Annotated in this window: 403 protein-coding genes, 5 tRNA genes and 4 pseudogenes (2 of these 412 cut by a window edge); 191 read left to right on the forward strand and 221 right to left on the reverse strand. The window is 65.5% G+C overall.

The features are described from left to right. From fabG to PDM29_RS12130, 9 genes are all read left to right on the forward strand, one after another. Positions 1–64: the final stretch of a 3-oxoacyl-ACP reductase FabG gene (fabG, locus tag PDM29_RS12090; RefSeq protein WP_311190371.1), read on the forward strand. The gene continues 680 nt to the left of window position 1, outside the view; the window shows 64 of its 744 coding nt (coding positions 681–744); its start codon lies off the left edge, out of view; its stop codon occupies positions 62–64. A 152-nt stretch (positions 65–216) separates the two neighbouring features. After that, complete coding sequence (gene acpP, locus PDM29_RS12095) at positions 217–456, forward strand: acyl carrier protein (RefSeq protein ID WP_005415509.1); 240 nt, start codon at positions 217–219, stop codon at positions 454–456. Positions 457–562: 106 nt separating this feature from the next. Then, the gene (gene fabF, locus PDM29_RS12100) at positions 563–1825 is read left to right on the forward strand and encodes a beta-ketoacyl-ACP synthase II (protein ID WP_125361352.1); all 1263 of its coding nucleotides are present in this window, start codon (positions 563–565) and stop codon (positions 1823–1825) included. 90 nt (positions 1826–1915) lie between these two features. Next, positions 1916–3271 carry an aminodeoxychorismate synthase component I gene (locus tag PDM29_RS12105; protein ID WP_311190372.1) on the forward strand — a complete coding sequence of 452 codons (1356 nt, stop codon included), beginning with the start codon at positions 1916–1918 and terminating at the stop codon, positions 3269–3271. A gap of 201 nt (positions 3272–3472) precedes the next feature. Next, the gene (mltG, locus tag PDM29_RS12110; RefSeq protein WP_311190373.1) at positions 3473–4537 is read left to right on the forward strand and encodes an endolytic transglycosylase MltG; all 1065 of its coding nucleotides are present in this window, start codon (positions 3473–3475) and stop codon (positions 4535–4537) included. Continuing rightward, a complete protein-coding gene (gene tmk, locus PDM29_RS12115) occupies positions 4534–5202 on the forward strand; it encodes a dTMP kinase (protein ID WP_311190374.1) in 669 nt (222 codons plus the stop codon). Before mltG ends, tmk begins: the two co-directional genes overlap by 4 nt. After that, positions 5195–6148, forward strand: a complete 954-nt coding sequence (locus PDM29_RS12120; protein WP_311190375.1) for a DNA polymerase III subunit delta' — start codon at positions 5195–5197, stop codon at positions 6146–6148. The genes tmk and PDM29_RS12120 overlap by 8 nt, the downstream gene beginning before the upstream one ends. Continuing rightward, positions 6149–6502 (forward strand): PilZ domain-containing protein, encoded by a 354-nt coding sequence (locus tag PDM29_RS12125; protein ID WP_311190376.1) that lies wholly within the window; start codon positions 6149–6151, stop codon positions 6500–6502. Between the two features lie 67 nt (positions 6503–6569). Continuing rightward, positions 6570–6644: transfer RNA gene (locus PDM29_RS12130), tRNA-Val, on the forward strand. Between the two features lie 242 nt (positions 6645–6886). Here the strand turns inward: PDM29_RS12130 and PDM29_RS12135 are convergent. Beyond that, entirely contained in the window at positions 6887–8191 is a 1305-nt protein-coding gene (locus PDM29_RS12135) for an SIR2 family NAD-dependent protein deacylase (RefSeq protein ID WP_311190377.1), read from the reverse strand. A 337-nt stretch (positions 8192–8528) separates the two neighbouring features. On the opposite strand from PDM29_RS12135, the gene PDM29_RS12140 reads away from it, so the two are divergent. Further along, entirely contained in the window at positions 8529–9053 is a 525-nt protein-coding gene (locus PDM29_RS12140) for a hypothetical protein (RefSeq protein ID WP_311190378.1), read from the forward strand. Between the two features lie 488 nt (positions 9054–9541). On the opposite strand, the gene PDM29_RS12145 is transcribed toward PDM29_RS12140, so the two are convergent. Next, a complete protein-coding gene (locus PDM29_RS12145; RefSeq protein WP_311190379.1) occupies positions 9542–9799 on the reverse strand; it encodes a SymE family type I addiction module toxin in 258 nt (85 codons plus the stop codon). Between the two features lie 604 nt (positions 9800–10403). On the opposite strand from PDM29_RS12145, the pseudogene PDM29_RS21065 reads away from it, so the two are divergent. Further along, positions 10404–10685: pseudogene (locus PDM29_RS21065) on the forward strand (XVIPCD domain-containing protein); the annotation flags it as partial. Positions 10686–10750: 65 nt separating this feature from the next. Continuing rightward, positions 10751–11089 (forward strand): HigA family addiction module antitoxin, encoded by a 339-nt coding sequence (locus PDM29_RS12150; RefSeq protein WP_311190380.1) that lies wholly within the window; start codon positions 10751–10753, stop codon positions 11087–11089. A gap of 112 nt (positions 11090–11201) precedes the next feature. Here the strand turns inward: PDM29_RS12150 and PDM29_RS12155 are convergent, their stop codons facing one another. The 4 genes from PDM29_RS12155 to PDM29_RS12170 form a co-directional block, all read right to left on the reverse strand. Further along, positions 11202–13916 (reverse strand): XVIPCD domain-containing protein, encoded by a 2715-nt coding sequence (locus PDM29_RS12155; protein WP_311190381.1) that lies wholly within the window; start codon positions 13914–13916, stop codon positions 11202–11204. Between the two features lie 44 nt (positions 13917–13960). Next, complete coding sequence (locus tag PDM29_RS12160) at positions 13961–14611, reverse strand: imm11 family protein (RefSeq protein ID WP_311190382.1); 651 nt, start codon at positions 14609–14611, stop codon at positions 13961–13963. A gap of 110 nt (positions 14612–14721) precedes the next feature. Further along, complete coding sequence (locus tag PDM29_RS12165) at positions 14722–15150, reverse strand: hypothetical protein (RefSeq protein ID WP_311190383.1); 429 nt, start codon at positions 15148–15150, stop codon at positions 14722–14724. Beyond that, positions 15150–16061 (reverse strand): retropepsin-like aspartic protease, encoded by a 912-nt coding sequence (locus tag PDM29_RS12170; RefSeq protein ID WP_311190384.1) that lies wholly within the window; start codon positions 16059–16061, stop codon positions 15150–15152. Before PDM29_RS12170 ends, PDM29_RS12165 begins: the two co-directional genes overlap by 1 nt. A 158-nt stretch (positions 16062–16219) precedes the next feature. On the opposite strand from PDM29_RS12170, the gene PDM29_RS12175 reads away from it, so the two are divergent. Together PDM29_RS12175 and PDM29_RS12180 are read left to right on the forward strand one after the other, a co-directional pair. After that, positions 16220–16549: a hypothetical protein gene (locus PDM29_RS12175; protein WP_311190385.1), complete on the forward strand. Its 330-nt coding sequence runs from the start codon at positions 16220–16222 to the stop codon at positions 16547–16549. A 498-nt stretch (positions 16550–17047) separates the two neighbouring features. Next, positions 17048–17590 (forward strand): SDR family oxidoreductase, encoded by a 543-nt coding sequence (locus PDM29_RS12180; RefSeq protein ID WP_311190386.1) that lies wholly within the window; start codon positions 17048–17050, stop codon positions 17588–17590. Between the two features lie 293 nt (positions 17591–17883). On the opposite strand, the gene PDM29_RS12185 is transcribed toward PDM29_RS12180, so the two are convergent. Then, positions 17884–18414: a Fic family protein gene (locus tag PDM29_RS12185; RefSeq protein WP_311190387.1), complete on the reverse strand. Its 531-nt coding sequence runs from the start codon at positions 18412–18414 to the stop codon at positions 17884–17886. 189 nt (positions 18415–18603) lie between these two features. Here PDM29_RS12185 and PDM29_RS12190 point away from each other — a divergent pair, with 189 nt between their 5' ends. Further along, entirely contained in the window at positions 18604–19158 is a 555-nt protein-coding gene (locus PDM29_RS12190) for a TetR/AcrR family transcriptional regulator (protein WP_311190388.1), read from the forward strand. A 24-nt stretch (positions 19159–19182) separates the two neighbouring features. Beyond that, positions 19183–20163, forward strand: a complete 981-nt coding sequence (locus PDM29_RS12195; RefSeq protein WP_311190389.1) for an NAD-dependent epimerase/dehydratase family protein — start codon at positions 19183–19185, stop codon at positions 20161–20163. A gap of 3 nt (positions 20164–20166) precedes the next feature. On the opposite strand, the gene PDM29_RS12200 is transcribed toward PDM29_RS12195, so the two are convergent. After that, a complete protein-coding gene (locus PDM29_RS12200; RefSeq protein WP_311190390.1) occupies positions 20167–21087 on the reverse strand; it encodes an AraC family transcriptional regulator in 921 nt (306 codons plus the stop codon). 77 nt (positions 21088–21164) lie between these two features. Between PDM29_RS12200 and PDM29_RS12205 the strand changes: the two genes are divergently transcribed. Both PDM29_RS12205 and PDM29_RS12210 read left to right on the forward strand, forming a co-directional pair. Next, on the forward strand, positions 21165–21935 hold the full coding sequence (locus tag PDM29_RS12205) for an SDR family NAD(P)-dependent oxidoreductase (protein ID WP_311190391.1): 771 nt from the start codon (positions 21165–21167) through the stop codon (positions 21933–21935). A gap of 28 nt (positions 21936–21963) precedes the next feature. Beyond that, positions 21964–22332 (forward strand): hypothetical protein, encoded by a 369-nt coding sequence (locus PDM29_RS12210; RefSeq protein ID WP_311190392.1) that lies wholly within the window; start codon positions 21964–21966, stop codon positions 22330–22332. A 104-nt stretch (positions 22333–22436) separates the two neighbouring features. Here PDM29_RS12210 and PDM29_RS12215 read toward each other — a convergent pair whose 3' ends face one another. The 3 genes from PDM29_RS12215 to PDM29_RS12225 all read right to left on the reverse strand — a co-directional run bounded on the left by PDM29_RS12215 (position 22437) and on the right by PDM29_RS12225 (position 25934). After that, entirely contained in the window at positions 22437–22619 is a 183-nt protein-coding gene (locus PDM29_RS12215) for a hypothetical protein (protein ID WP_311190393.1), read from the reverse strand. Next, positions 22616–23752: a PepSY-associated TM helix domain-containing protein gene (locus PDM29_RS12220; RefSeq protein WP_311190394.1), complete on the reverse strand. Its 1137-nt coding sequence runs from the start codon at positions 23750–23752 to the stop codon at positions 22616–22618. The genes PDM29_RS12215 and PDM29_RS12220 overlap by 4 nt, the downstream gene beginning before the upstream one ends. A gap of 100 nt (positions 23753–23852) precedes the next feature. After that, complete coding sequence (locus PDM29_RS12225; RefSeq protein WP_311190395.1) at positions 23853–25934, reverse strand: TonB-dependent siderophore receptor; 2082 nt, start codon at positions 25932–25934, stop codon at positions 23853–23855. Between the two features lie 174 nt (positions 25935–26108). On the opposite strand from PDM29_RS12225, the gene PDM29_RS12230 reads away from it, so the two are divergent. The 3 genes from PDM29_RS12230 to PDM29_RS12240 all read left to right on the forward strand — a co-directional run bounded on the left by PDM29_RS12230 (position 26109) and on the right by PDM29_RS12240 (position 29354). Beyond that, positions 26109–26327, forward strand: coding sequence for a hypothetical protein (locus PDM29_RS12230; RefSeq protein ID WP_311190396.1), 219 nt, complete (start codon positions 26109–26111; stop codon positions 26325–26327). Positions 26328–26451: 124 nt separating this feature from the next. After that, a complete protein-coding gene (locus tag PDM29_RS12235) occupies positions 26452–27429 on the forward strand; it encodes an Lnb N-terminal periplasmic domain-containing protein (RefSeq protein ID WP_311193773.1) in 978 nt (325 codons plus the stop codon). Beyond that, entirely contained in the window at positions 27426–29354 is a 1929-nt protein-coding gene (locus PDM29_RS12240; protein WP_311190397.1) for an esterase/lipase family protein, read from the forward strand. Before PDM29_RS12235 ends, PDM29_RS12240 begins: the two co-directional genes overlap by 4 nt. A 2-nt stretch (positions 29355–29356) precedes the next feature. Here PDM29_RS12240 and PDM29_RS12245 read toward each other — a convergent pair whose 3' ends face one another. After that, a complete protein-coding gene (locus PDM29_RS12245) occupies positions 29357–30718 on the reverse strand; it encodes an MFS transporter (RefSeq protein ID WP_311190398.1) in 1362 nt (453 codons plus the stop codon). Positions 30719–30809: 91 nt separating this feature from the next. Between PDM29_RS12245 and soxR the strand changes: the two genes are divergently transcribed. Then, the gene (gene soxR / locus PDM29_RS12250; RefSeq protein WP_311193774.1) at positions 30810–31241 is read left to right on the forward strand and encodes a redox-sensitive transcriptional activator SoxR; all 432 of its coding nucleotides are present in this window, start codon (positions 30810–30812) and stop codon (positions 31239–31241) included. 37 nt (positions 31242–31278) lie between these two features. Here the strand turns inward: soxR and PDM29_RS12255 are convergent, their stop codons facing one another. Further along, on the reverse strand, positions 31279–31998 hold the full coding sequence (locus tag PDM29_RS12255) for a short chain dehydrogenase (RefSeq protein ID WP_311190399.1): 720 nt from the start codon (positions 31996–31998) through the stop codon (positions 31279–31281). Between PDM29_RS12255 and PDM29_RS12260 the strand changes: the two genes are divergently transcribed. Continuing rightward, positions 31979–32887: a LysR family transcriptional regulator gene (locus PDM29_RS12260; protein ID WP_311190400.1), complete on the forward strand. Its 909-nt coding sequence runs from the start codon at positions 31979–31981 to the stop codon at positions 32885–32887. The genes PDM29_RS12255 and PDM29_RS12260 overlap by 20 nt on opposite strands. A gap of 70 nt (positions 32888–32957) precedes the next feature. Here PDM29_RS12260 and proC read toward each other — a convergent pair whose 3' ends face one another. Further along, positions 32958–33779: a pyrroline-5-carboxylate reductase gene (gene proC / locus PDM29_RS12265; RefSeq protein WP_311190401.1), complete on the reverse strand. Its 822-nt coding sequence runs from the start codon at positions 33777–33779 to the stop codon at positions 32958–32960. Positions 33780–33826: 47 nt separating this feature from the next. Next, entirely contained in the window at positions 33827–34498 is a 672-nt protein-coding gene (locus tag PDM29_RS12270; RefSeq protein ID WP_311190402.1) for a YggS family pyridoxal phosphate-dependent enzyme, read from the reverse strand. Positions 34499–34585: 87 nt separating this feature from the next. On the opposite strand from PDM29_RS12270, the gene PDM29_RS12275 reads away from it, so the two are divergent. The 4 genes from PDM29_RS12275 to PDM29_RS12290 all read left to right on the forward strand — a co-directional run bounded on the left by PDM29_RS12275 (position 34586) and on the right by PDM29_RS12290 (position 38257). Beyond that, positions 34586–35623, forward strand: a complete 1038-nt coding sequence (locus tag PDM29_RS12275; RefSeq protein ID WP_311190403.1) for a type IV pilus twitching motility protein PilT — start codon at positions 34586–34588, stop codon at positions 35621–35623. Between the two features lie 15 nt (positions 35624–35638). Then, complete coding sequence (locus PDM29_RS12280) at positions 35639–36781, forward strand: PilT/PilU family type 4a pilus ATPase (protein ID WP_311190404.1); 1143 nt, start codon at positions 35639–35641, stop codon at positions 36779–36781. 85 nt (positions 36782–36866) lie between these two features. Then, on the forward strand, positions 36867–37424 hold the full coding sequence (locus tag PDM29_RS12285) for a hypothetical protein (RefSeq protein WP_311190405.1): 558 nt from the start codon (positions 36867–36869) through the stop codon (positions 37422–37424). Positions 37425–37549: 125 nt separating this feature from the next. After that, positions 37550–38257, forward strand: a complete 708-nt coding sequence (locus PDM29_RS12290; RefSeq protein ID WP_311190406.1) for a YitT family protein — start codon at positions 37550–37552, stop codon at positions 38255–38257. 51 nt (positions 38258–38308) lie between these two features. On the opposite strand, the gene PDM29_RS12295 is transcribed toward PDM29_RS12290, so the two are convergent. From PDM29_RS12295 to PDM29_RS12305, 3 genes are read right to left on the reverse strand one after another with little or no spacing between them, the layout of a single operon-like run. Beyond that, complete coding sequence (locus PDM29_RS12295) at positions 38309–38842, reverse strand: DNA-3-methyladenine glycosylase I (RefSeq protein ID WP_311190407.1); 534 nt, start codon at positions 38840–38842, stop codon at positions 38309–38311. Then, positions 38839–40638, reverse strand: coding sequence for a DUF4153 domain-containing protein (locus PDM29_RS12300; protein WP_311190408.1), 1800 nt, complete (start codon positions 40636–40638; stop codon positions 38839–38841). Before PDM29_RS12300 ends, PDM29_RS12295 begins: the two co-directional genes overlap by 4 nt. An 8-nt stretch (positions 40639–40646) precedes the next feature. Then, a complete protein-coding gene (locus PDM29_RS12305) occupies positions 40647–42458 on the reverse strand; it encodes a DUF4153 domain-containing protein (RefSeq protein WP_311190409.1) in 1812 nt (603 codons plus the stop codon). An 81-nt stretch (positions 42459–42539) separates the two neighbouring features. Here PDM29_RS12305 and PDM29_RS12310 point away from each other — a divergent pair, with 81 nt between their 5' ends. Genes PDM29_RS12310 through PDM29_RS12320 form a run of 3 tightly spaced genes read left to right on the forward strand, consistent with a single transcriptional unit; the run spans position 42540 to position 44533 of the window. Further along, positions 42540–43106, forward strand: a complete 567-nt coding sequence (locus PDM29_RS12310; protein ID WP_311190410.1) for a YqgE/AlgH family protein — start codon at positions 42540–42542, stop codon at positions 43104–43106. Next, positions 43099–43566: a Holliday junction resolvase RuvX gene (ruvX, locus tag PDM29_RS12315; RefSeq protein ID WP_282298440.1), complete on the forward strand. Its 468-nt coding sequence runs from the start codon at positions 43099–43101 to the stop codon at positions 43564–43566. The genes PDM29_RS12310 and ruvX overlap by 8 nt, the downstream gene beginning before the upstream one ends. 16 nt (positions 43567–43582) lie before the next feature. After that, positions 43583–44533 carry an aspartate carbamoyltransferase catalytic subunit gene (locus tag PDM29_RS12320; protein WP_311190411.1) on the forward strand — a complete coding sequence of 317 codons (951 nt, stop codon included), beginning with the start codon at positions 43583–43585 and terminating at the stop codon, positions 44531–44533. A gap of 115 nt (positions 44534–44648) precedes the next feature. On the opposite strand, the gene PDM29_RS12325 is transcribed toward PDM29_RS12320, so the two are convergent. The 17 genes from PDM29_RS12325 to PDM29_RS12405 all read right to left on the reverse strand — a co-directional run bounded on the left by PDM29_RS12325 (position 44649) and on the right by PDM29_RS12405 (position 58179). Then, positions 44649–45113, reverse strand: coding sequence for an REP-associated tyrosine transposase (locus PDM29_RS12325; protein WP_311190412.1), 465 nt, complete (start codon positions 45111–45113; stop codon positions 44649–44651). Positions 45114–45394: 281 nt separating this feature from the next. Continuing rightward, the gene (locus PDM29_RS12330; protein WP_311190413.1) at positions 45395–46195 is read right to left on the reverse strand and encodes a carboxylesterase family protein; all 801 of its coding nucleotides are present in this window, start codon (positions 46193–46195) and stop codon (positions 45395–45397) included. A gap of 67 nt (positions 46196–46262) precedes the next feature. Further along, complete coding sequence (locus PDM29_RS12335) at positions 46263–46529, reverse strand: hypothetical protein (RefSeq protein ID WP_311190414.1); 267 nt, start codon at positions 46527–46529, stop codon at positions 46263–46265. Between the two features lie 13 nt (positions 46530–46542). Then, complete coding sequence (mgtE, locus tag PDM29_RS12340) at positions 46543–47904, reverse strand: magnesium transporter (protein ID WP_282298577.1); 1362 nt, start codon at positions 47902–47904, stop codon at positions 46543–46545. Between the two features lie 153 nt (positions 47905–48057). Then, positions 48058–49809: a phosphoenolpyruvate--protein phosphotransferase gene (gene ptsP / locus PDM29_RS12345; RefSeq protein ID WP_311190415.1), complete on the reverse strand. Its 1752-nt coding sequence runs from the start codon at positions 49807–49809 to the stop codon at positions 48058–48060. A 2-nt stretch (positions 49810–49811) separates the two neighbouring features. Beyond that, the gene (locus PDM29_RS12350; protein ID WP_125361644.1) at positions 49812–50081 is read right to left on the reverse strand and encodes an HPr family phosphocarrier protein; all 270 of its coding nucleotides are present in this window, start codon (positions 50079–50081) and stop codon (positions 49812–49814) included. After that, complete coding sequence (locus tag PDM29_RS12355; RefSeq protein WP_125361643.1) at positions 50074–50466, reverse strand: PTS sugar transporter subunit IIA; 393 nt, start codon at positions 50464–50466, stop codon at positions 50074–50076. Before PDM29_RS12355 ends, PDM29_RS12350 begins: the two co-directional genes overlap by 8 nt. 55 nt (positions 50467–50521) lie before the next feature. Further along, a complete protein-coding gene (gene rapZ, locus PDM29_RS12360; RefSeq protein WP_311190416.1) occupies positions 50522–51409 on the reverse strand; it encodes an RNase adapter RapZ in 888 nt (295 codons plus the stop codon). Then, positions 51406–52356 carry an HPr(Ser) kinase/phosphatase gene (gene hprK, locus PDM29_RS12365; RefSeq protein WP_125361642.1) on the reverse strand — a complete coding sequence of 317 codons (951 nt, stop codon included), beginning with the start codon at positions 52354–52356 and terminating at the stop codon, positions 51406–51408. Before hprK ends, rapZ begins: the two co-directional genes overlap by 4 nt. After that, positions 52353–52805 carry a PTS sugar transporter subunit IIA gene (locus tag PDM29_RS12370; RefSeq protein WP_311190417.1) on the reverse strand — a complete coding sequence of 151 codons (453 nt, stop codon included), beginning with the start codon at positions 52803–52805 and terminating at the stop codon, positions 52353–52355. Before PDM29_RS12370 ends, hprK begins: the two co-directional genes overlap by 4 nt. 21 nt (positions 52806–52826) lie before the next feature. Next, complete coding sequence (hpf, locus tag PDM29_RS12375; RefSeq protein ID WP_311190418.1) at positions 52827–53147, reverse strand: ribosome hibernation-promoting factor, HPF/YfiA family; 321 nt, start codon at positions 53145–53147, stop codon at positions 52827–52829. Positions 53148–53206: 59 nt separating this feature from the next. After that, entirely contained in the window at positions 53207–54649 is a 1443-nt protein-coding gene (locus PDM29_RS12380) for an RNA polymerase factor sigma-54 (protein ID WP_311190419.1), read from the reverse strand. 42 nt (positions 54650–54691) lie between these two features. After that, positions 54692–55411: an LPS export ABC transporter ATP-binding protein gene (gene lptB / locus PDM29_RS12385; RefSeq protein WP_311190420.1), complete on the reverse strand. Its 720-nt coding sequence runs from the start codon at positions 55409–55411 to the stop codon at positions 54692–54694. Continuing rightward, positions 55411–55965: a lipopolysaccharide transport periplasmic protein LptA gene (gene lptA / locus PDM29_RS12390; protein WP_311190421.1), complete on the reverse strand. Its 555-nt coding sequence runs from the start codon at positions 55963–55965 to the stop codon at positions 55411–55413. The genes lptB and lptA overlap by 1 nt, the downstream gene beginning before the upstream one ends. 65 nt (positions 55966–56030) lie before the next feature. Beyond that, positions 56031–56591 (reverse strand): LPS export ABC transporter periplasmic protein LptC, encoded by a 561-nt coding sequence (lptC, locus tag PDM29_RS12395; RefSeq protein ID WP_311190422.1) that lies wholly within the window; start codon positions 56589–56591, stop codon positions 56031–56033. Further along, positions 56588–57136 carry a KdsC family phosphatase gene (locus PDM29_RS12400; protein WP_311190423.1) on the reverse strand — a complete coding sequence of 183 codons (549 nt, stop codon included), beginning with the start codon at positions 57134–57136 and terminating at the stop codon, positions 56588–56590. Before PDM29_RS12400 ends, lptC begins: the two co-directional genes overlap by 4 nt. Before the next feature lie 41 nt (positions 57137–57177). Further along, the gene (locus tag PDM29_RS12405; RefSeq protein WP_311190424.1) at positions 57178–58179 is read right to left on the reverse strand and encodes a KpsF/GutQ family sugar-phosphate isomerase; all 1002 of its coding nucleotides are present in this window, start codon (positions 58177–58179) and stop codon (positions 57178–57180) included. Positions 58180–58232: 53 nt separating this feature from the next. Between PDM29_RS12405 and PDM29_RS12410 the strand changes: the two genes are divergently transcribed. Genes PDM29_RS12410 through PDM29_RS12420 form a run of 3 tightly spaced genes read left to right on the forward strand, consistent with a single transcriptional unit; the run spans position 58233 to position 60103 of the window. Continuing rightward, positions 58233–58466: a BolA family protein gene (locus tag PDM29_RS12410; protein ID WP_311190425.1), complete on the forward strand. Its 234-nt coding sequence runs from the start codon at positions 58233–58235 to the stop codon at positions 58464–58466. Between the two features lie 60 nt (positions 58467–58526). Continuing rightward, entirely contained in the window at positions 58527–59798 is a 1272-nt protein-coding gene (gene murA / locus PDM29_RS12415; RefSeq protein ID WP_311190426.1) for a UDP-N-acetylglucosamine 1-carboxyvinyltransferase, read from the forward strand. Next, on the forward strand, positions 59795–60103 hold the full coding sequence (locus tag PDM29_RS12420) for an EF-hand domain-containing protein (RefSeq protein WP_311190427.1): 309 nt from the start codon (positions 59795–59797) through the stop codon (positions 60101–60103). Before murA ends, PDM29_RS12420 begins: the two co-directional genes overlap by 4 nt. 123 nt (positions 60104–60226) lie before the next feature. Here the strand turns inward: PDM29_RS12420 and PDM29_RS12425 are convergent, their stop codons facing one another. From PDM29_RS12425 to purM, 6 genes are all read right to left on the reverse strand, one after another. After that, positions 60227–60910, reverse strand: a complete 684-nt coding sequence (locus PDM29_RS12425; protein WP_311190428.1) for a DUF3108 domain-containing protein — start codon at positions 60908–60910, stop codon at positions 60227–60229. A gap of 2 nt (positions 60911–60912) precedes the next feature. After that, positions 60913–61680 (reverse strand): DUF3108 domain-containing protein, encoded by a 768-nt coding sequence (locus PDM29_RS12430; RefSeq protein WP_425508754.1) that lies wholly within the window; start codon positions 61678–61680, stop codon positions 60913–60915. Between the two features lie 109 nt (positions 61681–61789). Further along, positions 61790–62443: a phosphoribosylglycinamide formyltransferase gene (purN, locus tag PDM29_RS12435; RefSeq protein WP_311190430.1), complete on the reverse strand. Its 654-nt coding sequence runs from the start codon at positions 62441–62443 to the stop codon at positions 61790–61792. Further along, positions 62440–62898 (reverse strand): hypothetical protein, encoded by a 459-nt coding sequence (locus PDM29_RS12440; protein WP_311190431.1) that lies wholly within the window; start codon positions 62896–62898, stop codon positions 62440–62442. Before PDM29_RS12440 ends, purN begins: the two co-directional genes overlap by 4 nt. Before the next feature lie 7 nt (positions 62899–62905). Next, on the reverse strand, positions 62906–63367 hold the full coding sequence (locus PDM29_RS12445; RefSeq protein WP_311190432.1) for a hypothetical protein: 462 nt from the start codon (positions 63365–63367) through the stop codon (positions 62906–62908). An 18-nt stretch (positions 63368–63385) separates the two neighbouring features. Then, positions 63386–64441: a phosphoribosylformylglycinamidine cyclo-ligase gene (purM, locus tag PDM29_RS12450; protein WP_311190433.1), complete on the reverse strand. Its 1056-nt coding sequence runs from the start codon at positions 64439–64441 to the stop codon at positions 63386–63388. 107 nt (positions 64442–64548) lie between these two features. Between purM and PDM29_RS12455 the strand changes: the two genes are divergently transcribed. The 3 genes from PDM29_RS12455 to hda are packed head-to-tail and all read left to right on the forward strand — an operon-like array spanning position 64549 to position 67543. Continuing rightward, positions 64549–65673: a DUF2066 domain-containing protein gene (locus PDM29_RS12455; RefSeq protein ID WP_311190434.1), complete on the forward strand. Its 1125-nt coding sequence runs from the start codon at positions 64549–64551 to the stop codon at positions 65671–65673. Further along, on the forward strand, positions 65670–66836 hold the full coding sequence (locus tag PDM29_RS12460; RefSeq protein ID WP_311190435.1) for an AI-2E family transporter: 1167 nt from the start codon (positions 65670–65672) through the stop codon (positions 66834–66836). Before PDM29_RS12455 ends, PDM29_RS12460 begins: the two co-directional genes overlap by 4 nt. Before the next feature lie 2 nt (positions 66837–66838). Continuing rightward, positions 66839–67543 (forward strand): DnaA regulatory inactivator Hda, encoded by a 705-nt coding sequence (hda, locus tag PDM29_RS12465; protein WP_311193775.1) that lies wholly within the window; start codon positions 66839–66841, stop codon positions 67541–67543. A 228-nt stretch (positions 67544–67771) separates the two neighbouring features. Here hda and murU read toward each other — a convergent pair whose 3' ends face one another. The 4 genes from murU to PDM29_RS12485 form a co-directional block, all read right to left on the reverse strand. Next, positions 67772–68479, reverse strand: a complete 708-nt coding sequence (gene murU / locus PDM29_RS12470) for an N-acetylmuramate alpha-1-phosphate uridylyltransferase MurU (protein WP_311190436.1) — start codon at positions 68477–68479, stop codon at positions 67772–67774. Beyond that, the gene (locus tag PDM29_RS12475) at positions 68476–69480 is read right to left on the reverse strand and encodes an aminoglycoside phosphotransferase family protein (protein WP_311190437.1); all 1005 of its coding nucleotides are present in this window, start codon (positions 69478–69480) and stop codon (positions 68476–68478) included. Before PDM29_RS12475 ends, murU begins: the two co-directional genes overlap by 4 nt. Before the next feature lie 21 nt (positions 69481–69501). Beyond that, the gene (locus PDM29_RS12480; RefSeq protein WP_311190438.1) at positions 69502–69774 is read right to left on the reverse strand and encodes a GlsB/YeaQ/YmgE family stress response membrane protein; all 273 of its coding nucleotides are present in this window, start codon (positions 69772–69774) and stop codon (positions 69502–69504) included. Positions 69775–69900: 126 nt separating this feature from the next. Continuing rightward, positions 69901–71394, reverse strand: coding sequence for a M20 family metallopeptidase (locus tag PDM29_RS12485; protein WP_311190439.1), 1494 nt, complete (start codon positions 71392–71394; stop codon positions 69901–69903). 246 nt (positions 71395–71640) lie between these two features. Here PDM29_RS12485 and PDM29_RS12490 point away from each other — a divergent pair, with 246 nt between their 5' ends. The 4 genes from PDM29_RS12490 to PDM29_RS12505 all read left to right on the forward strand — a co-directional run bounded on the left by PDM29_RS12490 (position 71641) and on the right by PDM29_RS12505 (position 74675). Then, on the forward strand, positions 71641–71925 hold the full coding sequence (locus tag PDM29_RS12490) for a ComEA family DNA-binding protein (RefSeq protein ID WP_311190440.1): 285 nt from the start codon (positions 71641–71643) through the stop codon (positions 71923–71925). 398 nt (positions 71926–72323) lie between these two features. Beyond that, positions 72324–73367: a L,D-transpeptidase gene (locus PDM29_RS12495; RefSeq protein ID WP_311190441.1), complete on the forward strand. Its 1044-nt coding sequence runs from the start codon at positions 72324–72326 to the stop codon at positions 73365–73367. Between the two features lie 2 nt (positions 73368–73369). Continuing rightward, complete coding sequence (locus PDM29_RS12500; RefSeq protein WP_311190442.1) at positions 73370–74053, forward strand: murein L,D-transpeptidase catalytic domain family protein; 684 nt, start codon at positions 73370–73372, stop codon at positions 74051–74053. Positions 74054–74078: 25 nt separating this feature from the next. Beyond that, on the forward strand, positions 74079–74675 hold the full coding sequence (locus PDM29_RS12505; protein WP_311190443.1) for a HutD/Ves family protein: 597 nt from the start codon (positions 74079–74081) through the stop codon (positions 74673–74675). Positions 74676–74729: 54 nt separating this feature from the next. On the opposite strand, the gene PDM29_RS12510 is transcribed toward PDM29_RS12505, so the two are convergent. The 12 genes from PDM29_RS12510 to PDM29_RS12565 all read right to left on the reverse strand — a co-directional run bounded on the left by PDM29_RS12510 (position 74730) and on the right by PDM29_RS12565 (position 87352). Next, a complete protein-coding gene (locus PDM29_RS12510) occupies positions 74730–76322 on the reverse strand; it encodes a sulfite reductase subunit alpha (protein WP_311190444.1) in 1593 nt (530 codons plus the stop codon). Beyond that, complete coding sequence (locus PDM29_RS12515; protein WP_311190445.1) at positions 76319–77296, reverse strand: FAD:protein FMN transferase; 978 nt, start codon at positions 77294–77296, stop codon at positions 76319–76321. The genes PDM29_RS12510 and PDM29_RS12515 overlap by 4 nt, the downstream gene beginning before the upstream one ends. Positions 77297–77528: 232 nt before the next feature. Beyond that, on the reverse strand, positions 77529–78335 hold the full coding sequence (locus PDM29_RS12520) for a DUF4198 domain-containing protein (RefSeq protein ID WP_311190446.1): 807 nt from the start codon (positions 78333–78335) through the stop codon (positions 77529–77531). 28 nt (positions 78336–78363) lie between these two features. Next, entirely contained in the window at positions 78364–78897 is a 534-nt protein-coding gene (locus PDM29_RS12525; protein ID WP_311190447.1) for a DUF2271 domain-containing protein, read from the reverse strand. Positions 78898–78918: 21 nt separating this feature from the next. Further along, on the reverse strand, positions 78919–79554 hold the full coding sequence (locus PDM29_RS12530; RefSeq protein ID WP_311190448.1) for a PepSY-associated TM helix domain-containing protein: 636 nt from the start codon (positions 79552–79554) through the stop codon (positions 78919–78921). Between the two features lie 158 nt (positions 79555–79712). Continuing rightward, a complete protein-coding gene (locus tag PDM29_RS12535) occupies positions 79713–82145 on the reverse strand; it encodes a TonB-dependent receptor domain-containing protein (protein ID WP_311190449.1) in 2433 nt (810 codons plus the stop codon). Positions 82146–82280: 135 nt separating this feature from the next. After that, complete coding sequence (locus PDM29_RS12540) at positions 82281–82700, reverse strand: hypothetical protein (protein ID WP_311190450.1); 420 nt, start codon at positions 82698–82700, stop codon at positions 82281–82283. Positions 82701–82814: 114 nt separating this feature from the next. Further along, positions 82815–83501 carry a Fe2+-dependent dioxygenase gene (locus PDM29_RS12545; protein ID WP_311190451.1) on the reverse strand — a complete coding sequence of 229 codons (687 nt, stop codon included), beginning with the start codon at positions 83499–83501 and terminating at the stop codon, positions 82815–82817. An 11-nt stretch (positions 83502–83512) separates the two neighbouring features. Beyond that, the gene (locus tag PDM29_RS12550) at positions 83513–85831 is read right to left on the reverse strand and encodes a catecholate siderophore receptor Fiu (RefSeq protein WP_311190452.1); all 2319 of its coding nucleotides are present in this window, start codon (positions 85829–85831) and stop codon (positions 83513–83515) included. A gap of 147 nt (positions 85832–85978) precedes the next feature. Further along, on the reverse strand, positions 85979–86377 hold the full coding sequence (locus tag PDM29_RS12555; protein WP_311190453.1) for a hypothetical protein: 399 nt from the start codon (positions 86375–86377) through the stop codon (positions 85979–85981). Positions 86378–86486: 109 nt separating this feature from the next. After that, the gene (locus PDM29_RS12560) at positions 86487–86819 is read right to left on the reverse strand and encodes a non-heme iron oxygenase ferredoxin subunit (RefSeq protein WP_311190454.1); all 333 of its coding nucleotides are present in this window, start codon (positions 86817–86819) and stop codon (positions 86487–86489) included. Further along, the gene (locus PDM29_RS12565) at positions 86816–87352 is read right to left on the reverse strand and encodes a GNAT family N-acetyltransferase (protein ID WP_311190455.1); all 537 of its coding nucleotides are present in this window, start codon (positions 87350–87352) and stop codon (positions 86816–86818) included. Before PDM29_RS12565 ends, PDM29_RS12560 begins: the two co-directional genes overlap by 4 nt. Before the next feature lie 253 nt (positions 87353–87605). Between PDM29_RS12565 and PDM29_RS12570 the strand changes: the two genes are divergently transcribed. Then, positions 87606–88013 (forward strand): hypothetical protein, encoded by a 408-nt coding sequence (locus PDM29_RS12570; RefSeq protein ID WP_311190456.1) that lies wholly within the window; start codon positions 87606–87608, stop codon positions 88011–88013. 7 nt (positions 88014–88020) lie between these two features. Here PDM29_RS12570 and PDM29_RS12575 read toward each other — a convergent pair whose 3' ends face one another. From PDM29_RS12575 to PDM29_RS12600, 6 genes are all read right to left on the reverse strand, one after another. Continuing rightward, complete coding sequence (locus PDM29_RS12575) at positions 88021–88731, reverse strand: energy transducer TonB family protein (RefSeq protein WP_311190457.1); 711 nt, start codon at positions 88729–88731, stop codon at positions 88021–88023. 46 nt (positions 88732–88777) lie between these two features. Beyond that, on the reverse strand, positions 88778–90034 hold the full coding sequence (locus PDM29_RS12580; RefSeq protein ID WP_311190458.1) for a cysteine desulfurase: 1257 nt from the start codon (positions 90032–90034) through the stop codon (positions 88778–88780). Beyond that, a complete protein-coding gene (gene sufD, locus PDM29_RS12585; RefSeq protein ID WP_311190459.1) occupies positions 90031–91293 on the reverse strand; it encodes a Fe-S cluster assembly protein SufD in 1263 nt (420 codons plus the stop codon). The genes PDM29_RS12580 and sufD overlap by 4 nt, the downstream gene beginning before the upstream one ends. After that, a complete protein-coding gene (gene sufC, locus PDM29_RS12590) occupies positions 91293–92057 on the reverse strand; it encodes a Fe-S cluster assembly ATPase SufC (RefSeq protein ID WP_311190460.1) in 765 nt (254 codons plus the stop codon). The genes sufD and sufC overlap by 1 nt, the downstream gene beginning before the upstream one ends. Before the next feature lie 66 nt (positions 92058–92123). Further along, positions 92124–93599, reverse strand: a complete 1476-nt coding sequence (sufB, locus tag PDM29_RS12595) for a Fe-S cluster assembly protein SufB (protein WP_311190461.1) — start codon at positions 93597–93599, stop codon at positions 92124–92126. A gap of 16 nt (positions 93600–93615) precedes the next feature. Beyond that, entirely contained in the window at positions 93616–94065 is a 450-nt protein-coding gene (locus PDM29_RS12600) for an SUF system Fe-S cluster assembly regulator (protein ID WP_125361624.1), read from the reverse strand. A gap of 135 nt (positions 94066–94200) precedes the next feature. On the opposite strand from PDM29_RS12600, the gene PDM29_RS12605 reads away from it, so the two are divergent. Then, positions 94201–94668, forward strand: a complete 468-nt coding sequence (locus PDM29_RS12605) for an SET domain-containing protein (RefSeq protein ID WP_282297342.1) — start codon at positions 94201–94203, stop codon at positions 94666–94668. Positions 94669–94728: 60 nt separating this feature from the next. Here the strand turns inward: PDM29_RS12605 and PDM29_RS12610 are convergent, their stop codons facing one another. From PDM29_RS12610 to PDM29_RS12625, 4 genes are all read right to left on the reverse strand, one after another. Beyond that, positions 94729–95325 (reverse strand): DUF1439 domain-containing protein, encoded by a 597-nt coding sequence (locus tag PDM29_RS12610; RefSeq protein ID WP_311190462.1) that lies wholly within the window; start codon positions 95323–95325, stop codon positions 94729–94731. Positions 95326–95400: 75 nt separating this feature from the next. Beyond that, positions 95401–95931 (reverse strand): hypothetical protein, encoded by a 531-nt coding sequence (locus PDM29_RS12615; protein ID WP_311190463.1) that lies wholly within the window; start codon positions 95929–95931, stop codon positions 95401–95403. Positions 95932–96033: 102 nt separating this feature from the next. Then, complete coding sequence (locus tag PDM29_RS12620) at positions 96034–96339, reverse strand: DUF3861 family protein (RefSeq protein WP_311190464.1); 306 nt, start codon at positions 96337–96339, stop codon at positions 96034–96036. A gap of 262 nt (positions 96340–96601) precedes the next feature. Then, positions 96602–97000 carry an HU family DNA-binding protein gene (locus tag PDM29_RS12625; protein ID WP_125362407.1) on the reverse strand — a complete coding sequence of 133 codons (399 nt, stop codon included), beginning with the start codon at positions 96998–97000 and terminating at the stop codon, positions 96602–96604. A 282-nt stretch (positions 97001–97282) separates the two neighbouring features. On the opposite strand from PDM29_RS12625, the gene PDM29_RS12630 reads away from it, so the two are divergent. Beyond that, the gene (locus PDM29_RS12630) at positions 97283–97717 is read left to right on the forward strand and encodes an OsmC family protein (protein ID WP_311190465.1); all 435 of its coding nucleotides are present in this window, start codon (positions 97283–97285) and stop codon (positions 97715–97717) included. A gap of 65 nt (positions 97718–97782) precedes the next feature. On the opposite strand, the gene PDM29_RS12635 is transcribed toward PDM29_RS12630, so the two are convergent. After that, on the reverse strand, positions 97783–98658 hold the full coding sequence (locus PDM29_RS12635) for a PhzF family phenazine biosynthesis protein (protein ID WP_311190466.1): 876 nt from the start codon (positions 98656–98658) through the stop codon (positions 97783–97785). Between the two features lie 164 nt (positions 98659–98822). Between PDM29_RS12635 and PDM29_RS12640 the strand changes: the two genes are divergently transcribed. From PDM29_RS12640 to PDM29_RS12655, 4 genes are all read left to right on the forward strand, one after another. Continuing rightward, the gene (locus PDM29_RS12640; protein ID WP_311190467.1) at positions 98823–101426 is read left to right on the forward strand and encodes a bifunctional aspartate kinase/diaminopimelate decarboxylase; all 2604 of its coding nucleotides are present in this window, start codon (positions 98823–98825) and stop codon (positions 101424–101426) included. 72 nt (positions 101427–101498) lie between these two features. Further along, entirely contained in the window at positions 101499–102851 is a 1353-nt protein-coding gene (gene murL / locus PDM29_RS12645; protein WP_311190468.1) for a UDP-N-acetyl-alpha-D-muramoyl-L-alanyl-L-glutamate epimerase, read from the forward strand. Beyond that, positions 102832–104241 carry a UDP-N-acetylmuramoyl-L-alanine--D-glutamate ligase gene (murD, locus tag PDM29_RS12650; RefSeq protein ID WP_311190469.1) on the forward strand — a complete coding sequence of 470 codons (1410 nt, stop codon included), beginning with the start codon at positions 102832–102834 and terminating at the stop codon, positions 104239–104241. The genes murL and murD overlap by 20 nt, the downstream gene beginning before the upstream one ends. Positions 104242–104366: 125 nt before the next feature. Next, entirely contained in the window at positions 104367–105161 is a 795-nt protein-coding gene (locus PDM29_RS12655) for a dienelactone hydrolase family protein (protein WP_311190470.1), read from the forward strand. 114 nt (positions 105162–105275) lie between these two features. Here PDM29_RS12655 and PDM29_RS12660 read toward each other — a convergent pair whose 3' ends face one another. Next, complete coding sequence (locus PDM29_RS12660; protein WP_311190471.1) at positions 105276–106274, reverse strand: polyprenyl synthetase family protein; 999 nt, start codon at positions 106272–106274, stop codon at positions 105276–105278. A 155-nt stretch (positions 106275–106429) separates the two neighbouring features. Here PDM29_RS12660 and PDM29_RS12665 point away from each other — a divergent pair, with 155 nt between their 5' ends. Beyond that, positions 106430–108043 carry an alpha-glucosidase family protein gene (locus PDM29_RS12665; RefSeq protein WP_311190472.1) on the forward strand — a complete coding sequence of 538 codons (1614 nt, stop codon included), beginning with the start codon at positions 106430–106432 and terminating at the stop codon, positions 108041–108043. 341 nt (positions 108044–108384) lie between these two features. Here the strand turns inward: PDM29_RS12665 and PDM29_RS12670 are convergent, their stop codons facing one another. Both PDM29_RS12670 and PDM29_RS12675 read right to left on the reverse strand, forming a co-directional pair. Continuing rightward, complete coding sequence (locus tag PDM29_RS12670) at positions 108385–111138, reverse strand: TonB-dependent receptor (protein WP_311190473.1); 2754 nt, start codon at positions 111136–111138, stop codon at positions 108385–108387. A gap of 253 nt (positions 111139–111391) precedes the next feature. After that, positions 111392–113434, reverse strand: coding sequence for a glycoside hydrolase family 97 protein (locus PDM29_RS12675; protein WP_311190474.1), 2043 nt, complete (start codon positions 113432–113434; stop codon positions 111392–111394). A gap of 253 nt (positions 113435–113687) precedes the next feature. Between PDM29_RS12675 and PDM29_RS12680 the strand changes: the two genes are divergently transcribed. The 6 genes from PDM29_RS12680 (at position 113688) to PDM29_RS12705 (ending at position 121125) form a co-directional block, all read left to right on the forward strand. Beyond that, positions 113688–115889: an alpha-L-rhamnosidase-related protein gene (locus PDM29_RS12680; RefSeq protein WP_311190475.1), complete on the forward strand. Its 2202-nt coding sequence runs from the start codon at positions 113688–113690 to the stop codon at positions 115887–115889. A gap of 44 nt (positions 115890–115933) precedes the next feature. Continuing rightward, positions 115934–117373, forward strand: a complete 1440-nt coding sequence (locus PDM29_RS12685) for an MFS transporter (protein WP_311193776.1) — start codon at positions 115934–115936, stop codon at positions 117371–117373. Next, entirely contained in the window at positions 117373–119094 is a 1722-nt protein-coding gene (locus PDM29_RS12690) for an alpha-amylase family glycosyl hydrolase (protein WP_311190476.1), read from the forward strand. Before PDM29_RS12685 ends, PDM29_RS12690 begins: the two co-directional genes overlap by 1 nt. Positions 119095–119199: 105 nt before the next feature. Continuing rightward, positions 119200–119595: an SseB family protein gene (locus PDM29_RS12695; protein WP_311190477.1), complete on the forward strand. Its 396-nt coding sequence runs from the start codon at positions 119200–119202 to the stop codon at positions 119593–119595. A 101-nt stretch (positions 119596–119696) separates the two neighbouring features. Further along, positions 119697–120752, forward strand: coding sequence for a DUF5694 domain-containing protein (locus PDM29_RS12700; RefSeq protein WP_425508670.1), 1056 nt, complete (start codon positions 119697–119699; stop codon positions 120750–120752). Between the two features lie 43 nt (positions 120753–120795). Beyond that, on the forward strand, positions 120796–121125 hold the full coding sequence (locus PDM29_RS12705; RefSeq protein WP_311190478.1) for a hypothetical protein: 330 nt from the start codon (positions 120796–120798) through the stop codon (positions 121123–121125). 136 nt (positions 121126–121261) lie between these two features. Here the strand turns inward: PDM29_RS12705 and PDM29_RS12710 are convergent, their stop codons facing one another. Next, positions 121262–122296, reverse strand: coding sequence for a LacI family DNA-binding transcriptional regulator (locus tag PDM29_RS12710; RefSeq protein ID WP_311193778.1), 1035 nt, complete (start codon positions 122294–122296; stop codon positions 121262–121264). A 549-nt stretch (positions 122297–122845) separates the two neighbouring features. On the opposite strand from PDM29_RS12710, the gene PDM29_RS12715 reads away from it, so the two are divergent. From PDM29_RS12715 to PDM29_RS12725, 3 genes and pseudogenes are all read left to right on the forward strand, one after another. Then, positions 122846–123286, forward strand: coding sequence for a SymE family type I addiction module toxin (locus PDM29_RS12715; protein WP_311190479.1), 441 nt, complete (start codon positions 122846–122848; stop codon positions 123284–123286). A gap of 168 nt (positions 123287–123454) precedes the next feature. Further along, positions 123455–123925 carry a hypothetical protein gene (locus PDM29_RS12720; RefSeq protein ID WP_311190480.1) on the forward strand — a complete coding sequence of 157 codons (471 nt, stop codon included), beginning with the start codon at positions 123455–123457 and terminating at the stop codon, positions 123923–123925. A 3-nt stretch (positions 123926–123928) separates the two neighbouring features. Beyond that, a pseudogene (locus PDM29_RS12725) lies at positions 123929–124537 on the forward strand (ATPase); the annotation flags it as partial. 149 nt (positions 124538–124686) lie between these two features. Here PDM29_RS12725 and PDM29_RS12730 read toward each other — a convergent pair. The 5 genes from PDM29_RS12730 to PDM29_RS12750 form a co-directional block, all read right to left on the reverse strand. Continuing rightward, entirely contained in the window at positions 124687–125238 is a 552-nt protein-coding gene (locus PDM29_RS12730) for a 3'-5' exonuclease family protein (protein ID WP_311190481.1), read from the reverse strand. A 9-nt stretch (positions 125239–125247) separates the two neighbouring features. Further along, entirely contained in the window at positions 125248–125799 is a 552-nt protein-coding gene (locus tag PDM29_RS12735; protein WP_311190482.1) for an RNA 2'-phosphotransferase, read from the reverse strand. Positions 125800–126061: 262 nt separating this feature from the next. Beyond that, positions 126062–126553, reverse strand: a complete 492-nt coding sequence (locus tag PDM29_RS12740) for a Fur family transcriptional regulator (RefSeq protein WP_311190483.1) — start codon at positions 126551–126553, stop codon at positions 126062–126064. Positions 126554–126567: 14 nt separating this feature from the next. Next, positions 126568–127323, reverse strand: coding sequence for a class I SAM-dependent methyltransferase (locus PDM29_RS12745; RefSeq protein WP_311190484.1), 756 nt, complete (start codon positions 127321–127323; stop codon positions 126568–126570). 2 nt (positions 127324–127325) lie between these two features. Beyond that, positions 127326–129425, reverse strand: a complete 2100-nt coding sequence (locus PDM29_RS12750) for a TonB-dependent receptor domain-containing protein (RefSeq protein WP_311190485.1) — start codon at positions 129423–129425, stop codon at positions 127326–127328. A 241-nt stretch (positions 129426–129666) separates the two neighbouring features. Between PDM29_RS12750 and PDM29_RS12755 the strand changes: the two genes are divergently transcribed. Further along, entirely contained in the window at positions 129667–130206 is a 540-nt protein-coding gene (locus tag PDM29_RS12755; RefSeq protein ID WP_311190486.1) for a single-stranded DNA-binding protein, read from the forward strand. Between the two features lie 161 nt (positions 130207–130367). Here PDM29_RS12755 and PDM29_RS12760 read toward each other — a convergent pair whose 3' ends face one another. Beyond that, entirely contained in the window at positions 130368–132290 is a 1923-nt protein-coding gene (locus tag PDM29_RS12760; RefSeq protein WP_311190487.1) for an AAA family ATPase, read from the reverse strand. Beyond that, positions 132265–132900, reverse strand: a complete 636-nt coding sequence (locus PDM29_RS12765; RefSeq protein ID WP_311190488.1) for an antitoxin Xre/MbcA/ParS toxin-binding domain-containing protein — start codon at positions 132898–132900, stop codon at positions 132265–132267. Before PDM29_RS12765 ends, PDM29_RS12760 begins: the two co-directional genes overlap by 26 nt. A 254-nt stretch (positions 132901–133154) precedes the next feature. Between PDM29_RS12765 and PDM29_RS12770 the strand changes: the two genes are divergently transcribed. The 6 genes from PDM29_RS12770 to PDM29_RS12795 all read left to right on the forward strand — a co-directional run bounded on the left by PDM29_RS12770 (position 133155) and on the right by PDM29_RS12795 (position 138141). Beyond that, positions 133155–133784, forward strand: a complete 630-nt coding sequence (locus PDM29_RS12770; RefSeq protein ID WP_311190489.1) for a nucleotidyltransferase domain-containing protein — start codon at positions 133155–133157, stop codon at positions 133782–133784. Positions 133785–133810: 26 nt separating this feature from the next. Next, the gene (locus PDM29_RS12775; RefSeq protein ID WP_311190490.1) at positions 133811–133966 is read left to right on the forward strand and encodes a hypothetical protein; all 156 of its coding nucleotides are present in this window, start codon (positions 133811–133813) and stop codon (positions 133964–133966) included. Positions 133967–134232: 266 nt separating this feature from the next. Beyond that, a complete protein-coding gene (locus tag PDM29_RS12780) occupies positions 134233–135066 on the forward strand; it encodes a hydroxypyruvate isomerase family protein (RefSeq protein ID WP_425508755.1) in 834 nt (277 codons plus the stop codon). A gap of 29 nt (positions 135067–135095) precedes the next feature. After that, the gene (locus tag PDM29_RS12785; RefSeq protein ID WP_311190492.1) at positions 135096–136784 is read left to right on the forward strand and encodes a GMC oxidoreductase; all 1689 of its coding nucleotides are present in this window, start codon (positions 135096–135098) and stop codon (positions 136782–136784) included. Continuing rightward, positions 136784–137356, forward strand: coding sequence for a gluconate 2-dehydrogenase subunit 3 family protein (locus PDM29_RS12790; RefSeq protein ID WP_311190493.1), 573 nt, complete (start codon positions 136784–136786; stop codon positions 137354–137356). Before PDM29_RS12785 ends, PDM29_RS12790 begins: the two co-directional genes overlap by 1 nt. Before the next feature lie 41 nt (positions 137357–137397). Beyond that, the gene (locus PDM29_RS12795; protein ID WP_311190494.1) at positions 137398–138141 is read left to right on the forward strand and encodes a 3-keto-disaccharide hydrolase; all 744 of its coding nucleotides are present in this window, start codon (positions 137398–137400) and stop codon (positions 138139–138141) included. Positions 138142–138190: 49 nt separating this feature from the next. Here PDM29_RS12795 and PDM29_RS12800 read toward each other — a convergent pair whose 3' ends face one another. Genes PDM29_RS12800 through PDM29_RS12820 form a run of 5 tightly spaced genes read right to left on the reverse strand, consistent with a single transcriptional unit; the run spans position 138191 to position 142829 of the window. Beyond that, positions 138191–138487: a c-type cytochrome gene (locus PDM29_RS12800; RefSeq protein ID WP_311190495.1), complete on the reverse strand. Its 297-nt coding sequence runs from the start codon at positions 138485–138487 to the stop codon at positions 138191–138193. Between the two features lie 20 nt (positions 138488–138507). Further along, positions 138508–139374 carry a sugar phosphate isomerase/epimerase family protein gene (locus tag PDM29_RS12805; protein WP_311190496.1) on the reverse strand — a complete coding sequence of 289 codons (867 nt, stop codon included), beginning with the start codon at positions 139372–139374 and terminating at the stop codon, positions 138508–138510. 20 nt (positions 139375–139394) lie between these two features. Beyond that, positions 139395–140519, reverse strand: coding sequence for a Gfo/Idh/MocA family protein (locus tag PDM29_RS12810; protein ID WP_311190497.1), 1125 nt, complete (start codon positions 140517–140519; stop codon positions 139395–139397). A 12-nt stretch (positions 140520–140531) separates the two neighbouring features. Further along, on the reverse strand, positions 140532–141749 hold the full coding sequence (locus PDM29_RS12815) for an MFS transporter (RefSeq protein WP_311190498.1): 1218 nt from the start codon (positions 141747–141749) through the stop codon (positions 140532–140534). 27 nt (positions 141750–141776) lie between these two features. Next, a complete protein-coding gene (locus PDM29_RS12820; protein WP_311190499.1) occupies positions 141777–142829 on the reverse strand; it encodes a sugar phosphate isomerase/epimerase family protein in 1053 nt (350 codons plus the stop codon). Positions 142830–142924: 95 nt separating this feature from the next. Here PDM29_RS12820 and PDM29_RS12825 point away from each other — a divergent pair, with 95 nt between their 5' ends. Further along, positions 142925–143956, forward strand: a complete 1032-nt coding sequence (locus PDM29_RS12825; protein WP_311190500.1) for a LacI family DNA-binding transcriptional regulator — start codon at positions 142925–142927, stop codon at positions 143954–143956. Here the strand turns inward: PDM29_RS12825 and PDM29_RS12830 are convergent. Beyond that, positions 143844–144800: a Na/Pi cotransporter family protein gene (locus PDM29_RS12830; RefSeq protein ID WP_311190501.1), complete on the reverse strand. Its 957-nt coding sequence runs from the start codon at positions 144798–144800 to the stop codon at positions 143844–143846. The genes PDM29_RS12825 and PDM29_RS12830 overlap by 113 nt on opposite strands. Before the next feature lie 208 nt (positions 144801–145008). Here PDM29_RS12830 and PDM29_RS12835 point away from each other — a divergent pair, with 208 nt between their 5' ends. The 7 genes from PDM29_RS12835 (at position 145009) to PDM29_RS12865 (ending at position 152942) form a co-directional block, all read left to right on the forward strand. Beyond that, positions 145009–146649, forward strand: coding sequence for a hypothetical protein (locus PDM29_RS12835; RefSeq protein ID WP_311190502.1), 1641 nt, complete (start codon positions 145009–145011; stop codon positions 146647–146649). A gap of 47 nt (positions 146650–146696) precedes the next feature. Beyond that, on the forward strand, positions 146697–147107 hold the full coding sequence (locus tag PDM29_RS12840; RefSeq protein ID WP_311190503.1) for a hypothetical protein: 411 nt from the start codon (positions 146697–146699) through the stop codon (positions 147105–147107). Then, positions 147107–147547: a hypothetical protein gene (locus tag PDM29_RS12845; protein ID WP_311190504.1), complete on the forward strand. Its 441-nt coding sequence runs from the start codon at positions 147107–147109 to the stop codon at positions 147545–147547. The genes PDM29_RS12840 and PDM29_RS12845 overlap by 1 nt, the downstream gene beginning before the upstream one ends. Before the next feature lie 94 nt (positions 147548–147641). Beyond that, positions 147642–148622 carry an aldo/keto reductase gene (locus PDM29_RS12850; RefSeq protein ID WP_311190505.1) on the forward strand — a complete coding sequence of 327 codons (981 nt, stop codon included), beginning with the start codon at positions 147642–147644 and terminating at the stop codon, positions 148620–148622. A gap of 144 nt (positions 148623–148766) precedes the next feature. After that, positions 148767–150047 carry an FG-GAP repeat domain-containing protein gene (locus PDM29_RS12855; protein WP_311190506.1) on the forward strand — a complete coding sequence of 427 codons (1281 nt, stop codon included), beginning with the start codon at positions 148767–148769 and terminating at the stop codon, positions 150045–150047. Between the two features lie 99 nt (positions 150048–150146). Continuing rightward, entirely contained in the window at positions 150147–151775 is a 1629-nt protein-coding gene (locus tag PDM29_RS12860) for an arylsulfatase (RefSeq protein ID WP_311190507.1), read from the forward strand. A gap of 18 nt (positions 151776–151793) precedes the next feature. Continuing rightward, complete coding sequence (locus PDM29_RS12865) at positions 151794–152942, forward strand: DUF1254 domain-containing protein (RefSeq protein WP_311190508.1); 1149 nt, start codon at positions 151794–151796, stop codon at positions 152940–152942. Between the two features lie 59 nt (positions 152943–153001). Here PDM29_RS12865 and PDM29_RS12870 read toward each other — a convergent pair whose 3' ends face one another. The 5 genes from PDM29_RS12870 to PDM29_RS12890 form a co-directional block, all read right to left on the reverse strand. Beyond that, a complete protein-coding gene (locus PDM29_RS12870; RefSeq protein WP_311190509.1) occupies positions 153002–154948 on the reverse strand; it encodes a hypothetical protein in 1947 nt (648 codons plus the stop codon). A gap of 57 nt (positions 154949–155005) precedes the next feature. Next, positions 155006–155731 (reverse strand): hypothetical protein, encoded by a 726-nt coding sequence (locus PDM29_RS12875; protein WP_311190510.1) that lies wholly within the window; start codon positions 155729–155731, stop codon positions 155006–155008. A gap of 95 nt (positions 155732–155826) precedes the next feature. After that, entirely contained in the window at positions 155827–156882 is a 1056-nt protein-coding gene (locus PDM29_RS12880; RefSeq protein ID WP_311193779.1) for an MBL fold metallo-hydrolase, read from the reverse strand. Between the two features lie 98 nt (positions 156883–156980). Continuing rightward, positions 156981–157550 (reverse strand): TetR/AcrR family transcriptional regulator, encoded by a 570-nt coding sequence (locus PDM29_RS12885; protein WP_311190511.1) that lies wholly within the window; start codon positions 157548–157550, stop codon positions 156981–156983. 111 nt (positions 157551–157661) lie between these two features. Continuing rightward, on the reverse strand, positions 157662–159203 hold the full coding sequence (locus PDM29_RS12890) for an arylsulfatase (RefSeq protein ID WP_311190512.1): 1542 nt from the start codon (positions 159201–159203) through the stop codon (positions 157662–157664). Positions 159204–159380: 177 nt separating this feature from the next. Between PDM29_RS12890 and PDM29_RS12895 the strand changes: the two genes are divergently transcribed. From PDM29_RS12895 to PDM29_RS12905, 3 genes are all read left to right on the forward strand, one after another. Then, positions 159381–159836 carry a DUF1801 domain-containing protein gene (locus tag PDM29_RS12895; protein WP_311190513.1) on the forward strand — a complete coding sequence of 152 codons (456 nt, stop codon included), beginning with the start codon at positions 159381–159383 and terminating at the stop codon, positions 159834–159836. Between the two features lie 76 nt (positions 159837–159912). Beyond that, positions 159913–160275: a DUF1801 domain-containing protein gene (locus PDM29_RS12900; protein WP_311190514.1), complete on the forward strand. Its 363-nt coding sequence runs from the start codon at positions 159913–159915 to the stop codon at positions 160273–160275. Positions 160276–160499: 224 nt separating this feature from the next. Then, on the forward strand, positions 160500–161642 hold the full coding sequence (locus PDM29_RS12905) for a metallophosphoesterase (protein WP_311190515.1): 1143 nt from the start codon (positions 160500–160502) through the stop codon (positions 161640–161642). A gap of 2 nt (positions 161643–161644) precedes the next feature. Here PDM29_RS12905 and PDM29_RS12910 read toward each other — a convergent pair whose 3' ends face one another. The 3 genes from PDM29_RS12910 to PDM29_RS12920 are packed head-to-tail and all read right to left on the reverse strand — an operon-like array spanning position 161645 to position 169951. Next, complete coding sequence (locus PDM29_RS12910; protein WP_311190516.1) at positions 161645–163078, reverse strand: DUF2867 domain-containing protein; 1434 nt, start codon at positions 163076–163078, stop codon at positions 161645–161647. 10 nt (positions 163079–163088) lie between these two features. Next, positions 163089–163412, reverse strand: coding sequence for an ArsR/SmtB family transcription factor (locus PDM29_RS12915; protein WP_311190517.1), 324 nt, complete (start codon positions 163410–163412; stop codon positions 163089–163091). A gap of 29 nt (positions 163413–163441) precedes the next feature. Further along, positions 163442–169951, reverse strand: a complete 6510-nt coding sequence (locus PDM29_RS12920) for a hypothetical protein (protein WP_311190518.1) — start codon at positions 169949–169951, stop codon at positions 163442–163444. Positions 169952–170147: 196 nt separating this feature from the next. On the opposite strand from PDM29_RS12920, the gene PDM29_RS12925 reads away from it, so the two are divergent. From PDM29_RS12925 to PDM29_RS12955, 7 genes are all read left to right on the forward strand, one after another. Then, entirely contained in the window at positions 170148–170672 is a 525-nt protein-coding gene (locus tag PDM29_RS12925; protein ID WP_311193780.1) for an RNA polymerase sigma factor, read from the forward strand. Next, positions 170669–171712: a FecR family protein gene (locus tag PDM29_RS12930; protein ID WP_311190519.1), complete on the forward strand. Its 1044-nt coding sequence runs from the start codon at positions 170669–170671 to the stop codon at positions 171710–171712. The genes PDM29_RS12925 and PDM29_RS12930 overlap by 4 nt, the downstream gene beginning before the upstream one ends. A gap of 113 nt (positions 171713–171825) precedes the next feature. After that, positions 171826–174894, forward strand: a complete 3069-nt coding sequence (locus PDM29_RS12935; RefSeq protein WP_311190520.1) for a TonB-dependent receptor — start codon at positions 171826–171828, stop codon at positions 174892–174894. Positions 174895–174970: 76 nt separating this feature from the next. After that, the gene (locus tag PDM29_RS12940) at positions 174971–176344 is read left to right on the forward strand and encodes a CehA/McbA family metallohydrolase domain-containing protein (protein WP_311190521.1); all 1374 of its coding nucleotides are present in this window, start codon (positions 174971–174973) and stop codon (positions 176342–176344) included. 60 nt (positions 176345–176404) lie between these two features. Then, on the forward strand, positions 176405–176851 hold the full coding sequence (locus PDM29_RS12945) for a hypothetical protein (RefSeq protein ID WP_311190522.1): 447 nt from the start codon (positions 176405–176407) through the stop codon (positions 176849–176851). A gap of 88 nt (positions 176852–176939) precedes the next feature. After that, complete coding sequence (locus tag PDM29_RS12950) at positions 176940–177374, forward strand: pyridoxamine 5'-phosphate oxidase family protein (RefSeq protein WP_311190523.1); 435 nt, start codon at positions 176940–176942, stop codon at positions 177372–177374. 23 nt (positions 177375–177397) lie between these two features. Continuing rightward, on the forward strand, positions 177398–178639 hold the full coding sequence (locus tag PDM29_RS12955; RefSeq protein ID WP_311193781.1) for an MFS transporter: 1242 nt from the start codon (positions 177398–177400) through the stop codon (positions 178637–178639). Positions 178640–178798: 159 nt separating this feature from the next. Here the strand turns inward: PDM29_RS12955 and PDM29_RS12960 are convergent, their stop codons facing one another. The 13 genes from PDM29_RS12960 to PDM29_RS13020 all read right to left on the reverse strand — a co-directional run bounded on the left by PDM29_RS12960 (position 178799) and on the right by PDM29_RS13020 (position 193698). After that, complete coding sequence (locus PDM29_RS12960; RefSeq protein WP_311190524.1) at positions 178799–179518, reverse strand: GntR family transcriptional regulator; 720 nt, start codon at positions 179516–179518, stop codon at positions 178799–178801. A 56-nt stretch (positions 179519–179574) separates the two neighbouring features. Next, positions 179575–180930, reverse strand: coding sequence for an SLC13 family permease (locus tag PDM29_RS12965; protein ID WP_311190525.1), 1356 nt, complete (start codon positions 180928–180930; stop codon positions 179575–179577). A gap of 84 nt (positions 180931–181014) precedes the next feature. Next, a complete protein-coding gene (gene mdcH / locus PDM29_RS12970) occupies positions 181015–181932 on the reverse strand; it encodes a malonate decarboxylase subunit epsilon (RefSeq protein ID WP_311190526.1) in 918 nt (305 codons plus the stop codon). Next, positions 181929–182765: a triphosphoribosyl-dephospho-CoA synthase MdcB gene (gene mdcB, locus PDM29_RS12975; protein WP_425508671.1), complete on the reverse strand. Its 837-nt coding sequence runs from the start codon at positions 182763–182765 to the stop codon at positions 181929–181931. Before mdcB ends, mdcH begins: the two co-directional genes overlap by 4 nt. Before the next feature lie 71 nt (positions 182766–182836). Then, positions 182837–183487 (reverse strand): malonate decarboxylase holo-[acyl-carrier-protein] synthase, encoded by a 651-nt coding sequence (gene mdcG, locus PDM29_RS12980; protein ID WP_311190528.1) that lies wholly within the window; start codon positions 183485–183487, stop codon positions 182837–182839. Beyond that, positions 183480–184190 (reverse strand): biotin-independent malonate decarboxylase subunit gamma, encoded by a 711-nt coding sequence (gene mdcE / locus PDM29_RS12985; RefSeq protein ID WP_311190529.1) that lies wholly within the window; start codon positions 184188–184190, stop codon positions 183480–183482. Before mdcE ends, mdcG begins: the two co-directional genes overlap by 8 nt. Then, a complete protein-coding gene (locus PDM29_RS12990; RefSeq protein ID WP_311190530.1) occupies positions 184187–185095 on the reverse strand; it encodes a biotin-independent malonate decarboxylase subunit beta in 909 nt (302 codons plus the stop codon). Before PDM29_RS12990 ends, mdcE begins: the two co-directional genes overlap by 4 nt. Continuing rightward, the gene (gene mdcC, locus PDM29_RS12995) at positions 185092–185412 is read right to left on the reverse strand and encodes a malonate decarboxylase acyl carrier protein (RefSeq protein ID WP_311190531.1); all 321 of its coding nucleotides are present in this window, start codon (positions 185410–185412) and stop codon (positions 185092–185094) included. Before mdcC ends, PDM29_RS12990 begins: the two co-directional genes overlap by 4 nt. A gap of 9 nt (positions 185413–185421) precedes the next feature. Then, positions 185422–187065 carry a malonate decarboxylase subunit alpha gene (gene mdcA, locus PDM29_RS13000; protein ID WP_311190532.1) on the reverse strand — a complete coding sequence of 548 codons (1644 nt, stop codon included), beginning with the start codon at positions 187063–187065 and terminating at the stop codon, positions 185422–185424. A gap of 199 nt (positions 187066–187264) precedes the next feature. Then, complete coding sequence (locus tag PDM29_RS13005) at positions 187265–189427, reverse strand: TonB-dependent siderophore receptor (RefSeq protein ID WP_311190533.1); 2163 nt, start codon at positions 189425–189427, stop codon at positions 187265–187267. Positions 189428–190231: 804 nt separating this feature from the next. Further along, positions 190232–191932, reverse strand: coding sequence for a malate dehydrogenase (quinone) (mqo, locus tag PDM29_RS13010; RefSeq protein ID WP_311190534.1), 1701 nt, complete (start codon positions 191930–191932; stop codon positions 190232–190234). 151 nt (positions 191933–192083) lie between these two features. Continuing rightward, on the reverse strand, positions 192084–192668 hold the full coding sequence (locus tag PDM29_RS13015; RefSeq protein WP_311190535.1) for a hypothetical protein: 585 nt from the start codon (positions 192666–192668) through the stop codon (positions 192084–192086). A gap of 124 nt (positions 192669–192792) precedes the next feature. Continuing rightward, a complete protein-coding gene (locus tag PDM29_RS13020) occupies positions 192793–193698 on the reverse strand; it encodes a LysR family transcriptional regulator ArgP (protein ID WP_311190536.1) in 906 nt (301 codons plus the stop codon). A gap of 134 nt (positions 193699–193832) precedes the next feature. Between PDM29_RS13020 and PDM29_RS13025 the strand changes: the two genes are divergently transcribed. The 3 genes from PDM29_RS13025 (at position 193833) to PDM29_RS13035 (ending at position 198626) form a co-directional block, all read left to right on the forward strand. After that, the gene (locus tag PDM29_RS13025) at positions 193833–194468 is read left to right on the forward strand and encodes a LysE/ArgO family amino acid transporter (RefSeq protein WP_311190537.1); all 636 of its coding nucleotides are present in this window, start codon (positions 193833–193835) and stop codon (positions 194466–194468) included. Between the two features lie 126 nt (positions 194469–194594). Beyond that, positions 194595–196568 carry an alpha/beta hydrolase family protein gene (locus PDM29_RS13030; protein WP_311190538.1) on the forward strand — a complete coding sequence of 658 codons (1974 nt, stop codon included), beginning with the start codon at positions 194595–194597 and terminating at the stop codon, positions 196566–196568. Positions 196569–196652: 84 nt separating this feature from the next. After that, positions 196653–198626, forward strand: coding sequence for an alpha/beta hydrolase family protein (locus tag PDM29_RS13035; protein ID WP_311190539.1), 1974 nt, complete (start codon positions 196653–196655; stop codon positions 198624–198626). 22 nt (positions 198627–198648) lie between these two features. Here PDM29_RS13035 and PDM29_RS13040 read toward each other — a convergent pair whose 3' ends face one another. After that, positions 198649–200406, reverse strand: a complete 1758-nt coding sequence (locus tag PDM29_RS13040) for a peptide MFS transporter (RefSeq protein ID WP_311190540.1) — start codon at positions 200404–200406, stop codon at positions 198649–198651. A gap of 50 nt (positions 200407–200456) precedes the next feature. After that, a complete protein-coding gene (locus PDM29_RS13045; protein WP_311190541.1) occupies positions 200457–201638 on the reverse strand; it encodes an acetyltransferase domain-containing protein in 1182 nt (393 codons plus the stop codon). Positions 201639–201732: 94 nt separating this feature from the next. On the opposite strand from PDM29_RS13045, the gene PDM29_RS13050 reads away from it, so the two are divergent. The 3 genes from PDM29_RS13050 to PDM29_RS13060 all read left to right on the forward strand — a co-directional run bounded on the left by PDM29_RS13050 (position 201733) and on the right by PDM29_RS13060 (position 207200). Continuing rightward, entirely contained in the window at positions 201733–203700 is a 1968-nt protein-coding gene (locus tag PDM29_RS13050) for an OPT family oligopeptide transporter (protein WP_311190542.1), read from the forward strand. A 133-nt stretch (positions 203701–203833) separates the two neighbouring features. Then, positions 203834–205897: a prolyl oligopeptidase family serine peptidase gene (locus PDM29_RS13055; protein ID WP_311190543.1), complete on the forward strand. Its 2064-nt coding sequence runs from the start codon at positions 203834–203836 to the stop codon at positions 205895–205897. Positions 205898–205967: 70 nt separating this feature from the next. Continuing rightward, complete coding sequence (locus PDM29_RS13060) at positions 205968–207200, forward strand: DUF819 family protein (protein ID WP_311190544.1); 1233 nt, start codon at positions 205968–205970, stop codon at positions 207198–207200. A 123-nt stretch (positions 207201–207323) separates the two neighbouring features. Here the strand turns inward: PDM29_RS13060 and PDM29_RS13065 are convergent, their stop codons facing one another. The 5 genes from PDM29_RS13065 to PDM29_RS13085 are packed head-to-tail and all read right to left on the reverse strand — an operon-like array spanning position 207324 to position 210343. Continuing rightward, positions 207324–207809, reverse strand: a complete 486-nt coding sequence (locus PDM29_RS13065; RefSeq protein WP_311190545.1) for a hypothetical protein — start codon at positions 207807–207809, stop codon at positions 207324–207326. Between the two features lie 48 nt (positions 207810–207857). Next, on the reverse strand, positions 207858–208115 hold the full coding sequence (gene minE, locus PDM29_RS13070) for a cell division topological specificity factor MinE (protein WP_125362061.1): 258 nt from the start codon (positions 208113–208115) through the stop codon (positions 207858–207860). 2 nt (positions 208116–208117) lie between these two features. Beyond that, on the reverse strand, positions 208118–208927 hold the full coding sequence (gene minD / locus PDM29_RS13075) for a septum site-determining protein MinD (RefSeq protein WP_311190546.1): 810 nt from the start codon (positions 208925–208927) through the stop codon (positions 208118–208120). 38 nt (positions 208928–208965) lie between these two features. Next, positions 208966–209733 carry a septum site-determining protein MinC gene (minC, locus tag PDM29_RS13080; protein ID WP_311190547.1) on the reverse strand — a complete coding sequence of 256 codons (768 nt, stop codon included), beginning with the start codon at positions 209731–209733 and terminating at the stop codon, positions 208966–208968. A gap of 13 nt (positions 209734–209746) precedes the next feature. Further along, entirely contained in the window at positions 209747–210343 is a 597-nt protein-coding gene (locus PDM29_RS13085) for a GNAT family N-acetyltransferase (RefSeq protein WP_311190548.1), read from the reverse strand. Between the two features lie 137 nt (positions 210344–210480). Here PDM29_RS13085 and PDM29_RS13090 point away from each other — a divergent pair, with 137 nt between their 5' ends. The 5 genes from PDM29_RS13090 (at position 210481) to PDM29_RS13110 (ending at position 214799) form a co-directional block, all read left to right on the forward strand. Beyond that, the gene (locus PDM29_RS13090) at positions 210481–211674 is read left to right on the forward strand and encodes a sensor histidine kinase (RefSeq protein ID WP_311190549.1); all 1194 of its coding nucleotides are present in this window, start codon (positions 210481–210483) and stop codon (positions 211672–211674) included. Continuing rightward, positions 211674–212315 carry a response regulator transcription factor gene (locus tag PDM29_RS13095; RefSeq protein WP_311190550.1) on the forward strand — a complete coding sequence of 214 codons (642 nt, stop codon included), beginning with the start codon at positions 211674–211676 and terminating at the stop codon, positions 212313–212315. The genes PDM29_RS13090 and PDM29_RS13095 overlap by 1 nt, the downstream gene beginning before the upstream one ends. Before the next feature lie 272 nt (positions 212316–212587). Beyond that, positions 212588–213667, forward strand: a complete 1080-nt coding sequence (locus PDM29_RS13100) for a polyketide cyclase (protein WP_311190551.1) — start codon at positions 212588–212590, stop codon at positions 213665–213667. 83 nt (positions 213668–213750) lie between these two features. Next, a complete protein-coding gene (locus PDM29_RS13105) occupies positions 213751–214122 on the forward strand; it encodes a DUF423 domain-containing protein (RefSeq protein WP_311190552.1) in 372 nt (123 codons plus the stop codon). A 2-nt stretch (positions 214123–214124) separates the two neighbouring features. Further along, positions 214125–214799, forward strand: coding sequence for a DNA-3-methyladenine glycosylase family protein (locus PDM29_RS13110; protein ID WP_311190553.1), 675 nt, complete (start codon positions 214125–214127; stop codon positions 214797–214799). A 70-nt stretch (positions 214800–214869) separates the two neighbouring features. Here PDM29_RS13110 and PDM29_RS13115 read toward each other — a convergent pair whose 3' ends face one another. The 6 genes from PDM29_RS13115 to PDM29_RS13140 form a co-directional block, all read right to left on the reverse strand. Continuing rightward, complete coding sequence (locus tag PDM29_RS13115) at positions 214870–215385, reverse strand: hypothetical protein (RefSeq protein WP_311190554.1); 516 nt, start codon at positions 215383–215385, stop codon at positions 214870–214872. Between the two features lie 140 nt (positions 215386–215525). Further along, on the reverse strand, positions 215526–216329 hold the full coding sequence (locus PDM29_RS13120; RefSeq protein ID WP_311190555.1) for a M15 family metallopeptidase: 804 nt from the start codon (positions 216327–216329) through the stop codon (positions 215526–215528). A gap of 103 nt (positions 216330–216432) precedes the next feature. After that, positions 216433–217719, reverse strand: coding sequence for an alpha/beta hydrolase (locus PDM29_RS13125; RefSeq protein WP_311190556.1), 1287 nt, complete (start codon positions 217717–217719; stop codon positions 216433–216435). 1 nt (position 217720) lies between these two features. Beyond that, a complete protein-coding gene (locus tag PDM29_RS13130; protein ID WP_311190557.1) occupies positions 217721–217897 on the reverse strand; it encodes a DUF4177 domain-containing protein in 177 nt (58 codons plus the stop codon). After that, a complete protein-coding gene (locus PDM29_RS13135) occupies positions 217894–218073 on the reverse strand; it encodes a type II toxin-antitoxin system antitoxin (protein WP_311190558.1) in 180 nt (59 codons plus the stop codon). Before PDM29_RS13135 ends, PDM29_RS13130 begins: the two co-directional genes overlap by 4 nt. A 23-nt stretch (positions 218074–218096) precedes the next feature. Next, positions 218097–218966 carry an SPFH domain-containing protein gene (locus PDM29_RS13140; protein ID WP_311190559.1) on the reverse strand — a complete coding sequence of 290 codons (870 nt, stop codon included), beginning with the start codon at positions 218964–218966 and terminating at the stop codon, positions 218097–218099. A 126-nt stretch (positions 218967–219092) separates the two neighbouring features. Here PDM29_RS13140 and purT point away from each other — a divergent pair, with 126 nt between their 5' ends. Next, the gene (purT, locus tag PDM29_RS13145) at positions 219093–220277 is read left to right on the forward strand and encodes a formate-dependent phosphoribosylglycinamide formyltransferase (RefSeq protein ID WP_311190560.1); all 1185 of its coding nucleotides are present in this window, start codon (positions 219093–219095) and stop codon (positions 220275–220277) included. 78 nt (positions 220278–220355) lie between these two features. On the opposite strand, the gene PDM29_RS13150 is transcribed toward purT, so the two are convergent. Both PDM29_RS13150 and PDM29_RS13155 read right to left on the reverse strand, forming a co-directional pair. After that, positions 220356–221561 carry an endonuclease/exonuclease/phosphatase family protein gene (locus PDM29_RS13150; RefSeq protein ID WP_311190561.1) on the reverse strand — a complete coding sequence of 402 codons (1206 nt, stop codon included), beginning with the start codon at positions 221559–221561 and terminating at the stop codon, positions 220356–220358. Positions 221562–221596: 35 nt separating this feature from the next. After that, complete coding sequence (locus tag PDM29_RS13155; protein ID WP_311190562.1) at positions 221597–222352, reverse strand: arginyltransferase; 756 nt, start codon at positions 222350–222352, stop codon at positions 221597–221599. Between the two features lie 154 nt (positions 222353–222506). Between PDM29_RS13155 and PDM29_RS13160 the strand changes: the two genes are divergently transcribed. Then, positions 222507–223061, forward strand: coding sequence for an EF-hand domain-containing protein (locus PDM29_RS13160; protein WP_311190563.1), 555 nt, complete (start codon positions 222507–222509; stop codon positions 223059–223061). Between the two features lie 101 nt (positions 223062–223162). Here the strand turns inward: PDM29_RS13160 and PDM29_RS13165 are convergent, their stop codons facing one another. The 4 genes from PDM29_RS13165 to PDM29_RS13180 all read right to left on the reverse strand — a co-directional run bounded on the left by PDM29_RS13165 (position 223163) and on the right by PDM29_RS13180 (position 226766). Next, positions 223163–224386 (reverse strand): RNA polymerase sigma factor, encoded by a 1224-nt coding sequence (locus tag PDM29_RS13165; RefSeq protein ID WP_311190564.1) that lies wholly within the window; start codon positions 224384–224386, stop codon positions 223163–223165. Positions 224387–224451: 65 nt separating this feature from the next. After that, positions 224452–224955: a putative signal transducing protein gene (locus tag PDM29_RS13170; protein ID WP_311190565.1), complete on the reverse strand. Its 504-nt coding sequence runs from the start codon at positions 224953–224955 to the stop codon at positions 224452–224454. Positions 224956–224959: 4 nt separating this feature from the next. Then, entirely contained in the window at positions 224960–225868 is a 909-nt protein-coding gene (gene tesB / locus PDM29_RS13175; protein WP_311190566.1) for an acyl-CoA thioesterase II, read from the reverse strand. Positions 225869–225986: 118 nt separating this feature from the next. Next, entirely contained in the window at positions 225987–226766 is a 780-nt protein-coding gene (locus PDM29_RS13180; RefSeq protein WP_311190567.1) for an enoyl-CoA hydratase/isomerase family protein, read from the reverse strand. A gap of 34 nt (positions 226767–226800) precedes the next feature. Here PDM29_RS13180 and PDM29_RS13185 point away from each other — a divergent pair, with 34 nt between their 5' ends. Then, positions 226801–227241: a copper chaperone PCu(A)C gene (locus PDM29_RS13185; RefSeq protein WP_311190568.1), complete on the forward strand. Its 441-nt coding sequence runs from the start codon at positions 226801–226803 to the stop codon at positions 227239–227241. A gap of 84 nt (positions 227242–227325) precedes the next feature. Here the strand turns inward: PDM29_RS13185 and PDM29_RS13190 are convergent, their stop codons facing one another. Both PDM29_RS13190 and uvrA read right to left on the reverse strand, forming a co-directional pair. Then, on the reverse strand, positions 227326–227733 hold the full coding sequence (locus tag PDM29_RS13190) for an acyl-CoA thioesterase (protein ID WP_311190569.1): 408 nt from the start codon (positions 227731–227733) through the stop codon (positions 227326–227328). Next, positions 227733–230729: an excinuclease ABC subunit UvrA gene (uvrA, locus tag PDM29_RS13195; RefSeq protein WP_311190570.1), complete on the reverse strand. Its 2997-nt coding sequence runs from the start codon at positions 230727–230729 to the stop codon at positions 227733–227735. Before uvrA ends, PDM29_RS13190 begins: the two co-directional genes overlap by 1 nt. A gap of 275 nt (positions 230730–231004) precedes the next feature. Between uvrA and rplU the strand changes: the two genes are divergently transcribed. The 3 genes from rplU to obgE all read left to right on the forward strand — a co-directional run bounded on the left by rplU (position 231005) and on the right by obgE (position 232808). Continuing rightward, positions 231005–231322 (forward strand): 50S ribosomal protein L21, encoded by a 318-nt coding sequence (gene rplU, locus PDM29_RS13200; protein WP_311190571.1) that lies wholly within the window; start codon positions 231005–231007, stop codon positions 231320–231322. Between the two features lie 15 nt (positions 231323–231337). Continuing rightward, a complete protein-coding gene (gene rpmA / locus PDM29_RS13205; RefSeq protein ID WP_125359195.1) occupies positions 231338–231598 on the forward strand; it encodes a 50S ribosomal protein L27 in 261 nt (86 codons plus the stop codon). A gap of 157 nt (positions 231599–231755) precedes the next feature. Then, the gene (gene obgE, locus PDM29_RS13210) at positions 231756–232808 is read left to right on the forward strand and encodes a GTPase ObgE (RefSeq protein WP_311190572.1); all 1053 of its coding nucleotides are present in this window, start codon (positions 231756–231758) and stop codon (positions 232806–232808) included. A gap of 193 nt (positions 232809–233001) precedes the next feature. Here the strand turns inward: obgE and rpsT are convergent, their stop codons facing one another. Then, positions 233002–233271, reverse strand: a complete 270-nt coding sequence (gene rpsT / locus PDM29_RS13215) for a 30S ribosomal protein S20 (RefSeq protein ID WP_017354922.1) — start codon at positions 233269–233271, stop codon at positions 233002–233004. Positions 233272–233387: 116 nt separating this feature from the next. Here rpsT and murJ point away from each other — a divergent pair, with 116 nt between their 5' ends. The 7 genes from murJ to PDM29_RS13250 all read left to right on the forward strand — a co-directional run bounded on the left by murJ (position 233388) and on the right by PDM29_RS13250 (position 243030). Next, positions 233388–234992 (forward strand): murein biosynthesis integral membrane protein MurJ, encoded by a 1605-nt coding sequence (murJ, locus tag PDM29_RS13220; RefSeq protein ID WP_311193782.1) that lies wholly within the window; start codon positions 233388–233390, stop codon positions 234990–234992. A 74-nt stretch (positions 234993–235066) separates the two neighbouring features. Beyond that, entirely contained in the window at positions 235067–236014 is a 948-nt protein-coding gene (locus PDM29_RS13225; RefSeq protein WP_311190573.1) for a bifunctional riboflavin kinase/FAD synthetase, read from the forward strand. Next, the gene (gene ileS, locus PDM29_RS13230; protein ID WP_311190574.1) at positions 236011–238845 is read left to right on the forward strand and encodes an isoleucine--tRNA ligase; all 2835 of its coding nucleotides are present in this window, start codon (positions 236011–236013) and stop codon (positions 238843–238845) included. The genes PDM29_RS13225 and ileS overlap by 4 nt, the downstream gene beginning before the upstream one ends. Next, a complete protein-coding gene (gene lspA / locus PDM29_RS13235) occupies positions 238845–239363 on the forward strand; it encodes a signal peptidase II (RefSeq protein ID WP_311190575.1) in 519 nt (172 codons plus the stop codon). The genes ileS and lspA overlap by 1 nt, the downstream gene beginning before the upstream one ends. A gap of 33 nt (positions 239364–239396) precedes the next feature. After that, on the forward strand, positions 239397–240347 hold the full coding sequence (gene ispH / locus PDM29_RS13240; RefSeq protein WP_311190576.1) for a 4-hydroxy-3-methylbut-2-enyl diphosphate reductase: 951 nt from the start codon (positions 239397–239399) through the stop codon (positions 240345–240347). A gap of 185 nt (positions 240348–240532) precedes the next feature. After that, on the forward strand, positions 240533–242413 hold the full coding sequence (locus PDM29_RS13245) for a M61 family metallopeptidase (RefSeq protein WP_311190577.1): 1881 nt from the start codon (positions 240533–240535) through the stop codon (positions 242411–242413). After that, entirely contained in the window at positions 242410–243030 is a 621-nt protein-coding gene (locus tag PDM29_RS13250) for a lysoplasmalogenase (protein WP_311190578.1), read from the forward strand. The genes PDM29_RS13245 and PDM29_RS13250 overlap by 4 nt, the downstream gene beginning before the upstream one ends. Before the next feature lie 52 nt (positions 243031–243082). Here PDM29_RS13250 and treA read toward each other — a convergent pair whose 3' ends face one another. From treA to PDM29_RS13270, 4 genes are all read right to left on the reverse strand, one after another. Next, positions 243083–244705, reverse strand: coding sequence for an alpha,alpha-trehalase TreA (gene treA, locus PDM29_RS13255; protein ID WP_311190579.1), 1623 nt, complete (start codon positions 244703–244705; stop codon positions 243083–243085). 106 nt (positions 244706–244811) lie between these two features. Beyond that, the gene (locus tag PDM29_RS13260; RefSeq protein ID WP_311190580.1) at positions 244812–245123 is read right to left on the reverse strand and encodes a hypothetical protein; all 312 of its coding nucleotides are present in this window, start codon (positions 245121–245123) and stop codon (positions 244812–244814) included. Positions 245124–245222: 99 nt separating this feature from the next. After that, positions 245223–245897: a MafI2 family immunity protein gene (locus tag PDM29_RS13265; protein WP_311190581.1), complete on the reverse strand. Its 675-nt coding sequence runs from the start codon at positions 245895–245897 to the stop codon at positions 245223–245225. Between the two features lie 63 nt (positions 245898–245960). After that, positions 245961–246779 (reverse strand): YwqG family protein, encoded by an 819-nt coding sequence (locus PDM29_RS13270; RefSeq protein ID WP_311190582.1) that lies wholly within the window; start codon positions 246777–246779, stop codon positions 245961–245963. A 112-nt stretch (positions 246780–246891) separates the two neighbouring features. Here PDM29_RS13270 and PDM29_RS13275 point away from each other — a divergent pair. The 5 genes from PDM29_RS13275 to PDM29_RS13295 all read left to right on the forward strand — a co-directional run bounded on the left by PDM29_RS13275 (position 246892) and on the right by PDM29_RS13295 (position 251987). Then, positions 246892–246967: transfer RNA gene (locus PDM29_RS13275), tRNA-Thr, on the forward strand. A 212-nt stretch (positions 246968–247179) separates the two neighbouring features. Next, a complete protein-coding gene (locus PDM29_RS13280) occupies positions 247180–247551 on the forward strand; it encodes a DUF7668 domain-containing protein (protein WP_311190583.1) in 372 nt (123 codons plus the stop codon). Between the two features lie 213 nt (positions 247552–247764). Then, a complete protein-coding gene (locus PDM29_RS13285) occupies positions 247765–249375 on the forward strand; it encodes a beta propeller repeat protein (protein WP_311190584.1) in 1611 nt (536 codons plus the stop codon). Then, positions 249372–250601 (forward strand): hypothetical protein, encoded by a 1230-nt coding sequence (locus PDM29_RS13290; protein ID WP_311190585.1) that lies wholly within the window; start codon positions 249372–249374, stop codon positions 250599–250601. Before PDM29_RS13285 ends, PDM29_RS13290 begins: the two co-directional genes overlap by 4 nt. 129 nt (positions 250602–250730) lie before the next feature. Further along, positions 250731–251987 (forward strand): hypothetical protein, encoded by a 1257-nt coding sequence (locus PDM29_RS13295; RefSeq protein ID WP_311190586.1) that lies wholly within the window; start codon positions 250731–250733, stop codon positions 251985–251987. Here the strand turns inward: PDM29_RS13295 and PDM29_RS13300 are convergent. Beyond that, positions 251979–254300, reverse strand: a complete 2322-nt coding sequence (locus tag PDM29_RS13300; RefSeq protein WP_311190587.1) for an arylsulfatase — start codon at positions 254298–254300, stop codon at positions 251979–251981. The two genes, PDM29_RS13295 and PDM29_RS13300, sit on opposite strands and share 9 nt — an antisense overlap. Positions 254301–254708: 408 nt before the next feature. Then, on the reverse strand, positions 254709–254948 hold the full coding sequence (locus tag PDM29_RS13305; protein ID WP_311190588.1) for a HigA family addiction module antitoxin: 240 nt from the start codon (positions 254946–254948) through the stop codon (positions 254709–254711). Between PDM29_RS13305 and PDM29_RS13310 the strand changes: the two genes are divergently transcribed. The 3 genes from PDM29_RS13310 to PDM29_RS13320 all read left to right on the forward strand — a co-directional run bounded on the left by PDM29_RS13310 (position 254947) and on the right by PDM29_RS13320 (position 256609). Then, positions 254947–255099: a hypothetical protein gene (locus PDM29_RS13310; RefSeq protein ID WP_311190589.1), complete on the forward strand. Its 153-nt coding sequence runs from the start codon at positions 254947–254949 to the stop codon at positions 255097–255099. The genes PDM29_RS13305 and PDM29_RS13310 overlap by 2 nt on opposite strands. 621 nt (positions 255100–255720) lie before the next feature. Beyond that, entirely contained in the window at positions 255721–256113 is a 393-nt protein-coding gene (locus PDM29_RS13315; protein WP_311190590.1) for a HigA family addiction module antitoxin, read from the forward strand. 106 nt (positions 256114–256219) lie between these two features. Next, positions 256220–256609, forward strand: a complete 390-nt coding sequence (locus PDM29_RS13320) for a hypothetical protein (protein ID WP_311190591.1) — start codon at positions 256220–256222, stop codon at positions 256607–256609. A gap of 483 nt (positions 256610–257092) precedes the next feature. On the opposite strand, the gene PDM29_RS13325 is transcribed toward PDM29_RS13320, so the two are convergent. After that, positions 257093–258352: an IS256 family transposase gene (locus PDM29_RS13325; protein WP_311190592.1), complete on the reverse strand. Its 1260-nt coding sequence runs from the start codon at positions 258350–258352 to the stop codon at positions 257093–257095. A 76-nt stretch (positions 258353–258428) separates the two neighbouring features. Between PDM29_RS13325 and PDM29_RS13330 the strand changes: the two genes are divergently transcribed. The 4 genes from PDM29_RS13330 (at position 258429) to PDM29_RS13345 (ending at position 264247) form a co-directional block, all read left to right on the forward strand. Beyond that, positions 258429–259172, forward strand: coding sequence for a transporter (locus PDM29_RS13330; RefSeq protein ID WP_343237511.1), 744 nt, complete (start codon positions 258429–258431; stop codon positions 259170–259172). 102 nt (positions 259173–259274) lie between these two features. Then, on the forward strand, positions 259275–261302 hold the full coding sequence (locus tag PDM29_RS13335; RefSeq protein ID WP_311190594.1) for an alkyl/aryl-sulfatase: 2028 nt from the start codon (positions 259275–259277) through the stop codon (positions 261300–261302). A 262-nt stretch (positions 261303–261564) separates the two neighbouring features. Next, entirely contained in the window at positions 261565–262563 is a 999-nt protein-coding gene (locus PDM29_RS13340; RefSeq protein ID WP_311190595.1) for a 2-hydroxyacid dehydrogenase, read from the forward strand. A gap of 64 nt (positions 262564–262627) precedes the next feature. Then, positions 262628–264247: an L-lactate permease gene (locus PDM29_RS13345; RefSeq protein ID WP_311190596.1), complete on the forward strand. Its 1620-nt coding sequence runs from the start codon at positions 262628–262630 to the stop codon at positions 264245–264247. 151 nt (positions 264248–264398) lie between these two features. On the opposite strand, the gene PDM29_RS13350 is transcribed toward PDM29_RS13345, so the two are convergent. After that, the gene (locus PDM29_RS13350) at positions 264399–266297 is read right to left on the reverse strand and encodes an XVIPCD domain-containing protein (RefSeq protein WP_311190597.1); all 1899 of its coding nucleotides are present in this window, start codon (positions 266295–266297) and stop codon (positions 264399–264401) included. Between the two features lie 11 nt (positions 266298–266308). Further along, complete coding sequence (locus tag PDM29_RS13355) at positions 266309–266833, reverse strand: hypothetical protein (protein WP_311190598.1); 525 nt, start codon at positions 266831–266833, stop codon at positions 266309–266311. A gap of 930 nt (positions 266834–267763) precedes the next feature. Between PDM29_RS13355 and cyoA the strand changes: the two genes are divergently transcribed. The 4 genes from cyoA to cyoD are packed head-to-tail and all read left to right on the forward strand — an operon-like array spanning position 267764 to position 271783. Continuing rightward, complete coding sequence (gene cyoA, locus PDM29_RS13360; RefSeq protein ID WP_311190599.1) at positions 267764–268795, forward strand: ubiquinol oxidase subunit II; 1032 nt, start codon at positions 267764–267766, stop codon at positions 268793–268795. Positions 268796–268803: 8 nt separating this feature from the next. Then, a complete protein-coding gene (cyoB, locus tag PDM29_RS13365) occupies positions 268804–270801 on the forward strand; it encodes a cytochrome o ubiquinol oxidase subunit I (RefSeq protein WP_311193783.1) in 1998 nt (665 codons plus the stop codon). Continuing rightward, positions 270798–271436 (forward strand): cytochrome o ubiquinol oxidase subunit III, encoded by a 639-nt coding sequence (gene cyoC / locus PDM29_RS13370; RefSeq protein WP_311190600.1) that lies wholly within the window; start codon positions 270798–270800, stop codon positions 271434–271436. Before cyoB ends, cyoC begins: the two co-directional genes overlap by 4 nt. Then, the gene (gene cyoD / locus PDM29_RS13375; RefSeq protein ID WP_311190601.1) at positions 271436–271783 is read left to right on the forward strand and encodes a cytochrome o ubiquinol oxidase subunit IV; all 348 of its coding nucleotides are present in this window, start codon (positions 271436–271438) and stop codon (positions 271781–271783) included. Before cyoC ends, cyoD begins: the two co-directional genes overlap by 1 nt. 214 nt (positions 271784–271997) lie before the next feature. On the opposite strand, the gene PDM29_RS13380 is transcribed toward cyoD, so the two are convergent. Continuing rightward, on the reverse strand, positions 271998–274052 hold the full coding sequence (locus tag PDM29_RS13380) for a putative bifunctional diguanylate cyclase/phosphodiesterase (RefSeq protein ID WP_311190602.1): 2055 nt from the start codon (positions 274050–274052) through the stop codon (positions 271998–272000). 163 nt (positions 274053–274215) lie between these two features. Between PDM29_RS13380 and radA the strand changes: the two genes are divergently transcribed. Further along, positions 274216–275592 (forward strand): DNA repair protein RadA, encoded by a 1377-nt coding sequence (gene radA / locus PDM29_RS13385; protein ID WP_311190603.1) that lies wholly within the window; start codon positions 274216–274218, stop codon positions 275590–275592. A 46-nt stretch (positions 275593–275638) separates the two neighbouring features. Here the strand turns inward: radA and PDM29_RS13390 are convergent, their stop codons facing one another. Next, complete coding sequence (locus tag PDM29_RS13390; protein ID WP_311190604.1) at positions 275639–276430, reverse strand: cytochrome C assembly family protein; 792 nt, start codon at positions 276428–276430, stop codon at positions 275639–275641. 133 nt (positions 276431–276563) lie between these two features. Here PDM29_RS13390 and ffh point away from each other — a divergent pair, with 133 nt between their 5' ends. From ffh to rplS, 7 genes are all read left to right on the forward strand, one after another. After that, complete coding sequence (gene ffh / locus PDM29_RS13395) at positions 276564–277943, forward strand: signal recognition particle protein (protein ID WP_311190605.1); 1380 nt, start codon at positions 276564–276566, stop codon at positions 277941–277943. 55 nt (positions 277944–277998) lie between these two features. After that, positions 277999–279075 carry an NAD(P)H-dependent flavin oxidoreductase gene (locus tag PDM29_RS13400; protein ID WP_311190606.1) on the forward strand — a complete coding sequence of 359 codons (1077 nt, stop codon included), beginning with the start codon at positions 277999–278001 and terminating at the stop codon, positions 279073–279075. Further along, complete coding sequence (locus PDM29_RS13405) at positions 279072–279857, forward strand: aminotransferase class IV family protein (protein ID WP_311190607.1); 786 nt, start codon at positions 279072–279074, stop codon at positions 279855–279857. Before PDM29_RS13400 ends, PDM29_RS13405 begins: the two co-directional genes overlap by 4 nt. A gap of 188 nt (positions 279858–280045) precedes the next feature. Next, positions 280046–280306 carry a 30S ribosomal protein S16 gene (gene rpsP, locus PDM29_RS13410; protein WP_125358382.1) on the forward strand — a complete coding sequence of 87 codons (261 nt, stop codon included), beginning with the start codon at positions 280046–280048 and terminating at the stop codon, positions 280304–280306. A 42-nt stretch (positions 280307–280348) separates the two neighbouring features. Then, complete coding sequence (rimM, locus tag PDM29_RS13415) at positions 280349–280861, forward strand: ribosome maturation factor RimM (protein WP_125358380.1); 513 nt, start codon at positions 280349–280351, stop codon at positions 280859–280861. A gap of 4 nt (positions 280862–280865) precedes the next feature. Continuing rightward, positions 280866–281624, forward strand: coding sequence for a tRNA (guanosine(37)-N1)-methyltransferase TrmD (gene trmD / locus PDM29_RS13420; protein WP_311190608.1), 759 nt, complete (start codon positions 280866–280868; stop codon positions 281622–281624). Between the two features lie 189 nt (positions 281625–281813). After that, a complete protein-coding gene (gene rplS, locus PDM29_RS13425; protein WP_311190609.1) occupies positions 281814–282221 on the forward strand; it encodes a 50S ribosomal protein L19 in 408 nt (135 codons plus the stop codon). Between the two features lie 60 nt (positions 282222–282281). Here the strand turns inward: rplS and PDM29_RS13430 are convergent, their stop codons facing one another. Next, complete coding sequence (locus PDM29_RS13430; RefSeq protein WP_311190610.1) at positions 282282–283745, reverse strand: MATE family efflux transporter; 1464 nt, start codon at positions 283743–283745, stop codon at positions 282282–282284. Between the two features lie 64 nt (positions 283746–283809). Between PDM29_RS13430 and PDM29_RS13435 the strand changes: the two genes are divergently transcribed. Continuing rightward, positions 283810–284031 carry a hypothetical protein gene (locus tag PDM29_RS13435; protein WP_311190611.1) on the forward strand — a complete coding sequence of 74 codons (222 nt, stop codon included), beginning with the start codon at positions 283810–283812 and terminating at the stop codon, positions 284029–284031. Positions 284032–284038: 7 nt separating this feature from the next. Then, on the forward strand, positions 284039–284449 hold the full coding sequence (locus PDM29_RS13440) for an RNA-binding S4 domain-containing protein (protein WP_311190612.1): 411 nt from the start codon (positions 284039–284041) through the stop codon (positions 284447–284449). Positions 284450–284557: 108 nt separating this feature from the next. Here the strand turns inward: PDM29_RS13440 and katG are convergent, their stop codons facing one another. The 4 genes from katG to PDM29_RS13460 all read right to left on the reverse strand — a co-directional run bounded on the left by katG (position 284558) and on the right by PDM29_RS13460 (position 291227). Then, positions 284558–286771, reverse strand: a complete 2214-nt coding sequence (gene katG, locus PDM29_RS13445; RefSeq protein WP_311190613.1) for a catalase/peroxidase HPI — start codon at positions 286769–286771, stop codon at positions 284558–284560. Positions 286772–286946: 175 nt separating this feature from the next. Continuing rightward, positions 286947–287555, reverse strand: coding sequence for a DUF937 domain-containing protein (locus tag PDM29_RS13450; RefSeq protein ID WP_425508672.1), 609 nt, complete (start codon positions 287553–287555; stop codon positions 286947–286949). Between the two features lie 235 nt (positions 287556–287790). Continuing rightward, entirely contained in the window at positions 287791–290346 is a 2556-nt protein-coding gene (gene mutS, locus PDM29_RS13455; RefSeq protein WP_311193785.1) for a DNA mismatch repair protein MutS, read from the reverse strand. A 254-nt stretch (positions 290347–290600) separates the two neighbouring features. Continuing rightward, the gene (locus PDM29_RS13460) at positions 290601–291227 is read right to left on the reverse strand and encodes a DUF6338 family protein (RefSeq protein ID WP_311190614.1); all 627 of its coding nucleotides are present in this window, start codon (positions 291225–291227) and stop codon (positions 290601–290603) included. Positions 291228–291568: 341 nt separating this feature from the next. Between PDM29_RS13460 and PDM29_RS13465 the strand changes: the two genes are divergently transcribed. The 5 genes from PDM29_RS13465 to PDM29_RS13485 all read left to right on the forward strand — a co-directional run bounded on the left by PDM29_RS13465 (position 291569) and on the right by PDM29_RS13485 (position 297719). Beyond that, positions 291569–292762 carry an OsmC family protein gene (locus PDM29_RS13465; protein WP_311190615.1) on the forward strand — a complete coding sequence of 398 codons (1194 nt, stop codon included), beginning with the start codon at positions 291569–291571 and terminating at the stop codon, positions 292760–292762. Next, positions 292743–295748: a TonB-dependent receptor plug domain-containing protein gene (locus PDM29_RS13470; RefSeq protein ID WP_311190616.1), complete on the forward strand. Its 3006-nt coding sequence runs from the start codon at positions 292743–292745 to the stop codon at positions 295746–295748. The genes PDM29_RS13465 and PDM29_RS13470 overlap by 20 nt, the downstream gene beginning before the upstream one ends. A gap of 5 nt (positions 295749–295753) precedes the next feature. Next, positions 295754–296698, forward strand: coding sequence for a DUF1684 domain-containing protein (locus tag PDM29_RS13475; RefSeq protein WP_311190617.1), 945 nt, complete (start codon positions 295754–295756; stop codon positions 296696–296698). A 76-nt stretch (positions 296699–296774) separates the two neighbouring features. After that, positions 296775–297230, forward strand: coding sequence for a hypothetical protein (locus PDM29_RS13480; RefSeq protein WP_425508673.1), 456 nt, complete (start codon positions 296775–296777; stop codon positions 297228–297230). Positions 297231–297356: 126 nt separating this feature from the next. Further along, positions 297357–297719 carry a glycine zipper 2TM domain-containing protein gene (locus PDM29_RS13485; protein ID WP_311190618.1) on the forward strand — a complete coding sequence of 121 codons (363 nt, stop codon included), beginning with the start codon at positions 297357–297359 and terminating at the stop codon, positions 297717–297719. An 85-nt stretch (positions 297720–297804) separates the two neighbouring features. On the opposite strand, the gene fabR is transcribed toward PDM29_RS13485, so the two are convergent. Beyond that, positions 297805–298488 (reverse strand): HTH-type transcriptional repressor FabR, encoded by a 684-nt coding sequence (fabR, locus tag PDM29_RS13490; RefSeq protein WP_311190619.1) that lies wholly within the window; start codon positions 298486–298488, stop codon positions 297805–297807. Positions 298489–298561: 73 nt separating this feature from the next. On the opposite strand from fabR, the gene PDM29_RS13495 reads away from it, so the two are divergent. Together PDM29_RS13495 and PDM29_RS13500 are read left to right on the forward strand one after the other, a co-directional pair. Next, complete coding sequence (locus tag PDM29_RS13495) at positions 298562–299644, forward strand: ferredoxin reductase (RefSeq protein ID WP_311190620.1); 1083 nt, start codon at positions 298562–298564, stop codon at positions 299642–299644. A gap of 2 nt (positions 299645–299646) precedes the next feature. Further along, positions 299647–300774: a fatty acid desaturase family protein gene (locus tag PDM29_RS13500; protein ID WP_311190621.1), complete on the forward strand. Its 1128-nt coding sequence runs from the start codon at positions 299647–299649 to the stop codon at positions 300772–300774. A gap of 102 nt (positions 300775–300876) precedes the next feature. Here PDM29_RS13500 and PDM29_RS13505 read toward each other — a convergent pair whose 3' ends face one another. The 9 genes from PDM29_RS13505 to PDM29_RS13545 form a co-directional block, all read right to left on the reverse strand. Further along, positions 300877–303027, reverse strand: coding sequence for a TonB-dependent receptor plug domain-containing protein (locus tag PDM29_RS13505; protein WP_311190622.1), 2151 nt, complete (start codon positions 303025–303027; stop codon positions 300877–300879). Positions 303028–303120: 93 nt separating this feature from the next. Then, positions 303121–304608, reverse strand: a complete 1488-nt coding sequence (locus tag PDM29_RS13510; RefSeq protein ID WP_311190623.1) for a peptidoglycan DD-metalloendopeptidase family protein — start codon at positions 304606–304608, stop codon at positions 303121–303123. Further along, complete coding sequence (locus PDM29_RS13515) at positions 304605–304991, reverse strand: BlaI/MecI/CopY family transcriptional regulator (RefSeq protein ID WP_311190624.1); 387 nt, start codon at positions 304989–304991, stop codon at positions 304605–304607. The genes PDM29_RS13510 and PDM29_RS13515 overlap by 4 nt, the downstream gene beginning before the upstream one ends. 67 nt (positions 304992–305058) lie before the next feature. Then, on the reverse strand, positions 305059–306171 hold the full coding sequence (locus PDM29_RS13520; RefSeq protein WP_311190625.1) for a metallophosphoesterase: 1113 nt from the start codon (positions 306169–306171) through the stop codon (positions 305059–305061). A 105-nt stretch (positions 306172–306276) separates the two neighbouring features. Then, positions 306277–308499 (reverse strand): TonB-dependent siderophore receptor, encoded by a 2223-nt coding sequence (locus tag PDM29_RS13525; protein WP_311190626.1) that lies wholly within the window; start codon positions 308497–308499, stop codon positions 306277–306279. A 22-nt stretch (positions 308500–308521) separates the two neighbouring features. Continuing rightward, entirely contained in the window at positions 308522–308848 is a 327-nt protein-coding gene (locus PDM29_RS13530; protein ID WP_311190627.1) for a DUF3325 domain-containing protein, read from the reverse strand. Beyond that, a complete protein-coding gene (locus tag PDM29_RS13535) occupies positions 308845–310422 on the reverse strand; it encodes a PepSY-associated TM helix domain-containing protein (protein WP_311190628.1) in 1578 nt (525 codons plus the stop codon). Before PDM29_RS13535 ends, PDM29_RS13530 begins: the two co-directional genes overlap by 4 nt. After that, a complete protein-coding gene (locus PDM29_RS13540; protein ID WP_311190629.1) occupies positions 310419–310730 on the reverse strand; it encodes a hypothetical protein in 312 nt (103 codons plus the stop codon). Before PDM29_RS13540 ends, PDM29_RS13535 begins: the two co-directional genes overlap by 4 nt. Positions 310731–310927: 197 nt before the next feature. Beyond that, positions 310928–312349, reverse strand: coding sequence for a GGDEF domain-containing protein (locus tag PDM29_RS13545; RefSeq protein ID WP_425508674.1), 1422 nt, complete (start codon positions 312347–312349; stop codon positions 310928–310930). A gap of 186 nt (positions 312350–312535) precedes the next feature. On the opposite strand from PDM29_RS13545, the gene PDM29_RS13550 reads away from it, so the two are divergent. The 3 genes from PDM29_RS13550 to PDM29_RS13560 all read left to right on the forward strand — a co-directional run bounded on the left by PDM29_RS13550 (position 312536) and on the right by PDM29_RS13560 (position 316612). Then, positions 312536–313552: a cation diffusion facilitator family transporter gene (locus tag PDM29_RS13550; RefSeq protein ID WP_311190631.1), complete on the forward strand. Its 1017-nt coding sequence runs from the start codon at positions 312536–312538 to the stop codon at positions 313550–313552. 66 nt (positions 313553–313618) lie between these two features. After that, positions 313619–314368 carry a 2,3-diphosphoglycerate-dependent phosphoglycerate mutase gene (gene gpmA / locus PDM29_RS13555; RefSeq protein ID WP_311190632.1) on the forward strand — a complete coding sequence of 250 codons (750 nt, stop codon included), beginning with the start codon at positions 313619–313621 and terminating at the stop codon, positions 314366–314368. A gap of 150 nt (positions 314369–314518) precedes the next feature. Beyond that, positions 314519–316612 carry a M13 family metallopeptidase gene (locus PDM29_RS13560; protein WP_311190633.1) on the forward strand — a complete coding sequence of 698 codons (2094 nt, stop codon included), beginning with the start codon at positions 314519–314521 and terminating at the stop codon, positions 316610–316612. A 156-nt stretch (positions 316613–316768) separates the two neighbouring features. Here the strand turns inward: PDM29_RS13560 and PDM29_RS13565 are convergent, their stop codons facing one another. The 4 genes from PDM29_RS13565 to PDM29_RS13580 all read right to left on the reverse strand — a co-directional run bounded on the left by PDM29_RS13565 (position 316769) and on the right by PDM29_RS13580 (position 322453). After that, positions 316769–317329, reverse strand: coding sequence for a hypothetical protein (locus PDM29_RS13565; RefSeq protein ID WP_311190634.1), 561 nt, complete (start codon positions 317327–317329; stop codon positions 316769–316771). A 90-nt stretch (positions 317330–317419) separates the two neighbouring features. Then, positions 317420–320887, reverse strand: a complete 3468-nt coding sequence (mfd, locus tag PDM29_RS13570; protein ID WP_311190635.1) for a transcription-repair coupling factor — start codon at positions 320885–320887, stop codon at positions 317420–317422. Positions 320888–320964: 77 nt separating this feature from the next. Continuing rightward, entirely contained in the window at positions 320965–321510 is a 546-nt protein-coding gene (locus tag PDM29_RS13575) for a GNAT family N-acetyltransferase (RefSeq protein ID WP_125358321.1), read from the reverse strand. Positions 321511–321595: 85 nt separating this feature from the next. After that, positions 321596–322453, reverse strand: a complete 858-nt coding sequence (locus PDM29_RS13580; protein WP_311190636.1) for a 23S rRNA (adenine(2030)-N(6))-methyltransferase RlmJ — start codon at positions 322451–322453, stop codon at positions 321596–321598. Between the two features lie 45 nt (positions 322454–322498). On the opposite strand from PDM29_RS13580, the gene creB reads away from it, so the two are divergent. The 6 genes from creB (at position 322499) to PDM29_RS13610 (ending at position 333510) form a co-directional block, all read left to right on the forward strand. Continuing rightward, positions 322499–323188: a two-component system response regulator CreB gene (creB, locus tag PDM29_RS13585; RefSeq protein ID WP_311190637.1), complete on the forward strand. Its 690-nt coding sequence runs from the start codon at positions 322499–322501 to the stop codon at positions 323186–323188. Position 323189: 1 nt separating this feature from the next. Continuing rightward, complete coding sequence (gene creC / locus PDM29_RS13590) at positions 323190–324623, forward strand: two-component system sensor histidine kinase CreC (RefSeq protein WP_311190638.1); 1434 nt, start codon at positions 323190–323192, stop codon at positions 324621–324623. Between the two features lie 71 nt (positions 324624–324694). Continuing rightward, positions 324695–326047 carry a cell envelope integrity protein CreD gene (gene creD, locus PDM29_RS13595; protein WP_311190639.1) on the forward strand — a complete coding sequence of 451 codons (1353 nt, stop codon included), beginning with the start codon at positions 324695–324697 and terminating at the stop codon, positions 326045–326047. A 221-nt stretch (positions 326048–326268) separates the two neighbouring features. Next, positions 326269–331539, forward strand: coding sequence for a dermonecrotic toxin domain-containing protein (locus PDM29_RS13600; protein WP_311190640.1), 5271 nt, complete (start codon positions 326269–326271; stop codon positions 331537–331539). 65 nt (positions 331540–331604) lie between these two features. Further along, positions 331605–333008: a glutamate--tRNA ligase gene (gltX, locus tag PDM29_RS13605; RefSeq protein ID WP_311190641.1), complete on the forward strand. Its 1404-nt coding sequence runs from the start codon at positions 331605–331607 to the stop codon at positions 333006–333008. A 16-nt stretch (positions 333009–333024) separates the two neighbouring features. Beyond that, the gene (locus PDM29_RS13610; RefSeq protein ID WP_311190642.1) at positions 333025–333510 is read left to right on the forward strand and encodes a transcriptional repressor; all 486 of its coding nucleotides are present in this window, start codon (positions 333025–333027) and stop codon (positions 333508–333510) included. Positions 333511–333522: 12 nt separating this feature from the next. On the opposite strand, the gene PDM29_RS13615 is transcribed toward PDM29_RS13610, so the two are convergent. The 6 genes from PDM29_RS13615 to PDM29_RS13640 all read right to left on the reverse strand — a co-directional run bounded on the left by PDM29_RS13615 (position 333523) and on the right by PDM29_RS13640 (position 342264). After that, positions 333523–334674: an HlyD family secretion protein gene (locus PDM29_RS13615; protein WP_311190643.1), complete on the reverse strand. Its 1152-nt coding sequence runs from the start codon at positions 334672–334674 to the stop codon at positions 333523–333525. Between the two features lie 11 nt (positions 334675–334685). Next, positions 334686–336335 (reverse strand): MFS transporter, encoded by a 1650-nt coding sequence (locus PDM29_RS13620; protein WP_311190644.1) that lies wholly within the window; start codon positions 336333–336335, stop codon positions 334686–334688. Further along, the gene (locus tag PDM29_RS13625; protein WP_311190645.1) at positions 336332–336901 is read right to left on the reverse strand and encodes a TetR/AcrR family transcriptional regulator; all 570 of its coding nucleotides are present in this window, start codon (positions 336899–336901) and stop codon (positions 336332–336334) included. Before PDM29_RS13625 ends, PDM29_RS13620 begins: the two co-directional genes overlap by 4 nt. 440 nt (positions 336902–337341) lie before the next feature. Then, positions 337342–338565: an MFS transporter gene (locus PDM29_RS13630; RefSeq protein WP_311190646.1), complete on the reverse strand. Its 1224-nt coding sequence runs from the start codon at positions 338563–338565 to the stop codon at positions 337342–337344. 218 nt (positions 338566–338783) lie between these two features. Next, positions 338784–339833 (reverse strand): D-alanine--D-alanine ligase family protein, encoded by a 1050-nt coding sequence (locus tag PDM29_RS13635; RefSeq protein WP_311190647.1) that lies wholly within the window; start codon positions 339831–339833, stop codon positions 338784–338786. 238 nt (positions 339834–340071) lie between these two features. Further along, positions 340072–342264, reverse strand: a complete 2193-nt coding sequence (locus PDM29_RS13640; RefSeq protein ID WP_311190648.1) for a TonB-dependent receptor — start codon at positions 342262–342264, stop codon at positions 340072–340074. Positions 342265–342439: 175 nt separating this feature from the next. On the opposite strand from PDM29_RS13640, the gene PDM29_RS13645 reads away from it, so the two are divergent. Both PDM29_RS13645 and PDM29_RS13650 read left to right on the forward strand, forming a co-directional pair. Continuing rightward, positions 342440–342853: a MerC domain-containing protein gene (locus tag PDM29_RS13645; RefSeq protein ID WP_311190649.1), complete on the forward strand. Its 414-nt coding sequence runs from the start codon at positions 342440–342442 to the stop codon at positions 342851–342853. A 110-nt stretch (positions 342854–342963) separates the two neighbouring features. After that, positions 342964–343146 (forward strand): 30S ribosomal protein THX, encoded by a 183-nt coding sequence (locus PDM29_RS13650; RefSeq protein WP_125358291.1) that lies wholly within the window; start codon positions 342964–342966, stop codon positions 343144–343146. A gap of 566 nt (positions 343147–343712) precedes the next feature. Here the strand turns inward: PDM29_RS13650 and PDM29_RS13655 are convergent. Genes PDM29_RS13655 through PDM29_RS13665 form a run of 3 tightly spaced genes read right to left on the reverse strand, consistent with a single transcriptional unit; the run spans position 343713 to position 346978 of the window. After that, positions 343713–344963, reverse strand: a complete 1251-nt coding sequence (locus PDM29_RS13655) for an alkaline phosphatase family protein (RefSeq protein ID WP_311190650.1) — start codon at positions 344961–344963, stop codon at positions 343713–343715. Between the two features lie 51 nt (positions 344964–345014). Further along, positions 345015–345506 carry a methylated-DNA--[protein]-cysteine S-methyltransferase gene (locus PDM29_RS13660; RefSeq protein ID WP_311190651.1) on the reverse strand — a complete coding sequence of 164 codons (492 nt, stop codon included), beginning with the start codon at positions 345504–345506 and terminating at the stop codon, positions 345015–345017. Then, positions 345503–346978 carry an AlkA N-terminal domain-containing protein gene (locus tag PDM29_RS13665; protein ID WP_311190652.1) on the reverse strand — a complete coding sequence of 492 codons (1476 nt, stop codon included), beginning with the start codon at positions 346976–346978 and terminating at the stop codon, positions 345503–345505. The genes PDM29_RS13660 and PDM29_RS13665 overlap by 4 nt, the downstream gene beginning before the upstream one ends. Before the next feature lie 171 nt (positions 346979–347149). Here PDM29_RS13665 and PDM29_RS13670 point away from each other — a divergent pair, with 171 nt between their 5' ends. The 4 genes from PDM29_RS13670 to ubiM all read left to right on the forward strand — a co-directional run bounded on the left by PDM29_RS13670 (position 347150) and on the right by ubiM (position 350657). Beyond that, complete coding sequence (locus PDM29_RS13670; protein ID WP_311193787.1) at positions 347150–348292, forward strand: COG3904 family protein; 1143 nt, start codon at positions 347150–347152, stop codon at positions 348290–348292. 58 nt (positions 348293–348350) lie between these two features. After that, positions 348351–348905, forward strand: coding sequence for a DUF4019 domain-containing protein (locus PDM29_RS13675; protein ID WP_311190653.1), 555 nt, complete (start codon positions 348351–348353; stop codon positions 348903–348905). 33 nt (positions 348906–348938) lie between these two features. After that, the gene (locus PDM29_RS13680; protein WP_311190654.1) at positions 348939–349340 is read left to right on the forward strand and encodes an MAPEG family protein; all 402 of its coding nucleotides are present in this window, start codon (positions 348939–348941) and stop codon (positions 349338–349340) included. Between the two features lie 87 nt (positions 349341–349427). After that, positions 349428–350657 (forward strand): 5-demethoxyubiquinol-8 5-hydroxylase UbiM, encoded by a 1230-nt coding sequence (gene ubiM, locus PDM29_RS13685; RefSeq protein WP_311190655.1) that lies wholly within the window; start codon positions 349428–349430, stop codon positions 350655–350657. A gap of 108 nt (positions 350658–350765) precedes the next feature. Here the strand turns inward: ubiM and PDM29_RS13690 are convergent, their stop codons facing one another. Then, a complete protein-coding gene (locus PDM29_RS13690) occupies positions 350766–350993 on the reverse strand; it encodes an RNA-binding S4 domain-containing protein (RefSeq protein ID WP_311190656.1) in 228 nt (75 codons plus the stop codon). 268 nt (positions 350994–351261) lie between these two features. Here PDM29_RS13690 and PDM29_RS13695 point away from each other — a divergent pair, with 268 nt between their 5' ends. From PDM29_RS13695 to PDM29_RS13715, 5 genes are all read left to right on the forward strand, one after another. Further along, positions 351262–353193 carry a DEAD/DEAH box helicase gene (locus tag PDM29_RS13695; RefSeq protein WP_311190657.1) on the forward strand — a complete coding sequence of 644 codons (1932 nt, stop codon included), beginning with the start codon at positions 351262–351264 and terminating at the stop codon, positions 353191–353193. A 240-nt stretch (positions 353194–353433) separates the two neighbouring features. Then, positions 353434–355857: a putative bifunctional diguanylate cyclase/phosphodiesterase gene (locus PDM29_RS13700; RefSeq protein WP_311190658.1), complete on the forward strand. Its 2424-nt coding sequence runs from the start codon at positions 353434–353436 to the stop codon at positions 355855–355857. Positions 355858–355980: 123 nt separating this feature from the next. Further along, positions 355981–357570 (forward strand): sensor domain-containing diguanylate cyclase, encoded by a 1590-nt coding sequence (locus tag PDM29_RS13705; RefSeq protein ID WP_311190659.1) that lies wholly within the window; start codon positions 355981–355983, stop codon positions 357568–357570. A 45-nt stretch (positions 357571–357615) separates the two neighbouring features. Continuing rightward, on the forward strand, positions 357616–358338 hold the full coding sequence (locus PDM29_RS13710; RefSeq protein WP_311190660.1) for a pseudouridine synthase: 723 nt from the start codon (positions 357616–357618) through the stop codon (positions 358336–358338). Between the two features lie 87 nt (positions 358339–358425). After that, positions 358426–359493 (forward strand): GGDEF domain-containing protein, encoded by a 1068-nt coding sequence (locus PDM29_RS13715; RefSeq protein WP_311190661.1) that lies wholly within the window; start codon positions 358426–358428, stop codon positions 359491–359493. Between the two features lie 142 nt (positions 359494–359635). Here PDM29_RS13715 and PDM29_RS13720 read toward each other — a convergent pair whose 3' ends face one another. Beyond that, a complete protein-coding gene (locus PDM29_RS13720) occupies positions 359636–360583 on the reverse strand; it encodes a DMT family transporter (RefSeq protein ID WP_311190662.1) in 948 nt (315 codons plus the stop codon). A 37-nt stretch (positions 360584–360620) separates the two neighbouring features. Here PDM29_RS13720 and PDM29_RS13725 point away from each other — a divergent pair, with 37 nt between their 5' ends. Next, positions 360621–361244, forward strand: a complete 624-nt coding sequence (locus PDM29_RS13725; protein ID WP_311190663.1) for a Pr6Pr family membrane protein — start codon at positions 360621–360623, stop codon at positions 361242–361244. Positions 361245–361251: 7 nt separating this feature from the next. Here the strand turns inward: PDM29_RS13725 and PDM29_RS13730 are convergent, their stop codons facing one another. Then, complete coding sequence (locus tag PDM29_RS13730) at positions 361252–362067, reverse strand: DUF72 domain-containing protein (RefSeq protein WP_311190664.1); 816 nt, start codon at positions 362065–362067, stop codon at positions 361252–361254. After that, on the reverse strand, positions 362064–362498 hold the full coding sequence (locus PDM29_RS13735; protein ID WP_311190665.1) for a VOC family protein: 435 nt from the start codon (positions 362496–362498) through the stop codon (positions 362064–362066). Before PDM29_RS13735 ends, PDM29_RS13730 begins: the two co-directional genes overlap by 4 nt. A gap of 123 nt (positions 362499–362621) precedes the next feature. Here PDM29_RS13735 and PDM29_RS13740 point away from each other — a divergent pair, with 123 nt between their 5' ends. Then, positions 362622–364190, forward strand: a complete 1569-nt coding sequence (locus PDM29_RS13740; RefSeq protein ID WP_311190666.1) for a serine hydrolase — start codon at positions 362622–362624, stop codon at positions 364188–364190. Positions 364191–364264: 74 nt separating this feature from the next. Continuing rightward, the gene (smrA, locus tag PDM29_RS13745) at positions 364265–366100 is read left to right on the forward strand and encodes a multidrug efflux ABC transporter SmrA (protein WP_311190667.1); all 1836 of its coding nucleotides are present in this window, start codon (positions 364265–364267) and stop codon (positions 366098–366100) included. Between the two features lie 175 nt (positions 366101–366275). On the opposite strand, the gene PDM29_RS13750 is transcribed toward smrA, so the two are convergent. Next, positions 366276–368084 (reverse strand): DUF885 domain-containing protein, encoded by a 1809-nt coding sequence (locus PDM29_RS13750; protein ID WP_311190668.1) that lies wholly within the window; start codon positions 368082–368084, stop codon positions 366276–366278. Positions 368085–368191: 107 nt separating this feature from the next. Here PDM29_RS13750 and PDM29_RS13755 point away from each other — a divergent pair, with 107 nt between their 5' ends. Together PDM29_RS13755 and PDM29_RS13760 are read left to right on the forward strand one after the other, a co-directional pair. Further along, positions 368192–368548 carry a GFA family protein gene (locus PDM29_RS13755; protein ID WP_311190669.1) on the forward strand — a complete coding sequence of 119 codons (357 nt, stop codon included), beginning with the start codon at positions 368192–368194 and terminating at the stop codon, positions 368546–368548. Between the two features lie 38 nt (positions 368549–368586). Continuing rightward, positions 368587–369354 (forward strand): DUF4349 domain-containing protein, encoded by a 768-nt coding sequence (locus PDM29_RS13760; protein ID WP_311193788.1) that lies wholly within the window; start codon positions 368587–368589, stop codon positions 369352–369354. A gap of 87 nt (positions 369355–369441) precedes the next feature. Here the strand turns inward: PDM29_RS13760 and PDM29_RS13765 are convergent, their stop codons facing one another. Together PDM29_RS13765 and PDM29_RS13770 are read right to left on the reverse strand one after the other, a co-directional pair. Beyond that, positions 369442–369735, reverse strand: a complete 294-nt coding sequence (locus PDM29_RS13765; protein ID WP_282295191.1) for a hypothetical protein — start codon at positions 369733–369735, stop codon at positions 369442–369444. Positions 369736–369805: 70 nt separating this feature from the next. Next, positions 369806–370762, reverse strand: coding sequence for a LysR substrate-binding domain-containing protein (locus tag PDM29_RS13770; protein WP_311190670.1), 957 nt, complete (start codon positions 370760–370762; stop codon positions 369806–369808). Positions 370763–370864: 102 nt separating this feature from the next. Here PDM29_RS13770 and PDM29_RS13775 point away from each other — a divergent pair, with 102 nt between their 5' ends. Beyond that, positions 370865–371743 (forward strand): DMT family transporter, encoded by an 879-nt coding sequence (locus PDM29_RS13775; RefSeq protein ID WP_311190671.1) that lies wholly within the window; start codon positions 370865–370867, stop codon positions 371741–371743. Positions 371744–372275: 532 nt separating this feature from the next. On the opposite strand, the gene PDM29_RS13780 is transcribed toward PDM29_RS13775, so the two are convergent. Further along, positions 372276–373175 (reverse strand): peptidylprolyl isomerase, encoded by a 900-nt coding sequence (locus tag PDM29_RS13780; protein ID WP_311190672.1) that lies wholly within the window; start codon positions 373173–373175, stop codon positions 372276–372278. 147 nt (positions 373176–373322) lie between these two features. On the opposite strand from PDM29_RS13780, the gene PDM29_RS13785 reads away from it, so the two are divergent. Next, positions 373323–373688, forward strand: a complete 366-nt coding sequence (locus PDM29_RS13785) for a PadR family transcriptional regulator (RefSeq protein WP_311190673.1) — start codon at positions 373323–373325, stop codon at positions 373686–373688. Beyond that, positions 373685–374707, forward strand: a complete 1023-nt coding sequence (locus tag PDM29_RS13790; protein ID WP_311190674.1) for a sensor domain-containing protein — start codon at positions 373685–373687, stop codon at positions 374705–374707. Before PDM29_RS13785 ends, PDM29_RS13790 begins: the two co-directional genes overlap by 4 nt. 128 nt (positions 374708–374835) lie before the next feature. Here the strand turns inward: PDM29_RS13790 and PDM29_RS13795 are convergent, their stop codons facing one another. Further along, entirely contained in the window at positions 374836–376128 is a 1293-nt protein-coding gene (locus PDM29_RS13795) for a polyhydroxyalkanoate depolymerase (RefSeq protein ID WP_311190675.1), read from the reverse strand. 118 nt (positions 376129–376246) lie between these two features. Further along, positions 376247–376840 (reverse strand): class I SAM-dependent DNA methyltransferase, encoded by a 594-nt coding sequence (locus PDM29_RS13800; RefSeq protein WP_311193789.1) that lies wholly within the window; start codon positions 376838–376840, stop codon positions 376247–376249. A gap of 130 nt (positions 376841–376970) precedes the next feature. On the opposite strand from PDM29_RS13800, the gene PDM29_RS13805 reads away from it, so the two are divergent. Continuing rightward, positions 376971–377426 carry a CopD family protein gene (locus PDM29_RS13805; RefSeq protein ID WP_311190676.1) on the forward strand — a complete coding sequence of 152 codons (456 nt, stop codon included), beginning with the start codon at positions 376971–376973 and terminating at the stop codon, positions 377424–377426. Between the two features lie 197 nt (positions 377427–377623). On the opposite strand, the gene PDM29_RS13810 is transcribed toward PDM29_RS13805, so the two are convergent. The 15 genes and pseudogenes from PDM29_RS13810 to PDM29_RS13880 form a co-directional block, all read right to left on the reverse strand. After that, positions 377624–378583, reverse strand: coding sequence for an acetyl-CoA carboxylase carboxyltransferase subunit alpha (locus PDM29_RS13810; protein WP_282298036.1), 960 nt, complete (start codon positions 378581–378583; stop codon positions 377624–377626). Between the two features lie 76 nt (positions 378584–378659). Next, positions 378660–382241: a DNA polymerase III subunit alpha gene (gene dnaE, locus PDM29_RS13815; RefSeq protein WP_311190677.1), complete on the reverse strand. Its 3582-nt coding sequence runs from the start codon at positions 382239–382241 to the stop codon at positions 378660–378662. A 591-nt stretch (positions 382242–382832) separates the two neighbouring features. Then, positions 382833–383489 carry a ribonuclease HII gene (locus tag PDM29_RS13820; protein WP_311190678.1) on the reverse strand — a complete coding sequence of 219 codons (657 nt, stop codon included), beginning with the start codon at positions 383487–383489 and terminating at the stop codon, positions 382833–382835. After that, a pseudogene (gene lpxB, locus PDM29_RS13825) lies at positions 383486–384661 on the reverse strand (lipid-A-disaccharide synthase); the annotation flags it as partial. The pseudogene lpxB and the gene PDM29_RS13820, both read right to left, overlap by 4 nt. A gap of 8 nt (positions 384662–384669) precedes the next feature. Then, positions 384670–385461: an acyl-ACP--UDP-N-acetylglucosamine O-acyltransferase gene (gene lpxA / locus PDM29_RS13830; RefSeq protein ID WP_311190680.1), complete on the reverse strand. Its 792-nt coding sequence runs from the start codon at positions 385459–385461 to the stop codon at positions 384670–384672. Positions 385462–385480: 19 nt separating this feature from the next. Next, complete coding sequence (gene fabZ / locus PDM29_RS13835; RefSeq protein WP_311190681.1) at positions 385481–385936, reverse strand: 3-hydroxyacyl-ACP dehydratase FabZ; 456 nt, start codon at positions 385934–385936, stop codon at positions 385481–385483. After that, positions 385933–386955 (reverse strand): UDP-3-O-(3-hydroxymyristoyl)glucosamine N-acyltransferase, encoded by a 1023-nt coding sequence (gene lpxD, locus PDM29_RS13840; RefSeq protein ID WP_311190682.1) that lies wholly within the window; start codon positions 386953–386955, stop codon positions 385933–385935. Before lpxD ends, fabZ begins: the two co-directional genes overlap by 4 nt. A gap of 567 nt (positions 386956–387522) precedes the next feature. Beyond that, a complete protein-coding gene (bamA, locus tag PDM29_RS13845) occupies positions 387523–389889 on the reverse strand; it encodes an outer membrane protein assembly factor BamA (RefSeq protein ID WP_311190683.1) in 2367 nt (788 codons plus the stop codon). A gap of 72 nt (positions 389890–389961) precedes the next feature. After that, positions 389962–391320 (reverse strand): RIP metalloprotease RseP, encoded by a 1359-nt coding sequence (rseP, locus tag PDM29_RS13850; RefSeq protein ID WP_311190684.1) that lies wholly within the window; start codon positions 391318–391320, stop codon positions 389962–389964. 34 nt (positions 391321–391354) lie between these two features. Then, positions 391355–392545 carry a 1-deoxy-D-xylulose-5-phosphate reductoisomerase gene (locus tag PDM29_RS13855; RefSeq protein ID WP_311190685.1) on the reverse strand — a complete coding sequence of 397 codons (1191 nt, stop codon included), beginning with the start codon at positions 392543–392545 and terminating at the stop codon, positions 391355–391357. 2 nt (positions 392546–392547) lie between these two features. Continuing rightward, entirely contained in the window at positions 392548–393372 is an 825-nt protein-coding gene (locus PDM29_RS13860) for a phosphatidate cytidylyltransferase (RefSeq protein WP_311190686.1), read from the reverse strand. Further along, complete coding sequence (uppS, locus tag PDM29_RS13865; protein WP_311190688.1) at positions 393369–394133, reverse strand: polyprenyl diphosphate synthase; 765 nt, start codon at positions 394131–394133, stop codon at positions 393369–393371. Before uppS ends, PDM29_RS13860 begins: the two co-directional genes overlap by 4 nt. 4 nt (positions 394134–394137) lie before the next feature. After that, on the reverse strand, positions 394138–394689 hold the full coding sequence (gene frr, locus PDM29_RS13870; RefSeq protein ID WP_311190689.1) for a ribosome recycling factor: 552 nt from the start codon (positions 394687–394689) through the stop codon (positions 394138–394140). Positions 394690–394855: 166 nt separating this feature from the next. Continuing rightward, a complete protein-coding gene (pyrH, locus tag PDM29_RS13875; RefSeq protein WP_311190690.1) occupies positions 394856–395584 on the reverse strand; it encodes a UMP kinase in 729 nt (242 codons plus the stop codon). A 112-nt stretch (positions 395585–395696) separates the two neighbouring features. After that, positions 395697–397196, reverse strand: coding sequence for a sensor domain-containing diguanylate cyclase (locus PDM29_RS13880; RefSeq protein ID WP_311190691.1), 1500 nt, complete (start codon positions 397194–397196; stop codon positions 395697–395699). A 192-nt stretch (positions 397197–397388) separates the two neighbouring features. On the opposite strand from PDM29_RS13880, the gene PDM29_RS13885 reads away from it, so the two are divergent. After that, the gene (locus tag PDM29_RS13885; protein ID WP_311190692.1) at positions 397389–398084 is read left to right on the forward strand and encodes an AIM24 family protein; all 696 of its coding nucleotides are present in this window, start codon (positions 397389–397391) and stop codon (positions 398082–398084) included. A gap of 602 nt (positions 398085–398686) precedes the next feature. On the opposite strand, the gene tsf is transcribed toward PDM29_RS13885, so the two are convergent. The 8 genes and pseudogenes from tsf to PDM29_RS13925 all read right to left on the reverse strand — a co-directional run bounded on the left by tsf (position 398687) and on the right by PDM29_RS13925 (position 406473). Further along, positions 398687–399568 (reverse strand): translation elongation factor Ts, encoded by an 882-nt coding sequence (gene tsf, locus PDM29_RS13890; RefSeq protein WP_311190693.1) that lies wholly within the window; start codon positions 399566–399568, stop codon positions 398687–398689. Between the two features lie 124 nt (positions 399569–399692). Next, complete coding sequence (gene rpsB, locus PDM29_RS13895; RefSeq protein ID WP_311190694.1) at positions 399693–400493, reverse strand: 30S ribosomal protein S2; 801 nt, start codon at positions 400491–400493, stop codon at positions 399693–399695. 214 nt (positions 400494–400707) lie between these two features. Next, complete coding sequence (locus PDM29_RS13900; protein WP_311190695.1) at positions 400708–401424, reverse strand: fimbrial biogenesis chaperone; 717 nt, start codon at positions 401422–401424, stop codon at positions 400708–400710. Beyond that, entirely contained in the window at positions 401403–401690 is a 288-nt protein-coding gene (locus PDM29_RS13905; protein ID WP_311190696.1) for a hypothetical protein, read from the reverse strand. The genes PDM29_RS13900 and PDM29_RS13905 overlap by 22 nt, the downstream gene beginning before the upstream one ends. A gap of 64 nt (positions 401691–401754) precedes the next feature. Further along, positions 401755–402795, reverse strand: coding sequence for a Csu type fimbrial protein (locus PDM29_RS13910; RefSeq protein WP_311190697.1), 1041 nt, complete (start codon positions 402793–402795; stop codon positions 401755–401757). Beyond that, positions 402792–405178, reverse strand: a pseudogene (locus PDM29_RS13915) (fimbria/pilus outer membrane usher protein). The gene PDM29_RS13910 and the pseudogene PDM29_RS13915 overlap by 4 nt, the downstream one beginning before the upstream one ends. Positions 405179–405185: 7 nt before the next feature. After that, a complete protein-coding gene (locus PDM29_RS13920) occupies positions 405186–405941 on the reverse strand; it encodes a fimbrial biogenesis chaperone (protein ID WP_425508675.1) in 756 nt (251 codons plus the stop codon). Positions 405942–405948: 7 nt separating this feature from the next. Beyond that, positions 405949–406473 carry a Csu type fimbrial protein gene (locus tag PDM29_RS13925; RefSeq protein WP_311190698.1) on the reverse strand — a complete coding sequence of 175 codons (525 nt, stop codon included), beginning with the start codon at positions 406471–406473 and terminating at the stop codon, positions 405949–405951. Between the two features lie 200 nt (positions 406474–406673). Here PDM29_RS13925 and map point away from each other — a divergent pair, with 200 nt between their 5' ends. The 9 genes from map (at position 406674) to PDM29_RS13970 (ending at position 418055) form a co-directional block, all read left to right on the forward strand. Beyond that, a complete protein-coding gene (map, locus tag PDM29_RS13930) occupies positions 406674–407447 on the forward strand; it encodes a type I methionyl aminopeptidase (RefSeq protein WP_311190699.1) in 774 nt (257 codons plus the stop codon). Positions 407448–407449: 2 nt separating this feature from the next. Further along, a complete protein-coding gene (locus PDM29_RS13935; protein ID WP_311190700.1) occupies positions 407450–410089 on the forward strand; it encodes a [protein-PII] uridylyltransferase in 2640 nt (879 codons plus the stop codon). Continuing rightward, the gene (gene dapD, locus PDM29_RS13940) at positions 410089–411138 is read left to right on the forward strand and encodes a 2,3,4,5-tetrahydropyridine-2,6-dicarboxylate N-succinyltransferase (protein WP_311190701.1); all 1050 of its coding nucleotides are present in this window, start codon (positions 410089–410091) and stop codon (positions 411136–411138) included. Before PDM29_RS13935 ends, dapD begins: the two co-directional genes overlap by 1 nt. Positions 411139–411287: 149 nt before the next feature. Beyond that, positions 411288–411590, forward strand: coding sequence for a hypothetical protein (locus tag PDM29_RS13945; RefSeq protein ID WP_311190702.1), 303 nt, complete (start codon positions 411288–411290; stop codon positions 411588–411590). Next, entirely contained in the window at positions 411566–412465 is a 900-nt protein-coding gene (locus PDM29_RS13950) for a hypothetical protein (protein ID WP_311190703.1), read from the forward strand. The genes PDM29_RS13945 and PDM29_RS13950 overlap by 25 nt, the downstream gene beginning before the upstream one ends. A gap of 30 nt (positions 412466–412495) precedes the next feature. Continuing rightward, the gene (locus tag PDM29_RS13955) at positions 412496–412861 is read left to right on the forward strand and encodes an arsenate reductase (protein ID WP_311190704.1); all 366 of its coding nucleotides are present in this window, start codon (positions 412496–412498) and stop codon (positions 412859–412861) included. Next, positions 412858–413985 carry a succinyl-diaminopimelate desuccinylase gene (dapE, locus tag PDM29_RS13960; RefSeq protein ID WP_311190705.1) on the forward strand — a complete coding sequence of 376 codons (1128 nt, stop codon included), beginning with the start codon at positions 412858–412860 and terminating at the stop codon, positions 413983–413985. The genes PDM29_RS13955 and dapE overlap by 4 nt, the downstream gene beginning before the upstream one ends. Positions 413986–414868: 883 nt before the next feature. Continuing rightward, positions 414869–416560, forward strand: coding sequence for an asparagine synthase B (gene asnB, locus PDM29_RS13965; protein ID WP_311190706.1), 1692 nt, complete (start codon positions 414869–414871; stop codon positions 416558–416560). Positions 416561–416669: 109 nt separating this feature from the next. Next, positions 416670–418055 carry a cation:proton antiporter domain-containing protein gene (locus PDM29_RS13970; RefSeq protein WP_311190707.1) on the forward strand — a complete coding sequence of 462 codons (1386 nt, stop codon included), beginning with the start codon at positions 416670–416672 and terminating at the stop codon, positions 418053–418055. Positions 418056–418160: 105 nt separating this feature from the next. Here PDM29_RS13970 and PDM29_RS13975 read toward each other — a convergent pair whose 3' ends face one another. Continuing rightward, entirely contained in the window at positions 418161–420512 is a 2352-nt protein-coding gene (locus tag PDM29_RS13975) for a penicillin acylase family protein (protein WP_311190708.1), read from the reverse strand. A gap of 151 nt (positions 420513–420663) precedes the next feature. Between PDM29_RS13975 and bfr the strand changes: the two genes are divergently transcribed. Further along, on the forward strand, positions 420664–421152 hold the full coding sequence (bfr, locus tag PDM29_RS13980) for a bacterioferritin (protein WP_125359145.1): 489 nt from the start codon (positions 420664–420666) through the stop codon (positions 421150–421152). 202 nt (positions 421153–421354) lie between these two features. Here the strand turns inward: bfr and parC are convergent, their stop codons facing one another. Beyond that, positions 421355–423598 carry a DNA topoisomerase IV subunit A gene (parC, locus tag PDM29_RS13985; protein WP_311190709.1) on the reverse strand — a complete coding sequence of 748 codons (2244 nt, stop codon included), beginning with the start codon at positions 423596–423598 and terminating at the stop codon, positions 421355–421357. Positions 423599–423803: 205 nt separating this feature from the next. Here parC and PDM29_RS13990 point away from each other — a divergent pair, with 205 nt between their 5' ends. From PDM29_RS13990 to PDM29_RS14010, 5 genes are all read left to right on the forward strand, one after another. Further along, complete coding sequence (locus PDM29_RS13990; RefSeq protein WP_125359169.1) at positions 423804–424247, forward strand: MarR family winged helix-turn-helix transcriptional regulator; 444 nt, start codon at positions 423804–423806, stop codon at positions 424245–424247. After that, complete coding sequence (locus tag PDM29_RS13995) at positions 424244–425728, forward strand: efflux transporter outer membrane subunit (RefSeq protein WP_311190710.1); 1485 nt, start codon at positions 424244–424246, stop codon at positions 425726–425728. Before PDM29_RS13990 ends, PDM29_RS13995 begins: the two co-directional genes overlap by 4 nt. Positions 425729–425738: 10 nt before the next feature. After that, entirely contained in the window at positions 425739–426920 is a 1182-nt protein-coding gene (gene emrA, locus PDM29_RS14000; RefSeq protein ID WP_311190711.1) for a multidrug efflux MFS transporter periplasmic adaptor subunit EmrA, read from the forward strand. Positions 426921–426930: 10 nt separating this feature from the next. After that, positions 426931–428508, forward strand: a complete 1578-nt coding sequence (locus tag PDM29_RS14005) for a DHA2 family efflux MFS transporter permease subunit (RefSeq protein WP_311190712.1) — start codon at positions 426931–426933, stop codon at positions 428506–428508. Between the two features lie 924 nt (positions 428509–429432). Continuing rightward, on the forward strand, positions 429433–429696 hold the full coding sequence (locus PDM29_RS14010; protein WP_311190713.1) for a hypothetical protein: 264 nt from the start codon (positions 429433–429435) through the stop codon (positions 429694–429696). A 429-nt stretch (positions 429697–430125) separates the two neighbouring features. On the opposite strand, the gene PDM29_RS14015 is transcribed toward PDM29_RS14010, so the two are convergent. Further along, a tRNA-Leu gene (locus PDM29_RS14015) sits at positions 430126–430212 on the reverse strand. Between the two features lie 132 nt (positions 430213–430344). Continuing rightward, positions 430345–430431: transfer RNA gene (locus PDM29_RS14020), tRNA-Leu, on the reverse strand. An 87-nt stretch (positions 430432–430518) separates the two neighbouring features. Here PDM29_RS14020 and PDM29_RS14025 point away from each other — a divergent pair. Continuing rightward, positions 430519–431205 (forward strand): glutathione S-transferase family protein, encoded by a 687-nt coding sequence (locus PDM29_RS14025; RefSeq protein ID WP_311190714.1) that lies wholly within the window; start codon positions 430519–430521, stop codon positions 431203–431205. A gap of 41 nt (positions 431206–431246) precedes the next feature. Here the strand turns inward: PDM29_RS14025 and PDM29_RS14030 are convergent. After that, a tRNA-Leu gene (locus PDM29_RS14030) sits at positions 431247–431331 on the reverse strand. Between the two features lie 128 nt (positions 431332–431459). Between PDM29_RS14030 and rnr the strand changes: the two genes are divergently transcribed. The 3 genes from rnr (at position 431460) to rlmB (ending at position 435288) form a co-directional block, all read left to right on the forward strand. Further along, complete coding sequence (gene rnr, locus PDM29_RS14035; RefSeq protein WP_311190715.1) at positions 431460–433925, forward strand: ribonuclease R; 2466 nt, start codon at positions 431460–431462, stop codon at positions 433923–433925. An 87-nt stretch (positions 433926–434012) separates the two neighbouring features. Beyond that, positions 434013–434483 (forward strand): GFA family protein, encoded by a 471-nt coding sequence (locus PDM29_RS14040; RefSeq protein ID WP_311190716.1) that lies wholly within the window; start codon positions 434013–434015, stop codon positions 434481–434483. 61 nt (positions 434484–434544) lie between these two features. Next, the gene (gene rlmB / locus PDM29_RS14045; protein WP_311190717.1) at positions 434545–435288 is read left to right on the forward strand and encodes a 23S rRNA (guanosine(2251)-2'-O)-methyltransferase RlmB; all 744 of its coding nucleotides are present in this window, start codon (positions 434545–434547) and stop codon (positions 435286–435288) included. 231 nt (positions 435289–435519) lie between these two features. On the opposite strand, the gene PDM29_RS14050 is transcribed toward rlmB, so the two are convergent. Genes PDM29_RS14050 through PDM29_RS14060 form a run of 3 tightly spaced genes read right to left on the reverse strand, consistent with a single transcriptional unit; the run spans position 435520 to position 440137 of the window. Continuing rightward, positions 435520–436941, reverse strand: coding sequence for a TolC family protein (locus tag PDM29_RS14050; RefSeq protein WP_425508676.1), 1422 nt, complete (start codon positions 436939–436941; stop codon positions 435520–435522). Continuing rightward, positions 436938–438908: a MacB family efflux pump subunit gene (locus tag PDM29_RS14055; protein WP_311190719.1), complete on the reverse strand. Its 1971-nt coding sequence runs from the start codon at positions 438906–438908 to the stop codon at positions 436938–436940. The genes PDM29_RS14050 and PDM29_RS14055 overlap by 4 nt, the downstream gene beginning before the upstream one ends. Further along, entirely contained in the window at positions 438905–440137 is a 1233-nt protein-coding gene (locus tag PDM29_RS14060) for an efflux RND transporter periplasmic adaptor subunit (protein ID WP_311190720.1), read from the reverse strand. The genes PDM29_RS14055 and PDM29_RS14060 overlap by 4 nt, the downstream gene beginning before the upstream one ends. Before the next feature lie 202 nt (positions 440138–440339). On the opposite strand from PDM29_RS14060, the gene PDM29_RS14065 reads away from it, so the two are divergent. The 3 genes from PDM29_RS14065 to PDM29_RS14075 all read left to right on the forward strand — a co-directional run bounded on the left by PDM29_RS14065 (position 440340) and on the right by PDM29_RS14075 (position 445642). After that, the gene (locus PDM29_RS14065; RefSeq protein WP_311190721.1) at positions 440340–441068 is read left to right on the forward strand and encodes a response regulator; all 729 of its coding nucleotides are present in this window, start codon (positions 440340–440342) and stop codon (positions 441066–441068) included. Further along, a complete protein-coding gene (locus tag PDM29_RS14070) occupies positions 441065–442477 on the forward strand; it encodes an ATP-binding protein (RefSeq protein ID WP_311190722.1) in 1413 nt (470 codons plus the stop codon). Before PDM29_RS14065 ends, PDM29_RS14070 begins: the two co-directional genes overlap by 4 nt. A 138-nt stretch (positions 442478–442615) precedes the next feature. Beyond that, on the forward strand, positions 442616–445642 hold the full coding sequence (locus PDM29_RS14075; protein WP_311190723.1) for a two-component regulator propeller domain-containing protein: 3027 nt from the start codon (positions 442616–442618) through the stop codon (positions 445640–445642). 87 nt (positions 445643–445729) lie between these two features. Here PDM29_RS14075 and rnt read toward each other — a convergent pair whose 3' ends face one another. From rnt to pstS (PDM29_RS14140), 13 genes are all read right to left on the reverse strand, one after another. Continuing rightward, positions 445730–446323 carry a ribonuclease T gene (gene rnt, locus PDM29_RS14080; protein ID WP_311193791.1) on the reverse strand — a complete coding sequence of 198 codons (594 nt, stop codon included), beginning with the start codon at positions 446321–446323 and terminating at the stop codon, positions 445730–445732. 123 nt (positions 446324–446446) lie between these two features. Beyond that, positions 446447–447097, reverse strand: coding sequence for an HvfX family Cu-binding RiPP maturation protein (locus tag PDM29_RS14085; protein ID WP_311190724.1), 651 nt, complete (start codon positions 447095–447097; stop codon positions 446447–446449). Between the two features lie 76 nt (positions 447098–447173). Further along, entirely contained in the window at positions 447174–447926 is a 753-nt protein-coding gene (locus PDM29_RS14090; RefSeq protein WP_311190725.1) for an HvfC family RiPP maturation protein, read from the reverse strand. After that, positions 447923–448798, reverse strand: a complete 876-nt coding sequence (locus tag PDM29_RS14095) for an HvfB family MNIO-type RiPP peptide maturase (RefSeq protein WP_311190726.1) — start codon at positions 448796–448798, stop codon at positions 447923–447925. The genes PDM29_RS14090 and PDM29_RS14095 overlap by 4 nt, the downstream gene beginning before the upstream one ends. Beyond that, positions 448785–449132 carry an HvfA family oxazolone/thioamide-modified RiPP metallophore gene (locus tag PDM29_RS14100; RefSeq protein ID WP_311190727.1) on the reverse strand — a complete coding sequence of 116 codons (348 nt, stop codon included), beginning with the start codon at positions 449130–449132 and terminating at the stop codon, positions 448785–448787. Before PDM29_RS14100 ends, PDM29_RS14095 begins: the two co-directional genes overlap by 14 nt. An 80-nt stretch (positions 449133–449212) precedes the next feature. Beyond that, a complete protein-coding gene (locus PDM29_RS14105; RefSeq protein ID WP_311190728.1) occupies positions 449213–449722 on the reverse strand; it encodes an RNA polymerase sigma factor in 510 nt (169 codons plus the stop codon). Positions 449723–449923: 201 nt separating this feature from the next. After that, entirely contained in the window at positions 449924–450274 is a 351-nt protein-coding gene (locus tag PDM29_RS14110) for an RcnB family protein (RefSeq protein ID WP_311190729.1), read from the reverse strand. A 135-nt stretch (positions 450275–450409) separates the two neighbouring features. Further along, positions 450410–451117, reverse strand: a complete 708-nt coding sequence (phoU, locus tag PDM29_RS14115; protein ID WP_311190730.1) for a phosphate signaling complex protein PhoU — start codon at positions 451115–451117, stop codon at positions 450410–450412. Positions 451118–451167: 50 nt separating this feature from the next. Next, the gene (gene pstB / locus PDM29_RS14120; protein ID WP_311193792.1) at positions 451168–451998 is read right to left on the reverse strand and encodes a phosphate ABC transporter ATP-binding protein PstB; all 831 of its coding nucleotides are present in this window, start codon (positions 451996–451998) and stop codon (positions 451168–451170) included. 19 nt (positions 451999–452017) lie between these two features. Further along, on the reverse strand, positions 452018–452881 hold the full coding sequence (pstA, locus tag PDM29_RS14125; protein WP_311190731.1) for a phosphate ABC transporter permease PstA: 864 nt from the start codon (positions 452879–452881) through the stop codon (positions 452018–452020). Then, entirely contained in the window at positions 452881–453849 is a 969-nt protein-coding gene (gene pstC / locus PDM29_RS14130) for a phosphate ABC transporter permease subunit PstC (RefSeq protein WP_311190732.1), read from the reverse strand. Before pstC ends, pstA begins: the two co-directional genes overlap by 1 nt. A 145-nt stretch (positions 453850–453994) precedes the next feature. After that, positions 453995–455086: a phosphate ABC transporter substrate-binding protein PstS gene (pstS, locus tag PDM29_RS14135; protein WP_311190733.1), complete on the reverse strand. Its 1092-nt coding sequence runs from the start codon at positions 455084–455086 to the stop codon at positions 453995–453997. 371 nt (positions 455087–455457) lie between these two features. Continuing rightward, a protein-coding gene (gene pstS / locus PDM29_RS14140) for a phosphate ABC transporter substrate-binding protein PstS (protein ID WP_311190734.1) crosses the window boundary here: on the reverse strand, positions 455458–455657 show its 3' portion. 820 nt of this gene lie beyond the right edge of the window; only the last 200 of its 1020 coding nucleotides appear in the window; the start codon falls outside the window, past its right edge; it ends in the stop codon at positions 455458–455460.

The following is a 455657-nucleotide window of genomic DNA, read 5'->3' on the forward strand; positions in this document are numbered from 1 at the left end:
CCCTTCGGCCAGCTACATCACCGGCGAAACCCTCCATGTGAACGGCGGCATGTACATGCCGTAAGCATGTGGCGCAGGGACTGCGCCGCAAGTGGTTGATCCATTTGGCCTTTTGCTGCAAATGCATGGGCCACGCGGTTTCCACTACACTATCCCACGGCCATCACTCCCTGATGGCAATACTTTGAACCACTACTCCATCTGGAGCGATATCCAATGAGCACCATCGAAGAACGCGTCAAGAAAATCGTCGTCGAACAGCTTGGCGTCAAGGAAGAAGAAGTCACCAACAGCGCATCGTTCGTCGATGACCTGGGCGCTGACTCGCTGGACACCGTTGAGCTGGTGATGGCGCTGGAAGAAGAATTCGAGTGCGAGATCCCGGACGAAGAAGCCGAAAAGATCAGCACCGTGCAGGCTGCCATCGACTACATCAAGGCCCACGTCAAGGCCTGATGTCAGCCGGCTGATGCGCGTGTGTGGTTTTCCACCACGCGCAACGGCACCCCCATGGGGCCGCACTTGCGGCCCTGTGTATTTGTAAGCGTCAGGAGAATCTGAAATGAAGCGTCGCGTCGTCGTTACCGGCATGGGCATGGTCTCGCCGTTGGGCAATGATCTGGCCACCAGTTGGAAGGGCATTACCGAAGGCCGTTCCGGCATCGGTCCGCTGACCAATGTTTCAGACGCCTACCTGGAGCGTTTCACCACCAAGATTGCAGGTGAGGTCAAGGGCTTTGACATCACCGCCGACAACGAACAGTTCGGCAAATTCCGGGTCAGCGGCAAAGATGCCAAGAAGATGGACCCGTTCATTCATTACGGCCTGGGCGCTTCGTTCATGGCCCTGCACGATTCCGGCCTGGAGATCACCGACGCCAATGCCGAGCGCATCGGCGCGATCGTCGGTGCCGGCATCGGCGGCCTGCTCGGCATTGAAGAGCAGACCATCGAATTCCATGAGGGCAAGAAGATCTCGCCCTTCTATGTGCCCAAGACCATCATCAACATGCTGCCGGGCCAGCTGAGCATCATCACCGGCCTGAAGGGTCCGTCCTTCTCCGCCGTGTCGGCCTGCGCCACCTCGAATCATTCCATCGGCACCGCCATGCGCATGATCCAGTACGGCGATGCGGACGTGATGGTGGTCGGCGGTGCCGAGCGTGGCTCGTCGCCGACCGCCCTGGGCGGCTTCTGCGCGATGAAGGCCATGAGCACCCGCAACGATGCCCCGGAACAGGCTTCGCGCCCGTGGGACAAGGACCGCGACGGCTTCGTGCTGGGTGACGGTGCCGGCATCCTGATTCTGGAAGAGTACGAACACGCCAAGGCGCGTGGCGCGAAGATCTACTGCGAGCTCGCCGGCTTCGGTGCCAGCTCCGACGCGTACCACATGACCGCGCCCAGCGAGAACGGTGAAGGTGCCGCGCGCTGCATGACGATGGCACTGAAGGACGCCGGCGTCACCCCGGACCAGGTCGGTTACCTCAACGCACACGGCACCTCCACGCCGCTGGGCGACCTGGGCGAAACCATGGCCATGAAGACCGCTTTTGGCGACCACGCCTACAAGATGATGGTCAGCTCCACCAAGAGCATGACCGGCCACCTGCTCGGCGCTGCCGGCGGCGTGGAAGCCATCTTCTCGGTGCTCGCCATCCGCGACAACATCATTCCGCCGACCATCAACCTGGAACAGCCGGGCGAAGGCTGCGACCTGGACTACGTGCCGAACGTGGCCCGCGAAGCGACCGTCGACGTGGTCATGTCGAACGGCTTCGGCTTCGGCGGCACCAACGGCACGCTGGTGTTCAAGCGCGTCTGAGGTTTTCCGCGTAACGTGTCTCACCACACCCGGGCCGCCTTTTTGGGCGGCCTTGGTGCATCTGGCCTTCGCGCATCCACGGTCCTTCCCATGTTCCAAACCCGCCCGCTACCGTCGACCACCGACCTCCCATCCCTGCAACGCGTGGCCCCCGACCGCTACCCGCTGCTGATGGAATCCACCGCGTCCGGCACCGCCCAGGGCCGCTGGGACCTGCTGCTCATGGCCAGCGGCCCCTCGCTGGCCCTGCATGCCGACGGCGTGGTCCGCGACGAATCCGGCACCGCCCAAGCAGGCCGCTTCCTGCAGGTCCTCGACGCCCACTGGCAGGCCACCCGCCTGCCGCGCGAAGAAACCGGATTGCCATTCCGTGGCGGCTGGGCGCTGATGCTCGACTACGAGCTGGCCGGGCAGATTGAAACCGTGCTGGCGCTGCCCACCCGCGCCGACGGCCTGCCGTCCGCCTTGGCTCTGCGCTGCCCTGCAGGCGTGCTGCACGACCGCGTGCTGGGCCAGTACCACGCCGTGTGCGAAACCGGCAGCGAGGCGCTGCTGGACACCCTGCTGACCGACCTGCAGGCCGCCCAGGCGCAGCCCGCGCTGCCGGCCTGGCAGCCGCCGCAGCGGATGGACGAAGACGCCCCTGCGCGCTTTACCGACGGCGTGGAAAAGGTCATCGACTATCTACGCGCCGGCGACGTGTTCCAGGTGAACCTGTCGCGCCGCTGGGTCGCGCAGTTCAGCGAAGCTCTGGATCCGCACGCCCTGTACGCCCAGCTGCGGGTCGCCAATCCCGCACCGTTTGCCGGCCTGTTCATCGCGCAGGGCAGGGCGGTGGTCAGCTCCTCGCCCGAGCGCCTCGTGTCCGTGCACGGCGACGACGTGCAGACCCGCCCCATCGCCGGCACCCGCCCGCGCTTTGAAGGCGACGACGATGCCGAGCGCATCCGCGAGCTGGTCGGCCACCCCAAGGAGCGCGCCGAGCACGTGATGCTCATTGATCTGGAGCGCAACGACCTCGGCCGCATCTGCAGCCCCGGCAGCGTCGAAGTGGATGAACTGATGAGCGTGGAAAGCTATGCGCACGTACACCACATCGTCAGCAACGTGCGCGGCCGCCTGCTGCCCGGCACCACGCCCGGGCAGGTGATTGCCGCCACCTTCCCCGGCGGCACCATCACCGGCTGCCCCAAGGTGCGCTGCATGCAGATCATCGCCGAGCTCGAGCAGACCGCGCGCGGTGCCTACACCGGCGCATTCGGCTGGCTGAACCGTGACGGCGACCTCGACCTGAACATCCTCATCCGCACTGCCGAAGTAAACGGCCCCCACGCCGCCTTCCGCACCGGTGCCGGCATCGTCGTCGATTCAGATCCCGCCAAGGAACTCGACGAAACCCGCGCCAAAGCCCGCGGCCTGATGCGCGCGCTGGGCCGCAACGACTGACACATCGCATCCCTGTATCCTGTACGACGTGCTCCCACGCATGCCCGGGCCGCTCAAAACGCCGGACATGCTCGGGCACCCGACTGCCGAACGCACCCGGCCGAATGAATCGCCGGGAATGCCCCGTAGAGCCGGGCTTGCCCGGCTGCCCGGAAAAACCGAACCACCCGTAACAACCGAACCAAGCGCAAAAGGACCCCCATGGCAGGTGCAAAACGAGGTTGTCTAGCCGTCCTGACCGGGCTTGCACTGATCGCCGTCCTCCTGGCCGCCGCCGGCCTCTGGTTCTGGAACAACCAATCCAGCTTCGCCGACGAACCCATCACCCCCGACCAACCGGCGGTCATCATCGCCCCCGGCGACGGCCTCAACACCGTCGTACGCAAGCTGCGCGAGGTCGGCGTTGAGGAAGGCACCGACACCCAGTGGCAGCTGCTCGCGCGCCAGCTCGACGCCGCCGGCAAACTCAAAGTCGGCGAATACGCCCTCGACAACACCCTCACCCCGCGCGAACTGCTCACCCGCATGCGCCAGGGCCGCGTCGTGCAACACCGCGTCACCATCGTCGAAGGCTGGAACATCCGCCAGCTGCGCGCCGCGCTCAAGCGCGCTGATCCGCTGGTACACACCACCGACGACCTCAGCGACAGCGAGCTGATGGCCAAGCTCGGCTTCCCCGGCCAGCACCCCGAAGGCCGCTTCCTGCCGGAAACCTACGTCTACCAGCGCGGCGACACCGACGTCGACGTGCTCAAACGCGCCCACGCCGCGATGGAAAAGGAGCTGACCGCCGCCTGGGACAGCCGCAGCGATGACCTGCCGCTCAACACCCCGTACGAGCTGCTCACCCTGGCCTCCATCATCGAAAAAGAAACCGCGCTGGCCAGCGAGCGCCCGCAGATTGCCGGCGTGTTCGCGCGCCGCCTGAAGATGGGCATGCGCCTGCAGACCGACCCCACCGTCATCTACGGCATCGGCAGCAGCTACGACGGCAACATCCGCAAACGCGACCTCACCACCGACACGCCGTACAACACCTACACCCGCGCTGGCCTGACCCCGACGCCGATCGCCATGCCCGGCCGCGACGCGCTGCATGCCGCCGCGCAGCCTGCGCCCGGCAACGCGCTGTACTTCGTCGCCGTCGGCGATGGCAGCGGCGCACATGTGTTCTCGGCCACCTACGCCGACCACAACACCGCCGTCGCCCGTTACCTGCAGCAGCTGCGCCAGCAGCGTGCGCAGCAGCAGGCACAGCCGCAATGAGTACTGATCTGCACCGCCACCCGCATTTCATCAGCCTGGAAGGCGGGGAGGGCGCGGGCAAGACCACCGCGCTCAACGCCATCCGTCAGGCGCTGGAAGCACACGGCCACCGCGTGCTGCTTACCCGTGAGCCCGGCGGCACACCGCTGGCCGAGCGCATCCGCGCGCTGGTGCTGACCCCGGACCCCGAGATCGCCGCCGAGCCGCTGAGTGCCGAGGCCGAGCTGCTGCTGGTGTTCGCCGGCCGCGCCCAGCACGTGCGCCAGGTCGTGCAGCCCGCACTCGCCCAGGGCACCTATGTCCTGAGCGACCGCTTCACCGATTCCAGCTACGCCTACCAGGGGGGCGGGCGCGGGCTCGATCCCACCTTCATCGCCGAGCTGGAGCGCCGTACCGTGGGCCTGCAGCCCGGCCTGACCCTGCTGCTGGACGTGGATGTGGCCGTCGGCCGCGCCCGCGCCAGCGGCCGCGGCGAAGGCCCGGACCGCATCGAGCGCGAGCAGGACGACTTCTTCCAGCGCGTGCGCAACGTGTTCCGCCAGCGCGCCGCCGGCGAGCCGGAGCGCTTCCGCGTCATCGACGCCAGCCAGGACCAGGCCGGCGTCGCCGCCCAGGTGGTGGCTGCCATCGACGCCTACCTCACCAAGGAGGGCGGCAATGGCTGAGTTCTCGCCCTGGCAGCAGCGTGCCTATGACCAGACCGTGGCCGCGCTCGACGCCGGCCGCCTCGGCCATGGCCTGTTGATCTGCGGCCCGGCCGGGCTCGGCAAGGCCGAGGTGGCCCTGCAGCTGGCAAAGCACGTGCTGGAGCGCGGCGAGCCCGCCGCTGCCCAGCGCGCTGCCCAGCTGATTGCCGCCGGCACCCACCCGGACCTGCAGCGGGTGTCGTTCATTCCGAACAAGACCGGTGACAAGCTGCGCACCGAGATCGTGATCGAGCAGATCCGCGAGATCTCGCAGAAGCTGGCGCTGACCCCGCAGTACGGCGTGGCCCAGGTGGTCATCGTCGACCCGGCCGACGCCATCAACCGCGCCGCCTGCAACGCGCTGCTCAAGACCCTGGAAGAGCCGCAGCCCGGCCGCTACCTGTGGCTGATCAGCAGCGACCCCGCGCGCCTGCCGGCCACCGTGCGCAGCCGCTGCCAGCGCCTGGAATTCAAGCTGCCGCCGCGCGAGGAAGCGCTGGCCTGGCTGCAGGCCCAGGGCCACAGCGAAGCCAGCGCCCGCGAAGCCCTGGATGCCGCCCGCGGCCACCCCGGGCTGGCCGACGACTGGCTGAAAAACGACGGCCTGACGCTGCGCCGGCAGGTCGCCAGCGACCTGGAAGCCCTGGTCGCCGGCCGCAGCAGCGCGGTGGAGCTGGCCCAGCGCTGGTGCGCCGACGAGCACGCCGCGCTGCGCCTGCGCTTCGCCGCAGACCTCGCATTGGCACAAGCCACCGGTGGTGGCTTGACCGATGCGGAGCGATTGCACAAGCTGGGGGCCTGGTTCGACGCCGCCAACCGTACCCGCGATCTGCTGCGCACTACCGTGCGTGCCGACCTGGCGGTGGTGGAATTGTTGTTGGCCTGGAACAAGGTCAACGAGCGGCACGCAAAGGGGAATAGATAAATGAGCGCCACCAACGCCCGCCAGGGCATCCTGTCGCTGGCCGTCAAGGACAAGGCGTCGCTGTACAGCGCCTACATGCCGTTCATCAAGAACGGCGGCATCTTCGTGCCCACGCCCAAGCGTTACTTCCTGGGCGACGAGGTCTTCCTGCTGCTGACCCTGCCCGACAGCAGCGAGCGCCTGCCCGTGGCCGGCAAAGTGGTGTGGGTGACCCCGGCCGGAGCCCAGGGCAACCGCGCCGCCGGCATCGGCGTGCAGCTGGCCGACGGCCAGGAAGGCGAGAACGTGCGCAACAAGATCGAGACCGCACTGGCCGGCACGCTGAACTCGGACAAGCCCACGCACACGATGTGAAGACGATTGTAAAAAAGCGTTGACGGGTTCGAAATCCGCCCTATAATGAGCGGCTCAGCAACACACCGGGCGGTTAGCTCAGCGGTAGAGCATTGCCTTCACACGGCAAGGGTCACAGGTTCGATCCCTGTACCGCCCACCATGTTGCGGAAACTAAGAAAGCCGACCTTCTGGGTCGGCTTTTTTGTTGGCGACACTACAATTGCTAGGCCCCCGCCAAAGGGCTGATGACTTTCGAAATCGCGCCTTACTATCAGAGGTCCCCACAATGAGGGGGTGGCCTCGCGCCAAGGCAAGTGAACGTATATCACCCGCGGCGCACAAACGAGCGGTGTTGTAAGTCTGGCAGCAGCACGGCTATCTCTCTTGCCTCTTGTAAAAAAGTCATGCTGATCTAACAACCTTCAATGCGTCCGGCCATGAGGTTTGAGACTCTATATGCGTACGTATGAGTCCACGATTTGACGCAATTACGTTCGGCCACCGATTTGACCAAGAGCTGTATGCATGCCACGAGTAGCCAACGTAGTAGTCGCTTCTCATCGTCGTCATCGAATGCAGCGCTGCGGCGAGATATGTACTCTCGATCGACGTCCCTTTCAACTCTAGAATGCTCGCAATGTACGCGAGCCAGCGAGCTAGATGGGCGTACTGGTTCCATGCGCCGTTCTCTTGGGTGAGGGCGATCTTTGTACTTATGACCTTGCCAAGCATTTTAACGACGCGATCGTCGTTGATGCTAAGGCCGATGGCGGCGATGGATGCAACTATCTCAAAGAAAGAGGTCTCAATCCTGAGATATTCGCGCGTAAACTCGAAACTATTGAATATGACATTCCTTATGTCATTCACTGATCCCTGCAGGCGCCTCTCCGCCTCTGGCATCTGCAGATTGAGCAACTGAAAGAAGCTGTGAACCTCGGTGTTGTCTAAAACTCTAATTCCATAGCAATGCGCGTAGTAATCCTTAATATGCTGTGTGATTGGTGATCGTGATATCAAAAAGATGTTGGAGCTGATGGAGTGACTTCTCGAGAAGCCCTTGTAGCTACTGAGGATTGCCTTCAGATTTGTGTCGCCAAGTGAATAGCCTAGAATTACGACCGTGTTTTCATGTAAAAGGGTGCTTAGCTTTCTGGAGAAATACGACTCTCCGTTGATGAAGCGGAAATAGTCGTCAGAGGTTACGACCATGTTTGATGGGCTGTCGACCGACCCATGAACATGATAGACCTCAACTCGAGCTTGGGATCTCGGGATGGGAAGGCCTGGTGTGATTGAGTGACATGCTGCGGGAGTGGCTAGCTCTTCAAGAAGCTTGTCATAATTTGTAGTAACTACTTTCACCGACTTTGTCGACAAAAAGCTGGTGATCGCAGAATTGTCGCCACTGACCGATAGGCTCGCTATCTGAGCTGCAATTTCATCATGAATGCTCTTTCCGGATTTCACTAACTCGATGGAAATTACTTGTGCGGCTTCGTCCAGCGCGAGAACTCCATGGGTCCCGGCTGGAAACAGGGCCGTCTTTAAGGTCGTCGGATCCGGTGCAAGTGCACACACTGATTCCAGCAAGCCTTGCCAGCTCGGAGCGCTGTTGCCGCTGACCGCTTTGGAAAAGCCTGTTCCGGTGAAAAGACAAAGTCGATCAGATGCGGCGGCGTAGGCGATCTCGAAGTAGTCGCTCATGCGCTCATTTGCTCCCTAAGTAAGGCGCGATGTGATTTTGCGGAGAGATGGGGCAATCCATGGGTAGCTAGGCGAACACAAATACATTTGACAGCCACTTGCGTGGCGAGCCAGCTAGAGCTCCGAGTGTATCCAATCGCGAGGCGAAGTGGCATCTCCGTCTGTTGGGAGATCGGGTATCCGCCGTTTAGCCCTTTGGACCTGCGGGCTGCCGGAGAATGTGCAGTCGAGAAAAAACAGTGGGGAGAGTTGGAATTCCTGGCGGAAATAATCAGTCGGGATTGACTGACAGCCCATCTTGTCTAAGGATTGGTCATCAACCACCTTTGGAACAGTAATGCATCCGTTCTCTGACCTTGCAGCTCGATGTGCGGCGATGTCAATGAGTAGTACAGATGATGCTAGGCAGAGCGTGCTCGCTTTGCTGCAGGAGTCTGGTAGTGCGGTGCTGGTAAAAGCACTGCAGGCGGTAGAGCTGCAGCGTGCGATGATGGCCGTCGGGTTGGTGTCAATGTTTGAGGCGGCGCTTCAGGCGGCGCTAGGCGAAGAAAATGGATTTGGTGCAGCTCGCAAACTGTTGCGAGAGGGTGGGCATGAGAGGATTGAAGGGGATTTTGCAGACATCATTCGCGCTATTAATGTCCTTAAGCATGGTGCTGGGCGAAGTCATGATGAACTTTTGGCTAGGCGAATGATGCTTCCGTTTAAAGTTCGGACTGAGAGTGAATGTTTCGAAGAAGGAGATGTTTCTGAGTTGATTTTTCTCGTAAAGGTAGATGATGAATTCTTCCAGTATTGCGCAAGTGCTGTCGCTGAAGTGGCGGCCATAGTTCGAGCCTTGAAGCCTGAGGCCATCCTGTGATGCGTCATTTAGGACATCCCCTTCTGTCTCTATCTATGAATCGTGGCCCTTGGGCGGTTGTTGAATGTTCTCGCGGATGAGAAGAGGGGGCATGGTATCCGCTCATGCTTGAGAACCGGGTGATGCCTTGACTCCCCCTCGATTGACCACGAAACTCGCCTTGCCATTTCGAATGGCATGAACGAGATTGAATAATGGGCAGGAACGGATCGGAGATCCTTGCCTTGATCAATTAAGATTTCGAGGATCGTGAAGGGAAGTCTATCGCCAAGGCGTCACCCACTTGAATTTTTGGATCTCGCTATGTCTAAAATGTGGCTAACTACGCATTGCGCGAAATGCACAGTCCGCCGTCTAGGAGCCGCGCTTATGACTAGCGCGACGTCTTCATGTTTCGGAGGATGAGGCAGTGTTCCTGCCACTCAATCGCCAGGGCGGTGTGCACGCATCGCGAATTGTGCACACCGCCGATCAGCAGCCTTAGGTCTTCAATCGGAAGGATTCATGTGCCGCAGGATGATGCAGTCCTTCTTCCATTCGATAGCCAGCCGACTGCCGACCTCCCACCCAACCCGAGTCATCCACATACCGCGTAGCCAGAGACTCGGAATGCGATTGCTAGCCAGGTTTCGCTTGCCAGTTGGGTCTTGAATTGCGACGACGCGCAGCGTCTCCGGCTTGGTGAAGTACAGCCGGCCGCCCTTGGGCTTCTTGTCGGAATTGTCGTTGTTCGATGAATCTGTCATGTGATACCTCATTGAGTGAAGTCTCCATCGCCGAAATGACGATGGAGTCGGGAGGTTGATATCCGCGCGAACGACGGCATGACGTATTCCCCGGGGGTGTTCTATTTCGCCACCCTCCCGACGTTTAGCGCCTCACTCTTGAATCGTTCGCGGAGATATCAGCTCCTTGGGTCACACTCTGCACAACGGATCGTGCGATCTGAAAACCGCACTTTTGCAACGATACGTGACGACGGAAGTCCGACGCCACCGAGGCGACGCAATCGAGCCGGAATCCATCGCAGTAGCTCCTGTTTTGCGATGTGGGTCACGCCGGTTCGCGTCTGCGTCATAGACTCGTCGCAAAGAACTTGCCATCCGCGACAGCGGACCAGTTTGACGTGATTGGCAACAAGTGCGGGTGTGGCTTAGTTTCAGTGCCGAGCATGCCAGATGCGGTTGGGTCTTCTGATCCGGGATTCGATCGGAGTGAGGAAAGAAGTGACGCCGCGCGTGCTGCGTAAGATCCGCCCCGTTTCTAGCCGATCCACCGTGCAAGCAGGCGTTGGCAGAGTTGGACAAGCTTGGGCCCGGCACCGGCATGTAAGCGGATGAAGCGGGCAGGGAGAATCTAGCTACAGCGCTGGCCGCGAAGGCGCGCTCGCAGACGCCACCGCTTCCAGAGATCCATGATGTGCTCCGTGGGGCCAATGGCGACAACCTGTTCGCTGTATGGAAGAACCCGGGTAATGAGCAGCACATGCTGCGGGTTCACGTGGTTGCGGATGAGGCCGTGAAGCAGCCCGCAGAGCAGAGCCTGCGGGCGTTGGAGTCTGGTACAGAGCAGCAGGAGCGAGTGCGGTTGGATGAGGTTGAATTGGGGCGTGGTGCTGTGCGGATGGGGTAGCGGGAGGGCAGCCGGGCAGAGCCCGGCTCTACACTTGGTGTTTTGAGACTGGAGGCATCGCTGGAATGAACAACGTCACTTCATTGGTGCCCGTGCATCCGGGCAAGTATCTGGTCGAGAAGTACATGGACCCGTTAGGCATCTCTGTCGAGGAGTTGGCCACGGATCTTAGAATTTCGCCTGCGCTTGTTTCGGACATCATGGCGGGGCGTAAGGGCGTTACCGCTGACACTGCGATGCGTCTTGGGCGGTACTTCAGAACGACTTATCTGTTCTGGTTGAAGATGCAGGCCAACTACGACATGCACATTGCGCGCATCAAGTATGCGGAATCGATTGCGCGGATTCGTCCGATGAAGGGGCGGGAGAAGGCTTCTGCGGACGTTCTTAAGTTTCGTTCTTGAGGGGCTTAGGGTTGCCGAGCGGGGTGTTGATTGCGCCGAGAGCAGCCGGGCAAGCCCGGCTCTACGGGATTTCTGGTGGACCAGGTTGCGCGAATGATCCGGCGATGCAGGCTCACCCCAACCTTGGTCCCTGACGGGTCTGCTCGTCCCTCTGCTGCTGTTCCTGTGTTTGCGCTTGTGCCAGTTGCTGCGTGCGGTCCTGTGCCTGTGCATCCCGGCTCTGGTTTGCTGCTGCGTACTGCTGCTCTGGCGCTGCTGCCAGCGCCTCCTGAGTCGGCATGTGCGCCCGGTTAGCTGCCGGGTCCGGCGAGGCTCCCGGGCCGGAGCGCATCACGAACAGTGTGGTGCCGGCTGCGCGGGTCTCGGTACCTTCATTCAACGCCATGTCCACCTTGTCGCCGGGCTTGAACCCGGCTTCGGTCGCTAATCGGTAGGCACTGGCCAGCAGGCGGTCGCTGCTCTGGTCCCACGCCTTGTTGTGCCTCTCATCCAGCTTGGCCACAGACGAGCGCAGCTGCTCCACCAGACCGGCGTCTTCCGGGCGTGGAGCCATGCTGTGGCGTCGGTCCACTTCGGGCTTGTCCTGGGTGGCCGGCGCTGTGTCTGCTGGCGCGGGGGCACTTGATGGCGTGTTGGGAATGGAGGGGGCCACGTTGGCCGGTGGCTGTGCTTCCTGCGCGGTCGCGCGCTGGGCGTGCGCCTGTGCAATTTCCTCCGGCGTGGTGACGGATTTGATCTCCATCCGCTCGTCTTCCTTGCCGGCAAGGGTGGCTAACGATCCATCCTTCTGCACCTGCAGGTAGTAGGGCATGCGTTCGCTCATGTCGCGCGCATGGTCCTGGCCTACTGCGGCGACAGCGGCGTCAATCTCTTCGGCGGTGCGGGCGATGCCGGCGCTGCGGTATGCCGCCGTTACCTGTCCCCGCAGACCGAACTCGGTCGGGGTTGGGTTGGCACGGGCCAGTTCCGCCATGGTGTACATCTCCTGCACACCTGCTTCCTGGCTGTGGCGGGTGCGGTTGAGCTCTTCAACGATGTTGCCCTCTGCGGCGTTGGTGCCGTAGATCATCCCGGGGGTGGTCCACTTGCCGTCACCGCCTAGTGTGTATTCGTTGCCGTCTGAGGCCTTCAGCGGCAGCGGCTGGGTCTGTGCATTGGTTATCACCCCAGGTACTGGCTCGATCGCTGCAAAGTCGTTCCAGCCAAACTGGTTGTAGGCCACCTGGTAACGCGCTGCGATGGCTTCGGGGGTGTTGAGTGCGTTCTGGGCAATGATTCGCTGCGAGTCCAGTTCCAGTTGCGAGGCGCGCTCTGCACTCACGGCGGCGGTGCGGTCCAGCGGGATGTGGCCGTCGATGACTTCGTGGATGGAAAGGCTCCATTCCCCGTTCGTCGGATTACGAACGTAGTGACGGCTGGTTTCTTCCACGCTGCGCGGCGGGTCGTTGTCCGCGCTGGCATTGAGGCGGAACGGATTCCTGGGCTCGGGCAGGTTGGCCAGACCCAGCGAGTACGCGTCGTTGGCGGACTTGTAGTTGAGTTCATCCACCAACCGCCCGGCGGCCACCATACGCGTTTCGCGGTATCCACCTTCCGGCGTGGGCGCGCGCACGGAACGTGTCCAGGCACTGTTGGGGTCCTCAGGGTCGCGGCTCCACTCATTACCACTGCGGTCGACCTGCGTGTACACGGCCTTCTTGTCCTGGTAGTCGGCCCAGTACTCGCCTCCGAAACCGCCGACCACGCCGCCGACCACGCCGGTGATCACGGCACCCGGGCCTGTCCATGAGCCGGTCAGCGCACCGTACCCGGCTCCCAGCAGGAAGCCGCCGCCAAAGCCACCCACCGTGCGGCCCACAAAGTGGGTGGCAGCGGAGTCTGCGCCAGTTTGATTGCCCTGCGACCGGAGCTCGGCCACGCGATGGCCGGTCACGGCAAAGTCCAGCGCCAGTGCCGCCACGCCCGCAGCTGTCAGTACGCCAGCGCCACTGATGCGCCCACGCGTGGCGGCAATCTCGGCCGCCCCCGCGTCGCCGGCAGCGGCTTTGCCCACATTGCCGGCAAGCTCGGGGGCCGTTGGGGTGGGGGCTGGGCGCGCAATCGTCAACGGCATTTCGGCGCTGAAGTTGGTACGTACGCGCGCGGCGGTGGACTCGGTCAGGGGGAGTCGGCCGGCATGATTGGCTTCTTCAATGGCATTGCCCATTGATGCCGGGCCACCCCAGTCTTTACTCAATGCGGTCTTGCCGGGCTGGTCGATGGCGTCCAGTGCGTGGTTGATGCTCGCTTCGGACTGGGTGACGGCGCGCCAGCGCAACTCGTCTGGCTGCATGGTCTTCAGTTCGGCGATCTGCTCGGCATGCTCGGCGCGGTATCCGTCGAGGTCGCTGAAGAACTCACGAATCTGCTTGTTGGCCTGCTTGCGGGTCATCCCTTCTGGCGTGTTGGTGAGCAAGTCGCCATTGATCAGGCCGGCACGCATTGTCTCGGTAAGCTCATCCACCTGACCCGCAATGTACTTGAGCGCGGCAGCTTGCTGATCGGCGGTGGCGGCTTTCTTGCCCAAGGCAATCTGGCCCGCTGAAGACTCTTCCATTTCCTTCAGCGCGTTCCGAAGTTCCTTGGAGTAGTCACCCAGTGGCCCACCCGAATGCGGCGTGACGTCCAACTTGGTGGCCAAGGCGGGGTCGGCGGGCAGGTTGAGAATGTTGGACGCGCCGTCCAGCTCGAAGTGGCCACCTTTGGCGAGTGCCTTGAGCAGCGCGTTCTTCTCGAACAGCGCCTGCTCAACCAGATGGTGCGCCTGGAAAACCGGTGTATCAGGCATGGGCAAAACTCCCGCTCAGAAGTCCATTTTCAGGGGTGGTTTGACTACAGTGCTGAAGCGTCCTGCAACTCCACGCCGGACAAATTGGCGCGGATCAGGGCATCGTGCATCACCCGGTCGCAGACCGGGTCGAGTGCGCAATGCGGCTGGCGGAATATGTGCGCGGAGCCCACGACGTCCTTCTTGAACACCAGCGACGCACCTCCGGCAATGCTGTAGAACCGCTCGTCCTCGCCGGTGATGAAGTTGCGGTCGACCTTGACCTTTACTCGGGAGGCCGGCACATCCAATGCATCCACTCTGCGGATGACGTCGCAGAAGTAATACTGGGGCCCGGTGGAACCATCGGCCAGGGTGAAGTCACAGGCGGTGAATGCAAAAGCCTGCGGATCCACGGCAGCGAACACATCCTTGAGCGCCTGGGAGATGATCCAGATGCCGCCCAGCTCCTCAAAGTCACGCGGCATGCCGCCCTTCTCGGGAATGTGCACCAGATGCGGTCGTTCCGGGTACTGGTCAGGGTCACCGGTGGGGGGGGCGACGACCAGCATGCCAGGGGCAATCAACGCGTTCTCGTTGACGATCTCAAGGCCGGGAAACCTGCCGTCGCCCCAGAAACTCGAGGTCAGGATGAAGAACTCACCTTGGTGGGAATCGGTATCTACCGAAACGGGAATGGCAGTTTGCTCGTTCATGGGCTTCCATCATGGATGCGGGGGTAGAGCGGTACACCTGACTATGCGGATCGTAGCCGGGGCCGGGGCGGCGGACAAGTTTGGCTGGGTGCTCCGGTGCAGTGCGGGGCTCAGTCGCCAGCAGCGGGTTCTGCGCGCAGTGCCGCCTCCACTGCCGCATCCGACGCCGCGGCTGCCTTGTTGGCTTCGCGTTCAATCTCTTCGCTCAGTGCCTGGCTCAACGCTGTTTCGCTGGGCACCGGTCGCTTGCTGTGCAGACAGCCGCGTCCGCCGGCCACGTCGACGTAGAAGTCGAACTGCCGGCGCAGGCCATAGCCCACCTTCCACGAGATCGGGAACACCAGGCCGGGCTGGTCGACCATCTGGGTTGGCAGGTTGGCAGTAGTGCCGTTGAGCGTGACCGGGGCCGAAGCTTCTGCATACGTGACCCGGTTGTAACCATGCATGGTGAGGCGCTGCTTCTCGATCAGGGCCGCTTTGGGGTAGGTCGCCAGGCTCGCGCCCGACATCTCCAATGGCAGGTCGGTGCCGGTGTCCATCAGGTTTGCGGAACGCTGCTCAACGTTTCCAGTTGCCCAGCTTTCAGGGCGAAGGGCCCCAGCCGCTGAAGCAGGTCCAGTCCAAGGATCACTGCGGGGATGTCATCGGTGACGGTGAAGGACACGTTGCGCAGCACTATCTCGCCCAGCCGGACATCCACGGGTGAGGCGAGGCCGATATTCACCGGGTGATCCGGCTTGGTGCTGTCGTAGCCGAAGCCGTCGGTTACGGTGAGGCCCATTGCCAGCGCGGCCTTGCGACTCAGGTGCGAACGCGATGCGCCGGTATCAACGATGAAGTCGGTTTCGATGTTTCGCTTCTTGCCGTCATTGCCGCCTTCAATCTTTCCCCTGATCACCGGAACCCCTGCACGATCGGACACCGGGAATCGGGTGCCGGGGGCGACCGGCGCATCAAGCACGCCGGATTCGGGGACGGTCAGGAACTCCTCGAAGTTGAGCCTGCTCAGCGTTGCAACTTCGTCGCCTGGCGGAAGCGTGGGAGCGATGTGCTGCTGGAAGATGCCGCGCGCCAACAGCATCTCCTTCGCCCATCCTGCGATATCGCCCGCCAGTAACTGGTTGCCGGCGCGAAGGCTGCGGCAGAGATACATCACGCCCTGCGCGGGTGCTGCCTTCACGCCAGCGTCTGCGATGCAGGCGTCGGCCCACTTGTTGGACTGCTGCAGGTCACCGCGAACCCGGTAATAACCGGCACGAGCCGCAAGCCGGGCCGGTCCTTTGGATTTTCCTACGCGCTCCAGTGTGTTGCGATTGCCTTGCATCACCGCCAGGGTGATGCCGTCGCTGTCTTCGGCTACAACATCGCGGGCAGACGCCGAGGGGGCAAGCGTTGCCGCAATCAGCGCCGTCAGCAGGCAGGAGGCAAACGGCCGTGCACGCTGCTTCATCTGAGGTCCTTTCAGGTCGTGGAGTCCATCACCTGCAGCGTAGCAGTTGGGGAGGCAGGGGCAGGTGAACCGGGGGGAGACCGGCTACACTCCGGCTACTTCATGCAGGGACATGCTCAATGGTGCCGTACGGCCTCAACACGGAGCAGTTTGCTTCCATGTATCGCCAGAAGCTTGAGAGGCTTTCGCCGGTCGCGATTCAAGTGTTTCGAGAGCATTTCAAGCGACCGGTGGAGCTTGATGTGAGCACGGCGAATGTGGTCATTTTTCCCGGTGATCAGGGTGGAGCGCCATGCGCCTGGATCTACTACCGCGGCAGCCAGAACAAGGTGGACCAGGCCGACCAGCGCCTGTTCGCCGGTCGCTCGATGGAGCTTCCGTTAGGGCTCGAAGGGCTGGCCGACATTGATGAGCGCTACTTCACAGATGTTGACGTGTTCGGAGCGGTGGGCCGCGAGGTGCTGTCCGAGGCAGGAGAGTCGGCATGAGTGTCCGAGCACAGGCTGATTTCGTAAGAATTCTTTGGGTCATGCTGCTAACGTCAAACGTGTGGTGAGGGACGATGCGCTCCGTGTATCTTTGCGACTTGGCTGCAGGAACTTGAGAGGGGCGAAGGTGAATCCGCACCACCCGCAACGCGCATCAACACCGCAAGCTGAGCATCAAGCCAGAACCCGATTCACTTGCGAGGCAAGTGTGCTGTCCTCGCGCGACGCATCGCTTGATGCGGACGACGGCACTGTTCCTCTGATCATGCTCCGTAGCCGACGACTGACCGGACTGGGGTTTCGAGCCGGGGCAAGAATTCGTATTGACGTCAGCGTTGGTCGAATTGTGATCAGGCTGGTGGGCGTGAAGGCACCAGTATCTGATTCAATGCCATTGAATTTCAGAAGGTACCAGCGCGAGCGACCGCGTCGTTCGACCATGCGCTGCGAGCGTCCACCACAGAGCGTGGGCTTGTCGCGTTTACCCAAGGAGGGAACATGAATCAGGCAAGTTCACCGAACGCTGTCCCAGTGCTGGGCAACCTGCTCGAACTCGACGAAGCGACGCTGGCAGAGCTCATGGCAGGCTCCGATGTAGTGGTCTTCACCGCCGGCGCAGGCGGCAAAGGTGGCCCGGAAATGACCAACGCCATTGATGGGCGCGGGCTGGAACTGGCGGTGGCCGCTGCCCGGAACGCCAACGTGCGCCGCTTCCTGCTGGTCTCGGCCTTCCCCGAGGCCGGTCGCGGCCGGCACGTGTCCGATACCTTCGAGAACTACATGGCGGTCAAGAAACAGGCCGACGTGCATCTGGCGCAAAGCGATCTGGACTGGGTCATCCTGCGCCCCGGCACCCTGGTCGACACGCCGGGAACAGGCAAGGTACTTGCCGGTCTCGCCATCCCGTATGGCAACGTCCCGCGCGACGATGTGGCTGCCACGCTGCTGGCGCTCATTGAAAAGCCGGCGGTTACCCGGGTCATCATCGAGCTCACCGAAGGCGACATCCCGGTGGGGGAGGCGCTGGAGCAGTTTGCCTAAGGAGCAGGGCCCGTCACATCAGGGCTGGGGGTAGCGCGGCATACTCCGCCCAGACGCCCGGTCCGGGTCCAGTGAGGGTTGACCCACACCGAGTGCTTGGCCAAGCCCCAGTTCTGTCCCTCCACGCAGCGGGTGCGGCGTCCGCAAGGGCGCGCAGGGCACGCTCGTAACCCAGGTGCCGGTAGGCGATGACTATCAGGAGCTCATCGTCGACTACCCGGATGGCCGCTTCAAGTGCATGCTGCGCAACAACGGACAGGTGCAGAGCCTCACCCCATTGAAGCGAAGGTGAATCAAGTGCGCAGCAGATCTTCCAGGTTTACAACGGGAATGTCAGATCCCTTGTCGAAAATGAGTACATTGTCCTCAGCCACGCGGAGGCGACCGCAGTGGTCCTCTGACTCCAACGTACCGGTGGTGAGCACCGTGTGGAGCTCCAGAATCTCGTCCACGCTGAAAGGGCGTTTGCCGCGCTCACGGATGAGGCTCATGGCCGCGTAATTGTTGTAGATCATCCGCTCGCTCTGGTCGCGCGGCGGTCTTCCGGTACTGAGCATCTCCTTGGCCACCACGCGAGTGGTGGCGGCACCTTCCAGTTGCGATGACGTCATTGATTCTTCAATCAGCGAGCGCATCAGGAACCGCGCAGCACCTCCCGAGCCGTCCATCCCTTTGATGGCCCCGGCCGCCTCACGGTCGATAAAGTGCAGGCGCTTCTGCAGCTGATCGGTGATGCAGACCGAGAACGGGGCCTGGTCTCTATCCAGCAAGGGCAACCTGCGTCTGATCGCGGCGCGCGCGAACTTGATCTGGGCCCACCACATGCGGGAGTTCAACCCGTCGGGGGCGTCTTGTGGCGCAACTTGTCCCAGCGACAGGGGTTCGTCGCACGCGCCCTTGAGATAGCGGGCTGAACTATAAAATCTATAGGGACTTTATAGCAATCTATAGTTCGCTTTACATCTGCCTGATTAAATTTATAATCAACCGGATGGTTAAAAACGGAGTCACCCATGGCCCGCCCCAAAAGCATTGATCCGCAGCAGGTTCTGGACGCCGCCGAGCGCGTGGTCGCGCACGTGGGAGCAGCGCGCCTGACCCTGGACGCGGTGGCAGCCGAGGCCGGGGTCAGCAAGGCCTCGGTGGTCTACGACTTCGGTTCCAAGGCCGGCCTGATCCAGGCGGTGGTGGAGCGCGCGGTGGAGCGCGACAACGCGTTCAATCGCGAAGCCTCACAGGGGTTCACTCGCGATGCGGTGCTGCGCGGGCGCATTGCCGCCGCGGCTCAACCGTTCCCGGAAGCCTTCCAGCCCGTCGCGCTGGCACTATGCGCGGCGATGGCGCAGGACCCGCAGCTGCGTGCCCCCATCCAGCGCAACCAGGCCGAAATTCTGGCTGAGATCCAGTCCAGCGCGCAGCAGCCGCGGAGCGCATTGCTGGCTTACCTGGCGCTTGAAGGATTGAAGCTGCTGGAGTCGCTGGATTACGTGCAGTGGCCAGCCGAGCAGCGCGCTCAGCTGCTGCAGGACATCAGCGCGCTGGTCGATGCGCCGCCACCCGCGAACTAGTTTCTCCCCCCGAGGTACCCCCCGATGAGTTCTTCCACGCTCTTCCTTACTGGAGGAAGCGGCTACGTGGGCCGCAATCTGATCCGCCGTCTGTGTGGCGACGGTCACACCGTACATGCATTGGTGCGTAGCGATGCGGCCGCCACTACGGTGCAGGCACTGGGCGCGCAGGCCGTGCGCGGTGACCTGCTGGACCCCGGCATCGCGCAGGCCATGTCCGGCTGCGCCGCCGTGGTGCATGCCGCCGCCGATACCGACCACCGCAATGCCTCGCCCACGCAATGGCGGACGAATGTAGAGGGCACACGAAATGTGCTTACTGCAGCGCGCGCGGCCGGGGTGCCGGTGGCAATCGTGATCAGCAGCGAGTCTGCGCTGACCGATGGCACACCGCTGTGCAGTGCCAAGGAGGACCAGCCGTATCCTGCGCGTGCACCGGGTACCTATGGGGCCAGCAAAGCCGAGGCGGAGCGCGTGGCGCTGTCTTTGAGCACGCCGCAGTTCGCGGTGAAGGTGCTGCGCCCGCGCTTCATCTGGGGGCGTGACAACACCACCGCCATGCCCTACCTGCTGGAGGCTGTACGCAGCGGGCGATTCGCCTGGATCGACGGCGGCGACTACCTCACCTCCGCCACCCACGTGGATAACGTCTGCGAGGCGGTGAGCTGCGCACTGCAACGTGGCGCAGGTGGGCGCATCTATCACGTTACCGACGGTGCGCCGGTGCCGTTCCGCCGTCTGATCAGCGCGCAGCTGCAGGCATACGGCGAGGAGGTTCCACAGAAGAAGGTGCCGCGCGGCGTGTTGCGTGCGATTGTTACCGTCGATGACATGCTTCGCGCACTGCGGCTGCCGTTGCGAGCTCCGATGACGCGGCAGGAGTTCGCCTCCTCGGCGGTGGAGGTTACGCTTGACGACAGCCGTGCGCGCAGAGAACTGGGCTACCGTCCTGTGGTGACACTGGAGGCGGGCATTGCCCAGCTGAAGCAACAGGCGTACGGATAACCTTCAGCGATCCGTGCGGCTTCCCGGCACAGTGTGCCGCGGCGATTGGCCAAACAACCTGCTGTATTCACGGCTGAACTGCGAAGCGCTTTCATAACCCACTGCAAACGCGGCACTGGCGACGCTGGTGTCGCCTTGCTGCAGCAGTCGGCGCGCTTCCAGCAGGCGCAGCTGCTTGTGATACTGCAGCGGCGAAAGGGACGTGGCCTTGCGGAAGCGACGGTAGAACTGGCTGCTGCTCATGCCGGCGCGCTGTGCCAATGCGGCCACGTCCAGTGGCTGACGGAAACCGCGCTGCAACGTGCGCAGCGCGATGCCCAGACGACGCGCTTCCGGCGGCGGTTGAGCAAGCGCTGCGACAGCTGCACCGTCGGGCCCCTGCAGCAGCCGCAACGCCAGTTCTCGCTGCAAGCTGGGCAGCAGCAGGTGGCGGGCATCTTCGTTGTCGACGGCCAGCCGCAGTAGACGCAGCAGGCAGTCCAGCACTGGTGCTTGCAGCGTCACGACGCTGAAAACGGTCATCTCGTCAGGTGCGGGAGCGGTTCGCATCTGTGCCAGGACCTCGCGCAGCAGTGCCGGGTCCAATTCCACCACCATGCCCATAAACGGTGTGCTGCGGCTGCCGGCAGTTACCACGCCACGCGCGGGAACGGGAAGGCGAGTCAGCAGTGCTTCTCCGGCGCGATAGTCCAGCACGCGGTCGCCTGCCAACACCTGTTTGGCCCCTTGCAACACCGCGCCCAACGCCGGGCGATAAAGCGCGGCCGAAGGCACGCGTGCGCCACTGGCGCGCCCCAGCCATACGCCGGGCAGCAGTTCGCGCAAGGTGTCACCGCTGCTGGCCTGAGTAGTCAGCCAGTGCTGCGCCTGCTGGCGAAGGGCGGCCAGCAGGGCGTGGGTTTCGGTGGCAGCAGGATCAGGCATGAATCGAGTTCGATCAGGCAGGGCTGTGCAAGGGGATGCGCGCAGCATGTCATTTTCCATTCGCGCAGACAAAATACATGAGCAGCCACACAGCCCAGTCCTCCATCGCCCTGGTCACAGGCGGCAGCCGTGGTATCGGCCGTAGCATCGCGCTGCATCTGGCCCGACAGGGTTCCGACGTGGTCATCACCTACCAGCAACAGCAGATGCAGGCGGCAGAAACGGTGCGCGCCCTGGAGGCCGAGGGTGTTCGCGCGGCGATGCTGCCGCTGGATCTCGCAGCCACCGGTGCGGTGGAAGGCTTCGTGCCGGCATTTCTGGCCCAATTGCAGCGCTGGAGCGCACCCGCCTTCCATCAACTGGTGAACAACGCGGGCATGCATGCGCCGGCGGCGTTTGGCGAGATTCGTGCCGAGGACCTGGACCTGCTGTATCGCTTGCACTTCAAGGCACCGCTGTTGCTGACCCAGGCGCTGGCTCCCCGCCTGCACGACGGGGCCCGCGTGCTCAACATCTCCACCAGCCTCACCCGGCATGTGGCGGCAGGCAGCCTGGCCTATGCGGCGATGAAGTCGGCGCTGGAGACGGCCAGCCGCTACCTGGCGCAGGAACTTGGTCCGCGCGGTATCGCAGTCAACGCGCTTGCCCCGGGTGCCACGGAGACTGACTTCTTTGGCGGTGCAGTGCGCGACGATGCCGGCGTGAACCAGTACGTGGCCCAGCATACCGCGATGGGTCGGACCGGCCGTCCTGCCGACATCGGCGCAGCGGCAGCTGCTCTGCTGGGGCCCGGCGGCCACTGGGTTACCGGGCAGCGTATTGAAGTTGCGGGGGGCATGTTGCTGTAATGGCGGCCTAAACAAGAGCGTGATGTTCATGGCAGACCCCTGCAATTCCAGCGGTGTGGCCGCCTACGTGCTGGGCGTGGAAGAGAGCAGGGCAGTCGCGCTGCTCTCTTCGGAACTGGGTACGCTGATCTGCGAGGACGGGAATCCAGATGGTTTTCGCATCTATGCCGCCGGCGCGGTCACGGTGGTGGTGATTTCCAGCGAAGGCGCGCTGGAAATCTGGGTGCACCACAGCAAGGCGTGGCCATCCTCGCCCGCATTCGCGCGTTTCCTTGCCGCTGGGCTGGGTTGTACGGTCCGCTGTGACCCCGGTGCGGAGGCACCGGATCTCGACCCGTGTTCGGATGCGCTTCTTGAGATCGACCGCGAAGGCGAGCGTATCGTCACCCTGAGCTGATCGGACACGCATGGTGTGTCCCTACGTAGTGGCGCGTCATGCGCGTCACTGTGATCCCGATCCCCGATGGAAGAAGAATCCGAATCTTCCCGTACGGGAATGATTCATCGCGTTCGCTTCACCCAGGCCTGAACCACCAGCCCTATCAGCCCGGCAAACACAACCCAGGACACGACGTCATAGACGCCGTTACCCAACAGGGCGCTCACCAGGCCCACCACGCTGATCACCGCAATCCACGCCGGCGCGGTGAACGGGCTGCCGGTCGGCGGCGTCGGGCGGCTCATGCGGCACCTCCGGTCTTTTCGGCGCGCTCGATCTCGGTCACCCGTGCCTCGGTGCTGCCGCGCTTGAACCACAGATACAGGCCGCTGATCAGCACCAGAATGGTCAGCAGGTCCAGAATCGCCCACAGGATTTTCAGCGGCAGGCCGCCGTAGTTGCCGAAGTGCAGCGGTTGGCTGAGCAGCAGCACGGTCATGTACACCGGCAACTGCGGCCGCGCGGTCAGCTCGCCGGTGACCGCGTCGATCAGCACCGGGCGGTACATGCGCTCGGTCAGCGGGGTGTTGCCCTGCATGAACACGCCGTAGTGATGGTCACCGCTGTAGCCGGTGCCGGGAAAGCTGACGAAAGCCGGGCGCATCCCCGGCTCGGCGGCGCGCGCGGTGGCGACGGCGGCGTCCAGCGAGGCCAATGTGGTCGGGCGGGGCTGGCCGGCGTAGCGGGCGGCGAACTCGCCAAGCTGCTGGCTCTGCCATGCGGTTTCCAGCGGCTTGGCGATGGTGTTGATCGCACCGGTGAGGCCCACCACCAGCGCCCAGCCCAGGGTGACCACGCCGATCACGTTGTGCAGATCGAGCCACGCGAGCCGGCGGCTGCGCCCGGTGCGCAGGGTGCCGAAGCGCTGCCGGCGCATGAAGGGGCCGTACAGCACCAGGCCGGAGATGATCGCCACTGCGAACAGCAGGCCCATCGCACCCATGAACAGTAGACCGGGCAGGCCGACGAACAGGTCGGTATGCAGGCGCAGCAGGAAATACATCACACCTTCGTTGAACTGCGGTGCGGGCACCACGTCACCGCTGCTGGCGTGCAGCAGCGCGGTTTTCATCTGCGGCGGCGGGGTATCCACGCGCTCACCGGTGTTGACGTAGACGGTGTGGCCTTCCCAGTCCCAGCCGATGAACAGCGGTACGTTGCCGGGGTACTGCGCGAGCGCGGTGTTGACCTGGTCATCCAGATTGCGGGCGGGCGCGGTGTCCTGCGGGTGTTCGACGTGCGGTTCGCTGAGGTGGTCGATTTCCTCGGCGAAGATCAGCGGCAGGCCGGTGAGGCACAACAGCAGCAGGAAGGCGGTGCAGATCAGGCTGGTCCATTTGTGGATCAGGAACCAGGCTTTGATGGTGGTGCGTTGCATTTGGGTCTCTGGCGAAGGCTGGAGAGGGATTGCGGTGGTGCGGGGTGAATCGCGAACGGCAGCCGGGCAAGCCCGGCTCTACGGGGGCGCGGTCGAACGATCAGAACCGGTAACTGATCGTACCGGTCACCGTGCGCGGATTGCCGGTGAAGCAATCACCAAAATTCCGGCACGGCGCGTAGTACTTCTTGTCTGAAAGGTTGGTGATGTTCAACGCCATGGTCCAGTCCACCACCTGGATTTCAAACAACGCATCCACCAGCGTGTAGCTGGGCGTGCGGATGAAACCGCCGAAGCCCAGCGACTGGCTGTTGCCCACATAGCGGCCACCCAGGCCGACGCGCAGGCGCGAAACGTCGTCAATCTGGAAGCCCTTGGCCAGCCACAGCGACGCCAGTTCCTGCGGGGTATCGTTGAGGCGCTGGTTCACTTCCATCTCGAAGTTGCTCTTGGTCACCTTGGCGCGGTTGCGCGAATAAGCGGCCGTCAGGGTGAGGTCGCGCTCGAACGAGAACTGGCCTTCCAGCTCCACGCCCTTGGACTCGATCTCACCGGTCTGGACCACGTTGAGCGGGTTCTCCGGGTCATTGGTCTGGCGGTTGGTCTCGGTGATGCGGTAGGCCGAAGCGGTGATCAGCATGTTCGCGGCCGGCTGCCACTTGATACCGCCTTCCCATTGGTCGCCTTCCATCGGCTTGAAGGCGCGGCCGTAGATGTCCTGACCCGTGACCGGCAGGAACGACTCGCTGTAACTGATATACGGCGAAACGCCAGCACCGATCTCACCGATCAGGCCGGCACGCCAGGTGGTGGCGTTGTCGGTCTGGCTGGGCAGCCCTTCTGTTTCGCTGCGGGCGTGGTCGCGGCGGGCCCCCAGCACCAGCGAGACCCGGTCGACCCATCGGATCTGGTCCTGTACGTATACGCCCAGTTGGGTGGTGCGCTGGTTGGGCAACCGGTTCCAGCCGTTGATCACGATCCCGCTGGATACCGGGGCGTAGATGTCGATGGGGGTCGGGGTGGCATCCAGCTGCAGCGCTTCCTCGCGGTAATCGCTGTAGTCGATGCCCGCCAGCAGCTGGTGCTGCAGCGGACCGGTGGCGAAGTCGAACTGCAGGGCGTTGTCGCTGGTGAACGAACGCACGTCTGGACGCACGCCGTAAGCATTGCGGTTCACCACGCGCTTTTCAGCGTCGATGAACGGATCCAGCGGGTTGCTGTAGGCGTCGGGGTACAGTTCGCGGAACTCGGTCTTGCCATCCAGGTAACGCAGGGACGAGCGCAGGCTCAGCGTATCGTTGAAGCGGTGGTCGAACAGCGCGGTCACGCTGTACACGCGCGAATCCAGCTTGTCGAAGTCCCTGTCACCCAGGAACGTGCCCGGGTCCAGACGCGGCATGCCCGGTGCCGCGTTCAAGGTGGCCACCACCGGCAGGAACTGCTGGCTGGAGGCGGTCTTGTCGTGCTGGTAGCTGGTGAGCAGGGTGAAGGTGGTGCTCTCACCACGCCAGCTCAGCGACGGGGCGATGTAGATGCGGTCATCGTCGATTTCATCGGTCTGCATGCCAGCATCGCGCACCAGCCCGACCACGCGGCCAGCCACGGTGCCGGCGTCATTCAAGCTGCCGCCCACGTCGGCCTGGAACTGCTTGCGGTCGAAGTTGCCGAGCTGCACGCCGACCTCACCGCCGATGTCGGTGAAGGTGGGGCGCTTGGTCATGGCATTGATTATGCCGCCGGTGGCACCGGCCCCGTACAGCACCGACGAAGGGCCCCGCAGCACCTCCACGCGCTCCAGCCCGTACACCTCGGTGCGGGCCAGCGGGCTGAAGCCGTAGCTGCGACGCAGGCCGTCCACGTACTGCACCGGGTCCAGGCCGCGCACGGTGCTGCCGTCGCTGCGGGTGTCCAGGCCATACGCATCAGCAGTCACGCCGGCGCTGTAGCGCAGCGTTTCCTGCAGGTTGCGGGCACCGCGGTCGGTGAACAGCTCGCTGCTGACCACGCTGATCGCCTGCGGGGTCTGGGTGAGTGGGGTGTCGGTCTTGGTCGCGGTGCTCGCCCGGTCGGCCACCACGTTGACCTCGTCCAGGGTCCGGGCATCCTGGGCCTGGGCCAGGGCGCTGGCCAGCAGGGTGGGAACCACTAACAGCAGGGCACGGCGACGCGGCAGGGCAGTCATGGCGGCATTCCAAGGGTGAGGCGGGAATTATCGGGACCACGCCGGCGTAACGCAAATGAGTCTCAGGTGCGGGTTTCCGGGGGTGTTTCATCCAACTGCCACATCCCCTGCACGGGGCGTTCCCGCCGCCCTGCGTAGGGTAGGACGTCCCCGAACCCCACCGGAGACGCCGCCATGAATGTCCTGCAGACCGCCGCCCGCACCATGCGCAACGGCCTTGAGGAGATGGCGGCCCTGCTGGTCGGCGAACGCGCCGAGGACCTGCGCGCCGACGATACCGCCGCCCCGGGCGTCGGCATTCCGATGCCGCGCCGCCTGCCGTTGCGGCGCCCGCGCCTGAACGCCCGCAAGGGCATGGCCCCCTGGCAGAAGGTCGGGGCCGGTCGCAGATAACTGCCGGCCGACCCGCCGCATCTTCCACCCATGTCACGTACACGTCCGTTATGGCTAACTAGCGCCTATTCAACTGACGGATCGATGCGTGAAGACAGCAGGACGGTGGGGACTGGCAGGGATCATGCTGGTGGCGGCGTTATGGGTAGCAGGCATGTTGGCGTACCAGTTGCCGGGACCGGGTTGGGTCCAGGGCGTGGCGCTGGTGGCATGGGGTGGGTTCGCCTTGATCACCATCGTGGCCGTGGCACGGGCGCGTGCTGGCCGCTGGCCGGGTGCCCTGTTTGCCGCCGTGCTGGTCGTCACCGGCCTATGGTGGCTGCTGCTCAGCCCGCGCCAGGACCGGGAGTGGTCTGATGATGTCGCCCAACGCCTGAGAGTGGTGTCGTTCGATGGCCAGCACGTGGTGCTGGACAACGTGCGCAACTTCACCTGGCGCAGCGACGACGACCATGACGTGCGCTGGGAGCGACGCGAATACGATCTGGACCAGCTGCGTTCGGCCGATTTGATCCTGTCCTACTGGATGGGCCCGATGATTGCCCACACCCTGGTCAGCTTCGGATTCGAGGACGGTCGGCAACTGGTGTTCTCGCTGGAGATCCGCAAGGAACGCGGCGAGAGCTTCTCCGCACTGGGTGGGTTCTTCCGCAAGTTCGAGATGACCCTGGTGGCCGCGGAAGAAACCGACATCGTCAAGGTGCGCAGCAATGTGCGCGGAGAGGACGTCTATCTGTATCGCCTGAAAGGCATGACCCGCGAGCAGCTCAAGGGGCTGTTCGTGTCCTACCTGGGCGAGGCCCGCAAACTGGATGCCACGCCGGCGTTCTACAACACGCTGACCAGCAACTGCACCACCATCGTGTATGAGCTGGCCAAGCAGATCGCGCCGGGTCTGCCGCTGGATTACCGCCTGCTGGTGTCGGGCTATTTCGCCGAATACGCGCGTGACCTGGGCGTACTCACGCCCGGGGTGGATTTTGCCACCTTGAAAGCGCGTGGCCGCATCACCGACCGTGCGCGTGCGGCCGGCGATGACCCGGCATTCTCACGCTTGATCCGGGTGGGCATGCCAGGCGTTGACCCGGAGACTGGCCGATGAGCGTTGCGTTCCGTCGAATTTTGCCGGTCTTCGCGTCCGTCGCCCTGCTGCTGACCAGCGGCTGCGCCATGGTCACCATGAAGCAGGTCGCGCCCACGGAGTACCTGGCCAACAAGCGTGGCGACGTGCTGACCAGCGGTGACTTCAGCGCCGCCTCGCGGGAAACCCTCAGCGTGATCGGGTTGAACGAGGACCAGTGCGAAAAAGACATCGTGACCTGCGAGAAAACACTCAAGGCCACGGTGGACATACCCGAGGAACAGCGCTTGTCCGCGTTGTCCGAACTATGGGTGAAGAATGCACTCGCACTCAGCCCCAAGCCCAAGGACCGCGACAAACATCCTATGTCCGATGCGGCACTGGATGCCTGGCTGGAGGCCGCGCGCTACGCGTATGCCTACCTGTTCTTCAGCGGCCGTACGCCGTCGCAGCGCGCCTTCGAGGATCGCCAGACCCAGGTGCGCGATTACTACAACTACGCTGCCGAGCAGACGGCCGCGGTGGTGTTCAAGCGCAGCCGCGAAAGCGCGCTGGAAGGCGAGGATTACAACGCGGCGGTGGAAGGGGAGCGCTGGACGCTGACCTCCGACTTCGACCAGCTGCGACTGACCAGCATTCCTACAAGCATGGCCCCGGCCTCGTCGCTGAGCTTTGCCGGCCTGCGCAGCACCTATCGCCGTGATGGCTTCGGCGCCGAGCTGGTGGTGATGATGGACCCGCCCAAGTTGATCGCTCCGCCTGCGGGTGAGAAGGCCGAGATTCCGCAATACAGCGAAATGTCGGCGATCAACGCTACTGCGCTGCTGAAGTTCAAGGGCAACAGCCTGCAGGAAGTGCTGGACACCACCCAGGTGCTGTTCGATGTGTACTCGCCCGAGTCCACTGAGAGTGTGGAGCTGCACGGCGAAAAAGTGCCGCTGGCCGGTAACTTCACCGCCGCGTATGGCATGTGGCTGGCGCAGAGCGGCTTTGCCACGCAGTCGTTGCGCACGCTGTTCGGCATGAGCGAAGGCATTGCCGAACCGCACATGTACCTCATGCAGCCGTGGGATCCCAACCGCCGCATCATCTTCATGCTGCATGGGCTGGGCAGCAGTCCGGAAGCCTGGGTCAACGTGGCCAATGAGATACTGGGCGACCCGGAGCTGCGCCAGCATTTCCAGGTGTGGCAGGTCTACTACCCGACCAACGCGCCGATCGCGTTGAACCGCTACGAGATCGACCAGGCGTTCAACAACACGCTGCGGCATTTTGATCCGAACGGCACGTCGCGGGCGGGGAAAGACATGGTATTCATCGGCCACAGCATGGGGGGCGTGCTGGCGCGGCTGCTGTTGAGCGACTCCGGTGAGGTGCTGTGGAACGACCTGCTGGCCAACTACAACCTGAAGGGTGAGCGGTTGAAGCGCGTGCAGACCAAGCTCGGTCCGCTGCTGCACTTCGATGCCGAACCCAACGTGGAACGCGCGATCTTCATCGCCGCCCCGCACAAGGGCACGGATATCGCCGGCAACCGGTTCGGGCGGCTGATCGGGCGGCTGGTGCGATTGCCGATCACCCTGCTGGGCAAGTTCGAGGACGTGTTCCAGACCCTGCAGCAGGCCGAAGCGCAGTCAGCGCAGCCGAAGAAGCTGGTCATTCCCAACAGCATCGACAACCTCAAGGCCGACGACCCGTTCGTGAAGGCTTCGAGCGCGTTGCCGATTCGCCCGGGGCTGAAGTACCACTCCATCATCGCCCAGCGCAAACCCGAGGTGCCGCTGGAACAGTCCGATGACGGGCTGGTGCCTTACTGGAGCGCACACCTTCCCGGCGCGTTGTCGGAAAAGGTGATCATCTCCGGGCACAGCGTGCAGGAAACCCCGCAGGCGGTGCTGGAAATCCGCCGCATCCTGCGCGAGGACCTGGAGGACATGGGCGACTGACCTCACACCCGCCGCGCCACCACCACACTCAAGGCCGCCAAACCCAGCATCACCCCGAAGATCAGTAGATACCCCAGCACCACATCCACCCCCAGCATCATCGCAAACACCGACCCCGAAACCGCCAGCGTGGTCGCCACGGCCAACGCCTCACTCAGCTGCAATGCAGAGCTGTTCGCACCCTGCTGCGCCGGCGGCGACAACGACAAGGTCAGCACTGACAGGCTGGGGTAGATCAGCCCCATGCCCAGTCCGGTCAGCGTCCAGCCGCCCAGCGCCAGCCATAGCGGCACGCCCGGCTGCAGCGCCAGCGCAGTGGCAATGATCCCGCCACACATCAGCAGCGCACCGGCATGCAGTAGCTGTCGCCGCGACCAGCCCTGGCCCTGGTGGCCCTGGAACCAGCTGCCGCTGAACCAGCCGAGTGCGCCCAGGCTGAGCGCGACACCGGCCAGCAGCGGGCTCAATCCGCGTTCCCGTTGCAGCAGCAGTGGCAGGAATGCCTCGCAGCCGAAGAAGGCCGACGCGGCGATGCCACGCAGGGCAATCACGCTGGGCAGACCACGGCGCAGCTGCAGGGTGCCGGCCGGCAGCAGCTTCCAGCTGCACAGCAGCAGCGCCAGGGTGGCCGGCAGCATCAAGGCGGCGGCAACCAGACCGGTCTGCTGACCACCCACGTACAGCAGCAGCGCGGCCAGTGCCGCGCCGGCGGCCCAGCGCACCACCGCATTCCCCGGAGCGGCCGCCTGCGTGCGCGTCTGCACCTGCCGCAGCGCCGGGCGCAGCAACCATGCGGCCGGTAGTGCCAGCAGCGGCACCGCCAGGAACACCCAGCGCCAGCCCAGGTGCTGCACGATCAGGCCACTGATCGCCGGGCCCACCAGCGAAGGCACCACCCAGCCGGCCGAGAACGCCGCGAACACCCGTGGGCGCAGTGCTTCGGGGTAGCAGCGCCCGACCAGCACATACAGCGACACCGAAATGGCACCCGCACCCAGCCCCTGCAGCAGCCGGCCCAGCACCAGCACCGGCATGTGCTGGGCCAGCCCTGCCACCAGCAGCCCCGCGATGAAGCAGGCCAGGCCGAGCCACAGTGGTCGCGCGGGACCCTGCTGGTCGCTCCAGCGTCCGGCCAGGGTCATGCCGATCACGCTGGTGGCGAGCGTGCCGCCAAAGGAGAGGGCATACAGGCGTAATCCGTCCAGCGCGGTGGCCACGGTCGGCATGGCGGCCGCCACGGCCAGCGCCTCGAACGCATGCAGCGAAACCAGCGCCACCATGCCCACGGTGGTGGCGCGGTAGCGCGGCGAAAGAATGGAGTCCCCGGAAGGGGCGGTGGCAGCGGACAAGGGTTCAGACGACATGGCAATCCAGAAAATCAGGGACAGCGGCGCTTGCGATGTGCGCCGAGGTCACGCAGGATCACACCTCAACCATGGTTGAGGTCAAGGCGTGATCGCGCAGGAACTGAGTGTAGGTGAGGTGGCGCGTCGTAGCGGGGTGGCAGTGTCGGCGTTGCACTTCTACGAGCGCAAGGGCCTGATTCACAGCCTGCGTACCGCGGGTAACCAGCGCCGCTACAGCCGCGAGGTGCTGCGGCGGCTGGCGGTGATCCGGGTGGCGCAACGGGTGGGGCTGCCACTGGAGGCGGTGGCCAATGCGTTCGCGGCATTGCCGGAGAACAAAACGCCGACCAAGGCCGAATGGGCGCGGATGTCGGCGTTGTGGAAGGACGAACTGGATCAGCGCATTGAACAGTTGCGGTTGTTGCGGGATCAGCTCACGGATTGCATTGGGTGCGGGTGTCTTTCGTTGAAGAAATGTCGGTTGGCCAATCCGGGGGATGCATTGGGTGAGCAGGGGGAGGGCGCGCAGCGCTGGGGGTGAGGTCGTCAACCGACCAACGGTCGGTTGCTACCGGTGATCACCATACGGTGATCACCTGCCCGCTCTGCACACCCTCCACACTGCGCTGGTACGCCAACGCCGCGCGCTGCGCACTCACCGGCTCAAATCCCGGGAAGTACGCGCCATAGTCGTCCATCGACTCCACCAGCACGTTCGGGCTGACCACATTGATGCGTAGCCCGCGTGGCAGCAGGTCGAACGCGGCTGCACGCACGAATCCCTCCAACGCTGCATTCACCGCCGTGGCATTCACTCCATCGCGGATCGGCTGCGCGCTGACAATGCCACTGGTGAGCGTGATCGAACCGCCGCTGCGCAGATGGTGCTGCGCCGCCAGCGCCAGCCGCACCTGCCCCAGCAGTTTGTCCTGCAGACCGAGGTTGAACTGGGCCGGGGTCATGTCGGCGAGCGGCCCGAAGTGCAGCCGACCGGTTGTGGCCACCACCGCGTCCAGCGGTCCGGTCTGCGCGAACAAGGCCTGCACGCTGGCGTCGTCGGTCAGATCCACCTGCACGTCGCCGCTGTGGCGGCCGGCGCGGATCAGTTCGTGGTGCACGCCCAGTGTGCTGGCGACGGCCTGGCCCAGGGTGCCGCTGGCACCGACCACAAGGATCTTCATCTGCGCTGCTCCAATGAGGGAATGGCTGCAGTCTGCGCCGCCGGAACGGGTTAGGTAAGCGGCGTATGATTCGCACATTCCTAACTTGAGGTTAGCAATGGACGTGTTACGCGGCATGCAGGCCTTCGTGGCCGTGGTCGACCGGGGCAGCCTGAGTGCGGCGGCCGAGCAGCTGGAGGTGTCGGCGGTGATGGTGGGCAAATACCTGCAGCAGCTGGAAAACCACGTGGGGGCCCGGCTGCTGCAGCGGAACACCCGACGGCAGAGCCTGACCGACGCCGGCCGCAATTATCTTGCCGGCTGCCGCGCGGTGCTGGAGCAGGTGCAGCAGGCCGAAGCGAGCGTTGAAGGGCTGCAGCGGCAGCCGCAGGGCGTGCTGCGGATCAGCGCGCCCGTCACCTGGGGCAGCTGCGTGCTGGCCCCACTGGTGGCGCGTTATCTGGCCGCGCATCCGAAGGTGAGCATCGAGCTGGACCTCAGCAACCGTCGTGTGGACCTGATCGAGGAGCAGTTTGACGCGGTGGTGCGGATGGGCGCGCTGGGCTCGGCCGAATGGGTGGCGCGGCCATTGCCGCCCTATGCGATGCAGATCTGCGCGTCGCCCGCGTATCTGAAGCGCAGGGGCGTGCCGCAGCACCCGTCGGACCTGGGCAGCCACGACTGCCTGACCCATCTGGCCTGGCGCGGCGGGCACGGCTGGCGGTTGCGCGGTCATCCCGAGCAGGACTGGTCGGAACACTCGCGGCTGCTCTGCAATGACGGCGACGGCCTGCGCCGGGCGGCGCTGGCGGGTGCCGGGCTGATTCTGCAGCCGGCGGTGTTGTTGGCGGAGGACGTGGCGGCGGGGCGGCTGGTGCCGGTGTTGGCGGATTTCCTGCCCGAGCCGCGCCCGTTGCATCTGGTGTATCTGCCGGACCGGCGGCCTCGGCCGAAGTTGAGCAGTTTTGTGGAATTTCTGCTGGCGGCCGTCGTAGAGCCACGCCCTGCGTGGCTGCGACCAGGTTGAACATGGCGCAGCCACGCAGGGCGTGGCTCTACGCATGGGATCAGGCCATCGTCATGGGATCAGGCCATCATTACGACGCCTTTTCGGACAACGCCTTGCCACGCGCGGTGGCTGCTTCAATCGCCCGCGCCACGATCGCTTCAAACCCGTCCCCCTGGAACGACTCGATCGCCGCCTGGGTGGTGCCGTTGGGCGAGGTCACCCGCCGGCGCAGCTCCGCCGGCGCTTCACCGGACTCATCCAGCATGCGGCTGGCCCCCAGCAGGGTCTGTACCACCAGCGTGTGCGCGGCGTCCGCCGACAGGCCCTGAGCCTGGGCCGCCGCTTCCATCGCCTCAGCAAGCAGGAACACATAGGCCGGACCACTGCCGGATACGGCAGTCACCGCATCCATTTTCGCTTCATCCTCGATCCACACCGTGCGACCGGCGGTGGCCAGCACTTGGTCGGCCTGCGCACGCTGCGCTTCGCTGACCTCCGGGGTGGCAAACAGGCCGGTGACGCCCGCGCCCAGCAGGGCGGGCGTGTTCGGCATCGCGCGCACCACCGCGCCATGCTCGCCCAGCCAGCGCTGCAACTGGGCGCTGGTGATGCCGGCGGCGATGGAGACCACCAGCGGCGAATGCCGGGCGGCGAGATCGGCCAGGTCACCGCACACCTGCGACATCACCTGCGGTTTGACCGCCAGCACCCACACACCGCCCTGGGCGGCCGCCTCAGCAGCGCTGGCGTAGGTCTTCACTCCGAAATCGGTGCTCAGTGCGTCGCGCAGTTCGGCCACCGGCTCGGCGACATGGATGTGTGCCGGTGCGGTGCCCCGGCGGACCAGCCCGGCAATCAGGCTGCGGGCCATGTTGCCGCCGCCAATGAAGGTAATGGAATGGGTATTCATGTGGTCGTCCAATGTAGAGCCGGGCTTGCCCGGCTGCGTTTCAACAATCAATGCCGCGCACCAAACAAGGCCGACCCCACCCGCACCATCGTCGCCCCATGGGCAATGGCCTCCGCATAATCAGCACTCATACCCATGGACAGGGTATCAACCTGCGGGTACCGCACAGCCAACGCGTCAAACAACCCGCGCATGCGCTCGAACGCCTGCACCCGGCGCTCCGCCTCTGGCCAAGGCGCAGGAATGGCCATCAGCCCACGCAGGCGCAGGCGCGGCTGTTCGGCGATCAGCGCCGCCAGCGCCGGCACCTGCTCCGGCGTGCAGCCATGCTTGCTGCCTTCATCGTCGATGTTGACCTGGATCAGCACGTTCAGCGCGTCGCGATCAGCCGGCCGGTGCGCGGCCAGCGCCGCCACCAGCTTGGCCCGGTCCACGCTCTGCACCCAATCGAAGTTGCGCGCGGCCAGTTCGGCCTTGTTCGACTGCAGATGCCCGATCAGGTGCCATTCCAGCCCGAGTGTGACCAGTTGCTCAATCTTGGCCACGGCCTCCTGCACGTAGTTTTCGCCGAACGCGCGCTGTCCCTGCGCGGCCAGGGCGGCCACGGCCGAGGCCGGCTGGGTCTTGGAAACCGCCAGCAGCAAGGGATCTGGCCGCCCGGCGGCCGATGCCGCGTTGTGCAGGTTCAGCAGAAGGGTCGAGAGGGGCAGGGCGGACACGATGGCTTTCCGGTAGTTCAGGAAGGCTATACTGCCGACCGGGGAAAGATCCTTCCAGTCGCAGCAGTCTATGGGGAGTAGCAGCGTATGGATATCGCCGAACTGTTGGCGTTTTCCGTGAAGAACAAGGCGTCGGACCTGCACCTGTCTGCAGGCCTGCCGCCGATGATCCGTGTGGACGGTGACGTCCGCCGCATCAACATTCCGGCCTTGGACCACAAGCAGGTCCACGCGCTGGTGTACGACATCATGTCGGACAAGCAACGTCGCGACTACGAGGAATTCCTCGAAGTCGACTTTTCGTTCGAAATTCCCAGCCTGGCGCGTTTCCGCGTCAACGCGTTCAACCAGAACCGGGGTGCGGGTGCGGTGTTCCGTACCATTCCCTCGGAAGTGTTGACCCTGGAAGACCTGAACACGCCGCCGATCTTCCGTGAGCTGATTGACCAGCCGCAGGGCCTGATCCTGGTGACCGGCCCGACCGGTTCGGGCAAGTCGACCACGCTGGCGGCGATGATCGACCACATCAACAAGAACGAATACGGTCACATCCTCACCGTCGAGGACCCGATCGAATTCGTGCACACCTCGCAGAAGTGCCTGATCAACCAGCGCGAAGTGCACCGCGACACGCACGGCTTCAACGAAGCGCTGCGTTCGGCACTGCGTGAAGATCCGGACATCATCCTGGTCGGCGAACTTCGCGACCTGGAAACCATCCGCCTGGCGCTGACCGCGGCGGAAACCGGCCACCTGGTGTTCGGCACCCTGCACACCAGCTCGGCGGCCAAGACCATCGACCGTATCATCGACGTGTTCCCGGCCGGCGAAAAGCCGATGGTGCGCTCAATGCTGTCCGAATCACTGCGTGCGGTGATCTCGCAGGCGCTGCTGAAGAAAGTCGGCGGCGGGCGTACGGCGGCGTGGGAAATCATGGTGGGCACCCCGGCTATCCGCAACCTGATCCGTGAGGACAAGGTCGCGCAGATGTACTCGGCGATCCAGACCGGCCAGCAGATGGGCATGATGACGCTCGACCAGCACCTGCAGGACCTGGTGAAGCGCAGCCTGATCACGCGCAACCAGGCCAAGGAATACGCCAAAGACAAGCGCATTTTCGAATAACCGGGGCACATAGCGATGAATACCACTGGCACTACCATCGACTTCACCTCGTTCCTCAAACTGATGGCGCATCAGAAGGCGTCGGATCTGTTCATCACCGCCGGCATGCCGCCGGCGATCAAGGTGAACGGCAAGATCTCGCCCATCACCCAGACGCCGCTCACGCCGCAGCAGAGCCGCGACCTGGTGCTGAACGTGATGACGCCCGCGCAGCGCGAGGAGTTCGAGAAGACCCACGAGTGCAACTTCGCCATCGGCCTGTCCGGCGTCGGGCGCTTCCGCGTCAGCTGTTTCTACCAGCGCAACCAGGTCGGCATGGTGCTGCGTCGCATCGAGACGCGCATTCCCACCGTGGAAGAACTGAGCCTGCCGCCGATCATCAAGACGCTGGCGATGACCAAGCGCGGCATCATCCTGTTCGTGGGTGCCACCGGTACCGGTAAGTCCACCTCGCTGGCGGCGATGATCGGCTACCGCAACCTCAATTCGACCGGGCACATCATCACCATCGAAGACCCGATCGAATTCGTGCACAAGCACGAAGGCTGCATCATCACCCAGCGCGAAGTGGGCATCGACACCGACAGCTGGGAAGCGGCGCTGAAGAACACCCTGCGCCAGGCCCCGGACGTGATCATGATCGGCGAAGTGCGTACCCGCGAGGGCATGGACCACGCCATCGCGTTCGCCGAAACCGGCCACCTGGTGCTGTGCACCCTGCACGCCAACAACGCCAACCAGGCGATGGACCGCATCATCAACTTCTTCCCGGAAGACCGCCGCGGGCAGCTGCTGATGGACCTTTCGCTGAACCTGAAGGGCGTGGTCGCACAGCAGCTGATTCCGTCGCCGGACGGCAAGTCGCGTCGCGTGGCGATGGAAATCATGCTCGGCACGCCGCTGGTGCAGGACTACATCCGCGACGGCGAGATCCACAAGCTGAAGGAAGTGATGAAGGAATCGGTCCAGCTGGGCATGAGGACCTTCGATCAAAGCCTGTTCGAGCTGTACCAGGCCGGCGAGATCAGCTACGAGGATGCACTGCGCTACGCCGACTCGCAGAACGAAGTGCGCCTGCGCATCAAGCTGTCGCAGGGCGGCGACGCCCGAACCCTGTCGCAGGGTCTGGACGGCGTGGAGATTTCCGAAGTCCGCTGAGGCCAACATCGTTGGTCGTTTCCGGGCGCGTGCGGTGCCATACCGCCGCGCCCGTGTTGTATCTGCCACGCCAAGGGGGCCGTGAATGACGCAGGAAGCCGCACTGAAAACCCGCTACGCGGGCATGGACACCGACGCGTTGCTGGCGCTGTGGCAGGGCCAGGAGCGCATGGACTGGGCCGAAGCCCTGTTGGCCGAGGAACTGCAGGCACGCGGCGTGGAGTCGCAGCGGCTGGAGGAACTTGCCGCCGCGCGCGACCCGCAGGGCGCGTCCAGCGTCAGCGCAGCGGTCGGGGCACCGACCGGGTTGGCGTACTTCTTCCTTATCCGCATGGGCGCGGTCGCCTTGGCCTTCGCCGCGGAGCGCACAGTGGGCTCGATGTACGGCGAGACCTGGGCCAGGCTGGCGCTGCTTGCGGTCCTGCTGGGCTACGTAGTGCTGGGCGGCTGGCAGGTGTGGCACCGCACCCGACGCCCGATGGGCGGTGCGTCTGCCTTCGGCACGGCCTACCAGACGATTGAACTGGGTGTGCTGGCGCTGGCGCTGATGGCCGGGCTGGGCTGGGCGTTCAGCCAGATACCGGAGTCGGAGCCCGAGATGCCTGACCAGCCCGTAGGGGCACCCTCCGTGATGGACCCCTGAACCTGAATGCCGGGCGCGCCGCTGCCCGGCGCAGGCGGAATTTCATTGCCAGGTGAATCAATTTCACCTGCAACTGTAACGCCGATCGTGTCTAATACGTCTCCCCACGAGCGGTACCCCCACCCATGTCCCTCCAATCCCATGGCCCCGCGCCGTGCGAAGACGCTGACGGCCACCTGGTCACTGCCGGGCCGTTGACCCCGCCGCCCGACAGCGCCGGTACCGTTGCCGACGAAAAAGCACTGCGCCATTCCACGGCGGAGGACGTGCAGGGCATGGTGCTGGCCACGCTGGTGGCGTCGCTGGGGCTGGCGATCTTCGCCAAGGGCGGGCTGATGATCGGCGGTATGGCCGGTCTGGCCTTCCTGCTGCACTACGCGGCCGGCTGGAACTTCGGCCTGGTGTTCGTGCTGGTGAACCTGCCGTTCTACTGGGTGGCGGTGCGGCGCATGGGCTGGGAGTTCACCCTGAAGACGTTTGCGGCGGTCACCGCCTGTGGCGTACTGACTGATGTGCTGCCGCGCTTTGCCGACTTCTCGCACATGGCTCCGTTGTACTCGGCGCTGGTGGGCGGAGCATTATCCGGTCTCGGCATTCTGTTCTTCATCCGCCACCGTGCCAGCCTGGGTGGCATCGGCATCCTGGCGGTGTACCTGCAGCGCACGCGCGGCTGGAGTGCCGGCAAGGTGCAGATGTCGTTCGACACGCTGCTGATGTGCGCGGCGTTCTTCGTGCTGTCGCCGATGCAGGTGATGTATTCGGCCATCGGCGCGGTGGTGCTCAGCCTGGTGCTGATGTTCAACCACCGCCCCGGGCGGTACATGGGCGTTTGAGCCCGCGCGGGCGACCACCAACGGTGGCCGCCTACCGGAAATGCCGGTAGGTCACGACCGTTGGTCGTGACGCATCTCCTGCAACCGCTTGTACACCGGACAGCTCTTGGCATGCGCCCCGGGCAGATAGCCCAGGCTCATCAGAAACTCACCGGTGATCTCGCCACCGGTAAACCGGAACGTCTTCTTGAACAGCTTCACCCAGTCGGCCTTGCTGCGCGGGTGATGGGCGTCCAGCCACTGCGCGAATGAGCCATGGCTGGACCGCAGTTGCTGGATCACCTGCGCGTTGTGAACGGCCGCGTGCACTTTCAGCCGGTTGCGGATGATGCCGGCGTCGTTCAACAGCCGCTCGACGTCACGTTCCCCATACGCCGCCACGGCGTCCACGTCGAACTGGCTGTACGCCTTCCGGAAACCCTCGCGCTTCTTCAGGATGGTTTCCCAGCTCAACCCGGCCTGGTTGATCTCCAGGATCAGGCGTTCGAACAGCTCACGCTCGTCGCGCTGCGGAAAGCCGTACTCGTGGTCGTGGTAATGGCCGTGGACCGGATGGCCCGGGGCAATGCTGCAGTAGCCGCTCATGGTGTGTCCTTTTTGCGCGGAGGTTCATCCACGCTTTGTGGAAGGCTGCCGGCCAGGGAAACCTGCGGCCAGCGTGGGCGCTGCAGTTGCAGTTCGCCTGCCATCAGTGCCGCGTTGGCCGCGTCCGCCGCTGCCCGGTTCGCATGCCCGTAGAACGTGAGCGTACCCGCGTTCTGCCACTTCCCGTCCATGCGCACATGCAGTTGGCAGAACGGCCCAACCTGCTTCTCCAGGCGACACAGCAGCATCTCGTCGCTGCCGTCACCGTCAAGGTCGCGGCGCAGCGCCACGCAACGTTCATCCACGTCCAGGCACTGGCTGTCAGCCAGTGATCGATCGAGCACGGCTGCCCACCAGTCCGCATCCGGAGCCGGGGCTCCCTTCACCAACGCCACATGCCGCTGCAGCGCAGCAGGGTCACGCAGCCCGTCATCCAGCAGGGCACCGTCGCTCCAGCGCGTCTCGCGTGCCAGCGCATCCTTGATCACGCTGACTGCACGTGCGTCCTTGCCCAGTACTGGATCCTGCTGCAGCGCGCGCAGCGCATCCACGCCACGCCGGCCCAGCTCGAAGCGCAGGGCGAGGGCATCGTTGGCATTGATCACAGCGGGGTCGTGCTTCAGCCTCGCCACCTGGCTGGCAATGCTGATCCGCACCCCATCCAGCAATGGCGAGTTGGCCAGCAGCGCCACGCCCAGCACCCCCCAGCACATCCACCGGTTCACCCGTTCAATCGGCTGCAGCCAGCGGCCGCGACGACGCAGCACCGAAAGCGCGTAGCCCACCGCATAGCCACACACGGTCAGTACCACCAGCGCACCCCAGAAGCGCTCCAGCGTCCAGCCGTACTGGGCAATGCGCAGCCCCATCGCATACAGTGCAAGCCCCGCATACACCGGAAGTGCCAGCAGGCTGGCATCCACCAGCCGGCGCAACCACATCGGATACGCCGCGCGCTCGCTGTCGTGCTGGTACACCGCATTGGTGAATGCCACCAACAGCAGCGACACGATCACCAGCAACCAGGTCGCCGAACGGGTCTTCCACAGCGCGTCCAGCCCGGCAAAAGGCAGGCTCAGCACGAACAACACGGCAATGAACGACAGCAGCGGCAATAGGCCGCGGCAGATCGCGAACAACACCTGCCGGGTCACCTGGATGGCGCGGTGCTGGGTGCGGCCAATCAGCACGCCGAAGCCGAACAGGCAGCCGGTGGCCAGGGCGATGAACGCTTCTTCGCGGAACAGGTCGCGGAAGAAATTGATATCCACCAGCTGGAACAGCTCTGACCACAGCCACAGCAGCATCCAGGTCAGGCCGGTAAAGGCCAGCGCCAGCGCGAGGGTCAGCCCGTTCTGCCAGGCACGTTCAAACAAGGCGTCATAGGTGGCATGCCAATGGCCGTGCTGCAGGCGGAACTGCCACCACGGCAAGGTGACGAACACCGCGATGGCCATGCTGAGAGAGAACGGCCAGTGCAGTGGGCCATCCACCAGGCCAGTGGCACCTCCGCCCAGATTCCAGCCAATCCAGCTGGCCAGCGCCAGCACCACCGCTGAGCCGATCGCCGCATGCAGCCACAGCCGGCGGTCGCGCAGATCCACCAGCGTCAGCGCAATGGCGGTGGGAATGGTCAGCACCCAGGTGTACCAGCGGTAGCGGCTGGCGATGTCCTGGAACGGCCAGCCTTCGCCGGCCTGCTGCACGGCATACAGCGCCAGTCCCTGCAGCAGCGCGATCAGCACGATGGTGCTGCGCGAGGACAGCGGCAGGGCGGGAAGCGAGGTGTCATTCATGGCATGCGTCATGGCGCGGTCTCCTCGGGAACGATCACATCCACGCTCACGGGTTTGCCATGCGGCAGGGCCAGGCGCGGCCAGCGTTGATCGTGTATCTCCAGCTGGCCCGCGCGCAGGGCGGCATTGCCCTCGTCGGCCGAATGACCACGCCCATACTGGCCCAGGAAATTCACCGCTGCTTCGTTGCGCCACTGGCCGTTCTCGCGGACGTGCAGCACGCAGTGCGCGCCGACATAGCCGGTGAGCTCGCACAGCAGCAGATCGTCGTTGCCGTCACCGTCCAGGTCGCGTACCAGCACCACGCATTCCTGGCCCACCCGCAGGCAGTCGGCCGAACGGAGCTTGCCCTCGACCACGGCGGTCCACCAGTCCGGGGACGGTGTCGGCAGCCCCTTGGCCACGCTCAGCTGGCGCTGCAATGTGGCCACATCACGCAGCGTGTTATCGGCGGGTTTCCCGGGCTGATCGTCACTCCAGCGCGTTTCGCGTGCCAGCACCTTGTTGATGGCGTCGACCGCACGGGCATCGCGAGACACCTGCGGGTCCTGCCGGAGTTCGCGGAGTGCCTCGACGCCGCGCCGTCCCATCTTGAAGCGCAGGGGTATCAGCTCCTTGCTGTCCAGCATGGCCGGGTCGGACTGGAGTCGCGCCACCTGGCTGGCCACGCTGATCCGGGTGCCATCCAGCACCGGCGAACTGGCCAGCAATGCGGTGGCCAGTACGGTCCAGCACATCCAGCGGTTGGCGGTTTCGATGCCCTCCAGCCAGCGGCCCCGGCGGCGCAGCACGGCCAGGGCGTAGCCCACCGCATAGCCGCTCACCAGCACCACCACCACCACGCCCCAGAAGCGCTCCAGCGTCCAGCCGTACTGCGCGATCCGCAGGTACATCGCATACAACGCCAGGCCGGCATAGATGGGCAGCACCAGCAGGCTGGCATCGACCAGGTGCCGCAGCCAGCGCGGGTAGGTCGACTGGCCGACGTGATGCTGATAGACCGCATTGGTGAATACCACCAGCAGCAGCGACACCCAGATCAGCAGGCTGGCTGCCGAGGGCGTGGTCCAGAGCGAGGCCAGGCCGGTGAAGGGCAGGATGAGCAGGAACACGACCGCCATCAGCGACAGCAGCGGCAGCAGGCCACGACACAGCGCGAACAGCACCAGCCGGATCACCTGGATGGCGCGGTGCTGGGTGCGACCGATCAGCACGCCGAAGCCCATCAGGGTGCCGGTGACCACCGCGATACCCGCCGGATCAGTCAGGATCCGCTGGAACAGGTCGATGTTCACCACCAGAAACAGGCCTGCGCCCATGCCCAGCAGCATCCAGGTCAGCCCGGTGAAGAGTGCCGCCAGGGCCAGGGTGAGGGCGTTCTGCCAGGCGAGTTCAAACAGGGCCGGGTAAGGCGCGCGCCAGTGCCCGTGCTGCAGCCGGTACTGCCAGTAGGGCAGGATGATGAAGGTGGCGGCCGCCATGCAGATCGAGAAAGGCCCCAGCAGCCCACTGGGCTCCATCCCGGTCGCGTCGCCACCGACATTCCAGCCGATCCAGCTGGCCAGCAGCAGCACCACAATCGAGCCCACCGCCACATGCAGCCACATGCGACGGTCGCGCAGGTTCACCAGGGTCAGCGCCATCGCGGTGGGTACGGTCAGCACCCACGCCATCCAGCGGCAGCGGTGGGCGATGTCGTTGAACGGGGCGCTTTCGTCCAGCGCAAACACCGCATACAGGGCCAGGCCCTGCAGCAGCGCGATCAGCACGATGGCGGCACGTGAAGCGAGGGGCAGGGCGGGGGGCGTGGCGTCGTTCACGATCAGCGTCCATGCGGGTGTGGGAGCATCCTAGCCGACGACTCACGCCCCTGTCTGGAGCCCTGCGGTTAGAATGGAGCCATGTCACAGCTGCCCACGTCCCTTGCCGATCACCTGCTGGTAGCGCTGCCGTCGCTGACCGACCCCACGTTTGCGCGTAGCGTGGCACTCATCTGCCAGCATGACGAAGCCGGGGCCATGGGTGTGCTGGTCAACCAGCCCTCCGAGTACACCTTGGGCGAAGTGCTGGCACAGATGGAAATCAGCACCGACAACGCGGCATTGCGCGACCAGCCGGTGCTCAATGGCGGGCCCGTGCACCCGGAGCGTGGCTTCGTCATCCACGATGACCCGCGTGAGTGGGATGCATGCCTGGCTGTCGGCGAAGGCCTGTTCCTGACCACCTCGCGCGACATTCTGGAAGCCATGGCCCGTGGCGAGGGCCCGCGCAACGCGCTGGTCACCCTGGGCTGCGCTGGCTGGAGCTCGGGTCAGCTGGAAAACGAGCTGGCTGAAAACAGCTGGCTGGCGGTGCCGGCCGATGCCGATCTGCTGTTCAGCACGCCGCTGGATGAACGCTGGCAGGGCGCGGCGGCGCGTCTGGGCGTGGACCTGTTCCACCACACCGGGTACAGCGGCCATGTCTGAGCCGGCCAGCATCCGCCGTGACGGTACGGTGCTGGGCTTTGACGTCGGCTCGCGCCGCATCGGGGTTGCCATCGGCAGTTCGTTTGGTACCCACGCCCGCGCCATCGCGGTGGTCGACGTGCATGGCAATGGTCCGGACTGGGGCGCGGTGGAACGCCTGATCAAAGAATGGCGGCCCGATGGCCTGGTGGTGGGCGACCCGCTCACCCTGGATGGTCAGGACCAGCCCAACCGCAAGCGCGCGCAGGGCTTTGCCCGCCAGCTGCGTGAACGTTTCAAGCTGCCGGTGGTGCTGGTCGACGAGCGTTCCAGCTCGGTCGAAGCCGCGCGCCGATTTGCGGTGGAGCGTGCCGAGGGGCGCAAGCGTCGTCGTGACGCTGCGACCCTGGACGCGGTTGCCGCCGCCGTCATCATCGAGCGCTGGTTGTCCGCGCCGGATGACGCAACCCCTGTTTCCTGACCCCTCAGATCCTGCCATGACCGCCACGCAACTCGATTCCGATGGACGCCTGCGCCACCTGCTGACCCTGGAAGGTCTGCCCCGCGAAACCCTGTTGCAGCTGTTGGACCGTGCCGGCCAGATCCGCGATGCCGCGGTGGGGCGTGTCGGCAACAAGCGCCAGGTACTGGCCGGTTCGGCGGTGTGCACGCTGTTCTTCGAGCCCTCCACCCGCACCCGCAGCTCGTTCCAGTTGGCCGCGCAGCGGCTGGGCGCGGACGTGCTGAACTTCGACGCGTCCACCTCGTCCACGCGCAAGGGCGAAACTGCCTGCGACACCTTGAAGAATCTGGAAGCGATGGGCGTGCGCGGCTTCATCGTTCGTCACCCCGATGACGGTGCCGTGGCCGCGCTGTCGCAAGCGGCAGGCGAGGGCACCGCGCTGATCAATGCCGGTGACGGTCGCAGCTCGCACCCCACCCAGGGCCTGCTCGACATGCTGACCCTGCGTCAGGCCAAGGGCGCGGATTTCTCGAAGATGAAGGTGTTGATTGTCGGCGACGTGAAGCACTCGCGCGTGGCCCGCACCGACCTGCATGCGCTGCGTACGCTCGGTGCCGGCGAGATCCGCGTGTGCGGCCCGCAGTCGCTGCTGCCGGACGACGAGACCTTGAAGGGCTGCATCGTCGGCCAGGACTTCGACGCCATGCTGGAAGGCGTGGATGCGCTGATGATGCTGCGCCTGCAGCGCGAGCGCATGGAAGAAGGCCTGGTGCCATCGATCGAGCAATACCACGCCGAATACGGCCTGACCGCCGATCGCTTGAAGCGCGCCGGCCAGGACGCCGCCGTGCTGCACCCCGGTCCGATCAACCGCGGCGTGGAAGTCACCGACGAAGTCGCCGACGGCCCGCAGTCGTGGGTATTGCGCCAGGTCGCCAACGGCGTCGCCGTGCGCATGGCGGTGCTGGAGACGCTGCTGGGTTGATGGGGGTGGTATCGACCAACGGTCGATACCTACCGTGGGGAACCGGTAGGCCACGACCGTTGGTCGTGGCGGGACGGGTGGCGATGTGTGTGATGTATCGACCAACGGTCGATACCTACCTCGGATCGTCTTCCAAGGGCCATCGACACCACGCATACGGGTATTGCCCGATTCGATCAGCAAGTCCGCCCGGGACCGGGTTCTCCATGACGTAGAACGCGTGCCGACGTAGAGCGGTCTCCGACCTCAGGCAGTGATCGTAATACCCGGTCTGCCAGACGCGGCCATTCCGCAGGTGCAAGCGGTTCAACATCAGCGCACTTCGGGATTTGAACCGTTGCGCCACGTACGACAGTGGCCGATTACCCAGTTGGAACAACCAATGCACGTGATCCGGCATCACCACCCAGGCCAGTGAATGGCTGAGTCCTTGAGCATCCAACAGTGGAAACAGCGCGGTAACGACGCGTGCATTGGCGGGGTCGTCAAACCAGGCGCGGCGATGTTCGCACACCATGGTCAATTCGTATGCATGGTTGGGCATCGACACGCGGCCGATGCGTAGGCGAGGGCTGTTCATCCCTCTATGGTGAAGAACGGACTATGTCGAGTATGTCGGCGAGCGCCTTGTCCTGGCGTCGGATGATGCCGGTATCGACCAACGGTCGATACCTACCGGTAGGCCACGACCGTTGGTCGTGGCGGGAGGCCCGTCGATGCGTGTGGGGGGTATCGACCAACGGTCGATACCTACCGGTAGGCCACGACCGTTGGTCGTGGCGGGAGGGCCGTCGATGCGTGTGGGGAGTATCGACCAACGGTCGATACCTACCGGTAAGACACGACCTTTCTGAAGCCGAATTACTGCCGTTGCGCCAACATCCATGCCCACATCTGTGCATCGGCATACGTGGCGTCCCACGCATTGTGGTTGCCCTGCGGATACTCCGTGTATCGCACATCCTTCGCGCCCGCTGCATCAAACGCGGCCTTCAAGCGGCGATCATCATCCGGCTTCACCACATCATCCAGCGCGCCGTGGAACATCCAGATCGGCGTGTCCTTCAACCGCTGCGCCATCACCGCATACGGGTCGGCCTCGCGTGCGACGGCTTCGACGAACAGGGTCGGGCGCACCGCGCGTGGCACCAGTACCGCGCCGCATACCGGCACAATCGCGGCAAAGCGCTGCGGATCATCCAGTGCGATGTTCCAGCTGCCATAGCCGCCCATCGACATGCCGGTCAGGTACTGACGCGCCGGGTCGGCACCGAATTCGGTGATCACCGCATCCAGGGCGGCAATCGCCGCACGGTTGTTGTCGCCCGACCACTCTTCGTCATCCGGCACCTGCGGCAGCACCACCAGCGCAGGGAAGGTATCCGCGTGGCGGCGAAGGTAAGGTCCGATGCCGGCCTCGGTCTGGGCATGGTTGTTGCTGCCGCGCTCGCCCGAGCCGTGCAGGAACAGCACTACTGGAAGCCTCCCGGCCTGCGCGTGGGCCCCGCGCGGGATGAACACCTGATAGTGCACGCTGCGCCCATCCAGCGTCACGCTGCGGGCTTCAAAACGACCCGTTGGATCCTCACGTGTTGGTGCGCAGCCCGCCAGCATCAGCAGCGCCACTGCGCACAGCAGCCAGACCATCGAACGTCGTGCCATGCCGCATCCTCGACTGAAATCGTTTTCAGTCTAGTCCGCCGGGCAGGGCAGAGCATCTTGCAGCGCATCAGTCCGGGCGTGGCGCAGCGGCCAGAATCTCGAGCTGCTCGATGGCCTCAGGGTGTCCTTCAGCCGCGGCGGCCTGCAGTTGGGCCAGCGTGGGGTGGACCACCAGCAGGATCGGGTTCTCGCACTCGGGGCAGTCGAACTCGGTTTCGTCCTCGTGCAGTTCCATCACCATGTCCCGCGCCGTTCCCCGCCATTCGCAGGCCGCGCAGGTATGCGCCTGCTCGCGCCAGCCAAGGGTGTAGTAGTTGTCCAGAGTGACGGCCATGCGCGTTCCGAAGTCAGTGCAGCAGAATGAGGGTGGCCAGGCCGAGGAAGCTGAAGAAGCCCATCACGTCGGTCACCGCGGTGACCACCACGGTGCCGGCCACGGCCGGATCGACATTCATGCGCTTGAGCAGCAGCGGCAGCAGCACGCCAGCCAGCGCCGCCGCACAGAAATTGATGATCAGCGCGAGCGTGATCACGACCGACAGCAGAATGCTCTGGAACCAGACGAAGGCGATCAGCCCGACCACGGTGCCTATCAAGGTGCCGTTGATCAACGCCACCCGCATTTCCTTCCACAGCAGGATGCGTGCATTGCTCTGGCCGACCTGGCCCAGCGCGATGCCACGCACCATCAGGGTCAGCACCTGCACCGCGGCATTGCCGCCGACGCCCGCCACAATCGGCATCAGCACGGCCAGCGCCACCACCTTCTGCAGGGTGAGTTCGAACTGGCCGATCACGCTGGCGGCGAGGAACGCGGTGCACAGGTTGATGCCCAGCCAGACCACGCGGCCGCGCACGGCACGCTTGATTGGCGAGAACAGGTCCTCTTCTTCGTCCAGACCGGCCGCGCCCAGTGCCTGGTGCTCGGCCTGCGCACGGATGATGTCCACCACGTCATCGATGGTGATGCGGCCGAGCAGGATGTTGTTGTCGTCCACCACCGGGGCGGACACCCAGTCATGGTCGGAGAACTGGCGGGCCACTTCCTCGGCACTTTCGCCCACGTCGATGGCCGGTTGCTCGTCATCGATCAGCCGGTTGATCGGGGTGTTGTCCTCGTGGGTGACCAGCGCGGCCAGCGACAGGCGGCCCAGGTACTGATGGCGGCGGCTGACCACGAACAGATGGTCGGTGTGGTCGGGCAGTTCACCACGCAGGCGCAGGTAGCGCAGCACCACGTCCACATTGACGTCGGCGCGCACGGTCACCACGTCCGGGTTCATCAAACGGCCGGCGGTATCCTCGGGGTAGGACAACACCTGTTCCAGGCGCTCGCGGTTCTCCCGGTCCATCGACTTCAGGACTTCGTCGATGACGGTGTCCGGCAAGTCCTCGACCAGGTCGGCCAGGTCGTCGATGTCCAGGTCTTCGACCGCGGCGATGATTTCGTCCGGGTCCATGTCGGCCAGCAGGCTTTCGCGCACTTCCTCGCCGACGTGGACCAGCACTTCGCCGTCGTCTTCCGGGTCAACCAGCCCCCACACCACTTCGCGCTTGCCGGGAGGCAGCGATTCCAGCAGGTTGCCGATCTCGGCCGGTGCCAGGGTATTGACCAGCCGGCGCACGGGCCCAAGCCGCCCGCTGTCCAATGCATCGGACAACAGCCGCAGCTGGCGTGCCGTCTTGTCGTGGCGTACGGCTTCGGCCATGCGCAGCTCCCGCGGAAAAAGAAAAGGCCGCTATCCCGTACAGGATGCGGCAACAGGGGTGGTCACCGCGTCATTATCGCTTGGATTTGTGTCAGGGCGCGACGGGATGTGGCCGGTTCGCGGTATCGACCAACGGTCGATACCTACCGGAATCTACGCGTGACCGGCACTTTCAATCCAACGCTCGATGCCGCGCCTGTCCCGCGCGGCCAGCAGCTTCGGCGCGGCCGCCTGCAGCTGCGCCCAGTCGCTGTCGCGGATCACCCGGCGCACTTCCAGCAACGTGCCAGGGTGCAGGCTGAATTCCTTCAAACCCAGCGCCAGCAGCAGGCGGGTCATGCGCGGATCGCCTGCGATTTCACCGCACACCGCCACCGGCGTGTCATGTTCGTGCCCGACGCGCAGAATCTGCGCGATCAGGCGCAGCACGGCCGGGTGCAGCGGGGAATACAGCTCGCCCACGGCTTCGTTGTTGCGGTCGGCGGCCAGCAGGTACTGCACCAGGTCGTTGGTGCCGACCGACAGGAAATCGACCAGGTCGATGAAACTCTCCAGCGCGATCGCCGCCGCCGGCACTTCGATCATCGCGCCGAACGGAATGTGCTCGGCCACTTCATGACCTTCCGCGCGCAGCAACTGCGCTTGTTTCTGCAGCCGGCGACGCACCGCCAGCACTTCCTCGCGGGTGCTGACCATCGGCAGCAGGATGCGCAGCTTTCCGTAGGCCGACGCACGCAGGATCGCGCGCAACTGGGTATCGGCGACCTTGGGCCGGGCCAGTGACAGGCGCACGCCACGCAGGCCAAGTGCCGGGTTGTCCTCGTTGCTCAGGGTCAGGCCAGTGCGGTCGGCCTTGTCCGCGCCCAGGTCCAGGGTGCGGATGGTGACCGGGCGGCCGTTCATGCCCAGCGCCGCGTCACGGTAGGTTTCGAACTGTTCCTGTTCGTCGGGCAGCTCGTCGCGCTGCAGGAACAGGAATTCGGTGCGGTACAGGCCCAGGCCGTGCGCGCCCAGGGCATGTGCCTCGGTCACGTCTTCCAGCGATTCGGCATTGGCCAGCAGGGCGATGTCGACCTTGTCCAGGGTGCGGCTTGGCTTCGCCCGCAGCCGGCCCAGTTCGCGCTGTTCGCGCGCCTGTTCGCGCAGGCGGGCGCGGTAGTCGCGCAGGTCGCCGGCCAACGGGTTGACGGTGATCGTGCCGATGCTGCCATCAATGATCAGCACGTCGCCGTCGTTGATCTTCTGCAGCGCGCCGGGCGCATTGACGATCAGCGGCAGGTGCAGGCTGCGGGCCAGAATGGCGCTGTGCGAGAGCGCGCTGCCACCGACGCTGACAATGCCGACCACGCCGTGCGCCTGCAGCTGGGCCAGCTCGGAGGGCGCGATGTTGTCGCAGACCAGGATCTCCCCGGCCAAGCCCTTCACGTCCGGCGGGCGCTGATGCAGGAAGGCGTGGATGCGGCCGATCACATGGTCGAGGTCGTCCATGCGGCTCTTCAGGTAGGCGTCGTCCATGCCATCGAAGACCTTGGCCAGGCGGTCGCGCTGCACGCGCAGGGCGTAGCCGGCGCTGTAGGGGCCGCTGCGGATCAGTTCATCCAGCCCGTACAGCAGCTCGGGGTCGTCCAGCAGCAGGGCGTGCAGATCCAGGATCTCGCCCATTTCCTTGTCCAGCGCCCCCTTCAGGCGCTGGCGCAGCTCGTGCATTTCCACCCGCGCCGCGTCCACCGCGTCATGCAGGCGGACCAGCTCGGCGTCGACCCGGGCCGCGGGAATGCGCTGTTCGGCGACCTCGAGCACGTGCGGCAGGCGCACGCGGGCACGGCCCAGGGCATGGCCGCGGGCCGCGCCATGGCCGGACAGCAGCAGCGCGCCGGAAGCGGTCCGCGACGGCTGCCCGGGCATGCTCAGTTGTCCTCGTCGAAGCGCCGCTCGAACAGGGACACCACGGCGTCCATCGCGGCGGCTTCGTCTTCGCCGTCGATGCGCACGGTGACCGGGGTGCCCTGGCCGGCGGCCAGCAGCATCACGCCCATGATGCTCTTGGCATTGATCTCGCGGCCGCGCGCAATCATGGTCACATTGCAGCGGAACGGAGCCAGCTCCTGCACCAGCTTGGCAGTAGCGCGGGCATGCAGTCCCAGGCGGTTGGATACGGTGAGTTCACGTTCAAGCATCGTCGACAATCGCTCCATTGCGAGTGCCCGCCGCCGCAGTGGCGGGCAGTTGATCCAGTCCCTGTTCCGGATAATTCATCACTCGCAACAACATCGGCAGGCTCAGCGCTGAGACCCGGCGGGCCGGGGTGCCCAGGCGGGCCAGCTGCGCTGCCAGATTGCTCGGGCTGGCGCCATACAGGTCGGTCAGGATCAGCACACCCTCGCCACTGTCGACCCGGCGCAAAGCGGCCGAGGCGAGCGGGAGCAGGGCGTCCATGTCTGCGTCGAACGGTACTTCAAATGCTTCCGTTTTCAGCGGAAGGTGCCGCAGCAGCCGGGTGGCGACTTCCAGCAGGGAAGCGCCAACACCAGGATGCGTTACAAGGAGAATGCCACAGGTCATTACCGAACGTTAACAGGTCAAGATGAATTGGGACTAGGGGGCAATGCGGGATTGTCTAATCCAGTTCACGATGGAACGTCGCCACTTCCGGCCATCCCTGTTCACGCGCGTGGCGTGCCATGCGTTCAGCCAGGTAGACCGAGCGGTGCTTGCCGCCGGTGCAGCCAAAGGCCACGGTGACGTAGCTGCGGGTGTCGTTGCCGAGCCGGGGCAGCCAGGTGTCCAGGAAGTCGGTCAGCTGGGCGGTGTAGCGCTGCACGTCGGCCTGGGCGTCCAGATAGTCGCGGACCGGTGCCTCGCGGCCGGACATCGGGCGCAGCGCCGGGTCCCAGTGCGGGTTGGGCAGTACCCGGGCGTCGAACACGAAATCGGCTTCGGCCGGTACGCCGCGCTTGTAGGCGAACGATTCGAACAGCAGCGACAGCTTGTTGCCGTGGTTGAGCGCGAACCCGGTCACCACCTTGCGGCGCAGCTGGTGCACGTTCATGCCGGTGGTATCGATCACCGCGTCGGCGGCGCGGCGCAGCGGCGCGGTCAGTTCGCGCTCGCGGGCGATGGCCTCGGGCAGCGACAGCCCGAGCTGGCTGAGCGGGTGCCGGCGACGGGTGTCGGCGTAGCGCTTGAGCAGGGTTTCGTCGGTGGCGTCGAAGAACAGCAGCTGCGCGTCCAGGCCGGCGGCCAGGGCGTCTTCACGCCAGTGCGAGAGCTGGCTCAGGTCGGTCTGGCCGCGGACGTCGATGCCCACTGCCATGCGCCGGGGAGCGGAACCGTCGTGGCTGCCCATCAGGCTGCGCACGAAATCGGGCAGCAGCAGAATCGGCAGGTTGTCCGAACAGTAGTAGTCCAGGTCTTCGAACGTCTTCAGGGCGACCGACTTGCCGGAGCCGGACAGCCCGCTGACGATGATCAGGGTGGCGGCAGGGGCGGGGGCGGTGGTGCTCATGGCGTGCGGCGTTCCAGCAGGTTGCTGTGCCGGGCGATGAACATCGCCGCGGGATCAATACCCTTGGTACGCAGAATGTGCAGCCGGGTGGCCGCCTCGGTCAGCACCGACAGGTTGCGGCCGGGCATCACCGGCAGGGTGATCAGTGGCACGTCCAGGTCCAGCACGTGGCGGGTGCCGGAGTCGCCGGTCAGGCGCTCGTAGCCGTGGGGGGTGGGTTCGGTCATGGGCTTGGTCAGGTGCACGATGAGCCGAAGGTACTTGTTCTTCTTTACCGCCGTGTCACCGAACATCTCGCGCACGTTGAGCACGCCCAGCCCGCGCACCTCCAGCAGGTCCTGCAGCAGCTCCGGGCAGGTGCCGTCCAGCACGTCGGGGGCGATCTGGGTGAATTCCGGGGCATCGTCGGCCACCAGTCTATGACCGCGGCTGAGCAGCTCCAAGGCCAGCTCGCTCTTGCCCGAGCCGGCTTCGCCGGTGATCAGCACGCCAATGGAGTAGATCTCCATGAATACGCCGTGCAGGATCACCCGCGGGGCGAGGGTGCGGGCCAGGTGGTAGGACAGGTGATTGAGCAGCTCATGGCCACGCTTGGGCGAGATCCACAGCGGGGTGTGCGATTCGTCGGCGGCCGCGCGCAGGTCCTCGGGGCAGGGCTGGTTGCGGGTGATCACCAGCGCCAGCGGGTGCGACTGCATGATCCGCTCGATGGTCTCCCAGCGCTGGCGCGAATCCAACGAATCGAGCCAGGAGAGCTCTTCGGTGCCCAGGATCTGCACCTTGTTGGGGTAGATGGCATTCAGATAACCGGCCAGCGACGGACGCCGCGAGACCGTGTTGCCGGCTTCCAGCTCCCGGCGCTCGCCGGCCTGGCCAGCCACCCAGCGCAGGGCAAGGCGGTCGCGCTGTTGTTCAAACAGCTCACGTGCGGTGATGCTGGTATTCATGCGGCACTCGCCGGAGGGGATAACTCGAGTACCTGACGCAGGGCCTGGCCGTCGTGCGCGTCGCGCAGGGCCTGGCGCACCGAGGGCTCGGAGAACAGCTCGGCCAGCTCGGACAGCAGCATCAGGTGTTGATGGGTGTAGTGGGCCGGCACGGCGATGGCGAAGACCAGGTCCACCGGTTCGTCGCCGCCGAAATCTACCGGCGTTTCCAGCCGCAGCAGGGCCCCACGGGGGCGTTCCAGCAGTGGCGCGCGGCCATGCGGTATGGCGATGCCATGGCCGATGGCGGTGCTCCCCAGCTGTTCGCGCTGGCACAGGTTCTGGTAGATCTGTTCGGCATTGGCTTCGCGGCAGGCCAGCAGGCGGGCCGCGGCCTGCAGCACGCTGTCGCGGTCGGCGGCCGGCAGCACCTGGGTGCGCACGGCCGCCAGTAGGTCAGTCAGGGGCATGTTGGGGAGAACATGGGGGCGTCAGCCGCCATTGTCGCTCACCGGCAAGGGGGCGTGCTGCTGTTTCTTTTCCTTGTGCTTGATCACCAGGCGGTCGAGCTTGTCGGCGAGTACGTCGATCGCTGCATACATGGTCTGGCCGTTGGCTTCGGCATGCAGGGTCTGGCCGGGGATGTTGACGCTGGCATCGACGTGATGGTCGGGCTTCTGCAGCTTCAGTGTGACCCGTGCGTTGCAACTCTCGCGGTCGAAGTGCTTACTGATTCTCGCCAGCTTTTCCTCGACATAGGAGTGCAGGGCGGGGGTGACTTCGACATCTTTGCCAAACGTTTCGATGCGCATCGGGTGTCTCCTTTTTATTCGGATTTGCCAATGAACCTTCCCGCCGGGCGCGTGGAGCGTCAGGCGATACGTACTCTTTCGTGCGAGGCGGAAATGTTCATGGCCTCACGATACTTCGCCACGGTGCGTCGCGCCACCGGTATTCCCGAGGTTTTGAGCAGGTCAGCCAGCTTGGCGTCAGAAAGCGGCTTGCGCGGGTTCTCGTCGTCGATCAGGCGGCGGATCATGGCCTGGATGGCGGTGCTGGACGCCTCCCCGCCGCTGTCGGTATCGATCCCAGATGCGAAGAAGCTGCGCAGCGGCAGGGTGCCGCGCGGCGTCCGCACGTACTTGCGGGCGATGGCCCGGGAGATGGTGGATTCGTGCAGGCCCAGCTCGCCGGCGACCTCGCGCAGGGTCAGCGGGCGCAGCGCCTGCTCACCGAACTCCAGGAAGGCCGACTGCTGTTGCAGCAGGCAGCGCATGACCCGCAGCAGGGTTTCGCCGCGCGCCTCCAGGCCCTTCAGCAGCCAGCGCGCCTCCTGCAGGTGCGCGCGCAGGTAGCCTGCGTCGCTTTCGCCGCAGCGACGGATCATCTGTTCATAGCCGCGGTGAATCACCACCCGCGGGCCGGCGTGCCCGGCCAAGGCCGCGCGCCACACGCCGCCCTGCCGCCAGACCACGCAGTCCGGCACCACGTAGCTGTCGTGGGCCAGTTCGCCGATCTGGGTGCCCGGGCGCGGGTCCAGCGAGCGCAGCAACTGGACGGCGGTGTCCACTTCGGAGGCCGGGACTTTCAGTTCATGGGCCAGGCCGTCCACGCCGCTGCGCGGCAGGCGCTCCAGCGGGCCATCGGCAATGCGCCGGGCCAGGGCCAGGCCGGGGGTCTGCGGGTCCAGCACATCCAGCTGCAGCTGCAGGCATTCGCCCAGGCTGCGCGCGCCCACCCCGATCGGGTCGAAGCGCTGGATCTGGTGCAGCACGGTCAGAATCTCCGCCTCGTCGGCGTGAATGGCCGGCAGCAGGGTTTCGGCAATGGTCGACAGCGGCTCGCGCAGGTAGCCGTCTTCTTCCAGGGCATCAATCAGCGCCGCACCGATGCTGCGGTCGCGCGCGGACAGGTGCGACAGATGCAGCTGCCACAGCAGGTGGTCGGCCAGGGTTTCGGTTTCAGCGACGCGCTCGGCGGCGCTGCCGTTGTCGTCGTCGTCGAACGAGCCGCTGCCGCCACTGCTGCTCCAGTCGGCTTCGCCCGGGGCCCAGTCATCTTCGCTGGCGGCGCTGCGCTCGCCCGGTTCGTCCGGGCCGTCGCTGCTCTCATTGGGCCGTTCGTCAGTGCCTGGTGCGGCGTCGAGCCCGGGCTGGTCATTTTCGGCCCATTCCAACAGCGGGTTGGTCTCCACCGCCTCGGCGATTTCCAGCTCCAGCTCGGTGGTGGACATCTGCAGCAGCTTGATGGCCTGACGCAGCTGCGGCGTCATGACCAGTTGCTGTCCCAGCGATGTCTGCAGCCGTGCCTTCATGCCTGTGCCCAACGGGGGGAGGGTGCCGCAGCGGCCGGCCGGTCAGAGCTTGAAGGTGTCTCCAAGGTAGACGCGACGGACGTCGGCGTTGTCGAGGATTGCGTCCGGTGCACCCTGCGCCAGTACGCTGCCTTCGTTGAGGATATACGCGCGGTCGCAGATTCCCAAGGTTTCACGGACATTGTGGTCGGTGATCAGCACGCCGATGCCGCGCTGCTTGAGGTGGGTGACGATGCGCTGGATCTCGCCGACCGAGATCGGGTCGACGCCGGCAAATGGTTCGTCGAGCAGGATCAGCCGCGGCTGTGCGGCCAGCGCGCGGGCGATTTCACAGCGGCGGCGCTCACCGCCGGACAGGCTGGCCCCGAGCTGTTCGGACACATGGCCGATCTGCAGCTCGTCCAGCAGCGAATTCAGCTCCTTCTCGCGACCGGCGGCGTCCAGGTCCTCACGCAGTTCCAGCACCAGGCGGATGTTGTCGGCCACGGTCAGCTTGCGGAACACCGAGGGTTCCTGCGGCAGATAGCCCACGCCCTGCTTGGCGCGGGTGTACATGGGGTCGGCGGTGATGTCTTTGCCGTCCAGCACGATGCTGCCGGCATCGGCCTCGACCAGCCCGACGATCATGTAGAAGCAGGTGGTCTTGCCCGCGCCGTTCGGGCCGAGCAGGCCGACCACTTCGCCGGCATCCAGGGTCAGCCCGAATTCCTTGACGACTTCGCGCTGCTTGTATTTTTTGCGCAGACCTTTGGCGACCAGCATTACTTCTTGCTCCCGGCAGTGGGCACGGTGGTCTTGGTGGGGGCCGGTTTGGCCGCCGGCGCAGGGGTTTTGTTCTTGGGCGGGATCACCGTGCGCACGCGACCACCGTCACCGCCGCTGTTCATTTCGCCGGTACGGGTGTTGTAGGTCATCTTCTGGCCGCTGTTGATGCCCTGTGCGCTTTCAACCCGGTAATTGCCGGTCAGCACGATGACTTCGCCCTTGATGTCGTAGTCGATCTTGTCGGCGCGGGCATTCATCCAGCTGCCATCGTCGAGCTGCTGCTTCATCGTGGCCTGCTTGCCGGAGAACACCGCGCGCACCGCCTCGCCGTCCTTCATGTGGATGTCAGCCTGGGCGGCGCGGATCTCCAGCGTGCCCTGGGTGATGATCACGTTGTTGGACAGGGTGATGACGCCATCGCCAAGGAACGAGCCCGACTGTGCGCCGGACTCGATGTTCATTTCCTTGTTGCGGTCATCGGTGCGCGCCTGCGCGGCGTAACCGGGAAGCAGCAGGCTCAGGGCGAATGCAGCGGCGTAGAAGATCTTCATGACGGGGGGCTTTCCTGCCAGATTCGTGGAAGCGGCCGTAGCCGTCCGTGGATTGTCGGGGCGCATCACTGACGGGGCGTGTAACGGCTCTTGACCTGACTCAGGAAGTGGTAGGTCTTGTCGCTGGAATTCAGTTCAAACCCGACACCAGACTGGGTCATGCCCGGCCGGGTCAGGGTAACCAACGCGTCGGTGCTGGCCTTGTTTTCATTCGGGAACACGTCCAGATGGTCGGTCCGGAAGGTGGTCGGCGGCACGCTGGGCACCTTGGGGCTGTCGCCGCTGACGTTGCCGGTCAGCTTCAACTGGTCGCCCTTGGCGCTGACCCAGCCCTTGTCGCTGCGCAGCTCCCAGTGGTTGCCGTCGCGATCAGGCAGCAGGAACAGCGGCGTGGCGATGACCATGGTTTCATCGGCACGGCTGCGTTCCAGCAGCGGCGCGCGCAGGGTGGTGGATTCCTTGCCCTGTTCGTCCAGCGCGATGATCTGGAAGTCGTGCAGCACGTAGTCCTTGCTGGCGTCGTCGCCGGCAACCGGTTGCGGCTTGTTGCGGTCGCGCAGCAGCGACCAGCCGCTCAGCACGGCGGCAGCCAGCAGCACGCCTCCGATGGCGGTTCGCCAGTTCATGCGCCGAACCTCGCCAGCACCGCGTCCACATGGCCTTGTGCGGCCAGCAGCACGTCGCACAGCTCACGGGCTGCACCACGGCCGCCATCGGCGCGGGTCTGCCAGTGCACGCGTTCGGCGATCCACGGGTGGGCATTGGCCGGGGCCACCGCCAGGCCGACCGCGCACAGCGGAGCCAGGTCGGGCAGGTCATCGCCCATGAAGGCGACCTGGTCCAGGCCGATGCCGTGCTGTTCGCACAGCAGACGCACGCTGGCCAGTTTGTCGCCCACGGCGATCTGGGTGTCGATGCCCAGGTCGGCCCCGCGCTTGAGCGCGGACAGGCTGTTGCGCGCGGTGATCAGCACGGGGTGGATACCGTGCTGCTGCAGCAGTTTCAGGCCCAGTCCGTCCTGCACGTAGTACGCCTTGCTCTCGTTGCCTTCCCGGTCGTAGTAGAGCCGACCGTCGGTGAGCGTACCGTCCACGTCAAAGCAGGCCAGTCGGATGCGGCCGGCAGCAGCGTGCAGGTGGGACGGGAAACCGGGCAGCGGGGAATAGGGCATCAGGGCAGGCGGTCAGCTGAATGGAGGAGGGCCACTGTGGTTTAAACCACCCGCGCCCGCAACAGGTCATGAATGTTGAGCGCGCCGACCGCCTTGCCTTCAGCGTCGACCACGATCAGGCCGTTGATCTGGTGGGTTTCCATCAGCCGCGCCGCTTCCACGGCCAGCTGATCGGCCCCGATGGTACGGGGTTTGCGGGTCATGACGTCGACAATGCGCGCGCTGCGCACGTCCAGGTCGCTGTCCAGGGCGCGGCGCAGGTCGCCGTCGGTGAACAGGCCGACCAGGCGCTGGTTGGCGTCGACCACGGCGGTCATGCCCAGTCGCTTGCGGCTCATTTCCACCAGCGCCTGGCTCAGGCTGGCGTCCTCGCCCACGCAGGGCAGCTCGTCGCCGCTGTGCATGACATCGGTGATGTGCAGCAGCAGGCGGCGGCCCAGGCTGCCCGCCGGATGGGAGCGGGCGAAGTCGTCGGCGGTGAAGCCGCGCGCGTCCAGCAGGGCCACGGCCAGGGCGTCGCCCATGGCCAGCGAGGCGGTGGTGCTGGAGGTCGGGGCCAGCGCCAGCGGGCAGGCCTCGGCCGGCACGCTCACATCCAGGTGAACATCGGCGGCCTGGGCCAGGTTGGAGCCGGGGCGGCCCGTCATGGCGATCAGGCGGTTGCCCTGGCGCTTGAGCACCGGCAGCAGCATCAGCACCTCGTCGGACTCGCCCGAGTAGGACAGGGCCAGCACCACGTCGTCCTCGGTGATCATGCCCAGGTCGCCGTGGCCGGCTTCACCCGGGTGCACGTAGAACGCCGGGGTGCCGGTGGAGGCCAGGGTGGCGGCGATCTTGCGGGCCACATGGCCGGACTTGCCCATGCCGGTGGCCACGACGCGGCCGCGGCTGCCCAGCACCAGCTGGCAGGCCTGGCTGAAGGCATCGCCCAGGCGGTCGGCCACCGCAGCCAGGGCGTCGCGCTCGATCTCGAACACCCGGCGGCCGCTGGCAACCAGGGCCGCAGGATCGGTGGAGTGAGTGGGCAGGGGCGATACAGCCATGCGGGCGCCACGCGGAAGAGTAGAATGAGCGCACATTTTATTAGGAAAGCCCGTTGGACGCCGAGACCATCCGCAATCTGATCGAAACCGGCCTGCCTGGCTCCCGCGCCGACGTGCAGGGTGACGATGGCGTGCATTTCGAGGCCACCGTGGTCTGCGAGGCCTTCGCCGGCAAGCTGCCCCTGGCCCGCCACCGCATGGTGTATGCCACGCTGGGCGATCTGATGGGCGGGGCGATCCATGCGCTGGCGCTGAAGACGGTGACGCCGGCGGAAGCCAATCGGTAAGCCGACCAACGGTCGGCTTCTACCCCGGTTCCTTTTTTTTCCTTAATCCCTGTAGGTTCCATGGCCAAGATCGTAGTGACCGGCGGCGCGCCGCTGCACGGTGAAGTGAACATTTCCGGCGCCAAGAACGCCGTTCTCCCCATCCTGTGCGCCACCCTGCTGGCCGATGCGCCGGTGGAGATTACCAACGTGCCGCACCTGCACGACGTGGTGACCACGGTGAAGCTGCTGGGCGAGCTGGGGGCCAAGGTCACCATCGACCAGGGCACGCTGTCGCGCGGCAGTGCGATCGTCGTGGACCCGCGTTCGGTGAACCAGCACGTCGCGCCGTATGAACTGGTCAAGACCATGCGCGCCTCGATCCTGGTGCTGGGCCCGCTGCTGGCCCGCCACGGTGCGGCCGAAGTGTCGCTGCCCGGCGGCTGCGCGATCGGCTCGCGCCCGGTGGACCAGCACATCAAGGGCCTGCAGGCGCTGGGTGCGGAGATCGTGGTCGAGAACGGCTTCATCAAAGCTCACGCCAAGCGTCTGAAGGGCGGCCATTTCACCTTCGACATGGTCAGTGTGACCGGTACCGAGAACGTGCTGATGGCCGCGGTGCTGGCTGAAGGCACCACTGTGCTGGACAACTGCGCGATGGAACCGGAAGTCACCGACCTGGCGCACTGCCTGATCGCGCTGGGCGCGAAGATCGAAGGGCTGGGCACCACCCGCCTGGTGATCGAAGGCGTGGAGCGCCTGAACGGCGGCCGTCATGAAGTGCTGCCTGACCGCATCGAAACCGGCACCTTCCTGGTGGCGGCAGCGATGACCGGTGGCAAGGTCACGGTCAACCGCGCGCGCCCGAACACCATGGACGCCGTGCTGGCCAAGCTGGTCGAAGCCGGGGCGACGATCGAGACCACCGAAGACAGCATCACCCTGGACATGCAGGGCAAGCGCCCGCGCGCTGTGAACCTGACCACCGCGCCGTATCCGGCGTTCCCCACCGACATGCAGGCGCAGTTCATGGCGCTCAACTGTGTGGCCGATGGCGTGGGCGTGATCAATGAAACGATCTTCGAAAACCGCTTCATGCACGTCAACGAGCTGCTGCGCCTGGGTGCGGACATCCAGGTGGAAGGTCACACCGCCATCGTGCGCGGTTCTGACCAGCTCAGCGGTGCGCCGGTGATGGCCACCGACCTGCGTGCGTCGGCCTCGCTGATCCTGGCCGGCCTGATGGCCAAGGGTGACACCACCATCGATCGCATCTACCACCTGGACCGTGGCTACGAGAACATCGAAGAGAAGCTCTCGGCGCTGGGTGCCACCATCCGGCGTACCGCATGATCCTGCGCGGCCAGTTCACGCGTCGCCGCAAGGCACTGCTGATCCTGGTGCTGGTGGTGCTGGGCTGGCTGGGCTATGCCTGGTACGCCGGCATCGCCATCACCCAGGGGCTGGAACAGCAGGACATGGACTGGAACGGCGACGGCACGGTCAGTCGCACGGAAGTGCTGCAGTCGTTCTACGCGGTAGGTGTGAAGGTGACCGACGAGGGCAACAGGCACTGCAAGGCGTTTTACTGGCGCAGCAGTGGCGAGCAGATCCGCGTCGATTGCCGGACCGTGTTCGGCGAGGCCAAGCCGGAATGAAAAAATGCCCGCAATGCGGGCGTTTTTTTGCGCGGGCGTATCGACCAACGGTCGATACCTACCGGGTCATCGTGATCAACGCCGATAACGGTAGGTGCCGACCGTTGGTCGGCACGCGATGCATCACTTGAAGCTGCGGATGGTCAGATCCAGCGCGTCCTTGCCACCCTCGCGCTGCAGCAGGCGCACCGGCACCGGCAGCTCCTTCACCACCCACGCAATCTGTTCCTTGTTGCCATCCACGCGTGACACCTTGGTGGCATCGTAGGTCTTGCCGGCAACCGTGATCTGCTCCTTGCCGACCGTCTTGTAGGTCAGCGATTTGATCCGCCCTTCGTCAACCATGCGGTAGGTCAGCGGCTTGCCATCGGCGAAGTCACGGGCGATGGCCAGGTTGATCAGCAGCGCATCCATATCGCCGGTCTTCAACGCGACGGGGCCGGCGCGGTCCGGCTTGATGTCGCCCTTCCAGGTCGCCTGCTTCTTGGTCCAGTCGTACGTGGCATCGACGTTGCGCTTCTTCACCAGCAGCATCGAACGGTCGTTGCTGGTCAGCGGACGCAGCTTGCCGCCGGTCTCGTCAAAGACCGTGTTCTGGCTCAGCGTGGCCAGCTGGTTGCTGACGTTGAGGCTGTACTGCCACTTGTTGCCGTCGACCTTGCTCAGGGTCATCTTGCCCGGTGCCTGCACGCCCATGTAGTTGGCCTGGTAGTCGGCCGTAAACGGCTGCAGCGCCATCGCCGGCAGGCTGGTCAGGGCCAGCGCACCTGCGGCAATCCAGGTCAGGGGACGGTTGAGGATGGTCATGCTCACACTCCTTGATATTCGATCAGGCGCAGATCAACACGATCTTCGCCGTCTTCGCGTTGCAGGATGCGCACCGGGGTGGGAACCCCGTTGGCGACCCAGAGAATGGTTTCGTCGTTGCCGCCGTTGGTGCGATACACCCGCAGCGCGTTGTAGGACAGCTCGCCGACCTGAACGTTCTCGGTTTCGGGCGCTGCCTGGTAATCGTGCTGGCGCACCCGGCCGACATCGACATAGCGGTAATGCATCTGCGCACCCGGGCGGGCGTCGCGCATGATCGCCAGATTGATCAGCAGCGCGCTCTGGTCGCCTGGTTGCAGCGGAATCGGTTGGGTGCGTTCCTTCTTCAGATCGCCCACCCACTGCGCCGTGCCTGCCTGCCAGTTGTAGGTGCCCGTCACTTTCTTGCCAAGGAACAGGCCTTTGCGCACGGTGGCCTGGCTGAGCGGTACGTAGACCTCGCCCTGCTTCTCGAACACGGTGCTCTGTTCCAGGTTCAGGCCGAGCACGCTGGCAAAGCCGCGACGGCCGACTACCTGCATGTCCACGCGCCACTGCGCGCCACCGGTGTGGGTGACGCGCATGGTGGCATCACCGGCTTCTTTGCCCTTGTACAAGGCCTGGTAGGTAGCGGTGAACGGTTCCAGCGGTAGCGGCTCCCAGGCCAATGCGGGCAGCATCGGCGGGGCCGGTTCGGCCGGTGGTTCCGGCGTGGCCGGTGGCTCCTGCGCGGCAGCAACGGCCACCGTGCACAGCAGTGCACCGAGCATCAGCACGGGCTTGAACAGCACCTTGGAAGAGGACGTTCTCATGCGGGCGCACAAACGAAGGAGGAGGGAGGATGCCAGTGTCCAGGTCAGCAGCGCGTGTGCGCCGTGACTAGGCGTTCAGTTCTCCGGCGCAATCTAGGCGCAGCGGACTGAACAGGGGGTGGCCGTCGACCTGGAGCTGACCGTGGCGTTCAGCCACGCGGCCGGCCACCAGCCACCGCAGGCTGGCGATCAGCAGTGGGTGTTCCACCGCCAGCACGCGCTGGGCCAGCGCTTCAGGGGTGTCGCCGGCTTGAACGGGCACATGCGCCTGGGCCAGCACCGTGCCGGCGTCCAGGTCCGGTACCACGAAGTGCACGCTGGCTCCGGCTTCGGCATCGCCGGCTTCCAGCGCACGGGCATGGGTATGCAGGCCCTTGTACTTCGGCAGCAGCGACGGATGGATGTTGATCAGGCGGCCGGCAAATCGCTGCACGAAGGCTTCGCCCAGAATGCGCATGTAGCCGGCGCAGACGATCCAGTCCGGCGCAAATCCGGCCAGTGCATCACCCAGTGCGGCGTCGAATGCGGCGCGGTCCGCGAACGCTTTCGGTGAACGCGCCCAGCGCCGTTCCGGGGCGACCTTCAGCAATGCCGAGGCGTCGGGCTTGTCGGACAGCACGCCAATCACTTCAGCATCCAGCGTGCCGGCGGCAATGGCGTCGATGATGGCCTGCAGGTTGCTGCCCCGCCCGGAGGCCAGCACGGCAATACGGGCGGTCATGCGACGACGGTGCTCCCCGGCGGTGCAAAGGCGGTTTTGACTTCTGGCTTGAGCAGCACGATGAAAGCGTAGACGCCCAACGCGATGCCCAGTGCGCCGGCAAGGCACGAAGCGCCGGCAGCGATCAGACACAGCTGATGGCGCTGACGTTGGCCCAGTGCCTTGGCGGCCAGGAAACTGACCACACCCACGCAGGCGAACACCAGGCTGGCCGCCAGCAGCAGTACGATCAACAGCATGGGCTGGGCACCCGGATCCACGCTGTTGCTTTCAGCGGCATAACCGGCGAACGCAACAGGAAGCAGCACGACGCCGATGCAGAGTTGGATGGCACCCAGCACATAGAACAGGATCTTCAGCGTGTGCAGGTGGGAGTTGATCTGGATGGGATTCCAGACGCCCGGCGGCGTCACCGGGCCGCGCGGGCCATTGAGCGGGGGAGGCGTAGCGGCCATGGTGATCTCAGGAGTGAACGGAAGCAGGGGCGTCGAACGCCGCCTTGACTGAAGGGCGCAGCAGCACGATCAGGGTGAATACACCCAGCACCGTGCCGAAGGGCATGAACATGCACAGGAATGCGGCCACCACCAGGCACAGGGTATGGCGACGACGCGCGGACAGACAGCGTCCGGCGTACACGGTGAAACCTGCCAGCGTGAGACCGCCCAGAATGAACAGCCCACCGAGGGCGACAAATACCCAGCCGACCATGCGCCCATCTTCGGCGGGGTTGCCATTGGCATCGTTCATCGGCATCGCGCCGGTGATCACACCGATGCCGATGGCCACGTGGATCAGCGGAAACAGCGAGAACAGCGCGGTAATGCCGCCGACCACATAATGGAAGATCGACAGCAACCGCAGGTGGTTGGCGTCTTCCATCGAAAGCGGCGGTGGCGGTGGGCTGGGAGGTGCTGCGTCCATGCGGGTCTCCTTGGTGACTCAGCCGATGTGTACGCGTTCGGCAGCGGTGGCCGGAACCACCTGGCCGATGGTCCAGTGGTCCAGGCCCTGTGCGTTGACCGCCGCGGACACGGCGTCGGCCTGGTCGGCGGGTACGATCAGCACGAAGCCGATGCCGCAGTTGAAGGTGCGCCACATTTCGCTGTCGGCGACCGCACCTTCCTTCTGCAGCCACTGGAACACCGGCGGCAGGGTCCACGACGAGGCCTGGATGTCCAGGCCGAGGCCTTCGGGCACCACGCGGATGATGTTCTCGGTGAGGCCGCCACCGGTGATGTGGGCCATGCCGTGGATGGCTTCGCCGTGCGACTTCAGCAGGGCCAGGATGGGCTTCACGTACAGGCGGGTGGGGGCCATCAGCGCGTCGACCAGCTTGACCCCGCCTTCCAGCTCCAGGTCAGCCGGGCGGCCGGCGCGGTCGTAGATGCGGCGCACCAGCGAGTAGCCGTTGGAGTGCGGGCCGGAGGAGGCGATGCCGATCAGCACGTCGCCGGCGGTGACGCTGGCCCCGTCCTTCAGTTCGCTCTTTTCCACCGCCGCCACGGTGAAGCCGGCCAGGTCGTACTCGCCCGGGGCATACATGTCGGGCATTTCAGCGGTTTCGCCGCCGATCAGGGCGCAGCCGGCCTCGGTGCAGCCGTTGGCGATGCCGCCGACCACGGCAGCGGCCGTGTCGATGTCCAGCTTGCCGGTGGCGAAGTAGTCCAGGAAGAACAGCGGCTCGGCCCCCTGCACCAGCACGTCGTTGACGCACATGGCGACCAGGTCGATGCCGATCGTATCGTGGCGGTTCAGCTGGTGGGCCAGCTTCAGCTTGGTGCCGACGCCGTCGGTGCCGGACACCAGCACCGGTTCACGGTACTTGTTGGACAGGTCGAACAGCGCGCCGAAACCGCCCAGGCCGCCCATCACTTCGGGGCGGAAACTGCGCTTCACCAAGGGCTTGATCCGTTCGACCAGTTCGTTGCCCGCGTCGATGTCGACACCGGCGTCGCGGTAGGTGAGGGGGGCGGGGGAAGACGGAGTCTGGGTCACGGGCGTCGGGCTGCGCTGGAGTGAAAGCGGGATTTTAACAGGCCACGTTGGCGCGCAGGCCCTATTCGGGCAACAATTCCCCCCGGATACGCTCAATGGAAGACCTGATGCGCCGCAGCCTCATTCTCATGATGTTCCTCGCGCTGTGCCTGCCGGTGGCCACGATGGCCCAAAGCGGCATGCGCACCGAAGGCGACGTGGCCAGTGCCACCGGGGCCTACGAGGCCGAAGTACCGGTCAACAGCCAGTCCGATGCCGACCGCACCGGAGCCCTGGCGCGCGCGCTGGGCAATGTGCTGGCCAAGCTCTCCGGCGACCGCAGCGTGATGACCCGCCCCGGCGTGGTGCAGGCGCTGCGCGGAGCCAAGGACTACGTGGAAAGCTACGACTACCGCCAGGACCAGAGCACCTCGGCCAGCGGTGCGCCCAGCTATCGCACCATGCTGGTGGCCCGGTTCCGCCAGGACGACGTGGACGGGCTGATCTCCGCGCTGGGCCTGCCGTTGTGGCCGCAGCCCCGGCCCAAGCCGGTGATCTGGCTGGCCATCGACGACGGTTCCGGCCCGCGCCTGGTCACGGTGCAGCAGGCCAATGCAGCCCGACCGCTGCTGAACCGCGCTGTCGAGCGTGGCTACAAGCTGGGCCTGCCGACCGGCAGCGCGGCTGAACAGGCCCTGGTGGGCGCGATCTGGCGCCAGGACACCGCCTCGGTGGCGCGTGCCTCGGCCCGTTACGCCCCGCCGATGCAGCTGGTCGGCAAGCTGTACCGCGACAAGGCCGGCGGCTGGGTTGCTGACTGGGTGTTCGTCGATGGCGGCCGTGAGCTGAACAAGTGGACCACCAAGGATTCCGATGCCCGCCGTGCCATGGCCGGTGGTGCCGACGGCGCGGCTGACGCGCTGGTGAAGCGCTACGCCAAGGCCGGTGCCGCGACCGGCGCGGCTGGCACCTACACCATCGCAGTGACCGGGCTGGACAATGCCGAGGACTACATGCGTCTGGTGGCCGGGCTGCGCGAGAACCCGGTGGTGCGCAACATCACCCCGCTGCGGGCCTCGGGCAACCGCCTGGAGCTGGCCCTGGAGATGACCACCGGGCTGTCCGGCCTGAACCGCATGCTGGGCGAGAACGGCGTGATCGTGCCGCTGGCTCCGCTGCCGGTGCCGATTGACGAAAACGACGCCACCACTCTGCCGCCGCCCCCCGCCAGCAACGAGTACCGCCTGCGATGATCCTGACACCGGAAGCCGAGATCGCCCAGTTCCTGCGACGCGTCAAATATGTCCTGCTCGCCCTGGCCATTGGCTGGGTGATCAGCCTGCTGGCCCCGATCCTGACCCCGTTCGTGCTGGCGCTGGCGCTGGCGTGGCTGGGCGACCCGCTGGTCGACCGGATCGAGGCCACCGGCCGTTCGCGCAACACCGGCGTGGTGCTGGTGTTCGTGGCGATGGTGCTGGTGATCACCGCGCTGCTGCTGATCCTGGTGCCGATGATCGAGCGCCAGATCGCCACCTTGATTGCGGCCGTTCCGCAGGCACAGGCGTGGCTGATGCAGACCGGCATTCCGTGGTTCGAGCAGAAGACCGGGCTGGAAGTGATGCAGTGGATGGATCCGGACCGGCTGATCGACTGGGTGCGCAGCCACTGGCAGCAGGCCGGCGGGTTTGCCAAGACCTTCTTCGGTTACGTGTCGCGCTCGGGCTTTGCGATGGTGACCTGGGTGGTCAACATCCTGCTGCTGCCGATCCTGGCGTTCTACTTCCTGCGCGACTGGGACAAGCTGGTGGAACGGGTGGCCTCGACCATTCCGCGCAACCATATCGGCACGATCAGCAAGCTGGCGCGTGAGTCCAATGAGGTACTGGGCGCGTTCATCCGCGGCCAGTTCCTGGTGATGATCGCGCTGGGCGTGATCTACGCGGCGGGCCTGTCGCTGGTCGGTCTGAAGCTGGGCCTGTTGATTGGCCTGGTGGCGGGTCTGATCAGCTTCATTCCGTACCTGGGGGCGACGACCGGCATCGTGATGGCGGTGGTGGCGGCGCTGGTGCAGGCGCAGGGCTTCGACCTGAAGCTGCTGATTCTGGTGGGCGTGGTGTTCACGGTGGGCCAGCTGCTGGAAAGCTACGTGCTGACGCCGCGCATCGTGGGCGACAAGATCGGCCTGCATCCGGTGGCGGTGATCTTCGCAGTGATGGCGGGCGGCCAGTTGTTCGGCTTCCTGGGCATGCTGCTGGCGCTGCCGGTGGCGGCGGTGAGCAACGTGCTGCTGCGCTATGCGCACCAGCGTTACCGCGAGAGCGAGCTGTACGTGGGCGAGACGGCGATTGCGCTGGATTCCTACATCGACCGCCGCGCTGACACGATCGTGGTGCCGAAGGACCCCGACCTGAAGTGAGCATGGTGCCGCAGCTGCCGCTTGCCCTGCGCTACCCGCAGGACGAGCGCCTGGAAACCTTCATCGGTGCGCCGGACGGCGCGCTGGCGCAGCTGCGCGCGATTGCGGTGGGAGCGGCGCACGACTGGGTGTACCTGGAAGGCGCGGCAGGCACGGGTAAGACGCATCAGGCGCTGGCGATGTGTTCGCTGGCGCAGCAGGCGGGGCGGCAGCCGACCTATCTGCCGTTGAAGGCGGTGGCAGGGCGCGTGCGGGCGGCATTGGAGTCGCTGGAAGGGCGCGACCTGGTCACCCTGGACGGGCTGGACGCGATCGTGGGCAACCGCGAGGACGAGGTGGCGCTGTTCGATTTCCACAACCGGGCGCGCACGACGGGCATCACGCTGATGTACACGGCGCAGCACGCGCCGGACCAGCTGGGGCTGGTACTGCCTGACCTGCGCTCACGCCTGCAGCAGTGCGTGCGGGTGGTGCTACAGCCGCTGGATGATGAGGGCCGCGCAGCGGTGCTGCGCGAACGCGCGGTGCGACGCGGGCTGAGCATCGACGAGGCATCGATCGAATGGCTGCTGACCCGCACGGGTCGCGAGCTGGGCAGCCTGGTGAGCCTGCTGGACTGGCTGGATCGCGAGTCCATGGCAGCACAACGCCGCATCACCGTGCCGTTCCTGCGGCAGGTGGTCGAGGATGGTTCCGCTCGGCTGTAACGCGAACCGCCCTCGGCTGCTGATCTTCGTGTTGGGGCCGACGTGGGTGGGTTTGCGGGACACGCCGTAAATACGTCCATGTAGGCTCGTCAAAAACATCCATGTTTTTGACGGTCCCGCAAACCCACCCACGCCGACCCTCGACAGATGGTCGGTGGCCATGGGAGAGCCGATGCCAATCTCCTGCGCGCCCGGGTGCCGCGTAGTGACACGCCATGCGTGTCTGGGTCACAGGTCGCGAAGTGCCTGGTCCAATGCTTCCAACCGTTCAGGCGTACCCACATCGGTCCATCGTCCGGCGTAATGCTGGCCGGTGACCCTTCCTTGCGACATCGCATGCCGCATCAACGGTGCCAACCCAAACTGCGGCGGCATCGCGGCGGCTCCCTCGGTATTCCCAATCACTTCGCGCCAACCGTCAATGATCGCCGGTCGATAGATGCCCACCCCGGCATAGGTCAGCCGTGCCGCATCACCGTCATTGCTGACCAGGCCATCGGCGTGCAGGATGAAATCACCACGCGGGTGCTGCACAGGATTGTCAACCAGCACCAAGTGCGCATCGCCAGCGGGTTGCTTCGGCAGCGCGGCGAAATCCACGTCGGTCCAGACATCGCCGTTGACGACCAGGAACGGTTGATCACCCAGCACAGGCAATGCATTGAGAATGCCGCCACCGGTTTCCAGTGGCACCGGGCCTTCGTCGATGTAATGCAGCTTCAATCCCCAACGACTGCCATCGCCGAGAGCGGGTTCGAATTGTTCGCCCAGCCACGAGGTGTTGATGACCACGTCCTCGATGCCGGCGGCGGCGAGTCGTTCGAGGTGCCACACGATCAGGGGCTTGCCGCCGGCCACCAGCAGCGGCTTGGGCGTATGCAGGGTGAGCGGACGCATGCGCTCGCCTTTGCCGGCGGAGAAAATGATGGCCTTCATGTGCGTTCGGCCATGGCGGGCTTGATGCGATCCTGCAGCAGTTGCTGCAGGCCGGCCAGTTCGGGGTGGCGTGGCAGCACTTCGTCCAGGTACTGGATGAAGCGCGGGGCGTCGGCGAAGTAGTGACCCTTGCCGTCGCGGTCACGCAGACGCACGAAGATGCCGAGGATTTTCAGATGCCGCTGGATGCCCATCCAGTCGGCGTCGCGCAGGAACTGCGGCCAGGGGCGCACGGGTAAGCCGGCGGCCAGCGCTTTGGCGTGATAGTGGGCGAGCCAGGCATCCACGCGTTCCAGCGGCCAGCTCAGGAAGGCGTCCTTGAACAGGCTGACGGGGTCGTAGGCGATGGGGCCGCGCACGAGATCCTGGAAGTCGAGCACGGCCGGTCCGCCTTCCACGGGCATCAGGTTGCGCGGCATGAAGTCGCGGTGGGTGAGCACCTGGGGTTGCTGCAGGGCGTTGTCCATCAGCCGGCGCTGGGCCAGCTGCAGGGCTTCAACTTCGCCGCAGTCGAGCTGCAGGCCGAGATGGCGCTGCAGGAACCATTCGTCGAACAGGCCGGCATCACGCTGCAGCAGCGCTTCGCCGAACACGCCGAAGTCGTCGGGTACCGGGATGGACTGCAGGCGGATCAGCTGGTCGAAGGCCGCGTCGAACCACGCGTCGGCGTTTTCGTCGGTGATGGCGCGGGCGAGGGTGGGGCCGCCGAGGTCTTCCAGCAACAGGAAGCCTTGGGCTTCGTCGCGGGCGAGCACCTTCGGCACGCGCACACCCTGCGGTTCCAGCAGGTCGTGCATGCGCAGCCACGGGTGTACGTCTTCCAGCCCGGGCGGGGAGTCCATGACGATATGGCTGCCGCCCGCGCTGGTGGCACGCCAGTAGCTGCGGAAACCGGCATCGACCGAGGCGCGGTCAAGCTGGGTGGTGTCATCGGCCAGCGCGGTGCGGGCCCAGTGCAGCCGCAGCGCGGTGCGCTGCGGGTCGGAAGCGGGATCGTTCATGAAGAGTGCGTACTGAAAGGGTCAGCGCTTGCCGCCGCTGAAGAGGCGCAGTATGGCAAGTACGGCGATGGCACCGAGCGTGGCACCAATGAAGCCTGCCGGTTCGCCTGGAGCGTACCAGCCCATGTACTGCCCGAACCACCCGGCGACCAGTGCGCCGACGATGCCCAGCACGATGGTCAGCAGGCAGCCCATGCGGTTGTTGCCGGGCATGAAGAAGCGCCCGAACAGGCCGACGAAGAAGCCGACCAGAATGATGTAAAGCCAGCTGGTGCTGCCGAACAGTCCGTCCATCGTGCGGATTCCTGCGGAAGATGGACGCAGCCTACCAAAAGCCTGCGTCCATCCGCGTGCGCTCCCGTAGAGCCGGGCTTGCCCGGCTAACCGATGAAACGCAGCCGGGCAGAGCCCGGCTCTACATCAGCAGCAACCATGCCCACCATGACGGGTACCGCTGTCAGCCGCCACCGGCGAACCGCTGGTCTCACCGCGCAGGCTGGCCGCATGGTGTTCGCTGATCACCTTCGACACGCAGGCGGTGACCCGCTTGCCCATCGGGATGTGCAGGAACTCGTTCGGGCCGTGCGCGTTGGAATGCGGGCCCAGCACGCCGGTGATCATGAACTGCGCACCGGGGAACTTCTCGCCCAGCATGCCCATGAACGGAATCGAGCCGCCTTCGCCCATGTACATGGCCGGCTTGCCGAAGAAGGTCTGGCTGGCGTCATCGATGGCCTGGGTCAGCCACGGGGCCATCGCCGGTGCGTTCCAGCCGGAGGAGGCCTTCTCCAGGTCCAGCTTCACTTCCGCGCCGTTCGGCGGGTCGCGCAGCAGGGCCTGCTTGAGCAGTTCGCCACAGGCCTTGCCGTCAGCAGTCGGCGGCAGGCGCAGCGACAGCTTCACCGCCGTATGCGGGCGCAGTACGTTGCCGGCCGAGGCCAGCGGCGGCATGCCGTCCACACCGGTCACCGACAGCGCCGGACGCCAGGTGCGGTTGAGCACCAGCTCGGACAGGTCGTCGGCCATCGGCTTGAGGCCGTCCACCAGCGGGAATTTGTCGAAAATGGCGGTATCCACCACGTCAGCCGCACGCTTGGCCTGGTCCAGGCGCTCGGCCGGGATCTCCACGTGCATGCCGTCGATCAGGATGCGCCCGGTGTTTTCGTCTTCAATGCGCGACAGCAGCTGGCGCAGCAGGCGGAAGCTGGACGGCACCACGCCGGAGGCATCACCGGAGTGCACGCCTTCGTTGAGCACCTTCACCGAGAAGTTGCCGCCGGTCAGGCCGCGCAGCGAGGTGGTGCACCACAGCTGGTCGTAGTTGGCGCAACCGGAGTCCAGGCACACCACCAGCGACGGCTTGCCGATGCGGTCGGCCAGGTGGTCCACATACGCCGGCAGGTCGTAGCTGCCCGATTCCTCGCAGGCTTCGATCAGCACCACGCAGCGTGCGTGCGGCAGGCCCTGTTCCTGCAGCGCCAGCACGGCGGCCAGCGAACCGAAGATGGCATAGCCGTCATCCGCGCCGCCGCGACCGTACAGCTTGTCGCCACGCAGCACCGGCACCCACGGGCCGAGGTCGTCGTCCCAGCCGGTCATTTCCGGCTGCTTGTCCAGATGGCCGTACAGCAGGATGGTGTCATCGCCGGTTTCCGGACCGGTGGCCGGAATTTCCAGCAGGATCAGCGGGGTACGGCCTTCCAGACGCACCACTTCCACCTGCAGCCCCGGCAGCTTCTGGGCCTTGGCCCAGTTCTCCATCAGGGTCACCGCCTGTTCCATGTAGCCATTGGCCACCCAATTGGCGTCGAACATCGGCGATTTGTTGGGAATGCGGATGTATTCGACCAATTGCGGGACGATCTCGTTGTCCCACTTGTCACTGACGTATTGGCCGAGTTTGGCGCTGTCCATCTGAAGCTCCGAATGCTTGGGTCTAGTCCGCCCATTCTACGCCTGCTGCCCGTGTAGGAATTTTCCTACACCACATCGGGTATTTGGCCGGCTGTGTGAAGGCGATGTGGACGATAGGATGGCTGCATGTGGCGGGGCACACTCGCAGCACCGACGGGATAAGCCGGTTGCTACCGGTGCCGGGCCACAGGGAGCTACACGGTGGGGCTTTGGAAGTCGTGTAACGCACTCGTGCTGGGGCTGTTGTTGAGCTTCGCTGCCTGGACGGCAGAGCGGATCAACATCAATACCGCCGATGCGGCGGCGCTGGAACAGGGATTGACGAATGTCGGGCCGGTCAAGGCCCAGGCGATCGTCACATACCGGCGCCAACACGGTCCCTTCCTGCGGGTCGAGGATCTGACCCGGGTGAAGGGGATAGGGACAGCAACAGTCGAACGGAACCGACAGCGGATGACGGTGGGCACCAGGCAGGCACCCACAGCGGCACCGTCCAGGCAGGACGTGCCGGCACCCGTACCAAGGCGCTGACGTAGGGGATTACGAGGGGATTGGTCGCGACAGGCAGGACGCCCGTCAACGGTGGTTGCGGCAGGATGCCGCAGTCGTCCCGACAGCCGCACGGACGAGGCACGCAAGGATGCTGCGACCAGGGAATGGCGCGGTTCCACCGGGAAGGTGGTTCCAGACCCGGGAAGGGTTATTGGCGGATATACGGCCGAGTGCAGGGAGCATGGCCGGCACCCATTCTGGGCAGGATGCACAGGGGGAAGGCGGGAAGCCGACACGGATGTACCTGATTGCCCGGTCTACACAGGATGTGTGGCCGGGCAATTTTGTTTTTGGCGACAACGCCGCGTAGCGACGCGCCATGCGCGTCGCGGACGGTGGGCGTGCTAGCGTGGCATCAGCCCTCAAGGATCGACCCGATGATTGCACGCCGCACGTTTATCAACGCCTCGATGGGAATTCTCGCGCTCGCCGCCGCACCGGCCTGGGCCGCTGCGCCGGCCTCCACTGAAACCCCGCGCGGCCCCACCGACCTCAAGCCCGGTGAGTTCCTCTGGCACCCCGAAATTTCCCCGGCCGGCCCGATCGTGCTGGTGGTCAGCCTCGATGAGCAGCGTGCCTACGTCTATCGCAACGGTATCGCCATTGGCCTGAGCACGATCAGCTCGGGCAAACCCGGCCATGAAACCCCGACCGGTGTATTCACCATTCTGCAGAAGGACAAGGACCACAAGTCCAACCTCTACAACAGTGCGCCGATGCCCTACATGCAGCGCCTGACCTGGGACGGCATCGCCCTGCATGGCGGCAACCTGCCCGGTCATCCGGCCTCGCACGGGTGCGTGCGCCTGCCGCAGGCATTCGCACAAAAGCTGTTCGGTGAAACCAAGCGCGGCGACACCGTGGTGGTGGCCGACGCCAAGAGCGCGCCGATGAGCCTGGCGTACCCGGCGGTGCTGGCACCGGTGAACAGCATCGGCAAGCCGTTGCCGGAAACCACCGATGCGCCGGATCACTACTGGAATGACGCGGCCGCGCCGAGTGGGCAGGTCGGCATTCTGGTCAGCCTGCACGACCAGCGCCTGTACGTGCTGCGCGATGGCGTGCTGATCGGTGAGTCGCGGCTGCAGGCCAAGGCGTTGCCTGCGTTCGAGGGCACCACGCTGTTCGTGATGCAGCAGGGCTTTGCGGAAACGCCCAGCCCGCTGGATGCCACCCAGAAACTGCACCGCTGGACTGCATACCCGCTGCTGGGCCAGAGCGCTGGCAATGCCAGCCCGGACCTGCTGGCCACGCCCAGCCTGCCGATGGCGCTGCCGCCGGCGTTTGCCGAGCAGCTGTACAAGGCGCTGGTGCCCGGGACCACGCTGCTGGTGACCAGCCTGCCGGCGGTGCGCCCGGTGGCGGATGAACAGAACCTGCAGCCGGTGTTGGAATCCGACGCGGGCGCGCCGACGTTGTAGGGATGTCATTGCGCCTGCTGACGACGTTGCTGATTGGACTGGCCCTTACCGGGCCAGCAGCCGGGCAGAGCCCGGCTCTACTGGCAGAGGCGCTTGCACGGGCCGCGCCGGCGGCCGATCGCAAGGTGCTGCAGTTGGCGACGGCGGCGCTGCAATGTGCTCAGCGCCAGCCCAATTCCGCGGTTGATCCCACCCGTCTGGCGGTGATCGACTACTCGCGCCCGTCCACAGAACAGCGCCTGTGGGTGTTCGATGTCACCCAGCAGAAGCTGCTCTACCAGGAGTGGGTGGCACATGGGCGTAACAGCGGCAGCAACCGCACCGAGCGCTTCTCCAACCGCGACGGCAGCTTCATGTCCAGCCTCGGCGGCTTTACCGCCCGGGAAACCTACATGGGCGGAAACGGTTACTCGCTGCGCCTGGATGGGTTGGAGCCGGGGTTCAATGACAACGCGCGCGACCGCGCCATCGTCATGCACGGCGCACCCTACGTGAATCCCTCCGTTGCGCAGCTGCAGGGACGGCTCGGCCGCAGCCTGGGTTGCCCGGCGGTGCGCCTGACCGTGGCCAAGCCGTTGATCAACAGCCTGCGCGGCGGGGCGTTCGTGTTTGCCTACTACCCGGATAAGGAATGGCTGGAGCATTCGCGCCTGCTGGCTCCCGATTGCGGCGGCCGCCCCGGTTGAGTGCGTGCTGCGGCACAATGGCCGCATGAGCGAATCTTCCGTGCTGGGCGCGAGCACCCGCGTCATTCCTTCGTTTGAATACCGCCGCGAGCGCTGGCGCAACGGCCTGGGCTGGACGCGGGAGATTCTGCGCGTGCCGGACAGCGAGGACTGGCAGGTGCGACTGTCGATTGCGGAGATTGAACAGGACGCGGCGTTCTCTGCGTTCCCGGGAGTAGAGCGCGAACTGGTGCTGCTACGCGGGGAGGGGGTGCGGTTGCGCTTCGCCGATGGGCGTGTGCATACGTTGTTGCCGCCGCATGATCGAGTGCGATTTGCCGGTGAGGAGGCCATAACCGGCGAGCTGATCGATGGGGTGACCCATGATTTCAATCTGATGTGGAAGCGCGATGCGCTGCGTGCGGAGCTGCTGCATCGGCCGCTGGTGGGCAGCATGTTCTTCTTCACCGAGCCGGGGACGGCGTGGGCGGTGCATCTGCTGGCCGGGCAGGCGGAGTTTGAAGGTGAGGACGGCCTGCCGGCGATGGCGGCGGGGGATACCGCGTGGTTGGCAGCGGGGGAGCGTCGGCGCTATGCGTTGAGTGGGGGCGGGGAGTTGTTGGCGATCCGGTTGGATGCGTAGAGCGGGGCTTGCCCCGCTGCCGGGATGCCGGTTTGCCGGGCAAGCCCGGCACTACTAGTAGACGTCGCGCCGATAACGCCCGGCGATGATCAACGCTTCCTTGCCCTCGCGCCCAAGTGCCTGCTCGATCACCGCGTCCACGGCCGGTGCCATGCCCTGCAAACTGCCGCACACCAGAATCGTCGCCCCTTCCCGCACCCACTGCCGCAGCGTGTCCAGCTGCGCGGCCAGCCGATCCTGCACATAGCGATGTTCACCACCATCACGACTGAACACCGCATCCAGCGGCGCGATGAAACCTTCGCGCTGCCAGCGCAGCAAGTCGTCGCCAAAATGGAAATCATGCGCGGCGGTGCGCTCGCCAAACAGCAGCCAGTTGCTTTGCGCACCGGCGTCCACCCGCGCCTGCAGGTGGGCGCGCAGGCCGGCGATGCCGGTGCCGTTGCCGATCAGAATCAACGGTGCATCCTGCGGCGGCGCATGGAAGTTCGGATTGGAGCGGAAGCGCAGGTCAATGCGTCCACCCGGTTCGGCGTAGTCGCACAACCAGCCACTGCCCAGCCCCGGCGTGCCATCCGGGCGCAGCAGGCGGCGCAGCAGCAGCGTGACCTGGCCTTCTGCGGCGGTGCTGGCGATGGAGTACTCGCGATGCGGCAGCGGCTTCAGCGAGGCCACCAGCGCCGCATCATCCGCCGGGACCGACTCGGGCAGTTGCGGTAGATGTGAGCGGGCGAGGTGCGTGCGCAATGGCTCGCCCTCGATCAGTCGTGCGCCGTCGCGGCCGTGGGTCTGCAGCCACGCATCGACCTCGGCCGGTGCATGCTGCGGGCCGATCTCGACAACGTCGCCGGCCTGCCAAGCGGTCAGCACACCGTCTGCGGGCACCAGATCAACCCGCCAGGTGGCGGCGCCGGGGCTGCCGACATTGACCTGTCCGCGGTGCACCAACGTCCATGGCTGGTATTGCGCCGGGGCCCAGTCCGGCAGTTCGGTCGGGTTGCCACCCAGCTGGCCCAGCAACTGCTGCCAGTGGCGCAGCGCGGCCGGGTCGGCGTTGTCTACTTCAACGGTATCGAACAGCGGGTGTGCACCGTGCTTGCGCAGCCATGCATCCAGCTGGTGACCGAACCCGCAGAAGTGGCCGTAACTGCGATCGCCCAGCGCCAGCACGCCGTAGTGCAGATCAGGCAGCTTCAACGACTGTGGCATCACCCTGCGCAGGAACGGCAGCGCATGGTCCGGTGCGTCACCCTCGCCGGTGGTGCTGGCAATGAACAGCACGCGCGTGCTGGATTGAAGCAGTTCTGCGTCCACCTGGTGCAGGCCGCGCAGCCGTACCGACAAGCCGGCTGCGCGCAGGGCTTCAGCGCTGCGTTCGGCCAGCTGCTGGGCAAAACCAGTCTGGCTGGCCCAGACAAGCAGCAGGGCATCGCTGCCGGCGGTGGCGTCGTCGCGCGTGCGCCCGCGCCACCACAGCCAGCCGCAGAAGGCCGCATAGGCAAGCAGACTGCCGGCGGCCCAGCGCCAGTGCGAGGCCAGTGGCGCTGCCAGCCACCACGGCTCGGCCAGGTGCAGCTGCAGCAGCAGCAATGCCAGAACTACGAGCAGCACGCCGACGGCGATATTGCCCAGTACGGCGCGGCTCACGCGGCCGCCTGCTGTGCGTCGAGCAGGCGCTGGAACGCCGGGCTCAGGTGTTCTTCAATGCCGTCTGCGGTGCGGGTGACAAAGCGTGCGGCGAGGTTGTGTTCGCCGGCGAAGGCCAGACCCTGCTCACGTCCCATCACGGTCAGGGCGGTGGCCCAGCCATCGGCATGCATCGCGTCGTCGGCGACGACGGTGACCGCCGCCGCGGCACGGGTCACCGGTGAACCCGTGCGCGGGTCCAGGGTGTGACTGTACTGCACGCCATCGGCGGCGTAGTGATGCCAGCGGTCACCCGACGTGGCGACGGCGAGGTCATTCAGCGCCAGCACGCGTGGCGGATGGTTGGCGGCTGCATCGGCTTCGGGTTCTGATTCCACCAGCACCCGCCACGGTTGGCCGTCGGGCTTGCTGCCATAGCCGTACAGTTCGCCGCCGACTTCCACCAGGGCCGCGCTGATGTCCTGCGTGCGCAGCCAGGCACTGACCGCATCCACGGCGAAGCCTTTGGCGATGGCAGAAAGATCCAGCTCCAACCCCCCGGGTTGGGTGAGCTGCTCGCCCTGCAGCGAAAGTCGTTGCCAGCCGCAGCGTGCACGGGTGGCGTCCAGTAAGGAAATGTCAGGCACTCGCCGCGCATGTGCATGGGCACCGAAACCCCACAGTGCGACCAGAGGCCCGACGGTCGGATCAAACGCACCGCCGCTGCGCGCGGCGATATCCAGTGCGGCACGCAGCACGTGGCCGAACGGTTCGGGCACCGATAACGCGGTGCCTGCAGGCGCGGCGTTGAAGCGGGAGATATCGCTGCCGGCTTCCCAGGTACTCATCTGCGCCACCACCGTATCCAGCTGCGCCTGGATGCCCGCATGCAGCGGGTGCAGGTCGCGGCTGGGCGTGGCCACCAGCGTGACCTGCCAGGTGGTGCCCATGGTGTGGCCACCAAGACGCGCGATGTCGGGGGAAGCGAAGGTCATGTGGATGCAGGTGTTGCCGGATGGTGCGGGGATGGTTCGGGGCGATTCGGGATGGTGCGGGATGTTGGGGAACGTAGAGCCGGGCTTGCCCGGCTGCTGTTGGCGGATGGCTTGACGCGAAAAACAGCCGGGCAAGCCCGGCTCTACGGGTTTCACGGCGGCCGCCGGTCAGTAGGGGGTTTCACGGCCGCGGCAGCCGGGCCAGCATCAGCCCGGCATTCCTTCCGCGCGGTTACTGCGGCAAAACCTCAAGCGTCGCGACGTAATTCAACCGACGCGTCTTCGCCGGCTTCAGCGAGGTCTTCTTGTCTTCGCTGCTGGTTTCCAGCCAGTACATGCCAGCTTCCGGCCACGTGACCGAGAACTCGCCCTTCTTGTCGGTGGTCACTTTGATCTCGTCCTGCGCGTTGCGGTAACGCGTACCGCCGCGGACGATTTCCACGGCCAGGCCGGCGCGCGGCTTGCCGTCGACCAGAATGCGGAACTTCGCCGCTTCACCGGCGGCGAGGTCGTTCGGGTGACCGACCGCCACCAGCTCGATGCCCTGCTTGGTTGGCTTCAGTGCGGTGTCGTTCGGGGTGCCGTTGGTGACGAAGGTTTCCACCCGGTTCACCGACTGCGCGACCTGCAGCTTCTTGGCCTTCTTCGGCACTTCGGTGGCGAAGGTGGCCGGGGTGCCGCGCCAGCGCTTGGGCTGGCCGTTCTCTTCCCACGTCGCCGACAGCCCGCTGTTGACCGAGGCCAGGCGGTAGGTGCCCTGCTGGGTCAGCTCCAGGTCGAACACGCTGCGGAACTTGCCGGTGGAGCCGTTCTGCGGCTGCACGGTGGTGCCGTCGGGAGCGGTGATGACGATGCTTTCCAGGCGCAGCGGCACGTGGTTGAAGTAGAACAGGTCATTGGACACCGCCGCATCGACGGTGATGGCCGGGTTGTTGCCGGCGATCACGGTCTGCGAGGGCAGCAGCCACGCCTTGTGAGCCAAGGCGGAGAACGGAAGTGCGGCAGCCAGGGCGGCGGCTAGGACAAGCGAGCGCTTCATCAAAAACTCCATGTACGGATGAGGGATATCAGGGCTTGACCGACAGCGTCACCAGGCCCAGTTCGGTGCTGCCCTGCGCCTTTCCGGACTGCGGAGCAGTGGCCGGCCAGGTGAAGGGGATCTTGAGCAGTTCGCGGCCGCCGACTTCACGCACGGCTTCCACCACCAGAGTGTAGTTGCCCGGCGCCAGCGACTGTAGCGACGGGCCACGCCCGTCGGCCTTCTGCGAAGAGAACGACAGCGCATGGTTACCGGCCGGACGTGTCGGCCCGGTGACGCCATCAACCGGCACGGTCAGCGTGCGGCCGCTCTTGCGCCACCACTGGCGCAGGTCCGGCAGCCACTTGGTGCCATGGCCCTCGGCGTTGCCGCTCTGCTGGTACCACACCGACAGATTGGCGGCGACCTTCTGGTCGGCCCCTTCCAGCCACACCGCGACATACGGGCGGTGGTATTCGGCCACGTTGAGCTTGGGCACCTCGACGTTGATGTCCAGGGTGGTGGCATAGGCCGGCGAGGTGGCCAGCAGGCCGCTCAGGGCGATGGTCAGGGTAACGCGCATGGTGCGGCTCCGTAGGGCAGGTCAGTGGATGAGGATCAGGGCGATGAGCAGCGGCACCATCAGGCCCACGCCGACCAGCGGCCAGGTCATGCGGCGCTGGCGGGCATGCAGGTGCAGCAGGAACAGGCCGGTGATGCAGAACACCAGGCAGGCCACGGCAAAGATGTCCAGGAACCAGCCCCAGGCCGGCCCGGCATTGCGGCCCTTGTGCAGGTCGTTGAAGTACGACACCCAACCGCGCGCGGTGGATTCGTATTCCACCGAGCCGGTCTCGCGGTCGATGCTCAACCAGGCATCGCCGCCGGGGCGGGGCAGGGACAGATAGATTTCCTCCGGCGACCACTCGGCCGGCCGGCGGCCGATCGAGATGCCCAGTTCGCGGTCCAGCCATCGCGTGGCCGGGCGGGGGATGGGGGCGTTGCCGTCCTCGCGGTCACCGAGCTTGGCCAGCAGGTCGGCCGGCAGCTGCAGCTGCTGGTTGACCACCTGCGGGGTGGATTCGATCTTCGCCGCGTGGTTCAGGGTAAGGCCGGTAGCGGCGAACAGGATCATGCCAATCAGGCACACCGCCGAGCTGATCCAGTGCCACTGGTGCAGGGTGCGCAGCCAGAAGCCACGGGACTGTTGCTGCTGCACGCTGGAAGACGGGGTGGCCAAGGAGACGCGCTCGGGAATTCAGACGCGGATTAGACCATTGTTGAGAATGGTTCGCAATTGATGGGGTGTCCGGCCGCTGGCCGACGCCCGACCAACGGTCGGGCGCTACCCATGGTAGGTGCCGACCGTTGGTCGGCACGCCCGTGCAAACCGTTGCGTCAGAACTTCGCGTTCAACGAAATCCAATAACTACGACGCTGGTCCTTGGTCGCGTAATCATCCACGCAGTTGAACTCGCTGTCGCTGATCAACACACACGACTGCGAGACGAAATCCTTGTCGAACAGGTTGTTCACCCGTGCATTCAAGGTCAGCCACTGGTTGATGTTCCAGCTGCCGCCCAGGTGGAAGATCGTGTAGTCCTCGTAGTAACGCACCTGCGAAGTGGCCACCCCACCCACATTGGTCACCAGCGTGTCGCGATACCGGTCATAGCGGCCTTCGCCGATCAGCGACAGGCTCACCGCGTCATTGATCTGCCAGTTCAGGCTGGCATTGGCCATGTGCTTGGCCGGGGTGGTGCTGCCGCCGACCGGCTTGCCCTTGTCCACGCCACTGGTCTGCTCGGACTTCGTGTACGTGTAGTTGCCGCGCAGCTGCAGGCTGTCTAGCAGATCCACATGCGCCGCCGCTTCCACGCCGCGGGTTTCAGCCTTGTCGATGTTCACGCTCTGGCTGAAGGTGCTGTAGCCCAGCGCCGCCCAGCCCGGGCCGACGTCCACGCAGTAGCCGCTGCCGGCCGGGGCCACTTCGCAGTTCGGGAAGGTGCCGCCGCTGGCGATCTTGTCGTCGAACTTGTTGAGGAAGCCGGTGATATTGAAGCCCCAGCGCTCGCCCTCGTAGTACGAGGCGATTTCATAGTTGGTGCTGGTTTCCGGCTGCAGGTTCGGCGAACCCACCAGCGGCAGCACGCCCTGGCCACCGAAGCCGGTCACGCCGGGGAACAGCTGATCCGGACGCGGGGTCTTGTAGCCGGTGCTGACGCCACCCTTGAAGGTCCACGCGTCGCTGGCATTCCACACCAGGTAGGCGCGCGGGCTGACATGGCTGCCGAAGATGTTGTGGTCGTCGTAGCGCACGCCCACGGTGGCAGTCAGCGCGTCGGTAAGCGCCCAGTTGTCCTCGGCGAACACCGACCACATGCGGTGCTGCTGCTTCACATTGTCACGGTAGCCGGCACCGTCCATGCCGAACACGCCGTCAATCATGTCGGTGTCGTTGTACTGGCCACCGACGGTCAGCTTGTGCGCGCCGAAGCTCATGTCCAGCATGGTGTCGAGCACGTAGCCTTCCAGTTCCATGGTGCGCAGCGGGCGCGGCAGGAACGCGTTCAGACGCGCGGCTTCGTCAGCATTGAGCGCGGTCAGCGCGTTGCCCCGACCCGCCGCACAGTAGTTGGCTGCGCCGGTACGGCGGCAGACGTCGTTCCACAGGGTCTGCAGGTCGGCGCGCTCGTCCAGGGTCAGCGGCAGCGACCGGCCCAGGTTGTTACTGGTGGTGTGGGTCAGCGTGGTCTGCCAGGTGCCGAAGCCATAGCGCCCGGTGTGGCTCAGCGCCAGCTGGTCGCGCTCGTAGCGCTGGTAGGCGGTGTAACCCACGCGCGGCTGCACCACGCGGCGGGTGATGGTGCCGGTGCCGTTCGGGTTCGGAAGGGTGGCGTTGCCCACGCGCCACAGGCTGGCGGCGCTGTCCAGGGTGCCAGTCTGGCCTTCGCTGTTGTCGTACTTCTGGCGCGAGACGTCGTAGTCCAGCGACAGGTCGTGGTCGTCATTGATGTGGAAGGCCAGGCGCACGCCGGTGTTCCAGTTGGTGTTGGCCACCGCCTTGCCGCCGCCACCGAAGCCGATGCTGCGTTCCCACAGCGTGCCATCCGGCAGGGTCAGCGCGTCCCATTCCGGGTTCGAGGCTTTGGCGTCGTAGTAGCTGCCGCGCACGGCCAGGTCCAGGCGCTCCTTCACCAGTGGGCCGGTCAGGTACACGTCGGTGGTGCGCGCGTCGCCGAACTGGTCGTCCTGCTGCACGGTGAAACCCTGGGTGATCGAACCGTGCCAGCTGTCCTGGTTGCGGCGGGTGATGATGTTGATCACCCCGCCCATGGCGTCAGAGCCGTACAGCGTGGACATCGGGCCGCGCACCACTTCGATGCGTTCAATCGCATCCAGCGGCGGCAGGTAGGCGAACTGGCCGCCGCCGAAGTTGTTCGGGTACAGCTGGCCAACGTTGCTCTGGCGGCGACCGTCGATCAGCACCAGGGTGTATTCGGACGGCATGCCGCGCATCGAGATGGTGGCGCGGCCGTTCTTGTCGGTGGTTTCCATGCCGACGTCGATGCCTTCCACGTCGCGCAGGGCGTCGACCAGGCTGGTGTACGGGCGCTTGCTCAGTTCTTCGCGGCTGACCACGCTGATGCTGGCCGGGGCGTCGGTGATCTTCTGTTCGAAGCCCGAGGCGGTGACGACCACCTGGTCCAGGGTCTTGGGATCACCGGCGACATCGGCGGCAGCGAAGGCAGGAGCGCTCAGTGCGCTGAGCAGGGCGATGCTCAGCGAGCAGCGGGACAGGGACGTGCGACGACGATGGCGCTGGGCCATGGCAGATTTCCTTGCAAAGGGTGCAAACGCGGGAAGGCCGGGGCCGAAGGCCACAGCACGGAAACAAATCAGGGGAACAGGCGTGCGACCGCAGCGGTCGGGCCAGAGCGGCGCGAATGCGCCGGGTGCGGGCAATCAGCCCTGGGGCGGTGCCTGGCCGCGCTGGACGCGCAGACCGGGAGCAGCAGGCAGCGGCGCAGCCGGTGCCGAATCGATGGCGGGAACAACGTGCGGCGGCAGATCGGCCAGGGTGGCGATCAGCGCATCAAAAGATTCAACCGTGGGCGGATGCGGTTCGCGCTCGGCCTGGGCGATTGCCCGCGTGGTGGCGGCGCGTCGCAGCTTGGCCGGGGATTCCTCGGCCAGTTCGCCGCCGCGGCGGTCTTCTGCCGGCTGCTGCAGCGCGGTTGCGGCCGCGGTGGGGGCGTGGCCGAGCAGGGGCAACCCCGCTACCAGCATCGACGGCAGGGCCAGCCAGGCCAGCACCGTCGCCAACGCCGGGCGCTGCCCGCGCATGGCGGGGGCAAAGCAGCGGTGGCGGTGTGGGTGGCGCACGCAGGAGTCCTTTCAGGATGCGGCGCGGATTGTAGTGAGATTGAAACTCAGATGCAAATAGGAATAATTTACATCGACCCTGGTAGACGACGACCGTTGGTCGTCGCGCCTGTCCTACGTCTCGCTCCAGCGCCTCAGCAGGTTGTGATACACCCCGGTCAACTGCAGCACCGCCGACGCATCCGCCCCGGTGACGCGCAGGGTTTCAATCGCCGTATCCATCTCCAGCAGCGCCCGCCGCTGGCTGTCGTCGCGCACCATGCTCTGCACCCAGAAGAACGACGCCACCCGCGCACCGCGGGTGACCGCGCTGACCTTGTGCAGGCTGCTGGACGGATACAGCACCAGGTCACCGGCCGGCAGCTTCACTTCATGCTCGCCATAGGTGTCGCTGATGATCAGTTCACCGCCGTCGTAGCTTTCGGGATCGGCCAGGAACAGCGTGCACGACACATCCGAACGCAGGTGGGTGAGCTGGCCATCCAGCTGCTGGCGCATCACTGCGCCATCGACATGAAAGCCATATTCGCCGCCGCCCTGGTAGCGGTTGAAGCGCGGCGGCAGGATCCGCAGCGGCAGTGCGGCGGCGAAGAACAGCGGATGCCGTTCCAGCGCCGCCAGCACGATGCGCCCCAGCTCGGCCTTGAGCGGGGATGCATCCGGCAACTGGTCGTTGCGTTTGACCTGCGCTCCCTGCACGCCGACCGTTTCGCGGCCGTCGGTCCAGTCAGCAGCGGCCAGGGCCTGCTGCAGATGGGCCAGTTCGTCGGGGCGCAGAACGTTCGGAACGTGCAGGAGCATGGCATGAGCCCTTAGAAGCGGTAATCCGCGCTGAGCAGGAAGCTGCGTGGCGCGCCCGGGGTGTAACGGTACCCGCTCTTGTTGATCGCGGCCACGTAGTTCTTGTCGAACAGGTTGTAGCCGTTCAAACGCAGCGACAGGCGGTCATTGAAGGCGTACGAGATCACGGCGTCGTACACCGTGTACGACTTGGTGAACGCCGGCGTGCCTACCGCGCCATCGGTGCCACGGTGCATCTGCCCGGCATAGCGCACGCCACCGCCCACGGTCAGCCCGAACGGCAGCACGTAGGTGGTCCAGCCGGTGAAGGTTTCACCCGGGGTGTAGGTCAGGTTGCGGGTGCCGTCGGCGGCCACGTTCGCGCCTTCTTCCACTTCGGTGTCGAGGTGGCTGTAGCCCGCCGACACCGACCAGTTGTCGGTGATGCGGCCGACGGTCGACACCTCAATGCCCTGCACCGACTTCTTGCCGGTCTGGGTCGGGTTGCCGGCGTCGTCCAGCACCTGGGTGTTGATCTCGTTGCTGACCTCGGTCTTGAACAGCGCGACGTTGAAGGCCAGCGCGTCATCCAGGAACGCCCACTTGGTGCCCACTTCAAAGGTCTTGGCCTTCTGCGGGTCCAGGCGCGGGTTGTCGGCGCTGCTGGCCGAGCTGCTCAGGGCGAAGTTGCTGCCGCCCGGTGGCTGCTGCGAGATGGCGTAGTTGGCGTACAGGCTGACCACGCTGCCCACCTTGTACACCGCGCCCAGCTTCCAGTTGAACAGCGTGTCCGAGTGTTCCAGCGACGGGTTGGCGATGACCGTGCCGGCCGGGTTGCTGCCGCAAGCCGGGCCGCGGCCGCCGCACACCGAGGCGCTTTCGTACTCGGTCTTGTAGTGGTCCGCACGCAGGCCGGCGGTCACCAGGAAGCTGTCACCGAACGCCAGGGTGTCGAACAGATACACCGACGAGGTGGTAGTCTTGCCGTAGCTGTTGGCACCGTTGTGCGCCCAGGTCAGGCCGGTGGCGTTCCAGTCCGGGTTGTACAGGTTGGCGGCCGACCAGGTGGTGCCGCCGGTGGCGGCCTGCCCGAAGCTTTCCAGTTCTTCGCGGGTGAACTCCAGGCCGGTGCTCAGGGTGTGACGCACTGCACCGGTAGCGAAATCGGCACGCAGGTTGAGCTGATCGGTGAGGATGGTGTTTTCCTGGTCCTTGAAGGTCGGCAGGCTGCGCGCGATCGTGTAGGTGTCCAGGTTGTTGCGGTCGGTGTAGCGGATGTTGCCGGTCGGTGCGCCGTTGGCCCCGCGGCTGCCGGTGCCCATGAAAGCGGTCAGCAGGTAGTCCTGCTCGGTGCGGCCCCAGCGTGCGGTGTTGGTCAGGCGCACGTTATCGTTGAAGTCATGCTCGAAGCGGAACGTGGCCATCTTCGCGGTGACATCGTCGTGGTCGGCGCGGGTGCCGTAGAAGTTTTCCGGATCCACCGGGTGCCCGGCCAGCTGTTCCAGTGTCGGCTGAGGGGTCCAGCCGGGCAGGCCCAGGGTCGGCACGCCGCCGTCGGGAATGTTGTCCTGGTCGACGTACAACAGGTTCAGGTAGTAGCGGGTGTTGGTACCCAGGCCGAAGCCCAGCGACGGCGCGATGCCCCAGCGCTTGTTGGTGACGTGGTCGCGGCCGGGTTGATCGTTGTCCTGCCACATGGCGTTCAGGCGCAGCGCGCTGGTCGCGCCCAGGGTCTGGTTCCAGTCCGCGGTGGTGCGTGCCTGGTCGTCAGTGCCGACCGAGACGGTGCCGGCCAGCGAATCGTGCAGGTTGGCCTGCTTGCTGACCATGTTGATCGCACCGGTCGGCGCGGAACGGCCGTTGTCGGTGCCGGCCGGGCCCTTGCTCACTTCCACCTGCTCGGTGTTGAACACATCGCGCGAGATCGAGCCGAGGTCGCGCACGCCATCCACGAAGATGCTGCTGGAGGTGTCGAAGCCACGCATGAAGATGCTGTCGCCGGTGTTGGTGTTGCCGTTCTCACCGACATAGAAGGTGCCCACGCCCGGGCTGTTGCGCAGCGCTTCGGTCAGGGTGGTGGCACCCTGCTGGTTGAACAGGTCGCTGGTGATCACCTGCACGGTCTGCGGGGTGTCCTGCAGGCTCTGGGTGAACTTGGGCGAGGACAGCTTCTCGGCCTTGTAGCCGCGCACGGCGTGCACGTCGATCTGGTCGAGGGTCTTGGCCGGATCGTTGGCGTCGGCCTGGGCGGCCAGCGGCATGGTGGCGAGGCTCAGGCCGGCGACCAGGCTGGCGGTGGCCAGGCCGGTGGCGCTGCGGGACGGGGAGGCGTGCTTGCGGCTCTTGATCATGGGTAGGTGGTCTGGAAAGGGAAACGGATGCCAGGACGCGCGCACAGGCGGGGGAGCCATGCGCGTGGGGCGTGGGACAGCAGGAACGAAAGCAGGGAAAACGCCGGGCGCGGCCCGGGGCCGAGCGGTCAGGCGCGGCGCGACAGATCAGGCCGCGCGGGGCGGAGCCTGGGACAGGTGCGAACGCGGTAATCGCGTCGCGAAGGTGAGGCTGTTGCCACGCGAGGTCTGCAGCATCCCGCGTGAACCCGCCTGTGCCCACACGAGCGGGAGGGACGCCAGCGTCGTGCTGCCATCTCGTCCAGTGTCGGGTTCGGCTTCGCCGCGTTGACCGCCTTGCGCACCGCTTTCGATGGCCACCGGAGTCGGCGTGCCGTTCTGCGCCGGTGCCGGGGCCTGGGTCAGGGCCGACAGATGCCCCATTGCCCCCGCCAGCGACGTGCCGCTGCCGCCGCTGAACGCCACCAGCAGGCACAGGGCCACCACCGCGCTGGAAACCAGTGCGATCAGGCGTGCAGGCAGGGCGGTGTCACGGGCGGAAGCCATCGGACAGGCGGACGCAGGCGAAAGGGATCGCCAAGGTAACACAAACGATAATGATTCGCATCCGTTACCGCGAGTGACACAACGTCACACCCGGTTACCGGGCGTGGGCTCAATCGCGGTCGTCGCGGGTCCAGACCCCGTCGTGTTCGCGCTTCACCGGAAATTTCGGCACCGGGGTATAGGCCGGGGCGCACAGCGCCCGACCGTCGCGCACGTCGAAGCGCGCGCTGTGCAGCACGCATTCGATGCTGCCTTCTTCGGTATTGAAGGTGCCCGAGGACAGCTCGAACTCCTCGTGTGTGCACTGGTCTTCCAGCGCATACAGCTCGCCGTCCAGGTTGAACACCACGATCGGGGTGCCGGTGACCTCGTCAAACGTGCTCTTCATTTCGCCCGGCAGCAGTTCGGCGGTGGCGCAGACGAAGGTCCAGGTCTCGCTCATGGCTGCACCACCAGCGGCTTTTCCAGCACTTCAAAGCGCAGGTCGTCGCGCTTGGGAATACCAAAGCGCTCGTCGCCATACGGGAACGGCTTCTTGATCCCGGTGCGGGCATAGCCGCGGCGCTCGTAGAAGGCGATCAGCTCGTCGCGGATGTCGATGACGGTCATCTGCATCACCGGCACGCCCCATTCGCGGGCGGCATGCGCTTCAGCGGCGTCCATCACCTGCTTGCCGATGCCGCCGCCCTGCTGGGCCGGGTCAACCGAGAACATGCCGAAGTAGCCCTTGCCGCCCTCGTCGGCGACATGTGCGCAGGCGACGAGTGCACCGTTGCGTTCGGCCAGCAGCACCGTGCTGCGCGGGCGTTCGATGTCGGCCTGCAGGCCGTGGGCGTCGATGCGCGCACCGTCCAGCATGTCGGCTTCGGTGGTCCAGCCGGCGCGGCTGGCGTCGCCACGGTAGGCCGAGGTGACCAGGGTGATCAGGGCGGGGATGTCGGCCAGGGTGGCGGCGCGGAAGGTCAGGGTGCTCATGCCCTGCATTTTAGAACAATGCGCGCGCCGCGCTGGAAGCGTCATTAGGCAGGGGCCGCGGCGAAGAGGGGGCGTCGGCATGGGATGGCGCGGATGGGCCGGAAAACGGAGCTGCATTTCAAATGGTGCGGGCGATCAGGGCCGTTTTCGCCCCCTGCGCGCCGCGAACCCGAACGGCGATGAAATGCGCGACCGAGGCGCACCGCTCCGTCGTCCTACGATGTCAGCGCTTCTTCCAGCGTGGGCGCGTGAGATGAAAAGGATGATGTGGGGCGGGCTGTGCGTGTTGCTGGTCGCCTGCGCCGGCGGCAATGAAACCGGCCCGCTGACGTCGCGGCAGCAGAGCGCGGTCGAGCAGGCGGCGCGGGCGGGCGATCTGAAAGCGATCAAGCGCCTGATCGCACACTACGACGCACTGCCGAACGAGCAGGCGGCCACCGAGCGCTGGCGCGAACGCGCGCGCGTGCTGGGCGACGCCCAGGAACTGTACTTCCAGGCGGCGCGGCGCTTTGTGGCGGCCGAGGTGGAAGTGAATGACGAGGCGCGCTATCGGCTGCTGCTGGAGGCGCATCATGCCGCGCAGCGTGCGCAGGCCAGCCACCCGGAGCGGTCCACCGAACTGCTTGAACAGCAGATTGCCCGCACGTTGGAGGCGCAATAGCGCCGGCTCAACGCATGAAAAATTCAACCGGGAACGACAGCTCCACCGGGGCCGGACGGTCTGCTGGCACCGGCGGCAGCGGTTCGGCGCGGCGGAAGGTATCCAGCGCGGCCTGGTCCAGCAACGCGTGGCCGGTGCCGTTTTCCAGCGCCAGCGCCAGCAGCTTGCCTTCGCGCGACAGGCTGACCCGCACATAGGCCACGCCCTCCTGGCGGCGCGCGCGCGCCGGCACCGGGTAACGGCGGAAGCGCTCCAGCCGTGCCATCACCCGGCCTTCCCAGCTGTCGCGTCCGGGCGTGGCCTCGCTGGGCCCGGGTGGCAGAGGTGGACTGGGAGGAGCGGCGGCCACCGAGGCCTGCTGCTGCACCGGAGCCGGTGCGTCGGTGACCGGCTTCGGCGGTGTGGGCGGGGGAATGATCCAGTTCGCCGTGTCGCGCGGTGGCGTTACTGGCAGCGGCCTGGGCGGCTGCGGTTTTTGCTGTTGCACGCGGGCGGCGTCGCGCGGGGTCGGGGCGATGACCTCTTCCACCGGGACCTCCGGCGCACGCGGGGGCAGCAGCACCAACTGGGTGCGGTCGGCCTCCGGCGGTGGCAGCTGCAGTGGCGTGCGCTGCTGGCTCCAGAGCAGGCCCGCGAACAGGCCGATATGTGCCAGAACGACGATGGCAGCGGCCAGTGGGCGCTCAAGCGCAGCAGGGGAAACCACCGGGGACGACATCGACAAGTGCGGCAATGAGAAGTGTTCTCATTGTCGCATGTTTACGTCACCCCAGCAGCTTGCGCACCTTGTTCAATGCGGTGATGAAGCGCTCGATTTCCGCATGCGTGTTGTAGAACGCCAGCGATGCGCGGCAGGTGGCGGCCACGCCGTAGTACTGCAGCAGCGGGTGTGCGCAGTGCTGGCCGGAGCGCACGGCGACGCCTTCCAGGTCGAGCAGGGTGGCCAGGTCGTGGGCGTGTGCGCCCTCGATCAGGAACGACACCACCGCGGCCTTGTCCGGCGTGGTGCCGAAGATGCGCAGGCCGTCGATCTTGTTGAGCTCTTCGGTGAAGTGCGCCAGAAGCTCGGTTTCGCGCGCTTCCACGTGCTCCAGCCCGAGCGACTCCAGGTAGTCCACCGCCACGCCCAGGCCGATGAAGCCGGCGATGTTCGGCGTACCGGCTTCGAACTTGTGCGGGGCGTCGTTGAACACGGTGCCTTCGAAGCTGACTTCCTTGATCATCTCGCCGCCGCCAAGGAACGGCGGCATCGCATCCAGATGCTCACGCTTGGCCCACAGCGCACCGGTGCCGGTGGGGCCGCACATCTTGTGGCCGGTGATGGCGTAGAAGTCGCAGCCGATGGCCGGAATGTCGACCTTGCGGTGCGGGACCGCCTGCGAGCCGTCGACTACGGTGATGATGCCGCGCTTGCGCGCTTCCCGGCAGATCTCGCGCACCGGGTTGACCGTGCCGAGCACGTTGGAAACGTGTGCTACCGCGAGCAGCTTCACTTCCGGGGTCATCGCCTTGCGCAGCGCGTCCAGATCCAGTGCGCCATCGGGGGTGATCTCGGCCACGCGGATGGTCGCGCCGGTGCGCTGGGCGACCAGCTGCCAGGGCACGATGTTGGCGTGGTGCTCCATCCGCGAGACCAGGATCACATCACCGGCCTTCAGGCGCGGGAGTGCCCACGAATAGGCGATCAGATTGATCGCGAAGGTGGTGCCGCTGCACAACACCAGCTCGTTGGCGCGCACGCTGAGGAAGCGCGCCAGCTTGTTGCGTGCGCCCTCGTAGGCGTCGGTGGCCTCGGTGCCCAGCGCGTGTACCGCGCGGCTCACGTTGGCGTTGTAACGGCGGTAGAACTCGTCCACCGCGCCGATCACCTGCACCGGCTTCTGGCCGGTGTTGGCGTTGTCGAAATACACCAGCGGCTTGCCGTGCACTTCCCGCATCAGCAGCGGGAAGTCCAGGCGCACGCGGTCCCAGTCGGGCGCGTCGATGGTGTCGCCGAGCGGGCGCGGCGTGGACAGGTTCATGCCACGCCTGCCTGGGCCAATGCGAGGTCGAGCTGGCGGCGCAGCTGTTCGGTCAGGCGCGCGTCCAGTGCGTTCAGCGGCTCATGGCAGAACGCGGCGCTGAGCAGGGCCTGCGCCTGCGGTGCCGGCAACCCGCGCGAGCGCAGGTAGAACAGTGCATTGGCATCCAGCTGACCGACGGTCGCGCCGTGCGCGGCCTTCACCTCATCCGCGTCGATCACCAGCGTCGGCTGGGTGTCGATCTCAGCATCGGCCGACAGCAGCAGGTTCTTGTTGGACAGATTGGCATCGGTGCCATCGGCACCCGCACGGATATGGATGCCGCCGTGGAAGACCACGCGGCTGCGGTTGGCGGCAACACCCCGCCACAGCATTTCCGAGTTGGTATCGCGGGCGATGTGCTCGATGCCCAGGCGCGTATCGACGTGGCGGCGACCATTGCCAAGCAGCACGCCGTTGGCGGTCAACTGGGCGTTGTCGCCTTCCAGGCGCACGTTGAGCTCGTGGCGGCTCAGTGCGGCACCCAGTTCCAGGTCGATGCGGCGGTACTGGGCATTGCGGGCCAGCACGGCGTCGGTGCGCAGCAGGGTGGTGGCCTTCGCACTGTCGGCCTGCACGCGGGCGTGCGAGAGCACGGCGTCCTGCGCCAGGTGCACGTGCACCAAGGTGTTATCCAGGTGCGCGGCATCACCCACATGCAGGTGATGCTCGACCACGCCCAGGGTGGCACCGGCGCGCAGCTCGATAAGATGCCGGTGGTGCCAGGCCAGGTCGGTGTCGCCGGCGGCGCTGATGAACACCAGCTGCAGCGGAACCTCGATCTGTGCGCCGTCTTCCACGCGCACCAGTACGCCTTCATCAGCGAGGGCGGCATTGAGGCGGGCAAACACTTCCTCGCTGCGCTCGAAGCGGCGGCCGAGGAAGCGCAGGGCTTCTTCGCCATCCTGCAGAGCAGACGACAAGGTCTGCACCTGCACACCAGCCGGCAGGCCGCTCAGGTCGCTCAGGGCCTGCACCGGGCGGCCGTTGACGAACACCAGCCGCGGCGACGCAATGTCGGTCAGCAGGGCAGTATCCACGCTCGGCGCGGTCAGCGGTGCCGGGCTGAAGCTGCGGCGTTCCAGCTGGCGCAGCGAGGTGTACTTCCAAGCTTCGCTGCGCGGGCCGGGCAGGCCGGCCAGCAGGGCAGCATCGAGCTCGGCGCGGCGCGCATCGCTGCCGCAGAAGCCGTTGGCAAGGGAATCGAGCAGCGCGCTCATCAGACCGCTGCCTCCGGGACCACACGGTTCTTCAGAAAGTCATAACCGTGCGCTTCCAGCTGCAGGGCCAGTTCCGGGCCACCGCTCTGCACGATCTTGCCGTCGGCCAGCACGTGCACCACGTCCGGCTTGATGTAATCGAGCAGGCGCTGGTAGTGGGTGATGACCAGGAACGAACGGTCAGCCGAACGCAGCGCGTTGACGCCGTCAGCCACGCTCTTGAGCGCGTCGATGTCCAGGCCTGAGTCGGTTTCGTCGAGGATCGCCAGCTTCGGTTCCAGCACGGCCAGCTGGAAGATCTCGTTGCGCTTCTTCTCACCGCCGGAGAAACCTTCGTTGACGCCACGGTGCAGCAGCTCGTCCTTCAGGTGCAGCACGGCCAGCTTCTGGCGCACCAGCTTGAGGAACTGCATGGAATCCAGTTCGTCCTGGCCGCGGGCCTTGCGCTGTGCATTGAGCGCGGCACGCAGGAAATAGGTGTTGTTCACGCCCGGAATTTCGACCGGGTACTGGAAGGCCAGGAACAGGCCCGCGGCAGCGCGCTCTTCCGGTTCCAGGTCCAGCAGGTCGGCGTCTTCAAACTGCACGCTGCCTTCGCTGACCTCATAGCCGTCACGGCCCGCCAGCACGTTGCCCAGGGTGGACTTGCCGGCACCGTTGGGACCCATGATGGCGTGCACTTCGCCGGGCTTCACGGTCAGCGACAGGCCCTTGAGGATTTCTTTCTCGCCGATGCGGGCGTGCAGGTTTTCGATCTTCAACATGTGACAAATCCCGTAGTGCCACGCCCTGCGTGGCAATCAATAATTCAAATGAAGCCGCGCGGGTGATTAACCGACCGACCCTTCCAGCGACACTTCCAGCAGCTTCTTGGCTTCCACCGCGAACTCCATCGGCAGTTCACGGAACACCTGTTTGCAGAAGCCGTCGACAATCATCGACACCGCGTTTTCCTGGTCGATGCCGCGTGCGCGGCAATAGAACAACTGGTCGTCGGAGATCTTCGAGGTGGTTGCTTCATGCTCCACCGTCGCACTCGGGTTTTTGACCTCGATGTACGGGAAGGTGTGCGCGCCGGAGGTCTTGCCGATCAGCAGCGAGTCGCACTGGGTGTAGTTGCGCGCGCCGTCGGCATTGCGGTCCACCTTGACCAGACCACGGTAGGTGTTCTGGCCACGGCCGGCGCTGATGCCCTTGCTGACGATCTTGCTCTTGGTGCGCTTGCCGATGTGGATCATCTTGGTGCCGGTGTCGGCCTGCTGGCGATGATGGGTCAGCGCCACCGAGTGGAACTCGCCCACCGAGTCGTCGCCCAGCAGCACGCACGAGGGGTACTTCCAGGTGATGGCCGAGCCGGTTTCGACCTGGGTCCAGGTCACCTTGCTGCGCGCACCACGGCATTCGGCACGCTTGGTGACGAAGTTGTAGATGCCGCCAACGCCGTTCTCGTCGCCCGGGTACCAGTTCTGCACCGTCGAGTACTTGATTTCCGCATCTTCCAGCGCGACCAGCTCGACCACCGCGGCGTGCAGCTGGTTTTCATCGCGCATCGGCGCGGTGCAGCCTTCGAGATAAGACACGTAGGCCTTGTCTTCGCAGATGATCAGGGTGCGTTCGAACTGGCCGGTGTGGCCGGCGTTGATACGGAAATAGGTGCTCAGTTCCATCGGGCAGCGCACACCCTTGGGAATGAACACGAAGCTGCCATCGGAGAACACCGCCGAATTCAGCGCGGCGAAGTAGTTGTCGCCCACCGGCACCACGCTGCCCAGGTACTGCTTGACCAGCTCCGGGTGCTCCTTGATGGCCTCGGACATCGAGCAGAAGATCACGCCCTTCTCGGCCAGTTCCTTGCGGAAGGTGGTGCCGACGGACACGGAGTCGAACACCGCGTCCACGGCCACGCCGGCCAGCTTGGCGCGCTCATGCAGCGGCACGCCCAGCTTGTCGTAGGTGTCCAGCAGTTCCTTCGGCACTTCATCCAGCGAGGCGTACTTCGGGCCCTTCGGCGCGGAGTAGTAGCTGAGCGCCTGCAGGTCGATGGCGGCGATCTGCAGCTTCGCCCAGTTCGGCATCGGCATGGTCAGGAAGTGCCGGTAGGCGTCCAGGCGCCACTGGGTCATCCATTCCGGCTCGTCCTTCTTGGCCGACAGGGCACGGATGGTGTCCTCGTCGAGGCCGGGCGGCAGCGAGTCCGATTCGATGTCCGTGATGAAGCCGGCCGAATACTTGCGGCCGAGCTGCTCATGGATCTCGCGGTTGGGGGTGTCGCCGGAGGCAACGGTGTCGATGATTTCGGTGGCCATGGGGGCTGCCTGTGGATCAGGAGACGACATCCGCCGCAATGCGGCGGGGGGCGTCAGCAACGGGAATAGGGGGCAGGATCTGGGCCAGGCTGACCTTGCGCAGTGCTTCGGACACCACGTCGTTGATCATCCGCCAGCTGCTGCGTGCGCCGCACTTGAGTTCACGGCCGCACTGGCTGTGGTCGTGCGCGCATTCGGTCAGGCCCAGCGGACCTTCCATCGCTTCCACCACCTCGAACAGGCTGATCTGGTCAGCCGGACGGGTCAGGCGGTAGCCGCCGCGCACGCCGCGCAGGCCTTCCACCAGCCCGGCCTGGGCCAGGGGCTTGAGCAGCTTGCTGACAGTGGGCGGTTCCAGGCTGGCGTATTCGGCCAGCTCGGTGGCGCTCAGGACATCGCCCGGACGGGCGGCCAGCACGGAAAGCACCACAGTGGCGTAATCAGTGAGCTTGGTGACGCGGAGCATGGGAAGGGCGGGGTTGTAAAGCGGACTGAAATTGTACGCTTTTATGTCCCGGCATCCAACCCATCCTGTTCAGGTGGTGGAAACCTTCGGCCGGGCGGGCGAGAATCGTCGTTCCCCAATGCAACGGCCAGCCTGATGCCCAAGAAGATCCAAGCCCGCAAGTCCGCCATCCACGGTAACGGTGTGTTCGCCGTTGCGCCGCTGAAGGCCGGCGAGCGGGTCATCCAGTACAAGGGTCTGCTGCGCAGCCACGCCGATGTGGACGCCGATGATACCGGGGATGTGGAAAGCGGTCACACCTTCCTGTTCACCCTGAACGACGACTACGTCATTGATGCCAACTACAAGGGCAACGATGCGCGCTGGCTGAACCACAGCTGCGACCCCAACTGCGAGGCCGTGATCGAGGAAGCCGAAGGTGACAACCGCCGCGAGGACAAGGTGTTCATCGAGGCGCTGCGCGACATCAAGCCGGGCGAGGAACTGACCTACAACTACGGCATCGTGCTGGCCGAGCGCCACACCGCGCGCCTGAAGAAGATCTGGGAATGCCGCTGCGGTGCGAAGAAGTGCACCGGAACGATGCTGCAGCCGAAGCGGTAGCACCCGACCGTTGGTCGGGTGGCATCCGGGGGTACCGACCAACGGTCGGTACCTACCGGCTCAATTGCCCAGCATGCCAGCGGGCACGATGGAGCCCAGGCTCTGGTTGAACGTCACTACCAGCTTGCCATCGCGCACCTGGGCCGACTGCACCTGCAGCGCGCCCAGCACCGCGGCGACGGTCGGGTCGATCTTGTAGATCGGCTCGCGGCGGGCGTATTCGACAAGTGCGGCGTTGAGAAGGCTGCGGGTGTTGGAATCCAGCCGCCCGCCACCGTTGACCGGGGTGAATTCATCCACCGACGGTTGATCAAGGTGGAAACCCTGGGTCTGCGCGTCGTAGCGCAGGCCGCTGCTCAGCGTGACCCGCCCCAGCGGCGCTGGGGCACCACCTCCCAATGCGGCCGCTACGTCCAGACCCAGATCCAGGCGGCTGCCCTGCGGAAGGGTCAGCTGCGGACGGCTCATGGTGACGTTGGCCAGTCCGCTCAGGACGCTCTGCGTGCGCGGGAAGCTGCCCTCCAGATACTGCTGCACATCGGCGGCACCCACCGAGAGTTCCTTGCCGGAAATGCTGGGTGCGGCCTGTGCGCCGACGGCGGCGGCGATCAGTGCGGTGCTGGCGGCCAGGCGGAGGAGCAGGGGGCGTAGGGTCATGGCGGCGAGGCAGTGAGTGATGAAGCGCCACGATAGCGCTTCCGGATGAATCCGGGCTTCATGGCAGCCACGCAGTCACCGAAGGGCGGGCTGCACCGACGCCCCCACAATCTCCCAGCCGCTTCCATCGGCACGCGGCTGCACCCGGTACCAGCCTTCGTAGAAGAACGTGTCTGCCGCGGTCACCGCACGCACCCGCACCGGCACTTCGCGCAGGCGCGAGGGCACGGCGGAGTCGCGGGCAATCGGCTGTTCGGTATCCACCCGCAGCGTGCGCAGGTTGGGGATGCCTCGCAATACCTGATCGTCGGGGCGGCTGCCGGCGCTGCCACCGGTCCAGAACGCATCGGAGGCGGCACGGTCGGGTCGCAGCAGCACGTTGATGTAGTTGCGGATAGTGGTGGTTTCATCCACTGCGCCAGGAGCCACCGCGCTCACCACCGCGGGCGCGCCGTGCTCGACTTCGCCGGCGCTGGTGTCCTGCGGCGGGGGCGTTGCGGCGGAAACATCCTGGGGCGGCGGCCGGTCGTCCGGTGCACGCGCACTTTCCGGCTGACAGGAACACCCGCCCAGCAGCAACGGCAGCAGAAGCAGTACTCGACGCATCGCAGACACCCTAGGTAGAGCCGGGCTTGCCCGGCTGGCTGGCGATCACCCATCGCCTGGGCCAGCCAACGGCTGGCGCTACCCACGCAGCATAACGTGCTGTCAGCCGCGCTGGACCGCGTCCAGCGCCGCCAGCACTTCATCCAGTTGCGGCTGCAGTGCGGTCAACGGGTGTCCAGGTTCGTCCGCATGGCGGCGGGCCAGGTCCAGCAGCAACTGAGTGGCCACCACGGCGGCGGCGCGCTCGTCGCCACTCAGGCCGCTCTGGCGGCGTGCGGCCTCCAGCAGGCGCATCCAGTCCTGCTGGGCGCGGTGTTCCAGTTCGATGGTGCAGCGACCACTGCACTGCAACCCATCTTTTTCGATCGGGGTAACGGTAATGCGGTAGCGCTGGGAAGAACTGGTCATGGCGGCACGCACCGGTGGGGGACATGCCCACCATAGGTGGCGGGGTGCCGGGCTGCGACAGGCAGGGCTGCACGCAGTGTTCCACCCTGTGCGTTTCAGGCGTGGCGTGGCACTGGAAGAGCGCCATGGGCCGTGGTTTTGCGGGTGACCGGCAAGACCCGGCGGCTTTCGGCAACGCTGTGTTTCGCTGCGCAACGCGCGCCGGAAATGAAACGGGACGGCCATGGCCGTCCCGTTCCGGTGTTGCCTGGAAGCGCGCAGATTACAGCGCGGCGTCCTTGAGCTTCTTGAGCGGACGCACCTTCAGCTTGGTGGTGGCCGGCTTGGCGGCGAACCACTGCTCTTCCTTGGTGAACGGGTTGATGCCCTTGCGCTTCGGCTTGGCCGGAACGGCAACGGCCGTGATCTTCAGCAGGCCCGGCAGGGTGAAGCTGCCAGCGCCCTTCTTGTGCACCGAAGAGGCCACTGCGCTTTCCAGCGAGGCCAGCACGGCGCGGACGTCCTTGGCGACAACGCCAGAGGCTTCAGCGATGTGTGCAACCAGGCCGGACTTGGTCAGCACTTCCTTGATCGGCTTCGGTGCGGCCGGCTTGGCGGCTGCCTTCGTTGCGACTTTCTTCGCTGCCTTCTTCGGGGCAGCCTTCTTAGCGGTCTTTGCCATGGTTTCCTGTTCCGTAACGGTTGGTTGTTTGGTCGCGCCGAACCCCGTCGGCAAGCGAAATGTAGGGCAAGTCACCTGCGCCGCCAATAGGCAAACGCATAAATTTCAGGTTTTTTTGCATGTGCGGTTACTGCAGTGCATCAGGTCATGCCCTGAAAACAGGGTGGCACGACCGGGGTGGAGCGCGCTAGAGGGGGTTTGGCGGACACGCCGGGCCGACACCGTGCTAACGCGCGACGGTCTACGCTGACACGGCCATTCACCCCGCAGAGGACAGAACAAATGGGCATTTCGCGTCACGCCAAAGCACACTGGGAAGGTGACCTGAAGACAGGCAAGGGACAATTGAGCACGCCACAGAGTGGCCTGCTGGACAACACCCGCTATGCCTTCAGCAGCCGTTTCGGCGATGAAAAGGGCACCAATCCGGAAGAGCTGATCGCCGCCGCGCACGCGGGCTGCTTCACCATGGCACTGTCGGCCAAGCTGACCGAAGCCGGTTTTCCTCCGACCACGCTGGACACCGAAGCGAAGGTAGACCTGTCGATGGAGGGCGGTCCGCAGCTGTCGCAGATCACCCTGTCGGTCAAGGCGGTGGTGCCGGGCATCGATGAGACCCAGTTCCGTGCCGTGGCTGATGACGCCAAGCAGAACTGCCCGGTTTCCAAGGCATTGAGTGCGGTGCCGATCAGCCTCAAGGCCGAACTGGCCAGCTGATCCATGCGCCCATGCCCGGTACCGGGCATGGGCATCGCGTAGGGACACGCCATGCGTGTCCGTGATCACCAATCAATCGTGCCGGTGATCACCGTCTGCACCTGCCCCCCCGACCACACGTCGCCTTCCGCATCGATATGCAGATGCAGACGTGCATCGTGCCCGACCTCGCGGCCCTGGCTCACCACATAGTCCCGCCCGTTGCCCGGCACCGCCTCGCGGCTGTCCAGCCACGCCGCCAGCACCGCATTGGCGGCACCTGACGCCGCATCCTCGAAGCGCCGGCCGTTGCCGACAAAGGCGCGCACCGCCAGGTCATACGCCACATCGGTGCTGCGCGCATAGGCAAACACACCCATGCTGCCCGTGCTCTCGGCCAGCTGCGCAATGGCGTCCCAGTCCGGTGCCAGGCCACGCAAGGTCGCTTCATCGGCCAGTTCCACCACCCACCAGCTGCGTCCGCCGTCCATTCGCGCCGGCGGCAGCGCGCCCAGGGCCCAGCCGCGCAACGCAGCCTGAAGGCGCGGGTCATCGGCGCGAGTCACCTCCGCCACCGCTGCGCGCGGGGTGCGGATGGCAATGCTGCGCTGTGCGCCTTCGCCACTGATCCGCAAAGGCAGCTGGCCGGCAATACCGTCCTGCACCAGCACGCCATCCACCGGAGCGGCCAGACCCGCCTCGAGCACCGCATGCGCGGTGCCGACGCTGGGGTGCCCGGCGAACGGCACTTCCTTCTGCGGGCTGAACATGCGGATCCGGTAGCTGCTACCCGGGGCCTGCGGGGCGAACACGAAGGTCGTTTCCGGCAGCCGCGTCCAGCGCGCAATGGCCTGCATGCGGGCCTCGTCCAGGCCTTCGGCGTCCAGCACCACCGCCAGCGGGTTGCCGGCACCCGGGTAGGGGGAAAACACATCCAACTGCAGAAAACGACGCGAAGACATGGTGGCCAGAATCGGGGGAACGGGCGGGCAGCTTAACAAGTGAGCCGTCGGGCCGCCGCCGGGGCAGGGGGCGGTGGCCCAGCAGGGGCCGGGCTTGGCATAGAATCAGAGGTTCGTCCCGGTGTGCCGGGCGAACCCCCTCCATTACCTATATTTCTTTCTCCATGTCAGCTTCCCCCCTTGTCGATCGCTGGATCGTACTGAAGTTCGGCGGCACCTCCGTGTCGCGTCGTCACCGCTGGGACACGATCGGGAAGCTGGCGAAAAAACGTGCGGAAGAAACCGGCGCGCGCGTGCTGGTGGTGGTCTCGGCGCTGTCCGGGGTCACCAATGAGCTGACCGCCATCGCCGACGGTGCCGCCGACAGCCGCGCCCGCGTGGATGCGCTGGTGGCCCGTCACCGCGAGTTCCTGGTCGAGCTCTCGCTCGACGCCAGCGCGCTGGACGAACGCCTGAACGCGCTGCAGGGCCTGCTCGACGATCCGCGCGCCGCCGCCCGTCCGTTGGACTGGCAGGCGGAAGTGCTGGGCCAGGGCGAACTGCTGTCCTCCACCCTGGGCGCGGCCTACCTGCGCGCCAGCGGACTGGATTTCGGCTGGATGGACGCCCGCCAGTGGCTGCAGGCGCTGCCGCCGCAGCCTAATCAGAGTGAGTGGTCGCAGCGCCTGTCGGTGAACTGCCAGTGGCGTTCGGATGCCGACTGGGCCGCGCGCTTCCACGCCCAGCCGACCCGCATGCTGATCACCCAGGGCTTCATTTCCCAGCACGCCGATGGCGGCACCGCCATTCTGGGCCGTGGCGGTTCGGACACCTCGGCGGCGTACTTCGGTGCGCTGCTCGGTGCCAGCCGGGTGGAGATCTGGACCGACGTGCCGGGCATGTTCAGTGCCAATCCCAAGGACGTGCCGGATGCGCGCCTGCTGACCCGCCTGGATTATTACGAGGCGCAGGAAATCGCCACCACCGGGGCCAAGGTGCTGCACCCGCGGTCGATCAAGCCGTGCCGCGACGCCGGCGTGCCGATGGCGATCCTGGATACGGAGCGCCCGGAGCTGCCGGGCACCAGCATCGACGGCAATGCCGCACCGGTGCCGGGGGTGAAGGCGATCAGCCGCCGCAACGGCATCGTACTGGTGTCGATGGAAGGCATCGGCATGTGGCAGCAGGTCGGCTTCCTGGCCGACGTGTTCGGGCTGTTCAAGAAGCACGGCCTGTCGGTCGACCTGATCGGTTCGGCCGAAACCAACGTCACCGTGTCGCTGGATCCGTCCGAGAACCTGGTCAGCACCGATGTGCTGGCCGCCCTGTCGGCCGACCTGTCGCAGATCTGCAAGGTCAAGATCATCGTGCCGTGCGCGGCCATTACCCTGGTCGGGCGCGGCATGCGCTCGCTGCTGCACAAGCTGTCGGACGTGTGGGCCACGTTCGGCCGCGAGCGCGTGCATATGATCTCGCAGTCGTCCAATGACCTGAACCTGACCTTCGTCATCGACGAAGCCGACGCCGACGGCCTGCTGCCGATTCTGCACGCCGAGCTGATCGACAGCGGCGCGATGCCGGTGGAAGAGGGCGAGGTGTTCGGCCCGCGCTGGCGCGAAATCGCCGGCACCATCCGCCCGCGCGAAACCGCCTGGTGGCGGGGCCAGCGTGAGCACCTGTTGCAGCTGGCCCAGGCCGGCACGCCGCGCTATGTGTACAACCTGCCGACGGTGCGCGCCCGCGCCCGCGCGCTGGCCGCGATCAAGCCGATCGACCAGCGCTATTACGCGATCAAGGCCAACAGCCACCCGGCCATCCTGGAAGTGCTGGAACAGGAAGGCTTCGGCCTGGAATGCGTGTCGCATGGCGAGCTGAAGCACGTCTTCAACACGCTGCCGGCGCTGTCGCCGCGCCGCGTGCTGTTCACCCCCAGCTTCGCGCCGCGCGGCGAGTACGAAGCCGCCTTCGCGCTGGGCGTGACCGTCACCCTGGACAACGTGGAAGCCCTGCAGCGCTGGCCGGACCTGTTCCGCAACCGTGAGCTGTGGCTGCGCGTGGACCTGGGCCGTGGCGAAGGCCACCACGCCAAGGTCCGCACCGGCGGCAAGGATTCCAAGTTCGGCCTGCCGATCGCCCGCGTCGATGAGTTCGTGCGTCTGGCCACCGAGCTGGGCACCCGCGTGGTCGGCCTGCATGCCCACCTGGGCAGCGGCGTGGAAACCGCGCAGCACTGGCGTCTGATGTGCGATGAACTGGCTGGCTTCGCGCGCCGCATCGGCAGCGTGGAAACCATCGACATCGGCGGTGGCCTGCCCATTCCGTACAGTGCCGACGACGAGCCGTTCGACCTGGATGCCTGGGCAGTGGGTCTGGCCGAGGTCAAGGCCGTGCACCCGGCGTTCCGTCTGGCCATTGAACCGGGCCGCTATCTGGTCGCCGAAGCCGGCGTGCTGCTCACCACCGCCACCCAGGTGGTGGAGAAGGACGGCATTCGCCGGGTCGGCCTGGATGCCGGCATGAACACGCTGATGCGCCCGGCCCTGTATGACGCCTGGCACGACATCGAGAACCTCAGCCGTCTGGGCGGCTATGCCGAGGCCATGTTCGACGTGGTCGGGCCGATCTGCGAATCCAGCGACGTGTTCGGCAAGCGCCGCCGCCTGCCGGTCTCGACCGCGCCGGACGACGTGATGCTGATCGCCGACGCCGGTGCCTACGGGTACGTCATGGCCAACACCTACAACCAGCGTGCGCTGCCGCGCGAGGACGTGATTGATGACACGCCCTGACTGCGCGCCGCACCCCTTAACTGAACGCCTTCGCGCGCCGCCGCGAAAACGCCTCGCCTCACCGGATATGCCATGACTGCTTTCGACAAACACCAGGTTGCCACGTTCCGTTTCGTCCGCTGCACGCTGGATGAAAACACCGGCGTGGCCCAGCTGGTCTATGCCTTCGACAACGGCCCGGAACTGGTCGAGACGGTCACCATTCCCGGCGCGCCGTTCGTGCTGGACGGGGCCCGCGCGCAGGCGGTGGAGCAGGCCCTGCGCCTGCTGCACCTGTTTGCCGGTGTCAGCTACTACAAGGCTGCGGTGCCGGAAGATGTGCGCATCGACAGCTACGCCATTGATGCCGATACCGCCGCATTGGTGGAAACGGTGTACCTCAACGGGCTGGGCGAGTTTGCCTACCGTAACGGCCTGAACCTGCGCGGGCGCTTCCGCCTGCCGGTGCAGGGCGAGGCGGTGGTCGCGCCGGCGGCCGGCCTGCGCGAGCATGCGCTGGTCGCCATTGGCGGCGGCAAGGACTCGCTGGTAAGCATCGAGGCGCTGCGCGCGCTGGGGATCGAGGAAACCGTGACCTGGATTGGCGGCTCGCAGCTGATCCGCGCCTGCGCCGAGCGCACCGGTCTGCCCACCTTGAACATCGGCCGCGTGCTGGCCCCGGAGCTGTTCGAACTGAACCGCCAGGGTGCGTGGAACGGCCACATTCCGGTCACTGCGGTGAACTCGGCGATCATGGTGCTGGCTGCGCTGTTGCAGGGCGTGAACCAGGTGGTGTTCTCCAACGAACGTTCAGCCAGCTACGGCAGCCAGATTCCCGGAACCGGCGAGGTCAACCACCAGTGGTCGAAGGGCTGGGCGTTCGAGCAGGGCTTCGGCGAATATCTGCAGAAGCACGTTGCTGCCGACCTGCAGTACTACTCGCTGCTGCGTCCGCTGTCCGAGCTGGCGGTGGCGCGTCAGTTTGCCAAGAGCGACTTCTACGACGCGCATTTCTCCAGCTGCAACCGCAACTTCCACATTCTCGGCGAGCGCCCGGTGAACCGCTGGTGTGGCGTCTGCCCGAAGTGTCACTTCGTGTTCCTGGCGCTGGCTCCGTTCATGCCCAAGACCCGGCTGGTGCGCATCTTCGGCCGCAACCTGCTGGACGACGCCGAACAGGCCGGTGGCTTTGACGCGCTGCTGGAGTTCCAGGACCACAAGCCGTTCGAATGCGTGGGCGAAGGCCGCGAATCGCGTGCGGCGATGGCCACCCTCGCTACGCGCGCGGAGTGGAGCGAGGACGTGCTGGTGAAGCGCTTCATCCACGAGATCCAGCCGCAGCTGGATGCGGCTGAACTGAAGATCGAGCCGTTGCTGGTGCTGGAAGGCGAACACCGTATTCCGACGGCGATCTGGGAGCGCCTGCGTGCGAATTTCGCAGCTTGACGGCAAGCGGGTTGCGTTATGGGGTTGGGGGCGCGAGGGGCGGGCGGCATTTGCCGTGCTGCGCGCGCGCCTGCCGTCGCTGCCGCTGACCCTGTTCTGCCCGGAGGCGGAAGCGGAAACGGCGCGCGCTGAAACCCAGGGCGCGCTGACCGTGCGCAGTGATGTCAGCGGTGAATCGCTGGCCGCCTTCGACGTGGTGATCAAATCGCCCGGCATCAGCCCCTATGGCGAGGCGGCCCAGCAGGCCGCCGCGCAGGACACGCAGTTCATCGGCGGCACGTCGCTGTGGTTTGCCGAGCACGCTGACGCCGACGGTACCGTGCGCGACACCGTGTGCGTGACCGGTACCAAGGGCAAAAGCACCACCACGTCGCTGCTGGCGCACCTGCTGCGCGCCAGCGGCGCACGCACCGGGCTGGTCGGCAACATCGGCCTGCCGCTGCTGGAAGTGCTGGAGCCGCAGCCGGCTCCGCAGTACTGGGCGGTGGAGCTGTCCAGCTACCAGACCGGCGAGGTGGCGCGCAGTGGCGCGCACCCGCAGGTGGCGGTGGTGCTGAACCTGTTCCCGGAGCATCTGGACTGGCACGGCAGCGAGGCGCGTTACATCGCCGACAAGCTGTCCCTGGTGACCGAAGCCGCGCCGCGCATCGCCGTGCTCAATGCCGCCGATCCGCATCTGGCGGCGCTGCAATTGCCGCACAGCGAAGTGGTGTGGTTCAACCAGCCGCAGGGCTGGCACATGCGCGGCGAGTGGGTGTACCGCGGTGAGCAAACGGTGTTCGACACCGCGCATACGCCGCTGCCGGGCCGGCATAACCGCGGCAATCTGTGCGCGGTGCTGGCGGCGATCGAAGCGCTGGGCCTGGACGCGGTCGCGTTGGCTCCGGCGGTGCAGAGCTTCCGCCCGCTGCCCAATCGGCTACAGATAATTGGCGAGCGTGATGGTCTGCGCTTCGTCAACGACTCGATCAGCACCACGCCGCACGCCAGTCTGGCGGCGCTGGAGTGTTTCGCCGGGCAGCGCATCGCGTTGCTGGTGGGCGGGCATGATCGCGGACTGGACTGGACCGATTTCATGCAGCACATGACGCACGACGTGCCGCCGGTGGAGATCGTGACCATGGGGGCGAATGGCCCGCGTATTCATGCGTTGCTGCAGCCGCTCGCCGAGGCCGGGCGGTTTGGCCTGCATGCGGCCGGCGATCTGGATGAAGCCGTGCGAATCGCCTGTGATGCGCTGGGCGGGCAGGGTGGGGTGGTGCTGTTGTCGCCGGGTGCGCCCAGCTATGGGGTGTACAAGGATTACGTCGCACGCGGGCGGCATTTTGCCCAGCTGGCCGGATTTGATCCGAATGCGATCACCGCGATTGCCGGGATTGGGATCGCCTGATCGCAGGCACCGCGTGGACACGCAGGGCGTGGCTCTACGGCATCCCCCGTCATACCGTCAGCGGACGTGACGTGACCTCACACGACATGCGGTTAAAGTGGCGCTTTCCCCGAAGGAGCAGGCGCATGAAGCAGCAATGGCAGTGGGGTGCGGCATTGGTACTGGGCATGGCAGCAGCACCCTCCTGGGCAGCCATGCAGGCTAAGCCGATCGAATGGCAGCACGACGGCACCACCTTCAGCGGCGTGCTGGTCTACGACGACGAAGACAACGACAAGCGCCCCGGCCTGGTGATGGTGCCGAACTGGAAGGGTGTCAACGCCTCGGCCATCGAAAAAGCCAAGAAGCTGGCCGGCGACGACTACGTGGTGCTCGTGGCCGACGTCTACGGCAAGGGCGTGCGCCCGAAGACCGATGCCGAAGCCGGCCCAGTGGCTACCAAGCTGCGTAACGATCGCCCGGTGCTACGCGCACGTGCACTCAAGGCGGTGGACGTACTGAAGGAACAAGCCGGCAAGACCCCGCTGGATGCCAGCCGCATCGGCGCGGTCGGCTTCTGCTTCGGCGGCACCACGGTGCTCGAATTGGCCCGCGCCGGTGCACCACTGGCCGGTGTGGTCAGCCTGCACGGCGGGCTGGGCTCACCGCTGCCGGCCAAGGCCGGTGGCACGCATCCGTCGGTGCTGGTGCTCAATGGGGCGGACGACAAGAGCGTCACCGCGGAGGACATCAGCGGCTTCGAGCAGGAAATGAATGCGGCCAAGGTGGATTGGGAGTTCACCAACTACAGCGGCGCGGTGCATTGTTTTGCCGAGGCCGATGCGAACAATCCGCCGGGCTGTGCGTATGACGAGCGGGCGGCGAAGCGGGCGTGGAAGTCGCTGGACAGCTTCTTCGAGGGGCTCTTCGACAAGCGGTGATCGATGGCGGGTGATACCGCCGCTTTGCGGCGACGCCCGACCAACGGTCGGGCGCTACCGTCAATCTGCAACACCCGGTAGGCGGCGACCGTTGGGGGTCGTCGCCCGCCGCAATCAATGCGAACGCTGCACCGCATATCGCGCCAGCCCGCGCAAGGCGGCCACGGCGTCATTGTCGGCCAGCCCATCCAGCGCCCGCTCCGCAGCAGCGGCATATTCCTCCGCACGCTGGCGGCTGTAATCCAGCCCACCGGTCGCATGGATCGCCGCCAGCACTTCCGGCATGGCCGAGGCATCACCGTTCTGCACGATCTCGCGCAGGCGTTTACGGGTGGTCTCATCCGAATGCGCCATCGCGTGGATCAGCGGCAGCGTGGCCTTGCCTTCGGCGAGGTCGTCGCCCAGGTTCTTGCCCAGCTCGTCGGCGTTGGCCGAGTAATCCAGCACGTCGTCAGCGATCTGGAAGGCATAGCCCAGGCGCATGCCGTAGTCGTACAGCGCTTGCTGGGTGGCTTCATCGACCCCGCTGGCCAGCGCGCCCAGGCGGGTACCGGCGGCGAACAGCACCGCGGTCTTGCGCTCGATCACGCGCAGGTACGCGGCTTCGTCGGTGTCCGGGTTATGCACGTGCAACAGCTGCAGCACTTCGCCTTCGGCGATGCGGTTGGTGGTGTCGGCCAGGATCCGCATCACCGGCATGCGATCCAGTTCCACCATCAGCTGGAAGCTGCGCGAATACAGGAAGTCGCCGACCAGCACGCTGGGCGCGTTGCCCCACAGCGCATTGGCCGTACTGCGGCCGCGCCGCAGGCTGGATTCGTCCACCACGTCGTCGTGCAGCAGGGTCGAGGTGTGGATGAATTCGATGATCGCCGCCAGCTGGTGGTGTTCCGGACCGGCCTGGCCGACCGCGTGGCCGGCCAGCATCACCAGCATCGGGCGCAGGCGCTTGCCGCCGGCGGAAATGATGTGGTCGGCAATCTGGTTGATCAGCACGACATCGGAGGACAGGCGGCGGCGGATCAGCGCGTCCACCGCGGCCATGTCGGGCGCGGCGAGGGTCTGGATCTGGGGCAGGCCCAGCGCGGAGCGGGTGTCTTCGGTGATGGTCATGCGGTCGTACTTTCAGGCGTAAGCCCGATTATAGGCCGTCCCGGCGTGAATACGTATGCAAATGGCACCACCCCGCAGGGGCCGCCGCTAAGCTTGTCGGGCATGATCCAGCACCCCTGGCGGGTGCCCTATGGAAGCCCGGAGGGGGGCTCACGATGACGAACACTCCATGGTGGCGCGGTGCCGTCATCTATCAGATTTACCCGCGCAGCTTCCTGGATGCGAACGGTGACGGCGTGGGCGACCTGCCCGGCATCATCGAGCGCCTGGACTACATTGCCGCGCTGGGCGTGGACGCGATCTGGATTTCGCCGTTCTTCAAGTCGCCGATGGCCGATTTCGGCTATGACATTGCCGACTACCGCGATGTGGACCCGCTGTTCGGCAACCTGGACGATTTCGACCGTCTGCTCGCCAAGGCCCACGGCCTGGGTCTGAAGGTGATGATCGACCAGGTGCTCAGCCACACCTCGATCGAGCACGACTGGTTCCGCGAAAGCCGCCAGGACCGCACCAATCCCAAGGCGGACTGGTACGTATGGGCCGACCCGCGTGAAGACGGCACCCCGCCGAACAACTGGATGTCGCTGTTCGGCGGCGTCGCCTGGCAGTGGGAACCGCGCCGCGAGCAGTACTTCCTGCACAACTTCCTGGCGGACCAGCCGGACCTGAACTTCCATAACCCGGACGTCGAGCAGGCCACGCTGGACAACGTGCGCTTCTGGCTGGAGCGCGGCGTGGACGGTTTCCGTCTGGACGCGATCAACTTCTGCTACCACGACCGCCAGCTGCGCGATAACCCGCCCAAGCCGGCCGACAAGCGCGTGGGCCGTGGCTTCAGCCCGGACAACCCGTACGCCTACCAGTACCACTACTACAACAACACCCAGCCCGAGAACCTGCCGTTCCTCGGCAAGCTGCGCGCGTTGCTGGACGAGTTCCCCGGCGCGGTGGCGCTGGGCGAGATTTCCTCCGAAGACTCGCTCGCCACCACTGCCGAGTACACCAGTGCTGGCCGCCTGCACATGGGCTACAGCTTCGAGCTGCTGGTCGATGACTACAGCGTGGAGTACATCCGCAGCACCGTCTCGCGCCTGGAAGCGGCGATGACCGAAGGCTGGCCGTGCTGGGCGATCTCGAACCACGACGTCGAGCGCGCCGTGACCCGCTGGGGTGGCCATCCGGCCAACCCGCGCCTGGCGCGCATGCTGGTCGGCATGCTGTGCTCGCTGCGCGGCTCGATCTGTCTGTACCAGGGTGAAGAGCTGGGTCTGGGCGAGGCCGATGTGCCGTTCGAGGCGCTGCAGGACCCCTACGGCATCACCTTCTGGCCGAACTTCAAGGGCCGTGATGGGTGCCGCACGCCGTTGCCGTGGACCGATGCCGAGCAAGCCGGTTTCACCACCGGCCAGCCGTGGCTGCCGATCTCCGACGAGCATCGTGCGCGTTCGGTGGCCGGGCAGGAACATGATCCGCATTCGGTGTTGAACGCCTTCCGCCAGTTCCTGGCGTGGCGCCACACCATGCCCACGCTGCTGCTGGGCGACATCCAGTTCCTGGGCAGCGCCGAGCCGGTGTTGATGTTTGAGCGCCGGCACGCGGGCGAGACGTTGTTGATGGCGTTCAATCTGTCGGGTGATGCGGTGTCTGCGCCGTTGCCGGCGGGGGAGTGGACCGCATTGAACGTGCCGGGTCCGGATGCGGGCGGTATCGACGGTGACCAGGTGGTGTTGCCCGCGCATGCGATGGTGTGCCTGCGGTTGGGGTGATACGCGAAGATTTCCGGTGGTGCATTTTTCAAGGGCGAGGCGGAGACCTCGCCCTTTTTTTGATTTTTCGATGGCTACCGACAATCTGTCGGGGCGGGTCGGGGTGGGTTGGAGGGGGCGTGAGCCGCATGGATGCGGCGATCGAGCCTACAAGGATGTACTTGCGGCGTCCCCCGGAACGCCCGCCCCGACCCGCCCAGCCAGGGATCCAGTGAACCGCAGGTTGTTCGCATGAATCCAACAGCAGCCGGGCAGAGCCCGGCTCTACGGAGCGTGTGCAACCAACAAAAAACCCGCTGCAGGAAGCAGCGGGTTCTTCGGTCAAGCGATCAAGCCGGATATCAGAACTTGTAGTTCACACCCAGCATGTAGGTGCGGCCCCACTCGATGTACTCCAGCGGGCGGTCCTTCGTGCCGGCGTAGGTGCGGTACGGCTCGTTGGTCAGGTTGCTGCCCTGCAGCAGCAGGGTCAGGCCTTTCATCGCGCTGCTGTCGCTGAAGGTGTAGCTGATCTGCGCGTCCGTCACGTTCTCGCCCACCACGTAACGCAGCGTGCGGTTGCCGTTGAAGTTGCCGATCTCACCAATGAAGTCCGAACGACGGCGCTGGCTTACGCGTGCTTCAAAACCATTGCGCTCGTAATACGCCGTGAAGTTGTACACGCGCTCGGACAGGCCCGGCAGGCTGATCGGATCGGTACCCACCGACGACGCGCTTTCCGGATCGGAGATCTTGATGTCGCTGTCGTTGAACGTCGCGCTCGCCTGCACGCCGAAGCCACGCAGCGTGTCGGTCAGCATGTCCAGCGGGAACGAAGCGGTCAGCTCCAGGCCCTTCAGCGTGCCACCTTCGCCGTTCTGCGGGGCCGAGAACGTACCCGTCGTCAGCAGCGGGGCGGTCATGCCCGGCGGGATCACATAGCTGGCCAGCAGGTTGCTGAAGTCGTAGTCGTCCACCGACTGGGTGTAGACGTAGCTCTTCAGGTCCTTGTAGAACACCGCTGCTGCCACGTACGCCTTCTCACCGAAGTACTTTTCGTACGACAGATCGATCGCGTTCGCACGCCACGGATCCAGCAGCGGGTTGCCGCCGCTGCCGCCCGGCTTGCCGGTCGCCGTGTCCACGCCGAACTCCAGGCCCGCACGCATCTGGTCCACGCGCGGTCGCGCCACCTGCTTGGCCACTGCGAAACGCAGGGTTTGCTGGTGCGGGAACATGAAGGCCAGGTTCAAGCTCGGCAGCCAGTCGGTGTAGGTCTTGCCTTCGTCGATCGGCAGCACTTCCTGGCCCACCGGACGCGAACGGTCGAAATAGTTCGACTGCGAGCTCTGGTCGGTGCGGATCATCTGCACGCCGATGTTGCCGCGCAGGCCCACTTCACCGATGTCGGTGTTGATATTGGCGCGCAGCCACGCGGTGGTGGTCTTTTCCTGCACCACCCACGACTTCGGAATCAGGTAATCCAGGTTGGTGACCGGGTTGAACACCATGTAACGGTCCACCGCCGCCGGCACGTTCCAGGCCGGGATGTAGCCGATGCCGGCAAAGCCCAGGTTGACCGGGGAATACTGCAGGTCGCCGCCCACGTTGGCGTCGCCCTGGTCACCCAGCAGGATGTTGCCTTCGGCCTGGGTCTTTTCCTTGCGGCGGTCGGCGTAGTTCACGCCCACGTCGATGTCCTGGAACCAGGACGACAGCGCTTCCGGCATGTTGAACGTGCCCTGCAGGCGCGCACCCTTCAGGCGGTCTTCCACCTGCGGCACCTTGCCGTAACCCGAACCGTAGATCGTGTTGGTCAGGTACAGCGCTTCCGGATTGGAATAGTCCAGGCCCGGGCGGATCTGCGAGAAACCGTTCGGGTTGACGGTCAGCCCGATGGTATCCAGCTGCGGCATCGGGGTGAGCTGCAGGTTGTTTTCCAGGTTCAGCTCATCGCGCGTCGCCTTGGAGTAGTTCACGTCCGCGGTGATCTTGAAGCTGTCGAAGGTCAGCTCGTTGTTCCAGCCGAACGCGTCGATCTTGTCCTTGCGCTTGTTGTACATGCCGCGCACCAGCGGGTACACGCCACTGGCGGTGCCACCGGTGAAGCTGCCGTTGCCGTTCACCTGCGGGTTGCTGATGAACAGGCCCGGATCGTAGCCGCCGTTGTAGTTGCTGAGGTTGACCTCGAACTGGTTGGCGGTGTCGATCTGCTCGGCTTCGGTGTGGAACGCGTCCAGCGTGCTCGTCCAGGTGTTGGACGGGCGGAACTGGATCGTGGCCATGTAGCCGTCACGCTTGTTGTTGCCGGTACGGCGCAGCGCCTTGATGCCGTCCGAGAAATACGTGCCTGCGGCCACGCCCGGGCGGTTGCCCTGGTTGGTCTGCTCGGTGGTCCACGGCTCGTACAGGCCCACCTGGTTTTCCTGGATCGGCATGTCGCTGTGGGCGTAGCCCAGCGAGATGCCCCAGGTGTTGTCGGCGAACTGGTCGATGTAGCTGGCGCTGAAGCGGTTGCCGTAGGCATCCACGTTCGCCGCCTTGCCCAGCGAGTTCTTCTGGTAGCGGCCGCTGACCGCGATCACGCGCTCGGCGAACGACAGCGGACGCACGGTCTGCATGTCGATGGTGCCGGACAGGCCCTGGCCGACCAGAGCGGCGTCCGGGGTCTTGTACACGGTCACGCCGTTCACCAGTTCCGACGGGTACTGGTCGAATTCAACGCTGCGGTTGTCGCCGGTGCTGACCACTTCACGCCCGTTGAGCAGGGTGGTGGCGAAGTCCGGGGACAGGCCGCGCACGCTGATCACCTGGGCACGACCGGCCACGCGCTGCGCGGCCAGGCCGGGCAGGCGGCCCAGCGATTCGGCAATGCTCACGTCCGGCAGCTTGCCGATGTCTTCGGCGGAAATGGCTTCCACCACCGAGGTCGCGTCCTGCTTGATCGCAATGGCGTTCTCGATGCCACGGCGGATGCCGGTGACCTGCACGGTGTCCAGGTCAACTGCCTGGGTGCCGCTGGCAGTGGTTTCGGTGGTGCTTTGAGCCAGCGCCAGTGACGGCGACAGGGCGACGGCCAGCGCGATACTCAGCGCGCTGCGCTTGCGGTTCAACATTTTCCCCTCCCAGGCAATGTTGCCAAACGGATTGTGAGCTGCCCGATGAATTGAGACAGGTGTCACGGCACGGTGGCCGTTGACTGCGCCGCTATGGTAGGCAGCGCGCCTTTGAAGCGAATCACCCTGCATACGTATTCAATGCGTATGCGGGCTTTGTAAGCGGTTACATCAGGGTGGTTCCGCACGACCAACGGTCGTGCACTACCGGAATGTCGACCCGGTAGGCAACGACCGTTGGTCGTTGCGCCGTTCACATGGGCGTGAACCGGATCGCCTGGCCACCGCCCGGTGCCAGCACGATGTTCATCGCATCGGCACTGGTCACCTCACGCACTTCACGCTTGAACGCGAACGGGTTGCTGCGGAAATCGGCCCCGTCGCCGTCGCGGTAGATCTCGGCGCGGTAACGCACGCCTGGCTCGAGGAAACCCAGCGACACCGGCAACACCCGGCCGGATTCATCGGTGATGCTGCCCAGGAACCAGTCGCGGCTGTTGCGGTCCTTGCGCACGATGGTCACGTAGTCGCCCACTTCGCCATCCAGCACCCGGGTGTCGTCCCAGTCCACTGCCACGTCTTCGATGAAGCGGAACGCCTCGCGGTGCTGTTCATAGTGTTCAGGAAGGTCGGCGGCCATCTGGATCGGGCTGTACAGCACCACATACAGCGCCAGCTGGCGGGCCAGCGTGCTCGGAATGGCCTGGCCGTGGCGACCCTTCAGGCTGAGAATGCCCGGGGTGTAGTCCATCGGCCCGGACAGCATCCGGGTGAATACCAGGTTGACCTCGTGTTCCGGCGGGTTCGGCGGCTGGCCCCAGGCGTTGTACTCCATCCCGCGCGCGCCTTCACGGGTAATCCAGTTCGGATAGGTGCGGCGCAGTCCGGTGTCCTTGATAGGCTCGTGCGGGTTGACCGCGATATGGCGCTTGGCCGCTTCCTGCACCACCTTCAGGTGATGGCGGGCCATGAACTGACCGTCATGCCACTCGCGCCACAGCGGACCGCCAGCGGGATTGCGCCGGTCCACCTGGCCGTCGTCGCACACGTAGCCGCTCTTGAAAGAGTCCACGCCCAGCCGGGCGTACAGGTCCAGCGCCGCGCCGAGCTGGTCTTCGTAATGCTCGATCGCGCAGCCGGTTTCATGGTGGCCGATCAGGTGCACGCCTTTCTTCGCGCCATAGGCCGACAGCGCTTCAATATCGAAGTCCGCGGTGGGGCGGGTGAAATCGAAGTCGTAGCCGTTGCCGACCCACATGCCGTCCCAGCCGGGATTCCAGCCTTCCACCAGCACCCCACGGAAGCCGTGTTTCGCAGCGAAATCAATCACCTTCCTGGTTTTCGCTGTCGTGGCCGCATGCTTCGGCCCGGTCGCCCAGCTTTCCTCGTCCAGGTGCATCGACCACCACACGCCCAGGTACTTGGACGGTTTCACCCAGCTCACATCACCCAGCACGTTGGGGTCGTTGAGGTTGAGGATCAGGCTCGATTCCACCAGCCCGCCGGCGGTGTCGCTGATCTGCAGGGTGCGCCACGGCGTGTTGAAGGGCAGGGCGCGGCGCACCTTCCAGCCTTCAGCAGACGGCGAGAGCTGCGCGCGCAGGCGCTGGCCATCCGTGCGGCGCAGCCACATGCCGGCGTAGTCCACCAGCGCGGCTTCGTGGATCGACACATGCAGGCCCTCGCTGCTGCGCAGGGTCATCGGCGTATGTGCCAGCGGCAGCTGGTCCAGCGGGGTGCGCTGGTAGAGGTATTCGTAGTGGATCGGTTCGCCGGCCGGAATCCACCACGCGGTGGAGACCGGGGTGATGGCGAACTCGGTCAGCTCGTCATCGATGATCGCCTCACGCAGGTTCGGCTGTTCCGGGAAGTGGTAGCGGAAACCCAGGCCGTCGTCGTAGACCCGGAACACCACGTCCAGCCGCCGTTTCGCGGCGGTGGTCTCGCCCAGCTGCACGGTGAATTCGTTGTAGTGGTTGCGGGTGACGCGGCGCTCGCCCCAGGGCTGTTCCCAGGTCTCATCCACGCTGCGGCGGGTTTGACCGAGCACGGCCAGGTCGCGGTCGAGGCGGCCGTCGCGCAGCTGGAAGCCCAGCTTCGAGTTGCCCACCACCTCCTGGCCGAAGCGCTCCACCCGGTAGCTGGGCATGCCACCATCCAGCTGCAGCGAGACCTTCAGCACCTTGTCAGGCGAGGTGGCGCTGGCCACGGTGACTGGTTCGGCGTGGGCCAAGGCGGCAAAAAGCAGCAGCGATGCGCCGGCAATGACGCGTGAGAACAGCACAAACTGTGGCATTTCCCCTCCCAGGGCCGCCTGAAATCCGCTTTGGACTATAGCCACGCGGGCCCGGCGCTCCGGGCGCAACGCCATGAATACGTATGCAAATGCGGCGGCATGACCGCCTGCAGGTGCGACGACCAACGGTCGTCGCCTACCATGCAGGCAGGCACCCTGGGAGGGGGCCGCGATGGCCGCCACCCGCGGCTGACCTACAACGCGCGCAATGAGGGAGGGAGGCCGACGGGCGCAAGCCGGTCCGCCGCTTTCGATGCTGAAGATGATCTGCCTGACCGCTGCCCTTGGGGCAGCGCTGACGTCCACCGCCGCAGCGGAAGACCTCACCTTCGATGGCCGCACCGCGCGTGCCGCCACCGCTGCCGATGGCAGCTTCACTCTCAGTGCCGACGGCAAGCCTGTGGCCATCGCCGCCCAGCCGATGCGCAGCCAGACCGGCAGCGTGATGTTCGACGCGCTGTTTGCGCTGGCCCAGCAGGAGATGGACGCCGACCGCGTCGATGCGATCCGCGACCCGTCCTTCAATTTCGGCAAGCCGGTGCCCTGCGACTGCTTCCAGACCGGCGAGCGCTGGCCATATGTGTGGACCCGCGACGTGAGCTTTGCGGCCGACCTGGCGCTGGCCCGGCTGGACCCGCAGCGCACCCGCCAGTCACTGCAGTTCAAGCTGTCCAAGGCCCGCGACGGCCGTACCCCCGGCCTGTTCGTGGCCCAGGACACCGGCTCCGGCGGCAGCTGGCCGATCAGCAGCGACCGCGTGGTGTGGTTCCTGGCCGCCCGCCACCTGCTCGACGACACCGGCTTTGCCGACCAGACCTGGCAGGCGCTGCAGGGCACGCTGGCGCAGGACCGTGCGATGGTCTTCGATGAACGCATCGGCCTGTACAAGGGCGAGACCTCGTTCCTGGACTGGCGCGAGCAGACCTATCCGGACTGGACCCGCAAGGACGTGCGCTTCATCGGCGAAAGCTATTCGTTGTCCACCAACGTGCTGCATTACCAGGCGCTGCGCCTGGCCGAACAGCTGGCCCGCCAGCATGGCGATGCGCGCGCCGAGGACTACGCAAAGTGGGCCACGGCACTGGCCGCGCAGATCGACGCCCGTTTCTGGCGCGAAGATGCCGGCCAGTACATGAGCTACATCGGCGAAGCCGCACACCCGGTGGACTATGCCAAGTACGACCTGCTGGCGATCTCGCTGGGTGTGCTGGCCGACGTGTTTCCGCAGGAGCGTGCACGCCGCGCCATGGCCAACTACCCGGCAGTGGAAGGCGGCAGCCCGGTGGTGTGGCCGCAGGAAGCACAGCAACCGATCTACCACAACCGCGCGGTGTGGCCGTTCGTCAGCGCGTATTCGCTGCGTGCGGCCCGGCATGTCGACGACGTGGCGCGCATCCAGCGCGAGATTGAATCGCTGATGCGCGGCAGCGCGCTGGCCGGTTCCAACATGGAAAACTTCGAGATGCGTCGCCTTGCCGTGCATGTCGACGAGGGCGCGCTCAGCGGCCCGGTGGTGAATTCGCCGCGCCAGCTGTGGTCGGTGGCCGGCTATCTGTCGATGGTGCTGGAAGGCGTGTTCGGCGTGGAAGCCGACGGCAAGGTCGCGCCCAAGCTGCCGGTGGCGCTGGTGCCGCAGCTGTTCGGCAAGGAAAAGAGTATTGAACTGAACGACGGGCGCACCCGCTACGTGCTCAAGCGCCCGCGCAAGCTGGACGGCGCGCTGCTGGTGGCCGACAAGACTACCCGCAAGGGCAACGTGGTCACCGTGCAGTTGAAGGCCGTGCCCGGCCCGGCACCGGTCACCGCGCCGGCGCTGCTGGCCGATGCGCCGACCGATGGCTTCGCACCGGCCACGCCGGCAGCACCGAAGGCAGAGAAGCGTGGCAAGGGCTGGAGCGTCACCGTCCCCGCCGGCCACGTGCTCTGGCTGGACGGCAAGGCCACCACCGCCAAGGGCGCGTTGACCGTACGCGAAGACGGCCTGCAGCACTGCCTCAGCCTTACCCAGCGTGGCCCGCAGCTGGAATCGCTGCACAGCCCGATGACCTGCTTGGGCCCGCAGCAGCGCCTGGCCGGGGCCAGCAAGTGGAGCTGGAACGCGGCCGCGGCCACCCGCGTGCGCGTACGCCTGCGCTATGACAATCCCAACGGCCCGATCAACACCGGCGTCACCGCCGCCGTGAAGCAGCTCGTGGTGAGCTGCGCCGGCAAGCCGGTGCAGCGTGCCAGCGTGGTGATGCCGCACAGCGTTGGCCAGCAGGATTCCACCGCCGCCGAGTTCGACGTGCCCAAGGGCAATTGCCGCTTCAGCCTGGAACAGGGCTTCAACATGAGCGCGCTGGAACATTTCGCCCAGTACAACGGCGGCAAGGGTGGGCGTGATGGCGTTCTCAACAGCGCCAAGGTCAGCGCGCTGCTGCTGTCGCCGGTGCCGGCGGTGGAGGCTGCAAAGTGACGCGGCCGTCCAAGCCGACGCTGTCGTTCTGGCAGATCTGGAACATGTGTTTTGGCTTCATGGGCATCCAGTTCGGGTTTGCCCTGCAGAACGCCAACGCCAGCCGCATCTTCGAAACCCTCGGCGCACCGATGGACGCCGTGCCCGGGCTGTGGATTGCCGCGCCGCTGACCGGCCTGCTGGTGCAGCCGGTGATCGGCTATCTCTCCGACCGCACCTGGACCCGCTGGGGCCGCCGTCGCCCGTACTTCATGTTCGGCGCGGTGTTCACCACTCTGGCGCTGCTGGTGATGCCGAATTCGCCGACGCTGTGGATCGCGGCCGGCACGCTGTGGGTGCTGGATGCCAGCATCAACGTGTCGATGGAGCCGTTCCGCGCTTTTGTCGGTGACAAGCTGGCCCCGCGCCAGCGTCCCACCGGCTACGCGATGCAGAGCTTCTTCATCGGCGTTGGCGCGATTGTCGCCAGCTTCCTGCCCTTCATCCTGGCCCACTTCGGCGTGGCCAACACCGCCGCCCCCGGCGAAGTGCCGCCGACCGTGCGCTATGCGTTCTACTTCGGCGCGGCGGTGCTGCTGTCGGCGATTGCCTGGACCGTGTTCAGCACCCGCGAGTACTCGCCGGCCGAACTGGCCGCGTTTGATGACGCCGAGCCGCCGGTTGCGCAGCAGAGCGCGCCCGTTTCAGGGCCGCCGCCGCTGCAGAGTGTGGTGGGGTGGATCACCGTGGGCGTCCTGCTCGCGGCCGCCATCGCCTGGCAGAACGGCGACAAAATGCTGTACGTGCTGGCGGGCCTGTGTGCCGCCTACGGCGTGCTGCTCGGCGTTGCGCGCGTGGTGCCCGGCCCGCACATGCTGGACACCATCGTGGACGACCTGCGCACGATGCCTTCGACCATGCGTCGGCTGGCGTGGGTGCAGTTCTTCTCGTGGTTCGCCTTGTTTGCGATGTGGATCTACACCACCGCTGCGGTGGCCGGCACCCACTTCGGTTCCACCGATCCCGCCTCGGCCGCCTACAACGAAGGTGCGAACTGGGTGGGTGTGCTGTTCGGTGCCTACAACGGTTTCGCCGCGCTGGCCGCGCTGCTGATTCCGCTGATGGTGCGCGCGCTGGGCCTGCGCTGGAGCCACCTGGTCAACCTGTGGCTGGGTGGCCTCGGCCTGATCTCGCTGATGTTCATCAAGGATCCCACCTGGCTGCTGCTGTCCATGGTCGGCGTCGGCTTTGCCTGGGCCTCGATCCTGTCGCTGCCATACGCACTGCTGTCTGACAGTGTGCCGGCCGCGAAGATGGGCATCTACATGGGCCTGTTCAATTTCTTCATCGTCATTCCGCAGCTGGTTGCCGCCAGCGCGCTGGGCTTCGCGCTGCGCGCGTGGCTGGGCGGCAACCCCATGCACGTGCTGGTGCTGGGCGGAGTGAGTCTGTTCGTTGCCGGGCTGTGCGTGCTGCGCGTGCCGGCCCATCAGGAGGGTGCGTGATGCGTTCGTTTGCCAAGCTGTCGCTGGGTGTTTCGCTGGCTTTGATTGCCGCTTCTGCGCAGGCCGCGTCGCGCCCGGACTATGTGGGCACGCTGGAGCCGTTTGCCAGCGATGCGGTGTACTTCGTGGTCACCGACCGCTTCGTCAATGGCGATCCGAGCAACGACCACCGCGACCAGGGCGGCAAGCACCGCACCTTCGACATTCCGGTGCCGTGCCCAGACAAGGTGGACGGCAACATCGGCTACCTCGGCGGTGACTTCAAGGGCGTGCTCAACAACGCCGACTACATCCGCAAGCTCGGCTTTGGTGCGGTGTGGATCACGCCCATCATCGACAACCCGGATGAAGCCTTCACCGGCAGCAAGCCGATCAGCTGCACCAGCACCCTGACCGATCGCGGCAAGACCGGGTACCACGGCTACTGGGGCGTGAACTTCTACAAGCTGGACGAGCACCTGCCGAGCAAGGATCTCGACTTTGCCGGCCTGACCCGTGGCCTGCACGATGCGAACCTGAAAGTCGTGTTGGATATCGTCGGCAACCACGGTTCGCCGGCCTGGAGCATGCCGGTGAAGCAGCCGCAGTTCGGGCAGATTTTCGACAAGGACGGCAAGCTGATTGCCGACCACCAGAATCTGCCGCCGCAGCAGCTGGACCCGAAGCACAACCCGCTGCATGCGTTCTACAACAACATCGGTCCGGTGGACGCCGACAAGGGCTCCATCTTCGACGGCAACCTGGCCGAGCTGGGCGATTTCAACCAGAACAATCCGGCGGTGATGGATTATCTGGTCGGTGCCTACCTGCAGTGGACCGCACAGGGCGTGGACGCGCTGCGCATCGACACCATCGGCTGGCTGCCGCATCCGTGGTGGAACGAGTTCGTGAAGCGCATTCGCGCCGAGCATCCGGGCATGTTCATGTTCGGCGAGGCGTTCGACTACAACGCCGCCACCATCGCCGAGCACACCTGGCCGAGCAACGCCAACGTGAGCGTGCTCGACTTCCCGCTGCGTGGCGCGCTGTCCAGCGTGTTCGGCAAGGAGCAGAAGGGCTTTGAAACCCTGGCCGAGCCGCTGCACCTGCTCGGCGGCCCGTACGCCAATCCGTATGAGCTGATGAGCTTCTACGACAACCACGACATGGCCCGCCTGGACGCCAGCGATGCCGGCTTCATCGACGCGCACAACTGGCTGTTCACCGCGCGCGGCATTCCGGTGCTGTACTACGGTTCGGAAACCGGCTTCATGCGCAGCCGCGCCGAACACGCCGGCAACCGCGCCTACTTCGGCCAGGAGCGGGTGGATGCCGCGCCGCAGAGCCCGATCTTCGGGCCGCTGCAGCGAATTTCCCTGCTACGGCAGAACACCCCGGCGCTGCAGCGCGGCCTGCAGGTCACCGAGCGCCTGCAGGGTGACCAGGCCGTGTTCTACCGCGTGCTGCAGCACGGCGACACCGCGCAGACCGCGCTGGTGTTGCTGAACAAGGGCGACGCCGCCAGCAGCTTCGAGGTGACCCGTTACCTGCAGCCCGGCACCTGGCGCGACGCGCTGGGCAGCGGCAGCGTCAAGGTGACCAGCGGCCTGAAGGCCGACGTGCCCGCCCACGGCGTGAAGGTGTACCTGCTGGACGCCCCGGTGAAGCAGAAAGCCCTGCAGGCCGAGCTGGACAAGGGCATGGCCGACCAGAAGGCGCGCACCGAGCGACTGGCGCGGTAATCCAACACCGCCTGGGCCGGGCGATACCGGGTCCGCCCACGGTTGGCCGGCCTCTCACCCGGCCACCGTTACAATGGCCATTCCCGCTTACGCCAGGACTGGCCCATGACCGATCTGCCGCCGCAGAACCCGCTTGAAACCCTGCTCAAATCCGCCATGGACGGGCAGACCTCGATCGGTGGCTTCATGAAGGCGTTCGTGGCGTCGGAGGTCATTCTGCTCAACGGCAGCCTGGTGACCCCCGATGGCAGCGGTTTCGACCCCCTGCTGTTCGACGACGGCGGAGTAAAGCGGGTGGCAGTGTTCACCGACCTGTGCCGTCTGGGTGGCTATAGCCAGACCGCACCGCACGTCGGGCAGATGCGGATGATCGAGGTGCTCGGTCGCATTCCGGGGGGATTCGGTGTGGTTGTAAACCCGGCCACACCGCTGCAGCTGACCATTTCGCCCGACGGCGTCGGCCACCTGCTGGAAGATTTCGCCGACCCGAACCGTCCGTAGGGTTTAGATACCCCACGACAGGCACCGTGACCAACGCCACACGCCCAGGCGTTCCCGGTGACACCACACTGCATGCCTCCACGGAAAGAAGAGGGCAGGGCATGCAGGTACGCAACGCTTGGCTGACCATGGCGATGGTCGTCGCACTTCCGGCGGTTGCCGCCACTCCGGTCGACCTGACCACCCTCGACCGCGAGATGACCGGCCCGCGCACCCAGGTGCTGGTACTCGGCAGCGTCCACCTCAGCGAGATAAAGGGCGGCATCCAGCCCGGCGCGCTGGAACCGCTGCTCGCCCGCCTGGCCGCCTACAAGCCCGACATCATCACCATCGAGAACATCGACGGCGAACAGTGCGATCTGGCCGCCCGTCACCCCACCGTGTATGGCGACGACTACTGCGCCGACACCGACGACGCCCGCACCGCCACCGGCCTGCAGATACCCGCCGCGCTTGAACGGGTCAACGCCACATTGGCGGACTGGCCGGCCAAACCCACCCCGGCCCAGCGCCGCCAGCTGGCCGCCTGGTTCCTGGCTGCCAATGACCGCCCCTCGGCCTACGTGCAGTGGCTGCAACTGCCCGTCAGCGAGCGCCTGCCCGGCGACGGCCTGACCCCGGCATTGGTGACGATGCTGGAAGGTATCGCGACCCGCCAGAGCGAGAGCTACCAGATCGCCTCGCAGCTGGCCGCTCGCCTGGGCCATCCCCGCGTCTATCCCGTGGACGACCACACCGGTGACAACCTCACGCTGCCCGACCGCAAAGCCTTCGCACGCGAGATGGAAGCGGCGTGGAAGACCGGCAGTGCCGAGCTCGACAAGCACATCGCCGAGGAAGACGAGATGGCCAAGGGCAAGGACCTGTTGCCCCTGTACCGCTACCTCAATGATCCGGAGCGCCTGAACACCCTGGCCAAGGTCAATGTCTCCGCCGCGTTGAAGGCGCATTCGCCCCTACAGTCACCGCAGAAGTGGGTGAACGGCTGGGAGATCCGCAACCTGCGCATGGTGGCCAACGTGGCCCAGACCTTCCGCGAGCGCCCCGGTGTGCGCGTGTTATCCGTAGTGGGGGCCTCGCACAAGCCCTGGTTCGACCAGTGGCTGGGCCGTCTGGCCGGCGTGGATATCGTGGATGTGGAGCCGGTGCTGCGTTAATGTGATGGCCTGTGGCGGTGCCACATGGACATCAGGGGGATGGGTGGAAGAGCATTCTGAAGTTCGCGAGAGTCCGAAAGCACTCGCGCAGCGGCATCTGACGGCCGCGATGGTGTGTGGACTGGGTTCATTCTGCGTGTTCCTCGGCGCGTCGCTGGCGCTTGCGGAGCAGGGGTACGAGAACGATTGGCTGGTCGTTGCCATGTGGGTGATCAATCTCAACACCGCGCGTCACCTGGGCCTTGCCGCCCGCGCCATGGGCCGCAATGGATGGCTTTGGGGCGGCTTTGCCGCCATCTGGACGGCAACGGCGCTGCCCGTTTACCTCGTCCTCAACCTGCAGCACTTACTAGGCCGCTACCCTCGGGCGTAGAGCCACGCCCTGCGTGGCTTCGCCGTGCCAATCGTAGTTGTAGAGCCACTCCATGCGTGGCTGCGCGGTGCCAAACGTAGTCGAAGCCACGCAGGGCGTGGCTCTACGTGCGTCAGAGCGGTCGATTGTCGGTGTGTCACCGCCCCGCCAACGACGACTCCCGCACCACCAGCTTCACCGGAATGGTCTGGCCTTCCACCTTCTCACCCTGGATCAATGCCAGCAGCTTCTCCACCAGCAGCTGCCCAGCCTGCTTGGTATCCTGCTGGACAGTAGAAAGCGTCGGCGACACCGAAGCGGCCAGCGGAATGTCATCAAACCCCACCAGGGCCACATCCTGCGGCACCCGCAGCCCGGCCTCGCGCAACGCCCGCATCGCGCCAATCGCAATCAGATCGCTGGCACCAAACAGCGCGTCGAACTTCTCCCCGCTGGCCAACAACGCCAAGCAGGCTTCGTAGCCCGACTGTTCGGTAGTAATCGCATCACGCTGCAGCGCAGGCACAGCAGCCACACCACGCGCCGTCATCGCCGCCACGTACCCACGATGGCGCTCCTCAAACTCCGGGTAATGGCTGGACGCATGCCCGATGAATGCAATCCGCCGGCAGCCCTGGTCCAGCAGGTGCGCGGTGATGTCATGGCCGCCCTGGAAGTTGTCGCAGCCGATCGACACCCCCGGCTGGTCCGGCAGGGCCGCGCCCCAGCGCACGAAATGGGTGCCTTGCTCCACCAGCCGCTGCAGGCGCTCGCGCGACTCGTGGTAATCGCCGTACCCCAGCAGGATGATGCCGTCGGCCTTGTTGCTGTCCTCGTAGTCCGCCTGCCAGTCGGTGGACAACTGCTGGAACGAAACCAGCAGGTCGTTGCCGCGCAGCGCGCAGGCCCGGGTGATCGAGCCCAGCATGGCGTGGAAGAACGGGTTGATGAGCGAATCGTCGTTGGTGGGGTCTTCGAAGAACAGCAGCGCCAGCGTGCCGGCATTGCGCAGGCGCAGGCTGGAGGCGTTCTTGTCCACCTTGTAGTTCAGCTCGCGGGCGATGCGCAGAATGCGCTCCCGGGTCTCCGGGTTCACCATCGGACTGCCGCGCAGCGCACGCGACACGGTCGGCTGCGACACCCCGGCCAGATGGGCGATATCCAGTGAAGTGGCTTTGCCGCGGATGGTCATGGCGGGCAGGGCAGGAATGACGGAGTAAATGATGCCATGGGTCGGGGTGGGGCGTCTGAATTCATTGTGGGGCGGCGCATACGGCGGATGACGGACATCCGCGTAGAGACGCGCCATGCGCGTCTGCTCTTCGTTCCGGGGTCATGAACGCCTGACGCGTGGCTTCGGCTGGGGCTAAACGCCGGGGGCAGGCCCGGGATCGGTATTGATGTGTCTTCGGGTGCTTGTGCCGCGCTTTGCGCGGTTGACACGCATGGCGTGTCACTACGAATTGCTACGTGCACAGGACGACCACGCCGTTCGCCGGGCTTGGGCCCGGCAGGGCCCCATCACGCGTTCCGCGCCATTCACGACGCACGCGCCGAACGGGCCGCGAAAAAAATCCGCACGCTACATCGTCAATAATCCGGCGCGAAACGTACGCAATCGGCACGGAAGACGGAAAAAATATGGCATCCGCGTCATCCGATCGCACGCATCCGTTGCAGTCGACCTATCCTTGCTCGCGGGCCGTTTCCAATCGCTCGCTGTATTGCGCATGGTGAAGCCGTGGAGTCTGAAACCTCCGTTGAAATTGACATCGCTTTTGCTTCCTTCGTCGGGAGTGTGACGGAATGCAACACCCTCGCGGAAATACGTCACACCGTGCTTTGTCATTTTCAACGGGTTTCAGCCTCCCGACCCCTCGCCATCCTGGCGAGGGGTGAGATCCTGAGGAGCAATTCCGTGTCCGAAGAAAAGCGGCCCAAGCGCCCCCTGCATGTCCAGCGGCCCAAGAACATCCGCGTCGAAGCACTCACCCCGCGCGATGGCGATGAACCCGATGGCATCCGCATCCCCTGCATCAAGCTCCGCGGCATGTGGCTGCATGTCGCCGGCTTCCGCATCGGCGACGTGCTGATCCCGCATCCGATCCCCGGTGGCATCGGCCTCACCGTGCGCCCGGCACCGGAAGTGGTCACCCGCCAGACAGTGAACCGTTCCCCCTGACGCACACGTCTGCGCCTCGCCGAGTGCACGCGGCGAGGATGCAGATCGATTTGCAACAAATCGGATGTTTCTTACAGAAAAGATGGTTCAAAAGTGATTACTGCGGCGGTGTGCCGCATTGATCATGGAATTGAATCCCGAATCCCATCTCTCTACTACAGGTGTACGATGAACCAAATCATTGAACGGGGGCTCCCCGCTATGAAGCCGATCAATCCTGCTGGGCGAAATGCCAAATCCGCGGTGTCCCCGTCTCTGAAGAAGGCGAGGAGCGGGCGAACGCATCCGAACGTGCAAGAGGTCAAGATCGGGATATCCGACCTGACCGTAATGACGGCGGACAAGTTCGAGCAACACAGCTGGTCGGCCGTCCTCGATAAGGTGGGCAAGCTGCCAGCGGTCGTCATTCAGGGGGATCAGCGAAACGAAGCCGTCATCCTCTCGGTGGCCATGTATGAACTTCTCCTTCAGCACATTGGCGATATCGCGCCCCAAGAAGTTGCGAATGCGATTGCCTTGGCGAGGGTGCAGAAGGAGTGTGATGAGCGCCTTGCTGTGCTGAATGAAGGGGAGTCACTTGCCGAAGTGATAAAGAACGCCCCGCATCAGGGGAAAGTCAAGCTCGGCCCGGCGTTCTGAACGATGCCGACAATAACTGTATTGGCCGGAGTGAACGGAGCCGGAAAGAGTTCACTGGTAGGCGGCATCCTCCATGAGCATGGGAAAGACTGGTTCAATCCTGACGCGTACGCATTGCGGCTCGTGCAGCTTGGGCACGAGCAGGACGCGGCCAACTCCAGTGCATGGGCAATGGGGAAGGCGCGCCTCGTGCATGCCATAGACACGGCGAGGGATCACGCCTTTGAGACGACACTCGGCGGAACAACTCTCACCGCGCTGCTACGGAAGGCAATGCGTAGTCATGATGTGACCATCTGGTTCTGTGGACTGGAGAGTGCCGAGCTGCATATCGAGCGGGTGGCGCAGAGGGTGGCTGCGGGAGGGCATCACGTAGGGTCCGATCTGATACGCCTTCGATATGATCGATCCAGGGAGAACCTGATCTCTTTGATGGACGGATTGGCCGCGCTGCGTGTCTACGATAATTCCGCCTGCACAGAGGACGGTGCCCGTAGTTTGAAGTTGGTGCTGAACCTGTACGAGGGCATCATTGCATTCCCTGCGTCGTCCGAAGACTTGCACGGCACCCCGGCGTGGGCGATGCCCATCGTCCAGCATGCGTTGCAGTTGTATCCGCCGGTATGGCTGGAATTATCGATGCTGAGCCTCTTATGGAGGTGCTTCGCACCGAAAGGTCAGACCGAGAACTTTGATTCAAACAGAACGCCTCCGAAAGGAGGCGTTCTGCTTTCTGGGGCGCAGCCACGCAGGGCGTGGCTCTACCGTTCTTTCAGCATGTTGCAGAAGAGTGCGCCTTGTTCGATTGCGTCATCGAGGGCGACATGGGTGTGCGGCAGCTTGTCGAACCAGCGCTTGGGCATGTTGCGCTTGGTCGCCGCCCGGTAGTCGGACTTCATCAGCGCCATCGCGAAGGTCTTGATGTCCAGCGCGGAGTGCGAGAACGGGCTTTCTCCGACAAAGCGCATCAGGTACCAGTACACGAACAGGAAGTCGTATCCGGCCGGGTAGCCGACGAAGACGGGCTTGCCCGGTAGTGTCCTGATCCATGCCACGTACCGCTGCATGGCGGCTTCCGGTGCCTCGCAGTCGGTGCGGCACGCCGCCCACGCCTTCGGCTGGGTAGCCCACCACTTCATGGTGTCTGGATGGCCGTTGGCATCGGGCAGCGTTTCCAGATTCGCGGAGAAGGTGCCGATCAATGTTTTGTCAGCGCGATAGGCCGCCGACGCGAAGCTGAGCATTGAATGCGGGCCGGGGATGGGGCCGTCGGCCTCGACGTCGGTACTGAGGTAGATCTCTTCCTGAGCCATCTGGGTTCCTCAGTTGGTCACCGGTGCCAGAAACTCGGCAGGCACCCGCTCAACCAGCCACACCCCGTTGTCCGCCTGGAAGAACACCACGCCTTGCTGATGCAGGCGCGCTGCGTCCACCTGCAGAATCACCGGTGTGCCATAACGCTTGCCCACTTCTGTCGCGGTTCCCACGTTTTCAGACAGATGTACATGATGCCGCTGCCCGGGGCGCAGGCCCTCTGCCAGAATCGACTCCAGGAACCGCGTGGCGGTGCCGTGATACAGCACGTCCGGCGGGGTTTTGGCGACATGCTGGATGTCCACCGCAGCGGTGGTGTGGCCCTGCGCGGCACGAATGCGCCGCCCGTCCGCCGAAACCGTGAACCTTTTTTTCTCGCTCGTGTCGACCACGTGCTGGATGAGGTCGCGGTCCAGCGCCGTCCCGGCCTTGCCTGCCGCGTTGATCAAGATATCGATGTCCACCCAGCCTTCGCTGTCCAGCTCCAGCCCGATGGACTGCGGTTCATGGCGAAGGATGTAGCTGAGGTACTTGCTGGTCTCTGTCAGTTGTTTGGTCATGCCGCGCATTCTAGCCAGTAGCGTTGGCGCAGCAGTGTCATGGTGTAACTGTATAACATGTGCGGACATCGCTGTTTCCACACCCAATTCGCCCATGGCCTTGATGACGCCCTTGTTCTCTGCGAACTGAAGAGCGCTTGGTTCCTGCTGCTCGCCACCGCAGGACGATGACGTAGAGCCGGGCTTGCCCGGCTGCTTTTGGCGAGGTATGGCCGCAAGGGTGGGTTGAGTCCCCGCGAAGAGCAGCCGGGCAAGCCCGGCTCTACGTGGGCATCCGGCACTGTGCACAACGGCCGGAAATCTCCACGCTGTTTGATGCAGGTACAAAACCGGTAATACGCGCCTGGTCGATCCAGTTCGCCCCAGTCTCGGCCCCATGCACGACCTGCACGCTGCAACACTCCTCGCACACCAGATACGTGCACCGCGCCGGCGATCCCGGCGGCACATACAGGTGCGCGTTGATCGAGTTCAACCGGACCGCCCACCCCTGGCCCAACAGGAAATCCAGCGCCCGATACACGCTGGTGGGGGCCGCGTGGGGCTGGGTGCGACGCACCTCCTCCAGCACCGCGTACGCCTTCATCGGCGAGCCGGCATCTACCAGTACCTGCAGCACGCGCTGGCGCATGGCAGTAAACACGAACCCGCGCTGTTCGCACAACGTGCGGATGGTCTGCAGACCATCGCCCGCCACGGTTTCAGCGTGAACACGTGGACGTGCAGGGGGCGACGGCGGCGGCGTACTGTGCATGCGCGATGGTCCCCTCAGGCCGGCTCGGCAACCACGATGTAGTCATTGCCATGCGCCAGGCCCCCGAGCTGATGGCTGGCCGCCAATGCCCGCGCTTCCAGCTCGGCCACATGCTGCAGCAGCGACACCGCCAGCCGACGGTCCTGCAGCTTGTTCGCCGCCTGCGTGCACATCGCCAGCTGGCTCTGGATGAAGCGCGCGCCGTAGGTGATGGGCAGCACATGCGCATCCACCACCCGGAAGCTGGCCGCTTCCAGATGCCGCAGCGTCCAGTCCAGCGGATACTCGCGATACGGGCTGTCGCCGGCCATCAGCAGGCAGGCATCACGCAGGCGGCCGATCTCGTTGATCAACCGGCCGGCATCGGTATCCGGCAGGCCATGCACATACGGCTGCAGGCCAATCAGATACAACCGGCTGCGCACCAGCGGGCGCAGGCGTGGGAAGAGCTTGTCCTGCCAATAGGGCGCAAAGCCTTCAATCGCGCCCAGCAGGTAGTCCGCCAGCACCACGTCAAACTGCTCGTCCTGCAGCAGTGCAGGTTCCATCCAGTTGCCGGTGAGCAGGCGATCCTGCTCACGCATCGGCTGCTGCAGGGCGGCGTGGGATTTCTCGCGCATCCGCTCCGAACCGGTCACCGCCGTCCAGCCTTCACTGCCCAGCGATTCCAGCCAACGGATGGACGCTGGCCCGGTGCCGGCGTCCAGAACCTGCCCCCACGGCCGATGGCCGTGGAGGCGGGCAACGCGCTCATAGAGCGAAGTGGTCATGCTCAGAAGCGGTAGCTGAAGCCCAGGCTGACATTGCGGCCAGGCTGGGGAACGGTGCTGGCCAGGAACGAGGCATGATTCCAGACCTGTTCGTTGGCCAGGTTGGTGCCGCGCAGGAACACCTGGGCATTGGTGTTGGGCACGGTGTAGGCGACGGTCAGGTTGACCATGTCGTACGACGGCGACTCCACTTCGTAATCGGCAATGTCACGCTGGCGGTTCACCCGGTACAGCTCCAGCTCGGTGTCGAACGCGCCCAGTGCCCAGTTCACGCGGCCACCGAAGCGGGCAGCCGGAATGCGCGGCACGTTGCCACCGCCATCGGCAAAGCGGGCCCGGGTACGGTCGCCGAACAGGGTGGCCGACACCGCATCGGTGAACTGGTAGCCCAGCTCGGCTTCCACGCCACGGAACTCCACATCGGCCTGGGTGTACTTGATCAGGCGGAAGGCTTCGTACTGGTCCAGCGTGCGTGCGTAGATGTAGTTGTCCACGTTGTTGGCGAACACGCCCAGGCTGTAGGTCAGCGGGCCTTCGCTCTTGCGCAGGGTCAGCTCGGCGTTCTTCGAGGTTTCCTTGTCGTAGCCGGCGTCATTGGCGGTGCCGCCGCAGGTCAGTGCGCTGGGCAGCATGCCGCATTCGTAGGTGTTGGTCGCCATGTGAATGCCTCGCGCATACAGCTCCTGCGCGTGCGGCAGACGCTGCGAGCGCGACAGCGAGAAGGTCAGCGAGGTGTCCGGAGTGAACGACAAGATCGCCGCGCCCGAGAACGAGCTGGCGGTGTCGTCGAAGGCCGGGCGGTTGCGGACATCGCTGCGCGGCTGGTGCTTCAGCCATTCATGGCGCGCGCCCAGTTCGAAGTGCCACTGGTCGTTCACTTCCACGTGCTCGACCAGGAACACGCCAGTGGAGCGGGTGTCCACGGTGGGCAGAAAGGCTTCCACGCCGGTGGCGCTGAACTCGGTGTCCGAATGCTGGATGCCGAACACGCCGCTGAAGGCCCCCAGCGGCACGTGCTCCAGTTCCACGCGGCTGTCGTAGCCCTTGTTGGCGAAAGTGGTGGTGACCTCTTCGCCGTCGATTTCGTCGTGGCTGTAGTCGGTGTAGTTGGCACGGAAGCGGACGCGGCTGATGCCGGCGAACGGGTCGCGGTACTCGCCGCGCAGGTCGTAGCGCTTGCTGGTCAGGTTGATCGCGGCCACATGCTCATGGTCGTGTTCGTGATCATGGTCGTGATCCTCGCCGGCCCCGTGCTCGTGCGAGCCGCAGTGCAGAGCGCTGCCGTGCGGGTGGCAGCCCTCGTACTCGTGGTTGTGGCCGGGCAGGCCGTAGTCGTCCTCACGGTACGAGTAGGCCACGCCTACGTAGCCGTTGTCGGTGACCCAGCTGGCCCCGACACTGCCGTTCTTGGAGCGGCTGAAGGTCGCATCCACGCGCGATTCGTCCAGATCCGGCGCGCGGTAGTTGTCGGCGTCCTTGTAGGAGCCCTCGGCATGCAGCACCAGATGCTGGCCGACCTGGCCGCTGATCGAGGCTGCGCCCACGCGTTCATCGGCGACGGTGTTGCCGCGGATCAGCAGGCGACCTTCCAGGCCGTTCTCGGGCAAGCGCTCGGGAATCTTGTTGTCCAGCACGTTGACCACGCCGCCAATGGCACCGCCGCCGTACAGCAGCGTGGCCGGGCCGCGCAGCACTTCAATGCGCTCGCCCAGCAACGGGTCGACGGTGACCGCGTGGTCGGGCGAGATGTCCGACGCGTCCAGCACGGCGGAGCTGTCGGACAGCACCTTCACGCGCGGCGCGGCCTGACCGCGGATCACCGGGCGACCGGCACCGGCTCCGAATGAGTCGACGCGCACGCCGGGCAGGCCATCCAGCACCTCGCCCAGGTTGCCGCCGCCCTGCTGGATGCGTTCGGCGCTGATCACGCTGATCGGCGAGGCGACCTTGCTGGCGTCTTCGGCCATGCCGGTGACGTGGATGGTGTCCAGGGTGGATGCGCTGGGCGGGGCGGCCTCGGCGTGGGCCGTGGTGGCGGCCATGCCGGAGGCGAGCAGGCCCAGGGCAATGGCAGAGGAGAGGGTGGAGCGGGATCGAGACATGAGTCTTCCGTGGCGGGGTGAATTACGATGTTATAACATAACAGTCGTCCGGCGTGCCAGCCCGTGGTGACTGCCTGACCCGAGGAAGCGGACAGTTCCGACCCGGGCCACGGGGGCGGAGCTGTTAAGATGTGGCGTTCTGTAACCCACCCAGATTCAATGAGCGGCAGGCGGGATCACGGCTCCTTCCGGACTGTGTAATCTCTCAGACCTGCCCTCGAACAACGGAAGAGCACACCCTATGGCGCGCGGCATCAATAAAGTCATCCTGGTCGGCAACCTCGGCAACGACCCGGACGTGAAGTACACCCAGGGCGGCATGGCCATCACCCGTATCAGCCTGGCCACCACCAGTGTCCGCAAGGACAAGGATGGCAACCAGCAGGAACGCACCGAGTGGCACCGCGTGGTGTTCTTCGGCAAGCTCGGCGAAATCGCCGGCGAATACCTGCGCAAGGGCAGCTCGGTCTACGTCGAAGGCAGCCTGCGCTACGACAAGTACACCGGCCAGGACGGCGTGGAGAAGTACTCCACCGACATCATTGCCGACGAAATGCAGATGCTGGGCGGCCGCGGTGAAGGCGGCGGCGGTGGTGGTGGCAACTACGGCGGCGACCGTCCGCAGCGCCAGCAGGCTCCGCGCCAGGAGTACGGCGGCGGTGGCGGCGGCAACCAGCGTGGCGGCGGCGGTGGCTACGGCCAGCAGCAGCGCCCGCAGCAGCAGCCGCAGCAGTCGGCACCGCCGATGGATGATTTTGCGGACGACGATATCCCGTTCTGATCGCCGGTACGGAAGTCTTCTTCTGACGAAGCCCCGGAATGCCCTGTGCATTCCGGGGCTTTGTCTTTATTGCCTACCAATCAGTGATTGAGTTGCATGACCGATGCTCTTTACGGTCAGTAGCTTGGGAGCGCCTATTCATTGCGTGGGTGGCGCGAACGTCATGCAACTGATGGTCCTTTCAGGATGGCATCCGATATCTGGCGCAGTTCCTCGATTGCGGGCGGAGGCATCTTTTTCTCGAAATCCTCTTCGGCCAGGAACCTGATGAGCTTTTCCAGGTCCTTCCCCGCATGACCAATTGGCAGGTAACGTTCAAGCGCGCCTAGTTTAAGAATGTGAACCCTTTCTTTGCGTTTCTCCTTCAGGAAGCTATCAAGGATCTCACCCTGCTTTTCGTCAAGACATGAGGGCAGCTTTCGGCGTCGTGACTTGATGTAAGTCCAAACCTCCTCCGCTTGCGTCCACGATCCACCCGCAATTGCTGTATCGATCGCTTGGACTAATGCGTCCCCATCCAGGCTCTTGATGTTGTCTACCACATCCTTCTTGATTTCTCCGGTATCTAGATCGAAAAGCGCCTTCACGCCTGGAGTTCCCACCTGCTCAATGTAGTCACGATCTGCGATTATTGAAAATGGTATTCCGGCAGCATCTAGTACCTTCTTGTAGGCTGGAAACACCCCCTTTCCGCCAACGCTGACGACCTCCACGATTTTCGATGTCGAATCTTTGCGTCCGTGTAAATCGAGCCATGCTTCGAAAAATATTCTGTCAGAAATTCCTTCGACAAGAACTACTTCATCAGCGAAGAAAAGTCGCTCGTTGTTTTGACTGTTTATTATATTTAGTAAGTGCTTCGCATCGGGGAGTGCAGAGGCATCAAGCTTGATGATATTGCTTTTCTGCTCTTGAGAGAACACCCTTGAGACGTAGTGAATTGACTCTGGTGAGATGAATGTGGGTGAGTGTGTGGCCAATAGAAATCTATTTCCAGTATCCCTTGCTAGATCGCGGAAAAGCTGTAGGAGCATTCTTTGCCATTTTGGATGCAGGTGGAGCTCTGGCTCGTCGACGAGTATTAGTGCGTCACGAACTTTAAGAGCATAAATGGCAAATAGGTATGTGAGCAATTCGCGCTCGCCAGATGATGCGGCACCTACCAGGAACGAGGATTCTTGCTTCTTTAGGCGAATGTCATACTGATTCTTGAGTGGGACGGTGCATTCGAGTTGCCATTCGTATCCAAGTTGGCGAAGTGCCCTGGTAAGATCTTGCAGTTGCGGATCGTTCATGAAGTCGATGCGTGCAGTGCCAGAATCCTTCTCGAGTAACAGGCGATACTTCTGTGTCAGTTGGCCAATAGCCAAGTTGACGATGTTTGCAGGTTGGCGTGATGTCATGGCGTCGGTATGACGCTTTGACTCGTAAGCGTTATGAGAGGCAAGTTCGACTCCCGATTGAAATCCTTGGGAGGCTCGATTAACTGGAAGATACAGGAGTGGCAAGGTTAGCTCGCCCAGTCCATACTCTTGCCTAAGTAATGCGTCAATCTCAAACTTCTGTAGATACTCCATGAAATGCCTTGCTGGCATGTCATTCGTGTGTACATTTCCATTTAGTATCTTAAAGGTCAGCACTTGGCCTGGCTGAATGTTCTCAATTTCCCAGTTTTGGCTGATCTCCAGATTTGCGTTATCGTACTTTTCCGATGCAAGTTCCATGAGGTTTGGGGCGTCGCGCCTAATTGCCTCCATGTTTGTGATGTCTTTCTCTGTCACCTCAAGATCAATGATCACTACTTGGTCTTGACCTGTTGCCGATGTGTGTGGGTCAAGACTCATGTGATTGAGCGCATCATTGTGCTGGAACTGGTGTCGATTGGGTTTGTCTGTGTGTGGGGCGTGCACTGCATACATTGAGGCAAACAAGTAGCGCCGAAGTGTCACGAACAGCGTATCCAGTAGGTTCGTCTTTCCGCCGCCATTTGGTCCGATGACAATGCTCAATGGGCCATCAAGTCGAAGTTCCGCTGGTTCAAGGAAGCTCCGTACGTTCTCAATCCGTATTCTTGATACGAGCATTACAATCGTCCTTTGTACGAATGGGTGTTTGGTAATATAGTTCTTCGATCACTGCTTCCTGAAGCTCTTTGCCTCGTGTCCGCTTCCGTGTAGATGGACTGGCAATTGGGGGAGCCATAGAGCGGCGGTGCTGTGTGCGGAGGCAGGGGATACCGTCACCGTCCTCGCCGAACTCGATCTGTGCGGCACGCAGCACTGCGCCAGGATCCGTGGCGAGCACGTCGGCCGGCCGCTCTCCGTTGAGCAGAGCGTGGCGGCTGCGGAACCACTCCACCTCTGCCCATCCGCTGGAGCGGCACTGTGAGGCTATCTTGAAGGGGCCTTTCTCGCGAAGCACTGCCAGAATTTCCGGTATGAGACGAACCGGAAGTCCACCCTCGTCGAACTGCCAAGTCGGATATCTATAACTGGGTGACGGGAGGGGCAGGTAGACGCCAAGCAGCTTGCCGTCACGGCGCAGACGGGTGGCGAGATGACTGGCGTTCTCTGTCGTAGAGCCAAGCCTTATGCTGACTTCTGCCGCGGTCGGCCATGTCGAGGCGAGTTCGGCGCGTCGGCGGGCGGGTGATTCATCAACCCGCACATCAGCAATGGTTGTGCCTGACGTCATCAGCACGGGTTGCGGCGTGGATAGTGCGGCACGGAACGCATCTTGGGAGCGTCAGTCAGTTCCAAGTGGGGCAAGGCCATGGCGTCTCCTTCGTGAGGGTAGGTCTAGGTCGAGGATCTGGCAGAACGCCATCTGGTCACCATGGTTCAGACGCGACGAGCAGTCAATGTGGTGCCTCGTCCCATTAGGGTGTGGACATTGGGACGGATGCCCTGTTCGAATATCGTTGCCTGAACAGCAACGAATGTCGCCAAATGAGCAACAATTCACACCTGATGGATATTCTCTTTCCGACTGGTCGCCAGCGGGTACTCGCCGTGCTGCTGCTCCAGCCGGAACAAAGCTTCCACCTTCGCGAGCTGGCTCGAATTACCGGCAGTCACGCCGGAACGCTCGCGCGCGAGTTGGACAGGCTCGCTAGCTCCGGACTCCTGCAACGCAGCGAGGTTGGCAATCAGGTGCACTATCGCGCCAATCGCGACTACTTCCTGTTTGATGAGCTGGCTGCGATCTTCCGTAAGACCCATGGAGTTGTCCCCGCACTGCGTGACGCGCTTGCCCCGTTCAGTGCTGTTATTTCCGTGGCTTGGATCTTCGGTTCGGTGGCACGTGGCGCAGAAGTGTCCGCCAGCGACATTGATCTGCTGGTGGTCGGAGACGTGGGATTCGCTGATCTGGTGCGGGCTGTCCGTCCGGTCCAGGAACTTCTGCAACGGGAGGTCAATCCAGTCTTGTACGCTCGAGAAGAATTCTTGCGAAGGCTGCACGCGGGCGACACGTTTGCACGCGAGTTGCTCTCCAAGCCCAAGCTTCTCGTCGTAGGGGACATGGATGACGTTGGAAAACTTGCTGGCAATCCGCCAACTCCTGGAACACCAGGCTGACGCCAGCGCTACGTTCAGGGGGTAACGTGCCTATTAGGACCGTCGATGATTACAACGAGGCCATGCGGCGGCTGTCGGTCTGGTTCGATGATCCGCCGGAGCATGGAAGCGATGAGGGCAACGCGTTTGAGACGTTGCTGATGCGGGTCGCGGTGTACGAAAGCGAGCATTTTTTGATCTGAGGAGGCTGGCCGTCGCAGCCACGCAGGGCGTGGCTCTACGAGGGGGATGCATCCCGAGCATCCCGAGAGGGCTGTACGGTGCCCCCCAGCACGCATTTTTGTGCGCTGCGTCTTTCATTGGATCGATTTAGTGCCGTATGGTGCAATCGATTGCATTGCAGTGAATCGTTGCGTTTGATACCGGTTGGGAGGCCGGTGGGCGAATGTCCATTGATTCGAGCGGGCCAACGGCGACACCCGGGTTCACGCGGCGCGACGCGCTGCGCATGGCGGTCGCCGGAGGTATAGGCCTTGGCGCAGCCAAAGTGCTGCCCGCGTCTGCGGCCGATGCGCCGCTGAGGGCCAATCTGAAACATTCGGTCGCGCGCTGGACCTTCCCGAAGCTCTCCGTCGCCGAGCTCTGCCAGACGGTCAAAGGCATCGGCTTCGCCGCCATCGATCTGGTCGGGCCCGAGGACTGGCCCACCCTGAAAGCGCATGGCGTGGACAGTTCCATGTGCAACGGCGCGGAGCTGGGCCTGACCAAGGGCTTTGCCGGCCGCGAGTTCCACGACCAGCTGGTCGATCGCTACACGCGGCACATCGATATGGTGGCCGACGCCGGCTACCGCAATCTGATCTGCTTCTCGGGCAACCGCAATGGCATGGATTCCCAGCAGGGCCTGGCCAATGCGGAAGCCGGCCTCAAGCGCATCCTCGGCCATGCCGAGAAGCGCGGCGTGGTGCTGGTGATGGAGCTGCTGAACTCCCGGGTCGACCACCCCGAGTACCTGTGCGACCACTCGGCGTGGGGCGTGGAGCTGTGCCAGCGGCTGGGTTCGAACAACTTCGGTCTGCTGTACGACATCTACCACATGCAGATCATGGAGGGCGACATCATCGCCACCATCGGCAGGCACCACACCTTCTTCAAGCACTATCACACGGCGGGCGTGCCGGGCCGACATGAGATCGGCGACCAGCAGGAGCTCAACTATCCCGCCATCTGTCGCGCGATCCGCGACACCGGTTTCGATGGGTATCTGGCGCAGGAGTTCATCCCCACCGCGCCCGATCCCGTCGGTTCGCTGCGCGAGGCAATCCGCCTCTGCGATGTTTGAAATGATATCCACCCAGGTGAAGTAGACCCATGGCAGACAATCATTACGACGCCATCGTTGTTGGCTCGGGAATCAGTGGCGGTTGGGCGGCAAAGGAGCTGACCGAAAAAGGGCTCAAAGTGTTGATGCTTGAACGTGGCCGCAACATCGAGCACGTCAAGGACTACGTCAATGCGATGAAGGAGGCGTGGGATTTCCCACACCGCAATCGTCCCACCCAGGCGATGAAAGCCGACTTTCCGGTACTGATGCGCGACTACGGCCTGGTCGAAAACCTTGAAGGCATGTGGGCCGACGAGAAGGACTCGCCCTACATCGAGACCAAGCGCTTCGACTGGTTCCGCGGCTATCACGTGGGTGGCCGCTCGTTGTTGTGGGGCCGGCAGAGCTACCGCTTCTCCGACCTGGATTTCGAGGCGAACAAGAAAGACGGCATCGCCACCGACTGGCCGATCCGCTACGCCGACATCGCGCCCTGGTACGACCACGTGGAGAAGTTCGCCGGCATCGCTGGCACCCGTGAAGGGCTGGACGTGCTGCCCGATGGCGAGTTCCTGCCGCCGATCCCGTTGAACATTGTCGAGAAAGACGTGGCCGCTCGGATCAAGAAAGCCTTCGGCGGCACCCGGCACATGATTCACTCGCGCACCGCCAACATCACCCAGCCGATGCCGGAGCAGGGGCGGGTCAACTGCCAGTACCGCAACAAGTGCATCCTCGGCTGTCCCTTCGGAGCCTACTTCTCGACCCAGGCGGCAACGCTGCCGGCGGCGATGAAGACCGGCAACCTGACCCTGCGGCCTTTCTCCATCGTCAAGGAAGTGCTGTACGACAAGGACCGCAAGCGCGCGCGTGGCGTGGAGGTCATCGACGCCGAAACCGGCCAGACCTACCAGTACACCGCCAAGGTCATCTTCCTCAATGCCTCGTCGTTCAACTCGACCTGGATGCTGATGAACTCGGCCACCGATGTCTGGGAAGGCGGGTTGGGTTCTTCGTCCGGCGAGCTCGGCCACAACGTGATGGACCATCACTTCGGGGCCGGCGCGTCCGGTCGGGTCGAAGGCTACGACGACAAGTACTACTTCGGGCGTCGGCCCTGCGGGTTCTATGTTCCGCGCTTCCGCAATGTCACCGCCGACGACAAGCGTGGCTACCGTCGCGGCTTCGGTTACCAGGGCGGTGCCAGCCGCAACGGCTGGTCGCGCGAGATCGCCGAGATGAACATCGGGGCTGATCTGAAAGAAGCACTGACTGTGCCGGGTGACTGGCGCATCGGCATGACCGGCTTCGGCGAGATGCTGCCGCACCACGACAACACCATCCGTCTGGATAAGGACAAGAAGGACAAGTGGGGCCTGCCGGTGCTGGCGATGGATGTCTCGATGCGCGCCAACGAGCTGGCGATGCGCAAGGACATGGCCGTCGATGCCGCCGAGATGCTGGAGGCCGCTGGCGTAAAGGACGTGCAGATGTTCGACAACGACTACGCGCCGGGTAAAGGCATCCACGAAATGGGAACCGCACGTATGGGCCGTGATCGAAAGAGCTCGGTGCTGAACCAGCACAACCAGGTCTGGGATGCGCCCAATGTCTATGTGACCGACGGGGCCTGCATGACTTCCAGCGCCTGCGTGAACCCTTCACTGACCTACATGGCATTGACCGCCCGCGCCGCCGACCATGCGGTGCGTGAACTGAAAGCGGGGAACCTGTAATGGAACGACGCGAACTTCTGAAGATGATTGTCGCCGCCACCGGCGCGGCCATGATCGGCCTGCCGGCGCTGGCCAGCGGACAGGTACCGGCACCGGGGACGAAGACTGCGTTCTCGGCGGCCGATATCGCCCTGATGGACGAGATCGCTGACACCATTCTGCCGCGGACCAAGACGCCCGGGGCCAAGGACACCGGCATCGGCGCATTCATGGCCACATTCGTTGCCGACTGTTACACCGCCCAGCAGCAGGCGACGTTCCGCGCGGGCTTGGCCGACATCGACAAGCGGGCAGAGGGACGGTTTGTCTCGCTGACCCCGCAGGCCCGCACCGAGCTGCTGCGCGCCGTGGATGCGGACGCGAAGAAGCATGCCGCCAGTGCCGGTCCACGTAATGCAGAATCGGCCGAAGCGAGGGCGCACTACTTCACCATGCTCAAGCAGCTGACCATCTTCGGCTTCTTCACCTCGAAGACCGGCGCGACCGAGGTGTTGCAGTACGTCGCCGTGCCGGGCCGCTACGACGGCGACCTCGCGTATGTGGCCGGCACGCCGGCCTGGGGCACCAGCTGACAGCTCACCACGATTCGACCCTTTACTTGACCAGGAACACGATGACCCGACCCCTATTGATGGCGGCCTGCCTGCTGGCGGCGGCCCCTGCATTGGCTGCGCCCAAAGGCGACCCCGCGCGCGATCCCGCGACGACCGAAGCCTGGACGCCCGAACCCGCCATCGTGGCCACGCCTCCGGGCGGTGCGCCGTCTGACGCCATCGTGCTGTTCGATGGCAAGGATACGTCTGCGTGGGAGGCGGAGGAGGGCGGTCGCGTGCCTTGGACCGTGGCCGACGGCGCAATGACGGTGGTGCCGGGCAGCAAGGGCATCCGCACCCGCGAAAAGTTCTGCGACATCCAGTTGCACGTCGAGTGGCGCAGCCCGACGGACACGAAGGGCTTTGAAGGCCAGGACCGGGGCAACAGCGGCATCTTCCTGCAGGAACTCTACGAGCTGCAGGTGCTCGACAGCTACAAAAATCCCACCTATGCCAACGGCCAGGCCGGCTCGATCTACAAGCAGGCCATGCCGCTGGCGAATGCCTCGCGCCCCCCGGGCGAATGGCAGGCCTACGACATCGTCTGGAAGGCCCCGCGCTTCTCGCCGGGCGGAGGGCTGATCTCGCCGGCGCGCATCACCGTGCTGCACAACGGCGTGCTGGTGCAGAACGACACCGTGGTGTCCGGCAAGACCGAATACATCGGTGCCCCCTCATACGCCCCCCACGACTGCGCCCCCCTGTACCTGCAGGAACACGCCTCCAAGGTCAGCTACCGCAACATCTGGGTCCGCAAGCTATAAAGAGACCCGTGTAGAGCCACGCCATGCGTGGCTTCGCGGCACCTGAAAACTACTTGGCCAAATACGCGGCCAAATCATCAATCTCCTGCGGCGACAACTGCGCAAACGGCGGCATCAACCCGCCGCCCTTCCTGATCTTCTCCTTGATCTGCGCAGCATCCAGCCTTTTGCTTACATCGGTAAGCGCAGGAAACGTAGGCGGCACCCCCGCCCGACTCGCCCCATGGCAGGCCACGCAATGCACGCTGTAAAGCTTCTCACCCGCCGCCGGATCCTCCTTGGACCAGGCAGCCGGTGCCAGCATCGAACCACACAGCGCTACAGCAGACATCAGAATCACTTTCACAACACAAACTCCTTCGCTTGCTAGCGCTTTGCGCGGGCGGGCAGGGTGACGGTCAGGTGTTCACGCAGGTAATCGGCCCCGGTGTTGATGATGGTCGCAGGATCACGCGGCTGGTCATGCTCGACGATATACCACTGCACCTTGGCATCCGCTGCAGCCGGCAGGATCACGCTCCAGTCGAGTACGCCCTGGCCCACGGCGGCGAACCCGCCTTCGTCCTTGTTCTGGCCCGTGGGCGCATTGTCCTTGGCGTGCACGGCGAACATGCGGCCGTTGAACTTCTTCAGCATCACCGCGGGGTCATAACCCGCACGTGCCACCCAGGCCAGGTCCAGCTCGGTCTGCAGGTCGGGGCCGGCCGCGGCGAACAGCAGTTCCAGCCCCGTTTTGCCGTCGTAGTCGACCAGTTCGAAATCATGGTTGTGGTAGGCCAGATGCATGCCCTGGGCCTTCACCTTTGCTGCGAGCTGGCCGAGTTCCTGGCCCAGCGCGGTCCAGCCGGCCGCATCCTTCGGGCGGTCATTCTCGTTCAGATACGGCACGACCAGGGTGGTGTTGCCGATCGCGCGGTTGAAGGCGATTGCGCTGTCCAGGTCTTTGCGCAGGTCGGCCAGCTGCGTATGCGATGAGATCGCCTTGATCGAATAGCGATCCAGCAGCTGCTTCAGTTCGGCGGCACTGACGTTCTGCGTGCCCACGGTTTCCACCGCATGCACGCCGGCGTCGTGGACGATCTTCAACTGCTGGTCGAGCGAGCCGGCATTGCGCAGCGTGTACATCTGCACCGCGATGGGTTTCTGCGCGCTGGTGACGTCGGCGGCGAAAACGGGCAGGGCGGCGAGCAACAGCAGCGCGAGGGTGGTGGTCCGGCGTGTACGGGTCTTCATCAAGCACTCCTTCCGGGAATTCAGCTGATGGCGGTCCAGGCGCGAGACCTGGCCGAGGCGATGACGCGATCAACAATCAGCGCCGACCGCGCGCCGTCTTCAAAGGTGGGTAGGCCCTCGGGCCGTTCGCCCTCAATGGCCCGATAGGTATCGGCGACGAAGGCCTCGAAGCAGGTGCCGTAGCCCTGCGCGTGCCCGGGTGGAAACACGGCCAGCCGGCGTTGTTCGGCGCTGCCTGCGCCCGGCCCGCGCACGAAGGTCTCCTCGCGCTGGTCGGGGTGCCCGATCCACAGACGCTCGGCGTCCTCCTGGTTGAAGGCCACACTGGCCTTGGCCCCATCAATTTCGAACCAGAGCCGGTTGTGCCGCCCGGCCGAGACCTGGCTGACGGTCAGCGAGGCCAGCGTGCCAGCACCGGTCTTGAACATGGCAGCGGCCACGTCCTCGCTGGCGACCGCCTGTTTCGCACCGCCTGCTGCGGGCGTAGTGAAACTCTGCCCGGTGACGGCACCGCGCTCGGCGATGACCGTGGCGAACGCGGCGCTGACGTCAACGAAGCGCTCCCCGCCGACCCATTCCACCAGGTCGCACCAGTGCGAACCGATGTCGGCGAACACGCGTGAGGTGCCGCCCAACGTCGGGTCGACACGCCAGTTGTTGCTGGCCGGGTCCAGCAGCCAGTCCTGCAGGTAGCTGCCGTGAATCAGATGCAGTGGACCCAGCTCGCCCTGCGCGATGCGCGCGCGGGCTTCACGGACCACCGGGTGGTAGCGGTAGACGAAGGGTACGGTGGCCACCAAACCGGTCGAGCGGGCCAGTGCGGCCAATGCCTGGGCGTCGTCGAGGGTGGTGGCCAGCGGCTTCTCGCAGATCACGTGCTTCCCCGCTTCCAGCGCGACTTGGGCCATCGCGCGATGCAGATGGTTGGGCGTGCACACGTGCACGACCTGCACCTGGGGATCGGCCACCACCTCCTCGATATCCCGATAGCCGTGCGGCACATTCCACGCCTGCGCCACCTCACGTGCGCGCTCCGGTGAAGACGCGACCACGCCACGAACCGCCGCTCCGGCCAGCAGCGCCGCGCGGCGGTGCACCGCACCGATCATGCCGGTGCCGATGATGGCGATTCCAAGCTTGGGCATCGGTGTGTGTCCTCAGGGGGCAGTGGAAGTGGCAGCCACGACCGGGCGGTCGCGGAACAGCAGCAGGAAGGCGACCAGCACCAGCAGCGCGACACCGGCCGGGAACAGCCAGATCTTTTCCCAGTCCGGACCGGCTGCCGTGGTGTAGTGCTCGACCACCGCGCCGGACAGGAAGGTGCCGATCAACATGCCCACGCCATACGTGGCCAGGGTGATGAAGCCCTGCGCGCTGCTGCGCGCGTCCGGGCCGGCATGTGCGTCGGTATAGATCTGCCCGGTGACGAAGAAGAAGTCGTAGCAGATGCCGTGCAGCACGATGCCGATCACCAGCAGGGAGAACGCGCCGCCGGCATCGCCAAAGGCGAACATCACATAGCGCACCACCCACGCGGCCATGCCCACCGCCAGCATGGTTTTCACGCCCAGGCGCACGAACAGGAACGGCATCGCCAGCATCAGCAGCACTTCCGACACCTGGCCCAGCGACTGCAGGCCAGCCGCACCGCGCACGCCCAGGTCGTTGAGGTACGGGTTGGTGAAGTTGTAGTAGAACGCGAGCGGAATGCAGATCGCGATGGAGGCCAGGAAGAACACCAGGTACGAGCGCGACTTCAGCAGCCGCAGCGAGTCCAGCCCGAGGATCTTGCCCAGCCCGGCATCGCGCTGCTGCGCCAGAGGTGGCGTGTGCGGCAGGGAGAACGCATACAGCCCCAGCAGCAGCGAGGCCAGTGCGGCCATCTGGAAGGTCAGCTCCAGTCGGTGCGCCTGCTCCCAGCCCAGCCAGCCGATCAGCACGCCGGCCACGATCCAGCCGACGCTGCCGGCCACCCGCACCAGCGGGAACTGCTTCTCCGGCGACTGCATGTGCCGCATCGCCACGCTGTTGGCCAGCGCCAGGGTCGGCATGAACAGCAGCATGTAGCCCATGACACAGGCGAAGAACGTATTGAAGTCGGTGGCTGTGGACGCAAACCACATCAGCACGGCACCGGCCAGATGCAGCACCCCGAAAATGCGCTGCGCCGCGAAGTAGCGGTCGGCAATCAGGCCGACCAGGAACGGGGCGACGATCGCACCGATCGACTGGCTGAGGAAGGCGGTGGCCACCTGGCTGGCACTGGCCTGCAGCGGGCCCTGCACCAGATACGTGCCCAGGGTGACGAACCAGGCTCCCCAGATGAAGAACTGCAGAAACATCATCGCGCCCAAGCGCGACATGGTGTGCGTCATGGCTACCCCTCCCAGGGCGGTAATGGCTCAGATTCCCAGCATGTGGCGCAGTGATTGCGGGTCGCTGCCGCTGTCGGCGAAGTCGTCGAAGGCGCGTTCGGTGACCCGGATCAGGTGGTCGCGGATGAACGCGGCCCCCTCGCGCGCGCCGTCTTCCGGATGTTTCAGGCAGCACTCCCACTCCAGCACCGCCCAGCCCGGGAAGTCGTACTGCGCGAACTTGGAGAAGATCGCCTTGAAGTCGATCTGGCCGTCGCCCAGCGAACGGAAGCGCCCGGGTCGATCAATCCAGTCCTGATACCCGCCGTACACGCCACTGCGCGCGCTGGGGCGATACTCCGCGTCCTTGACGTGGAAGATGCCGATGCGTGCGTGATAGCGGTCGATGAAGCCCAGGTAATCCATCTGCTGCAGCAGCAGATGACTGGGGTCGTAGAGAATTTTCGCGCGGGGGTGGTGGTCGACCACATCGAGGAAGCGCTCGAAGGTCGCGCCGTCATGCAGATCCTCACCCGGGTGGATCTCGAAGCACAGATCCACGCCGCACTCGTCGAAGGTGTCCAGAATCGGCCGCCAGCGACGCCCCAGCTCGGCAAAGGCTTCGTCCACCAGCCCCGGCGGGCGCTGCGGCCAGGGATAGAAGTAAGGCCACGCCAGCGCGCCGGAGAAGGTGGCATGCGCGGTCAGTCCCAGTCGCTGGCTGGCCTTGGCGGCCAGTTTCAGCTGCTCTACCGCCCAGGCCTGACGAGCCGCCGGATCGCCGCGCTTGTCCTCGGGCGCGAATCCGTCGAACAGGCTGTCATAGGCGGGATGCACCGCGACCAGCTGGCCCTGCAGGTGAGTGGACAGCTCGGTGATCTGCACACCGTGCCCGGCCAGCATGCCGTCGATTTCGTCACAGTACGTCTGGCTGCGTGCGGCCTCGGCCAGATCGAACAGGTGAGGGGCGCTGGTCGGCACTTGTACGCCAGAATAGCCCAGCCCCGCGGCCCATCCGGCCAGCGTGTCGAGCCGATCAAAAGGAGCTGTGTCGCCGATGAACTGTGCCAGGAACAGGGCCGGGCCCTTGAGCGTCTTCAACGTGTTTCGCCCTCGATGCAATCGATTGCATTATCCTAGCAGCGGCTCGGGCAAGACCTGTTGTGCAGTGCACAGCGGAAGGAGGAACTAACGCCATGGCAACCATTTACGACATCGCAAAGCACGTCGGCGTCTCGGCCGGGACGGTGTCGCGGGCGCTCTCGCGGCCGGACAAAGTCCTGCCGGCCACGCGTGCGCGCATCGAGCAGGCGGTCGCCGCGCTGGGCTATGTACCCAATACGGTGGCCCGAAACCTCAAGACCCAGCGCAGCGGCAAGATCCTGGTTACAGTGCCGGATATCGCCAACCCGTTCTTCGCGCAGATCCTGCAGGGCGCGGAGGACGCCGCGCAGGCGGTGGGCTACGCGGTGCTGCTGGGCGACACCCAGCATCTGCCCGAGCGCGAGGAGCGCTATGCGCAGATGCTTCGGCGTAACGAGGCCGATGGTCTGATCGTGCTGGGGCATCGGTTGCCGCCGACGGCGCGCGAGATCGTGCAGCAGTTCGGGGACGCCGCGCCGGTGGTGAACGGGTGCGAGTTCGACCCGGCCGTGGGCATTCCCAGTGTGCATATCGACAATGCCGCCGCTGCAGGCGCTGTCATGGACCATCTGTATGGGCTGGGGCACGAGCGGATTGCCGTGGTCGGCGGGCCGACCGACAACCCGCTGCACCAGCAACGGATGGAAGGTGTGAGGACTGCCGCCAAGGCGCGCAAGCGCCTGCGTAGTCTGAGCATTGCGCCGGGGGACTTTTCCCTTGAATCGGGCCACGCGGCGACGCTTGCATTGCTGGACTGCGAAACCGCACCAACCGCAATCTTCTGTTTCAGCGACCAGATGGCGCTGGGGGCGATGGCGGCCTGCCGGGAGTTGGGCATCCGCGTGCCGGATGACGTGTCGATTGTCGGCTTCGATGACTTGGCCTCGTCCCGTTACCTCACGCCGCCGTTGACGACGGTGCGCCAGCCGATGCGGGAGATCGGCGCACGCGCGGTACACCTGCTGCTGGCCCTCATTGATCGGGTGGACGTGCCGCTGCAGCAGACGCTGGAGTTTGACCTGATGCTACGAGGCTCGACAGCGGCCCCAGCATCGGCAGGAACAATGCTGAAATCCCCACGTTGAAGAGAAGGTGAGCCAGCGCCAGGGCCATGCCCGGGTCGTTGGCGAATGCCACCACGGCGCGCGAGAAGGGCACCAGGAACGGCAGCAGTATCAGTGTGCCCACAGCGTTGAAGAGCAGGTTGGCCAGTGCCGTAGCGCGTGCAACCGCACCCAGCGTCATGCTGACGATCAATGCCGTCGAGGTTGAACCCACATTGGCCCCCACCACCATGGGGATGGCCGCTTCCGCCGGCAGCACTCCCTGTTGCACCAGCAGAATGGCAACGCCGGTGGTCACGCTGCTGGACTGCACCAGCGCCGTGATCAGCAAGCCGCTGAGCACGCCCAGCCAGGGTGCGCTGGCCGTAGCAAGCCAGTTGCTGAGCCACGGCTGGTCGCGCAGCGGCTGCACCTGCGCGGCCATCAGATCCAGCGCGAACAGAATCAGGCCCAGATAGAACACTGGCTTTCCCGCCGCGCGTAGCCGGAGTGGCAGCGCGGATGCCAGAGCGCCCAGCACGATCAGCAAGGGGCCCAGTCCGCCGAGCTTGAACGACACCAGCCAAGCGGTGGCGGTGGTGCCCACGTTCGCCCCCAGCAGTACGGCCAGACTCGCCCGGAACGACAGCAACGACGCGTCTACCAGTGCCACGGTCAACGCGGTGACCGCGCTGCTCGACTGCACCACGGCCGTGGCCAGCGCGCCCACCATGAAGCCGCTCCAGCGATGGGCAGTGAGCCGCTGCAGCGACGTGCGCAGCAGGGACTCGCCGCTGCTACGCAGCTGCTGGGTGAATCCTTGCAGTCCATACAGAAACAACACCACGACGGCCACGAGGGTGAGAACTGCAGAGACGCTGCTCATACGGAACCGGGCTGAGGGCGGACCTGTGATCGTGGCGCAGCGCATCGGTGAATTGCCAATTGCGACTGAAACTACGGTGTTTCGACGCGTTTGGGCGTGCCGATTACGACATAGGTGCCGGTGCCAGCGGCGTGAGTAGGGAGCGCCAGAGTCCAGATGCAGCGCTTATGATGTGCGTCACTGTGAGCATCAAAGGATAGGACATCCCGTGCGTTTTACTGTTTCTGTAGTTCTGGCGGCGGCCTTGGTGGGCAGCCCTGTGGTCGCCGTTGCGGCCGAGTCGGTGTATGCATCGCTGCAGCTGATCCAGCATGACGATACAACGCAGTCCGGCGTGGAGTCGGTGACGTTTCACCGGGTCAAGATTGATGCTGCTGCGAACGGCGGTCGCACCGTCACGGTCCAGCCGTTGTGGGCCGAGTATCAGGTGATGGGCCACGGCAAGCATCGGGTCACCGACCTCGATCAGCGCGAGCCGGGCGTGCAGCCGATGCTGGACGCCTTGGCATCTGGATTCCGCACCACGGTGTCGGCCAAGGACGAAGCGGGTGTGCTGTCGCCCGTGAACACGCGCGTCTGGGAGCAGGCGCTGACGGAGATGCCTGACGCAACGCAGTGGCAGCTGTCATGCGAGAATGTGCTGGCCATGCTGCCGCAACAGGTGCCGGCACAGTGGAACGTCGGCCAGACCCATCGTCGTACGGCGCAGTCACAGGCGCATGGCACCGTGTCGGTGGAGCAAAAGGTGGTTGCATTGACCCCGACGGTGGCGGTGTTGGACTTCACCGTGAGTGGCAAGGCGCTGAAGGGCACCGGGCGGCAGGCGGTGCGTCGCAGCGACGGCATGCCGGTGGAAACCCGCACGACGCTGCATCGTGATGCGGCGCGCGGCTTCCCCTCGACCACTGAAACCAGCCACGTCGCTGACTTGGCTTACGAACCCTTCCTTGAGCCGATGACCGCCGAGCAGTATCGCCAGCAGGTGGCGTCGCTTACCGACGAGCTTGCGCAGCCGCCGTACAGCGCGCCCAGCGGACGAGCTGACGACTACACCGCTTCCAAGGAGGTGGAGAGCCAGTTGGACGCCTGGATGGTGTCGGCGGACGCGCTGCCTTCCTTCGAGAAAAGCCTGCGCTTTGCGCTGCTGCCGGATCGGGATTCGGCTCGCACCCAGCTGGCCATCGGCGCGGAAGCCCGGCTGGGTCCGGCGTCTCCCGTGTCCTCCGTACTGGAGCCCACGCTGACCGTCCGCCCGCGCTCGGTCACCCTGCTCGGACGCGACGGCAAACCGCTGCCGGACCTGGAGGCGGTGCGGATCCTGTCCTCCATGCAGATGGAAGGACGGCACAAGGTCGCCGAAACCTCGCCGTCCTTCCCGTTCCGCCTGCCGTTGAACACCACCGAACAGCAACGACAGGCGCTGGATCGCATCCGCATGACCGTGGATGTCGAGGTCCACCGCTGGGTGGGCACGGAGGTCATCAAACCCGGCGAGGCATCCAAGGTGAACCCCAGCGTGCGCGTGTCCATGCCGGCCCCGCATCGGATCACGCTGCAGAATGAGCGCGTCCAGCCTGCAGAATCGGGAGGCATCTGGACCAGCGTGGTGCCGCTGGATGCGGAGGGTAAGGAGATTCCCACCCGACATCTGGGCGTTGGCCCGTTCCAGAAGAAGGTGGGCGACAGCGAACTTCCGCTGGTCTGGGAGTTCCGCACCCAGCCGTACTGGAATGAGATCGCCGCCGAGCGGCCGGTTGCCGCGCTGCAGTTGCGGCACTATGGTTGGGAAACGCTGCGCCGGGAGTGGGAGTTCCGGCGGGTGGGAGAAGATGGCAAGCTGCTGGACTGAGGACCGAAGCGCAACGGCTCGCATCATGGACAGAAGGAGATGAACGCATGGGAAGGCAGATAACCGCGTTTCTGCTGGTGGTAGGGCTGAATATCGCGGTGGCGGTGTTCCTCGGTGTTTCCGTGGTCGCCAAGAGCGTGTTCGTGTTCGCAAGGGCCGATGCCCTGGCTTATCTGTGCGGGCTCTGGATTGCCTTGCTGGCGGGCTGGATCTCACGCCGCTATGGTTTCGCCTTGGCGGTCGCTGGCATCCATCTTGGCTTCGGGCTTCTGGCGGCTCACTTTGTCGCAGGATTCACGGAGGCTGGGTTCGTCCAAGCGGTCTCCGCAAATTCCCTGAACTTCGCCGTATTCATGCTTACCGGCGTTGTCGGTGCGTGCATCGGCGTGCTCCTGTCGCAACTGAACGGTGCTCGAGGTCGGCGCGCTCGCTCTGTTGATCGCGGAGAGCTCAGCTGATGGCCGCGGGCATGTTCACAGATGCGTGGTTTGCATCAGAGTGGCGAGCGCTGGGCTTCTTCTACGACCGGAATGATGACCAGAAGCGTTGGGAAATCACCGGCACCCGGAACGGACTTCAGGCGTTTTCCGCCGCGATCCGCGGCTATGCGGCTGACCCGGAGCATGACTGGGTGTCGTGTCACTGCAATCTCGGTCCGTACGACTATCTGGAGATCGGCACGTGGGACGTCGCCGTGATCGACAACCACTGGATTGCCGGTCGCCTGGAGGACCTGCTGGCGCTGGCCGGTTACCTCGATGAGTGGCTGATCACGGCCCAGCCGGGCATGTCCTTGTCGGCGAGGTCGTTCCATTCGCCTTCGGCCCCCTATGACCTTTGCCTCTACCTGATGGAACCGGGATTCGATCCGGCATCGCTGGATGAGAGCCTCTTATAAGCCTGGCGCATAAGTGCATTCAGGTTAAGCGCCCTTATCGCCGGGCGGCGATGGGCGCAGACTGGTGGTCATCCCCACACCAGGAGTATCAACCATGAAGACACGCACACTCGGCCGCAATGGTCCGCAGGTTTCAGCGCTGGGCTTTGGCTGCATGGGCCTGAGTTTTGCCTACGGCCAGGGCCTGGAACGACCCGCTGCGGTCAGCCTGATCCGCGACGCCATCGAGCGCGGCGTCACACTGTTCGATACCGCTGAAGCCTACGGCACCCTCAACGAGCAGATGCTGGGCGAGGCCGTGGCCCCGTTCCGCGACAAGGTGGTGATCGCAACCAAGTTCGGTTTCAAGGACGGCAACGCACAAAAGGGCGTGGACAGCAGCCCGGCCAACATCCGCAAGGTGGCCGAGCAGTCATTGCGCAACCTCGGCACGGAGCGCATCGATCTGTTCTACCAGCACCGTGTGGATCCGGCGGTGCCTATGGAGGATGTGGCCGGTACCGTGCGTGACCTGATTGCCGAGGGCAAAGTGGGGCACTTCGGGTTGTCTGAGGCGGGTGTGGATTCCATCCGCCGTGCGCACGCGGTGCAACCGGTGGCGGCACTGCAGAGCGAGTATTCGCTGTGGTGGCGAGCGCCGGAGCAGGACGTGCTGCCGGTGTGTGAGGAACTGGGCATTGGCTTTGTGCCATTCAGCCCGTTGGGGCGCGGTTTCCTCACCGGGAAGATCGACGCCAGTACCACGTTTGAGAGCGGTGATTTCCGCGCCAATAATCCGCGTTTCTCTGTGGAGGCACGTACGGCCAACCAGCAGCTGGTGGATGCGATTGCGCAGATTGCGGAGGCGCGCAAGGCGACGCCGGCGCAGATTGCCCTGGCGTGGTTGCTGTCACGCAAGCCGTGGATCGTGCCGATTCCGGGGACGACCAAGCTGCATCGGCTGGAGGAGAACCTGGGTGCGGTGGAGGTGGAGCTGAGTGGCGATGAGCTGGCGCGGATTGGGCAGGCGCTGGAGCAGATTCAGATCGTGGGTGATCGGTATCCGGCGGAGCTGGCGGCGCGCGTGGGTCGTTGATTCAATGTGACACGCATGGCGTGTCATCGCGGTCCCAAAGGTGGTCGAAGCCACGCAGGGCGTGGCTCTACGGGGTTCCGCGCACGCCCCATGGTGGAATTGTTATGGTGGTCAGGTCTCTCGCACTGCAGGAGCCCCACGATCATGCACCTCCGCATCACCGCACTGACCGCCGCCCTCCTTGCTTCAGGCTGCGCGCAGCAGCCGGCCGCAACCGCTTCAACGCCGTCTCCGCCCAACCCGGCCGCCCACGCCTTCGACCTCATCCACGAAGCGCCGTCAAAGTACTTCACCGATGCCACCGCCACCCATGTGCCGATGGCTCCACAACTGCACGCCACCGATTCGGTGTTCGTCGACGTGGACAACGACGGGCATCTGGACGTGGTGGTTTCAGTGGAACACGGCGTCAACCGCCTGTACCGCAACGACGGCACTGGCAAGCTGACCTACGTGCCCGATGCATTCGGCACCACCGCACGCGACAACGAACACGTACGCGCGGCCGACTTCAACGGCGACGGCAACATCGACGTGGTGTTCGTGGCCGAAGCGGATAAACGGCACCAGCTGTTCTTCGGTGACGGCAAGGGTGGCTTCACCGATGTCAGTGACCGCCTGCCCGCGCACAGCCAAGGCAACGGGCTGGCAGTAGGTGACCTCAATGGCGACGGTCACCCGGACATCTTCATCGGCAGCACCGGCGAAAGCCCGCAAGGCCTGCAGCCGGCCCGCAACCTGTTGTTCCTCAATGATCCGGTGCGCCCGGGTCACTTCATCGACGCCTCCGCTTCCCATCTGCCGGCCGGCGACGACCAGACTGAGGGCGTCGCGATCGCCGACATGAACGACGACGGCCATCTGGACGTGCTGCTGGCCAGTCCGAGCCATCCCAATCGCCTGCTGCTGAACGATGGCACCGGGCGTTTCGTTGACGCCACGCAGCAGCTCGACCTGCGGGTACCGATGGAAACCCGCGAAGTGCATGTCGCCGACGTCACCGGTGATGGCAAGCCGGACATCTTATTCTTCAACATCACCAGCAACAACGGCGCCTGGGAGAAAGATCCGCAGACGCGCCTGCTGGTGAACGACGGCAATGGACGCTTCGTCGATGAAACAGAAAAGCGTCTGCCCACGCATACGTTCTCCAGTTGGGCCGGCACCGTGGTGGACTTCAACGACGATGGCGCTCCGGACCTGCTGGTGGGCGCGATCCAAGTGCCGGGCTTCGTGCCATTGCAGCTGCGCGCGTGGCAGAACGATGGCAACGGCACATTCACTGACGTCACCCTGGACGCCGTGCCCGGCATCACCGTTGGCCGCAGCTGGAGCATGGGGCAGGGCGATCTGAACGGTGACGGGCGCACGGATGTGCTGGTGGGCGGCTGGGGCACGCAGGCGCGGCTGCTGCTGTCGAAGTAACCAGTACAAATACTGGCTCCTGCTGCGTAAAACGCCTCTTGGCCCGCCTGTCCTGCGGGGGGATGCTTGCCAAAGCATCCTCAGCGAAGGGAGTGTTCCATGGCAACGGCACGCGCGAAGAAGGCGGCACCGGTCCGCAAGACAGCGGCGAAGAAGGCACCCAGCCGGGCGCGTAGCAGTGGAAAGCCGGCGGCCGGCCGGAAACCGAACATCCTGGTGATCTGGGGTGACGACATCGGCATCAGCAACCTCAGTTGCTACAGCCACGGCCTGATGGGTTACCAGACCCCGAACATCGACCGCCTGGCCCAGGAAGGCATGTTGTTCACTGACTCCTACGGCGAACAGTCCTGTACCGCAGGGCGCTCGTCCTTCATTACCGGCCAGAGTGTGTACCGCACCGGTCTTTCCAAGGTCGGGCGTCCGGGCGGACAGGAGGGCCTCCAGCCGGAAAGCGTGACCATCGCCGAGCTGCTGAAGGAGCAGGGCTATGCCACCGGTCAGTTCGGCAAGAACCATCTCGGCGATCTGAACAAATACCTGCCTACGGTGCACGGCTTTGACGAGTTCTTCGGCAACCTCTATCACCTCAATGCCGAGGAAGAGCCGGAGATGTACGACTACTTCCCCGAGAAGGACTTCCCCAACATCCGCAAGCAGATCGGGCCGCGGGGGGTATTGCACTGCTGGGCCACCGACAAGGACGACGCGACCGAGCAGCCACGCTGGGGCAAGGTAGGCAAGCAGAAGATCAAGGACACCGGTCCGCTGACCAAGAAGCGCATGGAGACCTGCGATGACGAATTCGTGGTCGCGGCCAAGCAGTTCATCAAGAAGCAGCACGCCGATGACAAGCCCTTCTTCGTATGGCTGAACACCACGCACATGCACATGTTCACCCACACCAAGAAGTCCAGCCTCGGCCAGGCCGGGCGTTGGCAGTCGCCCTACCACGACACCATGATCGACCATGATCGCAACGTGGGCGACATGCTGGACCTGCTCGACGAACTGGGCATCGCCGAGGATACGCTGGTGTTGTATTCCACCGACAACGGCCCGCACCGCAATTCCTGGCCGGACGCCGGCACTACCCCGTTCCGCAGCGAGAAGGACACCAACTGGGAAGGCGCGTTCCGGATTCCCCTGCTGGCACGCTGGCCGGGTCGCATTGCGCCGGGATCGATCGCCAACGGGATCGTGCAGCACCACGACTGGCTGCCCACCTTCCTGGAGATGGCCGGTGCACCGCAGGTGGTGGAGGAACTCAAAACCGGCTACAAGGCCAACGGCAAGACCTTCCGCAACCATATCGACGGCACCAGCCTGCTGGGGTATTTGACCGGCAAGGAAAAGGAGAGCCCGCGCAAACTGTTCATGTATTTCAGCGACGACGGCGACGTGCTGGCCATGCGTTACGACAACTGGAAAGTGGTGTTCATGGAACAGCGCTGCCGGGGCACGATGCAGATATGGGGCGAGCCGTTCACCACACTGCGTCTGCCGAAGCTGTTCAACCTGCGAACAGACCCCTACGAGTATGCCGACATCACCTCCAACAGCTACTACGAGTGGTTCCTGTACCACGACTACCTGCTGTTCGCCGCGTATGGCATTGCCGACCGGTTCGCACAGACATTGGTGGAATATCCACGCGTGCAGAAGCCAGGCAGTTTCACCATCGACGACGCGCTGGCCAAGATGAACGCGATGTCGGCCCACGATTGACGATCGGGAGAGCGTGTCATGCGCAGATGGATTGCGTTGTTTGTGTTTGCCGCGCTGAGCGTCGGGTGCGGCTCAAGGGATGAAGCGCAGCCTGCGCCGGTTGCCGCTGAGCCGACAGAACAGTCGCCAGCAGCTGCCACACCCGCCGCGCGTGCGCCCGCGCCGGCTCCGGTCCCAGCGCCGGCAGAGCGCCCGCCGGTGCTTACCGCCGACGGTGCACAAGTGGTGACGCCGGCCAACTTCGTTCGGGCCGAGTCTGACCGGTACATGGCCAACCTGGCCAAGGAATCGGGTGGGCCGGGCAAGATGGTGCACCGGCGCGAGCCGGCGTCCATCGAGAACCAGTCCGTCATCCGCCTCAACCGCGACACCCTGTACAGCTCGGCGGTGTTCGACCTGGATGCAGGCCCGGTCACGATTACGCTGCCGGATGCAGGCGACCGTTTCCAATCATTGATGGTGGTCAACCAGGACCATTACGCGTGGACCGAGTATGGCGCGGGTGCGCATTCGTTCGACCGTCAGAAGGCGGGCACGCGCTACGTGGTGGCCGGGGTTCGTACCTTGGTAAATCCGGCAGACCCTGCCGACGTGGAGGCCGTGCATCGTCTGCAGGACGCCATCACGGTGGCCCAGCCGGGCGGTCCTGGGCAACTGGACCTGCCAAAGTGGGATGCGGCCAGCCAGGACAAGGTGCGCGATGCTCTGCTGGGACTGGCGGCGACGTCGCCTGATTTCCAGCATGCCTTCGGACAGAAGGACGAGGTTGATCCGGTGGCGCACCTGATCGCTACGGCGGCGGGGTGGGGCGGCAATCCGGACAAGGACGCCACGTATCTCGGGGTAGCTCCGCCGCGTAATGACGGCAAGACGGTGTACCGGCTGCGGGTGAAGGACGTGCCGGTGGATGCGTTCTGGTCGGTGAGTGTGTACAACGCCAAGGGATACTATGAGAAGAATGCGCTGGGTGCGTACTCGCTCAACAACCTCACCGCGGTGAAAGACCCGGACGGTACGGTGACGATCCAGTTCGGGGGCTGCGATGGCAAGGTGCCGAATTGCCTGCCGACGGTGCCGGGCTGGAACTACACCGTGCGGCTGTATCGGCCGCAGCAGGCGATCCTGGATGGCAGCTGGACGTTCCCGGCGGCAGAGCCTGTGGTGTAGGGACACGCCATGCGTGTCCGCGCGATGCCGGCGATTCTGTGGACACGCATGGCGTGTCCCTACGGGCGTTTTCGGTCGTGATACCGCGCGATGCTCTGCTGCAGGTCTTCCAGCGCGCCCTCCGGCAGCCACAGCTGGCGTGAGCCGCGGGTCATCGCGGTATACGCCGCACGCACCGGGTTGTGCGCATAGCGGCGGGCAAAGCCGGTGCGGAAGCAGCACGGTGCCATGGCGACCTGGGCAAACTCGGTGTTCTTGCTGTGCTCGACCAGCATCAGCAACAACGCCGCCTGCATATGTGGCTCCAAGCGTTCGCACAGCGCGTCGAAGTGCGTACGGTTGTAGCCGCGCATGAACAGACGCGACACCTGGGGCAGCTGCTGCTCGTCCCACTCCGCGAGCAGGTCTTCCCAGCGCCGGCTGCTGCCGCCGTGAGTGGTCAGTTCGCGGTACGCGTCTGCGGCGCGGTCCACCTCGCGTCCAAGCTGGCGCAGGGATTCGGGATGAATGCCGAATGCGGCTCCGGCAGCGGAAAGCCGCTGCGCTTCCTCCAGCAGCCGCCAGGTACTGCCGTACACCTGCGTGCCTTCCGTGGGCACTTCGTCCCAGCGCGTGTAGGTGGCCGCCACGGTGGCATGGGCGCTGGCCCCGCTGAATGGCTGCTGGTACACCCCGGTTGCGTCCAGGGCGAGCGTGTCGTTGACCAGTTGCTCGACGTAGCGACCCTGGCGCACGGATTGGTTGATCTCCAATGCCATGCCGGTGGCAAATCGTGGTGCACGCCCGATCAGGCGCTGATTGGGATCGCCCAGGCTGATCACCGCGCCCTCGTAGCCGGACAGCAGCTGCTTCCAGGCCGGGCTGAGGTCATGCGCCTCGTCGATCAACAGCGTGCCCCAGCGGGCGGGAATACGTGCATCGTGCTGCGCCAGCCACTTGCCGATGTGGTCCGGGGTCAGGCTGAGCAGGCCGCCCTTCTGCACGGTCGGGTTGAACATGCAGCGCCAGACGTGCTCGGCAGCGGTGATGAAGGGCGAAGCATCCAGCATGGCGTAAGGCACCGCCCGCAGGAAGTGGCGCGCTTCGAGCTGCGCGGAGGTGGATCGGCACCAGCTGGCGATGCCGTCGAAGGCGATGCGCAGCACGCTGGTAGCGGGGGTGCGGCCAATCGGCTGCAGCCCGATACGGCTCACAATCTCGGCAAACGACAAACGACTGACCTGATAGGCCGGCGCAAAGTCGGTGCTGAGCACGCCGCGCCGATGCGCATCGGCCGCCACCTGGTTGGCGAACGCGATCTGCGACAGCAGCGCCACCGATGCCTGCGTGCCCAGCCGCTCGCGGAACGCCTGCACCTGGCTGGGACGCGGTGCCAGATAGGTGAAATGCCGGGTCGCCCCGGCCAGTAGCTGCAGCACCAGGTGCGTTTTGCCGGAACCGGCGTACGCGTCCAGATCGATGTGCTCGTCATCGTTGGCCACAATGGCGCGCAGGGCGCGGGCCTGGTCGTCGGTGTAGTCGTGATCGCGTTCGATGTAGATCGGCGCGTGCTCGCCGCTGGCGATGGTCTCGCTGGTTTCCTGATAGGCCGCCTCGGTATAGAAGCGCACCGTGTGCGGGGTCAGGGTGCCGTCGCAGGCCTGTTGGAACGCCACGGCGTCGAACGCCTCCGTCGCCGCATGCTGCTCAATCAGAGTGGCCGGAGCCAGCACGCGTTCCTGCGAGGCCAATGCCTGCTGCCACGCCTGCAGCGTGGAAGGCAGGCCGGCGCGCAGCCCGGCCAGCTGCGCCGGCACCGCGTCGGGCTGTGCGGCAAACAGCGCACAGGCTTGCTCCAGCATGGTGCTCAACGCGCCTTCGGGCTGGCGGCTGCGCAGGCACAGTGCGGCGGCGAACAGCCCGGCACGTTCGAGTGCGCTGACCGGAATCGATCCGTCTTCCAGATACGATGCCACCGCCTCCTGTGAGAGTGGCAGCACATAAGCAGAAGTCAGACGTGAAGACATCAGTAAAGACTCAGTACGGGTGCGCCTGCGCGCGCGATGTGGTGGGACGGTGGAGGATCATGCGTCCTCCATGGCGTCGAATTTCGTCACCGGGATCAGCGTGTGGATGTCCGTGCCCACTGCCGTCAGCAGTTCCTCGCAATGGGTGGCATCCCACAGGTCGAATACTTCCGCTTCCCAGTTGACACCCGGTTCGCTGGGTTCGTGCGCGACATGCAGGCCCTCTTCGGCGTAGATCGCGTGGTCGCTGGTGACCACAGCGCGTGCCTGGATCCTGCCCAGTACCTCGAACATGTTGTCGTTGTAATCGCCGTAGACGAAATCACGCGCGACACAATCGCCGCCGACAATGAACCAGGCTTCCGAGGCCACGCTATGGCAGTGCAGATTCCCAAGCACGGCTACATTTCCGGTGTCGCGGAGGATGCCGTTGACGGTCAGGTCGCCGGTGACCAGCAGGGCGGAAGGTGGCTGCAGGTCGCCGTCCACCACCAGGTTGCCGTGGTGCACGACCACCTTGCTGTTGCCCTGGAGCAGCTGACTGACAGCAGCAGCTTCCAGCTGCAGGTCGGTTGCCGGTAACTGCTCGCGCAGCACCTGCCCGAAGGCGAACAGGGTGCTGGCGAAGCTGCCCTGCAGGAATTCCATCAGGGCGTCGATGCCGCCGGCCTCACGGCCGATCTCGGCCAGGTCGTCCAGCTGCGGGTCGGGGCAGCAGGGGAACTCGGGCAGGGTCTGCGGGGTCCAGCCGGTGGCGGGAATCTGACGGATATCGATCTGCATGGGCGTCCTTGTAGAGAAGTGTGTTCCTGGACTCCGCATGATAACGCAGCGGCAGCAGGCCCTCCGGCGCTGCCGGCGCTTCACAACCGGTGTACTCAGCGCTGGCCCACGGGCTCCAGCGGGGCGGACGGCGCCGACTTCATCGTGCGCCACCACGGCCGACCGGGGTGCGGTGCGTCCAGATCCAGGCGTTCGCCCATTTCCGGCGTGGACAGCGCGATGCCACGCTGGGCGGCGAGGGCACTGACTTGTTCGAACGGGTCGTCCCAGGTGTGCATGGCCAGGTCGAAGGTGCCGTTGTGGATCGGCACCAACCAGCGCGCCCGCAGGTCCTGGTGCGCCTGCACCGTCTGGGTGGGCTGCATGTGCACGTAAGGCCACTTCGGGTCGTAGGCACCGGTTTCGATGAAGGCCACATCGAACGGTCCGTAGCGTTCGCCGATGTCCTTGAAGCCGGCGAAGTAGCCGGTGTCACCGCTGAAATACACGCGCAGGTTGTCGTCGATGATCACCCACGACCCCCACAGGGTGCGGTTGCTGTCGCGCAGGCCGCGCCCGGAGAAATGCTGGGTGGGGGTAAACGCCAGGCGCAGGCCATCCACTTCGGTTTCCTGCCACCAGTCGAACTGGCGCACCTTGTCTGCCGGCACGCCCCAGTGGGTGAGGCGGTCGCCGACGCCCAGCGGCACCAGGAACACGTCGGCGCGGTTGGCCAGGTACTTCACCGTGGCGCGGTCCAGATGGTCGTAATGGTCGTGCGAGAGCAGCACGCCGCGAATCGGCGGCAGATCCTTCAGTGCAATCGGCGGGGCATGGAAGCGCTTCGGCCCGATCCACTGGAACGGCGAGGCACGTTCGGAGAACACCGGATCGGTCAGCCACCAGCCGCCGCGCAGTTTGATCAGCAGCGTGGAATGACCCAACCGGTAGACGCTGCGGTCCGGGGCCTTGGCCAGCGCCTCCGGGGTCAGCACACGCACCGGCGGCGAACTGACCGGCACGGTGCCGTCCGGGCGGTTGAAGAAGAAGTCCCAGAACAGCTTCAGCGTGGTGCCCAGCGATTCTTTCGGTTTGGGCGCGGCATTGCGGAACTGGTCGTCGAACTGCTGCGGTGACTGCGGATAGGTAGTAATAGGCACGGTAACGGTCATCCCGATCAGAACGGTGAGGGCGGAGACAACAACAAGCACACGAACGGTGCGGCTCTTGAGATGAGTGCGTAGGCGCTCATTTATTGACGTAAATAAAGTCATCGCTGGATGCCTTTCCAGAACAGGTCGAAACCCGCCTGCTGCAGTGCTTGGCGCTGATCAGGCTGGGCGGTGATGGCATCCAGCGTGGTGTCCAACAGGTTGACCAGTACCCGCCCGAGGTAGAACGGCAGCCGGTCCGGGTCGATATGCGCAGCCAACTTGGCCTGCAGCGCCTGCAGCATGCCGCCGAACAAGCCTTCGCAGTGCAGGCGGGTGCTGTCGCTGATGCGGTCGGAGACCTTCAGCTGGCGCAGCGCCTTGGCGTCATCCGGGTACTGCAGACCCCAGCGCACCAGCGCATCCCACACGTGCTGAAGCTGGTCCTGCGCGCTGGCCTCGACCGGGAATGCATCCCCGATGTTGGCCGCCAGCCGCATCTCCAGGCGTACGAACAGGGCGTTGAGCAGCACGTCCTTGTTCTCGAAATAGGTGAACACGGTGCCTTCGGCCACCTTGGCTGCCTTGGCGATCTGCGCAGTCGACGCGGCCACGCCCTGCGCCGCCACCAGGCGGCCGGCGGCGGTCAGGATCGCATCGCGTTTTTCGTCGCTGAGGGGGCGGGCCATGCCGGATCATTGAATGAGTAGTTGCTCATTTATAGGCCCGGTGCCGGTCCGGCGCAAGGGGCCGGGCCGGAAAGCCCGGGCTGCGGTTCAGCCAGCCCGGGGCGCTGCGCCTCAGTTGGTACGCAGGGTTTCCAGTTCCTTCAGCCGCTTGAGGGCGTCCTGCTGTTGCAGCAGGCTGTAGTTGATGCCACTGGGGTTGAGCGAGCTGCCAGCCTGGTAGGGATAGTCGGTGAAGTCGGAGAAGAACGCCTTGATCTGCGCCTGGATGGGGACCAGCAGCCACATCTGCTGGGCCAGGAAGCCGGTGGCTCCACCGCCTTCCTCCATGCCGCGCTCGTACGGATCCATGCGCAGGTTGGAGATGGTGGCCCACGAGGTCACCTTGCGCGAGGCGGTAGCAATGTTGCCGTGGCTGGCCACTGCGAAGCTGACCTTCCAGTCCGCATAGCGCACCGCATTGAGGTTGCCGCCCTGGTCGAAGTAATACAGCGCCTGGCGCGGGCCGGCATCGACCTTGCCCTTGAAATACGGTCCAAAGTCGTAGCCGTCCAGATGCACCTTGAAGGTCTTCTTGCCAACTTTGTAACCCTTCTTCATCTTGCCGACCACGTCCTCCACGCCGGCGGCACCGCACAAGGTCGGGAACCAGTCGATCAACGAGATGATGTCGTTGTAGGCCGTACCCGGTTCAACCACGCCCGGCCAGCGCACCATCATCGGAATCCGCATGCCGCCTTCCCAGGTAGTGCCTTTCTCGCCACGGAACGGGGTCATGGCTCCATCCGGCCACAAGGCGATCTCCGCACCGTTGTCGGTGGTGTAGACCACGATGGTGTTGTCGGCGATGCCCAGCTCGTCCAGCTGGTCGAGCAGCTGCCCGACGTGGCCGTCATGTTCGACCATGCCATCGGCGTGCAGTCCCTTGCCGGTCACCCCGTCAGACTCCGGCTTGAGGTGGGTGAACACATGCATGCGGGTGGTGTTGAACCAGACGAAGAAGGGTTTGTCGTCCTCCACCGCGTCACTGATGAACGTCTGCGCTGCCTCCAGGAACTCCTCGTCCACGGTCGGCATGCGTTCCTTGTTGAGTGGCCCGGTGTCCTGGATCTTGCCGCCGGCTTTGGAGTGGATCACCCCGCGCGGCCCGAACTTATTCTTGAACGCCGGATCCTTCGGATAGAAGTAGCCTTCGGGTTCCTCTTCGGCATTCAGGTGATACAGATTGCCGAAGAACTCATCGAAGCCGTGATTGGTCGGCAGATGCTGGTCCTGGTCGCCCAAGTGGTTCTTGCCGAACTGACCGGTGGCATAGCCTTCTGCGCCGAGCACGTCGGCAATCGTCGGCATCCAGTCGGCAATGCCATGCGGGTCGCCAGGCATGCCGATGGTGAGCAGGCCGGTGCGGAAGGGTTCCTGGCCCAGAATGAACGAGGCGCGGCCGGCGGTGCAGCTTTGCTGCCCGTAGGAATCGGTGAACAGGGCTCCCTCATTGGCGATGCGGTCGATGTTCGGGGTCTGGTAGCCCATCAGCCCACGCGTGTAGGCGCTGATCTGCGGAATGCCGATGTCGTCGCCGAAGATCACCAGGATGTTGGGGCGGGAGGTCTTTGCCGGCTTGGCGGGCTTGGCCGTTCTGGCCGCTTTGGTTGCCATCAGGATCTACCTTCGTCGCGGGGTGAGTGCTGCCATGCTGGCGGCCCGGTAGCGGCGGCGCATCGGTAAACACCGGTGTTTTTCCCAGTATTTTTTCGGTGTCGGGACGGGGGCACCGAGTTGTGTTCGGCGGCCGGGCGGTCTATAACGCCAACGGACTTCCATGGCGGAAAAGACATGGCAACGAGCGGCACCCGCAAGGCCTCGCGTTCATCAAGTTCTGCACCTGTCGCCGGCAAGGTACGCCTGCTGGCGGGCGACAACCCGCAGATTGCCAAGGGGGAGGGCGACGGTCCTGTCCAGGCGTATCTGGATGCGATCCCCGGCTGGAAACAGGCGCGCGCCCGGCAACTGGATGCGCTGATTACCGCCAATGTGCCGAAGGTAAGCAAGGCGGTGAAGTGGAACTCACCGTGGTACGGCGTGGAGGGGCAGGGCTGGTTCCTGTCGTTTCACTGCATCAGCAAGTACTTGAAGGTGGCGTTCTTCAAAGGTACGTCGCTGGATCCTGTGCCGCCGGTGGAATCCAAGCAGCAGGAAGTGCGCTACCTGCACGTATTCGAGGATGAACCGCTGGACGAGGCGCAGTTCGTAGCCTGGGTGAAGCAGGCCAGCAAACTACCCGGCGCGTAGAGCCACGCCCTGCGTGGCTTCGACTCCGTTTGGCAGCGCGATGACACGCATGGCGTGTCACTACGAGGAGCAGCTGATGAGCACACGAATCACCGAGATCACCAACAAGATCGAAAGTCTGGACGACTGGCGCGGCACCACCCTGGCCCACGTGCGTGATCTCATCCACACCGCCGTCCCCGACGTGCTGGAAGAGGTCAAATGGCGCGGCGTACCTGTGTGGTCGCACGGCGGCATTCTGTGCACCGGCGAGTCGTACAAGAAGGCCGTGAAGCTGACCTTCGCCCAGGGGGCATCGCTGCCGGATCCCAAGGGCCTGTTCAACGCCAGCCTCGACGGCAATACCCGTCGCGCCATTGACCTGCACGAGGGCGACACGCTGGATGCCACGGCCTTCAAGGCCTTGATTCGGGCGGCGGTGAAGCACAACCAGAAATGATTGGCCGTTCGGGCACCGCGTTGACACGCATGGCGTGTCACTACAGGTCGCCCAACCAACCAACCCAACCCGGGCGACCCAGGGTCGTAGTGACACGCCATGCGTGTCAAAGCCATGATCCTGTGCACGCAAACACGCCCAAGGTAGCGCCGACCGCCAGATTCCGCTAAACATGCACGCTGGCCCATTCATCGGCCATCCTCCCCCCGTATCTGGAATTGCCTGTGCTGAGTGTTGTTGGTTTGCTGCTTGCGTTGTACGTGGTGTGGTGTGTCATCTGGCCCCTGAAGCTGTCCCTGTCGCTGCGCGGCCCGTTAGGGCTGCTGGTCATCGCCCTGGCCCTGCACCACCGTATCGTGGCCCGTTTTGCCGGCACCATGGCCTCGCCGGAAATTCCCAAAGCCGCCATTGCCGTGCTGGCCACCGGCTTCACCGCGCTGCTGCTGCTTGCACTGGTGCTGATCGTGCTGGACGTCGCCTTGCTGGCGGCCCGCCTGCTGCGGGCCCCGCGTGCGATGAGTGCGCTGCGCCGACCCTGGCTGCGACCGTCAGTGGGACTGGCCGCCCTGCTGCTGTCGGCCTACGGCATCAGCCAGGGCATGGCGGTGCCTAAAGTGCGCCACGTCGATGTCGCCATTGAGGATCTGCCCACTGCGTTTGAGGGTTATCGCGTGCTGCAGCTCACCGACATCCATGCCAGCCGCCTGCTCACAGGCGAGTGGGTGGCCAAGGTGGTCGCTGAAAGCAATGCGCAGCAGCCCGACCTGGTGGTGATCACCGGTGACCTGGTGGATGGAAGTGTGGCCGCACGTGCCAATGACGTGCGACCGCTGGGTGTGCTCAAGGCTCCCGACGGCGTCATCGCCATCACCGGCAACCATGAGTACTACGGCCAGTACGCGCAGTGGATGCCGGCGTTCCGCAAGCTGGGTATGCAGGTGCTTGAGAACAGCCACACCGTGATCCGTCGCGACGGTGCGCAGCTGACCATCGCCGGCGTCACCGACCCGGTCGCCGCACGCTATGGGTTGCCCATGCCCGACCTGGACAAGGCACTGGCCGGTGCCGATCCGACCGCACCGGTGATCCTGCTCGACCACCGCCCGAACCAGGCGCGTGCCAATGCCGCCAAGGGTGTCGCGCTGCAGCTGTCCGGGCATACCCATGGCGGGCATATCGTGGGCATGGACCAGCTGGTGAAGCGTGCAAACGGCGGCTTCGTGTCCGGCGGCTACGCGGTGGACGGCATGACCCTGTATGTGAGCAACGGGGCCGGGTTGTGGCCCGGCTTTGCAGCGCGCATCGGTGTGCCGTCGGAGATCACCGTGTTCACCCTGCGGCGACGGGTAGCCCCCGAAGGCGAATGACGTTACCGAACGCCCACAATCCCGCGTAGAGCCACGCCCTGCGTGGCTGCACCGGACACCCCGGTCAGTTCCGGTGCCAGCGCATGCGCCACGGCCATGCGCAGCAGGGCCGGGCTGATATAGCGGCGGTGGGTGCGGTCGATCATTGCCATGTAGAAGCGCCCGAACGCATTGTGCGTACGCACCCGCGTACCCAGCGAAACCCGCACCTGACCATCGTCCAGCCGCTCCACCCGCACGCACGAACGGAACCGCAGGTGGCGGTCATCCGCGCCCAGCAGCACTTCCGCACTGCGATCTTCGCTGTCCACCTGCTGGCCCAGCACCGGGAAACGGCCGGCGAACACCTGGCTGCGGTCTTCGGAAAGCAGCGACGACACCGGGCATCCCAGTGGCGAGGTGCGCAACCGCAGCGGGGCGACCAGCACGTTGCGCACGGCCATCAGCTGGCCCACGCCGGCGGGCGGATTGAGCATGAAGCCGTCCAGCACCGTTTCCAGCGTACGGCGCGCCGAGCGGCCGGGCAGCGCATGGGCGGGCAAGGTCAGTGATACGTAATCCTGGTGGTGCCAGCCCTCGGGCAACTGCGGCTGCAGCAGCGAATCCTGCGGTGCGCCGCGGTGGTGGGTGACCGGGTGGCGCTGCGGCGGGCGACTGACATAACCGCGGATCGGGCGTAGCCCATGCAGCGCGGTACGCAGGCGGCCGATCGGGTCGCGGGTCGCAGCGCACAGCCGGCCGGCCCAGGAACGCGCCGGCGCATGTAATGACAGGCTCACGCTGGGCACGCTGTGCGGGTCGGTCTGCGCCAGCAGCGCCTGCAGGTGCGGCGGCAGCGTGTCGGTCAGGCTGGGAATGTCGGCATTGTCGGCCTCCACCCGCGCGCGCTGCGCCTCGCTGAGCGGGCCGGTGTGATCGTTGGCATGGCACGACAAGGCGAACAGGGCCGGATGCGGTGCGCGCTTTGAGACGAACTGATGCCAGGTGCCGCTGCCGAAGCGCACCGTGAACAGGCAGTCCGGCGGCACATCGATGAAGCGCAGGGCATGCAGGAACGCGGCGGGGTCAGCTTCCAGCTGCGCATCCGACGCAGTGGAAAAGCGCAGCTGCGCGCCGCCGCTGCCGGATACGGCGGTGAACATGCGCGGACCGGCGTGGCGGTGGAACGGATGGCCCTGCGGCCCCACCGCGAACGAGTACAGCGAGGATGGATCCTGCTGCGCCATATGCATGCCGCCCAGCCGCGCCGATGGCTCGTCGAGGGCGTCGATGAAACTCGGATGCGCGGATTGGCGCACGCCCGCGTCGCGGACCAGCTGGTCGCCGGCTCCGATCCCCAGCTGGGTGATCAGGGTGACTTCGACCGGGCTGCCACCGCCCTGGGAGGGCAGGCTGATGCCGGGGAATGAACGGTCCATGCGGGTCACTCCGGGCATGCTGGCCTCCTCAGCCTTCGGCAGGGGTCTTGCGGGAACGGGCGCGGGCGCGGCTTTCGCGCTGCAGGGGGCCGCCCACCGGGCACACTTCCGCGGCCCAGCTGAACAGCGTGTTGGTCAGGCGCTCGGGCACCTGGCGGAAATAGACGAACTGGCCGCGCTTCTCGCGCTCGATCAGCCCGGCTTCCTCGAGGATGCGCAGGTGGCTGGACAGCGCCGGCTTGCTGAAATCGAAGCGTTCGCCCAGCTCGCCCGCGCTCAGTTCGCCTCCGCTGAGGTAGGCCAGGATCTGGCGGCGGGCACTGGAGGCAAGGGCTTCGAAGATACGGTCCACGGCTGTCTGTTAACTAATTCGTTAATTAACTATGATCCGGTCCGCGCCCCGCTGTCAAGTGCCGCGCCGGCCGCCTGCACCTCCCGCTCGACCACCTCGAAGTGCGCCCCCGGAAAGCGCGCGCGCAGGCTGCCGACCGAGATATGGCACGACGCGCAGATCCGCCGCGAGGAGAACAGCCGCAGCGAGGTCACCCGGGACGGGTCCAGCGTGCCTTCGGTGATGGTGCGCTCGATCCGGTAGTAGAGGTTGCGCTCGGCGTCCAGGTGGCGGGCATTGCGCTCGTGGAACAGCTGCCCATCCAGATCGTCGACATGCAGCGAATGATTCGGCACCACACGGCTCACATCGCCCTGGGCGATGGAGGTCACGCTGGGTTGCGCATCGATGTAGCGCGCATGTGGTGTGGTCACGGTCCTGCCGTCGACCTGCCAGCCGGCCGGTGCATGCCTGCGCTCGAGATTCGACAACGGCAGCAGGCTGCGGCCTTTGCGTTGCCCCGACGTGGCATGGAACAGCAGCGGCACAGGATCGTCTTTCAATGTCACCTCCGCGATGGCCAGCGTCTTGGCCGCCCCACGTCGCGGCGTAAGAAAACGCGCTTCCAGCGTGTCATCCAACGTAGTGAACACGGCCGCCGGTACCGTGCCCGGCGGATTCAGCAGATCGCGCAGCGCGTCGTCTATCCAGGTGTCGTCCGCACGGGGGGCGCGCCAGTGCGCCGGCCCGATCTGCTCACGCAGCGTCTGCACGTAACGGCAATTGGATTGTGCGCACGACATCACCGCCTGCGCCGGCAGGTTGTGGAAGGTGTAAGGGCTATTGGCGCGGACCTCCTGCAGCAGGCGTCCCAGATCATCCAGCTGTTCCAGTTGCTGCTGCAGCTGGCTGCCGAACCGGTCGACCAGCGCCGCACCGCTGAGCTGGCATTGCTGGCTGTAGTGGAATGCCCCCCACCAGGCGGTCTTGACCGCATCGTTCTGTGCCGGCGCGAAGCCCTGCTGTTCCAGTGGCCAGAACTCCAGCGCCATTCCCGCGCTGGGTTCCGCATCGGCGAGCAATGCGGCCAGATAGAAGCGACCGGGCGCGACCCGGGTGATGAGCACACGGCTGCCGTCGCCCGCGCGCCCGACCACCGCGCCCTGGGTCATGCGCAGCAGGTGATTCGGATACGGATTGTGCAGTTCAATCCGCAACAGCTGTGATTCGCCGCCAAGAATGGTCGCGCGGATGCGTGCGCGCAGGGCTGGCGCAGTGCGGCTGCTGTCGCGTGCAAACCGATAGGCGGAGCCGCTGACGGTCTGCAGCCAGTACTCGCCATCCACGATGAAGCGGCGTCCGGCATCGGTGATCGGTTCATCCGAAGCGATCTGCATGCCGGCAAACCAGGTCACCTCGCCGGGTGTGTCGTAGGTCGGCGAGGGCGAGAAATCAAACAACGTGATCGCCTCGCCGTTACAGCGACCGACATTCACCTGGCGGCGCACCCGGGTGCAGCGGCCGGCAAGGTCCATCCACGTGGGAGCCTCGCCTTCAAGCAGGCCCCGGTCCAGCACAAACGTTGAGTGGATGGCCTCGGCCATCTGTGCGCTGTGCGCGAACCGGGATTCCAGCGCCGGCACGTGCTCCAGCAACCACAGCGCGCTGCGACGCCCCAGTTGCACCACGCCGTGTCCCAGGTCATGCAGCAGCCGCAGCCCGCTCTGGGCCGCGAGGTCTTCGCCCAGGTGCAGCAGCGCCGCACCTGCGTCCTGCAGCAGCGCACGCACGCTCAGCTCACCGGCGCGTGCCACCAGTTCGGTGGAACTGCGCAGAAAGCGCGCAACACCGGACTCCGGCAGCAGCAGAGAAAGGGCGTCCAGCGTGCAGTCGATGACAGCGGCCTTGGTGTCATCGGTCGCCAGGTCACGGGCGCAGCCGTAAAAGGGCACAGCGAACCGGGCCAGTGCATCGGCTACCTCGGCTTCCAGCTGGTCCAGCCGTTCTTCTCCGGTGAGGCGGGACAGCTCGGTATCGCGGGTTCGGGTGAAGAAGTCGCCGTACATCAGGTCTGCCATCGCATGCAGCAAGCCGCTGTCGATATCGCTGTTGTTCGCGCTGTGGCAATGAGAGCCTCCGATGATGCACGACGGGACATCCAGAAACCTCAGCTGATCCGGAGCGATCCGGTCAGGCGCGGCACCCGAGACGAAACCGTCGTGTGGATACAGCACGCCCCTTTGCCACTGTCCGTCGATGCGCCGGTCACCGCGTTGCAGGCGTACTGCGTATCCCGCTGCGGGGATGACGGCGAGAAAGACCGGTGCCACGTCGGTGCCGTCGGTGCCATTCCGCACGCAGCGCAGCAGCACACCGTGGGAGACACCCGGAACCAGTAACGGTGTCACCGTGGCACGTTCAAGATGTTGCCGGTCAACGGTGGGCAGACCGTCCATCGATCGCGCCAGCAGCACGGCCAATGCGTCTGTCATCTGCTGTTGATAGAGCGCGTAGCGTTGGTCGAACAGTTGCGCGATGGAGGGCTGCCCGGCCAACTCCACCGCGCCGCCGACCAGCAGTGCCTGCAGTGAATCCGCTACCAGCGATTCCCTCATCGAGCGCAGCGCCGCACCAAAGACCAGCGAGATGCCGTCAAGGCCGCTATCCCGGGTCGTACGGCGGATCACGCCGCCTGCGTTCAGCACCGCATCGGGAATCTGAGCAAGCGTCTGGTTCCAGTAGCGTTGCGGGATGCCGGCGTCGCGCAACTGGCGGGCGGCCAGCGGTCGTCGCTGCGGTGCCGGCTGCAGCAACTGCGTGGCGGCAGCCGCCACGGCGGCCTGTCGCTCGCGCAGGAACTCCAGCGCATCGCGCGTCTGCGCCGCGGTTGCCCCCGATGGGCCGTTCGGCAGATGTACGCGCTGATGTGCCGCGGCATACAGCAGCGCCGGACGCGCCTGCGCCTGCAGCAGCGCTGCGCCGTGATCCTCGTCGGAACTGACGTGGGCAGACAATGGGCCCGGAAGCTCGGCCAGCGACGCGACGCCCAACGCCGCTGCAGAATCGGGTACAGCTGCCTCGCATAACGCTGTGGCCTGCAGAAAGGACACGCTGCGCAGCGAACGGCCGTAGTCCAGATCGTCCGGCAGATCCGGCACCGCCCATTCGGGGCGACCGGCGTGCCGAACCAGCAGCCACCAGAGCACTGCGCGTGCCAGCGCAGACGGCACGGGCGGTAGATGCTGGTGCAACTGCTCACGCGTGGTCTGCATGAGCTGATCGCGCGCACGTTCATCGTCCAGGCCTGTCACCATGCGGGACATCGCGTTCTGGCCGATGCCATGGTCGAGCATCCAGCGCGCCACTGCCTGCTGCGCAGTGGCCGCGCCGCTGCTGTTACCCTGCAACCGCTGGGCGACGTGCTGGAATCCATGGGTGCTGGCGAGCAGCTCCCACGTCTGCCCTGGGAGAAGCGCGGGGTCGATCTGCTCCAGCAGTTCTATCCCGGCGTCGCGCAGTACTGCGGTCAGTGCCAGCGCGGGTACCGTAGCGTTGGCCGGTGAAGCGGGCAGCGGGAACTCCAACGCGAAGGAAGCAGGTGTCTCCCAGGGCCCGGAATCGGCCAACAGCACTGCCGCATGCGACAGGCAGGTCTGTGCCGTCAGCAGCGGATACCCCAGCCGCAGGGCAACCGCCAGCGACAGCACCGGCGACGGGGCCTGGCGCGCCTGCTCCTGCAGCGTCTCCAGCGTATCGGGTGCAGCATCGCCTAGAGGGTGCTGCACCGCGCGGCGGAGCAGGGCCAGCGCCAGCGGGGCGGGGAGTCCATCACCGTTGAAGAGGAACCGGGTGCCTGCGACCGCCGGGCCAAGCACGTCGGCCATACGCTGTTGCCCTGCTGTGCTTTCCAGCCATGCCGCAAGCCGTTGCGGGGCCTGCTGCCACAACCGCCAACGCGCGGCCCCCTCGGCCCGGATATCCACGGCCGCTTCCAGCAGCGCCTGCAGTCCCGGCCGATCGTCGCGTTCGAACAGGGCGGCCGCCTGGGCCGGCGACAGCCGCGTGATCCACTCGCCACGCAGCACTCCTGGCGCGGTCCGCAGGCCGAGCTCCCGTTGCCATGCCAGCAGCGGCGGCGTACGGGCGCTCGCCGGCAACGGCGCCTCGGCCAGGCGCATGAAGAACAGCCGGTTCACCACGGTGTCGACCCGCGCGTGGGGCAGCCCCAGCACGCGTGCGATCAGGGCCTGTGTGGCGTTGCTGGCGTACAACTGCCCGAGGGTGATCTCGAGATCATCCAGATCAGGAAAACCGGCGTGCGGCAGTACGTGCTGCAGCACCGCCGCCAATGCGGTGTTGTTTCCGGGAAGGGTTGCAAGGACGGAATCGGCCAGGGCCGTGGCATTGCGCTGTCGCATCTGCTGGTGCAGGCGGACCATGCCCAGGAACTGCTGCAGGCTGCGGCGTGCACGCGCGTGTAGCCCAGGGGCCGCGCACGGGCCTTCCAGCCGCTCGACGGCGCGGTGCAACGGCAGCATCAGGCCGCGCAGCTGCACACGCAGATTCAGGCTGTCGTCGCTGGCATCGATAAGCGCACGCCGTTGCATGAACTGCGATACCTGGCGCGCGAGACGGTGCCAGGCCACCTGTAGACAGGCAGCGGTATCCAGCACTGCAGTCTCCTGCGCGAACTGCGAACAGCGCTGCTGCCAATGGCTCGCGTTGACAGTGGGCAGTGCGTGCGGGTCGTAGTCCGACTGGATCATCTCGAGCACGGGATTGGCCAGACTGAACACCACGCCCGCCAAGGCCAGGGTCGGGCGATCTGCCGCCGGGGCAGGGTGAGCGAACCAGCCGCTGCTGCGGAACTGCGGGCTGCCATACGGCCACGCCAGCGCATCGTCGGGGCGGAAGTCCGGATCCCATGCGTCCGCAATGGCCTGCGCGCAGGTCAGCGGGGGCGCGTCGGTAGTGGTGGGGGGCGTTGCCAACCATCGGGCGGTGTCTCCGATACTGACACTGGCCCGTACCGAATCACTCGATACAACGGAACGGAAGTAGCTGTCCGCGCTGCTCATCCAACGTGCCGCCTGACGCAGCTCCGGGTCGCCGGGCGTGCGCGGCTGGATGCGCGCGTACACGCGACTCAGCGCAAGCGTCAGCAGATAGATGCGGGTCGTGGCGCTGGCACGGTCCACCAACCGGCGTGCAAGCAGGGGCAGCTCAACGTCCTGCAGCGCTGCGGCCAGATGTGCATCGCCGCGCTCGAACAGCGCGCTGACGGCAACATCCGGGTCCCGTCGCTCGCTCGCCGTGACCCCCGCCTTGCTCAGCAGCGCATGTACGGCGGCGTTGAAGTCCGATGCACTGCGTCCGCAGACCCCGAGCCAACGCGCGCTGACCACGGACGTGAAGCGTGAGGCGACAGTGGTGCGGGCTTCCTCCGGGCGCAGCCCGCTGCTGCGGTCGGCAACGAAGGGCGGACTGGCCGGGACGGCAGCGACGCCGCCGCCGATGGGAAGGCCGATGCCACGGGCGAGGGGGCCCTCGCGGGTAAGCGCGCCCGCGCGACTTCCCGTGGGCAGGGGCCAGGGCGCAGCGCTGGCATCGGCGGGCGTCGCCGTGGCCGTGCTGACGAATGAAGCAAGCGCGCGCGTCGCGGGCCGGCGGGTGGCGGCAGGTACACCCTGCAACGTGACGGCCGGCAGCACGAGCAGGCCGCTCAATAACAGAGCACGCCGTGGCGAAGGTGACGCAATCAACGGCGGGCCAGGCGAGTGGTCGTAGCGCGCCTGTTCGGCCACCCGCAGCAGATGACGGACCACGGGATGTGCATCCGTGCGAGTGCAGACAAGCGAACGAAGGTGGGTCTGTTCCAGCACGGCCTCCAATCCGCGACTGCCATGCCGATGTGCACGCACGACGTCCAGCGCCACCAGCGGCTCCCACAGGCCGGGCTCCTGTCGATTCAGTCGCCGTGCCCGTGCCAGGCAGTCGTGGAGCATCGTATCGGTCAGCGGCAGCCCCCAGGTGTCGCGCCATAGCCGCTGCAGGTCCGCATACGCGTCACGTCGGTGTACCGGTTCGCACTCGACGCGAGTCGCCCGGAGCGATGGCCAAGTCAGCTGCCCCTGCACCGGCAACCCGGTCAGACGCTGACGCCAGCAGGACGGCGGCAGCGACCAGGGCCGCAGCAGGGTGAGGTAGAGCCCGTGCAGAAGCAGTCCGGGGCGCTGCTGCAGATGCGCGCGCAAGCGGGCACGCTCGCCGACGTAGGCGGTCTCCCAGACCTCGCGGGGATCGCGCAGTGCCTGCAGCACCAGTGTGCTCCATTCGGCGGGCACCGGTTCGGTGCGCTGCAGCTGGTCCAGCAGGGGTGCCGCCAGGCATCGCGCCAGGTCGGTGCCGCCAAACCCACCCGTAATGAGCCCCAGCACCAGCGTCTGGTCTATGCGGGCGGTGGCCAGTGCGTCCTCCAGTTGCGGCCACACGGAGGCCGGTACGCCGAGGCGGGGCACGTGCAGGCCCGACGCATGGTTGTGCAGGTGCTGCAACTGCATCGCCGACGCTTCGGCCATACGAAAGGGACGGCTATGTGGTCCGGTGGCGAGCGGCGGGGACGGGATGACAGACCGGAGTGGCAGCATGGTCGCCACACTGCCTGCGCAGGCGAGGACGGTCGAGAGCCGGAACCGTCACCGTCCCGTCATCTACATGACCTACCGTGCTGCACACTTCAGGGGCGAGGCGACACAGGTGGCCGAACAGGCAAGACGGCGCCTGGCACGCATGTTCGAAGATCACGCGCCGGTGCTGCGCGGCTTCTTCGTGCGCCGTGGCGCGCGCCAGGACGCGGAAGACCTGGTGCAGGAGACCTACCTGCGCCTGCTGCGTGCGCATGAGGGCGCAGGCGAACCCATTGCCAATCCCGAGGCGTACCTGTTCACCGTCGCGCAGAACCTGGTGCGCGAGCAGGCCGCCCGGCGGCGCTGGTCGACCCTGCCCATCGACGAGATCGAACAACTGGGCCAAGGACTGGCCAGCGGGGAATGCGTGGAAGACGCCGCCGAACGCGAACAGCGCCGCCAGCACCTGCAGACGTTGCTGGCCAGCCTGCCCGAGCACACTCGCGCGGTGTTGGTGATGCAGTACCGCGATGGGCTGAGCTACAAGCAGATTGCCGAGCGCCTGGGCGTCTCGCCGCATATGGTCAAGAAGCATGTGGTGCGGGGCCTGTCGGTGTGCCGCCGGGCGATGGCCGAGCCGGTGGCACTGCGATGAGCGAGCCTACCGAGCATCCGTCGGCGCTGACCCAGACTGCTGCGCACTGGCATGCGCTGCAGCGGCAGGGCACGGTGAGTGCCGCTCAGCAGCGCGCCTTCATGCAGTGGCTGGTGGCTTCACCCGAGCACCTGCGCGAGTACATGGCGATCAGCGAGGTGGCGGGCGCGCTGGGCGACGCGCTGCGTGACATGCCGATCGATCTGGACGCGTTGGTCGCTGCGCCCGCCGCACCGGAGAACACGCACAACGTGGTGCAGCTCTCCCCGCGCCGAACCGCCGCCACAACCGTGCCAGTAAGGCAGCGTCGCTGGCTGCCGCGCGTTGCCGTGGCCGCCAGCATCGTGCTGGCGCTGGGGTGGGGAACCACGTTGGCGCTGCCGCGCACCGACCACTTCGTGGCTGAGCACGGCGCGCCGCGCCAGATCACGCTTCAGGATGGCACCGTGCTGCACCTGGATGCGGAAAGCGAGGTGTCCGTGCGGATCACGCTGTTGGCGCGCCGGGTAGAGCTTGAGCGTGGGCAGGCCAGTTTCGTGGTCGCGCCGGACCGCCGGCCCTTCGCGGTGCATGCGGCGGGTCTGCAGGTGACCGACATCGGCACCACGTTCGATGTCTCGCTGTTGCGCGAACAGGCGCGTATCGGGGTCAGCGAGGGGCGCGTGCACGTGCGTGGCGATGGAGGGCGAGGCCGAATGCTGGCAGACCTGGGCGTGGGCCAGGCCGCGCAGGTGGACTATCGCGACCAGCGCGTACAGATCAGCAATGAAGATGCGGCCAGCATGACCGCCTGGTGGCACGGGCGCGCGGTGTTCCGCGACGAGCCCCTGCGCGATGTCGCCGACCGCTTCAATCGCCGTAATGCCGTGCGCCTGCATGTCAGCGACGAAGCCGGTGCGCTGCGCCTCACCGGCAATCTGCGCGTGGATGACCTGGCCTCGTTGCGTGCGTTTCTGGATCAGCAGCCGGCATTGATCACCGAGCGCCAGGTCGATGGCATCCACGTGCGCGTGCGTGCCCGCAGCGCGGCGGCGCTGTAAGAAAAAATTCATTGAAAAAGCGGTGCCCGATCCGCGCGCTGCGCACTCGTAGTTGGGGAAAGCAGGAACAACCCCGTTCCGCGACCACCGCCATTCCCTCACTGGATCCCACGATGCGCCGCACACTGTTCCTTTCCATTGCACTTGCCCTGCAGGTCACTGCCACGGCTGCCGCCGCCGAACCTGCCCGCGTGGCCAGCGAGGCCATTGCCTCGCAGCCCCTGGACGCCGCGCTCAACGCGCTGTCGCGCCAGACCGGCCTGCAGTTCGTCTACAACGCACAGAGCGCGGGCAATCCGCGCACTCCGGGCGTGCCGGCCGGCCTCAGCGCCGACGCGGCGCTGAGCCGTCTGCTGGCCGGCACCGGCCTGCGCTACCGTTACCTCAACGCCACCACCGTGACCATCGAGGCGCAGGACAGCGCATCGCCGGCACCGACCTCCAGCGCGTTGGCACCTGCCGGCATTGCGGTGACGGCGAACGCGCCGCAGCCGGCAGACGTTGCTGCACCGTCCGGTGGAGCAGGGGCGCAGAATCTGGAAACCATCCAGGTCACTGGCAGCTACAGCCGCAGCCTGGAGCAGGCCGTGGACATCAAGCGCGCCACCGTGGGGTTCTCTGACTCGATCGTCGCCACCGACGTGGCCGACTTCCCGGAGCAGAACCTGGCCGAAGCACTGCAGCGCGTCCCCGGCGTGACCATCGAACGCAGCAAGGGTCTGGGCACCAAGGTCAACGTGCGTGGCCTTCCCTCCGAATACACCCATGTGTCGATCAACGACCTGGCCACGGCCTCGGGCAGCGGCGGTCGTGATGTGGAATTTGACATGTTCGCCTCGGAAATCATCCAGCAGGTGACCGTGCAGAAGTCCCCGACCGCAGCAGACGAGGAGGGCGGCATCGCCGGCTCGGTGAAGATTTCCACCGCGCGCCCGTTCGATTACAGCGAGCGCAAGCTGGTGTTCTCCGCCGAAGGTGCGCACAACAGCATCTCCGAGGAAGTCGATCCGCGCTTTGCGTTTCTCGCCGCCGATACCTGGGGCGACTGGGGCGCGCTGGTGTCGTACTCGCAGTCCAAGCGCACCAACCGCACTGACTCTACCTCGGGCATAAATTTTCGTCCGTCCTCGCGCTTCCTGACCGCGTCGGGCACCCGCGGCACCCAGGCCCAGTCCGTGCTGCTGCGCGATGCCGGGGTCAACATCACCAACCGCAACGATTCGGACCAGACCAACCGCGTGGTGTTCCAGGACAAGGTCGGTGACCGCGTGTATCTGAACGAGCAGGACAAATGGGGTGCCACCGGCTCGCTGCAGTACAAGCCCAGCAGCACCTTCAGCCTGACCTTTGATGCCATGGTCGGTGGCTACGACAGCACCGAGGACGAGTACGACGCCGCCGCTTACTCGGCGTCCAGCCGCAGCACCTTCGACACCATCCACGAGTACGATGCCGACACGCTGTCCCAGTACGGCATGTTGGTGCTGCGTGATGTGTCCTACACCGCCACCCAGCACGAAATGCTGAGCAAGGAACGCATCAACAAGACTGACTACGGCCAGTACAGCATGGCCTTGGACTGGAAGGGCGACAGCTGGTACGTCGACGCGCTGGTGGGCTATTCGGGCGCAGAGAAGACCTCGGACTACTCGAACCTCAAGCACGTGGCCTATGCGCCGTCGCGTACGCGCTGGACCGGCGACAGCGGCGAGACGATTCCCAGCAGTGCTCCGGGCAGCATCGACATGTACAACGCGTCGGACAAGTATCTGTTTGAAGCCTATGAAACCACGCTGGAGAAGGTGAAGGACGACAAGTACGCCGCCCAGGTCAACGTGACCCGTCTGCTGGACCTGGCCTTCCTGCCGGCGCTGCACACGGTGAAGTTCGGTGCGCGCTACACCGACCGCTCCAAGGAGCGCCAGTATGGCGAGGCCAAGATCACCGGTCCGACCGCCGGCAGTGCCGCCTGGGTGAACACCCGCACCCTGGCCGACAGCCCGTTGCAGTCGATCAGCGACATCGTTCCGGGCGGCAGCTATTCGCACAAGCGCCTGGACTGGGAGCAGGTCTCCAATGAGTACGCACGCGGTGCGTTCCGTTACGACGGCTTCTACACCCCGTTCGACCCCGGCCAGTTCTACCAGGTTGATGAGAAGGTGATGAGCTTCTACGCCATGACCGACTTCGCCTTCGACATCGGCAGCGTGCCATTCACCATCAACGCCGGTGCCCGCTACGTGGACACCAAGGTCGACTCGTTCGGCTTCCACCCGATCCAGCGTCCGGACGGCAGCACCGGCTACACCGACACGCCGGTCTCCAAGGATGGCAGCTACGATGACCTGCTGCCCAGCTTCAACATGACCGCCGAACTGTCGCCCGGCCTGTTGCTGCGTGCTGCCGCCTCGAAGGTGATGATGCGCCCGGCACTGACCGACGTGGCTTACAAGCGTACCGCCAGCTGGAGCTCGTACCGCTTCACCGACGGCAACCCGGAGCTGAAGCCGACCTACGCCAAGCAGTGGGAAGTGGGCGTGGAAAAGTACCTGGACAACGGCGCGCTGTTCGCAGCCAGCTATTTCCGCAAGAACATCGACGGCGTGGTGATCAACTCGCTGACCGGCATGGTCGAGGACGTGGCCGTGTACAACGCCAATGGCAGCCTCAACGGCATCTACGACTTCGACGTGTACCAGCCGGTCAATGCCAAGGGCTCCTATGAAGTCGACGGTATCGAGCTGGTCGCGCAGATGCCGCTGGGCATGTTCACGCCCTGGCTGGAAGGCTTCGGCATCAATGCCAACTACACCATGCTGGACAGCTCGCTGGCCGGCGAATCCGACCTGGGCATCAAGACCCCGATGCCGGGCCTGTCGGAGAAGACCTGGAACTTCACCGCGTACTACGAGAACGAGCGCTTCGACGCCCGCGTCTCGTACAACCACAAGGACGAGTACGTCGAGTCGATCGGCTACAACCTGTACCCGATCTACCGCGACGCCTATGGCCAGATGGATGTTTCCATCGGCTACCGCATCACCGACAACATCAAGATCAGCCTGAAGGGCATCAACCTCACCAACGAGATCACCAGCGGCTACACCATGGATCCGTCGTTCCCGACCATGTACGAAGCGTCGGGTCGCCGTATCAGCCTGGGCCTGCGCGCCGACTTCTGATCCACCGTTCCAGTGTGGGTGGCGCGCGGATCGGAGAGGGTCCGCGCGTCGCCTGCACGCTTTATGAGGTATGCCGATGAAGACGCTTCTTGCGATGGCAATGCTGGCCACTTCCGCGCCGGCGCTGGCCACCACCCCCGATTCCGATGCCGGTCGCCAGTGGCTGGCCGGCGACCACCACGTTCACAGCGAATGGAGCGTGGAGTGGGACCGCAGCACCACGCCACCAACCCCGATTCGCGGCGGCGACTCCTCCTACAGCCGCAGCCGCAATGCGGCCCAGGCCAAGGCCTTCGGCCTGCGCTGGATGGTTCATACCGATCACGGTGGCCCCGGTCATTCCGTGGTGACCCGCGACCACGCCTACCCGGCACTGCTGCAGGCCCGGGTCGATGTGCCCGACGTGATCCAGTTCAACGGCATGGAATTCGACGTGCCGGCCGGCGAGCATGCCTCGCTGATCATCGCTCCGGGTCCGGACGAGCGTGACCAGCTGGTCACCGCCGAGCGTGACTACAGCCGCAGCGAACCGCTGCAGGGCAGCCGCGATACGCAGCAGGAGATGCTGGCCGCGCTGGGCTATCTGGATGGGCTGCAGCCGCAGCCTCTGATGCTGATCAACCATCCCTCACGTACCGCCACCGGCGTGGGTGTCTGGGGCAAGGTCACCCCGGAAGAGCTGCGCAGCTGGCATGCCGCTGCCCCGCAGGTGCTGGTCGGCATGGAAGGAGCCCCCGGCCACCAGGGCATCCGCAGCGAGCGCGGCCTGTATCGGAACAAGGCGGCACCGACCTTTGGCGGCTTCGACCAGATGACCGCGCAGGTCGGCGGCATCTGGGACCAGATGCTGGCCGACGGTCTGCGCTTCTGGATCACCGCCAGCTCGGACTCGCACGTCAACGTGCGCGATGGCGGCCGCGATTACGACCCGGGCGAGTACAGCAAGACCTACGCCTGGGCCCGGCCGGAGGCCGATGACATCCTGGACAGCCTGCGCCATGGCCGCACGTTCGCGGTGACCGGTGACCTGGTCGACCGGGTGGAGCTGTCGGTCGGCGAGGGTACCCGTTCGGCTACGCTCGGCGAGACCCTGCCGGTGTCGGCCGATGGCACGCTGCAGGTAAAACTGCGCGTGCGCCAGCCGAACGTCCCCAATGCGAATGGTGACCGACCGGCGCTGAAGCTGATCGAGCTGGTGGTGGGGGGCAAGGGTGCTGACGGCGCGTTGAAGATGCAGTCGCGCCACTTTGCCGCCAGCGACTGGCAGCGTGACGGCGACTGGATCAGCGTCACGTGGACGCTGCCGGTACCGGCCAATGGCGGCTTCGTGCGTGCCCGTGGTAACAGCACCGGCGAGCGTGTGGCGCTGGCCGACCTGCCCGGTGAAGATCCGTGGCAGGACCTGTGGTTCCACTCAAATCCGGTGTTCGTGGAGGTCGCCACGCGTTGACCTTGGCCGTGGGAGTGGTAGGTTTGCCAGCACGACCACTTCCGCTGACAAGGAACGCACATGAAGTACCTGTTGAGTCTGCTGGCCCTGATGTGGGTGACGACGGCGTCTGCGACATCCGTTGCGCCCATGACGCTGGAGCAGATCGTCGCGCAGTCCGACGCGGCGGTGATAGCCAAGATCGAGGCGGTCGACATGGTGGACGGTCAGGGGCGCCAGGTGACCGACCCGGCGGCCCGCACCGGCCCGGGCAGCGACAATCAGATTCGTCTGCATCTGGTGTTGGACGAGGCGGTGTTCACGCGCACCGGCCCAGTGCCGGTGCGCATTACCGTGCCACTCTGGCAGATGTGGCATTACGACCTCGGCCAGATCCAGCGCCAGGTCGGGCAGAAGTCCATCTTTCTGCTCAAGGGGCAGAAATACACGTTTGAGCCTGCCTACTACAACGATTTCCAGCGCCCGCGGAGTGAAGGCAGGAAGATCCGCAAGCTGGTCGGGCTTTGACAATGTGAATGCAGGGGCAGGGGCTCTGCACGGCGCGGTCACGTGATCGCGCCGAGGCTGTGGTCATCCGATCCGTTATGGAAGGCACATGACCACGCTGACCCTGCCAGAACTGGCGAAGAAGATGGCCCACATCGACTTCTGCCTGCTGCATACGCACGCTGACGAGCGCGAGATCGCCGCGCGTCCGATGAGTAACAACGGCGACGTCGAGTACGACGGTGACAGCTGGTTCTTCACGCTGGAAAGCGCGGACATGGTCGGCGAGATCATGCGCGAGCCGAAAGTGGCGCTGTCGTTTACCGGCAGCAAGTCCCTGCTGGGCAAGCCGCCGCTGTTCGTGACAGTGCAGGGCCGGGGCATGGTGATCCGCAGCACAACGCTGATGGAGGAGCACTGGGTGAGCGATCTGAAGCGCTGGTTCGAGCAGGGCGTCGATACGCCGGGGCTGGTGCTGATCCGGGTCAGCGCGGTGCGCATCCATTATTGGGACGGTGAAGACGAGGGTGAGATCCTGCGTTGAGCGCAGCCCCGCACACGCGTTCGATGGTCATCGCCGGGTTGTCCACGGTGGTGGAGTGGTACGACTTCACGCTGTATCTGTACCTGGCGACGGTGTTGTCGCGGGTGTTCTTCGGTGGCGGTGAGGAAGCGCTGCTGGTCACCCTGGCCGGGTTTGCGGTGTCCTACCTGATGCGCCCGCTTGGCGCGCTGTGCTTCGGCAGCCTCGGTGACCGTATCGGCCGGCGCTGGATGCTGCTGGCATCCATGATCCTGATGACGGCGGCGATGTTGGCCACCGCGTTGTTGCCGACGTTTGCCAGCATCGGTGTGAGCGCCGGCGTGTTGTTGTTGCTGCTGCGCTGTGTGATGGCGTTTTCGGTCGGTGGCGAATACACGGGCGTGGTGGCCTATCTGCTGGAAAGTGTTCCGCCCCGCCGGCGTGGTCTGGTGACCTCGCTGGCGTCCGCAGCCAGCGAAATTGGCGCGTTGTTGGCCGTCGGTGTCTCCGCACTGACCGTGGCATTGCTCAGCGATGCACAGCTGGCGGCATGGGGCTGGCGGATTCCCTTCTTCGTCGGCGCGGCCTTGGCCGGCGTGATTCTGGTGGCGCGCTCCACCCTGCATGAGTCACCGGAGTTCATCCGCCAACGCGAGGTCGGCACGGTGCCGAAGACACCCATCCGGGATACCTGGCGGCATCATCGCGGTGCGGTGGTACGCACCTTCGCGGTGTCCGCGCTCGGCTCGATCACCTACTACGTGGGTATCACCTACGTGCCTGCTTTCCTGGGTTCGATGAGCGAGGTCAGCGAGGCGACCGCCTTATGGCTGTCCACCGTGGCGGCGGTGGCGGTGATTGTCGTCACCCCGTTGTTCGGGGCCCTGTCAGACTGGATAGGGCGGCGGCCGCTCCTGATCGCGCTCGCCGTGTTGTCAGCATTGCTGCCGTTGGGCTTGTTCGCGCTGATGGGCGAGGGCGGCGTGGTGGAGATTGCCGTGGGGGCTGTGGTGCTGGCCGCGCTGGCCGGTGGCGTGAGCGCGGTCGCTGCGCCGGCCACGGCCGAGCAGTTCCCCGGCGAGGGGCGATTGAGCGGGCTGGCGCTGGGGGTCACCGTGGCCACCGCGTTCTTTGGTGGGGCGACGCCCTTGCTGGCTGAACTGCTGGTGCGCCAGACCGGCTGGGCCGGGGCACCTGGCGCGATGATCGCGCTGGTCGCGGTGGTGGTACTGCCGGCGTTGTGGACGCTGCGCGAAACCCGACCGACGCGCGACACCTCCGCGTAGGGACACGCCATGCGTGTCCTCGGGGTATCTGGCCGTGCGATGGACACGCATGGCGTGTCCCTACGGGATATCTGGCCGTGCGATGGACACGGATGGCGTGTCCCTACAAGGTCGGGTCCGCGAAGCCACGCAGGGCGTGGCTCTACGAGAGGGGGGGGATCAGGTTCCGCCTTCCGTCGGCAACGGGGCAGGCACGTTCAACAATCCCCCCGCCGCCACATACGCCGCCAGCGCCTGCCCCTGGCTCAACAGATGCCGCTCCATGGTCTGCCCGGCTGCCACCGCATCGCGCTGCCGGAAACACGCCATCAGCTCCCGATGTTCGGCCAGCGACTGCGCCGTCCGCCCCGGTGCCAGCAGCTGGCGGCCGCGGTGCATCTTCAGAATGCGATGCAGGTCATGGGTGATCCGGATCAGCCACGGGTTCCCCGCGTAATGCTGCACCGTCTCGTGGATCAGGTAGTTGTTGCGGTAGTACTCGGCGATGTTGCCTTCCGCCGCCGCATCTTCCATCGCCGCATGCAGCTCTTCCAGCTGCTGCACGCCGGCATCGTCGATGTTCTTCACCGCCTCGTGCGCGCAACGGCCTTCCAGCATCGCCATCACCGGGAACAGCTGGTTCAGGTCTTCCAGCGTCAAACGCGTCACCCGCGCGCCGCGCCCGGCATCGATCTGCACCAGGCCTTCCGCTGCCAGAAGCTTCAGTGCCTCGCGCAGCGGAGTGCGGCTGATCGTGAGTTCCTCGCACAGGGCGGGTTCGTCGATCCATTCACCTGGGGGGAGGCGGTAGTCGTAGATCCGTTCGCGCACGTGCTCGGCGACCTCTTCGTAGAGAGGGGCCTTTTTTTTCGGGGAGCGCGGGGCGGGGGCGATGGCCATGGGGGAATTGTAGTGGGTTGGCGGGATTCGGGTTGGGGAGCGAATCCCGCAGCCCCCTACATCCAGCCCGGGACGACGAACAGCAGCCAGGCCAGCAGGGGGCCGAAGGCGACGACCAGGCCGCTGTAGATCAGGAACTGGCGGAACAGGGATTCGCGCTCTTCCTTGGCCGCCGATGCCACCACCAGTGCACCGTTGGTCGAGAAGGGGCTGACGTCCACGATCGTCGAGGACACCGCCAGCGCGCAGATCACCCCGGCCGCGCCCAGGTGACCCTGCATCAGGAACGGCACCGCCAGCGGAATCGTCGCACCCAGCACCGCCGCCGATGAGGCGAACGCCGACACGATGCCACCCACGTAGCAGACCAGCAGCGCGCCCAGCAGCGGAATGCCGATGTCCGACACCCCGTTGCCGATGAAGTCCACCGCGCCCGCCTTTTCCAGCACGCCCACGTAAGTCACCACGCCGCAGATCAGCAGTACCGTCGACCAGCTGATGCCATCCACCGCACCCTTCTGGCTCTTCGGCGACAGCAATGCCAACGCCACCGCCACCGTGATCGACACCAGACCCACGTTGAGGTTGTAGATCAACGCCGCCACGCCCAGCCCCACCAGCCCCACCAGCGTGAACAGGCGTTCGCGCGTGATGCCGACTGCTTCCAGCGCATCCGGATCATTGGACAGCGTGCCACCGCCCGCCGAGACCAGCGCACCGTGGCCTTCAATCGCGAACTGGCGTGACGACGCCTGCGGGCCACCGGCCAGTGCCAGTTCGCCACCCGCCACCGTGACCGAACCCCGACGCATCAGTGCAATGCCACCGAAGGCGAAGAAGCAGATCACCGACATCATGAAGTTGAAGCCCAGGCTGGTCAGGAACACCGCCATCTCGGTCACTTCCAACCCCGCCTTCTGCACCACCCCGTTGGTGATGCTGCCGTACACGCTGATCGGCGAGAAGCCACCCGCCTGCGCGCCATGGATCACCAGCAGGCCCATCAGCAGCGGATTGATCTTGTATTGCTTGGCAAAGCGCAGTGCCACCGGACCGATGATCGCCACCGCCGCCGGACCCAGCGCGCCGAATGCCGTCAGCAGCGCCGTGACCACGAACATCACCCACGGAATCGCCACGATGCGTCCGCGCACCGCACGAACTGCCCAGTGCACCAGCAGGTCGATGGTGCCGTTCTTCTGTGCGATCGCGAACAGGTAGGTGATGCCGACCAGGGTCAGGAACAGATCGCCCGGGAAGCCAGCCAGCACCGCCTTGCCCTCCATGCCGACGAAGATGCCCCCGATGATGAAGGCCAATGCGAACGCTACCGCACCCATGTTGATCGGCAGGGCCGTAGCGATGATGAACATGATCACCAGACCGATGATCGTTGCGACTTGTGGACTCATGCGCCCTCCCAGACACCTGACTCGCGTACAGCACGGATGGGGGACCGCCATCCACGGGGTAAAACCAGCCGGGCAAGTCCGGCGTTACAGACGCTCCAGGGCGCGATGCACCCAGGCCGCCGCACCGTCCAGGTGCTGGAACTCTTCCACCGCGCGCACTTCGCAGCACGGGTAAGCGGAAGCCACCATGCGCGCCAGGGCCGTGCCCGGACCCAGCTGCAGGAACACCCGCGCGCCGCGCTCGAAGGCCTGGCGCATCACCTGCGCCCACTCGATGGTCTGTGACAGCTGCGCCGCCAGACTGTGCTGCGCCACGGCGGCATCGCGCACCAGGCGCGCATCGATGCCCGCCAGCAGCGTCAGCTGCGGTGCCGTCAGCCCGGCCGTGGCCAGTGCGTCTGCAAAGGCGCTGCTGGCGTCCGCCAGCAACGGTGTATGCGCAGGCACATGGACCGGCAGCGGACGAATTTCCGCATGCCGCGCACCCGCCTGCGCGGCCAGTGCCTGCAGCGCCGGCCTGCGCCCACCCACGATGAAATGGTCGCTGCCATTGGCAATGGCAATGAAGGCCCCGTGGGCTTCGCATAGCGGTTGCAGGGCATCACGGGTCAGCCCCAGCACCGCCTGCATGCCGGTATCCGGCGGGCTGGCCTCGTCCATCAACCGCGCGCGCTGCGCAGCGAGCTGCAGGCAGCCCGCCGTATCGATACTGCCGGCAACGGCGTGCGCGGCCAGCTCGCCAATGCTGTAGCCGGCCACCAGCAGCGGCACCGGCAACGCCTCGCGCAGCGCCTGCCACTGCGCCAGCGTGGCGGCACACAGCAGCGGTTGCGCCTGCGCGTTGTCGAAGCGATCGTCGGCACCCGCGGCCTCCACCACGTCGCGCCCGAGTACCGCGCACGCCGCGGCCATGACCTCGCGTGCAGCGGGGTAGGGACGCGCCCGTTCGAACATCGCCGCGTGCTGCGCGCCTTGTCCGGGGCAGAGCAGGGCCAGGCTCATGCGCCCTCCTGCTGCAGCAGGAACCAGGCGCAGGCCAGCAGGTCGGCGCTGCCACCCGGACTGAGTCGACGGGCCACGAACCCGGCGTCGATGCGGGCCAGGCGCTGCCGCCAGTCGGCACTGTGCGCGCCGCCTGCGTGCAGGAACGCGGTCGCTTCGGCCTTTGCCCAGGCCAGCCCGGCCGCACCGCCACGGTGCAGCAGGTTCAGATCATCCACCACCGCCACCAGCTGCATCAGCGTGTGGCACAGCGCAGCCTCACGCGGCAGCCCTGCACCCAGCGCGTCGCGCAGCGCAGGCACGGTCAGTTCGCGCAGCAGCGGGAAACCGCCCGCAGCTTGCTCGCGTACGCCAGCGACGCGGTGCTGCGCGCGTGCGCGCTGTCCCGGGCTGTCAGCGTTCAGAGGGGCCTGGATGAGGTCGTCAGCCCAGTGTTGCACCTGCAGGCAGACCTGTTCGGCCGCCAACGCCGTGCCGCTGTGTGCGCGTCCGCGCGCGGCTGACGCCACCAGCAGACCGAGGCTGAAGATCGCGCCACGGTGGGTGTTCACGCCGTTTGTGGCGCGCAGCATCGCCGCCTCTGCAGCAATGCCCAGCGTGCGCAACACCTCGAACGGCGCATCCTGTGCACCGGCGCTGGCGATCTGACGGTAGTAGTGGCGCAGCGCGAACAGGCTGCGCAGGAACGTGCCCGCGTCCATGTCGGCATGGCTGCCCGCACTGAAAGGCGTCACCAGCCCCGGCTTGGGTGCACACGCCAGTTCAGCGTGCAGGCTGGCAATGGCCAACCGCCCCAGCCGCGCGGTGTCGACCGGATGCACTGTCCGGCGCACGGTAACGGCCGGATGCGCAACCTGTAGAGCCGGGCCATGCCCGGCTGCCGTTGGAGCAGTCCCCACCGCGTTCATGAGCCCACCTCAACGCGCTGGAACAGATCCTCGCGCTGCGCCAGCATCGCCCCGTCCACGCGCTTGACCAGCACCTGGCGCGCGTCGCTGGCGTACTCGCGCCAGTTCACTGCGCCGCCATCCGGCAGACACAGCTCACCATCCACACGTCGTGCAAAGGTGCCCTCCCAGGCCTGCAGTCGCGTAACCAGATGGTCAGCCATATCACGGTCGTCGATCTGCCACAGCAGGTCGATATCCGACCGTGCGTGCACATACTCCAACCCAGTCAGCATCTGCCAGGCGAAGGCACCGAACACACGTGCCGGTGCCATCGCGTGCAGCGCCTGCAACGGTAGTGACCAGTCTGCTGCGGCACCCACCAACGGATGCGCCAGCACCGCCTGCAGCGAAATCGGCGGCTGCACCTTCACCACATCGGCCATCGGCACGCGCAGCGCGAGGCGCTGTTTGCCCTCGGCCGGTGGCAGGGGCACCCCCAGCCGCAGACGTGGATCGGGATCATCGGCGGCGCGACGCGCCACCACTGCCGGCCAGCCCTGCGCGAGCCACTGCGCCAGGCGCGGGTCCTGCGCTGCCACGTCGGCCCGCCAGTCGGCCTGCGCCGACAGCCAGACCAGCGTGTGGCGGGCGGGCCGGTCAGGCATTGCCGCGGGCCACTTCAGCGGCGACGCTGGCCGCCAGGCTACGGCCGCCGCGCTCGGCACCCCGTGCCGCGCGTTGGTCGCCACCGGCGGGCGTGCGCAGTGCCTGCAGCAGGTGCTGCGCCAGGTCATCGGGCCACAGCGATTCCACCGCGCCCATCGCCACGTAATTCTCCACGCCCGGCGCAAACACCGGCGAGCTCTGGCTGAGCGCCTGCAGCTTCTCCAGCGGCTGCTTGGTCACCCGCGCCATCGCGCGCAGGTCCATCACTCGCACCTGTGCGTCGGGCAGGGCGTGGATGTGGTCGGCCATCAGCCCGAACGACAGGAAGCCACCGCTGACCGATTCGCCGTACACCAGGGTCACCAGCAGCGCACCACGCCGGCGCGCCAGGTCCAGGGTCTGTGCCAGATGCGCGAAGTAACCATTGATGCCCAGCAGTTCGTCGCGCCGCGCCAGCCGCTGACCGGCAGTATCCACCAGCATCACGATCGGGCGTTGCGGATGTTCGGCGGTGCTGGTCAGCACGGTATCGGCCAAGGCCAGGGCGTGGTCAACGCCGACTTCGATCTTGTCGATGGTGCCAATCACGGTGACCACACCGTCTTCGGTGCGCGCTGTACCGCCCAGTACCGCGTCGTTGACCGTGATGTCGTGGCCGAGCGGAAACAGCGCGTCCAGCAGCGTCTGCAGTGCTACGGTCATGGCAGGCTCCGGGCGGCGGTGGCGGCAAGGAAGGCATCGGTGTCCAGCAGTGGCAGCCGCTCCGGTTCGGCGATGCCCTGGCGGGTCCAGATGTCCAGGCCATCACGGCAGTCGCCCCAGGCCTGCACGCGGGCCTGCAGGGCGGTATGCCGTGCCTGCAGCGCGTGCAGGGCCGCGTCGGTGTCCGTGCTTGAGGTGTCCGGCTGCAGCGCGTCGTAGGCCGCGTCGGCGAAGGCGTCCATCGCATCGGCCACCAGCACCTGGGCCTGGTCGATCAGATAGCGGTGTTTGCCACCGGTGACGCGCCAGACCAATGCACGGTCGCGCGCATCGAATTCTTCCACCCCACGCACGGTTTCGATTACTTCAGGGCCAGACAACGAGAGGCGGCCCTCTTCAGACATGATGACCGTGCTGCAGCAGCGGGCGACGATGCCCATGCCGCCGAAGGCACCGTTGCCGCTGCCAATCAGCGCCAGCACCGGCACACCCACCGCACGTGCGGCCAGCGTGGCACGCATGATTTCGGAGATGGCAATCAGGCCGGCATTGGCCTCGTGCAGGCGCACACCGCCGGTGTCGAGCAGCAGCAGGACGCCGTCGGGACGGGTCTGTGCCGCGCGCTGCAGCAGGCCGGTGAGTTTGGCTCCGTGCACTTCGCCGACCCCACCGCCCATGAACGGTCCCTGCTGGGCCGCGATCAGCACGGATTTTCCGCGCAGCGTGCCGCTGCCGATCACGATGCCGTCATCGAAGGCGGCAGGCTGGTCCAGCTGCGCCAGATGCGGGCTGGTCATGCGTCGGGCCGGGCCAAGGAACTCGTTGAAGCTGCCCGTATCGAGCAAAGCCGCGATACGCTCGCGGGCATCGGCCTCGTAATAGCTGTGTCGTTGTGTGCGGGTCATTGCGGGGCTCCTTCGTGCAGCGCCTGCACCGCCTGGTCCAGACGCAGGCTGACCACCGCCGGGGTGGCCCCGGCATCATTGATCGACACCTGCACATCGCGCAGCGGATGGCGCGCCGCGAAATCGGCGATCACCGCCTGCCAGATGCTGCCGAAGCCGGAGGCGGCGGTCACGATGCGCACCTGCATCGCGCCGTCCAGCGGTGCTGCTTCCAGCAGGACTTCGAGATTGCCCGAGGCCAGCACGCCGACCAGCACGGCCTGGGGCGGGAAGTGCACGGCGGTGTGGCCGTCGAATCGATAATCGAGGGTTTCCATATGCGCTCCTTACCAGTTGCGGAAACGCTTGGGCGGGTCGTAAAGGCCACCGGACCAGCGCACCAGGTCTTTCACCGAACGCGCGGCCAGCAGGTCGCGGCTGGCATCGCGCGGGTTGATGCCCAGGTCCTCCGGGCGCTGGATCACGCCACGGTCGCGCAGGTTTTCCACGATGGCGCGATCACGCCCCAGGCCCACGGCGGTGTAGCCGGAGACCCCGCGGATCGCCTGCTCGCGTTCTTCCGGGGTGTGACACAGCAGCAGGTTGGCGATGCCTTCCTCGGTGAGCACGTGGCTGACGTCGTCGCCATAGATCATCACCGGCGGCAGCGGCATCTGTGCGCGCTCGGCCAGGTCCCACGCGTCCAGACGCTCGACGAAAGCCGGTGCCATGTGTTCGCGGAAGGTTTCCACCATCTGCACCACCAGCTTGCGCCCGCGCGGAATCTCGCCGGGGCGCGCGGCCTGCTGTCCGGCCTTGAGCCAGGCGTCGCTGGCGTGGCGGCGGCCACGCGCATCCGAGCCCATGTTCGGCGCACCGCCGAAGCCGGCAATGCGGTCGCGGGTGGCGGTGGAACTGTTGCCCTGCAGATCGATCTGCAGGGTGGAGCCGATGAACATGTCGCAGGCATACAAGCCGGCGGTCTGCGAGAACGCACGATTGGAGCGCATCGATCCGTCGGCACCGGTGAAGAACACATCGCCACGTGCGGCGATGTACTTCTCCATGCCCAGCTCGGAGCCGAACGAATGCACCGACTTCACGAAGCCGGATTCAATCGCGGGAATCAGCGCTGGATGCGGGTTCAGGGCCCAGTGCTGGCAGATTTTGCCTTTCAGTCCGAGCGACTCGGCGTAGGTGGGCAGCAGCAGTTCGATCGCGGCGGTATCGAAGCCGATGCCGTGATTGAGCCGGTTGACGCCGTACTCGGCGTAGATGCCCTTGATGGCCATCATCGCCATCAGCACCTGGATCTCCGAGATCTGCGCCGGGTCGCGGGTGAACAGCGGTTCGATATGGTTCGGGCGCGGAGCCTGGACCACGAAGTTGACCCAATCGGCCGGAATATCGACGCGGGGGAGGGTGTCGACGATCTCGTTGACCTGGGCAATCACGATGCCGCCGCCAAATGCCGTGGCTTCGACAATCACCGGGGTGTCTTCGGTGTTCGGGCCGGTGTACAGGTTGCCGTGGCGGTCGGCGGCCTGCGCGGCGACCAGGGCCACCTGCGGGGTGAGGTCGATGAAGTAGCGCCCGAACAGTTCCAGGTAGGTGTGGATGGCCCCGATCTGGATGCGCCCTTCGGCGACCAGGTTGGCCAGCCGCACCGACTGTGGGCCGGAGAAGGAGAAATCCAGCTTCGAGGCGATGCCGCGCTCGAACACGTCCAGATGCGAGGGCAGCGACAACACCGACTGCACCATGTGCAGGTCATGCACGCGTGCCGGATCCAGTTCGGCCAAGCGCTGGGCCAGGAAATCGGCCTGCTTCTGGTTGTTGCCTTCCAGGCAGACCTTGTCGCCCGGTTCCAGTACCGCGTGCAGCAGTTCCACCACGTCATCGGCGGCCACTTCATGGCCGCGGGCGAAGGCGGCGGCCCGTTGCAGACGGGCCTGGCGGCCGCGTGCCTTGCTGTCCCAGCTGGGGGTCATTGCAGTCATCCCGGGGGTGTTGACGTAATTACGGCATAATTACGAAGGGAGATGCAACCCGCAGTGCAGCAAAAGAAAGGGCCCGCCAATGGCGGGCCCTGTTCAGGTTCACGTGATCGGGGGCTCGGCGGGCTCGGCGCGATCCGTGCGCTCGTTTGGTCCGCGCGATCCGTAGAGCCGGGCCATGCCCGGCAAATGGTCAAAACGCCCAGCGCAGGCTGGCCGACACAAACCGTGGCTCGCCGTAGTTGTTGTAGTCCAGGTTCGCCCAGTAGGTCTTGTCCAACGCGTTGCGCACGTTGAGCGAAGCAGTCCAGTTATCGCTGATGCGGTAATTGGCGTGCAAGTTGACCAGCATGTACGACGGCTGGGTCACGGTGCGGGTGCCGCCGAGCGGGTAGGGGATGTTGTAGCCCTCGACCTTGCTCTGCCACGAGAACCCACCACCGATGGTCAGGCGGTCCAGCACGCCCGGCAGGCGCACGCTGGTGTTCAACTGCAACAGATCTTCCGGCGGGTTCGCGTACAGCAGGTCCGTCGCGGCGCGGGTCACCTTGACGTGGGTGAAACCGGCATTGACCGTCCAGCCCGGCAGGATTTCGCCGTTGACATCCACTTCCCAGCCGCGCGACTTGGTGCCGTTGACGCCGATGTAGGCCGAGCTGCCGTCGCTGAGCGAACCATCCGGCAGGCTCATGTCACGCACCGCGTAGTTGTCCTGTTTGGCTTCGAAGATCGCCGCATTGGCGGTCAGCTTGCCGTCGAACCACTGCGACTTGATGCCGGCTTCCAGGTTGGAGCCTTCCACCGGAGCCAGCAGGTTTTCGTTGCGGTCCTTGTAGTTCTGCGGGTTGAAGATCTCGGTGTAACTGGCGTAGACCGAGAAGTCCGGCACGATGTCGTACACAAGGCCGACGTACGGGGTGACTTCATCGGTGACCTTGTAGGCACCGCTGGTACCGGTATAGGCACCGGCCGCGTTGTAGCTGCGGCTCAGGGTTTCCCAGCGGCTCAGGCGCGCACCGGCGATCAGCGACAGCGGGTCGGCGAGGCGCAGGCGGGTCGACGCATACACGCCGCTCTGCTTGGTGTGGGCAATGCGGCGCGCACCGGTGCGGCTGGCCCGCAGCTCCGGAATGTCGCCGTCCCAGGTGTGGATGTTGGGAATGTTGTAGCGCCAGTTGGCCACCGAGGTCAGCGTCCAGGTGGTGGCTTCCAGGTTGTTGTAGCTGCCGCCGATGACCACATCGTGCTCGCGGCCGAACGCCGGGAATTTGCCGGACAGGTAGAGGTCCGCGCCCTTGCGGGTGTCTTCCGCGTCGCCGGCACCGGCCAGCAGGTACATGCCGGCACCGGTCACCGGATCCGGGTAGCCGCTGCCGTACACGCGCACGTTCTGCACATTGCCGCGGGTATAGGCGGTGTTGAGCTTGAGCAGCCAGTTCTCGCCGAAACGCTGTTCCAGGTTGCTGAAGACAGTGCTGGTTTCGCGCTGCCAGTAGCTCCACTTCGGAGCCATGTTGGTCTCACGCGGGAGGTGGGCGAAGGTGCCGTCGCTGTTGAAGAACGGCACGGTGCCCCAGGTGGAACCGACCGGGTTGTTGTCCTGGCGCTGGTAGCCAACGGTGACAGTGGTGGAGTCGGTGATGTCACCTTCCAGAACGGCCATGCCGGCCATCTTGTCTTCCTTGTAGCGGTCGTAATACAGGTCACGATCGGTATAGGCGGCAACCACGCGGCTGCGGAAGCGTCCGTCGCTGGTCAGCGGCGCATTGACGTCGGCCTCGAGGCGGCCGAAGTCCCAACTGCCGGCGCTGACGGCCACCGAGGCATCGAAATCCTTGCCCGGGCGCTTGCGCAGCAGATTGACGGTGGCCGAAGGAATACCGGCACCGCTGAGCAGGCCATTGGCACCGCGGATGACTTCGACGCGGTCGTAGAAGGCGGTGTCGTATTCCTGGTTGGTGGAACCGCTGTAGGTGGGCAGGCCATCGACCTGGAAGTCGGTGATGGTGAAGCCGCGCGCGTAGTACAGCGGGCGCTGGGTGTCGTAGAACGAGACGCTGACGCCGGTGATGTTGCGCATGACGTCGTTGATCGAGAACAGCGCTTCGTCCTGCAGCCGGTCAATACCGATCACGCTGGTGGACTGCGGGGTTTCCTGCAGGGTGATCGGCAGGCGGGTGGTGCTCGACGGAGCCGCCTGGGTGCCGACCACGTTGACCTGGTCCAGGGTCTTGGCATCGGCGGCAGCGGTATCTGCCATGGCAACAGCCGGAGCGGCGGCGGCCAGGACGGCCAGCAGGGCAACGCCCAGCGGGGCGCGACGGAAAGAGCGGGGCGAAGCAGCGCGTAAGGACATGCGAAGGTCTCGGAAAGCCCAAGGGGAGGGCACAACGGGACGCAAATGTAAATCGTTCGCATTCTAATTACAAATTTAACAATGTGGGCGCTGTTGGATTCGTGCGAAAAGCCGGTGGTCATCGGTTTCCGTGTTTGGGCGTGCCGGGGTGGGTTTGCGGGACACGCCGTAAACCCTTCCATGGGGGCTCGTAGAAAACATCCATGTTTTCTACGGTCCCGCAAACCCAGCCCGGCACGCCCCAGACAGTTGGCCGGTGGCCATGGAAGATCAAAAGCCATTTGCGCTGCCCCGGCGGGGTCGGAAATGCCTTGGTGGGATCGGTCGACAGACGATCGCCGTGAAATCCCCAACAATCGGTAACGCATGACGCCGGATCGACACCGCTGTTGATCTGGCATTTCCCATGGCCACCGCCGCACTGTCGATGGCGGGTCGGGGTGGGCTGGAGGGGGTGTGAGCCGCATGGATGCGGCGATCAAGCCTACAGGGGTGAAGGCGCACTGCTTGCGAGGCACTGCCTCGCGTGCGACTGAACGCCCAGCCGCCAGCGGCTGGGCCGGGCCCCGGAGGGGGACTTGCGGCGTCCCCCGGAACGCCCATCCCGATCCGCCAAACCAGGGATCCCGTGAGCACCGGCTTTTCGCCTGAATCCAACAGCAGCCGGGCAAGCCCGGCTCTACGGGAGCCATCCACGCGCGGAAGGGCGCCGTCCACGTGCGGAGGTGGGCGATCCACGCCCAAAAGAAAACCGGCTCCCCAAGGAAGCCGGTTTCCAGAGACTTACATCGAGCGATGCAGCCGTTACAGCGCCTGCATCTCTTCGTTCGCGTTGCGCTTTTCCTTCACCGGAGCCACCGGCGCAACCGGAGCCGGCGGAGTCAGCATGACCGCTGCGCTGGTGTCGGCCGGCACTTCCAGGAACGGCAGGTTCAGTGCCGCGCTGGTCTGGCCGCGGATCTCGTTGGTCAGCGCCGCGCTGTCGTTGAGCTTGCGCCCGTACGACGGCACGATCTCCTTCAGGCGTGCTTCCCAGCCGGCCGCCATCTGCTCCGGGAACGCCTTCTTCAGCAGGTCCAGCATGATCGGCGGCGACGTCGAGGCACCCGGGGATGCGCCCAGCAGGGCCGCAATCGTGTGGTCCTTGTCGGTCACGATCTCGGTGCCGAACTGCAGCACCGAACCCTTCTCCGGGTCCTTCTTGATGATCTGCACGCGCTGGCCTGCGGTGACCAGTTCCCAGTCCTCGCGCTTGGCAGTCGGGAAGTACTTCACCAGTTCGGCCTGGCGGTCCGCATCTTCCAGACGGGCCTGGCCCATCAGGTACTTCACCAGGTCCAGGTTCTCCAGACCCACGTCCAGCATGCCTGCCACGTTGTTGTGGTTCACCGACGAATACAGGTCGAACCACGAACCGTGCTTCAGGAACTTCGTGCTGTACAGCGCGAACGGCCCGAACAGCACCACCGGCTTGCCGTCCAGCTTGCGCGCATCCAGGTGCGGCACCGACATCGGCGGCGAGCCCGTTTCGGCCATGCCATAGGCCTTCACGCTGTGGCGGCTGGCAATCGCCGGGTTCTTGAACGCCAGGAACTGGCCGCCGACCGGGAAGCCCGCGTAGTTCTTCGATTCCGGAATGCCCGACAGCTGCAGCAGCTTCAGCGCCGCACCGCCCGCACCGATGAACACGAAGCGCGACTTCACCGTCGATTCCGTACCCGACTTCAGGTCGGCCACGGTCACGTTCCAGCTCTTGTCGTCGTTCTGACGCAGCGCGCGCACTTCATGCTCCAGATGCAGCTTGAAGTTCGGGCTGCGCTGCAGGCCGGTGGTGAGCTGGCGGGTGATCACGCCGAAGTTCACGTCCGTGCCCAGCGGCATCCAGGTCGCGGCCACCTTCTGGTTCGGGTCACGCCCTTCCATCAGCAGCGGGGCCCAGGCCTTGATCTGCGCCGGATCTTCCGAGTACTGCATGCCGTAGAACAGCGGGTTCTTCGACAGTGCCTGCTGGCGCTTGTGCAGGTAGGCAATGTTGTCATCGCCCCAGACGAAGCTCATGTGCGGTGTCGGGTTGATGAAGTCGCTGGGCTGGCTCAGCCGGCCTTCCTTCACCTGGTGCGACCAGAACTGGCGCGAGACCTCGAACTGCTCGGCAATGCCCACCGCACGCTTGGTCTCGATGCTGCCGTCCGGCAGTTCCGGGGTGTAGTTCAGTTCGGCGAAGGCCGAATGCCCGGTGCCCGCATTGTTCCAGCCGTCGCTGCTTTCCAGCGCCACGCCGTTGAGGCGCTCGTAGACCTGGATGTTCCAGTCCGGCTGCAGTTCCTGCAGGAAAGTGGCAAGGGTGATGCTCATGATGCCGCCGCCGACCAGCACGACGTCGACCGGCTTGTCGTTTTCCGCCGCCGGGACCGAGCGCTGGTACAGGGGCCAGTACAGGAACACGGCCGCTGCCAGCAGCAACAGCACGAGCAGGCCGAGGACGACCTTGGCTAACTTTTTCATGGATATCTCTTAGGGGGAGATGGGAGGAGGATGACCACGCCCTGGGGAAGAAGCGTGAAGAAACAACCGTTTGGCGCATCCTGGGGGCAATTTTAGCCCGAAACGGTACGGATTTGGTGCAACGCAGCATCGCGTGGCGCGGGCAGGGCGCTCAATCCGCCGACAGGCTGAAATATTCGGCCAGGAAGTACCCGCACTGGTAGAGCAACGCTGCCGTCGCCAGGCCCACGTGCACCCGACGACTGCGGCTGATCATCCCCAATGCCGCCACCGCCAGCATCGCCGCCGTATGGATCGGGTAGGCCTCCCCCAGCATTACCCAGCGGCTGTGGCCCTTGATCGCGGTGTCGCCGAGGTCCAGCAGGGTGACCAGCGCCAGCATCCCGAAGAACCCACCGCGGCGCTGCAGCAGGTAGTGCTCGTAGCTGTCGTAGTCGCGCAGGTCGTCCGGAAACAGCAGCACGCACAGCAGGTACCAGCTGGCGCAATAAGCCAGTACGAACAGGTACAGCCCGAAGGTCCAGCGGTGCACCTGGATCAGCCGGAACTCCCACCACCAGAAGGTCACTACCGAGATCAGCGCCCACAGCACCCAGGCGATATGCAGCCACGAGCAGCCCCGGCGTGCGGGGTTCTCGATGATCTGCGCCAGCCCGCGCAGCAGGGTGGTGATGCTCAGCCCCAGGATGATGCTCAACACCACCCGGATGTGCAGGTAGACCGGATCGCTGTCCATGCCGCGGATGCTGCGCGGGGGGAGGTCAGCGCGCCGTGTACGTCGCGGAATGGCCGCCCGACCAACGGTCGGGCGCTACCGTGAACGCCATCTGGTAGGTTCCGACCGTTGGTCGGCACGAAGGTCAGCGCTTCTTCCGCACCAACCCGTTCGACGCGCCCAGCACCGCCCGGGTCAGCAGCGCCATGGTCTTTACGTCGCCCTTCCAGTGCTGCCAGTACAGCGGCACGTCCTCCCACGCGCGCTGCTTCATCAGCACCAGCCGGCCGGCCTCCAGGTGCCGCTTCACCAGCGGCAGGGGATTCATGGTCCAGCCCAGTCCCCCCAGGTTTGCCTGCACGAACGCACGCGTCGACGGGATCCACCAGGTGGGCGCCGTCATCGGCAGCTCTTCTCCGGCAAGGCGTCGGGCGAAGCGCGCCTGCATGTCGTCCTTGCGGTTGAACACCAGCACCGGGGCCTGGGCCAGTGACTGCGCGTTCACCCCCTTGGCGAAGTACTTCTCGTGGAAGGCCGGCGTGCAGGTTGCTGCATAGCGGATGCTGCCCAGCGGATGGATCTGGCAGCCCTGCACCGGCTCGTCCAGGGTGGTCACCGCGCCCAGTACCGCGCCCTGGCGCAGCAGCGCGACGGTGTGGTCCTGATCCTCCAGGCGCAGGTCCAGGGTGGTGCCGGTCTGTTCGGCAAAGCGCAGGGCAGCCTCGGTGAACCAGGTTTCCAGACTGTCGTGATTGACCGCTACCGGGATGCTGGCCTGCGGCAGGTCCTCGTCGGCAATGCCCATCCGGTGCAGGGCGTCGTGCTCCAGCAGGGCGGTCTGCTCGGCCAGCTGCACCAGCACCTGGCCTTCTTCGGTGGCCACGGCGGGGGACGAGCGTTTGACCAGCAGTCTGCCCACCCGGTCCTCCAGCGCCTTGACCCGCTGCGAAATGGCCGACGCGGTGACATTGAGCGACTGCGCGGCGCGCTCGAAACTGCCTTCGCGGACAACGGCGGCAAGCGCTCTGAGCTGGGCATGGTCGATTCGCATCGTCTTAAGTTCCGCTAAAGATGGTTTAGCAAGTTTAGCTCTACTTTTTCATGTTGCGGCGCGACAATACGCGCCATCCGGTGCTGTACGCCTTGGCGAGGCACCGCCCCCACAGCAAGACAGGCGGTATTTCCATGTTCTCCTTCATCTCCGGCGGCCCCGGTCTGGCCGCGTGGTTCAGTGGCGCAGCCGCAGGCATCGGCCTGTTCGCGGTGGTGGGCGCACAGAGCGCCTTCATCCTGCGCCAGGGCATCCTGCGCAAGCACATCGTGCCGGTGGTGGCGACCTGTGCGGCGATCGATGCGATCTTCATCTTCGCCAGCGTGGCCGGCCTGAACACCCTGACCCGTGCCCTGCCGTGGCTGACCACCGTGGTGCTGTGGGGCGGCGTGACCTTTCTGGCGTGGTACGCCTGGCAGTCGGCACGTCGCGCGCTGGCCGGCACCGGTGGCCTGCAGATGGACGACAGCGACAATACGTCGCGCCGCGCGGTGCTGACCGCTGCGGTAGGCTTCTCGCTGATCAACCCGCACTTCTGGCTGGACATGATGGTGATCGGCTCGATTGCCGACAACTTCGGCAACGAGCGCATGGCCTTCGCAGCCGGTGTGGTCACCGCCAGCTGCCTGTGGCTGACCGCCCAGGGCCTGGGCGCACGCCTGCTGGCCCCGCTGTTCACCAAGCCCAAGACCTGGCGCATCCTCGACGGCACCATTGCGGTGATCCTGTCGGTGCTGGCGCTCAGCCTCGCGTTCCGCGGCGTGCACTGATACCTCTCTCCATCAGGGCAGGCCACAAATGGCACCGCGCAAGCGGTGCCATTTTTCTTTTGTGCGGTCCGGTGTGGGTCTAGAATCGCCGTTCCGGACATGGGGTCCGGTCCCGGGGGGGAATGGATGCGCAAGATGATGATCGCCGTGCTGCTGGGCACGGTGTGCGGTTGGCTGCCGGCGGGGGCCGGAGCAGTGGACCTGGAGCGTTTCCTGCGCGAGGAAAGCTTCAACGAAATGAAGTTGTCGCCAACCGGCGAATATCTGGCCGCGACCGTGCCGATGGAGGACTCCACCGCGGTGGCGATCCTGCGCCGCAGTGACATGCAGCTGGTCGGGGCGTTCCGGCCGCAGAAGCACAATCACGCCGATACCTTTGAATGGGTCAGCGACCAGCGTCTGGTGATCGGGCTGGCGAAGAAGTTCGGTCGACTCGATGAGCCGCAGGCGACGGGTGAGCTGTACGGCATCAATGCCGATGGCAAGGACGGCGAACTGCTGGTGGGCTACCGCAAGGGCAGCATGGCGGCGGGCAACCACGCCGAAGCACGGCTGGCCTGGGGCATTGCGGCTGAGCTGATGGAAGCCGCCCCGGCCGGTGACGGCAGCGCGCTGATCGAGGTCAGCCTGTTCTCCGAGAAGGCGTCTTCCCAGGTCGAGCGGATGGACGTGGCCACCGGCAAGCGCACCCTGGTGATTCGTTCACCGGTGCCGCGCGCGACCTTCCGTACCGATGCCCAGGGCGAGGTCCGGTTTGCCACCGGTTTCGCCGATGACCGGGTCAGCCGTCTGTACTACCGCGACCCGGGCGCGGAATGGCGGCCTGTGCACGAGACTTCCCGCACCGGTCGGGCACAGGTGCCGGTCGGTTTCGGTGCAGATGGCCAGCCCTACCTGCTGGTGGAGCAGGCCGAGGGGCCTGACGCCATCGTGGCCTGGGACGCGAAGACCGATGCGCACAGAACCGTGCTGCGCGATGCAGTGGTGGATCCGGGCCGGATCATCTACCAGCCGGGTACCCGTACGCCGGTCGGGGCGCTGTTCTTCGGCGATACCCCGCATACCCGCTTTTTCGACGAAGGGTCCAGTACGGCGCGGTTGTACCGCAGCCTTGAGGCGGCGTTGAAGTCGCCGCTGTTCATCACCTCCAGCACCCGCGATGGCCAACTGGTGCTGGTGCGGACCTGGTCCGGGCAGAATCCGGGCGACTTCTATCTGTACGACACGGTCAAAAAGCATGCCTCCCTGCTGACCAGTCGCAGCCACTGGATCGACGCAGAGACCACCGCGCGGGTGCAACCGGTGTCGCTGAAGGCCCGCGATGGTCTGGCATTGCATGGGTTCCTGACCGTGCCGCATGGCAAGGAAGCGAAGGGCCTGCCGCTGGTGGTGCTGCCGCATGGCGGACCGTTCGGGGTGTTCGACGACGGCGGTTACGAGCGCGAAACGCAGATGCTGGCCGACGCTGGCTATGCGGTGCTGCAGATCAACTTCCGCGGCTCGTCCAACTATGGCTTCGCGCACACCGTGGCAGGTAAGCAGCAGTGGGGCGGCACCATGCAGGATGACGTCAGCGACGCCACCCGCTGGGCCATTACGCAGGGCATTGCCGACCCCGCCCGCATCTGTCTGTACGGGGCCAGCTATGGCGCGTATGCCGCCATGATGGGGCCGATCCGTGAGCCCGGTCTGTACCAGTGTGCGGCCGGCTACTTCGGCGTGTATGACCCGGCATTGATGTACGCACGCGGCGATACCGGCGACAGCAAGACCGGTCGTGTGTATCTGCGCGAATGGGTGGGCGAGCAGAAGGACCTCGGGACCCGCTCGGCCATCGCGCGGGCAGCCGAGATCAAGGTGCCGGTGTTCCTGGCCGCCGGCGGCGAGGACGAACGCGCCCCGATCACCCACACCCGGCGGCTGGAGGCGGCACTGAAAAAGTCGGGTACGCCGGTGGAAGCGCTGTACTACAAGACAGAGGGACACGGCTTCTACACGCCGGAGCACCGGCGCGAGTACTACGCCCGCCTGCTGGCGTTCCTGGCGCAGACGCTGGGTGGGAAAACCGCCACGCCCGCCGGCACCACCGCCTCGCCATAACCGACACGCGCACTGGCTCCGGTCGTGCGCATCTGCCTAGAATCGAACATTCCGGACAAGGTGTCCGGCTCAACAGGGGGAAGGATGCGTTACTCGAGCTTGGCGGCATGGGCCGCCGCGGCGCTGCTGTGTCTGCCGGTGGCCTCGGCGATGGCGGTGGACCTGGAGCAGTACCTCAAGCGCGACACGTTCACCGATATCAAGCTTTCGCCCGGCGGCGACTACTACGCCGCCACGGTGCCGATGGAAGACCGCACTGCGCTGGCCATTCTCAGTCGCAGCACCGGCAAGGTGATGGGCTCGTTCGTGCCGCCGCGCAACAACTACGCCATCGATTTCGAATGGGCGAACAACGAGCGTGTGCTGATCGGGCTGGCGGAAAAGTTCGGTTCCCTGGACCAGCCACGCCTGACCGGCGAGCTGTACGCCATGAATGCCAATGGTGGGCGCGGCGAACTGCTGGTCGGCTACCGGGTGGAAGGCAAGGGTCCGGGTTCCCGCATCCAGCCCAAGAAAGTCGAAGCCGTTGCGGCATTCCTGATTGACAGCGTGCCGCAGGACGATCGCAATGTGCTGGTCTCCATCCGGCCGTTCAGCGAAGATCCGTTCACCCGCGTCGACCGACTGGAAATCAACAGTGGCCGGCGCGTGACCGTAGCGCGCTCGCCGGTGCGCAATGGGCACTTCGTCAGCGATGCGCAGGGCCAGATACGGTTCGCGCAAGGCTCCGGCGCGGACAACAACAACAAGCTCTACTATCGCGAGTCGAGCGCCAGCAACTGGCTGCTGATCAACGACGAAGGGGCCAACAAGCGCATCGAGCAGGCGCTGGGTTTTTCTGAAGACGGCAAGCTGGCCTACCTCCGGGTGGAGCAGGCTGATGGACCCGATGCCATCGTCAGCTGGGATCCGGCGACCGACAAACGTACGCTGGTGCTACGCGATCCCGTGGTCGACCCGGACCGGCTGATCTATCGCCCGGGCAGCCGCATGCCGGTGGGTGCCCTGTACTTCGGTGACAAGCCTCGCACGCGCTTCTTTGATGAGCAGTCGCCGGACGCACGCCTGTACCGCAGCCTGGAAGCCGCCTTTGGTGGCGACGCTGTGTTCATCACCTCCAGCACCCGCGATGGCAAGCAGGTGCTGGTGGAGGCCTGGTCGGGACGCAACCCAGGCGACTTCTACATCTTCGACACCGTCGCCAAGAAGGCCGAGCACCTGATCAGCCGCAGCGCCTGGGTCGATCCAGAGAAAAGCGCCACGGTGCAGCCATTTGCTTTCAAGGCCCGTGACGGAATGGCCCTGCATGGCTACCTGACCACACCTGCCGGCAGCCGCGGCAAATTGCCGATGGTGGTGCTGCCGCATGGCGGTCCGTTTGGCGTGTTCGACTACGGAAACTACGATTCGGAGACGCAGATGTTGGCGGCAGCCGGCTATGCGGTGCTGCAGGTCAATTTTCGAGGTTCGGCCAACTTCGGTCGCAGCCATAAAGCGGCGGGTGCCAAGCAGTGGGGGCGCGCCATGCAGGATGACGTCACCGACGCCACGCGCTGGGCGATCGAGCAGGGCCACGCCGATGCGTCGCGCATCTGCATCTACGGGGCCAGTTACGGTGCGTATGCCGCCCTCATGGGCACAGCGCGCGAACCCGGGCTGTACAAGTGCGCAGCCGGCTATGTGGGCGTATACGACCTGCCGATGATGTTCAGCCGGGGTGACATCCAGAGCACCGGCTCGGGCGAAACCTATCTGAAGGAATGGCTGGGCAACCCGACGCAGCTGGGCGAGGTGTCACCCGTCAATCTGGCGGCCAACATCAAGGTGCCGGTGCTTCTGGCTGCTGGTGGTGAGGACGAGCGTGCTCCTGAGCATCACACCCGCCGCATGGAAGCCGCCCTGAAGAAGGCCGGCGTGCCGGTGGAGTCGCTGTATTACTCCACCGAAGGCCACGGCTTCTACACCGACCCGCATCGTCGCGAGTACTACAGCAAGCTGCTGGCGTTCCTGTCACGCAGCCTGGGTGGGCAGACTGCGGCCGCAGCCGCGCAGCCGTAATCGATGTTCACGGGGTGCGGCGTTACCGCACCCCGTGCATCATCCGGCGCAGCAGCGGCGCGCTGAGCAGCGCCACCACCGCACAGCCGAGCCCGATCCACATCAGCAGCCAGAACAGATGTTCATAGCTGGCGGCGGCGCTGGCGATGTTCAGCGTTTCCCCTTCCGGCACCTCAATCGCGGCCAGCTTGCCGAACAGCGCGGCCAGGGTTTCCGAGAACGCCGTGGCCAGGAACCAGGTGCCCATCATCAGGCTGACTACGCGCGGTGCGGCCAACTGGGTGACGGCCGACAGGCCGACCGGCGACAGGCACATCTCGCCGATTTCCAGCACCAGGTAAGCGAGCACAAGCCACCACACGCTGGCCATCTGACCGGTCGCGCCAACCTGCTGGGCCGCCAGTGCCAGCGGAATGAACGACAGCGCGGCGAACACCAGGCCGTAGGCCGACTTCAACGGCTTGGAGGGATCCAGGCGGCGCCGGTCCAGCCACGCCCACAGGGCGGCGAACAGCGGAGCCAGCACCACCAGGAACAGGCCGCCCAGGTAGGTCAGCGAGCCGGCGGTCTGCGGAATCACCAGGCAGTCGCGGATCAGCATCACCAGCATCAGCGCGACGATGGCGATGAACACCGTGCGCGGAGCGGATGAGCCCGGATTACGCTCCGACAGGCGGGCGGCCACCACGAAGCCCAGCGGTGCCAACAGCAGCGAAGCGATCGACCACGGCAACGGGGTGCCGCCCTGGATAACCAGCGCGGGCACCAGGTCTTTGGTCAGCATGCGGTCGGTGAAGGTCACCCAGGAGCCATAGGTCTGCTCGTACAGGGTGAAGAACACCAGCGCCATGAAGATCAGCGCCATCAGCGCGATCATCTGCTGGCGCTGCACCGGCGTGCAGCGGGTGCCGGTGAACCAGGCAAACCACAGCAGCACCGCGCCCAGCACCACGATCATCAGCATCAATGCCAGGCTGATTTCACCGCCCAATGCGAATGCACCATTGGCTGCGGCCCACATCAACGCCGCGACCGGCACCACGCCCAGCACGGCGGCGGCATAGATCAGCCATTCGCGGGGCAGTCCGAACAGGCGCTGGCGCAACCCGACCGGGTCGCTGGGTTCGGCATGGCCGTGCAGGTATTTCTGGCCCCACAGGAACATCACCAGCCCCACCACCATGCCGATGCCGGCCGCGCCGAAGCCGTACTTCCAGCCGTAGGCCTCGCCCAGGAAGCCGCAGACCAGCGAGGCGAACAGCGCACCGAGGTTGATGCCGGCATAGAACAGCGAGAAACCCGAGTCGCGGCGCGGGTCGTTTTCCGGATACAGCTTGCCGACGATGGTGGAGATGTTGGGCTTGAGGAAGCCCACGCCCATGATGATCAGCGCCAGCGACAGGTAGGTCACGCCCAGCGCGGTGGTGTCGCGGACGACTTCGCCATTGACCCGGGTCGCCGCATGGCCTTCAAACGCCATGCCCAGGTGCCCCAGCACCAGCAGCACGCCGCCGAACACCACGGCCTTGCGCATGCCCAGCCAGCGGTCGGCCAGCAACCCGCCGAACACCGGAATGCAGTACACCAGCCCGCCGTAGGCCCCCAGCAGGTCCAGCCCGGCCTTGTCGCCGAACAGGTGGTACTTGGTCAGATACAACAGCAGCAGCGCCTTCATTCCGTAGAACGAGAAGCGCTCCCACATCTCGGTGAAGAAGCAGATGTAGACGCCCTTGGGATGGCCGAGGAAGTCGTCGGAGGCGGGCAGGGCAGTGGTGGTCATCGGGCCAGGAGCGACACAAACAGCCCGCGATTATCACCCCAACGGCCGGATCACAGATAGCGCAACCACACCAGGTCTTTCCTGCGCGCCTTCAACCGCGCAAATGCCCGCGTCGGCCAATACAACGCCACCGCCAGCACCGCGGTGATCGCCCACAACTGCCACACCTGATCCACCCCGAAATACGTCCCGTGGTTCGTTCCCCACACCGCCACGGCCCCCAGGTACAGCAGCTTCAGCACATACAGATGCACCAGATAGAAGAACATCGGGGCCGCCCCGATATCAGCCAGCGGAGCCAGCCGCCGGGCCACGGCCGGCTGCTCGTACAGCCGCAGCAGCAACAGGCCGACCCCCAGGGTCAGCAGCAGGAACAGCAGCGACGGCGGGTACTTGGTGACGTTGAAGACGCTCATCACGGTCACGCCCATCTCGGCAAAGCCCTGCCAGGGACTGTCGCCGTAGACATTCAGCGCGCGCAGCAGCGCGAAGCCCAGCAGCGCGCCGCCACCGGCCCACAGCAGTCGGCGCTGGCGCACCCATGCGTCGCCGCCGCGCATGAACCACGGTCCGATCACATAGCCCAGCGCGATCACGCCGAACCACGGCAGCACCGGGTAAGACGTGCGCAGGCGCAGCGCCTCGCCGACCTCGATCCAGTCGCGCTGGTGCAGCACTTTCCACAGCACCGCCCAGGCTCCATTGCCGTCGATGTGGACGCCATCGAGCAGGTTATGGCCAGCGATCAGCCCGATCGCAACGACCGCCAGCGCTGCACGCGGCAGCCACAGCAGGCCGGCCAGCACCACCATGCTCAGCCCGATGGCCCAGATCACCTGCAGGTAGATCACGCTGGGCGGAAACTGGCCGGTCCAGGCGAAGTTGACCACCACCAGTTCCAGCGCGATCAGAAACAGGCCGCGCTTGAGCAGGAACGCTGACGCCGCGCGGTGGGGATCGCCCTGGCCACTGCCGTACAGCCAGGCCGAGAGGCCGGTCAGCAGCACGAACACCGGGGCGCACAGATGCGCCAGCAGGCGGCTGGCGAACAACGCCGGTTCCACCGTGTCCACCGGCATCGGGTCGGGCACCTGGTGGTGCAGGTAGAAGGTTTCGCGCACATGGTCCAGCAGCATCAGCACGATCACCGTGCCGCGCAGCTGGTCGATGGAGGTCAGGCGGGGGGCGGGAGACAAGGTGCGACCCGGGGTGGGCGCGATAGGATATAACATCACGCGATTATCCGTGTCAGCCTGACGGCTGACACTGGACTTGCCAGGACATGAAGGCTAGCGTGGGCCAGCTTTTTTCCCTGCAGGGGTTTACATGAATCACGACGCTGCGCCCAAGCAGCTCACGTTCCGTGCGGTGGTGCTTGCCATCGTGCTGGCCGTGGTGCTGTCGGCTGCCAACGCCTACCTCGGTCTGTTCGCGGGCCTGACCATCGCCACCGCCATTCCTGCGGCCGTCATCTCAATGGGCGTGCTGCGCCTGCTCGGCGGCGGCTCGATCCTGGAAAACAACATCGTCCAGACCGGTGCCTCGGCCGGTTCGTCGATTGCCGCTGGCGTCATCTTCACCATCCCCGCGCTGGTGATCATGGGCTACTGGCCGGACTTCAAGTACTGGTGGGTGCTGGGCATTGCCGGCCTGGGTGGCCTGCTGGGCGTGCTGTTCTCGGTGCCGCTGCGTCGTTCGATGATCGTGGAAGACCCGCTTCCGTTCCCGGAAGGCAAGGCCGCCGCCGAAGTGCTCAAGGCCGGTGAGAACCCGGGCCCGGGCCTGAAGATCCTGGGTCTCTCGGCCGTCATCGGTGCCGTGGTCAAGGTCGCCGCCGCCAGCGGCATGCGCCTGATTCCGGATGCCTGGGCCACCTCGGCGTACGTCGGCAGCTCGAAGATCACCGCCTTCATCGGCACCAACCTGTCACCGGCCCTACTGGGCGTGGGTTACATCGTCGGCCTGAACGTCGGCATCGTGGTGGTGTCCGGTTCGATCCTGACCTGGCACATTGCCATTCCGCTGTACCAGGCGTTCTTCCTCAATTCCGATCCGGCCCTGGCCGCGTCGATTGCCACGGCTTCGTCCACCGATGCCGCGTTCGCACTGTGGAGCGCAAAGATGCGCTACCTGGGCGTGGGCGCGATGCTGATCGGCGGTATCTGGACACTGATTTCGCTGCGTAAATCGCTGCTCAGCGGCGTCAAGAGCGGCTTCGCCGCCGCGCGCAAGAGTGGTGGCCCGGTGCTGGCACACACCGAACGCGACCTGCCGATGAAGTGGATGCTGGTGGCGCTGGTTGCCTTCGTGCTTCCGCTGCTGGCCCTGTACCAGGCCATCGTCGGCCAGTGGCACGTTTCGATCCCGATGACCATCATCATGATCGTGGCCGGCTTCCTGTTCGTGTCGGTGTCGGCCTACCTGGCGGGCCTGATCGGCTCGTCCAACAACCCGGTGTCGGGCATCACCATCTCCACCATCCTGTTCGCTTCGGCGGTGCTGGTGGTGCTGCTGGGGGCCGATGGCCTGAAGCCGGTCGGCACCGGTGGTGCGCCGCTGGGCGCGGTGGCCGCGATCATGATCGGTGCCGTGGTCTGCTGCGCCGCCGCGGTGGGCGGTGACAACCTTCAGGACCTCAAGGCTGGCTACATCGTCGGTGCCACCCCGTGGAAGCAGCAGTTGATGCTGGGCATCGGCGCGTTCTCGTGCGCGCTGATCATGGCCCCGGTGCTGAACCTTCTGGCCACCGCCTACGGCATTGGTGCGCCTACCCCGGAACACCCCAATGCGCTGGCCGCGCCGCAGGCCAACCTGATGGCCTCAGTGGCCCGTGGCCTGTTCGGCGGCAAACTGCCGTGGGACTTCATCGCCATCGGTGCGGTGATCGGTGCGGTCATCATTGCCTTCGACAGCTGGCTCAAGGCCCGTGGCTCGCGCTTCCGCGTGCCGGTGCTGGCCGCGGCCATTGGTATCTACCTGCCGCTGGAACTGATGGTGCCGATCTTCCTCGGCGGCCTGATCTCCTACCTGGTGGAGCGCTTCCACAAGGTGCGCGCTGACGACGAGGAAGGCCGCGACCGCGTGCACAAGCCGGGCGTGCTGTTTGCCGCCGGCCTGATCACCGGTGAAGCGTTGATGGGCATCGCGATTGCGATTCCGATCGTCTGGAGCGGCCGCGCTGATGTGCTGGCGGTGCCGTTCAGCCTGCCGGCCGCGCAGTGGATCGGGTTGGCGGTGCTGTTCCTGGTGGGGTGGTTGATCTACCGCACGGGTAAGCGCGCGACCAACGTCTGATTCCAGAACCGGATGAGACCAGCAAACCCCGCCCCGGCGGGGTTTGCCATTTCAGGGCACATGACGTGTGGCCTTTGCTTCACAGGGATGACAGGCCCTACCATCGGCGTTTTGCCGTTGTGCGGAGAACCCGATGAAGCTTCGTTACGCCCTGCTGCCGTTGAGCCTGTTGACCGCGTTGCCGGTCGCGGCCGCCACCCGTGGCCTGGATGTGCGCGACATGGTTGCCCTGGACCGCGTGTCCGCCCCGCTGCTGACCGCCGATGGCGGCAACGTGGTGTTTGCCAAGCGCGTGATGGGCGCGGACAGCAAGGCCAGCACCGGCTTGTTCATCCGCAACCTGCGCACCCGCGATGCCGCCCCGCCGAAGGCCCTGACCCCGGCCGGCTGGAACGTCAATTCCGCCGCGCTGTCGGCCGATGGCCAGAGCGTGTACTTCCTCAGCGCCAGGAACGGCAGCCAGCAGCTGTATGTGATGCCGCTGGGCGGCGGTACCCCGCGCCAGCTGACCGACTTCCCGGTGGACGTGGACAGCTACCAGCTGTCGCCGAATGGCGACCGCGTGGCGTTCAGCGCCGGCGTGTTCCAGGACTGCGGTTCGGACCTGGCCTGCACCGAGAAGAAGCTGGCCGCGCACAAGGCGCGTAAGAACACCGGTGAGGTGTTCGACAGCATGTTCGTGCGCCATTGGGACACCTGGAATGATGGCCGCCGCAACACCCTGTTCGTGGCTCCGCTGCCCACCGGCAAGGGCGCTGCGGTCAAGGGCGCATCCGCGATCAGCGCCACTCTGGCCGGCGATGCACCGTCCAAGCCGTTCGGCGGCAACGACGACTACACCTGGGCACCGGACGGCAAGAGCCTGGTCGCCAGCATCCGCGTGCAGGGCCCGAAGGAACCCTGGTCGACCAACTTCGACCTGTACCGCCTTGATGCGGAAGGCAAGCAGGCACCGGTCAACCTGACCGCCGCCAACCCGGCCTGGGATGCCGGCCCGGTGTTCAGCGCCGACGGCAACACCCTGTACTACCGTGCGATGAAGCGCCCGGGCTTCGAGGCCGACCGCTTCGGCGTCATCGCCCTGGACCTGGCCTCGGGCAAGACCCGTGAGATCGCCCCGCAGTGGGATCGCTCGGCGGGCGAGATCGTGCTGTCCGCCGACGGCAACAGCTTCTACACCGCAGCCGATGACCTGGGCGAACACCGCCTGTTCAACATCGACATCGCCACCGGCAAGGCCACCGTCGTCGCCGAAGGCGGCAGCATTGGCTCGCCCGTGATCGCCGGCAACACCCTGGCCTACACGAAGAACAGCCTGAAGAGCGGTGACCAGATCGTGGTTGCCCAGGCCGACGGCAGCACCCCGCGCGAGATCACTCCCAGCGCCAGCCAGATGCTGCCGGACGTGGCCTTTGGCGATTACGAGCAGTTCCAGTTCAAGGGCTGGAACAATGAAACCGTGCACGGTTACGTGGTGAAGCCGTACAACTACCAGGAAGGCAAGACCTATCCGGTGGCGTTCCTGATCCACGGCGGCCCGCAGGGCAGCTTCGGCAATGGCTGGAGCTATCGCTGGAACCCGCAGACCTATGCGGGCCAGGGCTACGCCGTGGTGATGATCGACTTCCATGGCTCCACCGGTTACGGCCAGGCCTTCACCGACGCGATCAGCCAGCACTGGGGTGACCGTCCGCTCGAAGACCTGCAGAAGGGCTGGGCCGCCGCGCAGAAGCAGTACCCGTTCCTCAACGGTGACAAGGCCTGTGCGCTGGGTGCCAGCTACGGCGGCTTCATGGTCAACTGGATCGCCGGCAACTGGAACGAGCCGTGGAAGTGCCTGGTCAATCATGACGGTGTGTTCGACCAGCGCATGATGGGCTACGCCACCGAAGAACTGTGGTTCACCGAGTGGGAGCAGGGCGGCACGCCGTATGAAAAGGCCGCCAATTACGAGAAGTTCAACCCGGTGAACCATGTCGCCAACTGGAAGAAGCCGATCCTGATCGTGCACGGCCAGCTCGACTTCCGCATTCCGGTCGAGCAGGGCCTGGCCGCGTTCACCGCGGCGCAGCGCCAGGGTATCGAGTCGAAGTTCCTGTACTTCCCGGACGAGAACCACTGGGTGCTGAAGCCGCAGAACAGCGTGCAGTGGCATGACACGGTGAACGGCTGGTTGAAGCAGCACATCGGTCAGTGATTTGGAAAGCGCCGCCCAAGGGCGGCGCTTTTGTATTGGTATCGCGCAATCCATCCCGAGACGCACCCGCATGCCCCTGATCCAGAACGATATCGTCGTCTTCGGCCTGATCGCTGCAACACTAGGCCTCGTGTTCTGGAGCGCCGCGCGGCCGGCCGGTTTATGGAAGCGCTTCTACACCTTTGTGCCGGCGTTATTGCTCTGCTACCTGTTACCGGGCATCTACAACACCGTCGGCCTGATCGACGGCAACAACACCAAACTCTACAACCCGGTCGCGCGTGACATCCTGCTGCCGGCGGCGCTGGTGCTGCTGACGCTGGCGGTGGACATCAAGGGCATCCTGAAGCTTGGCCCCAAACTGATCGTGATGTACCTGGGGGCCTCGATCAGCATCATGATCGGTGCCGTGGTCGCCTTTGTGGTGATGCGCTGGATCCATCCGGTCACCGTCGCCGGCGATACCTGGGCGGGCATGGCCGCGCTGGCCGGCAGCTGGATCGGGGGCGGGGCCAACATGCTGGCAATGCGTGAAGTGTTCGACGTCAACGCCACCACCTTCGGCCAGTTCGCGGTGATCGACGTCGGCGTCGGTTACGTCTGGATGGCGGTGCTGATCTTCCTGGCCGGGCGCGCGCCGCAGATTGATGCGATCACCCGCGCCGATACTTCCGGCATCGATCAGCTCAAGCAACGCATCGAGAAATTCCAGGCCGAACACGAGCGTGTTGCGAGTCTCACCGACCTGATGCTGATCGTCGCGGTGGCATTTGGCACCGTGGGTCTGTCACATGCGATTGCCGGTCCGGTCTCGGCGTGGTTCAAGGGGCACGTGGCGTGGGCGTCGCAGTTCAGCCTGGATGCGCCGTTCGTGTGGGTGGTGGTGATCTCCACCACCTGCGGGCTGGCACTCAGCTTCACCCGTGCGCGCACGCTGGAAGGCGCGGGGGCCTCGAAGCTCGGTTCGCTGCTGCTGTACTTCCTGATCGCCTGCATTGGCATGCAGATGGATTTGATGGCGCTGTTGCAGCGGCCGTGGCTGTTCGCGCTGGGCCTGATCTGGATCCTGGTGCACATCGCACTGCTGCTTGCGTTGGCCCTGGCCCTGCGCGTGCCGTTCTTCTATTTCACCATCGGATCGCAGTCGAACATCGGTGGACCGGCGTCGGCCCCGGTGGTGGCGGCTGCCTTCCACCCGTCGCTGGCCCCGGTGGGGGTGTTGCTGGGTACGATGGGGTACGCGACCGGCACGTACCTGGCGTACATCGTGGGCATTACGTTGCGCGCATTGGCCGGCGCATAGCACCCGGTGGCACCCGCAACGAACGGCACCGCCGTGAGTAACGTCGCGTCGCGACGGCCCCGCAGGGGTGGCCGGCATCGCCGGCCATACCGTTGGTCGGGTGACGTCGCATCGCGACGCGCTTTACGCGGGCAACAACCCGCGTTCGATCAACCACGCCTTTGCATCCTCCGCATCCTGTTCAAACCACGCCCGCGTCGACCCCAACCGATACGTGTACCCCCACGCATCCATGTCGGCCATCAACTGTTCGCTGCCAACGCCGGGCAGCTGCCCGGCCAGCACGATCTGCAGATAGCACGTAGCGTCTTCTTCCGGCACCGAATCGGTGGCGTCGGTGTGCACGAGTGCACGCCGTTCTTGTGGCAGCACGATCAGGTGGCAGGCTTCGTGCAGCATCGAGTGCACTGGCGTGTCGTCGCGCACGTACACATCGCTGCCGATGATGCCGGCCTCCGGCTCACCCCAGTAGCTGCCTGGAATGGCCGCGCCGTCGTCCACGCGGTGCAGGCGCAGGTCATGCGCGGCCAGCAGGCGCGCCGCATCATCAAAACGGATCTCGCCCACGCGGGTGACGCAGGGTTCGGCTTCAGCAGCGGCGGTCGTCATGGGGCGTGATTCAATCGCCCCTCTCCGCAGGGAGAGGGGCAGGGCAGGTTACGACTGCGGGCCGTCGGGCAGGGCCACGGAGATGTCGAGCACGTCGTGCTCGCCGTCCTTGACCAGGTCGACCTTCACCGCGTCGGCGTCGATGTTGACGTACTTCTTGATCACTTCCAGCAGCTCGCGCTGCAGCAGCGGCAGGTAGTCCGGGCCGCCACGGTGGCTGCGTTCCTGCGCGATGATGATCTGCAGGCGGTTCTTGGCCGTTTCGGCAGTGGTCTTCTTCGTCTTGAGGAAATCGAACAGGCCCATGCTTATCCTCCGAACAGCTTGCTGAAGAAGCCCTTCTTGTCCACGGTGGTGAAGCGCATCGGGCGCTCTTCACCCAGAATACGGGCAACGGCGTCGCCGTAGGCCTGGCCGGCCAGCGACTGCGGGTCCAGGATCACCGGCTCGCCCTTGTTGGATGCGTTGAGCACGTCGCCGGACTCCGGAATCACGCCAATGGCCTTCAGCCCCAGCACTTCTTCCACGTCGGTGATGCTGAGCATCTCGCCGGTTTCCACACGGGCCGGACTGTAGCGGGTCAGCAGCAGGAAGGCCGGCACGTTCTGGCCGCCTTCGGCCTTGTGGGTCTTGGAATCCAGCAGGCCGATGATGCGGTCGGAGTCGCGTACCGACGACACTTCCGGGTTCACCACGACCACGGCGCGGTCGGCGAAATACATCGCCAGGAACGCACCCTTCTCGATGCCCGCCGGGGAGTCGCAGATGATGTAGTCGAAGCCGTCGGCGGCCAGGTCCTTCAGCACCTTGCCCACGCCTTCCTGGGTCAGCGCGTCCTTGTCGCGGGTCTGCGAGGCAGCCAGCACGTACAGGTTGTCAAAGCGCTTGTCCTTGATCAGGGCCTGCTTGAGGGTCGCTTCGCCATGCACGACGTTGACGAAGTCGTACACCACGCGGCGCTCGCAGCCCATGATCAGGTCCAGGTTGCGCAGGCCGACGTCGAAGTCGATCACCGCCACCTTCTTGCCCTTGGACGCCAGGCCGCAGGCAAGGCTTGCGCTGGTGGTGGTCTTGCCGACGCCGCCCTTGCCGGAGGTGACTACGATGATTTCAGCCAAAGCACTTCTCCTGATTCTTTATTATTTGAGTGGCTGGATCAGTCCAGCGCAGCAATTTTGATCTGGTCGTTTTCCAGCCACACCTGGACGGCTTTGCCGCGCAGGTTGTCCGGGACATCGTCCAGTACTTTGTAATGGCCAGCAATGGCGACCAGTTCAGCGTGGAAATCACGGCAGAAAATGCGCGCCGTGGTGTTGCCCTGGGCACCTGCCAGGGCACGGCCCCGCAGCGTACCGTAGATATGGATGCTGCCGTCGGCAATGACCTCGGCACCGGCACCGACCGTGGCCATCACGGTCAGGTCGCAGTTTTCCGCGTACAGCTGCTGACCGGAGCGCACATTGGTGGTCTGCATGCGACCCGGCTGCGGCACACTGGACGCTTCAGCCGGTGCGGCGGGCGCACGTGCAGGCCGCGCCGGCTCAGCCGCCGGGGCAGGGGACGGCGCACGCGCTGCAGCCGGTTCGGCTTCGGCGCGCTCGTACTGGGCGCGGAACTTGGCCAGCAGCGGCAGGCCCAGCTGTTGCGAAAGCAGGTCGGTTTCGGTGCTGCCATAGGCCAGCGCCACCGGCAGCACGCCGGCGCTGCGCAGGCCGTCCAGCAGCGCCTGCGCGGTCGCTACGTCGGGCATGCGGCTGAGGCCGCCGAAATCCAGAATCACCGCAGCGCGCCCGAACAGCTTCGGCGCGCGCGCCACGCGTTCGTGCATTTCGCGGGTCAGTCGTTCCACATCCAGGGTGCGGATGCGCAGGTTGGCGATACCCACCTGGCCGATCTTCAGCTCACCGGCCTGTTCAAAATCCATGTTCGCCGCCACTTCAGGTCCCCGTCGGTCGTTGCGCGCCCAGCGGCAACCGGCGCTGGCCCACCCAGGGCACGTCCGGCAGCGTGTCGCCGTAGGTGTCGTGCACCCATTGGTAGCTGCACAGGTCCTTCAGCAGCATGCTGGCCCGCACATCCACGTGCGGCATGGTGTTCTGCCCGACCTCGCGGAAGCCGAAGCTGCCGTGGAAGAGCAGGGCAGCGTCGGCGCCGTGGTCAAGGAACACCTCGCAGGTCAGCTGCGGGTAGCGCAGCTCGGCGTAGCTCTGGGCGTCGGCGTAGAACGCGCGGCCCACACCGCCGCCGCGACGGCGACTGGCCACCACGATGCGGTCGATGTAGAAGAATTTGCTGTCCAGGTGCTGCTTGAACCAGGCGAAGTTGCTGCTGTCGTGCTGGCTCTCGCTGCCAAAACCGATCAGGAAACCGGCCAGGTTGCCATCGCGTTCGGCAACCCGGAAATATTCGGCTGTTTCAAAGAACAGGCGCAGGCGGGCCGCATCGAGCGGCAGGATGGCCAGACCGGCGTTGTTGTTCAGGGCCAGGACGGAATCGAGCTCGTGCTCGCGCACGTCGCGGATGACAATCGACATTGTGACTCCGTGGGGTAACGCGGATGGTTCCCAAAGGAACCCTGCACCGGATTATTACATGGCCGGCCGGTCGGGTCACAGGCAAGGCATGACTTCTGCCCGGGTGCAGGGGCACAGGTTCAGCCTAAGATGCAGCCATGTTGGGATACCTCAGCCAAACCCGAGTTCTGCGACTGGCCGGCCTGTTCACCTGGGTCATGCTGGGTCTGCCGCTGGTCTATTCCCAGTACGAGGCGCTGCTGCGCCACGGCGGCGGGGTGGACCTGCCGGCCCTGCTGCTGTTCGTGGCGTATCTGACCTTCGGCGGCGGCTACCTGTGGCTGACCCGGGGGCTGCGCAATGGCGGTCACTCGGCCTGGTACGACCGCGCCATCCTGGTGCTGCTGACCATCTGCGCCCTGGGCGTGAGCTTCCTCAGTGGTTCGGGGCTGGGTAGCATCCTGATGATGGTCGCGGCCGGGGTCATTCCCTGGATGCTGCCGGCACGGGTCGGGGTGATCTGGCTGCTGGTCAGCCAGCTGGCGGTGGCACCGGTCTACTACCTGTTCCTGCCGTTCTCCCTGTTTGAAGCGATCATGCAGTCGCTGCTGTATGGCGGCTTCTCGATGTTCATCTTCGTGACCAGCCTGGTCGCCCGCCAGCAGACCGATGCACGCGAGGAGCAGCGCCGGCTCAACACCGAGCTGCGCGCCACCCGCGTGCTGCTGGCCGAGAGCGCCCGGGTCAACGAGCGCACCCGCATCTCGCGCGAGCTGCACGACCTGCTGGGCCACCACTTGACCGCGCTGAGCCTGAATCTGGAAGTGGCCGGCCACATCACCGAAGGCCAGGCCCAGGAGCACGTCCACCAGGCGCATACCCTGGCCAAGCTGCTGCTGACTGATGTGCGCGAGGCCGTGAGCCAGCTGCGCGACAGCGGGGCCATTGACCTGGCCGCCGCGCTGCGCCCGCTGACCGAGCAGGTGCCCTCGCTGGACATCCACCTGGACATCGAAGAGCCCCTGAGCGTGGAAGATCCTGAACACGCCCATGTGCTGCTGCGCTGCACCCAGGAGATCATTACCAATGCCGTCCGCCATGCCGGGGCCCGCAATCTGTGGATCCAGGTCCGCTGCGAGGAGTCCGGGCAGGTGGTGGTGGAAGCGCATGACGATGGCGTCGGCGCTGACGGTATCGTGGTCGGCAACGGCCTGCGCGGCATGCGAGAACGCCTGCAGCAGTGCGGTGGCGAGCTGCAGATTGAAACCCGCCGGGGCCAGGGCTTCCGCCTGCGCGCCTCGGTCCCCGGCGTGCCGGTGCTGATGCTGGCACCCTTTGAAGGAGCGTTGTGATGATTCGCGTCTGCCTGGTCGATGACCAAACCCTGGTGCGGCAGGGAATCCGCTCGCTGCTGGCACTGGATGCCGGGATCGAGGTGGTGGCCGAAGCCGCCGACGGCCGCCAGGCGGTCGACGTGGTGCCGCAGGTGAAGCCGGACGTGGTGCTGATGGACATGCGCATGCCGGTGATGTCCGGGCTGGAGGCACTGCAGATGCTGTCCCGGCTCAACCAGCTGCCGCCGACCATCATCCTGACCACCTTTGACGACGATCAGCTGGTGCTTGCCGGGCTCAAGGCCGGGGCCAAGGGCTATCTGCTCAAGGATGTGACCCTGGAGCAGCTGGTCGGGGCCATCCGTACCGTGGCCGACGGTGGCTCGCTGGTGCAGCCGGCGGTGACCCAGCGCCTGCTTTCAGGGCTGGAGCACATGCACAACGAGTTCGTCAGCCTGGACCGCCCGGATCCGCTCACCGACCGTGAAACCGAGATCCTGCGGTTGATGGCCAGCGGTTTCTCCAACAAGGAAATCGCCAATTCGCTGGGCGTGGCCGAGGGCACCATCAAGAACCACGTGTCCAACATTCTGTCCAAGCTGGGTGTGCGCGACCGCACCCGGGCGGTGCTGAAGGCATTCGAACTCCAGCTTGTCTGAATCGGCCCGGCTCGTCACGGCACAGCCCTTGCAGGGCAAGGGCTTTGAAGGGCAGTTGGAATTCATTCAGGTGCGGGCGAGGGAAGAAATTCCCCGTCCCCCTACGTGCGGACGCGCGCGATGCGCTATCTTTCCGCTCCTTGTCTGTACAAAACCGCTGCCGGCATGGAAACCGGTGCGCCAATCCTGATCCATAACACCCGCGAAGCCTGCTAGGATTGGCGCTTCGCTTCAATCAACCCGGCCGTGGGATCGGCCCCGGAGACTCCTGAATGACCCGTATTATCGAGTTCCTGATCGCCTTGGGGATCGTGGCTGGCCTGTTCGTCATCATTGGCGTGGCGCTGCCGGGCGAACGCCATATTTCCGAAAGCATCGAGACCAACCGCAAGATGACGATCGTGTTCGACACGGTCAACAGCCTGCGCCGCTTCAAGGACTGGAACCCGCTCGTCCTGCGCGATCCCGCCGTTGAACTGAAGTACTCCGGCCCCGCCGCTGGCGTGGGTGCCCGTCTGGACTACGCCTCCAAGGAAGCGTCGCTCGGCCAGGGCAGCTGGGAAATCACCGAATCCGAAGCTGGCAAGCGCGTGGCCATCGCCATCGAAGATGTCAGCAAGGGTCACGACAAGAAGACCAGCTTCACCCTCGAGCCGACCGGCAAGGGTGGCCGCAACGTCAAGATCACCCAGGACTACAGCGTCAAGTACGGCTTCGACCTGTTCGGTCGTTACGCCGGCCTGTACGTCAGCCGTCACATCGGTGACGACCTGAAGCTGGGTCTGTCGCGCATGGCCAACATGCTGGCCACCGTGCCGAACATCGACTACCGCACCGCCGAAGCCCCGCTGACCGATCTGGCCATCGTGGACGTGGCGGCTGAAGACCTGCTGGTGGTGACCGCTGGTAACGTCGACCGCGGCCAGGAAACCATCACCAAGTCGATCAAGGACAACCAGGAGTGGATCAAGCGCGTGATGGAGGCCAACAACCTCGAAGCCGCCGGTCCGTTCCGCATCATCACCACCGACTTCGGCCAGGAAAAGTACGCCTTCGACATCGCCCAGCCGGTGAAGAAGAAGGGTACCGAAGGTGCTTCGGCTGAGCAGCTGACCGTCAAGATCGACGGCGGCGCACCGGTCAAGTACGTGCACGTGGCTCCGCACCGTTCCGCCCATGCTGCCTACACCGGCCACATGGCGGGTCTGGACATCGCCCGTAACGCCCTGCGTGCCTGGGCTGTCACCGGCGGCAACGAAGTCATCGACCGTCCGTACGAAAGCTGGAAGGATGGCGTGGACAAGTCGTTCACCGCGGACGGCACCTACGACATCTACTGGGCTGTTAAGTAACCCAGCGGTTGATGCGATGTAACGCATGACCTCAAAACGCGCCGCTCACTGCGGCGCGTTTTTTTTGGCAGAAGGAATTCCACATGCTCAATCTGGAACGACGTGCGCGCAAACCCTCGCTGCTGGCCTGCCTGGGCGGGCTGCTTGCGGCCACGGCGGTTGGCCTTTCCGCGTATGCCTCGCACGGCATCAGTGACGCGCTGGCGCAATCGCACGTGAGCACTGCGGCGCTGTATGCCTTCGGCCACGGCGTAGCACTGGCGGTGCTGGGTGCCAGCCAGCAGAACCGGGTAGGGCGCTTGGCGCTGTATGTGCTGTTGCTGGGCACGCTGCTGTTCTCGGGAAGTCTGGTCGGCGCCGCGCTTTGGCAGCTGCCGACGTCATTGGCTCCGGTCGGAGGCAGTGCGCTGATCCTCGGCTGGGTGGTGTACGGGCTCAATGCCCTGAGGCGCTGACCATGCCCCGCTTCCGCCGCGGCTTCGATGTGCAGCAGGCCCACGACTGGCTGGCTCGTCGGGATCGCCGCCTGGGCGCATGGATGAAGCGGCTGGGGCCGATCGAGGCACCGCCGGGCTGGGGGAAATCATTCGACCCGGTCGATGCGCTGGCCCGCGCGATCCTGTTCCAGCAACTGAGTGGCAAGGCTGCCTCCACCATTGTCGGCCGGGTCGAGACGGCCATCGGCAGCACGCGTCTGCATGCGGACACGCTCGGGCGGATAGACGATGCTGCGCTTCGTCTGTGTGGGGTATCCGGCAACAAAGCGCTGGCGCTGCGCGACCTGGCCCGGCGCGAGGCGGCCGGTGAGATTCCCGACCTGCGCCGGATGTCGGTGATGGAGCACGACGCGATCATCGAGGCGCTGGTGCCGATCCGTGGCATAGGCCGGTGGACCGTGGAAATGATGCTGATGTTCCGCCTGGGCCGGCCGGACATCCTGCCGATCGACGACCTCGGCGTGCGCAAGGGTGCGCAGCGGGTGGACAAGGCCGAGGTGATGCTTACCCCGAAGGCGCTGGCCGAACGAGGAGAGAAGTGGGGGCCTTATCGCACCTACGCCAGTTTGTATTTGTGGCGGATCGCGGATTTCAGCGAGGTGCCGAAGGCCGCGACCAACCGGTCGCAGGACTGACGCCGCGTAGGGACACGCCATGCGTGTCCGTCGAACGACCTGGCAATGCGATGACGCGCATGGCGCGTCACTACGCGTCCAGCTTCGGCGCGAACGCCGGGTCATCGCTCAGGCGGGCACGAGCTGGGCGCGTGCGCACATTGGCCATGTGGCGGTGGTAGCGGTAGGTGGCGAGCGTGCCGCGCACGCTGACGAAGGTGAAGATCGCCATGAAGCCAATGCCAACCAGCGAACCCTGACCGGTAACGATGTTGACCACCGTGCCCAGTACGGCCAGACCGCAGAAGCTCAGCACCAGTGTTGCCACGATGCGGCTTCGCTTGTAGACGCCGAAGGCGAGCAGCAGGTACACACAGGCAAGAATCAGCATCGGTGCCAGCAGCACCGCATTGAAAGCACCGCCACGCATGAACAGCACGCCCACTGCGCCGATGACGGAGAAGCTGCCCAGCACGGCCAGCAGAATCCACATGTGCTTGATCGGGCTGGTGATCTCTCGCGGGGGCTCATCGCGCCAGTCGACGCGGCTGGAGCGCTGCGCAGTGGGTGCCACCTTGCTGGCCTGGTACGGGCTGTTGTCTTCCATGACGCGCTATCCCCCTTTGGATGTTCTGCGAAGCTTAACGCCAGCTATACAAAACCGAAAGAGGGAATCTCCCGACGTAGTGACGCGCCATGCGCGTCAACGCGGTAATCGGCCGTTCGATGGACACGCATGGCGTGTCCCTACACGCCGGTCCAGTACCAGTGCCAGGGCTCGTACACGATGCCGTGCGGGTTGTCGCGCGGATAGCTCAGCCGGAACCCATGCCGCTCCGCGTTCTCCTGCAACCACGCAAACGCCGCAGTCGACTCGAAGCTCTCCTCGGCCGGCGGCTCCCCCGGGCTGCTGATATCCAGCGCGCGTCCACTGTGATGCTCGCTGTACCCCGGCGCGGCATTGACCTGCAGAATCTCCTGCACGCTCAGCCCGCGCGCGCGCTTGCGCTCGAAAATGCCCAGCTGGTAGTCGTGGCTGCGGTAGCCCGAGATCGCCTGCAGCGCGATCCCGTTCTGCGCTGCATGCAGCTGCAACCGCCGCCAAGCCAGCGCCGCACCGTGCTGCAACCAGAGCGGCCGCCGGTAGCGGTCGAAGCCGGCCAGGCGCAGCTGCGCAGGCTCGGCTTCCAGGGTCAGCCCGGTATCGGCTTCGTACTTTTCCGCATCAATGCCCAGCTGCTCCAGCCGTAGCTGCAGTCCGCTGAGCGGTAGCAGGGCGGTCGGCTGTGGTCCGCGGCTGCGGCCCTGTTCAAGCCGCTCCAGCGCATCCAGCGCCTCGTCAATGCCGGCTTCGCGCATCAGGTGCGGCACCAACGGCAGCACGCCCTGTGCCTTCACCACGGCAAGGTAACGCCCATCGGCCTTGCGCCGCAGCACCCACTGCGCCTGCGCCAGAGCACGTGCATCGGCATTGCTGCGAGCACGCAGCAACCCACCGGGCCACAGCTCGATATCGGCGGTGTTGGTCAGCAGGGCAGGGAAGCGACGCATGCGCCCAGCTTAGCCGATAAGCCCGCATCACCGCCCGTTGCGGGGGCGATCCCGCCGCGCGTCATCGCCCGCCCGTAGAGCCGGGCTTGCCCGGCTGCCGTTCTCATGGCTGCGCCCTGATCCAATCCGCCACGTCGTCTATCAGTTTCTTATCCACATGCCCCGGGCGACTGTATTCCTCGATCGAGCCCGGACCCTCACCGGCGATGCCCAGGTGGTTCAGTTGATCGTAGCGGTGCAGCGTCGCGGTACCAGACAGCGCCTGCGACCACAGCTTCCAGTCGGTATCGATCACCTGGAAATCGCGACCGCCATGCAGGACCAGAATGGGCTGCGAAAGCGCTTTGGCATCGGCAACCGGGTCCACCTGCTCCAGCGTCCGCCAGTAATGTGCCGGCAGACCCAGCGGCAACGCAGCGGGCGCTACCGGTTCAGTGCCGCGTGCCGCGGCGATCTGCGCATCCAGGCGATCCATGACCGCCTTTTCCTGCGGGCTGATCTGGCCATCCAGATTGAACAGGTAACGATGCTGCTCGGGCATTATGTCCAACAGCGAGCGCGCCGGTGCCGACCACAGCACCACACCGGCCACCTTGCCGGAGCGGGTGGCAATGCGCGGTGCAATCATGCCGCCCTGGCTGTGGCCGATCACGTAGAGATGGCGCGCATCGATGCCGGGCGTTGATGCGAGCAGCGCAAGGGCGGCGACCGCGTCGTCGGTGATCTCGTCATCCACGGTGAAGTCGCCGCTGAAGTCCTGCGGGCGGACCTTGGTGCGCTTCTCGTAGCGCAATACGGCAATGCCCTGCGCAGCCAGCCCGCGCGCCACGTCAAGGAACGGGCGGTTCTGGCCGATGGTCACGTTACGGTCCTGCGGGCCGGAACCGTGCACCAGCACCACCGCCGGGAACGGGCCTTTGCCCACTGGCATTGCCAGCGTGCCGGGCAGCGCGCCCTTGCCGCTGTCGATCTGAACTTCGCTTTCGCGATAGGGCGCATCCGCCGGAACCGGCGGCGGCGGCGGTGCCGCTGGCTGCACGGGCAGGAAGTACAGCCCGGCGATGCGGCCCTGCGCATCCACCGTGATCACGGCGTTGAACGGACCCGAGCCAAACTGCAGCGGCTGCAGCACGGTCGGCATGCCCTGCTGTTCCACCACCCGTACCGGACCACGCGACTTCAGGCCGCCCAGCTGCTGCCACAGCGTCTGCAACTGGGCGGCGGGTGCCGCCTTGGCCATGTCCGGGGTGAACATCGCTTCGGCGGCGGTCATGTTGCCGGCCTGCAGATGATCCAGCAGCTGGCTGGCGGTCTGCTCGGGGCTGGCAGCGTGGGCGCTCGTTGTGACCGACGCAAGCAGCAGGGCAAGCGATGCGAGGCGCGTGCGCATGTCACTGCTCCTTCTTGAACACCAGCAGCGCCTTGCCCCAGGACGGCGGCAGCGCCACGTTGACCAGTTCCCAGCCCAGCGCGCCGTGGCGGTTGAGCTCGTTCTGGATGTCTTCCTGCCTGATGCCTGTCCAGGAAGGCTTCACTTCTACCGTCAGATAACTCCAGCGCTTGCTCATTCCTTGTTCTCCGGCGTCGGGGTGGGTTTCGGCAGGCGTCCTGCCTTGCGCAGGGCGTCGCGCAGCACGTATTCAATCTGCGCGTTGAGGCTGCGCAGTTCGTCGTCGGCCCAGCGCTGCGCCGCCGCCAGGACGTCGGCATTGATGCGCAGCGGGTAGGCTTTCTTTTCAGTCATGCGGAAGGCTCAGTACAGCCGGCTCAATAGAGCGAGCCGGCGTTGACGATGGGCTGGGTGCCACGGTCCGAGCACAGTACCGTAAGCAGGTTGCTGACCATGTGTGCCTTGCGCTCTTCGTCCAGCTGCACCACGCCGTTCTTCTGCAGTTCGGCCAGCGCCATCTCCACCATGCCCACCGCGCCGGCCACAATCCGCGTGCGCGCGGCGATCACCGCATTGGCCTGCTGGCGCTGCAGCATAGCCTGGGCGATTTCCGGCGCGTAGGCGAGGTGGCTGATGCGCGCATCGAGGACCTGTACCCCGGCATCGGCCAGACGTTCGGCCAGTTCGTCCTTGAGATGCTGGGAGATTTCGGTGGCATGGCTGCGCAGCGACAACTGGCCTTCCTCGTGCTGGTCGTACGGGTAACTGGTGGCCATCGCGCGCAGCGCCGATTCGGACTGGATGTGCACGAAGCTCTCGTAGTCGTCCACGTTGTAGACCGCCTCGGAGGCGTCGACCACCTGCCAGACGATGACCGCGGCGATTTCAATCGGGCTGCCATCCAGCTCGTTGACCTTCAGCTTGCCGCTTTCAAAGTTGCGCACGCGCTGGCTGACCTTCTTCTTGCTGAAGAAGGGGTTGTTCCAGCGCAGGCCGTTGTCTTTGACGGTGCCCACGTACTTGCCGAACAGGCTGAGCACGGCGGCCTGATTGGGCTGCACGGTGTACAGGCCGGTCAGGCTGAGCAGGGCGATGATGGCCAGCAGCACGCTTCCGAACAGCAGCCAGCCGTTGACGTTGCCGCGCTGCGCGCCGGCGACGAACATCCAGACGGCCACGCAGCACAGGGCCAGCACGGCCAGCAGGAACGGCAGGCCGGACAGGGAGCGGACGGGTTTTTCCTTCATGGCGGGGCATCCTTGGGTGGGTTTGGAATAGTGGTATCAAAATGATATCAGTCATGCAAGTGCCCCCGAGCCCGGGCCGTACGCCCTAAAATGCCTTCCCGTCCCTTTGCCCCCTCGGAACGCCCCATGACCACGCTCGGTACGCCGCTGTCTCCTTCCGCCACCCGTGTGCTGCTGCTGGGCTCGGGCGAACTGGGCAAGGAGGTCGCCATCGAACTGCAGCGGCTGGGTGTGGAGGTGATCGCGGCCGACCGTTACGCCAATGCGCCGGCCATGCAGGTGGCACACCGCTCGCACGTGATCGACATGCTGGACGCGATGGCGCTGCGCGCGCTGATCGCGCAGGAGCAACCGCACCTGATCGTGCCGGAGATCGAGGCCATCCATACCGAAACCCTGGTGCAGCTGGAGCAGGAAACCGGCCAGCGGGTGGTGCCGACCGCACGTGCGGCGCGCCTGACCATGGACCGCGAGGGCATCCGTCGGCTGGCGGCGGAAACGCTGGGCCTGCCGACCTCGCCGTACCGCTTCGTGGACACCGAGGCGGAGTACCGCGCAGCGGTGGCGGCCATTGGCCTGCCGTGCGTGGTCAAGCCGGTGATGTCGTCCTCGGGCAAGGGCCAGAGCACGCTGCGCAGCGAGGCGGACATCGCACCGGCGTGGGACTACGCGCAGACCGGCGGCCGTGCCGGCGCGGGGCGCTGCATCGTCGAAGGTTTCATCGACTTCGATTACGAGATCACCCTGCTGACCGTGCGCCATGCAGGCGGCACCTCGTTCTGTGCGCCGATCGGGCACTGGCAGAAGGACGGCGATTACCGTGAAAGCTGGCAGCCGCAGCCGATGTCGCCTCGCGCGCTGGCGCGGGCGGAGGAGATTTCGCAGGCGATCACCGACGACCTCGGCGGCTGGGGCCTGTTCGGGGTGGAGCTGTTCGTGAAGGGCGACGAGGTGTGGTTCAGCGAAGTCTCGCCGCGTCCGCACGACACCGGGCTGGTGACGCTGGCCTCGCAGGACCTGAGCGAATTCGCGCTGCATGCGCGGGCGATCCTGGGCCTGCCGATTCCGGTCATCCGCCAGAGCGGCCCTTCGGCGTCCTGCGCGATGCTGGCACACGGCGAAGGCGTGCCGTTCTTCAGCAACGTGGAGCAGGCGCTGGTGCATCCGGATTCGGCGCTGCGCCTGTTCGGCAAACCGAGCGTGCACGGGCATCGCCGCGTAGGCGTGACCCTGGCGCGTGGCGCGGATATCGACGAGGCGCGGAAGATCGCGCGTGAGGCCGCCGAGGCGATCCAGATCGAGCTGCGTTGAACGGCAGCGACGACCAACGGTCGTCGCCTACCCATCACGCACAGGACGGTAGGTGCCGACCGTTGGTCGGCACGCTTTTTACCGCACGTCCACCCACACCAGATGGTGGTCGCTGCCATCGGCGATCTTCGCTTCGGCACTTTCATTGGCCGGCCAGAACACGCCGCTGCTCACATACTCGAAACCGGTCGACGGCAGCACGTAATCCAGCCGCATGGTGCCGGCCTTGGGACCGAAATCACCGGTGGCGTGGAACGGTGCACCCTTGCGCACGATGCCCTTGGCCGCGTAGGCCGCGCTGGTCTGTTCAGCCCCGACGCTGCGTGGGGTGGGGTAGCGCAGCACGCGCGCGTTTTCGATCAGCTCGACAATGGCATCGTGCTGGCCATCGCCATCCACGGGATCGTTGTTGAGGTCACCCAGGATCACAAAGCGCGCGTCCTGCGCCAAGCCACCACACTGGCCACGGTCGTCACACAGCCAGGGCTTGTCGCCGCTGGACAGGTACTGCTGCCACAAGCGCAGTTCGTCGCCGTTGCGCTGTGCATTGCGCTTTTCCGGCCCGTCGAACACCGGCGGGGTGGGGTGGGAAACCAGCGCATGAACCACGCCATCGGGGGTTTTCACCGGCACGTCCCAGTGCGACTTGGACGACAACCGCAGCTGCGACCATACCTGGGCGCTGTAGAACGGCTTGCCGGTGCGCGGGTCGACCGGATTCACCGCCCCCGGCAGGGTGTTCCACTTCAGCAACTGGAAGGTGCGCACCTGGGCTTCATCGATCGGGTAGCGCGACAGCACCAGCATGCCGTACTGGCCGGGGTGCAGGCCGTAGCCCCAGGCATCGTTGCCGCGCGAGCGGCCTTCGCCGCCGACTTCGCCGTTGTTGTCCAGGTCCAGGCCGCTGGGCACGCCGGTGTTGACCGGGGCCAGGTAGCGGTAGGGATACTTCAGCGGCTCGCCGCCGCCGGGCTGGGCGGTTTCCAGGTAGCGCTGCTGGAACAGGTCGGCGGCGCGGTGTTCGTGGTCGAAGTCGAATTCGTTCAGCAGCACCAGGTCCGGGCGGACCTGCTGCAGCACCGCGGCGATCTTGCGTGCGTGTGCGCTGTCGCCTTCCAGCTCGGCGATCAGGCCGCCGCGCTCGTCGCTGTACAGCGAGGTGTTGTAGGTGGCGATCCGCAGCGGTGCCGGCTTGGAATCAGGCATGGCGGCGGTCCGGTTCGGGGTCTGGGCGCAGCCGCTGCAGAACAGGGCCAGGGCGAGGAACAGGGCAGGGGTCTTCATCTGCCTATTTTACCTGCGTGCATTGCAGGGGCGCGTCAGCGCCCGTCCAGTTCGTCGTCGAAGTCGTGCCAGCGGCGGCCGTCGTAGGCCTCCAGCGGGCGGAAGCGGCGCTTGTAGTCCATCTTGCGGTGGTCGCGTATCCAGTAGCCCAGGTACAGGTGCGGCAGATTCTCGCGCCGGGCCCAGGCAATCTGCTGCAGGATGCCGAAGGTACCCAGCCCACGGTGTGCCTGTTCGGGGTCGAAAAAGGTGTACACCGCCGATAAGCCCTGCGCGGTCACATCGGTGACCGCCACCCCCAGCAGTTCGCCGCGATGGCCGTCATGGGCCGGCGCGCGCATTTCCAGGAAGCGGCCCTTCGACCACTGCCCGATCAGGAACTGGTCGAACTCGTGCGGACCGTGATCGTCCATGCCGCCCTGGGCGTGGCGGTGGGTGAGGTAGCGGTGGTACAGCGCGAACTGTTCGTCGGTCTGTTCGGCGGCGACGATGCGTACTTCCAGGTCGGCGTTGCGGGCCAGACAGCGGCGCTGGCTGCGGTCGGGCGCGAAACGCGCCACCGGAATGCGCACCGACACGCAGGCGTGGCAGTTGGCACAGTGCGGGCGATAGACCAGGTCGCCGGAGCGGCGGAAGCCCCAGCTCAGCGCCATCGGGTACAGCGTGCCCAGGCGCGGATCGTGCGGATCGAGGACCAGATCGCGCGCGGCACGATCCGGCCAGTAGCCACAGGGGTGGTCCCCGGTCTGGAACAGTCGCAGCTCGTCGTCGCGGTCGCCGTGTATCGCCATGCCCACAGCATAGCGCCGGGCCGTCGCAGCCGCCGCGACTGTCTGCTACATGAACGCGACCGGTGCCACTGTCAACGCGGCAGACGCTGGCGCGTTTTCCCTGGCGTGGGTGCCAATGCACCGCACAGCCAACCCCTGATACCGGAGTGATTCCATGCGCAACCGCAAACCCCTTCTGCTGCTGGCCCTGCTGATGACCACCGGCGCTGCCGGCCTGGCGGTGGCCGCCGACACCCCGACCGCTGGCGACAAGCCGGCCCGCGTGAAGCTGGACACCAATGGTGATGGCTTCATTGACCGCAGCGAAGCGGCCAAGGCCCCGCGCCTGGCCGAGAAGTTCGACACCCTGGATGCCAACAAGGACGGCAAGCTGTCGCGCGAGGAAATGCCGCGCTGGCACGGCAAGCGCCACGGCCGTGGCCCGGGCATGCACGACCGCATGGCCAAGCTGGACGTGAACAAGGACGGCCGCATCAGCCGCGAGGAAGCCAAGGCTGATCCGCGCCTGGCTGAGCGCTTCGACAAGATGGACCTCAACAAGGACGGTTACCTGGACAAGGCCGACCGCGAGCTGGGCATGAAGCAGCACCGTGATGCGTGGTTCGCCGCCGCTGACACCAACAAGGACGGCCAGCTGAGCAAGGCCGAATTTGATGCCGCCAAGTCGCCGTTCGGCGGCCCGCGCGGTGGCAAACCGCCGGTGCACTGATCAACCCCGCATCCCGTAGAGCCGGGCTTGCCCGGCTGCTCTTGAAACCCGAACAACGCCGGTCTGTGACCGGCGTTGTTCATTGCCGGGCAAGCCCGGCACTACCCCACCTTGAGCATCACCACCGCGCCCACCATGCCCAGCGTCAGGATGTTCAGCAGTATCACACCGGTGCGCCCATACATGGACTCATACCACCAGTTGGTGCCGGTACGCCCGCGCCGCGCATTGTCGCGGGCAATCAAGGGTTTCATGATCCGCTGCAGCGTCACCAGGCACTGATAGTTGACCACGCAGACGCCGGAGAACGCGGCGGCAAAGGCGATCCAGAGCGGGGCCTGGAGAACGGTCAGCACGAGGGTGGCCAGACAGGCCACCAGAGAAACGCCGGTGCTGGAGTGCACGAATCGCATGATCTTCCGGCGCTCATCGGGATGCTCGGCAAACGACAGCAGGTAGCGTCCGCCGAGATAGCTGAGTGCCACGGCCCCCACCGTTGCGACGATCATGGTGGTCAGGGCATGGCCAGTCACCAGCAACTGACTCTGCTCCGCTGCGGCCGTCAGCGAGGCCACGGCGGTGCCACTGGTGACACTGGCACCACCCAGTCCGAACTTGCTGCCCCCCAAGCTGGTGCTGAGCAGGATCGCCGCGCTGGCGGTACCCGGCGCAGCCACCATCACCATCGACACCACCGCCGTGGCGAACGCCGCGCTCGGCGCGCTGCTGCGTGCGAACTCACCGAAGCGGCGCAGCATTTCCTCGCGTACCGTGGTGCGCGCACGCGACAGCCGCTTGCGCACGGCGGCGTCGCTCAGCCCCAGCAGGTCGGCGACCTGCTGTGAGCTCTGGCCTTCGCGGTAGTACAGCAACAGGGTTTCGCGGCTGTCTTCGGGCAGCGCGGAAATGATCTCCTCGGCGGCCAGTTCCTCTTCCACCCGCTGCAGGTGCTCGGGCGCGTCCGGGCTGGGGTCGGCGGCCATGCCGATGGCGATGTCTGCCGCCTCGCCGGACAGCGGGCGGTTGCGGTTGGCGCGCAGCCAGTCGCGGGCCAGGTTGCGGGTGATCTGGCGCAGCCAGGGCAGGAAGCTGGCGTGGTTGTTCAGGTGCGAGAGCTGCTGCCAGGCCTTGATGAAGGCTTCCTGGGCGATGTCCTCACTGGCCTGCACGTCACGGGTGATGGCCAGGGCGATGGCGGTCACCGTGTTCTGGCAGGCCAGCACGATGCGGCCATAGGACTGCTGGCAGCCCCCGGCAGCGGCGGGCAGCTCGCGTTCCAGGGTGAGGGTCAGCGGGTGCGAAGCGGTCAGCGTGTCCAGCGTCATGGCGTCCTTCCCCAGCGGGTGATGCCATCATGACGTGGGCCGGCGGGAAATGTGACCGGCCGGGTTTACGGTTGCTGGGGCGGCGTGATGCGCACGCGCACCTCTTCTTCCTCCGGGGCGGCTGGGGCGGGTTGCGGTTGCTGCTGCACCGCCGGTACCGGTGCGGCCGGCGGCGGGGCGCTGCGGTGGCGCATGGTGATGAACATCGCCACCGCGCCGATCACCAGCAGCAGGCCGATGCGGATGCGCCAGCCCCAGTTGCGGGCCGGGGCGGCTTCTGCCGTTTCCGGGCGGAAAGCGTACTCGGCGGTGGGATGGTCGCGGCGGGTGGTGTCGAGCAGGCGGGCGTCACGCAGGATCTCTCGCGCGCGTGGCTGGTCGTTGGCGTGCACCACCCACAGGGTCGGGTGCGTGGTGGCCTTGCTGGTGTCCAGATAGCTGAACTGGCTGCCGCGCTTGCTGTGATACGAGCGGCCATTGGTGATGCGCACCTCGATGCCCGCATCGCGCAGCAACTGGGCCACGCCTTCCACGGTTTCCACGCGCTGGCTGGTGAAAATCTGACGCATGGGGTTACTCCTTGGCCGGCACGGCGGCCGCGGCGTTGCTGTCTTCCACGACGCGGATCAGGCCTTCCTGCGCGGTGCTGGCGACCAGCACGCCGTGGCGGTTGAAGAACTGGCCGCGCGCCAGTCCGCGTGAATCCTGCGCGCTGGGGCTGTCCAGTGAATACAGCAGCCAGTCGTCGGCGCGGAACGGGCGGTGGAACCAGATCGCATGGTCCAGCGAGGCCATCTGCACGTGCGGCTGGTAATAGCTGATGCCGTGCGGGAAGGTCGCGGTGCCGAGCAGATGGAAGTCCGAGGCATAGGCCAGCAGCGCCTGGTGCAGTTCCGGCGCGTCGCCGACCTTTTCATTCAAACGCAGCCACACCTGGTGGTAGGGCGGGCGCTTGGGCGGGTGCAGTTCATCGCGCGGGTACACGTGGCGGAACTCGAACGGGCCACCGCGCGACAGCCAGCGCTGCACCTTGATCGGCAGGCGTTCCAGCACTTCCGGCGGCAGTGGGCGGTTCGGCTCGATGTCTTCGGGCTGCGGCACTTCCGGCATCTTCTGCTGGTGCTCGGCCCCGGTTTCAGCCTGCTGGAACGAGGCGGCGCAGAAGAAGATCACCTTGCCGTGCTGGATCGCGGTGACCCGACGCACCGAGAAGCTTCCGCCGTCGCGGGTGCGGTCCACGTCATAGACGATGGGGTGGTCGATGTTGCCCGCGCGCAGGAAGTAAGCGTGCAGGGAATGCACATGGCGGCCGTTTTCCACCGTGGCCTGCGCCGCCGACAGCGCCTGGCCCAGCACCTGTCCGCCGAACACGTACTTGGTGCCGATGTCGCGGCTCTGGCCGCGGAACAGGTTGTCTTCCAGCCGCTCCAGCGAGAGCAGGTCAATCAGCTCGGAAACGACGGGTTCTTGCGGCTGGGACAAGGCGGCGGCCTGATGGTGGAACGGGGGGGAATTATACCGGCCGGCGCATTGCGCCGCCGTCGCACGACCAACGGTCGTGCGCTATCGGTAGGGCACGACCGTTGGTCGTGCCGGGCCGTCACGCTTTGCCAATCCGCGCCACCAATGCCTGCAACGCATTCTGCGCATCCGGCGCGTACCAGGCCTCCACAAACCGGTCCAGCTGGATCAGTTCCGGGGCCAGGGCCTCGTGCAGGTCGGCGCGGGCAATCGCCCGGGTCAGCTGCATCGGCTGGCGCGGCAACTTCAGCAGCTGCTGCAGCCAGGCCAGGGCGCGGCCCACCACCTGGTCGCCGTCCGCCAGTTCATCCACCAGCCCGATCTGCAGGGCCTGTTCGGCCGGCACCAGCGCGCCGGTGGTCAGCAGCACGCTGGCGCGGTGCGGACCGATCACGCGGCGCAACAAGCGCTGGATACCTTCCGGGGCCACCAGCCCCACCTGCACCTCGTTCAGGCCGATGCCGTAAGGGCGGGCCGGGTCGGTGCTGCGCGCCATCACCCGGTAGTCGCAGCACAGCGACAGCACGCAGCCGCCCGCCGGGGCATGGCCGGTAATCGCTGCCACCACCGGGATGCGGCTCTCGGCAATGGTGCGCACCGCGCCGAAGAAGGCGTTCCAGCTGTCCAGCAGCTTGTGTTTGTCATCGCCGTGCGAGAGCAGGTGCGGCACGTCCATGCCCCCGGTGAAGATGCGTTCGGTGCCCGACAGGATCACCCCGTGCGCGTCCTCGGCCATGGCCAGTTCAACCGCGTGGATCAGCTGCCGGCACAGTTCGGTGTCCAGCGCATTGACCGGCGGGCGCGCCAGGCGCAGCTCGCGGATGGGGCCGTGGTTGATCACCTCGATAAGCGTCGTCATGCTGCGGTCTCGTTGCGGACGGGAAACTGAGGCGATGATAACCAAACCATTCGTGGGCGTATTGTTGGCGTTGTGTGCGGGCGCAGCATCCGCGGCCGAGCCGGCCTGTGTGGTGCTGGAGCAGGGCTGGGTGCGGCTGCCGCCGGCGCAGACGCCGATGGCGGCGGGCTATGGGGTGATCCACAACCGCTGCGCGCAGGCGGTGACGGTGGTGGCCGCGGGCAGCAAGGCGTTTGCCGACGTGTCGCTGCATGAGACCACGGTGGTCAATGGCGTCAGCCGGATGCGTGAAGTGGAGCGGTTGCCGATTGCGGCTGGGGCGAAGGTCGAACTGAAACCCGGTGGGCTGCATCTGATGTTGATGCAGCCCGGGGTGACGCTGACCGAGGGCAGGGAGCTGCCGCTGCGGCTGAGCCTTGAGGATGGCCGCAAGGTGGATGGGGTGTTGCAGGTGCGCGGCGCGATGACGGATTGACGTCGGCGGCGATGTGCCGACCAACGGTCGGCACCTACCGATATCGCGCAATCCCGGTAGGCAACGACCGTTGGTCGTTGCGCCTTACCCGCACGCGCTGCGGATCGCCTCCGGCAACGCCGCGCTCTTGCCGGTCTGCGTATCCATCCACACCACCACCACGTTGCCGTCCGAATACAACGTCGCCTCGTTCTTCTGATCAACGATGCGATGCCCGATGGTGACGCTGCTGTTGCCCAGCCGCTCCACGAACAGCTCCACCACGATGTCGTTCGGCCATACGATCGGCGCGCGGTAATTGACGTTGGTCGCTGCGACCACCGGCGCGATGCGGTCGGTCATCGACACGCCTTCCACGCCGAGCATCCAGCGCACGCGCGCCTCTTCCAGGTAGGAAATGTACTTGGCGTTGTTGACGTGACCCATGCTGTCCATGTCGCGCCAGCGCACGCTGGTCGGTACGCGGGCCAGGATCTTGTGTTCGCTGCTCATCAGGCCTTCTTCTTTTTCGTCGGGGTGGCAGGGCTGCTCTTGCTGGCCTTGCCGGTGGTCTTGGCGGCGGCCGCCTTCTTCGCCGGCTTTTCCGGCTTCACCTTGCGCGGCGGGCGGGCGTCGGGCTTGTTGGCCACGGCGGCCGGCCGCTCAGGGCGCGCGCTGGTCGAGGGCAGCATCTTGGCCAGGAACTGGCCGGTGTACGAATCCGGGTGTGCAGCCACGTCTTCCGGCGTGCCGGTGACCAGGATGGTGCCGCCGCGATGGCCGCCTTCCGGCCCCAGGTCGACGATCCAGTCCGCGGTCTTGATCACGTCCAGGTTGTGTTCGATCACCACCACGGTGTTGCCTTCGTCGCGCAGCTTGTGCAGCACGCCCAGCAGCGCTTCGATGTCGTGGAAGTGCAGGCCGGTGGTCGGTTCGTCCAGGATGTACAGCGTGCGCCCGGTATCGCGGCGCGACAGTTCCTTGGACAGCTTCACGCGCTGTGCTTCACCGCCCGAAAGCGTGGTCGCGCTCTGGCCCAGCTTGATATAGCTCAGGCCCACGTCAACCAGCGTTTCCAGCTTGCGCGCGATGCTCGGTACCGGTTCGAACAGCTTCAGTGCATCTTCGACGGTCATTTCCAGCACGTCGTTGATGTTGTAGCCCTTGTACAGGATCTCCAGCGTTTCGCGGTTGTAGCGCTTGCCATGGCAGACGTCGCACGGCACGTACACGTCCGGCAGGAAGTGCATTTCCACCTTGATCAGGCCATCGCCCTGGCAGGCCTCGCAGCGGCCGCCACGCACGTTGAAGCTGAAGCGGCCCGGCGAATAGCCGCGCGCACGCGCTTCCGGCACCTGTGCATACAGCTCGCGCAGGGGCGTAAACAGACCCGTGTAGGTAGCCGGATTCGAACGCGGGGTGCGACCGATCGGCGACTGGTCGATGTCCACCACCTTGTCGAACAGGTCCAGGCCATCGACCGACTTGTACGGTGCAATCGCGTGCGAGGCTCCGTTGATCTCGTTGGCAGCCAGCGAGAACAGGGTGTCGTTGATCAGCGTCGACTTGCCCGAGCCGGACACACCGGTGATGCAGGTCAGCAGGCCCGACGGAATGTCGAGGTCCACGCCCTTGAGGTTGTTGCCGCTGGCCCCGCGCAGGCGCAGGGTCATCTTCGGGTTCGGCTTGTGCCGACGCGCCGGAATCTCGATGGCGCGCTTGCCCGACAGGTACTGACCGGTCAGCGAACGCGGTGCCTCCAGAATGTCCTGCAAGGTGCCCTGGCCGACGATCTCGCCGCCATGCACGCCCGCGCCGGGACCGATGTCCAGCACGTAGTCGGCCAGGCGGATCGCGTCTTCGTCATGCTCGACCACGATCACCGTGTTGCCCAGGTCGCGCAGGCGGGTCAGGGTGCCGAGCAGGCGCTCGTTGTCGCGCTGGTGCAGGCCGATGGACGGCTCGTCCAGCACGTACATCACGCCGACCAGGCCAGCACCGATCTGGCTGGCCAGACGGATGCGCTGCGCTTCGCCGCCGGACAGGGTGTCGGCCTTGCGCTCCAGGGTGAGGTAATCCAGACCCACGTCGACCAGGAAGCCGAGCCGTTCGCCGATTTCCTTGACGATCTTGGCTGCGATCTCGCCGCGCCAGCCGGGCAGGGTCATCGTGCTGAAGAACTTCAGCGCCTCGTCAATCGGCAGCACCACCAGTTCCGGCAGGGCGCGGTCGGCCACGAACACGTTGCGCGCGGCCTTGTTCAGGCGCTGGCCATGGCAGTCCGGGCAATCGTGTTCGCTGATGTACTTGGCCAGCTCTTCCTGCACCGCCGCCGATTCGGTTTCCTTGTAGCGGCGTTCCAGGTTCGGAATGATGCCCTCGAAGCGGTGCTTGCGCTGGGTGCGGCCGCCGGCTTCGGTGAAGTAGGTGAAGGTGATGGTTTCATCGCCGCTGCCGTACAGCACCGCCTGGCGCACGTCTTCCGGCAGGCTCTGCCAGGGCGCGTCGACGTCGAACTTGTAGTGCTTGGCCAGCGAGGCGATCAGCTGGAAGTAATACGCATTGCGGCGGTCCCAGCCGCGCACCGCGCCGGCCGAGAGCGACAGCTCCGGGTGCACCACCACCCGCGACGGGTCGAAGAACTCGGCCAGACCCAGCCCGTCGCAGCCCGGGCAGGCACCGATCGGCGAGTTGAACGAGAACAGGCGCGGTTCCAGCTCCGGCAGCGAGTAGTCGCACACCGGGCAGGAGTACTTGGACGAGAACAGCACCGGTTCGGCACCTTCCACGTCCAGCGACTGCACCGAGACCATGCCGTCGCCCAGCTTCAGCGCGGTTTCAAAGCTTTCGGCCAGGCGCTGCTTGATGTCCTCGCGCGGGCGGAAGCGGTCGATCACCGCTTCAATGGTGTGCTTCTGGCGCAGCGCCAGCGGCGGCACCGCGTCGATCTCGTGCAGCACGCCGTCCACGCGCACGCGCACGAACCCCTGCGCGCGCAGCTGGTCGAACACCTGGGCGTGCTCGCCCTTGCGTTCGCGGATCACCGGGGCCAGCAGCATGTAGCGCTGCTCCGGGTCCAGGGTGAGCACGTGGTCGACCATCTGGCTGACCGTCTGCGCTTCCAGCGGGTAGCCGTGGTCCGGGCAGCGCGGGCTGCCGACGCGGGCATACAGCAGGCGCAGGTAGTCGTAGATCTCGGTGATCGTGCCGACGGTCGAACGCGGGTTGTGCGAGGTCGACTTCTGCTCGATCGAGATCGCCGGGGACAGGCCCTCGATGTGGTCCAGGTCCGGCTTTTCCATCACGCTCAGGAACTGCCGGGCATAGGCCGACAGCGACTCCACGTAACGACGCTGGCCTTCGGCGTAGATCGTGTCGAAGGCCAGCGACGACTTGCCCGAGCCGGACAGACCGGTGATGACAATCAGCTTGTCGCGAGGCAGGTCGAGATCGATGTTCTTGAGATTGTGCGTCCGCGCGCCGCGGATGCGGATGTAATCCATCGCCATGGGGGAGGGGATCCGTAGTGGGGCAGTGGGGCAAGCAGAGACGCCAATCGGTCAGCCTACCGAGCTTGGGATTTGGGGGCAATCAGCGACATTGCCAGCCCCCTGTCTCACCCCGTGCGACCGGCCGGACCGGTTTCCTGAACGGGGTTCAGGCGGCAGTGGGTCAGGGCAGAGGGTGGGTTGACCCGGACTGGGGTGAATGCGTAAAATCCCGCTTCTGTCCGCCCTCGACGGCGGCAGTCCAAGACCACAATAACTACAGAGGAAGTCTGGTCATGTACGCAGTACTGGTCACCGGCGGTAAGCAATACCGCGTCGCGCAGGGTGAAACCCTCCGCGTTGAAAAGCTCGAAGCCGACGTCGGCAGCGAGATCAAGTTCGACAACATCCTGCTGCTGGGCGACAGCGACGGCATCAAGCTGGGCGACGCGCTGAAGGGCGCTTCGGTCACCGCCAAGGTCGTGTCCCAGGGTCGTGCTGACAAGGTCCGGATCATCAAGTTCCGTCGCCGCAAGCACCACATGAAGCGCCAGGGTCACCGTCAGTACTACACCGAAATCGAAATCACCGGCGTTGCCGGTGGTAACAAGTAATAAGGAGAAGCAGTCATGGCACATAAAAAGGGCGTAGGCTCCTCGCGCAACGGTCGCGACTCCAACCCGAAGTACCTCGGCGTGAAGATCTTCGGTGGCCAGGCCATCGACGCCGGCAACATCATCGTGCGTCAGCGCGGCACCCAGTTCCACCCGGGTACCGGCGTTGGCCTGGGCCGTGACCACACCCTGTTCGCTCTGATCGACGGCAAGGTGGAGTTCTCGGTGAAGGGCCCGAAGAAGCGTCGCACCGTCAGCGTCGTCGCCGAAGCCTGATCTTCGCGATACGCAGGCACCCGCGCCTGGCGCGTGGGGTAGCCGACAAAAGCCCCGCTTCCAGCGGGGCTTTTGTTTTCCCGGCATTCTAGCCGGGCATCTTTTAGACTTGCGGTGGGCATTCTGCGCCTGCCGCCTCCAGTTGGCATCCAGAATCATGAAACTTGTAGACGAAGCAGAAATCCAGGTCATTGCCGGCAATGGCGGTAACGGCTGCGTCGGTTTCCGTCGCGAGAAGTTCATTCCGCTGGGCGGCCCGGACGGCGGCGACGGCGGCAACGGCGGCAGCGTGTACATCCGCGCCGACGAAAACCTGAACACCCTGGTCGACTTCCGCCACGAGCGCATCTTCAAGGCGCAGCGCGGCGAGAACGGCATGGGCCGCCAGGCCTACGGCAAGGGCGGCGAAGACCTGACCATCACCGTGCCGGTCGGCACCGTGGTGATCAACGTCGCCACCGACGAAGTCATCGGCGACCTGACCCAGCACAACGACCGCCTGCTGGTCGCCAAGGGCGGCCGCGGTGGCCTCGGCAACATGCACTTCAAGAGCTCCACCAACCGCTCGCCGCGCCAGGCGCTGCCGGGTGAGGAGGGCGAGGAGCGCCTGCTCAAGCTGGAGCTGAAGCTGCTGGCCGACGTCGGCCTGCTGGGCTTCCCGAATGCCGGCAAGAGCACCCTGATCCGCGCCGTGTCCGCAGCCACCCCGAAGGTGGCCGATTACCCGTTCACCACCCTGTACCCGAACCTGGGCGTGGTCCGGGTGGAGAACTACCGCAGCTTCGTCATCGCCGACATTCCCGGCCTGATCGAGGGCGCGGCCGACGGCGCTGGCCTGGGTGCGCAGTTCCTGCGCCACCTGCAGCGCACCCGCCTGCTGCTGCACCTTGTGGACATCTCCCCGATGGAAGGTGGCGTGGAAGGCATCTCGCCGGTCGAGCAGGTGCGTGCCATCGAGCGCGAGCTGGAAAAGCACGACCCGGAGCTGCTGGACAAGCCGCGCTGGCTGGTGCTGAACAAGGCTGACCTGATGTTCGAGGACGAGGCCAAGGCTGCTGCTGAGCAGATCGTTGCCGAGCTGGGCTGGACCCAGCCCTGGTACCTGGTCTCGGCGCTGGGTCGCGAGGGCACCTGGCCGATCATGAATCAGGTGATGGCGTTCTTTGACCGCCAGAAAGAAGAAGAGGCTGATGCGCGCGATGCGCTCTGAGCGCCTCCACGCACACGTGAAAAACCCGGCCTCGGCCGGGTTTTTCTGTGGCGCTGTGGATCACGCGCGCGTTTGCCGGGCATGGCCCGGCACTACAATCGCGGGCACAACAAAAAACCCGGTCTATGCCGGGCTTTTGCGTTCTGCCGTAGTGCCGGGCGATGCCCGGCAATCCAGCAGCAACCACGCCGTATCAGGCGGCCTTGAGGGCCTTGATGCGGGCGGTCAGGCGGCTCTTATGACGAGCAGCCTTGTTCTTGTGGATCAGACCGCGCGAGCTGAAACGGTCGAGGATCGGCTGGGCGACGGCGAAGGCTGCCTCGGCGCCGGCGGCGTCATTGGCATCCAGAGCCTTGATCACCTTCTTGACAGCGGTGCGCAGCATCGAACGCTGAGCCGTGTTGCGCGCGTTGCGCACGACGGTCTGCTTGGCGCGCTTCTTGGCGGACTTGATATTGGCCACAGTGGTGGTTTCCTGAAAAATCGGTGTAATGGGAACAGCAAGCTGGAAAGTATGATGGCTCGAAAAATGTACGTCAAGTCAATTGTCAAGAGGGAACACGGGTGAGTTCACCAAGGATGTTGCGCGGGCTGCTGTCGTTCAGCAGCATGACCATGATTTCCCGCGTCCTCGGCCTGGTCCGCGACCAGGTCATCACCACCACGTTCGGCACCAACGCGGTGACCGACGCGTTCTGGGTGGCCTTCCGGGTGCCCAATTTCCTGCGCCGGCTGTTCGCCGAGGGCTCGTTCGCCACGGCGTTCGTGCCGGTGTTCACGGAGGTGAAGGAGACCCGCCCGCATGCCGAGCTGCGCGAACTGATGTCGCGCGTGGCCGGCACCCTGGGCGGGGTGTTGATGGTGGTCACCGCGCTGGCGCTGATCTTCGCCCCGCAGCTGGCCTCGCTGTTCTCCAGCGGGGTGGACACCGACCCGGTCAAGCATGGGCTGCTGGTGGACCTGTTCCGGCTGACCTTCCCGTTCCTGCTGTTCGTGTCGCTGACGGCGCTGGCCGGTGGTGCGCTCAACAGCTTCCAGAAGTTCGCGATGCCGGCGCTGACCCCGGTCATCCTCAATCTGTGCATGATCGCCGGCGCACTCTGGCTGGCCCCGCAGCTGGGGGGCACCCCGGAGAAGCAGATCCTGGCGCTGGGCTGGGCCGTGCTCGCCGCCGGCCTGCTGCAGCTGTTGTTCCAGCTGCCCTCGCTGAAGGGCATCAACCTGCTGACCCTGCCGCGCTGGGGCTGGCGGCATCCGGGCGTGCGCAAGGTGCTGACCCTGATGGTGCCGACCCTGTTCGGCTCTTCGGTGGCGCAGATCAACCTGCTGCTGGACACCGTGATCGCCGCCCAGCTGACCGACGGCTCGCAGTCCTGGCTGTCGCTGGCCGACCGCTTCCTGGAGCTGCCGCTGGGGGTATTCGGGGTGGCGCTGGGCACGGTGATCCTGCCGGCGCTGGCCCGCCACCATGTCAGTACCGACAAGGCCGGGTTCTCCAATGCCCTGGACTGGGGCCTGCGCACCACGCTGCTGATCGCGGTGCCGGCCATGCTCGGCCTGGTGCTGCTGGCCGAGCCGCTGATCGCCACGCTGTTCCAGTACCGCCAGTTCACCGCCTTCGACACCCGCATGACCGCGCTGTCGGTGTACGGGCTGGCCGCCGGCCTGCCGGCGTTTGCCCTGCTCAAGGTGGTGCTGCCGGCGTTCTACGCCCGCCAGGACACCCGCACCCCCGTGCGCGCCGGCATTGCCGCCCTGGTCGCCAACATGGTGTTCAACTTCGCCCTGCTGGCGGTGCTGTACCACGTGATGGTGCCGGATGCGTTGAAGGCCGAAGGGGTGATGGCGGCGCTGGGCAAGCAGCCCGGCCTGCATCTGGCCCTCGGCATTGCCAGCGCCATGTCCAGCTACCTGAACCTCGGCCTGCTCTGGTACTGGCTGGGCAAGACCGATGTGTACGAACGCAAGCCCGGCTGGGCCGGCTATGTCACCCGGCTGTTGCTGGCCTGCGCGGCCATGGTGGCGATGCTGCTGGCCCTGCTGTACAGCATGCCCGGCTTCACCGGCATGGATAAGTGGCACCGGATCGGCAACCTGGCCTTGCTGGTGGGCGGCGGCGGCCTCACCTATCTGGTGGCGCTGGTCGCGATGGGCTTCCGCCCCCGCCACCTGCGCGAGCATTGACCCTTGACGCCCCGGCTATACTTGCCGGTCATACCGAACAAAGCGTTGGCCTGGGTGGGCCGGAATTCCGATAGATGAGCAGGCTGTTCAGAAGCATCGAAGGCGGGCGTCTGTTCCCGCACGGAAGCGTGGTCTGCATCGGCGCGTTCGACGGCCTGCACCTGGGCCATCGTGCGCTGGTGCGCCACGCCGTCGCGCGTGCCCGCGCGCTGGGCGTCCCCGCCGTGGTGGTGGCGTTCGAGCCGCTACCGCGCGAGTACTTCGCCCAGGGCGAGCCGCCGCCGCGGCTGACCCTGGCCCGCGACAAGGTCGCCGGCCTGACCGAACTGGGCGTGGACGCCATCGGCCTGCTGCGGTTCGACGCACGCATGGCCGCGATGTCCGCTGAAGCCTTCGTCGAACAACTGCTGGTCCATCGCCTGGGCGCGCGTGAAGTCTGGATCGGCCCGCAGTTCTGCTTCGGCAACCGCCGCCGTGGCGATCTGGCCCTGCTGCAGGCCATGGGCGAGCAGCACGGCTTCACGGCCGGCGCGATTGACCCGGTCGACCTGCACGGCGAGCGCATTTCCGCCACCCGCATCCGTCAGCTGCTGCGCGAAGGCAACTTCGCCCATGCCGGCGACCTGCTCGGTCGCCCGTATGCGATCGGGGGCAGGGTGGTGCGCGGCCGGCAGCTTGGCCGCACCCTGGGGTTCCCCACCGCCAACCTGCGTTTCCCGAAGACGCCGGCGCTGGCCGGCATCTATGCCACCTGGGTGCACGGCGTGTTCGACCAGCCGTGGCCGTCGGTGTCCAGCTTCGGCACCCGTCCCACCGTGGAGGGCGTGGAGCCGCTGCTGGAAGCACACCTGTTCGACTTCCAGGGCGACCTGTACGGTCGGCACATCCAAGTTGAATTCGTCGCCAAACTGCGCGATGAAGAGAAGTTCCATGATCTGGCCGCGTTGACCGACCAGATGCACCGTGACGCCGACCAGGCCCGTCACATCCTTTCCGAACACAGATTGCGAGCCACTGCGTGAGCCAGGACTACAAAGCCACCCTTCATCTGCCAGCCACTGAATTCCCGATGCGCGGCGACCTGCCCAAGCGCGAGCCGGGCATTCTGTCGCGCTGGGAAGACGAGGGCCTGTACGCCCGCCTGCGCGAAAACGCGCAGGATCGCCCGCTGTTCGTGCTGCACGACGGCCCGCCGTACGCCAATGGCCAGATCCATCTCGGCCATGCGGTCAACAAGATCCTCAAGGACATCATCGTCAAGTCGCGCTACCTGGCCGGCTTCGATGCGCCCTATGTGCCGGGCTGGGACTGCCACGGCCTGCCGATTGAAATCGCGGTGGAGAAGAAGTGGGGCAAGGTCGGCACCAAGCTCGACGCCGTTGCCTTCCGTCAGAAGTGCCGCGAGTACGCCGAAGAGCAGATCGAACTGCAGCGCCGCGACTTCAAGCGCCTGGGCGTGGTCGGCGACTGGGACAACCCGTACAAGACCCTCAGCTTCGACTTCGAAGCCAACGAGATCCGTGCGCTGGCCAAGGTCGTCGCCAACGGTCACCTGCTGCGCGGTGCCAAGCCGGTGTACTGGTGCTTCGACTGCGGCTCGGCGCTGGCCGAAGCGGAAATCGAGTACCAGGACAAGACCTCGCCGGCCATTGACGTCGCCTACGCCGCGCGTGATTCGCAGCAACTGGCCGCCGCCTTCGGCGTGACCCTGCCGGCCGGCGTGGAAGTGGCGGTGCCGATCTGGACCACCACCCCGTGGACCCTGCCGGCCTCGCTGGCCGTTTCGCTGGGTGCGGAGATCGAATACGCCCTGGTTGAAGGTCCTGCGCATAACGGCCAGCCGCGCTGGCTGGTGCTGGCCTCGGCGCTGGCCGAGCGCGCGCTCGCCCGCTACGGCGTGGACAACGTGGTGGTGCACGGCCATGCCAACGGCGCGGCACTGGAAAACCTGCTGCTGGCGCATCCGTTCTACGCCGAGCGCGATATCCCGCTGCTCAATGGCGACCACGTCTCCGACGCCGATGGTACCGGTGCGGTGCATACCGCCCCCGGCCACGGCCAGGAAGACTATGCGGTCTGCCTGAAGTACGGCCTGATCGAAAAGTACAACGCCGGCCAGATCAATCCGGTCGATGGTGCAGGCGTGTACCTGCCGTCGACGCCGCCGGCCGGTGACCTGGTGCTGGCCGGCCAGCACATCTGGAAGGCGCAGCAGCCGATCATCGACGTGCTGCGTTCCAGTGGCGTGCTGCTGAGCGCCGTGGACATCGTGCACAGCTATCCGCACTGCTGGCGCCACAAAAAAACCCCGCTGGTGTTCCGCGCCACCCCGCAGTGGTTCATCTCGATGGAGCAGGCCAACCTGCGCCGTGATGCGCTGGCCGCCATCGACACCGTCGGCTGGTTCCCGAGCTGGGGCAAGGCGCGCATCGCCAGCATGGTGGAAGGCCGTCCGGACTGGACCATCTCGCGCCAGCGCACCTGGGGCGTGCCGATCGCGCTGTTCATCCACCGCGAAACCGGCGAGCCGCATCCCAACACCGTGGCCTTGATGAACCAGGTCGCCGACCGCGTGCAGGCTGAAGGCATCGACGTGTGGTACTCGCTGGACGCCGCCGAGCTGCTGGGCGATGAAGCCGCGCAGTACGAGAAGGTCACCGACATCCTCGACGTGTGGTTCGACTCCGGCGTCACCCACGAAGGCGTGCTGTTGGCGCGTGGCTTCGGCAAGCCGGCTGATCTGTATCTGGAAGGGTCGGATCAGCACCGCGGCTGGTTCCAGTCCTCGCTGCTCACCGGCGTGGCCATCGACAAGCATGCGCCGTACAAGCAGTGCCTCACCCACGGCTTCACCGTGGACGAGCACGGCCGCAAGATGTCCAAGTCGCTGGGCAACGGCATCGAGCCGCAGGAAATCATGAAGACCCTGGGCGCGGACATCCTGCGCCTGTGGATCGCCTCGGCCGACTACAGCAACGAAATGTCGCTGTCGCAGGAAATCCTCAAGCGCAATGCGGACGCTTATCGTCGCCTGCGCAACACCGCGCGCTTCCTGCTCGGCAACCTGGACGGTTTCGATCCCGCCCAGCATCTGGTCGCGCCGGCCGACATGGTCGCGCTGGACCGCTGGATCGTGCACCGCGCGTGGGAAGTGCAGGAGAAGATCAAGGCGTCGTACACCAGCTATAACATGGCTGAGATCGTCCAGCTGCTGTTGAACTTCTGCAGCGTGGACCTCGGCTCGCTGTACCTGGACGTCACCAAGGACCGCCTGTACACCATGCCGGTGGATTCGCGTGGCCGGCGCTCGGCGCAGACCGCGATGTACCACATCGCCGAAGCGTTCACCCGCTGGGTGGCTCCGATCCTGACCTTCACCGCCGACGAGCTGTGGGGCTACCTGCCGGGCAAGCGGGGCGACAACGTCCTGTTCTCCACCTGGTACGAAGGCCTGGCCCCGCTGCCGGCCGATGCACCGCTGAACGCCGCCGACTTCGACCAGCTGCTGGCCGTGCGCGAGCAGGTGGCCAAGGTGCTGGAGCCGATGCGCGCCAACGGGGCCATCGGTGCCGCACTGGAAGCGGAGATCACCATCGCCGCCAACGAGGAGACCGCCGCACGTTGGGCCCCGCTGGCCGATGAGCTGCGTTTCCTGTTCATCAGTGGCGATGTCAGCGTGCGTCCGGCGACCACCGACGAGGTGTTCGTCAGCGCCCAGCCCACTGAAAAGCAGAAGTGCGTGCGTTGCTGGCACTACCGCGCCGACATCGGCGTGGTTGCCGCCCACCCGGAACTGTGCGGTCGTTGCGCGAGCAACATCGACGGTGCCGGCGAAGACCGCAGGTGGTTCTGATGACCGGCTCGCGCGTGCGTCCCAATGCGCTGGTGTGGCTGCTGCTGTCGGCGGCCATCATCGGCCTGGACCAGTGGTCCAAGGCCTGGGTGCTGTCCAGCCTGCCCGAGTTCGAGCCGGTGGCCGTCATCGACGGCTTCTGGAACTGGTACCGCACCTACAACACCGGTGCGGCGTTCAGTTTCCTGAGCGACGCCGGTGGCTGGCAGCTGTGGTTCTTCACCGCCCTGGCCGTGGCCATCAGCGGCCTGATGGCGTTCTGGCTGTCGCGCACCCCGCGCGGCCACTGGCGCAGCGCCGTGCCCTACGCCCTGGTGATCGGCGGGGCCATCGGCAACGTCATCGACCGCCAGGTGCATGGTCACGTCGTGGACTTCATCCAGTGGTACATCGGTGACCATTACTGGCCCGCGTTCAACATTGCCGACGCCGCCATTGTGGTCGGTGCCATCGGTATTGCTGTGTTCGGCCTGTTTGACGGCAAGTCCGCCAAAAAGGCGGATAATGCCAACCCGTAACATCAAGCCGGCGCTGGCCGGGAGACCTGTCTGATGGATGTGCTGCTTGCCAACCCGCGTGGATTCTGTGCCGGTGTCGATCGTGCGATCGAGATCGTCAAGCGCGCGATCGAAACGCTGGGCGCGCCCATCTACGTGCGGCATGAAGTGGTGCACAACCGCTTCGTGGTGGACGATCTCAAGCAGCGGGGCGCGATCTTCGTCGAAGAACTCGACGAAGTGCCGGACAACAACACCGTCATCTTCAGCGCCCACGGCGTGTCCCAGGCCGTGCGCCAGGAAGCCGAGCGCCGTGGCCTGAAGGTGTTCGACGCCACCTGTCCGCTGGTCACCAAGGTGCACTTCGAAGTCGCCCGTCACTGCCGTGCCGGCCGCGACGTGGTGCTGATCGGCCACGCTGGTCACCCGGAAGTGGAGGGCACCATGGGCCAGTGGAACCGCGAAGCCGGCACCGGCCAGATCTATCTGGTTGAGGATGTGGAGCAGGTGGCCACGCTGCAGATCAACCAGCCGGAAAACTTCGCCTACACCACCCAGACCACGCTCAGCGTGGACGACACGCGCGGCATCATCGACGCCCTGCGCGAGCGCTTCCCGGCCATGCAGGGTCCGAAGAACGACGACATCTGCTACGCCACCCAGAACCGCCAGGATGCCGTGCGCGACCTCGCCAAGCGCTGCGACCTGGTGCTGGTGGTCGGTTCGCCGAACAGCTCCAATTCCAACCGCCTCAGTGAGCTGGCCATCCGTGAGGGTGTGGAAAGCTATCTGATCGACGGTGCCCACGAGATCGATCCGGCGTGGGTGGTCGGCAAGCAGCACATCGGCCTGACTGCAGGTGCATCCGCGCCGCAGGTGCTGGTGGATGGTGTGCTCGCCCGTCTGCGCGAGCTCGGTGCCAGCAGTGTCGGCGAGTTGGATGGCGAACCTGAGTCGATGGTGTTTGCGTTGCCGAAGGAATTGCGGCTGCGGTTGATTTCCTGAAACGCGTGACGACCAACGGTCGTCACCTACCGTGGGGCAACCGCGGTCTCTCACTGGTAGGTGACGACCGTTGGTCGTCACCCCGATAACAACACCCCGGGCGACGAAGGCATGACCTTCGGCCATGTAACGCTCCTCCGCACAGGTCTAGCATCAAGGATTCAGCCCCACCGGATCCAACCTTGATGCTCCTGCGCGCCGCCATCCTCTCCGCCCTGCTGTTCACCACCGCCGGCGCATACGCCCAAACCCCGCCGCCACAGGACATCCCGTTCCCCGGCACTCTGCGCATCGACGTCGACGCCCGCGACATCGGCCGCCGCATCTTCAAGGTCAAGGCCACCATCCCGGCCCAACCCGGCCCGCTCACCCTGCTGTACCCGCAATGGCTGCCCGGCGCACATTCGCCCAGCGGCCCCATCGACAAACTCGCCGGCCTGCAGGTCACTGCCAACGGCAAGCCGCTCACTTGGACCCGTGATCCGTACAACGTCTACGCCTTCACCGTAAACGTGCCGCAGGGGGCTACCGACGTCGTCGCCAACTTCAATTTCATGTCCTCGCAGGGCGGCACGCAGGGCAGGGTGGTGATGACCCCCGACATCCTCAACCTGCAGTGGAACGCCAACTCGCTGTACCCGGCCGGTGTGAACACCCGCAACATCCAGGCCCAGGCAACGGTCACGCTGCCGCCGGGCTGGAGCTACGCCACCGCACTGGAAACCGAGCGCCGCGACGGCGACACCGTGGTCTTCAAGCCGATCAGCTACGACCACCTGGTCGACTCACCGCTGTTCGCCGGCCAGCACTACCGCCAGTTCGACCTCGACCCCGGCGCGAAGGTTCCCGTGCGTCTGAACGTGTTTGCCGACAACGCCAAGTCACTGGAAGCCAAGCCCGAGCAGATTGAGAAGCACCGCGCGCTGGTGCAGCAGATCTACAAGCTCTACGGTGCACGCCACTTCGACCGCTACGACTTCCTGCTTGCCCTCACCAGCCAGCTCGGCGGCATCGGCCTGGAGCACCAGCGCTCCAGCGAAAACAGCGGCGACACTGGCTACTTCACCGAATGGGACAGTACCTGGCTTGGCCGCGATCTGCTGCCGCACGAATTCAACCACTCCTGGAACGGCAAGTACCGGCGCGGTGCGGACCTCACCACCGCCAACTTCAACGTGCCTATGGGCGACAGCCTGCTGTGGCTGTATGAAGGCCAGACCCAGTTCTGGGGCCAGGTGCTGGCCGCGCGCTCCGGCCTGTGGAGCGTGGACCAGACCCGCGACATGCTGGCCAACGTGGCCGCCACCTACGACCGCGGCCGCCCCGGCCTGGCCTGGCGCAACCTGCAGGACACCACCAACGACCCCACCATCGCCCAGCGCCGCGCGCTTGCCTTCCGCAACTACCAGATGAGCGAGGACTACTACTCCGGCGGGCAGATGGTATGGCTGGACGTGGAAGGCAAGCTGCGCGCCCTGACCGGCAACAAGCGCAGCCTGGATGATTTCGCCAAGGCCTTCTTCGGCATGCGCGACGGCGACTGGAACGTGAACACCTACACCTTCGAGGACGTGGTGAGCACCTTGAACGGCATCGCCCCCTACGACTGGGCGACCTTCCTGCGCGAGCGACTGGATGGCCACGGCCCGCTGATCGGCGGCCTGGAAGCGGCCGGCTGGAAGCTGACCTACACCGATACCCCGAACGATGCGTTCAAGGCGCAGCAGACCCGCGCCAAGAACACCAACCTGCTGTACTCGATTGGTCTTTCGGTTGGCGATGGTGGCGGCATCATCGACGTGCTGTGGGACAGCCCGGCCTTCAACGCCGGCCTGAGCCCGGGCATGACCGTGCAGGCCGTCAATGGCCGCGTGTACAAAGGTGAAGTGCTCAAGGATGCCGTAGCCGACGCCAAGACCAACCAGGCTCCGATCACCCTGATGGTACGTAGCTTCGACCGCATCGACACGGTACGCATCGACTACCACGGCGGCCTGCAGTATCCGAAACTGGAGCGCATTGCCGGCAAGCCGGACCGCCTTGCCGAGCTGTGGAAGGCGCGATGAACCTGCGCCGCGACGTGCCGATTGTGGTGGCGGCAATTGCCGCCATCGTCGGCGCGTCGCTGGACGGCGACGGCCGCTGGCTGCACTACATCGCCAAGCCGCTGACCACGCTGCTGATCGCCGCCATCGCCTGGCGTGCCAGTGGAAACCCCGGCTACCGCCGCGCCATCCTCGCCGGCATGGCGCTCTCGTGTATCGGCGACATCGCGTTGATGTTGCCGTTCGACGCGTTCGTGCCAGGTTTGGTCGCATTCCTGCTCGCGCACCTCTGCTACATCGTCGCCTTCCGCGCCGGCTTCAAAGCGGGCAGGGCACTCATCCTGTCCGCCGCGCTGCTCGCCATCTTCGCCGGCAGCAACCTCGTCGGCCTGTGGCCGCTGCTGCCTGGTGAGCTGCGCATTCCAGTAGTCGCCTACGTATTCGTACTCGCCCTCATGGCCACCCTGGCCCTCGCACGCGGTCCACGCTTCGCCGCCGTCGGCGCAGCGTTCTTCGTGATCAGCGACTGCGCATTAGCCTGGGACCGCTTCGACGGCGGCCTCCCCGCCGCCAGCCTTATCGTCCTGAGCACCTACTACGCAGCGCAATACTGCATCGCCCGGTCGGTAGCCCGGTAGCGCCGGCCGTTGGCCGGCCCACGGGATATGGAGGGCCGGCCAACGGCCGGCGCTACCGGTCTACATCTCCGGCATCTGCACACTTCCGCCCCGGATCACACAACCGATCCAACAACGCCAACGCCACCCCATTACTCCATCCAAACCCATCCTGCAACGGATACTCCCCACCGCCACCCCCGCCAACTTCCCCCTCCACCACATACTTCTCCACCAATTTCCCCTCACGCTCATACACCCGCTGCACGGTCCTCAAAAACCGCACACCCACCTGTCGCGCCAATCCGTCCTGCCCATACCGCTGCAACCCATCCACCGCCACCCACTGCAACGGTGCCCAGCCATTCGGCGCATCCCACTGCTGCCCGGTGTTCTCGGTGGTGGTCAACAACCCACCTTCGCGCAGCAACTGCAATTCCACCGCCTGCGCCGTACGCTTGGCCTGCGCAGGCGAAGCAACATCCAGCCACAGCGGAAACAACGCAGCCGCCGTCAGCGCCGGACGCGGCGTCCCGCGCTCCATATCCCGATCCGCATACCACCCTTGTCGCTCATCCCACAGCAGTGCGTTGATCGCTTCCCGCCGCTGCTTCGCCATGCGCTCGAAATCACGCGACACCGCACGCTCACCTGAAGCCCGAGCCGCCCGCGCCACGGTCTTCTCCAGATGGAACAGCAGGCTGTTCAAATCCACCGGCACAATCTGCGTCGTATGAATGCTGCTCAGTTCCGCCGGATGCACCAGCCAGCGCGAACTGAAATCCCAGCCCGATTCCGCCCCTGCACGCAGATCGCGATACACCTGCGAAGGCGCACGCTGCGGTGCCTTCGCCGCCGTCGCCAGATCATCCGTCCAGGACTCCGTGCGCGGCACCGCACGCGCATCCCAGTAACGATTGAGCAGGCTGCCATCGTTCATCCGCACCACACGCTCCCTTGCTGCACCGGCAGCCAATCCCTCTGAGCCCCGCATCCAGAACGCGTGCTCGGCGCGCAACTGCGGCAGATAACGCTGATAAGCCGCATCACCCTCATGCGTGGCCAGCAGGTCCACCATCAGGCTGAAGAACGGCGGCTGCGACCGGCTCAGGTAATAGCTGCGGTTGCCGTTGGGAATGTGCCCGTACTGGTCCAGCTGCCAGGCGAAGTTGTCCACCATGTCGCGTACCTGCTCCCAGCGCCCGCTGGACGCAAGCCCAAGCAGCGTGAAATAGCTGTCCCAGTAGTAGACCTCGCGGAAGCGCCCGCCCGGCACCACGTAGGGCTTGGGCAGCGGCAGCAGAGAGCCGTTAGGGTCGACATCAGGCGTGGAGCGGGTCAGGTGCGGCCACAGTGTTTCGATGTGCGCGCGCAGGGTTTGGCCTGCTGGCGGGACGTAGGTCGCAGCCTCGCCCGGCAGGGTGAAGTGCTCGCCCACAAAGGTGCCAAGGTCGAAGCCCGGCTGGGTGCGGGCACGCTGCCATTCTGCTACAAGCGCCACCGGGTCACTCTTGGGCAGTGCATCCGCAAAGGTCTTCTGGTCCGGGAAGAGGTGCGCGCGCTGCACCTGTTGGAACAATGGCTGCCAGTTCTGGTCAGGCGGCGAGGGGGGCGAAGTGGAAGGCTGAAGCGCCAGCGCCGGTGTGCTGAGCAGGCCAAACAGCAAGGCAGAAGCAAAGGCGGCGCGTGTGGACATGCGGTCGCATCCTCTGATGACCGCCGCAGTGTATCTGCGCGCCTGTCAATGCCAGGTGTGGCTGCGAAATCGTCCGCTCACCATCACATGCAAACGATTCGGTGGCTCATACGTACTGCAGGACAAAACGGTCTGAGTCGCCGAAGTCTCCGTCTGAGAGGTACCTCCTTGCTTGTTCTCGGTTGGATTGTCCATCTCGGCGGGATGAGTACCAACCAGCTAATCCATCCACATCGTACCCGGCCGGAATGCGTCGCCACAGCTCGATACCAACGGGGCAGCGCCCGAAGAGGGCAAGGAGTTCGATGAACTCCAGCGCATCGGTTCGCGTGATTGCGGTCGCCGGAAAATTCTCATCAACCTCGATGCCGCGATCAACAATGAACTGGCTGATGATTTCATCTGGACTATTGGTCACGGGCTGTCCAATTCAGGATTGATAAGTCATTTGATGCTCGAAGGTCCGGGGTGACCTCGCCCCGCAGGGCGCGCATGCAGGTGTGGCGGCACGGCCAGTCTAGTACATCCTGACGCCATTCGAGTAATGGAAATGCTTCATCTGCACGCATGTAAAACGAGAAATCAGCTCACTGTTGATGGTCTTATCTGCCCTCGGCTTGAAGTGCCCCGTGCGGACAGCCCAGTCATAGGCACCTTCGTCCAGGGAATACTCAGTCAGCAACCCACTCAATCCATGCAGCGCGATCCATCGTTCAGCGCGCTCGACGTTTGAAAATACACCGGAAGGAAGCGTTGCTTGCTCACCGACGAATGCCCATATGGTTTCAGCTTCCATAGTGCGTGTCGTGTGGTTCCGGTCCTTCTCGATCGTACTGTCTTTGCGCAGATATATCCAGAATGCATCGGTCGCTGGCAAGGTGGGGTGCTCGCAATGAACGATCTGGTGTTTGATGTGCACGCTCGCAGGGAAGTCCGCCATCACCTCGGTTTCCATGCACGAGATGGACTCGGCGATGGCGTCATCGGGCTCGCGGGAGACGAAGAACGTCAGGCTGAAGGCATCCTCACGCTCGACCAAGCCGCAGACCCCGGTCAGCTCATCGAACGCCTCGCCCAGCAGTGCCCGATTCACGCTCAGGGTGATCTGTGATCGACTCAGCACAATGTCCTCTCTTCTCTTGAAGACGAGCAACCCGCCTTCTCCTTCGGGAATATTGCCAAGTTCGTCCAAGCGGATGATGTCGTGGGACTGAACCTGGGGCTTAGTGCCGGAAGCGTCAACGCAGGGTAGGGTTCAATGGCACTGGAGCAACCGCCACACATTGTTGAAATTTCCCTGCGCAGCGCGTTCCGGTTCCACCCAAAAGTACAGGCGGCCGCCATCGCCCCAGGCAAACCCCATTTCCTCGTCGTCATCCACCTGCAGCAGCAGTTGCCACCGCTGAGCCGCTACGGCCGGGTCCACGTCGCGCTGGCCGTTGGCAATTTCCTCGCAGTCTGACTGCATGCCCGAGCACTGGATTGGGTTGTCATAGCCGCAGAACTGGTGCCATGGCGCATCGCCGAACGGGATATCCTGCAGTTCCAGATACGCATCTGATTCCACATCGTCCAGGTCCAGCGGCTCCAGCTGGGGATCATCGATCGGCGGCAGCGTCTGAATCAGCACCGGGCGGACATTGCTGCCCACGCGGCGCTGCCTGCGTCCAGACCCCACCGTCGCCGTGCTGGTCCGCGGGTCTTCGAGGTCCGCCACCAGCAGCACGGCGTGATTGCCACGATCTTTCGGGCTGCCACCCCATCCGCCGCGGCCGTGGAAGAACAGCAGTGCCCCCTGGGCGGGCAGCCAGCCGACCGGCAGGGCCGCCTGCATCTCGCCCAGCGAGAGGCGGGCCAGGAACTCCAGCGGGCCTTTGCTGCCCTGTGGCCACGGCGTGCCGGCGGGCAGCTGCGGGTCACCGCCAAGCCAACTCCGTGAAGGGCCGTCGAAACGCTGCAGCCGCAGGGCAGGGCGCAGCTGGTTTTCCACCAGGGGCAGCACATCGCGAGGCGGCGGCGGGGCGGGCGGAGCGGGGCGGTCCTGGCCAAGCAGGGAGCGGATCCAGCTGAGCATGCTGTCGAGTCCTTTTGACAATGAGGGGATCATAGAGGCCCCGGGGCCCCCGCGCAGCCGTCCTTCCGCCAGATTGACCGTACCCGCCGCTCCGCTTAGAATTGCCTGCTCAGCCGGAATAGCTCAGTTGGTAGAGCGGCGCATTCGTAATGCGTAGGTCGCAGGTTCGACTCCTGTTTCCGGCACCAGATCCAGCACAAAGCCCTGGCCATTGGCCGGGGCTTTTTGTTTTTGGTGAAGGAAGGGCCGACCCCCGCTTCCTGGAGGAAGGATGGGGCGCCGGCGTGGATATTATAGAGCCGCTATTGTCCAGGGATGGCTCGGCAGACCCGAGTGTCGTGCGGAGTGCAGGGGCCAGTATGAGCGCGCGAATTGGTAATCACGTCCTGTGGTGGATCCCATGAACGAAATGCCTGTGTCCAAAGAGGGGCAATCTGAGGCTCCTGTGCCGATTGTCTGGCGACCCATGCTTGCGGCGATCGTGGATGCGCTCGCAAGGGGGGAAGAGCCAATGCTGCCGCAGGTGCGCCTTCAGTTGCCCGGCACCTGGGATGACATCCAGGAGAGCATTGAGGACTACGGTGCCCGGCTTGTGCCTTTGCCAGATGCCTCTTGGGATTCATCCGTCCACATCTGGAGCGGAGAGTACTGGGATGTTCTGGTGGATCTTTACACCGAGGAGGAAGGTGCAAGCGACCTTGTACTCAAGGTGCGAGTCTATGAGGCCGCAGATGGGTACCGTTATGAAGTGGATATGGCCTACGTCCCATGAATGCTGGATTGCGATAACTCCGTAGCCAGAGTTCACCGCCACTGTGTCGCCCCCCAATTCTGGCCGCCCACACCCTTCACGCCGCCCCGCTCGCCCATTACCATCCCACTAGCGCGTACCGCTGGGGAGCGACGCGCGGTCAGTTGATTCAGCCCAATCCAAAGGTTGTTGTCACCTGCCGGTCGGTGTGACCGGACTTCAGGAGGAAGTCGCATGCGCAGCTGGATGTTGGCGGTGGTGGTGTTGTTCGCAGTGCCCTGTATCGCGTCCGGTTCGTCGAAAGACCCCGCCAAGCTCGTAGCCACCCATGGCTACGCCTACATGTCCTTCTCCAAGGGTGGACAGGACATGCTGGTGGTCACCCCGGTCGGCAGCAAGCGCGAGATTCGCATCCACATGGCGGCAGACGTCCCGGCCGTGGCCAAGATGCAGGCCATTGGCGACTGGCTTCCCGCAGGCAGCTACCGCATCACCGGCTGGGGCGCGTTGGAGTGGAAGGACGGCCCCACCTTCGAGATCAAGCCGGGGCGGGTCACGGACCTGGGCGACTATATGGCTGTCGATGTGGGCGGCTACAAGACGGTGATGCTGCCCATCGCGCACGCCAGCCGGCAGGACGCGGTGGCCGCCGCATCCCGCACCTTCGCATCTCAGCTGGTGGACCCCGTGCCCATTCCGGTGGACATGGCGATGTCTGCCCCGATGGAAAGGACCTCCGTCGGCACCGGGTTGGGGCTCGTGGGCGACCTGCTGATCGCCCACGATCGCAAGGTCAACAAGCCTTCCACCATCAATGCGCTGTTGTCCGCCGAAGACCCGGAGGCGTTCGTGCGCCTGGCCCGCACGGTGACATTGCCGGTGCAGGATGAGCCCGCCGCCTTGTCGGACGGAACCCTGTATTTCCCCGCCGACTTCGGCCAGCTGCGTAAGCGCTCGCCGGACGGTCACTGGAGCAACGTGGGCATGGACACACTGCGCCAGATCACCTCGGTGGAGGTCCACGACGGTCGCCTGGTGGCGGGCAGTGATGATGGACATATCCGCGAAAGCCGCGACGGTGGTGCCACCTGGACGGAGCTGCTGGCGCTGGGCAGCAAGCAATCGGTGTTGGATATCGACCACACTGATGGCTACTGGGTGGTGACCACGCTGGAAAATACCGATCCCTTCAAGGAAGGCGCGATCCGGGTTCCCAATCCCATCCTCAACATCCCGTTCGTGCCCAGGACGGTGCGCCTGCGGATTCTTGTGGCGCGAGCCGATGATCTGGCGGACCTGAAGCCTTCGCGCGAATTCGCCATGGACATCAATGAGATGTGGGCGTGGCCGGGTCCGCAGGGACAGCTTGTGAACGGCCACTACTACGTGCTGGCGGGAAACACGCCGCAGCGTCTGAATCTTGCGTCTGGGCAATGGAAGGCCATTCCTCCCCGGGCAAGAACGTCCACGCTGCGGGTCAATCCCACCACCGGCGTGGTGTCCGCCTTGTGGGGGCAGGGGGCCTTCTCCAAGGTGTATTACTCCACCGACAAGGGCGACACCTGGCAGCAGATTGGCCGCCCGCCCTACGTGATCTGGGACGTGCAGATGGACACCGCGACCTCCGGCTGGGCCTCCCGATGGAACATGAATGCGTTTGGCGGAGACTGGGAGTTGTACAGCTTCTCGCCGCAGAAGAACGACTGGGATCATGTGGGCGATGCACCATTCAACTGCAGGCCCATGCGCGTGAGTGCCCATGCACCGGTGTTCTGCATGACCCGGGACTCCAGCATCTTCTCGCTGCGTGATGGCAAATGGAACGTGGAGTTCTCCGCCCAATGAATGCCCGAATCTGGATCAGTTCGCTCACGCTGGGCTTGGCCCTGCTCGCTTCTCACGCTGTGCAGGCCGCGTCGGTACCGGCCGAGACAGATGCCGCCAAAGCGGTTCGCTACACGCGTGCGCTGGAGGCGACGCCGTTGGCCGACAATGCGCTGGACATGCGCAAATGGCTGCTGCGCTGGATGCTGGAAACGCCGGATTACACGGTTCTGGTCTGCAACATGCTCGACATTCCAGATGACGAGAACGGAACGCTGTCCGGCGAGCTGATGGTGCAGATGATGGCCGGCAACGTGGCCTGGCAGATCGAACACCCGCGGGAGAACGACGATGTGTCGCGCCAGATGGCAGCGGTACGGAGCGCTTTGAAGATGTACGCGGCATACCTGGCCAAGGACCCGAAATGGAAGCTTCCTGCGCTTGATCCGGTCATCGAGCGGGAACGCAACGGCACGCTGCGCGAGCATGTCGCGAAGAAGGTCGCCGCCGGCTGTAATTCGGAGAACGGCGGCGAGAAGATGACCTTCAGCGAGGAGGCGGAGCCGCCGCCATTCCTCGGCGGATTCCTGCGCGAATCGCACATGGTCTATCCGCTCAAGGTGCCCAATGGCTGGGTGATGCAGAGCGAGCATCGCTACGACGAGCTGGAGTCCGGGGCCTCAGTCCGCTTCCAGCGCGAAGGCGATGTCACCGGCTGGATGGATGTTTACTTCTACCCGATAGGCGTGATCAGCAAGGAACAGCTGGAAAAGCTGGCCGCTGCCGAGCGCGAACAGCTGGTCACGGTCTGGAAGGATGCGGTCACCGGCGCGCCCTTGAGCCCGCTTGGTACCTTCAGTGTGCCGCTGAAGGCGGATCCGTCCACGTCCCAGCCGCGCCCCGACGCCATCACCGCATATGCCGCCGATTTCACCTACAAGCACCGAGAGAATGGCAAACGCTATAACTCGGTGCTGGTGTTCATGGTTGACCGGCTGTACGCCATAAAGCTGCGCTACAGCGCAGAGGCTGAGAAGTTGAGCCGCGAACAGGTGCGCAATGAAGCTGAGGCATTTGCCCGCAGTCTGCTCCTGGAAGTGGAGATCATCAGTACCGGCGACTGCGGAGCACCCGCGAGGGCCCTCGAAGGAGGGATCGCCGAAGGCTGCGTCGGCGAGGAACCGGTCCAGCCGCTGGTGCCTGACGGCTATCGTGAGCTGCGCTTTGAGTATCCGGCACCTCGGTGAAGCGGAGGTCACGTCGGGGGTTCATGGTGCCCGAGGCAGGGGGTTCCGTGACCCCGGTCCTCACCTGGTCACACACCAGTTGCTATCCTCCAGCCTGGACGAAGCCCTACAATCAGGAAATCAAGGACGATGGCATCCATCACCGCTCTCCGCCGCACCGCGCTCGCACTGGCGCTTCCGATCTGCCTCAGCCTGGCCTCGCCTGTACTGGCACAGGAGCCCGCAACACCCGCCGAAGCCGAAGAATCCACGCACGCCAAGGTCCTGCGCTACACCCGCGCGCTGGAACAATCTCCGGACGCCGCCGACGCGCATGAAGTGCGAAGGGCGCTGTTGGATTGGGCGATGAACAACAGCGAGTTCGAGGTCAACCTGTGTGATGTGATGGATCTTCCCGAACTGGGGCACAAGGACCGCAGCCCAATTACCACTGAACTGACGCAGCAGATGCTGTTCGGGAACGTCGCCTTCCAGATCGAACACGGCACGGACACCCCCGAGCTGGCTCGGCAGGTGGCCGCTGCGGAAAGCGCGATCAAGGTCTACAGCGTGATGCTGGCCAAGCACCCGGAACTGCGCATCGCGCAGATGGACGCGCTGATCGCCGAGCAGAAGGCTGGCCGTCTGGACCGGCACCTGGCCCCGGTGGTGACGGATTGTCTGGCCGCTCGCCTCACGCGTGTGAACGCAACCCCGGACGAAGTGCCGTTCCTGGGCGGCTTCCTGCGCGAGACCTCGGTGATCTATCCCGAGCGGATCGGCACCTGGGTGATGGTGGGCGAGCATCGTTTCGACACAGCGCCCTTTGGTGCCTCGCTTCGCTACGAGCGCCCCGACGACAACACCGGCTTCATTGATGTGTACATCTATCCGGTGGGTGTGAACTCGGCCGAGGCCGTCGCCGAGCAGGCCGTTATCGAGCGCGACGCGCTGCAGAAGGGCTGGTCCTCGCAACTGGTCGACCCGCCAATGTCGCCGTTGTCGACGTTCACGCTTCCTGTAAAGCCGCCTTCCAAGCCCTCTCCCTATCACCAGCCTCGCCCCAAATCGGTTACCGCCTACCAGGTGGACTTCGGCTTCAAGCGCGAGGATGGGGCCTACAGCGGGGCGTTCATCTATATGGTGGACCGCCTGCACGGCATCGAAATCCGCTACAACGCGAAGGCGTCGTCGCTCGACCGGGCGCAACTGCGCAAGGAAGCTGAAAAGTTCACGCGCGAGGTGTTCCCACAGCTGGGCATCGTCAGCAACGGCAGCTGCGGTCTGCCCCAGATGGGCGTTGACGGCAAGCTCGCCGACGGTTGCGACGGCATCGAGCCGGTGACGCCCGCTGTGGGCGAGGGCATGCGCGAGCTGCGCTTCGAGTACGCGCCGCCGTCACCCTGAGGTGGCGGCGGTCTTCTCCGGGTAGATCTCCACGTCCACGTGGTCGATGGTGCCGGTGAAGCGGAACGGCAGGGTGTAACTCCAGTCCACCGCTGAACCGGTATCCAGGCCTATATCCAGCCCCTCGCCAATGGAGAACTGGATCGGAATAGTGCGCTCCAGCCGGCCGCTGGCTACGGTGTGTCCGTCCACGGCAAGCGTAAGCGTGCCGCCTTTGCCCATGCCGCCACCGTCGTAGTCAAAGCGTGCCTCGATGTGCGCCTTACCCGGTGGAAGTGCCTTTTCCGCGCTGAACACCGGGCGCTCCTGGCCGAGGAAGTTGTAGACGAACGCTGGCTTGCCGTCCTTCATGTACAAACCGTAGCCACCTTCCGAACCACCCTGGGTGATGATCATGCCTTCGGCACCGGCCGGCACCTCCACCTGCGCGATGATCTTCCACGACTTGTTGAGCATCGGCAGGCACGCCGCATCGGGCAGAGCCACCATGCCGGGGTAATAGGTCACCTGGGTGCGCTTGCCAACCAGGCTGGGCCGGCCCATCGCTTCGGCGTTCATGCGGATCACCGCACGCCAGTCCAGCGGCAGCACGCTGTACTTGGCGGCTTCCACCCACCACAGGTCCTGCAGCTCGCGCAGTTTGTCCGGGTGCTCGGCAGCCAGGTCATGCGCCTGTGAGAAGTCGCCATCCAGCTTGTACAGCTCCCATACCTGCTGGTCGGGTGACCAGTCTTCAGAGCGATTGGGAATCCACGGCGCGAAGCTGGGGGCCGAGGCCATCCAGCCGTCGTGGTACAGCCCGCGGTTGACGCCCAGTTCGAAGTACTGCGTACGCCGTTTGCTGGGCGCATCGCCCTGCTCGAAACTGAAGGCAAAGCTGATGCCTTCAATATCCTTCTGCGGAATGCCGTTCAATACGCATGGTGCGGTAATTCCGCACACCTCATACAGCGTGGGCACGATATCGATCACATGCAGGAACTGCTCGCGCAACGCGCCTTTATCCTTGATGCGCTCAGGCCAGCTGATGATCAGCGGATTGCGCGTGCCGCCAAAGTGGCTGGCCACCTGCTTGGTCCACTGGAACGGCGTGTTCATCGCATGCGCCCACGATGACGGAAAGTGGTTGAAGTGCTTCGGCCCGCCCAGTTCGTGCATCACCACGAAGTTGTCCTGCCACTTCTCCGGGAAACCATTGAAGAACAGGTTCTCGTTGAGTGAGCCTTCCAGCCCACCTTCGGCGCTGGAGCCGTTGTCGCCGGCAATGTAGAGAATGATGGTGTTGTCGGCGTCGGGTAGTGCTTTCACCGCGTCGATCACCCGGCCCATAGCCGCATCCACCTGCGCGCCGTAGGCAGCAAACACTTCCATCATGCGTGCATACACGGCCTTTTGATCCGGCTCCAGGCCTTCCCATGCGGGCAGCCCCTTGGAGCGCTCGGTCAGGTCTGTATCTGCGGGCACCACGCCCAGCTTTTTCTGACGTTCCAGTGTCTGTTCGCGATAGGCATCCCAGCCCATGTCGAACTGGCCTTTGAACCTGTCGATCCACGCCTGCGGTGCCTGGTGCGGGGCATGTGTGGCACCCGGGGCGACATACAGGAAGTAAGGGCGGTCCGGCGCGATGCTCTTGGCCCGGCGCACCCAGGCCACGGCCTTGTCGGCCAGGTCTTCAGTCAGGTGATACTCGGGGTCATCGGAGGCGGGCACCAGGTCGCGGTTTTCAAACAGCAGCGGGTTCCAATGGTTCATGTCGCCGGCATTGAATCCATAGAAGTAGTCAAAGCCCAGTCCATTGGCCCAGCGGTCAAACGGTCCCGCCGCGCTCAGTTCCCAGGTCGGCGTGTTGTGGTTCTTGCCGATCCAGGCGGTCATGTAGCCGTTCTGGCGCAGCACTTCGCCGATCGTGCCGCAACTGCGCGGCAGTACGCAGCAGTAACCGTCGTAGCCGGTCGCGAGCTCGGTAATGCCGGCGAACGAGGCCGAATGATGATTGCGCCCGGTGATCAGCGCCGCCCGTGTCGGGCTGCACAGCGCGGTGGTGTGGAAGTGGTTGTAGCGCAACCCCTCGGCCGCCAGCCGGTCCATGGTGGGCGAGGGCACGCCGCCGCCGAAGGTGCTGAACTGGCCGAAGCCCACGTCGTCCAGCAGGATCAGCACCACATTGGGGGCCCCCTTGGGGGCCTGCACCGGCTGCGGAAACTGGGCCGGGTCCGAGTCCTGGTAGGTGCGGCCCACCTGGCCGTGGAAGTGGAAGTCCGGGCGCGGCAGGATGTCGGGCGTTCCGGCACGGGTGTCGTCAGAGGCGTTCATCGGCAGGTTCCTTGGGGCGAGACCCCGAGCTTCCCACCGCCCACGCACCGGGGCATCGGCGAAAGCACCGGCGGGTTGCCAGTACTTTTACTGGTGGCGGAGACTTGAATTGAAGCGGCGGAGATTCGTAGAGCCGGGCTTGCCCGGCTTCCCAACGTGTACGGACTCCGTCAGCCGGGCAAGCCCGGCTCTTCAAGAGCGATGCACCCAGCAAACGCAACAGTCAGCTCCTTCCGCCACAACATGCAGCTGTATACGGTGCATTTCACCAATCCTGCCCACTACCGTCTGGAGTCCTACTCGGGGGAGAAGTCTGCAACGTTCGAATGCTAGACGCTGTAACCGGTGAATCGTTCCCGCTGGGGCCATCGCGGCCGTTCATTCCGCGGCACCGGTAGCGACGTCCAATTAGATGAAGTGTTCGTAGGATTCCTGAATTCCGGTCCAGAACCCTTTCGAAGTGCCGAAGTAGCGTGAGAGGCGAAAATCCGTATCGGCGGTGATCGCGAGGTCTCCCTCTACGATCTGCTCGATAACGTGCTGTGGTACGCCGATGGACTTGGCCAAGCGATATTGGGTGATGCCCATGGGTTCCAAGAACTCATGCAGGATGATTTCACCGGGGGTGGGGTAAGGAACGGTACGCATGATCATCTCTCTTGGTGGAATGGATCACGCTACTTCAATCGCCAGGGAGGGCTTTTCAATTCATTTCAGTTGGGTGTGCACCAATTCTCGACCAGATGCGTCGTTCGTTGGCCGTTGTCTGTTGATCGGTTCACTGCCGGTCGGCATTTGAGCTACATACGACACCTCGGGTGCCTGGCAGTTCGATCTGGTGCCATCAATGACGCGCCATGGTGCATCGGAATCTTTGCCATTCTGGCTCGGAACATGCGCCAAACCGCCGTTTTCCGTGCCATAGACGTCATCGATAGATGCAGCCTATCGAAATCGCGCGAAATACATGAAAACAGCCACTTCACATCCGAATCGCCTTCCGGCAATGTGGCCCTCGGAGTCTAGAAAACTCTGTTGATGCGAGCATTGGATATCCCAATGTCGGGATGGTGGCGAATGCAACACTCCCCCAAAACGGGGGGGGAATAAGCCACACCGTATCGCATCACGGTTTTCTAGCTCCCGACGCCTTTCCCATTGGGGGAAGGGTACTTCCCCGGGAGTCTGAGATGTACACGTTCTGGGCCTTCATTCATCGTTTCGAGCTGCCCACTCGAGGCCTTCGATTACCTCTTACGCGCGCCCGCCGCCCTTCAGCGTCGCCTCTTCGCGCGCACATCCAAGACTTATAACGCCGGGCGCTGACCCGGCCATCTGATCGGCATGCCGCCGCGCCCTAGCTGTGCGCCGCGTTGCCACTTCGTTGAACTCATTCGTTACCCAGTTTCGGGAGGTTCCCATGTGCGAGCAGTGTTCCTGTGCAGGTTGTGTTGACCATGCGAATCCAGAGCGCCCTCAGGGCGGCCATGCAAGCGGAGCGGTGCAGCCTGCGCCGCTGTTTCAACCCTCAGCGAGCATCCATCCAGGGCGCGTGCTGATGGACGACTATCTGCGCCCTGCCGGCATTTCCATTCGTCGGCTGGCGGATTCCATTCGGGTCAAGCGTGGGCGGCTGGAATCGGTGATTGGTGGCCGCAGCAGCATCAGTGCGGAACTGTCGCTGCGGCTGGGGCGTTACTTCGGTGACCCGCCGGCGTACTGGCAGGATCTGCAGTCGAAGCACGACATGGAAATGGCGTACTGCGCCTGGGGCGAGGACATCGACCTGATCCGCCCGCGCGTGCGCTGGTAGGACGGTCGGGATGGGTCGCCATGTTTACGGTACGGCCCGGGTTGTCAGTTCGTGCGCAGCCCGGCCGGGACGGCGGGCTGTTGCGCAGAGTGCAGGAGGTTCGGGCATGAGCCTGGTGATGGTGCTGGAGATCGAGTCGGGTGTGACGCTTGATGATGTTGCGTTCACGCTTCGGTCGCTGGGTCTGCCGAGTGAGGTTGATCAGAATATCTGGGCTGGACTGCTGCCGGGGTGCAGGTGTGCGTTTGGGTTCAAGCAACACGCTGTTCCGCTTGCTTTAGGGGCAAGAGGCATGCAGGTGGAGTGGAGTGTCGGGTTGACGATTACGTTTCATTTTCGGGCTGCGCATATGTTGCGGAGCCTGCATGAGATCTATCGGTTGATTGAGGTGTTTGCGATGCAGCACGCGCATCGCTTCGTGCTCTCGTTTCAGTACGAGCGCATCTACGCGGTGCGGGACGGCACCGGATTGGATCTGGTGTGGAAGATCTCGTAGAGCCGGGCTTGCCCGGCTGCTCTTCCTCAAGATTCCAGCCCCACCGCCGATATGCCAGAGGACGACTCTTCCGCTCGGCCGTCATCCGACATGCACAACGGGTTCACATTTTCGCGCTTGTCTCCGCTTTCTGAATCAGGTATCAAAGCAGGCATTAGGGGCCGTTGAAGTTGTCACCGCCAGCAACGCGTACACGCCGTTGCCTGGCGACGTGTGTGCTGTGCACGTTTCATCCAGGGAGAACCGCGGTGAGAAGACCTGCATATGCTGTACTTGGTGCTTCGCTTTACCTGGCTTCATCCAGTTGTTTTGCGTTACCCGCGTCCGGTGCGCGTGATTACGCCAACGCTCCACAGGGGTTAACCGGTCTGCAGTATGTCTATCAGCATGTTGATACAAACGCGGAATTCGATCTGCCCATAGTGAGAGTGTCCGTATTTTTGTGTTCGGGCGACGTGGGCTGCCCTGTGACAGCCCGGCTTCTTAGTACGGGCTCCGGATAAATCGGTCCCCGTAAAGTACGGCAAATTGGTTCATCGCGTTCTTCCAGCCGTGGCTGGTGCCTCCCCAGTTGGCCGTGATGTTGCGCAGCCCCAGCCAGATCAGCTTGATCGCCGCCTCGTCAGTTGGAAAATGCCCTCGGGTTTTGATGACCTTCCGCAGCTGCGCATTAACGCTCTCGATGGCGTTGGTGGTGTAGATGACACGACGGATCTCAGGTGGAAACGCGAAGAAGGGTATGACGCGGTCCCATGACCGTCGCCATGCCTGGGGCGCCGAGGGGTAGCGTTTGCCCAGCGGCGAGGCCTCCAGCGCTTCCAGGGCCTGTTCGGCGGACTCTGCATTGATGGCCTGGTAGATGGGCTTCAGCTCGGCTGCGAGAGCCCTTCGATCCTTCCAGCCGGCGTAGTCCAAGCTGTTGCGGATGAGATGCACGATGCAGGTCTGGAGAGTGGTCGCTGGGTAGACCGCCGCCAGCGCCTCGGGCATGCCTTTAAGGCCATCGGTCACCGCTATCAGTACGTCCTCCACGCCGCGCGTCTTGAGGTCGTTGAAGACCTTCATCCAGAACTTGGCCCCTTCTGTGTTCTCGATCCAGATGCCCAGGATGTCGCGACTTCCATCAGGTAGAACGCCTAATGCCAGATAGATCGCTTTGTTGCGCACTACGCCCTCGTCACGCACCTTGACGCGCAGGGCATCAAAGAACACCACCGGATACATCAGCTCCAGCGGACGCGTCTGCCACGCCGAAATCTCTTCCAGAACCTCGTCGGTCACCGAGCTGATGAAGTCCGCCGACACGTCTGTTCCATACTGTTCAGACAGAAACGCGCGGATGTCGCGGACGCTCATTCCGCGCGCGTACATCGCGACGATCTTGTCGTCAAAACCAGTGAAACGCCGCTCGTGCTTGGGAATCAGGATGGGCTGGAAGCTGCCATCCCGGTCCCGGGGAACGTCCAGTCGCAGGGGGCCATCCTCAGTCAGAACGGTTTTGCTGGACGTTCCATTTCGCTGATTGCCGGTCGATTCCGGTCGCTCGCTTCCGGGTGGGTACCCCAGGTGATGGCCCAGCTCGCCCTTCAGTGCCCGCTCAATCAAGGCCTTTTTCAGGGCTGTGGTGATGTCCAGGATCTCGCCCGCGGTCGTCGCTCCGTTGGCAAGCTGCTCAACGAGCTCGGCAGGCAGGGTAGGCAGCTGACGGGCAGCGGCCTTGGCGGTCATTTTCTTGGGTGGCATACATGATCCTTTTCAACATGTTATGCCCGAACACAAAATTCCTGACAGTCCCCCCATAGTTGATCCGGGCCTGTCGATGGGGATCGACCTGCATACGCTGCGGTACCTCAAGTATTTTGGCCGCGACGGCCACACGTCTGCTTTCAGCGTCTACCAGGCCTACGGGGACCTGGATGGAACCTTCTCGCCGTTCGGAGGCGGCAGGTCAATCCGGCTTTCCGGCCACGGCTACAGCGACACCGTGGTCATTCTGGGCACCAATCTTTCCGGTGCCCCCTACCTGCCGCTCAACGAGTACATGCAGTGGTCCTTCGGGCCCACCGTTACCGCGCAGGTGATGATTAGTGCGCCGACGGGCAGCTACAGCCGCGACAAGCTGTTCAACATGGGCACCAACCGCTGGCAGATAAAGCCTGAGCTGGCCTACCTCATGCCGGTGGGCGAGAAGGGCTGGTGGGACGTGTACGGCAACGTGGAATGGTTCCAGGACAACGATGACCCGCGGGGTGGCAACCGGTTGGAGACCAAGCCGCTGTTCGGCCTGGACACCCACTACTCGTACACGTTCAACCGGGCGTTCTGGGCAGGCGTGGGCGTTTCCTATCGTCGCGGCGGGGCCACCCGGCTGGATGGCATCAGCCAAGGGGGTAGTGAGGAGTACACCGATGGCGTGGCCACGGCCAGCATGACCTTTTCGCCGAACTGGATGATGAAGGCCATGTATTCGCACCCCATCAAAGCGTCCAACGAGGACGTGAATACCGAAATCTTCCAGCTGACCGTTCAGTACAACTGGGGCCATCTCCCCAGCAACCGCTGATCTGCCACGGGCCGTTGCAAGCACGGTTCTACTCAATCTCCGGGGATATCCATGATTGGTTCACATCGTTTGAGCGTTTGCGTTTCGCTTCTCGTCTGTTCCATGGCCTCGCTCGCCCACGCCGCTGACGCCGCTTACACCACCGGTGAGGTGAAGCCGGCCTCGGCCTCCACCGTCAGTGCGCAGAAGGTGGTGCGCGACACCTTGCCGTTCTCCGACCGCGCCGACTTCGATGAGGCCAAGCGGGGGTTCATTGCAGCACCTGACTTCCGCCAGATCGCCAAAGACGGCGGCGGTGTTTCGTGGAACATGGACGACTGGAACTTCCTGCTGGAGGGCAAGGAGTTCGATACCATCAACCCCTCGCTGCAGCGCCAGGCCACCTTGAACATGGCCTACGGTCTGTTTGAGGTGGTGCCGGGCATCTACCAGGTGCGTGGTTTCGACCTGGCCAACATCACCTTCATAAAAGGCCAGACCGGCTGGATTGTGATCGACCCGCTGACCACCGCCGAAACCGCCCGTGCGGCACTGAAGTTCATCAACGAGAAGCTGGGCCCGCGTCCGGTGGTGGCAGTGATCTATTCCCACTCACATGGCGATCATTTTGCCGGCGTACGCGGCGTGGTGGACGAAGCCGACCTGCAGGCCGGCAAGGTGCAGATCATCGCGCCCGAGCATTTCATGTATGAGGCCATCTCCGAGAACGTGTTCGCCGGCAACGCGATGACGCGACGCAAAAGCTACACCTACGCCGACCTGCTGCCACGCAGCCCTACCGGCCACGTGGACGGCTCCATCGGCAAGGCGACGGCAAAAGGAGCCAGCGGCATCATTCCGCCCACCCGTGAAATCAAGCAGGCGTATGAAACGCTGACCGTGGACGGCGTGAAAATGGAGTTCCAGCTGACCCCGGGCACCGAGGCGCCGGCGGAGATGAACACCTGGTTCCCGGAGCTGAAGGCCTTCTGGGCGGGCGAGAACATTGTGGCCGGCCAGCACAACATCTACACGCTGCGCGGTGCCAAGGTGCGTGACCCCAGCGCCTGGGCGGGCTTCATCAACGAGGCGCTTTACCGTTATGGCGACGACGCGGTAGTGATGTTTGCCTCGCACTCTTGGCCGCGTTGGGGCAAGGAACGCATTCACGAGGTGATGCGCGGCCAGCGTGACATGTACGCCAATCTCAACAACCAGGTGCTGCACCTGGCCAACCAGGGCGTCACCATCAACGAAATCCAGAACGTGTACAAGCCGCCAACCTCACTGCGCAACCAGTGGTACACCCGGGCTTATCACGGTTCGTACGAACACAACGCGCGCGCGGTGATCAATCTGTATCTGGGCTACTGGGACGGTAACCCTGTCACCATGGTTCCGCTTTCGCCGGAAGATACCGCTCCGCTCTATGTGGACATGATGGGCGGTGCGGACAAGATCCTGGCGAAGGCGAAGGCGCTCAATGATGAGGGCAAGTACAAGTTGTCGATGGAAATCCTGAACAAGCTTGTCTACACGCAGCCGGGCAACCAGCAGGCCAAGAACCTGCTTGCTGATGCGTTCGAGCAGCTGGGCTACCAGGCCGAGAGCCCGAGCATCCGCAATGCGTATCTTTCGGCGACCAAGGAACTGCGTGACGGGGTAGTGGGCTTTGACAAGGCCAAGGTCAAATCGCCGGAGATGGTGCGGGGCACGAGTACCGAGCTGCTGTTGCAGAACCTGGCCATTGCCATCGACAGCCGCAAGGCTGAGAACATGCACTTCAAACTGAACCTGATGCACCCTGATACCCGGGAGACCTTCGTTACCGAGATGAGCAACGCCACGCTTACCACCATCACGGGGCATCAGTCGGCTGACGCGGACCTGTCGCTGCAGATCAATCGCCCTGATTTTGTCGCACTGGTGCTGGGCGAACAGAAACTGGGCGATCTGGTGAAGAGCGGCAAGGCCAAGGTCCGCGGTGATCTCGGGGTGCTCAAGCAGCTCACTGCGGCGGTCACCAAGTACGACCCGGGCTTTGAACTGATGCCCGGCACCCGTCCCGCCAAGGGACGCGCAGCCGAAAGCTCGGGTGGAGATGACGTATTCGTCGCCGCCCGTCCGCTGGAGTTTGACGGCGAAGAGTGATTCCGGGTGACCAGGGGAGGGCGTCACCCCATCCGCACCAGACCATCTCGTAGAGCCGGGCTTGCCCGGCTGCTGTTGGCGCAGGGCTACCGGCCATAAAGGGCACCGCATTGAAGGCGGTGTCGATTTGAATTCATGCGTTACCGGACCCAGGCTCAATCTACGGCTCCAACGTGCCCCCGGTCACGCTTTGACATCATTTACTGAGGAACCGTCCCTACCTTCTGGGTTACTGTTGAAACGCTCCCCCAGAGGCCACCCCATGAAGACCGCCGTTTTCAGCGCTCGCCCCTACGACCGTCACTTCCTGGAAGCCGCCAACCAGCATGTGGGCGGTGAAGGGCGGTTCGAGTTCGCTTACTTCGATGTAGGGCTGGATCTCACCACGTCCACACTGGCCCAGGGTAGTGAGGCGGTCTGCGTATTCGTCAACGACCGTCTGGACGCCCCGGTGCTTGAAGCACTGCACGGGCAGGGCATCCGCGCGGTGCTTCTCCGCTGCGCAGGCTTCAACAACGTGGATCTGGCCGCTGCGGAACGCCTCGGCCTGTTCGTCGCCCGCGTGCCGGCGTACTCGCCCGAGGCCGTGGCCGAGCACGCGCTGGCGCTGATCATGACCCTCAACCGCCAGACCCACCGGGCCTACAACCGGGTGCGCGAAGGCAACTTCATGCTGGACGGCCTGCTTGGGCGCACGCTGTATGGCCGCACGGCGGGCATCGTGGGCACCGGCAAGATCGGGCTGGCCACGGCACGCATTCTCAGAGGCATGGGCTGCAATGTGCTCGGGTATGACCCATACCCGAGTTCTGCCTTCGACGGAATCGGCGAAATGGTGCCGCTGGCCGAGCTGTTGGCCCGCTCGGACATCGTCTCCCTGCATTGCCCCCTGACCCCGGACACGCACCACCTCATCAACGAGGCCTCGCTGGCGTTGATGAAGCCCGGTGCCATGCTGGTGAACACCTCGCGCGGTGGACTGGTGAACACCGATGCGGTGATCCGCGCACTGAAGTCACGACACCTCGGTCATCTGGCCATTGACGTGTACGAGCAGGAAAGCGCGCTGTTCTTCCAGGACCTTTCCGGCGAGATCATCGACGACGATGTCTTCCAGCGCCTGATGACCTTCCCGAACGTACTGGTCACGGGGCACCAAGGCTTCTTCACCGCCGAAGCCCTACAGGAAATCTCCGCCATCACCCTGGGCAACCTGACCGACTTCGCCGAAGGCCGCGCCTGTCCCAACAAGGTAGCGTAGAGCCGGGCTTGCCCGGCTGCTCCATCACCGGTCTGCCCCAAAAACCGCACGGAACCCCAATCCCATGTGGCAACAGAACTACGACCCCCTAGGCAACACCTACCTCTCCGCCCTGATGGGCGCTCTCCCGGTCCTGGTATTCCTCTTAGCCCTGACAGTCCTGCGCCTCAAAGGCCTGACCGCAGCACTACTAGCCGTAGCCGTCTCCATCGCCGTCTCCTGGTTCGGCTTCGGCATGCCCCTCGGCGAAATCACCGGCGCAGCCCTGCTCGGTATCGCCAACGGTATCTTCCCGATCAGCTTCATCGTGCTGATGGCGGTGTGGCTGTACAAGCTCGCCATCCGCAGCGGCAAGTTCGAAGTCATTCGCGGCAGCATCGCCACCATTTCCGATGACCAGCGCATCCAGGTGTTGCTGATCGCGTTCTGCTTCGGTGGTTTCCTGGAAGGGGCAGCCGGCTTCGGCGTGCCCATCGCCATCTGCGCGGCGCTGCTGGTGGAGCTGGGCTTCCGCCCGCTGAAGGCGGCCATGCTGTGCCTGATCGCCAACGGCGCGGCAGGGGCCTACGGGGCCATTGGCATTCCCGTGTTGGTCGGGGCAGAGCAGGGTGGGGTGCCGCTGCAGGACATGTCGTGGAAGCTGGTGCCGCTGGTGCAGGTGTGCGCGGCGCTGCTGCCGGCGGCGTTGGTGATGTTGCTGGATGGTTGGCGCGGCGTGCGCGAAACCTGGCCGGTGCTGCTGGTGGTGGGCCTGGTGTTCAGTGGCGTGCAGACCGCCGTTTTGCTGCTGTTGGGGCCGGAGCTGGTCGATATCGTCGGTCCGCTGGCGGGCATGGCAGCGTTGGCCGGGTTCATGCAGTTCTGGCAGCCGAAGCGGATCTACCGCGAGGCCGAGGCACCGCCGGTGTCGGCGCAGCGCTGGTCGCTGAAAGAGGTGCTGCTGGCGTGGTCGCCGTTCTACCTGCTCACCGCCACCATTCTGGTGTGGAGCCTGCCGGCGTTCAAAGGGTTGTTCGCTGCGGGTGGAGCGCTGGCTGGCACGGTGCTGCATCTGCCGATTGGGTTGCTGCACCAGCGGGTGCAGGAGCTGCCGCCGCTGGTGGCCGAGGCGCATACGCTGCCGGCGGTGTGGAATGTGGGGTGGCTGGGCGCTGCGGGTACGGCCATTCTTATCGCCGCGTTGCTGACGGCGTTGTTGTCGCCGAAGCTGGGGCTGAGGTCGGCTGGGCAGGAACTGGCCCAGGCAGGGCGTGAGATGTGGAAGCCCTTGGCTACGGTGGCGCTGGTGATGGCGGTGGCTTACATCACCAACTATTCGGGGGCGTCTTCCACGATTGGTCTGGCGCTGGCGGAAACCGGTGGGGTGTTCCCGGTGTTGTCGCCGGTGATCGGCTGGATGGGGGTGTTCATCACCGGGTCGGTGGTGAACAGCAACACCTTGTTCGCGCATCTGCAGGCGGTGACAGCGGAGCAGATCGGGGTGGCTCCAGCGTTGTTGGTGGCAGCGAATACCGCAGGCGGGGTGATGGCGAAGCTGGTGTCGCCGCAATCGATTGCCATTGCGGCGGCGGCGGTGAAGCTGGTGGGGCAGGAGTCGGCGATTCTGCGGTCTACGTTGGCGGCCAGTCTGGGGTTGTTGGCGTATGTGTGCGTGGTGACGTGGGTGTTGTCGATGTTGGCGTAGCGACACACCATGCGAGTCATCGGGGTGCCGGGTGATGCGATGGACGCGCATGGCGCGTCCCTACCGAGGTGGTCGGTGGTTCAGCCGGGCGAGCCCGGCTCTACGTTGTCGCGGTGCCGGCCGTGTCATGAGGGCGCATGCACGCAACGCGTCATCCCATCCGGAGCGGCGACGATTGATGTCGTTCTGGCTGCGTTTGTTGATCCTCCTTGGCGACGCGCGTTTGCTCGGCTGCTTCGATGCTGCGGACAGACTCCTCAATCGGGGTCTGGGCGGCCACTGCCGTCGGCATGACGGCTCGATAATGACCCGGGTTCGATAGGTCACCTTGCACCAGAAACACGTTGGCCCCGGCCGGTTTGTCCGCCGTTGGCCCGCTCAGCATTACATGATCGACCGAGTGCAGCCCCCGTTGCTTTGCGAGTGCAAGCAGGCTGGTCGTCATGCGCTCACTGATGGCGTCATAGCTACGGCCGTGCTGAGCGTCGAGTCCGGCGACACCCCGCTGGATCTGCAGATACATCGGGTCGCGTAGATACGCAGGGGAATCAAGCTCAGCCCTGCGACCGTCCGCAAGGGTTATGCCCAGTTGTCCGTTCTGGAAATTCTCAACGACAGTGGGCTGGCGGTTTGCGGCTTCGGTAGCCTGCGTGCCAGTGATGCTGAGGTTGCCCTCAACCAAGCGATAAGCAAAGCGCCCGTCTTCGCTGCGGTAGGTGCCTGCGGGATCGGTTTCAGAACGCACACCTCCGGTGAGCTGCAGGTTGCCCCAGTGCAGTTCGCCGCGCCCATCCGCGTCCCGAATCGTGTCGCCTCCGCCCACCACATAGGTGTCATGGCCTGTGCCGCCTTCAAGGCGGTCGCGTCCGTGGCCGCCAATCAGGACGTCATCGCCCTGGTGACCACGTAGAACATCGTTTCCGCCGTCGCCAATCAGAACGTCGTTCCGGGAGACTTCCTGGTTGCCGCGCATTCGGCGAGAATCCAGTGTCGCTTGATGTTCTTCGCTCACCGCTTCGCTGGATGAGTTGCTGTGTTCGCGGCGAAGTGCAATGTGTGGGCGAGTATTGTCAGGGTAGATCTGCTGGATGTCATCGCTGTCGCGAAGGCTACGATTTGGGTCGAGGAAGATGGCGCCTGGGGGGAAGCTGTCGGTCTGCAGTCGTTCTGCCATTGTCGGGTGCTGGGCGCGCAGGTCTTCCATTAGCACATCACGAGCCGGTGCGAAGGCAGCTGCTACTGATGGTACGCGACCATATTCGGCTACGAGATCAGGATAGTCCCTATTGGCTTGCACAACGCGATTGCGCGAAGCTTGCGTGCCGTCAAGGGTCTCGCCGAACTGGAGCTCGACGCGCTCAATATCGTCACGATGCAGTTCAAGTGTGCGGTAGACAGCTCGGGCCTCGGTCGGAGTGATGTTCTCGCTGTCGTCATAAAGGCCAAATACCTGAGCCTCTGCAAAGCGCCGCTTTCTTAGGCCGCCTTCGTTGGACAAACGATGCGGGTACTGTTCATTGGGCTTGTCGCTCCCCCAACAGTTGTATCTGATCTGGTACCAAGCTTCAGCCCGGTCACCCTGGCGTATGGCTTCCATTACCGGGTGCTCGGGCACAGTTCCGTTCGCAGTTCCAGTCAGATTGGCGGGTCCGCGATTGTAGGCAAGCGAAACCGCTGCGATCCGTTCATCAGATAGCGGCATATTCGCGCTATTTGCTGGTACCTCGTATTCCGCCAGAGATGCGCGTAGCAAACTGTCTGATTCCGCCGCGTCAAGCTGTCTGCTGAAGCCTAGACCCAAGCGAGTCTTTTCTCGTTCAGTCCCTGCTGCATCCACGCCTGCGAGCGTTCGCCATTGAGCGTCACTTAGCTCAAGTCCAGATTCGCGCCATATTCTGACGTTGTTGTTACGATTCAGCGTGAAGCCCCAACCTATGGTGGCCTTTCCGTCGCCGACGTCTTGAACGTGGGCGTGCAGGCCTTCAGCTCCGACTATCACAAGCCTGAGCTTTCTTTCGTACTCAGCTTGGCTTAGCTCTCTGTAGTCCATGGGCAGCCTTCTTACCTTGTCGTAACGTCACGGCATGTGCGATTGAGTGATGGTGATGGCCTGCCCTCCGTCGGCGGTTCACTCCGACGCAGTACATCGCTCGTCGCAATAACCAGGATGTCGTTGTTATCGGCCTTGCGTATCAGGTCCACTTCCTCCCACTTGAGTGCGTCGCCCTGTAGCTCGGCGCGGACGAGGTGAATGGCACCATTCCGGTTGCTCTGCACTGCCAGTACGGCGGTGTTGCCCACAGCAGTGCCGATCAACGTGCCGTCGTCGATCTGGCGCAGGTTGACCAGGGCTCCCCCGAAGTCGCCGCACATCCGGTTGCCCTCCTGGACGACGCTGATGTCAAAACCGCCGCAGTCCAGCTTGGGATTGGTGCGGTCGCACCACTTTACGTACCAGCTTCCGCTGAAGTCGGCGATTGCAGCCGTCTTCGGTGTGGAGGCGCAGGCGGATAGGGCAACTGTCGCCAGTACGAGGCAGGCGGCCATGGCTGAGTTCTTGATGAAGGTAATTCTGAGATGCGGCATTGGTGATCCTTTCCCATGTGACTGTGGCCCGGGCCGCGAGCAATGAAGTGCGGCTTTGAGCAAGTCTACGTAGCCGTTGCGGCGATGCCTGTAGGAGAAGTCTGGAATTTGGTTCAGTCCGGGAGCGGGGTTGCACGCCATGCGTGTAATCGTGTTGCCCGGGTGATTCGGCGGACGCGCATGGCGCGTCCCTACGATGATGGCCGGTGGTTCAGCCGGGCAAGCCCGGCTCTACGATCCTGTGATCTGGCGGCAGGTGGTGGGCGGTAGTGCCGATCAACGTGCCGTCGTCGATCTGGCGCAGGTTGACCAGGGCTTCGCTGAAGTCGGCGGTTGCAGGCGTCTAGAGGGTGGAGGCGCAGGCGGATAGGGTGGCTGTTCCCAGTGCGAGGCTGGCGGCGATGATTGAGTGTTTGATGAGAGTCATTCTCAAGTGCGATATCGGTGGTCCTTTTCCGTGAGGTGCAGCCTTAGGGGGTTTAATGAGCCAACGTGGGGATGCCTGTAGGGGACGTCAGGATCTGATTCAACGTGGTGCCCAGGCGATCCGGTGGACGGGCATGGCCCGTCCGTACGGATGGTCGGTGGTTCAGCCGGGCAAGCCCGGCTCTACGGATCCCGTTGGTGACACGCCATGCGTGTCATCGCGGTGCCGGGCGATCCGGTTGTTCAGGTTCCCCGCCGCTTGACCCATTCATGTCTATACAACATCATGCGCGGTCGCTTCAGGCCCCCTGCGGCCCCTGCGCGCACCCCGTGCGACAACGTGTCGCAGCAGAAAAACGGGCATTCTTGCGCCGGATCATTGTCAACGCTCTTCTTAAATGGTGCGTGACGGCATAAAATTATAGGGCTGACATGTACGTCCATCCGGTCTTGGCCGAGGTGGGTGCGCTTGACCTGGCATTCCCTACGCAATTGGATCGACCGATGATTCCGTTGAAAACCCTTGGGCGCTTCCTGCGTCCGGGCCTGCTGTTTGCTTTGTCCGTGTTCCTCACGGGCTGCAACTCGGCCATTCTTGACCCGAAGGGCCAGATCGGCCAGGACGAAAAAACCCTGCTGATCACGGCAACGGTGCTGATGCTGCTGGTCGTTGTGCCGGTCATCATCATGACCCTGGCCTTCGCCTGGAAGTACCGCGCTTCCAACACCAAGGCCCGTTACGAGCCGAAGTGGTCGCATTCCACCGCGATCGAAGTGGTCGTCTGGTCGATCCCCTGCATGATCGTGCTGGTGCTGGCCGTGCTGACCTGGCGCTCCTCGCATGCGCTGGATCCGTACCGTCCGCTGGAATCGGACAAGAAGCCGGTGGTGATCGAAGCCATTTCGCTGGACTGGAAGTGGTTGTTCATCTACCCGGAAGAGAACATCGCGACGGTCAACGAAATCACCTTCCCGGTGAACACCCCGCTGAACTTCAAGATCACGTCCGATTCGGTGATGAATGCGTTCTTCATCCCGCACCTGGGCAGCATGATCTACTCAATGACCGGCATGGAGACCAAGCTCCATCTGATCGCCAACGAGACCGGCGAATTCCCGGGCATGTCCTCGCACTACAGCGGCGCGGGCTTCAGCAAGATGCACTTCACGGCCCACTCGGTCACTGAAGAGCAGTACCAGCAGTGGCTGGCCAAGGTGCGTGCCGAAAGCAGCACCCTGAACAAGGATGCCTTCAACGCCCTGGTGGCCGAGAAGAACCACGACTGGCACCCGGTGACCTATTTCGGCAACACCGAAACCGGTCTGTTCAACTGGGTCGTCGAAAAGCACATGGGCGACAACAACCACTACGGCATGGACCACAAGGCCAAGGGCCACGAGGGCATGTCGCACGGTGAAGGCGCAGCCCATGAAGGCCATGAAGGCCACGAAATGCCGGCCGCTGAGCACGCCGAACACACTGCAGACGAGCACGCCGCCGCCGGTCACACCGGCCACGCAGGCTCGGGAGAATAAGCATGAATCTGTTGGGTAAACTGACATTCGCTGACATCCCGCACGACCCGATCATCATCACCACGCTGATCGGCGCGGGGATCGGTGGTCTGCTCCTGCTGGCGGTCATCACCAAGTTCAAGCTGTGGGGCTATCTCTGGAAAGAGTGGTTCACCTCGGTCGATCACAAGAAGATCGGCATCATGTACCTCATCGTGGCCTTCGTGATGCTGCTTCGCGGCTTCGCCGACGCCATCATGATGCGTGCCCAGCAGGCCATCGCCGTCAACGGCGCTGAAGGCTTCCTGCCGCCGCACCACTACGACCAGATCTTCACCGCCCACGGCGTGATCATGATCTTCTTCGTGGCGATGCCGCTGATCACCGGCCTGATGAACGTCGTGGTGCCGCTGCAGATCGGCGCACGCGACGTGGCCTTCCCGTTCGTGAACTCGCTGAGCTTCTGGCTGTTCGTGGCCGGTGCTGGCCTGATCATGATCTCGCTGGGCGTCGGTGAGTTCGCACAGACCGGTTGGCTGGCCTTCCCGCCGTTGTCGGGCAAGGAGTACAGCCCAGGGGTCGGTGTCGACTACTACATCTGGGGTCTACAGGTCGCAGGCCTGGGTACCACGCTGAGCGGTATCAACTTCTTCATCACCATCCTGAAGATGCGTACCCCGGGCATGAAGCTGATGCACATGCCGGTGTTCACCTGGACCGCGCTGGTCACCAACGTGCTGATCATCGCCGCCTTCCCGGTGCTGACCGTCACCCTGGTGCTGCTGACCCTGGACCGTTACCTGGGCACGCACTTCTTCACCAATGACGGTGGCGGCAACGCCATGCTGTACATCAACCTGATCTGGATCTGGGGTCACCCGGAGGTGTACATCCTGGTCCTGCCGGCGTTCGGTGTGTTCTCGGAAGTCATTGCCACCTACTCGCGCAAGGCGCTGTTCGGTTACAAGGGCATGGTGTACGCCACGGCCTGTATTGGCGTGCTGTCGTTCATCGTGTGGCTGCACCACTTCTTCACCATGGGTTCGGGTGCCAACGTGAATGCCTTCTTCGGCATAACCACGATGATCATCTCCATTCCCACCGGCGTGAAGATCTTCAACTGGCTGTTCACGATGTTCCGCGGTCGCGTGCAGTTCACCACTCCGGTGCTGTGGACGATCGGTTTCATGGTCACCTTCACCATCGGCGGCATGACCGGCGTGATGCTGGCCATCCCGGCCATCGACTTCGTGCTGCACAACAGCCTGTTCCTGATCGCGCACTTCCATAACGTGATCATCGGCGGCGTGGTGTTCGGCATGTTCGCGGGCATCACCTACTGGTGGCCGAAGATGTTCGGCTTCCGTCTGAATGAAACCTGGGGCAAGCGCGCATTCTGGTGCTGGTTCATCGGCTTCTATGTGGCCTTCATGCCGCTGTACGTGCTCGGCTTCATGGGCATGACCCGTCGCATGCAGAGCTACCCGAACCCGGAATACCAGCCGTTCCTGATCGTGGCTGCCGCCGGTGCGGCGATCATCGGCCTGGGCATCCTGTGCCAGGTGATCCAGATCGCTGTGTCGATCCGCGACCGCAAGAAGACCGCCGACCTCACTGGCGACCCGTGGGATGCCCGTACGCTGGAGTGGGAAACCTCTTCGCCGCCGTCGTTCTACAACTTCGGCATGCTGCCCAAGGTCACCGAACTGGACGACTTCTGGGAGCGCAAGCAGCGTGGTGAAGCATGGCCGCGTCCGGAGAAGTACAGCGACATCCACATGCCGCGCAACACCGGTACCGGTGTGGTGATTGGTGCCTTCAGCCTGGCCTTCGGCTTTGCCATGATCTGGCACATCTGGTGGCTGGCCATCGTCGGCATGATCGGCATGATCGGCACCTACATCTGGCGCACCTTCGACAAGGACACGGATTACTACGTGCCGGCCGCCGAAGTTGAGCGGATCGAAAGTGAGCACCGCCGTCACCTGCAGGCGCAGGGTCTGGTGAAAACGGAGTTCAAGGCATGAGCAGCAATACCTCCACCCTGAACCATGGGCACGCCGCGCACGCGGCGGCCCACGGCCATGACGACCACGAGCACCACGACACCGGCGGCAACACCGTCTTCGGTTTCTGGGTGTATCTGATGAGCGACTGCCTCATCTTCGCCAGCCTGTTTGCGACCTACATCGTGCTGGCCGGCGGTACCGATGGTGGCCCGACCGGCAAGGAACTGTTCGACCTGAGCTTCGTCGCGTGGGAAACCACGCTGCTGCTGGTCTCTTCGCTGACCTTCGGCCTGGGCATGATCGCCATGCACAAGGCCAAGGTGGGCCAGATGTACCTGTGGCTGGCGATCACCTGGCTGCTGGGCTTCGGCTTCATGGTCATGGAAGTCTGGGAGTTCAACCACCTGATCCACCAGGGTTACGGCCCGGACCGTAGTGCGTTCCTGTCGGCGTTCTTCGCGCTGGTGGGCACCCACGGCCTGCACGTGAGCGCCGGTCTGCTGTGGCTGCTGATCATGTTCATCCAGATCAAGCAGAACGGCCTGACCGCCACCAACAAGACCCGCCTGGCGTGCCTGAGCCTGTTCTGGCACTTCCTGGACCTGATCTGGATCGGCGTGTTCTCCGTCGTCTACCTGAAGGGAGCGCTGTAATGGCACACGACAATCACGCCCATCACGATGGGCACGGCGTGGGTGGCGAGAGCCACGGCAGCGTCAAGTCCTACCTGGTTGGCTTCCTGCTGGCCGCTGTCCTCACCATCATCCCGTTCTGGGCGGTGATGAAGGGCGGTCTGCCGACCTTCACCACGGGCGTCATCATCATCGTGGCGGCGATCCTGCAGATCTTCGTGCACCTGATTTTCTTCCTGCACCTGGACCGCTCGTCGGCACAGCGCTGGAACGTCAGCGCCGCCGCCTTCACCGTGGTGGTCATCGGCATCATCGTGGCCGGCACGCTGTGGGTGATGCACAACATGAACGTGCACATGATGCACTGAGGTCGAAAGACCGGTTCACGCAGAAAGGCCACCCGCAAGGGTGGCCTTTTTGTTTGGGCTGCGAAAGGCAGCCGGGCAAGCCCGGCTCTACGGGATGTCGCGCGATGCATGCATTGGTGGGGTCGGTCGATAGACGACCGCCATGGACGGCTCAACGTTCTTTAACGACGCGAATCAAATCGACATGGGCCGGCCAACGGCCGGCGTTGCCGGGTCACGCGTTGCGCAGGAACGCCTCGGCGTCCATCGGCTTGCCCAGGTGATACCCCTGCAGCAGGTCACACCCCAGCTTATTCAAATACTGCTGCTGCCCGGCGGTCTCCACACCCTCCGCAACGATCCGCAACTGCAACGACCGCCCCAGCGCGATTATCGACGACACAATCGCCGCATCCTCACTGTTGTCTTCCAGCTCACGCACAAACGCGCGGTCAATCTTCAACTCGGTTGCCGGCATGCGCTTCAGATAGAGCAGGCTGGAATAGCCGGTACCAAAGTCATCAATCGAGATGTGCACGCCCATGTCGGTCAGTCCATGCAGAATCTGCAGGCTGGCCTCCACGTCCTTCATGGCCGTGGTCTCGGTCACTTCCAGGGTCAGGAAGCGCGCTTCCAGCTGATGCTTTGCCAGCGTGTCGCGCACGGTATCGAGCAGGTTGCTTGAAGCAAACTGCACGGGCGACAGGTTCACCGACATGGTCCAGCTGTCATGCCCGGCATCGTGCCACGCCCGCAACTGCGCGCACGCCGCATCCAGCACCCACTCACCCAGCGGCAGGATCAATCCGCTGCGCTCGGCCATGGGAATGAAGGTGTCGGGCGAGAGTAGCCCCAGCTCCGGATGCTGCCAGCGCACCAGTGCCTCGGCCCCGATGATGTCCGAACCGGCGGCCAGGAACTTGGGCTGGTAGTGCAGCACCAGCTCGCCACGCGGAATCGCGCGACGCAGGTCCTGTAGCAGGCGCAGCTGGCGGTTGGCGGTGACCTGCAGCGACTCGGTGAAGAAGGTATAGCCGTTCCGGCCCGTGTCCTTGGTGTGGTACATCGCCGCGTCGGCATGCGCCATCAGCTCGCGTTCGTTGGCGGCGTCGTCCGGGTACAGTGCAATGCCGATGCTGGTACTGACATGCAGTTCCAGTGCATCAATGAAGAACGGCTCGGCCACACTGGCCAGGATACGCTCTGCCACCACGGCGGCGTCTTCGGGTTCGTCGATCTGGAACACGATGACGAACTCGTCGCCGCCCAGGCGGGCAAACGTGTCCTGGCTGCGCAGCAGACCGGACACGCGATGGGAAACCTCCACCAGCAGCTTGTCGCCCAGCTGATGCCCATAGGCGTCGTTGATGGCCTTGAAGCCGTCCAGGTCGCAGAACATCACCGCGAACGGGAAATTGCGGCGGCGCGCCTTTTCAATGGTCTGCTCGATACGGTCCTGCAGCAGCATGCGGTTGGGCAGCTGGGTCAGCGGGTCGTGCAGGGCGGCCTGCATCAGCTTTTCGTTGGCCTGCGCCAGCGATTCGGCCAGCAGGCCGGTGCGGGCGCGCATCTGGCGGTCGAACACCGAGGCAATCAGCGCGATGCCCAGTGTGGCGAGGGTGGTGACAATGACCAGCACCGCCAGCCACTTGCTGTCCACGCCGTTCTCGCCGACCGCACCGCAGACGCTGCCGGGAGGGAATTCGGCGGCGGCCATGCCGGTGTAATGCATGCCGATGATGGCAAAGCCCATCACCACCGACGCCAGACCGCGCAGCAGCATCGGATGGCGGGTTTCCGAGCGCAGGCGGAAGGCGATCCACAGGGCGGCACCGGCAGCCACAATCGCAATCACGATCGAAAGCGCCAGCCAGCCCATGTGGTAGTCGATGCCGGGCTCCATGCGCATCGCCGACATGCCCAGGTAGTGCATGGCAGCGACACCCAGACCCATCAGCACCGCGCCGGCAGCCAGCCGGTACCACGGCAGCACCTTGTGCGAGACCAGCCACAGTGCATACGCCGAGGCTCCGACCGAGACGGCCAGCGAGTACAGGGTGATGGCCAGGTCGTAGCCCATCGGAATGCCGAGGTCGAAGGCCAACATGCCGATGAAGTGCATCGACCAGATGCCCAGGCCCATGGCCCCGGCACCGCCGGCCAGCCACCAGCGGGCGACCTTGCCTTCCGTATTGGCCACGCGCGCGGCCATGTCCAAAGCGGTGTAGGAGGCCAGGATGGCGACCAGCAGCGAGAACACGACAAGACTCTGGCTGTAGGTGCCGGTCATTCTGAAAGCCTGAACAAAAATATGGGGGTTGGGCGCAGAGGCCCGTCCCCGGTATCGGCCGGGCGGGCCAAAGCTTGAGTGAAAGCGTTTCCAGCGTCTTAGGTGGTGCGACGCGGGTGGGCTATCCTGCGGCACACAAGATGAACCGGAAGTGGAACCAAGAATGGCCAAGCGGCTCACCGCCTACGTCTGCAGCGAATGCGGCGCGGAATACAGCAAGTGGCAGGGGCAGTGCACCGAATGCGGGGCCTGGAACGTGCTCAGCGAGATCACCCTGGAAAGCGCGGCTGCGGCCAAGTCGCCGGCTTCGCGCCGCTCCGGCTGGGCCGGCAAGGTCGATGCACCCAAGGTGATGGCGCTGAAGGACGTGCAGCACACCGAGCACCAGCGGGTGACCACCGGCATCGGCGAATTCGACCGGGTGCTGGGTGGCGGGCTGGTGGAGGGCGCGGTGGTGCTGGTCGGCGGCGACCCGGGCATCGGCAAGTCCACCCTGCTGCTGCAGGCGGTGGCGAAGATGGCGGCGAATCTGCCGGTGCTGTACATCACCGGTGAGGAATCGCTGTCGCAGGTGGCGGGCCGGGCGATCCGCCTGGACCTGCCGCTGGAAGGCGTGAACGCGCTCGCTGAAACCCAGGTGGAAGCCATTCTGCAGCACGCCAGCCAGGCCAAGCCGCGGCTGATCGTGGCTGATTCCGTGCAGACCTTGTGGACCGAATCGCTTACTGCGGCACCGGGCTCGGTCAGCCAGGTGCGCGAAAGTGCGGCGCGGCTGGTGCGTTTCGCCAAGGAAACCGGCACCGCCGTGTTTCTGGTCGGTCACGTCACCAAGGAAGGCGGCATTGCCGGCCCTCGCGTGCTGGAGCACATGGTGGATGCGGTGCTGTATTTCGAAGGCGAAAGCGGCAGCCGCTTCCGTCTGCTGCGTGCGTTCAAGAACCGCTTTGGCGCGGTGAACGAGCTGGGTGTGTTCGCGATGGGCGAGAAGGGCCTGAAAGAGGTGTCCAATCCATCGGCCATTTTCCTGTCCGGCGGCAGCACCCGGCAGCCGGGCAGTTGCGTGATGGTCACCCGCGAGGGCACGCGTCCGTTGCTGGTGGAAGTGCAGGCGCTGGTGGATGCCTCACCGCTGTCCAACCCGCGCCGCGTGGCAGTGGGCCTGGAGCAGAACCGGTTGGCGATGCTGCTGGCGGTGCTGCACCGTCACGGTGGCGTGCTGGTGGGCGACCAGGACGTGTTCGTCAACGTGGTGGGCGGCATCCGCGTGCAGGAAACCGCAGTGGACCTGCCGGTGCTGCTGGCGGTGCTGTCATCGCTGCAGGACCGGCCGCTGGCGGAGAAGACCATTGCATTTGGTGAGGTGGGGTTGTCTGGCGAGATTCGTCCCGTGCCCAACGGTGAGGATCGGTTGCGCGAGGCGGCCACGCACGGCTTCAAGCGCGCGATCGTGCCCAAGGCGAACGCGCCGAAGACCGGCAGCGTGAAGGGCATGGAGGTGATCGCGGTGGAGCGGTTGTCCGAGGCGATCGAAGCGGCGTAATGGTGGACCCAATCGGTAGGTGCCGACCGTTGGTCGGCACGACGCATCAGCCGCGATTAAACACCAGTTCAATCGCAAACCGGCTGCCAAAGAACGCCAGCCCCAGCAGCACCATCGCGGTCAGCGTCCAGTGCACCGCTTTCACCCCACGCCAGCCGTAGCGGCGGCGGCCGATCAGCAGCACCCCGAACACCACCCACGACAGCACGCTCAGCACGGTCTTGTGCACCAGCTTCTGCGCCAGCAGGTCGTCCACGAACAGCACGCCGGTCACCAGCGTGAGCGTCAGCAAGGCAAAGCCCACCGCAATCACCCGGAACAGCAGCGATTCCAGATCCGCCAGCGGCGGCAGTGCGCGCAGCCAGGGGCGGAAATCACGCCGGCGCAGGGCGCGTTCCTGCAGCCACAGCATGATCGCCAGAAGCGCGGCAATGCTCAGCGTGGCGTAGGCCAGCAGCGCCAGCCACGCGTGGGTGGCCAGCTGCCAGCCCAGTGCCCGGCTGGGTTCATGGCCGTAGGCGTGGTAACCGCAGAGCAGGGCGGCGGCGACGGGGAACACCACCACGCCCAGCGCGGACATGCGCCCGCGCGCGCCCACCAGCGAGGTCAGCCAGGCCATGCCCAGGCCCACCAGTGACAGCGCAGCGAAGAAATGCATGTCCGGCCCGCCGCTGGTGCGGATGGCTACCAGCGCGTGGTAACCGCCGTGCAGCAGCATCGCCGGCAGCGCCGGCCACAGCCAGGTGGGCGAGCGGGAGGCGTCATCGCGGGCCACCGCACGCACCAGCAGGGCGGTGGCGGTCAGGTACAGCAGGGTCGCGATGAGAACGATTGTCATCGTGTCAGTTTCGCATACCCCCGGGATGGTGGCGATGGGCGCGGGTGCGACCGGGTGTCCGGGGCGCGGGCCGGTCCGACGGACCCGCTATACTGTGCGTCTCTCTGTCTTTCGTTCTGAACAGGTTGCATCCATGTTCGAGTCCCTGACCCAGCGCCTCTCCGGCACCATCGAGCGCCTGCGTGGCCGCGGCCGCCTCACCGAGGAAAACATCCGCGAGGCCACCCGCGAAGTCCGCATCGCGCTGCTGGAAGCCGACGTGGCGCTGCCGGTGGTGCAGGCCCTGGTGGAGCGCATCAAGGTGCGCGCGGTCGGCCAGGAAGTGCTGAAGTCGCTGACCCCGGGCCAGGCGCTGATCAAGATCGTCCGCGACGAGCTCACCGCCGTGATGGGCGCGGCCGCCAGCGACCTGAACCTCAATGTGCCGGCTCCGGCAGTGATCCTGATGGCCGGCCTGCAGGGTGCGGGCAAGACCACCACCGTGGGCAAGCTGGCCAAGCACCTGAAGGAAAAGCGCAAGAAGAAGGTGATGGTGGTGTCCGCCGACGTTTACCGTCCGGCCGCCATCGAGCAGCTGAAGACTCTGGCCGACCAGGTCGGCGTGCTGTTCTTCCCGTCCAGCGCCGACCAGAAGCCGGAAGCCATCGTGCGCGCGGCCATCGACGATGCCCGCAAGTCGTTCGTGGACGTGCTGCTGGTCGATACCGCCGGCCGCCTCGCCATCGACGAAGCGATGATGGTCGAGATCAAGGCACTGCATGCCGCGATCAACCCGGCTGAAACCCTGTTCGTGGTTGACGCGATGACCGGCCAGGACGCGGCCAACACCGCCAAGGCCTTCGGCGAAGCGCTCCCGCTGACCGGCGTGGTGCTGACCAAGACCGACGGTGACGCCCGTGGCGGTGCCGCGCTGAGCGTGCGTTACATCACCGGCAAGCCGATCAAGTTCGTTGGTGTCAGCGAAAAGCCGGACGGCCTGGATGTGTTCCATCCGGACCGCATGGCCAGCCGCATCCTCGACATGGGCGACGTGCTGTCGCTGGTGGAGCAGGTCGAGCAGCAGGTCGACAAGGACAAGGCGCAGAAGCTGGCCGAGAAGGTCGCCAAGGGCAAGAAGTTCGATCTGAACGACATGCGCGACCAGCTCGAGCAGATGCAGAACATGGGCGGCATTGGCGGCCTGATGGACAAGCTGCCGGGCCTGGGCCAGATCCCGGAGCATCTGAAGCAGCAGGTCAGCCAGGGCAAGGAAGTGCCGCGCATGATCGCCATCATCAATTCGATGACCAAGAAGGAGCGCCGCAACCCGGGCCTGCTCAATGGTTCACGTCGTGCGCGCATCGCGCGTGGTTCGGGCCTGACCCCGGCCGACGTCAACAAGCTGATGAAGCAGTATCAGCAGATGGAAAAGATGATGAGCAAGATGGCCGGCGGCGGCATGAAGGGCATGATGCGCAGCATGAAGGGCATGATGGGGGCCATGGGCGGCCGCGGTGGTCTGCCGTTCCGCTGAGGCCACGCCGGGCGGCGTATGCTGTGGGGCATCTGACCCCACAGGTGCGTGACCGATGAGCGACCCGCGAATTCTTGAACGCGCCGACAGCTTCTGTCGGCGTTTTTCGTTGCAGAGCCCGATCCTGCTGGCCCCGATGGCCGGTGCCTGCCCGGTGTCGCTTTCGGCCGTGCTGGCCAATGCCGGCAGCATGGGCGCGATGGGCGCGGTGCTGTCGCAGCCGCAGGACATCGTGGCCTGGATGAACGATTTCCGCGCGCAGTCGACGGGCCCGGCACAGGTGAACGTGTGGATTCCTGATGCGCTGCCCGTACGTGATGACACGGCCGAAGCCGCCACCCGCGCGTTCCTCGCGCAGTGGGGTCCAGAGGTGGCCGCCAGCGCCGGTGACGCCGGTCCGGCCGACTTCGATGCCCAGTTCGATGCGCTTATTGCCGCAAGGCCGGCGGTGGCGTCCACCATCATGGGCGTGTTCTCGCCCGCGCAGGTGGAGCGCCTGAACGAGGCCGGCATTGCCTGGTTCGCCTGCGCGACCACGTTGGCTGAAGCGCGTGCGGCCGAACAGGCCGGTGCCGATGCCGTGGTGGCGCAGGGCTTTGAAGCCGGCGGGCATCGCGGTGCCTTCGATCCGGATGCGGCCGAACGCCAACTGGTGGGCCTGTTCGCACTGCTGCCGCGTCTGGCCGACCACCTGCAGGTGCCGGTGATCGCCGCTGGAGGCATTGCCGACGGTCGCGGCGTGGCGGCGGCATTGATGCTCGGTGCCAGCGCGGTGCAGGTCGGTACGGCCTTTTTGCGCACGCCGGAATGCGCGATTGATCCGGCGTGGTCGCAGGCCTTGTCCGAAGCAGAACCGGAAGACACCTGGCCCACGCGTGCCTTCAGTGGACGGCTCGGGCGTGGGTTGGCCACACCGTATGTGCGCGCCGCCGCCGCTGCCGATGCGCCACCGCCGCAGCCTTATCCGGTGCAGCGCGGCCTCACCGCACCGATGCGCGCGCAGGCGAACCGCGAGCACCGCATCGATGCGATGCAGGCCTGGGCCGGGCAGTCGGCGTGGATGGCACCTGCGCGACCGGCGGCAGAGGTGCTGCACACGCTATGGCACGACGCGCGGGCGCTGCTGGCATGAAGCACTACTGCAACGGGCGACCGGCAACCGCCGACGACCTCGCCGGTGCGGTGGTGAACTACGGGCACTTCACCTCGCTGCAGGTGCGCGGCGGCGCGGTGCAGGGGCTGGACCTGCATCTTCGGCGTTTACGCCAGGGCACGACAGAACTGTTTGGAAGCACGCTGGAAGGCAGCCAGGTGCAGGCGTGGATTCTGGCGGCGTTGCAGGCGGAAGGCGTGGTGGATGCTTCGGTCCGCGTAACCGTGTTTGCGCGCGGTTTTGATTTTCGCCAACCGCTGCAGGTGCTGCCGGTGGATGTGCTGGTGGCGGTGAGTGCGCCGGTCACGTTGCCGGCGACGCCGCGACGCGTGCGCAGCGTGGTGTATCAGCGCGAGATGCCAGAGCTGAAGCACGTCGGCACGTTTGCGTTGTTCCAGCATCGGCGCTTGGCGTTGCAGGCCGGGTTTGACGATGCGTTGTTCGTGGACGGGCAGGGGCGGGTGAGCGAGGGCACCACCTGGAACGTGCTGTTCGGGCGCGGCGATGAGGTGGTGTGGCCGCAGGCCGAAGCGCTGCGTGGGACCCAGGAGCGGCTGTTGCAGGCCGGGTGGGGCGGGGGGGCGGTGTTGGAGCCCGTGACCCTTGCCGGGTTGGGTCGATTTGATGCGGCAGTGGCCTGCAATGCGGCCGGGGTGTGGCCGTTGGCGGCGATTGACGGGGTAGGGTTTGCGCGGTCGGAGGCGTTATGTGAGCGGGCGTTGGGCCTTCTGGCAGAGACGCCCTGGCAGCCGCTGGGGTGACCCGCCGGCACGACCAACGGTCGTGCCCTACCGGTAGCGCGCCACCGTTGGTGGTGCGCCGACGCGCACGTGGACCCCTCCCGTTCATCTTCGGGGACTCCCCCCGGCTTGGAATGCCCGGCCACCCCCGCTATAATCGCCGGCTTACCGCGCCATCCTGGCGACTGGGCTACAGAGGAAATACCACCATGGTCAAGATTCGACTGACCCGCGGCGGCGCCAAGAAGCGTCCGTTCTACCACATCATCGTGACCGACTCGCGCAGCGCCCGTGATGGCCGCAACATCGAGCGCGTCGGTTACTACAACCCGGTGGCACAGGGTGCCGAGCAGCGCATCGTGCTCGACCTGCCGCTGGTCGACAAGTGGGTTGCCAACGGCGCCCAGATGACCGACAAGGTCCGCAACCTGTACAAGGAAGCGACCAAGGCCCAGGCCGCTGCGGCCTGATCCTGAAGGGCCGCGCCTGGCGCGGCCCGTCGGCATACGCAGATGAAAGATACCGAGCGCCGGATCCTGCTGGGCAGGATTGTCGGCGCTTTTGGTGTGCGAGGCGAGATCAAGCTCGAGTCCTGGACCGAGCCGCGTACCGCCATCTTCCAATATCAGCCCTGGACGCTGCGGACTCCCGCTGGCCAGGAGAGCACCGTCAAGGGCGTGCGCGGCAAAGCGTCCGGCAAGCACATTGTGGCGGTGTTTCCCGAGGTGACCGACCGCGATGTGGTCGAGTCCATGATCGGTACCGAAATCTCCGTGCCCCGCAGCGCGTTGCCGCCGCCGAAGCCGGATGAGTACTACTGGATCGACCTGGAAGGCCTGCAGGTGAAAACCGTGGACGGCGTCGAGCTGGGCCGCGTGTCGCACCTGTTCTCCACCGGTGCCAACGACGTGGTGGTGGTGCAGGGCAGCCGTGAGCGGATGATTCCGTTCGTGCAGCCGGACTTCGTGAAATCCGTGGATTTCGAGGCCAACCTGATCGTGGTCGACTGGGACCCGGAGTTCTAGTTCGATGCGCATCGACGTCATCACGCTGTTCCCGGAGTTCATGGCGCAGTCGGCGTCGCTGGGCGTGGTCGGCCGTGCGGCCGAGCGCGGCCTGCTCGACCTGCATGGCTGGAATCCGCGTGACTACGCCGAGGGCAATTACCGCCGGGTGGACGACCGTCCGTTCGGCGGCGGCCCGGGCATGGTGATGCTGATCGAACCGCTGCGGGCGTGTCTGGCAGCGGCGAAAGCGGCTGATCCGACCCCGGCTCCGGTGATCTACCTCAGCCCGCAGGGCAAGCCGCTCACCCAGGCCAAGGTGCGCGAACTGGCGGCGCTGCCGCGCATGATCCTGCTGTGCGGCCGCTATGAGGGCGTGGATGAGCGCTTCCTGGCGGCCGAGGTCACCGAGGAGATCTCGATTGGCGATTACGTGCTGTCCGGCGGTGAGCTGGGCGCGGCAGTGATTGTTGATGCGGTCACCCGGCTGCAGGAAGGTGCATTGAACGACGCCGAATCTGCCGCCCAGGACAGTTTTGAAGGCCCGCAGGGCCTGCTGGACTGCCCGCACTACAGCCAGCCGGCGCAACATGAATGGGGCGATGTCCCGGACGTGCTGCGCTCGGGCAACCACGCGGCCATCGCCCGCTGGCGCCGCCAGCAGTCGCTGCTGCGGACCTGGCTGCGCCGCCCGGACCTGCTGGACGAAAGCCAGCTGTCCAAGGCCGACCGGAAGTTGCTGGCCGAGGCCCGTGAAGGCGTAGAGCCGGGCTTGCCCGGCTGAAGGACCCCGTGGTGCCGGGCAAGCCCGGCACTACCAAACCGCACCAGAACCAGCTAGAATCGCGGATTCCCAAAGGGCCATTCATGCCCCTTGGTGGCTCCATACAAAAAAACGTGCAGCGCAATAAGGTGACTGCATGAGCCCACGTTGTCGAAACGACACACCCACCCGAACAATTTCGGTGCACCCATGAGCAAGCTGAACAAATCCATCCTTTCGGACTTCGAATCCGCCCAGATCTCCCGCGAGCTGCCGAAGTTCAGCCAGGGTGACACCGTCATCGTCAACGTGAAGGTGAAGGAAGGCAACCGTGAGCGCGTCCAGGCCTATGAAGGCGTGGTCATCGCGATCAAGAATGCCGGCCTGAACTCCTCGTTCACCGTCCGCAAGATCTCGCACGGCTACGGCGTCGAGCGCGTCTTCCAGACCCACAGCTCGATCATCGACTCGGTCGACGTGAAGCGTCGTGGTAAGGCCCGCGGTGCCAAGCTGTACTTCCTGCGTGGTCTGGAAGGCAAGGCTGCCCGTATCAAGGAAGATCTGGCTGCCGCTGCGCAGGCCAAGGCTGCCCGCCTGGCCGCCGAAAAGGCCCAGTAATTCCCGACAACGCAAGTTGTCCCGCAACGGCCACCTTCGGGTGGCCGTTTGCGTATCGGGTCATCGCCCGCCGACCGGATCCGGATCATGATCCGCCACGGGCGAGGGCGGCTGCGCCGGCACCTCGGCCGGCGAAGCGGCCACTTCCTCACGATGACTCGGCAACATGCGCGCCTTGCGCCAGCCACCCCAGCGGTAATACGCCAGCGACAGCAGCATCGCGCACAGCGAACTCACCGGAAAACTCCACCACACCGCATCCGCGCCCAGCCGATCCTGCATCAGTTCGGCAAACGGCACCCGCACGCCCCACAGCGAGGCGGCGAGGATCAGCAGCGGCGGGATCACCGCACCGGTGGACCGCACCACGCCGGAAATGACGAAGCTCACACCGAAGAACAGGAATGACCATATCGCGATGTGGTTCAAGTGCCGCGCCACATCCAGCGCTTCGCTGCCGCTGGGCAGGAACAGTGCCAACGTATACCGGTCGAGCAGGATCAACGGCAGGATCAACAACCCCGTCAGTGCGAAGTTGAACAGCACGCCGCTGCGTGCGGTACCGCGCACCCGGTCCCAACGCTGCGCACCGACGTTCTGCGCGGCCATCGAAGAGCACGCCGCACCAATGGCCATCGCCGGCATCTGCACATAGGTCCACAACTGCAGCGACGCACCGTACGCTGCGGCGGTGTCGGTGCCGTAGTGGTTGACCATGGACATCATCATGATCATCGACAGCGAGATCAGCACCATCTGCAGGCCCATCGGCACGCCTTTGATCACCAGCGCCTTCAGGATCTCCAGGTTCACTTTGAACAGTGCCATGTCCTTACGCCCCAGCCACAGCACGTGGCGCTTGTTGCGCATGTACCACAGCAGGCCGATCAACGAGAGCGTCTGCGCGATCAGCGTGGCCCACGCCGCACCGGCAATGCCCAGTTCCGGGAACGGTCCGAGCCCGAAGATCAGCAGCGGATTGAACACAATATCCAGCAGCACCGACACCAGCAGGAAGCGAAACGGGGTGCGTGAATCACCTACGCCACGCAGCGCCGAACTCAGAAACGCGAACGCGTACAACGTGGGCATGGCCAGGAAGATCACCCGCAGGTAGGCCTCGGCCAACGGCAGCGAAGCGGCCGGCGTTCCCATCGCTGCCAGCAGTGGGCGTGACAGCCACCAACCGGCCACCGCGATCACCGCTGACAAGCCGATGAAGAAAGTGGCACTGGTGCCCATCACCCGGCGCGCCTGGGCAGTGTCCTTCGCGCCCATCGCCTGGCCAATCAGGATGGTCGCCGCCATGCCGATGCCGAATACCGAACCGATCAGGAAGAACATGATGTTGTTGGCGTTCGCGGTGGCGGTCAGCGCCGCCTCGCCGAGGAAGCGCCCGACCCAGATCGCGTTCACTGAACCGTTCAAGGACTGGGCGATGTTGCCGGCCAGAATCGGCAGGGCGAACAGCAGCAGGTTACGCCCGATCGGGCCGGTGGTCAGGTCAAGCGGCGCTTTGGCCATGTGCGGTGGAGATCAAGCCGGGTCAGGCGCACACTAGCATTACCCTTGTCAGTGGGATATCGCGATGCGCACGCCGACGGTTGCCCTCTTGATTGCCCTCGCGGTGGCCGCATGTACCTCTACAGACCGCCTGCGCGACACCCAGGTGCGGCCCATGGACCGACCCGAATGCCAGGTTGGCAGCCAGCGCCGCGACCTGGACGCCGGCGTGCCCACGCTGATCGGTGGCACCGGCTGTCGCAGCGACCCGTCCAACCCGCGGCCCCTGAACAAACGACCGGAGTAGTGACCCTTTGACCACTGATGTTTCCGTACCCGTGCCGAGTGTCCGCCTGGACGTATGGTTGTGGGCGGCGCGCTTCTTCAGAACCCGCAGTCTGGCCAAGCAGGCCATTGAAACCGGCAAGGTCGACGTGGCCGGGCAGCGCCCGAAGTCATCGCGCGCGGTGCGGGTGGGTGAGCAGCTGCAGATCAGCCGCGGCGAAGAACGTTACGAGGTGGAGGTGTTGGGGCTCAGTGATCAACGCGGCCCTGCACCGGTCGCGCAGCAGCTGTATGCGGAAAGCGAGGACTCCAAGGCGCGACGTGCCGAGCAGCGTTCGCAGCGGGTGGCGATGCGTGATGGTTTCCAGGCACCGGAGCATCGCCCGGATAAACGCGCGCGACGGTTGATCCGCGCGCTGGGTGATCTCGACGCCATGTAACGCCGCACGGTGTGCGGCACACGACCAACGGTCGTGCGCTACCAGATCATCGTGCCGGTGAGAAACGGGTAGCGCACGACCGTTGGTCGTGCGCCCCAGACACCCCGCTTACCGGTGCAGGTCGTACCGGTCCAGCTCCATCACCCGAGCCCACGCGGCCACGAAGTCCTGCACGAACTTCTTGCCGCCATCCGCACTGGCATACACCTCGGCCAACGCGCGCAGCACCGAGTTCGAGCCGAACACCAGGTCAGCACGGGTGCCGGTCCACGCACCCTTGCCGCTGCTCTCGTAACCGTCGCCCTTGGCCTTCCACTGCGTCCCCATGTCCAGCAGGTTGACGAAGAAGTCATTGCTCAGCGTGCCGGGGCGGTCGGTAAACACGCCATCCTTGCTGCCATCCACATTGGCACCCAGCACACGCAGGCCGCCGACCAGAGCGGTCATCTCAGGCGCGGTCAGCGTCAGCAACTGCGCCTTGTCGATCAACAGCGCTTCGGCCGGTACGCTGAAGCGACCGCGCACATAGTTGCGGAAGCCATCGGCGGCCGGTTCCAGCACCGCGAACGATTCCACGTCGGTCTGGTCCTGGCTGGCGTCGGTGCGGCCCGGGGTGAACGGAACGCTGACGTCATGGCCACCGGCCTTGGCGGCTTTTTCCACGCCCACCGCACCACCGAGCACGATCAGGTCGGCCAGCGATACCTCGCCCTTGAACCCGCTCTGGATCCTTTCCAGTGCAGCCAGCACCTTGGCCAGCTGCTTGGGTTGGTTCACCGCCCAGTCCTTCTGCGGGGCCAGGCGGATACGCGCACCGTTGGCGCCGCCGCGCTTGTCCGAGCCGCGGAAGGTGGACGCCGAGGCCCATGCGGTAGACACCAGCTCGGAAACGCTCAAACCGCTGTCCGCGATCTGCTGCTTCAGCGTGGCGATGTCCTGCGCACTGATCGGGGTCTTCGGCGCTTCCGGCAACGGGTCCTGCCAGAGGAACTGTTCGGCCGGAACTTCCGGACCGAGGTAGCGTGCACGCGGGCCCATGTCGCGGTGGGTCAGCTTGAACCACGCACGCGCGAACGCATCGGCGAACGCCTGCGGGTTGGCCAGGAAGCGGCGGGAGATCTGCTCGTAGATCGGATCAAAGCGCAGCGACAGGTCGGTGGTGAGCATGGTCGGGCGATGCTTCTTCGACGGGTCGTGCGCGTCGGGAATCACCGCCTCGGCATCCTTGGCCACCCACTGGTGCGCGCCGGCCGGGCTCTTGGTGAGCTCCCATTCGTGCCCGAACAGAATCTGGAAGAAATCGTGGCTCCACTTGGCCGGGGTGCGGGTCCAGGTCACCTCCAGGCCACTGGTAATGGTGTCACCGCCCTTGCCGCTGCGGAACTTGTTCGCCCAGCCCAGACCCTGGCTTTCGAGGCCTGCCGCTTCCGGTTCATGGCCAACGTTGTCGGCCGGGCCGGCACCGTGGGTCTTGCCGAAGCTGTGGCCGCCGGCGATCAGCGCCACGGTTTCCTCGTCGTCCATCGCCATGCGGCCGAAGGTGTCGCGGATATCCAGCGCTGCCTTCAGCGGGTCCGGGTTGCCGTCCGGGCCTTCGGGGTTCACGTAGATCAGACCCATCTGCACCGCAGCCAGCGGGTTCTCCAGCTTGCGCGAGTGGATGTCGCCGTCAGCGTCGTCATCGGACACCAGCACGCCGTGGTCTTCCTGCACGCCTTCGGAGCCATGTGCGTAGCGCACGTCGCCGCCCAGCCAGGTGGTTTCGCGGCCCCAGTACACGTCCTGGTCCGGTTCCCAGGTATCCGGGCGGCCGCCGGCAAAGCCCAGCGTCTTGAAGCCCATCGATTCCAGCGCGACGTTGCCGGTGAGGATCAGCAGGTCGGACCAGGAGATGGCCTGGCCATACTTCTGCTTGATCGGCCACAGCAGGCGGCGCGCCTTGTCCAGGCTGACGTTGTCCGGCCAGCTGTTGAGCGGTGCAAAGCGCTGCTGGCCCCGGCCGCCGCCGCCGCGACCGTCACCAATGCGGTAGGTGCCGGCGCTGTGCCAGGCCATGCGGATGAAGAGGCCGCCGTAGTGACCGAAGTCGGCCGGCCACCAGTCCTGCGAATCGGTCATCAGCGCTTTCAGATCTGCCTTGAGCGCGGCGTAATCGAGCTTGGCGAACGCGGCCGGGTAATCAAAGTCCGCAGCGAGCGGATTGGAACGTGCGGAGTGCTGGTTGAGCAGATCCACGCGCAGTTGTTTGGGCCACCAGTCACGGTTGGTGGTGGCATCGCCGACGACGGCGTGGTTGAAGGGGCACTTGGCTTCGCTTTTCATCGGTATCTACCTGTGTACTGGCGAGAGAGGGAGTGGCCTCGCGAACAAGGCGTGTGGGAGTGCCTTGACGATAGTGAACGTCGGTCGATAGGTAAAATCGATTGATTCTTTGGTGTCGATAGATGCTGTCTATCGATGGGTGGCCGGGTCGAAGGTGACCCGGCCACTGCGGGGTTCAGCGTTTGCCGCCGAGCAGGCCCAGCACGTCGCTGACGCCGAATTTGCCGTCGCCGTCCTGGTCGAGCACGCCACCGAGCAGGTCGCCGATGCCGCCGCCGCCGGTCTGACGGTTCTCCTCGCCGAGGGCCTGGCTGAGCTGGTTGGCGTTGCCCTGCTGGGCAAATTGTTTGGCCAGGAACGACATTACGATGGGGGCGAGGATCATCAGCAACTGGCCGGAACGGCCGCTGTCCAAGCCTGTCTTCTGCCCCAGCAGACTGGCCGCCTGCGGCGTTTGCCCGCCGAATACGTGGCCAAGGATGCCGGCTCCGTTGGTGGAGGGTGTAGCGGCACCGCCGCCCAGGACGGAGCCAAGTAGACCGCCAAGGTCGAAGCCACCGCCTCCGCTTCCCAGGTGGTCGCGCTGCAGCGCATTGAGCAGCGACTGCGCCCCCTGTGGCTGGCTGGCGTTGTTGGCGAGGCCGCCCATGAGCAGGGGCAAGGCGGCGCTGATCGCCTGCGATGCTTGGCCGCTGTCCATGCCGAGCTGTTGGGAAACCTGCTGCAGGGCGGGCCCGCTCTGCAGCTGCGAGAAGAGCGAAGCAGTGAGCGATTGCGTATTCACGATCGACTCCTTGGGTCCAGGGGTGGGGGACCGGCGGAGCATAACGCCGCGTATACGAAGACCATGCGAAGGCTTCACGCGGCCGGCCACCCGACCAACGGTCGGGTGCTACCGTGCGGGTTGGCGGGCCGCGGCCGTGGGTCGCAACGCCCCGCATGCCCGGCGGCGGGTCACGGCCGTGGGTCGAAGCGTCCCCGCATGGCCCAGCGGTAGGTCACGACCGTTGGTCGTGACCTCACAACAATCCCTTCAACCGGTACAACGCCTCCAGCGCCTGCTTCGGGGTCAGCTCATCCGGATCAATCGCCGCCAGCGCCTCCTGCGCCTTGCTCGACGGCGCGGTAAACAGCCCGAACTGCTGCGGGGCATCCAGCGCCTGCGGAGCCATGGTGGCCGCCACGGTCTCGCCGCCGCGCTGTTCCAGCTCAGCCAAGCGACGCCGTGCCTGCGCCACGGTCGCACGCGGCAGGCCGGCCAGCGCGGCCACCTGCAGGCCGAAACTGCGGTTGGCCGGGCCGTCCTTCACTGCATGCATGAACACCAGTTGCTCGCCGTGCTCCACGGCATCCAGATGCACGTTTGCAATGCCACTGGCACCGCCTTCATGCTGCTCGTCGGCCAACGCGGTCAATTCGAAATAGTGCGTCGCAAACAGGGTGTAGCAGCGGTTCTGGTACGCCAGGTGGCGCGCCACGGCATCGGCCAGGGCGAGGCCGTCATAGGTCGAGGTACCGCGGCCGATCTCATCCATCAGCACCAGCGAATGCTCGGTCGCGTGATGCAGGATGTAGCTGGTTTCAGACATTTCCACCATGAAGGTGGACTGCCCGCGCGCCAGATCGTCGCCCGCGCCGATGCGGGTGAGAATGCGGTCGATGGGGCCGATCACGGCGCGGCTGGCGGGCACAAAGCTGCCGATATGCGCCAGCAGCACGATCAGCGCGTTCTGGCGCATGTAGGTGGACTTACCGCCCATGTTCGGGCCGGTGATCACCAGCATGCGGCGGTCTGGATGCAGGTCCAGGTCGTTCGGCTCGAACGGCTGCTCGCGCACCGCCTCCACCACCGGGTGGCGGCCGCGTTCGATGCGCAGGCACGGTGCGGTTTCCAGTTCCGGGCGCGCCCAGTCCAGCGCCTGTGCGCGTTCGGCAAACGCGGCCAGTACGTCCAGCTCGCTCAATGCGGCGGCGCACTGCTTGAGCGGCTCCAGATTCGCGCCAAGCGTGTCCAGCAGTTGTTCGTACAACAGCTTCTCGCGCGACAGTGAACGCTCGCGCGCTGACAACACCTTGTCCTCGAAGGACTTCAATTCTTCGGTGATGTAACGCTCGGCATTGGTCAGGGTCTGACGACGCGTGTAATGCACCGGTGCCTTGTCCGACTGACCCTTGCTGATTTCAATGTAGTAACCATGCACGCGGTTGTAGCCGACCTTCAGCGTGGCGATGCCACTGCTGGCACGCTCGCGTTGTTCCAGGTCGATCAGGAACTGATCGGCGTTGGTGGACAGGCGGCGCAGTTCATCCAGCTCGGCATCGAAGCCCTCGGCAATCACGCCACCATCGCTGAGCTTCAGTGGCGGCGTCGGTGCAACCGCAGTCGCCAAAAGGTGCGCGCTTTCGTCGTGCTCGCCCAACGAGGCATGCAGCGCCTGCAGGCGAGGGGAGTCCAGCTTGGCCAGTACCGCGCGGACTTCCGGTAGCAACGCCAGACCATCACGGAGGGTGGAGAAATCACGGGGGCGCGCCGAGCGCAATGCCACACGGGTGAGAATACGTTCGAGGTCGCCCAGCGCACGGAACGCATCGCGCACGTCGCCATCCGCACCGCGATCAATCAGCGTGGCGACCGCGTCGTGGCGCTGCACCAGCACCTCGCGCAGGCGCAGCGGACGATGCAGCCAGCGGCGCAGCAGGCGGCCGCCCATCGGCGTCACCGTGGTATCGAGCACACCCAGCAGGGTATTGCGGGTGTCGCCATCAACGCGCGTATCCAGTTCCAGATGACGGCGCGTGGCCGCGTTCATGGCGATGGCTTCGCTGGCGGTTTCGGTGGCAATCGCAGTCAGATGCGGCAGACGCTGCTTCTGGGTTTCTTCCACGTAACCCAGCAGGGCACCGGCGGCAGCGGTAGCACGCGGCTTGTCGTCGATGCCGAAGCCGGTCAGGTCGTGCAGCTTGAAGAAGTTCAGCAGCTGGCGGCGTCCACTGTCGGCATCGAACAGCCACGGCGCGCGACGGCGGATGCCGCTGCGGTGCTTGAGGAATTCCGGCCAGTTCTCTTCGTCCGGCACCAGCAGTTCGGCGGGCTCCAGGCGGGCCAGTTCGGCTTCCAGTGCGTCGTCGGTATCGACCTCGTTGACCAGGAAGCGGCCGCCAGCCAGATCGGCCCAGGCCAGCCCGTAGCCCTGTTTGTTGCGCGACAGCGCCATCAGCAGGGTGTCGCGGCGCTCGTCCAGCAGCGCCTCGTCAGTCACCGTGCCCGGAGTGACAATCCGCACCACCTTGCGTTCCACCAGCCCCTTGGCCAGGGCCGGGTCGCCGATCTGTTCGCAGATCGCCACGGACTCACCCAGCGCCACCAGCCGGGCCAGATAGCCCTCATAGGCATGCACCGGTACGCCGGCCATCGGAATCGGCGCGCCGCCCGAGCTGCCGCGCTGGGTCAGGGTGATGTCCAGCAGCCGCGCCGCTTTGCGTGCGTCGTCGTAGAACAGCTCGTAGAAGTCCCCCATGCGGAAGAACAGCAGCAGGTCCGGATAATCGGACTTGGCTGCGAAGAACTGCTTCATCAGCGGGGTGTGTTCAACGGGCTTCTGGGTCACGCGGGGTCCATCGGGGCAGGCTGGAACGCCTATTGTATCGGCAGGCACTGGGGGGCTGGGGTTTCCCAGCAGCCGATACAGGAAGGCCCCTCAACGGGGCCTCTTCGGGTCGGGATCACGGCTTCTTAGGCGGTGGCGGCGGATTCGGCGGAGGAGCCGGCCGCGCGTTACGTGTCACCGGATTGGCATTGTCAAACGCGTGCCTGACCGGAGGCGGTGGATTAGACCCCTTGCGTAGATATGTCATGTTCAGCGTTCTCCTTCGGAAATACTTCGACCCAACGCACGTCAGTTGCGTGAATGATTATGCCATCCAGATTGGCGAGGTCTACCACGTAGCCATTTTCGTCGATCCAAGCGGGCTGCTGCATGTAGAACTGCCCCGCCGACGGATTCACAGGCCACTCCTTTGGCCAGCCGGTGAGGCGCCTTCCATCCTGTAGCTGGAGGATCACGTAGGCCGGATTGGAATCCAGAACGCAGAACCACTCGCTGGGATGTGAGGTTCGGGAAGTAAATCCGCGACGCCTCAGCCAGGAGTGGAACGTGTCCTTGTTGACGGCGGCGGCAACCACGACGCCTAGTGCTGAAGCTGCCAGTATTGACCAGGCGGTCTGACTCTCATCGTTCCAGACCCCCACTGCAATAAAAGATCCTGCAGCGACGAGGCCCGTCTTGATCGCGCCGGTGATGCCTTTCACTACGAAGGTAAAGACCAGTGCCTCGATAGTTCGCTCAAATTGACTGGGCTTTGGGTGTGCGGTCAGCCCGTAGAAGATCCAAGCCGAAAGGAAGCCTGGGAGCAGGAACAGGAGAAGCGGGGTTGCTTGTGAAAACAGATTGTCCATATCGTCAGTCAACAGCCCTTGAGCGCTTGCGCGTGAGTCCCAGCAGAGTGCCCTCTACGAACGCGGTGTGTTGACGCTGACCTGAGATCAGAACCTGCTTTGGGTTCATTTGAGCCGCAGATTCGTGGATGGCCGTCTACTCTCGCGCCGCCGCCTCAGCACCGGCGACAAATGTCGCGTTCGGCTTCATGAGCGCACGAATGGCGGATCGGCGCAGGGATTCGACGCGACGGCACCTTGCGTACCGCATATATGGGAATACCCAACCGTTATTTTAATGCGGCGGCGCGACATGAAAGAGTGGGCTCCTGTTCATGATCGCCTTCGGAGCCCGCCTGCCCATGTCCGCCGTCCGTTCTGCAGCTCCCGCCAAAGTGATTGGCGCGACCGCATTGTCTGCCCTGCTGTTGCTCGCCGCCCCCTTGGCCTTCTCAGCCGAAGGCACTGCTTCGCCGCTGCGTGACTACCTCGCGGCCAAACATGTCGCGATCCAGACCCAGCAGGCTCAACCCGGCGTCCCCACCGCGATTCACGCCAAAGTGACCGCCGAAAGCCGCTCGGGCGTTCGCCGCCTGCGCATCGGGGAGACCAGTGAGTTCCAGTACATCAGCGACAGCGGGCGCAGTTACGCCGGTTACAACCTGGGAGCCGGCTCCTGGGATTCGCTGGTGGGCACACTGGCCAGTGCCGTGGCCGACGAATACGTGGTGCAGGCGGCGGTGCAGGGACTGCCGCTGGATGGCCTGGATGTGGTGTTCACCAGCATTCCGGAGCGCAAGAGCGAGACCCTGGCGTATCCGAACAACCTCTCCTATGTCGCCTATATCGATTCGCCAGCCACGGAGGCCCAGCTGCAGGCGCTGAAGCGTGCCGTGCATGAGAACTCATCAGCGATTGATCTGGTCACCCAGCCGCATCAGGTCAGTCATGCCGAGGTGGACTATGTGCAGAGCCCGGTCACGCGCGATCCGAAACAGCCGCCGGGCCTGCGCGACTTCATCACCGAGGAAAAGCGTCCGGCCGTGCTGGCCCGGCAGGTGAAGCCGGCGGACGGGAAGAAGAAGCTCTCCGAGCCCGAAACCCTGGTCGCACGTGCCCATGTCGAACCGCGCACCGGCCTGCGTCGCGTGTTCCTGGGCAAGGACGGCTACCACCAGCAGCTGCACGACAGCGCCCCCGGTCTGCTGGGCTACGGGCTGGCACCGACCGTGGAAGAACACCTGCTCGGCGTGACCGGTACCTGCCTGACCCACATCTTCGAGGTCCAGGCCGCATCGCGGAACGTGCTGCTCGATTCACTGGAACTCACCGTCGATGGCCAGCTGAGCCCGCGTTTCGGCAGCAATGTCACGTCGCCCGCGCGCTTCAGCGACATTCACTACAAGGTCCGCATTGAGTCGCCGGCCTCGGCACAGGACATCGATGCCCTGCGTCAGTCAGTGGAAGCCACGTGCCCGCTGTACAACCTGGTGAAGGACGAGCAGAAGCTGGAAGGCCGCATCGTGCGAGGCGCGTATGCGGAACCTGCGCAGTAAGCCCGAGCCCGCCCGCCGCGCTCGTCGCGGCTTGCCGCTGCATCGCCGCCACCTGGTGCTGGCGCTGTGCACCCTGCTGGCACCGTCGGCGTATGCCGAGGAAGAGGCGGTTGCCACCGCGGAAGCGAACGACCGCGCCGGTGCGCGCACGCTGGACCGGGTGTCCGTACTTGGCTCGCAGATCGCCGGTGGCGGTGCGCAGGCAGCGCTGCCGGTGGTCGCGGTGGACCGTGAGCAGATCGATGCCACCGGGGCCACCAACGGCAACGAGTTGTTCCGCAGCCTGCCGCAGTTTGGCGATGTGGCGGTGACCGAAAAGGGCACCACCAACGCCGGACGCAATTCCAATGTGGCGCGCGGCGACGTGGGATCGATCAACCTGCGTGGCCTCGGCTCGAAGTACACGCTGCTGCTGCTCAATGGGCGTCGCACGGTGCAGCACCCGATCAGCAACAGCGGCGATGACACCACCTACAACGCCAATGCGATTCCGACCTTCGGGCTGGAGCGCGTCAATCTGCTGCTGGATGGCGCGGCCTCGATCTACGGTTCCGACGCGGTGGCCGGTGTAGTCGATCTGGTGATGCCGAGCAACCTGGCCGACGGCGGTGGCATCCAGCTGAACTACGGCAAGGTCACCGGCGGGCACCGCGAGGACATCTCGCTGGATGGCTACTTTGGCAGTGATTTTGCCGAGGGTCGCGGCAATCTGTCGGTGCTGTACGGCTTCTCCAGGCGCACCTCGCAGCTCAACTCCGATGCGTGGTTCACCGCCACCGATGGCCGCCGCCCACTCGGCGACGGCACCAGCGTGCCGGACCCGAACGGTACGACGGGCTTCAGTACCCGCACCCCGTGGGGACACTTCGAGACCTATGCGAATGGTCGTCGCACCGGTACCTGGTCGGTCAACCCGGTCACCGGTGCCCTGGTGTCCGGCTCGGTGCCCACGCGCTATCACTACGATTCCGCTGCCGAACCGGGCATCACCACGTCACCGGCGATCAAGAAGGGCAACGTGTTCGCGAGTGGGCGCTTCGACCTGACCGACGCCGTGCAGCTGTTCGGTGAACTGGGCTACTACCGTGCCCGCTCCGAATCATGGGTCAGCAGTGAATCGGGCTTCGGTGGCGATGGCTTCCTGCTGCATATCCGGCCGGATGCGTATTGGGTGCCGCAGTCTCTGCGCGGAGCCGACGCCATCCGTCTGCTCAACTACCAGTTCGCCGATTCCGGCATTCGCAAGGTCGAGGTGGACAACGATCAATCGCGCCTGCTGTTGGGTGTGCGCGGATGGACCGAGGGCGGCTGGAACTGGGAGACCGCGTTGCTGTACTCGCGGGCTCGCAGCAAGGACACCCAGCAGGGCGGGTTGACCGACGCCTTCATCGAGGCCGTGAACCGCACCGACGCCAGTGCCTACAACCCCTTCAGCGGCGGTGATCCGAACAGCATCCGCGTCGGGGATGCCACTCCCTACGACACCTCGTCGTTCATCGGCGAGGCTACACGCGAAGGCACCGCCGAACTGGCGCTGTGGGACTTCAAGGTCAACCGCCCTGACGTGATCAGCTGGTACGCCGGCGACATCGGCCTGGCTGCGGGCGTGGAGTACCGTTACGAAAGCCGCCAGGATGACCGCGACGAGAACATAGATGGCAGCCGCCCCTACACGGACTGGTATACCGGAACCGTCGCTGCCAGCAATTTCTTTACCCATAGCCCGCGTCCGGACGTGAAAGGCAGCCGCAACGTCAAGTCGGCGCTGATCGAACTGGCGGTCCCGCTGATCTCACCCGCGCAGAATATTCCGTTGGTGCAGTCGCTGGACCTGCAGATTGCGGGGCGGTATGAGGACTACAGCGATGCCGGCCAGGTCGCCAAGCCCAAGTTCGCCGCCGCCTGGAAGGTCGTTGACAGCCTGCTGCTGCGCGGTTCGGTCAGCGGTGGCTTCCGTGCCCCGGGGCTGGAACTGGTGAACTCTCCGCCCACCTACGGGTTTGGCTTCAACAACGATGCCATCCGCTGCCATGCGCTGATCAGCAAGGGTGCGCACCCCGACTACAGCGCCTGCTTGAACGCCTACAGCAGCGGTTTCTCGGTCAAGCCGTCGGTGAGTACCGTGACCTCCTATGGCGACGATGTGAAGCCGGAAACCACGAAGCAGTCGTCCTGGGGCGCGGTGTTCGAGCCGCAGTTCCTTCCCGAGTCGCTGGGCTCGCTGAGCCTGAGCGTAGACGCGTGGAAGGTGAAAGTGGAGAACCCGATCAGCACCCTGGGCGAGGAGCTGCTCTACGACGCCTATCTACGTGTCGTGGAAGGCAGCAGCAACCCGAACGTGGTGCGCGCGGCGGTGACCGCCGAGGACATCGCACAGTTCGAGGGATCCGGTCTGGCCCCCGCCGGCGTGGTGACCCACGTCTACACCCGGTATCAGAACCGCAGTCCGCTGACCGCATCCGGTGTGGACTACAACTTCACCTGGCGTCTGCCGGAGACGGCTTGGGGCAACTTCGCCTTGCTGATCAGTGCCAGCCAGTTGAAGGAATACACGCAGCAGAAGCCCATTGAGGTGCAGCAGGTGGCCGCCGCAGTGTCCAGCGGCCAGCTGAACATCATTGCGCCCGATCTGGGTGCGGCCAATGAGGTGGGCATCAATGGGGCCAAGCCGGAGTGGCGGGCCAGTGCCACCCTGATCTGGAACCTGCAGGACTGGACCGTGCGACTGCGCGACGACTACATCGACAGCGTGACCGCTGGTGCGTACTCGGACCGGACGCCGTATGTGGTGGGGTCCACCCAGCGCTGGGCCTTGTCGGTGAAGAAGGAGTTCAACCAGGGCGCACTGGCGGGCACCGCGGTGGAAGTCGGGGCACGCAATCTGTTCGACAAGGAGCCGCCGCTGAACGCGTCGGGCAACTACCTCACCGCGCTGCATGAGTCGTATGGGCGCTATCTCCACGTTGGCATCTCCAAACACTGGTGAACTGCATGAAGACCTACGCACTTGCTCTTTCCGCGATGGCGGCCGTGTTCGCATCCGCCTGCAGCCCCAGTGCAGCTGCACCGGCACCCAGCCGCTTCCAGCAGGAACACGCCGCGTGGGTGCAGCAGCGCGCAGCCGATCTACGCAAACCTGATGGCTGGGTCAGCTTGATCGGCCTGCACTGGATTGAAGCGGGACGCCAGAACGTGGGCGCAGGCAAGGACAACGGTATCCGGCTTGCGATAGGCCCGGACCGTCTCGGTCAGTTGGAACAGCGCACCGACGGGTTGTATTTCAAACCCGCCGAAGGAGCGCGCATTACCGCCGACGGCAAACCGCTGCAGGGCGAAGTGCAGTTGCTGCCGGAAGGGAAGGGCGGTGCCACCAAGCTGGGCTACGACCAGGGCAAGGGGCAAATTACCGCGATCAAGCGTGGGCAGCGGTTGGCGCTGCGCGTGCGGCATGCCGATGCACCGGCGCGCGTGGGGTTTGCCGGCCTCGATTTCTTCCCGGCCGATGAAGCCTGGCGCGTCCCAGCCCGCTTCGTTGCGCACGCGGCCGGCAAGACGCTGCCGATTGCCAGCGTGATCGGCGAAATCAACAATTCGCCGAATCCGGGTTACGTGGTGTTTGAGAAAGACGGGCGGACGTGGCGGCTGGAGGCGCTGGGTGACCCGGCGCAAGGCCTGAACCTGATGTTCCAGGACCAGACCACAGGGCGACAGACCTACGGCGTCGGGCGCTATCTGCATACCGATGCGGTTGCCGCCGACGGCAGCGTCACGCTGGACTTCAATCGCGCTTACAACCCTCCGTGCGCCTACACCGACTATGCCACGTGCCCGCTGCCGCCTCCGGAAAACCGGCTGGCGCAGAAGGGTGCGAATGCGCAGCCGGTGCGACTGGCGGTGCTGGCGGGGGAACGAAAGTACGCGTTGGCGCAGCACTGAGGGCCGTCACGCTGCCTTTGCATCTGTGCAATGTGCGGCTGTTAAGGTTGCATGACCCCAATCAGGAAGCCTCACCATGACCCGGACGTCTACGTTCGCACTGCTCACGCTCGCTCTCAGCCCGGCGCTGGCCTTCGCTCAATCCGACCGTGAGGTTGCCGAGCATATGGTCACCCGCTCTGCAAACGTCTGCCCTGGCCACAGCACCGAGCGCACGACGCCCACGGTGAAGAAAGTGCCGGTGGGCGCACTGCGGGTGATGTTGGACCGTGGTCTGGTGATGTGCCCGGACCGCCGCCTCGATGCCAGTGCGCCGGCGGTGTTCTACGGCCGCGTGGGCGTGTTCGCGTGGAATCCTGAAGTGCCGGCCGCTGCCACGGTGATCGTCAAGCAGATCGACCAGATGACCCGCAAGGATGAGTATCCGGTCGAAACACTGGTGTGGGATGAAAAGGGCACCGCGTTGACCCAGCAGACCGTGCCGGCGTTCGAGCCGCGCCCTGGCGCTGCAGTGCTGTACAAGGTGCGCTGAGCACGTTGGCTGCGATTCACATGCTGAATCGCAGCCTATCCTTTGACTTCGCCTACACCTGATTTCACGGTCGCTTGCACAGTGGGTGCCGACACTGGACGCATGTTTCACCCATAGGAGTCGACCATGCAGACCCAACTCAAGATGCTGTGCCTGGGCAGCTTGCTGGCCTTTTCCGCCGTTGCTTCGGCGCAGACGTACGGACCGAAGGACGAAGGTCGCCGCTTCAACGATGGCAGCAAGGTGGTTTGCCACAATGTTGAAGTGCAGCGCAACAGCAAGGACCCGAACCGCATCACCGGTACCGCGATTGGTGCGGTGGCCGGTGGTCTGCTGGGTAACCAGGTAGGCGGTGGTAACGGCAAGAAGGTGGCTACGGTGGCCGGTGCGGTTGCCGGTGGTGCTGCAGGCCGGCACATCCAGGGCAACCAGCAGTCCAAGAATGGCGACCGGGTGGTGGAGCGCCGTTGCGAGCGGCGTTATCCGTAATCGGTTGATATGTGGATTTACCTGGTTGCCGGCCAGCGGCCGGCACTACCGGGATCGAGCGGCCAGCGTGTAGCTGGCCGTTCTTTTATCGCGTTGGCGGATTGCCTGCGATGGTGCGCGCACCGGTGATGATCATGCGCAGCATCTGCGAGAGCTGATCAATCAGCTCGGGATCCTTTTCCGGCGGCTGGTCCAGCGCGCTGCCGCCCATCGCGAACACCAACCGGGTGATGGCCTTGGCGACCAGATGCGGTTCGTGCAGGACCGCGCCGTTGTCGGCGGCCGCCAGCCGGATCAGATCCACACACAGTTCTTCTTCGAAGTAATTCAGTTCGCGCTCGACCGCGTGCTTGAACGCGTCCGAGCCGGCGCTGCCTTCGCGAAGCATCACGTGCAGCAGACGGTCGTCGGCGCGCAGCTGCTCGAAGAAGGTTTCCACCGATACCCGGATCACGCTGCGGTCGGACGAGGCGGCGCGCCGACGGGCCTGGCCGATGATGGTGCGCAGTGAACGCCCGGCCAGGTCGATCAGCGCCACGGTCAGTTCGTCCATGTCGCGGAACTGGCGGTAGAACGAATTCGGGGCGATGCCGGCTTCGCGTGCCACTTCACGCAGGCTCAGCGTGGAAACGCTGCGGTGCGGGCCGATCAGCGCCAGCGCGGCGGCCAGCAGGTCATCCCGGGAGATCGCCCCCTTGCGTGCCGGGTGTGTCTCATCCGCCGTTGATACGGCAAGGTCGGTGGCAGTCAGGGAGGGCTGGGCGGTCATCAGATGAATCATAGCCGGTCCGGGCGATATACAACTGTATACACACCTGTATGCTCGGTCGTATAGTGGCGGCATGAACGCTCGAGTCCTTCCTGCTGTCCGTCGCCGCAACCCGTTGCTACCCCGCAACTGGGTCTCGGAAGAATTGTTCGATTTCTGGGCGGGGCAGGTGCACCCGCTGTGGACCCTGCGCCGCGCGAGGGCCCGGTTGGTGTCCCGTGAGGCGGCCAGTGCCGACGCGGTGACCCTGGTGTTGCGCCCGAACCGGCACTTCAAGGGCCTGCAGCCGGGCCAGCACGTAAATCTGGGTGTGGAAGTGGACGGCCGCCGGCTCAGCCGCAGCTACAGCCCGACCCTGCTGGACGACGGCACCCTGGCGATCACGGTGAAGACGGTCGCCGGAGGCGCGGTCAGCCAGCATCTGTCCCATGCGGCGCAACCCGGCGATGTATTCGAGCTGGGCGCGGCCTTCGGCGAGATGACTTTGTCCACGGTGCCTGCGGCACCGCTGGTCCTGCTGGCCGCCGGCAGCGGCATCACCCCGATGCGCGCGCTGCTGCGCCAGTTGCAGGCCGCTGGCGTGCCGGGCCGTGTGGAGCTGGTGTACTGGGCGCAGACCCGGGAAGCGCTGTGCTTCGTGGATGAGTTCAACGCCCTGGCCGCGCGCCATCCGAACCTGCGCGTGCATCTGGCGCTGACCCGCGATCCGCTGAATCCGGCTGTGCGCGTGGGTGATTACGACTTCAGCGCGTTGGGCGATCTGAGCGCTGCGCAGGTCATGGCCTGTGGCCCCGCCGGCTTCGTGGAAAGCGCGCGCATCTGCCTGCAGGGGCAGGTGGCTGGTTTCCACGCTGAAGCCTTCAGTCCGCCGGCGACCAATGACGTCGCCGCGGAAACCGGCACCGTGCAGGTCGAGCTGCGCCGCAGTGGCCGCACCTTGGAACTGCCGCGCGGCACTGCGCTGCTGGCTGCACTGGAAGCCGAAGGCCTGCGTCCGGCCAGCGGTTGCCGCATGGGCATCTGCAATACCTGTGTCTGCGGCAAGGTCAGCGGGGTCACCCGCAACATCCTGACCGGCGAACATGCGGCCGAACCGGCCTCGCAAGTACGGCTGTGCGTGAACAGCGCCAGCACCGATCTGATTCTGGAGCTTTGAGCATGTCTTCCGTGCAAAACCGCGTGTTGTCGGCCAGCGAACTGCAGACCTTCGGCGATGAACTGGACGCGCTGCGTGCGCGCCATGTCGCCACCCTGGGCGCGTCCGATGCGCGCTACATCCGCCGTGTGGTGGCGGGCGTGCGCTGGACCGGCGTGGCCGGTCGCGCGCTGCTGTTCCTCGGTGCGTTCGTGCACAGCGTGCTGATTCCGGCGTGGATTGCCGGCGTGGCGCTGCTGGCCATCTCCAAGATTCTGGAAAACATGGAGCTGGCGCACAACGTCATTCACGGCCAGTACGACTGGATGGGCGACGCGCAGCTGCAGGGCAGCACCTACGAGTGGGACATCGTCGGCACCGCCGACAACTGGCGCAAGACCCATAACTTCCGCCATCACACCTACACCAATGTGCGTGGGCTGGATGACGACATCGGCTACGGCCTGCTGCGCATCTTCCCGGAACAGCGCTGGCGTCCCTTCTACCTGATGCAGCCGGTCATCGCCGTGGTCTTCGCGCTGCTGTTTGAGTGGGGCATCGCCATCCAGGACCTGAAGATCGGCCGCCTGCTGGCCGGCAAGATGACCTTCAAGCAGCTGCTGCGGCAGTCGCGCCCGGTGGGCCGCAAGGTCGGCAAGCAGGTGTTCAAGGACTACATCCTGTTCCCGGCGCTGGCCGGCCCGTTCTTCCTGCCGGTGCTGCTGGGCAACGTGGTCGCCAACCTGATCCGCAACGTGTGGACGTACGTGGTGATCTTCTGCGGGCACTTCACCGCCGATGCGGAGACCTTCCCGAAGGAATGCGTGCGTGATGAAACGCGCGGACATTGGTATCTGCGCCAGCTGCGTGGTTCGTCGAACATCGCCGGTGGCAAGGTGATGAACCTGATGACCGGCAACCTGAGCCACCAGATCGAACACCATTTCTATCCGGACGTGCCGGCCAACCGCTATGCCGCCATTGCGGTGGAAGTGCGGGAGATCTGCCAGCGCTATGGCCAGCACTACAACACCGGCTCGCTGCCGAAGCAGTTCGGGCAGGTGGTGTGGCGCATTCTGCGGCATTCGCTGCCGAGCCGGCCGCGCGTGGTGGTGGTGCCGGAACGTACGCCGGTGCCGTCGACGCCGTAAGGCGTGATGGGCCTGGGATCGCCATTACAGGCGGTGATTGGCGTAGAGCGGGGCTTGCCCCGCTGCTGTTTGCGCGGTGCCTTCAGCGGGGCAAGCCCCGCTCTACAACGCCAGCTCCCATTGCAGGCGCCAGGTGGGCGTGATGCGACGTTCCCGCTGCAATACCTGCGTGCCGTTTTCATCCTGCAGACGCTGACCCGAACGCGTATCCGGATGCAGCAGGTTGCCCACACTCAGCCGCAGCTTGTTGCGCGGCCCGAAAGCGCGAACCACATACACATCCAGCTCGCGATTCCACCCTTCAAGGTCGGTCTGCCAGGTACTCACCCGGGTGGGATCGCCGCTCCGCCACGTATAGCTGGCCCCGGTATTCCAGCGCGGATCGATCCGATAATCCGCGCCCACTGAACCGGTGAAACGCAGTTGCCCGTCCAATCGGTTGTCGGGCCCGGGCACCTCATCCACCCGCGATGCGTTGTAGGTGGCATTGGCGCGCAGCGTGATATCCGGCGCGTTTGCGATCAGCGCGTGCAATGGTGCTTTCGCATCCATCTCCACGCCCCAGCTGCGCGCGGAACCCCCATTGCGTGGCGTCGCCACCCAACGCCCGTTGCGCAGGGTCGTGTCGGTCAGCACCACGTCGCGGATACGACGCGCATAGCCGCCGATGCTCCACTGCACGCCGTTCTTTCGCTGCGCCTCGTAGGCAAGGTCAACGCCGGTCGCCAGCTCTGGCTTCAGGGCCGGATTGCCCTGTTCGTCAGGGTTCAATGGCCGGTTGTTGGTGGAGGTGTACGGGCGTGGAATCAACGAACCCAGCGTCGGCGACTTGTAGGTGCGCGTGAGTGCAAGGCGCAGTTGACGATCACCAGTGCCCGGCAGCTTCCAGCGTGACTGCAGAATGGGGGAGAGCACACTGTCGGTTTGCCGGACAGGATCGAAACCACTGCCGCTGCTGCGCGTGCTGATGTGCTCCCAACGCGTGCCCAGGTACAGCGACCAGCGTGGGGATAGTTCGATGTCGTCCTGCGCATACACCGCCAGCCGCCCGACCTCGGCATCGAAGGAAAGGTCGCTGATGCTGCCAGGGAGACCCGAGATGGGGCGCAACTGCTGGAGCCGTTCCTCGTCGCGGTGGTCCAGGCTGGCTTCCCAACCCAGCTGCAGGGTGTGCCGGCCACGCGACGGGAGCGCCCACTTGCCGGTGCTGTTGGCGTTGCGCACGTTCAGGCGCGCGTCGGTGTGGTCGTCCAGGTTCTGCTGGCCCTGTGTGTCCTGGCCCTGCTCGCGATAGCGGTAGCGTTCGTGATTGCCCCCCAGCGCCAATTTGCTGCTGAAGCTGCCGCCGGTGTCCAGGGCATGTGTCCACTCCGCACTGCCGTTGGCCTGTATCAGATCTATCGTCGTCTGCTGCTGGTACTGAGTGTGCAGCAGTGGTTCGCCCAGTTGCGTGTCCCAGTCGATGTCGATGTGGCGCTGGAAGCGGCTGGCGTCGATGTAGGCCTGCAGGGCCAGTGTATCGGCGTTGTCGAAGGTGAGCTCAAGGCTGGGGGTGACCACCAGCGCTTCCCGGGTACCACTGGCGCGGAGTGCGCTCTGGCGGAGCGCTGTGGGCTGCCCCGTGGCGTCATTCACGGTTTCGGTGGAGGCTTCCTCGACCAGAAACGCACGGCGCGTGGCGGTGGTGGTGATCGTATGGCTGCGGCCTTCGCTGCGACGACTGCGCTGCCAGGACACGGACGGTGTGCTGCGGCCGTTGTTCACGCTCCAGTTCGCGGTGACCGTGTCGCTATCACGTTCGGCACCGGACACCAGCACGATGTTCAAGGTTCCGGCAATGGCTTCGCCGCGCAGGTCGGCGGTAGGTGCGCGCAGAATCTCGACTTTCTCGACCATTTCCGGGGTCAGCGAATCCAGATCGAATCCCAGCGGTGCCTTCTGCCCGTTGATCAGAATCTGCGTGTATCCGTTGCCCAGTCCGCGCAGGGTAACGCCGCCGGGTCGGCCCGGCGCTCCGGCCACCACGCTGACGCCGGGTAGCCGCTTGAGCGCGTCCAGCAGGGCGGTGTCGCCGTACTGGCGAAGCGCGCCCGCATCAAACACGATGCGTGTGGCACCGTCATCGCGACGCGCGTCGTAGCGCTCGACCTGCACCTGCACGGTGTCCAGTTCGGTCGCGGGGGGCGATTGAGCGGCGGCAGGTGCAGCCAGCAACGCGGGCAACACCAGCAGGGCAGGGCAACGTGCAGGCATGCAACAACCTCTTGTCTCTCGTAGAGCGGGGCTTGCCCCGCTGACGGGAACGTCCTTCGTAGAGCGGGGCTTGCCCCGCTGTCGCGATCCGCGCTACTGCAGATGCTTCAGCGGATCCACACGCTCACCGTTGAACAACAGCTCCCAGTGCAGGTGCGGCCCGGTCACGCGCCCACTGCGTCCACTGTGCGCAACCAGATCACCGCGCCGCACACGCTGGCCCGGCTGCAGCGAGGTGCTGTCCAGGTGCGCGAACAGACTCTGCCAACCGTTGCCATGATCAATCACGACCACCGTGCCGTATTGATCGCCCTCGGGGTAATGCGCTGTGGCTGCCGACACGACGCCATCCGCCGGTGCCATCACCGGCGTACCCACGCGGGCAGCAAAGTCGGTGCCACGGTGCGCGCGCTGACGGATGCCGCCGCTGTCGCCGAAGTGGCTGTTGATGCGTACCTGCGCCAGCGGTGCGCTGAAGCGTTGTCCCGCTGCGGCCAGGTGAGAGATCGATGCCGGTGCCATCGTCGCGCTGATGCTGCTGAGGGTGGTCAACCGCGGCAGCGGAGCCGGTGACAGCACGGCCGCCTGTACAACGGTGATGACGGCACCACTGACCAACAATACAGCGAGCACGGCAACACGACCTGTCCACGAAGTTCGTAGTGCGCTGCCACCGCGCAGCATGTGCTGGAGGCGCAGCTGGTGGCCGGCCATGTCGCGGTGGGTCAGCGCGGTCACCGGGCTCGGCGCGCTGCCGTGTCCGGCCAGGCGCAGCGCGGCCAGATAGGCAATGGCAAAACTGCGGCCGGCCGCGGCGTCGCCGCCCAGTGCCATGGCGTCGCAGCGCAGCTCGGCGGCCATCTGCACACGGGCAGCGATATGCCGCACCAACGGGTTGAACCACAGCAGCGCACCGACCATTGCCATAGCGCCGGCGCGTTGCGGATCACCACGCTCCAGGTGCGCGGCTTCATGCCGCAGAACAAGGCGTAGCTGAAGGTCGCTGAAGTGGTGGAGCGCACTTTCAGGCAGCACGATGGTCGGTCGCGGCCAGCGCACGGCGAACGGGGTCATCGCGTGTGAGGTAAAGCGCACCGTGATGCCCTGTGCGCGCAGGGAAAGCGCCTGCTGCGTGCTTGCCGGGCCAGGCCAGTTGGACGCGTCAATGACCTCCGATGCGTCGCGCACCACCCGGTACGCGGTCCAGCTTCCGGTGAGCAGGCGCAACAGCGCCAGGGCCGAACCCAGCAGCCAGGCCGTCATCAGTACACCCCCCAGTGAGGGCCAGCCCCGCCCAGGCGGGACGACTGCATCGAGGGTTGTCGCTGGGTTGTCCAGCGCCAGCGGATGGGGCAGCGCAACTGGCAATGCCGCCAGCGGGACCGGGGCCAAGCCTGCCAGCAGCACCGACAGCAGGGGAGGAAGCACCGCCAGACACCACGCCGCAAACCACACGCCCGGGGTAGACACCGCCTGCGGCCACAGCCGCTGCACCGTGCGACCCAGGGCCAGCGCAAGCGCGGCGCTGGCCACGCTGCCCAGCGCCAGCAACATCCAGGTCTGCGGGGGCAGCGCGCTCATGCGGCGTCATCCGGGTCGGGGGCGTGCAGCAAGGCCTCCAGTTGCTGCAGTTCCTGTTCGCTCAACAGGCGGCTGTCGGCGAAGGCCTGCACCGGCAGCGCGCCGTCGAGTTCCAGCACACGGCGGGCGAAATCTGCGCTCAAGGCTGCCAGCGTGGCGACCTTGCCGACCTGGGCGCGGTAGACATTGAGGCCGTGTTCGCTGGTTTCCGTCACCAGCCCCTTGTCGACCATCCGTTCCAGCGTCTTGCGCGTGGAGGAGTAGGACCACTCCAGGCTGGCAGCGATGCCGTTGTGCAGTTCGCGGGCACTGCAGGCGTTTAGCCGCCACAGGCACTTGAGCAGTTCCAGCTCGGCGTTGGAGGGGGTCGGGGGACGGACCATGGCGACAGCCTGATGGATGTGGTGTCGCAAGTGTGCGACATGTGTCGCATGGCGCGCAACCCCGCCATCAATCGGAGGTACCAATCACCCCTTCGGCCAGCGGTACCCGTGACCCGTCCAGCAAGCCACGGCTGAGCACGCCGTCCTCGATGAACAGCAGCTCCCCGTTCTCGCCGTTTTTGATGCTGCTGTCGATCGCGATGATGCGGTCACCATGGAACGTGCTCACATGCGGCATCGACGTGTGTCCGACCACGATCCGCTTCAGCCTCAACTGCTGAAGCAGAGCATCCACCTGCGGCGTGTCCATGCGCCCATCGAAGTAGCCACGGAACCAGATCGGACTGGTTTTGCCATCAAACAGGCGCGCGCTGTCCGGCGCGGCCTTGACCTGTTCACGGGGCAGGCCGAGAGAAGCCTGGTACAGCGCATTGGTGGCATCCAGCGCCTGCACCAGATCCACGTTCTCCGCGGCTATGCCGCCGTGCAGGAACAAGGTGTCGCCGATCTGCAGCAGCGCCGGGCGAGTGCGCAGCCATTGGCCGATCACCGAATCGGCGGCATACAACCCCGGATAGGTACGGCCGAGCAGGCGAGCGCTCTTGAGATACTTGGGATTGACATAGCGCAGGTCGCGGTACAGCACCATGGTTTCGTGGTTGCCCAGCACGAAGTGCACCGCGCCGCCGGCATCGGCCGCCTGCTGCTGCAGGCTGTACAACAACCAGAAGGCTTCAGTGACCTGCGGCCCGCGGTCAAAGACATCGCCCGCCACCACGAGGGTGGCGGTGCCCAGCGACCAGCGGTCCTGGTCGTCGATCACGTGATGTGCGCGCAGCAGCTGCACCAGAAGACCGTACTGGCCATGGATGTCGGACAGGGCCACGATGCGTGGCACTGCCGGCAGACGTGCGGGCGCGGGGCTCAGCAGTGGCCCGATGTCCAGCGCATGCGGATACCCGCATTCGGGCAGTACCACCGTGGTGGAGCCGCGCGCAGGCAGATCCCGCCGTACCACATGGTCGTCGCATACCCACTGTGCCTGATGGCCGTCTCCGGTCAGAAACACATAGGGGCCGTCCGCATCAACGTGCTCGGCAGGCGCGGCAACCTCGCGGGCGGAAGTGCCGAACGCAGCCGCGAGCAAAAGAGCGGAAGCCAATACCGGGCGCAACGTCATGGGCAGTTCCAACCTCAAAGAAGGCCATCTTACGTAGTGACACGCCATGCGTGTCAACGTAGCCCCAAACCGCCCCACCCATCCAGAACGCCGCGCCCGATGTGGTCAGAAATTCGCGCGCAGGTTGAACAACACCCGACGCGGCTCACCCCAGTACCCGGAATTGAAGAAGCCCACATTCCGGTAATACACCTTGTCGAACACGTTGGTCACGGTCACACCCACGCTCATGTTGTCGTTGATGCGGTAGCGCCCCATCAGGTCAAACAACATGTAGCCGCCCTGGCGCATCTTGCCGGTGGCGGTGATCGGTGCGCCGGCCGCGGTGAAGCGACCGGTGGGAATGGGCTGCAGCTGGTAGATCTCGCTCTGTACCGTGAAGCCACCGCCGACCATCCAGTCACCGCGACGATACGTGGTGTTGAACCGCGCCAGCTGCATGGGGCTGGTGCTGGCGAAGCGGCTGCCATCCGGGTTGGTGCTGTAGGCGTAGGTGTAGCCGCCGGTCATGCTCCAGTGGTCGGTGATTGAACCGGATACCTCGAACTCCGCACCGTTGGTCTCGATGCCCTTGCTGGCAATGTAGGGCACGCCGCCGTCGGGCAGGATTACGTCGGCCCCGGCCGGGTCGCGCGTGGCCACGTTGTCCTGCTTCATGTAGAAGCCATTGAGCGAACCGTACAGGCGGCCACCGAAGAACTCGCCCTTGAAGCCATACTCGTAGTTGCTTCCGGTGACCGGATCCAGCAGCTGGTTGTTGATGTCACGCAGCGCGGTGGCCTGGAACACGTCCGAGTAGCTGGCAAAGGCGGTGATGTTCGCGCTCAGGTCGTATAGCACGCCGAAGTAGGGCGTGGGCTCATGCGCGGTGGTGCGTGCGCTGCGGCCGGTGAAGTTGCCGTTGACGTCGAAGTTGTCGGTCGTGGTGCGGTAGTCCGAGTAGCGCACGCCGGCGATCACCTTCAGCGGGTCGATCGGGTTCAGGCGCGCGGCGGCGTAGTAGCCCGTCTCGGTGGTGTTGACCGTGCTGGACGGAATGCCGTAGTTGAACGTGGTCGGCTTGCCGATGTTCCCGTCCCAGCTGAAGATGCTGGGGAAGGCAGCCACGTTGTACGGACGCGAGGTGATGCCGGCGCGGATCGTGTCCAGGTCACGGTCGTAGTGGTTCACGCCCACGACCAACTCGTGCTGGCGGCCGAACAGCTGGAACGGACCGGAGGCATACAGATCGAAGGCGTCTTCGCGGGTTTCTGACACTGAGTAGGTATCGGCAATGCGCAGTCCCAGGCCGGTGACCGGGTCGGCCCAGTTGCCGGTGTTGGAGCCGGCCAGCAGCAGCGAGTCGGTGTCGGTGGCGCGGTGGTTGTACGCGATGCGCCCGTTCCAGCCCGCGCCCAGCTGCTGCTCCAGGGTAAGGAAGTAATTGGTGCTTTCGCGGTTCCATTCGTTCCAGCGTGCGGCGGCACTGTACGAGCGCGGCATCACCGCGCGGCTGCCGTCGCGGAAGTACAGAGGCGAAGCGCTCCAGGCACCGCCATCCGAGGCAGTCTTGAGGTAATCGATGCCGGCGCGCAGGCGGGTGCTGTCGGTCAGGTCGGCCTCGATCACGCCATACAGGCTGGGCGAGATGTCGTGCTGGAAGCGCACCCAGCTTTCCTTGTCGGTGTAGGCCCCGACGAAGCGACCGCGGACGCGGCCACCGGAGGTCAGCGGACCGCCGACGTCCACTTCCGCGCGGCGGTAGTCCCAGGAGCCGGCGCTGAGGCTGGTGCTGGCCTGGAAGGTGTCGGTAGGGCGCTTGCGCACCATGTTGACCGTGGCAGACGGATTGCCCGATCCGGTGACCAGGCCGCTGGCCCCGCGCACGATTTCGATGCGCTCGTAGATGGAGGTGTCGCTCAGGATCGAATTGCCGCCGGCACCGGTGGTGTAGTTGGTGGGCACGCCGTCGAACATGAAGTTGTTGATGGTGAATCCGCGCGCATTGAACAGCGTGCGGTTGCTGTCGTAGGACTGCACGGTGACACCCGGGGTCTGCTGCAGCACCTCGGCGATGGTGATCAAGTTGAAGTCCTCGATCCGCTGGCGGGTGAACACGGTCAGCGACTGCGGGGTTTCTCGCAGGGTCAGCGGCAGCTTGGTGGCGGTGTTGGTGCCATAGACCTGGTAGCCCTCGGTGCGCTGGGTGACCAGCACCTTGTCCAGCTCGGTGGTGGTCGGTGCATTGGCGGCGCTCTGCGCCAACGCCAGCGAAGGCGCAGCAGCCAGTGCCAGGCACAGCGCCAAGGTGTTCCGGCGCGGCGCGCCGGTCAGGGAAGGATGGATCATGGAAACCTCGGGGTAGCGGAAATCAGGAAGCGGGATCGCGCGGGGCGCGGGCGGGCGGAGCGCCTGGCGAAGGACGCGCACGCGGGGCGGTCCGGTAGCTGAGCCAAAACATAGGAGGGGCGGCAGCGGCGGCCAGGACACCCAGGCCCGCGATCACGCCGTAGGCAACACCCCAGCCGGAAATGCAGCAGGCCATGCCAGCGGTGAGCGCGGTCCACCCTGCGAGACGCAGGCCACGGCTCCGCCACCGGGACGGCAAGACGCCGAATACGTCGCGATGGTGGCGATCCATCGACAGCGCCAACGCAGTGAATCCAGCGACCGCGAGCAGCCAGGCCAGCATGCTCATGCGCCCGCTCCGCCTGCGACCAGCGGGGTGTCACGCGAGGCGCGGCCGCGACGCGCCACCGGCACATGGCGGTGTACCTTGCGTGCTGTCCACAGAAGGGCCACGCCAATCAGCGCCAGCCCCAGGTCGATGCCGGCGGTGGCGGCGTCGCCCACCGCGAAAGCACTGAACAGTCCACCCTTCCAGGCCAGCAGGTTGAACACCGGCAGCAGCAGCCCGAGTACACCGGCGACGGACAACTGCTCCACCCACGCACGGCGCGGCGCACGCAGGCTGGCATGCAGCAGGCACAACACCCACGCGGCGAAGAACACGCTGATCTCGGCTTGGGCGCGGGCGTCCAGACTGACCGGCAGCAGCCGGTTGCCCCACAGGAACGCCAGCATCGCCAGTGGCAGGCCGGCAACGAAACCGATGTTCATGCGCTCCACGAAGCGGAACGCGCGCGGCGGTCGAACCGGATCGGGCAATTGCTCGCGCCGTTTCACCGTCCACAACACCAGCCCGGTGGCCACCATCAGCGTGCCGGCCACGCCGGACAGGAAGAACAGCCAGCGCATCAGCGTGGGAGCGAAGCGTGCCGCATGCAGGCCGATCATGCCATCGCGGGCGAACACCGCCGCCGAGCGCTCGGTAACCGGACTCTGCAGCGCGCCCTGGGCGTCATAGCGCAGCGCCTCGCCGTTGTCGGCGATGCGGTCGCCACTGTCGCGGCGGAAGGTGATGCGCATGGCCGCGTCGCCGGGGTGGTCGACCACCACGGAAGCGGCATGGCCATCTCCCCATTGCCGCTGCGCGCTGTCCATCAGCGTTGCCAGCGCCGGCATCACCACGCGCTGCCCCGCGGGCTGCACCTTGGCCTCGCGCGGGAACAGCTCGGCGAAGAACGCATCACGACTGCCAAATTTCGCCTGCACCGCCCATGGCATATACACCGTCATCAGGGTGATCAGTCCGGTGTAGGTGATCATCAGGTGGAACGGCAGCGACAGCACCGCCAGCGCGTTGTGGCCATCGAGCCAGCTGCGTTGGCCCTTGCCACGGCGGAAGCTGAAGAAGTCGGCGAAGATCTTCTTGTGGGTGATCACCCCGCTGATGATCGCCACCAGCATGAACATCGTGCAGAAGCAGACGAACCAGCGCGCCCACAGCGCCGGCACATAGTGCAGGTCGAAGTGCAGCCGATAGAAGAAATCGCCGCCGCGGGTGTCGCGCGCCTGCACCGGATTGCCTGAGGCATCCAGCGTGGCCTGCCACGGATTGGGCTGGCCGCGTTTCGGTTCTGGTGCGTCCTTGGGCTGCCAGCGCACGGTGGTGGCATTACTGCGGGAGCCCGGCAGTTCAATCGACCAGCGTTTGGCGTCAGGCGCGGTGTGCGCGAGGAAGTGCTGTGCGTGGTCCAGTGCAACGTCAGACGTTGCGGGCAGCCCGAGTTCCGGCTGCATCCAGCGGGTGAGCTCGTTGCGCCAGTAGCTGGCGGTGCCGGCAATGAAAATCAGGTACAGCACCCAGCCGACCACCAGCCCGGACCACGTATGCAGCACCGCCTGAGACTGACGGAATCCCTGGCTCATGCGAGCCCCAGCGCGTGCAGCGCGGCGGGCGCTGCGCCCAGGGCGATCGCCGTGATCAATCCCAGTACCGCACGCGGGGTGCTGCGTGCGGCATAGGCCCAGATCGCGGCGAGCGCATAGACCACGAAGGACGCCATGGTGGCGACCAGCGCGGCGTCAGCGGGACTGCCCGGCAGCAGGCGCGCAAGGCCGTCGGCCCAGGCCGCCGCCACGGCATAGCCGCCGATCAGCGCCAGCAGCCCAAGCGCCCACAACTGGGCATTGCCCTTGCGCCGGGCAGGCGGTACGCGGGAGGGGGGGATGGACATCGTGGATGTCGTTGAGAACGGGGTGGCAATTGCGACTCACTATTATTTGAGATCGTCACATGGGGCGTATCCCCCGTTTGGGGGATGCCACGACCTACGGTCGTAGCTTGACAGGTCGTAGAGCGGGGCTTGCCCCGCTGCTGTTCGCGGCGAACGTCCAGCGGGGCAAGCCCCGCTCTACGGGCCCACCGCAACGGTCAGCGGCGGTGCTGCATGCGCCGGTCGGGGGCGGGCGGCAGGTCGTCGCTCGCAAGCACCACGCGGTTGCGACCGCGCTTCTTGGCCTCGTACATGGCGGCATCGGCGCGCGCCATCAGATGCTCGAAATCCGGATGCTCGTCGTGCGCGGCCACGCCGATGCTGGCAGTCAGCGCCAGTTCCTGGCCGCTGGGCAGGGTCAGCGGGCTGCGTGCGATATGGCCGCGCAGGTTCTCGGCAATCGACACCGCCTGGTCCACGGTAGCGGCCACCAGCACGATCACGAACTCCTCGCCGCCATAGCGGAACAGGTAGTCGCTGCCACGGGTGAACTGGCTCAGCAGCCCGGCCACGTGCTGCAGGGCGCGGTCGCCACCGTCGTGGCCGTGGGTGTCGTTGATCACCTTGAAGTGGTCCAGGTCCAGCAGCAGCACGGCGAACGGTGTATGCGAACTGCTCGCCAGTTCGATCTCCCGGCGCAGCACGGTCGGCAGGAAGCGGCGGTTGAGCAGGTGGGTGAGGGCGTCGCTGCCGGCGTCCAGTTCGCCCACCCGCTCGAACAGCATGCCGAGCAGGGTGCGGATCTGCTCCAGCTTCTTGCGGATGTGCAGCAGGGCACGCATGCGGGTACGGAAGTCGCTGTGCGTCAACGCATCGGGCAGACGCGCATCGATGCGCTTGATCAGCGCGTCGATCTGCTGGGTTTCGCTGCTTTCGCCGAAGCTGGGGCGGCCCTTGTGGGTAAACCACAGTCCAAATTCGGATTCGGCCAGCCACGCCCCTTCCGTCTCTGCACGCTGGCTGGCCATGGCGTACAGCAGGCCGTTCTCCCAGTCCAGCAGCAGGGCGCGCTGCCGCTCGCGTTCGGTGCTGACATTCTGCACCAGCGAGAACAGGCGATAGGCCGAGTCGGTGCGCGCCGAGCGTTCGCGTGCATGCGCATAGGCCAGGGTCATGCCTTCCATGGCGATGTCGATCACCGCGCTGAGCGCATTGATCGCGCGGAAGGCAACGTCGGCACTCGGCGCGCGGTCCTGCAGCTCGGCGAACAGGTGCCGCTTGATCACGCGGGCACCGCGGGTCACCAGATCCACCGGGATGCCGACGCGGGCGTGTACGTCACCGATCACCCGCTGCGCGGCCACACTGGTGGGCACAGACGCCGGAATGGTCACCAGCAGTTGCTGCAGCCAGCGCTGCATCGAGGGTTGCAGATGCTGGCGAACCTGATCGTGTGACAGGTAGCGCGCGGCGCGCGGATCTTCCAGCAGTACCGCATAGAAGTTTTCCGCCAGCGCGGGAGCCACTTCAGGGGCCATCTGCTGCATCAGTGCCATCGCCTCCGCGCCGGCTTCCTGCAGGCTGAGCTGCCAGGCGGCGATCAACGCCTGGCTGGCGCGGTCCATCGATATCGTGTGCACGGAACTGTGACCTATGACTCAAAACATCAGTATCGGTGCCTGATCGCAAAGATGTAGGCGAAGTTGTCGCACCTGCGACGATTGGTCGCGGCCCGCGGGCGTCGTTCCTGCAATGTTATAAACACCGTAATAGTCTCCTCACGTTCCACCGCGCTAGCCTGTAGGCCTTGCACAGGAGCTGTTGCCATGGGTCACGACCACGATCACCTCCCCAGTGAGATCCGCCACGAGAAGCCGCTGTGGTGGGCGCTGGGGCTGACCAGCACGTTCCTGCTGGTGGAGGTGGTAGGCGCATTCTGGACCAACAGCCTGGCGCTGCTGTCCGACGCGGCGCACATGGCCACCGATGCGTTGGCACTGATGATCGCGCTGGTGGCGGTGCGGTTGAGTCGGCGTCCCCCGGACGCGCGCCGCACCTACGGCTACGCGCGGCTGGAAGCGCTGGGCGCGATGATCAACGGTGCGCTGCTGTTCGTGGTCGCCGCGTACATTCTGTGGGAAGCCATCGCGCGCTTCCGCCAACCGGTGGAGATTGCCTCCACCGGCATGCTGGTGATCGCCGCCTTCGGCTTGGCGATCAACCTGATCTCGATGCGCCTGCTGCGCGCGGGCAGCGGCGAAAGCCTCAATGTAAAAGGGGCTTACCTGGAAGTGTGGGCCGACATGCTTGGTTCGGTGGCGGTCATCGTGGGCGCGCTGCTGATCCGCTGGACCGGCTGGAAGGTGATCGACCCGATACTGGCGGTGCTGATCGGCTTGTGGGTGTTGCCGCGCACCTGGGTGCTGATGCGTGAAGCCATCAACGTGCTGCTGGAAGGCGTGCCCAAGGGCATCCAGGTCGACGCCGTGCGCGCGCGCCTGTGTGCCCATCCCGATGTGCGCGACGTGCACGACCTGCACGTATGGGCACTGGCTTCCAGCACGCCCGCGCTTACCGCCCATGTGGTGATGGCCGACGGTGTGGACGCCGACGGCCTGCGCCGCCAGCTGGGCAGCGCATTGCACGAAGACTTTGGCATCGACCACGTGACCCTGCAGGTCGAAGTGGACCACTGTGGGGATGACTGCGCCGATGGCAGGCCAGCGGGCGGCCACGGGCACGATCATGCGCATGGGCACGACCACGCCGGCCACCCTCACGACCATGGCCACAGCCGGCGCGGCCCGGACGCCCAGGGCCACCACGGCCACCCGCACGCCTGAGCGGGGCAGGGGGCAGGGTTGCCGCTACAATGGCGGTCTGCCTTGCCACCTGTTGGAGATACTGCAGTGACCCGGAAACTCGTACTGTTGCGCCACGGCCAGAGCCAGTGGAACCTGGACAACCGCTTCACCGGCTGGGTGGACGTGGAACTGACCGAGCAGGGCCGCCGCGAGGCCGCTGCCGCCGGCAAGCTGATGCGCGAAGAGGGCCTGCAGTTCGACGTGGCCCACACCTCGGTGCTCAAGCGCGCCATCCACACCCTGCAGGGGGCCCTGGCCGAGCTGGACCAGGACTGGCTGCCGGTGAGCAAGAGCTGGCGCTTGAATGAGCGTCACTATGGTGGTCTGCAGGGTCTGGACAAGGCCGAAACCGCCGCCAAGCACGGCGAGGACCAGGTCAAGATCTGGCGCCGTTCCTACGACATTCCGCCGCCGCCAATGGACCTGGAAGACCCGGGCCACCCGATCCACGACCGTCGTTACGCCGGCCTGGACCGCAATGCGCTGCCGGGCACCGAGTCGCTGGCCACCACGCTGGAGCGCGTGCTGCCGTACTGGTTCGATTCGATCGCGCCGCAGCTGAAGGACGGCAAGACCGTATTGGTCACCGCACACGGCAACTCGCTGCGCGCGCTGTACAAGTACCTCAACAACGTCTCGCAGGAAGCCATCCTGGAATTGAACATTCCGACTGGCATTCCGCTACTGTTTGAACTGAACGACGACCTCAGCGTGCAGTCGTTCCGCTACCTGGGCGACCCGGAAGCGGCGCGCAAGGCGGCCGAGGCCGTGGCGAATCAAGGAAAGGCCAAGTAACCGTCGACGCCGTAGAGCCGGGCTCTGCCCGGCTGCTTTTTCCATGCGGACCCTGTGACCTTTGGCCGGTCCGCCCTGCGCACCTCCCGCGCTAGGCTGTGAGATTGCCCGCCTTGCGGGCAATGCTTCCAACTGCAGCCGGAGTGACGCATGACCTTTACCAAGCTGGCCCCGCTGGGCCTGACCGTTGCCATTGCCGCCTCGCTTGCCGCCTGCGGCAAGACCGACGCCCCCGCCGCCGACGCCACCCCGGCCAAGGCGGCGTTTGATCAGTCGCAGATCAAGACCCCGCTGATCTCGCTCAACAGCGCCGACCTCGACCCCGCCATTGCCGCCTGTACCGACCTCAACGGGTACGTCAACAGCAAGTGGCTGAAGGCCAACCCGGTGCCGAACGACCAGACCACCTGGGGCAGCTTCGAGATCCTGCGCGAGCGCTCGCTGGAAGTGCAGCACGCGCTGGTGCAGCAGGCCGCCGGCAGCCAGGCCAAGGCCGGCAGCGTTGAAGCCAAGATCGGCGACATCTGGAAGACCGGCTCGGACGAAGCCAAGATCGAAGCCGCTGGAATCACCCCGCTGCAGCCGCAGCTGGACAAGATCGCCGCGCTGAACGACACCGCCGCCATCACCCATTACCTGCGCGACAGCCAGGCGCAGGGCCAGGGCGTGCTGTTCTCGCTGTTCGCCAATGCCGATTACAAGGATTCGGCCAACGTCATCGCCTACGTCGGCCAGGGCGGTCTCGGCCTGCCCGAGAAGGGCTATTACATCGACGACGCCCAGGCCAAGATCCGCGACGCCTACGTCGCCTACATCGAACAGGTGCTGACCCTGTCCGGCGTTGACGCCGCGCAGGCCAAGACCGATGCCAAGGCGGTGATGGACTTTGAAACCCGCCTGGCCAAGGCCTCGCTGACCCGCATCGAACTGCGCGACCCGGCCAAGCGCTACAACCCGGTCAGCGCGGCTGAAGCCGACAAGCTGACCCCGAACTTCAGCTGGACCGCGCTGTTCGACACCCTGAAGGTGCCGGCCGCGCAGAAGTTCTCGCTGGCCCAGCCGGGCTTCTTCAGCGAAGTGGACAAGATGCTTGCCGACGTACCGGCCAGCACCTGGCAGGCTTACCTGCGCTTCCACACCGTCGATGATGCCGCGCCCTACCTGAGCAGCAACTTCGAGAAGGCCAACTTCGACTTCTACGGCACCACCCTGCGCGGCCAGAAGGAAATGCAGCCGCGCTGGAAGCGCGTGCTCGATTCGGTCAACACCTCGATCGGCGAAGGCCTCGGCCAGCTGTACGTCGACGCCGTGTTCCCGGCCGAATCCAAGGTGCAGATGCAGCACCTGGTCGAGAATCTCTCGGTGGCGCTGAAGGCGCGCCTGGAGAAGCTGGAGTGGATGGGCGAGGACACCCGCAAGAAGGCACTGGAAAAGTGGGCCAGTTTCACCCCGAAGATCGGCTACCCGGACAAGTGGCGTGACTGGTCGGGCCTGGAAACCAATGCCGACAGCTACCTAGGCAACATGCAGGCCGCGCGTGCGTTCAACTACCGCTACATGTTGAACAAGATCGGCAAGCCGGTCGACAAGACCGAGTGGGGCATGACCCCGCAGACCGTCAACGCCTACTACAACGCGACCAAGAACGAGATCGTGTTCCCGGCCGCGATCCTGCAGGCTCCGTTCTTCGACGCCAAGGCCGACCCGGCACTGAACTACGGCGGCATCGGCGCGGTGATCGGCCACGAAATGATGCACGGCTATGACGATTCCGGCAGCCAGTTCGCCGCCAACGGCAACTTCGACAACTGGTGGACCGACGCCGACCGCAAGGCCTTTACGGGCCGTACCGACCAGCTGGTCGCGCAGTTCGATGGTTACGAGTCGCTGCCGGGCGTGAACGTGAAGGGCAAGCTGACCCTGGGTGAGAACATCGGCGACTTGGGCGGTTTGACCGTGGCGTACGACGCGCTGCAGATGGCGCTGAAGGAAGACCCGAAGGCCAATGTGGAGGTCGATGGCCACACCCAGGACCAGCGCTTCTTCATGAACTGGGCCACCGTGTGGCGTCGCAACTTCACCGACGGTGAGCTGCGCGTGCGTCTGAACACCGACCCGCATGCCCCGGCCAACTTCCGTGCCAACGGCGCGCCGTCGAACATGCCGTCGTTTGCCGCGGCGTTCGAGTGCAAGGCCGGTGACGCGATGGTGCGCGCTGACAACAAGCGTGTGGTGATCTGGTGATTGCGTGGGTCACGACCAACGGTCGTGACCTACCTGCAGCGGGATCACGACCAACGGTCGTGACCTACCTGCACGGGGATCACGACCAACGGTCGTGACTGCTGCAAGCCTGGGTAGCACCCGACCGTTGGTCGGGTGCTCTTGAAACGCCCGGGATCAGCCCGGGCACTTCAGGTAGTTGGACAAGGTGTTCTGCCAGCCCTGCTGCGGATTGAAATCCGGTACCAGGCCACCGCCCTTGCCGGTGAAAGCGGCCATACCGTGATTCAGCATGTAGGTGGGCGCGTAGCTGGGCGGACCGATGCGCTTGGCATGCTTGCAGACGCCGGCGATGTAGGCCGGTGCCTTGTCCGGGGCCAGCTGGGCCCTCAGCGCGTCATTGAAGCGGGTCTGGGCTTCTTCGCCCATCGACTCACCGATGACCGCCTTCATTGCGGAATACACGCCGTGTGCCGATTCGTCGGCCACGCGCTGGCGGTCGAAATTTGAAAACACCCCGGCGAAGTTGTACAGGTCAATCGCCTCCTGGGTCCGACCTTCCTGCAGACAGCGGGGCAGGGCGGCCATCATGACCGCCGGATTGACGCTGGCGGTAATCTGCGCGCGCGACAGGCAGGGGGGGGCAATGTCGTCGCTGTTCTGTTGGGCGTGGGCCGCGGGGGCCAGGCTGAGCAGCAGCAGCCCCAGCGGGGCGGCGGTGCGAAGGAATCCTTGCATGGGTGAAGCTCCTCGAATGGTATGGCGGCCATGGCTGGCCGCCTCACAGAATCCGGAAGTCACCGCGATAGTGCAAGACCAGGCAGGGTTTCAGCCGGGTGTCAGCGTCGTCAACAGCGCCTTTGCCGCATTGAAGCGGTCTTCGGGCAAGGGCAGCGGCACCTTGATGCGCAGCTTGTCCGGGCCATCCATGGTGTACAGCTTGGGCTGCTTCTGGATCATGGTGATCACCGCCATCGGGTCGATCTGCGGCTTGGCCTCGAACACGATGCGGCCGCCGGCCTCACCCAGTTCCAGCTTGCGGATGCCCAGCGCATTGCACTGCAGTTTCAGCTCGGCAATCGCAAACAGATACTTGGTGGGATCTGGCAGCAGGCCGAAGCGGTCGATCATTTCCACCTGCAGCTCACGCAGTTCGGCACTGTCACGCGCGCTGCTGATGCGCTTGTACAGGGTCAGGCGGGTGTGCACATCGGGCAGGTAGTCGTCCGGGATCAGCGCCGGCACGTGCAGCACCACTTCCGCACCGCGCACTTCCTCGCCGCTGTCCAGATCGGGCAGCTTGCCTTGGCGGATGCTGCGCACCGCCCGCTCCAGCAGCTCGGTGTACAGGCTGAAGCCCACTTCAGCCATCTGGCCGCTCTGGTCTTCGCCCAGCAGTTCGCCGGCGCCGCGGATTTCCAGGTCATGCGTGGCCAGGGTGAAGCCAGCGCCCAGCTCGTCCATTGAGGCAATCGCTTCCAGGCGCTTCTCCGCATCTGGCGTCATCGCGCGCTTGTCCGGCACCACCAGGTAGGCATAGGCGCGGTGGTGCGAACGGCCGACACGGCCACGCAGCTGGTGCAGCTGGGCCAGGCCGAAGCGGTCGGCGCGGTTGATGATGATGGTGTTGGCGTTGGGAATGTCGATGCCCGATTCGATGATCGTGGTCGACAGCAGCACGTTGTAGCGCTGCTTCTGGAAATCCAGCATCACCCGTTCCAGTTCGCGCTCGGGCATCTGCCCGTGGGCGATGCCGATGCGGGCTTCCGGCACCAATTCGGCCAGGTCGCGCTGCATGCGGCCAATGCTTTCCACGTCGTTGTGCAGGAAATACAGCTGGCCGCCGCGCGACAGCTCACGCTGGAAGGCTTCCTTGAGCAGCGCGTTGTCCCAGGCGGTAATGAAGGTCTGCACCGCCAGCCGGTTCGGCGGCGGCGTGGCAATGATCGACAGGTCGCGCAGCCCGGCCATGGCCATGTTGAGCGTGCGCGGAATCGGCGTGGCGGTCAGGGTCAGCAGGTGCACGTTGGCGCGCATCGCCTTCAGCGCTTCCTTCTGGCGCACGCCGAAGCGTTGCTCCTCGTCAACGATGACCAGGCCCAGGTCCTTGAACTTCACGTCCGGCTGCAGCAGCCGGTGGGTGCCGACGATGACGTCGATGGTGCCGGCGGTCACCTTCTCGAGCTCGGCCTTGATCTCCTTGCTGGTCTTGAAGCGCGACAGCACTTCCACCTTCAGCGGGTAATCGGCGAAGCGGTCGCGGAAGTTGCGGTAGTGCTGTTCGGCCAGCAGGGTGGTCGGTACCAGCACCGCGACCTGCTTGCCGGCACTGGCGGCGGCAAAGGCCGCGCGCACGGCCACTTCGGTCTTGCCGAAGCCGACGTCGCCGCAGACCACGCGGTCCATCGGCTGGCTGCTGGCGAGGTCGCGCAGGGTGGCGTCGATGGCGGCCAGCTGGTCCGGGGTTTCCTCGAACGGGAAGCCGGCCGCGAAAGGTTCGTACATCGCCCGGTCGACGTGCAGGGCCAAGCCGGCACGGGCCTGGCGGCGAGCCTGGATTTCCAGCAGTTCGGCGGCCACGTCGCGGACTTTTTCAGCGGCCTTGCGCTTGGCCTTGGTCCACTGCTCGCCGCCCAGCGAATGCAGCGGCGCGGTTTCCGGCGATGCACCGCTGTAGCGGCTGATCAGGTGCAGCTGGGCCACCGGCACGTACAGGCGGTCGCCCTTGGCGTACTCGATCTCCAGGAATTCGCCCGGCATGCCGCCAGCATCGAGCACGATCAGGCCACGGTAACGACCCACACCGTGATCTTCATGGACGATGGGGGCACCTTCGGTCAGCTCGCCGAGGTCGCGGATGATCGCTTCGGGTTCGCGGCCGACCCGGCGGCTGCGCCGGGTGGTGCCGGCACGTTCCGGGAACAACTGGCGCTCGGTCAGCACGGCCAACGCCGGTGCTTCCAGCGCGAAGCCGTCTTCCAGCGGGGCCACGGTAATCGCAAAGCGCGCGCTGTCGTCGGCCAGGAACCCCGGCAGGTCGGGGACCACTGGCGGCTTGAGTTCGGCGGCCGCCAGCACTTCCAGCAACGCTTCGCGGCGCCCTGGTGAATCGGCGGCAATCAGCACGCGGCCGGGGTAGTGGCCCAGGAACGACTTCAGGGCTTCGCCCGCAGGTGCATCGCGCGCGGCCACCGGCAGGGGCGGCAGTGGCTGGTCGCCCAGCGGCTGCGCCTCGGCGATGCGCGGATGGTCCGCAGCCCAGACCTCCACACGCGCCAAGGTGTTCAGGTGCGCATTGAGGCCTTCGGGGGTGAGATACAGCTCGGTGGGAGCCAGCAGCGGCCGTTCCACGTCATGCCGGCGCTGCTCGTACCGGTTCTGGGTCTGCGCCCAGAATGCCGCCGCCGCTTCGCCCACACCGGTGGCGAGCACCGGCAGCACGTTGGGCTGCAGGTAGTCGAACAGCGTGGCGGTCTGGTCGAAGAACAGCGGCAGGTAGTACTCCACGCCGGCCGGTGCCAGCCCGGACTTCAGGTCCTGGTACAGCGCGCTGCGCCGGGTATCGACGTCGAAGCGCTCGCGCAGGGTGGCCAGCACCCGCGACACGCTCAGCTCGTCCAGCGGCACTTCGCGGCCGGGCAGCATGCGCACCGCGTCAACCTTGTCCAGCGAACGCTGGCTTTCCGGGTCGAAGGCGCGGATCGAGTCGATGTCTTCGTCCAGCAGTTCCACTCGCAGCGGGGCATCCGCGCCCATCGGGAACACATCCAGCAGCCCGCCGCGCACCGCGAAGTCGCCCGGGTCCATCACCTGCGGCACGTTGCGGTAGGCCGCCGCTTCCAGCCGCCGCTTCTCCGCATCCAGATCCAGGCGCTGGCCAACCTTCAGGTCGAAGCTGCCACCGATCACATACTTGAGCGGAGCCAGCTGCTGCAGCAGCGTCTGCACCGGCACCACCACGATGCCGCGCTTGAGCGTGGGCAGGCGGTGCAGCGCGGCCAGGCGCTGGGAAATGATGTCGGGGTGTGGGCTGAAGGCGTCGTAGGGCAGCGTTTCCCAGTCCGGGAACGCCACTACGGGCAGGCTGTCATCCGCGCCCAGCAGGGTATGCAGATCAGCTTCGATCTGGTTCGCCCCATGGTTGTCGCGGGCGATGACCAGCAACGGGCCGTCATGCGTCTGCGCGGCGCGGGCGATGTGCCACGCCAGCGCAGTGGCCGAAGCGGGAGCGCGCCACCAGGCGCGGAGCTGGCCGGCACTCGGCAGCGGCGGAGCGGAGTAGGAGATACGTGACATGAGCCGGCGATTTTAGCAGACGGTGCCGTGGTCACCGGGTCACGCCGGTAGTGCCGGCCGCTGGCCGGCAACCGCGATCAACTATCCAGCTCAAGTACCATCCGCACCAGCCCCGGCGTGCCCTGCGGGTGCGGCATCGGCTTGAACCCCAGCGAAGCGGCCAGCTGCTTCATCGGTTCGTTCTCTTCGGCCACATCGCCATACAGGCGGTCCAGGTACTTGCCGCGCGCCCACTTCACCAGCTTGCGCATCAGCTGCCGGCCCAGCCCCTGGCCCACCAGGAAGCGGCTGATCAGGATGGCGTACTCGGCGTCGCGGGTACCGGAGATGATCGAAGCGCGGGCCACCGCGCCCACCACCGCTTCACCGGCGGGCACCGATTCGGCGGCCACCAGGGTGATTTCGGTCTTGGGGTTGGGATGGGTCAGGCGCTGGGTGGTGTCCGGCGACAGCTCGGTCACCGACTGCAGGAAACGGTCGCGGATTTCTTCCGGACCAAACAGACTGAACGATGCCTGCAATGGCGCGCTGTCTTCCGGCCGGATCGGACGGATGAGCAGTTCGTGCCCACTGGGGGCCTTGAAGATCTCGTGCCAGGGCGGCATGCGGTTACGGGTAGCCATACCGGTGATTCCTTGGTGGTCTTCGGATTCTCGCATCCCCGGGGGCGCGTTCCGTGAACGAAACACTCACACGGGGAACGGGGGCTTATTCGGCCTGCTTCAACCATTGCAGGCGGGTGCTGGCACCCGCTTCGCCCAGATGCTGCTTGAGCACCGGCATGGCCGGGGCCAATATCTGGTCGAACTGCCACGGCGGATTGAGCAGCAGCATGCCGCTGCCGTTGAGTCTCAACGGCGAATCGTCCGGGCGCACCAGTAGTTCTACTGTAAGCACCGACTTCACCGGCAGCGCGCAGGCCTTGCGCAGGAAGTGCAGCACGGTGCGGCGCTGCTTGATCGGGAACCAGATGGCGAAGCTGGCCTGGGCCCAGCGGCCCAGGATCTCCTCGATCGAGGCCAGGATGCGCTGGTACTCGGCGTCCTGTGCCTCGTAGGGCGGGTCGATCAGCACCAGCCCGCGGCCGATCTTCGCGCCGTTGGCCTTCGGCGGCAGCAGCGCCTTGTTCTGGGTGTAGCCGTCGGCCTGCAGCACGGCCACGCGGCTGTCATGGGCGAACAGCGCCTTCAGCGTGGCCGCTTCGGCATCCTGCAGTTCGCACACCGCCATGCGGTCCTGCTCGCGCAGGGTCTGTGCGGTCAGCAGCGGCGAGCCGGGATAGTTCACCAGCGCGCCCACCGGGTTGTCGGCCTGTACGGCTTTCAGGTAGCGCTCCACCACCGCAGGCAGCTTCGGCTGCGCCATCAGCCGCATCACCCCGTTTTCCGCTTCCAGGGTTTTGCGGCTTTCTTCGCTGGTCAGCAGGTAGCGGCCGGCACCGCCATGGGTGTCGAGCACGAAGAACGGGCTGTCCTTGCGCTTGAAAGCATCAAGCAGGGCCAGCTGGACAATGTGCTTGAGCACGTCGGCGTGGTTGCCGGCGTGGAAGGCGTGGTGGTAATTCATGCGCGCAGTGTACGGGGCAAGGGCGTCAACGGCTATGCTGCGCGCATGAACGCTACCGCCCCTGCCGTCCTGGTTGTCGAGGACGAGACCGCCATCGCCGATACCGTGCTGTACGCCCTGCGCAGCGAGGGCTACCAGGCCCGGCACTGCGCCCTGGGCAGCCAGGCCCTGCAGCTGCTGCGCACGGAAACCGTGGACGTGGTGGTGCTCGACGTCGGGCTGCCGGACCTGAGCGGTTTCGAGGTCTGCCGCGCGCTGCGGGCTTTCAGCCAGGTGCCGGTGATCTTCCTGACCGCCCGCAACGACGAGATCGACCGCGTGCTCGGCCTGGAGCTTGGGGCGGACGACTACATGGCCAAGCCGTTCTCGCCGCGCGAGCTGGTGGCCCGGGTGCGTGCGCGCCTGCGCCGGGCGGTTGCGCCGGAGCAGGCGCAGGGCTGGCAGTCGCATGGCCGCTTCGCCATCGACCGCGATGGCCGCCGCATCCGCTATGGCGAGCAGCTGCTGGACCTGACCCGGTACGAGTACGCCCTGTTGGCGGCGCTGCTGCAGCGTCCGGGCGCGATTCTCAGCCGTGCGCAGTTGATGGATCGGGGCTGGGACAGCGATGCCGACAGTGCCGACCGCACCGTGGACACCCACGTCAAAACCCTTCGCGGCAAGCTGCGGGCGGCCGGGGCCGACCCGGACCCGATCCGCACCCACCGCGGCGTGGGCTACGCCCTGGAGGTGTAGGGTGCGGCTGGGGCTGAAGCTGTTCCTGGGGCTTTTCCTGATCGTCGGCATCGCCGCGTTCTTCGTGATGCGCGTATTCGTCAACGAGGTCAAACCCGGTGTGCGCCAGGCGATGGAAGCCACCCTGGTGGATGCGGCCAACGTGCTGGCTGAAATGGCCGCCGCCGACCTCAAGGCCGGACAGATCGCCCGCGGGCGCTTCGTGCAGGACCTGGCGCGCGCGCAGCGACGTGACCCCAAGGCCATGGTGTGGCGTTTCCCGAAGCGTTCGCTGGACTACCGGGTCACCATCACCGATGCGCGCGGCATCGTCGTGTACGACTCCATGGGTCAGGACATCGGCCGCGACCACTCGCGCTGGAACGACGTCTATCGAACGCTGCGCGGCGAATACGGCGCGCGTTCCAGCCCGGAAACGCCGGGTGACACCACCCGCACCGTGATGCATGTGGCCGCGCCGATCATCGACCCGGACGACGGCCGCACCCTGATCGGCGTGCTCAGCCTGGCCCAGCCCAACCGCAGCATCGATCCCTTCATTGCCGCCAGCCAGCGCGCCATCATTGAACGGGGGGCGTGGTTGATCGGGTTGTCGGCGTTGATCGGCGTGCTGATGACCGCCTGGCTGATGCACGGGGTAGGGCGGCTTAATCGGTATGCACAGGCGGTCAGCCGTGGCGAACCGGTGCCGCCACCACCGCCGCGCCGGGACGAGATCGGCGACCTGGGCCGCGCGCTGGAAACCATGCGCCGCAAGCTCGAGGGAAAGGCGTACGTGGAGCAGTACGTGCAGTCGCTCACCCACGAGATGAAAAGCCCGTTGGCGGCCATCCGCGGCGCAGCCGAGCTGCTGCAGGAGCCGCTGCCCGAGGCCGACCGCGTGCACTTCGCGCGCAGCATCCAGGGCCAGGAGCAGCGTCTGACCGAGACCATCGACAAGCTGCTGGCGCTGGCCGAAGTGGAACAGCACGGCTGGCTGCAGAAGCGCGAGCGCCTCGCGGTGCAGCCGCTGCTGCAGGCGGCGGCTGAGGCGGTGGCGATGCGTGCGCAGGCGGCCGGGGTGACCGTGCATGTGCAGGTTGCTGATGGATTGTCGGTGTTGGGTGACAGGTGGCTGCTCGGGCAGGCGCTGAATAATCTGCTGGAGAATGCGCTGGCGTTTTCACCGGAAGGTTCGATCGTGGAGCTCAGCGCGGCGCGCGTCGGCGATGCCGTGGTGCTGCACGTGGCCGATCGCGGCAGCGGTGTGCCGGACTACGCGCTGGCGCGCGTGTTCGAACGGTTCTATTCACTGGCGCGGCCGGCGACCGGGCAACGCAGTTCCGGGCTGGGGCTGTCGTTCGTGCAGGAGGTGGCGCGGTTGCATGGGGGGCGGGTGACGCTGGCCAATCGTGAAGGGGGCGGGGCGGTGGCCTCGCTCTACGCTTCACTCTGACTTCATATTCGGCTCAAACCTTCCACACCCACCGCAGTGAAGCTGGCACCCTCCCAAACCGAGGACGGGTGATGAAGTCTCTGCACATGTTGTTGCGGTTCGCCATTGTGGGCGGACTGATCCTGCTGCTGTTGATCCCCTTGATGATGATCCGGGGCGTGATCAGCGAGCGCGAAGCCTACCGCGACGAGGCCTACCTGCGCGTGGCGCAGAGCCGGGCCGGTGCGCAGACCTTGACCGGCCCGATCCGGGTGGTGCCGTGGCGGGAAAGTCGCCAGGTGGAAACCGTGGACGCGGCCGGGGTGAAGAAGACTGAAACCCAGGTGGAGGACAGCTATTGGCTGCAGATGCCGTCCAGCTTGGTGGTGGAAGGCAGCATGCAGCCGGACGAGCGCCGGATCGGCCTGTTCCGGGTGCCGGTGTACAGCTGGAAGGCCAAGGTGCGTGCCGCCTTCAGCCAGGACGACTACCCGGTGCGCGAGGGTCGGGTGTATGGGCAGCCCTACCTGGTGGTGGGCATTGCCGATGTGCGCGGGCTGGTGGGGTCGCCGAAGCTGGCGGTGGACGGCGAGGCGCTGAGCCTGCAGCCGGGGCTGGGCGATGTCACCGGCATGGGCAAGGGCCTGCATGTGCCGGTGCGTGGCTTCAGCGACAACGCCGGTGGCGTGCTGGCAGCCAGTACGGTGGAACTGGACCTGGTGCTGGATGGCACGCGCTCGCTGGCGGTGGTGCCGGTGGGTGACGACAGCCGCATCGCGGTGCAGTCGAGCTGGCCGCACCCGTCGTTCGGCGGCAGCTTCCTGCCCAACCAGCGCACGGTGGATACGCAAGGCTTCAATGCGCAATGGTCGGTGTCGTCACTGGCTTCGCAGGCGCAGCGCCAACTGCGTGGCAGTGGTGACAACGAACCGGAAACCGTCAGCGTCGAGCTGGTCAATCCCGTGGACATCTACACCCAGGCTGATCGCGCCAGCAAGTACGGCATCCTCTTCATCCTGCTCACCTTTGTCGGCTTCATCCTGTTCGAGTTGATCAAGGACCTGCGCATCCATCCACTGCAGTACCTGATGGTGGGCCTGGCGCTGGCGATCTTCTTCCTGCTGCTGCTGAGCCTGTCCGAACACATTCCGTTCTGGGTGGCGTACGCGGTGTCGGCAACGGCCTGTATCGGACTGCAGGCGGTATACCTGACCGGCGTGCTGCGCAGCCGTCTGCGCGGTCTGGGGTTTGCGGCGATGCTGACCGTACTCTATGGCGCGCTGTATGGCCTGCTGGTGTCGGAGAACAACGCGCTGCTGATGGGCTCGCTGCTGTTGTTCGGCGTGCTGGCGGCCGCCATGTGGATCACCCGCCGGATTGACTGGTATGCGCTGGGGGCGGGCGTGAAGCCGGCGCATGACGCAGGTGACTCTGGCGCTGCGTGATTGAATGATTACGGTGCAGGGTCACCTTCTGACCTGTGCCGCGCATGATTCCAATGAGCGACGTCAAGGGGGGCCAAGGGGCCCCCCTTTGTATTGCATCGACCTCCGGTTCGCTGATTCCGTCCGCGGAACGACCGCCATTGCCTGAAAACGTCAGCAATCGCACCCACCCATGGCCACCGGTATCTGCCCAGCGGCCAGCAGCAGATGAGGATCTGGCGGTGCAGGCGCTTGTTGAGCGGATCCTTTGCACCGGCGCACCCCAGGCCGAAACCGTCGTGGGGATGCTGCGCCGGAAGCTGGAAGAGGTGGACGAACCAGAGACCCGTGCGGCCATCATGGCGCGCTTCGAGCAGGCGCTCATCGGCGAGCCCGGATGGGCCGATGCCATGGCATCGCTGACCCGCAACACGCTGCAGGTCGTATTCAACCGGACCGGTTGGTCGGTGCTGTCCGCGGCCATGCCCACGACGGCAGCGCTGTTGGCGGGCGCGCAACTGCTTCAGCAACGCAGCTGGTCCGGGGTGGCTGCGGTACTGGCCGCGCTGGCTCCGGGTCTGCCTACATTGCGGAGCCACGCAGAGTTCGAGGCGCTGGTTCAGTCGCTGCCGGTTTCCCTGCGCGACAGTCTGGCCACACTCAATGACTGGGTGGAGGCGATGGACGCACCTTTCGCACCGCGCCTTCAGCTTGCCCCAGCACTGGCGGTGCTGACTGCGGCACTGCTGTGGCAGTTGCAGCGGATGCTGCCAGAAGCCCGCGCGCCCCGCCACGGTGTGGCCGCGTTCGTCGCCGCACTACCGATGCACTGGGGGAAGCTGATCGGATTGTGGCGTCCCCTTGGTGGCCTGCTGGCTCCGCCTCCGTCTCAGACGGTTCCGCGTCTTATCACCTGGCTGCGTGATCGACCAGGCGAGATCGTGCCGGCGGCCTCCCTGCCGTTGTCTGCGGCCGCTGTCGTGCCGCTGCCGGCAAAAGGCGGCAGCATCGTCGATATTCCGGACGATCATGCTGGCGCGGTGCGCGCTGCATCCGGCGCGGCGCGCACCGACCTGGGCCTGCTTGGATTGGGAGGCAGCCTGATGGTGGCCGGTCTGACCATGATCCACCAGGGCTGGAAGCTGGTGTTCGTCAACGTCCCCGCTGCGACGCCGGACACCGCACCCATCCCGGATTCCTACGCGCGGCCCGTTGCCGAGGTCATTCCGCTGCTGGACGAAATTGTCGACGTCAGCGGCAATGCCACCGTCTGGGAGGATATCTACACGCGCATTGACGATGCTCCGCTGCAGTCGGTGGACGCGCTGGTCGAGATGGTGCAGCAGCGGCTGATCGCCAACGCGCTGGTGGACGAGGTGCTGGTCGCGCCCACGCGGGTGCGGCGCGCGGTGAATGACCATAGTCCGTTGCCGGCACCCGCGCTGAATCAATCGGTTCAGGTAAACCAGCGGGATGGTCTGCTGGCGGCCAGCAAGCAACTCGTGGATGCCGCCCAGGCGTTGCCTTCCGGCCCTGCGCAGCCAGAGGAGGCCGTGGTCGGCAACGAGAACCGGGTCGCGCTGGCGATGGCGCGCATGCACCTGCGACGCTGGATGCATCATCACGGAGGTAGCCGCCAGCAGCAGCACGCAGCGCTCGAGATTGCACTACGCGCACTGACCTATTCGGACAAACAGCTGGAACGGGTCAGCCTGGGGCTGCCCAACCTGGACCGCCACATCGCCACCGAGCTGGTACAGCAGATACAGAGCAGTACCAATCTGACGGTGGATCCGCACGGAATCTACCTCAACACCTTCAGCGAGAGCTTCTGCTGGCCGGACTGGGAAGCACGCCAGGTGCCCGGTCCGGATCCGGCGATGCGTGGGTGGTACAGCACCTACCCGCGCAATCGCCGCATACGCAGTGGTCTGATCAGCTCGGATACGTTGGTGGAAGCCACGCTGCTGCCACCGAAGACCGACGCCGTGCACAGCGGGTTGTACAACAGCGGCGTGCCGGGCACGCATTTCCCCATCGAGGAAGTGCAGCTCACGCTGGGGCAGTTCAATGACGCAATCAACGGCAGCGACTATCTGGGTAGTTTCCAGAACACGCTGTCCACGTTCATCGGCGCGTGCGAGGGCCGCGCCGCGCATGCCGAGCGCGATGCCTATCTGGAGGCGATGAGGCAGCGGCTGGCCGGTACTTCCACCCTGCTCAACGCGATGGGCCATCTGGATGAAGCCGGCCTGTGGCTGATCGATACCCTGCTGCGCTACCCGACCCAGTTCGGCACCGGCACCGGCAACACCACGCTCGGGCGTGCGCTGGCTCTGCCGGGCCAGGACATCCAGGTGCACGCGTTGAACGCGCAACCGGCCGGTGGCGGCACCGTTCCGCTGTACGGACTGGTGCTGGCCGAGTCGCAGCCGTCTCCGGAGCGCCGCAAGGGTGCGGTGGTACTGATCTCGCCGACGCGTCTGCCGTTGGTGGAACAATTTACATCACAGGCCGACGCGTTGCAGCGTCTGGCCGGCGAAGTCCCACACCAGCTGCACAGCTGGGTCCCGTTGCATCTGCATGCCCGCTGGAGCGCAGGCAATGGACCGGTGGTGCTCGGGACGTCGGTCGACGACGATCTGCTGCGTGCACTGCTCCTGCAGCAGCTCAACCTCCGAAGCGAGCGGCTCAACCACACCCGCGGAGCCAGCGCGGCCGACACGCGCAAGGACTATCTGGCGCTGGACCGCCGATTGCTGGCGTTGCCGCCGTCGGTGGCGACCCCGATGCTCACTGCGGCCAACGAAGCGGCGACCGCATCCGGCCTGGACCCCTACGATATTCTCGGTGTTCACTGGCTGGTGCAGCTGGGCGTGCCGTCGCGTGGCGTGCTGCGCAATGCGGAAGTGGAAGACGCGCGCTGGCTGAACAGCATGGCGACCACCCGTGGGCTGTTGGAGTTCAGCTACCCGCTGCCTGTGCGTTACGTGGCCGACGCGCTGGAGCGGGCGATTCTCAACCAGACCCGGGTGGCGATTGATACGACGGCACACTATCTGGTTCGCTTCTCAGGCGGCACCGCGAATGTGGCATCGCCCAGTGGCTTCGTACATGACGCCAACCAGAAAACAGGTGCCTGCCGGCTGGTGGAATGTGCGTTCGACAAGGCCAAGGGATATCCGGACGGGGCACCGGGTTCCAGCGACCTGGGGATCTATACGGCCGATAACAGCACGGTGTACGACCAGGACACCGAGGTGGACGGGCTGCTTCCGGGCCTTTTCCTGTCGGTGGTGCGTGGGCTGGATCTGCGCAGCGGTTACCTGGATGCCATCGCGGAATTCTGGAAGACCCAGCGCGACGAAGTGAAGGTGTGCCTGCGTGGGGTCTACATGTTTTCTGCATGGCAGCAGTTCGCCGAGGGCTCGTTGTCCGCCCACGGGCTTCAGCTGGCAATCTCCGCCACCGGCTACATGCTGGCCGCACAGGCCGAGGATCGTGCATTCCGATGCCATATGGCCGATGGTTCACAGGTGAGCTGGGTGAGCATCTATGGCGCGCAGTCCACCTTGATGCGCATCGACCATCAGGGCGGCTCGCAGGTGCTGTTGTATTCGCCGGGGGACAACGTGGCCTTCCGCGAGTTCTCCGATGCCGCCCAGCTCAGCGCGTGGCTGGGCCGGGTGGTGAACAGCCTGCAGGGACGCAGCTGGCTGGAAGCGTCGTTTGATCTGGCCGACCTGCAGGATGGATGGTTTTCCAATGGCGTCTCCAGCACGCTCGGGAAGGCACCGGAGGATCTGTTCAAGGGCAACAGCACGGGGCCGGCGATCAATGGCGAAGACCTGTTCGACGCCATGGCCACCCGGCTTGAGCAACGCACCGTGAACGATGCAGACACTTTGTTGAGTTCGAACTGGGAGACCTGGCGTGACCTGCTGCAGCGACGCCTGCAGGTGTTCGACCTGGTAGTCGGATTGGTCAGCATTCCACTTCCCGCGTTGATCCCCGTGGTGGCCGTGGGCGCGGGAATTGAAATGGGATTGGGGATCGAGAAAAGCGTGGACGGGCGTACCCAGGCGGACAGGCATGACGGGGCTGTGGACGCGGCGTGGGGCGCGGCAGGTGTGGCGCTGACGGCTCCTTTCGCGATGGGACGTACGGCGGCCCGGACTGCCGCACTCAGCACCGAAGAGGGGCTGCGGCTGGTGCCGGCGGTACAGGCCATCACCGACGCGGCGGAAGTGGCGCGTGTCGATCCGCTCGCCAGGCTCAGCGCGCGTTACGCGCAACCGGCCGGTCTGGTGGTCGAAGGTGCCCGACCGGCTGACAACGGCATCTACCACTTTGCAGGCAGGCACTACATCCGCCAGGCGGGCAACGTGTACGAGGTGTCGTTCGACAAGTTCAATCGCACCTGGCGGCTGAAGAATCCCAACCCGGGTCTGATGTACCAGGATCCGGTCCGGCTCAACGCCGATGGCCTCTGGGAGCCGCATACGGAGGTGGGACTGCGCGGCGGCTCGCCGGATCAGCCCTACGTGTCGCGCAGCACCTCCGCCGATGCATCCTACGTCAATGCCGTGCAGGTGGAGATGCAGCGTTCGACCCAGTCGCTGGACAGCGCCGGTGCGGATTTCCGCTGGGGCAGGACGCACTGGGAGCGAGTGGCACTGCCTTACGAAGTGCAGCAGGGAGCCAGCCTGGCCAGGATGAAGGAACTTTTCGTCTCCGGCCGCCTGGAACCGGCACAGCGGGGCGCGATGTCCGCGATCATCGCGCGGCTGGAACGCACCATGCGGATCGAACGTGCGCTGCGGGTGGAAGAGGCGGTGGCAGCGGCCGTCGAGGCCAATGAAGGGGCTTTGATTCCGGTGTCGCAGATGATGCTGGAGACCGGCCAAGGCACACGCATGGGCTGGTGCACCGGCATGTCGCGGATGCTTGCGCTGGGCATGGCCGAAGGCAAGCTGGGCGTTGTCATCCGTAATCTTCGACGGGCGATGCGCCGGCCCAACGAGGGGCTGGGTGCCGAACTGCTGGGCGCGGTCCGGGACGCGCAGGGGGCCGCGCTGTTGCCGGGTACCGCGTCGGCGCATGCCCCCATTGAGTACACCGACATCGGTCGCTTCCTGAACAGCGTGAAGGGGGACGCCCAGTTCTTTCTGACCGGCACCTCGCACCACATGGTCGCAGCAGTCAGCGAATTGCCCAATGGCGTCAGGGTTTTCGAGGTAGGCGACCCCAACATCGGCGTGATCCGCTTCTACAAACTCAGCAAGTTCAACCGCTTCATGCGCTATCTGTTCGGCTCCCGCTACTTCAGCGCGCTGTCGGGCAGCGCATCCCGGGCCGGCCGGGAAACCCTGGCTGAAATGTACGGAGCCACCCGAGCGACCAGTCAAGGCGCGGCCACGCAGTTCATGATCCGCCAGGTGGACCCGCAGAAGCTGATCCGGCAGGCCCGGGCGCGCGGCTGGGACCGCCTGCTGCGGGACGTGCCGGACTGAGGCCCCCTTTGCCGGCAGGGGCGGGTAAAATCGTCCCGATTCCGTTGCCTGCACCCGAGCTCTCCATGACCTGCCGCACCCGCTTTGCCCCCAGCCCCACCGGTTACCTGCACATCGGCGGGGCCCGCACCGCGCTGTACTGCTGGCTGGAGGCGCGTCACCGTGGTGGCGAGTTCGTGCTGCGCATTGAAGACACCGACCGCGAGCGCAGCACCCAGGGGGCGATCGACGCCATTCTGGAAGCAATGGAGTGGCTGGGCCTGGATTACGACGAAGGCCCGATCTACCAGACCCAGCGCGTGGCCCGTTACCAGGAAGTGGCCGAGCAGCTGATCGCGTCGGGCAAGGCGTACTACGCCTACGAAACCCGCGAAGAGCTCGATGCCATGCGCGAAGCCGCCATGGCCAAGCAGGAAAAGCCGCGCTACAACGGCGCGGCGCGCGAGCTCGGCCTGCCTTACAAGGATGACCCGAACCGGGTGATCCGGTTCAAGAATCCGCTCGACGGCACCGTGGTGTTCGACGACCTGATCAAGGGCCGCATCGAGATCGCCAACAGCGAACTGGACGACATGGTGATCTTCCGTCCGGACGGCTTCCCGACCTACAACTTCGCCGTGGTGGTGGACGACTGGGACATGGGCATCACCGAGGTGATCCGCGGCGACGACCACATCAACAACACCCCGCGTCAGATCAATCTGTACGAGGGCATTGGCGCACCGGTGCCGAAGTTCGGGCACATGCCGATGATCCTGGACGAGCAGGGGGCCAAGCTGTCCAAGCGCACCGGCGCGGCCGACGTGATGCAGTACAAGGACGCCGGCTACCTGCCCGACGCCCTGCTCAGCTACCTGGCCCGTCTGGGCTGGTCGCATGGCGACCAGGAGCTGTTCAGCCGTCAGGAGCTGATCGACCTGTTCGACGTGACCCACTGCAACTCCAAGGCCTCGCGCCTGGACATGGCCAAGCTGGGCTGGGTCAACCAGCACTTCCTGAAGACCGAGGAACCGGCCGTCATCGTGCCGCACCTGGTCTACCAGCTGGACAAGCTGGGCCTGGACCTGGCCGCTGGCCCCGCCCCGGCGGATGTGGTGGTGGCGCTGCGCGACCGCGTGCAGACCCTGAAGGAAATGGCCGAGAAGGCGGTGGTCTGGTACCAGCCGCTGACCGAGTACGACGAAGCGGCGGTGGCCAAGCACTTCAAGCCGGGCGCGGAATTGGCACTGGGCAAGGCCGGCGAGCTGCTGGCGGCGCTGCCGGCGTGGACCCTGGAGGGCGTTTCCGCAGCTCTGCACGACACCGCGGCGGCGCTGGACATCGGCATGGGCAAGGTCGCCCAGCCGCTGCGCGTGGCCATCACCGGCACCCAGGTCAGCCCGGACATCTCACAGACCGTGTTCCTGTCCGGGCGTGAAGAAGCCTTGAAGCGGATCGACGTCGCCCTTACTAAAGTACCGAAGGCCTGACCCCAGGAGAACGCGCATGTCCGCCAAGACCGCTTGTACCGCTCCGCATCATCACGTTCACGACGCATCCGACTTCGTGAAGGTGGTGGAGCGCGTGTGCGCCGAACGCGGACTGCGCCTGACCCCGATCCGTGCCAATGTGCTGCGGCTGATCGCCGAGGCCGGCAAGCCGGTGAAGGCGTACGAGCTGCTGGAATGGGTGCGCAACGGCAAGGGCGTCGGTGCTGACGCGCCGCCCACCGTGTACCGCGCGCTGGACTTCCTGATGGCCAATGGTTTCGTGCACAAGCTGGAGTCGGTGAATGCCTTCGTGGCCTGCCACCACCCCAGCAGCGCGCAGCATTCGGTGCCGTTCCTGATCTGCAACAGCTGCCACAGCGCGGTGGAGCTGGAAGACCGCGAGATTGTCAGCCAGCTGGAAAAGCGCGCGAAGGAACTCGGTTTCCAGCCGCAGGCCCAGACCCTGGAAGTGCACGGCCTCTGCGCCCGCTGCGCCGGTTGATATCGATCCGATTCAACGCGACGTGCGATCGCCCGCCGTATCCACCCGCACCACCACCGACATCCCCGGCCGCAACCGCGGAGCCAGTTCCTGGTCCGGATCAATCGCGATCCGCACCGGCAGCCGCTGCACCACCTTGGTGAAATTGCCGCTGGCATTGTCCGGCCGCAGCACGCTGAACTCCGAACCGGTCGCCGGCGCAATCTGCTCCACCCGTCCGGTCAGCCGCTGACCATCAAACGCATCCACCGCGAACGTGGCTGGCTGGCCGATGCGCATCTTCCAGGTCTGGCCTTCCTTGAAGTTGGCCACCACCCACAAGGTGTCCGGCACCAGGAACAGCAGCTGCGAGCCGGCCGTGACGTATTGCCCCAGCCGCACCGACGCTTCACTGACCTGGCCGTCGCGCGGCGCATGGATCACGGTGTTGGCCAGGTCGATCCGGGCCAGTTCCAATTGCGCCTGCGCGGTGGCCACCCGTGCTTCCAGACCCTTGCGCGCGACCTGGGTGGAGGTCAGCGTTTCCTCGGCGATGCGGATCTGCGCCTGTGACTGCTGCACGGCCGACTGCGCCGACTGGGTCGTGGTGCGGAACTTGTCGCGCTCGTTCAATGCCACCAGCTGCTGCGCGGCGAGCTCTTCATAGCGCTTGAGTTCATTGCGTGAGCGGTTCAACTCCGATTGCCCGGCGGCGAGGTTGGCCTGTGCAGCGGCGATCTGTGCGCGATCCTGGGCCTGGGTCTGGTCGGAATTGGCGAGCGCGGCATTGGCGCTGTCCAGCTCCGCTTCGGCCTGGGCCACCTTCTCCTTGTAGATGCGGTCGTCGATGCGGATCAGCGCATCACCCTGTTTGACCTGCTGGTAGTCCTTCACCAGCACCTCGGTGACGTAACCGCTCACCTGCGGTGCCAGCACGGTGATCTGTCCGCGCACATAGGCGTTGTCGGTGGTTTCCCAGCTGGTCTGGAACGGCCACAACGACCACGCACGCAGGATCAGCGCGATGCCCGCCAGCGCGACCAGCACCATGATGATGACCGCGCGCCGGCTGGGGGTGATGTACTTCGGCGGTGCCACGGCGGCGGGTGCCGCTGTCGGTGCGGCATCGGTGGGTGGGGGCGGATTGACGTTTTCGTCGTCAGGACGCGGTGGTTGCGAAGACATGGAAGGACTCATCAGGAAACAGGACCGGGCGGGTGACGCTTGCGCCACTGCTTGAGCACCGCAGTACGCACCGACAACAGCAGCAGCCAGCCCAGGAACCCCAACGCTACCTGCCCACTGAGTGAAAACACGTCATTGAACGCGCGCACGTTGGCCTCGCGCCGTGCCACCTGGGCCAGCTGGGCAGTGCCCTGGGCCACGCGCTGCACCGGGTCGGTGACCACGCCGGCATAGAGCTGTTGCTGTTGTTTCAGGCGTTGGGCCAGCACGCCGTCGGCCGGATCAAGCTGGCTCACCAGTGCGCTGGAGTACACCTGTTCGCGGTGCAGCTGATAGCTGCTGAGCACTGCCGAACCCGCGAGCCCGCCCAGGGTCTGGGTGATCGACAGGGTGACCAGGAAGGTGATCATGTGGTCCACGCCCTGCTTCAGCGCCTGGGTGATGCCCAGCATGATCAGCGGGCCCATGAACATGCCCGAGCCCACCGAGGCCAGGAACTGGCTCAGGAAGAAATCGTGCGGGCGATCCAGGCTGGTGCGGTTCTGGTCGAGCAGCGCGGCGCTGCCCAGCAGGGCGATGGCCATCAGGATCTGCCCGATGATCCGCTTTGGCCCGAAGGTGAGCGCGCTGGTGGCGATGCCGGTGATCACGCCGGCCAGAATCACCGCGAACAAAGGCCGCATCTGGTCCGGGCCCATGCCCAGCTGCCGCATCAGCCCGATCACGCCATACGACTGTTCGGCGGTCAGGAAGCGCAGCACGAAAGCGCCAGCGATGAAGTGCAGCACCGGCAGGCTGGTCAGCCAGCGGGTCTGCAACAGCGGGTTACGGCGGTAGTGCTCGATGATGAAAGCCGTGGTGGCCAGGGTGATGGCGGCGATCAACGCCCAGCCCAGCCACGGGGTATCCAGCCACCAGCGCACGTAGCCCTGGGACAGCACGATCACCAGCAGCGCCACCGCCGGGGCGAGCAGGGCGAAGGTCAGGAAATCCAGCGGTTCAAAGGCTTTGACCTGCGCGCCGGGTGGCAGCTTGAGCAGGACGACGGCGGCGAACGCACACAAGGCCAGACCGGCTTCAAAGAAGTACAGGTTGTGCCATTGTCCGGTGTCGACCAGCCCCGGCGAGAACAGCCAGGCCAGGGGTACCGCCAGCTGCGAAAGACCGACCCCGACCACCAGCAGGTTGCCGGTGTAACGTCGCGGCAGCGACTGCAGCATGTACAGGGTGCCGAGCGTGCTGCAGGCGGCACCGGCGAAGCCACTGGCCGCGCGCATCAGCAGGGTGGTTTCAAAGCTGCCGACGAACAGGTGCAGTACGGCAAGTGCGGCGTACAGGCCCAGGCCGATCTCCGCGAACAGGCGGATGCCGTACTGCTGGCGGAATTTGAAGGCGAGCAGGTTGGCGGTCACATTGACCATGGCGTAGGCGGCGACCAGGCCGCTTCCTTGTGCGGGCGTAAGGCCCAGCTGGCCCTGCAGGAAGGGCAGGTTGGCGGTGACCAGCGCGTTGCCCAGACCGCCGGTGATGCCAACCAGCAGCGCGACGGCGGCGTAGGCGACGCGACGATGCGGAGGATGCCACGGCATCGAGGCCGAGCCGGGCAAGGTGGGTTTTTCGTGTTCTTCCCAGTCGGGAACCGGCTTGAGGTAGGTACTCATCCGGCCGGCTCGTGGGAAGGACCGTGCAGGCCCCCACGCAGCAGGTCCATGGCGCGGGCGGCAAGGTGTTCGCGTTCTTCAGTGGTTTTGCCGCGCAGGGCGGCACCGAGCATGCTGGAGATGAGGCTGATGTCAGTCGGCTGCAGGTCGGGGCGGCACAGGCCGGCCGCGATGGCGCGCTGGATCGGGGCTTTGAGCGCCTCGCGAACCGCGAGGCGGGCGGCGGCCATCGGCGGGTGATCGGGGTCAACGGCGCGCCAGTAGTCGGACAAGGCCGGCGAGTGCACCAGGCGCGAGGCCATGCCATCGAGCACCTGGAACAGCGCATCGTCGCGATCGCCTAACCGCTCGACCTGGCGCTCGATGCGGACGACGGCGCGCTTGAGCAAGGCTTCGATGAGCGCTGCGCGGTCGGGGAAGTTGCGATAAAGCGTGGCGCGACCCACCTGGGCGCGCTCGACCACCATGTCCAGCGGGGCGGTAACACCATGCTGGCCAAACACCGCATCGGCGGCATCCAGGATCAGGGCACGGCGGGCGGCGGCATCGGCGCGTTGAGTGGTCATGCACTATTTTCGGACAGTTCTGTCCGCTCCGCTATCCCTGGGAGTCCGAAAACGCATCAAGCCGACCCAACCGGTAAAACCGCGTGAAGCCCCCCGCTCGACGGCATTGGCGGCATGGCGTAGAGCCGGGCTCTCCCGGCTGCTGTTGGCTTTTGGCGAACAGCCGGCGTCCACGCCATCCGTGGTTTGGCGGCTCGGGATGGGCGTTCCGGGGGACGGCGCAAGTACGTCCCTGTAGCCTCGATCGCCGCATCCATGCGGCTCACGCCCCCTCCAGCCCACCCCGACCCGCCATCGACAGTGGGTCGGTGGCCATCGAAAATCAAAAGCACGTAGGCCCGGTAGCGTCGGTCGACAGACGACGGCCGTGAAATCCTCCAAGTTCTTTAACGCATGAACCCCAAATCAAAATCATGCGTCCACCCCGGATACCACGCCGATCACCGCGCACCCACCGCATGACACCCATACCGCGCCTCCCGAATCGGCAGATTCACCACCGCCGCCACCGCGGCCAACGCCATATCCGCATACCACATCCACACATAGCTGCCGGAATGCGCCAGCGCCAATCCCCCCAGCCACGCCCCGAAGAACCCACCCAACTGGTGCGACAACAACGTCAGCCCGAACAATGTGCCGAGATAGCGCGGCCCGAACAGCTTCCCCACCAGCCCCGCCGTAGGCGGCACCGTCGCCAGCCAGGTAAACCCCAGCCCGGCCGCAAACAGGTAGAACGTGAGCGGCGTAGGCGGTGCCATCAGATACACCCCGATCATCACCGCACGACTGGCGTACATCCAGAACAGCAAGTATTTCATTCGATACCGCTGCCCCAGTGCACCCACCAACAAGCTACCGGCGATATTGAACAGACCGATCAGCGCGATGGACGTGGACGCCACCGTCGGTGACAAACCACACAGCGCGATCTCGCCGGGCAGATGGGTGACCAGAAACGCAATATGCAGCCCGCAGGTGAAAAAGCCGATGTGCATATACCAGTAGCTGCGGTTGCGCGCGGCTACCTGCAGCTGCGCGCGCAGGCCACCGTCCTCGTCGGCCGCAGTGAGCGCGTGATCACCGGCACGCCGACGCAGCGGCCACGCCATGGGCAATGACAGCAGTGCCGCCGCCGCCATCACCCACATCGCCCGCGCCCAGCCGGCGCTGCTGATGACCCACTGCACCAGCGGGGCGAACACGAACTGGCCGAGCGACCCCCCGGCGTTGATAAGGCCCGCCGCGAACGAGCGCTTCTGCGCGGGCAGGCGGTGCGCGGTGGCTCCTATCAGCACCGAGAAGCTGCCGGCCCCGGCACCTGCCGCCATCAGCAGGCCGAGGGTAAAGCTGAGCCCCAGCGGGCTGGTCAGCAGCGGGGCGAGCAGCAGACCGGCCACCAGCAGCACCGTACCGGCCAGCAGCACCGGCCACGCGCCGCGCTGGTCGGCCACCGCGCCGAATACCGGCTGCACCGCCCCCCAGACGAATTGGCCGATAGCCAGCGCGAAACTGATCTCGACGATGCTGACCCCGGTGCTGCGGTGGATCGGGTCCACATACAGGCCGGAGGTCTGGCGAACGCCCATGGTCACCATCAGGATCGCGGATGCGGCAACCAGCAGACCCCAGTGCATGCGTGGGGCAGGGGAGGCAGGGGCCATGCAGGTACTCCAGCGGGGGAGGCAGCCCGATTGTACGGCCAGGTCACGCCGCGGGTGCACCCGGCGCGACGGTCACTACGGGCTACCGGAACCCCGCGCAATGCATGCACTGGTAGAGACGGTCGCAAGACGTCTGCCGATAACACCCGTCGGTGCTTTAACGCATGGACCCGACCGGGTTCACAGCAAGGACGCGACGTTGAACCTCACCTGTTCCACTACGCGAAACGCGCAACCGCCTGCTTCAGAAGAATGTCCAACAACTCCCTGTACGAAATTCCGGCAGACTCGATCATCTTTGGATACATGCTGTGCGAGGTGAACCCTGGAATGGTGTTGACTTCGTTGACCAGCAGCTCCCCGTTCTCTTTCAGAAAGAAATCCACCCGTGCCATACCTTCGCAGCCGAGTGCGCGAAACGCACGAAGGGAAATCTCTTTCACGCGTTCAGCACACGCCTCGTCAATGCCAGCCCGTACATCCAGCCTTACCGCGTCGGGATCGTTGTACTTGGCATCGTAGGTGTAGAACGCGTGGGTGTCGGTTCTCAGCGAAATCTCGGAGGGCCAAGTCGCCAGCAGGTCGTCGGAATCCCGTTGCAGTACGCCGCACTCGATCTCCCGCCCCGTAACCATCGTCTCGACGATGACTTTTTCATCCTGATTGAAGGCCAGTGCCAGGGCATTTTCCAGTTCCTTCTCAGTCGCCACTTTGCTGATCCCGATGGAAGAGCCGAGCCGCGCGGGCTTGACGAAGAAGATTTCGCCGCCGAGCGCGCGCTTCAAGTCTGACAGTTGAGGTGTCTCGGGTCGGCTAAGCGAGAGGAATGGCGTCACCGGTACCCCCGCATCCCGCAGCAATGCTTTTGTGACTTGCTTGTCCATGCATACGGCCGAGGCCAGAACGCCGCTGCCCACGTAGGGAATGCGGGCAGTCTCCAGCGTGCCTTGGATGCCGCCGTCTTCTCCGCCTTGTCCGTGAAGTATCGGAAGAGCGATATCGAAGTGAAGTTCCTTTGCCTTGCCTGTTGCGGCATGAAAGGCCACCGCTTGGCCGCCGCCGCCGGGCACGAGGGCTACCTGGTATTCGCTGGGAAAGGCGCTCGGGTCGGGTGCACCTGTTGATTCTCCCAGCCACCATCTGCCTTGGCGGTCAATTGCAATCGGGATCACGTCGTAACGCGTGTCGTCGATGGACGCAAAGACGCTGCGGGCTGAGATGATGGAGACGTCATGTTCTGGCGAAATTCCGCCGTACAGCAATGCCACGGTCCTTCTGCTCACAACGTAACTCCGGGCGATGTGTGGGCGACTGAGTCGCATCGTATCAAGCCAGCGGGGGCCGAAGAAGCGCGTCGCTACGTTCGATGGTCATGCGTTACCGGGCGTTGGCCGTTTCACGGCCGTCGTCTGTCGACCGACGCTACCATCGCACGCTGCCACATTGACCACAGAAAAAGGGGGCCTTGCGGCCCCCGAAAGGTGTTACCAAAGACCCAGGGAGGGATCAGAAGTAGGCGCGGATGCCGAATGCCACACCGCGGCCCGGCAGCGGCGAGTAGTCGCGCAGCAGCGAGGTGTGCGGGCGCACTTCGCGGTTGGTCAGGTTGTTGCCGTCCAGGAACACTTCATAGCTGTTGCTGTCGTTGCGGTCCCAACGGTAGGCCAGGTGCGCATCGACCAGGGTGTAGCCATCACTGGGTTCTTCGTTCTGCGCCACATCCTTCTGGCTGCTGTAACGCACCGCACCGACCGAGGCGCGCCAGCCATCTTTCGACCAGCGCAGGTCGGCACCCACGCGCGCGGGCGAGATGCGCGGCAGGTAACCGCTGTTGGCGATGTCAACGGTGTAGTTGTGATTGTGGTCGCCGTGCGGCACGGCGATGTCGACGCTGCGGCTGCCGCTGCCATCCAGTTCGGCCTTCACGTAGTCACCGAACACGCGCAGGTCCCAGTCACCTGCGCCGCCCTCGAACAGGTGGAACAGCGCTTCCGCTTCAGCACCCTTGAAGGTGGCGTCCTGCTGGGTCCACAGACGCACGGGCAGGTCTTCAACCACGCCGGTGTCAGCCAGGTAGATGAAGTCCTTGAACTTGGTCTGGTAGATCGACGCGGAGAAGTCGACCAGGTCGCTGTGAGTGTGGATGCCCAGTTCCACGCGCTGGCCGCGTTCGGTCTTCAGGTTGGCGTCGCCGATCTCCACCGAACGGGTGGCGATGTGCGCACCGGCGGCGTACAGCTCTTCGGTGGTCGGCGCGCGTTCGGAGCTGTCGATGCCAAAACGCAGGTCAACGCCGTCGGTGAGCTTCCAGATGCCCGCGGCCGACAGATTGGTGGCGTCGAAGTCACGCTTGCGGTAGTCGCCGGTGGGGTCCAGCTTGACCTTGTCCTGGCGCGCACCCAGTTCCACCTTCAGCGGGCCGAACTGCTTTTCCTGCAGCACGAACACGCCCAGGCTCTCGGTACCGGTGTTGGGCACAAAGGCTTCTTCGCCCTGGGCACCGAAATCACTGTTGCCGAACTGCAGGCCGAACGCACCATCCCAGCCGCCGATCTGCTGCTGGGTGGCTTCCAGGCGACCCTCGATGCCGCGGTTGGTGAAGCGGGTCGACGGCGTGCCGGCTTCCAGCTCGGTGTGTTCGTAGTCGGTGTAGCCAGCGCGCAGGTTGATGTTCTTCAGGAACGAGACCGGGTTGTAGATACCCGCCTTCATGTCGAAGCGGTTCTGCACCATGTCAATGCGCACATCGTGCTCGTCGCCTTCCTCCTCTTCATCACCATGGTCATGGTCGTGATCATGGTCGTCCCCCTCGGCATGCACGTGCGCGCCGTTGGGAATGCCGTAGTTGGTGCGGTAAGTGCTGGCAGACGCACCGAAGTAGCCGCCTTCGCCCAGCCAGGTGGCACCGACGCCGCCAGCGCGGGTGCGGATGGAACTGTTGTCCAGACGGCCGCGACGGGGTTCATCCGCATCGCCTTCGTCGTGATCGTGACCGCTGTGGTCTTCCAGGCTGTCGATCACGGCGTAGCCGGGAATGCGGTAGTCGTCGCCATTGCGGACCAGACCGTCCACGTGCAGTACCACGTTGCCGCTGACGCCATCCAGGCGGAACATGCCGCTGCGCTCGTCATTGACCGAGTTGCCACGCAGTTCGGCGCGGCCGCTGAGCGGACGGTCCGGGATTTCACTGGCAATGCGGCCATCCACGACATTCACCGCGCCGCCGATGGCACCGCTGCCGAACAGCAGGGTGGCTGGGCCCTTCAGCACTTCGATCTGGTCGGCAAGGAACGGCTCGATGCTGGTGGCATGGTCGGCGCTGACGGTGGAGGCGTCCATGTTGCCGACGCCGTTGGACAGCACCTGCACGCGCGGGCCTTCCTGGCCGCGGATGATCGGGCGGCCCACGCCGGGACCGAAGTAGGTGCTCTGCACGCCGGGCAGCTTGGCGACGGTGTCGCCGAGGGTGCCGGCCTTCGCTTCATCCAGGCGCTCACCGGCGAGCACGTCGACCGGGCGGGCCAGGGACTCGGCGTCGCCCTGCAGGGGCGAGGCGGTGACCTTCACCGTGGACAGCTCAGTCAGGTGGCGGTCGGGATGACCGGTGTCTTCGGCCGCGCTGGCGAGGGCAGGAACCAGGGCAACGGCCAGCGCCAAGGACAGCGCGTGCGGGGTCAGCAGGGGGCGGGGAGAGCGCATGGAATGGGGTCCGTCAGTCAAATTGTTACAATGTATCAATGAGTTGGCGCAGCTTTCCTGTCAGTTCCGGCCCGGTTTGGGACGGCGGGTGACGAGGGTGGAACACCGGCAAGAGGTGTGCGTCAGGATTGATGTTATATTATTCCATATCGCCTCGCCGACCCTGCTGGAAGTCATGCCCCTGTTTGCCCGCCTCCGTCATCTGCTTGATCGCTTCGGTGCCACCGGCTCACTGCTGTGCGCGGTCCACTGCGCTGTGCTGCCGGTGTTGCTTGCGGCGGCACCGTCGCTGGGCATGTCGGTATGGATGAGCGACGGGGTGGAACTGGCGCTGGTGTGCTTTGTGACCCTGCTGGGGCTGTTCAGCCTGGTGTGGGGCTACCGCCGGCACGGCGCGCTGCGCGCGCTGGGCTTCCTGGTACCGGGCCTGGTGGCCCTGTGGGCGGGCCTGCTGTACGACCCGCTGCACCATTCGGCGGTTCCGCATGCCATCGTGATGACGATGGGTGGGGTACTGGTGGGGGTGGCGCACCTGGTGAATCTGCGCCTGAATCATGGACACGTCCACGACGCCAGCTGTGCGCATTGAGGCCGTGTGATAGGCTTCCCGATCGTGCGCAGGGCGGTCAAAACTGACCGGCCTGCCGAACCCGTGTCCGTACGGGGTAATCAGTATTCAGACTTTAAGGAGTTGACGACATGGGTAAGGGTGACCGCAAGACCGCCAAGGGCAAGCGCTACAACGCCAGCTATGGCAATTCGCGCTCGCACAGCGTGAGCAAGGTGGCCGTGGGCGCAGCTGCGCCGGTCGCCAAGAAGACCGTGGCCAAGGCCCCGGCAAAGAAGGCCGTTGCCAAGAAGGCTGTGGCCAAGGCCAGCTGATCCTTAATCGGATTGGTTGAGAAAAACGCGGCGCTTGCGCCGCGTTTTTTTTTGGATTTTGGCGAAAAGCCGGTGGTCATCGGCATCCGTATTTGGGCATCTCGGGATGGGTTTGCGGGACACGCCGTGGACCCGTCCATGGGGGCTCGTCAAAAACATCCATGTTTTTGACGGTCCCGCAAACCCACCCCGAGACGCCCCAGACAATTGGCCGGTGGCCGCGGGAAACGCCGGATCAACTGCGGTTTCGATTCGGGTCATGCGTTACCGGGTGTTGGGGATTTCAAGGCCGTCGTCTGTCGACCGACGCTACCGGGGCTACGTGCCTTTGATCTCTGCTGTCCACCGACGCACTGTCGAAGGCGGGTCGGGGCGGGCTGGAGGGGGCGTGAGCCGCATGGATGCGGCGATCGAGCTTACATGGACGTACTTGCAGCGTCCCCCGGAACGCCCGCCCCGATCTGCCAAACCAGTGAACCGATGAACACTGGCTGTTCGCCCAGATCCAACAGCAGCCGGGCAACGCCCGGCGACACGGAGCGCGTGCAACCCCGTGCAGTACGCGGTCACTTCAACCCAGGCAGCAGTGTGTCCGGACTGCCGTCGTTCGGTGCGGCCGGAATGCCGAGCAGCCTCGTCAGCAGCGGGTACACGTCGACGTTGTCGAAGCCAGGCAGGGTTTCGCCCTGCTTGAACGACGGACCACGGGCGATGAACACCGCGCGCATCGAGGGCAGGGCGTTGTCGTAACCGTGCGAGCCGCGCTCGCCGGCCTTTTCCTGGATGCGGTCGCGGCGCATCGCGTTCCAGCCTTCGTGCATCTGGCAGATGATCGGCGGGATGCGCGGGTTCGAGCCATATTCCCACCGCGCCGGCAGCGTTTCGCGGGTCCAGCAGTCGTACTGCGCGTGTGCGCCCAGCAGTGCCTTCTTTGCCTGCGCCTCTTTGCCCGGCAGCGGGGCGAAACCTACCGACTGGCCGACGGATACGTCCTTGGCCAGCGAGGGATCCACCATGTCTTCGACCGCGATCGTGTTCCCTTCCGGCACCAGCGCCATGCCGTGGTCCGACACCACGATCACATTGGTGCTGTCCGCAATGCCGCGTGCCTGCAGGCCATCCAGCAGCCGGCCCACCGCTGCGTCGGCATCCTGTACCGCCGCCGCATACTCGGGTGAGTTCGGTCCGTGCTGGTGTCCTTCGTGGTCCACGTTCTCCATGTACAGCGTCACCAGGCGCGGAGCCTGCGCATCATCGCGCGCCACCCAGCCCAGCACCTCGTCCACCCGGTCAGGCAACGGCACGCTGCCGTCGTAGATTCGCCACTGGGTCGGACGTACGCCCTGGATCGCCGCTTCACTGCCGGGCCACGACCAGATCGCCGTGCGCAGGCCCGCCTTTTCCGCACCTACCCAGATCGGTTCGCCACCCCACCAGCGCGAGTCCGTCACCGCTTCGCGCTTGCTCAACTTGAAGCTGCCCAGTTCGTCCTCGTGCATGCTGTTGTGCACGATGCCGTGGTGGTCCGGACGCAGCCCGGTCACGATGGTGTAATGGTTCGGGAACGTCAGCGAGGGATACGAAGGCGTCATGTACTGCGCGCGTACACCGTCGTGCACGATGCGCGACAGATTCGGAGTGATGCCCTTGTCGAGCATGTCCGCGCGCAGGCCGTCGATGGAGACCAGCAGCAGCTTCGGTGCCTGTGTGGCGACTGGCGTGACGGCAACCGTCGAGGGTGCAGTGGAAGGGGTGCTGGCACAACTGGTCAGCGCGAGGGTGGCGGCAATCGCCAGAGTCAGGCGGACAGAGATCATCCGGCCATCATAGGCCGCACCGGTGACCGCGCGAAGACAACCAATGGCACATCACACCAGCAGCGGCGTGCCCCGGCCCTCCAGTTCCAGCAGCGCGGCCTTGGTCTCAATGCCGCCGCCAAACCCGGTCAACGCACCGCTGGCCCCGATCACCCGGTGACACGGCAGCACGATCGGCAGCGGATTGCGCCCATTGGCCGCACCTACTGCACGACTCGCGGTCGGCTGGCCGATGTGCCGGGCCAGCTGCACATAGCTCCAGGTCTGGCCGAACGGGATATCCGCCAAGGCTTTCCACACCCGCAGCTGGAAATCGGTGCCATGCGGTGCCAGCGGCAGCTCGAAGGTGGTGCGCTCACCGTGCAGGAACTGCAGCAGCTGCGTGCGCGCATCACGCAGCGCATGCGCATCGCGCTGCCAGCGCTCTCGGCCTTTGGCGTCGTAGCGGTTGTTCTCGAACAGAATGTGATGGATGCCCTGGCTGTCGCCGGCCACGGTCAGCGCGCCAATCGGGCTGTCGAAGGTGTCATAGAGCAGGGTCATTTTGTGTCTCCTGAAGTGGTCACGGTCGGCGTGGCCAGGTGCCACAGATGCAGCACGGCATACGCACGCCACGGTCGCCAGGCCTGCGAGCGGGCCTCGGTAGCGCGTTCGCTCAGGCGGGTGCCTTCACCCAGCACCTGTTGCAGCACCAGATCGCCGGCCGGGAATGCATCGGGCAGGCCCAGTGCCCGCAGCGCCATGTAATGCGCGGTCCAGGGGCCGATGCCGGGCAGGGCGACGCAGCGCTCGATGAAGGTGTCCAGGCGCTGGCCGGCAGCAAAGTCCAGCCGCCCTTCCGCCACTGCGGTGGCGACGGCACGCACGGTGGCCGCACGCGAGCGCGGCAGGCCAATCGATTCCAGCGGAGCATCGGCCAGCTGCGCGGGCGTGGGAAATTCGCGGTCCAGTCCTTCTGGCATGCCTTCCAGCACGCCGCCAAAGCGGTCCACCACGCGCCGGGCCAGGGTGATCGCGGCTGCCACGCTGACCTGCTGGCCGAGCACTGCGCGCACTGCGACTTCGAAGCCGTCCCATCCGCCGGGTACACGCAGGCCGGGGCGTTCGGCCACGCCACGTGCCAGCAACGGTTCCTGCGCGAAGCTCGCATGGACCATGCGCAGGTCAGCATCGAGGTCGAAGATGCGGCGTACCCGGCGTACCACCCCGGGAATCCCGCGCGGATCGATCTGGCCCAGTTGCAGCAGCAGCTCGGGGCGGCGGGGGTCAGCCGTCACCGTGATGATCGAGGGGCGCTCGGCGGGGCCGATCACGCGCTGGTAGCGGTCGTCGCCGATCTGCTCGATGCCGGGAATGCAACGCCGGCGCAGGAACGCCAGCATGGCCGGGAAGTCCAGCGGCGGGCGGTAGCCCAGGCGCAGGGTCAGCGCGCCGTCGTCGAGTGCGCCGCGCTGGCGGCGGATCGCGGAAGGCGGCATGCCACAGCCCTCGAGGAAGGCGGCGTTGAAGCGGCGCAGGCTGTTGTAGCCGGCGGCCATGGCCACGTCGGTCACCGGCAGCCCGGTTTCGGTCAGCAGCTGCTTGGCCAGCAGCAAGCGGCGGGTGGCATGGATCTGTGCCGGGGCCGCGCCAAGCCGGGCGACGAACAGGCGCTGCAACTGCCGGGCGCTCAACCCCACGCGCGCGGCCAGCTCGCCCACCGCCGCGTCCTGCAGGTAGCCGTCGTGAATCAGCGCCAATGCACGCTGCAGGGTCTCGTTATGCAGCGCGTCCTGCGCCTCCGGGGCAAGCTCCGGTCGGCAACGCAGGCACGGACGGAATCCGGCGGCGGCCGCAGCGGCAGCCGTGGGGTAGTAATCCACGTTGCGCGGCTTCGGCGGCGGGGCCGGACACACCGGGCGGCAGTAGATGCCCGTGCTGCGCACAGCGGTGTAGAACACACCGTCGAAGCGCGCATCGCGGGCAAGGCGGGCGCTTTCGCAGGCGGCGTAGTCCAGGGGCAGGGCGGTGTCCATGGCAGCCAGTCTATGCTCGGAACCCGGCCCCGGCTCGCCATTTTCGGACATGTATGAGCCGGGTCGACCGGGCGGTTCAGTGCAGGTTCCCGCGCGCGCCTCCGCTCGCACTAGACTGTGCCTTCACGTGTCGCTGTTGGCACGCCATCGAACGGGAACCGGGTATTCATGTTGCTCAAGTCGTGGGGATTGCCGTTGCTGTGTCTGGGGCTGGCGGCCTGCAGCCAGTTGGAGAACCCGGGCAACGTGACCGCCGCCGAGAAGGCCGCGCGGGCACCGGCAGTGGATGGCAACAACATGGTGTCGATCAACGCCGCCGACGCGCCGCCGGCGGTGCCACCACCGCCGCGCAAGGGCGAGCAGGGCTGGCCCGAGGTGGCTCTGGAAAACGGCAAGGCCTGGATCAGCTGCGATACCGACTACGCCGCAGACGCCGGTGACGGGGTGGCGCTGGAGGCACTGGATCGCGCCAGCCTGGATGCGGCCATCGCCCCCTGCGCCGAACGCGGCCTGCTGCGCCTGCGCTATGTGGGCAAGATCAATCCAGGCTTCTCTGAGCTGGTGGCCCGTACCGCGCTGGTGGCCGAGGCGCAGCGCATCCAGAGCCGCATTCTGGATCTGGATTCCAGTGGCGGTCAGGTCGAGGCGGCGATCGTGGCCGGCGACCGCATCGGTGAATCGCGCTGGACCATCTGGGTACGCGAAGGTTCGGTCTGCCACAGCGCCTGCGTGTTCGTGCTGGCGGCGGGCGACAACCGACTGGTGGCTGGCAAGGTAGGCATCCACCGGATGATGCGGATCAGCTCCAAGGCCACCTCGCGTGCGGAGCTCAACCGCGAACTCCAGGAGGTCTATGACAACGTCAAGGACTACCTGCAGCGCAACGGCGTGGCGGTCGGCGTGGCCGACCTGATGATGACCGTCCCCAACCGCAGCCTGCGCCTGCTCAGCGCCGATGAACTGCGCCAGTTCGGGCTGGACGGCACCAATGCGGTGCAGGACGACCTGGAGCGGATCAAGCAGATGCGCAAGTGCGGCGACGACTTTGTGCGCCGCAAGGATGCGTTCCTGGTCGCTTTCGACCAGGAGTGCAAGCGCGAGGGCAGCGAGCTGGAAGCGGTCACCGCGTGTGGGCAGGCCCTGAAGCAGCGCTTCGGCTTCCCGGATGAAACCTGCCCGGCGGAAAGCCCGCTGTCGGAGATCGACGTCTCGACCCTGCTGCCGTCGCCGACCAGCAAGTCGCAGGACCCGCTGGCCGAGCGCACCGCCAGTGAAGCGGCGCAGCCGGCAGCCGAGGCCGCCGAGCGCAACTGACGGCGTGCTAACGCAGGTGGCTTAGACTCTGGCTACCTTTCACTTGGATGGTGAACCGATGCGTGTTTCGTTGCTGCTGTCGCTCCTGCTTCCCGTTGCCGCGCTGGCCCAGACGCCAGCCCCGGCCACTCCCGCACCGGCCCCGGCGCGCCCGGCCCCGTCCGCGCCTTCAGCCGCCGCACCGGCGACTGCGGCCACGCCAGCGCGTCCTGCACTGACCCCGGCGCAGCAGAAGCAGGTCAAGGAACAGGACGACCAGCTCAGCGCCGCGGCCCGCCAGATTGCAGTGCTGGTGGACAGCAACCGTGCTGCCGAGGCCTGGAAAGGCGCATCGGCGGTGGCCCGCAAGGCGGTGCCCGAGCAGACCTTCGTCAATCAGCTGGCCGCAGACCGCAAACGCCTGGGGGCACTGACCTCGCGCGGCCAGCCGGTGGTGACGCGGGTGAAGTACGGTCCGGGTTCGACTGTGCCGGAGGGCCTGTACATCAACGTCAGCTTCCCGACCCAGTTCGCAAACAGCTCACAGCCGGTGCGCGAGCTGGTCTCATTCCGTCTGGACGACGACAAGGTCTGGCGCCTGGCCGGCTACAGCGTGCGTGCTGCTGCGCCCTGATCAACGCTGCATTCCGTGATTGAAGGAGGCGTCATGGGGACTGAAGTGCAGATGCTGGGCTGGTCGATCGTGCTGGGTCTGGTCCAGCTGCTGGTTGCCGATTTCGCGGTCACCCGCGAGCGCGGGCTGGCCTGGAACGTGTCTGCCCGCGACGGCGAGGCACCGCCGCCGGGCAAGGTGGCCGCGCGCCTGCTGCGGGTGCAGGCCAACTTCATGGAAACCTTCCCGTTCTTTGCCGCGGCCGTGCTGGCCGTGGTGCTGACCCAGCGCCAGGACGGGCTGACGGCCCTGGCGGCGCAGGTCTATTTCTGGGCGCGACTGGTGTATGTGCCGCTATATGCCGCAGGCATTCCGGTGCTGCGCAGCGCGGTGTGGATGGTCTCGCTGGCTGGGATCGTGCTCATGGTGTGGGCGCTGCTGCGCGACCTGGGGTGAACGCGGGCGAACCCGGCTGATCCAGATCAAGGGCATGGGTCGGGCAGGGCGGTAAGCTCAATGCAGACACGTCATCAGGATGGACTCATGCCGGATACCGCAACCCAGGCGCAGGGCGCGCACGACACCCCCGCAACCGCACCGGTCGAACCGGTCGACGTGCTGGTGGTGGGGGCAGGGCCGGCGGGCCTGTGCTTCGCGCGCGCGCTGGCTGGCAGCGGCCTGAGCGTGACCCTGGTCGAGCAGCAGCCACGCGCGGCACTGGCCGACGCCGCCTTTGACGGCCGCGAAATCGCGCTGACCCATGCCTCACGTCGCATCCTGGAACAGCTGGGGGTGTGGGAACGGCTGGACCCGGCGGAGATCTCCGACCTGCGCGACGCGCGGGTCATGGACGGCAGTTCGGCCTTCGCGCTGACCTTTTCCGCCGACCAGCAGCAAGGCGATGCACTCGGCTGGCTGGTGCCCAACCACCTGATCCGCCGTGCCGCCTGGGACAGCGTGCAAGGCCAGACCGGCCTGCAGCTGATTGACCAGACCAGCGTGCGCGAAGTCGTGCCCGGTCCGGCCCACAGCATGGTCACCCTCAGTGACGGCCGCTGCCTGCACGCCCGCCTGGTGGTGGCCGTTGACAGCCGCTTCTCGGCCACCCGCCGGTTGCTCGGCATTGGCGCGAAGCTGCGTGATTTCGGCAAATCCATGCTGGTCTGCCGCATGCAGATCGAAGTGCCGCACCAGCACACCGCGTGGGAGTGGTTCGGCTACGGGCGCACCATGGCGCTGCTGCCGCTCAATGGCGATCTGGCCTCGGCCGTCATCACCCTGCCGCCGCGTCAGATTGCCGAGCTGATGGCGCTGGACGAGGACAGCTTCGGAGCCCGTATCAGCACCCTGTTCGAGTACCGCCTGGGCAACATGAAGCCGGTGGCCAAGCCGATTGCCTATCCGCTGGTCGGGGTATTTGCGAATGCCTTCGTGGGCGAGCGCTGCGCGCTGATCGGCGATGCCGCGGTGGGCATGCACCCGGTCACCGCGCATGGCTTCAACCTGGGCCTGCAAAGCCAGGATCGGCTGGCTGCAGTGCTGCGCACGGCGGCAGAACGCGGCACAGATATCGCCGCACCGTCAGGCTTGGACCGCTATGAGCGCGGCCACCGGCTGGCGGCACGCCCGTTGTATGAAGCCACCAATGCCATCACGGCCCTGTATACCGATGACCGACTGCCGGCGCGCGTGCTGCGCCGCGCCGGACTTCGGCTGGCGCAGGGCGTGGTGCCGTTCAGGAAGCTGATCGCCGCGCACCTCACCCAACGTTGACGGGTCACGACCAACGGTCGTGACCTACCGACCGCATGTCCCATCTGGCGTATCGAATGCCCCACCGGTAGGTGACGACCGTTGGTCGTCACACGCCGCAGGCGGGCTTTACGCCTCGGGATCGGCCAACACGTTGATGACCGTGTCGCCGAACTGCACCTGCTGGCCCGCGCGGATCTTGCAGGCCTTGCGCAGTTCCACCTGGCCATCCACCAGCACCTGACCGTCGCCGATCAGCATCTTGGCCTCGCCACCGCTGGTCACCAGGTCCGCCAGTTTGAGCAGTTGCTTGAGTTCGACGTACTCGCCGTCCAGATCAAATTCGAGGGTCTGCATGCAGCGGGTATCCTGTGAAGAGGCGCAGCGGTAGCGCCGGGCCGGAAGAGGGCGCGTATTGTGCGTCAGCAGGCGGCGCAGCGGCATCCCTGCCGGAATCTGTATACGTTGTTCAGGAACGATGCGGTATCATGCCGGCCTGAGCGAGTGAATTCTCCTCCAACCGAGCAGCGCCAGGGCACGCGATAAGAAAGGGCGCCCAAAGCGCGGACCATCACCTTTTTTTATCGCACTGCCCTGTAAGACGGCAGTGCCTTTGGAGTTTTCCATGTCCCAAGAAACCCCCGCGCCGCTGCTGTTTGCAGACCTCGGCCTGTCCGATGCTGTGATGCAGGCGGTCGCTGCCGTCGGCTATGAAACCCCGTCGCCGATCCAGGCCGCCACCATCCCGGCGATGCTGGAAGGCCGCGACGTGCTGGGCCAGGCCCAGACCGGTACCGGCAAGACCGCTGCGTTTGCGCTGCCGGTGCTGTCCAATCTGGACTTCAACCAGACCAAGCCGCAGGTGCTGGTACTGGCCCCGACCCGCGAACTGGCCATCCAGGTCGCCGAAGCTTTCCAGACCTATTCGGCCAAGATTCCGGGCTTCCGCGTGCTGCCGGTGTACGGCGGCCAGCCGTACGGCCAGCAGCTGTCGGCCCTGCGCCGCGGTGTCCACGTGGTGGTGGGTACCCCCGGCCGCGTGATCGACCACCTGGATCGCGGCACCCTGGACCTGTCCGAGCTGAAGACCCTGGTGCTGGACGAAGCCGATGAAATGCTGCGCATGGGCTTCATCGACGATGTCGAAGCGGTGCTGAAGAAGCTGCCGGAGACCCGCCAGGTGGCCCTGTTCTCGGCCACCATGCCGCCGCAGATCCGCCGCATCGCGCAGACCTATCTGCAGAATCCGGCCGAAGTCACCATCGCCGCCAAGACCACCACCTCGGCCAACATCCGCCAGCGCTACTGGTGGGTGAGCGGCATGCACAAGCTCGATGCGTTGACCCGCATCCTGGAAGTTGAGCCGTTCGACGCGATGATCATCTTCGCGCGGACCAAGGCCGGTACCGAAGAACTGGCGGAAAAGCTGCAGGCCCGCGGTCTGGCTGCGGCTGCCATCAACGGCGACATGCAGCAGGCCCAGCGCGAGCGCACCATTGGCCAGCTCAAGGAAGGCAAGCTGGACATCCTGGTGGCCACCGACGTGGCCGCGCGCGGTCTGGACGTGGAACGCATCAGCCACGTGCTGAACTACGACATTCCGTACGACACCGAAAGCTATGTGCACCGTATTGGCCGTACCGGCCGTGCGGGGCGCACCGGCGATGCGATCCTGTTCGCGACCCCGCGTGAGAAGGGCATGCTGCGCGCCATCGAGCGCGCCACCCGCCAGCCCATCGAGGAAATGCAGCTGCCGAGCGTGGACGCGGTCAACGACACCCGCGTGAACAAGTTCATGAGCCGCATCAGCGACGCGCTGGCGGACGGCAACATCGACTTCTACCGCGACCTGCTGCAGCGCTTTGAGGGCGAACACAATGTGCCGGCGATCGACATTGCCGCCGCGCTGGCCAAGCTGCTGCAGGGCGATTCGCCGTTCCTGCTGACCCCGCCGGTGCGTGGTGCGCGTGAAGACCGCGCTCCGCGCGAGCGCCATGATCGTGCCGACCGCGGTGAGCGCCCGGCGCGCTTTGAGCCGCGCTTCGAACGTGGCCCGCGCCGCGATGACGACCGCGCTGCCCGCGGCCCGCGTCCGGAAGGTGACTTTGGCCAGAACGACGGTGGTTTCGAGCGCGCTCCGCGTCGCGATATCGCCCCGCGCGGTGCGCCGGAAGCCGGCATGGAAACCTTCCGTATCGAAGTGGGCCATGTGCACGGCGTCAAGCCGGGCAACATCGTCGGCGCGATCGCCAACGAAGCCGGTCTGGAAAGCCGCTTCATCGGCCGCATCGATATTCACGATGACTTCTCCGTGTTGGACCTGCCGGCCGAGATGCCCAGCGACCTGCTGACCCACCTGAAGAAGGTGTGGGTGTCGGGCCAGCAGCTTCAGATGCGCCGCGTGGAGCCGGGTGAAGACCTGACCCCGTCGTCGCGTCCGCCGGCCCGGCCGAAGTTCGGGCGCGGCCCGGGCAAGCCGGGCGGCCACCGCGGTGGCCCGGGCGGCAACGACCGCCCACCGCGTCGCGACGGCTTCAAGCCGCGCGGTCCGCGCTGACCCGGTAGGTGCCGACCACATGTCGGCACACCGCTCCGGTAGGTGCCGACCGTTGGTCGGCACACATTGAAAAACGCCAGTCCTCCGGGCTGGCGTTTTTCGTTCAGCCCGTTTTCGCACCACCTCAACACGCCCGGACATAGCCTCAGCGCTGTATGGCGTGCTTGGGAGGGCGGGCAGGCGTCGGCGGGCGCAGGCCAGCCTGGAATCGCAACCAGCGACGACAGGACAGGAGGGCGCATGCTGGGAAGCGGTAACAGAGAGGGAGGTGGCAACGCGGTACCGCAGGTGACAAAGGGGCTGACTCTGCGGTTCGTGCTGTTGACCGGAATGGCGATCGGACTGGTCGGCATCTCCGCGCTGATCCAGGAACTGCAGGCGGCATCCACGGCGTGGATCGTCGGGCAGAGCCATTGGTCGCGCGGGCAGCAGCGCGCCACGTTTTCGTTGGCGCGCTACATCGAATCGGGAAATCCGGCCAATCTGGCTGACGCCCGCGCCGCCCTGGCGGTGCCACTGGGCGACCTGGACGCGCGCCTGGCCATGGAGCAGGAAAACCTGGACCGGGAACGGGCGCGCCAGGGCCTGCTGCGCGGACACAACACCCCTGCCGACGCCGAACGCCTGATCCTGTCGTTCCGCTATCTGGGTGGCATGAGCTACTTCCGCGACGCGGTGCAGTTCTGGAGGCGCACTGATCATGGGCTCCTGCAGCTGCAGCAGATGGCCGATACCGCCGAGGCCATGCACCAGGCGGGCGGCATGCCGCCGGAAGTACGTCAGGCGATGCTGCTGCATCTGCAGGCGCTCGATCGCAGCCTGCAGGCGCATGCCAATGCGTACTCGCAGTCGCTGCTCAACACCGCGTCGATCGTGCGCATCACCACCTTGATCGTCGGCGGTCTGTCGGTGCTGCTGATCACCGTGGTGGCGGCGCTGCTTGCGCGCCGCGTACGCAACGACCTGATCGAGAAGGAAAGCCGCTTTCGCGCCGCGTTCTACCAAGCCACCATCGGCATGCTCAAGCTGGATGTGGAAGGCCGCATCGTCGAGGCCAACCAGAGCGCCGCGGACATGCTGGGCTACCGGCGCGACATCCTGATCGGCATGACCCTGCCTGAGCTGCTGGTGGAAGGTGAACTGGTGCAGAGCTCAAACGGAGCCATCGACTGGCCCCAGCAGCTGCGCCCGGCCGAGCTGCGCTTCCGTCGCGCCGACGGCAGCCTGTTGTGGGGGCGCAGCAGTGGCACGCTGGTACAGGCCCCCAACCGGCCGACGCGGGTCTTCGCGATGATTGAAGATGTGTCGCAGAACCATGCGCTGGCCCGTGAGGTGGAGCACCAGGCCAGCCACGACCCGCTGACCGGCCTGATCAACCGCCGCGAGATCGAGCGGCGGCTGGAGCAGGCGCTGCTGAACGTCCGCAGCCACGGTGGCGTGCACAGCCTGTGCTACATCGACCTGGACTACTTCAAACTGGTCAATGATGGGCTTGGCCATGCGGCAGGCGATCAGCTGCTGCGCAGCCTGTCCGAGTACCTGGTGGGCGCGGTGCGCGATGGCGACTGGGTCGGCCGCATGGGCGGCGACGAGTTCGCCCTGTTCCTCGCGCATGCCGGCCAGGAAGATGCACGCCAGGTGCTGCAACGGGTGATGCGTTCGTTGGGCCAGGCCGGCGCAGTACAGGGCGAAGGCGCGCCGCAGGTGCGCTGCAGCGTCGGCGTGGTCGAGATCACCGCTGATGTGGCCGATGTGAACTGGCTGATGAGCGCCGCCGACAGTGCCTGCTACGCCGCCAAGCAGGCGGGCCGCAACCGCGTTCACTTCTACAACGAGACCCGGGAGGCGCTGGAAGAGCGGCGGCGGGAAGCCGAGCGCCTGGCCCGTGTGTCGGCGGCCATGGCCGAGAACCGCATGCTGCTGTTCGCGCAGCGCATTGTCTGGCGAGATGATCCTGCGTTCCTGCATTACGAGGTGCTGGTGCGTCTGCGCGGGCGCGATGGCCAACTGCACAGCCCCGGCGAGTTCATGCCGGCGGTGGAGCGCTATGGCATGGGCATGGCACTGGATCGGCACGTGCTGGGCCTGTTGTTCCGCCACCTGCAGGTCTGCCCCGGGCATGTGCAGCGGTTGGGACTGTGCAACGTGAACGTGTCGGCGCAGTCGATCACGGAACCCAGCTTCCTGGCCTATGTGAGCGACCTGCTCGAGCGCAATCGTGGACTGGCCCGGAAGCTGTGCTTCGAAGTCACCGAAACCGCGGCGATCAGCAACCTGGAACAGGCCCGCAGTTTCGTCGAGGCAGTGAAGGCGCGAGGCTGCCGGGTGGCGCTGGATGACTTTGGTTCCGGCCTGTCCTCGTTCGGTTACCTGCGCCAGCTGCCGGCGGACATGCTGAAGATCGACGGCGTGTTTGTGCGCGACATGGACATGGATCCGGTCAGCCGGGCCACGGTTCGAGCCATTACCGAAATCGGCCGCGAACTGCACATGACCGTGGTGGCCGAATGGGTGGAGTCGGACGAGGTGGCCGACCAGCTGCAGGCGCTGGGGGTGGACGGGCTGCAGGGGTACGCGGTGGAGCGGCCGATGGCGCTGGAAAAAATGACCCAGTCGGCGTTGTGGGCAGCCCGTGGCGATGCGGCGCAGCAGAACTTGCGATAATGGTCACCGGGGACGGCACGCGCAGGGTGTGTCGGCAGCAGGCGGGGCCGTGGTGTGAGGACAGGAATGGTGGGGTTCAAGCAAGGCAGGCAGGGGCCACCCGGCCTGGTCTGGCTTCTTTTCATGCTCACCCTGCTGGTGCCGCTACAGGCTTTCGCGCATGCCCCGGAGCCCGGGCGCGATGTGCTGCTGCTCGGCGCGGCTACGGACGAGCAGACGCCACAGCGGGCGTGTTCTCCCGAGGTGCTGGCCCGCCACCAGGAAATTCTCGAGGTTCCAGCACCGGCAGAAGGCTGGTCCGGCCAGCCGCAGGCGGTCGACGTGTTCGGCGTGTTCACCGGCGAAGTGCGGATCAGCCACGGTGACCGCCAGATCTGCGGCAACATGCATGATGCCCGCACCCGGGATTCCCGTTTCCGCGCCGGCATCGGCATGGTGGTGGTGCCCAAGGCCGGTGATCATGAACCGATCGTGGTGTCCTGGACCACACCACTGAAGCCGTACTGGGTGCCCACGGTGCGCCTCGGCGCACCCAGCCCGGTCCAGCAGAACGACACCGCACGCCTGCTGGTTCGGGTGTCCTGCATCGCGGTGGCGATCGCATTGGCGCTCTCGGCGTTGATGGGCTACGTCACCGCCAAAGACCGCTCTTTCCTGATCTATGTCGCGGTGTGCCTGGTGTTCGTGCTGTGGCAGTCAGTGCTGGGCGGGTTGAGCGGCTATCCGGAGCCGTGGTTGCCGGTCTACGAAAGCGCCTCGTGGTGGCTGATCGCGCTCAGCGCGGTCACCCTGGGAATTCTGCTGCCGGTGCTGTGGCGGCTCAATGGCGGCGACCGCCTGTGGCCGCGCTCGCGGCTGGGACAGCAGCTGGTGCTGTGGGCCGGCGTCGCCACGGCCCTGTTCGTGCCGTGGTTCGGCGTGAGCGGACTGATCTGGCTGTCGGATGTGTTGGAGCACGTGTTCCAGCTGGGCCTGCTGGTCTGCCTTGGGGTCGGGCTATGGGCACTGCGCCGCCGTGACTATTACGCCCTGGCCGGCCTGTCGGCGCTGCTGCCCTGGTGGGTGATGATGCTGGCCGACCTGGTTCAGGCGCAGTGGCTGATCGCCTACCGGATCGAGGCGCTGCAGCTGTCTGCCACCTGGTTCCTGATGATGTCGGCCTATGCGCTCAACCTGCGTCTGGGCCGGCTGCGCCAGCAGCGCGATGAGATGCGGCAGCTGGCGGATACCGATGGCCTGACCGGTCTGCCCAACCGCCGTGCCGGCCTGCGCCTGCTTGCCCGGCATCTGGAGCGGCCGGCGCACGAACAGCAGTCGCTGGCGATCGGCTTCCTTGACATCGACCTGTTCAAGGACATCAATGACCGGTTCGGTCATGAAGCCGGCGACCGCGTGCTGGTCGCGGTAGCGCGCGCGTTGCGAACGGCGGTGCGCGCGCAGGACCAGGTGGTTCGCATGGGCGGCGAGGAGTTCCTGATCCTGTTGCCGGGTGCCAATCGCGCCGCAGCCCTGTCGCGGCTGGAAAGCGTGCGCCAGCAGGTGGCAGCGGTGTCGCCTTCACTAGCGCTGGACGGGCTGGCACTGACCGCCAGCATTGGGCTGGCGGTGTGGCAGCCCGGTCGCGACGATCTGGCCGGACTGCTGCGCCGCGCCGACCACGCGATGTACAGCGCAAAGCGCGCCGGTCGCAACCAGGTCTACGACGGCGGGTGACATGGCGTCATGCCCGGCAGCGCGGTTTTCCCGGATAATGGCGGGATGACCACCCGACTCAACAAACACATCGCCGAAACCGGCTTCTGTTCCCGGCGTGAAGCCGACCGCCTGATCGGCGAACGCCGCGTCACCGTCAACGGCATCGCCGCCGGCACCGGCGCGGTGGTCGGTGAAGGCGACGTCGTCCTCGTCGACGGCCAGCCGCTGCGCGCCCGCGAGGCGAAGAAGGGCGGCGGCCGCCGCCACGTCTACATCGCGCTGAACAAGCCGGTGGGCGTGACCTGCACCACCGAAAGCGCGGTCAAGGGCAACATCGTCGACTTCGTCGGCCACGAACAGCGCATCTTCCCGATTGGCCGGCTGGACAAGGATTCGGAAGGCCTGATCCTGATGACCAGCAATGGCGACATCGTCAACCAGATCCTGCGCGCCGAGAACGGCCACCAGAAGGAGTACCTGGTGGCGGTGAACAAGCCCGTTACCGACGAATTCCTGCGCGGCATGGCCCGCGGCGTCCGCATCCACAACGAAACCACCTTGCCGTGCCGGACCTCGCGCATCGCCAAGTTCGGCTTCCGTATCATCCTCGAGCAGGGCCTGAACCGGCAGATCCGCCTGATGGCCGCCGCCTTCGGCTACCGGGTCACCCAGCTGCGCCGGGTGCGCATCGACAACATCAAGATCGGCGCGCTCAAGCCGGGCCAGTGGCGCAACCTGACCGATGCCGAGTTGAAGGGTCTGCTGCCCAAACAGCTGGACTGGTAAGCCCGTGGTCGACGTGCACGGGGCGCTCACGCTCCGTCACGCGATTCGGACTAGACTGCCGCCAGCTCCCGGATTTCGACCCGCTGCATGATCAAGCCCGAGAAGCCTTCCAACGAGGCGCTGCGCCTGGACGCGCTGTACCGTTACCGCATCCTCGACACCGACAAGGAGAAATCCTTCGAGGACCTGGTCACCATCGCCAAGGCGGTGTGCGGCACGTCCATGGCCGCGGTAACCCTGATCGATGCCGAGCGGCAGTGGTTCAAGTCCATCCAGGGCACCGAGGCGGCGGAACTGCCGCGTGCTGAATCGATGTGTGGTCACGCCATCCTGCAGCCGCAGCAGGTGATGGTGATCGAGGATGCGCGCGTTGACGAACGTTTCCACGACAACCCCATTGTCACCGGCGCACCGCATGTGCGCTTCTACGCCGGTGCGCCGCTGATCAGCAACGAAGGTTATCCGCTGGGCACACTGTGCGTGTTCGACCCGCAGCCGCACCAGTTGGATACCGACCAGACCGAGGCGCTGGCGGCGTTGTCGCGGCAGGTGATGCTGGTGATGGAACTGCGCCGCTTCGCCCAGGACATCCAGAGCCACATGCTGGAGCGCGAGGACTACGAGCGGCTGCTCAACGAGTATCACGACCTGCTGCTGGCGCAGAACGCCGATCTGGCCGAACAGAGCCGCACCGACGTACTGACCGGCCTGCCCAACCGCCGCGCCATGTCGGTGGCGCTGGAGGCCTCGCTGCTGGACGCCGATGGCCAGCCGCGGCAGACCGCCGTGGCGCTGGTGGACATCGATCACTTCAAGCAGATCAATGACCTCCACGGCCATGCCACCGGCGACCGCGTGCTGGCCGAACTGGGCGTGCTGTTGCGCGCGCATTTCTCCGGACGGGGCATGGCGGCGCGTTACGGTGGCGAGGAGTTCGTGGTGCTGATGCCCGACACCGACCTGCGCACCGCCGAACTGCAGTGCGACTTCCTGCGCATGGCGGTGGCGGAGCTGCCGTTGGGCTTCCCGGTCACCATCAGCATCGGCGTGGCCGCGCACAAGGCCGGCGACAACGTCGACCAGACTGTGTCCCGCGCCGACGCCGCGCTGTACCAGGCCAAGCGCAGCGGCCGCGATCGCGTGGAAGTTGCGTAGAGCCGGGCTTGTCCGGCTGAACCACCCGGATGGTCGGGCAGCCGGGCAAGCCGCGCCTCCATAGAAATACAGCCGCATGTCTAATGAACGCGTCGCCACGCGCCCGGATATCAAATCACCGACATGTAGAGCCGTGTCGACCTTACTCCGCGATGTTCCGCGCCTCAGCCGTCCCCAGAATCTCCGGATGCTGCACCGGCTTGCGGCGGTTCAACAGCGGATGCAGGAACACGGCACCGACGATGATAGCCACGCCGGCATACAACAGCGGGGTAAGTTCGCGCTGCTCGCTCAGCAGCACCATTGCCAGCAGGATGGCGTAGACCGGTTCCAGGTTGGTCACCAGCTGCACCGTGTACGCGCTCAGATGGCGTAGTGCCACCAGCGCCAAGGCGAACGGCAGCAATGTGCAGACGCCGGCAAGGGTCAACAGCAACAGGCTGTCGCGCAGGTCGGGCAAGACCCACAACGGGCTGGCCAGCGCAGGCAGCAGGAAGGGAAGCAGGGGAGCCAGCAGGGTCAAAGTGAGCGTGCCCGCACCCAGCTCCACGGCGGTGACGGTGAGCGGGTCGGCATGGCTCACCAGACGCTTGTTGAGCGAGCCGAAGACGGCCACCAGCAGCGCTGACAGCGCGCCCACCAGCACGCCCAGGCGCATGCCATCGGGCACGCCGCCGACCACCAGCGCCACACCCGGCAGCACGGCGATGCCGAACGCCAGCTCGCGCAGCTGGAACGGGCGCTTGGCCACCCACGGTTCGATCACCGCGGTGAATACCGGGGCCAGCGCGATGCACGTCGCCGCCACCGAGGCATTGGCCAGTTTCGCCGCGCCATAGAACGTGAGCCAGTGCAGCGCGACCAGTGCGCCGACCCCGCAATAACCGGCGAGCAGGGCAGGGGAGAGCTGGCGCAGGCCGCGCCAGACCCGGGGCAGCAGCGCCAGCATGGCCACCACCAGCAGCATGCGCCACCACACCAGGGGCAGCGCGGGCAGGCTGATCAGGACGCCGAGGATGGCCGTGATGCCCCACAACAGCACACAGAAATGGATTTGCAGCAGCGCTTTGCGGGTATCGGTCATCGGCATGCGAGTATTGTGCGCGTTAACCTTCGCGAGGAACACCATGCGCGCACCTTCCACCGTGGCCCGATCTCTGGCCGGGCTGACCGCCCTGGTCGCCTTGTTGTCGCTGGTGCTGCAGTTCGTGCTGTTGATGCCTGCCGGCAGCGATCCTGGCGGTGTGGGCAGTGCGGCGTGGCGCTTCCTGGGGTATTTCACCGTTCTCAGCAACATCGGCGTGGCCATCGTCTGTGTAGCGCGTGCCAGCGGCGATGCGGGCGGTGTGGCCGGTCCCGGTCCGCGCGCAGCGGTGGCGTTGTACATCGCCATCACCGGGCTGGTCTACGTGCTGCTGCTGCGCACGCTCTGGCACCCGCAAGGGCTGCAGTGGTGGGCCGACATCGGCCTGCATTACGCGGTCCCGGTGCTCTACCTGCTGGGCTGGGTGCTGGGCGAGCATGGCGGGCTGCACTGGCGGCAACTGCTGCTCGCGTTGCTGGTGCCGGTGGTCTACCTGGCGTGGGCGCTGCTGCTGGGGCAGCGCACCGGGCAGTATCCCTATCCGTTCCTGGACTGGCCGGTGCTGGGGTGGAAGGGCTTTCTGGGCAACGTGGCGACGATGGCGCTGGCCTTCACTGCGTTCGGCGCGCTGCTCTGGAAAGTGGATCAGAGTATGTCCCGGCGCTGACCGGCGGTTACCCGCCCACGCTGCGCAACTGGTCGCGCAGCGCCATTGCCGCACCGGGATTGCGTTTCTTCGCGGCACCGATGAACAGGATGTAGACCTCGCGCGAGGCTGCGAAGGCCACCTCGTGGCCGAGATGCGGCAGGTCGGGATTGTCCTCGCCGCGCGCCCAGCGCATCGCACGCAGCGCCCATTGTTCGAGCTCGCGTTGCGGGTAACCGGCGCGCAGGTTGGCGCGTGACTGCATCAGCCGCGCATAGATGAAGGGGCCGGTGGGGTCGGCATGGCTGGGATAGTCCGTCGAGCCGCTGTACACCAACGCCACGCGATGGGCGCGCGCCACCGCGATCAGCTCGGGGGTCCACGCGCTGGGATTGCGCACCTCAAGCGCATGCTGCAGCACGCGTCCCTCCGCCTCGCGTGGCAGGCTTTCCAGCAGACGGTCGAATTCCTGTGCTCCGGCCGGGTGCTGCTCGCCGAACTGCCAGACCAGGGGGCCAAGCCGATCCTGCAGGGTGGTAATCCCCTCGATGAAGCCATCGGCACGTGTGGCGACTGCAGCGAGGTCATGCCCCTGGATGAGGCTGCGCGGAACTTTGGCCGAGAAACGGAAACCCGGCGGTGTCTGTTCGCGCCATTGCGCGTACACCGCAGGCTTCTGTGCGCGGTAGAACGTGCTGTTGATCTCGATGCAGCCCAGATGCGCGGCCGCATGCGCCAGTTCATCGCGCTGTGGCAGCCCGACCGGGTAGAACGTTCCGCCGCGCCATTCTGGAAACACCCAGCCGCCGATTCCGGTGCGGATGGTGCCGGCGGCGGCCGTCATGCCGTCGGATGCCCGGGCTGCCATGAGTCATAGCTGCCAAACCACCACAGGTGACCTTCCAGATCACGGCAGGCATAGCCACGGCCGCCGTAATCCTGGTCGGCGATATCGATCACCACCTTGGCTCCCGCCGCGACCGCGCGGGCGTAGTGCGCGTCCGGGTCGTCCACGATCACGCAGGGGCTCTGGGTTTCGCGACCGTCGATCTCGTCCGGCTGGACGACCAGTTTTCCCCATTCGCCGCCGTTGTCGACCGACCCCAGCATCACCATGCCGCCGCCGTAGACCAGTTGGGCGTGGTAGACGATGGCACCGTCGGCGTACACCGCCTGCGGCTTGAAATCGAAGGCCTGTTCCAGCCAGGCGATGGCCGCATGGGCATCGCGGTAGCGCAGGCAGGGAATGATGGCACTGGCTGCAGGGACGGTCATGGCGGCAACTCCGGACGGGCTTCTGGCACAGGCGAGGGTGCGGCGGGGCGCGTTACCATTCTGCGAAAAGGGGGCGCTGAATGCGGCCTCGACATTCCGGTTACAGCTCCGTGGAGACACTGCTTGAACACATCATGGATTGGAGGCGTCGTGCTGCTGGCGTGCGCACCTTTGACATCGGCCGCCGCGCCGACTGAACTGGAATCCCGGCTGGAGGCCACGGTGGAGCGTGTGCGTGACCAGTTCGATGTGCCCGGCGTAGCGGTGGCGGTGGTCAAGGATGGGCAGGTGGTCCTGGAACGTGGCTTCGGCGTGCGTGAACAGGGCAAGCCGGACCCGGTCCAGGCCGACACCCTGTTCGCCATCGCGTCCAATACCAAGGCGTTCACTGCCACCTCGCTGAACCTGCTGGCCGAGCAGGGCAAGCTGAAGATGGACGACCGGGTGATCGACCACCTGCCGTCGTTCCGCATGTCCGACCCGTATGTCACCGGCGAGATGCGCATCCGCGACCTGCTTGCCCACCGCAGTGGACTCAGCCTGGGTGCGGGTGACCTGCTGTTCTGGCCGACCACCACCTACAGCAATGCTGAAGTGGTGCAGCGCCTGGGCAAGGTGCCGCTGAAGGCGGGCTTCCGTGACCGCTACGCCTACGACAACATTCTGTATGCCGTCGCACAGCAGGTGATCGAGCAGGTGTCGGGACAGTCCTATGCGGACTTCCTGCAGCAGCACATCTTCACCCCGGTCGGGATGAGTGGCACCCGCTACAACGCTGACCATCTGCGTGCCGGCGACAAGGCGGCGGTGGGGCATGCCAAGTACGACTTCAGCGACCTGCGTACGGTGGCACCGCTGACCTGGTCCAACAACGCCGGTGCCGGCGGCATCTACTCCAGCGTGCATGACATGGCACGCTGGATGAAGGTGCAGTTGGCGCAGGGCGTGATGGAAAACGGCACCCCGCTGTTCACCCCCAAGACCCAGCAGGCGATGTGGCAGGTGATCACCCCGCAGGTGGTGGCCGAACCCGCTGTGCCGGAACTGGCCGCGGCAAAGCCGAACTTCGCCGGTTACGGCGAAGGCTGGAGCCTGAGCGACTTCCGCGGGCAGAAGCTGGTGTGGCACACCGGTGGCTGGCCGGGCATGGTGTCGCGGGTCACCCTGGTGCCGGAACAGAAGCTGGGCATCGTCGTGCTGACCAACCAGGAAGTCGGCGCTGCGTTCAATGCGATCACGCTGGACGTGCTGGACGCCTATCTGAAGCCGCAGACGCCCACCGACTGGGTGGCCGCCTACGCTGCGGCCGTGGCCAAGGCGCAGGACAAGGCCGACGAAGGTTGGGCCGCGCACCAGGCCGCGCGCGATCCGAAGTCGAAACCGTCACTGCCGCTGGCGAAGTACGCTGGCCGTTATCGGGATGCATGGTATGGCGACGTGCATGTTGAAACCGCCAACGGTGGCCTGCGCCTGCGCTTCGACAAGACCGAGCAGCTGTTGGGCCGGTTGGAGCACTGGCAGCACGATACCTTCATTGTGCGCTGGGACGATCGTTCGCTGAATGCCGATGCCTTTGTCAATTTCAGCCTGGACCCGGATGGCAAGGTGCGCGAGGTGCGTATGCAGGCGATTTCGTCGTTGACCGACTTCAGTTTTGATTTCCAGGATCTGGTGTTGGTGCCTGCTCCGTGAAGGTGGGCTAAGGTTGCCGGGCATGGCCCGGCACTACAATGACCGGCCGCAGCAGTGTTGTTGGAGATGACAGGATGTTCCGCTGGTTCGAATCGCTGATTCCGGTGTTCCCGCCGGTGGATGCGCGCATGCCGCCGCGCAATGTGGCGGCGTTCTATCTGTACTACCTGCGCCCGGTGTGGCCGGTGCTGCTGGCCACGCTGGTGGCCGGCCTGCTGCTGGCGCTGGTGGAAGTGGCGATGTTCGATTTCCTCGGCCGTATCGTCGACATGGTCAGCGAACAGCCAGATGCCAGCTTCTTCACGCGGCATGCCGACACCCTGCTGTGGATGGCGGCGATCACCCTGGTCGCCCGGCCGGTGCTGGTCGGCCTGCACAACCTGCTGGTCAACCAGGCCATCGTGCCCGGGCTGAGCAACCGCTCGCGCTGGCTGATGCACAACTATGTGGTGCGCCAGAGCCTGTCGTTCTTCCAGAATGATTTTGCCGGCAGCATGGCCAACCGGGTGATGCAGACCGGTACTTCGCTGCGCGAATCGGCCGTGCAGATGGTCGACTCGCTCTGGTACATCGTGGTTTACACCGGCACCGCGCTGTATCTGTTCGCCCAGGCTGACTGGCGCTTGATGATTCCGCTGGTGCTGTGGCTGGCGGCCTACGTGGTGATCATGTGGGTGTTCGTGCCGCGTGCGAAAGAACGCGCCTGGATCGCCTCGGAAGCGCGATCCAAGGCGATGGGGCGGATCGTCGATGGCTACACCAATATCCCCACCCTGAAGTTGTTCGCGCATGGCGGACGCGAACAGGCGTACGTGGCCGAGGCCATCGAAGAGCTGGCGGTGAAGCATCGCCGCCAGACCCGGGTCACCACCGGCATGGACCTGACCATCGCCATCGTCAACGGCTTCCTCATTGCCGGGACCTGTGGGTTGGCGCTGTGGCTGTGGAGCCGCGGCGACATCACCGTGGGCGCGATCACCTTGGCGACGGGGTTGGTGATCCGCATCCACAACATGTCCGGCTGGATCATGTGGACCATCAACGGCATCTTCGAGGACATCGGCACGGTGCAGGACGGCATCACCACCATTGCCCAGCCGCTGACCGTGCAGGATCGGGCCGACGCGGTGCCGCTGCAGGTCACTGCCGGCGGTGTGCGCTTCGAGGACATCCACTTCCACTACGGCAAGAAGGGAGGGGTGATTGCCGGGCTGAACCTGGAGGTGAAGCCGGGCGAGAAAATCGGCCTGGTCGGCCCCTCCGGTGCCGGCAAGTCAACCCTGGTCAACGTGCTGCTGCGCCTGTACGACCTGGAGAGCGGGCACATCCGCATTGATGGCCAGGACATCGCCGCAGTCACCCAGGAAAGCCTGCGCCGACAGATCGGCGTGGTCACCCAGGACACCTCGCTGCTGCATCGCTCGATCCGTGACAACCTGCTGTACGGTCGCCCGGATGCCACGGAAGACGAATTGCGTGCGGCCGTCGCCAAGGCCCGTGCCGATGCGTTCATCGAGACGCTGCGCGATGGCGAAGGACGTACCGGTTATGACGCGCATGTGGGCGAGCGCGGGGTGAAGCTGTCTGGTGGTCAGCGTCAACGCATCGCCATTGCCCGCGTACTGCTCAAGGACGCCCCCATCCTGGTGCTGGACGAAGCGACCTCGGCGCTGGATTCGGAAGTGGAGGCGGCGATCCAGGACAGCCTGGATGAGCTGATGGGTGGCAAGACCGTGATTGCGATTGCGCACCGGTTGAGCACGATTGCACGGATGGACCGGCTGGTCGTGATGGATCAGGGCCGGATTGTGGAAACCGGCACGCATGCCGAGCTGATTGCCGCTGGCGGGCTGTATGCGCGGTTGTGGGCCCGCCAGACCGGTGGCTTTGTGGCGGCGGACGGGGATTGATAGGCCGTTCGGCACCGCGTGGACACGCATGGCGTGTCCCTACGGGTCGCCCGACCAAGGATCGTAGTGACACGCCATGCGTGTCAAAGCCATGATCCTGCGCACGTAAACCCGCCATGCGTGTCCGCGCAAAAAAACAACGGCCCGGTTTCCACCGGGCCGTTTGTTCATCACATCACTCGATCGGCTGGCCCAGCATCAGCTGGCGCGCGAAGCGCACCGGCGGTGCGCCGTAGGACAGCATCTGGTCGTGGTAGGCCTTCAGGTTGAACTTCTCACCCTGCTTTTCCTGCACTGCCTTGCGGGTGTCGAAGTGTTCCTGCGCACCAACGAAGTAGGTCGGCAGCTGTGCCGAGGTGAGCTGCGCGCGCACCCACTTGCCCGACGCTTCGCTTTCCTGCTGGAACGCGTCGTGGGTCATCAGGTGCATCGCCTGATCACGCGTCCAGTTGTCCACGTGCACGCCCTGGTCCAGGATCGCGTTGGAAATGGTGCGCAGGTAGAACTTCAGCTGCACCAGATGGAACAGCGGGTCGTTGTCCAGGTAACCCTGCTCCTGCATCATCCGCTCGGTGTACACCGCCCAGCCTTCGGCGAACAGGCCCGAACGCAGCACCGCGCGCAGCGTCGACGGGAACTTGCCCGAGTGCCAGCCTTCCAGGTAGTGGCCCGGGGTGCCTTCGTGGATGCTCAGCAGGTGGATCATGCGGCTGTTGTATTCGCGCAGGAACGAGTCGACCTGCTTGTCGGTCCAGTCGTCCGGAATCGGTGACACCGCGTAGAAGGTCTTCAGGTTCTTGTCCAGTGGACCCGGCGAATCGCAGTAGGCCACTGCCACGCCGCGCTGGAACTCCGGCATCAGGATGATGTCCACCGGTGCATCCGGCAGGGTCATCAGGTCGTGCTTGCGCACGAACTCGGTCGACTGGGCGAGGGCGGCCTTGGCGTCTTCCACCACCTTGTCACGCGCCGGCTTTTCGGCGTACGCCAGTTCCAGCGCCGCCTCAATAGCCGCCTGCTGCTGCTCGTCGGTCGGGTTGGCTGGCAGGGCCGGCGCACCCGGCTTGTCCTTCAGCACGGTCTGGGCAATGCCGTACATGTCGCCGCGCACGCGCTTGAGTTCGGCACGGGCACGTTCGCCGATCTCGGCGCGCGACAGCGACGAGTTCAGCGCGAACTTCAGCTTCTGGTCGTACAGTTCCGCACCGATGCGGAAGTCGCCCTTGGCGTTCGGCACCAGCGTGGTGTCCAGCCAGGTCTGCTGTTCGGCGACGGCCTTCTTCAGCCCCTCGATGGCCGCCTGCAGGCGCTTGCCGTCTTCCGCCGGCAGTTCGCCGATGTGCGGGGTGATGAAGGTATCGACGATGCTCAGGATGCCCTTGTTCTGCTTGGCTACCGTTTCGGCATGGATCTTCGGCACGCGTGCCGGGTCCAGGTTCTCACGGGCCTGGGCAAAGATCTGCGGCAGTTTTTCCATGCGCGCGGTGGCCGACTTCAGGCGTTCGGGCAGCGGCGCGAATTCGCGTGCCATCAGGCCATACAGCGCACTGCCGGCAACGCCGTTGTACAGCTGCGGGTCCCACTTCGAGGACTGCAGTACTTCGGCATTCCAGATTTCCGACTGCAACTGGTTGCGCAGAATGGCCGCATCCACCTGGTTCTCGCGGCCGAGCTTGCTCACGTCCACCTTGTCCAGGTCGGCCAGCAGGCCCTTGTAGGCGGCCAGCGTCTTCTGCTGCCCGGCCGCGCTGAGGTCGTCGATCTCGCTGTCGTAGCGATGGTCGCCGATCTGGGTGGCGCTGACGGGCGACAGCTGCATCCAGGTGTCCAGGGCGCGCTTGGACAGGTCCGCAAAGGCGGCATCGGTCGCCGCGTCGCCGGCGCTGGCCGCGGCTTCGGTGCCGGTCGGGGCGGTGGGGGCGTCGGCCTGCTGGCAACCGCCGAGGGCGGCGATCAGGGCAAGGGCAAGAAGATGCTGGCGCATCGGCGATCCTGTGCTGTGGGTAATCGCCGAGCATAGGCCGGCCGTGGGCGGGCCCGCCCGTGCCATTGGATTACCATGGCGCTTTCCAGCGCAGGGTGGAGGGTGCCATGCAGTACCAGGGTAGCTGTCACTGTGGGAATATCGCCTTCACCGTCGACACCGACGAACCGATCGTCGACGTGGTCGACTGCAACTGTTCGCTGTGCCGCCGCCGAGGCGGTCTGCTGTGGTTCGCACCGCGCTCGGCGCTGACCCTGAACACGGACCCAGCGCGGCTGGGTACCTACCAGTTCAACAAGCACCATCTGGAGCATCATTACTGCGCCACCTGCGGAATTGCGCCGTTCAGCGAGGGCGTGGACCCGCGCAGCGGGCAGGCGATGGCGGCGGTGAATGTGCGCTGCCTGCCGGAGCTGGCGCTGGATGGCTTGAAGATCACCCACTTTGACGGAGCAAAGATGTGAGAACACGGATGACGTGGCGCGGATGCGCCGTGGCAGGGATGTTGGTACTGGCTGTGGCGGGCTGCAGCAAGAAGGTCAGTGAAATGGCGGCGGAAGCGTCGGCCGCCGGAGCCACCATCGCATCGCCGGAAGGCGCGATGCTGGCCTACGAGCACACACTGAACATCAAGCTGGAAGCTGCGCAGATTGCGCCACGGGTCAAGCAGATTGCCGAGGCCTGCCAATCAGCGCGGTTCGGCGACTGCGCGGTGCTTCGGGTGGAGCAGGAGGGCGGTGAGTATCCGTCCGGTTCGGTCCGCTTCCGGGTCGCCCCGAAGGGCGTGGAGCCCTTGATCAACCTGGCCGGCGAGGGCGGTGAAGTTGCCTCGCGGAACACCCAGGCCGAGGATCTGGCCCAGCAGGTGGCCGACACCGCGCTGACCAAGGCGCGTCTGCAGAAGGAGCATGAGCGTCTGCTGGCGTATCAGGACGGCAAGGACGTCAAGATGGCCGACCTGCTGGTGATTGCGCAGCGCCTGTCGGAGATCGAGGCTGGGGTGGAGCAGGCCAACAAGGACGCGGCCAACCAGCGGCGCCGTATCGACACGCAATTGGTGACCGTGCGCTTCAATGCCCCCTCGGGTGAACGCAATCGCAGTGCCATTGGCGAAGCCTTCGGTGATGCCGGGACGATCTTCACCGAGAGCATCGCCTTCCTGATCCGTGCCGTGGCGGCCCTGGTGCCGGTGGCGGTGGTGGGTGGGGCATTCGTGTGGGGTGTGCTGGCGCTGTGGCGTCGTCGCCGTCGCGCGCGGAAGGTGTCCTGAGGTATCGACCAACGGTCGATACCTACCGGAGGTCACGAGACCGGTAGGGCACGACCGTTGGTCGTGCCACTCCGCCGGCGGCCAACCTCACCCCTCGTCGTGCTCGTATTCCACGAACACATCCAGCTCGCGTGCCAGCGCCTCCACCGCATCGCGCACACGCTGGGTGGTGTATTCATTGCCGACCTCCACTTCCAGCTCATGAATGCCCGGGCCGATGTCATCGGACAGCCCCGCCGAACTGGAATCATCGTCGTCCATGTGCGGCATGAGGTCATCGGTTTCCTCGACGTGCTCGATGCCGTCAATGCTCTGCAACAGGTCGCTGATCGCGCGGGCGTCGTCTTCAGTGCCGGTGATTCTGAGTCGCAACAAAGCCATGGGAACTTCTCGGGGGAGTCGGGAGTTCCAGCCTAGCCAGCGGATGGACAAGAATGGGTGATGATGCAGGTCAGCCGGTAGCGCCCGACCGTGGGTCGGGTGCGATACCCATCAATTCCTCCGGCAGTGCGGGAATCGGCGTGCGTTCGTCCTGGGCCTCCCGCTTGAGCCAGTCCATGAACGTAACCGCGACCGGGCTGAGCGGGCGGTGCTCGGCGTGCACGACGTAGTACGCATAGCGGGCTTTCAGCGCGGGTCCGGGCAGGCGCACCAGTTCATAGCGCTGCAGGTAGGGCTGGGCAATGTGCTTGCGCGCGAGCACCGCGCCGATGCCATACACCGCTCCTCGCATGGCGTCGGTGCTGTCGCTGAAAACATGGGGCGTGGCCAGATCCAGGCCGCGCACACCGGCGGCACGGAACCAGTCACGCCAGCCTTGCGGCGACATGTCGCTGACCAGCGGTAGCTGCGCGATCTGTTCGGGTGCATGCAGTGCGGATACGCCGGGCAGGGCGGGCGAGGCGACCGGGAACAGTTCGTCGTCCATCAGGTGGTGGGCCGTCAGCCCTGGCCACTGACCCAGGCCGTAGCGGATGCCCAGTTCCGGACCATTCTCGTCGAAGCGGGTGAGTTCGCTGCTGGTCTGCAGTTCGATGCGCAGGCGCGGATGCAGCCGGGTGAAACGCGGCAGCCGCGGAATCAGCCAGCAGTAGGACAGCGAGCGAATCGTGGTGACCCGAAGCGGCACGATGTCGGCCTGAGGATGCAGGTTGGCGGCGACCGCATTGAGGTCACTGAGCGCGGCCGCGGCCGCATCGGCCAGCTGTCGGCCTTCGGCGGTAAGACGCACGCCGCGTGCCTGGCGCTGGAACAGCACGGTGCCGAGCAGGGCTTCCAGCCGGCGGACATGGTGGCTGACCGCGCTGGCAGTGAGGTGAAGTTCCTCGGCGGCGTGGGCGAAATTCTGGTGGCGGGCGGCGACCGCGAACACCCCCAGGGCGGGCAGCAGGGCAGGGCGCAGAATCATCGGCAAGACCCAAATCTGATTTGTGGCTGGCAGCGATACTACGCGCTTGCAAGGGGTTGAGCGCGGGCGGATGCTGTGTCACCCCCTTTCGGAGCCTGCGTCATGAGTGCGGACCTTGCAGCCACCCAGAGCCGCGACTGGCGCACCCCGCTGGAGCTGACCCTGCTGGGCGCGATCTGGGGTTGCTCGTTCCTGTTCATGCGGGTGGCGGTGCCGTCCTTCGGCCCCTACGCGCTGGTGGAGGTACGCCTGGTGCTGGGTGCGCTGGTGCTGCTGCCGTTCCTGTGGAAGGCGCGCGCGCTGTTCCCGGCACGGCGCTGGCTGTGGCTGGCTCCCATTGGTCTGATCAACTCGGCGTTGCCGTTTGTGCTGTTCGCTTACGCGGCCGAGCGCGCGCCGGCGGCGATCGGCGCGATCTGCAACGCGATGACGGTGCTGTTCGCGGCGCTGATCGCGTTCCTGTTCTTTGGCGAGAAAATCGGCATGCGTCGGGCGATCGCGCTGCTGGTGGGTTTTGCCGGCGTGGTGGTATTGGCCACGGCCAAGGTGAGCGGGTTGAGCATTGGCGCGGCGGTGATCGCAGGCGCAGCGGCGTCGCTGCTGTACGGCTTGGGCGTAAACCTGGTGAAGCGCCACATGACCGGCCTGCCGTCGGCGGCGGCCGCTGCTGCAACGCTGGGCTGTGCCTCGCTGTGGATGCTGCCGATGGCGATCACGCACTGGCCGCAGACAGCGGTGCCGTTCAACGCCTGGGCCTGCGCGGTCGCGCTGGGCGTACTCTGCACCGGGCTGGCCTTCCTGATGTTCTACCGCCTGATCGGCCGCATAGGCCCGGCCCGTGCCTCCACGGTGACGTACCTGATTCCGTTGTTCGGCGCAGCCTTCGCCTGGCTGTTCCTCGGCGAACCGGTCACCCTCGCCATGCTGATCGCCGGTGCCTTGATCCTCGGCAGCGTCGCGGTCTCGCAGCGCTCCGCGTAGAGCCGGGCTTGCCCGGCTGCTGTTGGATCTGTGCGAACAGCCGGCGGTCATCGGTTCCCGTGTTTGGGCGTGCCGGGATGGGTTTGCGGGACACGCCGTGAATACATCCCTGTAGGCTCGTCAAAAACATCCATGTTTTTGACGGTCCCGCAAACCCACCCCGGCACGCCCCAGACAGATGGCCGGTGGCCATGGGAAATGCCGAATCAACGGCGATGTTGATCCGGGCTCATGCGTTACCGGATGTTGGGGGCTTCACGGCGATCGTCTGTCGACCGATCCCACCGGGACTGCGAACGGGTCTTGATCTTCGTTGGCCACCGATGGCCTGTCGATGGCGGGTCGGGATGGGCTGGAGGGGGCATGAGCCGCATGGATGCGGCGACTGAGCTTACAGGGACGTACTTGCAGCGTCCCCCGGAACGCCCGTCCCGATCCGCCAACACAGAGAACCGATGACCGCCGGCTGTTCGCCCAAAACAAACGGCAGCCGGGCAACGCCCGGCGACACGTAGACCGTGCAATCAGAGAATCACCGCACCGGCACCGGAATGTTGCAAAGGTCGATATGCCCGGCCGCGCGCTTGTAGAAATCGTCCACGCGATTGCGCCGTGCTTCCACTGTGTCCATGAAGGTCTTCGAATCGGTGCGCAACACCTGCAGCGTCGGACGCTGTGACTCCGGCAGGTCGCTTACGCGCTGGATCGAGACAATCGGTGTGCGCTGTGATGCGTCCGCATAGAAGCCCATCGGGGCCGGTCCGCGGGGTAGCGCGCTCAGCAGTTCCATGCCCTTCAAAACCCGGCCCACCACGGTGATGTTGCGGTCCAGCTGACGTGGCGACTGCCCCGTCACCACGTACAGCTCCGCACCGATGCTGCTGTCTTCATCATTGTTGCGGCCCGCGCCCAGCGCGCCGTAGCAATGCGCCAGCCAGGTCTTGCCGTTGGCCGTGTCCTGGCCGACCGGGAAGCCGTCCACGAAGCCGGTATGGTCGGCCCAGCCGTCCTTGTCCGGCAGCACCGTGACCTTCAAGCCCTTGCTGTCGCGCTGGAACTCCGCCGGCAGCTTGCGCTTGGCGCTGCCCAGCGGCTTCGCCTTCGCCGCATCGTCCGCATCGGCATCTCCGAACTGCACCACGAAGTTGTCCTGCGACCGGTAGATGCTTTCGCCATCCCAGAAGTGCTCATGCGCCAGGATCTGGATGTTGGCCACGTGCTGCGGCGCGAACGCGGGGGCCAGTTCGATCACCACCTGGCCCGAGGCTAGGTTCATCACCAGCAGGTTGGCCGGGTCCGGCGTGCGCCAGTCGCTGGCCGGCGAGGCGTCCAGGATCTGCTGCGCGCTGCGGTAGGGCGTAGCGGCGCTGGCCAGGCCGGGCAGCAGACAGGCGAGCGCGAGGGCGAGCAGGGCAGGACGACGTGGCGACATGGCGGACCCTTTCAAGGAAGTGCCTCGATTCTGCGTGATCGACCGGGCGGCCCGCCAGCCACCCCTGCCCGCCGACAGGGTGACTAACGGCACGTTCGCTATAGCTGACTTCACACTAGTGTGGACTCCACGCTAGCGGAGAACGTCATGAGCGAGCACGACGCCCACCTCAAGAAGTTTCAGAAGGAACTCAGCGCTGGCACCGTGTCGCTGGCCCTGCTGGCCGTGCTGGCACGGGCCGGCGAGCCGCTGTACGGCTACTTGATCGCCAAAGAGCTGGAGCGGGTCGGAGAAGGCGTGCTGAGCGGCAAGCAGAGTGCGCTGTACCCGGTGCTGCGCAACCTCGAAGGTGCCGGGCTGCTGGAGAGCCAGATCGAGCCGTCGGTGGCCGGGCCACCGCGGCGTTACTACCGCATCAATGAACGTGGTCGTGAGGTGCTGGCGGAGTGGACCGCCGCCTGGCGCGCCACCCGGGATTCCGTCGATTCTGTACTGGAGGGGGTACTGCAATGAACGAACAGACCACGGCGGGAACAGGCCTGCCGACCACCATTCCGCAGTACCTGGCCCAGCTGCGCGCAGCCCTGCATGACGCCGACCCGGCGATGGTGCAGGACGCGCTGTATGACGCCGAGGAGTACCTGCGTTCGGAGCTGGCCGCACAGCCGGGCCGCAGCGAGGCCGAGGTGATTGCTGACGTCGCCGGCAGCTATGGCGCGCCGGAGGAAGTGGCCGAGATCTACCGCGAAACCGAAATCACCGTGAACCGAGCTCTGCGCACGCCCAGCGCGAGCGTGCGCCCGATTGCACGGGTGGTGCCGGCGACGGAACCGGGCGGCGTCGCTGTCGCAGCCGCAGCAGCAGCCGGGAGCGCCAGCGTGACGTCGTCGGATGCACCGGTCCCGCACCGCTCGGCGCTGGCGCGCTTCTTCGGCGTCGCGCTGGAGCCGCGCACCTACGGCTCACTGTTCTACATGCTGCTGTCGCTGGCCACCGGCACGTTCTTCTTCACCTGGGTGATCACCGGACTGTCGCTGTCGCTGGGATTGATGATCTTGATCATCGGTATTCCGCTGACCGTGCTTTTCTTCGGTTCCGTGCGCGGGCTGGCGCTGCTGGAGGGGCGGCTGGTGGAAGTGCTGCTGGGTGAGCGCATGCCGCGCCGGCCGCGCTATGCCGACCGCAGTCGCAGCTGGCTGCAGCGCATCGGCGACATGTTCACCGACGGCCGCACCTGGCTGACGATGCTGTACTTCGTGCTGATGCTGCCGCTGGGCATCGTCTACTTCAGCGTGGCGGTCACCCTGCTGTCGGCGTCGCTGGTCTTCATCTGGGCACCGGTGGCCTCGCTGCTGGCGCTGAATGGAAGCGGGGGAATCTACATCGACAGCGAATTGCTGCTGCTGCCGCTGTGGGCGATGCCGATGCTGGCCATCGTGGGCGTGGTGCTTCTGTTCTGCACCCTGCACCTGGCGCGCGGGGTGGGGTATCTGCATGGGCAGATGGCCAAGCATCTGCTGGTGCGCCTGTAAGGCGGTGATGACCAACGGTCATCACCTACCGGGCATGTATTGACCGTTGGTCGATACGAGCGGCGGTAGGTATCGACCGTTGGTCGATACGAGCGGCGGTAGGTATCGACCGTTGGTCGATACCCCCGTCAGCCGGCCTTCTTGCGGATCGGCGTCACGTTCTTCGGCTTCACCGCCTTCTGCGCATGCGCGGCGAAGAAGTCGCGCACCTTCGGGTACACGGTTTCGCGCCAACGACGGCCGCTGAAGATGCCGTAGTGACCCGCGCCTTCCACGATGAAATGCTCGCGGTGCTTTTCCGCAATGCCGGTACACAGTGCCTGCGCCGCTTCGGTCTGGCCCAGGCCGGCGATATCGTCCAGCTCGCCCTCAATGCTGAGCAGTGCGGTGCCGGTGATCGCGCCCGGATCCACCCGCTCGCCGTTGACGAACCACTCGCCGCGCGGCAGCAGGAACTGCTGGAACACCACGCGGATGGTGTCCAGGTAGTAGCGTGCCGGCATGTCCAGCACCGCGTTGTACTCGTCGTAGAAACGACGGTGCGCGTCGGCGTCTTCCATGTCGCCCTTCACCAGGTCGGCATAGAAGTCCCAGTGCGAGCTGAAGTGACGACTGGGGTTCATTGACAGGAATCCCGCGTGCTGCAGGAAGCCGGGATACACCTGGCGGCCGACACCCGGGTAACCCGGCGGCACGGTGTGGATCACGTTGTTCTCGAACCACGACAGCGGGTTCTGCGTGGCCAGGTTGTTCACTGCGGTGGGGCTGCAGCGCGCATCAATCGGGCCACCCATCATCACCAGCGTGCGCGGCGTGGTTTCGCCACGGCTGGCCATCAGTGACACCGCCGCCAGCACCGGCACGGTCGGCTGGCAGACGCTGACCACGTGCAGCTTCTCCGCACCCAGGTGGCGGATGAATTCCTGCACATAGGCGATGTAATCGTCCAGGCTGAACTCGCCTTCGCTGGCCGGCACCATGCGCGCGTCGACCCAGTCGGTCACGTACACGCGGTGGTCGCGCAGCAGGGTGCGCACGGTGTCACGCAGCAGCGTGGCGTGGTGGCCCGACAGCGGAGCCACCACCAGCACGAACGGCTGGTTGAGCATGGTGTGCAGCTGGTCGGCTTCGTTGCTGTGGCGCTTGAAGCGCAGCAGCTTGCAGAACGGCTTGCTGACCTCTTCGTGGACCACGATCGGCACGCGCTCGCCGTCCACTTCGATTTCGTTGATGCCCCATTCGGGCTTCTCGTAATCCTTGCCGATGCGGTGGAACAGCTCGTTCACCGCCGCCAGACGATCGGCACCGGGCATCTGCGACCACCAGTGGCCCGGATTGGCGAAGAACTTGGCATTGGCCTGGGCCTGGTGCACCCACGGGGCGAGCATGTTGCGGGTCAACTCATGCAGCTGGTAGAGCATGGCGTCCGAATATGTATGGTCATATGTTGCCGCGCAGCATACCGCAAAGCAGAGGCTGCCACCTTAATGCGCCACCGTAGAGCGGGGCTTGCCCCGCTGAACGGCTGCCATTGCCCGTTCAGCCCCCGCGTTCCAATGCCGCTGCGTGGCCGGCCAACGCCGGCGACAGCCAGCAATGCGAGCCCAGCGAGGTAAAACCTTCCGCCTTCAGGTGCCGATGATACCAACCGGCGGGCCGCGCCTGGAAGCCTTCATGGTCACCCTCAAACTCGTCCTCGGCGGTGAACGCCTCCAGGAAGGCCACCCCGGCCGTGAGTTCGGCAAAGCCGGCCAGGGCCGGGCGCAGCTCGCGGCTGGGCACGTAGTGCATCACATCGGCGCAGACCAGCAGGTCCACCGGCGGGCAGGGGCGCAGCCAGGCAAAGTCGCCCACCCGCGCCGGGTGCAGGTTGCGGCTGCGCCCGAAGCGCTGCACCGCGTATTCGCTGCTGTCGAACCCCATGTACTGCACCCGCGGGCGCAGCTTGAGCAGGGGCGCACGCCACGCCGCCTCGCCGGCCCCGATGTCCAGCACGGTGCGGATCGGGCGTTCCAGGTAGTACTCGGCCGTGGCCACCGCCAGCGCCACCTTGCGTGCCAGCCGCGCGGCCCCGCCGGTCTGGTCAGGCTGGTACCAGCGCTGGAAGTAGGCGTGGTCGTAGGTCTTGGTCATGCGTGCAGGGGAATGGCCGGAAACGGACGCCATGGTAGCGGAGCGGCGTGCGTCAAAGCGTCGCGCATGCGCGGATCGGGGGAATGGGTGAAAATGAACGACATTCCACGCCAGCCGCCGGAGCAAGCGCATGCAGTCCTATTACTGGGTCAAGACCTTTCACCTGGTGTTCGTGGTGGCGTGGATGGCATCGGTGTTTTACCTTCCGCGCATCCTGGTCAACCTGAGCGAGACCGCCGGGCAACTGCCGGTGGTGGAGCGGCTGCAGCTGATGGGCCTGCGCCTGTATCGGTTTGGCCACATGATGTTCGGCATCGCGCTGGTGCTGGGCCTGGTGCTGTGGCTGGGTTACCGGGTGTTCCCGGATTTCCCGACCATGGTGGCACCGGGGGCGGCCGGCTGGCTGCATGCCAAGCTGGGGCTGGTGGTACTGCTGCTGGTGTACTTCACCTGGACCGGGCGCTTGTTGAAGGGTGCAGTGAAGGGAAAAACGCTGCCATCTTCGCGCGCGCTGCGCTGGTTCAATGAGCTGCCGCTGGTGCTGTTCATCGGGGTGGTGTGGCTGGTGCTGGCCAAGCCGTTCTGATCAATCCGGAGCCGCGCGGACACGCATGGCTGGTCTACGTGCGCAGGATCATGGCTTTGACACGCATGGCGTGTCACTACGATCCTTGGTCGCGCGACCTGTAGGGACACGCCATGCGTGTCCCCGGGATGTCGGCCAATCACGTAAACAAAAACCGGGCGCTTGGCCCGGTTTTTTATTGCCGCAAACACCGCCAATCAGGCGGTTTCGTAGGCACCATAGCTGCGCAGGCGCTCGTAGCGCTTCTGCAGCAAGTCCTCGGTGGACAGCTTCTCCAGAGCATCCAGCTCGTTGAGCAGCACGGCCTTCAGGCGTTTGCCCATCGCGGTCGGGTTGCGGTGTGCGCCGCCGGTGGGTTCACGCACCACCTTGTCGACCAGGCCCAGGCCCTTCAGGCGCGGCGCGGTCAGGCCCAGCTGCTCGGCCGCTTCCTTGGCCTTGCCCGCGTCCTTCCACAGAATCGAGGCGCAGCCTTCCGGGCTGATGGTCGAGTACACGCTGTACTCCAGCATGATGGTGCGGTCGCCCACGCCCAGCGCCAGTGCGCCGCCGGAGCCGCCTTCGCCGATCACGGTGCAGATCACCGGCACCTTCAACTCGGCCATTTCCATCAGGTTGCGTGCAATCGCTTCGGACTGGCCGCGCGATTCGGCGTCGATGCCCGGCCAGGCACCGGCGGTGTCGATCAGGGTCAGCACCGGCAGGCCGAAGCGCTCGGCCATCTTCATCAGGCGCAGTGCCTTGCGGTAACCCTCCGGCTTGGGCATGCCGAAGTTGCGTTTGATCTTTTCCTTGGTGTCGCGGCCCTTCTGGTGGCCGATCAGCATCACCGGGCGGCCGCCAATGCGGGCCAGACCACCGACAATCGCCTTGTCGTCGGCGAAAGCGCGGTCGCCCGCCAGCTCCTGAAACTCGTCACAGAAGATGCGGATGTAGTCCTGGGTGTACGGGCGCTGCGGATGGCGCGCCAGCTGCAGCACCTGCCACGAGGTCAGGTTGCGGAAGATCTGCGCGGTGCGCACCCGCAGCTTGTCCTGCAGGGCGTGTACTTCGGCCTCGACATTGACCGCCGGGCCGGCGCTGGCGCTGCGCAGCTCCTGGATCTTGGCTTCCAGATCAGCGATGGGTTGCTCGAAGTCGAGATAGTTCGGATTCATCGGAAGCCGTCGTGAAGTAAAGAGGGAAAGTGTAGCCGAATGCGTCGAAATACCCCGTACGCAGTCGTCTGGTGGGTCAATTCGCCCAGGGCGGGCTGTAGCGGACCTTCAACGTGCGCACGGCCGGATCGGCCCGCAGCGCGTCCACCAGCTGGCTGTCCACGCGTACGGCGGTCTCGCCGCCCACGTCGAGCATGCCGGCCACCGGGCCCTGCGGCGAGCCCAGCAGCAGGTCCAGGCGCAGGGGCGTGCGGCCGGGGCGATGGCGGTCCAGCAGCGCATTCACGCGGCTCCAGACCGGGTCGCCCTGGCGCAGGTCCAGGCGTAGCGACAGCCGGGTCGCGTAGTTGGCGCAGATTTCCTCGTAATCCCAGCACTGGCGGATGCGCAGCGCGTAGCCGCCGTTGAACTCGTCCTCGCGCAGGCCGCCCTTGACCACCAGGATGCGGTCCTTGGTCATCAGGTGGCCGAATTCGGCCAAGCCGTCGGAGAAGGCGCTGCACTCGACCCGGCCACGGCCATCTTCCAGCTGCATGAAGATCTGGCTTTCACCCTTGCGACGCACGCCGACCACCAGCCCGGCCAGGATCACCGGGGTTTCCTGGCGCCAGGCGCGCTTTTCGCCGTCCTTGCTGGGGCGGGCCGGGGGAATGAGTTTTTCCAGCATGCCCAGGTCGGTGCCGACCAGTTCCTTGACGTCCTCCGCCCACGGGTCGAAGGGGTGACCGCTGAGGTAGAAGCCCAGCGTTTCACGCTCGCCTTCCAGCAGCTGCGCCAGCGCCCATTCCTTCGCTTCGGGCAGGTCCAGCTGCATCGCGGTGCTGACCGGGTCCGGCGCGCCGAACAGCGAGTTCTGGCCAGAGGCCTTCTCGCGCGACATCTGGTCGGTGGCCTTGAGCACTTCCGGCAACTGCAGCATCAGCGAGGCGCGGTTCTTGCCCAGGCCATCCAGCGCGCCGCAGTTGATCATCGCCTCTAGCGTGCGGCGATTGAGCTTGCCGGACTCGATGCGCATGCAGAAATCCAGCAGCGATTCGTAGCGTCCCTTGGCGATGCGCTCGTCGACCACCGCTTCGCATGCGCCCTGGCCCACGCCCTTGATCGCACCCAGGCCGTACTGGATGGTGTCGGCACTGGAGGCCTCGAACATGTACGCCGATTCGTTGACCTTCGGCGGCAGCACGGTCAGGCCGAGGTTGCGCACTTCAGCCAGGAAGCCGACCACCTTGTCGGTGTTGTCCATGTCCGACGACAGCGTCGCGGCCATGAACTCGGCAGGGTAGTGACGCTTGAGCCAGGCGGTCTGGTAACTGACCAGTGCGTACGCGGCGGCGTGCGACTTGTTGAAACCGTAGCCGGCGAACTTTTCCATCAGGTCGAAGATTTCGTCGGCCTTGGGACCGTCGACGCCGCCCTTGGCCGCACCCTCGCGGAAGATCTCACGGTGCTTGGCCATTTCCGCCGGCACCTTCTTGCCCATCGCTCGGCGCAGCAGATCCGCGCCGCCCAGAGAGTAGCCGCCGACGATCTGCGCCATCTGCATCACCTGCTCCTGGTACACCATGATGCCGTAGGTGTCCTTGAGGATGGCTTCGGTGCGCGGATCGGGATAAATGATCTCTTCCTGGCCGTGCTTACGCGCGTTGAAGGAGGGAATCAGGTCCATCGGGCCGGGGCGGTACAGCGACACCAGCGCGATCAGATCTTCGAAACGGTCGGGGCGCGCGTCCTTCAGCAGACGGCGCATGCCCGAGGATTCAAACTGGAACACCGCACCGGTGTTGCCGTTGGCGAAGATGTCCTTGTAGGTGGGCGCGTCGTCGAGCGGCAGGGCGGTGATGTCCACCGGCGGAATGCCGGCGCGCGCATGCCGTTTGTTGATCGCCTTCACTGCCCAGTCAATGATGGTCAGCGTGCGCAGGCCGAGGAAGTCGAACTTCACCAGGCCGACTTCTTCGACGTCGTTCTTGTCGAACTGGGTCACCGGGTTGCGGCCACGACCGCCTTCGTCGTGTTCGGCGAACAGCGGGCAGAACTCGGCCAGCGGCTCCGGCGCGATCACCACGCCACCGGCGTGCTTGCCGGCGTTGCGGGTGAGATCTTCCAGCTGCCGCGCCAGGTCGATCAGGTCGCGCACTTCGTCTTCGGACTGGTAGCGCTGGATCAACTCCGGCGAGGCCATTTCCGAATCCTTGCCTTCGCCCATCGCGTCCTTGAGCGAAATACCCAGGATGTTGGGAATCAGCTTGGAAACGCCATCGACCAGGCCATACGGGAAGCCGAGCACGCGACCGGAGTCGCGCACCACCGCCTTGGCGGCCATGGTGCCGTAGGTGATGATCTGGCTGACGCGCTCACGCCCGTACTTGCGCGCGACGTAGTCGATGACCTCGTCGCGGCGGTCCATGCAGAAGTCGATGTCGAAGTCGGGCATCGACACGCGCTCGGGGTTGAGGAACCGCTCGAACAGCAGGTTGTACGGAATCGGATCAAGATCGGTGATCTGCAGTGCCCACGCCACCAGCGAGCCGGCACCGGAACCACGACCCGGACCAATCGGAATGCCCTGGTTCTTGCCCCACTGGATGAAGTCGGCCACGATCAGGAAGTAGCCCGGGAAGCCCATCTTGATGATGGTCGACAGCTCGAATTCCAGCCGCTCGAAGTAGTCTTCGCGGGTTTTGCCTTCGGCCAGCGGGTTCTTTTCCAGGCGCGCTTCCAGACCCTTGCGCGACTCGCTGCAGATCCAGCTGTCCAGGGTCTCGTTGTCGGGCACCGGGTAGTTGGGCAGGAAGTAGGTGCCCAGCCGCATTTCCACGTTGCAGCGTTCAGCCAGCGCCAGGGTGTTGTCGATGGCATCGGGAATGTCGGCGAACAGCGCGCACATTTCCTCGGGCGACTTCAGGTACTGCTGTTCGCTGTAGTCGCGCGGGCGCTTGGGGTCATCCAGCACGCGGCCGGAGGAAATGCACACGCGCGCCTCATGCGCGCTGAAGTCGTCCGGGCGCAGGAAGCGCACGTCGTTGCTGGCCACCACCGGCAGGCCACGCTGGCCGGCGGCCATCAGCGCGAACTGGTTGAAGGCTTCTTCTCCCTCGCGCCCGGTGCGGGTCAGTTCCAGGTGCAGGCCATCGCCAAACACGCGCTGCCAGTCGGCGAGCTGCTGTTCGGCAAGGTCATGCCGGCCTTCACCGGCCAATCGACCGGCCAGGCTCTCGCGCCCGGCCAGCGCAAACAGGTTATGGCAGCCGGCCTTCAGCCAGTCCGGATGCACGGCCACGCCGCCTTCCGGCCGATGGCCTTCCATCCAGGCGCGGGTGAGCAGGCGTGACAGGCTGAGATAGCCTTCGCGGTCGCGACACAGCAGGGTCATCCGCCACGGCGTCATGCCTTCTTCGGCAATCATCACGTCGGCACCGGCAATGGGCTTGATGCCCACGGTCTCGGCGGCCTTGTAGAACTTGACCAGCGCGAACAGGTTGTTCAGGTCGGTGACGGCCAGGGCCGGCAACTGCAGTTCGACGGCACGGCTGAGCAGATTGGCCTGTTTGGCCTTTTTCGGGTCAGCCTGATCCGGTTTCGCCGGGACACGGATAGTCGAATCCGCCAGCGAAAACTCGGTGTGGACGTGAAGATGTACGAAACGGGAAGTGGACATGCCGGGCCAATGTAATGCGCGGTCAGGGTATCCGCGCGGGCGCACCCGGACAAGGTCTTGACAGTCAGGTTGCAGCCAGAAGCCAGAGCCAGAGCACAGCCGTGGGCTGCGGGTCTACGTGCTTGGGGCCATCGGATGGGGGGTACGGGACACGCCGTGAACCCATCCATGGGGGCTCGTCAAAAACATCCATGTTTTTGACGGTCCCGTACCCCCCATCCGATGGCCCTTCGACACATGGCCGGCGGCCATGGGAAATGCCACGTCAACGGCGGTGCCGATTCGGGGTCATGCGTTACCGGATGTTGCCCGTTTCACGGCGATCGTCTGTCGACCGATCCCACCGGGGCAGCGCGGATGGGTTTTGAACTTCTTTGGCCACCGACCCTCTGTCTGGGGCGTGCCGGGGTGGGTTTGCGGGACCGTAGAAAACATGGATGTTTTCTACGAGCCCCCATGGACGGGTTTACGGCGTGTCCCGCAAACCCACCCCGGTGCGCCCAAACTCTGAAACCGATGACCACAGGCTGTTCGCCTGAATCCAACAGCAGCCGGGCAAGCCCGGCTCTACGTATGCGGGCTGCGGAGGTTTTAGGCGAGCGCGGGCGACGGAGCCAGGCAGTCGCGGACCGGGGCGAAGCTGCGGCGGTGGGCAGGGCAGGGGCCGTGCTGGCGCAGGGCGGCCAGGTGGGCGGGGGTGCCGTAGCCTTTGTGCTGGTCGAAACCGTAATGGGGGTGCTGCTCATGCAGTTGCTGCATGTAGCGGTCACGGCTGACCTTGGCCAGGATCGAGGCGGCCATGATCGCGCGGTCCAGGGCGTCGCCGCCGACCAGCGCTTCGGCCGGGCAGGGCAGGCCCTTGGGGATCTTGTTGCCGTCGATGCGGGCGAACTGGGCCACGTGCGCCACGCCTTCCACTGCGCGGCGCATGCCCGCCATCGTGGCCTGGAAGATGTTCAGCGTATCGATCTCATCCACGTCCACCAGCACGATGTGGAAGGCCAACGCGCGCTGCTGGATCTTGTCGAACAGCGCGTCGCGGCGCAGCGCGGTCAGCTGCTTCGAATCATCCAGCCCGTTCAGGCGTGGGCGATCCGGGCAGAACACCACGGCGGCCACCGCCACCGGGCCCGCCAGCGGACCTCGACCGGCTTCGTCCACCCCCGCGATGTAACGCGGGGCCACGGTCGCCAACGCCGCGCTGTCGAACAGCGCCAACGATGCTTCGGCTGCGTGCCGACGGCTCATGCCGCTGCGCCACCCTGCGCCGGGCGGTTCAGCAACTCAGCCACCGCATCAGCTGCGCGTGCTGATGCGTCCTGGCGCAACTGGTGATGCAGCTTCTGGTAGGTCGGCTGGATGTCCAGGCCGCGTTGCGGGTGGTCGAACCATTGCAGGATCGCCGCTGCCAGTTGGTCCGGAACACAGTCGTGCTGGATCAGTTCCGGCGCAAGATCCTTGCCGGCCAGAATGTTCGGCAGCGCGAAGCGGTCCACCTTGATCAGGCCCAGCGCCTTCACGATCCGGTAAGTCAGCTCCGCCACGCGATAGCCCACTACCATCGGACGCTTCACCAGCATCGCCTCGAGCGTCGCGGTGCCGGAGGCCAGCACCACCACGTCTGCGGCGATCATCGCGGTGCGCGCCTCACCATCCAGCACGTGCGAGTACGCCACCGGCAACGCCGAGCGCGACAGCTGTTCGGTGATCAGACGTCGGCAGGCCGGGTTGGCCGCCGGCACCACCACGTGCAGGCCGGGGATGCGTTCGGAAACCTGCCAGGCCGCCTCGAAGAACGCCTGGCCCAGCTTGCTGATCTCGCCCAGGCGGCTGCCTGGCAGCACCGCCAGCACCTTGGCATTGGATGGCAGGCCCAACGCCACACGCGCGGCCTCGCGGTCGCTGTGCAGCGGGATGTCGTCGGCCATCGGGTGGCCGACAAAGCGTGCATCGATGCCATGCTTGGCATAGATCGGCGGTTCCATCGGGAACAGGCACAGCACCATGTCCGCGCTGGCCCCGATCTTCTCCGCGCGTTTCTCGCGCCACGCCCACACCGACGGGCTCACGTAGTGCACGGTGCGGATGCCGCGTTCCTTCAACCAGCGCTCCACGCCCAGGTTGAAGTCCGGCGCGTCGATGCCGATGAACACGTCTGGCTGCCAGTCCAGCACACGAGTGCGGAACTCCTTGCGCAGCTTCAGCAGCCGCGGCAGGTGGCGCAGCACTTCGGTCAGGCCCATCACCGCCAGTTCGCTGGCATCGAACCAGGTCAGGCAGCCGGCGTTGCGCATGGCATCACCGCCGATGCCGGCAAACTCGGCATCGGGGAATCGCTGTGCCAGTTCACGGATCAGCCCGGCACCGAGCAGGTCACCGGAGGCTTCACCGGCCACCAGCGCGATCCGCAGCGGCCTGCCCGTACCCGTCATCGCAGCAGCGGCCGTTCGGCCTGCTCGATGAAGTCCAGCAGGTCCTTGACGTCGCTGCTGGTCTTGGCCTGTTCGGCCAGCTGCACTTTCGCGTCAGCCAGCGGCAGGCCGGCCACGTACAGCGTGCGGTAGGCGCGCTTGATGCTGGCAATGCGCTCGGCATCGAAGCCACGGCGCTTGAGGCCTTCGCTGTTGATGCCGCGCGGACGGCCGAGCGAGTCGCTGCCGACCATGGTGAACGGCGGTACGTCGCCGTTGGTCAGCGCGCCCATGCCCAGGAAGGCGTGCGCGCCGATCCGGCAGAACTGGTGCGCGCCAGCGAAGCCGCTGATGATCACGTAGTCGCCCACGGTGACATGGCCGGCCAGGGTGGTGTTGTTGGAGAACACGCAGTTGTTGCCGACATGGCAGTCATGCGCCACATGCGTGTAGGCCAGCATCCAGTTGCCGTTGCCGATGGTGGTGATGCCGCCACCGCCGCCGGTACCGCGGTTGAGGGTGACGAACTCGCGGAACACGTTGTCGTCGCCGATCACCAGTTCGGTACGCTCGCCGGCGTATTTCTTGTCCTGCGGCTCGCCACCGACGGCAACATGGCCGATGAAGCGGTTGTTGCGGCCGATCCGGGTCGGGCCGTGGATCGAGCAGTGCGGTCCGATCTCGGTGCCTTCGCCAATGACGACGTCGGCACCGATCAGGCAGAACGCACCGACGCGCACATCCGCAGCCAAGCTCGCCGACGGGTCGATGACCGCGGTGGGGTGGATGAGAGGAGCGTTGTCGGTCATTGCAGGTCTCCTGCCTGGATCATTCTCGGGTGCCGGCGCACAGCACTTCGGCGCAGGCGACCACTTCGCCGTCGACCTTGGCCACGCAGTCGTACACCGCCATGTTGCGGATCACGCGCTTGATTTCCACGTGCATTTCCAGCACATCGCCCGGCACCACCTGGCGGCTGAAGCGCGCCTTGTCGACCTTGACCATGTAGAACAGCTTGGACTGTGCATCGCGGCCCAGGGTGAGCTGGGTCAGCACGCCACCGGCCTGGGCCATGGCTTCGATGATCAGCACGCCGGGCATGATCGGCTGGCTCGGGAAATGACCCTGGAAGAACGGTTCATTGATGCTGACGTTCTTGGTGGCAACGATGGTGCGCTTCTCGTAGTCAATCGAGAGCACCTTGTCGACCAGCAGGAACGGGTAGCGATGCGGGATCAATGCCTGGATCTGGGTGATGTCCGGCAGCTTCTGTTCGTGGCTCATTCCTTCTCCTTGCTCACAGACAGGATGCGACGGGCCAGGGCATCAAGCTGCTTGAAGCGCGCGGCGTTCTTGCGCCACGTGCGGTTGTCGGTCAGTGGGGTGCCGGAGGAATACTCGCCCGGCTCGGTAATGGAGTTGCGCACCACCGATTTGCCGGTGATGACGACCTTGTCGCAGATTTCGAGGTGGCCGACGACGCCGACCGCGCCGCCGAGCAGGCAGTAACGGCCGATCTTGGCGCTGCCGGCAATGCCGGTGCAGCCGGCGATGGCCGAGTGCGCGCCGATCTGGACGTTGTGCGCGATCTGGACCAGGTTGTCCAGGCGCACGTCGTTGTCGAGCACGGTGTCTTCCAGCGCACCGCGGTCGACGCAGGTGTTGGCTCCGATCTCGCAGTCGTCGCCAATGCGCACGCCACCGAGCTGGGGCACCTTGATCCAGCTGCCAGCATCCATGGCCAGGCCGAAGCCGTCTGCACCGAGCACGGCACCGGGGTGTACGCGCACGCGCTTGCCGAGCTTGACCCGGGTGACCAGGGTGACCCGGGCGATCAGTTCGCAGCCGGTATCGAGGCTGCAGTCCTCACCGATGACGCTGCCGGGGCCGACGATGCAGTTCTCACCGACCACGCTGCGCGCACCGATGGTGACGAACGGACCGATATGGGCGCTGGCGGCGACCTGGGCGGCCGGGTCGATGATGGCACTGGGGTGGATGCCGGGTTCGCGCAGCGGCGCGATGTCGAACAGCGCGGCGATCTTGGCGAAGGTGGTGTAGGGGTCCTTGGCGATCAGCGCGGTACCGGGGGCGGCATCGGCGTCGTCGGCGCGCAGCACCACGATGCCGGCCTGGCTGTCGGCCAGCTGGCTGCGGTAGCGCGGGTTGGCCAGGAAGGTCAGCTGGCCGGGTCCGGCATGGGCAAGCGTGGCCACGCCCTGAATGGCGGTGGCACCGTCGCCATGGACCTGCAGGCCAAACTGCTCGGCGAGTTGCTGGGCGGTATAGGTAGGAGTATTCACGCCGGAAGTTTACCGTGTGCCGTGACTTCGGTCATGTTGGCCTCCCGGTCAATGCAACTTTCCCGCGAACAGCCCTCGGTTCAAGGGTTCGCTGGCTTGGCGGGTCGGGGCGGGCGTTCCGGGGGACGCTGCAAGTACGTCCCTGTAAGCTCGGTCGCCGCATCCATGCGGCTCACGCCCCCTCCAGCCCACCCCGACCCGCCCCGACAGGCGATCGGTGGCCACCGGAAATCAAAACCCGTGCACAGAGCCTGGTAGCGTCGGTCGACAGACGACGGCCCTGAAACGTTCAACACGCGGTGACGCATGACAATGAGCCAACGCACGCTTTTGCCGTTGCTCTCCGGTCCGCATTGCGACCATCCGTCAGGGGCGGGGGCCGGGTACCCTCCGTAGGGACACTCCACGGCATGGATGCCGTGGAGTAGCCTACATGGACGTACTTGCGGCGTGTCCCGGAGCGAGGGTGCCCGCCCCCGCCCCAGCACGTACGAATCGAAACGCCGGCCGTACGCGCAAAAACAAAAACGCCGGGACAAGCCCGGCGTCTCTGCTGTTTGCGGGGTGTTAGAACTGCCCGCCGAACGTGAACTGGAGACGCTCGATCTCGTCGCCATCTTCCTTCTTCAACGGGAAGGCATAGCTGATCGAGATCGGGCCGACCGGGGCGCGCCACAGCAGGGCGACACCGGTGGAGACGCGCAGTTCGTTGGCCTTGAAGTTGTCCACGCCGGTGTACACGTTACCGAAGTCGACGAAGGCCGAGACGCGCGCCGACGGGCTGTCGAACAGGCGCGGGAAGTAGGCTTCGACCGATCCCACGGTCTTCAGCGAACCACCCAGCGGCTGGCCGCGGCTGTAGGAAAGCGTCGGTTCCGAACGCGGGCCCAGGGTGTTGTCTTCGAAACCGCGCACCGAGTTGGTACCGCCGGCGTAGAAGTTCTCGTAGAACGGCAGGCCCGACGCGGTAACGGTGCGGGTGGTGCCGTCCGGATTGGTGATTACCCGGGTGGTGTCATTGCCGTAGGAATCGCCGTAGCCCACTTCGGCGCGGGTGTTGATGACCAGCGACGGAATGATCGGCCAGTACTTGGAGATCTGGTAGTTGAGCTTGTAGTACTCGACCGTCGAACCCGGCAGCGTGGTTTCCAGGCCAACACGCTGGTAGGTACCGCGGGTCGGCATGAAGTAGTCGTTGCGGGTGTCGCGCGCCCAGCCCAGCTCCGTGCGCCAGGAATGGAAGGTGCGCTGACCGATCGCATCGATGTAGTCGATGATCGACTGCGGGGTGGAGCCCGGGTACGTGGTGATCTGGTTGCTGTCGATGCCCACCATCAGCGAGACGGTGTCGTTCTCGGTGATCGGCACGCCGAACACCACCTGCGCGGCACCGTTGGTGCTGTTGTACTGCGCGGTGTTGAAGTCGGAGTAATCCAGTTCGCGCCACGACAGGTTGTAGCCCAGCGACACGCCGTCATCGGTGAAGTACGGGTTGGTGTAGCTGAAGCCGTAACGCTGCAGGTAGCTGCTGCGCGAGGCTTCCACCGACACGCGGTTACCGCCGCCGAGGAAGTTGTTCTGCGACAGCTGCACCGAGGTGGTCATGCCGTAGGACTGCGAATAGCCCAGGCCGAACACGAAGCTGCCCGACGTGGTTTCCTTCACGTTGTAGACCACGTCGACCTGGTCGTTGCTGCCGGTGACGGCAGGCGTTTCCACGTCCACCGATTCGAAGTAGCCCAGGCGCTGCAGACGGATCTTCGAGCGGTCGATCGCGGCCTGCGAGTACCAGCTGTTCTCGAACTGGCGCATTTCACGACGCAACACTTCGTCGGAGGTGCGGGTGTTGCCCTTGAAGATGATGCGACGCACGCCCACGCGCGGACCCGGCACGACCTGCATGTTGATCGCCACGGTCTGCTCGGCGCGGTTGCTGGTCGGAATCGGGTTCACCTTGGCGAACGCGTAACCGATGTTGGACAGCGAATTGGTGATGGTGTCCGAGCTGAACTCCAGCAGCGCACGCGAGAAGGTGTCGCCCGGCTTCTGGATGACCATGCGCTCCACGTCTTCCTGCGGAAGAATGGTGTCGCCGGTGACCTTGATCTCGGAAATCTTGTACTGCTCACCCTCGGTCACGCCGGCGGTGATGAACATGTCGCGCTTGTCGGGGCTGATCGACACCTGGGTGGAGTCGATGCTGAAGTCCACGTAGCCGCGGTCCAGGTACCAGGAGTTCAGCTTTTCCAGGTCGCCGGAGAGCTTTTCCTTGGAGTACTGGTCGTCACGGCGGTACCACGACGCCCAGTTGTGCTCCTTGGATTCCCAGGTTTCCAGGATGTCTTCGGAGGCGAACTTTTCCGTGCCGACCAGGTTCACGTGCTGGATCTTGGCGGCCTTGCCTTCCTTGATCGCAATGGTGATGTCCACGCGGTTGCGGTCCAGCGGGCTCACGGTCGGGGTGATCTCGACGTTGTACTTGCCACGGTCGTTGTACTGGCGGCGCAGTTCCTGGGTCACGCGGTCCAGGCTGAGGCGGTCGAAGGTGCCGCCTTCGCTCAGGCCGATGTCGCTCAGTCCCTTGAGCAGCTGGTCGCTCTTGATGTCCTTGTTGCCGGTGACGGTCAGCTTGTTGATCGCCGGGCGTTCCTTGACCGTGACTACCAGGATGTCGCCCTGGCGCTGCAGCTGCACGTCCTCGAAGAAGCCGGTCTTGTACAGGGCACGGATCGATTCGCCGACCTTGCTGTCGGTCACGGTGTCGCCACGGTTCACCGGCAGGTAGGTGAACACGGTACCGGAGGTGATGCGCTGCAGACCATCGACACGGATGTCGCTGACGGTGAAGGGCTCGGCTGCCTGGGCCAGGGCCGGCACGCCGAAACCGGCGGCAAGTGCAAGGGCAAGCAGGCGGCGGTTGGGGAGTCGCGTCATGTCACGTCCGGTTGGAGTCGAATGCAATGTTGCGGGATGCCGGCGCATAAGACGACGACAAAAGGAAAAAGTTCATCGCGAGGCCAGCCCGAGGATGTCGTTGTAGAACGCCAATCCCATCAGGCCGGCCAGCAATGCCAGGCCGATGTACTGACCTGCTGCCATGGCGCGCTCGCTCAGCGGGCTGCCCTTGACCAACTCAATAAGGTAATACAGCAGGTGCCCGCCGTCCAAGATCGGGATCGGCAGCAGGTTGATGATGCACAGGCTGAGCGACATCACCGCCAGGAACCACAGGAACCAGTCCAGCCCGCGCTGGGCCGAAACATTGGCCACGCGGGCGATGGTGACCGGCCCGGATACGTTCTGCAGCGAAGCCGCGCCGGTGATCATGCGGCGCATCATGCCCAGCGAATCGCTGGTGGCGCGGGCGGTTTCGCGCAAGGCGGCGGGCAGGGCGGCCAACGGACCGTACTGCAGCGTGGTGTCGTAGACCGGGGCGCTGCTCTGCGGGAAGCCCACGCCGATCTGCCAGGTCGGCTGGCCACGCGCGTCCTTGCCCTGTTGCGGGGTGATTTCCAGCGCCATCCGGTCCGCGCCGCGCTGGACCTCGATCATGCCGGGGCCGCCGCGCTCGCCCAGCGCCCGTACCTGGGCCGGCACCTGTTCGGCTGAATCAATGCGCACGCCGTCTACGGCCAGCAGCAGGTCGCCGGGCATCAGTACACCCTCGGCGGGGTGGCCGGGCTCAATGCGTTCCACCAGGGCCGGCTGCATGCGGAACTGCCAGGTCAGCCCGGCCAGGGCCGGCACCCAGCGTTCATCGAAGCCGGCCGGCAGCTGCGACAGCGGCAGGGTCCGGGTGCGGACCTGCTGCTGCGCGTCCAGAACGGTCAGGGTGGCGTCGCGGCGGTCCATGGCGGCGGTGGTCAAGGCCATGCTGGCCTGGCCGGCGGTGACCACGTCACGGTCATCCACGCCGAGTACGCGGTCGCCGGTCTGCAGACCGGCGGTCAGTGCCATGCCGGTAGCGCGGCCAATGGTGGCCGAGTAGTCCTGCTTGCCGATGACGAACATTGCCCACAGCAGCGCCACGCACAGCACCAGGTTGGCCAGCGGGCCGGCGGCCACGATCGCAATGCGCTGCCAGACGCTCTTGTGGTTGAAGGCCTGGCCGCGTTCGGCCGGGTGTACTTCGACCTCGCGCTCATCGAGCATCTTCACGTAGCCGCCCAGCGGAATGGCAGCAATGGCGAACTCGGTGCCGGCGCGGTTGCGGCGCATCCACAGCGGCTTGCCGAAGCCGACCGAGAAGCGCAGCACCTTCACCCCGCAGCGGCGGGCCACCCAGTAATGACCAAACTCATGGAAGGTCACCAGCACACCAAGGCTGACGATCATCCACCAGACAGAACCGATGAATTCACCCATGTTGGACGTCGCGGTTAAGAGGCGGGAAGGGCATTCAGTGCGTGTCGATGGCGGTCTGGGTGATCTGGCGGGCGCGCTGGTCGGCGGCCAGCAGGCCCTCCAGTGTATCGGCCGGGCCCGCCGGGAGTGTTGAGAGGGCGTTAGCGACCAGTGCCGGGATGTTCAGGAAAGCGATTCGCCCCTGAAGAAACGCTGAAACAGCCACTTCATTGGCAGCGTTCAGGATGGCGGGCGCGGTGCCACCAGCCGCCATCGCCTGCCAGGCCAACCGCAGGCACGGGAACGCGTCGGTGTCGGGAGCCTCGAAATCGAGGCGGCCCTGAGTCAGCAGATCCAGTCCGGCCACGCCGGATTCGATCCGCTGCGGCCAGCCCAGCCCCACCGCGAGGGTGGTGCGCATGTCCGGCAGGCCCAGCTGGGCCAGGGTGGAACCGTCGATGAACTCCACCAGCGAATGCACCAGGCTCTGCGGGTGCACCAGCACCTCGATGCGTTCGCCTGGCACGTTGAACAGATGGTGGGCCTCGATCACTTCGAGCCCTTTGTTCATCAGCGTGGCTGAGTCGACCGAGATCTTCGGGCCCATGCTCCACTTCGGGTGGGCCACGGCCTGGGCCGGGGTGACCTGCTCCAGTTCGGCGCGCGAACGGCCGCGGAACGGGCCGCCAGAGGCGGTCAGCAGGATACGGCGCACGCCGGCCTGGTCCAGGCTGGCATCGCGCGAGCGCAGGCACTGGAAGATGGCGCTGTGCTCGCTGTCGATCGGAATGATCTCGGCACCGGCGGCGGTGGCGCGCTGCATCAGCAGCTCGCCAGCCAGCACCAGGGACTCCTTGTTGGCCAGCAGGATGCGCTTGCCGGCGCTGGCGGCGGCCAGGGTCGAGGACAGCCCGGCCGCGCCGACAATCGCCGCCACCACGGTGTCGCAGATGTCGCTGGCGGCAAGCTGATCCAGCGCATCAGGTCCGGCGTGGGCCTGGGTCGACAGGCCGGCGGCGCGCAGCCCGTCGCGCAGGGCCGCGAAGCCCGCTGCATCGGCAATGACCGCGTGATCCGGCCGGTGCGCCACGCACAGTGCCAGCAACGCCTGCACCTGGGTGCCGGCGGCGAGCACGGCGGCGCGGTAGCGGTCGGGATGGCGTGCGATCACATCCAGTGCAGACGCACCGATCGAGCCGGTGGCACCGAACACGGCGACCTGGCGAAGGGCAGGAGGGCTGTGCATGCTCAGAACCCGAAGATTTCCTTGCCCAGCGCGAACACCGGCAGAGCGGCGAGGACGCCGTCGATGCGGTCCAGCACGCCGCCGTGACCGGGAATGATGTGGCCCGAGTCCTTGGCACCGGCGTGGCGCTTGATCAGGCTCTCGTACAGGTCGCCCAGCACTGACGCGAACACCGCCACCACGGTGGTGACGACCAGTCCGAGCAGATGGTCGGAGGTGGCCCCGGCCATCCAGCCGAACACCAGCGCGACCAGCAGGCCAGCCAGCAGGCCGCCGACCAGACCTTCCCAGGTTTTGTTCGGGCTGATCCGCGGAGCCAGCTTGGTGCGCCCGAAGGTGCGCCCGGCGAAGTACGCCCCGGAGTCAGCCGCCCAGACGATGGCCAGGGCGGTCAGCAGCCACAGGTGGCCGTTGTCGCTGCTGGCATGGATGAGCACCAGCGCCGCCCAGGCCGGCACGATCGCCAGCGAGCCGGCCAGTAGCTTCAGGGTGCGCGCATGGCTGCCCGGTTCCGCCCCGAAGGTGAAGAAACGCAGCCATAGCAGGGCCAGCAGCCACCAGCCGATGCCGGCCAGGGTGGCAATCTGGTACAGCACTAGGGTGCCGGCGTCGGCCCATACGATGAGCACCATCAGCACCAGGTTCAGCACCAGCAGCACGGTGCGGGCCAGGGTGTCTTCGACCTGGGCCAGCTTCAGCCATTCCCACAGGCCGATCAGGAACACGGCGGCGGCGGAGGCGGCCAGCCACTGGGTCGGCAGCAGCAGGATGGCCGCAATGGCAACCGGCGCCATGATCAGCGCGGCGATGACTCGGGTTTTGGTCATGGGTGGGACGTCTCGGTGGCCAGGGCGGCGATCTGGGCGCTGGTCAGGCCGAAGCGGCGTTCACGCGAGGCATAGGCGTCCAGCGCCTGCTGCAGGTGGGTGGCATCGAACTCGGGCCACAGCACATCGGTGAACCACAGTTCGGTATACGCCAGCTGCCACAGCAGGAAGTTGCTGATGCGGGTGTCGCCGCCGGTACGGATGAACAGGTCGGGTGCGGGCAGGTCGGCCAGCGCGACCCGGCTGCCCAGCAGGGCCTCGTCGATCTGCTCGGGGAGCAGGCGGCCGGCCGCCACCTCAATTGCCAGTTCGCGTGCGGCGCGGGCGATGTCCTGGCGGCCACCATAACTGGCGGCAATGCTCAGGGTCATCGCGGTATTGTCGGCGGTGCGCTGTTCGGCCAGCTGCATGCGGCTGACCAGCCCGGCACCGAAGCGCTCGCGCTCGCCAATGAAGCGCACGCGCACGCCACGCCGATGCAGCTCATCCACCTCGCGCTCGAGCGCGTTGAGGAACAGCTTCATCAGCGCGTCGACTTCTTCCGTCGGCCGGCCCCAGTTCTCACTGGAGAAGGCAAACAGGGTCAGCGCGGCAATGCCACGCTCCAGACAGAAGTCGATGGTGCGGTTGACCGCACGCGCGCCGGCACGATGGCCGATCACGCGTGGACGGCGACGCTTCTGCGCCCAGCGCCCGTTGCCATCCATGATGATGGCCAGGTGGCGGGGCACGCCGGCAGCAGGGATCGGGGCCTGGGACATGGGCTCAGACCTGCATCAGTTCCTTTTCTTTATCGGCCACGACACTGTCGACGTCCTTGATGGCCTTGTCGGTCAGCTTCTGGATGTCGTCTTCGCCGCGCTTCTTTTCGTCTTCGCTGATCGCCTTGTCCTTCAGCAGTGCAGCGATCGCCTTGTTGGCGTCCTGGCGGATGTTGCGGATAGCGACCTTGCTGCCTTCGCCTTCGCCCTTGACCTGCTTGGCCAGTTCCTTGCGGCGCTCCTCGGTCGGCGGCGGCATGTTGATGCGGATCGAGGTGCCCAGCGTGTTCGGGGTGAACTCGGCGTTGTACAGCCCCTTCTCGATCTCCTTGACCATGCTCTTGTCGAAGGGCGTGACCAGCAACGAGTGGGCGTCGGCGTTGGTGATGGTCGCGACCTGGTTCAGCGGCGTGGAGGCACCGTAGGCGTTGACGACGACACGTTCCAGCAGGGCCGGCGAAGCGCGGCCGGTACGGATGGAGGTGAGGGTGTGCTTAAGAGCGTCAATGCTCTTGGCCATGCGCTCTTGCGCGTCTTTCTTGATGTCGTTGAGCATCGCCCGAATCCTGGATGTCACAGAGAATCGGGCGATTATAGGCGAAATCCGGTGAACCAAGACCGGTGCCGGGTGGCAGGGGCCGCGACGACCAACGGTCGTCGCCTACCGGGGTATTGCATCCGCCGGTAGGTACCGACCGTTGGTCGGTACCCGGAAGCGCCGATCAGGCGTTGTTGCGGCCGCGCACCAGGGTGCCGATGTTCGCGCCGTGCAGGATCTTCAGCAGTTCGCCCGGCTGGCCCATGTCGAACACGCGCAGCGGCAGGTCGCTGTCGCGGGCCAGGGCGAAGGCGGCGGTGTCCATCACTTCCAGGCCACGGGTGATGACATCGTCGTAGGTCAGGCTGTCAAAGCGGACCGCATCGCTGTACTTGTTCGGGTCCTTGTCGTACACGCCGTCGACCTTGGTGGCCTTGAGCAGGAGGTCGGCCCCGATTTCGATGGCGCGCAGCGCGGCACCCGAGTCGGTGGTGAAGAACGGGCTGCCGACGCCGGCGGCGAAGATCACCAGGCGGCCCTTTTCCAGATGACGGATGGCGCGGCGGCGGATGTAGTCTTCGCACACGTCGTTGATCTTGATCGCGCTCATCACGCGGGCCTTGGCCCCGAGCTTTTCCAGCGCGTCCTGCATGGCCAGTGCGTTGATCACGGTGGCCAGCATGCCCATCTGGTCACCGGTGACGCGGTCCATGCCGCCCGCAGCCAGGCCGGCTCCGCGGAAGATGTTGCCGCCGCCGATCACCAGGGCCACTTCGGCACCGGCCTGTTGGGCTTCAATCACTTCCCGGGCCAGGCGGTTGATGACCTTGGGGTCGATGCCATAGTCCTCGTCTCCCATCAGCGCCTCCCCGGAAAGTTTCAGCAGGATGCGGCGATAGGTGAGATTGGACATGACGGCCTCTGGATGCGTGGAAAACGCGGAAATTCTACTGGATGCGGCGTCAACCGGCGTAGAAATTTTGTTGCGTCGCGGCAGCGTTCGCCGCGACGCCTTCCAGGCCTGTTCAGGCGGGCGCGGTATCCGGGGACCGGGCGATGACCCGGTTGCGGCCCAGGCTCTTGGATCGATAAAGGACGTCGTCAGCTGCCTTCAGCAGGTCCTGGACCTCGGCAAAGCGCTCATAGCCGCCCTGGGTGGCGACCCCGGCCGAGAAGGTGATGTACAGCGGACTGCCGCCGACGTCGGCCATCGGGGTGTTGACGATGTTGGCCAGCACCCGGCGGATCACCTCCAGCGCCACTGCTTCGGTGGTGTTGGGCAGCAGCGCGATGAACTCCTCGCCGCCGAAGCGCGCCACGGTGTCGCTGCTGCGCAGCTGTTCCTGCAGCTTGGAGGCGAAGGCGCGCAGCACTTCATCGCCCAGCAGGTGACCGTGGGCGTCGTTGACCTTCTTGAAGTCGTCCAGATCGATGAAGGCCACCGACAGCGGCCAGCCGTGCCGGGTGGCGCGGTTGAATTCCTGCTCAAGCACCGCTTCGAGCTGGCGGCGGTTGAGTACGCCGGTGAGGGCATCGCGGTGGGCCTGCTCGGCCAGCCGGTTGGCGCGGGCTTCGAACTCGTCGGCACGCTGCCGGGCCATGGCCGCGTCCTGCATTTCACGCAGGTTGCGCAGGGTGGCCAGCTCCTGGGCGTGGTCGATCAGCTGCTGCACGCGCAGCGGTGAGGTCAGGGTGGTTTCGAACAGGGCTCCGATATCGGGCAGGGCCTCGCTGATCCGGGCCAGCACCTGGTCGAACTGGGCGCTGTCCAGCTGCAGGGTGTCGTGGACACGCTGCAGGGCCTGTTCACGCGCCGTGTCGGCGTCGGTGCCCAGCCAGATGTCGGCGACCGCGCCGGAAACGGCCACGCAGGCCTGGAACTTGTCCTCGGTGGCCTCGGGCGATTCGCTGCGGGCGATGGCGTCGACCAGATAGCGCGGCAGGTCCCACTGCTCGGCCATCCAGGCACCGACCTCGGCGTGGGTGCAGTCCAGCTGCTCACGCTCCAGGGCCAGCAGCTGGTCGTTGTCGGCCGCGGCGCGCAGCACCGGCAGGTAGCGGTCCGGTTCGCTCTGGGCCAGGACCAGGATGCCGATGTCCTGCAGCAGGCCCGCCAGCATCAGCTCCTCGGCCTTGCGCAGACCGCGGGCCTGGCCGAGCAGGCTGGCCGCCAGCGCGCTGAGGATGCTGCGTCGCCAGGCGCGCTCGCGCACGTCCTGGCCTTGGCCGGGGGCGGTCAGGTCGCGGGTGACGGTGAAGCCCAGGGCCAGGCTGACAGTGGCGTTGAGGCCGAGCATGGTCAGCGCCTGGCCGAGGTTTTCAATCCGGCGGCGGCTGGCGTACAGCGGCGAATTGGCGATGCGCAGCATGCGCGCGCTCAACGCCATGTCGATGCCGATGATATCGGCAGCGGTGGTGATGTCCGCTTCCGGGTTCTGGGCCAGCTCGATGATGCGCAGGGCAATTCCGGGCGGCGAAGGCAGGTTGCGGCAGAGCGCCAGGGCGGCAGTCAGCTCGGGAGACATGGCAGGAACACTGAAATGATGTGGCAAGAATACATGGAGTACGTCACAGATTTGAGCTGTAGTGCTTGCCATGTCCGAAAACGTGAGGTTCGTCACCCTGGTTTGAGGGCAGGCTGGCCTCCTGATCTCTTTGTTAACACATCCGCCCAACCTGTACCATGCGCGCACTCACTTAAAAGGAAGTTGCTGTCCATGGCTGTGAAGTCGCTCAAGGAATTCCTGGCTGCCACGCAGGAAAAGGATCTCAGTTCGGATGCCTTCGAGCTGGAGAGCCCCTACATGCTGGAGGTCCGGGTGGATGGCCGGGTCTGGGCCAAGTCGGGCGCGATGGTGGCACGCAAGGGTGCGGTCAAGTTCACCCGCGAAGGGGTGCTGGAGCGCGGCGTGGGCAACCTGCTGAAGAAGCTGGCCACGGGCGAGGGCCTGCGCCTGATGAAGGCTGAAGGGCAGGGCCGGGTCTACCTGGCCGACATGGGCAAGAAGATCACCCTGCTGCGCCTGGAAGGCGACTCGGTGTTCGTCAACGGCAATGATGTGCTGGCCTTCGAAGACGGCATCGATTCGCAGATCACGATGATGCGCAAGGTGGCGGGGATGATGGCAGGCGGTCTGTTCAACATCCGCCTCAGCGGCCAAGGCATCGTGGCAATCACCTCGCACTACGAGCCGATGACCCTGCCGGTGAGCGCGCAGACCGGCCCGATCTTCACCGACCCGAATTCGACCGTGGCCTGGTCGGGCACGCTGACCCCCGAGGTCGTCACCGACATTTCGCTGGGCACCCTGCTGGGCCGCGGCTCGGGCGAAAGCCTGCAGCTGAAGTTCGCCGGCGAAGGCTGGGTGGTCGTGCAGCCCTACGAAGAAGTCACTTTCCAGACCAAGCCCTGATTTGATTGCTGGCATTCGACGCGGTACGTAGAGCCGGGCTTGCCCGGCTGCTGTTGGCTTTTGGCGAACAGCCGGTGGTCATCGGCTACCTGGTTTGGCGGGGCGGGATGGGCGTTCCGGGGGAAGCTGCAAGTACGTCCATGTAAGCTCGATCGCCGCATCCATGCGGCTCACGCCCCCTCCAGCCCATCCCGACCCGCCATCGACAGTAGGTCGGTGGCCATGGGAGATCAAAATCAACGGCGGCCCCGGTCCATTGTCATGCGTTACCGGATGTTGTCCGTTTCACGGCGATCGTCTGTCGACCGATCCCACCGGGGCTACGTGCTGTTGATTTCCCATGGCCACCGACCATCTGTCTGGGGCGTGCCGGGGTGGGTTTGCGGGACCGTCAAAAACATGGATGTTTTTGACGAGCCCCCATGGATGGGTTTACGGCGTGTCCCGCAAACCCACCCCGGTACGACCAAACACGGAAACCGTTGAATCGTCGGCTGTTCGCCAAAAACCAACAGCAGCCGGGCAAGCCCGGCTCTACAAATGCAGGCCACAAAAAAACCCGGCCGAGGCCGGGTTTTTTCGCTATCGCGTGAAGGCGAGAATCAGGCCAGGCCGGCCTGCTTCATCACTTCGGCGGCGTAGTCTTCCACCACCTTCTCGATGCCTTCGCCCACGATCAGCAGCTGGAAGCCGGTGACGTCGGCCTTGGCGGCGGTCACAACCTGCTCGACGGTCTTGTCGCCGTCCAGCACGTACGACTGACCGTAGAGGGTGACGTCGTTGACGATCTTGTTGATCTTGCCGCTGATGATCTTTTCCAGGATCTCGGCCGGCTTGGACTTGTCCTTCTCGGACATCTTGGCCAGTTCGATTTCCTTTTCCTTTGCCACGAACTCGGCCGGCACGTCAGCCGCCTTGTTGTGCGGCGGCTTCATGGCAGCCACGTGCATGGCCAGGCCACGGGCCAGCTCGACGTCGCCGCCGATCAGTTCGACCAGCACGCCGACCTTGCCGTTGGTGTGCACGTAAGCACCGATGTTGCCGGTGGTGTCGGCCTTGACCAGACGACGGATCTGGATGTTTTCACCCAGGGTCTGGATCGCGGTGGCGCGGGCTTCTTCCACGGTCTGGCCCGAAGCCAGGGTGGCGCTCTTCAGGGCTTCCACGTCGGCAGCGCCCGAGGCCAGCGCAGCGGCGGCGACGGCGTCGACGAAGTTCTTGAAGTTGGCATCGTTGGCGACGAAGTCGGTTTCCGAGTTGACTTCGACCAGCACGGCCTTGCCGCCGTCCTGGGCCAGACCCAGACGGCCTTCGGCGGCCACGCGGTCAGCCTTCTTGTCGGCCTTGGCGGCGCCGGACTTGCGCAGGGCTTCAGCAGCGGCGTTGATGTCGCCGTTGTTTTCAGTCAGCGCCTTCTTGCACTCCATCATGCCGGCGCCAGTGCGCTCGCGCAGTTCCTTGACCAGGGAAGCAGTGATTTCCACGGGAATTCCTCACATAAGAAAGGGGTTGGGCCGGCATGGTGGCCGGCCCGTGTGACAAAGACCCTGTCGCGCCTGCGGCAGCAGACAGGGCGCGGTGGGTGCGCGCACCCACCGCAGGCCGATATCAGGCCTCGGTGCCCTTGTCGGCAGCGGCCTTCTTGGCCGGAGCGCGACGGGCCGGCTTGGCTTCTTCAGCGGCGGCTTCGGCGAACTCTTCTTCACGGACGCTGGCGGCGTGCGGAGCAGCAGCCTTGCCTTCCAGCACGGCGTCAGCAGCAGCACGGGCGTACAGCTGCACGGCGCGGATGGCGTCGTCGTTGCCCGGGATCGCGTAGTCGACCAGTTCCGGGTTGTAGTTGGTGTCAACCACGGCGATCACCGGGATGCCGAGCTTCTTGGCTTCCTTGATGGCGATGTCTTCGTGGCCGATGTCGATGACGAAGATGGCGTCCGGCAGACGGTTCATGTCCTTGATGCCGCCCAGCGAGGCTTCCAGCTTGTCACGCTCGCGACGCAGGCCCAGCACTTCGTGCTTGACCAGCTTGTCGAAGGTGCCGTCGGTTTCGCCGGCTTCCAGTTCCTTCAGGCGGGCAACCGACTGCTTGACGGTACGGAAGTTGGTCAGGGTGCCGCCCAGCCAACGCTGGTTCATGTACGGCATGCCGCAACGCTCGGCTTCTTCGCGGATCGATTCGCGGGCGCTGCGCTTGGTGCCCAGGAACAGGATGGTGCCGCGCTTCTGGGCAACGCTGGAAATGAAGTTCATCGCATCATTGAAGAGCGGAACGGTCTTTTCCAGGTTGATGATGTGGATCTTGCCGCGGGCGCCGAAGATGTACTGGCCCATCTTCGGGTTCCAGTAACGGGTCTGGTGGCCGAAGTGGACGCCGGCTTCCAGCATCTGACGCATGGTGACCTGGGGCATTGCAAAACTCCTGATGGGGAACCGGCCGCCACGGGAAAGGGAATGGGCGGTCCGCCGCGAGGCGGGAGGTTCCGGGGTTGGGCTTCCCTGCTGCTTCCGTGACCGAACTCCTTGCGGAGCACCCCGGCACGAATGGCAGTAGCAGGTGTGTATTCACCGGTGACGCCCGGTGTTGGCGGGCTCCTGCACACGAAGGCGCGGGAAATCCAGTCGATTATAGCCCGCTGCCGGTGCCGGGTGCAATTGCGGGGTCCAGCGGGGCCAGCAAGGCCGGGTCGTCCTGGCCCAGACGGGCGCTGAAACGCCCGTCTGCGTAGGCGCTGGCAGCCCCGGGCAGAGGCCATTGCCGGGTCTGGCCGGCCAGTACGTAGCCTGCCAACCCAGGCAGCAGCGGCTGTGTCGTACCGTGTCCGGGAATGAAGGACAGGTCGGACAGGCGGGCGTGGCGAGGGCTGCCATTGTACAACTCGAGCACTGCCGGACCGGGGCCAGGCAGAACCCTCACCGCCAGCGCCGGACCCGCCCGGTGATCGGCACCAGCGACGAATACGGGCAGAGAGATCTGCACGGCCGGACTGTCCTGTCCGGCCCGCAGCACCAGCCGGTAGCTCTGCTCGGTGGTGGGGCTGGCGGCGGACCAGACCAGCCGAACCCGCTGACGGCCATGCGCGGGCAGCTCCAGCTCGGAAGGGCTGACGGCCAGCACAACGGCCGGTTCCAGTCGCTCGTGGTCCGGGCCCTGTGCCCAGTGGTACAGGCGGGCCTGGCCGTGCCAAGGCTGGTCGCTGTCGTTGTACAGCCACACGCTGTCATCGCGCTGGCCGGGTGCCAGGGTGACCGACAGCGGGGATACCTCCAGCGCCTGTGAGGCGCTGCTGGCGGTCAGCATCAGCCCGGCGGCCAGCCGTTTCAGAAGGTCAGCGTGTGCCATGCGCGTTGTGCATCGGGGCCTGCGTCCACGGGCGGTGTCAACGCCTGTACCTGCGGCGGGGCGGGGGTGTCGGGAGTGCTGCGCTGGTGCGCGGTTGCGCACGCGCCTGCCCCGGAGCCCGGTTCCAGGCGGCAGGCATCCACGACTTTCAGCTGGATGCGCAACGGCACCGGGGCCGGCGCAGATTCGGCCGACCGTGCAGCGGCCAGCGCGGGCAGGGCGGCGGCCAGCAGGGCGACGCACGGCAGGAACGGGCGAAAGGACATGGGCACCGGCGGGCAGGCGAGGGGACGCCCACGGTATCGGCCTGCGCCGGGTGCGCTTGAGCGCTCAGTAGGTGATGGTCACCTTGATCTGGTCGCTGTAGCTGCCGGCGGCAACCGCCCCGCTGGTGGGAGGGGCGCGCCCGTAAACGGTCAGCGTCTGGGCGCTGCCGGTGCCGGTGCCGGTGACGCGGTCCACGTTGGCAGTGCTGCCCCAGCGTTGGGTGCGGGTGCTGTCACGGTACAGCTCGTATGGAATGAAGTACGCGCTGTTGGTGGTATGGCGCATGCGCCTGACCGTGCCGTTGGCATACAGGCCGTTGTCCAGCGCGATGTTGTAGGCGGTGCGGTTCAGGCACGTCAGGCCGATGGTCGAGGTGCGATCGATATTGCCGGTGATGGCCCCGGCATTGCTGCCGAAGTCCATGTCAGTGGTGACATAGGCGCTGCACTGGGGCAGGACGGTCGCGGTGACCGTGAACGGGAAGCCGCCGGTGGCGGTCTTGTTGCCGGCCACGCCTGCGGTGGTGGTGCAGGCGGCCGGCGCGGTGGCGGTGCCCAGCAGTACTTCGTTGAACGCGTACTGCAGGCGCACGTCGGCACCGCTGAAGCTTGTGGTGTAGCTGCCGGCGGCCAGCGTCTGGCTGGCGGGGATACGGCCGTAGATGGTTACCGTCACCGCGCCGCTGCCGCCGGTCAGCAGCGGCACCGAGTAGTTGAGGTCCACCACCAGCGGACCGGGCGTGGTGCCGGGGGTCAGCCCCCAGATGGTGCTGTAGGTGGCGTTGGTGAACAGCTGGAACGACATTGGGTCGCCATTGGCATTGGTCATCCGCCGTAAGGGCGAGATGGCCACGCCGGTCGTGCCCACGCCGATGCCGATGCAGGCCCGCACCGACGCGGTGGCCAGCAGGCTGAGCGCGGCGGTGTTGCAGGTGATGGTGAAGCTGGTGGAGGTCACGGTCGGGCTGCCCGCCGCATTGGCCACGTTGCCAAATGCAGCAGTCACCGGCGTAGTGGTCGTGCAGGTGGTGTCGGCGCGCGCAGTGCCGGCCAGCAGTCCGCCGGCCAGCATCAGCAGCAGTCCCAGCAGCGCCTTCAGATTCATGGTGATGCACCGGGCTGACAGCGCAGCGGGCCAAGTCGCAATGGCGTGCTGCCGGCTGCATCAGCCAGCGGCACCGTCACGATGCACCGGCCCTCGGCGGTGTCCACCTCCAGCCGCGCCCGCGTGGGCAGATCTTCCAGATACACCTCGCCGTCGTAACCCACCGTGGCGCTGCGCTGGTCGGGCAGGCGCACCTGACTGCCGGCAGGCAGCGGCTGGTCCTGCAGGTCGTGCAGCACCAGGGTGATGGCACGCGTACGGCGCAACCCGAAGCTGACCCCCAATCCCGCGCTCTGCCGCGGCGTGACCTGCGTGTCCACGCGCTCGGCACGCATGTCGGCCGGCAGGTCCAGGGTGTCGATCGACAGCCGGTTGCGCTGCCACGACAGCAGCGGGGTGACCAGCAGCAGGCCGTTGCGGTCGGTCACGCCGATGGGCCGGTTCTCCAGGCGCACCGGCACGCCGGCGACGCCGTCAGTGGAGACCACCGCGAAGGCATCGGGCACTTCGCGCGCGGCGAACACATGGCCCCCCATCCAGACCAGGCTGCCACTCGCATTGGCGTAGGCAAAGGTGCTGTCGACCTGACGCGCGGCACCGGCCGAATAGCGGCCGACCCGGTTCAACCAGCCCACTTCGGCCAGTCCGCCGGTGCCATCGTCGCCGTGTCGTGCCTGCACCCGCCAGCCATAGCCGCCCTGGCTGCCGTCGCCGGGCACCGGTTGCGAGACATCCACCGTGTACAGGTTGCGGTCGCCATTACGCTGCAGGGCCAGGTTGCTCTGGCGGTTGCGGCCCAGGCTGGCCGACACTGACAGATAGATGCTGCGGTCGGCGCTCTCGTCCAGATTTTGATTGAACGAGGCATAGGCCGACCAGCGCTCGGAGAACGTGCGGTTCCAGAACACGCTGGCGTAGCGGCGGTCGTCGCCGTCCGGGTACGACAGGCGCAGGTAGCTGGCGCTCAATGACCCCAACCGTCCCAGGCTGGCCCCGGCGGTGGCCTGGTCGGTCACGTCCGGTGGGCGTGCGCCCTGCAGGCTGCCCAGGTCCTGGAAATCGCCGTGGGTACGCAGGGTGGATGCGTTGACGTTGAACACCCGATTGTTCCAGCTGTATCCCAGCGACCACTGGCCGCCGTCGCGGCCGTCGCTGCGGCTGCGCGCGTAGGAGGCGTTGAGCACTCCAGCCAGGCCCAGCTGCCACCAGCCACCGGCCCCGGCGCTGGCCACCCCGCCCCCGCCTTCGGCGTGCAGTTCGGCGGTGAACCGGTTGCTTACCCCGCGCCGCCAGGTCGCGCTGCCAACGGTGGCATCGTCATAGGAGAACGAGCGGATCCCGTAATCGCGGCGTATTCGGCCGATGCCGGCCGACCAGTCGGACAGGCCTTCGGCGAGCAGCTGCTGTGTGCCATAGAAGGAAAAATCCAGGGTCTGCATGCGGCCGTAGGCATCGGTGATCACCACCTGTGCGTTGCCGGTGCCGCTGATGCCGGGTTGCGCGCCCAGCTGAAAGGGGCCGACCGGCACTTCGCCGTTGTACTGGCGCAGGCCATCCACATACAGCTCAACCGTGGACGGCACCACCGCCTCGCCGAGAAAGCTGGGCGTCGGGGTCAGCACCCGGTAGGGCTGCAGGCCGTAGTTGCGGCCGATCTGGATGCCGCCCATCCGCACCGGCCGGCTCCAGTCGACAAAGCCGCTGAAGAAATCGCCGACCGAAAGGGTCAGTGCCTGATCCGGAAAATCCATCTCCCAGCGGCTGTCCAGGCGCACGCTCTCGCCGCGCCAGCCGCCGCCATCACCCTCCTGGTAGGTACGCAGCAACTGGCTGCTGCGCAGCACGCCGCGGCCCACGCCGAACACGCGGGCCTCGGCGGTCAGGGCAACATTGCCGGCATCCTCGTTCTGGCTGGCATACAGGTCGTAGTTGAGCAGCGCGCCCGGTGACGCACTGGCCACCGGGTGGTTTCGCGCGCCTGGCCGAGCTCGGTGGTGGGCAGATCCAGCTGTTCGAGTGGCACTTCCAGTGCCAGCGTCTGCATCGCCGCGTCATAGCGCACCACCACGCCGCTGATCTGTTCCAGCGGCACCGGCGCGTCGCCACGTGCGCCAAACCCCAGCTGGCGCAGCACCGCCGGGTCGGCGCGCAGCTGGCCGGCCGATTCGGTGAACGGCAGCAGGCCGCGCGGGGTGCCGTTGAGGGTGACGTCCAGGTACAGGGTCTGCGGCGCGGTCAGCGGGGTTGGCGCGGGCAGCATCACGTCATCGGCCGCCCCCAGGCCTCCGATCTCTGCGCCACTGTCGGCCGGTGCCGTGGCCGCAGCCGCCGGTCCGGCCAGCATCCCGGGCGAGACCGCAGCAGCAGCCAGGGCGACGCGCATGCAGGCCTCAGCGAGCCGGTGGCGTCGCAGGCAGTGGCGTGGCTTGCGAAGCGCCATTGATCTTTGCCGAAAGGGTCGCGCCATTGAGACGCGCCGCGGTGATCTCCAAGGGCCAGCGCATGGTCTGGCCACTCAGGACGTAGCCGACCAGGCCGGGCTTGAACACCTGGGGGCGCTCGGGCGTGCCCATGCCCAGGTCCGCCAACTGAGCGTAGCTCGCACCGAGGTTGCGCACTTCCAGCGTCAGGGTGCCGTCGGGCTGGGTCAGCAGGGAGGCCTGCAGGTCCGGCTTATCGGACGCGTTGCCGTCAGGTTGCACGAACACAGGCAGCGAGTAGCGCAGCACGAACTGCATGCCCTCGCGGTTCGGGTCAAGCGGGGGGACCTCGTCGACGATGATCCGGTAGGCCTGTTGGCCGGTCGGAGGTTGCGGGTGCGCCCGGACCACGCGGATCAACTGCTGTTGCCCTGCCGCCAGTGCCTGCATCGGCGGGCTGATCACCAGGTCGGTGGTGGGTTCCAGTTCGTCGCGGCCGTCGCGCTGGGTCCAGCGGAACACCCGCGCCTGCACATCCACCGGCGCGGTGCCGCTGTTGCTGATCCACAGCGCCTCCGCATTCTGCCGGGCGGTCAGCTGCAGCGAGGTTGGCGCGACCTGCAGGCTGGCGGCGTGGGTGCTGCCGACCATCAGTATCGCCACCAGTGCGCAGGCACAGCCCGGCCCACCGGAGCGCCGCGCACGGCTCCGTTCGAGATCCGACATGGCACCCTCAATAGGTGATGGTGGCGGTGACGGTGTCCTGGTAGTTACCGGTCGCGGCGTTGTTCACGCTGGGATTGGCCACCTGACCGTAGATCGGATACGCCTGGGCCAGGCCATTGCCGGTGCCGGCCACGGTGTTGGTGCCGGCGGTCGCGCCCCATACGGTTGTGCGGGTGGCATTGGAATACAGCTGGTAGCCAACGTAGTTGTTGGTGGTGACCGCCGCATCGGTGTTGATCATGCGCCGGGTGGTGACGTCATTGGCGGTACCCGCGTTCGCGCCGGCATTCAGCGCGATGGTGTAGGGCGTCAGCGCCGAACACTGGGCGGTGACCGAGCCCTGTGCGTTGGACGGGGTGGTGGCCGTGGACAGCGCCGAGCCGAAATCGACGTCGGTGGCCGCCGCAGCGGTGATCGTGCACGCCTTGGTAATGATGATGCGCACGTTGAAGGTGGTGGTGTCCGCGGCCAGGGCCGGGGAGGCCAGGGCCAGGAGGGTGAAGCTGAACAGCACAGGTCGCAGGGATCGCATGGGTCTTCTCCTTGGACGGGGGTCCTGGATGAACGAGTCGATACCGCCGTGGGGCCGGGGGAGGCGCGTCGCAGGGACGCGGTTTCCTTATAAATGCGCGGTCGTGGGCGAAATGTGAGGAAAACTGGCCGCTTTTCACATTTTCTACGTTCATGCCCGGCCCGTTCAGTCTGGAGCCCGGATCGGCGATAATGGTGGCCATGAGCGTGAATCTGAAAACCCCCCAGGAAATCGAACAGATGCGCATCGCCGGCCGGCTGGCCAGCGAAGTGCTCGACATCGTTGCCCCGCATGTGAAGCCGGGCGTGACCACTGAAGAGCTCGACCGCATCTGCCACGACCACATCATCAACGTGCAGAAGGCCATTCCGGCCAACGTCGGCTACCGGGGCTTCCCGAAGACGGTGTGCACGTCGGTCAACAACGTCATCTGTCATGGCATCCCGAGCGAAGGCAAGGTGCTCAAGGACGGCGACATCGTCAATATCGACGTGACTGTCATCAAGGACGGCTGGCACGGTGACACCAGCCGCATGTATTTCGTCGGTACCCCGTCGGTGATGGCGCGGCGTCTGGTCGATGTGACCTACCAGGCCATGTGGGCCGGCATCCGCGCGGTCAAGCCGGGCGCAACCTTGGGCGACATTGGCCACGCCATCCAGAGCCTGGCCGAAGGCGAGCGCTTCAGCGTGGTCCGCGAGTATTGCGGCCATGGCATCGGCAAGGTCTATCACGATGAACCGCAGGTGGTGCATTACGGCCGCCCGGGGCAGGGCCTGGTGCTGCAGCCGGGCATGACCTTCACCATCGAACCGATGATCAATGAAGGCACCCGCTACAACAAGGTGCTGCCGGATGGCTGGACCGTGGTCACCAAGGACCGCAAGCTGTCGGCGCAGTGGGAGCACATGATCGCGGTCACCGAGACCGGCGTCGACGTGCTGACCCTCGCGCCCGGCGAATCGCAGGTCTGAGCATGTTGCCGGCGAGCCCTGAACTGGACGCGCCGGCCGATGCCGTCGCCGACCCCGAGTGGGCGGCGCTGGCCCGGCAGAGCCTGCAGCAGGCCGATGCCCGTCTGTACCGTCGCTTTGACCAGGGCGACAACATCGAGCGCCTGCTGGCGCTGCGGGCGCGTGCCGCCGATCATCTGATCCGGCTGGCCTGGCAGCGCTGCCTGCCGAATGCCGCCGGTCTGGCCCTGTTCGCGGTGGGCGGCTACGGGCGTGGCGAGCTGTTCCCGCGTTCGGACATCGACGTGCTGGTGCTGGGCGAGGTGTCCGCGCAGCACATGCATGAGGCGGCGCTGGCGCGCCTGTTTGCGCTGCTGTGGGACTGTGGTCTGCCGGTCAGCCACGCGGTGCGCTCGGCGCAGGACTGCGTGACCGCCAGTGCCGACCAGACCGTCTTCACCGCCTTGCTGGAATCGCGCCCGCTGGTGGCCGACGAGGCCGCACGGCAGTCGTTGAAGCGTGCCATCAACGACGAGGCGCTGTGGGCGCCGCGCGAATTCTTCGTCGCCAAGCGCGACGAACTGCTGGCCCGCCATCAGCGGTTTGGCGACACCGCCGACAATCTCGAGCCGGACATCAAGGACGGCCCGGGCGGGTTGCGCGATCTCAATACCCTGGGCTGGATGGCGCTGCGTGCATTTGGCGTGCGCGAGCTGGAAGCGCTGGTCGGGCTGGGGCACCTGGGACTGGACGAAGCCGCGGCCCTGCGCCGCGAGCGCTGCGCCTTGGCGCAGCTGCGCTTTGGCCTGCACCTGGTCGCCAACCGGCCGGAAGAGCGTCTGCGCTTTGATTACCAGAAGACCCTGGCCGCGCGCTTGGGCTTCCACGACGACGTGGAAAGCCTGGCGGTGGAAAAGATGATGCAGGGCTTCTACCGCAGCGCCACCGTGGTGCGGCGGATCAGCGACCGCCTGCTGCAGCGCTTTGAGGAGCAGTTCGACGGTGAAGCGGTGCCCGAACCGGTCAGCGTCGGTTTCTCGCTGCGCCGTGGCTACCTGGCCGCCAATGATCCGCAGTGGCCGCAGGGGGATATCCAGCAGGTGTTCGCACTGTTCGCCAGTTGGGCGTACAACCCGGACGTGCGTGGCCTTCATTCGCTGACCGCGCGCGCGCTGGCCGAATCGCTGGCGGTGCTGCCGGCCTACACCGAAGCCAGCGTCGACGCCCGTGGGCAGTTCATGGCCCTCATGCGCAGCCCGCGCGCGGTGGACACGCTGGCGCGGATGGCGCGGCTGGGCGTGCTCGGCCAGTGGATTCCGGCGTTCGCGCAGGTCTCCGGGCGCATGCAGTTCGACCTGTTCCATGTGTACACCGTGGACCAGCACACGCTGATGGTCCTGCGCAACATCGGCCTGTTTGCCAGCAGCCGTGCGGACGAGCGCTTCTCGATCGCGCATGAAGTGTGGCCGCGCCTGCGCAAGCCGGAACTGCTGCTGCTTGCGGGCCTGTTCCACGACATCGCCAAAGGCCGCGGCGGCGACCATTCCGAACTGGGCGCGGTGGATGCGCGCGAATTCTGCCAGGCGCACGCGCTGAGCACGTCGGATACCGAACTGGTCGCCTGGCTGGTCGAGCAGCACCTGCGCATGTCGGTGACCGCGCAGAAGCAGGACATTTCCGACCCGGACGTGATCCATCGCTTCGCGACGCTGGTGGCCAGCCGTGACCGCCTGGACTATCTGTACCTGTTGACCTGTGCCGATATTGCCGGGACCAGTCCCAAGCTCTGGAATGCGTGGAAGGACCGCCTGCTGGCCGACCTGTATTTCGCCGCGCGCCGCGCACTGCGCGATGGGCTGGAAAACCAGATGCCGGCCGCCGAGCGCGTGCAGGAAGCCCGTGATTCGGTGCGCGCCCTGGTGCGCGAGCGCGGCTACGACGATGCCACCATTGATCGCCAGTTCACTGTGATGCCGGACGAAAGCTTCATCCGTCTTCGCCCCGAGCAGCTGGCCTGGCAGGCCGCTGCGCTGGTGCCGGTCAAGCAGGGGCAGACCCTGGTCAAGGTGCGCCGGCTGACCCCGGACGACGATGCACTGGAAGTGTTCGTGCATTCGCCGGACCGGGATGGCCTGTTCGCCGCGATCGTGATGACCCTCGACCGCAAGGGCTATGGCATCCATCGCGCACGCGTGCTCGATGGCCCGATGGATACCATCTTCGATACGTTTGAAGTGACCCCCGCCGACAGCTTCGCCGACGGCGACGCACCGCGCCTGGAAGCGGCGCTGCGCGAAGCGCTGTCCGGCGATTTGACCCGGTTACGCCCGTCGCGACGCGTCATTCCGCGTCAGCTGCGGCACTTCCGCTTTGCCCCGCGCATCGAGTTCCGCGATGCCAGCGACAATGAAGCCGGCAGCACCCGCTTCAGCCTGGTGGCCCCGGATCGTCCCGGGCTGCTGGCCGACGTGGCGTTCGTGCTGCGCAACCAGGGCCTGCGTGTGCATGATGCACGCATTGCCACCTTCGGCGAACGCGCCGAAGACATGTTCGTGATCAGTGACGAGCACGACCAACCCTTGACTGAAACCGCCCGGCAGCAGCTGCATGACGCGATGCTGACCTGCCTGGATCCTGATCGAAAAGCCGGAGATACCCCCTGATGGCCACCAAGCCTGCCAAGAAGACCGCCGCGAAGACCGCAGCGGCCAAAAAGACTGCTGCCGTTGCCCCGGCTGTGAAAAAGCCCGCAGCGAAGAAGGCCGTGGCCGCCGCGAAGAAAGTGCCGGTGAAGAAGGCGGCCGCCAGCGCCGCGGAAACCGCCGCCAAGCGCGCCGAAACCATTGCCCGCAAGTCGCTGCGCAAGCCGGCCACGCCGGGCGTGGAAGAACTCAAGTTCGGCATTGAAAGCGCCTTCGAGCGTCGCGCCATGCTGACCCTGCACGAGATCGAAGGCTCGACCAAGCCGCTGGTCAACCGCGTCATCGACGGGCTGGAAACCGGTGAGTTCCGTGTCGCCGAGCCGGACGGCCACGGTGGCTGGAAGGTCAACGAATGGCTGAAGAAGGCGGTGCTGCTGTACTTCCGTGTCAACGACATGGGCGTGGTGGATGCGCGTCCGGCGCCGTTCTGGGACAAGGTCGAGTCGCGCTTTGCCGGGTTTGATGAAGCCAAGTTCCGCCGCGCCGGCGTGCGCGTGGTGCCGGGTGCGATCGCCCGCCGCGGCAGCTACTTCGGCAAGGACGTGGTGCTGATGCCCAGCTTCACCAACATTGGTGCGTATGTGGGCGAGGGCACCATGGTCGACACCTGGGCCACGGTCGGTTCGTGCGCGCAGATCGGCAAGCATTGCCACCTGTCCGGCGGTGCCGGCATCGGCGGCGTGCTGGAGCCGCTGCAGGCCAGCCCGACCATCATTGAAGACCACTGCTTCATCGGCGCGCGTTCGGAAGTGGTTGAAGGCGTCGTGGTCGGCCATCACAGCGTGATCGGAATGGGTGTATTTCTGAGCCAGAGCACCCGCATCTACAACCGTGCGACCGGCGAGGTCACTTATGGCTACATTCCGCCGTACAGCGTGGTGGTATCCGGCTCGCTGCCGAGCAAGGACGGCACGCATTCGCTGTACTGCGCGGTGATCGTCAAGCAGGTCGATGCCAAGACCCGCAGCAAGACCAGCGTCAACGACCTGCTGCGCGGCCTGGCCGAGTGATTGTCGCAGGCACCTCGTTTTTTGCGTGGTGCCTGCTCGACCGCTACAACAGGTAAGACCTTCGCAACGCCGCCTTCGGGCGGCGTCGCTATGCTCGGAGTGCGTCGACCTGCGACGCCTGTTCTGAACTCCCTGCAAGAAGGACATTCATGCTATTTGACGTTCCGCGTCTGTCTTCGTCTCCGCCGCCGACCACGCTGCGCGCTTCCCGCCGCCCCGTTCCACCGTTCACGCCTTCCCGCCAAGACAGTGTGGAGCTCCGGCTTCTGCTGGCGTTGTTCAATACATCCATGCCGACCCGCGCGCACGCGCGCACCGATCCTCCGCCCGGTGCCATGATCGCCGCCCTGCATTCGCGCATCGTCAAGGCAGGCGATGCCAGTGCGCTGGACGCAGACCAGGACACCCTGCTGCAGGCCCTGCGCGCATGTTCCACCTTGGCGAGTTGCTGACGCACTCGAAGCTGAGCGCACTGTGTGAAGTGTTGATCCGCAGAACGCTTGTGCCGAAGTTCCGCGCCGGAATCGCGCTGATCCAGGACGACCCGGTAGCTGCGGGGGACGTCATGTTCGGCCTGAGCAGCACCCTGCGCGCGTCGGAACACTGGTTGAAGACGCCGGCTGGAGCGGGGGCGGCGCGCACCGCGGCAGACGCCCTTGTTCCCGTCGTGCATCAGCTGTTGGAGCGACTGCCGGATATGTTGCGACAGTGCGAATCCGCCAAGCTGGCGTTGGTGGCACGGCACGGGTCGCTTTACCTGCGTCAGCTGGCGGCGGTGCAGTCCGTTGCTGAAGATGATGCTGCGCCGGAGCGTCAGCTGAGCGTAGCGCGGCTGCTCAAAGCGTGGATGGACGAGGTCAATCGCCGTAATGCACAGAGCGCTTCTGAGCCCACCGACCATCTGCGCTATGCGCCGCATTACTACGCCGAGTGGCTGAGTCAGCAGTCCTATGATGATCAGCGGCAATTGCGATTGCGGTCATTCGATGTGCCGACGTCGGCCGCCGACGCCACCGTCGACCGGTGGCCGTTGATCGCCCGCGCCGATCGCCTGATGTCCCGTGTTCAGTCCGGGGGCATCCGTCTGGACATGGGCGCGCGTGCGCGGATGCTGCTCGACATGGACAGCCTGTACCAGCAACTGCATCTGCACAGCCCGTCGAATGCAGCCGATGACACCGCCCTGGACGATATCCGTGCGTTCATGGAGCGTCAGGCCGCGCAGCTGCTGGATCCCACGGGTAAACCGTTGCTGGGCCCCACAGTGCCCCTGCTGGCAGGTCTGCACTCCTGGCAGCGCCTGCTGCTGACCCAGCTGGTGAGCTGAGCGGACAAGGCCTTGCGGTATCATCCGGGCATGAGCGAAACCATCATTTACGGGCTGAAGAACTGCGACACCTGCAAGAAGGCCACCAAGTGGCTGGACCGCTTCGGTGTGGCGTATTCCTTTGTGGATTACCGCGACAACAAGCCGTCGCCGGAGACGCTGCTGGAATGGGCAGCGCAGCTGGGCGGGCTGGGCGCGATGGTCAACAAGTCGTCTACCACCTGGCGGCAGCTGCCGGACAACCGCAAGGCGGCCGCGTCTGACGCGGAGTGGAAGCTGCTGCTGCGCGAGTACCCGCAGCTGATCAAGCGGCCGGTGGTGGTCACCCCTGACGGCAAGATAAGCCAGGGTTTCAGCGACAACGGTTTCAAGCAGCGTTTCGGGGTAGGGGCATGAACGATGTCGTCGCGCTGACCTGCGATCTGATCGCGCGGCCGTCCGTTACGCCGGACGATGCCGGCTGCCAGGCGCTGCTGGCCGATCGTCTGCAGGCGGTGGGTTTCCACTGCGAGCACCTGCGCCTGGGCGAGGTCGACAACCTGTGGGCGACCCACGGTAGCGGCGCGCCGGTGCTGGTGCTGCTGGGTCACACCGACGTGGTGCCGCCGGGCCCGCGCGAGGCCTGGGCCAGCGATCCGTTCAAGCCCGAGGTACGCGAGGGTGTGCTGTACGGCCGCGGCGCAGCAGACATGAAGGGCAGTGTGGCGGCGTTCGTGGTGGCGGCCGAGCAGTTCGTGGCGGCGCATCCGGATCATCCGGGCACACTGGCAGTGCTGTTGACCAGTGACGAGGAAGGCGACGCCATTGACGGCGTACGCCGGGTGGCGGATCTGTTCCGCGAACGCGGGCAAGGCATCGACTGGTGCATCACCGGTGAGCCCTCCTCGACGGCGGTGCTGGGCGACCTGTTGCGGGTGGGGCGTCGCGGCAGTCTGTCGGGCACGTTGACGGTGAAGGGCGTGCAGGGGCACGTGGCGTATCCCCACAAGGCGCGCAATCCGATTCATCTGGCCGCCCCGGCGCTGGCAGCGCTGACCGCACGGCACTGGGACGACGGTTTCGAGAGCTTCCCGCCGACCAGCCTGCAGGTCTCCAACATCCATGCAGGCACGGGCGCGAACAACGTCATTCCAGGCGAACTGCAGGTGCTGTTCAACCTGCGCTACAACCCGCACTGGAACGCACCAAAGCTGGAAGCGGCCATCACCGCGATGCTGGACGCGCACGCACTGGACTACACGCTGAAATGGCACCGCAGCGGCGAGCCGTTCTACACCCCGGAAGGCACGTTGCGCAGCGTGGCCCGGCAGGTGCTGGGCGAATTCGCCGGCGCGGCCCCGGAAGAAAGCACCGGCGGCGGCACCTCCGACGCCCGCTTCATCGCCCCGCTGGGCGCGCAGTGCATCGAAGTGGGCCCGGTCAACGCCTCCATCCACCAGGTCAACGAAAACGTCTCCGTCGCCGACCTCGAAGCCCTGCCAGCCCTCTACCAGCGCCTGATCGAGCGCCTGCTGGCCTGACGCGATCTCCGTAGAGCCGGGCTTGCCCGGCTGCTGTTGGATTCAGGCGAACAGCTGATGGTCACGTGAATCCGTGCTTGGGCGCACCGGGGTGGGTTTGCGGGACACGCCGTAAACCCGTCCATGGGGGCTCGTAGAAAACATCCATGTTTTCTACGGTCCCTCAAACCCACCCCGGCACGCCCCAGACAGTTGGCTGGTGGCCACGGGAGATCGCAAGCCATTCGCGCTGCCCCGGTGGAATCGGAAATGCCCCGGTGGGATCGGTCGACAGACGATCGCCGTGAAATCCCCAACAATCGGTAACGCATGACCCCAGATCAACGTTGCCGTTGATCTGGGGCTTCCCATGGCCACCGACCCCCTGTCGATGGCGGGTCGGGATGGGCTGGAGGGGGCATGAGCCGCATGGATGCGGCGACTGAGCTTACAAGGACGTACTTGCAGCGTCCCCCGGAACGCCCGTCCCGACCTGCCAAGCCAGGGATTCCGTGAACAGAGGGCTGTTCGCCTGAATCCCACAGCAGCCGGGCAAGCCCGGCTCTACGGGAGCTGCGCTACCAAGGAAGACCGGCGGCCACGGAATCCAGGTAAGTTGCGACAGCAACAGTTGCACGCCCGAAAATTTCCGGGTACGTTCGATCCATGGCCTCGTCCCTGACCACCGTCGTCAATAACAACCGCAATAATCTGCGCGCGAATAATCGTGCGCGGCCGATGCGGGACTGCGACCAGGGCTAGAACCAGAAACACGCCCGGATACCAGAAAACCCGCATCGGTCGATGCGGGTTTTTTTATGGTCCGGGTTTTTCACATCCGGGCCTGGGTGGCCGGTCGAATGCCTGCAACACGTGTATTCCCCCATCATCAGGAGCTGTTCCCATGTGTTCGATCTTCGGAATGTTCGGCCTGCAGGCCGGCGATGATCTTCCCGCCCTGCGCCGTCGCGCGCTGGATCTTTCGCAACGCCAGCGCCACCGCGGGCCCGACTGGAGCGGCGTGTACGTCGACACCGGTGCCGTGCTGGTGCACGAGCGTCTGGCTATCGTCGACCCGGCCGGTGGCTCGCAGCCGCTGCTGTCCGAGGATGGCGGTCTTGCCTTGGCCGTCAACGGCGAGATCTACAACCACCGCGAACTCAAGGCCGAACTCGCCCAGCCGTATGCATTCCAGACTGGTTCTGACTGCGAGGTCATCAACGCGCTGTATCGCGAAGACGAACCCGCATCGTTCCTCAACCGCCTCAACGGCATTTTCGCCTTCGCCCTGTGGGACCGCGACCAGCAGCGCGTGCTGATCGCACGTGATCCGATCGGCGTGGTGCCGCTGTACTGGGGCCATGACCAGGACGGTCGCCTGGTGGTGGCCTCTGAACTGAAATCGCTGGTCGACATCTGCGCCGATGCGGCGCAGTTCCCGCCCGGCCACTGGTATGACAGCGCCACCGACACGCTCACCCGCTACTACGAACGTCCCTGGCGCGACTATGACGCCGTGGAAGGTGTCGAAGCCGACCGCGTCGCCTTGCGTGAGGCCTTTGAGCGCGCCGTGCACCGCCAGCTGATGACCGACGTGCCCTACGGCGTGTTGCTGTCCGGTGGCCTGGATTCTTCGCTGGTGGCCGCTGTGGCCGCACGCTATGCGCGCCATCGCATCGAGGACGGCGACAAGAGCGAAGCCTGGTGGCCGCGGCTGCACTCGTTCGCGATCGGCCTGAAAGGCTCGCCCGATCTCGCCGCCGCCGCCATTGCCGCCGAGGCGTTGGGCACGGTGCATCACGGGTTCGAGTACACCTTCGAGGAAGGCCTGGATGCGCTGCCCGAAGTCATCCGCCACGTGGAAACCTACGACGTCACCACCATCCGCGCTTCCACGCCGATGTTCCTGCTGGCGCGGCGGATCAAGGCCATGGGCGTGAAGATGGTGCTGTCCGGCGAAGGCAGCGACGAGATCTTCGGTGGTTATCTGTACTTCCACAAAGCGCCCAACGCGCGTGAATTCCATGAGGAACTGGTGCGCAAGCTGGATGCGCTGAACAACTACGATTGCCTGCGCGCCAACAAGTCGATGATGGCCTGGGGTGTGGAGCCGCGGGTGCCGTTCCTGGACCGTGAGTTCCTTGATGTGGCCATGCGCATCGACGCGCAGCACAAGATGGTCGGGAAGGGCGGTGACGGCGCTCGCCGGATCGAGAAAGCGGTACTGCGCGAAGCGTTCGAGGGCTACCTGCCTGAGTCGATCCTGTGGCGGCAGAAAGAGCAGTTCAGTGACGGGGTGGGGTACGGCTGGATCGACGGTCTGAAGGCACACGCCGAAGCCCAGGTCAGCGACCGGGTCATGGCCGCGGCCGACAAGCGCTTCGTGCACAACCCGCCGCAGACCAAAGAGGCGTACTACTACCGCCACCTGTTCGAGCAGTTCTTCCCGACCCAGGCCGCGGCGGAAACCGTGCCCGGCGGCAAGTCCATCGCCTGCTCGTCGCCGGCGGCGATTGCCTGGGATGCGAGCTTTGCCGCCATGGCCGACCCGTCCGGCCGTGCGGTCGCCGGGGTGCACGAACAGGCCCTGGTGTAGGTAGTGCCGGCCGCTGGCCGGCAACCGCACGATGCTGGATTGCGTGGTTGCCGGCCAGCGGCCGGCACTACCGACGCGCTATGATCCCCGCTCACGCAGGGGAACGTACATGGACGCACAGACCGGGGGCGAGTCACGGCCGATGAAATGGGGTTGGCACTACCTGGCCTGGGCCGGGATTCCACTGGCCATCGGCCTGGCGCTGGCGCGCTATGCCGGTCCGGGCATGCCCACGGTCGCTGCCAAGGCCGAAAAGGTCGTCGGCAGCGACTGGGCCCAGCACCTGGCTTCGCCGCTGGGCCTGTTCCTGCTGCAGCTGCTGGTGCTGCTGGTGGTCGCCAAAGGCGCCGGCGCGCTGCTCAAGCGGCTCGGTCAGCCGGCGGTGATCGGCGAAATGGCCGCCGGCCTGATGATGGGCCCGCTGGTGCTGGGCAGCCTGTTGCCCGGCCTGCACGGCGCGCTGTTCCCGGCCAGTTCGCTGGGGCCGCTGGGCATGCTCAGCCAGCTCGGCGTGCTGATGTTCCTGCTGGTAGCCGGTGCCGAACTCGACCTGGGCGCGCTGCGCGGCCGCCGCCGCTTTGCCTTCACCGTCAGCCACGCCGGCATCGCGGTGCCGTTTGTGCTCGGCGTGCTGCTCGCGATCTGGCTGTACCCCGACCATGGACCGCAGGGCGTAGGCTTCACCGCCTTTGCGCTGTTCGTTGGCATCTCCATGAGCATCACCGCGTTCCCGGTGCTGCTGCGCATCCTCGCGGACCGCGGCATCACCCACACTCCGTTGGGACAGACCGCCATCGCCTGCGCTGCACTCGGCGACGCCACCGCGTGGTGCCTGCTGGCGCTGATCGTGGCCGCCGCGCAGGCCACCGCGTGGCTCACCGCCAGCGTCAACCTGTTGTGTGTGGTGGCCTTCATCGCGCTGATGCTGGGTGCGGTGAAGCCGTGGTTCGCGCGGCAGACGGTGCAAGCCGGCAGCGAAGGTCGCTGGCTGTTGGGCGTCCTGTTGCTGGCGCTGGCCAGTGCGCTGGTCACCGAAGTGCTGGGCATCCATGCCTTGTTTGGCGCGTTTGCCGCCGGTGTGGCGGTGTCGGCCAATAGCCAGTTGCGTACGCTGCTGATCGCCAAGGTCGAGCCCTTCGCGGTCACGCTGCTGCTGCCGTTGTTCTTCGCCATGACCGGCCTGCGCATGCGTGCCGATGCGCTGCAGGCCAGCGATCTGGTGCTGTGTCTGCTGGTGATCGCGGTGGCCACGGTGGGCAAGCTGCTGGGCACCTTCAGTGCCGCGCGCAGTGCCGGGCTGGAAACGCGTGAAGCGTGGCGGCTGGGTGCGTTGATGAACACCCGGGGCCTGATGGAACTGATTGTGCTCAACCTCGGTTACGAACTCGGCCTGCTGGGCGATCGTCTGTTTGCCGTGCTGGTGATCATGGCGCTGGTGACCACCGCCATGACCGGGCCGTTGTTGAACCTGATCGAGCGTCGCAAGGCGGCGTGATCGTTGGTTCGCGGTCACGACCAACGGTCGTGACCTACCCGGGATGCCGGATGATCCGGTGGGTCACGACCGTTGGTCGTGACGTCTGTCCGGCGACGCGATTCATTACGGCTTCAACGTCATCGTATGCACGGCCTTTCCCGGCAAAAACGGCGTCGGCTTGCCCTGCACCCAATCCTCATGCCCGGCACCCCAGAACGGTGACAGCGGATGCCCGCTCTGTCCGCCCGGCATATGAATGATGCCGTCAGCCTCATGGCCGGGTGACACCACCATACGTTCCGAGGCACCAAACGCGGGCCCCTGCACGCGTGGCATGTTGTTGTCGCCGGGCAGCGGGTCGGCCGGCATGCACAGCCAGCGCTTGGCGAAAGCGGGCAGGGCGGCGCTCACGGGATGACAGATCGCCGCGGTGTTGAGTTCGCCGTACGTTCGCTTGTCCAGTTCCGGGCCGGTTTCGACCAGCGAGCCTTCCAACCCACGTGCGGCGTCGGCCACCAGCGCATCCCAGCTGGCGTGCGCAGGCGGCAGCAGATGCGCCGGACGCTCGCTCACCAGCGGCCACAGCACGCCTTCCAGCTGCGCCAGGTGGGGTTCCAGGTAGTCGTCGCCCAGCTTTGCCTTGGCCGGAGCCAACAGCCCCTCCGAGACCGCCTTCAGCACCCGGCCGCGGAAGCCACGGGTGATCCGGTAGCTCACCGAATCGACTGACGCATGTCCCTCCCATGTGCGCGTGGCCGCTTCCAACCGCTTCAGCGCCGGGTCGTCGCTGTGCGTCACCACCTGCCGCAGCAGCGTGTACCAGCGTTCCAGGAACAGCGCACGGTCGTCGAGTTGGATCGCCAGCAGGTCCCGTTCGGTGAAGCGTTCCTTTGCGAACAGGTCGTCGCGGATCTGCTTGCCGCGCGCGCCCAGGTCGTAGCCGGCATTGCCTGCCACGCCCAGCGCCTCGCCATCGAGCACGCGGCCATTGGCGGTCCACAGCCGGTAGGTGGGCGGGTCGATCAGCGACGGGGATGCATCGCTGCGGATTGGCCACGGTGCGCAGTCGGCCGCGGCCGTCGAACCGAAGCCAGTGGGCGGGCAGGACGGTGCGCGGTCCGGGCGCGCGCCGATCAGTCGCCACGCGATGCGGCCGGCGCTGTCCGCGATCACCAGGTTCTGGGTGGGAATGCCGGCGCGGTCGGCGACGGCCAGCGCCTGGTCCAGGTCACCCGCGCGCGCCATCTCGGCAAAGTCCAGGCGCACCGCGCCCGGCTGCTGCGCGGTCCAGCGCAGGGCCTGCCCACTGCCGTCCGGACGTTCGTGCAGGATCGGCCCCCAGTCGGTTTCACGCACGCGGAACATCACGTCGGGCTGTCCCGCCACGCGGATGCGCTCGTTGTGGATGCGGATACCCGGCGCATGCGCCACAACCGGTTGAAAGTCGGCGTTGTCGATGTAGCTGTTGGTGAAGCCCCAGGCGACGTGCCCGTTGCTGCCCACCACGATTGCCGGCAGGCCCGGCAGCGAGAAACCGCTGACGTCGACCTTGCCGCCGGGCGCGGCCGGGTCGGGGTAGCGCAGCCGCACCCGGAACCACAGGCTGGGTGCACGCAGGCCCAGGTGCATGTCATCGGCAACAATGGCGCGGCCATCTGCAGTCAGTGCGCCAGCTACCGCGAAATTGTTGCTGCCTTTCACGTCCGCGTCCTGCACCGCTGCGCTGGCCGCGGAACCGGAACCGATAGGTAACGACCGTTGGTCGTTACGCAAATCAATCTCTTCCGGTGCAGGCAACACCGCATTACCCCGCGCCTCCCCGAACAGCGGTGCGTCCCACTCGCTGCCGTCATGCGCCAGCAGCGCATACAGCGCCGGCGGCACCACCTCGCGGATCCGGGTCATGGCCAGTTCGGTCTGGTTGCCCGGGTCCTGCAGGTCGGCGTACATGGCCAGCCCGGTCAGCACCGAATCGCTGGCGCTCCAGCGTGCCGGTTCCTGGCGCAGCAGCAGGTACGGCCAGGGCCGCACGCGCAGCTCGCCAACGCCGGCATTGACGCCGTCCACATAGGCCTGCAGTTCGACGGCCTGGCTGCCCATCGCCGCATCCAGATGGGCGTCGGTGCGTGCGCGCAGCCGATGCACGCGCATGCGCTTGTCCACGTCGACGGCCGCTGGCCCGAACAGCTCGGCCAGCTCGCCTGCGGCGGCACGGCGCATCAGGTCCATTTCGAAGTAGCGTTCCTGCGCATGTACCTGACCCAAGGCGCGCATGGCATCGGCGGGGGAGGCAGCATCGATGGTGACCACCCCCAGCGCATCGCGCTGCACGGTCACCGGGGCCTGCAGGCCGGCCAGCTTGTGTTCCCCGTCCAGCGGAGCCAGGCTGCCGCGCAGCAGCCACCAGACCAGGGCAATCCCGACAACCGCAACCAGCAGCACAAAACCCAGCACCCGCTTCAGCCAACGACGCATCCCGCGACCTCCCCTCCGGTGGAAGGTCGATTGTAGGGCCTGTGGATGACGCGTGAATGCGGGCTGCGAGCGCAACTGCGACTGATTCTGATTAGATCACCGCCGCGAAAGATAGGGCACCATGCGCGCATCGATTCACAAGGAGCCCCCCATGAAAGGTCACCCGGACGTCATCGCCTGCCTGAAGGAACTGCTGCGCGGCGAGCTTGCAGCACGCGATCAGTACTTCATCCATTCGCGCCGCTACGAGGACCAGGGCCTGTTCGCGCTGTACGAACGCCTGAACCATGAGATGGAAGAGGAAACCCAGCACGCCGACGCGCTGCTGCGCCGCATCCTGTTCCTGGGCGGCAACCCGGACATGCGTCCGCATGCGTTCGAACCGGGTGAAACCGTGGAAGAAATGCTGCGCAAGGACCTGGACACCGAGTACAGCGTGCGCAACAACCTCGCCGCCGGCATGAAGCTGTGCGAACAGCATCAGGATTACGTGAGCCGCGACATGCTGCTGGTGCAGCTGAAGGACACCGAGGAAGACCACGCCTGGTGGCTGGAACAGCAGCTGAGCCTGATCAAGCGGATTGGTCTTGCCCTGTACCAGACCAGCAAGATCGAAGCCAAGGGCACCGCGGCGCATTGATCGTGCCCCGTGCCGACCAACGGTCGGCACCTACCGGTGATGCATTGCTTCACCGTCGGTAGCGCCCGACCGTTGGTCGGGCGAATTCCGGAAGATCCATCCGGTCGCCAGCCAGCCAACGCCAGCCAGCAACCCACAAAAAAACCGGGGAAACCCCGGTTTTTTTGTGGGTGCATGCCGGGCAAGCCCGGCACTACGTGGGTTACTCCACGCTCAACCCTTCCACCTTCTGCCAGCCACGCGGCAGCAGATGGCCGCGCGTCGCACGTGCACCCAGATACTGCTCCAGATCCTTGAACGACAGGTTCATGGTCCGCGCACCGCTGTGCACCTGCAGGGTGTTGCCTGGCGACACCGCGACCACCGCGACCACGCGCTCGGTGGCGAGCTTGGCTTTGGGGATCTCGATGATCTTGTTGCCCTTTCCCTTGTCCAGTTCCGGCAGCTCGCTGGCCGGAATCGCCAGCAGGTTGCCCGAGCTGGTCACCGCCACGATGCGGTCGGTCTCGGCATTGGCCACCACCGACGGCGTCAGCACCTTGGAGCCGGAGGTCAGGTTGAGCATTGCCTTGCCGGCCTTGTTGCGGCCCACCAGGTTCTCGAAGCGGGTGACGAAGCCATAGCCGTGCGAGGACGCCAGCACGAAGCGGGTGTTGTTCTCGCCGCTGGCCAGGGTCATGAAGGCGCTGCCGGCGGCCGGCGAGAAGCGGCCGGTCAGCGGTTCGCCGTTGCCACGCGCCGAGGGCAGGGTGTGGATCGCGGTCGAATAGGCGCGACCCTCGCTGTCCAGGAACGCCACCTGCTGGGTGCTGCGCGCACGCGCGAAGCCCAGCAGCGCATCACCTTCGCGGTAGTTCAGCGTGGACGGGTCCATGTCATGACCCTTGGCTGCACGGATCCAGCCCTTCTCCGACAGCACCACGGTCATCGGTTCGCTCGGCACCAGCTCGGTTTCGTCGATGGCCTGGGCCGCGCCACGCTGCACCAGCGGCGAACGGCGGGCGTCACCGAACTTCTTCGCGTCGGCGGTGAGTTCGTCGCGGATCAGCTTCTTCAGCTTGGCCTTGCTGTCCAGGATCGACTGGATCTTGTCGCGTTCCTTGGCCAGCTCATCCTGCTCGCCGCGGATCTTCATTTCTTCCAGGCGCGCCAGCTGCTTCAGCTTGGTTTCCAGGATGTACTCGGCCTGGTCTTCGCTCAGCCCGAAGCGCGCGATCAACGCCGCCTTCGGTTCGTCCTCGGTGCGGATGATGTGGATCACTTCATCCAGGTTGAGGAACGCCACCAGCAGGCCGTCCAACAGGTGCAGGCGACGCTCGACCTTTTCCAGGCGATGGGTCAGGCGGCGGGTCACCGTGGCCTGGCGGAACTGCAGCCATTCGCTGAGCAGCATCTTCAGGTTCTTCACCTGCGGACGCCCGTCCATGCCGATCACGTTCATGTTGACGCGATAGCTGCGCTCCAGGTCGGTGGTGGCGAACAGGTGGCCCATCAGCTGTTCGGCATCCACGCGGTTGGAGCGCGGCAGCAGCACCAGCCGCACCGGATTGGCGTGGTCGGATTCGTCACGCAGGTCTTCCAGCCACGGCAGCTTCTTGGCCCGCATCTGCGCGGCGATCTGCTCGATCACCTTCGACGGCGAAACCTGGAACGGCAGGGCCGTGACCACGATGTTGTTGCCTTCCTTCACGAAGGTCGCACGCGCACGCACGCTGCCGTTGCCGGTTTCGTACATCTGCCGCAGGTCGGCCAGCGGGGTGATGATTTCCGCCGTGCTCGGGTAGTCCGGGCCCTTCACGTGCTCGCACAGGTCGGCGATGCTCGCGTCCGGATCATCCAGCAGGTGCAGCAGCGCGCTGACAATCTCGTTGAGGTTGTGCGGCGGCACGTCGGTGGCCATGCCCACGGCGATGCCGGTGGTGCCGTTGAGCAGCAGGTGCGGCAGGCGCGCCGGCATCCAGGTCGGCTCTTCCAGGGTGCCGTCGAAGTTCGGCACCCAGTCGGTGGTGCCCTGGTTGATTTCGCCCAGCAGCACTTCGGCGATCGGGGTCAGCTTGGATTCGGTGTAACGCATTGCCGCGAACGACTTCGGGTCGTCGCTGGAGCCGAAGTTGCCCTGGCCCTCGATCAGCGGGTAGCGGTACGAGAACGGCTGTGCCATCAGCACCAGCGCTTCGTAGCAGGCGCTGTCGCCGTGCGGGTGGTACTTACCGATGACGTCACCGACGGTGCGCGCGGACTTCTTCGGCTTGGAGGCCGCGTTCAGCCCCAGCTCGCTCATCGAATAGATGATGCGGCGCTGCACCGGCTTGAGCCCGTCGCCGATGAACGGCAGGGCGCGGTCCAGCACCACGTACATCGAGTAATCCAGGTACGCCCGTTCGGCGTACTCGCGCAGGGGCAGCTGTTCAAAGCCGTGGAACGCGGGGCGGGCAAGTTCGGTCATGCGGGATTGTTACCTGTGGCAAAGGACGGCGACGGCTGTCGCCTTCGCAGGCGGTCGATTATCCGGATGCGGCCGGGGATGCCAAGCCATGTGAAGAAATTGACCCCCGTCATCACGCTCCTGAATGCAGTCACAGTTGAATTGCTTCCAACTTAAATATTTCCATTGAGAAATATATTGGATGGAAGTAAAGTGCGCACCCATGATGATCTGCCCCGAAACCACCCCGCCCAGCCTGGGTCTGCTGCTGCGTCAGGTCCGCGACGGCCTGATGCGCCAGCTCGACATCTCGATGGCCGAGGAAAACCTGGACATCGGCTTCACCCACTACCTGGGGCTGAAGGTGCTGTCGTTCCGCGCGCCGTGCACGGCCAACGAGCTGGCCCAGGCGCTGGACCAGGTGCCGAGCGCGGTGACCCGGCTGCTGGACAAGCTGGAAGCGTTGGGCTGCGTGCGCCGTGAGCCGCACGCCCAGGACCGCCGCGCGCTGCAGATCGTGCTGACCGACGAGGGCCGTGCGCTGTGGGCCCGGCTCAAGCTGCGCGGCGAGGCCACCATCAACGACGCCATGCGTGACCTGAGCGCCGATGAGCGTGCCCAGCTGCTTTCCCTGTTGACCCGTGTTCGCGATTCCCTGACGACGCCATGACCACTTCTACTTTCCGCACCTTCCGGCTGCAGCCACTGCTGCCGGCCGCACTGGCGTTGGCGCTGTCCGCCTGCGCCAGCACCGGCGGCCTGCAACCGCAGGGCCAGCTGCTTGATCCCGACCACCTGCAGAGCCAGCGCACGCTGGCCGGACAGGACCTGAGCCAGCCCGGCTGGCCGGCCACCGATTGGTGGCGCGCGCTGGGTGACCCCCAGCTCGACGCGCTGATCGCCGAAGGCCTGCAGCACAACCCGGGCCTGGATGCGGCTGACGCGCGCCTGCGCCAGGCGCGTTCGCAGATCGGCACCGCGCGTGCCGACCGCCTGCCCAGCGTGAACGCCTCGGCCGGCTACACCGGCGTGCGCCTGCCCGAATCGATGGTCGGCGACGAAATGGGCGGAAGCTACGCCGGCAGCGTGCAGGGCTACCTGAGCTTCAGCTACGGCATCGACCTGTGGGGCGGCAAGCGCGCCGCCTGGGAAGCCGCCGTGGACAGCGGCCATGCCGCCCAGGTGGATGCACAGGCCGCACGCCTGGACCTGTCGGCCGCCATTGCCGAAGCCTATGCGCAGCTCGGCTACGCCTGGCAGCTGCATGACGTGGCCAATGGCGAGCTGGAGCGCGCGCAGAAGACGCTGAAGCTGACCCAACAGCGCCGCAGTGCCGGCATCGACAGCGACCTGCAGGTGCGCCAGGCCGAAACCCGCATTCCGGCCGCGCAGCAGCAGCTGCAGGCCGCCCAGCAGCAGATCGACGAGGCCCGCACCGCGCTGGCCGCGCTGGTCGGGCAGGGCCCGGACCGCGGCCTGCAGATCGAACGTCCGCAGGTGCTCAACCCGCTGGCGCTGCAACTGCCGGGCGTGCTGCCCAGTGAACTGCTCGGCCGTCGCCCGGACATCGTCGCCGCGCGCTGGCGCGTGGAAGCGGCCGGCAAGGAGATCCATGCGGCCAAGGCCAAGTTCTACCCCAGCCTCAACCTCACCGCGCTCGGCGGCGTGGTCAACAGTGAAGTGGATCAGCTGCTCAAGAGCAGCTCCACCTTCGCCTTCCTTGGCCCGGCGCTGAGCCTGCCGATCTTCGATAGCGGCCGCCTGCGTGCCGGCCTGGACAAGACCGATGCGCAGTACGACCTGGCCGTGGCCGACTACAACCAGTCGGTGGTGGGGGCACTGCGCGACGTGGCCGATCAGGTCAACGCGGTGCGCTCGCTGGCCGACCAGGCCGCCGCCCAGCAGCAGGCGCTGAACACCGCGGAGGCCGCACAGGACCTGGCCCAGCAGCGCTACCGCGCCGGCATTGGCAGCTACCTCGATGTGCTGGTGGTGGAAGAACAGCTGCTGGTCGCGCAGAAGCGCCTGGCCGAGCTGCAGTCCCGCCAGATTCTTGTTTCGGTGAAGTTGAGCCAGGCGCTGGGCGGTGGATTCACCCCGTCCAGCGACACCGCCACGCTCGCCGCCCCCACTGATTCCACGCATTCCTGAGACAACGTTCATGAGCCAGACTTCTGCTCCCGCTGCCGCGCCGGCAGCTCCGTCCCGCCGCGGCAAGCTGCTGCGCGGCCTTGTGGTCATCGTGGTCCTGCTGCTGGCCGCGTTCGCCCTGTGGTACTTCATGTTCGGCCGCTGGTTCGAAGAAACCGACGACGCCTACGTGCAGGGCAACCAGGTGCAGATCACCCCGCTGGTGAGCGGCACCGTGGTGGCGATCAACGCCGACGATGGCATGCGCGTGGAGCGCGGCCAGTTGCTGGTGCAGCTGGACCCGGCCGACACCGAAGTAGCACTGCAGCAGGCCGAGGCCACCCTGGCCAAGACCGTGCGTGAAGTGCGCGGCCTGTACCGCAGCGTGGAAGGTGCGCAGGCCGAATTGAATGCCCGCAACGTCGCCCTCAAGCGCGTGCGCGACGACTTCGCCCGCCGCAAGGACCTGGCCGCCACCGGTGCGATCTCCAACGAAGAGCTGGCCCACGCCCGTGACGAGCTGGCCGCCGCCGAAGCTGCTGTTGCAGGTTCGCGCGAAACCTTTGAGCGCAGCCGCGCGCTGGTCGACGACACCGTGATCGCAACCCAGCCGGACGTGCAGGCTGCTGCCGCGCAGCTGCGCCAGGCGTACCTCAACAACGCACGTGCCGGCATCGTCGCACCGGTCACCGGTTACGTGGCACGTCGTTCGGTGCAGGTCGGCCAGCGCGTGCAGCCGGGCAATGCCCTGATGGCGGTGGTGCCGACCGAGCAGATGTGGGTGGAAGCCAATTTCAAGGAAACCCAGCTGCGCCACATGCGCCTGGGCCAGGAAGTGGAGCTGAAGTCGGACCTGTACGGCGGTGAGGTGCATTACACCGGCCGCATCGACAGCCTGGGCCTGGGCACCGGTTCGGCGTTCTCGCTGCTGCCGGCGCAGAACGCCAGCGGCAACTGGATCAAGATCGTGCAGCGCGTGCCGGTGCGCATCGCCATCGATCCGAAGCAGCTGGCCGAACATCCGCTGCGCATTGGTCTGTCGATGAAGGCGGAAGTGAGCCTGCGCGACCAGAAGGGCACGGTGCTGCCGACTGAAGCGGCCAAGGGCCAGGTGTTCGACACCGACGTGTACGCCAAGCAGCTGCACAGCGCGGACGACAAGATCCACACCATCATCCAGGCCAACCTGCCGCAGCAGGCCAAGGCGAGCTGAGACCGAAACGATGTCCGCACAAGCTCCTACCGCGCCCGGTAACCCGGGCGCGCCGTCGGCGGCCGGTGCCTTCCGGCCAGCCAATGTCGCGCTGTGTACTGCTGGCCTGGCGATGGCCTCGTTCATGCAGGTGCTCGACACCACCATTGCCAACGTGTCGCTGCCGACCATCGCCGGCAACCTGGGGGCCAGCTCGCAGCAGGCCACCTGGGTGATCACCTCGTTCGCGGTGAGCACGGCGATCGCGCTGCCGCTGACCGGTTGGCTGAGCCGTCGCTTCGGGGAAACCAAGCTGTTCATCTGGGCGACGCTGTCGTTCGTGGTGGCGTCGCTGCTGTGTGGCCTGGCGCAGAGCATGGGCATGCTGGTGGTGTCGCGCGCGCTGCAGGGTTTCGTGGCGGGGCCGATGTACCCGATCACGCAGTCGCTGCTGGTGTCGATCTATCCAAGGGAAAAACGCGGGCAGGCATTGGCACTGCTGGCGATGATCACGGTGGTGGCGCCGATCTGTGGCCCGATCCTGGGCGGCTGGATCACCGACAACTACAGCTGGGAATGGATCTTCCTGATCAACGTGCCGCTGGGCATCTTCGCGGCGCTGGTGGTGGGTAATCAGCTGAAGGGTCGGCCGGAGCACATTGAAAAGCCGAAAATGGATTACGTTGGTCTGATCACGCTGGTGATCGGCGTGGGTGCGCTGCAGCTGGTGCTGGACCTGGGCAACGACGAAGACTGGTTTGCCTCGGCGAAGATCGTGGTGCTGGCCTGCGTGGCGGTGGTGGCGTTGGCGGTGTTCCTGATCTGGGAACTGACCGACAAGGATCCGATCGTGGACCTGCGCCTGTTCCGGCACCGCAACTTCCGTGCGGGCACGCTGGCGATGGTGGTGGCGTATGCGGCGTTCTTCAGTGTGTCGCTGCTGATTCCGCAGTGGCTGCAGCGTGACATGGGCTACACGGCGATCTGGGCAGGTCTGGCGACAGCACCAATCGGCATTCTGCCGGTGATCATGACGCCGTTCGTGGGCAAGTACGCGTCGCGTTTCGACATGCGGATGATCGCGTCGTTCGCGTTCGTGTTCCTGTCATTCACGAGCTTCCTGCGTTCAAACTTCAACCTGCAGGTGGATTTCACCCACGTGGCGGGGGTGCAGTTGATCATGGGTGTGGGCGTGGCACTGTTCTTCATGCCGGTGCTGCAGATCCTGCTGTCGGACCTGGACGGTCGCGAGATCGCGGCGGGCTCGGGCCTGGCCACATTCCTGCGTACGCTGGGCGGCAGCTTCGCGGCATCGCTGACCACGTGGCTGTGGGCGCACCGCACGCAGGAGCACCACGCGCACCTGACCGAACACATCTCGGTGTATCAGCCGGGCATGCAGGAGCAGGTAGCGGCGATGGGGCAGGGCGATCTGCAACATGGCGCGGCAGCGTTGAACAACATCATCAACCACCAGGCATCGCAGATGGGCTTCAACGACATCTTTTTCCTGCTGGGCTGGGTGTTCCTGGCGATCATCGCGTTCCTGTGGCTGGCCAAGCCTCCGTTCGGCGCAGGCGCGGGCGCTGCTTCCGCGGGCGGCCACTGATCGGCATTCGACGGTCTACGTAGAGCCGGGCTTGCCCGGCTGCTGTTGGATTCGTGCGAACAGCCCCCGGTTCACTACATCCCTGGCTTGGCGGATCGGGATGGGCGTTCCGGGGGACGCTGCAAGTACATCCATGTAAGCTCGATCGCCGCATCCATGCGGCTCACGCCCCCTCCAGCCCACCCCGACCCGCCACGACAAATGGTCGGTGGCCATGGGAAATCAACGGCAACGGCAACGGCAGGCATCACTGCGATGCTGGCCACCACCAGCGGTGCTGAACATCACCGGGGTGCTGGGCCTGATGCAAATGGTTGAAGAAATGGTGGGATCGGTCGACAGACGATCGCCGTGAAATGACCAACGTTCTTTAACGCATGAACCCCTGATCGAAACGAGCTCCAAGCATGACCCGAAGTGACGCATGCGACGCGAACTCCACTCCGCGTTCTTCATTGCATGCCCGATAAACGCGCACGCACGTCACACATTGAAGCATCCACCAACGCGCAACCCCTGCACCACCTTCGCGCGCACCGCACTACTCCCCCAAGCCTCCCGCAAACCAACCGCGCCAATTGCGTCGCACCATTTGCCCGTGCGCCAAAAACCCGCCACGATTGCGTCGCAAATGCCTATTTTTATCGGCATCTGTTTCCTGCAGGGTAGGCCCCGGAGCGTAGAATCTCCGAATTCATCGAGATGGTTGTCCTGCGTGGGAAGTGTGCGTCCTGCGTCGGGAGGGTGGCTAATACAACACCTCCGCAAGGGGGAAATATGCCCGCCGTTTTCTCCTCGGTGATTCGCGGTTCTAACCTCCCGACCCCTCGCCATTCCGGCGGGGGTCGCACTCTGCAGGAGGTTTGCCATGCAAACACAACGTTCGTACATGCATCACCCGCAGTTCCGGCGGAGGGCACGCCGATGAAGAAGCCGGTCTGGCTACGTGCACGAGTGGAAGACGAGTTGCGCCGCGACTTCAAGGGCGTGACGAAAAGCCTGGATTATGCGCCGGCGGAGGCGGTCCGGTTGTTCATGGCGCGGCTGGTGGAGCTTGCACAGGCGTCGCGTGCGAAGGATGCGAAGTTGCGGCGCAATGCGATCCGCAAAGCAAGCGACGACGCGGCCGGTGTAATGGGTGTCGGTGTTGAAGAGCCAACCAGCGGCGAATCCCCGCGATCGCGGTGATGTACTTGCATCCGGCACTGCCGATGTCAATGTCACCGGCAATGCCGTGCGCAATGCAATCCGCAATGTCACCGGCAATGCCATCGGCAATGCCGCCGGTAGGGTCGCACGACAGTCGACCGCCGATAACGGTGATCGGCGCGGTAGGGCATGAACCGAAACGAAGAAGCGCGTCACCGTTCGGAGGTCATGCGTTACCGGGCGTGGATGATTTCACGGCCGTCGTCTGTCGACCGACGCTACAGGGACGTACTTGCGCCGTCCCCCGGAACGCCCATCCCGATCCGCCAAGCCAGGGATTCCGTAAACCGAGGGTTGTTCGCACGAATCCAACAGCAGCCGGGCAAGCCCGGCTCTACGTAGATCCCGCAATCCAAACGCCAGAAACGAAAAAACCCGCTTTCGCGGGTTTGATCATTTACTGAGTCATGGTGCCCAGGAGAGGACTCGAACCTCCACGAAGTTGCCCCCGCTAGCACCTGAAGCTAGTGCGTCTACCAATTCCGCCACCTGGGCGACTCAGGAGACGAATTGTGCGGGAGAACCTCGAATGTGTCAACAACATTTCGCAATCAACACCCACATCGATTGAGCGTTGCGCAGAAACGAAAAAACCCGCTTGCGCGGGTTTGATCATTTACTGAGTCATGGTGCCCAGGAGAGGACTCGAACCTCCACGAAGTTGCCCCCGCTAGCACCTGAAGCTAGTGCGTCTACCAATTCCGCCACCTGGGCGACTCAGGCCGCGAATTATGCGGAAGCATTCGGGGGCTGTCAACGGATTCTGCAATACTCAGTTCACCACGACTGCTTGGATCTCCGATGACCACGCCCGTCCTGCACGTCCACCCGCTGTCGTCCTGCTGCCAGAAAGTGCTGATCGCTGCCCGAGTACTTGGGGCAACGCTGGAAGAGCGCTTCCTGAACCTCGGTGACCCGGCCGTCCGCGCCGCCTTCGCCGAACTCTCCCCAATGGGCAAGATGCCGCTGCTGGAAGACGGCGATCGGCGCGTGGCTGAAACCAGCATCATCATCGAGTACCTGCAGTTGCATCATGCCGGCAGCGACGCGCGGTTGATTCCGGAAGGTGCAGATGCGTCTCTCGACGTGCGCTTCTGGGACCGGTTCTCAGACTTCTACGTCATGACTCCGATGCAGGCGCTTACCGCCGAACGCCTGAAACCGGCCGGGCAGGGCAGTGATGCCGCAGTCGACGATGCCCGGCAGATGCTGTTGAAGAGTTATGCCGTGCTGGATCGTCAGCTGCAGGCCGGCGGCTGGATGGCGGGTACCGACTTCTCGATGGCCGATTGTGCGGTGGCACCGGCGCTGTTCTATGCCGTGGCTTATGTGCCGCTGCCGAAGGAGCTGACGCACCTGCGGGCGTACTTCGAGCGGCTGATGGCGCACCCGTCGGTGGCGGCCGTGGTGGATGGCGCGCGACCCTGGTTCAAGTATTTCCCGGGGCGCGAAGGGCTGGCGCGGCGGTTCTACGATCCGGATGCGTGAGGCCGGAAACGAAAAAACCCGCTTGCGCGGGTTTTTAACGTTGGTGCCCAGGAGAGGACTCGAACCTCCACGGTTTTACCCGCTAGTACCTGAAACTAGTGCGTCTACCAATTCCGCCACCTGGGCGTTCCAGAGCCGGCAATTCTGGGCATGTCCGGGACGCTTGTCAACGTCTTTTTCACTTTCTTCACAAAGCTGCATACGTGTCATCGATGACCCGCCATGCACACCGTCAGCGGTTACCATAAAGGTCAATGAAAACAAAGAAACCGACCCGGGGCGCGAAAGCCCCCAAGTCTCCGGCCCCCAAGAAGGGTGCTGGTCCGTCGGGCAAGTCCCGCGCCGCTGCCAAGCCTGGCAAGCTGCCGCCCTGGATGCCCGAGTCCCTGCAGAATCCCGCCCCGCCGCGCAGCGGCAAGCGTGCCGGCCCCAAGCCGGGCACCGGGGCCCCCGTGCCGACCCGCCGCAACCCGCATCCGCAGGCCACCAGCCGCAGCTATGACGACCCCTTCGCCGCGCGCGAGGCCGAGCGCTACGCCCAGCCCATCGCCAGCCGCGAAGCCATCCTGCAGTTGCTGGACCGCTGCGACGGCCCCCAGACCGCCGAGGAAATCGGCGCGCAGCTCGGCCTGACCGAACCCGACCGTGCCGACGCGCTGGGCAAGCGCCTGGGCGCGATGGTGCGTGACGGCCAGCTGGTGCAGAACCGCCGCGGCGGCTTCGCCCCGGTGCAGGCCACCAACCTGATCACTGGCGTGGTCATCGCCAACCCGGAAGGGTTCGGCTTCCTGCGCCCGGTGGAGGGCGGCGACGACCTGTTCCTGGCCCCGTATGAAATGCGCAAGGTGCTGCACGGCGACCGTGTGCTGGCCAACGTGACCGGCATCGACCGCCGTGGCCGCCGCGAGGGCAGCATCGCCCGCGTGCTCGAGCGTGGCATGACCCGTCTGATCGGGCGCTTCAGCGTCGAGTTCGGCATCAGCTACGTGGTGCCGGATGACAAGCGCATCCAGCGCAACGTACAGATTCCGCCCGACCAGACCGGCGACGCCCGCGATGGCCAGCTGGTGGTGTGCGAACTGACCCAGGCCCCGGACACGCGTCGGCCGCCGATCGGCCGCATCATCGCGGTGCTCGGCGACAAGCTGACCGCCTCGCTGGTGGTGGAAACCGCCATTCACGGCCATGAGCTGCCGTTCGAGTTCCCGCAGGAAGTGCTGGACGAAGCCGCGGCGGTGCCGTTGACGGTGGAGCCGGGCATGATCGGCGGTCGCGTCGATCTGCGCAGCACGCCGCTGGTGACCATCGACGGCGAGGACGCCAAGGACTTCGACGACGCGGTCTACTGCGAGCCGAACGAAGATGGTTTCCGTCTGATCGTGGCCATTGCCGACGTCTCCAACTATGTCCGCCCCGGCACCCCGCTGGACGAGGAAGCGCAGAAGCGCGCCACCTCGGTGTACTTCCCGGGCTTCGTGGTGCCGATGCTGCCGGAGACGCTGTCCAACGGCATCTGCTCGCTGATGCCGAAGGTCGACCGCATGTGCTTCGTCTGCGACATGCAGGTGGGGCGCGATGGCGAAGTGGCACACTCGCGCTTCTACGAAGCGGTGATGAATTCGCATGCACGCCTGACCTACACCCAGGTCTGGCAGGCGGTGGGCGAGAACGATCCGGCCGCGCGTGCGGCCATCGGCCCGCTGCTGCCGCAGGTGGAACGCCTGCACCAGCTGTACAAGGTGTTTGCCAAGGCCCGGACCAAGCGCGGCGCGATCGAATTTGAAAGCTCGGAAGTGCGCTTCATTCTCGACAACACCGGTCAGGTCACCCAGGCCGGCATGCTGGTGCGCAACGACGCGCACAAGCTGATCGAGGAATGCATGATCGCCGCCAACGTGCAGGCGGCGCGCTACCTGATCAGCAAGCATGTGCCGGCTCCGTACCGTGACCATGAGAAGCCGCCGGAATCGAAGTTTGAAGACCTGCAGGAGTTCCTGAAGGAATTCAAGCTGAGCCTGCCGCCGTATGCCAAGGTGCAGCCGGGCGACTACACCAAGCTGCTGAAGAAGGTGCGCGAGCGCCCGGATGCGGCGCTGCTGGAATCGGTGCTGCTGCGCAGCCAGAGCCTGGCGGTGTATTCGGCCGAGAACCTGGGCCACTTCGGCCTGGCGCTGGACGCCTACGCCCACTTCACCTCGCCGATCCGCCGCTACCCGGACCTGCTGGTGCATCGCGCGATCAAGTACGCGCTGACCGGCAAGCCGGTCGACAAGTATCTGTACACCCAGCGCGAAATGGCCAAGCTGACCCTGCTGTGCTCCGAACGCGAGCGCCGTGCGGACGAGGCCGAGCGCGAGGTCGACGAGCGCTACCGCGCGGCGTGGATGGAAAAGCACGTCGGCGGCAAGTTCGACGGCGTGATCAGCGGCGTGACCAGCTTCGGGCTGTTCGTGGAGCTGGACGAGTCCAAGGTCAACGGGCTGGTGCATGTCACCCAGTTGCCGCACGACTATTACCAGTTCGATGCCACCCGCAAAACGCTGACCGGTGAACGCCGTGGCACCAGCTACCGTCTGGGTGACCGGGTGCGCATCCTGGTGCTGAAGGCCAGCATGGAAGAGCGCAAGATCGACTTCCGCCTGGTCGAGGAAAAGGACGATTCGGTGCCGGAGCTGCCGCCTCGCGGCCAGCCGGCCAAGCGGCAGAAGCAGAAATATTGAGGTAGTGCCGGCCGCTGGCCGGCAACCGCATGAATCCCGGTAGGTACCGACCGTTGGTCGGTACGCCACGAAACGGAGGCCTCACCCATGAACCCCGTTCCCGAATTCTCCGGCGGCTGCCAATGCGGCGCGATCCGCTTCCACGTCCGCGGCGCGCTGCCAGACCGTTCCATCTGCCACTGCCGCATGTGCCAGAAAGCCTTCGGGGCCTACTACGCCCCCTTGGTGTCGGTGCGCGGCGCGGATTTCCAGTGGACCCGTGGCGAGCCCCGCCGCTTCCAGTCCTCCAACCACTTCCGCCGTGGCTTCTGCGCCGACTGCGGCACTCCGCTGACCTACGAAGGGGACGACGGCATGGCCGTGGCCGCCGGGGCCTTCGACCAGCCTGAACGGCTGCCGCCGACCGTGCAGTACGGCACCGAGTCCAAACTGCCCTTCGTGGACCAGCTGGGCGGGCTGGAGGTGATCCTGGCCGAGGACGACCCGGATGCCGAGCGCTTGGCCACGTTGGTGTCCCATCAGCATCCAGACCGGGATACGGCCCGTTGGCCGCGGTGACGGGCACCCCGCCCGCCGATGCTCTACCATTACCACCCCCTGACCGGTTCTGCCCCCTGCAATGAGCAAACAAAGCCAGTGGATCGTCGGCGTCAACGCCGTCGCCTCCTCGATTGAAAACGATGCCGAGAACGTCCGCGAAGTGCTGATCGAGGCCGGCGCGAAGAATCCGCGGCTGACCGAAATCGAGGAAAACGCGCGCCGCAAGGGGATCGACGTGCGCCGGGTGAACACCCAGGCGCTGGACGGCGTGGGCGGCTCGGTGCGCCACCAGGGCGTGGCCGCGCGCTATGCCGCTGCCCGCACCTACAGCGAGAACGAGCTGGAAGGGCTGGTCACCGCTGCCGAGGGCAAGGCGCTGCTGCTGATCCTCGACGAGGTCCAGGACCCGCACAATCTGGGCGCGTGCCTGCGCAGCGCCGCCGCCGCAGGGGCCACGGCGGTGATCATTCCCAAGGACAAGTCGGCCACCGTGAACGCCACCGTGCGCAAGACCTCGGCCGGTGCCGCCGACCGCATTCCGGTGGTGGCGGTGACCAACCTGTCGCGCTGCCTGAAGGACCTGCAGAAGCAGGGCGTGTGGATCTACGGCCTGGCCGGCGAAGCCACCGCGTCGCTGTATTCGCTGGATCTGAAGGGCAACGTCGCACTGGTGCTGGGCGGCGAAGCCGATGGCCTGCGCCGCCTCACCCGCGAAAACTGCGACGGCCTGGTCAAGATTCCGATGCCGGGCGACATTGAAAGCCTGAATGTATCCGTGGCCGCCGGTGTGAGTTTGTTTGAAGCGGTGCGTCAGCGCGGTTGAAGCGCGTTCGGGCATGGCCGGGTGACGCGCATGGCGCGTCACTACGCGCCATGTGTGTCCGAAGCCCCGCCGGGCGTGCCCGGCGAACGGCGCGATCGTCCTGCGCACGTAGCAATTCGTAGTGACGCGCCATGCGCGTCAACCGCGCGCAGCGCGGCACAAGCATCCGAAGCCCAATCCACGTCGGTCAGGTCAACCTGACCGACGTTTAGACCAGACCGAAGCGCCCCATCACCCCGCGCTTCCCCCCAGCGCCTTGAACAACGTCACATCATTGATCAACTGCCGCTGCTTGATCGACGCCAGCGACAATTCCGCATCACGCCGGGTCTGCTGCGCCTCCAGCCACGTACGCAGGTCGGTCGCACCTACGCGATAACGCACCTCGTACATCCGCTCGATCTCCACCGCCTCGTCATACGACGCCTGCGACGCCGCCACCTGCGTGGCGAACTGGGTGCGCGCCGACAACGCGTTGTCCACCTCGGAAAGTGCGGTGTACAACGTGCTGCGGAAGCTGTTCGCGGCAATCTGGTAATCCGTGCCCGCCACCTTGGTATCCAGCTGCGCCTGGCGGATGTTGAGAAACGGCAGTGACAAGCCAGCGCCCAGCGTGGCCACCGGATTCCTCAGCACATCCGACAGCGAGGTCGCACTGCTGTTCACGCCGCCACTCAGGCTCAGCGCCGGGTAGTAGCTGGTCGCGGTGACCTTGATGTTCTTCAAACTGTTGCGCAGTCGCAGTTCGGCCGCGCGCAGGTCCGGGCGGCGGCCGAGCAGCTCGGCCGGCAGGCCCTCGGCCAGCGGCGGGCTGCCGATGCTTTCCAGCACCTGCGGCTCATCCGCCTGCGGCCACGGCTGGCCATCCAGCAACACGGTCAGTGCGTTGCGCGCCACCACCCGCTGCTGCTCCAGTGCACTCTGCGCCGAACGCTGTGCTTCCAGGCTCTGGCTGGCCTGACGCACTTCCAGCCGTGACACCGCACCGGCATCGAAGCGCGCCTGGACCAGGTCGCGGGTGCGCTCCAGCCGCTCCAGGTTGGCTTGGCCGGCGGTGATCGACTGGTTGAGGAAGGCCAGCGTCCAGTACTGCGTGGCGACGTCGCTGACCACCAGCAGGGCGGTGTTCTGCAGGTCTTCTTCGGTGGCCTGTGCCTCCCACTGGGCAATGTCGCGCTGGGTGCGAAGGCGGCCCCACAGGTCGATTTCCCATTGCAGCGACACACCGGCCGAGCTGCCGCGGTTCCAGTCCGCGCTCTGGTCGATGGCGCGGCTGCCGCTGCTGCTGACACTGCCCGAGGGTTGTGGCCACAGGTTGTTGTCGGCCAGTCCGGCCTGCAGGCGGGCACGCTGCACTGCCAGCCCGGCCGAGGCCAGGTCGGTGTTGGCCTGCAGGGCACGGGCGATCATGCGGTCCAGGCGCGGGTCCTGGAAGCCGGTCCACCAGGTGTCCTGGCGCACATCGGTGCGCGCGACCTCGGTGCTGTCGACGCTGGCTTCGGTAGGCGCATTGATCTGCGCATCGCCCCGGCCATACGCGGCCGGCACCGTCGGCGCATCCACCTGGTAGTGACCGGTGCTGGCACAGGCCGACAGCAGCAAGGCGAGAGAGCCAGCCAATACGGTTTGCATCGGAATACGGGACATGTTCATTCGCGGGCCAACGCCTCCACGGGATCAAGTTGGGCTGCATTGCGAGCCGGAAGGAAACCAAACGCCACGCCGATCAGACTGGAGCAGGCAAACGCCGCCACGATTGACGCGGTCGAGAACAGCATCTGGAAGTCCGGCGCGAACTTGCCGAACAGCCAGCCGACCAGCAGCGACAGCCCCACGCCCAGCAGGCCGCCGAGCAGGCACACCAGCACCGCCTCGATCAGGAACTGCTGACGGATGTCGCTCTGCCGCGCGCCTACCGCCATGCGGACGCCGATCTCACGCGTACGCTCGGTGACCGACACCAGCATGATGTTCATCACCCCGATCCCGCCCACCAGCAGCGCGATGGCGGCGATGGCGCTGATCAGCAGGGTCATGGTGCGGGTGGTCTGCTCGATGGTTTCGCGGATCTCGGCGCTGTTGCTGAGGAAGAAGTCCTCGGTACCGTGACGCATGATCAGCAGCTTGGAAATGGCCGCCTGCGCCGCATCCATCGGGGTGGTGTCGTCCACCCGCACGGTGATGCTGGAGACATGACTCTGGCCGAGCATGCGCGACATCACCGTGGTGTACGGCACCCACACGCTCAGGTTGGTGCTGCCGCCAAAGCCGAAGCTCTGCGGCTTGGCCACGCCGACCACGCGCACCGGTACGTTGCCGAGCAGGATCACCTGACCGATCGGATCGTCGCCGTTCGGGAAGAACTGGGTACGGGTGTTTTCATCGATGACCGCCACCTGGGCCAGGCTTTTGATCGCGTCGGCTTCAAAGAAGCTGCCGGCGCTCAAGGTCACGCCTTTGACCCGGAAGTACTGCTCGCCCACGCCGCTGACCTGGGCGGTGGCCGACTGGTTGCGGTAGCGCGCCGTCACCGACGAGGACACGCTGGGCGTGGCGCTGTCGATGTAGCTCTGCTTTGCCAGCGCATCGGCATCGCTGGCCTTGAGCGTCTGCACGCGGCCGGAGCGCATGTCGCCGAAACCACGACCGGGGTAGACGTCGATGGTGTTGGTGCCCAGTGCGCTGATGTTCTGCAGGATCTGCTGCTGCGAGCCGTTGCCCAGCGCCACCACCGAGACCACCGAGGCGATGCCGATGATGATCCCGAGCATGGTCAGGAAGGTGCGCAGGCGATGTGCGTTCATCGCCAGCAGGGCCATGCGGAACGCTTCGGTAAAACGGTCGCGGGCGGCCCGCCAGCTGTTGCCCTTGCCGGCGGCCACGGTGGCGTTGCGCTGCGCACGGTAGTGCGGAGCCTTGTCATTGGCACGGTCGGCAATGATCTCGCCGTCGCGGATCTCGATGATGCGCTGGGCGTGCTCGGCCACGCTCATATCGTGGGTGACGATGATGATGGTGTGGCCTTCGGCATGCAGCTCGCCGAGGATGCCCATCACTTCCTCGCCGGATTTCGTGTCCAGCGCACCGGTCGGTTCGTCGGCCAGGATCACCTCGCCACCGTTCATCAGTGCACGCGCAATCGAGACACGCTGCTGCTGACCGCCCGACAGCTGGCCCGGCTTGTGCTGCATGCGGTCACCCAGGCCCAGCCGTTGCAGCAGCTGTTCGGCGCGCGCGCTGCGCACCGGCGCGGGGCTGCCGGCGTACACCGCCGGCACTTCCACGTTGCCGCGTGCATCCAGGTCACCCAGCAGGTGGTAGCGCTGGAAGATGAAGCCGAAGTGCTCGCGGCGCAGTTCGGCCAGCTCGTCCGGCAGCATGCGCCCGGTCTCGCGCCCGGCGACCTGGTAGCTGCCCCGGGTGGGGCGGTCCAGGCAGCCGAGGATGTTCATCAGCGTCGACTTGCCGGAGCCGGACTGGCCGACAATGGCAACCATCTCGCCCGCGGCGATGTCCAGGTTGACGTCGCGCAGCACCGCGATGGTCTCGTCGCCTGCCGGAAACTCGCGGCGCAGGTCGCGCAGCTGCAGCAGCGGCGTAGCGGGGGAGGGGCCTTTCATCGGCGCGGCCCCATGCCCGGGCCGCCCATGCGCATCTGCGGGCCGCGGTTGCCGCTGCCGCTGCCGGAGGCAGTGCCACCTTCGCCGACCACGACCTTGTCGCCTTCCTCCAGGCCGGACTGCACTTCGGCGTTGGCCCCGTTGTTGATGCCGATCTTGACCTTGCGCGGTTCCGGCATGCCGTCGGCATTGACCACCCGCACCATGTACTGGCCGTCGCGGCTCTTCGGGCCCAGTGCCACCGACGGCACGGTCAGCACGCCCTTGGCCTGCTTGAGCATCACCGACACCTGCGCGGTCATGTCGATGCGCAGGGTGCCGTCCGGATTTTCCACGTCGAACAGCGCGTTGTAGTACACCGCCGAACTGGAGCTGGAACTGGACGAGCTGGAGCTGCTCGAGCTTTCGTTGGCAATCGACGACGGGGCCGGATTGATCTGGCGCAGGGTGCCGTGGTACTTGCGGTCCGGGTCACCCAGGGTGGTGAAGTACACCGGCATGCCCGCCTTGATCTTGACCACATCGGCTTCGGACACTTCGGCATTGACCGTCACCAGGTCCAGCCGCGCCAGCATCACGATGGTCGGCGCGGTCTGGTTGGCGTTGACGGTGCGGCCTTCCTCGGCCACCACCGCGACCACGGTGCCGTCCATCGGGGCGGTGATGCGGGTGTAGGCCAGGTTGGCGCGCGCGGTGCCCAGCTCGGTTTCGCGGCCCTTGATCTGCGCGTCATACGACTGGATCTGCGCACGCGCGGTCTTCAGCTGGGCCTCGGCGGTGTCGTACTCGGCGCGCGAGGTGGCTTCGGCTTCCAGCATCTGCTTCTGCCGCGCGAATTCCAGCTCGGCCTCACGCAGGCTGGCCTGCTGCACGGCGCGCTGTGCGCGGACCTGTTCCAGCGATGCCTCGGCGTTCTGCACCTGGTTCTGCTGGGTGGTGGCGTCGATTTCGGCGATCAGGTCACCTTCCTTCACCGTGTCGCCCAGCTGCACCTTCAGTGACTTGATCTGGCCTGAGGCCTGCGCACCGACGCTGACCAGCTTGTAGGCATCAATCACGCCGGTGGCTTCGACCGTCTGTTCCAGGTCGCCACGGGTGACCGGGCTGGTGGCCAGGGTGGGGGCGGCCGGCTTGCGCAGGGTCCATGCGACAATCCCGGCCACGACGAAGGCGGCAATGATCAGCAGCAGCACGCGGCCGCGGCGGGTGGTGGGCAGGCGGGGCTTCACGATGGGGGCTCAACTCGGCAGGCCGACATGCGGCGTTGTCAGCATTGTGAAGAGCGCATCCGGCCGGCTCAACGCTCACCGTGTAACCGCATGTAACCGCCGCCGGAGAAAAACATGTCAGCGTGTATCCGGCGCATGGCTTGAAACACGACGACGCAAACCCGAGGATGCGGTTCAGCTCCCGACAGGGGATCATGGACGCATGGAGACCATACCCACGATGCAACGCCTGTTGATCGTCGACGACGACAATGACATCCGCCAGTTGCTGGCCGAACAGCTCGGCCGTGCCGGCTACCAGGTCAGCACCGCCAGCGACGGCCACGGCATGCGCCAGGTGCTCGACCGCGAGCACGTGGACCTGATCGTGCTGGACCTTAACCTGCCGCGCGAAGACGGACTCACCTTGTGCCGTGATCTGCGCGCGCGCTCCAGCACGCCGGTGATCATGCTTACCGCACGCAGCGAGCCGATCGACCGCGTGCTGGGCCTGGAGATGGGCGCGGACGACTACCTGGGCAAGCCGTTCGAGCCGCGCGAGCTGCTGGCGCGGATCCGCAACGTGCTGCGCCGGACTGAAGCACTGCCGGCCAACCTGGAGCCGCTGGCGATCCGCCGCGCGCGCTTCTCGCAGTGGACCTTCGACCTGGAGCACCGCCACCTGGTCGACCCGGACGGGCGCGTGGTGGTGCTGTCCGGGGCCGAGTTCCGCCTGTTGCGGGTGTTCGTCGGACACGCCAACAAGGTGTTGTCGCGTGAGCAGCTGGTATCGCTCAGCAGCGGCCGCAACTACGAGTCGCAGGACCGCGCCATCGACCTGCAGGTCAGCCGCCTGCGCAACAAGCTGGGCGGTGACGGCGGCAGCGACGGGCTGATCAAGACCGTGCGCAACGAGGGCTATGTGCTGGCCACGGCGGTCACCCTGGAATGAAACGTCTGCGCGGCTTCTTCGCCTCGATGGTGGGGCGTCTGTTTGTGATCCTGCTGCTGGGCATGAGCGTGGCCGCCATTGGCGCGACCATGCTGGCCGGTGCCAAGCGCCAGCAGGAGTTCGAGCGACAGAACCTCAATCGCCTGGCCGACCGGCTGCAGGGTTTCGTCAACCTGCTCGACGGCGATCCGGAGCTGCGCGGCCGGCTGCTGCAGGTCGGGGGCCCGGCGGTGCGCAGCCTGCCCGAGGACGCGCGCCTGGGGCGCGAGGACACCGCGTTCATGGCAGTGCTGGAAGACCGCCCCGGTGCGGTGGCGCATGCCACGGTGCACTTCACCTCGTTCCGTTCCTGCCTGCCCAAGGCGCAGGAGCTGCTGCCGCCGCCCCCGCCGCCGCAGGCGCGGCGCAAGCCGCCGCACGAGCGCGATCCCGCCTTCATTCCGCCCAAGTGCCGGGCGGTGCAGTTGCCGCTGAGCGACGGCACCCAGCTGTCGCTGGCGCTGGAGTCGCCGGCGGTCGCCCATAACGGCATCCTGGCGGTGGACCCGCTGTTCCTGACCCTGCTGGTGCTGGCGATCGGCGTGCTGGCCTATGTGGTCGCGCGCATGGCCAGCGCACCGCTGCAGCGGCTGGCCGCGGCCGCCACCGCGCTGGGCGACGACCTGCAGCGTGAGCCGATTCCGGTAACCGGCCCACTGGAGGTGCGGCGCGCTGCTGAAGCCTTCAATGCCATGCAGACCCGCCTGCAGCGCACGCTGGGCGAACGCACCCAGATGCTGGCGGCGATCACCCATGACCTGCAGACCCCGGTGACCCGGCTGCGCCTGCGCCTGGAAAACGTGACCGACGACGCCCTGCGTGAGCGCCTGATCGGCGATCTGGCCGCCATGCAGGCGCTGATCCGCGAGGGCCTGGAGCTGGCCCGCAGTGCCGAGAGCGCCGAGCAGCGCGCCGCGCTGGACCTGGACTCGCTGCTGGAAAGCATCGTAGAAGACGCCGCCGAGGCCGGTGCCGAGGCGCACTTCGAGCAGGGCAGTGGCGCGGTGCTGATGCTGCGCCCGCTGGCCATGCACCGGCTGTTCTCGAACCTGGTCGACAATGCGGTCAGCTACGGCCACAGCGCCCAGGTGCGGGTCGAGCAGGGCGCGGACGGGGTCACCGTACGGGTCCGCGACCAAGGCCCTGGCTTGGCCGAGGACGAACTGGAGGCGGTGTTCGACCCGTTCGTGCGGCTGGAGACCTCGCGTTCGCGCGAAACCGGCGGGGCCGGGCTCGGCCTGACCATTGCCCGCGCACTGGCCGAAAAGGATGGCGCGCGGCTGATGCTGCGCAACCACCCGCAGGGCGGGCTGGAGGCGGTGGTGCACTGGCCGGCACCGGCCTGGGCCTCGGCCCAGCGCCCGGGCTGAGATTCACGGAGCAAAGGACTGCGGTTTTGCCTACTATTGGCATCCCCACGCCAGCATCTGCTGCATGAGTGCGCCCTTTGCCGACGGCTGCCCGCACCGCGTGACGTCTCTCTTCCGTCTTTCGCCCGGTTCGTGCGGATGTCGGTAAGCGGGGGCGACACCCGGTGGCGGCCGGTACAACCCGACAGCCTCTGGCAGCGCCTGCTCACGGCGCTGCTGTTGGCGTGCCTGTGGTGTGGGCTGCCCGGTGCCGTACTGGCCCAGGACGGGCCGCCGCCGCTGCGCGACTACGCCATCGACGTATGGACCTCGCGCAACGGCCTGCCGCACAACTCGTTGCGGGATATCGCGCAGACCCCGGAAGGCCACCTCTGGTTCGCCACCTGGGAAGGCCTGGTGCGCTACAACGGCCTGGATTTCACCGTGTTCGACCGGAGCACCCGCCCGGGCCTGCGTGACAACGGGGTCGGCGCGCTGTACGTGGACCGCAACGGCGGGCTGTGGATCAGCGATTCGCGCGGCAATGTCACCCGGCGCAGCGCGGACGGCCGCTGGCAGGTGTTCGAGCGCCGGCCGCCGGCACCGCAGGTGCTGATCCAGGCCATGCAGATGGACAGCCACGGCAAGCTCTGGCTGCTGTACGAGGGCAACGGCATCGGCACCCTGGCCCCGGATGGCCAGTTCCACTACCAGGCTCCGCCGCCCGGCGTGCCGATGGCGCTGAGCTTCACCAAGCTGGTGGTCGATGCGCAGGACCGGGTCTGGGTGGGCACCCTGGATGGGCTGGTGGTGCGTGGCACCGACGGCGTGCTGCGACGTGCGCCGGAAAGTTTCGGGCTGGGCCGTGGCCTGGTCTGGCCGTACCGGGGACCGGACGGCGTGCTGTGGATCGTGGCCGGCGACCGCATCTACCGCATGGTGGACGGGGTGCCGGAACTGCAGCATCAGCTCAGCGGCATCCAGCACATCACCGCCATGCTGCAGGACCGCCACGGCGATCTGTGGCTGGGCACCGAGAACCAGGGCCTGGTGCGCTTGTCCCGGCACGGCCTGGAACGGTTGCCGGCCGGCTTGAACCTGCCCGGCGGCCGGGTGGTCAGCCTGCGCGAGGACGCCGAAGGCAGCATCTGGGTAGGGGCCAACGGCGGCCTGTACCGCCTGCGCGAAACCCTGTTCAGCAGCTTCACCGAGCGCGACGGACTCAGCGGCGACTACGTGCGCACCGTGCTCGAAGACCGCCAGCGGCAGCTCTGGGTCGGCAGCGCCAGTGGCCTGGACCGCCGCGACCACCAGGGCGTGTTCCATCCGGTCGGGCTGCGTAACCAGGGCGGCAAGCCGCCGTCAGTGCTGAGCCTGGCCCAGGGCCGCAATGACGACCTGTGGGCAGGCACGTTCGGTGACGGCATCTTTCAACTGGACGCGCAGGGTCGCACGCTGCGGCAGTTTGGCGAAGCCCAGGGCGTGCCGGGGGGCAACATCCGGGCGATCGCCGTGGACCGCAACGGCGTGGTCTGGGCCGGCACCCAGAAGGGCGTGGCGCGGATCGAGGCCGAACGGGTCAGCGTGCCGACGGTAGCGGGCATGCCGACGGGCCTGATCACCGCGCTGGCGCATGACGGCGAGGGTGACCTGTGGATCGGCACCATCGAAGGCGTGCGCGTGCTGCGCGGCGACCACGTGCAGTCCATTGACCTCAGCGCGCTGGGCGGTGGTCGCAGCGTGTTCGGCTTCCAGCAGGTCGGCGATGCGATGTGGATCAGCACCGACCGTGGCCTGTACCGCTACCAGGACGACCGTCTGTCGCGGGTCGGGCTGGAGCAGGGCATGCCGGTGGATACGGTGTTCCAGCTGGTGCCCGACCGCGTTGGCAACGTCTGGATCAGCAGCAACCGCGGCGTATTGCGCACCGACATGGCCATGCTCAATGCCGTCGCCGACGGCACCCAGCGCCGGCTCGACGTCGAGCACTACAACGAAATCGACGGCATGGCCAATTCGCAGGCCAATGGCAGTTCCGGCCCGTCGGCGATCCTGCGTCAGGACGGCACCTTCTGGGTGGTCACTGCTGGCGGCCTGAGCACGGTCGATCCGCTGCGCCTGCAGCGCTTCCGTGAGCGTCTGGCTCCGCCAGCGGTGATCGAATCGGTGCTGGTCGACGGCGTGCCGCTGCACTGGCAGGGCAGCAACCACAATGCGCTCCCGGGTGGCGGGCGGCTGAGCATCAGCTACGTGGGCTTGAGCTACCTGATGTCCGAACGCATCCGTTACCGCACCCGGCTGGATGGCCTGGACAACGGCTGGATCGAGCGCGGTCAGCAGCGCAGCGTCGAGTTCATTGGTCTGCCGCCGGGCGACTACACCCTGCATGTGTCCGCCGCGCATCCGGGCGGCACCTGGAGTGGCAGCGAAGCCACCTGGTCGTTCACGGTAAAGCCGTTCCTGTGGCAGCGCCGCAGCGTGCAGATCATCGGCGGCCTGTTGCTGCTGGCGGGGCTGATCGCGCTGTACCGTTATCTGATTGACCGCTACAAGGCCAGCAACCTGCGCCTGGCGCGCAAGGTCGACGAGGCCACCCGTGATCTACAGGCGCAGACTGCCAACCTGCAGGCGTTGAACCAGGAAAAGACCCAGCTGGCCGACCGCCTCAAGCTGCAGTCCGAGCAGTTCGAGCGGCAGGCGCGCGAAGACGCGTTGACGGGACTGCCCAACCGTCGCGCGTTCGACGAGACGTTGGCGCGCGACTTCGCCCGTTCGCAGCGCAGTGGCCATCCGCTGTGCCTGGTAGTGCTGGACATCGATCACTTCAAGGACGTGAACGACACGCACAGCCACAGCGTGGGCGACGTGGTGCTGGTGGAAGTGGCGCGCCTGATCGCCTCGGCCTGCCGCGATTCGGACATGCCCGCGCGCACCGGTGGCGAGGAGTTCACCCTGCTGCTCAACGACACCCGCCTCGGTGAAGCCGCGCACGTGTGCGCGCGACTGCGTGGGCTGTTCCACGATCATCCGGACTGGGCGGGCATTCCCGGTTTGAAGGTGACCTTCAGTGCGGGCCTGGTTGAGCTGGATACCGCTGATCGCACGCCGATGCTGTTGTATCAGCGTGCCGACCGGGCGTTGTATCGGGCCAAGAGCGAAGGCCGCGACCGAACGGCGATCGGTTGACCCCACATTGCGTTGACACGCATGGCGTGTCACTACGACCCATGGTCGCGCGATCTGTAGTGACGCGCCATGCGCGTCAACTCGAAATCACACCGCAGGCCGCGGCCACCCGTTGGCGATCTTGCAGAACAGCTTCGCCGTCTGCTCGGTGTCATACACCGCGCTGTGCGCCTCATTGGCATCCCAACCCAACCCGGCCGCCGTCGCGGCACGGGCCAGCACCGTCTGCCCATAGGCGACCCCGGCCAACGTCACCGTGTCGAACACGCTGAACGGATGGAACGGATTACGCTTGTGCCCGACCCGGTTCACCGCCGCGTTGACGAAGCCCAGGTCGAAGTGCGCGTTGTGCCCGACCAGGATCGCGCGCTGGCAGCCGTACTTCTTCATCGCCGCGCGGACCGGGTTGAACACATGGTCCAGCGCATCGTGTTCGCTCTTCGCCAGACGGAACGGGTGGTCGAGGATGATGCCGGTGACTTCCAGCGACTTCGGATCGATCTCCAGTCCTTCCGCCGGCACCACGTGCGCACTGGCAGTCTGGCCCGGATACAACAGGCCCTCGTCGTCCATTTCGATGGGCACGGCGGCGATTTCCAGCAGCGCGTGCCGGTGGCAGTCGAAACCGCCGGTTTCCACGTCCACCACCACCGGCAGAAAACCACGGAAGCGGGTGGCCATCTGGCGCTGGGCGACAGACGGCGAGGCAGCAGTATCCACGGGCGTGGCTGCAGACGGGGGCAGGGGAATGGTCATGGCGGAAGTTTAGCAGAGGCACCCTGACGGCCCCTTTCATCGCACCGTTCATGCCGGTGCCTGCTGGGTGTTGCAGGCCACCAGCAGCAGGACCCCCGCCGCCAGCAGCAGGCCCAGTGCGGCGGCCGGCATCAGCCAGGACAGCGGCAGGGCCACGGCGGCAGCCAGCAGGCCCCAGCTACGCGGCGTGCTGGCCACGCGCGGCAGCGGATGGCGCTGCCACCACGCATCCAGGCTCAGTGCCCCGGGGCCATTGAGCAGCAACGGCAGCAGCATCACCACATACAGCAGCGGCAGTTTGAAGTTGCCAAAGCCCTGGTCGGTGATCGCATAACCCTGGGCCAGCTCGGCCAGCGAATCCCACTGCATGGGCCAGTGCACGGCTGCGGTGGCCACTACGGTCAGCCCGATCAGCGCCGCCGCCGTGGTCCGCGTGGCCAGCCCCAGCAACAACATCAGTGCGCCGACCAGCTCCATCCACGTGGCAAGCTGCCAGTTGAGCGCGGACGGCAGCCAGCGCAGCGGCAGCGGAAAGCCGGCCTGGATGTCATCGAACCAGTTGCTGCCCAGCCACTTCTCGCGGCCGGACTCGAAGAATTCCCAGGCCAGCAGCAGGCGCAGGCCCAATGGGGCGAGCCAGCGGCCCAGGGCGTGGAGATGGGCGTGCAACGCACGGGTGGTCTGCAACAGTGAGGTCATCAGCGCAATCTCAGGTAGGAGTGTTCCTACAAGAGGGCCGGCGCAGCACGAAGGATGCGCCGGCTTGCGCGGTTGTTCAGCCGGGCGTCGGCAATACCGGTCCAATCACGTCAGCGGCCAGCAGCTGGGCCAGCAACGCGCGCCCGTCGGTTTCAATTTGCGCCGGCGAAAGGCCGTGTTGCACCGCCAGCGTCTGCAGATGCTCGCCGCCGGTGCGGGGCGGTCCCACATTGATCTGTTCCAGCAACTGCCAGGCCAAGGCGCTGAGTGTGGCGAACACCACCTCGCCGCCGGCCACGCGCCGGGCCAGCAGAAAGGTCGGCTGCGCGGGCGGCTGCACGGGCTGGTGATCGCGGCCCAGCTGCTGCACCGGCCAGTGGTAGCCCAGCGGCCAGGCCAGGCCGGATACCTGCAGGACCGATGTCCACGGATCGGTGCCGGGCGGCACCGGGGGCAACGGTTCAGCCGCGCTGCCCTGCAGGGCCTGTTCGACCCACTCGTAGTGCGCCAGCTCGGCCAGGAACGGACGTGGCAGGTCGTCGCAGGTCTGCAGCCAGCCCACGAACTCGGCGGCCACTTCGGTGAACAGCGGCGAGCTGCAGCGGTGCTCGGCGAAATAGCGCCGGCACAGCGCGTGCCATTCGGCGGTGGCCAGTACCTGCAGCAGCACCGGAAAGCTACCCGCCAGCAGCGCCTGCAGATTGTTGAACAGCAGATCGCGGTAAACCTGCAGGCGGGTATCATCGAGGCCGGCCGGCGCCGGCCGCTGTTCGGGGTCGCGCAGATGCGCGGTCAGCGCATGCTGCTGTGCGCGCAGGATGTCGCTCATGCCGCCTCCTGCCGGGGTGCCTGCGCAAGGATGCGGCGCACCTGCTGCAGTTCCTCGCGCAGCTCGACATAAGGTGGGAAATTGAAGTCGCGTTCCAGCAGGGTCGGGCGCGCGCCGAAGCGGGCACAGGCCTGGCGCAGCAGCGCCCACACCGGGTCGATCACCGGGCCGCCGTGGGTGTCGATCTTCAGCTGCGGGCTTTCATCAAAATGCCCGGCCACATGCATGCACACCACGCGCTCTGCGGGCAGGCCATCGATGAAGGCGGCCGCGTCATAGCCATGATTGGTGGCGTTGACGTACACATTGTTGACGTCCAGCAGCAGGTCGCAGTCGGCTTCGGCAAGCACGGCGCGGGTGAAGTCCAGTTCGCTCATCGCCGCATGCGGGGTCAGGTACGTCGACACGTTTTCCACCGCGATGCGCCGGCCCAGGCGGTCCTGCACCTGGGCGATGCGCGCGGCGGTGTGGCGCACCGCTTCGTCGGTGAACGGCAGCGGCAGCAGGTCATACAGGTGACCATCGTCGCTGCAGTAGCTGAGGTGTTCGCTGTACAGCACGGCGTTGTGCTGGCGCAGAAAGGCCCCGACCTGGTCGATGAAGGCCAGGTCCAGCGGCGCGCTGCCGCCCAGTGACAGCGACAGGCCGTGACAGGTCAGTGGATAGCGTTGGCTGAGCGCCTGCAGGCGTTCGGCCCACACGCCGCCCAGCCCGATCCAGTTTTCCGGCGCGCACTCCAGGAAATCAAGGTCGCCCGGCGCGGCGCTTTCGAGGTCGTCCAGCAGCGCCCGGCGCAGTCCCAGTCCCACCGCCGCCGCAGGCAGCGGCGGTGGGGCGTGGCGACGCGGGGGCGTGGCGTCAGTGCGAAGCACCGCACTTGCCTTCGCCGCACTTGCCCTCGCTGCCCTTCTTCTGGGCGGCGGGCTTGGGCGCGGCCTTGGCCTTGTCGACCCCGCACTTGCCTTCACCACACTTGCCCTCGGCATGCTTCTTGTCGGCGGGCTTGGCGTGGCTGGAACCGCACTTGCCTTCACCGCACTTGCCTTCAGCGGCCTTGGCCTCGGCCTTGGGGGCGGCCTGCGCGGCCAGGGCATAGCCCTGGGCCAGGTCGGTCATCGAGAAGGCCGAGGCGGTGCCCGCCAGGCCGAGGCCGCCGGCCAGGGCAGCACAGGTCAGCAGGGAAACGCGGGTGTGGGTCTTGCTCATGGAAACAACTCCTTGAAAGGTCCGGAAAAGCCGGGGTGGTGCGGAGGGGAGCATGCCGCAATCGCGGCACGCGGGGAACATCAGGCCAGGTACTCGCGCGCCATGACACGGGCACGATGCAGCCGGGCTTTGATGGTGTCGGGGGTGGTCAGCAGCTGGTCCGCCATTTCGGCGATGGACAGCCCTTCCAGGTCGCGCAGCAGGATGACTTCGCGGTAGTGCGCAGGCAGTGATTCCAGCGCGGCGGCGCAGTCGCGCCGCAGTTCCTCGGTATCGCGCGGCGCGGGCGGCAGGATTTCCTCGCGCAGTTCCTCATGCTGCCAGTGGCAGCGGGCGCGCTTGAGCCGGTTGCACTCGCGCTTGACGATGCGGAAGGCCCACGAGGTGAAGCATTCCAGCACGCGCAGGCCGGTCAGCCGCCGCGACACGGTGATCAGGCTTTCCTGAACCGCGTCTTCGACGTCGTTGATGACGCAGTGGTACTCGGCATATCGGCGCAGATGCTGGCGCGACTGGCCCAGCACGCGTTCGAGCGCATCCCGGTCACCGCGATGGGCGGCAGCGAGTTCGAGCGGGCAGAGATGTTGCATCGCGGCGGAGATCCTGTGTGTCAGCGGCACAGGATAAGAGGCGCAGGGCAGGGGAATGGATGCGCGCCCCGCACAGGTCCTGACAGCAACGGTTCAGGCAAAAAGAACAGGTGACGAAGCGAGCCGATCCCGTCAAAACAAACATCCCGCGCCGGCACAGGCCGACGCGGGATGCAGGGACGAGTGGTACTGGTGCGGACCTCAGCGGCCGTTGAGCACCACATTCGCAATCAGGCCGGTGGCGACGGCGATCAGCACGTAACGCCCATCCACCTGACGCCATTCCTGGCCGCGCGCTGGCGCGTGCAGACCGTGGCGATGGTAGTCACGCACGTAGCTGCCGCGGTGATCGCGGGGCAGATAGCCACCGCGCTTCGGCGGGGCCTTGTAGGCGTGGCCATGCGAAGGACCCCGGTGGTCGTCGCGGTGGTCGTGGCGCTGGTCGTGACGGTCGTAGCGATTGCGGTCGTCATGAGGGCCGGGGGCGGCGAAGGCCGAGCCGGTGGCAGCCAGCAGACTCAGGGCGAGCGAGGCAGCGATCAGTCGTTTCATGGCAATCCCTCTGTGTGCGACGCGTCGGTTGGAACGCAGGTCCAGAGTGGGATTTTTTAGCTGAATAGGCAATTAAAAAGGCCGATACCGCGGTATCGGCCTGTAACAGCATGTAACACGCCACTGGAAGGTGGGTCAGATCTGCCCGGCGCTGCTGGTCTCGTCGCGCTTCTCACGCGGCGGCAATGCCTGCTCGCCATGCACCAGGAACCACACGTTTTCGGCGATGTTGGTGGCATGGTCGCCCACGCGCTCCAGGTTCTTGGCCATGAACAGCAGATGCGTGCACGGAGTGATGTTGCGCGGATCTTCCATCATGTAGGTCAGCAGCTCGCGGAACAGCGCGGTGTACTGCGCGTCCAGGCGGGCATCGTCATCGCGAAGGGCCAACGCGGCCACGGCATCGTTGTCGCGATAGGCTTCGATGGCACGGCGCACCTGCTGCGCGGCCAGCCGACCCAGCGCCCGCAGGCCCTGGATCTGCGGCAGCGGCGGGGCCTTGCTGAGCGCGATCGAACGCTTGGCGACGTTGGCCGCGTAGTCGCCGATGCGCTCGATGTCGGCGGGAATGCGCAGCCCGGCCAGGATTTCGCGCAGGTCGCGCGCCATCGGCCCGCGCAGCGCCAGGCGCATCACGTCGTGGCTGATCTGCTGTTCCAGCGCATCGATGGCTTCGTCGTTGGCGATGATGCGCTGGGCGGCGTGGTCATCACGCTTCTCGATGACGTCCATCGACGCTTCCAGCTGGGCGACGGCCATCTCGCCCATGCGCACGATCTCGGCCACCAGCCGCTGCTGTTCTTCGTCGTAGCTCTTGACGATGTGGTCGTTGGGAATGCTCATGATCGGTTTCCGTAGAGCCGGGCTTGCCCGGCTGAATGATGGGGGATGCCTTAACCAAACCGCCCGGTGATGTAATCCTCGGTCTGCTGCTTGTTCGGCTGCGAGAAGATCACTTCAGTACGGTCGTGCTCGATCAGGTCACCCAGGTACATGAAGGCGGTGTAGTCGGAAACGCGCGCCGCCTGCTGCATGTTGTGGGTGACGATCACGATGGTGTAGTCGTGCTTGAGCTCCTCCACCAGCTGCTCGATGCGGCTGGTCGAGATCGGGTCCAGCGCCGAGGTCGGTTCGTCCAGTAACAGCACGTCCGGGCGCAGCGCCACCGCACGGGCGATACACAGACGCTGCTGCTGGCCGCCGGACAGACCCAGCGCGCTCTGGTTGAGCTTGTCCTTCACCTCGTCCCACAGCGCGCCCTGGCGCAGCGCCTGCTCGACGCGCACGTTCATGTCTGCCTTGGACAGCTTCTCGTGGTGGCGGATGCCGTAGGCGACGTTCTCGAAGATGGTCATCGGAAACGGCACCGGCTTCTGGAACACCATGCCGACCTTGCTGCGCAGGCGGTTCATCGGGTACTTCGGCGACAGGATATTCTCGCCGTCCAGAAGCACTTCACCCTTGGCTTCCAGCTTCGGGTACAGCGCGTAGATGCGGTTGAAGATGCGCAGCAGGGTCGACTTGCCGCAGCCGGAGGGGCCGATCAGCGCGGTGACGCGCTTTTCCGGAATCTCCAGATGGATGTCCTTCAGCGCGTGGAACTTGTCGTAGTAGAAGTCCAGGCCGCGCGCGGCCAGCTTGATCGGGGCCGGGTTGCCCAGCGATTCGTGCGAAGCCGGCACCGCGATGCGCTGCATCGACACGGCATTGGTGAGATCGTTCATGGCGATGTCCGCGGAAAAGTCAGTCATGGGAGATACGGTTGCGCAGCAGGATGCCGCGCGCCGAAAGGCTTACCAGCAATACGAAGACGGTCAGCACCAGGGCACCGGCCCAGGCGAGGGTCTGCCAGGATTCATACGGGCTGCCGGCAAACTGGTTCATCACCACCGGCACGCTGGCCATCGGCTGGAACACGTTGCTGTTCCAATACTGGTTGCCGAACGCCGTGAACAGCAGCGGAGCGGTTTCACCCGAGATTCGGGCCAGCGCCAGCAGGATGCCGGTGACGATGCCGGCCGAGGCGCTGCGGTACAGCACCTGCACGGTCACCTTCCACTGCGGGATACCCAGCGACAGCGCGGCTTCGCGCATCTGCGAGGGCACCAGGCGCAGCATTTCGTCGGTCGTACGCACCACCACCGGCAGCACGATGAACGCCAGCGCCAGCGCACCGGCAAAAGCCGAGAACTGGCCCCCCGTCTGCATCACGAACAGGGTGTAGACGAACAGGCCGAGCACGATCGACGGGGCCGAGAGCAGGATGTCGTTGACGAAGCGGACCACGGTGCCGGCCTTGCGGGCGTTGCCATACTCGGCCAGCCAGGTACCGGCCAGCACGCCCAGCGGGGTGCCGATGGCAATGGCCAGCACACACATCACCGCGCTGCCGAAGAAGGCATTGGCCAGGCCACCTTCCTGCATCGGCGGCGGGGTCATCTGGGTGAAGAGGTTCCAGTTGATGCCGGCCAGGCCCTTGGCCGCCAGCGTCCACAGGATCCAACCCAGGAAGAACAGGCCGAACAGCGCGGTGGCCACCGACAGGGTGATGGCAACGACGTTGCCGATACGGCGACGCAGGTACAGCGAATCAGCGGCGGTGGACATCAGTTGCCCTCCTTGCGGGCCAAGCGCATCAGCATCAGGCGGGCAATTGCCAGCACCACGAAGGTCACGATGAACAGCACGAAGCCGAGCAGCAGCAGCGCCGAACGGTAGGTCTCGGTGGCTTCACCAAAGTCGTTGGCGATCAGCGCGGCAATGGTGGTCCCCGGTTCCAGCAGCGACGGCGACAGGCGCACGCTGTTGCCGATCACGAAGGCCACCGCCATGGTTTCACCCAGGGCGCGGCCGAGGCCGAGGAAGACGCCGCCAATCACCGCCGAGCGGGTGTAGGGCAGCACGATGTCCCAGCTGACTTCCCACTTGGTGGAGCCCAGCGCGTAGGCCGATTCCTTCAGGCGGGTCGGCACGGTCAGGAACACTTCACGCATCACCGAGGAGATGAACGGAATGACCATGATCGCCAGCACGAAGCCGGCGGTGAGCACACCGATACCCAGCGGCGGACCCTGGAACAGCGGGCCGATCAGCGGCCACTCGCCCAGGGTTTCGTTGAGGGTAGGGGTGACATATTCGGTCATCACCGGCACCAGCACGAACAGGCCCCACATGCCGTAGATGATCGACGGAATGCCGGCCAGCAGTTCAATGGCGGTACCGACCGGGCCGCGCATCCAGCGCGGAGCCACCTCGGTGAGGAAGAAGGCGATACCGAAGCTTACCGGTACGGCGATCAGCATTGCGATCAGCGCGGTGACCAGGGTGCCGTAGATCGGCGCAAGCGCACCGAACTTGTTTTCCACCGGATTCCAGTCGGAGGAATAGAAGAAGCTCAGGCCCTGCTCCTGCAGGGCATGACGGCCGCCCCACAGCATCGACAGTGCCGCGCAGGCCAGCGCGATCAGGACCAGGACAACGGTGGCGACCAGCACCCCTTTGAAGATCTTGTCGTTGCGGGCATCACGCAGGTCGCGCGTGGACGGTGCAGGTACAGGCTGGGCGATGGCATTCATGGGAAAGGCGAGGGCCCGGGGTTGTGGTGCGATGCGGGGAATGACGCTTTGTAGAGCCGGGCTTGCCCGGCTGCACGCGGTGTTGCGGTGGTCCGCAATGCCGGGCAAGCCCGGCACTACGCAAATGGCCCCAAGGGCCGCGTTTTTACTTGAACTCAGTCGACCAGTAGCCTTCGATCTGGGTCACCAGTTCCGCCGGCAGCGGCACGTAGTGCAGTTCGTTGGCCTGGGCCTGGCCGTTCTCGAAGGCCCACTTGAAGAACGCCAGGGTGTCCTTGCTGCGCTTGGCATCCTTGGGCTGCTTGTGCATCAGCATGAAGTTGGTGGCGGTGATCGGCCATGCCTGGTCGCCCGGGGCATTGGTGATGACCAGGTTGAAGTCCTTGGCGCTGGCCCAGTCGGCGCTGGCAGCGGCAGCGGCGAAGGTTTCGGCGGTCGGCTGCACCCAGTTGCCAGCGGCGTTCTGCATCGAGGCGTACGGCATGCCGTTCTGCAGGGCGTAGGCCAGTTCGACGTAGCCGATCGAACCCTTGATCTGCTTCACGTACGAGGCCACGCCTTCGTTGCCCTTGCCACCCACGCCGTCCGGCCACTGCACCGAGGTGCCTTCGCCGACCTTGCTCTTCCAGTCCGGGCTGACCTTGGACAGGTAGTTGGAGAAGTTGAAGGTGGTGCCCGAACCGTCGGAACGGTGGACCAGGGTGATCTTGCCGTCGGGCAGCTTCACGCCCGGGTTGGCGGCGACGATGGCCGGGTCGTTCCAGGTCTTGACCTTGCCCAGGAAGATGTCGGCCAGCAGCGCGCCGCTCAGGCGCAGCTTGCCGGCTTCCAGGCCTTCAATGTTGACCACCGGAACCACGCCGCCGATGGCGGACGGGAACTGGCCGAGGCCGGCCTGGGCCAGCTCTTCGCTGGACAGCGGCTTGTCGGAGGAACCGAAGTCGACGGTGCCGGCCTTGATCTGGGCGATACCGCCACCCGAACCGATCGACTGGTAGTTGACCTTGGCACCGGTGGCGGCGTTGTAGTCAGCCGACCACTTGGACACCAGCGGGAAGATGAAGGAAGCGCCGGCACCGGAGATTTCGGCGCTGATCTTGTCGCCAGCCGCCGGGGCAGCAGCGGGGGCGTCGGCCGCCGGAGCGGTGGCCTGGCCTTCAGCAGCCGGCTTGCAGGCGGACAGGCCCAGGGCGATGGCCAGGGAAAGGGCGGCGAAGCCGGCCGATTGCAGTTTCATGCGTCACTCCATAGCGGGAAAAGGGCCGGTCTGGCCGGCTGACGCTGCTATGAAATGATGTTTTTGTTACAGCCGTATGACGCACCCGTCGGTGATGGGGTAATGACTGTTGGAACAAGGGCTTACGTGGATAAATGGCTGGAAGCGAGAGGCGGTCGGGCGGGTCTCTGAAACAAAAAAGCGCGGATCAGATGATCCGCGCCCGGGGGTGCCGGCAGGGGGAGAGAGGACCTGCCGGCACCGCTGCTTCGTCCCGTCAGTGCCGACCAACGGTCGGCACCTACCGCTGATTGACCCGGTGAGGATTCACCGGTCATTGCCGCGGTGTGGAATCACCGGTAGGTCACGACCGTTGGTCGTGACCGGGTCGATCAGTACTTCAGGTTCTGCGACCAGTAGGTGTCGATCTGCTTCACGAGCGAGTCCGGCAGCGGCACGTAGTCCAGCTGCTTGGCCTGTGCGTCGCCGTTCTTGTAGATCCAGCGGAAGAACTCCTGGCTGGCCTTGGCACCGGCGGCGTTCTTCGGCTGCTTCTGCATCAGGATGAAGTTGGTGGCGGTGATCGGCCACG

Origin of the sequence: Stenotrophomonas oahuensis (assembly GCF_031834595.1) — a bacterium.
Lineage (GTDB): Bacteria > Pseudomonadota > Gammaproteobacteria > Xanthomonadales > Xanthomonadaceae > Stenotrophomonas > Stenotrophomonas oahuensis.

Excerpts from the sequence above, each read along its gene's own strand:
- acpP (WP_005415509.1), top strand. The coding sequence starts at position 217 with ATGAGCACCATCGAAGAACGCGTCAAGAAAATCGTCGTCGAACAGCTT.
- fabF (WP_125361352.1), top strand. The coding sequence starts at position 563 with ATGAAGCGTCGCGTCGTCGTTACCGGCATGGGCATGGTCTCGCCGTTG.
- PDM29_RS12105 (WP_311190372.1), top strand. The coding sequence starts at position 1,916 with ATGTTCCAAACCCGCCCGCTACCGTCGACCACCGACCTCCCATCCCTG.
- mltG (WP_311190373.1), top strand. The coding sequence starts at position 3,473 with ATGGCAGGTGCAAAACGAGGTTGTCTAGCCGTCCTGACCGGGCTTGCA.
- tmk (WP_311190374.1), top strand. The coding sequence starts at position 4,534 with ATGAGTACTGATCTGCACCGCCACCCGCATTTCATCAGCCTGGAAGGC.
- PDM29_RS12120 (WP_311190375.1), top strand. The coding sequence starts at position 5,195 with ATGGCTGAGTTCTCGCCCTGGCAGCAGCGTGCCTATGACCAGACCGTG.
- PDM29_RS12125 (WP_311190376.1), top strand. The coding sequence starts at position 6,149 with ATGAGCGCCACCAACGCCCGCCAGGGCATCCTGTCGCTGGCCGTCAAG.
- PDM29_RS12135 (WP_311190377.1), bottom strand. The coding sequence starts at position 8,191 with ATGAGCGACTACTTCGAGATCGCCTACGCCGCCGCATCTGATCGACTT.
- PDM29_RS12140 (WP_311190378.1), top strand. The coding sequence starts at position 8,529 with ATGCATCCGTTCTCTGACCTTGCAGCTCGATGTGCGGCGATGTCAATG.
- PDM29_RS12145 (WP_311190379.1), bottom strand. The coding sequence starts at position 9,799 with ATGACAGATTCATCGAACAACGACAATTCCGACAAGAAGCCCAAGGGC.
- PDM29_RS12150 (WP_311190380.1), top strand. The coding sequence starts at position 10,751 with ATGAACAACGTCACTTCATTGGTGCCCGTGCATCCGGGCAAGTATCTG.
- PDM29_RS12155 (WP_311190381.1), bottom strand. The coding sequence starts at position 13,916 with ATGCCTGATACACCGGTTTTCCAGGCGCACCATCTGGTTGAGCAGGCG.
- PDM29_RS12160 (WP_311190382.1), bottom strand. The coding sequence starts at position 14,611 with ATGAACGAGCAAACTGCCATTCCCGTTTCGGTAGATACCGATTCCCAC.
- PDM29_RS12165 (WP_311190383.1), bottom strand. The coding sequence starts at position 15,150 with ATGGACACCGGCACCGACCTGCCATTGGAGATGTCGGGCGCGAGCCTG.
- PDM29_RS12170 (WP_311190384.1), bottom strand. The coding sequence starts at position 16,061 with ATGAAGCAGCGTGCACGGCCGTTTGCCTCCTGCCTGCTGACGGCGCTG.
- PDM29_RS12175 (WP_311190385.1), top strand. The coding sequence starts at position 16,220 with ATGTATCGCCAGAAGCTTGAGAGGCTTTCGCCGGTCGCGATTCAAGTG.
- PDM29_RS12180 (WP_311190386.1), top strand. The coding sequence starts at position 17,048 with ATGAATCAGGCAAGTTCACCGAACGCTGTCCCAGTGCTGGGCAACCTG.
- PDM29_RS12185 (WP_311190387.1), bottom strand. The coding sequence starts at position 18,414 with ATGTGGTGGGCCCAGATCAAGTTCGCGCGCGCCGCGATCAGACGCAGG.
- PDM29_RS12190 (WP_311190388.1), top strand. The coding sequence starts at position 18,604 with ATGGCCCGCCCCAAAAGCATTGATCCGCAGCAGGTTCTGGACGCCGCC.
- PDM29_RS12195 (WP_311190389.1), top strand. The coding sequence starts at position 19,183 with ATGAGTTCTTCCACGCTCTTCCTTACTGGAGGAAGCGGCTACGTGGGC.
- PDM29_RS12200 (WP_311190390.1), bottom strand. The coding sequence starts at position 21,087 with ATGCCTGATCCTGCTGCCACCGAAACCCACGCCCTGCTGGCCGCCCTT.
- PDM29_RS12205 (WP_311190391.1), top strand. The coding sequence starts at position 21,165 with ATGAGCAGCCACACAGCCCAGTCCTCCATCGCCCTGGTCACAGGCGGC.
- PDM29_RS12210 (WP_311190392.1), top strand. The coding sequence starts at position 21,964 with ATGGCAGACCCCTGCAATTCCAGCGGTGTGGCCGCCTACGTGCTGGGC.
- PDM29_RS12215 (WP_311190393.1), bottom strand. The coding sequence starts at position 22,619 with ATGAGCCGCCCGACGCCGCCGACCGGCAGCCCGTTCACCGCGCCGGCG.
- PDM29_RS12220 (WP_311190394.1), bottom strand. The coding sequence starts at position 23,752 with ATGCAACGCACCACCATCAAAGCCTGGTTCCTGATCCACAAATGGACC.
- PDM29_RS12225 (WP_311190395.1), bottom strand. The coding sequence starts at position 25,934 with ATGACTGCCCTGCCGCGTCGCCGTGCCCTGCTGTTAGTGGTTCCCACC.
- PDM29_RS12230 (WP_311190396.1), top strand. The coding sequence starts at position 26,109 with ATGAATGTCCTGCAGACCGCCGCCCGCACCATGCGCAACGGCCTTGAG.
- PDM29_RS12235 (WP_311193773.1), top strand. The coding sequence starts at position 26,452 with ATGCTGGTGGCGGCGTTATGGGTAGCAGGCATGTTGGCGTACCAGTTG.
- PDM29_RS12240 (WP_311190397.1), top strand. The coding sequence starts at position 27,426 with ATGAGCGTTGCGTTCCGTCGAATTTTGCCGGTCTTCGCGTCCGTCGCC.
- PDM29_RS12245 (WP_311190398.1), bottom strand. The coding sequence starts at position 30,718 with ATGTCGTCTGAACCCTTGTCCGCTGCCACCGCCCCTTCCGGGGACTCC.
- PDM29_RS12260 (WP_311190400.1), top strand. The coding sequence starts at position 31,979 with ATGGACGTGTTACGCGGCATGCAGGCCTTCGTGGCCGTGGTCGACCGG.
- PDM29_RS12255 (WP_311190399.1), bottom strand. The coding sequence starts at position 31,998 with ATGCCGCGTAACACGTCCATTGCTAACCTCAAGTTAGGAATGTGCGAA.
- proC (WP_311190401.1), bottom strand. The coding sequence starts at position 33,779 with ATGAATACCCATTCCATTACCTTCATTGGCGGCGGCAACATGGCCCGC.
- PDM29_RS12275 (WP_311190403.1), top strand. The coding sequence starts at position 34,586 with ATGGATATCGCCGAACTGTTGGCGTTTTCCGTGAAGAACAAGGCGTCG.
- PDM29_RS12280 (WP_311190404.1), top strand. The coding sequence starts at position 35,639 with ATGAATACCACTGGCACTACCATCGACTTCACCTCGTTCCTCAAACTG.
- PDM29_RS12285 (WP_311190405.1), top strand. The coding sequence starts at position 36,867 with ATGACGCAGGAAGCCGCACTGAAAACCCGCTACGCGGGCATGGACACC.
- PDM29_RS12290 (WP_311190406.1), top strand. The coding sequence starts at position 37,550 with ATGTCCCTCCAATCCCATGGCCCCGCGCCGTGCGAAGACGCTGACGGC.
- PDM29_RS12295 (WP_311190407.1), bottom strand. The coding sequence starts at position 38,842 with ATGAGCGGCTACTGCAGCATTGCCCCGGGCCATCCGGTCCACGGCCAT.
- PDM29_RS12300 (WP_311190408.1), bottom strand. The coding sequence starts at position 40,638 with ATGAATGACACCTCGCTTCCCGCCCTGCCGCTGTCCTCGCGCAGCACC.
- PDM29_RS12310 (WP_311190410.1), top strand. The coding sequence starts at position 42,540 with ATGTCACAGCTGCCCACGTCCCTTGCCGATCACCTGCTGGTAGCGCTG.
- ruvX (WP_282298440.1), top strand. The coding sequence starts at position 43,099 with ATGTCTGAGCCGGCCAGCATCCGCCGTGACGGTACGGTGCTGGGCTTT.
- PDM29_RS12320 (WP_311190411.1), top strand. The coding sequence starts at position 43,583 with ATGACCGCCACGCAACTCGATTCCGATGGACGCCTGCGCCACCTGCTG.
- PDM29_RS12325 (WP_311190412.1), bottom strand. The coding sequence starts at position 45,113 with ATGAACAGCCCTCGCCTACGCATCGGCCGCGTGTCGATGCCCAACCAT.
- PDM29_RS12330 (WP_311190413.1), bottom strand. The coding sequence starts at position 46,195 with ATGGCACGACGTTCGATGGTCTGGCTGCTGTGCGCAGTGGCGCTGCTG.
- PDM29_RS12335 (WP_311190414.1), bottom strand. The coding sequence starts at position 46,529 with ATGGCCGTCACTCTGGACAACTACTACACCCTTGGCTGGCGCGAGCAG.
- mgtE (WP_282298577.1), bottom strand. The coding sequence starts at position 47,904 with ATGGCCGAAGCCGTACGCCACGACAAGACGGCACGCCAGCTGCGGCTG.
- ptsP (WP_311190415.1), bottom strand. The coding sequence starts at position 49,809 with ATGCCCGGGCAGCCGTCGCGGACCGCTTCCGGCGCGCTGCTGCTGTCC.
- PDM29_RS12350 (WP_125361644.1), bottom strand. The coding sequence starts at position 50,081 with ATGCTTGAACGTGAACTCACCGTATCCAACCGCCTGGGACTGCATGCC.
- PDM29_RS12355 (WP_125361643.1), bottom strand. The coding sequence starts at position 50,466 with ATGACCTGTGGCATTCTCCTTGTAACGCATCCTGGTGTTGGCGCTTCC.
- rapZ (WP_311190416.1), bottom strand. The coding sequence starts at position 51,409 with ATGAGCACCACCGCCCCCGCCCCTGCCGCCACCCTGATCATCGTCAGC.
- hprK (WP_125361642.1), bottom strand. The coding sequence starts at position 52,356 with ATGAATACCAGCATCACCGCACGTGAGCTGTTTGAACAACAGCGCGAC.
- PDM29_RS12370 (WP_311190417.1), bottom strand. The coding sequence starts at position 52,805 with ATGCCCCTGACTGACCTACTGGCGGCCGTGCGCACCCAGGTGCTGCCG.
- hpf (WP_311190418.1), bottom strand. The coding sequence starts at position 53,147 with ATGCGCATCGAAACGTTTGGCAAAGATGTCGAAGTCACCCCCGCCCTG.
- PDM29_RS12380 (WP_311190419.1), bottom strand. The coding sequence starts at position 54,649 with ATGAAGGCACGGCTGCAGACATCGCTGGGACAGCAACTGGTCATGACG.
- lptB (WP_311190420.1), bottom strand. The coding sequence starts at position 55,411 with ATGCTGGTCGCCAAAGGTCTGCGCAAAAAATACAAGCAGCGCGAAGTC.
- lptA (WP_311190421.1), bottom strand. The coding sequence starts at position 55,965 with ATGAAGATCTTCTACGCCGCTGCATTCGCCCTGAGCCTGCTGCTTCCC.
- lptC (WP_311190422.1), bottom strand. The coding sequence starts at position 56,591 with ATGAACTGGCGAACCGCCATCGGAGGCGTGCTGCTGGCTGCCGCCGTG.
- PDM29_RS12400 (WP_311190423.1), bottom strand. The coding sequence starts at position 57,136 with ATGCCCTATTCCCCGCTGCCCGGTTTCCCGTCCCACCTGCACGCTGCT.
- PDM29_RS12405 (WP_311190424.1), bottom strand. The coding sequence starts at position 58,179 with ATGGCTGTATCGCCCCTGCCCACTCACTCCACCGATCCTGCGGCCCTG.
- murA (WP_311190426.1), top strand. The coding sequence starts at position 58,527 with ATGGCCAAGATCGTAGTGACCGGCGGCGCGCCGCTGCACGGTGAAGTG.
- PDM29_RS12420 (WP_311190427.1), top strand. The coding sequence starts at position 59,795 with ATGATCCTGCGCGGCCAGTTCACGCGTCGCCGCAAGGCACTGCTGATC.
- PDM29_RS12425 (WP_311190428.1), bottom strand. The coding sequence starts at position 60,910 with ATGACCATCCTCAACCGTCCCCTGACCTGGATTGCCGCAGGTGCGCTG.
- PDM29_RS12430 (WP_425508754.1), bottom strand. The coding sequence starts at position 61,680 with ATGCTCGGTGCACTGCTGTGCACGGTGGCCGTTGCTGCCGCGCAGGAG.
- purN (WP_311190430.1), bottom strand. The coding sequence starts at position 62,443 with ATGACCGCCCGTATTGCCGTGCTGGCCTCCGGGCGGGGCAGCAACCTG.
- PDM29_RS12440 (WP_311190431.1), bottom strand. The coding sequence starts at position 62,898 with ATGGCCGCTACGCCTCCCCCGCTCAATGGCCCGCGCGGCCCGGTGACG.
- PDM29_RS12445 (WP_311190432.1), bottom strand. The coding sequence starts at position 63,367 with ATGGACGCAGCACCTCCCAGCCCACCGCCACCGCCGCTTTCGATGGAA.
- PDM29_RS12455 (WP_311190434.1), top strand. The coding sequence starts at position 64,549 with ATGCGCCGCAGCCTCATTCTCATGATGTTCCTCGCGCTGTGCCTGCCG.
- PDM29_RS12460 (WP_311190435.1), top strand. The coding sequence starts at position 65,670 with ATGATCCTGACACCGGAAGCCGAGATCGCCCAGTTCCTGCGACGCGTC.
- hda (WP_311193775.1), top strand. The coding sequence starts at position 66,839 with ATGGTGCCGCAGCTGCCGCTTGCCCTGCGCTACCCGCAGGACGAGCGC.
- murU (WP_311190436.1), bottom strand. The coding sequence starts at position 68,479 with ATGAAGGCCATCATTTTCTCCGCCGGCAAAGGCGAGCGCATGCGTCCG.
- PDM29_RS12475 (WP_311190437.1), bottom strand. The coding sequence starts at position 69,480 with ATGAACGATCCCGCTTCCGACCCGCAGCGCACCGCGCTGCGGCTGCAC.
- PDM29_RS12480 (WP_311190438.1), bottom strand. The coding sequence starts at position 69,774 with ATGGACGGACTGTTCGGCAGCACCAGCTGGCTTTACATCATTCTGGTC.
- PDM29_RS12485 (WP_311190439.1), bottom strand. The coding sequence starts at position 71,394 with ATGGACAGCGCCAAACTCGGCCAATACGTCAGTGACAAGTGGGACAAC.
- PDM29_RS12495 (WP_311190441.1), top strand. The coding sequence starts at position 72,324 with ATGATTGCACGCCGCACGTTTATCAACGCCTCGATGGGAATTCTCGCG.
- PDM29_RS12500 (WP_311190442.1), top strand. The coding sequence starts at position 73,370 with ATGTCATTGCGCCTGCTGACGACGTTGCTGATTGGACTGGCCCTTACC.
- PDM29_RS12505 (WP_311190443.1), top strand. The coding sequence starts at position 74,079 with ATGAGCGAATCTTCCGTGCTGGGCGCGAGCACCCGCGTCATTCCTTCG.
- PDM29_RS12515 (WP_311190445.1), bottom strand. The coding sequence starts at position 77,296 with ATGACCTTCGCTTCCCCCGACATCGCGCGTCTTGGTGGCCACACCATG.
- PDM29_RS12520 (WP_311190446.1), bottom strand. The coding sequence starts at position 78,335 with ATGAAGCGCTCGCTTGTCCTAGCCGCCGCCCTGGCTGCCGCACTTCCG.
- PDM29_RS12525 (WP_311190447.1), bottom strand. The coding sequence starts at position 78,897 with ATGCGCGTTACCCTGACCATCGCCCTGAGCGGCCTGCTGGCCACCTCG.
- PDM29_RS12535 (WP_311190449.1), bottom strand. The coding sequence starts at position 82,145 with ATGGCCCAGCGCCATCGTCGTCGCACGTCCCTGTCCCGCTGCTCGCTG.
- PDM29_RS12545 (WP_311190451.1), bottom strand. The coding sequence starts at position 83,501 with ATGCTCCTGCACGTTCCGAACGTTCTGCGCCCCGACGAACTGGCCCAT.
- PDM29_RS12550 (WP_311190452.1), bottom strand. The coding sequence starts at position 85,831 with ATGATCAAGAGCCGCAAGCACGCCTCCCCGTCCCGCAGCGCCACCGGC.
- PDM29_RS12555 (WP_311190453.1), bottom strand. The coding sequence starts at position 86,377 with ATGGCTTCCGCCCGTGACACCGCCCTGCCTGCACGCCTGATCGCACTG.
- PDM29_RS12560 (WP_311190454.1), bottom strand. The coding sequence starts at position 86,819 with ATGAGCGAGACCTGGACCTTCGTCTGCGCCACCGCCGAACTGCTGCCG.
- PDM29_RS12565 (WP_311190455.1), bottom strand. The coding sequence starts at position 87,352 with ATGAGCACCCTGACCTTCCGCGCCGCCACCCTGGCCGACATCCCCGCC.
- PDM29_RS12570 (WP_311190456.1), top strand. The coding sequence starts at position 87,606 with ATGAAAAGGATGATGTGGGGCGGGCTGTGCGTGTTGCTGGTCGCCTGC.
- PDM29_RS12575 (WP_311190457.1), bottom strand. The coding sequence starts at position 88,731 with ATGTCGTCCCCGGTGGTTTCCCCTGCTGCGCTTGAGCGCCCACTGGCC.
- PDM29_RS12580 (WP_311190458.1), bottom strand. The coding sequence starts at position 90,034 with ATGAACCTGTCCACGCCGCGCCCGCTCGGCGACACCATCGACGCGCCC.
- sufD (WP_311190459.1), bottom strand. The coding sequence starts at position 91,293 with ATGAGCGCGCTGCTCGATTCCCTTGCCAACGGCTTCTGCGGCAGCGAT.
- sufC (WP_311190460.1), bottom strand. The coding sequence starts at position 92,057 with ATGTTGAAGATCGAAAACCTGCACGCCCGCATCGGCGAGAAAGAAATC.
- sufB (WP_311190461.1), bottom strand. The coding sequence starts at position 93,599 with ATGGCCACCGAAATCATCGACACCGTTGCCTCCGGCGACACCCCCAAC.
- PDM29_RS12600 (WP_125361624.1), bottom strand. The coding sequence starts at position 94,065 with ATGCTCCGCGTCACCAAGCTCACTGATTACGCCACTGTGGTGCTTTCC.
- PDM29_RS12605 (WP_282297342.1), top strand. The coding sequence starts at position 94,201 with ATGCCCAAGAAGATCCAAGCCCGCAAGTCCGCCATCCACGGTAACGGT.
- PDM29_RS12610 (WP_311190462.1), bottom strand. The coding sequence starts at position 95,325 with ATGACCCTACGCCCCCTGCTCCTCCGCCTGGCCGCCAGCACCGCACTG.
- PDM29_RS12615 (WP_311190463.1), bottom strand. The coding sequence starts at position 95,931 with ATGCGTCGAGTACTGCTTCTGCTGCCGTTGCTGCTGGGCGGGTGTTCC.
- PDM29_RS12620 (WP_311190464.1), bottom strand. The coding sequence starts at position 96,339 with ATGACCAGTTCTTCCCAGCGCTACCGCATTACCGTTACCCCGATCGAA.
- PDM29_RS12625 (WP_125362407.1), bottom strand. The coding sequence starts at position 97,000 with ATGGCAAAGACCGCTAAGAAGGCTGCCCCGAAGAAGGCAGCGAAGAAA.
- PDM29_RS12630 (WP_311190465.1), top strand. The coding sequence starts at position 97,283 with ATGGGCATTTCGCGTCACGCCAAAGCACACTGGGAAGGTGACCTGAAG.
- PDM29_RS12635 (WP_311190466.1), bottom strand. The coding sequence starts at position 98,658 with ATGTCTTCGCGTCGTTTTCTGCAGTTGGATGTGTTTTCCCCCTACCCG.
- PDM29_RS12640 (WP_311190467.1), top strand. The coding sequence starts at position 98,823 with ATGTCAGCTTCCCCCCTTGTCGATCGCTGGATCGTACTGAAGTTCGGC.
- murL (WP_311190468.1), top strand. The coding sequence starts at position 101,499 with ATGACTGCTTTCGACAAACACCAGGTTGCCACGTTCCGTTTCGTCCGC.
- PDM29_RS12655 (WP_311190470.1), top strand. The coding sequence starts at position 104,367 with ATGAAGCAGCAATGGCAGTGGGGTGCGGCATTGGTACTGGGCATGGCA.
- PDM29_RS12660 (WP_311190471.1), bottom strand. The coding sequence starts at position 106,274 with ATGACCATCACCGAAGACACCCGCTCCGCGCTGGGCCTGCCCCAGATC.
- PDM29_RS12665 (WP_311190472.1), top strand. The coding sequence starts at position 106,430 with ATGACGAACACTCCATGGTGGCGCGGTGCCGTCATCTATCAGATTTAC.
- PDM29_RS12670 (WP_311190473.1), bottom strand. The coding sequence starts at position 111,138 with ATGTTGAACCGCAAGCGCAGCGCGCTGAGTATCGCGCTGGCCGTCGCC.
- PDM29_RS12675 (WP_311190474.1), bottom strand. The coding sequence starts at position 113,434 with ATGCCACAGTTTGTGCTGTTCTCACGCGTCATTGCCGGCGCATCGCTG.
- PDM29_RS12680 (WP_311190475.1), top strand. The coding sequence starts at position 113,688 with ATGCTGAAGATGATCTGCCTGACCGCTGCCCTTGGGGCAGCGCTGACG.
- PDM29_RS12685 (WP_311193776.1), top strand. The coding sequence starts at position 115,934 with ATGTGTTTTGGCTTCATGGGCATCCAGTTCGGGTTTGCCCTGCAGAAC.
- PDM29_RS12690 (WP_311190476.1), top strand. The coding sequence starts at position 117,373 with ATGCGTTCGTTTGCCAAGCTGTCGCTGGGTGTTTCGCTGGCTTTGATT.
- PDM29_RS12695 (WP_311190477.1), top strand. The coding sequence starts at position 119,200 with ATGACCGATCTGCCGCCGCAGAACCCGCTTGAAACCCTGCTCAAATCC.
- PDM29_RS12700 (WP_425508670.1), top strand. The coding sequence starts at position 119,697 with ATGCAGGTACGCAACGCTTGGCTGACCATGGCGATGGTCGTCGCACTT.
- PDM29_RS12710 (WP_311193778.1), bottom strand. The coding sequence starts at position 122,296 with ATGACCATCCGCGGCAAAGCCACTTCACTGGATATCGCCCATCTGGCC.
- PDM29_RS12720 (WP_311190480.1), top strand. The coding sequence starts at position 123,455 with ATGAACCAAATCATTGAACGGGGGCTCCCCGCTATGAAGCCGATCAAT.
- PDM29_RS12730 (WP_311190481.1), bottom strand. The coding sequence starts at position 125,238 with ATGGCTCAGGAAGAGATCTACCTCAGTACCGACGTCGAGGCCGACGGC.
- PDM29_RS12735 (WP_311190482.1), bottom strand. The coding sequence starts at position 125,799 with ATGACCAAACAACTGACAGAGACCAGCAAGTACCTCAGCTACATCCTT.
- PDM29_RS12740 (WP_311190483.1), bottom strand. The coding sequence starts at position 126,553 with ATGCACAGTACGCCGCCGCCGTCGCCCCCTGCACGTCCACGTGTTCAC.
- PDM29_RS12745 (WP_311190484.1), bottom strand. The coding sequence starts at position 127,323 with ATGACCACTTCGCTCTATGAGCGCGTTGCCCGCCTCCACGGCCATCGG.
- PDM29_RS12750 (WP_311190485.1), bottom strand. The coding sequence starts at position 129,425 with ATGTCTCGATCCCGCTCCACCCTCTCCTCTGCCATTGCCCTGGGCCTG.
- PDM29_RS12755 (WP_311190486.1), top strand. The coding sequence starts at position 129,667 with ATGGCGCGCGGCATCAATAAAGTCATCCTGGTCGGCAACCTCGGCAAC.
- PDM29_RS12760 (WP_311190487.1), bottom strand. The coding sequence starts at position 132,290 with ATGCTCGTATCAAGAATACGGATTGAGAACGTACGGAGCTTCCTTGAA.
- PDM29_RS12765 (WP_311190488.1), bottom strand. The coding sequence starts at position 132,900 with ATGACGTCAGGCACAACCATTGCTGATGTGCGGGTTGATGAATCACCC.
- PDM29_RS12770 (WP_311190489.1), top strand. The coding sequence starts at position 133,155 with ATGAGCAACAATTCACACCTGATGGATATTCTCTTTCCGACTGGTCGC.
- PDM29_RS12780 (WP_425508755.1), top strand. The coding sequence starts at position 134,233 with ATGGCGGTCGCCGGAGGTATAGGCCTTGGCGCAGCCAAAGTGCTGCCC.
- PDM29_RS12785 (WP_311190492.1), top strand. The coding sequence starts at position 135,096 with ATGGCAGACAATCATTACGACGCCATCGTTGTTGGCTCGGGAATCAGT.
- PDM29_RS12790 (WP_311190493.1), top strand. The coding sequence starts at position 136,784 with ATGGAACGACGCGAACTTCTGAAGATGATTGTCGCCGCCACCGGCGCG.
- PDM29_RS12795 (WP_311190494.1), top strand. The coding sequence starts at position 137,398 with ATGACCCGACCCCTATTGATGGCGGCCTGCCTGCTGGCGGCGGCCCCT.
- PDM29_RS12805 (WP_311190496.1), bottom strand. The coding sequence starts at position 139,374 with ATGAAGACCCGTACACGCCGGACCACCACCCTCGCGCTGCTGTTGCTC.
- PDM29_RS12810 (WP_311190497.1), bottom strand. The coding sequence starts at position 140,519 with ATGCCCAAGCTTGGAATCGCCATCATCGGCACCGGCATGATCGGTGCG.
- PDM29_RS12815 (WP_311190498.1), bottom strand. The coding sequence starts at position 141,749 with ATGACGCACACCATGTCGCGCTTGGGCGCGATGATGTTTCTGCAGTTC.
- PDM29_RS12825 (WP_311190500.1), top strand. The coding sequence starts at position 142,925 with ATGGCAACCATTTACGACATCGCAAAGCACGTCGGCGTCTCGGCCGGG.
- PDM29_RS12830 (WP_311190501.1), bottom strand. The coding sequence starts at position 144,800 with ATGAGCAGCGTCTCTGCAGTTCTCACCCTCGTGGCCGTCGTGGTGTTG.
- PDM29_RS12840 (WP_311190503.1), top strand. The coding sequence starts at position 146,697 with ATGGGAAGGCAGATAACCGCGTTTCTGCTGGTGGTAGGGCTGAATATC.
- PDM29_RS12845 (WP_311190504.1), top strand. The coding sequence starts at position 147,107 with ATGGCCGCGGGCATGTTCACAGATGCGTGGTTTGCATCAGAGTGGCGA.
- PDM29_RS12850 (WP_311190505.1), top strand. The coding sequence starts at position 147,642 with ATGAAGACACGCACACTCGGCCGCAATGGTCCGCAGGTTTCAGCGCTG.
- PDM29_RS12855 (WP_311190506.1), top strand. The coding sequence starts at position 148,767 with ATGCACCTCCGCATCACCGCACTGACCGCCGCCCTCCTTGCTTCAGGC.
- PDM29_RS12860 (WP_311190507.1), top strand. The coding sequence starts at position 150,147 with ATGGCAACGGCACGCGCGAAGAAGGCGGCACCGGTCCGCAAGACAGCG.
- PDM29_RS12865 (WP_311190508.1), top strand. The coding sequence starts at position 151,794 with ATGCGCAGATGGATTGCGTTGTTTGTGTTTGCCGCGCTGAGCGTCGGG.
- PDM29_RS12870 (WP_311190509.1), bottom strand. The coding sequence starts at position 154,948 with ATGTCTTCACGTCTGACTTCTGCTTATGTGCTGCCACTCTCACAGGAG.
- PDM29_RS12875 (WP_311190510.1), bottom strand. The coding sequence starts at position 155,731 with ATGCAGATCGATATCCGTCAGATTCCCGCCACCGGCTGGACCCCGCAG.
- PDM29_RS12880 (WP_311193779.1), bottom strand. The coding sequence starts at position 156,882 with ATGACCGTTACCGTGCCTATTACTACCTATCCGCAGTCACCGCAGCAG.
- PDM29_RS12885 (WP_311190511.1), bottom strand. The coding sequence starts at position 157,550 with ATGGCCCGCCCCCTCAGCGACGAAAAACGCGATGCGATCCTGACCGCC.
- PDM29_RS12890 (WP_311190512.1), bottom strand. The coding sequence starts at position 159,203 with ATGGCAACCAAAGCGGCCAGAACGGCCAAGCCCGCCAAGCCGGCAAAG.
- PDM29_RS12895 (WP_311190513.1), top strand. The coding sequence starts at position 159,381 with ATGGCAACGAGCGGCACCCGCAAGGCCTCGCGTTCATCAAGTTCTGCA.
- PDM29_RS12900 (WP_311190514.1), top strand. The coding sequence starts at position 159,913 with ATGAGCACACGAATCACCGAGATCACCAACAAGATCGAAAGTCTGGAC.
- PDM29_RS12910 (WP_311190516.1), bottom strand. The coding sequence starts at position 163,078 with ATGCCCGGAGTGACCCGCATGGACCGTTCATTCCCCGGCATCAGCCTG.
- PDM29_RS12920 (WP_311190518.1), bottom strand. The coding sequence starts at position 169,951 with ATGCAGTTGCAGCACCTGCACAACCATGCGTCGGGCCTGCACGTGCCC.
- PDM29_RS12930 (WP_311190519.1), top strand. The coding sequence starts at position 170,669 with ATGAGCGAGCCTACCGAGCATCCGTCGGCGCTGACCCAGACTGCTGCG.
- PDM29_RS12935 (WP_311190520.1), top strand. The coding sequence starts at position 171,826 with ATGCGCCGCACACTGTTCCTTTCCATTGCACTTGCCCTGCAGGTCACT.
- PDM29_RS12940 (WP_311190521.1), top strand. The coding sequence starts at position 174,971 with ATGAAGACGCTTCTTGCGATGGCAATGCTGGCCACTTCCGCGCCGGCG.
- PDM29_RS12945 (WP_311190522.1), top strand. The coding sequence starts at position 176,405 with ATGAAGTACCTGTTGAGTCTGCTGGCCCTGATGTGGGTGACGACGGCG.
- PDM29_RS12950 (WP_311190523.1), top strand. The coding sequence starts at position 176,940 with ATGACCACGCTGACCCTGCCAGAACTGGCGAAGAAGATGGCCCACATC.
- PDM29_RS12955 (WP_311193781.1), top strand. The coding sequence starts at position 177,398 with ATGGTCATCGCCGGGTTGTCCACGGTGGTGGAGTGGTACGACTTCACG.
- PDM29_RS12960 (WP_311190524.1), bottom strand. The coding sequence starts at position 179,518 with ATGGCCATCGCCCCCGCCCCGCGCTCCCCGAAAAAAAAGGCCCCTCTC.
- PDM29_RS12965 (WP_311190525.1), bottom strand. The coding sequence starts at position 180,930 with ATGAGTCCACAAGTCGCAACGATCATCGGTCTGGTGATCATGTTCATC.
- mdcH (WP_311190526.1), bottom strand. The coding sequence starts at position 181,932 with ATGAGCCTGGCCCTGCTCTGCCCCGGACAAGGCGCGCAGCACGCGGCG.
- mdcG (WP_311190528.1), bottom strand. The coding sequence starts at position 183,487 with ATGCCTGACCGGCCCGCCCGCCACACGCTGGTCTGGCTGTCGGCGCAG.
- mdcE (WP_311190529.1), bottom strand. The coding sequence starts at position 184,190 with ATGACCGTAGCACTGCAGACGCTGCTGGACGCGCTGTTTCCGCTCGGC.
- PDM29_RS12990 (WP_311190530.1), bottom strand. The coding sequence starts at position 185,095 with ATGACCCGCACACAACGACACAGCTATTACGAGGCCGATGCCCGCGAG.
- mdcC (WP_311190531.1), bottom strand. The coding sequence starts at position 185,412 with ATGGAAACCCTCGATTATCGATTCGACGGCCACACCGCCGTGCACTTC.
- mdcA (WP_311190532.1), bottom strand. The coding sequence starts at position 187,065 with ATGACCCCCAGCTGGGACAGCAAGGCACGCGGCCGCCAGGCCCGTCTG.
- PDM29_RS13005 (WP_311190533.1), bottom strand. The coding sequence starts at position 189,427 with ATGTCCTTACGCGCTGCTTCGCCCCGCTCTTTCCGTCGCGCCCCGCTG.
- mqo (WP_311190534.1), bottom strand. The coding sequence starts at position 191,932 with ATGAAAAAGTTAGCCAAGGTCGTCCTCGGCCTGCTCGTGCTGTTGCTG.
- PDM29_RS13015 (WP_311190535.1), bottom strand. The coding sequence starts at position 192,668 with ATGGACAGCGATCCGGTCTACCTGCACATCCGGGTGGTGTTGAGCATC.
- PDM29_RS13020 (WP_311190536.1), bottom strand. The coding sequence starts at position 193,698 with ATGCGAATCGACCATGCCCAGCTCAGAGCGCTTGCCGCCGTTGTCCGC.
- PDM29_RS13025 (WP_311190537.1), top strand. The coding sequence starts at position 193,833 with ATGTTCTCCTTCATCTCCGGCGGCCCCGGTCTGGCCGCGTGGTTCAGT.
- PDM29_RS13030 (WP_311190538.1), top strand. The coding sequence starts at position 194,595 with ATGCGCAAGATGATGATCGCCGTGCTGCTGGGCACGGTGTGCGGTTGG.
- PDM29_RS13035 (WP_311190539.1), top strand. The coding sequence starts at position 196,653 with ATGCGTTACTCGAGCTTGGCGGCATGGGCCGCCGCGGCGCTGCTGTGT.
- PDM29_RS13040 (WP_311190540.1), bottom strand. The coding sequence starts at position 200,406 with ATGACCACCACTGCCCTGCCCGCCTCCGACGACTTCCTCGGCCATCCC.
- PDM29_RS13045 (WP_311190541.1), bottom strand. The coding sequence starts at position 201,638 with ATGTTATATCCTATCGCGCCCACCCCGGGTCGCACCTTGTCTCCCGCC.
- PDM29_RS13050 (WP_311190542.1), top strand. The coding sequence starts at position 201,733 with ATGAATCACGACGCTGCGCCCAAGCAGCTCACGTTCCGTGCGGTGGTG.
- PDM29_RS13055 (WP_311190543.1), top strand. The coding sequence starts at position 203,834 with ATGAAGCTTCGTTACGCCCTGCTGCCGTTGAGCCTGTTGACCGCGTTG.
- PDM29_RS13060 (WP_311190544.1), top strand. The coding sequence starts at position 205,968 with ATGCCCCTGATCCAGAACGATATCGTCGTCTTCGGCCTGATCGCTGCA.
- PDM29_RS13065 (WP_311190545.1), bottom strand. The coding sequence starts at position 207,809 with ATGACGACCGCCGCTGCTGAAGCCGAACCCTGCGTCACCCGCGTGGGC.
- minE (WP_125362061.1), bottom strand. The coding sequence starts at position 208,115 with ATGGGCCTGTTCGATTTCCTCAAGACGAAGAAGACCACTGCCGAAACG.
- minC (WP_311190547.1), bottom strand. The coding sequence starts at position 209,733 with ATGGATTTTGAACAGGCCGGTGAGCTGAAGATCGGCCAGGTGGGTATC.
- PDM29_RS13085 (WP_311190548.1), bottom strand. The coding sequence starts at position 210,343 with ATGTCGATTGTCATCCGCGACGTGCGCGAGCACGAGCTCGATTCCGTC.
- PDM29_RS13090 (WP_311190549.1), top strand. The coding sequence starts at position 210,481 with ATGTTGGGATACCTCAGCCAAACCCGAGTTCTGCGACTGGCCGGCCTG.
- PDM29_RS13095 (WP_311190550.1), top strand. The coding sequence starts at position 211,674 with ATGATTCGCGTCTGCCTGGTCGATGACCAAACCCTGGTGCGGCAGGGA.
- PDM29_RS13100 (WP_311190551.1), top strand. The coding sequence starts at position 212,588 with ATGACCCGTATTATCGAGTTCCTGATCGCCTTGGGGATCGTGGCTGGC.
- PDM29_RS13105 (WP_311190552.1), top strand. The coding sequence starts at position 213,751 with ATGCTCAATCTGGAACGACGTGCGCGCAAACCCTCGCTGCTGGCCTGC.
- PDM29_RS13110 (WP_311190553.1), top strand. The coding sequence starts at position 214,125 with ATGCCCCGCTTCCGCCGCGGCTTCGATGTGCAGCAGGCCCACGACTGG.
- PDM29_RS13115 (WP_311190554.1), bottom strand. The coding sequence starts at position 215,385 with ATGGAAGACAACAGCCCGTACCAGGCCAGCAAGGTGGCACCCACTGCG.
- PDM29_RS13120 (WP_311190555.1), bottom strand. The coding sequence starts at position 216,329 with ATGCGTCGCTTCCCTGCCCTGCTGACCAACACCGCCGATATCGAGCTG.
- PDM29_RS13125 (WP_311190556.1), bottom strand. The coding sequence starts at position 217,719 with ATGCGCACGCGCCTCGCATCGCTTGCCCTGCTGCTTGCGTCGGTCACA.
- PDM29_RS13130 (WP_311190557.1), bottom strand. The coding sequence starts at position 217,897 with ATGAGCAAGCGCTGGAGTTATCTGACGGTAGAAGTGAAGCCTTCCTGG.
- PDM29_RS13135 (WP_311190558.1), bottom strand. The coding sequence starts at position 218,073 with ATGACTGAAAAGAAAGCCTACCCGCTGCGCATCAATGCCGACGTCCTG.
- PDM29_RS13140 (WP_311190559.1), bottom strand. The coding sequence starts at position 218,966 with ATGAAGGAAAAACCCGTCCGCTCCCTGTCCGGCCTGCCGTTCCTGCTG.
- purT (WP_311190560.1), top strand. The coding sequence starts at position 219,093 with ATGACCACGCTCGGTACGCCGCTGTCTCCTTCCGCCACCCGTGTGCTG.
- PDM29_RS13150 (WP_311190561.1), bottom strand. The coding sequence starts at position 221,561 with ATGAAGACCCCTGCCCTGTTCCTCGCCCTGGCCCTGTTCTGCAGCGGC.
- PDM29_RS13155 (WP_311190562.1), bottom strand. The coding sequence starts at position 222,352 with ATGGCGATACACGGCGACCGCGACGACGAGCTGCGACTGTTCCAGACC.
- PDM29_RS13160 (WP_311190563.1), top strand. The coding sequence starts at position 222,507 with ATGCGCAACCGCAAACCCCTTCTGCTGCTGGCCCTGCTGATGACCACC.
- PDM29_RS13165 (WP_311190564.1), bottom strand. The coding sequence starts at position 224,386 with ATGACGCTGGACACGCTGACCGCTTCGCACCCGCTGACCCTCACCCTG.
- PDM29_RS13170 (WP_311190565.1), bottom strand. The coding sequence starts at position 224,955 with ATGCGTCAGATTTTCACCAGCCAGCGCGTGGAAACCGTGGAAGGCGTG.
- PDM29_RS13180 (WP_311190567.1), bottom strand. The coding sequence starts at position 226,766 with ATGACGACGCTTATCGAGGTGATCAACCACGGCCCCATCCGCGAGCTG.
- PDM29_RS13185 (WP_311190568.1), top strand. The coding sequence starts at position 226,801 with ATGATAACCAAACCATTCGTGGGCGTATTGTTGGCGTTGTGTGCGGGC.
- PDM29_RS13190 (WP_311190569.1), bottom strand. The coding sequence starts at position 227,733 with ATGAGCAGCGAACACAAGATCCTGGCCCGCGTACCGACCAGCGTGCGC.
- uvrA (WP_311190570.1), bottom strand. The coding sequence starts at position 230,729 with ATGGCGATGGATTACATCCGCATCCGCGGCGCGCGGACGCACAATCTC.
- rplU (WP_311190571.1), top strand. The coding sequence starts at position 231,005 with ATGTACGCAGTACTGGTCACCGGCGGTAAGCAATACCGCGTCGCGCAG.
- rpmA (WP_125359195.1), top strand. The coding sequence starts at position 231,338 with ATGGCACATAAAAAGGGCGTAGGCTCCTCGCGCAACGGTCGCGACTCC.
- obgE (WP_311190572.1), top strand. The coding sequence starts at position 231,756 with ATGAAACTTGTAGACGAAGCAGAAATCCAGGTCATTGCCGGCAATGGC.
- murJ (WP_311193782.1), top strand. The coding sequence starts at position 233,388 with ATGTTGCGCGGGCTGCTGTCGTTCAGCAGCATGACCATGATTTCCCGC.
- PDM29_RS13225 (WP_311190573.1), top strand. The coding sequence starts at position 235,067 with ATGAGCAGGCTGTTCAGAAGCATCGAAGGCGGGCGTCTGTTCCCGCAC.
- lspA (WP_311190575.1), top strand. The coding sequence starts at position 238,845 with ATGACCGGCTCGCGCGTGCGTCCCAATGCGCTGGTGTGGCTGCTGCTG.
- ispH (WP_311190576.1), top strand. The coding sequence starts at position 239,397 with ATGGATGTGCTGCTTGCCAACCCGCGTGGATTCTGTGCCGGTGTCGAT.
- PDM29_RS13245 (WP_311190577.1), top strand. The coding sequence starts at position 240,533 with ATGCTCCTGCGCGCCGCCATCCTCTCCGCCCTGCTGTTCACCACCGCC.
- PDM29_RS13250 (WP_311190578.1), top strand. The coding sequence starts at position 242,410 with ATGAACCTGCGCCGCGACGTGCCGATTGTGGTGGCGGCAATTGCCGCC.
- treA (WP_311190579.1), bottom strand. The coding sequence starts at position 244,705 with ATGTCCACACGCGCCGCCTTTGCTTCTGCCTTGCTGTTTGGCCTGCTC.
- PDM29_RS13270 (WP_311190582.1), bottom strand. The coding sequence starts at position 246,779 with ATGCTCAGCTGGATCCGCTCCCTGCTTGGCCAGGACCGCCCCGCTCCG.
- PDM29_RS13280 (WP_311190583.1), top strand. The coding sequence starts at position 247,180 with ATGAACGAAATGCCTGTGTCCAAAGAGGGGCAATCTGAGGCTCCTGTG.
- PDM29_RS13285 (WP_311190584.1), top strand. The coding sequence starts at position 247,765 with ATGCGCAGCTGGATGTTGGCGGTGGTGGTGTTGTTCGCAGTGCCCTGT.
- PDM29_RS13290 (WP_311190585.1), top strand. The coding sequence starts at position 249,372 with ATGAATGCCCGAATCTGGATCAGTTCGCTCACGCTGGGCTTGGCCCTG.
- PDM29_RS13295 (WP_311190586.1), top strand. The coding sequence starts at position 250,731 with ATGGCATCCATCACCGCTCTCCGCCGCACCGCGCTCGCACTGGCGCTT.
- PDM29_RS13300 (WP_311190587.1), bottom strand. The coding sequence starts at position 254,300 with ATGAACGCCTCTGACGACACCCGTGCCGGAACGCCCGACATCCTGCCG.
- PDM29_RS13310 (WP_311190589.1), top strand. The coding sequence starts at position 254,947 with ATGATCATCTCTCTTGGTGGAATGGATCACGCTACTTCAATCGCCAGG.
- PDM29_RS13305 (WP_311190588.1), bottom strand. The coding sequence starts at position 254,948 with ATGCGTACCGTTCCTTACCCCACCCCCGGTGAAATCATCCTGCATGAG.
- PDM29_RS13315 (WP_311190590.1), top strand. The coding sequence starts at position 255,721 with ATGTGCGAGCAGTGTTCCTGTGCAGGTTGTGTTGACCATGCGAATCCA.
- PDM29_RS13320 (WP_311190591.1), top strand. The coding sequence starts at position 256,220 with ATGAGCCTGGTGATGGTGCTGGAGATCGAGTCGGGTGTGACGCTTGAT.
- PDM29_RS13325 (WP_311190592.1), bottom strand. The coding sequence starts at position 258,352 with ATGCCACCCAAGAAAATGACCGCCAAGGCCGCTGCCCGTCAGCTGCCT.
- PDM29_RS13330 (WP_343237511.1), top strand. The coding sequence starts at position 258,429 with ATGGGGATCGACCTGCATACGCTGCGGTACCTCAAGTATTTTGGCCGC.
- PDM29_RS13335 (WP_311190594.1), top strand. The coding sequence starts at position 259,275 with ATGGCCTCGCTCGCCCACGCCGCTGACGCCGCTTACACCACCGGTGAG.
- PDM29_RS13340 (WP_311190595.1), top strand. The coding sequence starts at position 261,565 with ATGAAGACCGCCGTTTTCAGCGCTCGCCCCTACGACCGTCACTTCCTG.
- PDM29_RS13345 (WP_311190596.1), top strand. The coding sequence starts at position 262,628 with ATGTGGCAACAGAACTACGACCCCCTAGGCAACACCTACCTCTCCGCC.
- PDM29_RS13350 (WP_311190597.1), bottom strand. The coding sequence starts at position 266,297 with ATGGACTACAGAGAGCTAAGCCAAGCTGAGTACGAAAGAAAGCTCAGG.
- PDM29_RS13355 (WP_311190598.1), bottom strand. The coding sequence starts at position 266,833 with ATGCCGCATCTCAGAATTACCTTCATCAAGAACTCAGCCATGGCCGCC.
- cyoA (WP_311190599.1), top strand. The coding sequence starts at position 267,764 with ATGATTCCGTTGAAAACCCTTGGGCGCTTCCTGCGTCCGGGCCTGCTG.
- cyoC (WP_311190600.1), top strand. The coding sequence starts at position 270,798 with ATGAGCAGCAATACCTCCACCCTGAACCATGGGCACGCCGCGCACGCG.
- cyoD (WP_311190601.1), top strand. The coding sequence starts at position 271,436 with ATGGCACACGACAATCACGCCCATCACGATGGGCACGGCGTGGGTGGC.
- PDM29_RS13380 (WP_311190602.1), bottom strand. The coding sequence starts at position 274,052 with ATGACCGGCACCTACAGCCAGAGTCTTGTCGTGTTCTCGCTGCTGGTC.
- radA (WP_311190603.1), top strand. The coding sequence starts at position 274,216 with ATGGCCAAGCGGCTCACCGCCTACGTCTGCAGCGAATGCGGCGCGGAA.
- PDM29_RS13390 (WP_311190604.1), bottom strand. The coding sequence starts at position 276,430 with ATGACAATCGTTCTCATCGCGACCCTGCTGTACCTGACCGCCACCGCC.
- ffh (WP_311190605.1), top strand. The coding sequence starts at position 276,564 with ATGTTCGAGTCCCTGACCCAGCGCCTCTCCGGCACCATCGAGCGCCTG.
- PDM29_RS13400 (WP_311190606.1), top strand. The coding sequence starts at position 277,999 with ATGAGCGACCCGCGAATTCTTGAACGCGCCGACAGCTTCTGTCGGCGT.
- PDM29_RS13405 (WP_311190607.1), top strand. The coding sequence starts at position 279,072 with ATGAAGCACTACTGCAACGGGCGACCGGCAACCGCCGACGACCTCGCC.
- rpsP (WP_125358382.1), top strand. The coding sequence starts at position 280,046 with ATGGTCAAGATTCGACTGACCCGCGGCGGCGCCAAGAAGCGTCCGTTC.
- rimM (WP_125358380.1), top strand. The coding sequence starts at position 280,349 with ATGAAAGATACCGAGCGCCGGATCCTGCTGGGCAGGATTGTCGGCGCT.
- trmD (WP_311190608.1), top strand. The coding sequence starts at position 280,866 with ATGCGCATCGACGTCATCACGCTGTTCCCGGAGTTCATGGCGCAGTCG.
- rplS (WP_311190609.1), top strand. The coding sequence starts at position 281,814 with ATGAGCAAGCTGAACAAATCCATCCTTTCGGACTTCGAATCCGCCCAG.
- PDM29_RS13430 (WP_311190610.1), bottom strand. The coding sequence starts at position 283,745 with ATGGCCAAAGCGCCGCTTGACCTGACCACCGGCCCGATCGGGCGTAAC.
- PDM29_RS13435 (WP_311190611.1), top strand. The coding sequence starts at position 283,810 with ATGCGCACGCCGACGGTTGCCCTCTTGATTGCCCTCGCGGTGGCCGCA.
- katG (WP_311190613.1), bottom strand. The coding sequence starts at position 286,771 with ATGAAAAGCGAAGCCAAGTGCCCCTTCAACCACGCCGTCGTCGGCGAT.
- mutS (WP_311193785.1), bottom strand. The coding sequence starts at position 290,346 with ATGAAGCAGTTCTTCGCAGCCAAGTCCGATTATCCGGACCTGCTGCTG.
- PDM29_RS13460 (WP_311190614.1), bottom strand. The coding sequence starts at position 291,227 with ATGGACAATCTGTTTTCACAAGCAACCCCGCTTCTCCTGTTCCTGCTC.
- PDM29_RS13465 (WP_311190615.1), top strand. The coding sequence starts at position 291,569 with ATGTCCGCCGTCCGTTCTGCAGCTCCCGCCAAAGTGATTGGCGCGACC.
- PDM29_RS13470 (WP_311190616.1), top strand. The coding sequence starts at position 292,743 with ATGCGGAACCTGCGCAGTAAGCCCGAGCCCGCCCGCCGCGCTCGTCGC.
- PDM29_RS13475 (WP_311190617.1), top strand. The coding sequence starts at position 295,754 with ATGAAGACCTACGCACTTGCTCTTTCCGCGATGGCGGCCGTGTTCGCA.
- PDM29_RS13480 (WP_425508673.1), top strand. The coding sequence starts at position 296,775 with ATGACCCGGACGTCTACGTTCGCACTGCTCACGCTCGCTCTCAGCCCG.
- PDM29_RS13485 (WP_311190618.1), top strand. The coding sequence starts at position 297,357 with ATGCAGACCCAACTCAAGATGCTGTGCCTGGGCAGCTTGCTGGCCTTT.
- fabR (WP_311190619.1), bottom strand. The coding sequence starts at position 298,488 with ATGACCGCCCAGCCCTCCCTGACTGCCACCGACCTTGCCGTATCAACG.
- PDM29_RS13495 (WP_311190620.1), top strand. The coding sequence starts at position 298,562 with ATGAACGCTCGAGTCCTTCCTGCTGTCCGTCGCCGCAACCCGTTGCTA.
- PDM29_RS13500 (WP_311190621.1), top strand. The coding sequence starts at position 299,647 with ATGTCTTCCGTGCAAAACCGCGTGTTGTCGGCCAGCGAACTGCAGACC.
- PDM29_RS13505 (WP_311190622.1), bottom strand. The coding sequence starts at position 303,027 with ATGCCTGCACGTTGCCCTGCCCTGCTGGTGTTGCCCGCGTTGCTGGCT.
- PDM29_RS13510 (WP_311190623.1), bottom strand. The coding sequence starts at position 304,608 with ATGAGCGCGCTGCCCCCGCAGACCTGGATGTTGCTGGCGCTGGGCAGC.
- PDM29_RS13515 (WP_311190624.1), bottom strand. The coding sequence starts at position 304,991 with ATGGTCCGTCCCCCGACCCCCTCCAACGCCGAGCTGGAACTGCTCAAG.
- PDM29_RS13520 (WP_311190625.1), bottom strand. The coding sequence starts at position 306,171 with ATGACGTTGCGCCCGGTATTGGCTTCCGCTCTTTTGCTCGCGGCTGCG.
- PDM29_RS13525 (WP_311190626.1), bottom strand. The coding sequence starts at position 308,499 with ATGATCCATCCTTCCCTGACCGGCGCGCCGCGCCGGAACACCTTGGCG.
- PDM29_RS13530 (WP_311190627.1), bottom strand. The coding sequence starts at position 308,848 with ATGAGCATGCTGGCCTGGCTGCTCGCGGTCGCTGGATTCACTGCGTTG.
- PDM29_RS13535 (WP_311190628.1), bottom strand. The coding sequence starts at position 310,422 with ATGAGCCAGGGATTCCGTCAGTCTCAGGCGGTGCTGCATACGTGGTCC.
- PDM29_RS13540 (WP_311190629.1), bottom strand. The coding sequence starts at position 310,730 with ATGTCCATCCCCCCCTCCCGCGTACCGCCTGCCCGGCGCAAGGGCAAT.
- PDM29_RS13550 (WP_311190631.1), top strand. The coding sequence starts at position 312,536 with ATGGGTCACGACCACGATCACCTCCCCAGTGAGATCCGCCACGAGAAG.
- PDM29_RS13560 (WP_311190633.1), top strand. The coding sequence starts at position 314,519 with ATGACCTTTACCAAGCTGGCCCCGCTGGGCCTGACCGTTGCCATTGCC.
- PDM29_RS13565 (WP_311190634.1), bottom strand. The coding sequence starts at position 317,329 with ATGCAAGGATTCCTTCGCACCGCCGCCCCGCTGGGGCTGCTGCTGCTC.
- mfd (WP_311190635.1), bottom strand. The coding sequence starts at position 320,887 with ATGTCACGTATCTCCTACTCCGCTCCGCCGCTGCCGAGTGCCGGCCAG.
- PDM29_RS13575 (WP_125358321.1), bottom strand. The coding sequence starts at position 321,510 with ATGGCTACCCGTAACCGCATGCCGCCCTGGCACGAGATCTTCAAGGCC.
- PDM29_RS13580 (WP_311190636.1), bottom strand. The coding sequence starts at position 322,453 with ATGAATTACCACCACGCCTTCCACGCCGGCAACCACGCCGACGTGCTC.
- creB (WP_311190637.1), top strand. The coding sequence starts at position 322,499 with ATGAACGCTACCGCCCCTGCCGTCCTGGTTGTCGAGGACGAGACCGCC.
- creD (WP_311190639.1), top strand. The coding sequence starts at position 324,695 with ATGAAGTCTCTGCACATGTTGTTGCGGTTCGCCATTGTGGGCGGACTG.
- gltX (WP_311190641.1), top strand. The coding sequence starts at position 331,605 with ATGACCTGCCGCACCCGCTTTGCCCCCAGCCCCACCGGTTACCTGCAC.
- PDM29_RS13610 (WP_311190642.1), top strand. The coding sequence starts at position 333,025 with ATGTCCGCCAAGACCGCTTGTACCGCTCCGCATCATCACGTTCACGAC.
- PDM29_RS13615 (WP_311190643.1), bottom strand. The coding sequence starts at position 334,674 with ATGTCTTCGCAACCACCGCGTCCTGACGACGAAAACGTCAATCCGCCC.
- PDM29_RS13620 (WP_311190644.1), bottom strand. The coding sequence starts at position 336,335 with ATGAGTACCTACCTCAAGCCGGTTCCCGACTGGGAAGAACACGAAAAA.
- PDM29_RS13625 (WP_311190645.1), bottom strand. The coding sequence starts at position 336,901 with ATGACCACTCAACGCGCCGATGCCGCCGCCCGCCGTGCCCTGATCCTG.
- PDM29_RS13630 (WP_311190646.1), bottom strand. The coding sequence starts at position 338,565 with ATGGCCCCTGCCTCCCCTGCCCCACGCATGCACTGGGGTCTGCTGGTT.
- PDM29_RS13640 (WP_311190648.1), bottom strand. The coding sequence starts at position 342,264 with ATGCGCTCTCCCCGCCCCCTGCTGACCCCGCACGCGCTGTCCTTGGCG.
- PDM29_RS13645 (WP_311190649.1), top strand. The coding sequence starts at position 342,440 with ATGCCCCTGTTTGCCCGCCTCCGTCATCTGCTTGATCGCTTCGGTGCC.
- PDM29_RS13650 (WP_125358291.1), top strand. The coding sequence starts at position 342,964 with ATGGGTAAGGGTGACCGCAAGACCGCCAAGGGCAAGCGCTACAACGCC.
- PDM29_RS13655 (WP_311190650.1), bottom strand. The coding sequence starts at position 344,963 with ATGATCTCTGTCCGCCTGACTCTGGCGATTGCCGCCACCCTCGCGCTG.
- PDM29_RS13660 (WP_311190651.1), bottom strand. The coding sequence starts at position 345,506 with ATGACCCTGCTCTATGACACCTTCGACAGCCCGATTGGCGCGCTGACC.
- PDM29_RS13665 (WP_311190652.1), bottom strand. The coding sequence starts at position 346,978 with ATGGACACCGCCCTGCCCCTGGACTACGCCGCCTGCGAAAGCGCCCGC.
- PDM29_RS13675 (WP_311190653.1), top strand. The coding sequence starts at position 348,351 with ATGCGTGTTTCGTTGCTGCTGTCGCTCCTGCTTCCCGTTGCCGCGCTG.
- PDM29_RS13680 (WP_311190654.1), top strand. The coding sequence starts at position 348,939 with ATGGGGACTGAAGTGCAGATGCTGGGCTGGTCGATCGTGCTGGGTCTG.
- ubiM (WP_311190655.1), top strand. The coding sequence starts at position 349,428 with ATGCCGGATACCGCAACCCAGGCGCAGGGCGCGCACGACACCCCCGCA.
- PDM29_RS13690 (WP_311190656.1), bottom strand. The coding sequence starts at position 350,993 with ATGCAGACCCTCGAATTTGATCTGGACGGCGAGTACGTCGAACTCAAG.
- PDM29_RS13695 (WP_311190657.1), top strand. The coding sequence starts at position 351,262 with ATGTCCCAAGAAACCCCCGCGCCGCTGCTGTTTGCAGACCTCGGCCTG.
- PDM29_RS13700 (WP_311190658.1), top strand. The coding sequence starts at position 353,434 with ATGCTGGGAAGCGGTAACAGAGAGGGAGGTGGCAACGCGGTACCGCAG.
- PDM29_RS13705 (WP_311190659.1), top strand. The coding sequence starts at position 355,981 with ATGCTCACCCTGCTGGTGCCGCTACAGGCTTTCGCGCATGCCCCGGAG.
- PDM29_RS13710 (WP_311190660.1), top strand. The coding sequence starts at position 357,616 with ATGACCACCCGACTCAACAAACACATCGCCGAAACCGGCTTCTGTTCC.
- PDM29_RS13715 (WP_311190661.1), top strand. The coding sequence starts at position 358,426 with ATGATCAAGCCCGAGAAGCCTTCCAACGAGGCGCTGCGCCTGGACGCG.
- PDM29_RS13720 (WP_311190662.1), bottom strand. The coding sequence starts at position 360,583 with ATGCCGATGACCGATACCCGCAAAGCGCTGCTGCAAATCCATTTCTGT.
- PDM29_RS13725 (WP_311190663.1), top strand. The coding sequence starts at position 360,621 with ATGCGCGCACCTTCCACCGTGGCCCGATCTCTGGCCGGGCTGACCGCC.
- PDM29_RS13730 (WP_311190664.1), bottom strand. The coding sequence starts at position 362,067 with ATGACGGCCGCCGCCGGCACCATCCGCACCGGAATCGGCGGCTGGGTG.
- PDM29_RS13735 (WP_311190665.1), bottom strand. The coding sequence starts at position 362,498 with ATGACCGTCCCTGCAGCCAGTGCCATCATTCCCTGCCTGCGCTACCGC.
- smrA (WP_311190667.1), top strand. The coding sequence starts at position 364,265 with ATGTTCCGCTGGTTCGAATCGCTGATTCCGGTGTTCCCGCCGGTGGAT.
- PDM29_RS13750 (WP_311190668.1), bottom strand. The coding sequence starts at position 368,084 with ATGCGCCAGCATCTTCTTGCCCTTGCCCTGATCGCCGCCCTCGGCGGT.
- PDM29_RS13755 (WP_311190669.1), top strand. The coding sequence starts at position 368,192 with ATGCAGTACCAGGGTAGCTGTCACTGTGGGAATATCGCCTTCACCGTC.
- PDM29_RS13760 (WP_311193788.1), top strand. The coding sequence starts at position 368,587 with ATGTTGGTACTGGCTGTGGCGGGCTGCAGCAAGAAGGTCAGTGAAATG.
- PDM29_RS13765 (WP_282295191.1), bottom strand. The coding sequence starts at position 369,735 with ATGGCTTTGTTGCGACTCAGAATCACCGGCACTGAAGACGACGCCCGC.
- PDM29_RS13770 (WP_311190670.1), bottom strand. The coding sequence starts at position 370,762 with ATGATTCTGCGCCCTGCCCTGCTGCCCGCCCTGGGGGTGTTCGCGGTC.
- PDM29_RS13775 (WP_311190671.1), top strand. The coding sequence starts at position 370,865 with ATGAGTGCGGACCTTGCAGCCACCCAGAGCCGCGACTGGCGCACCCCG.
- PDM29_RS13780 (WP_311190672.1), bottom strand. The coding sequence starts at position 373,175 with ATGTCGCCACGTCGTCCTGCCCTGCTCGCCCTCGCGCTCGCCTGTCTG.
- PDM29_RS13785 (WP_311190673.1), top strand. The coding sequence starts at position 373,323 with ATGAGCGAGCACGACGCCCACCTCAAGAAGTTTCAGAAGGAACTCAGC.
- PDM29_RS13790 (WP_311190674.1), top strand. The coding sequence starts at position 373,685 with ATGAACGAACAGACCACGGCGGGAACAGGCCTGCCGACCACCATTCCG.
- PDM29_RS13795 (WP_311190675.1), bottom strand. The coding sequence starts at position 376,128 with ATGCTCTACCAGCTGCATGAGTTGACCCGCAACATGCTCGCCCCGTGG.
- PDM29_RS13800 (WP_311193789.1), bottom strand. The coding sequence starts at position 376,840 with ATGACCAAGACCTACGACCACGCCTACTTCCAGCGCTGGTACCAGCCT.
- PDM29_RS13805 (WP_311190676.1), top strand. The coding sequence starts at position 376,971 with ATGCAGTCCTATTACTGGGTCAAGACCTTTCACCTGGTGTTCGTGGTG.
- PDM29_RS13810 (WP_282298036.1), bottom strand. The coding sequence starts at position 378,583 with ATGAATCCGAACTATCTCGACTTCGAGCAACCCATCGCTGATCTGGAA.
- dnaE (WP_311190677.1), bottom strand. The coding sequence starts at position 382,241 with ATGTCCACTTCCCGTTTCGTACATCTTCACGTCCACACCGAGTTTTCG.
- PDM29_RS13820 (WP_311190678.1), bottom strand. The coding sequence starts at position 383,489 with ATGAGCCGTCGGCACGCAGCCGAAGCATCGTTGGCGCTGTTCGACAGC.
- lpxA (WP_311190680.1), bottom strand. The coding sequence starts at position 385,461 with ATGACCGACAACGCTCCTCTCATCCACCCCACCGCGGTCATCGACCCG.
- fabZ (WP_311190681.1), bottom strand. The coding sequence starts at position 385,936 with ATGAGCCACGAACAGAAGCTGCCGGACATCACCCAGATCCAGGCATTG.
- bamA (WP_311190683.1), bottom strand. The coding sequence starts at position 389,889 with ATGACGCGACTCCCCAACCGCCGCCTGCTTGCCCTTGCACTTGCCGCC.
- rseP (WP_311190684.1), bottom strand. The coding sequence starts at position 391,320 with ATGGGTGAATTCATCGGTTCTGTCTGGTGGATGATCGTCAGCCTTGGT.
- PDM29_RS13855 (WP_311190685.1), bottom strand. The coding sequence starts at position 392,545 with ATGCACAGCCCTCCTGCCCTTCGCCAGGTCGCCGTGTTCGGTGCCACC.
- PDM29_RS13860 (WP_311190686.1), bottom strand. The coding sequence starts at position 393,372 with ATGACCAAAACCCGAGTCATCGCCGCGCTGATCATGGCGCCGGTTGCC.
- uppS (WP_311190688.1), bottom strand. The coding sequence starts at position 394,133 with ATGTCCCAGGCCCCGATCCCTGCTGCCGGCGTGCCCCGCCACCTGGCC.
- frr (WP_311190689.1), bottom strand. The coding sequence starts at position 394,689 with ATGCTCAACGACATCAAGAAAGACGCGCAAGAGCGCATGGCCAAGAGC.
- pyrH (WP_311190690.1), bottom strand. The coding sequence starts at position 395,584 with ATGTCCAATCTCACCTATCGCCGCATCCTGCTGAAACTTTCCGGGGAG.
- PDM29_RS13880 (WP_311190691.1), bottom strand. The coding sequence starts at position 397,196 with ATGTCTCCCGAGCTGACTGCCGCCCTGGCGCTCTGCCGCAACCTGCCT.
- PDM29_RS13885 (WP_311190692.1), top strand. The coding sequence starts at position 397,389 with ATGGCTGTGAAGTCGCTCAAGGAATTCCTGGCTGCCACGCAGGAAAAG.
- rpsB (WP_311190694.1), bottom strand. The coding sequence starts at position 400,493 with ATGCCCCAGGTCACCATGCGTCAGATGCTGGAAGCCGGCGTCCACTTC.
- PDM29_RS13900 (WP_311190695.1), bottom strand. The coding sequence starts at position 401,424 with ATGGCACACGCTGACCTTCTGAAACGGCTGGCCGCCGGGCTGATGCTG.
- PDM29_RS13905 (WP_311190696.1), bottom strand. The coding sequence starts at position 401,690 with ATGTCCTTTCGCCCGTTCCTGCCGTGCGTCGCCCTGCTGGCCGCCGCC.
- PDM29_RS13910 (WP_311190697.1), bottom strand. The coding sequence starts at position 402,795 with ATGAATCTGAAGGCGCTGCTGGGACTGCTGCTGATGCTGGCCGGCGGA.
- PDM29_RS13920 (WP_425508675.1), bottom strand. The coding sequence starts at position 405,941 with ATGTCGGATCTCGAACGGAGCCGTGCGCGGCGCTCCGGTGGGCCGGGC.
- PDM29_RS13925 (WP_311190698.1), bottom strand. The coding sequence starts at position 406,473 with ATGCGATCCCTGCGACCTGTGCTGTTCAGCTTCACCCTCCTGGCCCTG.
- map (WP_311190699.1), top strand. The coding sequence starts at position 406,674 with ATGAGCGTGAATCTGAAAACCCCCCAGGAAATCGAACAGATGCGCATC.
- PDM29_RS13935 (WP_311190700.1), top strand. The coding sequence starts at position 407,450 with ATGTTGCCGGCGAGCCCTGAACTGGACGCGCCGGCCGATGCCGTCGCC.
- dapD (WP_311190701.1), top strand. The coding sequence starts at position 410,089 with ATGGCCACCAAGCCTGCCAAGAAGACCGCCGCGAAGACCGCAGCGGCC.
- PDM29_RS13945 (WP_311190702.1), top strand. The coding sequence starts at position 411,288 with ATGCTATTTGACGTTCCGCGTCTGTCTTCGTCTCCGCCGCCGACCACG.
- PDM29_RS13950 (WP_311190703.1), top strand. The coding sequence starts at position 411,566 with ATGTTCCACCTTGGCGAGTTGCTGACGCACTCGAAGCTGAGCGCACTG.
- PDM29_RS13955 (WP_311190704.1), top strand. The coding sequence starts at position 412,496 with ATGAGCGAAACCATCATTTACGGGCTGAAGAACTGCGACACCTGCAAG.
- dapE (WP_311190705.1), top strand. The coding sequence starts at position 412,858 with ATGAACGATGTCGTCGCGCTGACCTGCGATCTGATCGCGCGGCCGTCC.
- asnB (WP_311190706.1), top strand. The coding sequence starts at position 414,869 with ATGTGTTCGATCTTCGGAATGTTCGGCCTGCAGGCCGGCGATGATCTT.
- PDM29_RS13970 (WP_311190707.1), top strand. The coding sequence starts at position 416,670 with ATGGACGCACAGACCGGGGGCGAGTCACGGCCGATGAAATGGGGTTGG.
- PDM29_RS13975 (WP_311190708.1), bottom strand. The coding sequence starts at position 420,512 with ATGCGTCGTTGGCTGAAGCGGGTGCTGGGTTTTGTGCTGCTGGTTGCG.
- bfr (WP_125359145.1), top strand. The coding sequence starts at position 420,664 with ATGAAAGGTCACCCGGACGTCATCGCCTGCCTGAAGGAACTGCTGCGC.
- parC (WP_311190709.1), bottom strand. The coding sequence starts at position 423,598 with ATGACCGAACTTGCCCGCCCCGCGTTCCACGGCTTTGAACAGCTGCCC.
- PDM29_RS13990 (WP_125359169.1), top strand. The coding sequence starts at position 423,804 with ATGATCTGCCCCGAAACCACCCCGCCCAGCCTGGGTCTGCTGCTGCGT.
- PDM29_RS13995 (WP_311190710.1), top strand. The coding sequence starts at position 424,244 with ATGACCACTTCTACTTTCCGCACCTTCCGGCTGCAGCCACTGCTGCCG.
- emrA (WP_311190711.1), top strand. The coding sequence starts at position 425,739 with ATGAGCCAGACTTCTGCTCCCGCTGCCGCGCCGGCAGCTCCGTCCCGC.
- PDM29_RS14005 (WP_311190712.1), top strand. The coding sequence starts at position 426,931 with ATGTCCGCACAAGCTCCTACCGCGCCCGGTAACCCGGGCGCGCCGTCG.
- PDM29_RS14010 (WP_311190713.1), top strand. The coding sequence starts at position 429,433 with ATGAAGAAGCCGGTCTGGCTACGTGCACGAGTGGAAGACGAGTTGCGC.
- PDM29_RS14025 (WP_311190714.1), top strand. The coding sequence starts at position 430,519 with ATGACCACGCCCGTCCTGCACGTCCACCCGCTGTCGTCCTGCTGCCAG.
- rnr (WP_311190715.1), top strand. The coding sequence starts at position 431,460 with ATGAAAACAAAGAAACCGACCCGGGGCGCGAAAGCCCCCAAGTCTCCG.
- PDM29_RS14040 (WP_311190716.1), top strand. The coding sequence starts at position 434,013 with ATGAACCCCGTTCCCGAATTCTCCGGCGGCTGCCAATGCGGCGCGATC.
- rlmB (WP_311190717.1), top strand. The coding sequence starts at position 434,545 with ATGAGCAAACAAAGCCAGTGGATCGTCGGCGTCAACGCCGTCGCCTCC.
- PDM29_RS14050 (WP_425508676.1), bottom strand. The coding sequence starts at position 436,941 with ATGAACATGTCCCGTATTCCGATGCAAACCGTATTGGCTGGCTCTCTC.
- PDM29_RS14055 (WP_311190719.1), bottom strand. The coding sequence starts at position 438,908 with ATGAAAGGCCCCTCCCCCGCTACGCCGCTGCTGCAGCTGCGCGACCTG.
- PDM29_RS14065 (WP_311190721.1), top strand. The coding sequence starts at position 440,340 with ATGGAGACCATACCCACGATGCAACGCCTGTTGATCGTCGACGACGAC.
- PDM29_RS14070 (WP_311190722.1), top strand. The coding sequence starts at position 441,065 with ATGAAACGTCTGCGCGGCTTCTTCGCCTCGATGGTGGGGCGTCTGTTT.
- PDM29_RS14075 (WP_311190723.1), top strand. The coding sequence starts at position 442,616 with ATGTCGGTAAGCGGGGGCGACACCCGGTGGCGGCCGGTACAACCCGAC.
- rnt (WP_311193791.1), bottom strand. The coding sequence starts at position 446,323 with ATGGCCACCCGCTTCCGTGGTTTTCTGCCGGTGGTGGTGGACGTGGAA.
- PDM29_RS14085 (WP_311190724.1), bottom strand. The coding sequence starts at position 447,097 with ATGACCTCACTGTTGCAGACCACCCGTGCGTTGCACGCCCATCTCCAC.
- PDM29_RS14090 (WP_311190725.1), bottom strand. The coding sequence starts at position 447,926 with ATGAGCGACATCCTGCGCGCACAGCAGCATGCGCTGACCGCGCATCTG.
- PDM29_RS14100 (WP_311190727.1), bottom strand. The coding sequence starts at position 449,132 with ATGAGCAAGACCCACACCCGCGTTTCCCTGCTGACCTGTGCTGCCCTG.
- PDM29_RS14105 (WP_311190728.1), bottom strand. The coding sequence starts at position 449,722 with ATGCAACATCTCTGCCCGCTCGAACTCGCTGCCGCCCATCGCGGTGAC.
- PDM29_RS14110 (WP_311190729.1), bottom strand. The coding sequence starts at position 450,274 with ATGAAACGACTGATCGCTGCCTCGCTCGCCCTGAGTCTGCTGGCTGCC.
- phoU (WP_311190730.1), bottom strand. The coding sequence starts at position 451,117 with ATGAGCATTCCCAACGACCACATCGTCAAGAGCTACGACGAAGAACAG.
- pstB (WP_311193792.1), bottom strand. The coding sequence starts at position 451,998 with ATGAACGATCTCACCAATGCCGTGTCGATGCAGCGCATCGCGGTGCCG.
- pstA (WP_311190731.1), bottom strand. The coding sequence starts at position 452,881 with ATGTCCACCGCCGCTGATTCGCTGTACCTGCGTCGCCGTATCGGCAAC.
- pstC (WP_311190732.1), bottom strand. The coding sequence starts at position 453,849 with ATGAATGCCATCGCCCAGCCTGTACCTGCACCGTCCACGCGCGACCTG.
- pstS (WP_311190733.1), bottom strand. The coding sequence starts at position 455,086 with ATGAAACTGCAATCGGCCGGCTTCGCCGCCCTTTCCCTGGCCATCGCC.